This window comes from Cutibacterium avidum ATCC 25577, from assembly GCF_000227295.1.
Lineage (GTDB): Bacteria > Actinomycetota > Actinomycetes > Propionibacteriales > Propionibacteriaceae > Cutibacterium > Cutibacterium avidum.
Genome location: NZ_JH165054.1, coordinates 1229893 through 1691265, shown reverse-complemented (window position 1 = coordinate 1691265; position 461373 = coordinate 1229893). Strand labels below are relative to the sequence as shown.

General features: G+C 64.1%; 418 protein-coding genes, 8 tRNA genes, 1 other RNA gene, 3 pseudogenes, 1 CRISPR repeat array and 5 riboswitches (2 of these 436 cut by a window edge). Of the genes and pseudogenes, 177 read left to right on the top strand and 253 right to left on the bottom strand.

Annotated features, from left to right (window positions below; all coding sequences use genetic code 11):
- From HMPREF9153_RS07530 to mfd, 15 genes are all read right to left on the bottom strand, one after another.
- On the bottom strand, positions 1 to 381 hold the 5' end (the start) of the coding sequence (locus tag HMPREF9153_RS07530; protein ID WP_004810904.1) for a Bax inhibitor-1/YccA family protein. 456 nt of this gene lie to the left of the window's left edge; only the first 381 of its 837 coding nucleotides appear in the window; it begins with the start codon at positions 379 to 381; the stop codon falls past the left edge of the window.
- Positions 382 to 523: 142 nt separating this feature from the next.
- Positions 524 to 596: transfer RNA gene (locus tag HMPREF9153_RS07525), tRNA-Leu, on the bottom strand.
- An 11-nt stretch (positions 597 to 607) separates the two neighbouring features.
- Complete coding sequence (locus HMPREF9153_RS07520; protein WP_004810901.1) at positions 608 to 1540, bottom strand: Ppx/GppA phosphatase family protein; 933 nt, start codon at positions 1538 to 1540, stop codon at positions 608 to 610.
- Positions 1541 to 1552: 12 nt separating this feature from the next.
- On the bottom strand, positions 1553 to 2077 hold the full coding sequence (locus tag HMPREF9153_RS07515) for a DUF501 domain-containing protein (RefSeq protein WP_004810899.1): 525 nt from the start codon (positions 2075 to 2077) through the stop codon (positions 1553 to 1555).
- 7 nt (positions 2078 to 2084) lie between these two features.
- Positions 2085 to 2525 (bottom strand): FtsB family cell division protein, encoded by a 441-nt coding sequence (locus HMPREF9153_RS07510; RefSeq protein WP_004810897.1) that lies wholly within the window; start codon positions 2523 to 2525, stop codon positions 2085 to 2087.
- Positions 2526 to 3118: 593 nt separating this feature from the next.
- Entirely contained in the window at positions 3119 to 5665 is a 2547-nt protein-coding gene (locus tag HMPREF9153_RS07500) for a choice-of-anchor M domain-containing protein (protein ID WP_004810891.1), read from the bottom strand.
- 134 nt (positions 5666 to 5799) lie between these two features.
- Positions 5800 to 7080 carry a phosphopyruvate hydratase gene (gene eno, locus HMPREF9153_RS07495; RefSeq protein ID WP_004810888.1) on the bottom strand — a complete coding sequence of 427 codons (1281 nt, stop codon included), beginning with the start codon at positions 7078 to 7080 and terminating at the stop codon, positions 5800 to 5802.
- A gap of 70 nt (positions 7081 to 7150) precedes the next feature.
- Positions 7151 to 7699 (bottom strand): hypothetical protein, encoded by a 549-nt coding sequence (locus tag HMPREF9153_RS07490; RefSeq protein ID WP_004810887.1) that lies wholly within the window; start codon positions 7697 to 7699, stop codon positions 7151 to 7153.
- Between the two features lie 80 nt (positions 7700 to 7779).
- On the bottom strand, positions 7780 to 7911 hold the full coding sequence (locus HMPREF9153_RS12725; RefSeq protein WP_004810885.1) for a hypothetical protein: 132 nt from the start codon (positions 7909 to 7911) through the stop codon (positions 7780 to 7782).
- Between the two features lie 37 nt (positions 7912 to 7948).
- Positions 7949 to 8581: a nucleoside triphosphate pyrophosphohydrolase gene (locus HMPREF9153_RS07485; protein ID WP_004810882.1), complete on the bottom strand. Its 633-nt coding sequence runs from the start codon at positions 8579 to 8581 to the stop codon at positions 7949 to 7951.
- A gap of 5 nt (positions 8582 to 8586) precedes the next feature.
- Positions 8587 to 9117, bottom strand: coding sequence for a hypothetical protein (locus HMPREF9153_RS07480; RefSeq protein ID WP_015583156.1), 531 nt, complete (start codon positions 9115 to 9117; stop codon positions 8587 to 8589).
- A 64-nt stretch (positions 9118 to 9181) separates the two neighbouring features.
- Positions 9182 to 9769: a hypothetical protein gene (locus tag HMPREF9153_RS07475; RefSeq protein WP_021108371.1), complete on the bottom strand. Its 588-nt coding sequence runs from the start codon at positions 9767 to 9769 to the stop codon at positions 9182 to 9184.
- A 30-nt stretch (positions 9770 to 9799) separates the two neighbouring features.
- On the bottom strand, positions 9800 to 11068 hold the full coding sequence (locus tag HMPREF9153_RS07470; protein WP_004810878.1) for a DUF7224 domain-containing protein: 1269 nt from the start codon (positions 11066 to 11068) through the stop codon (positions 9800 to 9802).
- Positions 11065 to 11814: an ATP-binding cassette domain-containing protein gene (locus HMPREF9153_RS07465; RefSeq protein ID WP_004810877.1), complete on the bottom strand. Its 750-nt coding sequence runs from the start codon at positions 11812 to 11814 to the stop codon at positions 11065 to 11067. Before HMPREF9153_RS07465 ends, HMPREF9153_RS07470 begins: the two co-directional genes overlap by 4 nt.
- Positions 11815 to 12022: 208 nt before the next feature.
- A complete protein-coding gene (gene mfd, locus HMPREF9153_RS07460; RefSeq protein ID WP_004810874.1) occupies positions 12023 to 15685 on the bottom strand; it encodes a transcription-repair coupling factor in 3663 nt (1220 codons plus the stop codon).
- A 26-nt stretch (positions 15686 to 15711) separates the two neighbouring features.
- Between mfd and HMPREF9153_RS07455 the strand changes: the two genes are divergently transcribed.
- Positions 15712 to 16851 carry a PrsW family intramembrane metalloprotease gene (locus HMPREF9153_RS07455; protein WP_004810872.1) on the top strand — a complete coding sequence of 380 codons (1140 nt, stop codon included), beginning with the start codon at positions 15712 to 15714 and terminating at the stop codon, positions 16849 to 16851.
- Between the two features lie 3 nt (positions 16852 to 16854).
- Here the strand turns inward: HMPREF9153_RS07455 and pth are convergent, their stop codons facing one another.
- From pth to HMPREF9153_RS07430, 5 genes are all read right to left on the bottom strand, one after another.
- Complete coding sequence (gene pth / locus HMPREF9153_RS07450) at positions 16855 to 17457, bottom strand: aminoacyl-tRNA hydrolase (RefSeq protein WP_004810870.1); 603 nt, start codon at positions 17455 to 17457, stop codon at positions 16855 to 16857.
- Entirely contained in the window at positions 17454 to 18071 is a 618-nt protein-coding gene (locus HMPREF9153_RS07445; protein WP_004810868.1) for a 50S ribosomal protein L25/general stress protein Ctc, read from the bottom strand. Before HMPREF9153_RS07445 ends, pth begins: the two co-directional genes overlap by 4 nt.
- Positions 18072 to 18255: 184 nt before the next feature.
- On the bottom strand, positions 18256 to 19224 hold the full coding sequence (locus HMPREF9153_RS07440; RefSeq protein ID WP_004810865.1) for a ribose-phosphate diphosphokinase: 969 nt from the start codon (positions 19222 to 19224) through the stop codon (positions 18256 to 18258).
- Positions 19221 to 20519, bottom strand: coding sequence for a bifunctional UDP-N-acetylglucosamine diphosphorylase/glucosamine-1-phosphate N-acetyltransferase GlmU (gene glmU / locus HMPREF9153_RS07435; RefSeq protein ID WP_021108367.1), 1299 nt, complete (start codon positions 20517 to 20519; stop codon positions 19221 to 19223). The genes HMPREF9153_RS07440 and glmU overlap by 4 nt, the downstream gene beginning before the upstream one ends.
- 93 nt (positions 20520 to 20612) lie before the next feature.
- Positions 20613 to 20691: transfer RNA gene (locus HMPREF9153_RS07430), tRNA-Gln, on the bottom strand.
- Between the two features lie 130 nt (positions 20692 to 20821).
- Here HMPREF9153_RS07430 and HMPREF9153_RS07425 point away from each other — a divergent pair.
- Entirely contained in the window at positions 20822 to 21454 is a 633-nt protein-coding gene (locus tag HMPREF9153_RS07425; RefSeq protein ID WP_004810862.1) for a TetR/AcrR family transcriptional regulator, read from the top strand.
- Here the strand turns inward: HMPREF9153_RS07425 and HMPREF9153_RS07420 are convergent.
- The 5 genes from HMPREF9153_RS07420 to rsmI are packed head-to-tail and all read right to left on the bottom strand — an operon-like array spanning position 21436 to position 25601.
- The gene (locus HMPREF9153_RS07420; RefSeq protein ID WP_004810861.1) at positions 21436 to 21957 is read right to left on the bottom strand and encodes a MarR family winged helix-turn-helix transcriptional regulator; all 522 of its coding nucleotides are present in this window, start codon (positions 21955 to 21957) and stop codon (positions 21436 to 21438) included. The two genes, HMPREF9153_RS07425 and HMPREF9153_RS07420, sit on opposite strands and share 19 nt — an antisense overlap.
- The gene (locus HMPREF9153_RS07415) at positions 21954 to 22922 is read right to left on the bottom strand and encodes a 4-(cytidine 5'-diphospho)-2-C-methyl-D-erythritol kinase (RefSeq protein ID WP_004810858.1); all 969 of its coding nucleotides are present in this window, start codon (positions 22920 to 22922) and stop codon (positions 21954 to 21956) included. Before HMPREF9153_RS07415 ends, HMPREF9153_RS07420 begins: the two co-directional genes overlap by 4 nt.
- Before the next feature lie 23 nt (positions 22923 to 22945).
- Positions 22946 to 23842, bottom strand: coding sequence for a 16S rRNA (adenine(1518)-N(6)/adenine(1519)-N(6))-dimethyltransferase RsmA (gene rsmA, locus HMPREF9153_RS07410; protein ID WP_004810856.1), 897 nt, complete (start codon positions 23840 to 23842; stop codon positions 22946 to 22948).
- Positions 23839 to 24747, bottom strand: coding sequence for a TatD family hydrolase (locus HMPREF9153_RS07405; RefSeq protein WP_004810854.1), 909 nt, complete (start codon positions 24745 to 24747; stop codon positions 23839 to 23841). The genes rsmA and HMPREF9153_RS07405 overlap by 4 nt, the downstream gene beginning before the upstream one ends.
- A complete protein-coding gene (gene rsmI, locus HMPREF9153_RS07400; protein WP_004810851.1) occupies positions 24744 to 25601 on the bottom strand; it encodes a 16S rRNA (cytidine(1402)-2'-O)-methyltransferase in 858 nt (285 codons plus the stop codon). The genes HMPREF9153_RS07405 and rsmI overlap by 4 nt, the downstream gene beginning before the upstream one ends.
- A 114-nt stretch (positions 25602 to 25715) precedes the next feature.
- Between rsmI and HMPREF9153_RS07395 the strand changes: the two genes are divergently transcribed.
- The 3 genes from HMPREF9153_RS07395 (at position 25716) to HMPREF9153_RS07385 (ending at position 29935) form a co-directional block, all read left to right on the top strand.
- The gene (locus HMPREF9153_RS07395) at positions 25716 to 27245 is read left to right on the top strand and encodes a dolichyl-phosphate-mannose--protein mannosyltransferase (RefSeq protein WP_036902281.1); all 1530 of its coding nucleotides are present in this window, start codon (positions 25716 to 25718) and stop codon (positions 27243 to 27245) included.
- Positions 27246 to 27329: 84 nt separating this feature from the next.
- A complete protein-coding gene (locus HMPREF9153_RS07390) occupies positions 27330 to 28814 on the top strand; it encodes a uracil-xanthine permease family protein (RefSeq protein ID WP_004810847.1) in 1485 nt (494 codons plus the stop codon).
- Positions 28815 to 28915: 101 nt separating this feature from the next.
- Complete coding sequence (locus HMPREF9153_RS07385; RefSeq protein WP_036979716.1) at positions 28916 to 29935, top strand: magnesium and cobalt transport protein CorA; 1020 nt, start codon at positions 28916 to 28918, stop codon at positions 29933 to 29935.
- A gap of 378 nt (positions 29936 to 30313) precedes the next feature.
- Here the strand turns inward: HMPREF9153_RS07385 and HMPREF9153_RS12950 are convergent, their stop codons facing one another.
- From HMPREF9153_RS12950 to HMPREF9153_RS07345, 9 genes are all read right to left on the bottom strand, one after another.
- Positions 30314 to 30571 (bottom strand): HNH endonuclease, encoded by a 258-nt coding sequence (locus HMPREF9153_RS12950; RefSeq protein WP_370882835.1) that lies wholly within the window; start codon positions 30569 to 30571, stop codon positions 30314 to 30316.
- Between the two features lie 83 nt (positions 30572 to 30654).
- A complete protein-coding gene (locus tag HMPREF9153_RS12465; RefSeq protein WP_004810841.1) occupies positions 30655 to 30975 on the bottom strand; it encodes a hypothetical protein in 321 nt (106 codons plus the stop codon).
- A gap of 739 nt (positions 30976 to 31714) precedes the next feature.
- Positions 31715 to 32164 (bottom strand): hypothetical protein, encoded by a 450-nt coding sequence (locus tag HMPREF9153_RS07370; protein ID WP_004810836.1) that lies wholly within the window; start codon positions 32162 to 32164, stop codon positions 31715 to 31717.
- 73 nt (positions 32165 to 32237) lie between these two features.
- Entirely contained in the window at positions 32238 to 32390 is a 153-nt protein-coding gene (locus tag HMPREF9153_RS12230; protein WP_154647473.1) for a hypothetical protein, read from the bottom strand.
- A 385-nt stretch (positions 32391 to 32775) separates the two neighbouring features.
- A tRNA-Ala gene (locus HMPREF9153_RS07365) sits at positions 32776 to 32851 on the bottom strand.
- A 52-nt stretch (positions 32852 to 32903) separates the two neighbouring features.
- Positions 32904 to 33935, bottom strand: a complete 1032-nt coding sequence (locus HMPREF9153_RS07360) for a MauE/DoxX family redox-associated membrane protein (protein WP_004810832.1) — start codon at positions 33933 to 33935, stop codon at positions 32904 to 32906.
- A 35-nt stretch (positions 33936 to 33970) separates the two neighbouring features.
- Entirely contained in the window at positions 33971 to 34768 is a 798-nt protein-coding gene (locus tag HMPREF9153_RS07355) for a hypothetical protein (protein ID WP_174266637.1), read from the bottom strand.
- Positions 34769 to 34849: 81 nt separating this feature from the next.
- Entirely contained in the window at positions 34850 to 35494 is a 645-nt protein-coding gene (locus HMPREF9153_RS07350; RefSeq protein WP_171023519.1) for a GNAT family N-acetyltransferase, read from the bottom strand.
- Between the two features lie 67 nt (positions 35495 to 35561).
- Entirely contained in the window at positions 35562 to 36869 is a 1308-nt protein-coding gene (locus HMPREF9153_RS07345; RefSeq protein WP_004810827.1) for a MoeA family protein, read from the bottom strand.
- A gap of 74 nt (positions 36870 to 36943) precedes the next feature.
- Here HMPREF9153_RS07345 and HMPREF9153_RS07340 point away from each other — a divergent pair, with 74 nt between their 5' ends.
- The 4 genes from HMPREF9153_RS07340 to mscL all read left to right on the top strand — a co-directional run bounded on the left by HMPREF9153_RS07340 (position 36944) and on the right by mscL (position 39205).
- Complete coding sequence (locus HMPREF9153_RS07340; protein WP_256998270.1) at positions 36944 to 37582, top strand: 5-formyltetrahydrofolate cyclo-ligase; 639 nt, start codon at positions 36944 to 36946, stop codon at positions 37580 to 37582.
- A gap of 83 nt (positions 37583 to 37665) precedes the next feature.
- Positions 37666 to 37962 carry an FmdB family zinc ribbon protein gene (locus HMPREF9153_RS07335; RefSeq protein WP_004810823.1) on the top strand — a complete coding sequence of 99 codons (297 nt, stop codon included), beginning with the start codon at positions 37666 to 37668 and terminating at the stop codon, positions 37960 to 37962.
- Positions 37963 to 38137: 175 nt separating this feature from the next.
- A complete protein-coding gene (locus HMPREF9153_RS07330; protein WP_306425505.1) occupies positions 38138 to 38722 on the top strand; it encodes an SAF domain-containing protein in 585 nt (194 codons plus the stop codon).
- Between the two features lie 114 nt (positions 38723 to 38836).
- Entirely contained in the window at positions 38837 to 39205 is a 369-nt protein-coding gene (mscL, locus tag HMPREF9153_RS07325) for a large conductance mechanosensitive channel protein MscL (RefSeq protein WP_004810819.1), read from the top strand.
- A gap of 6 nt (positions 39206 to 39211) precedes the next feature.
- Here the strand turns inward: mscL and HMPREF9153_RS07320 are convergent, their stop codons facing one another.
- Genes HMPREF9153_RS07320 through HMPREF9153_RS07310 form a run of 3 tightly spaced genes read right to left on the bottom strand, consistent with a single transcriptional unit; the run spans position 39212 to position 43601 of the window.
- Complete coding sequence (locus HMPREF9153_RS07320; protein ID WP_004810817.1) at positions 39212 to 39583, bottom strand: hypothetical protein; 372 nt, start codon at positions 39581 to 39583, stop codon at positions 39212 to 39214.
- Positions 39580 to 40974, bottom strand: coding sequence for a UTP--glucose-1-phosphate uridylyltransferase (locus HMPREF9153_RS07315; RefSeq protein WP_004810815.1), 1395 nt, complete (start codon positions 40972 to 40974; stop codon positions 39580 to 39582). The genes HMPREF9153_RS07320 and HMPREF9153_RS07315 overlap by 4 nt, the downstream gene beginning before the upstream one ends.
- Before the next feature lie 35 nt (positions 40975 to 41009).
- Complete coding sequence (locus tag HMPREF9153_RS07310) at positions 41010 to 43601, bottom strand: sugar-binding protein (protein WP_169311833.1); 2592 nt, start codon at positions 43599 to 43601, stop codon at positions 41010 to 41012.
- A gap of 165 nt (positions 43602 to 43766) precedes the next feature.
- Between HMPREF9153_RS07310 and HMPREF9153_RS07305 the strand changes: the two genes are divergently transcribed.
- Positions 43767 to 43839 (top strand) — tRNA-Arg (locus tag HMPREF9153_RS07305).
- Positions 43840 to 43842: 3 nt separating this feature from the next.
- Here the strand turns inward: HMPREF9153_RS07305 and HMPREF9153_RS07300 are convergent.
- The 5 genes from HMPREF9153_RS07300 to HMPREF9153_RS07280 form a co-directional block, all read right to left on the bottom strand.
- Positions 43843 to 45459, bottom strand: a complete 1617-nt coding sequence (locus HMPREF9153_RS07300; protein WP_015583192.1) for an MFS transporter — start codon at positions 45457 to 45459, stop codon at positions 43843 to 43845.
- 175 nt (positions 45460 to 45634) lie between these two features.
- Positions 45635 to 46018 carry a thioredoxin gene (gene trxA / locus HMPREF9153_RS07295; protein WP_174266665.1) on the bottom strand — a complete coding sequence of 128 codons (384 nt, stop codon included), beginning with the start codon at positions 46016 to 46018 and terminating at the stop codon, positions 45635 to 45637.
- Positions 46019 to 46159: 141 nt separating this feature from the next.
- Entirely contained in the window at positions 46160 to 47239 is a 1080-nt protein-coding gene (locus HMPREF9153_RS07290) for a hypothetical protein (RefSeq protein ID WP_004810807.1), read from the bottom strand.
- Positions 47240 to 47259: 20 nt separating this feature from the next.
- Positions 47260 to 47982 carry a metal-dependent transcriptional regulator gene (locus tag HMPREF9153_RS07285; protein ID WP_004810805.1) on the bottom strand — a complete coding sequence of 241 codons (723 nt, stop codon included), beginning with the start codon at positions 47980 to 47982 and terminating at the stop codon, positions 47260 to 47262.
- Positions 47983 to 48108: 126 nt separating this feature from the next.
- On the bottom strand, positions 48109 to 49239 hold the full coding sequence (locus tag HMPREF9153_RS07280) for an N-acetylglucosamine-6-phosphate deacetylase (protein ID WP_036979708.1): 1131 nt from the start codon (positions 49237 to 49239) through the stop codon (positions 48109 to 48111).
- Positions 49240 to 49335: 96 nt separating this feature from the next.
- Here HMPREF9153_RS07280 and serC point away from each other — a divergent pair, with 96 nt between their 5' ends.
- Positions 49336 to 50454, top strand: coding sequence for a phosphoserine transaminase (serC, locus tag HMPREF9153_RS07275; protein ID WP_370882828.1), 1119 nt, complete (start codon positions 49336 to 49338; stop codon positions 50452 to 50454).
- Here serC and HMPREF9153_RS07270 read toward each other — a convergent pair.
- Positions 50451 to 51290 (bottom strand): hypothetical protein, encoded by an 840-nt coding sequence (locus HMPREF9153_RS07270; RefSeq protein WP_036910011.1) that lies wholly within the window; start codon positions 51288 to 51290, stop codon positions 50451 to 50453. The genes serC and HMPREF9153_RS07270 overlap by 4 nt on opposite strands.
- Positions 51291 to 51593: 303 nt before the next feature.
- Here HMPREF9153_RS07270 and HMPREF9153_RS07265 point away from each other — a divergent pair, with 303 nt between their 5' ends.
- Positions 51594 to 52304, top strand: coding sequence for a hypothetical protein (locus HMPREF9153_RS07265; RefSeq protein ID WP_004810796.1), 711 nt, complete (start codon positions 51594 to 51596; stop codon positions 52302 to 52304).
- Here HMPREF9153_RS07265 and HMPREF9153_RS07260 read toward each other — a convergent pair.
- Complete coding sequence (locus HMPREF9153_RS07260) at positions 52279 to 53712, bottom strand: NCS2 family permease (RefSeq protein WP_334337938.1); 1434 nt, start codon at positions 53710 to 53712, stop codon at positions 52279 to 52281. The genes HMPREF9153_RS07265 and HMPREF9153_RS07260 overlap by 26 nt on opposite strands.
- A gap of 93 nt (positions 53713 to 53805) precedes the next feature.
- Here HMPREF9153_RS07260 and HMPREF9153_RS07255 point away from each other — a divergent pair, with 93 nt between their 5' ends.
- A complete protein-coding gene (locus HMPREF9153_RS07255) occupies positions 53806 to 54084 on the top strand; it encodes a DUF2530 domain-containing protein (protein WP_023032405.1) in 279 nt (92 codons plus the stop codon).
- A 22-nt stretch (positions 54085 to 54106) separates the two neighbouring features.
- Here HMPREF9153_RS07255 and HMPREF9153_RS07250 read toward each other — a convergent pair whose 3' ends face one another.
- The 3 genes from HMPREF9153_RS07250 to nagB form a co-directional block, all read right to left on the bottom strand.
- Complete coding sequence (locus HMPREF9153_RS07250; protein ID WP_004810791.1) at positions 54107 to 54907, bottom strand: DUF3027 domain-containing protein; 801 nt, start codon at positions 54905 to 54907, stop codon at positions 54107 to 54109.
- On the bottom strand, positions 54907 to 55290 hold the full coding sequence (locus HMPREF9153_RS07245) for a cold-shock protein (protein ID WP_015583202.1): 384 nt from the start codon (positions 55288 to 55290) through the stop codon (positions 54907 to 54909). Before HMPREF9153_RS07245 ends, HMPREF9153_RS07250 begins: the two co-directional genes overlap by 1 nt.
- Before the next feature lie 141 nt (positions 55291 to 55431).
- A complete protein-coding gene (gene nagB / locus HMPREF9153_RS07240) occupies positions 55432 to 56217 on the bottom strand; it encodes a glucosamine-6-phosphate deaminase (protein ID WP_004810786.1) in 786 nt (261 codons plus the stop codon).
- A gap of 165 nt (positions 56218 to 56382) precedes the next feature.
- On the opposite strand from nagB, the gene HMPREF9153_RS12895 reads away from it, so the two are divergent.
- From HMPREF9153_RS12895 to HMPREF9153_RS07220, 4 genes are all read left to right on the top strand, one after another.
- Entirely contained in the window at positions 56383 to 57144 is a 762-nt protein-coding gene (locus tag HMPREF9153_RS12895; protein ID WP_306425484.1) for a hypothetical protein, read from the top strand.
- Positions 57141 to 59270 (top strand): helicase-associated domain-containing protein, encoded by a 2130-nt coding sequence (locus tag HMPREF9153_RS07230; protein WP_004810782.1) that lies wholly within the window; start codon positions 57141 to 57143, stop codon positions 59268 to 59270. The genes HMPREF9153_RS12895 and HMPREF9153_RS07230 overlap by 4 nt, the downstream gene beginning before the upstream one ends.
- Positions 59271 to 59332: 62 nt before the next feature.
- Complete coding sequence (locus tag HMPREF9153_RS07225) at positions 59333 to 60991, top strand: DNA repair helicase XPB (RefSeq protein WP_004810781.1); 1659 nt, start codon at positions 59333 to 59335, stop codon at positions 60989 to 60991.
- A gap of 43 nt (positions 60992 to 61034) precedes the next feature.
- The gene (locus tag HMPREF9153_RS07220) at positions 61035 to 62027 is read left to right on the top strand and encodes a serine hydrolase (RefSeq protein ID WP_004810779.1); all 993 of its coding nucleotides are present in this window, start codon (positions 61035 to 61037) and stop codon (positions 62025 to 62027) included.
- Positions 62028 to 62054: 27 nt separating this feature from the next.
- Here the strand turns inward: HMPREF9153_RS07220 and HMPREF9153_RS07215 are convergent, their stop codons facing one another.
- Together HMPREF9153_RS07215 and HMPREF9153_RS07210 are read right to left on the bottom strand one after the other, a co-directional pair.
- Positions 62055 to 62741 carry a copper homeostasis protein CutC gene (locus HMPREF9153_RS07215; RefSeq protein WP_004810775.1) on the bottom strand — a complete coding sequence of 229 codons (687 nt, stop codon included), beginning with the start codon at positions 62739 to 62741 and terminating at the stop codon, positions 62055 to 62057.
- 3 nt (positions 62742 to 62744) lie between these two features.
- Positions 62745 to 63536, bottom strand: a complete 792-nt coding sequence (locus tag HMPREF9153_RS07210) for a CPBP family intramembrane glutamic endopeptidase (RefSeq protein WP_004810774.1) — start codon at positions 63534 to 63536, stop codon at positions 62745 to 62747.
- 639 nt (positions 63537 to 64175) lie between these two features.
- Between HMPREF9153_RS07210 and HMPREF9153_RS07200 the strand changes: the two genes are divergently transcribed.
- Complete coding sequence (locus tag HMPREF9153_RS07200; RefSeq protein WP_252905988.1) at positions 64176 to 64715, top strand: hypothetical protein; 540 nt, start codon at positions 64176 to 64178, stop codon at positions 64713 to 64715.
- Positions 64712 to 65611: a hypothetical protein gene (locus HMPREF9153_RS07195; protein ID WP_023032400.1), complete on the top strand. Its 900-nt coding sequence runs from the start codon at positions 64712 to 64714 to the stop codon at positions 65609 to 65611. Before HMPREF9153_RS07200 ends, HMPREF9153_RS07195 begins: the two co-directional genes overlap by 4 nt.
- A gap of 79 nt (positions 65612 to 65690) precedes the next feature.
- Here HMPREF9153_RS07195 and groL read toward each other — a convergent pair whose 3' ends face one another.
- The gene (gene groL, locus HMPREF9153_RS07190; protein WP_004810765.1) at positions 65691 to 67322 is read right to left on the bottom strand and encodes a chaperonin GroEL; all 1632 of its coding nucleotides are present in this window, start codon (positions 67320 to 67322) and stop codon (positions 65691 to 65693) included.
- 336 nt (positions 67323 to 67658) lie between these two features.
- Between groL and HMPREF9153_RS07185 the strand changes: the two genes are divergently transcribed.
- Genes HMPREF9153_RS07185 through HMPREF9153_RS07175 form a run of 3 tightly spaced genes read left to right on the top strand, consistent with a single transcriptional unit; the run spans position 67659 to position 69682 of the window.
- Positions 67659 to 67943 (top strand): DUF3263 domain-containing protein, encoded by a 285-nt coding sequence (locus HMPREF9153_RS07185; protein WP_004810762.1) that lies wholly within the window; start codon positions 67659 to 67661, stop codon positions 67941 to 67943.
- Positions 67944 to 67991: 48 nt separating this feature from the next.
- Entirely contained in the window at positions 67992 to 69173 is a 1182-nt protein-coding gene (gene manA / locus HMPREF9153_RS07180; RefSeq protein WP_004810760.1) for a mannose-6-phosphate isomerase, class I, read from the top strand.
- A gap of 26 nt (positions 69174 to 69199) precedes the next feature.
- Positions 69200 to 69682 (top strand): S-ribosylhomocysteine lyase, encoded by a 483-nt coding sequence (locus tag HMPREF9153_RS07175; protein ID WP_171023510.1) that lies wholly within the window; start codon positions 69200 to 69202, stop codon positions 69680 to 69682.
- 96 nt (positions 69683 to 69778) lie between these two features.
- On the opposite strand, the gene HMPREF9153_RS07170 is transcribed toward HMPREF9153_RS07175, so the two are convergent.
- From HMPREF9153_RS07170 to cobT, 4 genes are all read right to left on the bottom strand, one after another.
- Positions 69779 to 69854: transfer RNA gene (locus HMPREF9153_RS07170), tRNA-Thr, on the bottom strand.
- Positions 69855 to 69933: 79 nt separating this feature from the next.
- Positions 69934 to 70698, bottom strand: coding sequence for a helical backbone metal receptor (locus HMPREF9153_RS07165; protein ID WP_004810757.1), 765 nt, complete (start codon positions 70696 to 70698; stop codon positions 69934 to 69936).
- On the bottom strand, positions 70695 to 71534 hold the full coding sequence (locus HMPREF9153_RS07160; protein WP_004810754.1) for an adenosylcobinamide-GDP ribazoletransferase: 840 nt from the start codon (positions 71532 to 71534) through the stop codon (positions 70695 to 70697). Before HMPREF9153_RS07160 ends, HMPREF9153_RS07165 begins: the two co-directional genes overlap by 4 nt.
- Positions 71531 to 73201 (bottom strand): nicotinate-nucleotide--dimethylbenzimidazole phosphoribosyltransferase, encoded by a 1671-nt coding sequence (gene cobT, locus HMPREF9153_RS07155; protein WP_004810751.1) that lies wholly within the window; start codon positions 73199 to 73201, stop codon positions 71531 to 71533. The genes HMPREF9153_RS07160 and cobT overlap by 4 nt, the downstream gene beginning before the upstream one ends.
- Before the next feature lie 225 nt (positions 73202 to 73426).
- On the opposite strand from cobT, the gene HMPREF9153_RS07150 reads away from it, so the two are divergent.
- Entirely contained in the window at positions 73427 to 74179 is a 753-nt protein-coding gene (locus HMPREF9153_RS07150) for a cobalt-precorrin-6A reductase (protein WP_004810746.1), read from the top strand.
- Here HMPREF9153_RS07150 and cobA read toward each other — a convergent pair.
- From cobA to cobO, 3 genes are read right to left on the bottom strand one after another with little or no spacing between them, the layout of a single operon-like run.
- Positions 74173 to 74949, bottom strand: coding sequence for a uroporphyrinogen-III C-methyltransferase (gene cobA / locus HMPREF9153_RS07145; protein WP_004810745.1), 777 nt, complete (start codon positions 74947 to 74949; stop codon positions 74173 to 74175). The two genes, HMPREF9153_RS07150 and cobA, sit on opposite strands and share 7 nt — an antisense overlap.
- The gene (cobBC, locus tag HMPREF9153_RS07140; RefSeq protein WP_036980087.1) at positions 74949 to 77381 is read right to left on the bottom strand and encodes a bifunctional hydrogenobyrinic acid a,c-diamide synthase/histidinol phosphate aminotransferase CobBC; all 2433 of its coding nucleotides are present in this window, start codon (positions 77379 to 77381) and stop codon (positions 74949 to 74951) included. The genes cobA and cobBC overlap by 1 nt, the downstream gene beginning before the upstream one ends.
- On the bottom strand, positions 77381 to 77995 hold the full coding sequence (cobO, locus tag HMPREF9153_RS07135) for a cob(I)yrinic acid a,c-diamide adenosyltransferase (RefSeq protein ID WP_036979703.1): 615 nt from the start codon (positions 77993 to 77995) through the stop codon (positions 77381 to 77383). The genes cobBC and cobO overlap by 1 nt, the downstream gene beginning before the upstream one ends.
- Positions 77996 to 78035: 40 nt before the next feature.
- Positions 78036 to 78172: riboswitch (cobalamin riboswitch) on the bottom strand.
- Between the two features lie 23 nt (positions 78173 to 78195).
- Here cobO and cbiT point away from each other — a divergent pair.
- Positions 78196 to 78792: a precorrin-6Y C5,15-methyltransferase (decarboxylating) subunit CbiT gene (gene cbiT / locus HMPREF9153_RS07130; RefSeq protein ID WP_004810737.1), complete on the top strand. Its 597-nt coding sequence runs from the start codon at positions 78196 to 78198 to the stop codon at positions 78790 to 78792.
- 40 nt (positions 78793 to 78832) lie between these two features.
- Here cbiT and HMPREF9153_RS07125 read toward each other — a convergent pair whose 3' ends face one another.
- From HMPREF9153_RS07125 to HMPREF9153_RS07105, 5 genes are all read right to left on the bottom strand, one after another.
- Complete coding sequence (locus tag HMPREF9153_RS07125; protein WP_004810735.1) at positions 78833 to 79522, bottom strand: DUF4118 domain-containing protein; 690 nt, start codon at positions 79520 to 79522, stop codon at positions 78833 to 78835.
- Between the two features lie 67 nt (positions 79523 to 79589).
- Complete coding sequence (locus tag HMPREF9153_RS07120; protein WP_004810733.1) at positions 79590 to 80423, bottom strand: energy-coupling factor ABC transporter ATP-binding protein; 834 nt, start codon at positions 80421 to 80423, stop codon at positions 79590 to 79592.
- Entirely contained in the window at positions 80420 to 81265 is an 846-nt protein-coding gene (gene cbiQ / locus HMPREF9153_RS07115; protein WP_004810732.1) for a cobalt ECF transporter T component CbiQ, read from the bottom strand. The genes HMPREF9153_RS07120 and cbiQ overlap by 4 nt, the downstream gene beginning before the upstream one ends.
- Complete coding sequence (locus HMPREF9153_RS07110) at positions 81262 to 81696, bottom strand: energy-coupling factor ABC transporter substrate-binding protein (RefSeq protein WP_004810730.1); 435 nt, start codon at positions 81694 to 81696, stop codon at positions 81262 to 81264. Before HMPREF9153_RS07110 ends, cbiQ begins: the two co-directional genes overlap by 4 nt.
- Positions 81689 to 82372, bottom strand: coding sequence for an energy-coupling factor ABC transporter permease (locus HMPREF9153_RS07105; protein WP_004810728.1), 684 nt, complete (start codon positions 82370 to 82372; stop codon positions 81689 to 81691). The genes HMPREF9153_RS07110 and HMPREF9153_RS07105 overlap by 8 nt, the downstream gene beginning before the upstream one ends.
- Before the next feature lie 292 nt (positions 82373 to 82664).
- Between HMPREF9153_RS07105 and HMPREF9153_RS07100 the strand changes: the two genes are divergently transcribed.
- The gene (locus HMPREF9153_RS07100; RefSeq protein ID WP_015583223.1) at positions 82665 to 83318 is read left to right on the top strand and encodes a precorrin-8X methylmutase; all 654 of its coding nucleotides are present in this window, start codon (positions 82665 to 82667) and stop codon (positions 83316 to 83318) included.
- A 28-nt stretch (positions 83319 to 83346) separates the two neighbouring features.
- Here the strand turns inward: HMPREF9153_RS07100 and HMPREF9153_RS07095 are convergent, their stop codons facing one another.
- The 11 genes from HMPREF9153_RS07095 to HMPREF9153_RS07045 all read right to left on the bottom strand — a co-directional run bounded on the left by HMPREF9153_RS07095 (position 83347) and on the right by HMPREF9153_RS07045 (position 96241).
- The gene (locus HMPREF9153_RS07095; protein ID WP_036910013.1) at positions 83347 to 84183 is read right to left on the bottom strand and encodes a VOC family protein; all 837 of its coding nucleotides are present in this window, start codon (positions 84181 to 84183) and stop codon (positions 83347 to 83349) included.
- Between the two features lie 62 nt (positions 84184 to 84245).
- Positions 84246 to 85517, bottom strand: a complete 1272-nt coding sequence (locus HMPREF9153_RS07090) for a CbiX/SirB N-terminal domain-containing protein (RefSeq protein WP_004810722.1) — start codon at positions 85515 to 85517, stop codon at positions 84246 to 84248.
- The gene (gene cobJ, locus HMPREF9153_RS07085) at positions 85514 to 88090 is read right to left on the bottom strand and encodes a precorrin-3B C(17)-methyltransferase (protein WP_004810721.1); all 2577 of its coding nucleotides are present in this window, start codon (positions 88088 to 88090) and stop codon (positions 85514 to 85516) included. The genes HMPREF9153_RS07090 and cobJ overlap by 4 nt, the downstream gene beginning before the upstream one ends.
- Positions 88087 to 89058: a precorrin-4 C(11)-methyltransferase gene (gene cobM / locus HMPREF9153_RS07080; RefSeq protein ID WP_004810718.1), complete on the bottom strand. Its 972-nt coding sequence runs from the start codon at positions 89056 to 89058 to the stop codon at positions 88087 to 88089. The genes cobJ and cobM overlap by 4 nt, the downstream gene beginning before the upstream one ends.
- Positions 89055 to 89831: a precorrin-2 C(20)-methyltransferase gene (gene cobI, locus HMPREF9153_RS07075; protein WP_004810716.1), complete on the bottom strand. Its 777-nt coding sequence runs from the start codon at positions 89829 to 89831 to the stop codon at positions 89055 to 89057. The genes cobM and cobI overlap by 4 nt, the downstream gene beginning before the upstream one ends.
- Positions 89832 to 89881: 50 nt before the next feature.
- Positions 89882 to 89953, bottom strand: a riboswitch (cobalamin riboswitch).
- A gap of 60 nt (positions 89954 to 90013) precedes the next feature.
- Positions 90014 to 91474 carry a cobyric acid synthase gene (locus HMPREF9153_RS07070; RefSeq protein ID WP_004810713.1) on the bottom strand — a complete coding sequence of 487 codons (1461 nt, stop codon included), beginning with the start codon at positions 91472 to 91474 and terminating at the stop codon, positions 90014 to 90016.
- Positions 91474 to 92502 carry an adenosylcobinamide-phosphate synthase CbiB gene (cbiB, locus tag HMPREF9153_RS07065; protein ID WP_004810712.1) on the bottom strand — a complete coding sequence of 343 codons (1029 nt, stop codon included), beginning with the start codon at positions 92500 to 92502 and terminating at the stop codon, positions 91474 to 91476. The genes HMPREF9153_RS07070 and cbiB overlap by 1 nt, the downstream gene beginning before the upstream one ends.
- Positions 92503 to 92826: 324 nt before the next feature.
- The gene (locus HMPREF9153_RS07060) at positions 92827 to 93438 is read right to left on the bottom strand and encodes a response regulator transcription factor (protein WP_004810706.1); all 612 of its coding nucleotides are present in this window, start codon (positions 93436 to 93438) and stop codon (positions 92827 to 92829) included.
- On the bottom strand, positions 93435 to 94541 hold the full coding sequence (locus tag HMPREF9153_RS07055; RefSeq protein WP_004810704.1) for a sensor histidine kinase: 1107 nt from the start codon (positions 94539 to 94541) through the stop codon (positions 93435 to 93437). The genes HMPREF9153_RS07060 and HMPREF9153_RS07055 overlap by 4 nt, the downstream gene beginning before the upstream one ends.
- A 27-nt stretch (positions 94542 to 94568) precedes the next feature.
- Entirely contained in the window at positions 94569 to 95321 is a 753-nt protein-coding gene (locus HMPREF9153_RS07050) for an ABC transporter permease (RefSeq protein WP_004810702.1), read from the bottom strand.
- A complete protein-coding gene (locus HMPREF9153_RS07045; RefSeq protein WP_004810699.1) occupies positions 95318 to 96241 on the bottom strand; it encodes an ABC transporter ATP-binding protein in 924 nt (307 codons plus the stop codon). Before HMPREF9153_RS07045 ends, HMPREF9153_RS07050 begins: the two co-directional genes overlap by 4 nt.
- A 92-nt stretch (positions 96242 to 96333) precedes the next feature.
- Between HMPREF9153_RS07045 and HMPREF9153_RS07040 the strand changes: the two genes are divergently transcribed.
- A complete protein-coding gene (locus tag HMPREF9153_RS07040; RefSeq protein WP_004810696.1) occupies positions 96334 to 96921 on the top strand; it encodes a histidine phosphatase family protein in 588 nt (195 codons plus the stop codon).
- Between the two features lie 19 nt (positions 96922 to 96940).
- Here the strand turns inward: HMPREF9153_RS07040 and HMPREF9153_RS07035 are convergent, their stop codons facing one another.
- Positions 96941 to 97957: an NADP-dependent oxidoreductase gene (locus tag HMPREF9153_RS07035; RefSeq protein ID WP_004810695.1), complete on the bottom strand. Its 1017-nt coding sequence runs from the start codon at positions 97955 to 97957 to the stop codon at positions 96941 to 96943.
- Between the two features lie 109 nt (positions 97958 to 98066).
- Between HMPREF9153_RS07035 and HMPREF9153_RS07030 the strand changes: the two genes are divergently transcribed.
- Positions 98067 to 98582 (top strand): O-acetyl-ADP-ribose deacetylase, encoded by a 516-nt coding sequence (locus tag HMPREF9153_RS07030; RefSeq protein WP_036980086.1) that lies wholly within the window; start codon positions 98067 to 98069, stop codon positions 98580 to 98582.
- Between the two features lie 9 nt (positions 98583 to 98591).
- Here HMPREF9153_RS07030 and HMPREF9153_RS07025 read toward each other — a convergent pair whose 3' ends face one another.
- A complete protein-coding gene (locus HMPREF9153_RS07025) occupies positions 98592 to 98954 on the bottom strand; it encodes a DUF488 domain-containing protein (RefSeq protein WP_016667025.1) in 363 nt (120 codons plus the stop codon).
- A gap of 24 nt (positions 98955 to 98978) precedes the next feature.
- Positions 98979 to 99812, bottom strand: coding sequence for a DedA family protein (locus HMPREF9153_RS07020; RefSeq protein ID WP_036979700.1), 834 nt, complete (start codon positions 99810 to 99812; stop codon positions 98979 to 98981).
- A 125-nt stretch (positions 99813 to 99937) separates the two neighbouring features.
- Between HMPREF9153_RS07020 and HMPREF9153_RS07015 the strand changes: the two genes are divergently transcribed.
- From HMPREF9153_RS07015 to HMPREF9153_RS07000, 4 genes are read left to right on the top strand one after another with little or no spacing between them, the layout of a single operon-like run.
- Positions 99938 to 100762: an ABC transporter ATP-binding protein gene (locus HMPREF9153_RS07015; protein WP_004810684.1), complete on the top strand. Its 825-nt coding sequence runs from the start codon at positions 99938 to 99940 to the stop codon at positions 100760 to 100762.
- Entirely contained in the window at positions 100759 to 101412 is a 654-nt protein-coding gene (locus tag HMPREF9153_RS07010; RefSeq protein WP_004810681.1) for an ABC transporter permease, read from the top strand. Before HMPREF9153_RS07015 ends, HMPREF9153_RS07010 begins: the two co-directional genes overlap by 4 nt.
- A complete protein-coding gene (locus tag HMPREF9153_RS07005; protein WP_004810680.1) occupies positions 101409 to 102104 on the top strand; it encodes an ABC transporter permease in 696 nt (231 codons plus the stop codon). Before HMPREF9153_RS07010 ends, HMPREF9153_RS07005 begins: the two co-directional genes overlap by 4 nt.
- Before the next feature lie 22 nt (positions 102105 to 102126).
- Positions 102127 to 103041, top strand: a complete 915-nt coding sequence (locus tag HMPREF9153_RS07000) for an ABC transporter substrate-binding protein (RefSeq protein ID WP_004810677.1) — start codon at positions 102127 to 102129, stop codon at positions 103039 to 103041.
- Positions 103042 to 103065: 24 nt separating this feature from the next.
- Here HMPREF9153_RS07000 and HMPREF9153_RS06995 read toward each other — a convergent pair whose 3' ends face one another.
- From HMPREF9153_RS06995 to HMPREF9153_RS06970, 6 genes are all read right to left on the bottom strand, one after another.
- Positions 103066 to 104256: a glycine C-acetyltransferase gene (locus HMPREF9153_RS06995; RefSeq protein ID WP_036980084.1), complete on the bottom strand. Its 1191-nt coding sequence runs from the start codon at positions 104254 to 104256 to the stop codon at positions 103066 to 103068.
- A 35-nt stretch (positions 104257 to 104291) separates the two neighbouring features.
- Positions 104292 to 105329: an L-threonine 3-dehydrogenase gene (gene tdh, locus HMPREF9153_RS06990; RefSeq protein WP_004810672.1), complete on the bottom strand. Its 1038-nt coding sequence runs from the start codon at positions 105327 to 105329 to the stop codon at positions 104292 to 104294.
- Between the two features lie 106 nt (positions 105330 to 105435).
- Positions 105436 to 106329: a carbohydrate ABC transporter permease gene (locus tag HMPREF9153_RS06985; protein WP_004810671.1), complete on the bottom strand. Its 894-nt coding sequence runs from the start codon at positions 106327 to 106329 to the stop codon at positions 105436 to 105438.
- The gene (locus tag HMPREF9153_RS06980; RefSeq protein WP_004810668.1) at positions 106322 to 107281 is read right to left on the bottom strand and encodes a carbohydrate ABC transporter permease; all 960 of its coding nucleotides are present in this window, start codon (positions 107279 to 107281) and stop codon (positions 106322 to 106324) included. Before HMPREF9153_RS06980 ends, HMPREF9153_RS06985 begins: the two co-directional genes overlap by 8 nt.
- Positions 107281 to 108576 carry an ABC transporter substrate-binding protein gene (locus tag HMPREF9153_RS06975; protein WP_004810667.1) on the bottom strand — a complete coding sequence of 432 codons (1296 nt, stop codon included), beginning with the start codon at positions 108574 to 108576 and terminating at the stop codon, positions 107281 to 107283. Before HMPREF9153_RS06975 ends, HMPREF9153_RS06980 begins: the two co-directional genes overlap by 1 nt.
- A 25-nt stretch (positions 108577 to 108601) precedes the next feature.
- Positions 108602 to 110905, bottom strand: a complete 2304-nt coding sequence (locus tag HMPREF9153_RS06970) for an ROK family protein (protein WP_050796918.1) — start codon at positions 110903 to 110905, stop codon at positions 108602 to 108604.
- A gap of 256 nt (positions 110906 to 111161) precedes the next feature.
- On the opposite strand from HMPREF9153_RS06970, the gene HMPREF9153_RS06965 reads away from it, so the two are divergent.
- Both HMPREF9153_RS06965 and HMPREF9153_RS06960 read left to right on the top strand, forming a co-directional pair.
- Positions 111162 to 112592, top strand: a complete 1431-nt coding sequence (locus HMPREF9153_RS06965; protein ID WP_004810661.1) for an L-serine ammonia-lyase — start codon at positions 111162 to 111164, stop codon at positions 112590 to 112592.
- Positions 112593 to 113537: 945 nt separating this feature from the next.
- Complete coding sequence (locus tag HMPREF9153_RS06960; protein ID WP_004810655.1) at positions 113538 to 114638, top strand: ABC transporter ATP-binding protein; 1101 nt, start codon at positions 113538 to 113540, stop codon at positions 114636 to 114638.
- A gap of 94 nt (positions 114639 to 114732) precedes the next feature.
- Here the strand turns inward: HMPREF9153_RS06960 and HMPREF9153_RS06955 are convergent, their stop codons facing one another.
- Genes HMPREF9153_RS06955 through HMPREF9153_RS06920 form a run of 8 tightly spaced genes read right to left on the bottom strand, consistent with a single transcriptional unit; the run spans position 114733 to position 118627 of the window.
- Positions 114733 to 115089: a hypothetical protein gene (locus HMPREF9153_RS06955; RefSeq protein ID WP_004810653.1), complete on the bottom strand. Its 357-nt coding sequence runs from the start codon at positions 115087 to 115089 to the stop codon at positions 114733 to 114735.
- Positions 115082 to 115606 carry an Asp23/Gls24 family envelope stress response protein gene (locus HMPREF9153_RS06950; protein WP_004810651.1) on the bottom strand — a complete coding sequence of 175 codons (525 nt, stop codon included), beginning with the start codon at positions 115604 to 115606 and terminating at the stop codon, positions 115082 to 115084. The genes HMPREF9153_RS06955 and HMPREF9153_RS06950 overlap by 8 nt, the downstream gene beginning before the upstream one ends.
- Complete coding sequence (locus HMPREF9153_RS06945; protein WP_004810649.1) at positions 115597 to 116172, bottom strand: RNA polymerase sigma factor; 576 nt, start codon at positions 116170 to 116172, stop codon at positions 115597 to 115599. Before HMPREF9153_RS06945 ends, HMPREF9153_RS06950 begins: the two co-directional genes overlap by 10 nt.
- 60 nt (positions 116173 to 116232) lie before the next feature.
- Entirely contained in the window at positions 116233 to 116949 is a 717-nt protein-coding gene (gene amaP, locus HMPREF9153_RS06940) for an alkaline shock response membrane anchor protein AmaP (RefSeq protein WP_004810646.1), read from the bottom strand.
- Positions 116946 to 117500: a DUF6286 domain-containing protein gene (locus HMPREF9153_RS06935; protein ID WP_004810644.1), complete on the bottom strand. Its 555-nt coding sequence runs from the start codon at positions 117498 to 117500 to the stop codon at positions 116946 to 116948. Before HMPREF9153_RS06935 ends, amaP begins: the two co-directional genes overlap by 4 nt.
- Position 117501: 1 nt before the next feature.
- Positions 117502 to 117915 (bottom strand): Asp23/Gls24 family envelope stress response protein, encoded by a 414-nt coding sequence (locus HMPREF9153_RS06930; RefSeq protein WP_004810642.1) that lies wholly within the window; start codon positions 117913 to 117915, stop codon positions 117502 to 117504.
- Complete coding sequence (locus HMPREF9153_RS06925) at positions 117915 to 118100, bottom strand: DUF2273 domain-containing protein (RefSeq protein ID WP_004810640.1); 186 nt, start codon at positions 118098 to 118100, stop codon at positions 117915 to 117917. Before HMPREF9153_RS06925 ends, HMPREF9153_RS06930 begins: the two co-directional genes overlap by 1 nt.
- An 11-nt stretch (positions 118101 to 118111) precedes the next feature.
- Positions 118112 to 118627, bottom strand: a complete 516-nt coding sequence (locus HMPREF9153_RS06920; RefSeq protein WP_004810639.1) for an Asp23/Gls24 family envelope stress response protein — start codon at positions 118625 to 118627, stop codon at positions 118112 to 118114.
- Positions 118628 to 118775: 148 nt separating this feature from the next.
- Here HMPREF9153_RS06920 and HMPREF9153_RS06915 point away from each other — a divergent pair, with 148 nt between their 5' ends.
- Both HMPREF9153_RS06915 and HMPREF9153_RS06910 read left to right on the top strand, forming a co-directional pair.
- Positions 118776 to 119945 (top strand): trans-sulfuration enzyme family protein, encoded by a 1170-nt coding sequence (locus HMPREF9153_RS06915; RefSeq protein WP_004810638.1) that lies wholly within the window; start codon positions 118776 to 118778, stop codon positions 119943 to 119945.
- A gap of 76 nt (positions 119946 to 120021) precedes the next feature.
- The gene (locus HMPREF9153_RS06910) at positions 120022 to 121419 is read left to right on the top strand and encodes a DUF4032 domain-containing protein (RefSeq protein ID WP_004810635.1); all 1398 of its coding nucleotides are present in this window, start codon (positions 120022 to 120024) and stop codon (positions 121417 to 121419) included.
- Between the two features lie 10 nt (positions 121420 to 121429).
- Here HMPREF9153_RS06910 and HMPREF9153_RS06905 read toward each other — a convergent pair whose 3' ends face one another.
- On the bottom strand, positions 121430 to 121678 hold the full coding sequence (locus HMPREF9153_RS06905) for a hypothetical protein (RefSeq protein ID WP_004810633.1): 249 nt from the start codon (positions 121676 to 121678) through the stop codon (positions 121430 to 121432).
- A gap of 47 nt (positions 121679 to 121725) precedes the next feature.
- On the opposite strand from HMPREF9153_RS06905, the gene cysS reads away from it, so the two are divergent.
- The 10 genes and pseudogenes from cysS (at position 121726) to HMPREF9153_RS06855 (ending at position 132302) form a co-directional block, all read left to right on the top strand.
- Positions 121726 to 123156 carry a cysteine--tRNA ligase gene (cysS, locus tag HMPREF9153_RS06900; protein WP_004810632.1) on the top strand — a complete coding sequence of 477 codons (1431 nt, stop codon included), beginning with the start codon at positions 121726 to 121728 and terminating at the stop codon, positions 123154 to 123156.
- 13 nt (positions 123157 to 123169) lie between these two features.
- On the top strand, positions 123170 to 124132 hold the full coding sequence (rlmB, locus tag HMPREF9153_RS06895; RefSeq protein WP_004810631.1) for a 23S rRNA (guanosine(2251)-2'-O)-methyltransferase RlmB: 963 nt from the start codon (positions 123170 to 123172) through the stop codon (positions 124130 to 124132).
- A 101-nt stretch (positions 124133 to 124233) separates the two neighbouring features.
- A pseudogene (gene eda, locus HMPREF9153_RS11940) lies at positions 124234 to 124880 on the top strand (bifunctional 4-hydroxy-2-oxoglutarate aldolase/2-dehydro-3-deoxy-phosphogluconate aldolase).
- Positions 124877 to 125977, top strand: coding sequence for a sugar kinase (locus tag HMPREF9153_RS06885; protein ID WP_004810627.1), 1101 nt, complete (start codon positions 124877 to 124879; stop codon positions 125975 to 125977). Before eda ends, HMPREF9153_RS06885 begins: the two are co-directional and overlap by 4 nt.
- Before the next feature lie 126 nt (positions 125978 to 126103).
- On the top strand, positions 126104 to 127579 hold the full coding sequence (locus tag HMPREF9153_RS06880) for a glycine hydroxymethyltransferase (protein WP_004810625.1): 1476 nt from the start codon (positions 126104 to 126106) through the stop codon (positions 127577 to 127579).
- Between the two features lie 538 nt (positions 127580 to 128117).
- Entirely contained in the window at positions 128118 to 129557 is a 1440-nt protein-coding gene (locus tag HMPREF9153_RS06875) for an amino acid permease (protein ID WP_004810622.1), read from the top strand.
- A 3-nt stretch (positions 129558 to 129560) separates the two neighbouring features.
- Complete coding sequence (locus tag HMPREF9153_RS06870; protein ID WP_004810621.1) at positions 129561 to 130553, top strand: asparaginase; 993 nt, start codon at positions 129561 to 129563, stop codon at positions 130551 to 130553.
- 203 nt (positions 130554 to 130756) lie between these two features.
- The gene (locus HMPREF9153_RS06865; protein ID WP_015583254.1) at positions 130757 to 131062 is read left to right on the top strand and encodes a PTS sugar transporter subunit IIB; all 306 of its coding nucleotides are present in this window, start codon (positions 130757 to 130759) and stop codon (positions 131060 to 131062) included.
- Positions 131055 to 131519, top strand: a complete 465-nt coding sequence (locus HMPREF9153_RS06860; RefSeq protein ID WP_004810617.1) for a PTS sugar transporter subunit IIA — start codon at positions 131055 to 131057, stop codon at positions 131517 to 131519. The genes HMPREF9153_RS06865 and HMPREF9153_RS06860 overlap by 8 nt, the downstream gene beginning before the upstream one ends.
- A 33-nt stretch (positions 131520 to 131552) precedes the next feature.
- Positions 131553 to 132302, top strand: a complete 750-nt coding sequence (locus HMPREF9153_RS06855; RefSeq protein ID WP_004810615.1) for a phosphoglyceromutase — start codon at positions 131553 to 131555, stop codon at positions 132300 to 132302.
- A 90-nt stretch (positions 132303 to 132392) separates the two neighbouring features.
- Here the strand turns inward: HMPREF9153_RS06855 and HMPREF9153_RS06850 are convergent, their stop codons facing one another.
- Complete coding sequence (locus HMPREF9153_RS06850) at positions 132393 to 133226, bottom strand: polysaccharide deacetylase family protein (RefSeq protein ID WP_174266664.1); 834 nt, start codon at positions 133224 to 133226, stop codon at positions 132393 to 132395.
- 46 nt (positions 133227 to 133272) lie between these two features.
- Here HMPREF9153_RS06850 and HMPREF9153_RS11935 point away from each other — a divergent pair, with 46 nt between their 5' ends.
- Entirely contained in the window at positions 133273 to 133461 is a 189-nt protein-coding gene (locus tag HMPREF9153_RS11935) for a hypothetical protein (protein WP_095666469.1), read from the top strand.
- A gap of 154 nt (positions 133462 to 133615) precedes the next feature.
- On the opposite strand, the gene phoU is transcribed toward HMPREF9153_RS11935, so the two are convergent.
- On the bottom strand, positions 133616 to 134284 hold the full coding sequence (phoU, locus tag HMPREF9153_RS06845; protein ID WP_004810611.1) for a phosphate signaling complex protein PhoU: 669 nt from the start codon (positions 134282 to 134284) through the stop codon (positions 133616 to 133618).
- 160 nt (positions 134285 to 134444) lie between these two features.
- Here phoU and HMPREF9153_RS06840 point away from each other — a divergent pair, with 160 nt between their 5' ends.
- Positions 134445 to 135626 carry a sensor histidine kinase gene (locus HMPREF9153_RS06840; protein ID WP_004810608.1) on the top strand — a complete coding sequence of 394 codons (1182 nt, stop codon included), beginning with the start codon at positions 134445 to 134447 and terminating at the stop codon, positions 135624 to 135626.
- The gene (locus tag HMPREF9153_RS06835) at positions 135623 to 136303 is read left to right on the top strand and encodes a response regulator transcription factor (RefSeq protein ID WP_004810606.1); all 681 of its coding nucleotides are present in this window, start codon (positions 135623 to 135625) and stop codon (positions 136301 to 136303) included. The genes HMPREF9153_RS06840 and HMPREF9153_RS06835 overlap by 4 nt, the downstream gene beginning before the upstream one ends.
- Positions 136304 to 136375: 72 nt before the next feature.
- Here the strand turns inward: HMPREF9153_RS06835 and HMPREF9153_RS06830 are convergent.
- Both HMPREF9153_RS06830 and HMPREF9153_RS12720 read right to left on the bottom strand, forming a co-directional pair.
- Positions 136376 to 136964 (bottom strand): annotated as a pseudogene (locus tag HMPREF9153_RS06830) (hypothetical protein).
- Positions 136965 to 136997: 33 nt separating this feature from the next.
- Complete coding sequence (locus HMPREF9153_RS12720; RefSeq protein WP_004810602.1) at positions 136998 to 137126, bottom strand: hypothetical protein; 129 nt, start codon at positions 137124 to 137126, stop codon at positions 136998 to 137000.
- 296 nt (positions 137127 to 137422) lie between these two features.
- Here HMPREF9153_RS12720 and HMPREF9153_RS06825 point away from each other — a divergent pair, with 296 nt between their 5' ends.
- Positions 137423 to 137908, top strand: a complete 486-nt coding sequence (locus tag HMPREF9153_RS06825) for a CarD family transcriptional regulator (protein WP_004810600.1) — start codon at positions 137423 to 137425, stop codon at positions 137906 to 137908.
- A gap of 85 nt (positions 137909 to 137993) precedes the next feature.
- Here HMPREF9153_RS06825 and HMPREF9153_RS06820 read toward each other — a convergent pair whose 3' ends face one another.
- Complete coding sequence (locus tag HMPREF9153_RS06820; protein WP_015583258.1) at positions 137994 to 138290, bottom strand: PTS sugar transporter subunit IIB; 297 nt, start codon at positions 138288 to 138290, stop codon at positions 137994 to 137996.
- 198 nt (positions 138291 to 138488) lie between these two features.
- Here HMPREF9153_RS06820 and HMPREF9153_RS06815 point away from each other — a divergent pair, with 198 nt between their 5' ends.
- Positions 138489 to 138884 (top strand): PTS glucitol/sorbitol transporter subunit IIA, encoded by a 396-nt coding sequence (locus HMPREF9153_RS06815; RefSeq protein ID WP_004810597.1) that lies wholly within the window; start codon positions 138489 to 138491, stop codon positions 138882 to 138884.
- Here HMPREF9153_RS06815 and ispF read toward each other — a convergent pair.
- Together ispF and ispD are read right to left on the bottom strand one after the other, a co-directional pair.
- Positions 138862 to 139344 (bottom strand): 2-C-methyl-D-erythritol 2,4-cyclodiphosphate synthase, encoded by a 483-nt coding sequence (ispF, locus tag HMPREF9153_RS06810; protein WP_015583259.1) that lies wholly within the window; start codon positions 139342 to 139344, stop codon positions 138862 to 138864. The genes HMPREF9153_RS06815 and ispF overlap by 23 nt on opposite strands.
- Positions 139344 to 140147 (bottom strand): 2-C-methyl-D-erythritol 4-phosphate cytidylyltransferase, encoded by an 804-nt coding sequence (gene ispD / locus HMPREF9153_RS06805; RefSeq protein ID WP_015583260.1) that lies wholly within the window; start codon positions 140145 to 140147, stop codon positions 139344 to 139346. Before ispD ends, ispF begins: the two co-directional genes overlap by 1 nt.
- A 96-nt stretch (positions 140148 to 140243) precedes the next feature.
- On the opposite strand from ispD, the gene HMPREF9153_RS06800 reads away from it, so the two are divergent.
- From HMPREF9153_RS06800 to HMPREF9153_RS06790, 3 genes are all read left to right on the top strand, one after another.
- Complete coding sequence (locus HMPREF9153_RS06800; RefSeq protein ID WP_004810592.1) at positions 140244 to 140510, top strand: HPr family phosphocarrier protein; 267 nt, start codon at positions 140244 to 140246, stop codon at positions 140508 to 140510.
- A gap of 5 nt (positions 140511 to 140515) precedes the next feature.
- Complete coding sequence (gene ptsP / locus HMPREF9153_RS06795) at positions 140516 to 142189, top strand: phosphoenolpyruvate--protein phosphotransferase (protein ID WP_004810590.1); 1674 nt, start codon at positions 140516 to 140518, stop codon at positions 142187 to 142189.
- 139 nt (positions 142190 to 142328) lie between these two features.
- Positions 142329 to 143066: an SDR family NAD(P)-dependent oxidoreductase gene (locus HMPREF9153_RS06790; protein WP_004810588.1), complete on the top strand. Its 738-nt coding sequence runs from the start codon at positions 142329 to 142331 to the stop codon at positions 143064 to 143066.
- A gap of 32 nt (positions 143067 to 143098) precedes the next feature.
- Here the strand turns inward: HMPREF9153_RS06790 and HMPREF9153_RS06785 are convergent, their stop codons facing one another.
- Genes HMPREF9153_RS06785 through HMPREF9153_RS06775 form a run of 3 tightly spaced genes read right to left on the bottom strand, consistent with a single transcriptional unit; the run spans position 143099 to position 145971 of the window.
- Positions 143099 to 144484 (bottom strand): sugar transferase, encoded by a 1386-nt coding sequence (locus HMPREF9153_RS06785; protein ID WP_004810586.1) that lies wholly within the window; start codon positions 144482 to 144484, stop codon positions 143099 to 143101.
- Between the two features lie 40 nt (positions 144485 to 144524).
- Positions 144525 to 145469 carry a CAF17-like 4Fe-4S cluster assembly/insertion protein YgfZ gene (gene ygfZ, locus HMPREF9153_RS06780; RefSeq protein WP_004810584.1) on the bottom strand — a complete coding sequence of 315 codons (945 nt, stop codon included), beginning with the start codon at positions 145467 to 145469 and terminating at the stop codon, positions 144525 to 144527.
- A gap of 1 nt (position 145470) precedes the next feature.
- Positions 145471 to 145971, bottom strand: coding sequence for a nitrobindin family protein (locus HMPREF9153_RS06775; RefSeq protein WP_004810582.1), 501 nt, complete (start codon positions 145969 to 145971; stop codon positions 145471 to 145473).
- Positions 145972 to 146164: 193 nt separating this feature from the next.
- Here HMPREF9153_RS06775 and dtd point away from each other — a divergent pair, with 193 nt between their 5' ends.
- Entirely contained in the window at positions 146165 to 146602 is a 438-nt protein-coding gene (gene dtd / locus HMPREF9153_RS06770; protein ID WP_004810579.1) for a D-aminoacyl-tRNA deacylase, read from the top strand.
- A 9-nt stretch (positions 146603 to 146611) separates the two neighbouring features.
- On the opposite strand, the gene HMPREF9153_RS06765 is transcribed toward dtd, so the two are convergent.
- Entirely contained in the window at positions 146612 to 147496 is an 885-nt protein-coding gene (locus HMPREF9153_RS06765; RefSeq protein WP_015583264.1) for an NADase-type glycan-binding domain-containing protein, read from the bottom strand.
- Between the two features lie 110 nt (positions 147497 to 147606).
- Here HMPREF9153_RS06765 and HMPREF9153_RS06760 point away from each other — a divergent pair, with 110 nt between their 5' ends.
- From HMPREF9153_RS06760 to HMPREF9153_RS06705, 11 genes are all read left to right on the top strand, one after another.
- Positions 147607 to 148251: a winged helix-turn-helix transcriptional regulator gene (locus HMPREF9153_RS06760; protein ID WP_015583265.1), complete on the top strand. Its 645-nt coding sequence runs from the start codon at positions 147607 to 147609 to the stop codon at positions 148249 to 148251.
- A gap of 142 nt (positions 148252 to 148393) precedes the next feature.
- Positions 148394 to 150499 carry an RNA degradosome polyphosphate kinase gene (locus HMPREF9153_RS06755; RefSeq protein WP_004810574.1) on the top strand — a complete coding sequence of 702 codons (2106 nt, stop codon included), beginning with the start codon at positions 148394 to 148396 and terminating at the stop codon, positions 150497 to 150499.
- A gap of 6 nt (positions 150500 to 150505) precedes the next feature.
- Positions 150506 to 151447, top strand: a complete 942-nt coding sequence (locus HMPREF9153_RS06750; RefSeq protein WP_004810572.1) for an NUDIX hydrolase — start codon at positions 150506 to 150508, stop codon at positions 151445 to 151447.
- A 177-nt stretch (positions 151448 to 151624) separates the two neighbouring features.
- On the top strand, positions 151625 to 152776 hold the full coding sequence (pstS, locus tag HMPREF9153_RS06745) for a phosphate ABC transporter substrate-binding protein PstS (protein WP_004810570.1): 1152 nt from the start codon (positions 151625 to 151627) through the stop codon (positions 152774 to 152776).
- A 107-nt stretch (positions 152777 to 152883) separates the two neighbouring features.
- Positions 152884 to 153888, top strand: coding sequence for a phosphate ABC transporter permease subunit PstC (gene pstC / locus HMPREF9153_RS06740; RefSeq protein WP_004810568.1), 1005 nt, complete (start codon positions 152884 to 152886; stop codon positions 153886 to 153888).
- The gene (gene pstA, locus HMPREF9153_RS06735) at positions 153885 to 154817 is read left to right on the top strand and encodes a phosphate ABC transporter permease PstA (protein WP_004810567.1); all 933 of its coding nucleotides are present in this window, start codon (positions 153885 to 153887) and stop codon (positions 154815 to 154817) included. Before pstC ends, pstA begins: the two co-directional genes overlap by 4 nt.
- An 18-nt stretch (positions 154818 to 154835) precedes the next feature.
- On the top strand, positions 154836 to 155612 hold the full coding sequence (pstB, locus tag HMPREF9153_RS06730) for a phosphate ABC transporter ATP-binding protein PstB (RefSeq protein WP_004810563.1): 777 nt from the start codon (positions 154836 to 154838) through the stop codon (positions 155610 to 155612).
- Positions 155613 to 155867: 255 nt separating this feature from the next.
- A riboswitch (cobalamin riboswitch) is annotated at positions 155868 to 156026 on the top strand.
- Positions 156027 to 156064: 38 nt separating this feature from the next.
- Entirely contained in the window at positions 156065 to 157090 is a 1026-nt protein-coding gene (locus tag HMPREF9153_RS06725; RefSeq protein ID WP_004810562.1) for a FecCD family ABC transporter permease, read from the top strand.
- On the top strand, positions 157087 to 157845 hold the full coding sequence (locus HMPREF9153_RS06720) for an ABC transporter ATP-binding protein (RefSeq protein WP_004810560.1): 759 nt from the start codon (positions 157087 to 157089) through the stop codon (positions 157843 to 157845). The genes HMPREF9153_RS06725 and HMPREF9153_RS06720 overlap by 4 nt, the downstream gene beginning before the upstream one ends.
- An 11-nt stretch (positions 157846 to 157856) precedes the next feature.
- Positions 157857 to 158876: an ABC transporter substrate-binding protein gene (locus HMPREF9153_RS06710; protein ID WP_004810558.1), complete on the top strand. Its 1020-nt coding sequence runs from the start codon at positions 157857 to 157859 to the stop codon at positions 158874 to 158876.
- Positions 158873 to 159643 carry a class I SAM-dependent methyltransferase gene (locus HMPREF9153_RS06705; RefSeq protein WP_004810556.1) on the top strand — a complete coding sequence of 257 codons (771 nt, stop codon included), beginning with the start codon at positions 158873 to 158875 and terminating at the stop codon, positions 159641 to 159643. Before HMPREF9153_RS06710 ends, HMPREF9153_RS06705 begins: the two co-directional genes overlap by 4 nt.
- Positions 159644 to 159970: 327 nt before the next feature.
- On the opposite strand, the gene HMPREF9153_RS06700 is transcribed toward HMPREF9153_RS06705, so the two are convergent.
- The gene (locus tag HMPREF9153_RS06700; protein WP_004810552.1) at positions 159971 to 161371 is read right to left on the bottom strand and encodes a mycothione reductase; all 1401 of its coding nucleotides are present in this window, start codon (positions 161369 to 161371) and stop codon (positions 159971 to 159973) included.
- A 578-nt stretch (positions 161372 to 161949) separates the two neighbouring features.
- Between HMPREF9153_RS06700 and HMPREF9153_RS12420 the strand changes: the two genes are divergently transcribed.
- From HMPREF9153_RS12420 to HMPREF9153_RS06680, 4 genes are all read left to right on the top strand, one after another.
- Complete coding sequence (locus HMPREF9153_RS12420; RefSeq protein WP_050796917.1) at positions 161950 to 162393, top strand: hypothetical protein; 444 nt, start codon at positions 161950 to 161952, stop codon at positions 162391 to 162393.
- Positions 162394 to 162584: 191 nt separating this feature from the next.
- Positions 162585 to 164462, top strand: coding sequence for a dihydroxy-acid dehydratase (gene ilvD, locus HMPREF9153_RS06690; protein WP_004810548.1), 1878 nt, complete (start codon positions 162585 to 162587; stop codon positions 164460 to 164462).
- Positions 164463 to 164473: 11 nt separating this feature from the next.
- Positions 164474 to 165997 (top strand): threonine ammonia-lyase, biosynthetic, encoded by a 1524-nt coding sequence (gene ilvA / locus HMPREF9153_RS06685; RefSeq protein ID WP_004810545.1) that lies wholly within the window; start codon positions 164474 to 164476, stop codon positions 165995 to 165997.
- A 23-nt stretch (positions 165998 to 166020) separates the two neighbouring features.
- Positions 166021 to 166815: an SDR family NAD(P)-dependent oxidoreductase gene (locus HMPREF9153_RS06680; RefSeq protein WP_004810543.1), complete on the top strand. Its 795-nt coding sequence runs from the start codon at positions 166021 to 166023 to the stop codon at positions 166813 to 166815.
- Between the two features lie 3 nt (positions 166816 to 166818).
- Here the strand turns inward: HMPREF9153_RS06680 and HMPREF9153_RS06675 are convergent, their stop codons facing one another.
- From HMPREF9153_RS06675 to HMPREF9153_RS06615, 14 genes are all read right to left on the bottom strand, one after another.
- Complete coding sequence (locus HMPREF9153_RS06675) at positions 166819 to 168282, bottom strand: GerMN domain-containing protein (RefSeq protein ID WP_004810542.1); 1464 nt, start codon at positions 168280 to 168282, stop codon at positions 166819 to 166821.
- On the bottom strand, positions 168269 to 169162 hold the full coding sequence (ccsB, locus tag HMPREF9153_RS06670; protein WP_004810540.1) for a c-type cytochrome biogenesis protein CcsB: 894 nt from the start codon (positions 169160 to 169162) through the stop codon (positions 168269 to 168271). The genes HMPREF9153_RS06675 and ccsB overlap by 14 nt, the downstream gene beginning before the upstream one ends.
- Positions 169159 to 170760 (bottom strand): cytochrome c biogenesis protein ResB, encoded by a 1602-nt coding sequence (gene resB / locus HMPREF9153_RS06665; protein WP_004810538.1) that lies wholly within the window; start codon positions 170758 to 170760, stop codon positions 169159 to 169161. Before resB ends, ccsB begins: the two co-directional genes overlap by 4 nt.
- Positions 170760 to 171470: a cytochrome c biogenesis CcdA family protein gene (locus HMPREF9153_RS06660; RefSeq protein WP_050796916.1), complete on the bottom strand. Its 711-nt coding sequence runs from the start codon at positions 171468 to 171470 to the stop codon at positions 170760 to 170762. Before HMPREF9153_RS06660 ends, resB begins: the two co-directional genes overlap by 1 nt.
- A gap of 47 nt (positions 171471 to 171517) precedes the next feature.
- Complete coding sequence (locus tag HMPREF9153_RS06655; RefSeq protein ID WP_004810534.1) at positions 171518 to 172087, bottom strand: TlpA family protein disulfide reductase; 570 nt, start codon at positions 172085 to 172087, stop codon at positions 171518 to 171520.
- Positions 172084 to 172752, bottom strand: a complete 669-nt coding sequence (locus HMPREF9153_RS06650) for a histidine phosphatase family protein (protein ID WP_004810532.1) — start codon at positions 172750 to 172752, stop codon at positions 172084 to 172086. The genes HMPREF9153_RS06655 and HMPREF9153_RS06650 overlap by 4 nt, the downstream gene beginning before the upstream one ends.
- Before the next feature lie 77 nt (positions 172753 to 172829).
- Complete coding sequence (locus HMPREF9153_RS06645) at positions 172830 to 174545, bottom strand: bifunctional uroporphyrinogen-III C-methyltransferase/uroporphyrinogen-III synthase (protein WP_004810529.1); 1716 nt, start codon at positions 174543 to 174545, stop codon at positions 172830 to 172832.
- 123 nt (positions 174546 to 174668) lie between these two features.
- On the bottom strand, positions 174669 to 175013 hold the full coding sequence (locus HMPREF9153_RS06640; RefSeq protein WP_036979687.1) for a glutaredoxin family protein: 345 nt from the start codon (positions 175011 to 175013) through the stop codon (positions 174669 to 174671).
- Positions 175014 to 175031: 18 nt separating this feature from the next.
- Positions 175032 to 175133, bottom strand: coding sequence for a 30S ribosomal protein bS22 (locus HMPREF9153_RS11920; RefSeq protein ID WP_002550589.1), 102 nt, complete (start codon positions 175131 to 175133; stop codon positions 175032 to 175034).
- 135 nt (positions 175134 to 175268) lie between these two features.
- The gene (proC, locus tag HMPREF9153_RS06635) at positions 175269 to 176060 is read right to left on the bottom strand and encodes a pyrroline-5-carboxylate reductase (protein ID WP_004810526.1); all 792 of its coding nucleotides are present in this window, start codon (positions 176058 to 176060) and stop codon (positions 175269 to 175271) included.
- Positions 176057 to 177088: an aspartate-semialdehyde dehydrogenase gene (locus HMPREF9153_RS06630; protein WP_004810524.1), complete on the bottom strand. Its 1032-nt coding sequence runs from the start codon at positions 177086 to 177088 to the stop codon at positions 176057 to 176059. Before HMPREF9153_RS06630 ends, proC begins: the two co-directional genes overlap by 4 nt.
- A 44-nt stretch (positions 177089 to 177132) precedes the next feature.
- The gene (locus HMPREF9153_RS06625) at positions 177133 to 177903 is read right to left on the bottom strand and encodes a CPBP family intramembrane glutamic endopeptidase (protein ID WP_203335092.1); all 771 of its coding nucleotides are present in this window, start codon (positions 177901 to 177903) and stop codon (positions 177133 to 177135) included.
- 65 nt (positions 177904 to 177968) lie between these two features.
- The gene (locus HMPREF9153_RS06620; RefSeq protein WP_036910023.1) at positions 177969 to 178865 is read right to left on the bottom strand and encodes a proline dehydrogenase family protein; all 897 of its coding nucleotides are present in this window, start codon (positions 178863 to 178865) and stop codon (positions 177969 to 177971) included.
- Positions 178866 to 178924: 59 nt separating this feature from the next.
- Entirely contained in the window at positions 178925 to 179755 is an 831-nt protein-coding gene (locus tag HMPREF9153_RS06615; protein WP_036910025.1) for a sugar phosphate isomerase/epimerase family protein, read from the bottom strand.
- 215 nt (positions 179756 to 179970) lie between these two features.
- Between HMPREF9153_RS06615 and HMPREF9153_RS06610 the strand changes: the two genes are divergently transcribed.
- The 4 genes from HMPREF9153_RS06610 (at position 179971) to disA (ending at position 184948) form a co-directional block, all read left to right on the top strand.
- The gene (locus HMPREF9153_RS06610) at positions 179971 to 180609 is read left to right on the top strand and encodes a VOC family protein (RefSeq protein WP_004810516.1); all 639 of its coding nucleotides are present in this window, start codon (positions 179971 to 179973) and stop codon (positions 180607 to 180609) included.
- 63 nt (positions 180610 to 180672) lie between these two features.
- Positions 180673 to 182319 carry an NAD-dependent malic enzyme gene (locus tag HMPREF9153_RS06605; protein ID WP_004810514.1) on the top strand — a complete coding sequence of 549 codons (1647 nt, stop codon included), beginning with the start codon at positions 180673 to 180675 and terminating at the stop codon, positions 182317 to 182319.
- Between the two features lie 75 nt (positions 182320 to 182394).
- Positions 182395 to 183795: a DNA repair protein RadA gene (gene radA / locus HMPREF9153_RS06600; protein WP_004810510.1), complete on the top strand. Its 1401-nt coding sequence runs from the start codon at positions 182395 to 182397 to the stop codon at positions 183793 to 183795.
- Between the two features lie 49 nt (positions 183796 to 183844).
- A complete protein-coding gene (gene disA, locus HMPREF9153_RS06595; protein ID WP_004810507.1) occupies positions 183845 to 184948 on the top strand; it encodes a DNA integrity scanning diadenylate cyclase DisA in 1104 nt (367 codons plus the stop codon).
- A gap of 75 nt (positions 184949 to 185023) precedes the next feature.
- Here the strand turns inward: disA and HMPREF9153_RS12415 are convergent, their stop codons facing one another.
- The 3 genes from HMPREF9153_RS12415 to HMPREF9153_RS06580 all read right to left on the bottom strand — a co-directional run bounded on the left by HMPREF9153_RS12415 (position 185024) and on the right by HMPREF9153_RS06580 (position 189191).
- The gene (locus HMPREF9153_RS12415; protein ID WP_174266663.1) at positions 185024 to 185386 is read right to left on the bottom strand and encodes a hypothetical protein; all 363 of its coding nucleotides are present in this window, start codon (positions 185384 to 185386) and stop codon (positions 185024 to 185026) included.
- A 353-nt stretch (positions 185387 to 185739) separates the two neighbouring features.
- Positions 185740 to 187791 (bottom strand): hydrogen peroxide-dependent heme synthase, encoded by a 2052-nt coding sequence (gene hemQ / locus HMPREF9153_RS06585; protein WP_256998269.1) that lies wholly within the window; start codon positions 187789 to 187791, stop codon positions 185740 to 185742.
- 50 nt (positions 187792 to 187841) lie between these two features.
- Positions 187842 to 189191, bottom strand: coding sequence for a glutamyl-tRNA reductase (locus tag HMPREF9153_RS06580; RefSeq protein ID WP_004810500.1), 1350 nt, complete (start codon positions 189189 to 189191; stop codon positions 187842 to 187844).
- 114 nt (positions 189192 to 189305) lie between these two features.
- Here HMPREF9153_RS06580 and hemE point away from each other — a divergent pair, with 114 nt between their 5' ends.
- The 12 genes from hemE to HMPREF9153_RS06520 all read left to right on the top strand — a co-directional run bounded on the left by hemE (position 189306) and on the right by HMPREF9153_RS06520 (position 200934).
- Complete coding sequence (gene hemE / locus HMPREF9153_RS06575) at positions 189306 to 190367, top strand: uroporphyrinogen decarboxylase (protein WP_036979679.1); 1062 nt, start codon at positions 189306 to 189308, stop codon at positions 190365 to 190367.
- A 23-nt stretch (positions 190368 to 190390) separates the two neighbouring features.
- Positions 190391 to 191821: a protoporphyrinogen/coproporphyrinogen oxidase gene (locus HMPREF9153_RS06570; protein ID WP_023033309.1), complete on the top strand. Its 1431-nt coding sequence runs from the start codon at positions 190391 to 190393 to the stop codon at positions 191819 to 191821.
- A gap of 44 nt (positions 191822 to 191865) precedes the next feature.
- Complete coding sequence (hemC, locus tag HMPREF9153_RS06565; protein ID WP_174266636.1) at positions 191866 to 192870, top strand: hydroxymethylbilane synthase; 1005 nt, start codon at positions 191866 to 191868, stop codon at positions 192868 to 192870.
- Entirely contained in the window at positions 192867 to 193592 is a 726-nt protein-coding gene (locus tag HMPREF9153_RS06560; protein ID WP_004810493.1) for a uroporphyrinogen-III synthase, read from the top strand. Before hemC ends, HMPREF9153_RS06560 begins: the two co-directional genes overlap by 4 nt.
- A gap of 30 nt (positions 193593 to 193622) precedes the next feature.
- Entirely contained in the window at positions 193623 to 194669 is a 1047-nt protein-coding gene (hemB, locus tag HMPREF9153_RS06555; protein WP_015583295.1) for a porphobilinogen synthase, read from the top strand.
- A gap of 47 nt (positions 194670 to 194716) precedes the next feature.
- On the top strand, positions 194717 to 196024 hold the full coding sequence (hemL, locus tag HMPREF9153_RS06550) for a glutamate-1-semialdehyde 2,1-aminomutase (protein WP_004810489.1): 1308 nt from the start codon (positions 194717 to 194719) through the stop codon (positions 196022 to 196024).
- Between the two features lie 13 nt (positions 196025 to 196037).
- Positions 196038 to 196913, top strand: coding sequence for an iron-sulfur binding domain-containing protein (locus HMPREF9153_RS06545; RefSeq protein ID WP_004810487.1), 876 nt, complete (start codon positions 196038 to 196040; stop codon positions 196911 to 196913).
- Between the two features lie 5 nt (positions 196914 to 196918).
- Positions 196919 to 197446 (top strand): nucleoside/nucleotide kinase family protein, encoded by a 528-nt coding sequence (locus tag HMPREF9153_RS06540; protein ID WP_238993156.1) that lies wholly within the window; start codon positions 196919 to 196921, stop codon positions 197444 to 197446.
- Positions 197447 to 197594: 148 nt separating this feature from the next.
- The gene (locus HMPREF9153_RS06535; RefSeq protein ID WP_004810483.1) at positions 197595 to 198311 is read left to right on the top strand and encodes an N-acetylmannosamine-6-phosphate 2-epimerase; all 717 of its coding nucleotides are present in this window, start codon (positions 197595 to 197597) and stop codon (positions 198309 to 198311) included.
- 1 nt (position 198312) lies between these two features.
- Entirely contained in the window at positions 198313 to 199851 is a 1539-nt protein-coding gene (locus HMPREF9153_RS06530) for a PTS transporter subunit EIIC (RefSeq protein WP_004810480.1), read from the top strand.
- Positions 199852 to 199862: 11 nt separating this feature from the next.
- Complete coding sequence (locus HMPREF9153_RS06525) at positions 199863 to 200336, top strand: PTS sugar transporter subunit IIA (protein ID WP_004810478.1); 474 nt, start codon at positions 199863 to 199865, stop codon at positions 200334 to 200336.
- A gap of 4 nt (positions 200337 to 200340) precedes the next feature.
- Positions 200341 to 200934, top strand: coding sequence for a PRD domain-containing protein (locus tag HMPREF9153_RS06520; protein WP_004810476.1), 594 nt, complete (start codon positions 200341 to 200343; stop codon positions 200932 to 200934).
- 42 nt (positions 200935 to 200976) lie between these two features.
- Here HMPREF9153_RS06520 and HMPREF9153_RS06515 read toward each other — a convergent pair whose 3' ends face one another.
- From HMPREF9153_RS06515 to HMPREF9153_RS06490, 6 genes are all read right to left on the bottom strand, one after another.
- Entirely contained in the window at positions 200977 to 201879 is a 903-nt protein-coding gene (locus HMPREF9153_RS06515) for a rhomboid family intramembrane serine protease (RefSeq protein WP_004810473.1), read from the bottom strand.
- Positions 201876 to 202775 (bottom strand): TIGR01777 family oxidoreductase, encoded by a 900-nt coding sequence (locus HMPREF9153_RS06510; RefSeq protein ID WP_004810470.1) that lies wholly within the window; start codon positions 202773 to 202775, stop codon positions 201876 to 201878. Before HMPREF9153_RS06510 ends, HMPREF9153_RS06515 begins: the two co-directional genes overlap by 4 nt.
- A 67-nt stretch (positions 202776 to 202842) precedes the next feature.
- Positions 202843 to 204330 (bottom strand): DHA2 family efflux MFS transporter permease subunit, encoded by a 1488-nt coding sequence (locus HMPREF9153_RS06505; protein ID WP_036979676.1) that lies wholly within the window; start codon positions 204328 to 204330, stop codon positions 202843 to 202845.
- Between the two features lie 71 nt (positions 204331 to 204401).
- Complete coding sequence (locus HMPREF9153_RS06500) at positions 204402 to 205274, bottom strand: 5-oxoprolinase subunit C family protein (protein ID WP_004810465.1); 873 nt, start codon at positions 205272 to 205274, stop codon at positions 204402 to 204404.
- On the bottom strand, positions 205271 to 205891 hold the full coding sequence (locus HMPREF9153_RS06495) for a 5-oxoprolinase subunit B family protein (RefSeq protein WP_004810462.1): 621 nt from the start codon (positions 205889 to 205891) through the stop codon (positions 205271 to 205273). Before HMPREF9153_RS06495 ends, HMPREF9153_RS06500 begins: the two co-directional genes overlap by 4 nt.
- Positions 205888 to 206658 carry a LamB/YcsF family protein gene (locus HMPREF9153_RS06490; protein WP_004810461.1) on the bottom strand — a complete coding sequence of 257 codons (771 nt, stop codon included), beginning with the start codon at positions 206656 to 206658 and terminating at the stop codon, positions 205888 to 205890. The genes HMPREF9153_RS06495 and HMPREF9153_RS06490 overlap by 4 nt, the downstream gene beginning before the upstream one ends.
- A 128-nt stretch (positions 206659 to 206786) precedes the next feature.
- On the opposite strand from HMPREF9153_RS06490, the gene HMPREF9153_RS06485 reads away from it, so the two are divergent.
- From HMPREF9153_RS06485 to HMPREF9153_RS06475, 3 genes are read left to right on the top strand one after another with little or no spacing between them, the layout of a single operon-like run.
- Positions 206787 to 207551 carry a DUF969 domain-containing protein gene (locus tag HMPREF9153_RS06485; RefSeq protein WP_004810459.1) on the top strand — a complete coding sequence of 255 codons (765 nt, stop codon included), beginning with the start codon at positions 206787 to 206789 and terminating at the stop codon, positions 207549 to 207551.
- Positions 207548 to 208534: a DUF979 domain-containing protein gene (locus tag HMPREF9153_RS06480; protein WP_004810456.1), complete on the top strand. Its 987-nt coding sequence runs from the start codon at positions 207548 to 207550 to the stop codon at positions 208532 to 208534. Before HMPREF9153_RS06485 ends, HMPREF9153_RS06480 begins: the two co-directional genes overlap by 4 nt.
- On the top strand, positions 208531 to 209559 hold the full coding sequence (locus HMPREF9153_RS06475) for a DUF2891 family protein (RefSeq protein ID WP_004810454.1): 1029 nt from the start codon (positions 208531 to 208533) through the stop codon (positions 209557 to 209559). The genes HMPREF9153_RS06480 and HMPREF9153_RS06475 overlap by 4 nt, the downstream gene beginning before the upstream one ends.
- A gap of 64 nt (positions 209560 to 209623) precedes the next feature.
- Here the strand turns inward: HMPREF9153_RS06475 and HMPREF9153_RS06470 are convergent, their stop codons facing one another.
- Both HMPREF9153_RS06470 and HMPREF9153_RS06465 read right to left on the bottom strand, forming a co-directional pair.
- Positions 209624 to 212155 (bottom strand): ATP-dependent Clp protease ATP-binding subunit, encoded by a 2532-nt coding sequence (locus HMPREF9153_RS06470; RefSeq protein WP_004810452.1) that lies wholly within the window; start codon positions 212153 to 212155, stop codon positions 209624 to 209626.
- 260 nt (positions 212156 to 212415) lie between these two features.
- Entirely contained in the window at positions 212416 to 212733 is a 318-nt protein-coding gene (locus tag HMPREF9153_RS06465; RefSeq protein ID WP_004810449.1) for a histone-like nucleoid-structuring protein Lsr2, read from the bottom strand.
- Between the two features lie 199 nt (positions 212734 to 212932).
- On the opposite strand from HMPREF9153_RS06465, the gene HMPREF9153_RS06460 reads away from it, so the two are divergent.
- Positions 212933 to 214051, top strand: coding sequence for an NADH-quinone oxidoreductase subunit D-related protein (locus tag HMPREF9153_RS06460; RefSeq protein WP_036910031.1), 1119 nt, complete (start codon positions 212933 to 212935; stop codon positions 214049 to 214051).
- 94 nt (positions 214052 to 214145) lie between these two features.
- On the opposite strand, the gene HMPREF9153_RS06455 is transcribed toward HMPREF9153_RS06460, so the two are convergent.
- The 17 genes from HMPREF9153_RS06455 to dacB form a co-directional block, all read right to left on the bottom strand.
- Entirely contained in the window at positions 214146 to 214823 is a 678-nt protein-coding gene (locus HMPREF9153_RS06455) for a hypothetical protein (protein ID WP_004810446.1), read from the bottom strand.
- An 84-nt stretch (positions 214824 to 214907) separates the two neighbouring features.
- Positions 214908 to 215447: a DUF3180 domain-containing protein gene (locus HMPREF9153_RS06450; RefSeq protein WP_004810445.1), complete on the bottom strand. Its 540-nt coding sequence runs from the start codon at positions 215445 to 215447 to the stop codon at positions 214908 to 214910.
- Positions 215444 to 216001, bottom strand: a complete 558-nt coding sequence (folK, locus tag HMPREF9153_RS06445) for a 2-amino-4-hydroxy-6-hydroxymethyldihydropteridine diphosphokinase (RefSeq protein ID WP_004810444.1) — start codon at positions 215999 to 216001, stop codon at positions 215444 to 215446. Before folK ends, HMPREF9153_RS06450 begins: the two co-directional genes overlap by 4 nt.
- Positions 215998 to 216360, bottom strand: coding sequence for a dihydroneopterin aldolase (folB, locus tag HMPREF9153_RS06440; RefSeq protein WP_004810442.1), 363 nt, complete (start codon positions 216358 to 216360; stop codon positions 215998 to 216000). Before folB ends, folK begins: the two co-directional genes overlap by 4 nt.
- 86 nt (positions 216361 to 216446) lie before the next feature.
- Positions 216447 to 217241, bottom strand: coding sequence for a dihydropteroate synthase (gene folP / locus HMPREF9153_RS06435; RefSeq protein WP_290126013.1), 795 nt, complete (start codon positions 217239 to 217241; stop codon positions 216447 to 216449).
- Positions 217242 to 217375: 134 nt separating this feature from the next.
- Positions 217376 to 217932: a CRISPR direct-repeat array (repeat unit 36 nt; unit sequence GCCTCAACGAAGTTGCCTCGGCAGTTAAGCCGAGGC).
- Positions 217933 to 218110: 178 nt separating this feature from the next.
- On the bottom strand, positions 218111 to 218392 hold the full coding sequence (gene cas2, locus HMPREF9153_RS06430) for a CRISPR-associated endonuclease Cas2 (protein ID WP_021108269.1): 282 nt from the start codon (positions 218390 to 218392) through the stop codon (positions 218111 to 218113).
- 17 nt (positions 218393 to 218409) lie between these two features.
- Complete coding sequence (locus HMPREF9153_RS06425; protein ID WP_004810437.1) at positions 218410 to 220008, bottom strand: CRISPR-associated endonuclease Cas4/Cas1; 1599 nt, start codon at positions 220006 to 220008, stop codon at positions 218410 to 218412.
- A complete protein-coding gene (locus HMPREF9153_RS06420) occupies positions 219995 to 221029 on the bottom strand; it encodes a hypothetical protein (protein ID WP_004810436.1) in 1035 nt (344 codons plus the stop codon). Before HMPREF9153_RS06420 ends, HMPREF9153_RS06425 begins: the two co-directional genes overlap by 14 nt.
- Positions 221026 to 223665, bottom strand: a complete 2640-nt coding sequence (gene cas3g, locus HMPREF9153_RS06415; protein ID WP_004810434.1) for a type I-G CRISPR-associated helicase/endonuclease Cas3g — start codon at positions 223663 to 223665, stop codon at positions 221026 to 221028. The genes HMPREF9153_RS06420 and cas3g overlap by 4 nt, the downstream gene beginning before the upstream one ends.
- Entirely contained in the window at positions 223665 to 225200 is a 1536-nt protein-coding gene (gene csb2 / locus HMPREF9153_RS06410; protein WP_169311832.1) for a type I-G CRISPR-associated protein Csb2, read from the bottom strand. Before csb2 ends, cas3g begins: the two co-directional genes overlap by 1 nt.
- A 2-nt stretch (positions 225201 to 225202) precedes the next feature.
- Positions 225203 to 226411: a type I-G CRISPR-associated protein Cas7 gene (locus HMPREF9153_RS06405; RefSeq protein WP_004810430.1), complete on the bottom strand. Its 1209-nt coding sequence runs from the start codon at positions 226409 to 226411 to the stop codon at positions 225203 to 225205.
- Between the two features lie 265 nt (positions 226412 to 226676).
- Positions 226677 to 227252: a GTP cyclohydrolase I FolE gene (gene folE, locus HMPREF9153_RS06400; RefSeq protein ID WP_023033302.1), complete on the bottom strand. Its 576-nt coding sequence runs from the start codon at positions 227250 to 227252 to the stop codon at positions 226677 to 226679.
- 45 nt (positions 227253 to 227297) lie between these two features.
- Positions 227298 to 228023, bottom strand: coding sequence for a DUF6498-containing protein (locus HMPREF9153_RS06395; protein ID WP_004810426.1), 726 nt, complete (start codon positions 228021 to 228023; stop codon positions 227298 to 227300).
- Positions 228024 to 228121: 98 nt separating this feature from the next.
- The gene (gene ftsH, locus HMPREF9153_RS06390) at positions 228122 to 230281 is read right to left on the bottom strand and encodes an ATP-dependent zinc metalloprotease FtsH (RefSeq protein WP_004810424.1); all 2160 of its coding nucleotides are present in this window, start codon (positions 230279 to 230281) and stop codon (positions 228122 to 228124) included.
- A 138-nt stretch (positions 230282 to 230419) separates the two neighbouring features.
- Positions 230420 to 230974, bottom strand: a complete 555-nt coding sequence (gene hpt / locus HMPREF9153_RS06385) for a hypoxanthine phosphoribosyltransferase (protein WP_004810421.1) — start codon at positions 230972 to 230974, stop codon at positions 230420 to 230422.
- 9 nt (positions 230975 to 230983) lie between these two features.
- On the bottom strand, positions 230984 to 231937 hold the full coding sequence (gene tilS, locus HMPREF9153_RS06380; RefSeq protein ID WP_023032315.1) for a tRNA lysidine(34) synthetase TilS: 954 nt from the start codon (positions 231935 to 231937) through the stop codon (positions 230984 to 230986).
- Positions 231937 to 233310, bottom strand: a complete 1374-nt coding sequence (gene dacB, locus HMPREF9153_RS06375) for a D-alanyl-D-alanine carboxypeptidase/D-alanyl-D-alanine endopeptidase (protein ID WP_036909867.1) — start codon at positions 233308 to 233310, stop codon at positions 231937 to 231939. Before dacB ends, tilS begins: the two co-directional genes overlap by 1 nt.
- A gap of 127 nt (positions 233311 to 233437) precedes the next feature.
- Between dacB and HMPREF9153_RS06370 the strand changes: the two genes are divergently transcribed.
- Both HMPREF9153_RS06370 and HMPREF9153_RS06365 read left to right on the top strand, forming a co-directional pair.
- Positions 233438 to 233998: an inorganic diphosphatase gene (locus HMPREF9153_RS06370; RefSeq protein WP_004810415.1), complete on the top strand. Its 561-nt coding sequence runs from the start codon at positions 233438 to 233440 to the stop codon at positions 233996 to 233998.
- A gap of 140 nt (positions 233999 to 234138) precedes the next feature.
- The gene (locus tag HMPREF9153_RS06365; RefSeq protein ID WP_023033301.1) at positions 234139 to 235152 is read left to right on the top strand and encodes a TRM11 family SAM-dependent methyltransferase; all 1014 of its coding nucleotides are present in this window, start codon (positions 234139 to 234141) and stop codon (positions 235150 to 235152) included.
- A gap of 8 nt (positions 235153 to 235160) precedes the next feature.
- On the opposite strand, the gene HMPREF9153_RS06360 is transcribed toward HMPREF9153_RS06365, so the two are convergent.
- Positions 235161 to 236150: an acetylxylan esterase gene (locus tag HMPREF9153_RS06360; protein ID WP_004810413.1), complete on the bottom strand. Its 990-nt coding sequence runs from the start codon at positions 236148 to 236150 to the stop codon at positions 235161 to 235163.
- Positions 236151 to 236197: 47 nt separating this feature from the next.
- On the opposite strand from HMPREF9153_RS06360, the gene HMPREF9153_RS06355 reads away from it, so the two are divergent.
- On the top strand, positions 236198 to 236683 hold the full coding sequence (locus tag HMPREF9153_RS06355; protein WP_004810412.1) for a SixA phosphatase family protein: 486 nt from the start codon (positions 236198 to 236200) through the stop codon (positions 236681 to 236683).
- Positions 236684 to 236703: 20 nt separating this feature from the next.
- Here HMPREF9153_RS06355 and HMPREF9153_RS06350 read toward each other — a convergent pair whose 3' ends face one another.
- Positions 236704 to 237636 carry a hypothetical protein gene (locus tag HMPREF9153_RS06350; protein WP_036910037.1) on the bottom strand — a complete coding sequence of 311 codons (933 nt, stop codon included), beginning with the start codon at positions 237634 to 237636 and terminating at the stop codon, positions 236704 to 236706.
- Between the two features lie 265 nt (positions 237637 to 237901).
- Here HMPREF9153_RS06350 and HMPREF9153_RS06345 point away from each other — a divergent pair, with 265 nt between their 5' ends.
- Complete coding sequence (locus tag HMPREF9153_RS06345) at positions 237902 to 239287, top strand: ammonium transporter (RefSeq protein WP_138237625.1); 1386 nt, start codon at positions 237902 to 237904, stop codon at positions 239285 to 239287.
- Positions 239284 to 239481: a P-II family nitrogen regulator gene (locus HMPREF9153_RS06340; protein WP_004810409.1), complete on the top strand. Its 198-nt coding sequence runs from the start codon at positions 239284 to 239286 to the stop codon at positions 239479 to 239481. Before HMPREF9153_RS06345 ends, HMPREF9153_RS06340 begins: the two co-directional genes overlap by 4 nt.
- Before the next feature lie 4 nt (positions 239482 to 239485).
- Here HMPREF9153_RS06340 and HMPREF9153_RS06335 read toward each other — a convergent pair whose 3' ends face one another.
- Positions 239486 to 240832, bottom strand: coding sequence for a flavin monoamine oxidase family protein (locus HMPREF9153_RS06335; RefSeq protein ID WP_004810408.1), 1347 nt, complete (start codon positions 240830 to 240832; stop codon positions 239486 to 239488).
- A gap of 505 nt (positions 240833 to 241337) precedes the next feature.
- On the opposite strand from HMPREF9153_RS06335, the gene HMPREF9153_RS06330 reads away from it, so the two are divergent.
- On the top strand, positions 241338 to 241754 hold the full coding sequence (locus HMPREF9153_RS06330) for an iron chaperone (protein ID WP_004810406.1): 417 nt from the start codon (positions 241338 to 241340) through the stop codon (positions 241752 to 241754).
- A gap of 9 nt (positions 241755 to 241763) precedes the next feature.
- On the opposite strand, the gene HMPREF9153_RS06325 is transcribed toward HMPREF9153_RS06330, so the two are convergent.
- The 8 genes from HMPREF9153_RS06325 to HMPREF9153_RS06295 form a co-directional block, all read right to left on the bottom strand.
- The gene (locus tag HMPREF9153_RS06325; RefSeq protein ID WP_015583334.1) at positions 241764 to 241931 is read right to left on the bottom strand and encodes a PIN domain-containing protein; all 168 of its coding nucleotides are present in this window, start codon (positions 241929 to 241931) and stop codon (positions 241764 to 241766) included.
- Positions 241862 to 242233 (bottom strand): type II toxin-antitoxin system Phd/YefM family antitoxin, encoded by a 372-nt coding sequence (locus tag HMPREF9153_RS11905; RefSeq protein WP_023033299.1) that lies wholly within the window; start codon positions 242231 to 242233, stop codon positions 241862 to 241864. Before HMPREF9153_RS11905 ends, HMPREF9153_RS06325 begins: the two co-directional genes overlap by 70 nt.
- A gap of 62 nt (positions 242234 to 242295) precedes the next feature.
- Positions 242296 to 242961, bottom strand: coding sequence for an ATP-binding cassette domain-containing protein (locus HMPREF9153_RS06320; RefSeq protein ID WP_004810404.1), 666 nt, complete (start codon positions 242959 to 242961; stop codon positions 242296 to 242298).
- Positions 242910 to 244394 (bottom strand): hypothetical protein, encoded by a 1485-nt coding sequence (locus HMPREF9153_RS06315; RefSeq protein ID WP_004810403.1) that lies wholly within the window; start codon positions 244392 to 244394, stop codon positions 242910 to 242912. Before HMPREF9153_RS06315 ends, HMPREF9153_RS06320 begins: the two co-directional genes overlap by 52 nt.
- On the bottom strand, positions 244391 to 244762 hold the full coding sequence (locus HMPREF9153_RS06310) for a hypothetical protein (RefSeq protein WP_004810402.1): 372 nt from the start codon (positions 244760 to 244762) through the stop codon (positions 244391 to 244393). Before HMPREF9153_RS06310 ends, HMPREF9153_RS06315 begins: the two co-directional genes overlap by 4 nt.
- 17 nt (positions 244763 to 244779) lie before the next feature.
- On the bottom strand, positions 244780 to 245382 hold the full coding sequence (locus HMPREF9153_RS06305; RefSeq protein WP_004810401.1) for a hypothetical protein: 603 nt from the start codon (positions 245380 to 245382) through the stop codon (positions 244780 to 244782).
- Positions 245375 to 245923 (bottom strand): stage II sporulation protein M, encoded by a 549-nt coding sequence (locus HMPREF9153_RS06300; RefSeq protein ID WP_117189783.1) that lies wholly within the window; start codon positions 245921 to 245923, stop codon positions 245375 to 245377. The genes HMPREF9153_RS06305 and HMPREF9153_RS06300 overlap by 8 nt, the downstream gene beginning before the upstream one ends.
- 29 nt (positions 245924 to 245952) lie before the next feature.
- The gene (locus HMPREF9153_RS06295; protein WP_238993150.1) at positions 245953 to 246180 is read right to left on the bottom strand and encodes an uberolysin/carnocyclin family circular bacteriocin; all 228 of its coding nucleotides are present in this window, start codon (positions 246178 to 246180) and stop codon (positions 245953 to 245955) included.
- A gap of 365 nt (positions 246181 to 246545) precedes the next feature.
- Between HMPREF9153_RS06295 and HMPREF9153_RS12220 the strand changes: the two genes are divergently transcribed.
- Positions 246546 to 246698 (top strand): hypothetical protein, encoded by a 153-nt coding sequence (locus HMPREF9153_RS12220; protein WP_004810398.1) that lies wholly within the window; start codon positions 246546 to 246548, stop codon positions 246696 to 246698.
- A gap of 33 nt (positions 246699 to 246731) precedes the next feature.
- Here HMPREF9153_RS12220 and HMPREF9153_RS06290 read toward each other — a convergent pair.
- Positions 246732 to 246807 (bottom strand) — tRNA-Thr (locus tag HMPREF9153_RS06290).
- Between the two features lie 157 nt (positions 246808 to 246964).
- On the opposite strand from HMPREF9153_RS06290, the gene HMPREF9153_RS06285 reads away from it, so the two are divergent.
- Positions 246965 to 248611: a DUF885 domain-containing protein gene (locus HMPREF9153_RS06285; RefSeq protein ID WP_036910040.1), complete on the top strand. Its 1647-nt coding sequence runs from the start codon at positions 246965 to 246967 to the stop codon at positions 248609 to 248611.
- Between the two features lie 62 nt (positions 248612 to 248673).
- Here HMPREF9153_RS06285 and HMPREF9153_RS06280 read toward each other — a convergent pair whose 3' ends face one another.
- The 10 genes from HMPREF9153_RS06280 to HMPREF9153_RS06235 form a co-directional block, all read right to left on the bottom strand.
- Positions 248674 to 249006 carry a hypothetical protein gene (locus HMPREF9153_RS06280; protein ID WP_004810396.1) on the bottom strand — a complete coding sequence of 111 codons (333 nt, stop codon included), beginning with the start codon at positions 249004 to 249006 and terminating at the stop codon, positions 248674 to 248676.
- Positions 249007 to 249140: 134 nt separating this feature from the next.
- Complete coding sequence (locus tag HMPREF9153_RS06275) at positions 249141 to 250583, bottom strand: alpha/beta hydrolase (RefSeq protein WP_171023506.1); 1443 nt, start codon at positions 250581 to 250583, stop codon at positions 249141 to 249143.
- 251 nt (positions 250584 to 250834) lie between these two features.
- Positions 250835 to 251527 carry a regulatory iron-sulfur-containing complex subunit RicT gene (ricT, locus tag HMPREF9153_RS06270; protein ID WP_036910041.1) on the bottom strand — a complete coding sequence of 231 codons (693 nt, stop codon included), beginning with the start codon at positions 251525 to 251527 and terminating at the stop codon, positions 250835 to 250837.
- Between the two features lie 74 nt (positions 251528 to 251601).
- Positions 251602 to 252408: a DoxX family protein gene (locus tag HMPREF9153_RS06265; RefSeq protein ID WP_015583343.1), complete on the bottom strand. Its 807-nt coding sequence runs from the start codon at positions 252406 to 252408 to the stop codon at positions 251602 to 251604.
- A 104-nt stretch (positions 252409 to 252512) separates the two neighbouring features.
- On the bottom strand, positions 252513 to 253748 hold the full coding sequence (locus HMPREF9153_RS06260; RefSeq protein ID WP_171023505.1) for a DNA polymerase III subunit delta': 1236 nt from the start codon (positions 253746 to 253748) through the stop codon (positions 252513 to 252515).
- Between the two features lie 54 nt (positions 253749 to 253802).
- Positions 253803 to 254450, bottom strand: coding sequence for a dTMP kinase (tmk, locus tag HMPREF9153_RS06255; RefSeq protein ID WP_004810391.1), 648 nt, complete (start codon positions 254448 to 254450; stop codon positions 253803 to 253805).
- Positions 254443 to 255930 carry a hypothetical protein gene (locus HMPREF9153_RS06250; protein WP_004810390.1) on the bottom strand — a complete coding sequence of 496 codons (1488 nt, stop codon included), beginning with the start codon at positions 255928 to 255930 and terminating at the stop codon, positions 254443 to 254445. Before HMPREF9153_RS06250 ends, tmk begins: the two co-directional genes overlap by 8 nt.
- 1 nt (position 255931) lies before the next feature.
- A complete protein-coding gene (gene topA, locus HMPREF9153_RS06245) occupies positions 255932 to 258721 on the bottom strand; it encodes a type I DNA topoisomerase (RefSeq protein ID WP_004810389.1) in 2790 nt (929 codons plus the stop codon).
- A 238-nt stretch (positions 258722 to 258959) separates the two neighbouring features.
- The gene (locus HMPREF9153_RS06240) at positions 258960 to 259250 is read right to left on the bottom strand and encodes a DUF2249 domain-containing protein (protein ID WP_004810388.1); all 291 of its coding nucleotides are present in this window, start codon (positions 259248 to 259250) and stop codon (positions 258960 to 258962) included.
- A 100-nt stretch (positions 259251 to 259350) separates the two neighbouring features.
- On the bottom strand, positions 259351 to 260868 hold the full coding sequence (locus HMPREF9153_RS06235) for a methyltransferase (protein ID WP_004810387.1): 1518 nt from the start codon (positions 260866 to 260868) through the stop codon (positions 259351 to 259353).
- Here HMPREF9153_RS06235 and HMPREF9153_RS06230 point away from each other — a divergent pair.
- Positions 260856 to 263165, top strand: coding sequence for a DEAD/DEAH box helicase (locus tag HMPREF9153_RS06230; RefSeq protein ID WP_238993149.1), 2310 nt, complete (start codon positions 260856 to 260858; stop codon positions 263163 to 263165). The genes HMPREF9153_RS06235 and HMPREF9153_RS06230 overlap by 13 nt on opposite strands.
- A 300-nt stretch (positions 263166 to 263465) precedes the next feature.
- Here HMPREF9153_RS06230 and HMPREF9153_RS06225 read toward each other — a convergent pair whose 3' ends face one another.
- The 7 genes from HMPREF9153_RS06225 to ssd all read right to left on the bottom strand — a co-directional run bounded on the left by HMPREF9153_RS06225 (position 263466) and on the right by ssd (position 268512).
- Complete coding sequence (locus HMPREF9153_RS06225) at positions 263466 to 263870, bottom strand: Rv3654c family TadE-like protein (protein WP_050796893.1); 405 nt, start codon at positions 263868 to 263870, stop codon at positions 263466 to 263468.
- Positions 263867 to 264184 carry a TadE family type IV pilus minor pilin gene (locus tag HMPREF9153_RS06220; RefSeq protein WP_004810384.1) on the bottom strand — a complete coding sequence of 106 codons (318 nt, stop codon included), beginning with the start codon at positions 264182 to 264184 and terminating at the stop codon, positions 263867 to 263869. Before HMPREF9153_RS06220 ends, HMPREF9153_RS06225 begins: the two co-directional genes overlap by 4 nt.
- 89 nt (positions 264185 to 264273) lie before the next feature.
- Positions 264274 to 264561 carry a DUF4244 domain-containing protein gene (locus HMPREF9153_RS06215; protein ID WP_004810383.1) on the bottom strand — a complete coding sequence of 96 codons (288 nt, stop codon included), beginning with the start codon at positions 264559 to 264561 and terminating at the stop codon, positions 264274 to 264276.
- 216 nt (positions 264562 to 264777) lie between these two features.
- Positions 264778 to 265527, bottom strand: a complete 750-nt coding sequence (locus HMPREF9153_RS06210) for a type II secretion system F family protein (protein ID WP_004810381.1) — start codon at positions 265525 to 265527, stop codon at positions 264778 to 264780.
- Entirely contained in the window at positions 265524 to 266294 is a 771-nt protein-coding gene (locus HMPREF9153_RS06205) for a type II secretion system F family protein (protein WP_004810380.1), read from the bottom strand. The genes HMPREF9153_RS06210 and HMPREF9153_RS06205 overlap by 4 nt, the downstream gene beginning before the upstream one ends.
- Positions 266291 to 267457 carry a TadA family conjugal transfer-associated ATPase gene (locus HMPREF9153_RS06200; protein WP_021108242.1) on the bottom strand — a complete coding sequence of 389 codons (1167 nt, stop codon included), beginning with the start codon at positions 267455 to 267457 and terminating at the stop codon, positions 266291 to 266293. The genes HMPREF9153_RS06205 and HMPREF9153_RS06200 overlap by 4 nt, the downstream gene beginning before the upstream one ends.
- Positions 267454 to 268512: a septum site-determining protein Ssd gene (gene ssd, locus HMPREF9153_RS06195; RefSeq protein ID WP_004810378.1), complete on the bottom strand. Its 1059-nt coding sequence runs from the start codon at positions 268510 to 268512 to the stop codon at positions 267454 to 267456. The genes HMPREF9153_RS06200 and ssd overlap by 4 nt, the downstream gene beginning before the upstream one ends.
- 271 nt (positions 268513 to 268783) lie before the next feature.
- Here ssd and HMPREF9153_RS06190 point away from each other — a divergent pair, with 271 nt between their 5' ends.
- The 3 genes from HMPREF9153_RS06190 to HMPREF9153_RS06180 all read left to right on the top strand — a co-directional run bounded on the left by HMPREF9153_RS06190 (position 268784) and on the right by HMPREF9153_RS06180 (position 271466).
- Positions 268784 to 269398 carry a class I SAM-dependent methyltransferase gene (locus HMPREF9153_RS06190; protein ID WP_235044070.1) on the top strand — a complete coding sequence of 205 codons (615 nt, stop codon included), beginning with the start codon at positions 268784 to 268786 and terminating at the stop codon, positions 269396 to 269398.
- Between the two features lie 167 nt (positions 269399 to 269565).
- Positions 269566 to 270834, top strand: coding sequence for a Na+/H+ antiporter NhaA (gene nhaA / locus HMPREF9153_RS06185; protein ID WP_004810376.1), 1269 nt, complete (start codon positions 269566 to 269568; stop codon positions 270832 to 270834).
- Between the two features lie 95 nt (positions 270835 to 270929).
- Positions 270930 to 271466, top strand: a complete 537-nt coding sequence (locus HMPREF9153_RS06180) for a phage holin family protein (RefSeq protein ID WP_004810375.1) — start codon at positions 270930 to 270932, stop codon at positions 271464 to 271466.
- An 88-nt stretch (positions 271467 to 271554) separates the two neighbouring features.
- Here the strand turns inward: HMPREF9153_RS06180 and HMPREF9153_RS06175 are convergent, their stop codons facing one another.
- The 3 genes from HMPREF9153_RS06175 to nth are packed head-to-tail and all read right to left on the bottom strand — an operon-like array spanning position 271555 to position 273517.
- Positions 271555 to 272211 carry an NUDIX hydrolase gene (locus HMPREF9153_RS06175; RefSeq protein WP_004810374.1) on the bottom strand — a complete coding sequence of 219 codons (657 nt, stop codon included), beginning with the start codon at positions 272209 to 272211 and terminating at the stop codon, positions 271555 to 271557.
- Positions 272208 to 272795 carry a TlpA family protein disulfide reductase gene (locus HMPREF9153_RS06170; protein WP_021108239.1) on the bottom strand — a complete coding sequence of 196 codons (588 nt, stop codon included), beginning with the start codon at positions 272793 to 272795 and terminating at the stop codon, positions 272208 to 272210. Before HMPREF9153_RS06170 ends, HMPREF9153_RS06175 begins: the two co-directional genes overlap by 4 nt.
- On the bottom strand, positions 272792 to 273517 hold the full coding sequence (gene nth / locus HMPREF9153_RS06165) for an endonuclease III (RefSeq protein WP_004810372.1): 726 nt from the start codon (positions 273515 to 273517) through the stop codon (positions 272792 to 272794). Before nth ends, HMPREF9153_RS06170 begins: the two co-directional genes overlap by 4 nt.
- A gap of 95 nt (positions 273518 to 273612) precedes the next feature.
- On the opposite strand from nth, the gene HMPREF9153_RS06160 reads away from it, so the two are divergent.
- On the top strand, positions 273613 to 274344 hold the full coding sequence (locus tag HMPREF9153_RS06160) for a Crp/Fnr family transcriptional regulator (protein WP_004810371.1): 732 nt from the start codon (positions 273613 to 273615) through the stop codon (positions 274342 to 274344).
- A 101-nt stretch (positions 274345 to 274445) separates the two neighbouring features.
- On the opposite strand, the gene HMPREF9153_RS06155 is transcribed toward HMPREF9153_RS06160, so the two are convergent.
- Genes HMPREF9153_RS06155 through HMPREF9153_RS06150 form a run of 3 tightly spaced genes read right to left on the bottom strand, consistent with a single transcriptional unit; the run spans position 274446 to position 275367 of the window.
- Entirely contained in the window at positions 274446 to 274901 is a 456-nt protein-coding gene (locus tag HMPREF9153_RS06155) for a RidA family protein (protein ID WP_004810370.1), read from the bottom strand.
- Positions 274898 to 275071 carry a Sp36 family protein gene (sp36, locus tag HMPREF9153_RS12215; RefSeq protein ID WP_004810369.1) on the bottom strand — a complete coding sequence of 58 codons (174 nt, stop codon included), beginning with the start codon at positions 275069 to 275071 and terminating at the stop codon, positions 274898 to 274900. The genes HMPREF9153_RS06155 and sp36 overlap by 4 nt, the downstream gene beginning before the upstream one ends.
- Positions 275068 to 275367 carry a WhiB family transcriptional regulator gene (locus HMPREF9153_RS06150; RefSeq protein WP_080564865.1) on the bottom strand — a complete coding sequence of 100 codons (300 nt, stop codon included), beginning with the start codon at positions 275365 to 275367 and terminating at the stop codon, positions 275068 to 275070. The genes sp36 and HMPREF9153_RS06150 overlap by 4 nt, the downstream gene beginning before the upstream one ends.
- Positions 275368 to 275479: 112 nt before the next feature.
- Between HMPREF9153_RS06150 and HMPREF9153_RS06145 the strand changes: the two genes are divergently transcribed.
- Positions 275480 to 276502 (top strand): Gfo/Idh/MocA family protein, encoded by a 1023-nt coding sequence (locus HMPREF9153_RS06145; protein WP_004810367.1) that lies wholly within the window; start codon positions 275480 to 275482, stop codon positions 276500 to 276502.
- A gap of 79 nt (positions 276503 to 276581) precedes the next feature.
- Here the strand turns inward: HMPREF9153_RS06145 and ileS are convergent, their stop codons facing one another.
- The 6 genes from ileS to HMPREF9153_RS06125 all read right to left on the bottom strand — a co-directional run bounded on the left by ileS (position 276582) and on the right by HMPREF9153_RS06125 (position 285291).
- Complete coding sequence (gene ileS, locus HMPREF9153_RS06140; protein ID WP_004810366.1) at positions 276582 to 279848, bottom strand: isoleucine--tRNA ligase; 3267 nt, start codon at positions 279846 to 279848, stop codon at positions 276582 to 276584.
- A gap of 489 nt (positions 279849 to 280337) precedes the next feature.
- Positions 280338 to 280919, bottom strand: a complete 582-nt coding sequence (locus tag HMPREF9153_RS11900; protein WP_080564894.1) for a hypothetical protein — start codon at positions 280917 to 280919, stop codon at positions 280338 to 280340.
- Positions 280920 to 280930: 11 nt separating this feature from the next.
- Entirely contained in the window at positions 280931 to 282082 is a 1152-nt protein-coding gene (locus HMPREF9153_RS11895; protein WP_036910043.1) for a membrane protein, read from the bottom strand.
- 50 nt (positions 282083 to 282132) lie between these two features.
- Positions 282133 to 282771, bottom strand: coding sequence for an ATP-binding cassette domain-containing protein (locus HMPREF9153_RS11890; protein ID WP_171023503.1), 639 nt, complete (start codon positions 282769 to 282771; stop codon positions 282133 to 282135).
- A gap of 858 nt (positions 282772 to 283629) precedes the next feature.
- Positions 283630 to 284481: a Cof-type HAD-IIB family hydrolase gene (locus HMPREF9153_RS06130; RefSeq protein WP_004810361.1), complete on the bottom strand. Its 852-nt coding sequence runs from the start codon at positions 284479 to 284481 to the stop codon at positions 283630 to 283632.
- Between the two features lie 9 nt (positions 284482 to 284490).
- Positions 284491 to 285291 carry an HAD hydrolase family protein gene (locus HMPREF9153_RS06125; RefSeq protein WP_004810360.1) on the bottom strand — a complete coding sequence of 267 codons (801 nt, stop codon included), beginning with the start codon at positions 285289 to 285291 and terminating at the stop codon, positions 284491 to 284493.
- Positions 285292 to 285764: 473 nt separating this feature from the next.
- On the opposite strand from HMPREF9153_RS06125, the gene HMPREF9153_RS06120 reads away from it, so the two are divergent.
- Positions 285765 to 287231 carry a threonine/serine exporter family protein gene (locus HMPREF9153_RS06120; protein WP_036902193.1) on the top strand — a complete coding sequence of 489 codons (1467 nt, stop codon included), beginning with the start codon at positions 285765 to 285767 and terminating at the stop codon, positions 287229 to 287231.
- A gap of 22 nt (positions 287232 to 287253) precedes the next feature.
- On the opposite strand, the gene HMPREF9153_RS06115 is transcribed toward HMPREF9153_RS06120, so the two are convergent.
- The 8 genes from HMPREF9153_RS06115 to ffs form a co-directional block, all read right to left on the bottom strand.
- Entirely contained in the window at positions 287254 to 289932 is a 2679-nt protein-coding gene (locus HMPREF9153_RS06115; protein WP_004810358.1) for an FtsX-like permease family protein, read from the bottom strand.
- A complete protein-coding gene (locus HMPREF9153_RS06110) occupies positions 289932 to 290714 on the bottom strand; it encodes an ABC transporter ATP-binding protein (protein ID WP_004810357.1) in 783 nt (260 codons plus the stop codon). Before HMPREF9153_RS06110 ends, HMPREF9153_RS06115 begins: the two co-directional genes overlap by 1 nt.
- Positions 290715 to 290719: 5 nt before the next feature.
- Positions 290720 to 291286 carry a PadR family transcriptional regulator gene (locus tag HMPREF9153_RS06105; protein ID WP_004810356.1) on the bottom strand — a complete coding sequence of 189 codons (567 nt, stop codon included), beginning with the start codon at positions 291284 to 291286 and terminating at the stop codon, positions 290720 to 290722.
- Between the two features lie 105 nt (positions 291287 to 291391).
- Positions 291392 to 291997: a recombination mediator RecR gene (recR, locus tag HMPREF9153_RS06100; RefSeq protein ID WP_004810355.1), complete on the bottom strand. Its 606-nt coding sequence runs from the start codon at positions 291995 to 291997 to the stop codon at positions 291392 to 291394.
- A 30-nt stretch (positions 291998 to 292027) separates the two neighbouring features.
- Positions 292028 to 292351 carry a YbaB/EbfC family nucleoid-associated protein gene (locus HMPREF9153_RS06095; protein ID WP_036980073.1) on the bottom strand — a complete coding sequence of 108 codons (324 nt, stop codon included), beginning with the start codon at positions 292349 to 292351 and terminating at the stop codon, positions 292028 to 292030.
- A 115-nt stretch (positions 292352 to 292466) separates the two neighbouring features.
- Positions 292467 to 295334, bottom strand: a complete 2868-nt coding sequence (locus HMPREF9153_RS06090) for a DNA polymerase III subunit gamma and tau (protein WP_036980071.1) — start codon at positions 295332 to 295334, stop codon at positions 292467 to 292469.
- Positions 295335 to 295428: 94 nt separating this feature from the next.
- A complete protein-coding gene (locus HMPREF9153_RS06085) occupies positions 295429 to 295806 on the bottom strand; it encodes a hypothetical protein (RefSeq protein ID WP_004810352.1) in 378 nt (125 codons plus the stop codon).
- A gap of 38 nt (positions 295807 to 295844) precedes the next feature.
- An RNA gene (ffs, locus tag HMPREF9153_RS11585) (signal recognition particle sRNA small type) lies at positions 295845 to 295941 on the bottom strand.
- 203 nt (positions 295942 to 296144) lie between these two features.
- Between ffs and HMPREF9153_RS06080 the strand changes: the two genes are divergently transcribed.
- The 5 genes from HMPREF9153_RS06080 (at position 296145) to treZ (ending at position 302204) form a co-directional block, all read left to right on the top strand.
- On the top strand, positions 296145 to 296510 hold the full coding sequence (locus HMPREF9153_RS06080; RefSeq protein ID WP_004810351.1) for an RNA-binding S4 domain-containing protein: 366 nt from the start codon (positions 296145 to 296147) through the stop codon (positions 296508 to 296510).
- Positions 296511 to 296566: 56 nt separating this feature from the next.
- Positions 296567 to 296651: transfer RNA gene (locus HMPREF9153_RS06075), tRNA-Ser, on the top strand.
- Positions 296652 to 296883: 232 nt separating this feature from the next.
- Positions 296884 to 297846 (top strand): phosphotransferase family protein, encoded by a 963-nt coding sequence (locus HMPREF9153_RS06070; protein ID WP_004810350.1) that lies wholly within the window; start codon positions 296884 to 296886, stop codon positions 297844 to 297846.
- A gap of 72 nt (positions 297847 to 297918) precedes the next feature.
- A complete protein-coding gene (gene treY / locus HMPREF9153_RS06065) occupies positions 297919 to 300453 on the top strand; it encodes a malto-oligosyltrehalose synthase (protein WP_004810349.1) in 2535 nt (844 codons plus the stop codon).
- Positions 300453 to 302204 carry a malto-oligosyltrehalose trehalohydrolase gene (gene treZ, locus HMPREF9153_RS06060; protein ID WP_004810348.1) on the top strand — a complete coding sequence of 584 codons (1752 nt, stop codon included), beginning with the start codon at positions 300453 to 300455 and terminating at the stop codon, positions 302202 to 302204. Before treY ends, treZ begins: the two co-directional genes overlap by 1 nt.
- 209 nt (positions 302205 to 302413) lie before the next feature.
- On the opposite strand, the gene HMPREF9153_RS06055 is transcribed toward treZ, so the two are convergent.
- Positions 302414 to 303160: a hypothetical protein gene (locus HMPREF9153_RS06055; RefSeq protein WP_004810347.1), complete on the bottom strand. Its 747-nt coding sequence runs from the start codon at positions 303158 to 303160 to the stop codon at positions 302414 to 302416.
- A 534-nt stretch (positions 303161 to 303694) separates the two neighbouring features.
- On the opposite strand from HMPREF9153_RS06055, the gene HMPREF9153_RS06050 reads away from it, so the two are divergent.
- From HMPREF9153_RS06050 to HMPREF9153_RS06015, 8 genes are all read left to right on the top strand, one after another.
- Positions 303695 to 305077: a sugar transferase gene (locus HMPREF9153_RS06050; RefSeq protein ID WP_004810345.1), complete on the top strand. Its 1383-nt coding sequence runs from the start codon at positions 303695 to 303697 to the stop codon at positions 305075 to 305077.
- Complete coding sequence (locus tag HMPREF9153_RS06045; protein ID WP_004810344.1) at positions 305077 to 305574, top strand: hypothetical protein; 498 nt, start codon at positions 305077 to 305079, stop codon at positions 305572 to 305574. The genes HMPREF9153_RS06050 and HMPREF9153_RS06045 overlap by 1 nt, the downstream gene beginning before the upstream one ends.
- Positions 305575 to 305689: 115 nt before the next feature.
- Positions 305690 to 306373 carry an acylneuraminate cytidylyltransferase family protein gene (locus HMPREF9153_RS06040; RefSeq protein ID WP_004810342.1) on the top strand — a complete coding sequence of 228 codons (684 nt, stop codon included), beginning with the start codon at positions 305690 to 305692 and terminating at the stop codon, positions 306371 to 306373.
- Positions 306374 to 306414: 41 nt separating this feature from the next.
- Positions 306415 to 308679, top strand: coding sequence for an N-acetylneuraminate synthase family protein (locus HMPREF9153_RS06035; RefSeq protein ID WP_004810341.1), 2265 nt, complete (start codon positions 306415 to 306417; stop codon positions 308677 to 308679).
- Positions 308680 to 308834: 155 nt separating this feature from the next.
- Entirely contained in the window at positions 308835 to 309695 is an 861-nt protein-coding gene (locus HMPREF9153_RS06030; protein ID WP_154647472.1) for a hypothetical protein, read from the top strand.
- A gap of 9 nt (positions 309696 to 309704) precedes the next feature.
- Positions 309705 to 310784 carry a glycosyltransferase family 4 protein gene (locus tag HMPREF9153_RS06025; protein WP_036979668.1) on the top strand — a complete coding sequence of 360 codons (1080 nt, stop codon included), beginning with the start codon at positions 309705 to 309707 and terminating at the stop codon, positions 310782 to 310784.
- Position 310785: 1 nt separating this feature from the next.
- Positions 310786 to 312708, top strand: a complete 1923-nt coding sequence (locus tag HMPREF9153_RS06020) for a glycosyltransferase family protein (RefSeq protein ID WP_004810338.1) — start codon at positions 310786 to 310788, stop codon at positions 312706 to 312708.
- A gap of 134 nt (positions 312709 to 312842) precedes the next feature.
- On the top strand, positions 312843 to 315014 hold the full coding sequence (locus HMPREF9153_RS06015) for a glycosyltransferase family 4 protein (protein WP_036979665.1): 2172 nt from the start codon (positions 312843 to 312845) through the stop codon (positions 315012 to 315014).
- Between the two features lie 239 nt (positions 315015 to 315253).
- Here HMPREF9153_RS06015 and HMPREF9153_RS12715 read toward each other — a convergent pair whose 3' ends face one another.
- Positions 315254 to 315376: a hypothetical protein gene (locus HMPREF9153_RS12715; RefSeq protein ID WP_256998265.1), complete on the bottom strand. Its 123-nt coding sequence runs from the start codon at positions 315374 to 315376 to the stop codon at positions 315254 to 315256.
- Here HMPREF9153_RS12715 and HMPREF9153_RS06010 point away from each other — a divergent pair.
- The 5 genes from HMPREF9153_RS06010 to HMPREF9153_RS05990 all read left to right on the top strand — a co-directional run bounded on the left by HMPREF9153_RS06010 (position 315375) and on the right by HMPREF9153_RS05990 (position 320286).
- Positions 315375 to 316166, top strand: coding sequence for a polysaccharide pyruvyl transferase family protein (locus HMPREF9153_RS06010; protein ID WP_237726218.1), 792 nt, complete (start codon positions 315375 to 315377; stop codon positions 316164 to 316166). The genes HMPREF9153_RS12715 and HMPREF9153_RS06010 overlap by 2 nt on opposite strands.
- Positions 316167 to 316477: 311 nt before the next feature.
- Positions 316478 to 317410, top strand: a complete 933-nt coding sequence (locus tag HMPREF9153_RS06005; RefSeq protein ID WP_004810334.1) for a glycosyltransferase family 2 protein — start codon at positions 316478 to 316480, stop codon at positions 317408 to 317410.
- A 3-nt stretch (positions 317411 to 317413) separates the two neighbouring features.
- Positions 317414 to 319306, top strand: coding sequence for an ABC transporter ATP-binding protein (locus tag HMPREF9153_RS06000; protein ID WP_004810333.1), 1893 nt, complete (start codon positions 317414 to 317416; stop codon positions 319304 to 319306).
- 89 nt (positions 319307 to 319395) lie between these two features.
- Entirely contained in the window at positions 319396 to 319827 is a 432-nt protein-coding gene (locus tag HMPREF9153_RS05995; RefSeq protein ID WP_004810332.1) for a glycosyltransferase family 2 protein, read from the top strand.
- Complete coding sequence (locus HMPREF9153_RS05990) at positions 319828 to 320286, top strand: glycosyltransferase family 2 protein (protein ID WP_004810331.1); 459 nt, start codon at positions 319828 to 319830, stop codon at positions 320284 to 320286.
- Positions 320287 to 320324: 38 nt separating this feature from the next.
- Here HMPREF9153_RS05990 and HMPREF9153_RS05985 read toward each other — a convergent pair whose 3' ends face one another.
- The 7 genes from HMPREF9153_RS05985 to rfbA form a co-directional block, all read right to left on the bottom strand.
- Positions 320325 to 321692: a glycosyltransferase gene (locus HMPREF9153_RS05985; protein WP_004810330.1), complete on the bottom strand. Its 1368-nt coding sequence runs from the start codon at positions 321690 to 321692 to the stop codon at positions 320325 to 320327.
- 79 nt (positions 321693 to 321771) lie between these two features.
- Positions 321772 to 322821 carry a hypothetical protein gene (locus HMPREF9153_RS05980; protein WP_004810329.1) on the bottom strand — a complete coding sequence of 350 codons (1050 nt, stop codon included), beginning with the start codon at positions 322819 to 322821 and terminating at the stop codon, positions 321772 to 321774.
- Entirely contained in the window at positions 322818 to 323819 is a 1002-nt protein-coding gene (locus HMPREF9153_RS05975) for a CgeB family protein (RefSeq protein WP_004810328.1), read from the bottom strand. The genes HMPREF9153_RS05980 and HMPREF9153_RS05975 overlap by 4 nt, the downstream gene beginning before the upstream one ends.
- A gap of 88 nt (positions 323820 to 323907) precedes the next feature.
- On the bottom strand, positions 323908 to 325152 hold the full coding sequence (locus HMPREF9153_RS05970; protein WP_004810327.1) for an O-antigen ligase family protein: 1245 nt from the start codon (positions 325150 to 325152) through the stop codon (positions 323908 to 323910).
- Positions 325149 to 326726 carry a tyrosine-protein kinase domain-containing protein gene (locus tag HMPREF9153_RS05965; protein ID WP_004810326.1) on the bottom strand — a complete coding sequence of 526 codons (1578 nt, stop codon included), beginning with the start codon at positions 326724 to 326726 and terminating at the stop codon, positions 325149 to 325151. The genes HMPREF9153_RS05970 and HMPREF9153_RS05965 overlap by 4 nt, the downstream gene beginning before the upstream one ends.
- A 211-nt stretch (positions 326727 to 326937) precedes the next feature.
- Positions 326938 to 328203 carry a hypothetical protein gene (locus HMPREF9153_RS05960; protein WP_237726219.1) on the bottom strand — a complete coding sequence of 422 codons (1266 nt, stop codon included), beginning with the start codon at positions 328201 to 328203 and terminating at the stop codon, positions 326938 to 326940.
- A 133-nt stretch (positions 328204 to 328336) separates the two neighbouring features.
- Positions 328337 to 329203 carry a glucose-1-phosphate thymidylyltransferase RfbA gene (gene rfbA / locus HMPREF9153_RS05955; protein ID WP_015583397.1) on the bottom strand — a complete coding sequence of 289 codons (867 nt, stop codon included), beginning with the start codon at positions 329201 to 329203 and terminating at the stop codon, positions 328337 to 328339.
- Between the two features lie 373 nt (positions 329204 to 329576).
- Between rfbA and HMPREF9153_RS05950 the strand changes: the two genes are divergently transcribed.
- From HMPREF9153_RS05950 to pknB, 15 genes are all read left to right on the top strand, one after another.
- Positions 329577 to 330806 (top strand): hypothetical protein, encoded by a 1230-nt coding sequence (locus HMPREF9153_RS05950; protein WP_004810322.1) that lies wholly within the window; start codon positions 329577 to 329579, stop codon positions 330804 to 330806.
- A 300-nt stretch (positions 330807 to 331106) separates the two neighbouring features.
- Positions 331107 to 332105: a dTDP-glucose 4,6-dehydratase gene (gene rfbB / locus HMPREF9153_RS05945; RefSeq protein ID WP_004810321.1), complete on the top strand. Its 999-nt coding sequence runs from the start codon at positions 331107 to 331109 to the stop codon at positions 332103 to 332105.
- The gene (locus HMPREF9153_RS05940) at positions 332105 to 333493 is read left to right on the top strand and encodes a sugar nucleotide-binding protein (protein WP_004810320.1); all 1389 of its coding nucleotides are present in this window, start codon (positions 332105 to 332107) and stop codon (positions 333491 to 333493) included. The genes rfbB and HMPREF9153_RS05940 overlap by 1 nt, the downstream gene beginning before the upstream one ends.
- Complete coding sequence (locus HMPREF9153_RS05935) at positions 333493 to 334209, top strand: hypothetical protein (RefSeq protein WP_004810319.1); 717 nt, start codon at positions 333493 to 333495, stop codon at positions 334207 to 334209. The genes HMPREF9153_RS05940 and HMPREF9153_RS05935 overlap by 1 nt, the downstream gene beginning before the upstream one ends.
- Positions 334203 to 334460, top strand: a complete 258-nt coding sequence (locus tag HMPREF9153_RS05930; RefSeq protein ID WP_004810318.1) for a hypothetical protein — start codon at positions 334203 to 334205, stop codon at positions 334458 to 334460. The genes HMPREF9153_RS05935 and HMPREF9153_RS05930 overlap by 7 nt, the downstream gene beginning before the upstream one ends.
- A 28-nt stretch (positions 334461 to 334488) precedes the next feature.
- Positions 334489 to 335424, top strand: coding sequence for a nucleotidyltransferase family protein (locus HMPREF9153_RS05925; protein ID WP_004810317.1), 936 nt, complete (start codon positions 334489 to 334491; stop codon positions 335422 to 335424).
- On the top strand, positions 335421 to 335690 hold the full coding sequence (locus HMPREF9153_RS05920; RefSeq protein ID WP_004810316.1) for a PqqD family protein: 270 nt from the start codon (positions 335421 to 335423) through the stop codon (positions 335688 to 335690). Before HMPREF9153_RS05925 ends, HMPREF9153_RS05920 begins: the two co-directional genes overlap by 4 nt.
- A 5-nt stretch (positions 335691 to 335695) precedes the next feature.
- A complete protein-coding gene (locus HMPREF9153_RS05915) occupies positions 335696 to 336274 on the top strand; it encodes an arsenate reductase/protein-tyrosine-phosphatase family protein (protein WP_036979661.1) in 579 nt (192 codons plus the stop codon).
- A 5-nt stretch (positions 336275 to 336279) separates the two neighbouring features.
- A complete protein-coding gene (locus HMPREF9153_RS05910) occupies positions 336280 to 337341 on the top strand; it encodes a glycosyltransferase (RefSeq protein ID WP_015583403.1) in 1062 nt (353 codons plus the stop codon).
- Between the two features lie 170 nt (positions 337342 to 337511).
- Positions 337512 to 338201, top strand: coding sequence for an FHA domain-containing protein (locus HMPREF9153_RS05905; RefSeq protein WP_015583404.1), 690 nt, complete (start codon positions 337512 to 337514; stop codon positions 338199 to 338201).
- A gap of 2 nt (positions 338202 to 338203) precedes the next feature.
- Positions 338204 to 338692, top strand: a complete 489-nt coding sequence (locus HMPREF9153_RS05900; RefSeq protein ID WP_036980066.1) for an FHA domain-containing protein FhaB/FipA — start codon at positions 338204 to 338206, stop codon at positions 338690 to 338692.
- Positions 338693 to 338695: 3 nt separating this feature from the next.
- A complete protein-coding gene (locus HMPREF9153_RS05895) occupies positions 338696 to 340150 on the top strand; it encodes a PP2C family protein-serine/threonine phosphatase (protein WP_004810311.1) in 1455 nt (484 codons plus the stop codon).
- Positions 340150 to 341556: an FtsW/RodA/SpoVE family cell cycle protein gene (locus HMPREF9153_RS05890; RefSeq protein WP_004810310.1), complete on the top strand. Its 1407-nt coding sequence runs from the start codon at positions 340150 to 340152 to the stop codon at positions 341554 to 341556. The genes HMPREF9153_RS05895 and HMPREF9153_RS05890 overlap by 1 nt, the downstream gene beginning before the upstream one ends.
- Positions 341553 to 342980, top strand: coding sequence for a peptidoglycan D,D-transpeptidase FtsI family protein (locus tag HMPREF9153_RS05885; RefSeq protein WP_004810309.1), 1428 nt, complete (start codon positions 341553 to 341555; stop codon positions 342978 to 342980). The genes HMPREF9153_RS05890 and HMPREF9153_RS05885 overlap by 4 nt, the downstream gene beginning before the upstream one ends.
- Positions 342981 to 343037: 57 nt before the next feature.
- Positions 343038 to 344918, top strand: coding sequence for a Stk1 family PASTA domain-containing Ser/Thr kinase (gene pknB, locus HMPREF9153_RS05880; protein ID WP_004810308.1), 1881 nt, complete (start codon positions 343038 to 343040; stop codon positions 344916 to 344918).
- Position 344919: 1 nt separating this feature from the next.
- Here the strand turns inward: pknB and HMPREF9153_RS05875 are convergent, their stop codons facing one another.
- Both HMPREF9153_RS05875 and HMPREF9153_RS05870 read right to left on the bottom strand, forming a co-directional pair.
- Complete coding sequence (locus HMPREF9153_RS05875; RefSeq protein ID WP_004810307.1) at positions 344920 to 345549, bottom strand: anthranilate synthase component II; 630 nt, start codon at positions 345547 to 345549, stop codon at positions 344920 to 344922.
- 66 nt (positions 345550 to 345615) lie between these two features.
- Complete coding sequence (locus HMPREF9153_RS05870) at positions 345616 to 346494, bottom strand: DUF881 domain-containing protein (protein ID WP_004810306.1); 879 nt, start codon at positions 346492 to 346494, stop codon at positions 345616 to 345618.
- A gap of 123 nt (positions 346495 to 346617) precedes the next feature.
- Here HMPREF9153_RS05870 and HMPREF9153_RS05865 point away from each other — a divergent pair, with 123 nt between their 5' ends.
- Together HMPREF9153_RS05865 and HMPREF9153_RS05860 are read left to right on the top strand one after the other, a co-directional pair.
- Positions 346618 to 346899: a cell division protein CrgA gene (locus HMPREF9153_RS05865; protein ID WP_004810305.1), complete on the top strand. Its 282-nt coding sequence runs from the start codon at positions 346618 to 346620 to the stop codon at positions 346897 to 346899.
- Positions 346900 to 346903: 4 nt separating this feature from the next.
- Positions 346904 to 348127 (top strand): glycosyltransferase, encoded by a 1224-nt coding sequence (locus HMPREF9153_RS05860; protein WP_024049627.1) that lies wholly within the window; start codon positions 346904 to 346906, stop codon positions 348125 to 348127.
- Between the two features lie 100 nt (positions 348128 to 348227).
- Here HMPREF9153_RS05860 and HMPREF9153_RS12945 read toward each other — a convergent pair whose 3' ends face one another.
- The 4 genes from HMPREF9153_RS12945 to HMPREF9153_RS05850 all read right to left on the bottom strand — a co-directional run bounded on the left by HMPREF9153_RS12945 (position 348228) and on the right by HMPREF9153_RS05850 (position 351711).
- A complete protein-coding gene (locus tag HMPREF9153_RS12945) occupies positions 348228 to 348524 on the bottom strand; it encodes a glycosyltransferase (protein WP_169311831.1) in 297 nt (98 codons plus the stop codon).
- 14 nt (positions 348525 to 348538) lie between these two features.
- The gene (locus HMPREF9153_RS12210; RefSeq protein ID WP_024049625.1) at positions 348539 to 348706 is read right to left on the bottom strand and encodes a hypothetical protein; all 168 of its coding nucleotides are present in this window, start codon (positions 348704 to 348706) and stop codon (positions 348539 to 348541) included.
- A gap of 90 nt (positions 348707 to 348796) precedes the next feature.
- The gene (gene lysS, locus HMPREF9153_RS05855) at positions 348797 to 350329 is read right to left on the bottom strand and encodes a lysine--tRNA ligase (protein ID WP_004810303.1); all 1533 of its coding nucleotides are present in this window, start codon (positions 350327 to 350329) and stop codon (positions 348797 to 348799) included.
- Between the two features lie 92 nt (positions 350330 to 350421).
- Positions 350422 to 351711, bottom strand: a complete 1290-nt coding sequence (locus HMPREF9153_RS05850) for an ABC transporter substrate-binding protein (RefSeq protein WP_036979655.1) — start codon at positions 351709 to 351711, stop codon at positions 350422 to 350424.
- 176 nt (positions 351712 to 351887) lie between these two features.
- On the opposite strand from HMPREF9153_RS05850, the gene HMPREF9153_RS05840 reads away from it, so the two are divergent.
- Both HMPREF9153_RS05840 and HMPREF9153_RS05835 read left to right on the top strand, forming a co-directional pair.
- Entirely contained in the window at positions 351888 to 353624 is a 1737-nt protein-coding gene (locus HMPREF9153_RS05840; RefSeq protein ID WP_004810301.1) for an ABC transporter ATP-binding protein, read from the top strand.
- Positions 353621 to 355681, top strand: a complete 2061-nt coding sequence (locus HMPREF9153_RS05835) for an ABC transporter ATP-binding protein (RefSeq protein ID WP_004810300.1) — start codon at positions 353621 to 353623, stop codon at positions 355679 to 355681. Before HMPREF9153_RS05840 ends, HMPREF9153_RS05835 begins: the two co-directional genes overlap by 4 nt.
- A gap of 102 nt (positions 355682 to 355783) precedes the next feature.
- Here HMPREF9153_RS05835 and HMPREF9153_RS05830 read toward each other — a convergent pair whose 3' ends face one another.
- Positions 355784 to 356347, bottom strand: coding sequence for a YdcF family protein (locus tag HMPREF9153_RS05830; protein ID WP_237726220.1), 564 nt, complete (start codon positions 356345 to 356347; stop codon positions 355784 to 355786).
- A 132-nt stretch (positions 356348 to 356479) separates the two neighbouring features.
- Between HMPREF9153_RS05830 and HMPREF9153_RS05825 the strand changes: the two genes are divergently transcribed.
- From HMPREF9153_RS05825 to HMPREF9153_RS05800, 6 genes are all read left to right on the top strand, one after another.
- Complete coding sequence (locus HMPREF9153_RS05825) at positions 356480 to 358000, top strand: cytochrome ubiquinol oxidase subunit I (RefSeq protein WP_004810298.1); 1521 nt, start codon at positions 356480 to 356482, stop codon at positions 357998 to 358000.
- Positions 358001 to 358013: 13 nt separating this feature from the next.
- Positions 358014 to 359087 (top strand): cytochrome d ubiquinol oxidase subunit II, encoded by a 1074-nt coding sequence (gene cydB / locus HMPREF9153_RS05820; protein WP_004810297.1) that lies wholly within the window; start codon positions 358014 to 358016, stop codon positions 359085 to 359087.
- Between the two features lie 27 nt (positions 359088 to 359114).
- The gene (cydD, locus tag HMPREF9153_RS05815) at positions 359115 to 360737 is read left to right on the top strand and encodes a thiol reductant ABC exporter subunit CydD (protein WP_256998268.1); all 1623 of its coding nucleotides are present in this window, start codon (positions 359115 to 359117) and stop codon (positions 360735 to 360737) included.
- Positions 360734 to 362338 carry a thiol reductant ABC exporter subunit CydC gene (gene cydC / locus HMPREF9153_RS05810; protein WP_004810295.1) on the top strand — a complete coding sequence of 535 codons (1605 nt, stop codon included), beginning with the start codon at positions 360734 to 360736 and terminating at the stop codon, positions 362336 to 362338. The genes cydD and cydC overlap by 4 nt, the downstream gene beginning before the upstream one ends.
- A 973-nt stretch (positions 362339 to 363311) precedes the next feature.
- A complete protein-coding gene (locus HMPREF9153_RS12885; RefSeq protein ID WP_004810293.1) occupies positions 363312 to 363683 on the top strand; it encodes a hypothetical protein in 372 nt (123 codons plus the stop codon).
- A 19-nt stretch (positions 363684 to 363702) separates the two neighbouring features.
- A complete protein-coding gene (locus HMPREF9153_RS05800; protein ID WP_015583419.1) occupies positions 363703 to 363900 on the top strand; it encodes a hypothetical protein in 198 nt (65 codons plus the stop codon).
- Positions 363901 to 364144: 244 nt separating this feature from the next.
- Here HMPREF9153_RS05800 and HMPREF9153_RS05795 read toward each other — a convergent pair whose 3' ends face one another.
- From HMPREF9153_RS05795 to HMPREF9153_RS05780, 4 genes are read right to left on the bottom strand one after another with little or no spacing between them, the layout of a single operon-like run.
- Entirely contained in the window at positions 364145 to 364825 is a 681-nt protein-coding gene (locus tag HMPREF9153_RS05795) for a LutC/YkgG family protein (RefSeq protein WP_004810292.1), read from the bottom strand.
- Positions 364822 to 366357, bottom strand: coding sequence for a LutB/LldF family L-lactate oxidation iron-sulfur protein (locus tag HMPREF9153_RS05790; protein WP_004810291.1), 1536 nt, complete (start codon positions 366355 to 366357; stop codon positions 364822 to 364824). The genes HMPREF9153_RS05795 and HMPREF9153_RS05790 overlap by 4 nt, the downstream gene beginning before the upstream one ends.
- 3 nt (positions 366358 to 366360) lie before the next feature.
- Positions 366361 to 367167 carry a (Fe-S)-binding protein gene (locus tag HMPREF9153_RS05785; RefSeq protein WP_004810290.1) on the bottom strand — a complete coding sequence of 269 codons (807 nt, stop codon included), beginning with the start codon at positions 367165 to 367167 and terminating at the stop codon, positions 366361 to 366363.
- A 42-nt stretch (positions 367168 to 367209) separates the two neighbouring features.
- On the bottom strand, positions 367210 to 368898 hold the full coding sequence (locus tag HMPREF9153_RS05780) for an L-lactate permease (RefSeq protein WP_015583423.1): 1689 nt from the start codon (positions 368896 to 368898) through the stop codon (positions 367210 to 367212).
- A gap of 407 nt (positions 368899 to 369305) precedes the next feature.
- Between HMPREF9153_RS05780 and HMPREF9153_RS05775 the strand changes: the two genes are divergently transcribed.
- Complete coding sequence (locus HMPREF9153_RS05775) at positions 369306 to 369971, top strand: FadR/GntR family transcriptional regulator (RefSeq protein ID WP_036979650.1); 666 nt, start codon at positions 369306 to 369308, stop codon at positions 369969 to 369971.
- A 30-nt stretch (positions 369972 to 370001) separates the two neighbouring features.
- On the opposite strand, the gene HMPREF9153_RS05770 is transcribed toward HMPREF9153_RS05775, so the two are convergent.
- On the bottom strand, positions 370002 to 370319 hold the full coding sequence (locus tag HMPREF9153_RS05770) for a thiamine-binding protein (protein ID WP_015583425.1): 318 nt from the start codon (positions 370317 to 370319) through the stop codon (positions 370002 to 370004).
- 249 nt (positions 370320 to 370568) lie between these two features.
- Here HMPREF9153_RS05770 and HMPREF9153_RS05765 point away from each other — a divergent pair, with 249 nt between their 5' ends.
- The 4 genes from HMPREF9153_RS05765 to HMPREF9153_RS05750 all read left to right on the top strand — a co-directional run bounded on the left by HMPREF9153_RS05765 (position 370569) and on the right by HMPREF9153_RS05750 (position 378586).
- Positions 370569 to 372395 carry an NAD(P)-binding protein gene (locus tag HMPREF9153_RS05765; protein WP_004810286.1) on the top strand — a complete coding sequence of 609 codons (1827 nt, stop codon included), beginning with the start codon at positions 370569 to 370571 and terminating at the stop codon, positions 372393 to 372395.
- A 15-nt stretch (positions 372396 to 372410) separates the two neighbouring features.
- Entirely contained in the window at positions 372411 to 376025 is a 3615-nt protein-coding gene (gene nifJ / locus HMPREF9153_RS05760; protein ID WP_004810285.1) for a pyruvate:ferredoxin (flavodoxin) oxidoreductase, read from the top strand.
- Between the two features lie 24 nt (positions 376026 to 376049).
- Positions 376050 to 377057 carry a dihydroorotate dehydrogenase-like protein gene (locus HMPREF9153_RS05755; RefSeq protein ID WP_004810284.1) on the top strand — a complete coding sequence of 336 codons (1008 nt, stop codon included), beginning with the start codon at positions 376050 to 376052 and terminating at the stop codon, positions 377055 to 377057.
- Between the two features lie 353 nt (positions 377058 to 377410).
- Positions 377411 to 378586: a glycosyltransferase family 4 protein gene (locus HMPREF9153_RS05750; protein ID WP_004810282.1), complete on the top strand. Its 1176-nt coding sequence runs from the start codon at positions 377411 to 377413 to the stop codon at positions 378584 to 378586.
- Positions 378587 to 378644: 58 nt separating this feature from the next.
- On the opposite strand, the gene HMPREF9153_RS05745 is transcribed toward HMPREF9153_RS05750, so the two are convergent.
- From HMPREF9153_RS05745 to HMPREF9153_RS05730, 4 genes are all read right to left on the bottom strand, one after another.
- Positions 378645 to 380747, bottom strand: a complete 2103-nt coding sequence (locus tag HMPREF9153_RS05745; protein ID WP_004810281.1) for an ATP-binding cassette domain-containing protein — start codon at positions 380745 to 380747, stop codon at positions 378645 to 378647.
- Entirely contained in the window at positions 380744 to 381367 is a 624-nt protein-coding gene (locus HMPREF9153_RS05740) for an ECF transporter S component (RefSeq protein WP_015583430.1), read from the bottom strand. The genes HMPREF9153_RS05745 and HMPREF9153_RS05740 overlap by 4 nt, the downstream gene beginning before the upstream one ends.
- A 35-nt stretch (positions 381368 to 381402) precedes the next feature.
- A riboswitch (TPP riboswitch) is annotated at positions 381403 to 381506 on the bottom strand.
- A gap of 297 nt (positions 381507 to 381803) precedes the next feature.
- Positions 381804 to 384314, bottom strand: a complete 2511-nt coding sequence (hrpB, locus tag HMPREF9153_RS05735) for an ATP-dependent helicase HrpB (protein ID WP_004810279.1) — start codon at positions 384312 to 384314, stop codon at positions 381804 to 381806.
- Positions 384296 to 384943, bottom strand: a complete 648-nt coding sequence (locus HMPREF9153_RS05730) for an NUDIX hydrolase (RefSeq protein WP_004810278.1) — start codon at positions 384941 to 384943, stop codon at positions 384296 to 384298. The genes hrpB and HMPREF9153_RS05730 overlap by 19 nt, the downstream gene beginning before the upstream one ends.
- A 126-nt stretch (positions 384944 to 385069) precedes the next feature.
- Between HMPREF9153_RS05730 and HMPREF9153_RS05725 the strand changes: the two genes are divergently transcribed.
- Positions 385070 to 386452, top strand: a complete 1383-nt coding sequence (locus HMPREF9153_RS05725) for an NAD(P)/FAD-dependent oxidoreductase (RefSeq protein WP_023032252.1) — start codon at positions 385070 to 385072, stop codon at positions 386450 to 386452.
- Entirely contained in the window at positions 386449 to 386745 is a 297-nt protein-coding gene (locus tag HMPREF9153_RS05720; protein WP_171023434.1) for a hypothetical protein, read from the top strand. Before HMPREF9153_RS05725 ends, HMPREF9153_RS05720 begins: the two co-directional genes overlap by 4 nt.
- 312 nt (positions 386746 to 387057) lie before the next feature.
- On the opposite strand, the gene HMPREF9153_RS05715 is transcribed toward HMPREF9153_RS05720, so the two are convergent.
- The 6 genes from HMPREF9153_RS05715 to HMPREF9153_RS05690 form a co-directional block, all read right to left on the bottom strand.
- Positions 387058 to 388005, bottom strand: coding sequence for an endonuclease domain-containing protein (locus HMPREF9153_RS05715; protein WP_004810275.1), 948 nt, complete (start codon positions 388003 to 388005; stop codon positions 387058 to 387060).
- Between the two features lie 320 nt (positions 388006 to 388325).
- Positions 388326 to 389447, bottom strand: a complete 1122-nt coding sequence (locus HMPREF9153_RS05710; protein WP_004810274.1) for a glycosyltransferase — start codon at positions 389445 to 389447, stop codon at positions 388326 to 388328.
- Positions 389447 to 390514, bottom strand: coding sequence for a non-hydrolyzing UDP-N-acetylglucosamine 2-epimerase (gene wecB, locus HMPREF9153_RS05705; protein WP_004810273.1), 1068 nt, complete (start codon positions 390512 to 390514; stop codon positions 389447 to 389449). The genes HMPREF9153_RS05710 and wecB overlap by 1 nt, the downstream gene beginning before the upstream one ends.
- A gap of 61 nt (positions 390515 to 390575) precedes the next feature.
- Positions 390576 to 391820: an O-antigen ligase family protein gene (locus HMPREF9153_RS05700; RefSeq protein WP_004810272.1), complete on the bottom strand. Its 1245-nt coding sequence runs from the start codon at positions 391818 to 391820 to the stop codon at positions 390576 to 390578.
- Complete coding sequence (locus HMPREF9153_RS05695) at positions 391817 to 392950, bottom strand: glycosyltransferase (RefSeq protein WP_004810271.1); 1134 nt, start codon at positions 392948 to 392950, stop codon at positions 391817 to 391819. The genes HMPREF9153_RS05700 and HMPREF9153_RS05695 overlap by 4 nt, the downstream gene beginning before the upstream one ends.
- Before the next feature lie 2 nt (positions 392951 to 392952).
- Complete coding sequence (locus tag HMPREF9153_RS05690; RefSeq protein WP_004810270.1) at positions 392953 to 394251, bottom strand: nucleotide sugar dehydrogenase; 1299 nt, start codon at positions 394249 to 394251, stop codon at positions 392953 to 392955.
- A 162-nt stretch (positions 394252 to 394413) separates the two neighbouring features.
- Here HMPREF9153_RS05690 and HMPREF9153_RS05685 point away from each other — a divergent pair, with 162 nt between their 5' ends.
- From HMPREF9153_RS05685 to HMPREF9153_RS05670, 4 genes are all read left to right on the top strand, one after another.
- The gene (locus tag HMPREF9153_RS05685; protein ID WP_004810269.1) at positions 394414 to 395175 is read left to right on the top strand and encodes a DeoR/GlpR family DNA-binding transcription regulator; all 762 of its coding nucleotides are present in this window, start codon (positions 394414 to 394416) and stop codon (positions 395173 to 395175) included.
- A gap of 346 nt (positions 395176 to 395521) precedes the next feature.
- Complete coding sequence (locus tag HMPREF9153_RS05680) at positions 395522 to 396472, top strand: 1-phosphofructokinase family hexose kinase (protein ID WP_004810268.1); 951 nt, start codon at positions 395522 to 395524, stop codon at positions 396470 to 396472.
- Positions 396473 to 396485: 13 nt separating this feature from the next.
- The gene (locus HMPREF9153_RS05675) at positions 396486 to 398492 is read left to right on the top strand and encodes a PTS fructose transporter subunit IIABC (RefSeq protein WP_004810267.1); all 2007 of its coding nucleotides are present in this window, start codon (positions 396486 to 396488) and stop codon (positions 398490 to 398492) included.
- Positions 398493 to 398534: 42 nt separating this feature from the next.
- Positions 398535 to 398792 (top strand): HPr family phosphocarrier protein, encoded by a 258-nt coding sequence (locus tag HMPREF9153_RS05670; protein ID WP_004810266.1) that lies wholly within the window; start codon positions 398535 to 398537, stop codon positions 398790 to 398792.
- Positions 398793 to 398869: 77 nt separating this feature from the next.
- On the opposite strand, the gene HMPREF9153_RS05665 is transcribed toward HMPREF9153_RS05670, so the two are convergent.
- The 9 genes from HMPREF9153_RS05665 to HMPREF9153_RS05625 form a co-directional block, all read right to left on the bottom strand.
- Positions 398870 to 399670: an SDR family NAD(P)-dependent oxidoreductase gene (locus HMPREF9153_RS05665; protein ID WP_004810265.1), complete on the bottom strand. Its 801-nt coding sequence runs from the start codon at positions 399668 to 399670 to the stop codon at positions 398870 to 398872.
- Between the two features lie 23 nt (positions 399671 to 399693).
- Entirely contained in the window at positions 399694 to 400878 is a 1185-nt protein-coding gene (locus HMPREF9153_RS05660) for an NAD(P)/FAD-dependent oxidoreductase (protein WP_174266634.1), read from the bottom strand.
- 290 nt (positions 400879 to 401168) lie between these two features.
- On the bottom strand, positions 401169 to 402770 hold the full coding sequence (locus HMPREF9153_RS05655) for a peptide MFS transporter (RefSeq protein ID WP_036979642.1): 1602 nt from the start codon (positions 402768 to 402770) through the stop codon (positions 401169 to 401171).
- A 235-nt stretch (positions 402771 to 403005) separates the two neighbouring features.
- On the bottom strand, positions 403006 to 404373 hold the full coding sequence (locus tag HMPREF9153_RS05650) for an O-antigen ligase family protein (protein WP_004810260.1): 1368 nt from the start codon (positions 404371 to 404373) through the stop codon (positions 403006 to 403008).
- Positions 404374 to 404480: 107 nt separating this feature from the next.
- Positions 404481 to 405473, bottom strand: a complete 993-nt coding sequence (locus HMPREF9153_RS05645) for a Gfo/Idh/MocA family protein (RefSeq protein WP_004810259.1) — start codon at positions 405471 to 405473, stop codon at positions 404481 to 404483.
- On the bottom strand, positions 405473 to 406585 hold the full coding sequence (locus tag HMPREF9153_RS05640) for a DegT/DnrJ/EryC1/StrS family aminotransferase (RefSeq protein ID WP_036979638.1): 1113 nt from the start codon (positions 406583 to 406585) through the stop codon (positions 405473 to 405475). The genes HMPREF9153_RS05645 and HMPREF9153_RS05640 overlap by 1 nt, the downstream gene beginning before the upstream one ends.
- Positions 406586 to 406676: 91 nt before the next feature.
- Positions 406677 to 407294: an acyltransferase gene (locus tag HMPREF9153_RS05635; protein WP_004810257.1), complete on the bottom strand. Its 618-nt coding sequence runs from the start codon at positions 407292 to 407294 to the stop codon at positions 406677 to 406679.
- A 126-nt stretch (positions 407295 to 407420) separates the two neighbouring features.
- Positions 407421 to 408758 carry an O-antigen ligase family protein gene (locus HMPREF9153_RS05630; RefSeq protein WP_004810256.1) on the bottom strand — a complete coding sequence of 446 codons (1338 nt, stop codon included), beginning with the start codon at positions 408756 to 408758 and terminating at the stop codon, positions 407421 to 407423.
- Positions 408755 to 410128 (bottom strand): glycosyltransferase, encoded by a 1374-nt coding sequence (locus HMPREF9153_RS05625; protein WP_004810255.1) that lies wholly within the window; start codon positions 410126 to 410128, stop codon positions 408755 to 408757. The genes HMPREF9153_RS05630 and HMPREF9153_RS05625 overlap by 4 nt, the downstream gene beginning before the upstream one ends.
- A gap of 96 nt (positions 410129 to 410224) precedes the next feature.
- Between HMPREF9153_RS05625 and HMPREF9153_RS05620 the strand changes: the two genes are divergently transcribed.
- Entirely contained in the window at positions 410225 to 411463 is a 1239-nt protein-coding gene (locus tag HMPREF9153_RS05620) for a polysaccharide biosynthesis tyrosine autokinase (RefSeq protein WP_238993148.1), read from the top strand.
- A gap of 168 nt (positions 411464 to 411631) precedes the next feature.
- On the opposite strand, the gene HMPREF9153_RS05615 is transcribed toward HMPREF9153_RS05620, so the two are convergent.
- From HMPREF9153_RS05615 to HMPREF9153_RS05595, 5 genes are all read right to left on the bottom strand, one after another.
- Positions 411632 to 412957 carry an O-antigen ligase family protein gene (locus tag HMPREF9153_RS05615; protein ID WP_138237441.1) on the bottom strand — a complete coding sequence of 442 codons (1326 nt, stop codon included), beginning with the start codon at positions 412955 to 412957 and terminating at the stop codon, positions 411632 to 411634.
- Entirely contained in the window at positions 412945 to 414132 is a 1188-nt protein-coding gene (locus tag HMPREF9153_RS05610; RefSeq protein WP_004810252.1) for a mannosyltransferase family protein, read from the bottom strand. Before HMPREF9153_RS05610 ends, HMPREF9153_RS05615 begins: the two co-directional genes overlap by 13 nt.
- Entirely contained in the window at positions 414129 to 415508 is a 1380-nt protein-coding gene (locus HMPREF9153_RS05605; protein WP_036902167.1) for a glycosyltransferase family protein, read from the bottom strand. Before HMPREF9153_RS05605 ends, HMPREF9153_RS05610 begins: the two co-directional genes overlap by 4 nt.
- 171 nt (positions 415509 to 415679) lie before the next feature.
- On the bottom strand, positions 415680 to 418004 hold the full coding sequence (locus HMPREF9153_RS05600; RefSeq protein WP_004810250.1) for a transglycosylase domain-containing protein: 2325 nt from the start codon (positions 418002 to 418004) through the stop codon (positions 415680 to 415682).
- Positions 417997 to 418416 carry a DUF5318 family protein gene (locus HMPREF9153_RS05595; RefSeq protein ID WP_015583456.1) on the bottom strand — a complete coding sequence of 140 codons (420 nt, stop codon included), beginning with the start codon at positions 418414 to 418416 and terminating at the stop codon, positions 417997 to 417999. The genes HMPREF9153_RS05600 and HMPREF9153_RS05595 overlap by 8 nt, the downstream gene beginning before the upstream one ends.
- 203 nt (positions 418417 to 418619) lie before the next feature.
- On the opposite strand from HMPREF9153_RS05595, the gene HMPREF9153_RS05590 reads away from it, so the two are divergent.
- The 4 genes from HMPREF9153_RS05590 to HMPREF9153_RS05575 all read left to right on the top strand — a co-directional run bounded on the left by HMPREF9153_RS05590 (position 418620) and on the right by HMPREF9153_RS05575 (position 422144).
- Positions 418620 to 419894 carry a M16 family metallopeptidase gene (locus tag HMPREF9153_RS05590; protein WP_004810248.1) on the top strand — a complete coding sequence of 425 codons (1275 nt, stop codon included), beginning with the start codon at positions 418620 to 418622 and terminating at the stop codon, positions 419892 to 419894.
- A gap of 107 nt (positions 419895 to 420001) precedes the next feature.
- Entirely contained in the window at positions 420002 to 421252 is a 1251-nt protein-coding gene (locus HMPREF9153_RS05585; RefSeq protein ID WP_171023437.1) for a M16 family metallopeptidase, read from the top strand.
- A 149-nt stretch (positions 421253 to 421401) separates the two neighbouring features.
- Positions 421402 to 421474 (top strand) — tRNA-Ala (locus HMPREF9153_RS05580).
- A 175-nt stretch (positions 421475 to 421649) separates the two neighbouring features.
- Positions 421650 to 422144, top strand: a complete 495-nt coding sequence (locus HMPREF9153_RS05575; protein ID WP_138237422.1) for a hypothetical protein — start codon at positions 421650 to 421652, stop codon at positions 422142 to 422144.
- Positions 422145 to 422255: 111 nt separating this feature from the next.
- Here HMPREF9153_RS05575 and HMPREF9153_RS05570 read toward each other — a convergent pair whose 3' ends face one another.
- The 11 genes and pseudogenes from HMPREF9153_RS05570 to HMPREF9153_RS05520 all read right to left on the bottom strand — a co-directional run bounded on the left by HMPREF9153_RS05570 (position 422256) and on the right by HMPREF9153_RS05520 (position 434705).
- Positions 422256 to 422945, bottom strand: a complete 690-nt coding sequence (locus HMPREF9153_RS05570; protein ID WP_004810245.1) for a response regulator transcription factor — start codon at positions 422943 to 422945, stop codon at positions 422256 to 422258.
- The gene (locus HMPREF9153_RS05565) at positions 422942 to 425473 is read right to left on the bottom strand and encodes a sensor histidine kinase (protein ID WP_004810244.1); all 2532 of its coding nucleotides are present in this window, start codon (positions 425471 to 425473) and stop codon (positions 422942 to 422944) included. The genes HMPREF9153_RS05570 and HMPREF9153_RS05565 overlap by 4 nt, the downstream gene beginning before the upstream one ends.
- A gap of 42 nt (positions 425474 to 425515) precedes the next feature.
- Positions 425516 to 426121 carry a potassium-transporting ATPase subunit KdpC gene (gene kdpC, locus HMPREF9153_RS05560; RefSeq protein WP_004810243.1) on the bottom strand — a complete coding sequence of 202 codons (606 nt, stop codon included), beginning with the start codon at positions 426119 to 426121 and terminating at the stop codon, positions 425516 to 425518.
- Positions 426122 to 426133: 12 nt separating this feature from the next.
- Positions 426134 to 428248: a potassium-transporting ATPase subunit KdpB gene (kdpB, locus tag HMPREF9153_RS05555; RefSeq protein ID WP_004810242.1), complete on the bottom strand. Its 2115-nt coding sequence runs from the start codon at positions 428246 to 428248 to the stop codon at positions 426134 to 426136.
- A gap of 2 nt (positions 428249 to 428250) precedes the next feature.
- The gene (gene kdpA / locus HMPREF9153_RS05550; protein ID WP_004810241.1) at positions 428251 to 429924 is read right to left on the bottom strand and encodes a potassium-transporting ATPase subunit KdpA; all 1674 of its coding nucleotides are present in this window, start codon (positions 429922 to 429924) and stop codon (positions 428251 to 428253) included.
- Positions 429924 to 430013, bottom strand: coding sequence for a K(+)-transporting ATPase subunit F (gene kdpF, locus HMPREF9153_RS05545; protein WP_015583464.1), 90 nt, complete (start codon positions 430011 to 430013; stop codon positions 429924 to 429926). Before kdpF ends, kdpA begins: the two co-directional genes overlap by 1 nt.
- Positions 430010 to 430202, bottom strand: a pseudogene (locus HMPREF9153_RS12205) (hypothetical protein). The gene kdpF and the pseudogene HMPREF9153_RS12205 overlap by 4 nt, the downstream one beginning before the upstream one ends.
- Positions 430203 to 430294: 92 nt before the next feature.
- A complete protein-coding gene (locus HMPREF9153_RS05535) occupies positions 430295 to 430948 on the bottom strand; it encodes a thiamine phosphate synthase (RefSeq protein WP_004810240.1) in 654 nt (217 codons plus the stop codon).
- A complete protein-coding gene (gene thiM, locus HMPREF9153_RS05530; RefSeq protein WP_004810239.1) occupies positions 430945 to 431715 on the bottom strand; it encodes a hydroxyethylthiazole kinase in 771 nt (256 codons plus the stop codon). Before thiM ends, HMPREF9153_RS05535 begins: the two co-directional genes overlap by 4 nt.
- Positions 431712 to 433067, bottom strand: a complete 1356-nt coding sequence (locus tag HMPREF9153_RS05525; RefSeq protein WP_004810238.1) for an MFS transporter — start codon at positions 433065 to 433067, stop codon at positions 431712 to 431714. The genes thiM and HMPREF9153_RS05525 overlap by 4 nt, the downstream gene beginning before the upstream one ends.
- Before the next feature lie 57 nt (positions 433068 to 433124).
- Complete coding sequence (locus HMPREF9153_RS05520; protein WP_004810237.1) at positions 433125 to 434705, bottom strand: bifunctional hydroxymethylpyrimidine kinase/phosphomethylpyrimidine kinase; 1581 nt, start codon at positions 434703 to 434705, stop codon at positions 433125 to 433127.
- Positions 434688 to 434782: riboswitch (TPP riboswitch) on the bottom strand. Its footprint overlaps the gene before it by 18 nt.
- Positions 434783 to 434963: 181 nt before the next feature.
- Between HMPREF9153_RS05520 and HMPREF9153_RS05515 the strand changes: the two genes are divergently transcribed.
- The 11 genes from HMPREF9153_RS05515 (at position 434964) to HMPREF9153_RS05465 (ending at position 452766) form a co-directional block, all read left to right on the top strand.
- Positions 434964 to 436748 (top strand): oleate hydratase, encoded by a 1785-nt coding sequence (locus HMPREF9153_RS05515; protein WP_004810236.1) that lies wholly within the window; start codon positions 434964 to 434966, stop codon positions 436746 to 436748.
- A 61-nt stretch (positions 436749 to 436809) separates the two neighbouring features.
- Entirely contained in the window at positions 436810 to 437589 is a 780-nt protein-coding gene (locus HMPREF9153_RS05510) for an AIR synthase related protein (protein WP_015583469.1), read from the top strand.
- Between the two features lie 429 nt (positions 437590 to 438018).
- Complete coding sequence (locus HMPREF9153_RS05505; RefSeq protein ID WP_290127081.1) at positions 438019 to 439227, top strand: ABC transporter substrate-binding protein; 1209 nt, start codon at positions 438019 to 438021, stop codon at positions 439225 to 439227.
- Entirely contained in the window at positions 439224 to 440297 is a 1074-nt protein-coding gene (locus HMPREF9153_RS05500; protein ID WP_004810233.1) for a FecCD family ABC transporter permease, read from the top strand. Before HMPREF9153_RS05505 ends, HMPREF9153_RS05500 begins: the two co-directional genes overlap by 4 nt.
- Complete coding sequence (locus tag HMPREF9153_RS05495) at positions 440294 to 441295, top strand: ABC transporter ATP-binding protein (RefSeq protein ID WP_004810232.1); 1002 nt, start codon at positions 440294 to 440296, stop codon at positions 441293 to 441295. The genes HMPREF9153_RS05500 and HMPREF9153_RS05495 overlap by 4 nt, the downstream gene beginning before the upstream one ends.
- A complete protein-coding gene (locus HMPREF9153_RS05490; RefSeq protein ID WP_004810231.1) occupies positions 441292 to 442392 on the top strand; it encodes a radical SAM/SPASM domain-containing protein in 1101 nt (366 codons plus the stop codon). Before HMPREF9153_RS05495 ends, HMPREF9153_RS05490 begins: the two co-directional genes overlap by 4 nt.
- Entirely contained in the window at positions 442389 to 446297 is a 3909-nt protein-coding gene (cobN, locus tag HMPREF9153_RS05485) for a cobaltochelatase subunit CobN (protein WP_004810230.1), read from the top strand. Before HMPREF9153_RS05490 ends, cobN begins: the two co-directional genes overlap by 4 nt.
- A complete protein-coding gene (locus HMPREF9153_RS05480; RefSeq protein WP_004810228.1) occupies positions 446297 to 448261 on the top strand; it encodes a magnesium chelatase subunit D family protein in 1965 nt (654 codons plus the stop codon). The genes cobN and HMPREF9153_RS05480 overlap by 1 nt, the downstream gene beginning before the upstream one ends.
- 1 nt (position 448262) lies before the next feature.
- The gene (locus HMPREF9153_RS05475; RefSeq protein ID WP_004810226.1) at positions 448263 to 449255 is read left to right on the top strand and encodes a magnesium chelatase ATPase subunit I; all 993 of its coding nucleotides are present in this window, start codon (positions 448263 to 448265) and stop codon (positions 449253 to 449255) included.
- A 134-nt stretch (positions 449256 to 449389) separates the two neighbouring features.
- Positions 449390 to 451024, top strand: coding sequence for an ABC transporter transmembrane domain-containing protein (locus HMPREF9153_RS05470; protein WP_171023439.1), 1635 nt, complete (start codon positions 449390 to 449392; stop codon positions 451022 to 451024).
- Positions 451021 to 452766, top strand: a complete 1746-nt coding sequence (locus HMPREF9153_RS05465) for an ABC transporter ATP-binding protein (protein ID WP_004810222.1) — start codon at positions 451021 to 451023, stop codon at positions 452764 to 452766. Before HMPREF9153_RS05470 ends, HMPREF9153_RS05465 begins: the two co-directional genes overlap by 4 nt.
- A gap of 153 nt (positions 452767 to 452919) precedes the next feature.
- On the opposite strand, the gene HMPREF9153_RS05460 is transcribed toward HMPREF9153_RS05465, so the two are convergent.
- The gene (locus tag HMPREF9153_RS05460; RefSeq protein ID WP_004810220.1) at positions 452920 to 454371 is read right to left on the bottom strand and encodes a catalase; all 1452 of its coding nucleotides are present in this window, start codon (positions 454369 to 454371) and stop codon (positions 452920 to 452922) included.
- 137 nt (positions 454372 to 454508) lie between these two features.
- Here HMPREF9153_RS05460 and HMPREF9153_RS05455 point away from each other — a divergent pair, with 137 nt between their 5' ends.
- Entirely contained in the window at positions 454509 to 454790 is a 282-nt protein-coding gene (locus tag HMPREF9153_RS05455) for a GNAT family N-acetyltransferase (protein WP_036979633.1), read from the top strand.
- Positions 454791 to 454883: 93 nt separating this feature from the next.
- Here HMPREF9153_RS05455 and HMPREF9153_RS05450 read toward each other — a convergent pair whose 3' ends face one another.
- Both HMPREF9153_RS05450 and aspA read right to left on the bottom strand, forming a co-directional pair.
- Entirely contained in the window at positions 454884 to 456182 is a 1299-nt protein-coding gene (locus HMPREF9153_RS05450; RefSeq protein ID WP_004810217.1) for an anaerobic C4-dicarboxylate transporter, read from the bottom strand.
- Between the two features lie 5 nt (positions 456183 to 456187).
- On the bottom strand, positions 456188 to 457660 hold the full coding sequence (gene aspA / locus HMPREF9153_RS05445; RefSeq protein ID WP_004810215.1) for an aspartate ammonia-lyase: 1473 nt from the start codon (positions 457658 to 457660) through the stop codon (positions 456188 to 456190).
- A gap of 421 nt (positions 457661 to 458081) precedes the next feature.
- On the opposite strand from aspA, the gene HMPREF9153_RS05440 reads away from it, so the two are divergent.
- Together HMPREF9153_RS05440 and HMPREF9153_RS05435 are read left to right on the top strand one after the other, a co-directional pair.
- Positions 458082 to 459218, top strand: coding sequence for a DUF8744 domain-containing protein (locus HMPREF9153_RS05440; protein WP_004810213.1), 1137 nt, complete (start codon positions 458082 to 458084; stop codon positions 459216 to 459218).
- On the top strand, positions 459211 to 461373 hold the 5' portion of the coding sequence (locus HMPREF9153_RS05435) for a multicopper oxidase domain-containing protein (protein WP_004810212.1). Its footprint extends 627 nt past the window's final position; the window shows 2163 of its 2790 coding nt (coding positions 1-2163); the start codon lies at positions 459211 to 459213; its stop codon lies beyond the right edge, outside the window. Before HMPREF9153_RS05440 ends, HMPREF9153_RS05435 begins: the two co-directional genes overlap by 8 nt.

Genomic DNA, 461373 nt, shown 5'->3' with positions numbered 1-461373 from the left:
ACAGTAGAAGATAACGCCCCCGACGGGGACCTTGCGGCGAGTACTCACGATCATGGCCGTGATAAATGCGGCGATTGAGCCCACCAACAGGGCAGCACCACTGGCCATGACGTTCGGCCCGATCAAGGTGAAGCTCACGGCACCGATGGCAGCGATGATAAGCAGTACCAAGCCGGTGCGACCCAAGACGTCGTCAAAGGTCATCGCACGCTCAGTGCGCTGCTCGTGCATGTCGTCGTGCGACAGAGCCCCCCACTCGGCACCGGGCTGTCCAGACATGCCATACTGCGGCCCGTAGCCCTGGCCAGGGTAGGCTGGCTGACCATAGGGATTGCCATGCGGCTGGAAAGCCTCAGCTCGGCTGAAGACCGGGTTGGCCATGGGATCCTCCTGTGAAAATCGTGGTGACCTCTACTGTAAACAACGCCGCGAGGACGTGAAACCTTCCCCGTACTGCGGGACGACATTCGGACCACCCCGACGACTGGGGTCGTACACACCGCATAGCTGGTGCATCTTCGGGTACCCCCGACGGGATTCGAACCCGCACTGGGACGGGTTTAAGCCGTCTGCCTCTGCCGTTGGGCTACGGGGGCCAGGGAGAAGGTCACCTCCCCTGCGCCAGCATCGCCAGCGCCATGCCGTCAAGGATATCGGTCTCCGAGACGACGAGTTCCCCCGCCGTCGTCCGATGACACACCTCGTCGATGATGAGAGCACCGCCGCAGAGAACCTCGGCACGGCGTCGCCTCAATGGCCCCATCTGCTCAACCTCGTCGACCGTCGACGCAAGCAGTGTGTCTGCCAGGCCTGCCACCTGGTCTGCTGTCAACACCGAACGGTGAACCTTGGCTCGGTCGTACTCCGTCAGCCCCTGATTGATCGCCGAAAGACTCGTGACCGTTCCGGCGACCCCGACGACGGTGTGTGCGGTGGCCATGTCGACAGGGCATTCAGTGAGCATCTCCCGGACGTAGGTGCGTGCCTCGTCGATTTGTTCGGCGGTGGGCGGATCGTCATGCAGGAAGCGTTCTCGCAGCCGCACGGAGCCGATGTTGAGGCTCACCTGGGAGTCGATCTTGGTTTCACGGCCCAGCACCAGCTCTGTGGAGCCGCCGCCACAGTCGATGACGAGGACGGGCTCCTCACTCACCTCGATCCCCGACATCGCGCCGGCGAAGGACAGACCTGCCTCCTCGCTGCCCGCGATAACCTCCGCGTCGACACCAAGGGCCTTGCGTACCCCGGCGAAGAACTCATCCCGGTTGGAGACGTCGCGGGCGGCCGAGGTCGCGACGAAGCGAACGTCGTCGCAGTGGTGTTCGGTGATGGCCCGGGCGAAGGTTCGGCAAGCCGTGAACGTGCGTTCCAGGGCGTCAGGATGGAAGGCTCCGGTGGTGTCGACCCCCTGGCCGAGTCTGACCAGCTCCAAATCCCTGGCCTGCTCGACGAGATGTCCGTCGGGGCCGGCCGAGGCAATCAGTAGGCGGATGGAATTCGTCCCGCAGTCAATGGCTGCGACGGTGCGATCACCAGTCATGTCGTCCTCCTGTCACTCCGGGTCGTGGTGTTCGGGCGAGCATGGGTTGCACCAGAACTCCCCCAGCTCCTCGACGACTTCGTCACCAAAAGGGTTGACGCCTGGGCCGGCAGCCAGGGCGTGTCCAGCCAGGGCATGAAGGCACTTGACGCGGGTCGGCATGCCGCCGGCGGAGACCCCATCGATCTCGGGGACGGGGTCCAGACCGGCCACCTCGCCAATCCGAGTGCGGTCGGCGAGGTAGGCCTGGTGGGCGCGTCGGTACTGCTCGGCGAGTCCCTCGTCCTCACCAAGTCGTTCGGTCATCTGGGTCATCAGCCCGGAGGACTCGAGGGTGCCGATGAGGGAGGCTGCACGCGGGCAAGTCAGGTAGTAGGTCGTCGGGAAGGGAGTGCCATTGGGCAGCCTGGGCTCGGTCGCAATGACCGCGGGCTTCCCGCAGCCACATCGCCAGGCCACGCCAGCGACGCCTCGTGGCTCGCGACCAAGCTGGTCCCGGACGGCCTGACGGTCGTCCTCGGTGAATTCTTCAAGCATGGTCACCTCATCGATGGGAGGGGCTCGGGGAGGACGACTTCGCCGAGGGAGTAGGTGTGATCATCGCTCTCAGGGTGGCCGTGGGCGGTGCGGGATGGTCAACGTCCTGGATCGATTCGGCGGCTTGCCTCCACCAGTGGACGTCAGCGCTGGCCTCGGTCGCGGGGTCCTTCTCATCCAGTGAGGTCGTCGATCCGATGACCTTGCCGTTCTCCGCGATGACCTGGTAGCCGGTCTCTCCCGGCATCACCCAACCGAGTTGGGCTCTCGCCTGTGCGCGTACATAGTCGGGATCATGCCACCTCCTGACCTCGTCCTGGAGGGTCGAGATGGAGGAACGCGCTTCGGCCTCGTCGTCCTGGATGCGGGAGATCTGGGAGCGCTGGGAGAAGTAAATACCCAAACTGGGCGTGATCATGACGAGCACCAGCAGGACCGCAGCTCCCATGACGACTGCCCGCAGCGTCAGGCCGAATCGACGAGGCTCTTCGTGCTTGGGAGCGTGGTTTCGCGGCGGCTCCGTACGAGTTGTGCGCTCATAGTTACCGCGGTTCCTCGTGCCGGAACGATTCGGGGAGGATGAGCGCGTCCGTCCTCCGTCCGGTCGCTGGGACCGTCCGGACGGGCGATTTCGGTTGCTCGGTGTGCTGGCCATCGTGGTCCATCATGACACGACCGCCCCGGAAACACCGGGCGGTCGTGTCATGTCAGGTGCCGGGATCAGCACCTTGTGACGTCAATCAGGCCTAAAACACGGGAAGGCAGTAGCACCGGCGGACTCGGCAGGGTCACCCAGCTCCTCATCGATGCGCAGCAACTGGTCGTACTTGGCGATGCGCTGCGCCACGAGGGGGGTTCGACGTCGCGCTCCTGCGCACCCGCCCCTGTGCTTCGGGGTCGGATACCGGGAGCCAGGAAGGCCCGCCATCGCCTCCATCATGACGCACACCAGCCGATACGGGCGACAACCAACCGCCCCCCACCCCGAAGAGGTGTCCTCACGGGGCGGGGGCGGTCCGCTGCGACAGGTGCGGCGTTCTCTCAGACCCCAGTGCGGGGAAGTGCGAGACGCATGCCGTGAGTCACACGGTGCGCACTCGTCGGGGCCATCGGCCGGTCGGCCGCCGTCACGGACGACGCAGGAACCGAAGAGTGCGTCGCAGACGACACAGGGGCCGGATGCGTGGCCGTCACGGACGGAGCCGAGGGCGAGACCGGACTGGACGCGCTCGGCCCAGGCGCGACCGGACTCGACACACTCGGCCCAGGCGAGACCGAGCTGGACGTGCTCGGTCCAGGTGCGACCGGACTCGAGGCGCTCGGCCCAGGCGAGGTGGTCGCCGGGCACGACGGCGTCCGACCAGCGCGGTGGGCGGCGATGGCCTCGTCACCCACGAGGAAGGTGAGGCACTCGGGCCGACTGGAGACCTCGTGGCCTCCCACACGGCTGGTGTAGCTCGCCTTGAGCAGGTAGGCACCCGGCTTGCTGAACGCCCATGAGGCGTGCGCGTGGGTCGGTTCCGGGATCGTCATGGACACTCGACCGTGCCGCGAATCGATGAGGTGGTCAAGACTTCCGGTCAGCGAATCGGCCGTGAAGACGTCGTAGGCACCCCCGGCCGGAAGCACGGCAGGCTCGAGCTTGAGGGTCGCCGGTCCCGCCCCGGTGCCGGCCAAGGCGTTCGTCGACCACCCGGGCCACACGTGGACGTTGTCATTGACCTGCGGCAGCATGTGGACGAGGCCGCCCTTCTTGCCGAGGAAGTCGAACCGCGGGTCGGCCATGAACCCGGCCGTCGGACGGCGTCGACGAGCCGAGTCGGGCACCGCCAGGGCGACCGAACCGATGGACCGGTCCACCGACTGCTTGGCGTGGCTGAGGGTGTCGTCACCCACGACCGCCCCGAGCCGACCGCCGTCAAAGGTCGCCTTGAGGTCGACGTGCCCATGCTCGAGCAGGACCGGCGCGGTGAGCACCGAGGAGGACGCAGAAGTGGACGCAGAGGGTGTCGGAGTCGGGGTGAGGCTCGGAGTCGGGGTCACGGTCGGGGCCGACGTGGGAGTCGCGGTGGGAGTCGCGGTCGCCCCCGCATCACTCATGGGGAGCTCACCGTTGCGATGCAGGGTCAACGAATCCTTCGGCAACGGCACGGTGACGTCGATCGATCCTCCGGGGGCCTTGACAAGGGCGTGGGGAGCGATCTTGAGCTTGAGGTAGTAACCGCCACAGACGTCACCATCGTTCGAGACCGTCAACTCGCCGTGCTCGTCGGTCACCCCGTACACCTGACAGGTCGAGTACTTCGCGTCCGGCGCATCGTAATAGCCGCCGTCGATGTTCGCCCGGTACCGAGGGTCGGAGAGCTTGATTTTGGTGACGAAGGGCTTGTCGCTGTCCTCGTCGGGCTTGCCGGGAGTGACGTCGACACTCCACTTCACCGCCTTGGTCGGCATGTACTCCTTGAGGTCGAAGGCTGGCGCCGGATCCTGGGAGTGTGGCGTCGGCAGAGTATCCAGGCCCGTGGCCGACGTCGTCGAGGCGGATTTCTGACCAAACTGGTAGGCGAGCTGGCTGGAAGCCCACCGCGGAGCAGTGGACCCTGCGGCCGGCACGAAGACCGTCTGGAACTTGGAGGTTCCCGAACCGATCATCTCGCTCCAGGTGGCACGTCCTCCGTGGACCGGCACCTCGGCCAGATGGAACCCGTCGATGAAGAAGGTCACCGTGCCCTCGGCTGCAGTGTCGCCGGCGTCAAAGACGAGGTCGGTGAGCTGGTCGTCGGCGGGCTTGTCACGGCCGGTGTGCGACTTCATGGTGAAGGTGTACGGAGTGCTCGGCTTGCCCGAGTGCGCTGCGGCGAAGCGGTCCTCGAGCGGCGTCGTCGCCTTGTCGGCCGGGCGAGTACCGCCGACCTGCCACACCAGGGTCGAGGTCTTCGAGGCGATGAGACGTCCGTCCTTGCCCCGAGCGGTCGTCCGGTAGTCGACGACGTAGCGACCGGGCTTGGTGAAGGCGGTGACGTTGTGCGTGTGGTTGCCAGGCGTGAGGTATGAGGACCGGTAGCTGGGGTCGTGGCTCGACAGCAGGCGATTCAGCGAGTGGTCCCAAGCGTTGAAGGCCTCCATCCGTCCGGGCCCGGAGAACCCGACGACATCGAGCGAGAAGGACCCGTCACGGAAGGTGTCGGCCGGAATCTTGTCGTCAGCGCCGAATCCGGCCCAGATCGGGGTGTTGTGGTCACCGGCGATGTGAGGGGCTGCGTACCAGCGTCGGCCATGGTCGGACAGGGGCGCGAAGGCCGGGTCATCGGGAACGGTGAACATGAACTTCTGCTCGGGACGCAACAGGGTGCTGTAGCCACGGCCGATCCAGTTGACAGTGCCGTCGAGCGGGACCGCCGTCATGTGCGCTTCGTTCTTGAGGACGAAATGGCCGTCCTCCCAGTACGTCTTGGGGGCGTCGACGTGGGCTTCGGTCGTGACAACCTTGCCGTCGTCGGGTCCGGCATGGCCGGCCGGTGCCCCGGCGAAGAGGACCGCAGCGGCCAAGGCCGCCGACAGCGCTCCGAGGGTGCGAGTGGGGTGCATCAGAGCTCCTTCCTAGTGAGCCCGTACAGGATACCCTAGAATGATTCTCGTTTGCATCTTCGGCGGCTGGCCCGATCAAGGACATGGCTCGGCCCGGCCCCGTGGGAGCCGGGCCGAGCCGTCGTCAGTCGATCTCAGGCGTTGAAACGCGGGAAGGCAGAAGCGCCGGCGTACTCAGCGGAGTCGCCCAGCTCCTCCTCGATGCGCAGCAACTGGTTGTACTTGGCGATGCGCTCGCCGCGGGCCGGGGCACCGGACTTGATCTGGCCGGTCGACAGAGCGACGGCAAGATCGGCGATGGTGGTGTCCTCGGTCTCACCGGAACGGTGCGACATCATGCAGCGGTAGCCGTTACGGTGGGCCAGCTCGACGGCGTCGATGGTCTCCGAGAGGGAGCCGATCTGGTTGACCTTGACGAGCAGGGCGTTGGCGGCCTTGGTCTCGATGCCCTTGGCGAGGCGCTTCGGGTTGGTGACGAACAGGTCGTCGCCGACGATCTGGATCTTGTCGCCGAGCTTCTTGGTGAACTCGGCCCAGCCGTCCCAGTCCTCCTCGTCCAGCGGATCCTCGATGGAGACCAGCGGGTACTTGGCGACGAGACCCTCGTAGTACTCGATCATCTCGGCGGAGGACTTGGCCTGACCCTCGAAGCTGTACTTGCCGTCCTCGAAGAACTCGGAGGCAGCGACGTCGAGAGCGAGGGCGACATCCTTGCCGGGCTCGAAGCCGGCAGCCTTGATGGCGTCGAGGATGAGGTCCAGAGCGGCAGCGTTGCTGGGCAGGTTCGGGGCGAAGCCACCCTCGTCTCCCAGGCCGGTGGCCAGGCCCTTGTCCTTGAGGACCTTCTTGAGGGAGTGGTAGACGGCAGCACCCCACTCGTAAGCCTGCTTGAAGGACTCAGCGCCGATCGGAGCGATCATGAACTCCTGGATGTCGACGTCGGAGTCGGCGTGAGCGCCACCGTTGAGGATGTTCATCATCGGAACGGGGAGCACGTGGGAGTTCGGTCCGCCCAGGTATTGGTAGAGAGGAAGGTCAGCCGAGTCAGCGGCAGCGTGAGCGGCGGCCAGGGAGACACCGAGGATGGCGTTGGCGCCCAGCTCGCCCTTGTTGTCAGAGCCGTCGAGCTCGATCATGATCTGGTCGATGATGCGCTGCTCGCTGGCGTCGCAGCCGAGCACCTCCTCGGCGATCTTCTCGTTGACGTTCTCAACAGCCTTGAGAACGCCCTTGCCGGAGTAGCGCTCCTTGTCGCCGTCGCGCAGCTCAACGGCCTCGAACTGACCGGTCGACGCGCCGGAGGGAACCGCAGCGCGGGCCTCGGTGCCGTCGTCGAGGATCATCTCGACCTCAACGGTCGGGTTGCCGCGGGAGTCGAGGATCTCACGGGCTTCGATGAATTCGATGGTTGCCATGGACCAACCTTTCAGAGAGGATCTTTGCGTCCACCCCAAAGCGTATCGAAGCCTGCCAACCAGCGGTATTTCAGGGCGCCTCATCACTTGTCGCCGTGGCCGTCAGAGAGTTTTCGGTGATGACGAATTCGTAGGTGACGTCGGCAGGAGCCTCGATCAGCAGGTCGATCTTCTCGTTCTGTGTCCGCTTGCCGTAGCTGAGATGGGCGTAGCCCTCATGGCACGAGGTGGACTTGGCCGAGTCGTCGTTCTCGGTCACCGTGATTTGAGCGTCAGTGGTGTCGCACAGGAAGTAGTAGTCGGTGACAGTCCCGGCCTTGACGGTGATGGCCTGGGAGGTGTTCCCGGTGACGACGCGATCACTGACGATCCCGGTCAGGCCTGGCAGGTATCTGTTCATACCTCCCCTGCGCGGTGTTGCCGCCGCATCAGCGTTCGGATTGATCTCCTCCGGAGTTGGTTTTCGGCCCGAGGAGATCGGGGACACCGTAGATGCAGGAGCTTCCGGCACGTCCGAGACCTCGGTCAGACCAGCGGGGTCATTGTCGCTGCCCTTGCATCCGGTCAATACAGACATGGTGACGACGGCGACGAGCATCGTTGTCAGGGTTCGTCGCATCGTTCACCTCCTCCGTTTCTCGGTCAACGGTAGTGATGGTGGAACCTCAACACCACGTGAGGCCCGGCGTAGAGAGACCATCAGGTCTTGGTGGCCTTCCTGGCGATGCCGATTGTGTAGGTAATCTCGGGGGCGGCGTCGATACTCACGACGATCGTCTGGTCCTTGATGGGCAGAGGCTGCGCGGATCCATCGAGGTCTCCTCTCCTCATCACAAAGGATTTTCCCTCAGGTAATACCGCGTATGGTTCAGTGTCCCTCGGCGTCTCGGATGTCGCTCTCGAGCCTGCGCAATCGGTCGCGCAGAGCTTGGTCGGCGTCGACGCCGCTAGCCTGGGCACGGGCGATGAGGGTCAGGAGTTCATCTCCGGTCTGCTCGGCGGTGATGGGTTCCTCAGGCAGTTCGACGTCCACGCCCCGGCTGCGAGCCCGTGAGATGACCTTGGCGCTGCGGGCCACGCTCGACAGCGAGTGCGCGATGCCATCGAGGCTGGAGGTGCGTCCCTTGGCCGCTGCCTTGCGTGCCTCCCATGCGGCGTCGAGGTCCTCGGGGACGTCCTCGTCCGAGAAGACATAAGGATGACGGGTCACGAGTTTGGCAACGATCCCACCGACGACTTCGTCAATGTTGAAGACGCCCTCCCCCTCCGCGATGCGCGCGTGAAAGACCACTTGGAGCAATAGGTCGCCCAATTCCTCGACGAGGTCGTCGTCAGTGCCGGCCTCGATGGCATCGACGACCTCTCCGGTCTCCTCGACCAAATAGGTCACGAGGGAGCGATGGGTCTGGCTGCGATCCCACGGGCACTCGTCGCGCAACCTCGCCATGACGGCGACGAGGTCGGAGAAATCAGCCCTCGGCCGGGAGTCGTCCGACGCCATCAGGATCAGGAGCGAGAGGTGAAGGGGTCCGACAGTGAGGAGCTCCCGTGGACCGCAAGGTTCTTGGCGTCCCAGGTGCCCAACCGCGGATTCGTCTTGACCTCGACCGCGGCCAGGTCGGCCATGGCCTTCTTCTCACCCTCGCGGTCGAACAGATGGAACAGGCCGGCGAAGTCACGGACCATCGCATGGCAGACCGGGTCGGAGGTGAGTGCCGTCATGCCATTGCGGGCGATGACCTGGTCACGCTGGGCATTGGAGAGCTTCTCCCCGCTGTTGTCCAGGACCTCCTGGGCGACGGCACCACGAATGACCGTCGAGGAGATGACCTGGCGAGGGGTGAGCTCCGTGCTGGGATTGATGTACTTCGAGCAGTGATCCGCTGCCTCGTCGATCGACTTCATCGACACCGTTGTGTTCCCCACCGTGGCCGCGGTGTTGGGGGAGCTCGCGCACCCGGACAACCCTGCTATACCGAGGAATCCGGTCACTGCGACAGCGACCATGCGGATCGGCATGGGACGCGACAACGCCATGGGGCAACCCTCCTGAATTCGGTGCCGCGCCTTCGGCACGGCGAAGAAGCCTGTCAGCAGCATCCTACGACGGGACTCTCGGCTTCCGCGCCCGACCCGTTAGTGTGGCAACCGACCCGGCGACGACGGCCCCGAGGAACCACGCCGCTCCCACCGGACTCGCGCCAGAGCTGACAACCCAGTTCCACCACGCCTCGTGGCCGTATCCGCGTCCCGTTAGCACTCCAATCAGGAACATACTCACAGCAGGCATCGAGGCAAGCCCCCGCGACATGAAACGCGCACACAATAGGGTCAGTCCCATACCGATCATGACATTGCGCGAGATCACCAAACCCACCTCGATGAGGCCGGGACACACGATGGTAGCCAGCAGCGGCAAGGCTGCGGCAACCATAAGCCCAACATCGGCCCAACGCACCGGACGCCGAGATCTCAACTCCAACTCGACCGGATTCCTGGCCACTGACCAGCCGTGAGCCACAATGACGACAAGGGAACCGAAGAACACCAGCGGCGCCCGCAGTGCGACCCCTCCGAAGATGACCGGAATATCACGAATCGACCTCCCGGTGAGGACCACCAGGACCGCCATACCGACCGAACACGCCAACACAATTGCGACGCCGCGGTTTTTACACCACCAAATCATCGCACCTCACCGCCCACCGCCCCGACACCTTCACCGGCACGAGGACAGCCTAGTGGCAACAACGTTCACCGCCTTCGCCTGCTGGGCAGCAGGCTGTGTGAGGACTTCCTGCGCCCAATGCCACTGGTCTGTGGGAATACTCCCATCCCTCACGTCTTTCTCCGATAGCCCCAAGGCTCGTGCACCCGACAACTGCAGCCACGCTCGGTAACGCCCTTGGTCGACCGTGGCCCACGCCGGGGTCTCGACGTTCTCACGTTCCAGACATGGTGCAGTGGCAAGATCACTCGTCAAGGACCCCAGCAGGTCGTCCGGAGCTGGGGATGACCGCCCAAGATAGATGTACTCGATCCGGCCATCGCGCGAACCCGATGATGCGGAATCCGGGAGGCTCGCCTCGGTGATGACCTCGGGCAGTGCAACGCCTGCCTGACGCCAGACCGGAAACACCGTGGCCACAACGGGCTTGAACCTGGCGGCAGCAGCCTCGTGCTCGGGCCACACACAGACCTTTGCCTCGGCCACCACGTCACAACGCAAACCATGGGTTCGCGGCGCGATGGGATCGGGGCCCATCCCCCGAACCATGCTGGCACCACCCACCAGGCCACCCGTGACCAGAACGGCCACCAATCCGGCGACCATACGAGGACGGGGACCCATGGCACGACCACGTGTCCCCAGCACGAGGAGACTTGCCGCCAGCACACTGGCGAGCACCGTCCACGTCGCCAAAATGGCACGCCACGACAGCGTACTGTTGACGCTGCAACACGAGGGCCAGCCTCCGGTCAAGTGTCGCAGCCACAAGGTCTGGCTGGCTGGAAGCATGATGAGCCACAAGACCGGAACCATGAGACTCAGTGGCACCGACAGCGCGGGACGCACAGCGACTCCGACCGCCATTCCGGCCAAGGCCCACACCCACGCAGTGGCGATGGTCGTCACGATGACGGGCACGGCGTCAATGCTGGTAAACGCCCCATCACGGATGAAGATCACTACGTCCAAGGCGGTGGGAACGACCACCGCAGAGGTCCATGGTGCTGCCATGATGGCGAACCGAGACCGACGCGCTACTCCGGAAAGCACCCCACCGGTTTGGAGCCGATGACCTTCCCAGGCACCGGCAGCACAAGAGAGCGCAGCAACGAACAGCAGACTGTAGGCGTCGCGGGTGGCCGATGCGAGGGCGTATCCCCTGGCGGCCGGGACGTCGAAGTGTGCCATGGAGATGAGAGCCATGACCGGCGCCAGCCAGATGCCTGGTGAGACCCGGATGCGCGTCAACCAAGTCATGTCCGCACCGATTCGACGAGGCCAAGGTAGGAACGTTCGGCGCGGTTGGGACCCGGTTCCGAAAGATTGATGAACTCATCGGGCGTTCCTGTGAAGATGACGCAGCCCTCATTCATGACGACCACATGGTCGTAGAGGTCCTCGATGTCGTCGACCATGTGGGTTGACACGACGACGACCTGGTCTCCAGATGGCACCGACTTGAGGACCTCTCGGAAGGAATGGCGTTGGGCTGGGTCGAGACCTGCGGTTGGCTCGTCCAACAGGAGAACCTGCGGGTTCGCCACCAAGGCTTGGGCAAGACCGACACGGCGTAACTGTCCTCCTGATAGGCGCGACACCCGCGAGGACGCCTTGTCAGAGAGGTTGACCGCCGCCAGCACCTCCACGGCTCGCCTTTGCGCATCCCGACGCGACAGGCCCGCCAGCCAGCCGGAATAGGCCACCTGTTCAACGACACGGAGTCCGGGGATCGGTGGTACATCCTGGGGCATGAGTGCGACCTGCGACCACGAGGACGACACCAGTCCCGGGGAATCAGGCAGGAGTACCAGTCCAACAGATGGTTTAAGTATTCCTGCCATGATTCGAAACAGCGTCGACTTCCCAGCACCGTTGGGACCCAGAAGGACGGTTTTCCCACCATGAAACTCACAGTCGAAACCATGGAAAATTTTACCGTGTCGACCATAGGAAAAATAAACTCCTTCGATCTTCACCTCAGATTCCAACAGTCCGCGTTTCATAACATTCGGCCTTGGTGAAACATCAATAACTGATTGCCATCGAGGGGAGCGACACCACCGAGCTGCCATCAATCCCCTTCACCGTCAGGTGATGTTTACCAGCAGGCTGTACCCCCAACCCGTATGAGTAGCTGAATACTTGCACATTAACACCTTGCTGTAATTCGACCATCGATCCGCAAAGGAAAACGAACGCTTTGGCGTCTTGTCAACTCTTTGCACCTTGGGTTGGTGCCTCCTGCACCTCCAACACCCCCCTGACGAGTTCTCCCGCCCAGTTGAGCAGTTCCTGACCCGTCAGAGACTGCCCCCCGATCCGCGCGGTAGTCGGTTTGGGAACCATAACGATACCTGCCGCCTGCTTGACCACTGACCCCGAATACAGCCTCTTGAGTCGCATCACGCGCGACTCCGGCAGATGGACCGGGGAAAAGCGGATGTTGCGGCCGGACGGAACCACCTCATGGACACCTGCCCGACGACACAGCAGGCGGAACCGCGCCACCCCGAGGAGGGCCAGTACCGGCTCGGGCATCGGACCGTAGCGATCGACGAGCTCGGCGGCGATGGCGTCGACCTCCTCGTCGCTGCGCACCTCGGCCAACCTCTTGTACATCTCTAGACGAAGCCGCTCAGTCTCGACATACTCGACTGGCAGGTTGGCGTCAACCGGGAGTTCGATGCGCATTTCGGGTTCGTCGGCGGCACTGGCGTAACCACGGAACTCCGCGACGGCGTCACCCACCAGACGGATGTAGAGATCGAATCCGACGTCAGCGATGTGACCAGACTGCTCGCCGCCCAACAGGTTTCCGGCGCCGCGAATCTCGAGGTCCTTCATGGCGATGGCCATACCGGCCCCCAGATCGGTGTGGGCGGCCATTGTCGCCAGGCGATCGTGGGCGGTCTGGGAGAGCGGCTTGTCAGCCGGGTAGAGGAAGTAGGCATAGCCACGCTCACGGGAACGGCCGACACGCCCGCGCAACTGGTGTAGCTGGGACAGCCCCATGCGGTCCGCGCGGTCGATGAGCAGGGTGTTGGCCGTGGAGATGTCGATACCCGACTCGACGATGGTGGTGCAGACCAGCACATCGGCGCGACGCTCCCAGAAGTCCACCATGATCTGCTCGAGCTGCTTCTCGTTCATCTGGCCGTGGGCGGTGACGATCCGTGCCTCCGGGACGAGTTCGCGCAGTTTGGCCGCCGTCTTCTCGATGGACTGCACCCGGTTGTGGATGTAGAAGACCTGACCCTCACGAGCCAACTCGCGGCGGATGGCCGCAACCACCTGACCCTCGTCGTAGGGGCCGGCGAAGGTGAGCACCGGATGACGTTCCTCCGGCGGCGTGGCGATCGTGCTCATCTCACGGATACCGGTCACCGCCATTTCCAGGGTGCGCGGGATCGGGGTGGCGCTCATCGCCAGCACGTCGACGTTAACCCTCATGCGCTTGAGGGCCTCCTTGTGCTCGACACCGAAGCGCTGTTCCTCGTCGACGATGACCAGGCCAAGGTCCTTGAACTCAACCTCCTTGGCCAGCAAGCGATGGGTACCGACGACGACGTCAACCGTGCCGCGCTTGATCCCCTCCAAGGTCTCGCGGGCCTCGGCGTCGGTCTGGAATCGAGACAGGGCTGCGACCTTGACCGGGAACCCTGCGTAGCGCTCGGTGAAGGTCTGGAAGTGCTGCTGCACCAAAAGGGTGGTTGGCACCAGCACGGCCACCTGTTTGCCGTCCTGGACGGCCTTGAAAGCAGCGCGCACCGCGATCTCGGTCTTGCCGTAACCGACGTCGCCACAGACCAGACGGTCCATCGGGACGACCTGTTCCATGTCATGCTTGACGTCGGCGATGGTGGTGAGCTGATCAGGGGTCTCGACGTAGGCGAAGGCGTCCTCCAGCTCCCGCTGCCAGGCGGTGTCGGGGCCGAAGGCGTGGCCCTTGGTGGCCTGCCGGGCAGCGTAGAGCTTGATGAGTTCAGCGGCGATCTCACGGACCGCCTTGCGGGCACGAGACTTGCGCTTGCGCCAGTCGGCGCCACCCATCCGGTCCAGGCTCGGGGCGTCACCACCGACGTAGCGGGTCACCTGGTCCAGGGAGTTGACGGGGACGAAGAGACGGTCGCCGGGCTGACCCTTCTTGGAGGGGGCGTACTCGATGACGAGGTACTCGCGGGTGGCACCACCGACGGTGCGTTGCACCATCTCCACGTATCGGCCCACACCGTGCTGCTCATGGACGACGAGGTCGCCGGACTTGAGCTCAAGCGGCTGGATCTGATTGCGACGGCGTCGGGGCATGCGCCGCTCGCCACTGACGGCTGGGTCCTGGGAGTCAGCGAGGTCTCCGGTGGAGGCCACGAGCAGTTTGAGGGAATCCGCGGCGAAACCATGACGCTGATGCAGCCGGACGACCTGGACGCTTGGCTCGGTGATGTCGGCGTCGACCTCGTCGACCAGCTTGGCCGCGACGTGATGTTCACCGAGCAGCTCCGCCATGCGCTTGGCGATGCCCTCACCCTCGGCGCACAGCACGACCGTCCAGCCCTCACCGAGTCTGGTGGTGAGATCCTTGACGGCCGCCTCCACGTCTCCGCGCCACGGCTCGACGGCCTCCAGATGCGGGTTGACGGTGCGTGGGGCGGTCGTGACGTCGTCGTCGGCAAGGGCATCCGTGGCAGGGGCGTCCAGGGCGAAGGAGGACATCGACCACCACGCCATGCCGCGCTCGAGGCAGTGGGCCCTCACATGGGCCAGGCTGCGGTATCCCGAGGCCGCCAGGTCGATCGGGGCCTGACCACCACCGGCGGCGGCCGCCCACCCGGCTCCCAGGAATTCTTCGGAGGTGCGGACCAGGTCCGCTGCCCGGGAGCGCACCATCTCGGGGTCCGAGAGGACGACCATGGCGTGCTCGGGAAGGACGTCGACGAGCAGCTCCATCTCGTCGACCAGGGCTGGCATGAGGGCTTCCATCCCTTCGACGGCCTGACCATCGACGATCCGTTCCAGCATGTCCGCCAGTTCGGGGTGGTCCGGTAACAGGGTCCTGGCCCTGGAACGGACCTCGTCGGTGAGGGTGAGCTCACGACACGGAGCGCAGATGAGCTCCCGGTGGGTTTCGTCGGTGGATCGCTGATCGGCCACCGCGAAGGAGGTCATCTCCTCGATCTCGTCACCGAAGAAATCGATACGAACCGGGTGCTCCAGCACCGGCGGGAAGACATCGACGATGCCGCCGCGTACCGCGAATTCGCCTCGGCGTTCCACCATGTCGACCCGGCTGTAGGCGGCATTGACGAGTTCTGCCGCCAGATCGGTGAGATCGTGCTCCTCCCCCACAGCCAGACGGACGGGCTTGATGCGGCCCAGCCCGGCCACCTGGGGCTGAAGCAGGGATCGCACCGGGGCGACGACGACCTGCGGCACCTCTCCTTCTGTGCCACACAATCGGCGCAACACCTCCATCCGCCGACCAACGGTGTCAGTGCGGGGACTCAACCTCTCGTGGGGCAGCGTCTCCCAGGATGGGTAGTAACAGACGTCATCGGGGCCGAGCCACGTCTCCAGGGTGGCCACCGACTCCTCGGCCTCCCGGAAGGTGCTCGTCACCAACAGCACCGGCAACCGTCCGGAACCAGTGAGCGCCTGGCTGAGCACAGCAGCCACGGCCGGACGGGCAGACGGAGCCACCTGCAGGTCGAGAGTGGGGGTACGCCGGGTCAGAGCGTCCTCCACGGAATGGGAGAGCACCGGCTCGCGGGAAAGAAGGGAGGTCAATCCGCCAGAAGTCACCGAAATAGGGTACGTGATGGCACCGACGACTACCCGACCGTCACGTTCTGCGCTGGTCTCCCTGACTCGCCAACCCATAGCATGTCGACGTGAGCACCCCACCCATGCAGTACCCACTCGCCCCCAAACCAGTTCGACGCGGCGGAGTCCTGCCGATCGTCATCACCATTCTGGGAGCGTTCGTCATCCTCCTCATGGTGGCCGTCATCGGCGCCGGATCGCCGCCATACTTCATCGTCGGCGCGATCCCGTCGACTGCAGCCCTCATCGTGTGCCTGCTGTGCTACCGATGGCTCGACAAGTGGGAGCCAGAACCCGCCCGTCTCACCGTGATGGCACTGATCTGGGGAGGGTCAGCAGCCGTCATCTTCTCCATGCTCGTCGAGGCAGCCGTTCCTGCCAGCGAATTCGGCACCGCCGCCGTCGTCGCGCCACTCGTCGAGGAGTTCGCCAAGGCCTCGGTCTTCGTGCTGCTCGTCACTGGACTGCGCAAGCTGGAGCTCACCTCTCTTACCGACCACATCTTCTACGCCGGGGTGTGCGCCCTGGGCTTCGCCTTCGTGGAGAACCTGGGATATTTCGCGACTGCTGAGGGGACGGGAGACATCGTCGTCATGGCCCTGGTGCGCACCGGGTTCGGTGTCTTCGGCCACCCGCTCTACACCACCGCGACGGCGGTCGGCGTCTGGGCCTGGCGCAACAAGGGCGGATTCTGGAGGGTCGTTCTGGGTTATCTCGTCGCCTGCCTGATGCATGGTCTGTGGAACGGCGGTCCGACTCTGGTGGCAAGTGCCATGGGGCTGGGCGTCAACGGCCAGTTGACGGCGATGGTCCTCATCTACGTGGTGCTCTTCGTCCCGGTGTTCATCGGCACCGTCGTCATGACGACTCGTAACCGTCGCAAGGAGTCCGAGGCCGTGCGCTCCCAGCTTCCGCTCATGGTTGAGGCCGGCCTGGTGACTCCCGCCGAGGCGGACATGATCGCAGATCCGGGCAAGCGTCGCGCCGTGCTCGCTGATTCGGGCAAGCACGGCAGGGCTGCGAAGCGCAGTCAGGAACGGACCATCACTGCTGTCACGGAAGCCGCACTCGCGCAGCACCGCATCGCCAAGGGCGAGGGAGGCCCCGAGCTGGTGCGCCGACGTGATCAGCTCTCGGAATGGCTGCGGGCACGCCCCGACAAGTTGGGCCAGCTGCCCTTCATGCCGCAGTTTCCGCAGATCCAGCCTCCGTCGAGCTGGTGAGCGTCAGGAATTGAAACGGTTCTGGGCCACCGTCAGTCCGTGGGTGATGATCGTCTCGACGGCGTCGGCGGCCATGGCCACCTGAACGTCCATGTCAGCGCGCTGCTTGGCGGGAACGCGGGCCAGTACCCAGTCGGCAGGGTCCTGACGGCCCGGAGGACGACCTACACCAACCCGCACCCGAATGAAGTCACCGGTGTGCAGATGGGCTCGAATGGACTTCAACCCGTTGTGTCCGTTGTCCCCGCCTCCGCACTTGAGACGTAGACGGCCAGGGTCGAGATCGATCTCGTCATGGATGACGATGAGGTGATCAGGGGTGATACCTGCGAAGCCCGCGACCTTGCGGACGGCGATCCCCGACTCATTCATGTAGGTACGGCTGCGCATCAAGGTGACGATCTGGGCGTCCGCAGCCGGGACGCCGAGACCAGCCGAGCCGATGCGAGTGCGAGCCAGCTCAGCCCGCTGCCCACGGGCCGACGAGAGCTTCTCGACGGCCCGACGGCACAACTCGGTGATGACGTCCACCCCGACGTTGTGTCGGGTGCCGTCATAGCGCGGGCCCGGGTTGCCGAGCCCGATCACGAGCCAGGAAGGGCTCACTCGTCCTCGGCCTTCATCTCGGACCCGCCCTCGGCGTCCTCACCCTCGGACTCCTCATCCTCGGCGTACTCGGTCTCCGGGAAGGCGACGGTGGCAGCGACGGCCTCCGGGTCACCCTTGAGGGTGGTGCCCTCGGGGAGCTTGACGTCGCCGAGGTAGATGGTGGTGCCGGCTTCGAGGCCGGTGACGTCGATCTCGATGAGCTCCGGGATGTTGAGCAGGTCGGCCTCGACCTCGATCTCGTTGAACTCGGTCATGGCGATGGTGCCAGGAGCCGACTCACCGGTGATGCGCAGGGCGACGTTGACGTCAACCTTCTCGCCACGACGCACGGACAGCAGGTCGACGTGACGGACGAAGCCCTTGAGAACGTCACGCTGGACGTCCTTCGGCAGGGCGAGCACGGGCTCCTTGCCCTCAATCTCGATCGACAGCAGCGGGTTCTCGGTACGCAGCGCGAGGAGGGTGGCGTGGCCCTCGAGGGTCACATGGATCGGGTCGTGGTCGCGACCGTACATGACGGCGGGAACCTTGTCGTCACGACGGATGCGACGAGCAGCGCCCTTACCGAACTCGGTACGCTCTTCGGCCTTGAGGTGAATGATGTCTGCCATGGCAGTTTCTCCTTCTCGTTGACGTGAAACGGCTCGACGAGAGGATGCCCAATCGGGCGGCCAGTCGATCACGGACCTTGCGGTCCCTCGCCAAGCAGGGCCACTGTACGGCACGACGACGTCGTCCCCCAAATGCAAAGCCGCCCACAGCACAAGCGGTGCCATGGGCGGCTGAGCTGTCGTGTCAGCGGAACAGGCTGGTGACCGACCCGTCCTCGAAGACCTCCTGAATCGCCTTCGCGATGAGCGGGGCGATGGACAACACCGTCATCGAGGGGATGTTGATGTCGTCACGGATCCTGAGCGTGTTGGTGACGATGAGCTCCTCGATCGGGGAATTGTTGATGCGCTCAGCAGCCGGATCCGACAGGATCGGGTGAGTGGCGGCCGCGATGACGCGCTTGGCACCGCGCTTCTTGAGGGCCGAGGCAGCCTGGCACATCGTGCCGGCGGTGTCGATCATGTCGTCGACGAGCAGACAGGTCTTGCCCTCGACCTCGCCGACGACCTCATGGGTGGTCGTCTCGTTGGCCTTGTTCGGATCGCGACGCTTGTGGATGATGGCCAGCTGACAACCGATCTTGTCGGTCCACATGTCGGCCAGACGCACACGACCGGCATCCGGGGAGACGACGACCATGTCGGAGTTGTCGTACTTGGAGGCGACGTAGTCGGCGAGCACCGGCAAGGCCCACAGGTGATCGACCGGCCCATCGAAGAACCCCTGGATCTGGGCGGCGTGCAGGTCCACCGACATGATCCGGTCAGCACCGGCAGCCTGGTAGAGGTCGGCCATGAGGCGAGCGGAGATGGGCTCGCGGCCCAGGTGCTTCTTGTCCTGGCGGGCGTAGGGGTAGAACGGGGAAACCACGGTGATGCGCTTGGCCGATGCCCTCTTGAGGGCGTCGATCATGATGAGCTGCTCCATCATGGCCTCGTTCACCGGGGCGCTGTGGGACTGGATGACGAAAGCGTCGCAACCACGCACGGACTCCTGGAACTGCACGTAGATCTCGGAGTTGGCGTAGGTGACCTGACGCGAGGGGACGAGGTCGACGCCGAGTTCGGCGGCGATCTGCTCGGCAAGTTCGGGATAGGCCCGTCCTGAGCAGATCATGAGGTGCTTGTTGTTCGGACGGGTGGTTCCACTCACTGGTCAGCCTCCGGGTTGAGGGTGTCGTCTTGGCTGTCGGACATGACGTCCGAGTCGGTGGCGGGAGCGGCGCACTCCCGGGAGAGGACGGATCCGGCAACGACGGAGGATCCTGCGGTCACCTCGGAATCGCCGACGTAGGCCATGTGGGGTATGACAGCCTCGGTTCCGACGTGGGTGTTCTTGGTCTCGACGAAGGCTCCGACCTTGGCGTCGCGGTCGAGGACGGAGCCGGGGCGGATGTTGGAGAACGGGCCGACGCGCACTCCCTCACCGACGACCGCGAGGGTGATCTCGGACCGAGTGATGGTGGCCCCTTCCCGAATCTCGGAGTCGGTGACGGTGACATCCGGTCCGATGGTGGCTCCGGAGGCGATCGTCGTGGCTCCGCTGAGGAAAACGTCGGGATACAGGGTGACGTCATTGGCGAGATCGACATCCGGCTGGATCCAGGTGGAGGACGGATCGATAACGGTGACCCCGGACCGCATCCATGCGGTGACGATGCGTCGGTTGACCTCGGCATTCATACGGGCCAGCTGTACCCGGTCATTGACTCCCTCGGTCTGCCAGACGTCGTCGGTACGGAAGGCGCCGACGCGACCGCGACCGGGAACCTCGACGGTGCCATCGGCAGCCATGGTGACGACGTCGGTGAGGTAATACTCGCCCTGAGCGTTGTCGTTGGACAGTTTGGAGACGCCGTCACGCAGGGCCTCGGCGTCAAAGACGTATATGCCGGAGTTGATCTCTCGAACGGCCCTCTGAGCCTCGTCGGCGTCCTTGTGCTCGACGATCCCGACGACGGTCTCTCCGTCGCGGAGGATGCGTCCATAGCCAGTGGGATCATCGACCTCGGCAGTGAGGACGGTGACGAGATTGCGACGCTCGCGGTGGACCTCGACCATCTGTTGGAGGGTTTCTCCGGTCAGCATCGGGACGTCACCATAGGTGACGACGACCTCGCCGTGAAGTTGTCCCAGCCCCTCGAGACCACAGGCGACGGCGTGGCCGGTGCCTTTCTGCTCGGCCTGAACAGCGGTGGTGACGTCGGGGGCGTCATCAGCTAGATGGGCCTCTACCTGATCGCGACGATGTCCGACGACCACGACGAGATGCTCTGGGCTGAGTCCGCGTGCCGCTCCAATGGCCCACGACAGCATGGGTCGACCGGCGACCTCGTGGAGCAGCTTGGACTTCGAGGACTTCATGCGGGTGCCACCGCCGGCAGCCAGCACGATGACGGCGGCCACTCCGTCGTTCTCGGTTCGGTCAGTGGACGGGCTGGACGTCACGGTGCTCCCCCAGTTCGGATGCGGCATGCAGGGCCAACTGTAGCCGTCACGCGGTCGCACCGCACCGTGAGGAGGTGCGACAGGGTGGATGAGCTCCCCGGGCAGGAGTCGAACCTGCGTCGCTGATCCTGATTCAAAGTCAGGCGGGCCCTGCCGGCAGACCAACCGGGGAACGCTCGGCGAACCGAGTCCCCCCAACCCTAGAGCATGGACCGCGATTCGGCCACGCAACGGGCCTGAGTAGGCTCGATGCCATGACGTCGACGCCCGCATCCCGACCTTCCAGGCACCCCCGGGCCCGGATGACCAGCGGGCAGCGCCGCGAGCAGCTCATCAGCGTGGCGCGTCGTCTCTTCGCCGACAACGGCGTCGCGGGCACCTCCGTCGAGGAGATCGCTGCCACCGCAGGAGTTTCGAAACCCGTCGTCTACGAGCACTTCGGGTCCAAGGACGGGCTCTACGCCGTCGTCGTCGATCGGGAGGTGCGCCTGCTGCAGGATTCCCTCAATGCCGCGATGACCCGCCCGAAGCAGGGACCACGTCGCACCCTGGAGTCCGCAGTGCTGGCCTTGCTGGACTACATCGATGATCGCCCCGATGGATTTCGCATCATCTCCCGAGATTCCTCGGTCGGATCAACGACCGGCTCCTACGCTTCGATCCTTTCTGACGTCGCTTCCTGGGCGGAAGGGATTCTCGCCGACAACTTCAACCGTCACGGCTTCGACGCCTCCTTCTCGCCCCTTTATGCCCCGGCACTCACCGGGATGGTGGGCATGGCAGGACAGGCCTGGATCGACACCCGGGAACCGGCCAAGGAGGTCGTCGCCGCTCACCTCGTCGACCTGGCCTTCAACGGGCTGGCACGGGTGTCGGAAAATCCGCGTCTCACCCGCCACAGCGAGCGGGAAGAGGATCAGTCCAGCTCTTCCTGACGAGCCAGCACCGCGCGCAGTCCCCGGCCCAGTTGCTCGACGGCCTGCGGGTCCATCGAGTCGAGGAGACGTCCCTCGGATTCCAACAAGGCTGCCAGAGCTCCGTCGACCCGATCTCGTCCGGCATCGGTGAGCTCGACGATGACCCCGCGACCGTCCTTGGGGTGAGGCAGACGACACACCAGGCCACGGTCTGACAGTCTGGTGATCCGATTCGTCATCGTCCCCGAGGCGACCTCAAGCTCGCTGAGGAGCTGCCCGGGGCTGAGTTGGTATGGCTCCCCGGAGCGTCGCAGGGCTGCCAGGACGTCGAATTCCCAGCCCTCCAGGTCCCATTGCGAGAATGCCTTGGAGCGGTCTCGATCAAGGCGACGTGCCAGCCTGGTGACGCGCGACCACACCTCCATCACCTCGACGGGCAGGTCGGGTCGCTCCCTCGCCCATGCCGCGATGATGACATCGACGGCGTCCTTCGGGTCCTGGTGCCGGTGGGAGGTCGTCATGCGAAGCTCCCCACCGGCCCCGGCAACACCTGAGCACCGGAGGCCGGGCCGCGGGCCGTCCTGGTGCGATTGACCTGCGGTAGGGCGGACACGGCGGCGCTGACCTTCTTGGCCCCGGCGGCGTCGCGCACGAGGAAGGCGCAGGTGGGTCCGGAACCCGAGACGAGGGCGGTGAGAGCTCCAGCTTCCTTCCCGACTTCCAGCACCTCGCCGAGTTCGGGACGCAGGTCAACAGCGGGGGCCTGAAGATCATTGCTCATGGTGGCCGCGACCGCGTCGAGATCTCCCCGCGTGAGGGCTGAGATGAGGTCGTTGGGAACTGCCTCGCCCCCGGGGTTCCCGCCCATCTCATCGAAACGTCGGTAGACGGCTGGGGTGGACAGTCCCTGATTCGAGGTGGCGATGACCCAGTGATGACGGCCACGGCAAATCACCGGAGCCAGACGGTCCCCTCGCCCTCGACCCAGCGCCACCCCGCCCATGAGACAGAAGGGCACGTCAGAGCCTAGCTGCGCGGCCAGCGGCTGCAGACTCTCAGGAGAATCGGGAAGACGACACAGGGCGGCTGCGGCGAGCAGGGCTCCGGCGGCGTCAGCGGACCCACCTGCCATGCCACCGGCGACAGGAATGGACTTGTCGATGTGAATATCGACGCCGTGATCGCGCTCCCCCCGCTCCAGGGCGAATTCCTCACGCACCATCTCCACGGCCCGCCAGGCGAGGTTGGTCTCGTCAGTGGGGACCTGGTCGGCATCCTCTCCCGAGACGGTGAGGGTGATGCGTTTGTCGTCACGACGGGTCACCGTCACTTCGTCGTGAATCCCGATCGCCTCGAAGACCGTTGCCAGCGGGTGGAAACTGTCAGGCGCGAGGCTGCCGACCCCCAACGCCAGATTGACCTTGGCGCTGACCCGCACCGTCACGGTCGTGGGACGGAGCAAGTCGAACGGATCGTCCATCATCATGTGCTTACCGTACCGGCAGAAGTTCACACCTGACCCGGATCGCCGAGGACGCCGGCCTGGGCCAACGCCTCCGCAACACGGGTCAAGTCCACGATGTCAAGGGCCTCTCCGCGCACCGTCGGGTCGATCCCTACAGCGCCGATGAGGTCGGAGGCAGCCGCCGAACCACCACACAGTCCAGCCAGTGCGGATCTCAGCATCTTGCGACGGGACGCGAAGGCCGCGTCAATCACGCGGAAGACCTGGGAGCGAGTGGTCTCAGGGGCTCGTCCGTCGATCTTAGGAGGACGTCTCCTCGTGATCCGGACCAACCCGGAATCCACGTTGGGCACCGGCCAGAAGACCGTCGGGGGGACATTTCCCACCCGGGTCGCCACGGCATACCAGGCCAGCTTGGCGCTGGGAACCCCGTAGATCTTGGATCCGGGAGCGGCCACCAGACGGTCGGCCACCTCCGACTGCACCATGACGACACCCGTCGACCACTGCGGACAGATCGCCAGCATGTGCAGCAGCACCGGGACAGCGACGTTGTAGGGCAGGTTCGCCACCAGCGCGGTCGGATCGGAGCCGGGGATGGCATCGACGTCGAGGGCGTCGGAGAGGATGACCTCCAGCCTGTCGGCAGCCTCGGGCATCCGCTCGGCCACCGTGTCGGGAAGCTGGGTGGCCAGCACCTCGTCGATCTCGACAGCGACGACCTGGGCGCCGGTCTCAAGCAGGCCGAGGGTCAGTGATCCCAGGCCTGGGCCGACCTCGATGACACGGTCGTCGGGACCCACCTGGGCCAGGGAGACGATACGACGCACCGTGTTGGCGTCGTGGACGAAATTCTGCCCACGGGTCTTCGTCGGTCTCAGGCCGATCTGACCGGCAATGCGTCGGATCGACGCGGGATCGAGCAATCCGGTTTCGGTCACCAGGCACCTCCATAAGCGGAAAAGGCGTTGTCAGTGAGCTGTTGGCAGGCGCGCGTCTCATCCCACCCACGCTGCTGTGCCACGAAACGGGCGGTGTGCGGCAGCAGGTAAGGGCCGTTGCGCTTGCCGCGGCGTGGCACCGGGGTGAGGAACGGCGCGTCGGTCTCGACGAGGATGCGGTCGTCGGGAACGATCGCCAAGGCGTCACGCTGAGGGCCGGCAGAGTTGAAGGTGATCGTCCCGGAGAAGGACAGGTACGCCCCGTGGCTCAGGCAGATCCGAGCCAGGTCGGCATCACCGGAATAGCAGTGCATGATGACCCGCTCCGGCCAACCTTCTGAGTCGAGAACGTCGACGACGTCGTCATGGGCCTGTCGGCCCTGGGTCGGACCGTCTCCCTCACCACCGTTGCGGGCATCACGCATGTGGATCGCAAGGGTGAGACCGTGCTCATGGGCCATGGCGATGTGGGCGGCGAAGACCTCTCGTTGGAGGGCTTGCCCCTCGTCGTCGGTCGTGCCGAAGTGGTCGATTCCAGTCTCTCCGATGGCCCGGACATGGTCGCCGGCGCTGGCGAGGTCATCGATGTGTTTGAGGGCAGCGCCGATCTTCTTGCGCCCCAGACGGGCGGCGTCATTGGGATGGATCGCCACCGCCGCAATGACGTTCTTATGGGTTCGCGCCAGTTCCTCGGCGAACTCGGACCCCTCCACGTCGCACCCGATTTGAGCAATGTGGGTCACCCCGACCTCACGGGCGGCGGCCAGGCTGATGGCGGTATCGAGGTGGACGATGTCGGCCACCGTGTCGAGGTGGGTGTGGGAGTCCACCAGAGGGGCGGCCAATGGCTCGGGCAGGGGCGGCAGGCCAGCCTCGGCCAGTACCTCACGGATGGCTTCGTTCACGATTCCTCCTGGTCGGTCGAGGCATTCTGGACGGCGTCGTAGAGCTCGTGTCGGTCGACACCGGTGGCCCGTGCCACCTGGGCGACGGCCTTGGACGGCTTGATGCCGTCGTCGATGAGGTCGGCGACCATCTCGACGGCCTCGTCAAGACTCACGGAGTTCCCCCTGGCTCCCTCGATGACGATGGTGATCTCGCCGCGGGCGTTCTCACGAGCCCATTCAGCCAGCTCTGCCAGACCGCCGCGACGAACCTCCTCGTAGGTCTTCGTCAACTCCCGGCACACCGCAGCGCGTCGGTCGGTGCCAAGGACCTCGGCGGCATCGTCGAGCAGATCGGCGAGCCGATGGGGAGCCTCGTAGACGACAGTGGTGCGCGGTTCGTCGGCAAGTTCAGCCAGACGACGACGCCTCTCCCCCGACTTGCGCGGCAGGAATCCCTCGAAGCAGAACCGGTCAGTCGGCATTCCCGAGATGGCCAGGGCTGTCGTCACGGCGGTGGGTCCGGGGACCGAGGTGACGACGATGTCGTGCTCAATGGCGGCGGTGACGAGCCGGTATCCCGGGTCGGACACCGAGGGCATCCCCGCATCTGTGGCGACAACGACGTCGTCCCCGTCACGAAGACACTCAATGAGCTCGGAGGTTCGGACCGATTCATTGCCCTCAAAATAGGACACCACGCGGGCAGAGGTCTCGACGTCAAGGCGGCGCAGCAGATCGCGCAACCGACGTGTGTCCTCGGCAGCGATGATGCGGGCGTCACGCAAGGTCTCGATGAGGGCCGGCGAGGCGCTATGACGGTCCCCGATGGGGGTGCCCGCAAGGATGACTCGTCCCGGTGGTGTCTGGCTCACTCGACCATCGTCCCATGCCGGACCGACGGTGGCGTCTCACCAACCCTCTACCATGGCGATGTGGCAGCAGCGAGAAGATCCTTGTCGACCCTCGAGCGTCTCGACGACGGCCGAATGAGCGACGAGTACACGAGCTGGGTCGTCACGGCCCTCATCACCGCACTGGCTTTCTTGCTGCGGGTGTGGAATGTCGGCTTCCCCAAGAACCTCGTCTTTGACGAGACCTACTACCCCAAGGACGCCTGGACGATGCTCCAGCAGGGGTACGAGGGCACTTGGCCTGACGCAGCGAAAGCCAACGCTGACATCGTCAAAGGAATCACGAACACCTGGACACCCGACGCCGAGTTCGTCGTCCATCCACCGATGGGAAAGTGGCTCATCGCGATCGGGGAGCAACTGTTCGGTTTCAACTCTTTCGGCTGGCGATTCGCATCCGTGGTCTTCGGGTCCCTGCTCGTCCTCATGACGATCCGGTTGGCTCGACGTCTTTCCCGGTCCACAATGGTGGGCGCCATTGCCGGCATCCTGCTCACCCTCGACGGCTTGGCCTTCGTCATGAGCCGGGTCGGACTGCTCGACATCTTCCAGGCCTTCTTCCTGGTGGCAGGTGTGTCCGCGGTGGCGGCTGACCGGGACTGGTTCCGTCATCATCTGGCAGATCATCTGAGAGCCGTCGGCAAACCCCATCTCGACGGGATCTTCGGTCCAGCCCAGGGGTGGCGTCCGTGGCGTCTGGTGGCTGGAGTCATGTTCGGCCTGGCCTGCGCCACGAAGTGGAATTCCATGTTCGTGCTGGCGACGATGGGCATCATCTCGGTCATCTGGGACTGGTCGGCACGTCGGCTCGCCGGTGCGGGCACGAAGGCGTGGTGGTCCTTCCTGCGCGACGGGGTACCGGCCTTCCTCTACCTGGTCGTCGTGGCCGTGGGCATCTACATCGCCACGTGGGCGCGGTGGCTCTCGATCTACCCACACATGGTTCTCGGAAAATCCTGGGCCGGTCCGAACCCTGATCCGGGCCTGTCCAAGGTCATCGGAAAGCCGTTGGCCGCGCTGTGGGACTACCACCAGCAGATCTACGACTTCCACACCGGCTCGTACATGATGACGCAGACCCACGTCTACGCCTCGAATCCATCCGGATGGTTGATCAATCAGCGACCGCTCGGAATTGACGCAGTCAACGACATCAAGCCGGGCCAGCAGGGTTGCGAGGCCGTTGGTGACACCTGCCTGCGTGTCATCTCCGCGACCGGCACCCCCGTACTGTGGTGGTTCGCAGCCATCGCCCTGGTGGCCGCGGTGATCTGGTGGATCTTCGCCCGTGACTGGCGGTTCACCCTGCCGATCGTCGCCATGATGTCGACGTGGATCCCGTGGTTCCGCTACGACGATCGTCCGCTGTTCTTCTTCTATGCCATCTGCATCATCCCATTCACGGTGACAATCCTGGCGATCTGGCTCGGTCAGATCCTCGGGCCGACCAAGGTCACCAGCCGACGCCGCATCGGTGCGATCGTCGTCGGGACGGTCATGGCCTTGGTTGCGGCTGATTTCGCCTTCATCTACCCCGTCCTCACCGACAGTCTCATGACCCGAAAGGCATGGCTGGCACGGATGTGGTTCCGCTCCTGGATCTGAGTCGGCCATTGGACGCCCGGCGGGGTCTGCTCGTCGGACCGATACGCTGAGGGTCCGGAAGGGAACCGACCCGGAAGGACGCCCATGATCTGGAAACTGCACAACGGCGGTGTACTGGAACCAGGTGAGGTGGTGGCTCCCGACGAGAGACTCGGATGGGGACGAACCATCGGGCTGGGAGCCCAGCACGTGGTGGCGATGTTCGGGGCGACCTTCGTCTTCCCCGTCCTCATGGGCCTCAACCCGCAGCTGGCAGTGATGATGTCGGGTATCGCGACCCTCGTCTTCATCTTCGTGACCAAGCATGAGGTGCCGTCCTACCTCGGCTCCTCGGCAGCCTTCCCCGGCGTGGCGACGGCCATCTACGCATCCGGCGGCAAGCCGAATGACGTCTCGGGCGCACTGTTGTGCGTGGGCCTGACCCTCTTCATCTGCGGCATCATCATCCAGGCAGCTGGTTCGCGGGTGGTGCACAAGGTGCTGCCTCCGACGGTGACTGGCGCCGTCGTCATGCTCATCGGCTTCAACCTCGCTCCGGTGGTTGCCAAGACCTATTGGCCCACCGATCAGTGGACCGCGCTCATCGTCATGTTGCTCGTCATCGCACTGTCGGTGGGACCGCGCGGATTCATCTCCCGCATCGCCATTTTCCTGGCCCTGGTCATCGGTTACGTGTTGTCGTGGATCGAGGATCTGGTGTTCGGTCCGCTTCATCACGCCGATGGCACCGTCGCCCCACGAGTGGACTGGTCAGCCGTGCATGACTCAGCATGGATCGGCCTGCCCCCGGTGACGAACCTGGACACCTGGAAGTACCTGCCCCAGGCCCAGAACGGATCCCATTACGCGGCCACCAACGTCGTTGGGTTCCACCTGCCTGCCTTCCACCTGGCCTTCATCCTGTTGGCCCTGCCGGTCGTCATCGCCCTCATCGCCGAGAACACCGGTCACGTCAAGGCCGTTGCCGAGATGACCGGCAAGGACCTTGATCATCAGGTCGGGCGGGCGGTCGCCGCTGACGGTGCGACCTCCATACTGGCCACCTTCCTCGGTGCGGGCCCGACGACGACCTACTCGGAGAACATCGGCGTCATGGCGGCAACGAGGGTGTACTCGACGGCCGCCTATGTGGTGGCTGCGATCGTGGCGATCCTGTTCGGCTTCTCCCCCAAGTTCGGTGCCGTCATCTCGGCGACTCCCGGTGGGGTACTGGGCGGCATCACCGTCGTCCTCTACGGCATGATTGGCCTTCTGGGCGCCAAGATCTGGAAGGAGAACAACGTCGATTTCGGCAATCCGGTGAACCTCGTCCCGGTGGCAGCCGGCATCATTATCGGCGTCGGTGACGTCTCGCTGAAGTTCAGCGACTCCTTCACCCTGGGCGGCATCGCCCTGGGCACCATCGTCACCGTCGGCGTCTATCACCTCGCCAAGTGGCTGGCACCCAACGAGCTGTCCGACGCGGCCGGAGGCACGAACATCATCCTCGACACTCCTGGCATGTACGTTGACGACAACACCCCCGACGACCGTCGTCGTCACGAGGGAGATCGACGCCGTACGCAGTAGGCTTGCGGCCCAGATGACGGAGGAGGCGATCTATGGCAGCAACACCCCAGCCAAGGAACGGTGCCACGACGAGTGCGCGCACCCATGGTGGCGCATCACCATTGGCAACCAGACCAATCGCCGACACGAAACCCGGCATCGTCGACATCAAGTGGTTCGAGCAGGGAGTCCCAGCCGACCCGGAACACCAGGCTGACGTCGAGACGACGCTGTCCTGGCTGGACGGCCACCCCGAGCGTCTGGGAATCATCGTCGAGCAGAGTCCGAACCGGACCCAGATCAAGCGCCTTGTCGACCTCATGCGCCTCGATCCACTGCTGACCGAGGACCTGGTGGAAGGCCACCAGCGTCCCAAGCTGGAACGCCACGGGGATGCCCTGTTCCTGGTGTTGCACCCGCCGTTCTACATCGACTCGATGGAGGATGTGGCCTTCGTCGAGGCCGAGGTCATCAAGCAGCGCAACTGCGTCGTCGTCATCGTGCAGCGCATCCCTGACGAGTTGTCGAGCCTGAGGTGGACCCCGCGTCTTCCCAGTGACCCGGAGTTGCTGCGCCACGGTCCGGAGTCGGTGCTCTACACCATCCTCGACGGCGTCGTCGACCAGACCTTCCCCGTCATCAGCGGCATCCAGTTCGACATCGAACAGATCGAGAGGCAGGTCTTCAGTGGGGACTCCGCAGCCCCCGAACGTATCTACCGCCTGTCTCGTGAGGCCATCGACCTGCAGCACGCCACCAACCCGCTCATCCCGATCATCGCTGCCCTGCGCGCCGGGTCCGCCAAGCATCAGGTGCCACCCGAGCTGCAGGCCTATCTGGCTGACGTCGCCGACCACCTGGCCCGGATCTCCTCCCAGATCACTGACATTCGAGAACTGCTGACCCAGATCCTGACGGTCAATGCGACGCTGGTCGACCAACGCTCCAACGAGGACGTCAAGATCATCTCCGGATGGGCGGCCATCCTCGTCGTGCCCACCCTCATCGGTTCAATCTACGGCATGAACTTCGACTACATGCCAGAACTGCACTGGAGATACGGATACTTCTACTGTCTGCTCAGCATGGTGGCCAGCGGTGTGATCCTGTACGTGATCTTCCACAAGAAGAACTGGCTGTGACCTGACTTCTGCACGGGGTGTGACAAAGAGGAATGGGTCACACCCGGTGACGGTGAGATCCGACTCATTCGCCTCAATCTGAAGCGCAAAGCACCCACTGATCGGACGGAACTCTTCCCGTGGACTAAGGCACGCTTGAGCTGGAGTGCGCTCTAGATATTAACATCAACGCCGTGAGGCAGGCGCTACCAGTCGAGCCGCCAGTCAGCGAGGTCGCGCGTCGTCGCCAAGTATGATCCATGCCTCAATCATGGCCATGGGATATGACATCCCCTGCGAACGACGACGTCAGGGGCCAGGCTGTTATGTCCGTTTGACCCCTGGTTGCTCGGATGTGCCTGGCTTCACTGGGCTGATAATGCAGCCGGATCCGTTGATTCATGCCGGATGTGGCTCCCCATCATCGACGCCAGCCAGTTGGTGACCTTCGATTACTGGCAGCTTGTTCGATTTCGACCTGTTGCATCTCCAGCAGAGTGTTTGAAGGTTGTCATCAACCGACAAGCCACCCTCGGAGACGGGGAGAATGTGGTCAACCTCAAGGAGCAGGTGAGGCTCTTGGCTGAGCGAGACCCCGCAGCTCCTGCATGTGTAGTTATCCCGAGACTTAATGCGCTCACGAACAGCTGATGTCATCAAGGCTCGCTGACCAGCTACACTCGCTCGGTACTTCACTTTATCCGATACCGCCGATATCAGTTCATCCATGACATCGGTAGTCACTTTAATGTCAGTCTTCTGACTGCTGTTCCGCCAGCACTGACATACTCAAACCTGTATTCAGAATAAGGGACAGCAGCTGGAGATAGATCGATGCCTACTTTATCCATGAACTCTTTGCGGTAGTGCTTGAGGATGAACTTTGGAGGCGTGAGGTCAGTCTCGATCGCTTGCTCGCTTTCGTGCAGATTGTCGACAGCGTTCTCTAACCTCGACATGCGATCTGCTATTCCTTCTAAGCGCCTCACTTCGTCCTCGGTAGTGCTAATCCCGAAGTACTTGATGAGGTACTTGATGGGGTCCTCGGTTGCCTTCCTCATAACCTGGAGAGAGAGCAGTTATGAACGTTCACCTCAGACAGGTGAGCGACGTTCCGGTCACGTCGGTTGCATGGCGGCTTATGTTCTCGGTTGTGGCAAAATGGGCATTCCCGCCAGTTTTTGCATGCCAACCTCAAGGGAGCCATCACCGTTGAGTTCAGCGACATATTGAACGATATCGTTGTGCTCGTTCACAATCTCCTCAACTTGGTTAACTCGAGAGAGAAACTTGTCCGACTTGAAGTAATGGACCATCGTGCCGTACCGTATAATTCGATAAACGAGTTAGGCGCCAACGATAGCGGCGAATTCATACCAAAAGTTAATAATTGGTACGACCGCTACCACAATCACAATGATTACAATTAGCCACTCCATAACCCGGTCCAATCTTTTCGAGGGTGCCCGTACGACAACCCCCTTACGCCCCGCCCCAGTCTCTGCTACTAGCGGTGGGGTTGCGATTCTCGGGTATTCCTACCCCCTTGTTATGCCGCTGCTGTGCGGCTGATGTGGTCACGCTCCCTGTCGGTAGGTGTGTGAGTCGTGTGATGAGGATGTCAGGTCTAGGGCGGCAACCTCAAGTGTAAAGTCGGCCAGGGCGTCCGCGATCGCGTCCAGGGCTGGCAGCAGCCACCGTGCCGCGGCGACTCTGACGCGCTCATCGCAGATGGGCGGCTGTGGCCCGACAAATACCAGGCCACGCCAACGCGCCCCATCTAGGCTTGCGGCTCATTGGTCAGTCCGTGATCACTCTGACGCCGACGGATTCCCAGTCCAGTGCGGTGTGCTCATGGTGGTCGGCCCACCATGCGGCCGCCGCGTACTCCAACGCCATGTCGGCAGTGGGGCCCAGGTCGGCGAGTTTGCCCAGCAGTACAGCCGTGGTCTCATCGTCGGGCACATCACCTAACCGTCGAGCCTCATGGACCGCTCCGAACATCGCGCCGGGCGAGCTCGCCGTGGCCGGCCTAGGCGACGTTCCCATCGTTGACCGAGCCAGAACCTCCAACTCCGCCAAACTCCAGCGCGTCCGCGCCAACTCAGCATCAAGCAGATCTTTGAACGTTCGCAGCTCCGAGATAGCCGCCCGCCCCAGCGTCCTCGCCTCACCCCTCAGGGCCTCGCGCCGAGTGACCCACTCAACCAGATCATCCTGGATCGCAGCATGAATCGTCGTTCGAGCCATAACAACAACGTCCTTTCGTGATGGTCGGGGCGTCACCGCCCCGGATCGGTTGAGTAGTTGCCTCAGTCCTCGATCATGTGGTTCCACACCGAGGCCCAAAATCATTGTGCTCCACCGTGTAGACGTAACCCTCGTCGTCATCCCCGATCACGCCGCTGGCCTCGATGGGTTCGATGATCTCGCGCTGAATGGCCCCGTCGCGGGTGGTGCAGGTATGCTTGGTCATGTCAGAGCTCCTTTCTCTGTCCGTGCCCCCGGAGGTTGCCGCCTCGCGGGGGTTTCTCTTGCTGACATCCATAGCTATTCCACCACCTGCCGTTACCGTCAAGGGATTGCTAGACTCAATCATAAAAAATGAGCGTTTAGGTTGTGACTATGAGGTCCCGGTCAATGCCAGCATGGCAGCCCTATACCGGCAGGGGGTATGCGCGCCGGTACAGTCTGGGTACCGATCATCCTGGTCCCCACATGCTCAACCCCTAGTCAGCGCGTACCCGGAACAGACACATAGCGGCACTCGGAGTCACACCATGTCACCATGTGCCACCTGGTTCAGGCATGAGAAAGGGCCACCTGACTAGGCATAACGCCGTGAAAGTGGCCCTAACTACTGGTGGAGCATAGGGGATTCGAACCCCTGACCTTCTCATTGCGAACGAGACGCGCTACCAACTGCGCCAATGCCCCCAACAACGCGGTTACGCTACCACATCCGGGCGACCCGCGCCACGGACGTGACTCAGTCGACAAGGACCTCGTCAGCCCCGGATTGTCCCTGTTCGCTGGCGACGTCGTCGAGGACGGCGCGCATATCCTGAACCATCATCTCGATGTTCGACGGACCCTTCTGCGGTCCACCTGCAATACGACCATCCACACCCAGCAACCACGCCGTCGGGTACCCATGAACCTCGAAGACCAGGTTCGTGGACCCGTCCTTGTCAACCAAGGACAGTGGACGCAGCGACTCCGGCAGTGCCTCGCGAACAGACTCGCTCGTCACCAGGCATCGCACGTCAACCTCGGGCAACAGCATCATCCATCCCGGAGCCTTCGTCATGACTCTCTCGCACGGACCGCAACCGGGAGAGACGAAGATCAGCAGAACCGGGCGCTGCGCCACCAGGCCACGCAGGGTGGTGGTGCGTCCCTCGGCATCCGTCACCGATGCCAGCGGAATCGGCACCGACTCATAGTCGGCGATCTCCTCGGCGTCGTCCTCCTCGGCCACATCATCGACCGGGCGGTAGAGCACCGTCGCGACGACAACGACCGTCAGCACAGCGGCAAGCCACCACCACAGGTCACCGGCTGAGGCCTTGACGATCCTCTCGATGGCCGGACGACGATCGTCAGTGGCCGCGATGAGGGCCAACACCGACGCAGCGACGAGCAAGACGTTGCGGACGATGGTTCGAGCTCCGATGTCACCGGGGGCAAGATCACCAAAACAATGGCAGTCCACCGGATCCGGGATCGTCACGACTGCCCGAATGATGATGACGAGATAGAGGCAGAACAGCGCGACGGCGCAGGAGGCGACGATGATGCCGAACACCCCACCGACGATGAGCAGCAGGGCACCAAGCACGATCTCTGCCCACGGCAGCATGGACAGCACTCCCGACGGCAGTTGCGAACCGGGAAGGCCAAGTGCGTCGAGGGCGTCGCCGACAGTGTCACGAGACTGAACCTTGCTGACGCCCGAGACGAGGAGAATGACCGCGGCAAGCACCGCGCACAGCGTCAGACCGGACAACACAGGTGTCATTGTGCCACCTCATCTGGCGACTGTCGGAACCGTGCTCAGGCCGACGCAACTCGAGCAATCCCCGATGGCCCCTCATTGACCTCCGAGACAGCCTGCTCGTCGTCGGAGGCCTCGACCGGCTTCTCCGCGACGACGGGGGTGTCGACCTGGCCAGGAACCGGGCCGGGAGCGGAGAGGTCGATGGTGCGAACGGTCCGGGCGCTCAACGGCGTCGAGACATAGGTGGGAGCAGTGACGACGACGTCGTCCCACAGCGAGCCCTCCGGGGCCGTCACCGGACGGTCGAGGTCGATGGTCCAGGAAGTGGGCTCGTCGTCGGTGCGAAAGGGCTCCGTCTTCACCTCCAAGACAATGGTCTCCTCGTCCCATCCCCTGTCGATGAGGGCATAACGACGATCAAAACGCTTCGTCATCTCCACCACGGACCACCGCGCCAGGGCGAAGAACCCGACCAGCAGAAGGGCGAAGACCGCCACCAGCCACCACGGAGTGACGTCGGCGATGGCAAGCACCATGAAGAGCACCGTCAAGCTCAACAGCACCAACATCGTCGCCATCCGACGCTTGGCAGCCACCGCCCAGGACCGCCTCAAGTCACGACGGGCGTACGACCTGGTGTACGGGGTGGACAGCTCCACCTCGGGGCCGTCCTCGGTCTTGTCAGGGGTAACTGTGCAAAAGCCTCGGGACACCACGTTCATGGTGTCCGGGAAGTCTTCGTGCCTGTCATCAGACACCTCTTGGGAACGTCGACGATTGACGACCGTGGGGACGAGATAAGCGATCCATCCCACGAGGACGATGGCGATGAGAACAGCTTGGACGGCTTGCACGATTGACACGCTACGGTCTCTCTTCGGCGTGTCGCGTGGACCACACGCGGAGTGTCGGAAAACGAATCACAACGATGTGGTTCAGTCCTCGTCCTCGCTCACCGGCGACCCCGGCAGAAGGTGGTTGGCGAGGTAGTGGCACAGGACGCCATCGGGGTAGTCGTCGGCCAGCAGACGAAACACTCGGTGATCGCGCCATTCACCGTCAATGTGGAGGTAAGCGGGCCTCATACCCTCCTCTGTCATGCCGAGTTTCTCCACCACACGCAAGCTCTTGACGTTCTCAGGACGCACGCAGATCTCGACTCGGTGCAACCCCATCACTTGGAAGACGTAGTCGCATGCCAGGGCCACTGCTGTCGGCGCGACCCCTTTGCCCGCATGGGCGGACGCCACCCAATAGCCCATCGAGCATGACATCGCCGATCCCAAGGAGATCGACGACACCGTCAGCTGACCGATGAGCGGAGTCGTGGCACGGTTGGTGGCCCGATGATCGGGCCATCCGTCGTCCCAACCGATGGCCCACGGCAGACTGCTGCCTTCCTTGGCACGCTTGCGATTCCTGGAGACCATCGCGAGATATCCACCTACGCGCTCGTGGGACCCCGGTGGTTTCGTCGCCTCCCAAGGAGCGAGCCATTCCCAGTCGAGTTCGCGCGTGGTCGTCCATCTCACCTCATCGGCTCGCCGAAGCGGACGCAAAACCACCCCACCGGCCTGCAGGGTCACCAGCCAATGGTGGTGACGTGGCAGCGTCACCCCCCACGGCAGACGAGCTGAGGCCATGGCGTCACCTCAACCGCCAGCACACCAGCGGCATACCGGTCGGAACCGGCTCATCGCCCGCCCCGACGACGGCGATCGCGTCGGCCATCGACAGGTCGATGGCGTGAGTGACATCACCCATTCCCGCTCGCAAGAGGACCGGACGGCCTCCGACTCGGGCCAGACGCACCGGGACGAAGGTGGTGGAGTCCGGGTGACGGGCAATCGGACGATCCGTCTCGGCCCTGAGCACATCGGCCGGCGGCAGGCCCGACAGCTTGCGCAGCAGAGGCTGCACGAACACCATGAACGAGATGAGAGCTGGTCCAGGGCCTGCCGGCAGGACGACCAGGGGGACCAGGCTCGGGTCGATGAGGGCGAATCCCTGATTGGCCCCCGGCTCCATCGCCACCCTGGCGAAGTCAGTACCTCCCATTCGTGGCAGTACCGAGGAGACGGGGTCCTGCTGACCGACAACCATATGATCGCTGGTGGTGAGGACGAGATCCGCACCACGCCCGGCATTGGCGAGCAGCCGTGCCAACTCGCTGTCGCTCGAGGTGTCGGTGGAGATGACGGTGACGTCGACGTCAAGGGCTCGGGTGGCGGACTCGATGGCTGCAGCGGTGGCATCGAGGGAGGCAACCTCTTCGACGCCATTGGCCCGAGCCCGCCTCTCGATCTCCTCGCGCTGGTCCTCATCAGCTCGCACCGCGACGATGACGACTTTGGGCCGCGGCCGTACGAACACCTCGTCGATACCGGCCGAGGCCAGCATCGAGATGATCCCGGGATGCAGGATCGTCCCATTGCGGACCAGAACCTCACCTGATCCGTAGTCCGAACCCGCGAGGCGAGCCCCAGCCCACCTCTTGACCGGAGAGAACAGCACGATGTCACCGTCGGCGTCGAGCAGGTCCAGTGGGAGGACGCAATCGGTGCCCTCCGGCAACAGTGACCCAGCCATGACGCGCACAGCAGTGCCCGGGATCACCGGAGTGGGAGGCCGACGATCGACCTGGATCTCCACGGCACCAGAACGACCTGCCATCCTGGTGGACGCAGAATCGAGGGCATACCCGTCGATGACGGCGGTCGTCACCACCGGGACGTCATGAGGTGCATGGATGTCCTCACACACCGCCAGCCCCACGGCCCGCGGCAAGTCCATGGCGACTGGCGGAACGGCCTGCACGAGGCTGCACAGGTAGTCGCAATGATCGACGACTGACCGACGCCCGGACATGTCCGTCTCGGGCGCTCCCGGCAGACCGAGGGGCTCCACCTCGGGCTCCGGGGCATCGACCTGCTTCTTCCTGTGGAACAACGCCATGGCATCACCCTAGAGGTCATTGCGCTGTCTGGCCGACAGCGACTCGGCCAGGGCGTACCATGAGGGGGGTGATGATGCACCACAGCCTCGCCGATGAGGACCTCTCTGGTCCTCGGCTCGGCAAGTCTGATCCTCGGCTCGGCAAGGAGGAGCTCCGACGTGGCTGCCATGACCGCCGGGCAGCCGTGGACCATCGGACCCGAATGAGCAGGGACGACCGACGCACCGAGCACGCCATGAGTCGGCTGCTGTGGGCCCACAAGGTCGCCCTCTACCTGTCTCGCGGGGACGAACCGGACACTGTAGGACTGGCAGACACCCTCGTCATGATGGGAAAACAGGTTCTTGCTCCGGTCCTGACGGACGGCCACGGCCACTCCCTGCACGAACCGGCGTGGGCGTGGTACGACGGCAAGAACGTACGTACCGGTCTGTGGCAGATCCCCGAGCCGATCGCTCCTGTGCTGCCAGCCTCGGCCATCACCGTGGCCGAGGTCGTGCTGTGTTCAGCCTTGCTGGTCGACCGGGCGGGGTACCGGGTTGGCGTGGGAGGCGGCTGGTACGACCGCGTCCTCACCCAGCGAGCCCCTGGGGTTCCGGTGTGGGCGGTCGTCAATGACGACGAGATCGTCGACGAGGTTCCCCATGATCCATGGGACGAGCCGGTCACCGCTGCTCTCACTCCCACTGGCCTACACCTCCTGGGTCAGTGAATGACGCGGAATTTCTTGGTACCCGGCAGTACGCCTATCATTCGACAGGCGCCTGACACCGATCGGGCCGGAACGAGGAGACCATGCCCACCTACCAATATCGATGCAACGACTGCGGCCATGACCTCGAGGTCGTGCAGAAGTTCAGCGATCCCTCGCTGACCGAATGCCCCACCTGTGAGGGTGAGCTGCGCAAGGTCTTCAACGCAGTGGGCGTGGTCTTCAAGGGGTCGGGCTTCTACTCCACCGACAATCACACCAAGGGAGCCTCCAAGGCGGCTACCGCCGAGATCTCGACCCCCTCCGATTCCTCCTCGACGAAGTCCGAACCGTCCTCGTCATCCCCCTCGACGACGAAGACTGCTGACAGCGCGTCCTGAGTGGAGGGTCCGGACAGGACGTGAACTGCCTGTGGACAGAAATTGCCCTGTGGACAACTGAACGATTTCGTCTCCTCCGACGATAACTGTGGGTGTGAGACTGACATCGAAGAACTCCCAAGACCCTCGCCGACCACAATCGACCCTTAAGCACAAGACCACCGCGCGACGTCGTCTGCATGTCCTCGTCGCACGCCATCGACGCGGCCTGGCAGCCCTTCTCGCCGCACTGGCGGTGCTGCTCGTGGCCTCCCCCGGAATCGCCACGACATCCTCCGGACGAGAGGTCATCGTTGCCGCCCGTCCCATCGAGGGCGGACGCACCATTCAACGCTCTGACCTACGTACCGTCCGCGTGGATCCTGCCGTCCTCCCCCATGAAACAGCCACCCTCGCTCAGGTGGAGGGCCGCCAGGCATCGGCTCGCATCACTGAGGGGACGATTCTGACGACGTCCGCCGTGTTGTCCGGCTCCAGCGTCGGATCCGGGAAAGCCTTGGTAGGGATCCATCTTGTCGACTCGTCGATGGTCGGGATGCTGCAGGTGGGCCAGCGGGTGTCCGTCGTCTCCCCCGGCGAGGATGGAACACCGCACGTCCTGACCCGTGGCGCGATCATCCGTAGCCTGCCCACCAGCGGGGGTGGACTCGTGCAAGGCTCCCCGTCCACGGAATTGGTGGTGGTGTCCACCCGATCGGCCGATGCCGCAGCGATCGCCGTGGCAGGCCAAGGACAGCCCCTGGGACTGGTTGTGGAATGAGTTCGCATCCGGCGAAAACAGCGTGAACGGTGTTAGCCGCACTTCTGATGTCCCATTATAGTTCTCGACGGGCCCGAGGCCATTGGGCACACACCACAACCCGAAAGGAGTCCCGTGAAGGGATTCAAGGACTTCCTGATGCGCGGCAACCTCATCGAGCTCGCCGTGGCATTCATCCTTGGCGGCGCGTTCTCCACCGTCGTCAAGTCGTTCACCACAGTGATCATGGATCTGCTCGGCAGGATCGGCGGCACCCCCAACTTCTCAGGTTGGGTACCCGGTGGGGTCCACGTCGGCGCCTTCATCACCGACGTCATCTCCTTCTTCGTGATGTCCCTCGTCATCTACTTCGGGCTCATCAAGCCCGTGGAGATCGCCACGAAGAAGCTCAAGCACACCGAGGAGGAGCCGGTGGCCGCCCCCACCACCGCCGATCTGCTCATCGAGATCCGCGACGAGCTGCGTTCCCGTCCGGTTCAGTGAGCTGCCTCAGTGCAACACGCTGTGTGGTGGTCGTTCGGCCAACAGACGAGCCTCGTCCGGCCCGATGACCACCGCGCCACGATGCACTGTCGCGCTCAACCCGTCCAGCCCGGCGATCCGACGCGCCTGGGCGAGCACCGCTCCATAGCGGGCGAACTCAAGTCCGGTGGACAGGTCGCCGGGAAGCGGATCGGGCCACGAGCGACCGGCCTGTTGGCATTCAGCACGCCGCTGCGCGAGTCGTCCAGCAGGCCAACCCAACCCGATCAGCCACTCCACCAGGTCGGCTGCCTCCCAACCGGGCTCGTCAGGGGCGGTGAACCGCTGTCCGGTGAGGACTGCGGCCACCGCCTCCCAACACTGCTGATCAGGTGTCACTTCTCACCGGGAATCTCGCCGGCAAGTACGGTGCCGTCAGGGATCGTCTGAGGCTTCTCGGTGCTGAGAGAGACATCTCCCTCGACGACAACCCCCGGTCCGAAAGTCCAGTCTCCCTTGACCGTGAGAGAGGTGGCCCTGCGCAGCGACGGTGGCTCCGGGATGCGGTCGGTGAAGTCACCGACCTTCTTGTAGAACTCCTTGTCAAGGTCAATGGCGCAGGTGTCGTCAGTCATCTTGACCAAGTGAGCGGAGTCGTCGAGATCGTAGACGTCGGAACGCAGCAGCAACAGCTCATTGGTCGTCTTGACCGGCAGGAACCGGGAACGATCCACGCAGATGCAAGTGGCGCCCTCGAAAATCTCGATGGCACCGCCCATGGCCGACTCGATCTGGATGACCGGGGTCGAGGAGGAATCCTTCGGGTCGACGGTCTTCTCGTTACGGATGATCTGCAGCCCCATCACGCCGTGACGCTCGTCGAGGACCTTCTTGAGGGCCTCGAGGTCGAACCACAGGTTGTTGGTGTGGAAGTAGGGATGACGGTTCTCGTCGGTGAAGTACTCCATCTCCTCATCGGCGGTCTGAGCGGTGTCGCGCAGGATGAGCTGACCGTCGGACTTGCGGACGGCCAGGTGTCCACCCTTCTTGTCATTGATGGTGCGACGACACAGCTCAGCGGCGTACGGGGCACCCGAGGCAGCGAACCAGCCAGCCAGACGACCGTCGGGGACCGCTCCCAGGTTGTCGCCGTTGGACACCGAGGCGTACTTGAACCCGGCCGCCAGGAGCTTGTCGAGCACACCGGATCCGAGCAGGGCGGTGTAGAGGTCACCATGGCCCGGCGGGCACCACTCCAAGGAGGGGTCCTTCTCCCACTCGACCGGGGCGAGAGTCTCGGCGTCGAGCTTGGGCTCCTGATTCTGCAGGAAGTCCAGGTCCAATCCCTCGACGGCCAGGTCCGGGTACTTCTCGAGGGCCTTGAGGGTGTCCGCACGGGTGTTGAAGGAGTTCATGAACATCAGCGGCAGACGGGCGCCGAACTCCTTGCGGGCCGACAGCACCTGGGTGGCGATGATGTCGAGGAATGACTTGCCGTCACGCACCTCCAGCAGCGACTTGGCGCGATCGAGCCCCATTGAGGTTCCGAGCCCGCCGTTGAGTTTGATGATGACGGTCTTGTCGAGGGCATCAGCAGCCTGTTCCTCGCTGAGCTCGACGTCGTCGAGCATCGGCGGATCGATCAGCGGGGAGATGGTGTCCTCGCGGATGAGTCCGGTGACACCGGTCTCGAGCTGGTGGTAGTAGGAGGTGAAGACATTGATGGCGACGGGATCGACACCTGCCTCGGTCATCTTCTGGCGTGCAGCTTCAAGTCCTTCTTCGCTCATCCTTGCTCCCCTGCTGGTAGACGGACGTTTCCAGTCTATCGAGGAGGGTCTACCGGCACGGTGGAGCATGCCACCCCGTCACTGGTGAGCCACGCAACCAGAACGCGAACCCGGCCCCCAGGGCGACGCTCCGGGGACAGGGTCAAGGTCACTTGACCAGGTTCGTCCACCGTTGCCACGCTGGAGGTGATGGTGCGGGAGCGTCGGTCCACCAGCAGGACATGGACGACTCCCCCGACCCAACCGTGTAGGCCGACGGAAACCGCGTCCCCCACCCAGCTCGCGGAGATGACTTCCCCGGCCCGGCGCGAGTCCAGACGTGCCAGCCCGGACAATCCGATCCCTGTCGTCATGGCCTGCTCGATGGATTGCGGGGAATCCGCTGAATTGAGGGCGTCCAGTGGCATGAGGGGATCGTCGACCGGCCAGTCCCGACCCTGGCCGGGATGATCGTCGAGGACCGCAACTCCCCAGCGATAGGGGTCTCCCTGTACCCCTCCCCACACCGACCAACCAATGCGACTCTTGGCAGTCTGGTCGGAGTCGGTGTCGTAATAGAGGATATTCACCCCGATGTGGTTGGGGTCGATGGGTGAGGGCAGGATTGACATCGGAATGGCCACCTGGATGTGGCTGCCGTCCGGAATCGGTCGAGCCGTCCATCTCATGCCGGGAGCGGTCTGCCAGGCCGGCCCCTGACGCTGGTCGGCGTCACGCAGAGCCCACGCCCCGACGTCCGAGGTGAAGGGGATGACGGCCGCCTTGAAGGTGGACGAGGTGTTCTCTGAGGTCCCCTGCGGATCAATGTCGATCTCCAGGGAATCCGTACGCCAATGGCCCTTGCAGTCGGCGCTGGCCAACACCGATCCCCGCTTGGGGTCATGAACGGACGCATCGACGTAGAGGTAGTCGTCGTACCAGGCCATCCAGACCTTCCCGGAGACGTCACGCATGGCCGCACACTCGTCGCCTTCCCAGACCCGGGAGATGTCCATGGGCTCGCCTGTAAAGACCTCGGAGTCGAAGGCACCATCGAGTTTGGGAGGACGTGGAGCATGGGGAACACGGGTGGACGGCACCAGCTCGATCCACTGCGGAGTGGACCACTGACCGTCCTGCGACGTCACCGTCAGGGTGTACTCGTAGTTGCCGCCATATTTGCCGGTCTCCAGGGTGGAGTCGGTGTTCGTCAGCTCCACCTCGACCCGGCAGGCCTCTCCCGGCGGCAACGGACCGTAGCTGATGCGGCTGCAGGCAACATCGAACCCTTCAGGAAGGTCCAGGATGAGGTCGCCGGACTGCTCCCGGTCGCTGTGATTGGTGACGACCAACCCCAGCCGCCTCGTCAACCCTGATCCCAGCGTCACGACCGACCTGACCAGCCCTGAAAGCTGAGGCATCCCGATTGAGTCAACCCACTGTTTATACTGGCTGACCTGGGGCAGGAAATCCTGGTGGGCACTCACTGCTGGCAGGACGACGACTCGCGTGTCGGTGTATCCCACTCCCTGATCGGCACGGATCCGCAGCCCGACCCGAGCTGGCCCCTCAAACGCATTCGTCGGAATCGTCACCCTCACCGCGGTGGTGAACGACGACTCGGGGGAAACCTCATCGATCTCTCCGATCTCCACCTGCCAACCCTCGGGTGCGACGGACTCGAGGGTCACTCCGGACAGATCACCGGAAAGGGAAAGACGACCATTGAGTACCTGCCCGGCCGTGGCCGTCGCGGAAAGGTCCAGGTCAACCGTCGTTCCCAGCGGCAACCCGCCATCCTGCCGCACTGCTGCACCGGCGAGCACGGCGTCGACGCGAGATGCTTCCGGGGTCCCCATCTGAGGGTGGGGGACCCGGGATGCCACCTGGCTGAGGAAGGTTGAACCGATGAGATGGGGCTGGGTGGGAACATCTCCCAGACATGCCCAGCCCTGGGAGATGAATCTCCGCTGAGCCTGACGCTGATGGTGGGCCCAGGTCACACCGGCATCGTCAGTGGCCCCTTCCCACAGCGCGTAAACGGTGCTGGCATCAGCCTGTTCAGGCACCAGGGCTGCGTCCGGACCAGTGGGGCGCTCCCCGCCGAAGGAGTCCAGGAGGAGCCGTGGCACCTGCCACGGCTGAAGTCCTTCGACCTCGACCTGGTCGGGCGCGAAGGTGGGATCAGCCGCTGCCAGATAAGCCTCGACGGCCAGCCGACCGGCCATCTGATGGTTGCCGTGTTGTCCCGGCATCGGGGCTGGATTCATGGTGATGATGACCGACGGCTGGGTCGCCCTGACCACCCTGACAAGCCGAGAGAGGGTGTCGAGACGTCCCCACACCCGAGCCGTGAGGGGCGCCGAAACGGTGTAGTAGAAGTCGACCTTGTCGAGGTAGAAGAACCTCTCGACGCCCACCAGGGACAGGGCGCTACGTTCCTCCCTCTCCCGCAGCAGACCCAACAGCGGACCGTCCTCGCTGCCAACGGCATTGCCGCCACCCTCACCACGGGTGATGGACACGACGCCCACCTTCACTCCGCACTCGTGACGCCACCGTCCGAAAGCAGCGAGCAAACCGGACTCGTCGTCAGGATGAGCACCGATGAAGAGGACGTCGAGACGCTCAGACCTGGGCTGGGTCATCCCCACTCCCATCGCAGGTGGTTGGCGGTCAGGTGTTGATGACCGAGTGTAGCGAGGCCCACCTGCGTGGCCCACGAAGTTGACAGGACATCCCAGTCCACCTGGAAGGCGGGGTTGGCCCTGCCCACCACACCGGACTAGGCTGGTGTGGCCCTTCGTGGGCAGGGCCCCGTAGCTCAGGGGATAGAGCAGTGGTTTCCTAAACCATGTGTCGTAGGTTCGAATCCTATCGGGGCCGCCCTCAGGCGTACCACCGCTTCATCTCGACCTCGATCTCCTCCAGGGAGCGTCCCCTCGTCTCGGGCATCACCTTGACCAGGATGAGCGCGATAACGAGGTTGACAATGCCGTAGGTGAGGTAGGTTCCGGCACCACCAAGCCCTGCCAGCATGGCCGGGAACGTCCAGGTGATCGTCGCGTTCGCCAGCCATCCGCAGAACACCGCGGCACCGTTCATGGCTCCGCGCATCCGGGTCGGGAACATTTCACCGAGCATGGTCCACACCACCGTGCCGTTGGTGGACTGGACGATGAGCATGAAGATGCTCATGAGGACGAGCACGAGGATGGGCGCCCATGCCGGCACACCCTTGCCCACATGCGGAGCAATGGCGAATCCGAAGGTGGCGGCAATCCCGAGCAGACAGACACCGACAGCGGTGACGTCGAAGATCAGAAGGTGCCGACGATCGAACCTCTCGATGAGCCACAGGCCAGCACCGGCGCCGATGACGGACATGACGCCGTTGGCCACCTGGGCAATGATCGAGGCCTGGGTGCTCATCCCTGCGAATTCCAGCACCTTCGGCGCGTAGTACATGACGGTGTTGACACCTGTGGTCTGGTTGACCGCGGCAAGGAATATTCCGACGAGCAGAAGACGACGCGTCCACCGCGACTCCATGACGACGGCCCACTGCTGGCGATGAGTAAGTCTGCCGCCCTCACCGTTGAGCTCGACCATCTCGGTGACCTCGTCGACGATCGGCTCGTCAGCCCCTTCGACGCGCACCTGTTTCAGACATGCAATCGCCTCCTGCAGCCGACCGTGGCTCAAGTGCCAGCGCGCCGACTCAGGCATCCTCCGCATACCGATCCACAAGGCGACAGCCGGCAGGGTGCACACCACGAGCATCCACCGCCAGGCTCCACCAGATCCGGCGGACACCGACAGCTGCATGACGAAGGCGTGGAAAGCTTCGTCACTCATCGTTCCGCCATGGGACGTCGCCATGGCCTGCAACTTGTCCCAGGAATAGGTTCCGGGAGCGAGCCGACCGGACGGATCCGCCGTCACCGTCAGGGTCGGGCCGCCATGTGCCGCAGAAATGGCGGCATTGACGGAGAAGGCCAGCAGCTGACCGAAGACGATCATGAACTGGTCAAGAGCGACGATGCGGCCACGCATCCGCTTCGGAGAGGTCTCCGACAGATAGACCGGCACCGTTGCCGAGGCCGCGCCAACGGCAAAGCCGAGCACCACCCGGAAGGGGTACATCACCCAGATGCTGGGAGCCACGGCCGTGCCGAGAGCACCAATGATGAACAGGACAGCGAGGGTCAGCAGGTTATGACGGCGTCCCCAGCGATCGCTCATCATGCCGCCGATGAGCCCGCCGAAGGCCGCACCAAGGGTGAGCGTCCCTCCGATGGCACCTTCATGGCCCACCGTCAGAGCCAAACCACCAGCACCATGTGGCAGGTACATGAAGGGTAGAGCGCCAGAGATGACCCCGGTGTCATAGCCGAAGAGCAGTGAGCCCAGGGTGGCGACCGCCGCTACCACACCAATACGGCGTTTCGGGCCTGCCGGTCGCGTCGTCTCGACGAGCTCGGCGACCTCGGTTCTCGATGTCACGGACAACTCCTATGGACGGGATGTCGCACCGACGCACCACTGCGCTCGGCACCGCGACCCGCCCGGCATCCATGACTCAATCACGTATGACGTAAGTAGGGTCGACGGCAGGACGTTACCACCCTGTCGCCGACCCCGTATCCGCACACATTGGCGGGAATGAGAAAACCCGGTGTCAGCCCTGCTTCTGGGCCTCGGCCTGCCTCTTGAGATCCTCGACGTCGATCTCCTTGACCTTCTCGATGAGCTCGTCGAGCTGACGGCCCTGCAGCAGGCCGGACTGACGGAAGACGAGGTAACCATTGCGGAAGGCCATGATCGTCGGGATGGAGGTGATCTCCAGACCGGCGGACAGCTCCTGCTGGTCCTCGGTGTCGACCTTGGCGAAGGTCACGTCAGTGTGACGCTCACTGGCGTCCTCGTAAATGGGCGCGAAGCGCTGGCACGGCCCGCACCAGGATGCCCAGAAGTCGATGAGGACGACATCGTTCGAATCGATGGTCGAGGAGAAGTTGTCCTTGGTCAATGCGACGGTAGCCACGTTGTACCTCCCGGTAATTGTTTGGGTTCGGTCGACCGCAACGCCGTGGCGCCTCGGCCCATGTGTGGTGCAACAGCATCAGGAGCTGGCGTATTCCCGATGTGCCAATCCGTGATTCACCTCGATGTCGCAGCGCTCGGTGCCATGCCGCCTTGAATGTCACACGGCCTTCAACTCGGCAATCGCCGTCGCTCCCAGATCACGTAGCAGATGGCCGGCACAAATGGGTCGCGCGGCGATGATCGACACCACGCGGGACAGGCCGGGCAGTGCCTCGTCGGAGACGTCGACGTCGTAGCCGGGAGCCAAGGGGTTCAGCATCGGGTTGGACCCGTCCGACCACTGCTCATTGAGCTTGTTCCAGGTCGTCACCCAGGCATTGCCGATCTCACTGCCCGACGGCACCCCGAAGAAATGTCCCACTGGGGCATGATGGCGCAGGGCCACCAGGCCAGATTCCTGGAAGATACGGGCCAGTCGCACCCGAGCGTCCAGGGCCCGGCGGTCCTCCCACGTACCGGCGAGCACCCACTGGCACGGGTGCGGACAGGTGATACCGACGTCAGGACGCTCACCGGCATCAATGGTGGCGTGGTTCATCGCGCACACCCCGAGGGCTTCACCCAATCTGGAATGGAACTTGTCCAGGTAGGAGGTGTAACCCTCCTCGTCACCCTGAGCAGCATGAAGGCTGCGTCGAGCCGTCGCGTTCATGGCCGAGGTGTGGGCGCAGTCCTGGCCTTCGCCTCCCCACTTCTCCCCCACCTTGCCGGGCAACGTGAGCGGGTCCCCGCCGTCTCCCAGTACCGATTGCCAGGCCAGCTGGCCCAGGTATTCCCCCAGGATGTGGCAGGTCACGACGACCTGCTGTGGCTCCTCGCGATGCATCCGGATGTCGAGGACCTCGAGCATGAGCTCGTAGAGGGGCACCAGGTCTCCCAGTGCTCCCCTCTCGGTTGACCGCGGGTGGTGCGGAAAACCCGCGTCAGTGAGCCGGGATCGCAGATCAGCAGGCAGGGGGTCCCCGATCTCCTCGAAATCTTCGGCATCGAGGGCCAGGACTCTGCGGGCCACGGCCGTCACAGCAGCGGCCTGCACCAAGTGAGGATCATCGGATTCGGACGCCCGCGTCATCCGTAACATGGAATCGGCGGTGTCATACCAACCCGCTTCACAGAGCGTCGCGATCTGGTTCAGATCTGGCAGCTGACGGGGCCACAGGGTTTGGGACACACTCATTGCGGCATCGTCACCGCGATTCAGGAGTTCTGGACGACGAACAGACCGGAAAGGACCTCCGGATCGACGACAACCGAACCGTCGGGACCCGTCAGACGGATGCCGTCGACATCATCCTTGACCTCGATGCTCATGCCCGGCAACAGTCCAGCGGCGTAGACGTCGGTGAGGTTGCCCTCGGTGGCCTGGAAGAACTCCGACAACCGGGTGACGGTCACACTGACCGGGCAGCCGGCCTCGGCGATGATCTCGTCAAGAGGCTTGGAGTCGTCGCGGAAACGGGCGGAGTCGTCCGGACGACGACCGATCTGCTCGGGAGGAAGGGGGCAACCGTACGGGGAGACATCGGGGCTGTCGAGGATCTCGGTGAGGCGCTTCTCGACCTCACCGGAGATGACGTGCTCCCAACGGCATGCCTCGTCATGAACCAGGTCGGGGCGAAGACCGATGACCTCGGTGAGCAGGCACTCGGCCAGACGATGCTTGCGCATCACCGTCTCGGCCGCGTCGTGGCCTTCCTGCGTCAGCGAAATCGAGCGGTCAGACTCGACGACCACGAGACCGTCACGCTCCATACGAGCCACGGTCTGGGAGACGGTGGGGCCGGACTGGTGCAGTCGCTCGACGATACGGGCGCGGCGCAGCTCAACACCCTCCTCGAGCAGCTCGTAGAGAGTCCTCAGATACATCTCCGTTGTATCGACGAGCTCACTGCTCACGGTGCACCTCTTCCCCGCCCTCACAGCCGAGGGGCGTCGCTGTCCACCTGCCCATCGGACAGGTTGTCTGACAAAACGGTCGGGGCGTCATTGCTCACGCCCGAGCGACCCCCGTCAGGAAGTTTAGTGCTCAAATACCTGTCATGGTCGTCAGACGGACTCACCGCGACGGATGACGCGGACCAGACGACCCTTCTCGTCGGTGAGACACATGTCAGCCCAGCGCCCCTCCTCCAAGACGCCAACCTCGCTCAGACCGTGGAGTTCAGCCGGTGTGGTGGCCGCCATGACGGCAACTTGCCCCAGCGGCAGTCCCACGACCGAGGTGACGAACTCGACTGCGTGACCCATTGTGAGAGTGGATCCTGCAATCGCTCCCAGCGAACCGTCGGCGGCCAGCAGTCGAGCGCGGCCGTCGACAACCTTCACCGGCAGGCTGCCCAGGATGTAGTCGCCGTCAGGTTGACCGGTGGCGCTCATGGCGTCGGTGACCAGGGCGATGCGCTGCGGTCCGGCAGCCGAGATGGCCATCCGAATGACGTCTGGTGCCAGGTGCACGCCATCACAGATGAGCTCGCAGACCACGCGGGGGTCAGTGAGCATCGGCGGGACCGGACCGGGCTTGCGGTGATGGATGGACGGCATCGCGTTGAACAGGTGGGTGATGACATCGGATCCGGCATCGACGGCAGCGCTGGCAGTGGTGTTGTCGCACTCGGTGTGACCGATGGCGGCATGCACCCCCGCCTTGCTGAAGGTCGCGACGGCCTCCAGACCGTGCTCGCGCTCCGGAGCGATCGTCACCATCCTGAGAGCAGACCCTCCTGCCTCGATGAGTCGATCCACCGAGACCGGGTCAGGATCGCACAACAGCTCGACAGCATGGGCACCCTTGCGCGACTCTGCGAGGAAGGGTCCCTCGAGGTGAATGCCGGCGATCTCGTCCTCGTCGCTGAGTTGACGGAGTCGTCCGACCTGGTCGACGACGTCGTCAATGGCGGCGGTCACCGTGGAGGCGAAGAGGGTCGTCGAACCCTGGCTGCGGTGGTAGGCCACGGCTCGCACGGCGGCGTCATGGTCGGGATCGGTGAAGTCGGCACCGGCGCCGCCATGGCAGTGGGTGTCGACGTAGCCCGGCAGGATCCACTCGTCGACGAGCTCAGCCTGCGGATCGATACCCTCCCCGACCTTGGCGATGCGTCCGGCCTCGACGGTGATCGTTGCCGGTGAATCACTTCCGTCACGGGCGACGACGTGGTGCGAAGCAATACGGCTGATCATCGATGCCTCCTTGACAGCGGGTTTTCCCACATACTGCCACATGGTCACAGCGTGAACACGAGCTTCGTCAGCACCAAGATCTGCGAGGATAGGACCATGGCTGAGCCAAGGATTCCCAGTGACCTCCTGCCCTCCGACCCCCGTTTCGGGTGTGGCCCGTCCCGGATCCGACGGGAGGTGGTGGCCAGTTTGTCCGAACCGGGATCGGTGATGGGTACCTCCCACCGCCAACCACCTGTCCGCCATGTGGTCGCCGCGATCCGCGAGGAACTCTCCACCCTCTACGACCTTCCGGCCGAATATGAGGTTGCTCTTGGCAACGGCGGAGCCACCCTCTTCTGGGACATGGCGACCGTCTCCCTGGTGGAGAAGTGCGCCGCGACAGGCGTTTACGGCGAGTTCACGAAGAAATTCTCCTCGGTCCTGCAAGGAGCTCCCTTCCTCGCAGATCCGGCAGTTTTCCAGGCCCCGCCCGGCGAGCTCGCCCTGCCGCAAGCTCTGGGAGAGATCGACGCATATGCGTGGGCTCACAACGAGACCTCCACCGGGGTCGTCGCCCCGATCCGTCGACCGGATGAGATTGACGAGAATTCCCTGGTCCTCGTCGATGCCACGTCAGCTGTTGGCGGAGTTGCTGCAGACGTGGCGCAGACTGACGCCTATTACTTCTCACCGCAGAAAAACCTGTCCTCGGACGGCGGGTTGTGGCTCGCAATTCTGTCACCAGCAGCGATCGAACGCTCGGAACGATTGACTACCTCGGCTCGCTGGGTACCGCAGATGCTTGATCTCAGCGTCGCAGTGAAGAATTCCCGGGCAGATCAGACCCTCAACACTCCCGCGCTGGCCACCCTCGTCATGCTGGAGGCGCAGTGCCGCTGGCTGCTGGACAAGGGCGGCATGACGTGGGCGGCATCCCGCACCGCGTCGACCTCAGGAATCCTCTACCGCTGGGCCGAGGACAACCCGTTGACGACCCCTTTCGTCGCCGATCCTGCGCTACGTAGCCCGGTGGTGGTGACGATCGACATCGACAAGTCCGTCGACGCCACCCAGCTGTGTGCCCGCGCCCGCGAGAACGGGATCCTCGACATCGAGCCGTATCGCAAGCTGGGCCGCAATCAGATCAGGGTGGCCACCTTCAGCTCGATCGAGCCCGGCGACATCGAGGCGTTGACGGCCTGCCTGGATTGGTTACTGGAGCACCACGACTAACAGTGTCGCCAGGTGGTGTCCTGGGAGCGGTCGTGCACGAAGGTCACGACGCCGGCGCACAGTGCCACCGCGACCGCTCCCAACACCGCGATGAGGGTGCCTGAGCGCGCCTTGGAGGTGGGCTTGCCACTGGCCTGGGTGGCCCCTGCCTTGGCACTCGGAGTCGGCGAGGGGGTCGGCGAGATCGAGGTCAGCGTCGTCGGGAAGTCGATTTCCTGCACCTTGTTGCCGGAGGTCGCGATCTCCAGGGTCTTCTGTGTGGTGTCGGTGGTGATGGTCTGCCCGCCCGAGAACGCCGCGTTGGCGACCGCCTTCCAGGAGTAGGCGTCAACGACCCGAACCTCATGGTCGGTCAGCATGGCCAGCCGTGACCCGTCTGGCAGGAAGGTGGCGTCCTTGACCCCGGCGGGGGCGTCCGCCACCTTTTCGAGCGGGTTGGACTCCGTGCGGCTGACCTGCGGGCCACTACGGTAGATCGCCGGGTGGGGACCGTCAGTGACGATGTAGAAGCTCCCCTTGGGACTGACTGCCATGGCCTTGGCGTCGTGAGCGCCGTCGGGGTAGGTGAACATCCACTCGTAGTAGGTGGATTGATTGGCTGCCGTCGAGGTGGGAGACATCACGCGGATGCCGCGGCGCCTGGTTTTCTTATCACCGATGTCGGCGACGTAGAGCACGCCATTGGCCCACGCCATCGCCTCCACGTCGTGGAAGGCTGGCTCCCACCTCACCCGATGGACTTCCTTGCCCGTCTCGTCGAGGGCAAGCAGGGAGTGGACCGTCGACGGAGAACCATCGGTGACCCAGTAGCAGTCATTGTCGAGGTCGGCAGCCATGCCAACCGGGGTGCCAAGCTTCTTGTCCGTCGTGATGGTGAGATCGACGGCGGCAGCAGGGCCAGCCGACAGTCCCCAGGCGCATCCCAGGGCCACCAGCGCACTCGCGCTGCGGGAACGTCGGGGCCAGGATCGTCGGGTCACAAAAAGACATCCTGCCATGCCGGACCGACCTGTCACAGCAGGGATCCCACCACGACGATCAGTACGAGGATGATGAGAACCCCGCTGATGATGTGTTGCCTGGAGCGTGGATTCATGGATTACACCTTATGTCGACCTCATGGCTAATAATCTGTTGCCATGGGTGGGTTGAGACTCAACGCCATCGCGATCGACGAAGTTCGCGACATGTTTGGGGCTGACGAGGGCCTCTCGACGAAACTGCGTAAGTGGACCGAGGCCACGTTCAGCGTACCCGTCCACCATCATCGTCGATCAGGTTGGCGCAACCCGTTCCACCCACTCCACAAGCCCAATGTCGAGGGACCGATGCTGCCGGTGGGATGGCCAACTCCCAATGATGTCGAGGACTTGGTTCATGGCCGATTCATCGAGCCTGATCGCCTGGGACGGTGCTGGCGACTCGTCAATGAGTGGTTGACCCACCTGTCGTGGGGATGGACCGAGATCCCGATGTCGGTGGCGCGGCTCGATGAGCTTGATTTCGACCTCGCGGCTGTCGGCTTGTCCAGTACCTGTGCCATCAAACGGCTCATGGTAGGGGAACCGCAGATTCCGCTGCGACCGGCACCTGGCATGAGGATCGGTTATGCGCGCACCGGGCAGGTACTGACGACTCGGCTTGGGCTGGCTGATGTCGTCGACAAGATACCGGCCGAGCGGCGAGGTGAGGCTGACGCCATCCTGGAATTCCTCAACTCATATCCGGGATGGATGGACCTCGCCAGCGACCTGGGGCGCCCGGCAGCAGACCTCTTGGTGGTCTGGCAACCGGACACCGTCGGTGGGATTCAACCCACCAGCCTCACATCTGGCCAAACAGTCTCATGAGCAGGGACTGGACGAAGTAGACCACGAAGAGGGCCGCAACCACCCACAACAGCGGATGGATCTTGCGTGCCTTGCCAGCGATGGTCTTGGTGATGCAGAACATGATGAGGCCAGCGCCGATGCCCGTCGTGATCGAGTAGGCGAACGGCATGAGCACCATGCCCAGGAAGGCCGGAAGACCTTCCTCGACGTGCTTCCAGTCGATATGGGTGACCTGGGCCATCATGAGGAATCCAACGAAGACCAACACCGGCGCGGCTGCCTCCGAGGGAATGATCGACACAATGGGGGACAGGAACATCGCCAGCAGGAATCCGATACCGGTGACGATGGAGGCGATACCCGTTCGCGCCCCCTCCCCCACGCCAGCGGCCGATTCGACGTAACCGGTGGCCGAGGAGGCCGACCCGAGACCACCAGCGACGGCAGCCAGGGCATCGACGACGAGGATCCCCTTGAGGTGCTCGGGGTTGCCGGTCTCGTCGAGGATGCCGGCATGGTCTCCGATGGCGACAACCGTTCCCATGGTGTCGAAGAAGTCGGCGAGCATGAGGGAGAAGACGACCAGAAGGGTCCCCAGAAACACTCCGACGTGGAAGTGACCGTCAACCAGGAAGCCGCCGAACAGGTCGACGTGACCCAGCAGGCTCAGATCGGGCAGGCGGAAGTCCTCCACCCCGGGCAGCCGTGGGACGTTGAGGGCCCAGCCGGTGGGATTCTTCTCGCCCTGCGGTCCCAGGTGAGCGATGGCCTCAATGATGACTCCGAGCAGGGAGGTACCAATGATCGCGATGAGCATGGATCCCTTGACGTGACGCTGGTGCAGCACGACGAGAAGGAGGAATCCGAACAGGCACAGGAAGATCGGCCAGCCTTCCAGGCTGCCGCCGACACCCAAGGTGACGGGGGTGCCGGCGCCGCGACGGATGACGCCCGAGTCCACGAAACCAACGAAGGCGATGAACAGGCCAATTCCGACGCTGATCGCCGAGCGTAGAGAGTTCGGGACGGCCCGGAAGATCATTTCTCGGACGCCGGTGAGGACGAAGACGAGGATGAGGACGCCTTCCCACACCACCAGGCCCATCGCCTGGGACCAGGTCATCGTCGGGGCGACGACGTAGGCAAGCAGGGAGTTGATGCCAAGGCCGGTCGCGATACCCATCGGGAATCGTCCCCAGATACCCATGGCAATCGTCATGATCGCAGCCACGAAGGCGGTGACGGCCATGACCATCATCTTGTTGTCGTCAATGGCAGCCGTGTTGAGGGTGGTGCCGGCGGCGTCGAGGAACTTCGGAGCCCCGTTGAGGAGCTTGCCGTTCTTGTCCGCCGCGGTACCGATGATGAGAGGGTTCAGGGCTAGGATGTAGGCCATCGTGAAGAAGGTGACGAGGCCGCCGCGAATCTCGCGCGATCTCGTCGATCCTCGTTCCGTGAGATGAAACCAATTGTCGAATCTTGCTGATGCGGTGTTGCTGGGCACGGGGGCATTCTAGGGATGACATGTCACGGCCATGTTGCAGGGCATTACGATGGAACCGTGGCGAACCAGCGTGAACACCTGCTAACCCAGGCCAATGTCGCCCCTGTCGACGAGAACGGGGTGACGGTCGGCATCGTGGGAACCATCGCCTTCGCGGTGGCGTCCATCATCTGCTGGATCATGCTCGACCACCTCACCGAGAACGGCTACCGCGACTGGCTCTGGATCTGCCTGACGGGTACTGCTCTGGGGATCGTCGGCACGGCATACTGCTGGCGACGATCCCGCCACTGAACCCCTCCCCGGGGATCACAACTCAGTCGAACAACGAGTCGTCGATCGAGATGGTGTCGAAGACCGGCTCGGGCAGCTCGATACCGCGATGCTTCTCGACGACGTCGGAGTGACCGCCACAGCCATGATCGACGTGGACCACTGAGCCGTCAGAGGGCGAGAACTCGTTGGAACACACCCCGAAGACCCGCCCCAGGGAGTGCTGCAAGCGCACGAAGTAGCCACAGGTGACGCAGCTGGCAGGAGCATGACGACTCATGGCGTTGTCAGGGCCACCCTCACCGGCGAGCCAACGCTCAGCGGTGGAGTCACGGCCCTCTCGCGACAGCAAACGCTCACGGCCCAGCCCCAGCTCAGACGCCACAGCTCGGGTGGTAGCCCACTCAGCCGGATCCTCGTCGGCGGCAAGCTCGCCACCGGTGTAACCAGGCTCCAGGCGCGGATCATTGTCAGCGGTGGGCATGAGGGTGCCGGCGGTGATGTCCCCGGCACGCACTCGGTCGCGCCACGGCACCCATTCGGGGGCCAGCAGGGAGTCGTCGCCCGGAATGAGAACGACCTCATTGACGGTGACGTTGCGTCCGCGCAGGGCACGCGACATCGTGACGGCCCACCGCCATCCTCGATATCCCGGATGCGGGCATTCGAAGAGATGGGTCAGAACGCGCTCGTCCTCGACGATCGTCCCGACGTGCTCACCGACCCCGAAGTCACCCGCGCGACGCTCGGCCGCTTCCCGAGCCTGGTCAACAGCCTTCGCGATCGTCGCGTCAACCTTGACGGCCCGGGTCGCAGCGCGCGATCTCGACGTCACCTGTGTCATCACAGCTCCAACTCGTCGGCAACAGCACGAAGCATCTTGGCCACCGCGCCGGCGGTGCGCGGATCGGGATGACGTCCGTGCCGGTAGCCATTGCCCATCTTGTCGAGCATCTTGATGAGGTCCTCGCAGATCACCGCCATCTCCTGCGGCTTCTTGCGGCTCGCCTTGGACAGCGAGGCCGGGGTCTCGACGATCTGCAGGGACAGGGCCTGCTCTCCTCGACGTCCCTCAACAACCCCGAAGTCAACCTTCTGACCGGGTTTCAGGGTATTCACCCCTGCGGGCAAGGCGGAAGCGTTGACGTACACGTCGCCGCCACCGTCCTTCGTCAGGAAACCGAACCCCTTGGTGGCGTCGTAGAAACGCACCTTTCCGGTTGGCATCTCTGGCTCACTCCTTCTGGTCATGACGGTCAATGGACCGCCATACAAGGCTACAGCCTTGTCGACGGTCCACCACCCGCGATCTTTCCACAGCCCGACGGGAAGGCTTCCGACGGGCCAGAAGCGTCACACCGACGGGTCTCACATGGCGCCGGAGAGATCACCCCGCTGGCCGTCAGTCCATCGGAAGTAGTCAGCCATCGCCAGCTTGGAGGCTGCGGCCTCGTCGGCGATCACGAGAACATGGGGGTGGAACTGCAGCACCGAGGCCGGGCACATCGCCGAGACCGGACCCTCGACAGCTCCGGCGAGAGCATCGGCCTTGTTGGCTCCGACGGCCAGCAGAACGACATTGCGGGCGTCCATGATCGTCCCAAGCCCCTGGGTGACGCAGTGACTGGGAACCTTCTCGCCCTCCTCGAAGAACCGAGCATTGTCGGCCTTGGTCCGCTCAGCGAGGGTCTTGACACGAGTCCGCGAGGACAGCGAGCTAGTCGGCTCGTTGAATCCGATGTGACCGTTGGCCCCGATACCGAGGATCTGGACGTCGACGCCGTCGGCCTCCTGGATCGCCTTCTCATAATCCGCGCATGCCGCGTCGAGGTCGTCCGCCATGCCGTCCGGAGTGTGCACGTCGGCCGGGTCCAGACCGAGCTGCTCGGTGACGGTGTGTCGGATGGTGGCGGCGTAGGAGCGCTCGTCGTCGGCGGGAAGACCGACGTATTCGTCCAGGGCGAAGGCGCGCAGACCGGTGAAATCAGCCTTGCCCTCCTGAGCGAGAGCAGCCAGTGAGGAGTAGGTCGTCAGCGGCGTCGACCCGGTGGCCACTCCCAGCACCGGTGTCTTCGCCCGGGCCAGCACCCTGGCAATGCGCTCGGCAGCAATCCGTCCGACGGCCTGCTCGTCGGAGCAGATGATGACCTCCATGTCGGCCCTCCCTCACATGCGCGGCCACGCCGCGCGTCGCTTCGTGTCTAGGTTGAGATTATGGCCCGATGAGCGTTTCTGAGCGATCACAATCATCTCCTGTGAGCGTTGACCCGCACACACTGAGCGCACCGCTTGGTCGGCCCTACCCCCTACCATGGAGACATGGCACAGAGCACCGTCAGGAGAGCACCCGTTGACGTCGTCGGCTCCCGTCCTGCTCCGGGTGCCTTCCAAGCTCCTCGGGTCGCTCCTCTCGAGGCCCCGAGCCTTCCTGCCAACCCGGCTGCCGGGAAGCCATCAGTCGCTCCCCGTGGTTATCAGGGTGGGGACTACCGCCCGCTGGCCGAGTTGATACCGCGTCGTCGAGGCCGCCGCGAACCCCATGACCCGTTCTCCACCCAGGCAGGACTGACCGGCCCCCGTGTTGAGCATCGAGATCCGCATGAACCCATCCGCACAAGCCGGTTGGCCAGTGGCTCCTCGACCTGGGCAGCTCCGGCGGGAGACCCCGTCTCGACGGTTCCCCCGCCACGTCTCAAGACCGTCCGGATGCCCCGGCGACTTGATCCGCGCATGCCCGCCACCGCCGGCAGCCGGTCCATCATGGACCTGTGTCGAGCGTTGGGATGGCCGTGGGTCGTCGTGCTCGCACTGGGATGCGTGTGGTCCCCACTGTCGATACCGGCTCTGCTCCTCGCATGGTGGTTGGCATGGCGTCACCCATTCGCCGCTGGACGCCTCAGCAAGGCTCTCACCGCTGTGACGGTCGTCGTCATCATCGGTGGCGCGATCGAGTCGCCGGTACGAACCGTGCCGGCCCAGTTCGCATGGATGTCTCGCCTGGGATGCGTCGTGATGCTCGCACTCGGGCTCCTTCTCATTGATCGTCAGCTGACGCCTCGGGATCCGAGGCCACGACGATGAGTGCGGTTGATGAACCGACGACCCTTGCCTCCACGATTCGGGGTCTGGACGCCCAGAGGCTCTCTCGGCTTCTGACCCTGCGCCCCGACCTGGCGAATCCCACTCCACGCGACCTCGCTGAGGTCTCTTCGCGGGCTGGCACCCACGCCTCCATCAATGCCGCCATTTCCAGCCTTGATCGGTGGCGACTGAGCCTGCTGACCGCCCTGGCAGCACTGGGAGACCTCACGCTGGCTGAACTGACTGACGCCATCTGCCAGGGATGGCCGCCCAAGCCCGGCACGATTCGTGCCGATGTCGCGGACGGCGTCTCCGATCTGCTCGACATGGTTCTCGTCCTGGAGGATTCCGGCCACCTGCACGTCATTCAGGTCGTCACCACTCACCTGTCCGGATACCCAGCCGGGTTGGCACCGGTGTCCGTCATGCCCATGGGCTCTGAGGAAGTGGCCGAGAGACTGGCTGCCGCGGGCCCCAAGGCGCACGCCGTGTTGGAGCGTCTGGTGTGGTCCCCCACCGGTCACCTCCCCAATGCTCGACGCACGGTGACGCCCGAGACTGCGACGACCCCCGTCGAGATGGCGCTGGCCCACCGCCTGTTGCGTCCCCTCGACGATGACACCGTCATCCTGCCCCGTGAGGTGGCCCTGCCCCTGCGCGGGAATCGTCTCCTTGCCGAACAGCCCAGCCCCACCCCACCAGCATGGCCCGAGCCGCGTCAGACCGCCCTGGTCAATCGTGCCGGCCTCGGGACGGCGCTGGAGGCCGTCAGCGCGATGTCCGCCCTGCTGGAGGGGGTGGAGCGTCACGACTGTGCCCTGCTGGCCAGTGGCGGCATGGCCAAGCGAGACGCCCGCACCGTGCTGTCGCGGGTGGCCCCGGGGGACGATGGCTGGGTACACCTCGCCGTCGCGGCGGCTGGCGGATTCATCGGTGCCGACGGGCGCGGCTGGCTGCCCACCTCGCTCGCGGACCGCTGGCGCACTGATTCGTTGTGGGGTCAGTGGGTGAGCTTGCGCGATGCCTGGAGACGCATCCCGCAGTTTCCCGGAAGCCTGGACAACACCTTGGATGCCTCGTCGCCGGCAACTGCCCGCGCGTGGCGACGCCTCGTCCACGAGGAACTGAGCACAGCTGAACCCGGCACTCCCGTGAAGGCCGGCCTCGTCGCCGACCGCATCCGATGGCGTCAGCCGGGCACCACAGTCGATGACTCCTTGGTCGAGGCTGTCCTCGACGAATGCCGAGTGCTGGGGATGATCGCTCTGGGAGCGCGCACCGATCTCGTCGATTCCCTCACCTGCGCTGACATGCCGGAACGCACTGACGAGGTGATCCTGCAGTCCGATCTCACCGCCATCGCCCCCGGCCCACTGACCCCCGACACCGCCACCGACCTGGCTCTGCTGGCCGATCGGGAGTCCACTGGGATCGCCGGTGTACGGCGATTCACCCGGACCAGCCTGCGTCGTGCCCTGGACGCCGGGTGGACTGGGGACCGTGTGCGTCAGTGGTGGACGGATCACTCCCTCAGCGATGTTCCCCAAGGTCTGCTGGTCCTCCTCGACGACGTCGTTCGTGATCATGGTCGGGTGTCGGTGGCCGCCGCCGGTGCCCTGTTGGAGATCGACGACCCGGCTGCCGTCGAGGCTATTCTGCGCAGTTCTCTGGCGACTGATCTGGGACTGCGTCGAGTTGGACCGCAGGTGCTGGTGGCCCAGGCAGAACCTGACCAGGTGCTGGCAGGCCTTCGCCAGTTGGGAATGTCCCCCGTGGCCCGCGATTCCCACGGCGACGTCTTCTCGGCTCCCCCTCCCCCTCGCGCCAAGGTCGACGCCCTCACGTCTTCGGCTCCGCAGGCCGATCCGGAGGGCCTTGCCGCGGCACTGCTCAACAACAAGGGCCGTGGGTTCTCGGATCGCCGTCAGCTTCTCGCCCAGCTGCACCAAGCCCAGCAGGAGGGTGCGTGGATGCGGATCGAGCGAGTCATCGACGATGGCACTGCAGTGCGTCAGACGGTGCGGATCATGGCGGTCGCGGCCGGGGCGGTGCGATGCGTCATCCGTGGTGGTGGCGGGGCGGCGGTCGTCCCGGTGTCCCGGATCACCGCCTGCCAACCGGCCTGACGACGTCCCATCGACCCCTCGAAGCAGGAACAAATCCGGGATCAGGGGCGATACTGGAAGTGATGACTTCTCTACCCGGCCCCCTCATTGTCCAGTCCGATCGCACCCTCTTGCTGGAGGTGGATCACCCTCTGGCGGACGAGTGCCGTCATGCCATCTCCCCCTTTGCGGAGCTGGAACGGGCTCCCGAACACATCCACACCTACCGACTGACCCCACTGGGTCTGTGGAATGCGATGGCCGCTGGGCACGACGCCGAACAGGTCGTCGACACCCTCATGAGGTACTCCCGTTATCCGGTGGCCTCCGGACTCCTCATCGACGTCACCGAGACGATGTCTCGTTACGGCCGGCTGCGCATCGAGAAGCACCCCACCCTCGGACTCGTCCTGGTGTCGACGGACAAGGCCGTGCTCACCGAGGTGCTGCGATCCAAATCGGTCCGTGGCCTCGTCGGCGACCAGATCGATGATGAGACGGCAGTGGTCCACCCTTCCCAGCGCGGCACCCTCAAACAGGCTCTGCTCAAGTTGGGATGGCCCGCCGAGGACCTTGCTGGATACGTCGACGGCGAGCGCCATGACATCGATCTGACCGAGGACGACTGGAGTCTTCGTCCGTATCAGCGGATGGCTGCCGAGTCCTTCTGGGACGGCGGATCCGGAGTTGTCGTGTTGCCCTGCGGCGCCGGCAAGACCGTCGTCGGGGCGACCGCCATGAGCCTGGCCCGCTGCACGACTCTCATCCTCGTCACCAACACCGTCTCCGCCCGGCAGTGGAAGGAGGAGCTCGTCCGACGCACCTCCTTGACCCCCGACGAGATCGGCGAGTACTCCGGGTCACGCAAGCAGGTGCGGCCCGTCACCATCGCCACCTATCAGGTCATCACGACCAAACGTAAGGGTGTGCACCCCAACCTGGAGCTTTTCGAGGCCCGCGACTGGGGCCTGGTCATCTATGACGAGGTTCACCTGCTTCCGGCTCCGGTCTTCCGCATGACGGCCGACCTACAGGCACGCCGTCGGTTGGGGTTGACGGCCACTCTGGTGCGCGAGGACGGCCACGAGGACGACGTCTTCACCCTCATCGGGCCCAAGCGCTACGACGCTCCCTGGAAGGAGATCGAGGCCCAGGGCTGGATCGCTCCTGCCGACTGCGTCGAGGTGCGGGTGAGCCTGCCCGAGTCCGACCGGATGACCTGCGCCATGGCAGAACCGGACGTCCGCTACCGGATGGCCGCGACCCTGCCGATCAAGAACCGGGTGGTTGCGGACCTGGTGGCCCGCCATCGTGGCCAGCCCACCCTGGTCATCGGCCAGTACGTGGACCAGCTGGAGGAGCTGGCCGAGGAACTGAGGTGTCCGATCATCACTGGATCCACCACTCCGACCAAGCGTCAAAAGATTTACCAGGATTTCCGCGGAGGGGTTACCGACCTGCTCGTGGTCTCCAAGGTCGCGAACTTCTCCATCGACCTGCCGAGTGCCGAGGTCGCCATTCAAGTGTCGGGGGCATTCGGGTCCCGCCAGGAGGAAGCCCAGCGCCTGGGCCGGCTGCTGCGACCCAAGGATGGGCTCGTGGCCAGGTTCTACGCGGTCGTCTCCCGAGACACCGTCGATGCCGACTTCGCCAGTCACCGTCAACGTTTCCTCGCCGAACAGGGGTACTCGTATCGCATCGTCGATGCGGACGATTTGGACGCACTGGACCGGACAGCGTGAAAATAGATGTGAACGAAACGGGCCGTGGAAGAGGGGGACATAATTGTCTGGGAAGGCGCTATTCTCCAGGCGCTCTGCGCTGGGCGGCTTGCTCATAGCTACTGGGGCCGCCATCGGCTTCCCGGCAGTCCAGGCCGCGAACCGACCAGATCGCCCGGAGCCGCGCGGGCCCGCTCCGACGAGGGTCGCCAATCCGGCTGCTCCCGGGCCCTACGTCACGTTCGCGTACCAGAACGAGCTCAAGAAATACCTCAACACCCGTGAGGGCGAGCAGTCGATCGCCATGAGGGTGCATGGACAACGCAACATCCACGTTCTCAACCACGGGGCCACGCACTACATCACCGCGTCGATCATCAAGCTGGCAATCATGGAGACGGTCATGATTCAGGCTGCGGGTGAGAAACGTCAGCTTTCCGGAACCGAGAAGGACCTTCTGGCCCCCATGATCGAGAACTCCAGCAACGACGCCGCGACTGCCCTGTGGAACAGGGTTGGTAGGGCCGACGGGGTCCGCCGGGCGATGCACCGCATGGGTGCCACTCACACCGCCTTCGACTCTGAAGATCACTGGGGATTGACGTCGACGACCGCCGCCGACCAGGTCGTGCTCGCTGACCACATCTTCTGCCCCAACAAGATCATTCCCGAGTCCATGCGGGCCTATGCCAGAGAGCTCATGTCCAGCGTCGCGGAGGACCAGGACTGGGGCATGACGGCGGGGATGAAATCGCCCTACGTCAAGAATGGCTGGCTGCCTCTTGAGGACGGCTGGCACGTCAATTCGGTGGCTTCCACCGGGACGAACGGGTACACCGCTGTTGGACTGACCCATTCGGCCACGGCATCCATGGAAGACCTGGTCGAAACCATTGAGGGAATGGCGCGGATCATTGCCCGCCATCAGTCTCCCGGCGTGACGCCTGCTCAGCCGTCGCAGCCCGCCACCCCCGCGCCACAGACTGTCCACGACGACCACGGCCACATACCCTTCCGCGCCCCAGGCACCCGGGACATGTGGATTCAGGCGTTTTGAGTCTCTGCTGTTCTCGTCGGGGTGGGGTCATCCGGCAAGGCGATCAAGGAGGTCGCGCCAGGACCTCACCAAATCGGCGTCGATCCACGCCTTCCAGGATCCCTGGGGCCGGGCCGGGCTGCCAATGTGAAAAGCCTGCACCCCCGCCTGATACAGCCACGGGACGTGCTCCGGACGCAAGCCGCCACCAGCCATGATGAGCTCGGCCACGCGCGGATTGGCCTCGGCTCGGGCGATGAGGTCGTCGAGGCCGTACTCGATCCCGCGCGGTGATCCGGCAGTGAGGACCTGGTCCAGTCCCGGCAGACCCAGCAGCTGCACCCACGCCTTGTCGGGTTCCAGGCTGTTGTCGATGGCTCGGTGGAAAGTCCAGCCCGGCCAGCCCTGCGTCAGCTCGGTGACGGTCTCGACGTCGACCCCGGTGGCCTCGTCGAGGAATCCCAGCACGGGCCCGTCAGCGCCGAGGTCACGATAAGTACTGACCAAGCCGAGCATCTCGTCACGCCTGCGTGGGTCGGCGCTGAACCCACCATCTAGGCGCAGCATGGGACGCACCGGGATGTCGACGGCGCTGAGGGTGCGTGCCAGCAATTCGGGGCTGGGCGCAAGCCCGTCGTCGTCCATCGTGCCGACCAACTCGATGCGATCGGCACCTCCCTGTGCTGCCCGCTTGGCGTCGTTCTCGTGCAGACAGATGACCTCGAGCAATGCCATGGCCTAATTCTTGCGCCAGTCTCGTCGAATCGTCACGACGAGGCCCGTGATGAGGATGACGAGAACGACGGTGCTGATGATGGACCCCTCTGCACCGAAGGCTCCTCCGGTGACCCAGGAGCGGGATCCGGCCGTCCTGTCGGCTGCCATCACGGTGTGTCTGAAACCGAGTCCGGAGACGTCGAATCCCAACACCATTCCCTGTAACCAGTTCCACACGCTGTGGAAACCCATCGCGGCAAGCAGACTTCCTCGCCACACCACCAGCAGACCCAGCATCAAGCCGTATCCTGCGACGTTGACCAGGGCGATCCACGTGGTTCCGGGATTTGCTCCATGGAGGACGGAGAAAACCACAGCCTGTATGGCAAGACCGGCAGGAACCCCCCACGCGGCTGCCACTGACTGCATGAGGTAACCGCGCAACACGACTTCCTCGGCACATCCTTGGACCAAGAACAACAACAGCGAGGCGACGATGAGCACCGTCGCCATGGCATCAGGACGGGCCCACCTCATGCGGACCTGACCGCTGGCCATCATGACGATGACGTCGACGACAAGGATCACAACCGCGATTGCCACGCCGATCCAAATGTCCCGGGAAGGTCCGCGCAGTCCCAGGCACGTCATCGGGCGTTGCTCAACAAACGTCATCCACAACCACAGCACCAGCCAGACGCCTGCAAATGACGCCAGAAGGAGGATCGTCGAGGTTTGAGCGTCGGGATGACCACCTACCAAGGCCGTGAGGACAAACCCGAAACCCCCTTGTCCCACCCCGAGAATGGTCATTGCTGCCAACACCGACAACAGCGGATGGAGGGGTCCAGCTCCAGCAAGGAAGGTGGAAAACCGGCTTCCCTGTGGAGATTGGGTCTTCAGGCGCACCAGACGAGAGTACTTGACGGCAGGTAACCACTACTCAATGAGGCATGGCGACGAATCGCACCTACTGCCTCGCCGCCCTTTGGTACGACCGGGAATCCGGCCAGCCATTACCGCGTGGCTCAGCCTGTAGCGAGCACGGCCCTAATGGCACCGATCCAGGAGAACACCGTCATGGCCACCGGAAACGCTCGTTCGCAGATGCGCCCGGAACGTAATCACCAGATGCGAGGGGCTCCATATCCTGCCCCCAGCATCCATTCATGAGCGTACTCTGAGCACGCTAGTTGTCTCTCGCGTGGCACGCTTTTGCGCCAGGAAGGATCCCCCATGACCAGCCAGCCGCCGAGCGGTGGATGGCCCCAGGGACCGCAACCACAGCAACCGATGTGGCAGTCCCAGTACGGGCCGAAACAGCCCTATCCCCCGGCCCCACAGCAGCAATTTCACAGGACGTCACGACCGGCAGCCGACTGGATACGGTTCGGCGTGGGCGCCACAGCAATCCTGTGTGGCCTCCTGACCTTGCTGAGTCTGATGCTGTCCATGGTCACGTTCCACGTCTCCGACCCTTCAGGCGAAGGTCTGGAATTAAATGGGTCTCTTCAACCGTTCAAGGGGCTTGACCTGGGCATACTGACGGCAGCGATTTCCGAGAACGAAGAGGCCAAGAAGGCCCTCGGCCCAGCGTCATCCCTCGCAACCTTCACCGGCATCATGTCTTTGCTTGCCGCGTTGCTGTTCATTGCCGCAGGCGTCCTGCTAGTCCTCCGGCACAACGTGTTACTCACCACTGGCATGGCCGTAGGCGCGCTCTACCTGTGCGCAGCAGCACGCATTCCCGCTGGAATCATCACGGGCCTGGTAGACCGGGTCACTTCAGCGTGGTCACAGCTGAGCAACCAGTTCGACACGTCAAGTGACATCGGGAAGGCTTGGTCCCTCCTGCCAACGGCCGCGATAAAGAACGGGGCTGGAACCAATCTCATAATCGCTTCGGAGATCATTGGCGGCATTGCTCTGATCGTCCTCGTTGCATGGGTTATCACCTGCGGAGTGAAGACAATGAAGGGGGCCATTCGATGAGTGAGAACGACGATTTCGACAAGACTCACATCAGGCCGGCACCATCGTCGACACCGCACCCCGGCCCGTCCGGACCCCAAGGACCCCAGCAGCAATATGGCCAGCCGTCCCAGCAGCCCCCCATTACGCCTGGTGCTCAGCAGCATCCCGCTCCCTATCCCCAGCAGCCCAACCCCCAGCCGTATGGTCAGCCCAACCCCTCGCAGTACGGCAGACCCCAGCCTCAGCAATACAATCCCCAGCAATACGGCCAACCCAATCCGCAGCAGTACAGCCAGCCCAACCCCTATCCAGGTGCGCCGTTCACAGCACCAAACGCATCCGGCAACTTCACGAGATGGTTGAAACAGGACAAGGCGTCACTCCTCTTCTGCGGGGCATTGGTGCTCATAGGAATAATGCTTTTCTTCGTCCCTCTGTTCACATGGCTGTCCGTGCGCGCTCGCAAAGGCAGAACCACCCTGAACGGCTTGGGTCATCTCTCGTTCAGTCCCAGTCCCATGTATCATATGAGCGGGGACAAAGCTGAAGAACTCGCTGCCCTCAATTCGGTGATGCCAGCATTTACCAGCCCAATCCACACGATGCTCGGATGGACAGGCATCATCCTCATCGCCGCCGGGCTCATCACCGCTCTGACAACGAGCAAACTCGGTGACGTCATCGCCGCCGTGTCTTCCGGATGCATGGCTCTGGCTTTGGTGATCCCGGTTGCCAGCACCGTGCACAGTCTCAAAAAACTCGCGGCAATGTCCGGAGATGCGTACGCGTCTGTGAGCATCGGATCAGGTGTCATCATCGGCATGGTGCTGCTCGTCGCCGCACTCGCCATAGCAATCACTCACCTCGTCCGACCACCGGCGCCATCACGCAGGATGTTCACCGATCACCTCTGACCCCTTCACGCGCGAGAACCCACAAAACAATGGGGCGGCTCCAATTGGAGCCGCCCCATTGTGGTTTAGATGGGCTGGATCACATCATTCCGCCCATGCCACCCATGCCATCCATGTCGCCGCCAGCCGGGGCCTTCACAGGCTCGGGCTTGTCAGCGATGACGGCCTCGGTGGTGAGGAACAGAGCCGCGATGGAGGCGGCGTTCTGCAGGGCCGAACGGGTCACCTTGGCCGGATCGATGATGCCGGTCTTGACCATGTCGACGTACTCGCCGGTGGCAGCGTTGAGGCCCTCTCCGGCAGGCAGGCCGGCGACCTTCTCAGCCACAACTCCACCCTCGAGACCAGCGTTGATGGCGATCTGCTTGAGCGGTGCGGAGCAGGCGGTCAGAACGATCTGGGCGCCGGTGAGCTCGTCACCCTCCAAGCCCTCGATCGTGGCGGCCTTGGAAGCCTGGATGAGAGCGACACCACCACCTGGGATGATGCCCTCCTCGACGGCAGCCTTGGCGTTGCGCACGGCGTCCTCGATGCGGTGCTTGCGCTCCTTGAGCTCAACCTCGGTGGCGGCACCCACCTTGATGACGGCGACGCCGCCGGCGAGCTTGGCAAGGCGCTCCTGCAGCTTCTCGCGGTCGTAGTCGGAGTCGGAGTTCTCGATCTCCTTGCGAATCTGGGAGACGCGTCCAGCGATCTGCTCGGAGTCACCAGCACCGTCGACGATCGTGGCCTCGTCCTTGGTGACGACAACCTGGCGGGCGTGGCCCAGCAGGTCGAGGGTGACGGCGTCGAGGGACAGACCGACCTCCTCGGAGATGACCTGGCCACCGGTGAGGATGGCGATGTCGTTGAGCATGGCCTTGCGACGGTCGCCGAAGCCCGGGGCCTTGACGGCGACAGACTTGAAGGTGCCGCGGATCTTGTTGACGATGAGGCCAGCCAAGGCCTCTCCCTCAACATCCTCGGCGATGACGAACAGCGGCTTGCCGGACTGCATGACCTTCTCGAGGACCGGCAGGAGGTCCTTCAGCGAGGAGATCTTGGAGTTGACGATGAGGATGTAGGGATCCTCGAGGACAGCCTCCATGCGCTCGGTGTCGGTGACGAAGTAAGGCGAGATGTAGCCCTTGTCGAAGCGCATGCCCTCGGTGAGCTCGAGCTCCAGGCCGAAGGTGTTGGACTCCTCGACGGTGATGACGCCTTCCTTGCCGACCTTGTCCATGGCCTCGGCGATGATCTCACCGACAGTGGTGTCGGCAGCCGAGATGGAGGCGGTGGAGGCGATCTGGTCCTTGGTCTCGATGTCGATGGACATCTCGGACAGACGAGCACTGATGGCCTCGACGGCGGTCTCGATGCCCTTCTTCAGGCCCATCGGGTTGGCGCCGGCGGTGACATTGCGCAGGCCCTCACGGACCATGGCCTGGGCGAGGACGGTGGCGGTGGTGGTGCCGTCGCCAGCGACGTCGTCGGTCTTCTTGGCGACCTCCTTGACGAGCTCAGCGCCGATCTTCTCGTACGGATCGTCGAGCTCGATCTCCTTGGCGATGGAGACACCGTCGTTGGTGATGGTGGGAGCGCCCCACGACTTCTCGAGAACGACGTTGCGACCCTTGGGGCCGAGGGTGACCTTGACCGCGTCGGCGAGGGTGTTCATACCCGCCTCGAGCCCGCGGCGGGCCTCGATGTTGAATTCGATGAGCTTTGCCATGTTTGGGGAATTCCTCCGCTCCGGTGGGCCTGGCAGCCCGTGGACGTCAGATGGTGTGGCGGGAGCGACCCCGCGTTGTGTTTCCCCGTGATGCCCGCGACGGACGATCTGGTGATCTCATCACCGGGATGACCACCCTCGTCGGCACTCGCAACACCGATCCGGGCAGTAGCACTCTCGCTTGCCGAGTGCCAATGACATGTTTAGCACTCGCACCCAGTGAGTGCAAAGAGTTGATGAGCGGAAAGTGACTGAATTGTGCTGCCGACGATGGTGTCAGGCAGATTGCGTCGCGTCACCGGGTGGTGATTATGGCGCGCGCCCTAAACTGGCCCTGTGTCAGAATCCCCCACCCCCGAAACCGCGACGTCCAGCGATCTCAGTGCATCGGACCGCGCGATTCTGGATCTCGAGGAGTCCTGGCAGACCGGGAACCCGAGTGTTGACAAGGAGACCGTCATCCGCGAGAGGCTCAACATGTCGTCCCCCCGCTACCACTTACGACTCAACGAGCTGATCGACGATGAGTCGGCCGCGCGATACGCACCCTCCCTCGTCGGGAGGCTGCAACGAGTCCGCAGTCAAAAGCGCAGGGCCCGCAGCGCGCAGCTGCTCGGATGACACACGCGGCGTTGTCAACGATGCGACGCCATTGACGAGAGGCACACTATGAAACGCCTGACCGGTACGGTCCGGACGTACTCCTGGGGCTCCTATGACGCGATCCCTGACATCTTGGGAAAGGAAGCCGACGGCCAACCCTGGGCCGAGTACTGGCTCGGGGCCCACGAAACCTCACCGTCGACCCTTGACGGTGCTCCCCTCACCGAATACCTCGACGCTCATCCCGAGGAGCTGGGTGAGCGCAGCCGTGATGCCTTCGGATCCAGGCTGCCTTTCCTGCTCAAGATCCTCTCGGCTCGCCGCCCACTGAGCCTCCAGGCCCACCCTGACGCCCGTATGGCGCGAAATGGATTCGTACGCGAGAACCAGGCTGGCGTTGACGTCACCGATTCCCAACGCACCTTCGTCGATGACTGGCCCAAGCCGGAAATCCTCGTCGCCATGAGCGACTTCGAGGGACTGTGCGGATTCCGGGATCCGCATGAGACCCGTCAACTCTTCGACGGGCTGGACATTCGCATTCCGGTGGATCCGGTGTTGGGATCGTTGACCGAGCGTTCCGGCCCGGCGGCACTGGCCGAGACCTTCCTCGACTGCCTCGCCGGGGATGACCTGCGCCGGCAGATCGTCACCGAGGTGGTGTCCGGGGCCGTCAACCATGTTGGCGAGGACACCCCGCTGGGTGAGTTCGCACGCACCGCTGTCGAGCTCGACGAGTACTTCCCCGGAGACCCATCGATCCTGGCGGCACTGATGCTCAACCGCATTCATCTCAGGCCCGGAGAGGCATTAGCCGTTCCGCCCGGTCTCATGCATTCCTACTTGTCAGGAACGGGAATCGAGATCATGGCTGATTCCAACAACGTCGTGCGTGGTGGACTCACCGACAAACACATCGACGTCGATTCCCTGATAGAGATCGTGGACTTCCAGACACAGGAACCATGGGTCATGACGGCCGAGGAGGTAGATCCAGGTATGCGGGTCTTCCCGGGCACCGATGAACAGTTCCGGCTGTGGGAACTCGACCTCGACACCACCCGTCCAGCCATCCTGCCGGCCAGCGACTTGGCCCGAATCCTGCTCATCACCGGTGGCTATGCGGTGTGCTCAAGTTCCCAGGGCACTGACGAGATCGTGCGTGGACAGGCCGTCTGGATTCCCGCTGGCGAACAGGTACAGGTGGACGGGAACTGCGACGGGTTCCTCGCTGCTGCCGGGGTGTGACGCTGCCCCGTGTGGAATTCGAGAGCTTGCGAGAGGATGGACCCATGGCACACAAGATGAACGTCGAGAGTTTCAACCTGGACCACACCAAGGTGGCCGCACCGTTTGTCCGCGTGGCGGACGTCAAACACCTGCCCGCCGGCGACACCCTCACCAAGTACGACGTGAGGTTCTGCCAGCCCAACAAGGATCATCTGGAGATGCCTGCGATCCACTCGATCGAGCACTCCTTCGCCGAGTGCGTGCGTAACCATTCAGAGTCCGTCATCGACTTCGGGCCGATGGGATGCCAGACCGGGTTCTACCTCATCATGGTCGGCGAACCGGACGTCCCAGCCACCTGCGAACTCGCCGAGACCACCCTGCGCGACATTCTCGAGCTCGATGCCACCCCCGCCGCCAACGAGGTTCAGTGCGGATGGGGAGCCAGCCACTCGCTCGAGGCTGCTCAAGACGCCGTTCGACGGATGCTGGACCACCGTGACGAATGGGAACAGGTGATGGCCTGACGGCTCCTGCGATGTCGCTTCCTCGTCCGGGCTGCGCACCGGATCTCAGCGATAACAGGTCCCCTCGAATTGGGGAGGGATCTGCCCATAAGATTGTGGAGCCTCTGACAGGATTCGAACCCGCGACCATCGCTTTACAAGAGCGGCGCTCTACCAACTGAGCTACAGAGGCATGTCGTCTCACGGCGACGTGGGACATTGTGGCACACATCGCCGGCGAGGCGTCATTGCCGCATGTGGCGACGGTGTCGTCAGGCCAGCGCCTGGGCGAGGTATCGACGCGCGCCGACCATCGAGGGTCCGTACCAGGCCAACTTCTGGCCGTCGACGAGACGGACGTCGAGATCAGGGAAAGCCGATACATCGTCAGGGCCGAAATGGTAGGGCTCGTCGGGCAGGATGACGCGGTCTGGACGCGCCGAGACGAGGTCGGCCAGATCAGCGTGGGGATAACGGGACTCCCCCGGCACATCGATCAACTCCACCCCGACATGCCTCAGCACGTCAGCGATGTAGGTGTCCGGTCCGACGCAGATCCACGGATCCCGCCACACCGCGGCGATGGCATTGCGCACCTCGTCGGTCCACGGCTGGTTCCACTCCTCATCGGCATCACACAGCCACTGCGGCCTCTCGACGCCGAACCCCTCCACGAGGAGCCTCGTCAGGCTGGAGATCGCCTCGGATACCGTGTCGATCCGTGTCACCCACACCGGCACACCGGCGTCCCGCAACAAGGTGACGTCGTACTCGCGGTTCTCCTCCTGATTGGCGACGACCAGATCTGGTTCCAGGTCGGTGATGGCAGCCCGATCAGGATTCTTCGTCCCCCTGATTCGCGCCATCTCGTGGCCGACAACCTCGTCCAGGTGGGCAGGCCGAATGCAGTAGTCGGTGCATCCCACCAGAGTGTGCGGACACGTCGCCGCGATGGCCTCGGTGATTGACGGCACCAGGCTCACCACCCGCCGCACTCGTCCACTCACCGGCACGTCGGCACCAAGATCGTCGATCATGACACCACCGCCACGGCCAGGGCGGACAGCACCCAGAAGCTCATCTGCGTCACCTCATTGATGCTTCCAAACGTGTCGCCCGTCATACCTGACAGACGCTTCACCAAGTGACGGATCCATCCCCGGGCGATGAGCAAGGCCAATGCGGCGCAAATCAGGGCGATCAGGCACCACCGCCAGCCTCCGGCGACAAGACCCGTCAAGGCTACGACAGCTCCCAGAACCGTCAGGTTGATCGAGGCTGACCTGCGAGTCGTCACCCCGGCGACGAGGGACCCGAACCCGCCCGGACGCGCACAAGGCACCTCGGTCATCGTCGCGAAGAGAATGGCGGCTCGACCGATGGCAGGGCCCAGAGCGACCAGCATCGCCACGCGCCACCATGCCCCCGAACCCGCCGTTCCGGCCAGGCTCACCACAGCGGCTGCGTCGACGAGCAGAACGAGGACGATGCTGATGACACCCATCGGACCGATGTCGGACTTCTTCATGATCTCGAGGGCCTTGTCCGGCGCTGTTCGCGACCCCAGACCGTCGGCAGTGTCGGCGACCCCGTCAAGATGGAAGCCTCCGGTTGCACCGGCCAGCCAGCACAGCGCGAGCACCCCGGCCAGCAACGATCCGGCTCCCAGCCCGAGGACCAGGGCGACGATTCCGCCGGCCACCGCTCCCAGACACAGCCCCAGCCAGGGGAATGCCGTGATTGCCCGACGAGCCAGCGAACGGTCGATGTCACTGAGGTACGGCCCCGGGAGGATCGTGAAGAGGGACAGGGCCTCCGCCACGCCACGCAGGGGACCGAGCTTTCCAAGATCCGCATGCCGTTCGTCGCTCATGCCCACCTCTTCGGGACTCCGGCCACACACATCCACACCTCGTCGCAGACCTGTCCAACAGCGGCGTTGAGTCTCCCCAACTCGTCGCGAAAGAGCCGTCCGGCCGGGGTGTCGGGCACAACCCCCATCCCGACCTCGTTGGAGACGAGGATGACGTCGCGACGAGTACGGCGGATGGCGTCGGTCAGCTCATCAACCCGACTTCTCAAGGATTTCTGCCAGGTCCCGTCACCTGGATCAGCAGTCCAGGCTCCCACCTCGTCGAGAATCCGTGTGATCCACACCCCGAGGCAGTCCACCAGCACTGGGGAGTCGTCGTCAGCCAACAGCACCGAGGCGATGTCCTTGGTCTCGACGGTCTGCCACGTTGCCGGACGCCGGGTCCGGTGCAGCCGGATCCGCTCCTCCCACTCGGCATCGTCGGGATTTCGCTCGGAGGTGGCAACGTAGGTGACGCGAGAGCCATGGGGCAACCTCGACTCAGCGAAGGTCGACTTCCCGGATCGCGCACCCCCCAGAACCAGGACTCGACAAGGGGGAGCGCTCGTATCGAGGGCATCGGGAAGATCGGTCTCCCCAGTCACCTTGATGTCGGTGACGTCGGCGTCCTCGAAGGTGGCCATCTCGTTGAGGATGTGGGCGCTGGCCTGGACGATTGGCAGGGTGAGGATGGCCCCCGACCCCTCCCCCAGCCGCATCCCCAGATCCAGCAGGGCCGGAAGACCGAGTGCGCTGGTGGACGCGGTGATTCCCGGCTCGGCGCCGGCATGGCTGGTGATGATGAAATCGCGTACCTCCGGGCAGATCGCGGTGGCCGTCAGAGCTGCCGAGCAGGCGATGACCCCGTCGATGAGCACCGGGACACGCCGGGAGGCCGCGGCCAGGATGTACCCCGCCATGGCAGCGTGCTCGAAACCTCCCACCTTCGCCAATGCCTCAACCGGGTGGTCGGCGTCGGGCTGGTTGACCTGGAGTGCGCGGGAGACGACACCGATCTTGTGCTGGTGACGACGGTCGTCCGACCCAGCACCCTTACCCGTCACCTCAGCAGGGGAGCACCCGGTGAAGACGCTGATGAGTGCCGAGGCCGGCGTCGTGTTCGCGATGCCCATCTCGCCAGTGACGAGGATGTCTGCTCCCCCCTCGACAGCCTCCAGGCCGGTCTCGATACCGACCTCAAGGGCCTGGACGGCCTCGTCAGTACTCATGGCTGGGCCCTGGGAGATGTCATCAGTGCCTCGTCGCACGCAACGCTGGCGAATGGGCGCGTCGACCTCGTGGAGGGCACCGACGTCGGTGATCCACAGCTGCGCGCCCATCTGCCGCGACAACACGCTGATCGCTGCCCCGCCGGCCGCCATGTTGACCATCTGCTGGGTGGTGATCTCCTGAGGATCCGGGGAGACTCCCTGGGCCCACACCCCGTGGTCGCCTGCGAACAGCCCGACGACCGGGTGGCTCGGGACAGGGACCGGTACCTGTCCGTACATTCCCGCCAGCCGGATCGAGAGATCCTCCAACAGCCCGAGCGAACCCTCGGGCTTGGTAAGCACCTGCTGACGGGCTCGGGCAGCCTCCAGGGCCTTGGCGTCAGCTCCGCGAATGCCGCGCACTGTGCGGGCAAGCAGGCTCTCAGCGGACACGGATTCAGACAGTCGGGCCATCATGCTCCATCGTCGGGGACGCCGCCGCATCCCCCGGGCCTGTGTCCTCGCAGTCCCGGACGCCACGCACGTGCGTCGCAATGTGGTCCCACCCCGGTCGGGGCAGGTGTGCGCGGTTCTGGTCTGACTTCGCCTCGATGGCGTCACAGTGGCGGGACCGTCCCGGATTCACACCGGTGTTCCACCGCGGTCGAGGATCATTGTCCCACAGCCTGCTTTGATGGAGTCATGGACGTCCTCATTCTTGGCGGCACGACAAAGGCCCGGCAGCTGGCCACTCGACTGGTCGATGACGGGATCGACCTGTGCACATCCCTGGCGGGACGCACGAAGTCCCCACGACCCGTCCCAGGACCGACGAGACTGGGCGGGTTCGGCGGTGTCGACGGTCTCAAGGACTTCCTCACCGCCAACGAGGTCAAGGTCATGGTGGACGCCTCACACCCCTTCGCCGCGACCATGCACGGTCACGCCGCACAGGCGTGTCTCGATCTCAACCTGCCGCTGGCCCGGCTCGCACCGCCGAGCTGGCGCACCCAACCCGAAGCCGCAACCTGGCACTGGGTGGACGATCACGACGCCGCCGCACGAGCCCTTGCGGACCTGCCTGACGTCGTCCTGCTGACGGTGGGACGCCAACCCATCAGCCATTACCTGCGCCTTGGCCCGCGTCGGGTCATCGTGCGCTGCGTTGACGCCCCCGAGGAGGAGCTTCCCGAGGGCTGGACGGTGCTGCAGGAGCGTGGCCCTTTCACCATGGCCCGGGAGCGCGAGATCTTCTCAGGGGGTGTGGCGACCGTCGTCTCGAAGGACTCCGGGGGCACCGAGCTGGACCCCAAACTCCGTCTGGCAGCCGAGACCGGCGTCCAGATCGTCATGGTGTCACGCGGCCCGGCCCCTGGTTGGGGGGACGAGCTCAGCGAGGTCGACGAGGCGGTGCAGTGGATCAACGCCCACCTCGCGACGGTGAAATCTCAGTGATCAGACGGTTCGTGGACCTGGGTCTCGTCGAGGTCCAGGCCCGCGACGTCTCCGACAACGGTGATGGCCGGCGGCTTGATGCCCGCTTCGACCATGTCCTCGGCAGCCTTCTCCAGGGTCGTCGTCAGGGATCGCTGGGTGAACAGTGAGGCGTCCGCGACGACGGCGACGGGGGTGTCACCGGCAAGTCCACCTTCCATGAGGCGTGCAGCGATGTCACCGATGTGCGCCACGCCCATGAGGATGACGAGAGTGGTGCCAGTCTTGGCGATCTGTGCCCAGTCGAGTTCGGACCGGGTGTCGCCGGGGGCGACGTGCCCCGAGACGACGGTGAATCCCTGGACCAGGTGACGGTGGGTCAGTGGGACTCCCATGAGCTCGGGGCCGGCCACGCAGGAGGTGACTCCGGGAATGACGCGCACCGGGACGCCGGCTGCGGCGCAGGCCTGCCACTCCTCGCCACCACGTCCGAAGACGAAGGAGTCGCCACCCTTGAGGCGCACCACCTTGCGCCCGGCCCTGGCATGCTCGATGAGCAGCTCGTTGGTTCGCTCCTGCGGGACGTAGGGCCCGCGCGGCACCTTGCCGACCGGGATCTTCTCGGCGTCCGGATTCTCGTCCATGACGACGACCGGAGCGAGACGGTCGTGGAGGATGACGTCGGCCTGACGCACGGCCTCCAGCCCTGCAACGGTCAGCAGCCCGGGATCACCGGGGCCACCTCCGACGAGGGTTACAGTGCCGGGAACGAGTTCTGGGGAGTAGGACATCAGTTTTCCTTGGGTTGGTGTGCTGTCAGATCGGAGATAGCTCGGGCGAGCTCAGCATGTGTCTTCGTGTCACGGACGGCGAGTCTGATCCAGCTGGGACCGAGACCGGGGAAGGTCTCCCCGCGCCTCACGGCAAACCCGCGATCGGCCAGGGGAAGACGCACCGATTCGCCGCTGATTGACGAGGTGTCGACGAGCACGAAGGGAGCCTCGGAATCGACGATGGTCAGACCGAGTTCTCGAAGGCGTCCGACGAGGTCGGCGCGGGCTGCGGGAATCTCGTCACGCAGCTGGTTGCGGAACCGAGACGCTTCCTCGGAGGTGCAGGAGACCATGGCCGCGACGGCCGGGGTGGACACCGACCATGGGGGCTGGTGAGCCGCCAGACGTGAGATGAGTCGCGGATCCCCGACGACGTATCCGGCACGGATTCCGGCCAGGCCGTAGGTCTTCGTCAGGGAACGCAGCACCAGCAGGTTGCCCATGTCGTTGCCGATGAGGGACTGGGACTCGTCAGTGGCGTCCATGAAGGCTTCGTCGACGACGAGGATCCGACCAGGGCGGCGCAGGGTCAGCAGGTCGGACGCCGGGTGCAGCCGACCGGTGGGGTTCGTGGGGTTACCGACGATGACGAGGTCGGCATCCTCCGGGACGAGGGCCGGATCCAGTGCGAACCCGTCGGAGGCATTGAGGATGACTCGGTCGACGTCAATCCCGGCTGATCTCAGAGCTGCCTCCGGCTCGGTGAACTGAGGATGGATGACCGCAGCGTGGTGCGGCTGCGTGGTCGCAATGAGGGGGAAGGCCTCGGCTGCTCCGGAGGTGGGCAGAACCATGTCGGTTCCCACACCGTGCATGGTGGCCAGGGCGTCCCGGGCCGGGGCGGCGTCAGGGTAACGCGCCCAGTCGTGCTCGGTGGAGGTGATTGCGTCGCGAAGCCACTGCGGTGGCTCAAGGACGCGGACGTTGACGGCCAGGTCGACTAGACCGTCGGCAATGTCGCTGTCCCCGTGGTGATTGAGGTCAGGCTCGCCCTCCTGGGCCCCTCTCCCCTCGTGGAACCTCGCCACCTCACGGGCAAACCACGCCGCCTGGGAGGGGTGACCGGCCCAGTGCAGGTGCAGGTAGGAGGCCTGAACGGTGGGACGCCCCAGAGAAGCAGGGTCTCCCAGAGCTCCCTCGGCACGATCGGTGCCGTCGGGCATGGCGATGTGCCAAGCCGGGTCGACGTCAGCCAATGGCGTCGTCGTGGTGCGGTGGAATTCGTGGCCGACGACGCTGATGGAGTTGCGGGTGGCGACCCGGTACCCCATCGTCAGCCTCGTCGCCATCGCCGCGTCCATCGGAAGGACGCCGGCCATGTCGCGCCCGTCGAGGTGACGGCAGAGGTAGAGAAGCCCGGCGCACTCCGCGACGATCGGCATCCCGGCCTCGGCATGGGCGCGGACATCTGCCGCGAGCTCGGTGTTGTCCTCCAAATCCGTGGCGTGCATCTCCGGGAATCCACCGCCCAGGTACAGGCCCTGGATGCCGTCCGGAAGACGTCGATCGGTGAGGGGATCGACGTCGACGACCCGGAACCCGGCCGCCCGCAACATCTCGGTGGTCTCGGGGTAGCGGAAGGTGAAGGCTCGCCCCGCGAAGATTCCGACCACCGGCGGCTCGTCGAAGGAATGGCCTTGCCAGCCAGCTGATTGCAGAGCGGCTCGCGGATCCCAAGGCTCGACGTCGAGGTCGGGTGCGGAATCGGCCAGGTCCATAACGGCGTCGAGATCGACGTGTTCGGCGATGAGGTCACCCAGGCCGGCGACCTTGGAGGCGGAGTGCTCCCACTCCCCCGCCGGGACCAGGCCCAGGTGGCGAGACGGCACGAAGATCGACTCGGTGCGCGGAATCCGCCCCAGCACCGGGATGCCGAGTCGGTCGAGTCCGCGCACGACCTCGGCACCATGACGAGGAGAGGCGACCCGGTTGAGGATCACACCGGCGATCGTGACATTCGGATCAAACGTCGCCAGACCTGCCACCACTGCGGCGTGGGTGAGGGACGCATGAGCGGTGTCGACGACCACGACCACCGGGGTCTGGGTCGAGGTGGCGATCTCGGCGCTGGACCCGCGTCCGGTCCCGAGCTGGCCGTCGAAGAGGCCCATCACTCCCTCAATGACCGCAATGTCCGCCGCATCGGGGGTAACGAAACCATGGGCCAGCAGCGGGGCCATGAGCTCGTCACCACACATGACGGAGTCCAGGTTGCGGCCCGGACGACCACTGGCCATCGAGTGGTAACCGGGATCGATGTAATCCGGCCCGACCTTGAACGGCGCCACCGTCCGGCCGGTGGCACGCAGGGCTGCCATGAGACCTGTCGCGACGGTCGTCTTACCGCCTCCCGACGCCGGGGCGGCGATGAGGATTCGTGGAATGCGCATCACCATTCGATTCCCGCCTGACCACGCTGACCGGCGTCGAAGGGGTGCTTGACCTTGGTCATCTCGGTGACGAGGTCTGCGGCCTCGACGAGGGCTGCCGGGGCGCGACGGCCAGTGATGACGACGTGCTGGGTGCCGGGGCGGTTGACCAGTGTGTCGACGACCTCGTCGACATCGAGCCATCCCCAGTCCAGCGGGTAGGTGAACTCGTCAAGAAGGTAGAAATCAAGCGCCTCGCTGGCCAGGAGTTCCGACACGTGTCGCCACCCCTCGCGGGCAGCGGCCTCGGGGTCATCGGCGGCATCGAAGGAGCGTGCCCAGGACCATCCAGTCCCCATGACCTCCCATGTGACGGGACCGCCGGCACCGGTCTCCTCGTGGAGTTTCCCGAGAGCTTGCAGGGCGTCCTGCTCGCCGACATGCCATCGTCCGGACTTCACGAACTGGAAGACGCCGACTTTCCACCCTTGGTTCCAGGCGCGCAGGGCGGTACCCATCGCCGCTGTCGTCTTGCCCTTGCCCTCGCCGGTGTTCACAGCAAGAACTGGCCGTAATCGTCGCTGTCTGGTGGACAGCCCGTCGTCTGGTGTGGCGCCACTGCGCGCGTGCGGCATGAACGACCTCCTTGCGGGTCCGCGCCCGTCGGGTCACGGGATTTCCGTGACCTGACCCGCAGGATCGACCTGGCTCGCGCTGAGGCGCTCACAGTGGCGGGACCGCTCCGGATTCACACCGGATTCCTCCCCGAGGGCCATCGTCGATTGTGTCACACGGGTCGGGTTGTCCTCACCCGGCACTGCCCTAAGCTTCCCTCATGACCCATGATCCTGACGCCACCCTCCTCGGACGCACGCCTGGCCTCGACGAGACGCACTTCGCCCATGACGGCCTCATCACCAAACATCCGGTGAGGGCCGTCGCTCTGGCAGCGTTGCGACCCATGCCGGGCCAGCTGCTGTGGGACCTCGGCACCGGCGCCGGGTCGATCGGTGTCGAGTGGTGTCGCACCGATCCGACCTGCCGAGCCATCGGGGTGGAGCGCAAGGCAAAACGGGCCGCCAATGCCCGCACGAATGCCGCAGAACTCACTCTGCCCGGCCAGTTCGAGGTCATCAACGCCGACCTCACCAAGGGGCTGCCGGAGGGACTGCCCGACCCGGATGCCATCTTCATCGGCGGCGGTGCGACGGAAACTCTCGTCACCCAGTGTCGACCACGTCTGCCCATCGGGGGACGGCTCGTCGTCCATGGGGTGACGATGGAGGCCGAGATGCTCGTGGAGTCCTTGCACCGGGATCTGGGCGGTGACCTCATGAGGTTCGGCGTCGAGACCGCCGACAGCATCGGCCGGCTGCGGGGCTGGAAACCGGCCCGCACCGTCGTGGCGTGGACCTGGCAGCACACTGAGTGACGACGAGCCACCCAGTGTGCACAGTTGTCTGATCCTGGACTCAGCTGATCTGGGAGGCCAGCAGGCAGGCAGCCCGCATCTGCTCGGCGGTGGGGCGCACATGGCGAGACGCCGCCGAGACTCGGATGTAGCCACCGGTCGCCGGGAAGCAGATGAACCGGTCGGTGGGAAAACCAACCCGGGAAGGATCCTCCAGCCCGACATCCGTGCGCATGGTGGTCGAGTTCTGGACGACGGCCTCCCCGGCCGGCGGATTGCCGTCCACCCACACACCTGCCTCAGCCCCGACGAGACTGGCGAGTTTCTGAGCGATGTCTTCATGGCTCAGCCCGCCTGAGCGAGCATCGAGTGCCGAGGCAACATATCCCTGGCGCTGCTCGGCCAGGTCCGAGGCCGTCAGAGCCCAGCGCGAGATACCGGCGATCGCGGCACCGACTGCGAGAAGAACGATCGTCACCTCGATGTCAGGGCTAGAGGCGATCTTCATGCTCCGGTACGGGAATGTCAGGAAGAAGTCGAAACTGAGAGCGCTGACCACGATGACCAGCGCGTCAACGAGCCAGGATCCTCTCAGACAGAAGAAGACGATGACGAGAACGAGTACGAGGGCGGCTGCGGGTGCGACGAAGACGTCGATGAGGGCGCTCAACACCGCGCAGACGGCGATCGGTACGACAACCGCGCCAATGATCAGCGCAGTACTCGACGATGACCTGTTCATGACGACCATCGAACCACCGCAGCGGTCACCCCATCAAACGTGACTCATGTCGCTGGTGTCACGAGGCAACACGGCGTCACCGTGAAGTGCTCGGCGGCCGGTGTGACAGGATCGCGACGACCTCACTCATCGTGCGGGGACGCTCGTCTATGCCAAGGCGTCGGACCAGCTCGAGGGGCCACGGCAAGTGCAGATGAGCCCTCTCCACCATGGTCACATTGGCGAGCAACTCGTCGATCGGCCCCTGCCGCACTCCACCGTCGACGACGATGAGAGCCTCGTCGGCCCAGGCCAGAGCCAGGTCGACGTCATGGGTGGCCATCGCCACAGTCGTACCGTGGTCACGCAGACGGTCCAATGCCTCCAGCATCTTGGTGACGCCAACCGGATCGAGTCCGGCGGTGGGCTCGTCAAGGAGAAGCAGATCCGGGCGCATGGCGACGGCACCGGCGACAGCAATCCTCTTGCGTTCACCATAGGACAGCTGGTGGGTGGCACGCTCGGCAAGATGGCTGGCCCCGAGCAGCTGCAGGGCCTCGGCGACGCGATCGCGCACCTCCGCCACGTCCAGCCCCATGTTCATCGGGCCGAAGGAGACGTCCTGGCTCACGTCAGCGCTGAAGAGTTGGTCGTCGGGGTCCTGGAGGACGAGCTGAACCGCCCGACGGTGCTCACGAAGCTGGGTGCGCCCGTGACCGAGCACGGTGCCACCCCTCTTGACCTTGCCCTTGACGGGTTTGAGGGAGCCTGACAGGCAGCGCATCAGCGTCGTCTTGCCCGATCCGTTTGCTCCCAGAATCGCCACCCGAACTCCAGCACGAAAGGTGACGTTGACGTCGGTGAGCACCATGGGCCGGCCAGGGTGGGTGGCGTACAGGTGCTCGGTCGACAGTAGGACCTCGTCACTCATCTGAAAATCCTTCCGGTCGTCGACCAGCTGATCGCCCAGACAGCAGCGATGACGATGACGACGATGATTTTGAAACGCGCTGATCCGACGCGTTTGACGGGCAGGGTCACCAAGGCGGACTCGAATCCTCGGTTGACCAGGCCGTCGTTGAGGCGGTTGGCCCTTGTCCAGGCGCGAATACCCACCGATCCCAGCAGCGCGGCGGTGTTGTTCATGCGCCGGTTGAACCCGCCAAATCTCCCCTCCGGGGCGTCACCAAGGCGGGCGTGCTGAGCTTCGCTGGCCGTGACCAGGGTGTCGAGCAGCACGAAGATGAGTCGGTAGGTCAAGGAGGCGATCTCGAGCAACGGATCGGGGATGTGGAACTTTCGCATCCAGGTGAGCAGGTCAACCATGGGAGTGGTGACGGCCAGCACCATGAGGGTGAGCGTGCCACAGACGCCGTGCTCCACCAAGGACATTGCCTGGGCGGTGGAGACCGGACCGATACTGAATACCCCGGAATGCCACCAGACCGTTCCCGCCGGGCTGGAACCGAGGCTGATGAGGACGGAGATCCCGCCGAAGAAGAGGAAGACGATCGGGGCAGCCATCGCCTGCCACAGCACTCGCCCCTGGATGCGCGCCGGACCGAGGATGACGATCATGCTGACGATCCCGGCCAACAGCGCCCCCGGCCAGATGCCGGAGCCCACGACCGGGCTGACCAACGACGACGCCTCCATCGACGGGGTGCACAGTGAGGTCAGGAGGAGAGCCGTCGACAGGGCGACTTTCTCCCCGACCGAACGACGCCGCCAGGGAGAGTCCCAGGCGGCGTCGTCGAGAGAGGTGATCGTCATGACTTGGCGGAGGCAGTCGCTTCCGACGAGGTGACGGCGGCCTCGGGCACGTCGTCGACACTGTGCAGATCGGAGGCGTCCTCAGCCTCCTCGCGGCCCTTCTTCTTGCCGGCCATACGGCCCAGGGCGTAGCCAGCAACGCCGGCACCCAGGGCAGCCTGCAGAGCGAACAGGCCGGACTCGACCTCACCGGAGTTCGGCTCGAAGATCGGCTCGATCCATTTCTTGGCACCGGCTTGCTCGGCAGCCTCGGCGGCAGCGTCGTCAGTCCCCCCGAATCCTTCCTCGTCGCCGCTGGTCTTCTTGCCACCGAGGACCATGCTCATGATGAACAGGGCGATCAGAAGGATGATGATGACCGGAGCCACCCACTTGTTGTTTCCGGTCAGCGAGTTGTCCTGACGGACCTTTGCAACGGTGTTCTCAGGCATGGGACACCTCCGGGGTACGAGCGAGGACACCGAGCTGCTGGAGCTGCGGAGCGGCGACCTTGGCGAGGAAACGGAACAGCAGGATGCCAAGCAGACCCTCGGCGATGGCCAGCGGGATCTGGGTCCAGGCGAAGATGGTCAAGAACTTGCCGACGGCTCCCCAGAAGCCACCGGTCGGATCCGGGAAGGCGAAGGCGAGCTGGAAGCTGGTCACAACGTAGGTGATGAAGTCCGCGAAAACCATGCAGAGGAAGATCGCCAATGCGTCCGGACCATGACATTTCTTGGTGAGTTTGTAGAAGGCGTAACCGGCCCACGGTCCGGCGATGCCCATCGAGAACGTGTTGGCGCCCAGGGTCGAGATGCCACCGTGAGCCAGCAGCAGAGCCTGGAAGATCAATACGATCATCCCCAAGAACGCCATGACCGGTGGTTTGAACAGGGCTGCACCGACGCCGGTTCCCGTGGGGTGGGACGACGAGCCGGTGACGCTGGGTAGCTTGATGGCGGAGAGAACGAAGGTAAAGGCGCCGGCAGTCGCGAGCAGGAGCTTGTTCTCGGGATGCTCCTTAACCTCTTTGACGACTCGATAGCCGCCATGGATGACGAATGGCGCAGCAGCTGCATACCACACTGCGCACTGAGCTGGTGAGAGAACGCCCTCAGCAATGTGCATGAGGTGTCATCTCCTTTCTCGGGATTCGCGTCCCGTTCTGGAAAGGCCTGATGCGCGTAGCAGATCTGACTTCCGACCCTCGAGGGATCGTTCACAGTGGCGCGTCCGTGTCGGCATTTCCCGGCTTCAACCACGTCATCAGGGCATTCTTGAGTTGTGTCCTGGACAGTGAAACACAGCTGTCCCGGGGTTGCATCCAAGGATGGCCTAACAATGGTAACGCACCATGTGCGCGACGTGCAGTGTTAGCATCCCGACGTCATCACACCTTGTCATCGTCAGGAGCACAGCCGTGGCCCACGAGTACGTCAACAACGGATCCGACATCTACCGCGAGTCCTTCCGCATCATCCGATCTGAGGCGGACCTCGATCGCTTCCCCGCCGACGTCGAAGGTGTCGTCGTCCGAATGATTCACGCTGCCGCCGACCCCGCCATCGCCGATGACATCGCTTTCACCCCCGGCGTCGTCACTGCGGCTCGCAAGGCCCTGCGCGCTGGCGCTCCAATCCTGTGTGATTCCTCGATGACCGCCACCGGGATCATCCGGTCTCGTCTCCCCCGTGACAACGAGACGATCTGCTACATCAAGGATCCCCGACTGGCCGACATCGCCAAGGCCAAGAACATGACGAAAACCTGCGCCGCGGTGGACCTGTGGGCCGAGGAGGGCAAGCTCGACGGGGCCATCGTCGCCATCGGCAACGCCCCGACCGCCTTGTACCGGGTGCTCGAGGTGTGCGAGGAGACGGGGGCCCGCCCGGCGGCTGTCGTCGGTATCCCCGTTGGTTTTGTCGGTGCGGCCGAGTCCAAGCAGGCTCTCGTCGATTCCACGCTGGGACTGGACTACCTCACCTTGCTGGGACGACGCGGTGGCTCGGCCATCGCAGTGGCTGCCGTCAACGCCATCGCCTCGACCGACGAACTGACGAACACCCACCGCTGAGGGGTTCACGGCACGTGACCAGAGGGCGTCACCCCCAGAGGGCGTCACCCTCCCAAGTACCCGTCGACACCACCGGGACGACCTGACCCGAGATGACCGACCCCTCATGGGGAACCCGCGGCAGGTTCGCCGGGGCGGCCAGGGTCATCGGGATCGAGGTGTCACCGACGATCCGGTACCAATCGACGTCGGTGAGTTCATTGGTGCGCTTCTCGACCCGCTTGCAGACCATCGTCATCTCGGCGACGGCGCTGACCTCCCCTCGAGTGGCGCGACCGGCATTGATTTCCATCAGCCACGGGCTGATCAGGGTTCCGGCGGCGAACTGCAGATCACCGGTACCGCCCAGAGACCCCTCGTGAGAGCGTCCGTACTCCTCCTCGGACTCAAAGACCCGCAGCATCTGATTGGCGACGGCGCCCACCCGCAGATGCTCGATGAAGCGTGGGGTGTCGTCACCGGGTTCGGGGCACAGCGGTACCTCAACCGGGTCGTCAACATTGGCCAGAAAGCGCGCCAGGTGCTTGCGGTTGGCGGCGGGCAGCTTGAGGACCGACTCCCCGGTGAGCATGGATGCCAAGTTGGCGTGGGAATAGATGTCGACCAGTGCCACCGTCGAGCTGAACCGCACCAGGTCGGCAGGGTGAGTCGTCGGGGCGACGAGGGAGGCCATCGTCTCGATCTCGTCGCGATCCTTCTGCTTCATGAGCGCCAGCCGCGCACCGGACGGATCGGTGTAAGCAGCCAGCAGGTCGAACCCGCCGACGTCCTCCACCCCGACAGCACCAGCCTCAGCCGCGGAATTGACGAGGACGTCGAGATCGGGGGCGTCGAAGCCCAGGGCATGTAGGTCGTGGGAGATCACCCGACGATGATAGGCAGGAAAGCCCTGAACCGTCATCGTCGGGGAATCCCTCCTCGACAGATTCAGCCCTGCAAGGCTCGCAGCACCTCGTCACGCAGCTTGGCGGAGCGACGCGGGGTGCGGTCACCGACCACGCTGACCGTCATGCCACCAGCCCTCTCGGTGGCCGGAGTGAAGGCACTGCCCTTGCGTCCCTTGTCACCACGCACACAGAAGACGCCGCGCTTGTCGGCCTCCTCTGCCACCAAGGCATTCACCTCAGGATCGTTGGTGAGGGCCTGGACGAACCAGACGCCGTCAAGATCCTCGACCTGGAAGGCGCGACGCTCCAGGTCCACCAATCCCTTGCGGGACATCCGCGTGAGCTGGATACCGGAGTTCGGGGCGACGACGTGGACCTCGGCCCCGGCCTCAAGCAGCCTCACGACGCGACGTTCGGCAACGTGCCCGGCACCGACGACCAGAACCTTGCGGCCCTGCAGACGCAGACCCGTCATGTAGACCGGGGCTCCCTCCCCCAGGCCCACCTCGTCAAGGGGTTCTCGGTAGCGATCGACGACGACGTCGGCAACCTCGTCACAGTCACCGATGACCGGGGCGATGCGGATTTCGACTCCGGGATGGCTGGCCTGCCAGGCCTCCACCTGCTCGGTCATCCACACGTGCAGCAGCCCCGGGAAGAGGAAATTACCCTGCACGACGATCTGGTCGGCACCCTGGGCAGCCAGGGCGGAGAGGGCCTCGGGAACCGACGGACGGGTCACCTGGATGAAGGCCGGTTCGACCCGGTCAAGGTCGTTCTCCTCCCAGAACATCCTCGTCAGGGTGTAGTGGGAAGCGTTGGCATCGGACACGAGAGCACCGCGTCCCACCAACACCACGGCCGTGTCGCGGGAACGCCACTCCTCGCGTCCCTCACCGGCAGCGAGGATCTCGGCGAGACGACGGTTGAGGGCCTTGCGCATCCGCACGTCCGGTAGCAACGGGGCGGAATACATGACGCGTGCGTCCCCACGGCCCTCGTCGATGGCCTCTGGAATGTCCTCCCGGACGTGACCGCCGGTGTTGAACATCAACGGAACGACGACGGCGGCTGCCGGCTTCTCGTCACCGTCAGCACCCTCGGGGACCTCCGGGGCCTGGGAGACGGCGGCACGGACGGCCTCCGGGATGCCAGGCTCGGCAAGCTCCACGAATCCCAGCTCTACCGGTATCCCGGGCAGCTTCTCGGCTATGCGGTCAGCAAGGGCGCGGCACTCGGCCACTCCCGACTCGTCACGGGTGCCGTGGGCGGCGATGACCAACGGCGTCCCGCTGGCAAGTGGATCGGTCATTTCGACTCCTTCGTCTCGGCGTTGTTCTCGGACCCGGACATGCGGGTCGAGTGGACCGGCGGCTTGGAGAGGTAGGTGTTCTCGTCGGCCTTCGGCAGGTCCTTGTGCGTGTAATTCTTGCGAGCCTCACCGGAAACGCGACCATCCATCCAGTGGTAGTCACGTGGGGTGACCATGAGGCGTCGTCCGTCTCCGGAGCTCACGTACTTGGTCGTCGTCGATCCCACGACGACCAGGGTCGTCATGCCGACCCACTCGGGCTTGAACTCCTCGAGGGTGGACATGATCACCTCTTGCTGACGACGCTCGGCGTGGGAGACGATCGCCACCGGGGTGGACGGCGGACGATGCTCCGCCATGATCGCCAGGGCGTCAGGAAGCTGGTGGGTGCGGGTACGCGAACGCGGGTTGTAGAAGGTCGTGACGAGGTCTCCCTCGGCAGCCGCCCTCACCCTCTTGACGATGAGATCCCAGTCGGTGTGCAGGTCCGACAGGCTGATGGTGGCGTGATCATGCCCCAGCGGTGCGCCCAAGATCGCCGAGATGGCGAGCTCGGCGGTGACACCGGGAACGATCTCGACGTCGATGCCGTCGGTGCCCATCTCCAGGGTCGGCGACGCCATGGCGTAGATAGCTGGGTCGCCGCCGCAGACAAAGGCGACGTTGCGACCGTCGCGGGCCGCGTCGATGGCAGCCTGGGTGCGTTCCTCCTCGGTGCCCATCTTGGTGGCCAGGATCGTGGCCCCCGGACGCACCAAGTCGCGGATCTGACGGACGTAGGGGGCGTATCCGGCGATGAAGGTGGCGCTGCGGATGGCCTCGGCAGCACGTGGGGTGAGAAGGTCGCGCGAGCCCGGCCCAAGGCCGACGACCGAAAGGTGGCCGCGGGCCGGGATACGACCGACGGCGCAGGTGGCCTCCGGGGTCTTGGTCTTGTGGACCAGCAGTTCAGCTCCCTGGCACAGCACCGACGCCTCGCTGACACTCGGAGTACCGACCTCACGGGCGACGACGTCAGAGGGCGTCGGAACCTCCTGCGCGGCCAGGGCCTCTGCCGTCTCGGTGCGGTATTCGACACCGAGCTGGTTGGCCAGCTTCACCAGACCGAGCTCACCAGCCTTGACCTCGTGGGAGATCAGTCGGGTGACGGACCCGAGGGCCAAGCCGTTCTCCTCCAGGGTCTTCGTCAGCAGCTCTCGCAGCGGCTCCACCTCGGTGCCCTTGTTGCATCCCATCCCGACGACCAAGCAGTCCGGGTGCAGGACGACGGTGGGCAGGTCGTCACCATGATCGGCGAGCACACGTTCGGCGACCCGCTCGGAGACGATGATTCGGGCGACCGGGGATTCAGCGTCCTCGGTGACGTTCTTGGGTAGCGGAGGCAGCGGCCAGGGCTGCTCGCGGATGACCAGCACCGGGCGTCCGGCAATGATCGATCCGGTCACTCCGGCGACGTCACCCTCGTAGGCCCAACCGAGCTGGTCGAGGGCCGGGACACCGAGTGAGTCGGTGGCGGTGGACACGACGGCGGTGCCGCCGAGCGCCTCGGCGATGGTGCGGGAGAGTTCGTTGGCCCCACCGACGTGACCACCCACCAGCGGGATAGCGAAACGGCCGGCCTCGTCGACGACGACCACACCCGGGTCGGTCTTCTTGGACTCCAGCAGCGGGGCGATGATGCGCGTCGTGGCACCCAGGGCCAGGTGGGAGACGATGAGGTCGCACTCGCCCCAGGCCGCCGCAAGCCCGGTGCGGGACGGCCCGGCGTACTTCTTGGTCTCGCGCTTGAGCGCGTGGTCGATGGCCTCAGCGTGGGCCGCCGCGGCGTCGGAATTGATGATCTGTCCGATGATCGGGTTACGGTCCGAGCCGTCCGGGCTGGTGTCGGCGCCGGGCTGGGGGCCCTCGGGAGCATTGACGTTGACGTCACCGGCCAGCTCCGGGTTGATGCCCAAGGCCGCCGGGGAGTCCGGATGATGCTCGAGGACCAGCACGACGTTGGGGCTGAGGACGTCCGCGTCAGCAATGACGGCCCTGGCGGCTTGCTCGTCAAGGACACGCACCCGCTGACCCTCCTCACCGATCTTCTCAGCGAGGACGAAGGTCTTGCCGCGACCCGCGAGTCCGTCGACCAGTTCCGCCAGGCCACGGTTGGGGGCTGTCAGCACGCCCACCTTGGGGTGGATCTTGGCAAGCCGGATGGCGGTCTCGATATCCTTGGAGTGGGAGGAGACGAACTGGGCGTCGTCCCAGGGCAGGGCCACGGCGGCGAAAGCAGCCTGCAAGGAGGTCGGGGCCGTCACGACCTCGACCTCGAGACCGGCCTGGCGGATACGTCGCACCACACCGAAGAAGAGCGGGTCACCGGAAGCGATGACAACGACGTTGGCGTCGTCGGGCAGGGACTGAACCCGCTCGATGGCCGGGCCGATGAGGCCGAGCTTCTGACGCTTCTCGTCAGGAACGTTGAGGGCGTCAAGGTGACGCTGACCTCCGACGACGAGGTCAGCATCGGCGACCTCCTGGCGCAAGGAGTCGGAGATGACACCGAGATATCCGTGGACGCGAATCATGAATTGTCCCTCGTGTTGGAGTTCGTGGGGTCCTGGTCGTAGACGCCGCGAGTGCCGTGGGCCTTGAGGTCAGCGTGGGCCTGGGCGTCAGCTCCGCGGTATTCGTGACGGAAACCGGGATGGTAGAGGTGGCTGCGAGTCTTGATCGGGCCCTCCGCCAGGGCCGGTCCGACGAGGACGACGGCGTGCTTCCACAGCTTGTGGTTGCGCATCGTCTCCGAGAGGTGGGCCAGGTCGCAGCGGAACATGATTTCCTCGGGCCAACTGACCGCGTACCCGATGATGCAGGGGGTCTCGGGCAGGTAGCCTCCCTCCAGCAGGGCCTCCTGAAGAGCCTTGTTACGGGCCGCCGAAAGGTAGATCGCCATCGTCGCACCGTGACGGGCGAAGGAGGCGACGGTCTCCCCGTCGGGCATGGGGGTCCGCCCGCCCTCCAATCGGGTGAGGACGAGTGACTGGGACACCTCTGGGACGGTGATCTCGACGTCCATCCGGGCGGCAGCGGCCGAGAAGGCCGAGATGCCCGGGATGGTCTCGAAGCCGATGCCGATGCGACGACACAGGTCGCGCTGCTCGGCGGTGGCGCCATAGATGGACGGGTCACCGGTGTGGACCCTCGCCACCACCAGCCCCTCGTCACGGGCGCGGGTGTAGAGGGGCTCGAGGTCCTCCAGCGGGATGGAGGCGGAGTCGATGAGCTCGGCTCCCTCCTTGTGACGGGCCACCATGTCGGGGTGGACGAGGCTGGAGGCCCAGATGATGATGTCAGCGGCCTCGATGACACGGGCTCCGCGCAGGCTCACCAGGTCCGGAGCGCCCGGTCCGGCACCGACGAAAACGACCTTGCCTGCTCCCTCGGGGATCTCCCGCCGCGGTACCGGAGGCGGCTCGATGGCGTTGTGGTCCAGATCCTCCAGGGCCCTCTCGGAGGCGTGCTGAATGGGTCGTGCAGCTTGAGGTTCGTTCACAGTTTTCCTCCCGTGATGGTGCGCTCTGGAGTGGTGAGGACGGTCGAGAAGTACGGCAGGGCCTGAGTATCAGCGACCTCACCGAGGGTGACGATCTGCTCGGACTCCAGCGTGACGTCGGTGCCGATGACAGCCTGACGATCCCGCTGCCGCAGCTGCTCGACAACATCTGGGAGTTTGCGTCCCCCCTTGTAAATCGCCACTGAGTCGACGAGGTCAAGGACCTGGCCAAGTTTTTCCATCCCGACGGTGGCCGGGACGAGGGCCAAGATCTCCTTGCCCTCCACCAGCGGGCGCCCGGACGCCGCCGACAAGGCCTGCATGGCCGTGATGCCTGGGCTCAGCTCGACGCTGACGTCGGGGAGTCTCTCCTCGACGTTGGCGCGCAGGTAGGTGAAGGTGGAAAAGACCGTAGGATCGCCGACGGTGGCCAGGGCGACGGTGCGAGCCCCTTCGTCGAAGGCCGTGATCGCCGCATCGGCGGATACCTGCCAGGAGGCCCTGCGCTTCTCGCCGACACCAGACTTCTCCCGCATGGAGAAGGGGATGCGCTTGATGCGCTCGACGATCTCCGGGGCGACGGCAGTGATGATGGTCTCGGCACGTCCGGGGCCGTCGGTGGTGGCCTCGGTGTAGGGCACGAGGATGACATCAGCCTCGCGCAGGATGCGCAAGGTTCGCAGGGTGACCAGCTCTGGGTCACCCGGCCCCACTCCGACCCCGATGAGGGTTCGCCCCGACTTGTGGTCAGGATGTACAGGGGCATAGGTCATGACGGCCTCCTCAGGTGTCCTCGCCCGATGACGTGCGCAACGAACCGTTCGAGTGTCTGGCTGCCATCACCGCGGCGATGGTCACAGTGGCGGGACCGCGCCGGACTCACACCGGCTTCCTCGAGATCGGTCGTTGTATCGATCCTCCCACATCGTGGCACCACACCACGACACGGCCGGGGTCAGCTCCCGCCTGCCAGGGAGAACAGACGGTCAAGACCGAGATGCTCCTCGACGGCGTCGGCCAGTACGTCGATCATCTGCTCGCGGCGCTGCCCGTACCCGATGGCACCCTCCACCGGGCGCCACGCCGATCCGGCATGCTCAGCAGCCTCGGCCAGCCAGGCACGCCGGAAATCGTCACATTCGAAGGCACCGTGCCACATCGTCCCCCAGACGCTTCCGACGCGGACTCCGTCGAGGAAGGGCTCCCCCGCCGACAGGTCGACGTCCATTCGGCCGTGATGGATCTCGTAGCCGCCGACCTCGATCCCCCGCCAGGATCCGCTCGGGATGGCCAGGGTCTTGTCAGCATCGAAGGTCACCTCGACCGGCAGCAGCCCGAGTCCCTCGGTTCGCTCGGTCGGCGATTCCTGACCCGCGGGGTCGAGGATGAGGCGGGTGAGCATCTGGTAGCCGCCACAAATGCCCAGCACAGTGCGACTTTGACGGGCACGGCGGGCCACGACCTCAGCGATTCCGGTGGACCTCAGCCACTCCAGATCACGCACGGTGGACCGCGATCCGGGCAGGACGAGCACGTCAGCCAGTTCGCAGGTGTTGGGGTTGGTCGTCACCTGGACGTCGACCCCGGCCTCGGCGGCCATGGCGTCGACATCGGTGGCGTTGGAGATTCTCGGCAGCCGGACGACGGCAACCCGCAGATCGTCGGCTGAACCGGAGTTCCCGTCGTGACGCCAACGTCCCACCTCCAACGCATCCTCACCGTCGAGCCACACCTCGGGGACCCAGGGCAGCACCCCGAAACTCGGCATTCCGGTGCGACGAGTGATCTCCTCCAGACCGGGAGCGAGAACGGACTCATCACCGCGGAATTTGTTGATGACGTACCCGGCCAGCAGGGAACGGTCCGCGTCGTCGAGCAGCGCCCAGGTGCCGAAGAGGCTGGCGAGCACCCCGCCGCGGTCAATGTCCCCGACGAGCACCACCGGCAGGTTCTTCTCCCTTGCCAGTCCCATGTTCGTGTAGTCACCGGTACGCAGGTTGATCTCGGCCGGGGAGCCCGCACCCTCGCAGATGACCATGTCGTGGGCGGCGGAGAGCTCGTCGTAGGCGGCCCATGCGGCTTCCGCGAGGTGACGTCGTCCGGTGGCGTACTGGCCTGCTTCCAGCACGCCTCCCGGAGTGCCACGCAGCACGATGAAGGAGCGACGATCGGTGCCAGGTTTGAGCAGCACCGGATTCATGGCTGATTCCGGGGTCACCCTGGCGGCGCTGGCCTGCAGGTACTGCGCCCGGCCGATCTCGGACCCGTCGGGGCAGACCATCGAATTGTTCGACATGTTCTGGGCCTTGTAGGGAACGACGTCGATCCCGCGACGCCACGCGGCCCGGCAGAGGGCGGTGACGACCAGCGACTTCCCGGCGTCAGAAGACGTTCCGGCGACGAGGATTCCACTCATCACTTCTCCTTCGCGCTCGAGTCGGAACGCCGCGGCAGGATGCCGCCGTAGAACCTGAGGTGGGCGATGGCCGCTACGCCGAGGCAGGCGGCAGCCGTCGCCACCCCGGTGACCCCGATGACGAGGTCGGCAGCGTCCGCGACCTTCCGGCTGTCCGGGCGTGCGCCGTCTCCCAGCAGGGGACGATCCTCGTGACGATTGCCGTAGTAGACATTGCGTCCGCCCAGTTGCACCCCGAGGGCGCCCGCCCAGGCCGACTCGCACCATCCCCCGTTCGGACTGGGGTGATGACCATGATCACGCATCATGATCTGCACTGCCCGACGCCAGTCTCCCCCGACGGTGGGCGCCAGCAGGCAGGCGAACAGTCCGGTCAGCCGGGCGGCAGGGAGATCCAGCAGATCGTCAAGGTGGGCGGCAACCTTGCCGAAGTTCTCGTAACGCTCGTTGTGGTGTCCGATCATGGCATCGAGGGTGTTCGCCCCGCGGTGGACCAGCATTCCCGGCACGCCGGCCACGGCTCCCCACCACAGGGATGCCACGGCGCCGTCGGAGGTGTTCTCGGCCATGGACTCCACGGTCGCCCGGGCCAATTCCGGCTCGTCGAGCTGGTCGGCGTCACGGGAGCACAGGTGGGACAGCTGCTCGCGGGCCCCGGCCAGGTCGTCCTCGTCGAGCCGGACGTACATTCGCTGACCTTCGTCAGCCAGCGAGGTCGCCCCGATGACCGCCCAGGTCGTCGCAGCCGTCGTGATCACGCGCAGCATCGGGTGTTTCGCGGTGACCTTCTCGACCCCTGCTCCCAACAGGGCCAGAGGGACAAGACATGCGGCCACATGAGCACCGCCACGCGCGACGGAGTCGGACCAGTCACGCTTCTCGAGGGCAGCGGCGGCATTACCGAAGACCGCCACCGGGTGGTGTTCCTGCGGATCACCGAACAACCGATCGGCGACGACACCTACTCCCAGCCCCACTGCCCGGGCGGCCAACCCGAGCCCACGACGACGGTCACGATGACACAGCATGCCCACACCCTAGAGCAGCGGCCCGGACTGATGAGGAGAGGAGTCGCTGATGAAGGGTCCAGATGGATTGGTACCCGCCCCACGAGAGGACTGACCAGTGCGGCCCAATCCAGCAGGAGCCAACCGACACCTCATGCGGGCTCTGGGTTGACGGCATGTGGTGGCGGGCACCGGGGACCGCACCACACGAGCAGCCACGAGTCGGAGATTTGGTGTTGGTTCGACGCGGGGAGTGGGTGTCGGGCGCTTTCACGGTGCCTCCTTGAACTGCCTGACACGGACCTGGACAATCGGTGGTTCCAAAACCTGGCAGCACTTCCGCCTTTACAGCCAGCCGCGTCTCCTGGCCTCGGCAACTGCCTGGGCTCGATTGACGCTGTTGGTCTTCGCGATCGCTGAGGACACGTGGTTACGGACCGTTCCAGTCGACAGGGAGAGCTTCCTCGCGATGACGGCGATCGGCTCCCCCGACTCCGCCTCCCGCAACACACCTCGCTCCCTCTCCGTCAACGGGTTGTACCCCTCCAGCAGGGACTCCGCGGCCAAGGACGGGTCGATGACGCGGCCTCCCTGATGAACCCTGCGCACTGCCTGGGCCAGTTCGGCGGCCGGGGTGTCCTTGACGACGAATCCAGCCACCCCGGCATCCATCGCCCGGCGCAGGTACCCGGGGCGTCCGAAGGTGGTGACGATGAGAATCTTGACGTCAGCCCCAGCCAAGCGGTCCGCCACCTCGATGCCGTCCATTCCGGGCATCTCGATGTCGAGCAGCAGCACGTCGGGACGGGTCTTCTCAACCGTCAGGACGACCTCGTCGCCACGACTGCATTGGCCGACCACCTCGATGTCGGGTTCCAGGGAGAGCAGAGCGACAAGGGCACCGCGTACCAAGGCCTGATCATCAGCGAGAACGAGTTTGATCGACTCGTCGGTCATGACACCACCACCTTGGTTCCCCGACCATTGTCTCCCGAACCGATGTCCAGGTGCCCACCGACGCCCTCGACACGACGCCTCATCCCCGCCCGGCCGGAACCTTCCTCGGCGTCGCCGACACCGATGCCGTCGTCGATGATGCACATCCGGTCGTCGGACAGATTGATCCAACAGCACCTGGCCTGAGAGTGGCGGATGATGTTGGTGACGGCCTCACGCACCACCCACCCCCACACGGCGTCATGCTCGGACTCGCCGGTCCGCTCGTCGTGGACCCGAAGGGAGATGCCAGCTGTCGTCAGGGCTGTCGCCGCGGTGGCGAGCTGGGAGTCCAGGTCAGCCTCGTTGAGGTCACTGACCAGGCCTCGAACCTGCGCCAAGGCCTCGCGACTCAGGTTGTGCGTGTCCGCTGCCTGTTCCTTGGCGGCCTCCGGGTTGATGTCGATGAGTTTGCCGATGAGTTCGGCTTTCATGGAGATCACCGTCAGGCTCTGGCCGAGAAGGTCATGGACGTCGGAGGCGATCCTCTCCCGCTCGGCATAGGTGGCCTCGATCTTGTGCTGCTTGTTCTGCTCGAGCCGGTTGTTGCTCCACACCCGACTGATACATCCGGCCAGCAGAATCATGGCCATCGACGGCAGCCCGATGAGCCACCACTGTCGCTGGTCGTCGACGATCCGGGCCACCAACAGCGCGGCGACCTCGAGCACGAGGACCATCAGGACTGCGGATGTCGACATTAGGAAGAGGGTGAAGGCCAACGGAAAGGCGAACATCTCGACGGCCGCCGACGGATCGACGAGGGCCACCCCGCCGTTGAGCAGGCATATCACGGCCAGAAATGCCCAGGGCCAGCGAGGCATCCAACGTCGCGAGAGCCAGGTCTCCAGCGTGTCGACCCCCAGCCAGAATCCGAACAGGTAGACCAGCACGAAGAGGCCGATGAGGACGAACCCGGTGACCCGCTGGGACCTCACGAGCTCGGGGTTGGCAGCTATGTGCTCGATGGGATAAGCAAGGAAGATCGTCCAAATCCCGGCATACAAGGTCTGCGTCCCGCGCGCGCCCCATGCCGACAGCGAGCGTCTGGAGCGTTTGCGCATCGGCCTGTTCTCCTCCCAGCTGGCCTCTCAGCGGTCCCTGTGACGGCGGGAGACCAGCCATGCCAACACGACGAAGACAGCAGCCCACGCCACTGCGCTGATGATGGCACGGGAGAGGTCGACCTCGACCGGCCCCTGGGTCGTCATCTCGTATCCTCCCATGATCGGCCACCGCGGCAGCAGGTTGACGCCCCACAGCGGGGTGAAGCGGGAGAGCTTAAGCATGAACCCGCCCAAGGGCATGAAGACATTGCCGAGAAAAGCGAAGGCCAGCACGAAGAAGGACACCAGGGAGGCAGCGTTCTCGTTACGGATAAGTATCGCCATTCCAAGACCGAAGATGGTGTAAGGAACGCAGCACACCCATGCCAGGAGGAAGGTCCACAGCCATCCGATGCCATCGATACGCGCACCCGAGAGGGCGCCGACGAGCAGCACGAGGGCCACCGGCACGGCCGCGACGACCTGGATCGAGACGATCTTGGTGACGAGGTAGTTCCACTGGGTCATCGGGGTGGTCGCCAGCTGCCGTCCCCATCCCGCCTGTTGCTCCAGGGCCGACGACGACCCCAGACCTGAGGCGGCGGTGGCAGTGCCGTAGAGGGCCATCGACGCCATCACTGCGGCATTGACGTTTCCATGTGCCACCGAGATGGTGCCGTAGTCCTGGATTGCACCGAAGAGCACGTACATCGCGACCGGCATGACGAAGGCGAAGATGATGATCGACGGGGTGCGAACCATCCGCCGGATGTCGAGAAGGGAGTAGGTGATGTTCATGAGGCACTCTCCGTCCGGTCGATGCTCTCGCTGGTGAGTGAGAGGAATGCGTCCTCCAGAGTGGTGCGGGCGACCAGCACGTCGTGGGCCTCGGTGTGGTTGAGCAGATGGCGCACCAACTCGTCGGAGTCGTCGGTGGTGAAGGTGACGGTGTCGGACTTGATGTCGTAGTGGTTGACGTGGGGCAGGCGATCGAGGGTCGCGGGATCCACGTCGGGCCAGACGACGGTGACCGTCGAACCGGAGACCGAGGCACGGATCTCAGCGATCGGTCCGTCTGCGATGATGCGGCCGTGGTTGATGAGGATGACCCGGTCGGCGAACTCGTCCGCCTCGGCAATGTAGTGGGTGGCGAAGATGATGGTGCGGCCGTCGTCAGCGGCCTTGTGCATCTGGGCCCAGAAGTGACGCCGTCCATCGACGTCGAGACCCATCGTCGGCTCATCCAGAACCAGGAGATCCGGATCGGGCAGCATCGCCAGGGCGAAGCGCAGCCGCTGTTGCTGACCGCCTGAACACTTTCCGACCTTCCGGGAGGCGAAATCTTCCAGCTCCCAGACCCGCATCTGCTCATCGATCCGGGAGCGCGGGAGCTTGAAGGTCGATCCGATGACTCGCAGGGTCTCGTGGACGGTGAAGTTGTCGAGCAGGCCACGGGTCTGTTGTACCGCCGAGACCCGACCGGATCGGGCCCCCTCCTCGGCGTTCCGGCCCATCAACTCGACGCGGCCGGAGGTCGGGTCGGTGATCCCCAACAACATGTCGATGGTTGTCGTCTTGCCGGCGCCGTTGGGGCCGAGGAAGGCGACGACCTCCCCTTGCTTGATGGTGAAATTGATGTGGTCGACGGCCGTCAGGTGTCCTCCCTTGGCAGGGAAGGCCTTGACGAGATCCTCGACGACCACCGCTGTTTCGTTCATGCCTCCATAACACCCCACCAGGCGTGGTTCCGCCCATGGTCCGGCGTCACGAATTCGCCATGACATTCGTCATGGGGGGTTAGGCTACGGCAATGACTCGAATCGTCCTGGTACGCCACGGCCAGTCCACCTGGAACCTGGAGCACCGCGTCCAAGGGCAGACGATGGAGGTCCCCCTGACCAGGAGAGGCCATCGTCAGGCCGGTGAGGCCGGACGGAAGGTCGCCGTATTGGTGCCTCGTCACACCGCACTGCTGAGTTCGGACCAGAAACGTGCCCTGCAGACCGCTCAACGTGTGGGTCGCGCGATCGGGTCGACACCTCAGACTGACGCCCGGCTGCGGGAGCAGTACTTGGGTGACATGGAGGGCAAGCTGTCCAGTGAACTGCACGAGATGCCGGTCCCCGAGGATGCCGACATTGCCGAGGTCGGCTGGGGTGGCGGGGAGTCGCTTCTCGACGTCTGGCGACGCTGTCGCGATCTGTTGGACGATCTTGCCCAGAATCCCCCCGAGGCCGTCGTCATGGTCAGTCACGGGGACACCCTGCGCGTCATGCTGTCGGCCCTGTCCGGAGGCACCCACCGTGACTGCGACTACTCCCTCGCGCTGACGAATGGGATCGTCATGTACCGGGATCTCGACCTGCACGAGCTGGTGGAGAGCCTTCCGGACCTGTGAGATTCCGTGCTGGGGAATCTCACAGCCTCACGAGCATCTTCCCGGTGTTGGCACCCTCGAGCATGTCGATGAAGGCCTTGGGCGCCGCGTCGAGGCCATCCCGGTAGGTCTCGTCCCAGTGGATCTCGTCATTTGCCAACCACTGGGCCATCTTCTGCTGGAACTCCGGACGGACTTCCTCGGCGTACTTGGCGATGACGAAACCCCGCAGTGTCAGCCGCTTGCCGATAGCCAGCCCCAGGTTGCGCGGGGCACACGGCGGCTCGACCGAGTTGTACTGGGAGATCGCCCCGCACATGGCCACGCGACCATCGGTGTTGAGGTGGTTGATGGCGGCCTCCAGGTGGTCTCCACCGACGTTGTCGTAGTAGACGTCGATGCCGTCGGGAGCGACCTGTCCGAGCAGGTCGCTCACCGGACCGTCGTGGTAGTTGAAGGCAGCGTCGAAACCAAGGTCACGCAATCGGGCAACCTTGGCATCGGTGCCGGCAGAGCCGATGACACGAGTCGCCCCGAGCAGGCCCGCCAACTGGCCGACCATCGAGCCGACGGCCCCGGCGGCACCGGAGACGAAGACGGCATCTCCGGCCTTCATCTCCGCGGCGCGTGTCAGACCCGCGTAAGCGGTAAAGCCGGTCATGCCCAGAACACCGAGGTAGGCCGAGGTGGGTGCGATGTCAACGTCAATGACCCTCGCATCGGAGGCGTCGAGAACCGCGTGTTCACGCCATCCGAGCTGGTGGACGACGTGCCTTCCTTCCGGAATGCCTTCGCTGCGCGACGCGATGACGGTGCCTACCGCTCCACCGTCGAGGGGCTGGCCGACCTGGAATGGTGGCACGTAGGACTTGACGTCGTTCATCCGGCCGCGCATGTACGGGTCGACCGACATCACCTCATTGGCGACGAGGATCTGCCCGTCGGCCAGTTCGGGAAGGGTGATCTCCTCGATGCGGAAATTGTCCTCGGTCGGTGCACCGTGTGGTCGGGATGCGAGGTGGACAGCGCGGGTGGAAGTCAGATGGGTGGTGCTCATGGGAGTGTTCCTCTCTCGACGCCGATCAACATCTCGACCATCGCACGCCTCATGCCACCAGACCAGCGGATTCCGCGGAGGGTGATCGCAGGTCATGCACAATGGGGCCATGGCCGAGATCACGATCCTTCGCACTGACATCACCGCTCTCGACGTCGACGCCGTCGTCAATGCGGCGAACCGTCGGCTGGCTGGTGGCGGAGGGGTCGATGGGGCCATCCACCGGGCTGCAGGGTCTGAGTTGTCGGCGGCTTGTCGCAAACTCCGCGAGACCACCCTGCCCGACGGCCTGCCCACGGGGCAGTCGGTGGCCACCACCGCGGGAAAGATGCCTGCCAAGTGGGTCATCCACACCGTCGGTCCGGTCTGGGCGAAGACCATCGACAAGTCTGACCAACTCGCCTCCTGCTACCGCACGTCCCTGCAGGTGGCTGACGAGATCGGCGCGAGAACCGTCGCCTTCCCGACGATTTCGGCAGGGGTGTACGGCTATCCCATGGACGAGTCCACCCGCATCGCCGTCGAAACATGCAAGCAGACCGACACCTCGGTGGAGACGATCTACCTCGTCGCCTTCAACGCCGAGGCCGAAGCCGGGTACCGCTCCGCCCTCGAAAACGAATGATCGGAATTCTCATCCAGCCAGATCGTTGAGGATTCGCTCCAGCACGACGGCGTGGTTGACCTCGCGGTCGCCGGCACCGAAGAGCAGGATCACCTCGTCGTGGTCGGCGCACTCGTCAACGAATTTCTTCGCTGCTCCCGACTCGTCGAGATCAGCCTCGTAACGGCCTGCGAACTCGTCGAACCGGTCAGCATCGTGGTTCCACCAGGTGCGCAGTTCCGAGGAAGGGGCCAGATCGGTGCGACGCTCATCGAGCTCGGCATCGTCCTTCTTGACCCCTCGCGGCCACATGCGATCAACGAGAACCCGATACCCCTTGGCCGGGCCCGCCTTGAGGTCGTCACGGATATTCACTGCGCGGAAGGTTGTCACGCCTTCCACTGTGTCACGCCGGGGTCAAGCCTTCTTCTTGGACTTGAAGAAGAGGGGGGCAAGGATGACGACGAGCAGGACGATGGCCACCCAGTTCGCAATCTTCGCGTAGTACTTCAGGGCATCAACGATGGGATCACCGACCCCCCACCCCAGTGCGAGGTAGCCCAGGTTCCAGACTGTGGCGGCGACGAAGTCCAGCGCGACGAACCACTTCACCCTCATCCCGGAGGCACCCGTCAGGACGAAGACCACCGGCATGATCGGCAACGGAATCGGCACATAGGCGACGAGAACTCCCAGCCAGCCGAGCTTACGAGCCCATCTCTCCGCCTGGTCGTAACGGCGTCGGGACCGCTCGGATCGTCCGGCCCAGACCTCGATCATCCCCCGGCCCCACAGCTTGCCGGCCCACCAGTAGACCCAGTCAAGTTTGATCGACATGATCGAGCCCAACAGCAACCACCACAGCCAGTGCGGGGCCTGATTGACCGACGCCAGAGCTCCGGTCGCTGCTGCACCGGTACGGGATCCCGTGAGCCCCACGAGGATCGGCGGGTCAAGGCCGAGCAGCCAACCACGCAGCGGGAGCATGGCCAACGAGAAGATGCCGAGGAAGCCGATCCACCCCATGCACCAGTAGTCGGAGCGGCCTGGCTTGTGGTTCCAGGGCATGCCCTCGGCCTTCCACCACTCCTCCTCGTCCTCGGCGGAGTCGTCGCCGACGGCGGACCTCTCCAGTTCATCCTCGGCCGCAGCAAGGGCGGTGGCGGCAACGGCGAAGGAATCCTTCTCCCCCGCAGCCGCAGTACTCATCTCGTCCTGCACGCCGTCGAGGATACCCAGTGCAGGTGACAGTCCTGCAGCTGCGATGTCTGCCGAGAGGGGAACGCACTTCTCCTGACCTCGTACGGACGGTAGCGTGATCTCTCAACCGGCGTCACCCAAAGCACACGCGAACTGGCCGGCCGGGGAAGGACCGCATGATCCGTTTCGACCACGTCAGCAAGCGTTTCGACGAGGGCACTGTCGCCGTCGAGAATTTTGACCTAGAGGTGGAATCCCACCACTTGGTCGTCTTGCTGGGGTCATCCGGATGCGGAAAGACCACCCTGCTGAGGATGGTCAACCGAATGGTCGATCCGTCCGAGGGCCGAGTACTCATCGACGACACCGACGTCGCCACGGTTGATCCGGTCAAGCTGCGTCGTCAGATCGGATACGTCATGCAATCGGGTGGGTTGCTCCCCCACCGAACCGTGGTCGACAACATCGCCACAGTGCCGCTTCTCTCCGGGGCTTCCCGGAGCGCTGCCCGCTCCCGAGCCATGGATCTGTTGGAAAGGGTCGGCCTGGACTCCTCGTTGGCCCGGCGCTACCCCACCCAGCTGTCCGGCGGTCAGCGCCAGCGGGTCGGAGTGGCCCGGGCCCTTGCCGCCAACCCCGACATCCTCCTCATGGACGAACCCTTCGGCGCCGTCGATCCGGTGGTGCGTGCCGAGTTGCAGCAGGGTCTTCTACGTATCCAGGAGGATCTCGCCAAGACGATCGTATTCGTCACCCATGACGTCGACGAGGCCTTCCTGCTCGGCGACGAGGTCCTCGTGCTGAGACGCGGTGCCCAGGTCGCCCAGCGGGGCCGTCCCGACGAGATCCTGCTCCACCCCGTCGACGACTTCGTCTCCTCTTTCATCGGCGGAGATCGTCGCAGTCTCCACGTCGAACGGCGCGACGAGTCGGCCACCGTCGTCGACGCCGGTGGCCGACTCGTCGGTCGTCTCACCGGAACTCCCGAGGAGAACTCGTGAACACCCGGTGGATCGACGAGAACCGGGACCAAATCTGGCAATTGACGAGCCACCATGCCGTGCTCGGCATCATTCCAGTGGTCGTGAGCCTCGTGCTGTCAGTCCCGCTAGGGTGGTGGGCGCACCGCTCTCGGACCGCACGCCGCCTCCTGGTACCCGGCGCCTCCATCCTGTACGCCCTTCCCTCCTTGCCACTGTTCGTCCTGTTACCGCTCATCCTCGGCACGAAGATCCTCGATCCGATCAATGTCATCGCCGCCCTCACCCTCTACGGCATCGCCCTGTTGGTGAGGACGGCCACCGACGCCTTCGACTCGGTGGGACGATCGGTACGTCGTGACGCCGTCGCCATGGGTTACTCCAATTCCCAGGTGTTCTGGCGAGTGGCCCTGCCGCTGGCTGTCCCTGCACTCACTGCGGGAATGCGGGTGGTCTCGGCATCCACGTTGTCATTGGTCAGCGTCGGTGCCCTCATTGGCGTCCCCTCCCTGGGCTACTTCTTCACGGACGGTTACCAGCGTTCCTTCCCGACCGAGATCTGGGTCGGGATCATCGGGACTCTCGTCCTGGCAATCGTCTTCGACCTCGTCATCGTCGCGGTCGGCCGTCTCCTCACGCCCTGGCAGCGTCGCAAGGGGGAGTCGGCATGACCCAGATTGCATCTGCTTTCACCTGGTTGGCGACCTCATCGCACTGGAGCGGTCCCGGAGCCATCGGGGTGCGCATCGGCGAGCATCTCTGGTACACCCTGTTGGCCATCCTCCTCGCCTCGGTCATCGCGATCCCCGCTGGTCTGGCGATTGGCCACACCGGCCGCGGAAGGACCGTCGCGGTGACCTGTTCAGGGGCTCTGCGCGCACTGCCGTCCCTCGGGCTGCTCACCTTGCTGGCCATCTCGACGACGATGGGAATCGAGCGTCCCATCGTCCCGGCCACCATCGTGCTGGCGATCTTGGCGATCCCGCCCCTGCTGGCCGGCAGCTACTCCGGGATTGAAGCCGTCGACGACGAGGTGACTGACGGAGCTCGAGCCTGCGGCATGACCGGGATGCAGGTCCTGCGCCGCGTCGAGTTGCCGCTGGCTGCTCCCCTGCTGCTGGGCGGGTTGAGGTCAGCCACCCTGCAGGTCATCGCGACGACGACCATCTGCTCCTACCTGGGCATGGGTGGCCTGGGACGTTTCATCCTTGACGGTCTGGCGGTCTCCGATTACCCGCAGATGCTCGCCGGGTCCATCGTCATCATCGTGTTGGCCCTCGCCACCGATGGCCTACTCGCCCTGGCAACGCGCCTACTCACCGGTCCGGGTGTGCGACACGCCCTGGCCCTCACCCCACAGTGATCACCCATCGAATGGAGCAAGAATGACCACGACGACTCGCCGAACACTGCTCGGAGCCGCATTGCTGACCGGCCTGGCGGCGTGTTCCTCCCATAATCCCCTCGACTCGAACGACTCCGGCTCCGGTGGCGCAGGTGTGACCGTCGGATCGGCGAATTTCACTGAGTCCGAGATCATCGCCGAGGTCTACGCCCAGGCTCTCGAGAAGGCTGGCGTCAGCGTCAAGCGTCGGATGCAGATCGGCGCCCGCGATGTCTACGTCAAGGCGCTCAAGGACGGCTCGATCGACCTCGTCCCGGAATATTCCGGGAACCTGCTGCAGTTCTTCCAGGGATCCTCGACGGCCTCTGACGAGAAATCGGTCATGGACGCTCTGCGCAAGGCGGTGCCGTCCGGCATGTCCGTGGGTGAACCGTCAGCAGCCCAGGACGCCGACTCCTGGTGCGTCACCTCCGAGTTCTCCAAGGCCCACAAGGTCACTTCCTTGGCAGATCTGGCCAAGCTGGACGCCGTCAAGGTGGGCGGAAATCCTGAGCTCAAAGAACGTCCCTACGGGCCCAGGGGATTGACGAAGGTGTACGGGGTCCCGGCATCCAAGATCAAGTTCACCGCACTGTCGGACTCCTCCGGCCCGCTCACCGTCAAGGCGTTAACATCAGGGACGGTCGACCTCGTCGATCTCTACACGACGACTCCCGCGATCAAGGAGCAGAATCTCGTCGTCCTGGAGGACCCCAAGCACCTCATCGTGCCTCAGAACGTCGTCCCGCTGATGAACACAAAGGTTGACGACAAGACCCGCGACCAACTGGCCAAGGTCTCGAGAGCCATGACCACCGACGACCTCATCGCCATGAACCAACGGGCCCAGGGGGACGAGAAGGCTTCGGCGTCAACCATTGCCAAGGAGTGGTTGGGAAGGAAGGGGCTGGCCTGATCACCAGCCCCCTCACCAGAAATCTCAGCCGATCTCCTCGCGAGCCTCCTCGAAGGCCTTGATGGCCTTGTCGAGCTGTTCACGGGTCAGTCCGGCAGACATTTGGGTACGGATGCGGGCCTTGCCTCGGGGCACAACTGGGTAGCTGAAGGCGCGCACGTAGATGCCCTTGGCGAGCATGGCGTCGGCCATCTTCGCAGCCTTGACGGCGTCGCCGATCATGACGGGGCAGATCGGATGATCCGACTCCGGGATGTCGAATCCGCGTGCGGTCATCTCGGCACGGAAGTACGCGGTGTTGTCGCGCAGACGATCCAGCAGGTCCGAGCTCGACTTGAGCAGTTCTAGGGTCGCCAGGGCGGCACCGGCGATGGACGGGGCGAGCGAGTTCGAGAACAGATAGGGGCGTGAGTTCTGACGCAGTATCTCGACGACTTCGCGGTGGGAGCAGGTGTAGCCGCCAGAGGCTCCGCCCAGGGCCTTGCCGAGGGTGCCGGTCAGGACGTCGACACGGTCACGCACCCCCCAGCGCTCGGGCGTGCCGGCACCAGTCTTGCCCACGAATCCGACGGCATGGGAGTCGTCGACCATGACCATCGCACCGTACCTTTCGGCAAGATCACAGATCTGCGGCAGCGGTGCGACGAAACCGTCCATGGAGAAGACGCCATCGGTGGCGACCATGATGTGCTTGCAGCCCTTGGCCTGGGCGTCCTTGAGCTGGGTCTCCAGGTCGGCCATGTCCTGGTTGTGGTAGCGGAAACGCTGTGCCTTGCACAGCCGGACGCCGTCGATGATCGAGGCATGGTTGAGCTCGTCGGAGATGATGGCGTCGTCGGGCCCCAACAGCACCTCGAAGAGACCACCGTTGGCGTCGAAGCAGGACGAGTACAGGATGGTGTCCCAGTTGTCGGGGTCATCGGGGTGCAGGAACTCGGTGATGGCCCGCTCCAGCTTCTGGTGCAGGGTCTGGGTGCCGCAGATGAATCGCACCGAGGCCATGCCGAAGCCCCACTCGTCGAGGGCCTTCTTGGCGGCGTCGACGAGCACCGGTGAGTCAGCCAGACCGAGGTAGTTATTGGCGCACAGGTTGATGACCTCGCGTCCGTCGTCGACGGTGATCTCGCCTGACTGGGGGCTGGTCAACGGGGCCTCGGCCTTGTACAGCCCTTCCTCCTTGAGGGCTGCGATCTTGGCGCTGAGTTCGTCCTTCATGGATCCGTACATGGTGATTGTCCTTCCTTCGTCGATCAGTCGAGGCATTCCCAGTTCATGACGACCTTGCCGCCATGGCCCGAGCCGGCGACGTCGAATGCCTCACGGAATTCCGTGATGGGGAACCTGTCGGTGATGACCCCGGAGATGTCCAGACCGGAGCGGATGAGGGAGGCCATGGTGTACCAGGTCTCGAAGATCTGACGGCCGGTGACTCCCTGGATCGTGATCATGTTGAAGATGATCTTGGACATGTCGAGGGTGATGGCCTTGCTCGGGGTTCCCAGCAGGGCGATACGACCGCCATGGGTCATGTTGTCGATCATGGAGGTCAGGGCGGCACCCGACCCGGACATCTCCAGACCGATGTCGAAGCCCTCCTTCATGTCGAAGCGGTTCCACACCGTCTCCAGACCCTCCCGGGAGACATTGACGGTGTTGTCCAGGCCGAGCCTCTGGGCCAGTTCGAGCCTCTCGTCGGACAGGTCGGTGACGACGACGTTGCGCGCCCCCTGAAACTGGGCGACGAGGGCCGCCATGATCCCGATGGGTCCGGCTCCCGACACGAGGACGTCCTCGGCCAGGCAGGGGAACTGCAGCGCCGTGTGAACGGCATTGCCGAAGGGGTCGAAGATTGCCGCGACGTCGGGGTCGAGGTTCGGGATGTGGTGGACCCAGATGTTGCTGGCCGGCATGACGAAGTACTGGCAGTAGGCCCCGTCAACCGCGTATCCGATACCTTGGGTATTGCGGCACAGGTGTCGCTTACCGGCCAGGCAGGCCCGGCAGCGGCCGCAGACGTAGTGGCCCTCACCAGAGACGAGCTGGCCGACCTCCAGATCATTGACCTCGGAACCGAGCTCGACGATCTCACCGCAGAACTCGTGTCCGAGGACCAGCGGGGTGTGCACCGTCTTGGAAGCCCATCCGTCCCACGTGTCGATGTGGACGTCGGTGCCGCAGATCCCACTGCGCAGCACCTTGACGACGACATCGTTCGGGCCCGGGGTCGGGTCGGGAATGTCAATGAGTTCAAGCCCCGGTTCCGGCCGGGTCTTCGCCAAGGCCTTCATGGCCCCTCACCTTTCCGGGGCATGACCCCCTCAACCACATCTTTGTGACGACACAACTGTGCCACTACCCGAACAGTGCTGCACGTCGGGTGGTGAACTCCGGGGCTCAGCCCTTCAAACCCGAGCTGGCCAGCCCTTCGATGACCCTCTTCTGCATCGAGAAGAACAGCAGGAAGATCGGTGCCATGGCCATCACGGAGGCGGCCATCATGAGGGCGAACTCGCTGGAGTGCTGTCCGGCCAAGGTGGCTATACCTACGCTCAACGGCATGGATTCCTCCCGCGTGGTTACGATGAGTGGCCACAGCAGGTCATTCCAGGACCACAACACAGTCGTGATCATGACGGCGAACAAGCCTGGCTTGACGACGGGAACCATGACTCGCCAGAAGGTCTGCCACGGATTGCACCCGTCAAGGCGGGCTGCTTCCTCCAACTCGACGGGCAGGCTCATGAACGACTGCCGCATCAGGAAGACGCCGAAGGCCGAGAAGAAACCTGGCAACACGATGCCCCACGGGGTCTCCAGCAGGCCAAGGTCACGAATGATCTGGTACTGGCCAATGAGATAGGACTGTCCGGGCACCATGAGGATGGCCAGCACGAACCCGAAAAGGATGGACTTGCCTCCGAATTTCATCCGGGCGAAGGCGTATCCACCCATGGCGCACAGGATCAACTGCGCGACGGTTCGCAGGACGGTGATCGTCACCGAGACACCGAACTGCTTGAGGAATGGCAACCTCGTGAAAACGTCGGCATAGTTCTTGAACTGCCACTCGTCCGGGATGAACTTGGGCGGAACGGCCTGAATCTCAGCGTTCGTCGACAAGGACATGAGCACCTGGTAGACGAACGGGAACACCATGAAGATGCCGCCAATGATCAGTAATATGTGGACGCCAACCAGGCCTTTCTGGGAGTTTCGGTCGCCCTTCTTGACGAGCTGGTCGATCTCCTGCTCACTCAAGCCCTCGCCAGCCTGCGTGATCTCAGACATAGTTGACCCACTTCTTCTGACCCAGGAACTGAATGAAGGTGACGATGGCGACCAAGAGGAAGATGACAATGGCGATCGCAGCGCCTACCCCTTGGTCGTTGTTGACAAAGGCCTCCCGGTAGAACAGGGACACCAAGGACCTCGTTCTGGGCTCAGCCGGATTGCCGGTACCGATCATGGCGTATAAGGCATCGAAGAGCTGGAATCCGCTGATCGTCGTCATGATCACCAGGAAGAAGATCGACGGTGACAACAGCGGAACCGTGATCGACCAGAACTGGCGCCATCTCGAGGCACCGTCAATGGATGCGGCCTCGTACAACTCTCGAGGAATCGATTTCAGACCTGCCGACAAGATGATGACGTTGAAACCAATGGATGCCCACAGCCCGAACAGGGCAACCGCGAACAGCGCCCATCCTGGGGTGACGAGCCAATAGGGAGGATTGCTTGCACCAAGTCCACGGAGTATCTGGTTGAGGAGACCGAACTGGCCGTTGTACACGATCTTCCAGACCTGGGCGACAGCCATCGGCATGGCCAGATAAGGCATGAAGTACAGTGCTCGATACAACCCCTTGAACTTCAGGCCTGGCAGTTCAATCATCGACGCGATGATGACCGACAGTGGGATCCCCAGCAGGACGATGAGCGTATACAGCAAAGTGTTGAGCATCGCCGAGCCCAGATCAGGACTCGAGAACAGGTCGTTGTAGTTCTGCAGTCCGACGAACTCGGGATTTCCTCCGAACGCATTGGTCTGCTGCAACGAGGCGACGATGTTCTTGACGATGGGCCAGTAGTAGAACACCGCGATGCCGAGCATGAGTGGACCGATGAAGAGGATGGGCCATGCTCCGACGCTCGTCGGATTTGGTCGTCCGGGCCGGTGGGATCCCGACCCGGAGGGCGAGGCAGCCGCCTGACTGCCTCGCACACCGGGCCGTGGCATCACTTCTCCTTGCTCAGAGCGTTGTTCATGAAGGCTGCCAGCTTCTTGGCAGCCTGAGGCACCGGGGTCTCGCCGGCAAAGGCCGGGTTGAGGAAATCAGCCTCACGGTTGACCCAGGCGTCGGTGTTACGGCTAACCGGGTAGGTCACGGCGTAGCTCGTCGCGGCGGCGACGAACATCTTGCAGTTCCACTTCGGGTAGCTCTTGATCCACGCGTCCTGAGTTCCGTTAAAGGCCGGGATGGCGGTGCCGTTCTTCGCCTCGACCTCCTGGCTCCCTTTGCCTGACATGTGAGCAATGAGGGCTAGGGCTGCTGCCTTGTTCTCGCTCTTGGCGGAGGCAACCCATCCGAGACCGTGGATGATGGTGCCTTTCTTTTCCTTCTTGGGCGGGTCGATGACGTCGTAGTCGTCCTCCTTGCCCTTGAACTCCTCGGCTAGCTCGGAGGCCGTCCAGTCACCGGTCCAGAACATGGCGGACTTGCCGCTCTTGAACATCTGGGACGGCTTGGTGTCAGTGACGACCTTCGGGGAAGCGACCGATCCATCCTTGACCCAGTCGGCCCAGCACTGCAGCCCTTCGATGCTCTTGGAATCGTCGAATCCGGATTTGTTGTCCTTGATGACGTAACCACCGGCCTGGGCGATCGTGTTGTAATAAGTGCCCTGTCCGTCGCCGTTGATGGTGGTCGCACATCCGTAGATGCCCCTGGGTTTGCCCCAGTCGGAGATCTTCTTGGCCTTGTTGTGGAAGTCGTCCCAGGTCCAGTCAGCGGTCGGGAAGTCGACTCCGGCCTCCTTGAAGATCTTCTTGTTGTAGAAGACGCCAATGGTGTCGAAGTCCTTCGGCACTCCGTAATGCTTGCCCTCGTAGGTGTAGAGGTCGACAAGGGCTTTCGGGTAGTCCGACCACTTCACGCCGGCATCCGTGATCTTGTCGATCGGGGCGAGCATACCGTTGGCGGCGTACAGCTGGATGTTGGGACCGTTCATCCAGAACACGTCGGGAAGCTCGTTGCCCTGGGCCTGGGTGCGCAGCTTGTTCCAGTAATCCTTGAACCCGGCCAGGTTCGTCTTGACCTTGATGTTCGGGTACTTTTTGGCGAAGGACTTGAGGTTCTCCTCGATCGTCTTCGTCTGGTTCTTGTCCCAGTAGGCCAGGGTCAGCTCAGCGGACGTGTTCGAGTCGACGCTTGGCGAGACGTCCGTCTTGTCGTTCTTGCTCGACGACGAGCATCCGGCGATGGTCAGGGTGGCGAGGGCCGCCCCTCCCATGATGAAACCTCTGCGATCCATGATTGACCTCTCTGTCTCGTTGTGATCACTTGACCTGGTTGTTGTTGAAGTATTGGACGATCTCCTCGTCCAGCGTCGGCACCTGGCGCGGCGTCGACCCTTGACGCAACGACTCAGTGGCCTCGATCCCCGCTGCGACCGCATACCAGGCGCCCAACGGCGAGGTATCCGTACGGGTTCCGTTCCTCACGAAGTTGAGGAACTCGGTGACGGTCAACACGTCGGCGTCACCGTGTCCATTGGCGTCCCCGATGATCGGGACGGTCTCATCACCGTCGGCGTTGTAGTGGGTTCGCTTGTTCCACAGTCGAATGACACCTCCCTCACCGTCACCGAAGTTCTCGATGCGCCCCTCCGTGCCGATAACGGTGTAGTTGCGCCAGTAGTCCGGGGTGTAGTGGCACTGCTGGTAGGACGCGAAGACGCCGGACTCCATCCGCATGAGCATCATCGAGATGTCCTCGACGTCGATGACCGGGTTGAGTCCCTTCTGGGTCAGCGGAGGCCAGTTGTCGAGGGAGTACCAGTCGCCCATAAGCTGGTCAGAATTGTCGCGACGATCAGTGATCCGGTCGTAGAGGGTGAGCCCGCCCATCCCAACGACGTCAGTGGTGTGGGAATCGGCGAACCAGTGCATGACGTCGATGTCGTGGGCAGCCTTCTGCAGCAGCAGACCCGTGCCATGCTCGCGAGTGGCATGCCAGTCCTTGAAGTAGAAGTCACCGCCCGACCCGACGAAGTGACGACACCAGATGGCCTTGACCTCGCCGATCCGGCCAGAGCGGATGAGGTCGCGCATCGACCGCACGACGTTCATGTGGCGCATATTGTGACCGACGTAGAGCCTCGTCCCGGTCTCGTAGGCGGTGGTGAGAACCTTCGTCGCCGAATCCATCTTGATGGCCAGTGGCTTCTCCAGGTACACCGGGATCCCAGCCTCCAACAGCTGACAGGTGACCTCGGCGTGGGTGTCGTCAGGGGAGGTGACGAAGGCGACGTCGATTCCCGATGCGATGAGCCCGGCAACCTCAGAGGTGATCGTGATGGAGTCGGGGTCCTTCCCGAGCCGGTCGGCCACCCGCTCGCGGGCCAGGTGATGGGGCTCGCAGACAGCGGTCACGAGGCCGTCGTTGCCCTCCAGCTCGGCGTTGAGGGCCAGGCGCGAGCGCGCGCCGACGCCGACGACGCCTACCCTCATGCGATCGCCAGTGTGTCCTTCTCGATGGGTTGTCGTCATGACGCTGTGCTGTCCTTTCTCGACTTCGGAAACGACCTTGGCCATGCCACGCAGGGCCACGGGATGCGGGTGTCCGGTACCGAGGGCCTTCCTCGTCACCAGTTCCAGTGCGGTGTTGAGGGCCCCGACGACCGATGCAGCCTGGCCCAATTCCTCGACCTCGGCGGTCATCGCCTCCGAGTCGAGAGGACGCCGAGCCATGAGCCGAGCGATGATGCGGCGAATCACCGTGACCGACGCATTCGTGGGTCCAGACATGACGATGACGTCCGGGTCGATGACGGCTGCGACCGAACCGGTCGTCAGGGCTGCTCGATCGATCCAGTCGTCGTCGGGCATCTCGTCGCCGTCCAGGCGAAGATCGAGCACGTCGCTGATCTCACCGGCGTTCCAGGTGCGTCCGCGATGCAGTTGTCCGTCGAGGATCAGCCCGGTGTGCAGTCCGCGGGTCATCCGTACCAGGAGCATGTCGGCATCGGTGTCGAGGCGGCCGTGCTGACGACGCTGGCAGAACTCGCCATAAGCAGCCATGTTGATGTCGTTGTCGACGGTGGCAGGGACGTCAAGGCGCCGGGAGAGCGTTCGGCCCAAGTCCAACCCGGTCCACTGCGGCACGAGGTCGCTTCGCACGATGCGACCATCGCCGTCGATGACGCCCGTTGTCGAGACCGCCAGGTGCAGCAACGGCCCCTTGTCCCCGCACGCATCTCGCAATGATTCGATCGCGCTCACGACGGTGTCGAGACGGGCTTCGGGTCGGTGCTGGTCGAGCCGAGAACTACGGGCGTCGAGGATCGTCCCGCCGAAAGTGGCCGCCACCAGGAGCATCGAGTCGACGAGGATGTCGGTCCCGATGACGATTCCGACGTCCTCACCCAACGACCACACCGAGGCAGGGCGCCCCAGACCGCCACCATCGGAGGTGCCACGGACCACCCATCCGGACGACTCGAGGTCATTGAGGATTGAGATGACGGTCGGACGTGACAACCCGGTGCTCTCGACGAGATCGGCCGCGCTCATGGCCTCTCCGGCACGCAGTTCGAGCAGGATGTCGTCGGCTCTCTCACTGCGTCGATCATGCTCCGCCACCGTCACCACTCCTTCTCCGCGACCGAGGTCACCGCGGGTCCATGCCCTCACGATCCTTGTAAAGGCATATTTCAAAACACGGTTTCAATACTTGTTGGAAAGAGAATGGACCACCGCGGCGAGTTGGTCAAGGGGTTTGTCGGAACTCGTCATCACGATGTCTTGCGGTGGCCCCCTTCAGCGGCGGACAACCCAGTGTCACGCCGTCATTGCGCTTCACTGACATTGCGCCTCGATCTTTGGCAAAATCGATGCCGTGGCAGTCAGTGTTTTCGACATCTTCAAGGTAGGCATCGGCCCATCCAGTTCCCATACCGTCGGCCCCATGCGAGCCGCACAGATCTTCGTGACTGATCTGGCTCAATCACCGGCGTGGCCCGACGTCACCCGGGTGCGCGCCGAACTCTTCGGCTCACTGGGGGCGACCGGACACGGACATGGCTCCGAAGCCGCCGTCCTGTTGGGCCTGGAGGGAGAGGATCCCGCCACCGTCGACACCGACCAGACCCCAGCTCGAGCCGCCACCATCGCCAACAGCGGACGCATCACCCTCGATGCCGTCCATGGTGGTCGGGAGATTTCCTTCGACGTCACGACAGACCTCATCCTGCATCGCAACCGTTCCTTGCCCTTCCACCCCAACGGCATGACGTTCACGGCCTGGTCGGGCCAGGAGGTCGTCGCCGAGCGCACCTTCTACTCCATCGGCGGTGGCTTCGTCGTCGAACACGGTGAGGACGAGCACCCCGCCATCGTCCGCGACTCGGCTCCGGTCCCCTACCCCTTCAAGACCGGCAAGGAACTGCTGGAACAGTGCTCTGATTACCGGATGAGCATCCCCGAGGTCACCATGGCCAATGAGATGACCGTCCGCGACGAGGAACACGTGCGCGGCGAACTCCTGGACATCTGGGCCGTCATGCACGCGTGCGTCGAGCGTGGTTGTTCCCGCTCCGGCGTTCTCCCAGGTGGACTGCACGTGCGTCGCCGTGCCATGAAGATGCACCGCGATCTCGCTACCCGGGAGCGCATCACCCCAGGCAAGCCAGAACCCTTCGGATCGGTCGACTGGCTGACGGTGTGGGCCCTGGCGGTCAATGAGGAGAACGCAGCAGGTGGACGTATCGTCACCGCCCCCACCAACGGTGCGGCCGGCATCGTCCCGTCCTGCCTGCACTTCGCGGTGAAGTTCCTCTCCCCTGGCTCCGACATCGACTCGGGTACTCCCGGAGTCAGCACCGGCGACGACGACCTCATCGTCGACTTCCTGCTGGCCGCCGGCGCCGTCGGCGAGATCTACCAGCAGTCAGCGTCCATCTCTGGGGCTGAGGTCGGCTGCCAGGGCGAGGTCGGCGTGGCATGTTCGATGGCCGCAGCCGGTCTGGCCCAGGTCATGGGCGGGACACCTGCCCAGGTCTGCAACGCGGCCGAGATCGGTCTCGAGCACCACCTTGGTCTCACCTGTGATCCCGTCGGTGGTCTGGTTCAGATTCCGTGTATCGAGCGCAATGCCCTGGGTGCCATTAAGGCCGTGACGGCTGCCCGTCTGGCCATGGCAGGGGACGGCTCCCAGATCGTCAGCTTGGATCAGGTCATGAAAACCATGATGGAGACCGGGCGCGACATGAAGGTGAAATACAAGGAGACGGCGCGAGGTGGCCTCGCGGTGAACATCGTCGAGTGCTGACGACTGCGCACATCGATTCTTGGCGTGCATCCCTAAAATTGTCCAAGAGAAATGAAAACCTCCTAAGAAAACGCGATGCACCGTATCAATAGCTGGGGCCCGCAGTAGCGTGATGGCATCACCCAGCGACCAGATTGAGCAAGGACGATCTTCCGACTCAACCTGATGTCGCGCCCTGTTGGAGAGGAAGGACACGATGCCCAGCAGGCGAAAGACGACACATTGCGGCCGTAGCGGGGGTGTTGATTATCAGTGCTGCACTAGCACCAAAGACCAACGCATCCCCGCCCCCGAGTGAGATGACACAGCCCGCGAGCACTCAATTAATTGACGCCATGAAAAATGGCTTTCCCTATGTCGTTGATACAACCAACAGAACCATAACCATTGATAAAGCCAAGTTGGTGCTCGGATGAAGAATGAAAAGAACTGGACCATTCTCGCATGGGTTCTGGGAACGGTCGTCATGGTATTGTTTGTATTGTCCCTCTGGGGCCAAGCCAATGGAATTGGCTCATGCTTGGACAACGGCTCCAGTGAGGCTGTGAAATGTCAAAGAAAATAATGATCATCTTGATTGTCGAAGTCATCCTCTTGGCAGTGATGTGCTGGTGGTACGACGCCACGATCATTGCAGGGCTCAAGTGCAGGGGTCCGCTGTGGGAGCAGCCCTGAACCCCAGCTTGTAGGCCGGTGCGATGACGCCCACCGACCCGTGGGCCGCACCCACACGAAGGGCGGCTCACGGCTCAGCCACAAGGTGCACCAGCCGACAAGGCAAAACACTCCTTTCAGCCAGCCTCTTGCCACCATCGCGGGCAATGTCCCTTATGATCGACTCCAGATCCTCGCAATACTCGCGGGGATCCCGGCGGCACCCTTGGTCGTCGGTTTTCCACAACGGATCGTCGGGCACGTACCTGCCCGTGGAAAGGATTAACGGTTATGGCAACCGTGCAGTACAAGGAGGCGACTCGGGTTTACCCGGGCACCGATCGCGCAGCCGTCAGCAAGCTCAACCTGGAGATCGGCGATGGTGAGTTCATGGTCCTCGTCGGACCGTCTGGCTGTGGTAAGTCCACCTCCCTGCGAATGCTGGCCGGCCTCGAAGAGGTCAACGCCGGTTCCATCTGGATCGGAGACCGCGACGTCACCGATCTGCCCCCGAAGGACCGTGACATCGCCATGGTCTTCCAGAACTACGCCCTGTACCCCCACATGACCGTGGCCGACAACATGGGCTTCGCCCTCAAGATGCAGAACGTGCCGAAGGCTGAGCGTCAGCAGCGCGTTCTCGAGGCTGCCAAGCTCCTCGGTCTCGAGGACTTCCTCAACCGCAAGCCGAAGGCTCTCTCCGGTGGCCAGCGTCAGCGTGTCGCCATGGGTCGCGCCATCGTTCGTAACCCTCAGGTCTTCCTCATGGACGAGCCGCTGTCGAACCTCGACGCCAAGCTCCGTGTCCAGACCCGTACCCAGATCGCTGCCCTGCAGCAGCGCCTCGGTGTCACCACCGTCTACGTGACCCACGACCAGGTCGAAGCCATGACGATGGGCGACCGCGTTGCCGTCATGAAGGACGGCATCCTGCAGCAGGTCGACTCCCCGCTGGCCCTCTACGACACCCCGAAGAACCTCTTCGTCGCCGGCTTCATCGGCTCCCCCGCCATGAACCTCATGGAGGGCGATGTCGTCGATGGTGGCGTCAAGCTCGGTGACTACGTCGTTCCGGTTTCCCGCGAGGTCCTGGCCAAGGCCCCGAACGAGACCAAGCTCACCCTCGGCATCCGTCCAGAGGCCTTCACCCTCGCCAGCGAGGGCGTCGGACTCGACGTTGCCGTCGTCGAGGAGCTCGGCGCTGACGCCTACCTCTACGGATCCCTCGTCGGCTCCGGCAAGGAGGCCTCGATCGAGGACGGAGAGGCCCACCAGGTCGTCGCTCGTATCTCGTCGCGTCGTCCTCCGCAGCGCGGCGAGCAGGTGCGCCTGGGTGTCGACCCAGCCGCCGTCCACGTCTTCAGTCAGGAGACCACCGAGCGCATTTCCTGATCCTCGGTTCCCACGAACGCTATGAGGCCCCCGGTTCTTCCGGGGGCCTCGTCGTTTTCTGTGGATCCAGTTCCTGCGCGGTTCCAGCTCGACGTCACTCCTCCATGCGCTCGACTTTGGAGACGACGACATCCACCTTCCCCGGGACGCGTCCGGACTGGGTAATGGCCATGGCAATCCGGCGACGAAGGTCCTGGGTGAGCCGCACGATGGGCACCGTCAGATCGACGGTGACCTCCATGTCCACGTCGGTACGTCCATCCTCTTCACTGATCCGCACCGCGGAGCGTTCGTCAGACTTGCCGACCCGACGCCACCACGGCCGGACGAGTCGAGTCACGCCGGGGGTGTTGAGAACAGTGGTGACGATGACCCCTTCCAGATCATCACTGGTTTCGTCGCCCGTCAGGACAGTTCCGGAGACGACAACGTCGTTTTCGGGCTCAGACATGGATGTCCTCCACAATGATGTCAATGGCTTCCGGGCGTCCGCCCAGCTGGAGATACATTTCCGACGCCACCTGCTGACGCACCCGGTCGGCGCATTCCGGGATCCGAACACCTTGGGCAACCGACAGGTCAATGCGCAGTCTCAACGGGGCATGGGGCACCGAGAAACGGACTCGGCTCAACCTGCCATCTTCGCATTCAGCCAGGGTCTCGCGCACGATGGTGGTCAGCACGGTCTCCCTGACCTCAATGTCGCCACCGTCGTCACTGACGATGCAATGACGCGGCGAGAGATCAGCGCTGTAGGACCTCCACACCGACGACAACTTCGGTGGATCGACGACGACCTTGGTCTTGGCGTCCTCGGCAACCGTGTCGTCACGCAGTTGACCGGCACGAACGGCCACGGTGCGCACCGCCTGGCAGGCTGGGCACTCGGCCTCGTGCTCGGTGGGAGGTTGTGTCGCGTTGTCCCAGACGTGGTTCATGTCCGCGCCACACGCGAGATTCACCTCCATGGTTCCATCTCCTCCGCAATGGTGGCCCTCGCCCGGGCCAAACGGCCACGAACGGTGGACACTGGTAATTCTTCAATCTCAGCAATCTCGGCGTATCCGAGACCGTCGATCTGAGCCATGGCCCAGATACGCCTCTGGTTGTCCGGCAGCCGGTCAACACTCTTCCTCAACGCCTTCATCGCGGCATCCCTGGTGTGTGCCCTTGCTGGGTCCTGAAGGGTGTCGATCCTCACCGGAACTTCTTCCGGTGCCACCGGGTCGGTTGCGCGTCGCCCGGCGGTCCGGATGACTTCCCGGCAACGATTCCGAGCAATGGTGTACATCCACGCCCTGAACCGAGACCTATCGTCGAGATCGGGCAGCTTCTGCCAGGCAGTCAGCAGAACGTCCTGGACGACGTCCTCCGCGTCAATCGTGGCCGGCAGGTGGTTGTGACAGAACCTCAGGAGCGGTCCGCCCCATGACTCAACAACGCGAGCGTATGCCGCAGCATCCCCGCCCTGAGCAGCACTTATGTCCGCAAAAACGATCTCGTCGCCGCCGTCACCTTCGACTCCGCTGACCATGGATTCGACGCTAGCAGCGGTCGAGGACAACTACTGAGTCCTCGACCGCTAGCGCGCAGCTCAGGCGAGCACCTTTCCGTCACGTGTCCGCGGCTTGGCCCGTTCGGACTTCTCGTTGAGGAAGGTGGGCTTGGGCATCGGATTGGCGGGGAGGTTGTCTCCGGACTCGTCGACATTGGACACTTCGGTCACGCCGACGTGACTCACACCCGTTCCGGTGACGTGTGCCCCCGTCCGCAACTTCGTTCCGAAACGGATCAGCTTGGCATCCAGAGCGGTCTCGACGTCGCGAGCCACCTCGGACTCCAGCCAATTGACGAGCTTTCGCACGTCAGCGCGGTCGTCAAGGTCGATCTGAACCATCATCTCGGGAGCAACACGGGCTCCGAAGAACCTGACATTGGCACTGCTGACCCCGGGGAATTCCTCGATCTGCTCCTCGATGGCTCGTCCCAGAGCATCGGTGGACAGAACCGTGGATCCATGGTTCGTCTCGTGGCTGATGCTGTAGCTGTGAGCGCGATTACTCGACGAGAACTGCCGAAGCAGCCAGATCAGCCCAATCACGGCAGCCAGGACGCCCACGATGAGCAGGGCCCAGGAGGCGTAATCCGTGCGCCATGCCTTCGGCACGTCGGCAATGGGCGCGTCGGGTACAGGTTGCCACCATCCCCACGACGAGGCGACGTCGAACCGCACCAGCATGAACCACGCGACCACCAGCAACAAGATGATCCCGACGACGGCAAGTCGTGTTCTGTTTGCGCGGCCCCTCATCGCAACCTCACTTTCACGTTCGGGGACTGTTCCAGGCCAAGCGAGTCGACGCGATCAGCAATCCTCCTGGTGAGCTGTTCCCGCATCACCTCAGGATCATTGACGTCGGTCTCGACGTCGATCTTGAGCGCATTGCCGCGACGCCTCACCGACGAAGATGCGACACCGTCCTCCTCGTCAAGCCAACGAGAAAGCCAGCCCGCCAGGTCGGAGTTGTCCATGACGATCTCGCGGTCGCCCGGGGCACCTTCAGCCGGCTTGAGGAAGACACCAGAAGTGCGTCCCGGCTTGAAAGCCCAGATCACCAGCAACAGGGCGATGACGCCAATGACGATGGCAACCGTCAGCGCGGTGTCGTTGAGCCATGAGGCGGTGGTCATGTGACCACGGCCCCAGCCCAACCACTGTGGCAAGGATCCGTGCTGGAGACGGTGAACGGCAGCGATGATGGCCACCACTCCGGCTGCCACCAGCAGGACACCGAGGATCACCACCGGGGTCGTCCGGGAGGGACGACGAACGAGTGGCGGAGACATGTATTGATGACTCATCTCAGTTCAGCTCCTTCGTCGTCGATGCCTTGTTGACAACTCGGCTCACCAGAATGTCGATCGTGCCGATCTCAACCCCGGACAGTTTCGGAACCTGTTCGGTCAAACGGGCTCTCAGGTCGTCGCACTGAGCCTGGATGGGGGCGGGATAGCTGATGGCAACCTCCACCTCGAGATCAGCAGTACGACCGGTGAGAACCGCACTCACCTTCGGGCCTCGGTCGAAGTCGGCACGCGACCCCGATCCGAACAACGACGAGGTGGGAGCCCCAAAACCCTCGCTCTGGGCCGCCACGCGGGCAGCCACCTTCTCGACAACCGCCGTGGACACCGTCAAGGTTCCACGGCTGGCCTTCTCACGGTTGTGGACCGCCAGCGAGGGCACCGAACGTACGCGGGTGGTGCCGACAGACATCAACGGTTCCGCTGACTTGGCTTGCCGAAGATGTCGTGCACGTCGAGCTGACCGTCAATGATCCGCCCCACGATCAGGCCGAGCAGGCCCAGTACCAGCACGACGATGGCCTGCCACACGCCAACGCAGACCGCGATGACGCCCAGCAACAGACCGACGAGTGCTCCGATGCGCGATGCATTCATACTGCGACCTTTCAGGAGAGCTCGGTGTTCTTATGCTGAGGGACAACCTGGGTCTGCTGGTCCTCGTCGTCCTCATCGTCGCCCTGGATGTACACATCGGTGACCTGGACGTTGACCTCGACGACCTCGAGGCCGGTGCCGTACTCGACAGCGTCAATGATGGTCTCGCGGAGCTTGTTGGCGACCTCGACGACCGAGTAGCCGTAATCGATGACGACGGAGAGATCGATGGCGCACTGACGCTCACCCTTCTCAACCTGAACGCCATTGGAGACGTTGGTGGTGGAGCCCGGGATGCGGTCAGTGATGGAGCTCAGCATGCGACGTCCGGTGGAGCCCATGGCGTGAACGCCAGGAACCTCACGGCACGCAATACCGGCGATCTTCTGGACGACCTGCTCGGCAATAAGGGTCGAGCCGTGGTCGGTGTGTAGCGGCGACGGGGCCACGGCCTCCTTGGTGGTGTCCGGCAGATTCTCGGTCTTGGTCTCGTCAGTCTTGACGGAAGCAGTCTTGTTGTCAGCCATGTCGGCTCATCTCCATTCGATCTGTAGCGACTTTCACATGTTCAGATGTTCGGCGAGCCGAATCGTCACGCCGAATCCGAGAATTGGGCGAAAAAATATCCTGTGCGTCCTCGGCTACCCTCGAAACCACCCGATGACAGGAGGGACCATGCCGACGTCCACCACCATGCAGGGATTGACGACCGGACTGTGTTCGGATCACGCCCACTCCAGCGTCACCCCTCCCGCCTTCCTCTCCTCGAACTACTTCTACGACACCTTCGGGGAGCGCCCAACCTTCGACTACGGCCGTGGAGGCAACCCCACCCGAGCCCTGCTTGCCGACGCCCTCACGACCCTCGAGGCTGGCACGGGGGCGGTCGTCACCTCGTCGGGAATGTCGGCCATCATGGTGGTGCTGCAGGCCTTCGTGCCGGTTGGCGGCCACGTCATCGCGCCGCACGATTGTTACGGCGGTACCTGGCGCATCCTCGACACCTGGGCCACTGCCGGACGTCTGACGGTCGACTGGGTCGACGAGACCGACCTTGACGCCCTGCGCACCGCCCTGGAATCCCCCACCGACCTACTCCTGGTGGAGACCCCGTCCAACCCACTGCTGCGCATCACCGACATCGCTGCCGCGGCTGAGCTGGCTCATTCCTCGGAGGGCGAGCGCACTGTCGTGGCCGTCGACAACACCTTCTGCTCGCCAATCCTGCAGCAGCCGCTGAATCTCGGGGCAGACCTCGTCATCGCTTCCGACACCAAGTTCCTCAACGGCCACTCCGATGTCATCGGCGGCTCCGTCGTCGCCGCTGTCCCGGAGGACGTCGACCTGATGGCCTTCCACGCCAACATGCTGGGGGTGACGGCATCTCCGCTGGATTCCTGGCTGACGCTGCGTGGCCTCCGCACCCTCAGGGTGAGGATGAAGGCCCACTGCACCAACGCTGCCCGGATGGTCGAAATCCTTTCCTCCCACGCTGCCGTCGCGGCGGTGCACTGGCCTGGGCTGCCCGATCACCCCGGTCACGACCTGGCCGCCCGTCAGCAGAAGGACTTCGGATCCCTGCTCAGCTTTGAGCTGGCCGGCGGACTACCCGCTGTCGAGGCATTCATGACCGGAGTGGAAGGATTCATCCTCGCCGAGTCCCTGGGAGGTGTGGAATCCCTGGTCTGCCATCCTGCGACGATGACCCATGCGGCCATGAGCCAGGAGGCCCGGGACGCCGCTGGGGTCAATGACTCCATGATCCGGATGAGTCCAGGAATCGACCCCGTCGATGACCTCGCCACCTGCCTGAACGAAGCTCTCGACCGAGCCGCTGCCGTCTGAGTCCTCGAGTACTCAATGACCTGCTGACTAGGACCCACGCCCATGAACAGGTCATTGGGGTGGCAGACTGTCCCCCGTGACCCGTTTCCTCAGCGCGAAGCCCGACTCCCGCCTGCTTCCGTTGCCGTGGAGCACACCGCTGGCACAGTGGCCGCAGGAGCTCCTGGTCGCGCTACCCCGAGGCATCTCCCGCCACGTGGTGCGATTCATCACCGTTGGCGACGACGTCTATGCCGCAAAGGAGGTCGTCGAGCACCTGGCGATCCACGAGTACCGGCTGCTGCACGACCTCATGCGTCTGGACACCCCGTCCGTCGAGCCCATCGGAGTCATCACCGACCGTTACTCCACCGATGGGGAACCACTCGAACCGATCATCCTCACCCGCCACCTGCGGTTCTCACTGCCGTACCGGTCCCTGTTCCATTCCGGTGTGCGTCAGGGGACCGTCATGCGGCTGCTCGACGCCCTCGTCGTCCTGTTGGTACGGCTGCACCTGGTGGGATTCCTCTGGGGAGACATCTCGCTGTCGAACGTACTGTTCCGACGCGACGCCGAGGCCTTCGCGGCCTATCTGGTCGACGCCGAGACCGGCGAGCTCCATGACCGCCTCACCACCGGACAGCGGGAACACGATCTGCAGATCGCCCGCACCAACCTTTACGGCGAGTTCCTCGACCTGGAGGAGGGTGACATGCTCGACGCCGCCCTCGATCCGCTGGGCCTGGTGACGACGATCGAGGACCGGTACCACGAGCTGTGGAACGAGCTCACCGCTGCCGAGGAGTACGCCGGCGGTGACTACTCCCAGGTGGAGTCGCGGGTGCGTCGTCTCAATGCCCTGGGTTTCGACGTCGCCGAGCTGGACATCCAGACCTCGTCGGACGGTCAGCGGCTGCGCATCCAGCCCAAGGTCGTCGACGCCGGGCACCACCAGCGCCGTCTGCTGCGTCTGACTGGTCTGGACACCGAGGAGTTCCAGGCGCGACGTCTCCTCAACGACCTCGACACCTTCCGGGCCCGCAATGGCCTGCAGGGAGTTGACGAGGCGGTGGCTGCCCATCGCTGGCTCACCGAGCGCTTCGAGCCCGTCGTCCAGCAGATTCCCCCGGAACTGTCCCGCAAGCGCGAGCTCGCGCAGTTCTACCACGAGGTGCTCGACTACCGCTGGTACGAGTCCCAGCGCCAGCAGCGCGAGGTCCCGCACATCGAGGCGGCCCAGGGATATGTTCGCGACATCCTGGCCCAGCTTCCTGACGAGGCCATAAGTGCGGAATCGGTTGTCTCCGTCGACGGATCGCAACCACGCAGCGGTCACGAGCTGATCAATGTGTACGACCCGTCCCTGGGATATGTCGAGGACGAGGAGGATGACGCCCCCTACGACCCGTGGGAGGCCAATGCCGAATCCGTAGACGTGGAATCGGCCTCTCGTCTCGACATCGACGCCTTGCGCGCCCGCGGGAAGGGCTAGGAAAACCTCGTCACTCCGAGGACTTCGGCGGTATCGGCACCGTGAACGACCCACCCTTGGAAGATCCGCTGCTGAACGATCCCCACTGCGTGGGAGCTGCTGCCACCGAAGGGCCGGCTTCAGGCCGGGTCCTGGGCTCTTCAGCGTCCTTGTCAGGACGCGATCCGGGGACGACCGGCTTGATGGATTCACCCATCGCGGCCTCCAGGGCCCGGGAGATGGGGCTGGACGACGGCTTGTGCTTGCGAATCTCGGCCATGCGGCCATGGTAGGCGATATGTCGGGGTCCCCCGGTAGCCTTGAGGCGTGACGTTCAAGCTCTACAACACCGCTACCCATGGCATCGAGACCTTCGAACCCCTGCACGAGGGTCAGGTGTCGATCTACCACTGTGGCATGACGGTGCAGTCCAGTCCGCACCTGGGCCACATCCGCAAGGAGGTCGTCTTCGACGTCCTGCGGCGCTGGCTGGAGTGTTCTGGCTACCAGGTGACAGTCGTCGCCAACGTCACCGATATTGACGACAAGATCCTCGCCAAGTCCGCTGCTGCCGGCGTGCCCTGGTGGGCCCACGCCTACCACTACGAGAACGAGCTGCACGCGGCCTACAAGGCTCTGGGATGTCGTCCGCCGTCCTACGAGCCGCGCGCCACCGGCCACATCCCGGAGATGATCGAGCTCATCAGAAACCTCATCGAGAAGGGCCACGCCTACCCCGCCCCGGACGGCTCCGGTGACGTCTACTTCGACGTCCGGTCCTGGCCGCGGTACGGGGAGCTGTCCGGGATGCGCGTCGACGAGATGGCCCCGGCCGAGGACTCCGACCCGCGTGGCAAGCGTGACCCACGCGACTTCGCGCTGTGGAAGGGGCACAAGGATGATGAACCGGAGACGGCATCCTGGGCCTCCCCCTGGGGACGTGGTCGCCCCGGTTGGCACCTGGAGTGCTCGGCCATGTCCGGGAAGTACCTGGGTGATGCCTTCGACATCCATGGCGGCGGCATCGACCTGCGATTCCCCCACCACGAGAACGAGTTGGCGCAGTCGGCGGCGGCCGGACGTGCGTTTGCCCATTACTGGATGCACAACGCCTGGGTGACGATGTCCGGGGAGAAGATGAGCAAGTCCCTGGGCAATACCGCCCAGGTGACCGAGGTCACCAAGACCTACAGCCCACGAGCCGTCAGGTACTTCCTGCTCGCCCCCCACTACCGCTCCATGATCGAGTTCAGCCCGTCCGACGAGGACACCAAGGGATCCCTCGACGAGGCCACCAAGGCCATCGAGCGCATTGATTCCTTCCTGGATCGCGCCCGCGACCTCGTCGGCGAGGAGGCCGCGCCGTCGAAGGATCTGCCGGAGGCCTTCGTCACAGCGATGGACGATGACCTGGGAACCCCGCAAGCGGTTGCGGCCCTCTTCAGCGAGATCACCGAGGGCAACAAGTCCGTCTCGGCTCGCGATGTCGACGCCACCCGCGAGCACATGGCTCGGGTACGTGCCATGCTCGCGGTCTTCGGGCTCGATCCGCAGGCCCCGGAATGGGCGGATACCGCCGGAAACGAGGCCCGTCTCGAACCAGTCGTCGACGGCTTGGTCCAAGCCATGCTTGATCAGCGTGCCGAGGCCCGTTCCCGCAAGGACTGGGCGACTGCCGACGCGATTCGTGACACCTTGACCAACCTCGGACTGACGATCGAGGACACCCCCACCGGCGCCCACTGGTCGCTGAGCTGACGAGGAGACCGACATGGCAGGAAATTCCAGGCGCCGCGGCGCAGGACACAAGGGCAAGAGTTCCGCTTCCGGGTCCGGTGGCCGAGGTCGCAGGGGCCTCAAGGGCCGCGGCCCCACCCCCAAGGCCGAGGATCGCACTTACCACAAGGCGTACAAGGCCAAGCAGGAGAAGCTGGCTCGCGGCGGCAACCGCAAGCCAGCCGAGAAGCAGGCCAAGGGCGCCGGCCCGGAGTGGGTGATCGGTCGTAATCCGGTGCTGGAGGCCCTGCACGCCGGTCTTCCGGTGCGCACCGCCTACGTCGCGGAAGGAGCCGAGCACGACTCCCGGCTGCGAGAGATCCTCTCCTTCGCCGCTGACCACGGCATCGTGTTGATGCAGGCCACTCGTGGTGAGCTCGACCGCATGACGGGTGGGTCCAATCACCAGGGTGTGGCCCTGCGCCTTCCCGAGTACGAGTACGCCACGGTCGACGACATCATCGATGCCGGCGCCCAGGCCTATCGCGGCGGTCTCGTCGTAGCGCTGGACAAGATCACCGATCCACGCAACCTGGGAGCGATCATCCGCTCGGCTGCCGCTTTCGGCGCCCAGGGCGTGCTCATCCCGTCTCGCCGCTCGGCCTCGATGACCGCTGCGGCGTGGAAGACCTCCGCCGGGGCTGCCGCACGCATCCCGGTGGCGATGGCGTCGAACCTCAACCAGGCCCTCGGCAAGTTCGCCGAGGCCGGCTGGATGATCGTCGGGCTGGCTGGCGAGGCCGACTCCGACATCGCTGCCGCTCCCGGTCTGGATGGTCCACTGGTGCTCGTCGTCGGTTCCGAGGGCGAGGGCTTGGCCCGTCTCACCCGGCAGTCCTGTGACGTGCTGGCGTCGATCCCGATCAGTAGTGACGTCGAGTCCCTCAACGCCTCGGTGGCAGCATCGATCGCGCTGTACGAGGCGTCAAGGGTGCGCGGGAGTGCGTCTGAAAGCTGAAGGAGTCAGACGCCATTCCACGGGAAACCGTGGCAAGTCCTCGAGACCATCGGTGCTTCAGGGATAGTTAACTGACAAACCCCCAACGTCGGAGATCACAAGTGAGCAACGAAGCACTCGACAAAGTCCTGGCGAATCTCGTCATCCCGGTGGTCGTCATCCATGACGCCGCCACCACCCCGGCCGTCACCGACGGTCTCGTCGACGGCGGGCTCCCCGTCGCCGGGGTGACCTTCCGCACCGACGCCGCACCCGCCGCCATCGAGTCGATGGCCGAGGACGGGCACGTCATGGTCGGAGCCGGAACCGTCATCAATGCCCGTCAGGTCGACGAGGCGGTGAGCGCGGGAGCGACCTTCGTCGTCTCTCCCGGCCTGTCCCGTGAGGTCGTCGACCGCTGCCGACACCATGACATCCCGATCCTGCCGGGAGTCATCACCCCCACCGAGATCATGGCCGGTGTCGACATGGGGCTGGACACCTTCAAGTTCTTCCCGGCCGGAAACTTCGGCGGTGCCGCCACGATTGCTTCCCTGGGCGGCCCCTCCCGAACCTACGTTTTGTCCCCACTGGCGGAGTCAAGCCGCACAACCTGGCGGACTTCCTCTCCCGTCCCAACATCCCTGCGGTCGGTGGCACCTGGCTCACCCCGGCCGACGCCGTCGCCGCCCGGGACAGTCAAACCATCGCCAACTTGTCACGCGAGGCCGCCCGCAGTGCCCACAGCATCCTCGAGGAGCAGTCATGAGCATCACACTTCGTGCCGCAGACCAGTGCCGTTACGACATCGTCTCCCTCGGCGAGGTGATGCTCCGCCTCGATCCGGGTGAGCGTCGCATCCGCACCGCCACGTCCTTCGATGTCTGGGAGGGCGGCGGCGAGTACAACGTCGGCCGTGGCCTGTCCCGGGTCTTCGGCAAGCGTGCCGCCGTCATCACCGGTCTCGTCGACGACCCAGTCGGCCACCTCGTCGGCGGCCGCATCACCGCCGGCGGAGTCGACGACCAGTTCATCACCTGGGTGCCTTCCGACGGAGTCGGTCGCACGGTGCACACCGGACTCAACTTCACCGAGCGTGGCTTCGGTGTTCGCGGGGCCGTCGGCGTCTCGGACCGCGGCCACACCGCTGCCAGCCAGCTGCGCGCCAAGGACATTGACCTCGACCGCCTCTTCGGGGAATTGGGAGTGCGCTGGCTGCACACCGGCGGCATCTACACCGCCCTGTCGGAGACCAGTGCCCAGACTGCCAAGGCCGTCATGGAGGCCGCCCACGCCAACGGGACGATCATCTCCTACGACCTCAACTACCGGCCCAGCCTGTGGAAGTCGATCGGCGGTCAGGAGGAAGCCCGCCGCGTCAACCGCGAGCTGGCCAGCCTGGTCAACGTCATGATCGGCAACGAGGAGGACTTCACGGCCTGCCTCGGCTTCGAGGTCGAGGGGAACGATGAGAACCTCTCCAACCTCGACGTCGATTCCTACGCCAACATGATCGACAAGGTGGTCGAGGAGTTCTCGAACATCTCCGTCGTCGCCACCACTCTGCGTCAGGTGCGCACTGCCAGCCGCAACGACTGGTCGGCCATCGCGTGGTCGAAGGACACCGGCCTGGTGCGCTCGATCGAACGTCCCGACCTGGAGATCCTCGACCGCGTTGGCGGCGGCGACTCCTTCGCTGCTGGCCTGGTGGCCGGAATCATGGAGACCGGAGACCTGCAGAAGGCCGTCGAGTGGGGGGCTGCCCACGGCGCTCTGGCCATGACCACCCCTGGCGACACCTCCATGGCCACCCGTTCCGAGGTGGAGAACCTCGCTGCCGGAGGTTCTGCCCGAGCGAAGCGCTGAATGGCACCGGGACTCATATCGGACGGCGAGCCCAAGGGGCTCGCCGTTCTTTTTGGCCCCCAGCCACGAGTAGGTCCTGGGACGGGTAGATTCGTGCTCACCATCCCGTCATGACAGGAGCCATCCGTGAGTGAGCCCAGTGCCGTCGATCCCACAGCCCGCGACATCGCCGAGAAGCTGGCCCCGGCTTACCGCACCATGCTCAACGCGATCGCACAAGTTGAGCCCCGGATTGCGGAGGCCACCCGAGCCGAACTGACCGACCAGCGTCATTCCCTCAAGCTCATCGCTTCCGAGAACTACGCATCCCTGCCCGTCCTTGCGACCATGGGTACCTGGTTCTCCGACAAGTACGCCGAGGGTACCGCCGGTCACCGCTTCTACGCCGGCTGCCAGAACGTCGACACCGTTGAGGCGATTGCTGCCGAGCACGCCTGCGCCCTCTTCGGCGCTGAGCATGCCTACGTGCAGCCGCACTCCGGTATTGACGCCAACCTCACTGCCTACTGGACGATCCTCGCCCATCACGTCGAGACCCCAGCCCTCGAGGAGTTCGGAGCGCGCACCGTCAACGACCTCACCCAGGCCGACTGGGACACCCTGCGCCACCGCTTCAACGACCAGCGCGCCATCGGCATGAGCCTGGACACCGGCGGCCACCTCACCCACGGTTTCCGTCCGAACATCTCGGGCAAGATGTTCGACCAGCGCTCCTACGGAACGGACCCGCAGACCGGTCTGCTCGATTACGACAAGGTCGCCGAGCTGGCACGCGAGTTCAGGCCCCTCGTCGTCGTCGCCGGGTACTCCGCCTACCCGCGCCGGGTGAACTTCGCGAAGATGCGCGAGATCGCCGACGAGGTCGGAGCCGTCCTCATGGTCGACATGGCTCACTTCGCCGGCCTGGTGGCCGGCAAGGTATTCACCGGTGACGAGGACCCGGTCCCCCACGCTCAAGTGGTGACGACAACGACCCACAAGTCCCTGCGCGGCCCACGTGGTGGCATGGTGCTGACGACCAAGGAGTATGCCGCCGACGTCGATCGTGGCTGCCCGATGGTCCTCGGTGGCCCGCTCTCCCACGTCATGGCAGCCAAGGCCGTCGCCCTGGCCGAGGCTCGCACCCAGGCGTTCCGCGACTACGCCCAGCGTGTCGCCGACAATGCCAAGGCCCTGGCTGAAGGACTCATGAAGCGCGGCGTCAAACTCGTCACCGACGGCACTGACAACCACATCAACCTGCTCGACGTCACCACGAGCTTCGGACTGACCGGTCGGCAGGCCGAAGCTGCCCTGCTGGATTCCGGCGTCGTGACCAACCGTAACTCCATCCCGGCCGACCCGAATGGCGCCTGGTACACCTCGGGCGTGCGCATCGGCACCCCGGCCCTGACCTCGCGTGGGTTCGGGGCCGATGAGTTCGATCAGGTTGCTGAGCTCATCGTCACCGCTCTAAAGGCCACTACCCCGGTGACGGCTTCCAACGGCAAACCGGGCAAGGCTAAGTACCAGATCGCCGATGGAGTGGCCCAGAAGGTCCATGATGCCGCCGACGAGCTGCTCGGGAGCTTCCCGCTCTATCCGGGGCTGGATCTGGCCTGAGGGTTTTGATGTCCTCTCGCCGGAGTTCTTTTGGCAGAATCCCCCAACGGAGTTTCCACACAATGTGATATTGATCTCTCGACGGCCCGTGTTCCACGAGAAGAACACGGGCCGTCGTTCTTGTCGATGCCTTCTGCTGGAGCAAAAGACATGAGGACACCGGGTTCGTCGGAGATTGAAAGGGCTTGCGACTGCATTGGGAATGTCGATTCCCTCGGCGTGAATCTTGTCCGTGACGCCATGGATCTGGCCGCCATGCAGCCGAAGCTGCGGTAGGCCGTCCGAGATTTCGAACACCGCGTGAAGACTCACGGTGGCGAGTCAAAGGGCTCTCCGAAACTGCCCCCGTGTGGACCAGCCCGGAGGACCGGGAGTATCTCTGCGGCGGCGCCCCACCACACGGTTACATTGGCTACTCCACTGCCCGTGCCCTTCTGGCCCGCCTGTGGAGCCACTTCTCCCCAGATGATGAGTGGCCCCGCCCCGACGCTAACATTCCCGTACTGGACCAGACGGTCCTGTCACGAGGAGGTTCTTTATGCAGGAAGGTGATCCCGGCGCCAAGCCAACCGACACCACCGTTGACATGGGTGACGCTGGCTACGACAAGGCCCTGAGGAACAGGCACCTGCAGATGATCGCCATCGGCGGTTCCATCGGCACCGGACTCTTCTTGGGAGCAGGTGGACGTCTGGCCCAGGGAGGTCCTGGGCTGGCCCTCAGCTACGCCGTCTGCGGCATATTCGCCTTCCTCATGGTTCGAGCATTAGGTGAGATGGCCATTCGGCGTCCATCCTCGGGCGCCTTCGTCTCATACGCCCGTGAATTCATGGGAGAGAAGGGCGCTTACGTCACGGGATGGTTCTTCTTCCTCAATTGGTCGGTCACCGTCATGGCAGACATCACCGCGGTGGCCTTGTACCTTCACTACTGGGAAGCGCTACGGCCTGTTCCACAATGGGTTCTCGCGCTCATCGCACTGGCGGTGGTATTCACCCTGAACATGCTCAGCGTCAAAATGTTCGGCGAGGCGGAATTCTGGTTCGCCGCCATCAAGGTGACGGCCATCATCCTGTTCATGATCGCGGCCATCTGGGCCGTCGTCACCGAAGCGCCGGTCGGCCACAACACTGCAGGATTCCACAACATCTCCAGCCATGGCGGGTTCTTCCCCGGCGGCATGACGCCAGTCGTCGCCCTGACCCTTGGCGTGATCTTTGCTTTCGGCGGCACGGAGATGGTCGGCGTCGCCGCCGGCGAGACGAAGGACGCCGAAAAGATCTTGCCCAAGGCGATCAACTCGATGATCTTGCGAATCTTCGTCTTCTACGTCGGCTCGGTCGTCCTCATGGCCCTCGTCCTCCCTTACACCGCCTACTCGGCCAATGAGTCACCGTTCGTGACGTTCTTCACCGGGATCGGTATTCCCCACGCTGGCGACGTCATTCAGATCATCGTGCTCACCGCGGCCCTGAGTTCGCTCAACGCTGGCCTCTACTCCACCGGACGCACGTTGCGGTCCCTCGCGATGGCTGGTGAGGCTCCGAAGATCGCCGCGAAACTCAACCAACATCAGGTTCCTGCTGGCGGGATCATCATCACGGCGTCGCTGGGTCTCATTGGCGTGGCTCTCAGCGCTTTCCTGCCTGAGAGCGCATTCGAAATCGTCATGAACCTGGCCGGCATCGGTATCGCCGGGACGTGGTGTATGGTCCTCCTCACCCATACCCGGTTCCTGCGCCTCGTCAAGAAGGGAGAAGAAGCGCGACCCGAGTACCACATGCCGGGTGCGCCAGTGACGAACTACGTCTCCCTGGCCTTCCTCATCATCGTCGTCCTGTCGAATATAACGACGCACTCGGGCCGCTGGACACTTCTTCTGTTCGCCCTCGTGGTGATAGCGATGGTCATAGGCTGGTATGCCGTGCGAGACAATGTTATGTCTGACAAGACCGTCAAGGACTCCCCAGAGGTTTGAGTCATGCGTACCCACATCCTCTACACCGGGGGGACTCTCGGCATGGTCCCCACCCCGGACGGGCTGGCGCCAGGGGCCGACCTGACGGGATGGCTCGATCAGCTGCTCTCGGGCACAGAACTCGCCGGAACGTTTGAGACCCTGAGCTTCGAGCACCTCATCGACTCGGCCAACGCGACTCCGGCCGACTGGCGTCGAATCGTTGACGATCTGTGGGCACATCGGGAAGAGGCCGACTCCTTCGTCGTCCTGCACGGCACCGACACCCTGGCCTACACCTCGGCCGCGCTGTCCTATGCCCTCAGCAATTTCGGCAAGCCGGTCGTCGTCACCGGGGCGCAATACTCGCTGGGAGTCGTCGGGACCGATGCCGCCCCCAACGTCACGGGCGCGCTGAGAGCTGTCACCAGCGGTCGTCTGAGGAGCGTCGCGGTGTTCTTCGGGCACAAATTGCTGCGCGGAAATCGCGTGACCAAGTTGTCGTCGTGGGCCTACAACGGATTCGACTCCCCCGCCGTCCCCCAGCTGGCACGCACCGGAGCACCGTGGCAATGGGTCGAGAACGACTCGACCGGCTGCGGCTGGCTGGATCCGAAGCCGTACCGACGCCACGACGTCCTTGTCGTCGATCTCTCCCCGGGAATCAGCGCTGCACGCCTGCGCGCAGTCCTCGACCCATTGCCCGAGGCCGTCATCCTGCGAGCCTTCGGGGTCGGGAACATCCCCAGTGATGAGCCCGGCCTGGTCGACGCCATCCTTGACGTCATCTCCGCCGGCACCCCCGTCGTCGTCGCTTCCCAGTGCATGCAGGCCGACGTGTTGCTGGGTCGATACCAATCGAGTCATGCCCTCACCGAGGGAGGAGCCATCAGCGCCCACGACATGACCCTCGAAGCTCTCTATGCCAAACTCGTCTTCCTGCTGTCCCAGGGACTGCGTGGTAAGGAGTTGGGACGGTGGGTCGAGACGGACATCGCCGGGGAGATCAGTATGTGAACCGCACTTTCCCACCAACACCACAGACGACTGCACGTTCGTCGCGAATTGATGTGAAATTTCACGCTGCGGCTGGCCAGTGCTCTCCCCGTGAACAATGATGGACCCATCACAGGTGGTAGCGAAGGCATCGTTGCCCTCCACCACCACATTCCACGATGACTGACGAGGCGAACTCATCATCTACGCGAGGAGAGGTGTTGATGGTCATCAACAAGAAGGTTCTGGTCTGCTGCGGCACTGGCATCGCCACCTCCGTCCAGGTGGCCAACAAGTTGCAGCGGATGCTGCGTGATCGAGGTGTGGCCGCGACGATGAAGGAGTGCAAGACGGCCAACGTCCCGGCCCAGGTGGAGACCTTCCAGCCGGACGCCATCGTCGTCACCACTGCGATCAATCCTCCTGACGAGGGGGTCAAGGTGTACCGAGGCACCCCTCTGCTGACCGGGGTGGGTGCCGACGAACTCGCCGACCAGATCGCCGACGACCTCAAGGCGCTGAATGACTGAGCCACGTCTCATCATCGCGAACTTGGGCGTCGAGACGTCCCACGAACTGTTCGCCGCTATCAGTTCCCGGCTTGCCGATGAAGGGCTTGTGAAGGCGTCATTCCTCTCCGCGGCCGAGGCCCGGGAGACCACTTATCCCACTGGGTTGGATTTCGGGCACATACAGGTAGCGATCCCCCACGTCGACCCAGACCATGTCGTCGCTCCCGGTCTCCTCCTGTGCCGCAACGCTCACAAGACCGTGTTTCACGCCATGGACGACCCCGAACGAGCGCTCGACGCCCGGCTGAGCATCTGGCCTCTGGTGACTGCCCCGCACAACCAAGTCCGGATGCTCGGCGCTGTGATCGACCTGCTGCAGGAACCGTCGTCCTGCCAGCTCCTCCTGGACGGCGACGAGGCCGATGTCAGATCTGCTCTGCAGAAGGTGTTGGACTCCATCGAGCCAGCCGACTGACGCTACGTCACCGACGCACACTATGGTGGAAACATGACTGCAAAGCTCATCCTGCTCCGCCACGGCGAGAGCGAGTGGAACTCCAAGAACCTCTTCACCGGCTGGGTGGACGTCGATCTCAACGAGAAGGGCGAGGGCGAGGCCCGTCACGCCGCCGACCTGCTCAAGGAGGAGAACCTCCTTCCTGACGTCGTCCACACCTCTCTGTTGCGTCGCGCCATCCACACCGCCTACCTGGCCCTAGACGGCTGTGATCGTCACTGGATCCCGGTGCGTCGCTCCTGGCGCCTCAACGAGCGTCACTACGGCGCTCTGCAAGGGCTGAACAAGGCCGAGACCAAGGAGAAGTACGGCAACGACCAGTTCATGGCCTGGCGCCGTTCCTACGACGTCCGTCCGCCGGACCTCGAGCACGATGGTGAGTACAGCCAGTTCAATGACCCGCGCTATGCCGACATCCCGGAGGCCGAGCGTCCCGTCGCCGAGTGCCTCAAGGACGTCGTGGCCCGTATGGTGCCGTACTTCACCTCCGACATCGCTGCTGACCTCGCGGCCGGTAAGACGGTGCTGGTGGCTGCCCACGGCAACTCCCTGCGCGCCCTCGTCAAGCACCTCGACGAGATCAGCGACGAGGACATCGCCGGGCTCAACATCCCGACCGGTATCCCGCTGCTCTACGAGCTTGACGATGACCTGAAGCCCGTCACCAAGGGTGGTCGCTACCTCGACCCGGAGGCTGCTGCCGCCGGCGCCAAGGCCGTTGCCAACCAGGGAAGCAAGTGAGTTCGTGACGGCTTTCAAGGCCTGAGACCACATGGAGCGGCGCCCCGGAGCTTATCTCCGGGGCGCCGCTCCATGTGCAGAGGAGAGGGATCAGGCGATCACGCCGAACTCGTAGCCCTCGCTCTTGAGCCACTTGAGAATGGATGGCATGGCTTCGGTCGTCATCTGCTTTCCGTAAGTGTCATGGTTGAGGATGACGACGACATTCGGGTCCCCGGACTCGTTGATGGTCTTCTTGACCATCTTCAGGTAACCGTCGACGGTCTTGGGACGCTGGACGTCAGCATCGCCGCTCATGGCGTTCCAGTCGATCCAGGCAACGCCGCGCTTGGCCAGAGCCTGGTCAGCCGCCGCGAGCTTGTGCCAGGACATGTGGCCTCCCGGGTAGCGGAAGGCCGAGGAGTAGTAGTTCGATCCCAGGATCGCGCGCGTCTGGGCGGTGGCCCAGTCCCAGTCGCAGCCAATGTGCTTGGCGTCGGCGGCCTGGCCGGGGTAGAGGTAATTGTAGTCGTGCGAGTAGGAGTGTATGGCGAGGGCGTTGCCCATCTTGAGCGAACGGCTGAGCATCTCCTTGTTCACGTCACGCAGCTGCGGGGCGATCATGAAGAAGGTCGCGCGGGCACCGGCCTTCTCGAGGTTGTCGAGCTGCTCACCGGTGAATTTGGTCGTCGGACCGTCGTCGAAGGTCACGAAGACGATCTTCTTGTTCTTGGGCTGAGTGGAGGGCTTCTTCAGCCACTGATTCACAACAGCAGCCGGGTAGGCGTACTTGTCAGCAGCCGTTCCATGGTTCGTGCCGGGCTCCAGACCGTCAATGTCCTTGACGACGGTGCCGGGGGCCTTGAGGGACGAGTAGTTCGACGGGGGCTCCGCGCAATCCGGCTTCGTCACAGCGGCACCGACGCCGAATTTACCGGAAGGCACCGGACCACTCGGCATTCCCGCTGGCGCATTCGCGCCACTCGAGACGCTGGGCTTGGCCCCGGGAGTCTTGGATGCCGGCGCCTTCGAAGACTGGGCCGCGCTGGCAGCCGACTTCGACGGGGAGTTGACAGACTCCGGATCGTTCGTGGCACATCCTGCGATGGCCATCGAAACGGTGGTGACGAGAACAACAGCTCCAGCCATCGTTTTTCTGCGGAAGGCAAAAGCCATGTGACAAGACCTCACTGACAATTATCAGCCGTGTACCACGGCGAGTTGGGCATCTCGATTGTATGTACTGAGTACAAGCGATCCCAATTCGAAACACGGCAACCCCCATTTCGCCGACGGAACACACCGGCGTGGGGGGTCGTGACGTGTCGATATGATCAGTAGGCGCTGGGCCAGTCCTCGCCAGCCGGCGCCTTGCCGGTGACGATGTAGATGACTCGGGAGCCGACGGCGACCGCGTGATCGGCAATGCGTTCGTAGTAGCGACCGAGCAACGCCGTGTCGACCGCGCTCTCGACGCCGTAGGTCCAGTCATCGCCCAGGAGCAGGCGGAACTGGTCGCGCCGCAGCTCATCCATCTTGGAATCCTCGGACGCCAAGAACTCCGCGGCCTGCGCGTCACGATCCGCCAGCGTCTTCTCGGCTTTCGCGATCATGGAATCCGCGATCCTCGACATCTCGACGAACTGATCGGCGACCTGCGGAGGCACGGCGACCTCGGGGAAGCGAAGACGGGCGATCTTCGCGACGTGAGCAGCAAGATCTCCCATGCGGGCCAGCTCGTAGCACATCCGCAGGACCGCGACGACCGTGCGCAGCTCGCCGGCGACCGGAGCCTGACGGGCAAGCAGGTCGAAGCAACGACGCTCGATCTCCTCGTTCAGGGCGTCGACCTTCGAGTCATCGGAGATGACGCGCTCAGCAGTGGTCAGGTCCGCACCAATGAGAGCCTCAGTGGCGTCCTTGACGGCAACCCGAACCAACTCGGCCATCGTCAAGATCCTGCCGCTGGTGGCATTGAGCTCGTCGTGGTAGCTCTCACGCATGCCGGTGTCCTTCCGTAGTGGGGTCTCGTCAAGCCTATCGACCCTGTCGACCGGAACATTTCGCCCGAGTGGCAAGACAGTGAACCTTGGGTGAACGACCAGTGATCACGGCATCACTTTGTGACGTGCGGGTGACGAGGATGACGACCTTCCCCCTATTATGCAAAGCGTGGGCATGGTTCTGGCAGCGATCATTGGTGCAGTTGTCGGCGCCGGATTGACGGTCCTCATCATTCGCGCAGTGGAGTCATTTCGTCACCCCGTTGACACCCTCGCCACCGACATTGAGGCCCTTGAGGTCGATCCAACTCTCGCCCGAGCACTCGACCTGGCCACTGAAGCGGCCGTCATCGTCGGCCCCCATGACGAGGTGCTACACACCACTGTGGGCGCCCGGTCAATGGAACTCGTGCGCGGCTCACGAATCGCCGACGCCACCCTCCTCAATTTGGTCCGCACCGCACGACGAGAGGACCGCGACATTGTCGACACCATGGAGTTGAAGCGGGCATCCACCGGAGCCAACCTCATCCTCACCGTGCGCGTGGGCCCTCTTGACGGGCACGGCAACGCGATCATCTCTGCGGCGGACAGCTCCCGACACATCAGGCTTGCCGAAACCCGCAGAGACTTCGTCGCCAACGTCTCTCATGAATTGAAGACCCCCATCGGCGCCGTCTCCATCCTCGCCGAAGCCATCGAGGGTGCCGCCGATGACCCAGATGCCGTCCGCCATTTCTCCCAGCGCCTGACCGCGGAGTCAACGAGGCTGTCCGCCCTCGTGACACAGATCATCGACTTGTCCCGATTGCAGGCGGACGAACCCCTGCTTCGCGCCGAACCAGTGTCCGTTGCCGACATCGTCGACGAGGCCGTCTCTCGTCATCGTGAGCTCGCGACCACCCGGGAGGTTTCCCTGGTGGCCCGCTGCGACGACGACCTGTGGGTTCTCGGGGACCAGAGTCAGCTCACCGAGGCCATCGCCAATCTCGTTCAGAATGCGATCGTGTACTCCGAGCCGAAGGCGCGGGTGGCGGTCTCGGCCAGACGAGTCCATGACGTCGACACCGACGTCATCGAGATTGCGGTGGCCGACAACGGAATTGGCATCGGCGAGGCCGACCAGGAACGCATCTTCGAACGGTTCTACCGGGTTGACTACTCCCGATCCCGGGAAAACGGTGGAACCGGCCTGGGGCTGTCGCTGGTCAAGCACACCTGCCAGGCGCACGGGGGATCCGTCGACGTGTGGAGCAAACTGGGCCAGGGGTCCACGTTCACCCTTCGACTACCCACCCTTGACGCCGACCACTACAACGAATCCGATCAGGAGGAGCCATGACCCGCGTACTCATCATCGAGGACGAGGAGTCCTACCGCGAGGCCACCGCCTTCATGCTGCGCAAGGAGGGATTTGAGGTCGACACCGCGGCCAATGGTGCCGACGGACTGGAAAACTACTCCCGCAATGGCGCCGACATCGTCCTGCTTGACCTCATGATGCCGGGAATCCCGGGGACCGAGGTCTGCCGGCAGCTGCGTCAGCGTGGCAACGTCGGGATCATCATGGTGACGGCCAGGGATTCCGAGATCGACAAGGTCGTCGGTCTGGAACTGGGAGCTGACGACTACGTCACCAAACCCTTCAGTCACCGCGAGCTGGTCGCACGCATCCGCGCCGTCACTCGTCGAGGTGGCCCGGAGATCGAGGTCTCCCCCGACGTCCTCGAGGAGAACGGGGTGCGGATGGACGTCGAGCGCCACGAGGTCAGTGTCGACGGAAAGACCGTGCGCCTCGCCCTCAAGGAGTTCGACCTGCTCGAGGTGCTGCTGCGCAATGCTGGACGTGTCATGACCCGCGCGTCCCTCATCGACCGAGTCTGGGGGGTCGACTACGTCGGCGACACCAAGACCCTAGACGTCCACGTCAAGAGGTTGCGCGCGAAGATCGAGAAGGATCCCTCGCATCCGGCACGGATCATCACCGTGCGTGGACTCGGCTACAAGTTCCAGGCCTGACACGGTTTCCACGAAACAACAAGCGCGGCCCCCGGTTTTGACCGGGGCCGCGTCGTGTGTTCAAAGGACCCGTCAGGATTGGGCCGACGGGGACCCCGAAGGAGCGTACTTCTCGAAATCCGGGTGGGTGGACGGCACAACCGGTGCATCCAGGGTGATCGGCGCAGAATTCGCGAACTTGATCGTCACCTTGGCCAACAAGCCGTCCGAGAGTCCCTCAACGGGAGCCTGAAGATCGGACTTGGTGAGATTGACCGAGGTGTGAGCCGGAAGATTGACACCGGCCGAAGTCACGGTGAAGGACTGCCCTGCCAGAGAGTTGTCCGACTTGAGCGGCTGACCAGTGATTCCGACAACCTTATCGTTCTTGCTGGAGATGACGGCGGCGGAGACACGAGCCTGACCGTCACCATTGATGAGCAACAGGTTCTGCACCTTGACGGTGCCGGACTCGCCGCTGACACCGGCCGCAGGGGTGTAACTGGTGAGGACCTTGGGATCGGCGTCACAAGCCGCCAACCCAAGAACCCCGACGGCAGCAAGGACAGCAGTCGTCCGGCGACGGTCGATCATCGTGGAATCTCCTCTTCCGGGGTGCATGATCGCTGCCGAGTTTAGCCGAATTGGCGTCACCGGGGGTGCCGATCGGTTTCAGCGCGATCGGCGAGTGAGCAGACCTCTCGAAAACACTATTTCAGTCGACGGCGTCGAGGACCTCCTTGGAGAACACCCTCGAGGAATTCAAGATCTCGGACATGAGAATGCGGACATTCTCGCCAATGTCGATATTGACCTCATGTGACAATTCCGTAATTCCGGTCACTGCGGTGACTGCGTAGATCGCCTCGTCATTGCGAACATTCCCGCGACCGGAGGGCCACGGCGTCAGCGATCGGATCGTTGGTCGGCCCCTTTTCCACGATCATCGCATCTCATCCTCACAGCGAACCGGGACCAGACCATTCCCGCTTCCCAAGGCCAGATCCGAGGGACTTCCGCAATCTCGACGGCCCGACAGCGAGGGCAAACCCTAGCACCATTTCGAACGCCTGCGCGAATTAATAATTGACTTCAACAATCATTATGTGATATAATTAACCTTCGAAAGGGGCCGCACAAATGACTTTCAACGTTGGTGAAACCGTTGTCTACCCGAATCATGGCGCTGCTGTGATCGAGGACGTCGAGACTCGCACTATCAAGGGCGAGGAAAAGCTCTACCTCGTTCTGAGAATTCTTGGACAGAACGATTTGGTTGTGCGAGTGCCAGCCAGCAATCTTGATCTTGTCGGCGTTCGTGACGTCGTCGACGACGAGGGCCTTGAAAAGGTGTTCGAGGTTCTTCGCAAGACCAATGTCGAGGAGCCGTCCAACTGGTCTCGTCGCTACAAGGCCAACCTCGAGAAGCTCCACTCCGGCAACGTCCTCAAGGTCGCCGAGGTTGTTCGCGACTTGTGGCGCCGCGAGCGCGACCGTGGCCTGTCGGCTGGTGAGAAGCGGATGCTCTCGAAGGCTCGTCAAATCCTGGTCTCCGAGCTTGCCCTCGCCAAGAAGGTGGAGGACGACAAGGCCGAGGAGATGCTCGACGAGGTTCTCGCCTCCTGAGGCTGCTCACCCTCATCGTGAAATGGGGGTTCACCAAAAATTTGGTGAACCCCCATTGCTCATGTCCCGAGGTGTGGCCGCAGGATCATGACGACTTCAGCGCGTCTGCAATCTCGTCAGCCAGTTGTCCTTCATCAACGCCGGTCAGGAATGCAACACCGCGAAACATCTTGACATTCTCGTTGGGCTGCTTCACTGCAGTCGTCGAGACGATTGCGTCAGGGGTGAATTCCTCGATGACCCTCGGCACTTCTGCAACGCGACAGTGCTCCATCTTGGCATTGACTCCACGCTCACGCAGCAGCCGCTGAAGCTTGTTGGCGACCTGTACCGACGTCGCGATACCGGTGCCACAGCAGACGAGAATCTTCTTCTCGATCATGGTGACCACCCCTCCCTCAGGGAAACCTCGTTGCCCTTGGATGTGGCCCACCAAGGGATTCCTCCACGATGCTAAACGTATCTCGTCCATGCCCCTTCGGTGGGGGTGGGTCCCGTGGTGATCACGGGTCTTTGAGAAACTAGGCGGGATGGTACCGTGCCGTCAAGGGCACAGCGCCCGTCTCGAGGAGGGTCCGCCATGGCGACTACGTCCAGCACACTGTGGAATGCCGTGGTGCTCCGCGCCGGCAAGGGAGCTCAGGACATGCTGGACACCGGCGTCATCGTCCTATTCGGCGAGCCTGTACCTGATGCTCTGTCCGACATCTGCGTGGTCCACAACCGCGGCGGCCGCTCCCCCATGACGCCCAAGCGCGAAATTGTTCCTGGCGACGTCCTCAACATCGCTGGTACCCGTTACACGATCGATGAGGTCGGAGAGTCAGCCACCTCAAACCTCGGTGACCTCGGCCATGTCGTGTTGTACTTCAACTCCCCCGACCAGTCGCTGCTCGCCGGAGCCATCAAAGTTTCCGGGCCGCAGCCGCAGCTGCCCAACCAGGGCGCGATCCTCACGATCGAGCCTGCCGAGTGACAAGGGCTGACGCGATCGCTGCCACCCCTTCACCGCGGCCGGTGAATCCGAGATGATCGGTCGTCGTCGCGGACACTGACACTGGAGCACCGACGGTCTGCGTCAGTGTGGCTACCGCCTCAGCGCGCCGGGCCGCCATGCGCGGACGCTGCCCCACGATCTGCACGGCTGCGTTCTGGACCGCCCATCCCTCGGCGGTGACGAGCTCAACGACATGGCCCAGTAACGCCACTCCGGCAGCTCCGGCCCATTGCGGGTCCGAGGTTCCGAAGACGGAGCCAACATCCCCCAGGCCGGTCGCGGAGAGCAAGGCGTCACAAATGGCGTGGCAGGCGACGTCACCGTCGGAATGGCCAGCCAAACCGACCTTCTCGTCGGGGAAATGAAGGCCAGCAATGTGCATCGGCACGCCTTCACTCAGCTGATGGACATCGGCTCCGATACCGGTCCGGATCTCCATCATTCCTTGCCCCCATGGCCCAACTTGTCGGCAACGTTGCTCGGGGTAACAGCCCGCAACATCCGACCGACTCGACGACCGGAGTGGTGACCGGCTCCAGCCGCAGCCTTGGCCAGGACCTCAGCAATGTCGAGATCGACCGGCTCGGTGATCTTGAGCGCCATTCGGGATCCTTCCACCAAGGTGGCGCGATGGCCGTAACGCTCACAACATGAAATGTCATCGGTGACCGTCCCACCATCGCGAGACAGCTGCTCATGACACTCCGTGATGACGACGCGATCGAATCCTTGCGGGGTCTGGACCGCGCGCAGAGCGGAACGGTCGATGACGCGGGAACCTTCACCGTCGATCTGCCGAATGGTGTCGGTGACCTCGACGACAGGTGTCACCGCGACAGCCCCGGCCTCGACCGCATCAATGACATCCTCGACGATGTATGCGGGAACCAACGGGCGGACGGCGTCATGAATGAGAACAGTGGTGGCCCGGCCGAGATGCTCATCGTCGGCGATGTATCGCAGCCCATTGCGCACCGAATCCTGACGAGTGTCCCCTCCGGTCACGAAGTGAACAGGGATAGGAGAGGCAGCCAAAGCCAGTTGCAGATGGTTGTGCATGCCTTCCTTCACCACCACGACGACCTCATCGCAACCGCCTGCAGCTAGGGATTCCACCGCGACGGCGACGACGGCCTTTCCAGTCAGCGACGTCACCTGCTTGGGAACAGGACCGCCGAACCGTGTCCCCAGGCCGGCTGCGACGACAACGGCGACGACAGGCGGGGTGTGCTCATCAACCATGGTTCGCACTCTATCGGCCCAGACCCACCAGCTCGCGTCCTCCTGTCATCGGATATCGTCGACCCTGACGTTTTCACCCCACCAAGGAGGCACACCATGCCGAGTCGTACCACCACCATTGCAGCCGAGAGCGGCCTGCACGCCCGTCCCGCCGCCATGTTCGTCCAGGCCGCCTCGAAGTCAGGCCTGGCCGTCAAGATCGGCCGTCCTGGCGAGGAGCCGGTGGATGCTCGCTCGATTCTGTCCGTGATGGGTCTTGGCGCCAAGCACGGCGAGACCGTCGAGCTCACCGCCGAGGGCGACAATGCCGATGAGGTGCTCGACGCCCTCGTCGCCAACCTGCAGATCGACCCGGAGGCCTGATACCTATGCGGACCCTCTCGGGGCTCGGGGTCTCGGCCGGAGTCGGACAAGCACATGCCCTTCTCGTCTCCCCCGCCCCAGGACTGCCCACCTCTGACCCCAGTCAGGGCACCGAGGCCGACATGGCCCGAATCGAGTCGGCGCTGAACAAGGTCGCCGATCGTCTCGACGAGCGCTCCATGCACGCCGATCCATCGGCTCTCGCCGTCCTGCAGGCCACCGCGATGATGGCCCGCGACCCGGGACTGCTCACCAGCATCAAGTCCCACCTGACTGACGGACATGGACCTGCCCACGCTCTCTGGGCCGCCTTCGACGACTTCTGCGCCCAACTGGGTGCTGCCGGCGGCTATCTCGCCGAGCGCGTCACCGACCTGCGCAACGTCCGTGACCGCGCCGTCGCGGTCATGCAAGGCCTGCCTGAGCCCGGCGTCCCGTCGTTTGACTCGCCCGTGATCCTCGTCGCCGAGGACCTCGCCCCGGCCGACACCGCGACCCTCAATCCTGATCTGGTCCGCGGCCTCATCACCGCTGCTGGCGGACCGACGAGCCACACCGCAATCCTGGCCTCCCAGATCGGTATCCCGGCCGTGGTCCGATGCAGCGAGGCTCGCGAGATCGAGGACGGCACCCCCCTGGCCCTCGACGGCGTCACCGGAACCGTTCTCGTCGAGCCCGATGAGGCCGCCGTCGCCGAGCTGACCTCACGCGCGAACCGTCGCGCCGAGGTGCTGGCGTCCGCCCCCGAGGGCGACGCCACGCTGTCAGACGGTGAGCGCGTCCTGGTCCTGGCCAACATCGGCAGCCCGTCCGACGCCCCCACGGCGAAGAAGAAGGGCGCCGAGGGAGTTGGTCTGTTCCGCACCGAGTTCCTCTTCCTCGATCGTCAAGATGCTCCGACCGTCAACGAACAGACGGAGGCCTACGCCACCGTGCTCAAGACCTTCGACGAGGGAGCCAAGGTTGTCTTCCGCACCCTCGACGCTGGTGCCGACAAGCCGCTGGCCTTCGCCGACCTCGGCCCGGAGGAGAACCCGGCCTTGGGACGCCGTGGTCTACGCCTGTCCCAGGTGCGCACCGACCTCATCGACGCCCAGCTCGAGGCTCTCGCCAAGGCTGCTGAGCAGACTGGTCGTGACCCCTATGTCATGGCTCCGATGGTCGCCACGAGGGCTGAGGCCGAGTGGTTCTCCTCGCGTGCCCACGCCGCTGGGATCAAGACGGTCGGCATCATGGTCGAGGTACCCTCGACGGCCCTGCGCTCGGCCCAGGTGCTGGAGACGGTGGACTTCGCGTCCATCGGCACCAATGACCTCACCCAGTACGCCATGGCGGCTGACCGCCTGCAGGGCGAGTTGGCCGAGCTCCTGACGCCGTGGCAGCCTGCCGTCATCCAGTTGGTCAAGGCCACTTGTGATGGAGCGGGCGAGCGTCTCATCGGAGTGTGTGGCGAGGCTGCCGGCGACCCCCTGTTGGCTCTGGTTCTCGTCGGCGTTGGCGTGCGTTCATTGTCGATGGCCGCCGGCAAGATCACCGCTGTCAAGGCCACCCTGTCACGCCACAGCCTGGATCAGTGCCGCCAGATCGCCGAGGCCGCGCTGGCTGCGTCCAGCCCCGAGGAGGCCCGCAAGGCTGCTCTGGAGCTGGCAGACCCGAGCGTCGAGGTCCTCGTCAGCTGACGCTGCCTGTTGTCGTGAAACCCCTGTCCCGTTGAACTTGCCCCCAGAAGTTGGCTGAGGAGTCAATTCCTTCTGCTGACGAACAGTTCACGGTGGACAGGGGCTTTCGCATGCCCTTGCCGGCAGGGACAATGGGGCCATGACAAAGACTGCAGTGGTCACAGGAACAAGTTCGGGAATCGGCGCAGCCACGGCACGCGCCCTGGCCAAGGATGGCTGGCATGTCATCTGTGCGGCTCGCCGCGTCGAGCGCATCGAGCCCCTCGCCGCCGAGATCGGCGGAAAGGCAGTGGTCTGCGATGTCACCAGCGACGAGTCGGTCGCCAATCTCGTCGAGACCACTGGCGGCAAGCTCGACCTCCTCGTCAACAATGCTGGCGGTGCCGTCGGTCAGGAGCCGGTCACCGAGGCTGACCTCGACGCCTGGATGACGATGTATCAAACCAATGTGCTGGGCATGGGACGGGTCACCAAGGCTCTTCTACCGGCTCTTGAGGTCGCTGAGGGAACCATCGTCACGATTACCTCCACCGCTGCCGAATGGGGCTACGAGGGTGGCGCCGGATACTGTGCAGCGAAGTCCGGTGAGCGCGCCGTCGTCGAGGCACTACGGCTGGAGCTGTGTGGCCACCCGGTGCGGGTCTGTGAGGTGAGCCCAGGCATGGTGCACACCGAGGAATTCTCCCTCGTCCGTTTCCACGGCGATCAGGCCATGGCCGACAAGGTCTACCAAGGCGTCGACTGTCCCCTGAGGGCCGAGGACATTGCCGAGTGCGTGCGGTGGATTTCCGGGCTTCCCAGCCACGTCAACATCGACCGCATGATCGTCCGACCTCGCGCTCAGGCTGCCCAGTACAAGGTTGCCCGCAAGTCCTGATTCGGGGGGAGAGAGAAAGCGTTCCCTGCCCGTCAGTCGAGCTGCTGAACCTCGGCGGGCAGGTGAATGTTCTCGTCCGGCTCGGCCGTCTCGTCAACGCCTCGCGAGGACACCTTGTCGAAGAGGATCTTGATCGTCTGGATCATGATCTTGACGTCAAGGAGGAGTGAGTACTGCTTGATGTAGATGAGATCGAAGTTGAGCTTGGCGGCGAAGTCCGAGGCGTACTTGCCGTAGACCTGCGCGTACCCCGTGATGCCGGCACGCACGTTGTGGCGCAACTTGTAGTGGGCGTTCTGCTCCTGGAACTGATCGACGAAGAAAGGGCGCTCCGGGCGCGGTCCGACGATAGACATGTCGCCAATGAGCACGTTGATGAGCTGCGGGATCTCGTCGATACGCAGGCTGCGCAGGTACTTGCCGACCGGGGTGACGCGTGGGTCATCGGAGGTGGCCAGCATCGGGCCGGACTCCTTCTCGGCCGTCACTCCCATGGAGCGGAACTTGAGGATCTTGAATTCCCTGCCGTCCTTGGTGATACGGGTCTGACGGTAGAACACCGGGCCGGGAGAGCTGGCCTTCACCAGGATCGCCGTGATGAGCATGAGGGGAGAGAGGATCACCAGGGCGATCAGTGACAGCACGATGTCGAAGAACCGCTTGACGATATCCATTTCTGCCGGAATCTTGAACGGGCTGGCAGCAATAATCGTCTCGTCCTCGATCGACATGATCGTCGGATTGATGAGCATCATGTGCTCGAACGAGGTCGACATGAAGATCTCTTTGTCCTCGCTCAGCAGCAAGTCGTAAATGGCAACTCGTTCGGAAGCAGGAATGTCATCGGAGACATGGGCGGTGTCGAATTCATCAATATGAGTCCGAATCTGCCCCAGGTAGTGACCACGCACCACATGGGTGAGGCGATGACGGGTCGCCTTGTTGGCCATGTAGTTCATGACGGCCCGATTAAGCATCTCCGGCGGACCGAGCAGCATCACTCGTTTAGCCCCTCGCAAGCGGCGATAGGCAACAAACTCGATGCTGCGCCACAGGAACAGCAGAACTATCCCGACCAGCAGGTTGATGAGGAGGACCGAGCGCGGGAAGGCGAACCAGCGCCCGAAGAAGGTCAGCGCCATGATGATGATCGTCACCATGACCTGGTCCACGACAGTGATGATCCCGATGTCAAGGAGCGTCTTGTTGTACAGAACATAAACGCCAGACAGAACGTTGACAATGAGGAATGCAATCACCGACGCCATAAGCGCAGCTTTTCCGTCGTCCAGATTACGCTGCGGAATAACCATCCCGAAACGCATCCAGAACGACAGGAAAATTCCAGCCACGAAGACGATGACGTCAACAAGGACCGTCACCAATTTCTGCGTGCGGTTGAAATAATCCGTCTTCACGTATTTCCTCCTCGACCCTGCTGATCACAGGGGCACGGGCTCACACTACCGGGCAAACATGCAAGCCGACCTCCGGGTCGACAAGTGGTTCCTGACCAGCAGCGATCCCATCAATCTCCATATCCAGGCTCACGTCGACTCCGCGACGCACTAGGGCAAGGCCAATGGGGCCGTCAACATGATGAGTTGCAGACGATCCCATGACGCCGACACGACGCCCACCGGCGTGGACCTCAGAGCCGATCGCCGGGAGCTCGGCGCGGGAACCGTCAAGCTGCAGCAAGGTCAGCCGCCGCGGCGGACGCCCCAGGTTGTACACCCGGGCGACGGTCTCCTGACCGCGGTAACACCCCTTGTCGAGATGGGTGCCGTACAGGCCGATCTCGTTGGGGATAGTGCGCTCGTCCGTGTCGATGCCGATACGAGGAATCCCAGCGGCGATGCGCAGCGCCTCCCATGCCAGCACACCGACCTGCTCGAGCTCGTCGGCGGCGGGAGTACCGGACGGGAGGATGGCTTCGTGTCCACCGGCCACCTCGGAATCAAGGATGACGGCATCCGTCGGCGTCGTAACCCTCGAGGCGAACCAGCGAACGGTCATGTCCGGGCGCAGAGCCACCTCGACGCGCATCATGAAACGCATCGAGTCCAGCCAGGCGACCAGGTCGGCTCCCCGTCCAGGCTCGGTCCAACCCCAGAAGGTTTCGCCGTCGTCGACACCGTGCATGACATGCTCGACGTGACCGGTCGGTGACAGCACCAGACTCGTCGTCGTGAGCCCAGGCTCCAGACCGTCGAGGTATTGGGAGGTCAACGAGTGCAACCATCCCAGTCGGTCAGCTCCGGTGACCGTGAATACCTCACGGTTGGACAGCTCCAACCATCCGCCACCGTCAGTCATCAACCGCTGCTCGGCGACTGGATTGGCAACGTGAGAGACCAGACCGGCGTCGGGTCCGTCGGTCAGCAGCACGGGGGCAGCCATCTCAGGCCCTCTTGAGGCGAGCCCACATGTAAGGCTGCAGCGGAGCTTCCGTGGTCGCACGATCGAAGGTCCACAGCAGGTCTCCCTCGACCTGGCCGTAGAGACGCTGACCACCGGTATAGGGCACCAGGGCGTCCTCGGTGCGGGCGACGGCGTCGGTGACGAGCTCAATCTTGGCTCCGTCAATGTTCCCGGTCCAGACCTCGGCCCAGCCCTCCGGGGCGACCATCAGGACGTCAATCTTGCGGGTGTCGACGTTGGGACGCCAGAAACCGGTCTCCATACGCAGCGGAGCAGCCGGGGTGCCGTCGGGGTTCGTGGTGAAGGTCTGGCAGATGTAGTGCAGGTAATCCCCGCCGTTCTCGGTGAAGTCGACCTGACACCCGAAGCTGAACTCACCGTTCTCGGGGGTGCTACCGTGTCCTTCACCTTCCCAGTGGCCGATCATCCAGGCCAAGGGCATGAGATCACGATTCAGGTCGTCAGGAATCTGGAAGGGCATGAGTCCTCGTGTCGGGTAGGAGTTTCGTCAGGTACTGAGAGCTGCGGATTCAGCCGCGCCAGGCTGCAACGAGAACTCGCGTCACAGCAACGAGCGGCAACACGGCACCTATCACGGCGACAGTCACCAGAACCACGAGATCAGCTACAGCCACACACTGATTCTACGAGGTTCGCTCCGTAGACTCGATTCCGTGCGAGTCGTCATTCAGAGAGCAAACAGTGCAGAGGTCACCGTCGAGGGTCAAGCGGTCGGAGCCCTGCCCAGTCCCGGACTCGTCGTGCTGGTGGGAGTGACCGGCACCGACACCACTGCCGACGCCGAGAAACTCGCCGAGAAGATCTGGGGTCTGCGCATCCTTGATGACGAGAAGTCAGCCAGCGACATCGATGCTCCGGTCCTTGTCGTCAGCCAGTTCACCCTCTATGCAAGCACGCGGAAGGGGCGTCGGCCATCGTGGAACGCAGCCGCACCCGGCCCCGTCTCGGAGCCTCTGATCGACCACTTCGTTTCCCACCTGCGCGGGCTGGGTGCGCATGTCGAGACCGGTGTTTTCGGCGCCGACATGAAGGTCAGCCTGGTCAACGACGGCCCGATGACGATCCTCATCGACACCGACGACTGGCGCTGAACCTGCCTGTCAGCCCTCCTCGTAAACCTGGACTGAGGAGATGAGGACGGAATCGCGAGTTGGCTCCCCGAGCAGCCCCGGCTCGGTCGTGGCAATGATGGTCAGAGTGATGTCCCCCTTGACGGCGTGTGGGGAGATCATGACCTTCTGGATCGACTCGTCGTCATCGGTGAAGTCCTGGTCGAACCACGTGCCGTCCGGCAGCGTCCAGCGCACCGTCCGCACCCGCCGGTACTGCGGATACAGGTTGACGTCGCCATAGACCTTGGCATAGCCGTTGATCAATCCGACCCCCACGATCCGGGACGGCCGCGGCATGGTCAGGGTGATCTGTTGACCTTCGCCGGATCCATTGCATCGCCAGGCCGTCTGCGGTTTGTCGTCGACCACGTACTCGGAGTCGTACCTCACCAGGTGATGTTCGGAATCGACGGCCGGATCGGACACGCACGAGGCCGTCGCCTTGAGACCACGAATGGGCCTGCCCGGACCTTGGTAGGGCATCGCTGCCGAGATCGTCGCCGCAGGCGAGGCTTGGGTCGGCGCCACCTTGACCGCGCCGGTACCGTCGCGGGACTGGGTGATGAAGGTGCCCAACACCAAACCGACGACGAGGGCTGCCGCGACCATCAATGTCCAGACGGGGAACCGATGCCGCCGTACAGCTGCGGCCGCTCCGGTGACGCGGGCGTGACCGACGACGACGCTTGGTCCAGTGTCATCGTTGATGACACGAACCGACCCACTTGTCGTCGTGCTGACAGAACTGTCCCCTGTGTCAGCGTGCCGAGGAGCTGAATCTGACGACTCGGACGCCAGTTCGGACTCGTCCGCACGGCGAGGCTCATCCGGTCCGGACTCCTCCTCGTCCGGACGGAACCACTCGTCAGGCATCCTCGTCACTCCAGCCATGGTAGTGCTGACATCATGAGACGGCCTAGATGGCCGTGGGATGATGGGGTGCATCACGGCTCTGGCTCTTAGACGACATGGAGGGCATCCGGATGGCACGACTGTCCCTGCTGGGTCCCCTGGACGCCCCGCTTCCCCAGGCCCTGGAACTGCTTCCACACAGCATCACCCGCTACGACGACATACGGGAATGTCTGTCCCACCTGGAGGGAGTCGACATCGTCCTGGTCGACTGCCATGACGAACCTGCCAAGGCCCGGGAGGCGTGCCTGCGGCTGTCATGTCATGAGAGACGAGTCCCGATCCTCTTGCTGGCTGGCCCGGACACCCTGTCTGTCATCAGTCCCGACTGGGGGATGGACGATTTCCTCTGTGACTCGGCCACCCCACTCGAGGCAGAGACCCGACTGCGCTGCCTGTTCACCGTCCAGGTGACCAACCAGCTTGTCGCGGGACCGTTCACCGTTGACGAGGACGGTTACACCGCCACCGTCGGAGGCAAGGATCTCGACCTCACCTATACCGAGTTCGAGCTCTTGAAATACCTCGTCGGTCACCCCGGGAGAGTGCTCACTCGCGACATCTTGCTGTCGGACGTGTGGGGATACGACTATTACGGCGGCACCCGAACCGTTGACGTACACATCCGTCGTCTGCGAGCCAAGGTCGGCCCGGAGTATGAGGGACACATCCAGACGGTGCGATCTGTCGGGTACCGATTCCAGGCTGAACGCTGAGTTCATTCGCATGTTCTCGGAGCGGACGTCGGGTTGCATCCGCCGTGGACAGCTATCGTCAGATAGACAGCTATCGTCAGATAGATTGTGTCCTGCTACGCCCACCACGTCGCGGGCGGACAGGTCTCCAAGGAGTGTGTCCATGGCCAAGAAGTCCAACCCCGGAGTGTCCCCGACTCCCACCGACGAGCTGCCGGAGGATCGCTACAGCGATCGCGAGCTGTCATGGCTCGCCTTCAACGAGCGGGTGCTGGATCTTGCCCGAGATGCCGAGCGCATTCCACTGTTGGAACGGGCGAAGTTCCTGGCCATCTTCTCGTCCAATCTTGACGAGTTCTTCATGGTGCGCGTCGCTGGCCTCAAACGCCGTATCGACGCCGGAGTCGCCGTCCCATCAGTTGCCGGTCTGCTGCCGCGCGAGCTCCATGACGCGATCCTCGCTCGGACCCACGACCTCGTCGCTGAGCAATCCCGCGTCTTCGCTGAGGAGGTCCGTCCGGGCCTGGCCGCCGAGGGCATCGAGATTCTGCGCTGGTCGGAGCTGACCGACAACGAGAAGGGCCGGATGCGCACCCTCTTCTCGGAGCGGATCTTCCCGATCCTCACCCCGCTGGCCGTCGATCCGTCGCACCCCTTCCCCTACATCCGCGGCCTGTCGATCAACCTGGCCGTCATGCTGGCCAACCCCATCACCGGGGCCGAGCAGTTCGCCCGGGTCAAGGTGCCGTCGGTGCTACCTCGTCTGGTCAACCTGGGTGAAGGACGATTCCTCCCCCTCGAGGAGATCATCAGCCGTCACCTGGACCAGCTGTTCACCGGCATGCATGTGCTGCAGCACACCACCTTCCGCGTCACCCGCAACGAGGACCTCGAGGTCGAGGAGGACGACGCCGAGAACCTGCTCTTCGCCCTCGAGAAGGAGCTGCTGCGCCGCAAGGTGGGACGTCCCCCGGTACGCCTCGAGGTGCAGGACGACATCACCGACGAGATGCTCACCCTGCTCACCCGTGAGCTCGATATCAAGGACAAGGAGGTCTTCCGGCTTCCTTCCCCACTTGACCTCACCGGCCTGTTCTCCCTGGCTGACGTCGACCGTGACGACCTGTCCTACCCGAACTTCCTGCCCATCACCCATCCGCACCTGGCCGAGGTCGAGACGGCTCGCCCGGCAGACATGTTTGCGGCCATTCGTCGTCGTGACGTCCTGGTGCACCACCCGTACGACTCCTTCGCCACCAGCGTGCAGCGGTTCATCGAGCAGGCCGCCCACGATCCCCAGGTCCTGGCCATCAAGCAGACCCTGTACCGCACCTCTGGCGACTCCCCCATCATCGACGCCCTCGTTGACGCCGCTGAGGCCGGCAAGCAGGTGTTGGCCGTCGTGGAGATCAAGGCCAGATTCGACGAGCAGGCCAACATCACCTGGGCGCGGGTACTGGAACGTGCCGGAGTCCACGTCGTCTACGGCATGGTCGGCCTCAAGACCCATTGCAAGCTGGCTATGGCCATCCGTGACGAGGGTGAGGGACTGCGTCGTTACGCCCACATCGGCACTGGCAACTACAACCCCAAGACCGCTCGTCAGTACGAGGACCTGGGACTGCTGACGTCCAATCCGATCATCACCGAGGACGTCGCGAGGCTCTTCAACCACCTGTCCGGGATGACCGCCGAGAAGCGTTACCGCCGACTGCTGGTGGCCCCCGAGAGCATTCGCAGCGGCATCGTCGACGCCATCGAGCACGAAATCGAGAACAAGAAGGCTGGTCTGCCGGCCGGTGTGAAGATCAAGGTCAACTCGATCGTCGACGAGCGCGTCATTGATGCCCTCTACCGGGCCTCTCGCGCCGGGGTACCGGTGGACCTGTGGGTACGCGGCATCTGCGCCATCCGTCCTGGGGTGCCCGGTTTGAGCGAGAACATTCGCGTCGTCTCGGTGTTGGGGCGGTTCCTCGAACACTCTCGTGTCTTCTGGTTCGCCAACGGTGGTCGTCCAATGGTCGCCATTGGGTCGGCCGATCTCATGCACCGCAACCTCGACCGCCGCGTGGAAGCCCTCGTCGGGTTGTCGAACAAGCAACACGTGGCAGAGGTCGAAGAGTTGTTCGAGAGGGCCTTCGACCCGGGGACGGTGTCCTGGCACCTGCAGGACCGCACCTGGACCGAGGTCTCCCGCGGGCCCGACGGCACGATGCTGGCCGACCTTCAGGAAGAACTCATCCGACGAACCCGCGACAGGAGGCGATGAGCCGAGATGGGAGGACACAAGGGGCCCATCCAGGCCGCTGGTGCCGTCGTGTTTCGTGACATCGACGGCACCGAGGGCGCCCGCGAGGTACTCGTCGTCCATCGTCCCGACTATGACGACCTCTCCCTACCCAAGGGAAAGGTCGAGCGGGGAGAGGACCTCCCCCTCACCGCCGTCCGCGAGGTGGCCGAGGAAACCGGAATCGACATTCGGTTGTCGATGCCCCTGCAACCCACCGAGTACACCGTCAAGTACTCCACCGCCAGCGGCAAGCCGAAGAGACGCGCAAAGGTGGTGTCATGGTGGCTCGGGGTTGCCGTCGGCGGATCAATCGAGGAGGCAACCGCCAGCCCGGAAGAGATTGACGGTGCTTTTTGGATGCCCACGGACCAAGCTCTGGAGCAACTCAGTTATCCCACTGACGTCCAAGTCCTCGAGGAGGCCCTCGAGCTACCGTCGACCTCGACGATCATCCTGGTGCGCCATGGCAAGGCCGTGTCGCGCAAGGAATGGAGTTCTCGCAAGAAGACGGCCACGGACGCCAAGCGTCCGCTGGAAAGGCGTGGCCGTCGTCAGGCCAGAGCGTTGATTGACCTGCTCGGCGCCTTTGGGGTGTCTCACCTTGCCAGCTCGTCGTCCACTCGATGCATGCAAACCCTCAAGCCGTACGCCGAGAACATTGGGGCCGATATCGTCGCGATCGACGCGCTGAGCGAGGAGGCTCACGAGGCCGATCCAGCCAAGACCGTGTCCGCCATGAGAAAAATCGCTGGTCGTGCTCTCTCCGACCCCTCACGTCCAATCGCGGTGTGCGGCCACCGGCCCGTCCTACCGACCATGCAGGACACCCTCGGTGGGGCGAATCGCCCCATGTCAACCGCAGAATGCCTGATCGTTCACCTGGATGAGGCGGGCCACACGATCGGCCAGGAATGGTACTCCTCATAGTACTGACACAGGAGGTCACCTTCGGGGCCCTGAGTGACTTCCTTCAATCAGGATGCCGCCGGTATTCATCTTGCGTTCACCTTGACGCGGTTGTTGCGACATTTTCAAACCGTAGCGTCATCCCTGTACCAAGGACCGCAACGGCGGCTCCAGGAGATCACTCGAAAAGGATGTGCCGTGACGAACCGTCTCGCCAAGATCACTGCCCTGGCTGCTATTAGCGCCATCTCCCTCACCGCTTGTGGCGCCAACGGCGACAAGGGCTCCAGCTCCGCCTCGTCATCCGAGGCCACTTCGGCTGCTGCTTCCGCCGCCAGCTCGGCGAACAACGCTGACGCCGCCTCGTTCAAGCCGGCCTGCCCCGGTGGCAACATCTCCGGCGCTGGCTCCTCGGCTCAGCTGAACGCCATCAACCAGGTCATCTCTGACTACAAGGCCGCTTGCTCCTCGGCCACCATCAACTACTCCCCCACCGGCTCCGGCGCCGGTGTGAAGTCCTTCATCGGCAAGCAGACCGACTGGGCCGGCTCCGACTCCGTCCTCAACAAGGACAAGGGCGAGCCTGACAAGGCCAAGCAGCGCTGCAACGCCGATCCGTGGCACCTCCCGATGGCTGCCGGCCCGATTGCCGTGGTCTACAACGTTGACGGGGTCAAGGATCTGACCCTCTCGACCCCGACCCTCGCCAAGATCTTCTCCGGCGCCATCAAGAAGTGGGACGACCCGGCCATCAAGAAGGAGAATCCCTCCGCCAAGCTGCCCTCCGCCCAAATCGAGGTCTTCTACCGTAAGGACGAGTCGGGCACCACTGACAACTTCACCAAGTTCCTCAACAAGGCCGCTGGTGACATCTGGACCGAGAAGCACTCCAAGACCTGGAAGGGCGCTGGCAAGGGTGCCGACAAGTCGGCCGGCATCGCTCAAGCTGTCAAGGAGACCAAGAACTCGATCTCCTACGACGAGTGGTCCTACGCCACCAAGAACAAGCTCGACATGGCTGCCATCGACAACGGCAACGGCCCGGTCAAGTTGACCGGTGAGTCCGCTGGTAAGGCCATCTCGGCCGCCAAGGTCGCCGGCCAGGGCAACGACCTGCAGCTCGAGCTCCAGTACAAGGACACCCCGGCTGGCGTGTACCCCGCCGTTCTGGTGACCTACGAGATCGCTTGCTCCAAGGGCCAGGATGCCGGCAAGACCGCCCTCCTGAAGGACTTCCTCTCCTTCTACGCCTCCGAGCAGGAGCAGAAGAAGATCCAGGACCTCGGTTACGCTCCGCTGCCTTCCGATGTTGCCTCGAAGGTTCTGACCGCCGCTCAGGCTCTCTCCTGATTGACTTCGCCCGGGTAATTTGGTCCCGGTGCTCTGGGGCGGGAGGACGCACGACGTCCTCCCGCCCCAACCCACGAAAACAACCATGAACGCGACGAAGGAAGCCCATGGCTGAAACCACATCGACGGCGCAGCGGAAGCCAACAGCCGCGTCTCGCATGAAGCCGGTGTCCAGGGTCGGGGACAGGATTTTCGCCGGCGCCTCGTCGGTCATCGCCATTGCGCTGGCCATCATCGTCATCCTGATGTTCATCTTCCTCATCAAGACGGCGGCACCGACCCTGTCGGCCAACACCGACAACTTCTTCACCTCTCGTGCCTGGACGACCGACCAGAATCCGCCGGCCTTTGGTATTCAGGCCTTGCTGTGGACGACGGTCATCTCGTCCCTGCTCGCACTGCTCATCGCAGTTCCCCTCTCGGTAGGCATCGCCCTGTTCATCACCCAACTGGCGCCCAAGAAACTCGCCAGCCCCGTCGCCTTCGTCGTCGATCTGCTGGCCGCTGTGCCCTCGATCGTCTTCGGCCTGTGGGGCGGCATCGTCTTCGGGTCGTCGGGCATCGTCAATGGTCTGCGTCACGTCATCATCGCGGTACTCGGCTGGATCCCGATCTTCTCGGAGGACCCGGCCTGGTCCTCCGCCACCGGCACGGTCTACCTCGCCAGCCTGGTGCTGGCCATCATGATCCTGCCGATCATCACCGCCGTCAGCCGCGACGTCATGGCCCAGACCCCGCACGATCAGATCGAGGCTGCGCTGGCCCTGGGGTCGACGCGCTGGGAAGTCATCAAGCTCGCAGTGCTCCCTCACTCCCGCTCCGGAATCATCTCTGGAGCCATGCTCGGTCTGGGACGTGCCCTCGGCGAGACGCTGGCCGTCACCCTGATCCTGCAGACGATCAGCCCCATGGCCCTCAAGCAGAAGCTCAACCTGTCGATCTTCGTCGGCGGCGAGACCTTCGCCTCGAAGATCGCCGGTAACTTCTCCGAGGCCATCAGCGACCCCACCTCGTTGGGTGCCCTGGTGGCGTCGGCCCTGGCCCTGTTCGTCATCACCTTCGTGGTCAACGCGGCTGCCCGCCTGATCGCGGCGAAGGGAGTCAAGCGATGAGCGCCACCACCCCTGATCACATCCCCGCACACTCCGAAGGGGCGCCCAAGGTCGGCAAGCTGGACCTCTCCCGTCCGTCCGGCAAGCGGACCACGAAGAGCGGTTGCGCCTCGGTCTTCATGATCGTCGCCACCCTGCTTGCCGTCATCCCGCTGGTCTGGTTGTTGTTCGCGGCCATCCGACGCGGTATCGGCTCCCTCTTCCATGCCTCCTGGTGGACCCACTCGATGGACCCGGCCTGGGACCTCGTCGAGCAGGGGGCCATCCACGCCCTCGTCGGAACCATCGAGATCGGTCTCATCACCTCGATCATCTCCGTGCCGATCGCTCTGCTGACCGCCATCTTCCTGGTGGAGTACGCGCGGGGCACCAAGATCGCCAAGGTCGTCAGCTTCGCCGTCGACGTCCTGACCGGTGTACCGTCCATCGTCGCGGCCCTGTTCATCTTCGCCATGGTCGTCACCACCCTCGGCGGTACTCAGTCGGCCTGGGCATCCTCCCTGGCCCTCATGATTCTCATGGTGCCGACGGTGCTGCGATCCACCGAGGAGATGCTCAAGCTGGTGCCGGACTCGTTGCGCGAGGCCTCCTTCGCCCTGGGCGTCTCCAAGTGGAAGACGATCATGAAGGTCGTTCTGCCGACCTCGATGACCGGCATTCTCACCGGCGTCGTGCTCGGCCTGGCCCGAGTCATGGGAGAGACGGCACCGCTCATCGTGTTGCTGCAGTTCAACACTGAGTTGACCTTCAACCCGTCGACCCCGAACTTCGCAACCCTGCCAACCGTCATCACGAACGCCTACACCCAGGGCGGCGTGGACACCCCGGTCGTCTGGGGCGCTGCGATCACCCTGATCATCCTCGTCATGGGACTCAACCTCATTGCCCGTGGCATCTCCCGCCGATACATGCGTCGCATGGGCAAGTGACACGAAAGAGAGCTGAATATGGCAAAGCGGATCGAGGTCAAGGACCTCAACATCTACTACGGCTCCTTCCACGCCGTTGAGTCGGTGAACCTGACCGTCGAGCCCCGTACCGTGACGGCCTTCATCGGCCCGTCCGGCTGTGGCAAGTCGACGGTGCTGCGGACCCTCAACCGCATGCACGAGGTCATCCCCGGTGCCTACTGCACCGGCAAGGTGGAGCTCGACGGCGTCGATCTCTACGGCAAGGGCGTCGACCCGGTGGCCGTGCGACGCAATATCGGCATGGTTTTCCAGCGAGCGAACCCGTTCCCGGCGATGTCGATTCGCGACAACGTCGTGGCCGGTCTGAAGCTCAATGGCGTACGCGACAACAAGCTGCTCGACGAGGCCTGCGAGAAGTCACTGCGCGGCGCCAACCTGTGGGACGAGGTCAAGGATCGCCTGGAGCGCTCCGGTGCCTCCCTGTCTGGTGGTCAGCAGCAGCGTCTGTGCATCGCCCGCGCCATCGCCGTCGAGCCGGAGGTCCTCCTCATGGACGAGCCCTGCTCGGCCCTGGACCCGATCTCGACCCTGGCCATCGAGGACCTCGTCGGAGAGCTCAAGGAGCGCTTCACCGTGGTCATCGTGACCCACAACATGCAGCAGGCCGCTCGTGTCTCCGACCAGACCGCCTTCTTCAACCTCAAGGCCCAGGGTGAGCCCGGCCGCCTCGTCGAGATCGACCGCACCGACAGGATCTTCTCCAACCCAAAGGAGAAGGCCACCGAGGATTACATCTCCGGTCGTTTTGGCTGAGTCGACCCACACGTCATCGTGCGGCCCCGGGGTGGACGTCCCCGGGGCCGCGTCGTCTTCTTCCGTTGGCACGGGGTTGTGCACCTGACGTCGCGGTATCCCTGCGTTTGACCGACCTAAAAGTGGATTTGTCCCGCGTCGCAATCTCGTCAATGACCACGGTGTCGACCGACGACACATCGCCTTCATGGGGTACTGGAGACAGGGGAACGCGGGGATGATGTGAGGGTGACCGAATTCCAGTTGTGAGGCACTGCTAAGATGACCGCGTCCGGCGTAGGGAACCCCGTGTGAATCGGGGGCTGACGCGCAGCGGTAAGGCGGACGAACGGGCAGACAAGCCACTGGGAAACCGGGAAGGCGCCCGTTCGGTTGAGGCCAAGTCCGAAAACCTCCTGGACCGTATCTGACCGACGGCCGCGCGATTCGGCCCTGACGAGGACGGCTTTCCCTTGGCTCGACTCCTTCACCGCCGTACCCCGGCTCACTTCTTCCTACTCGTGACTCTCCTCGTGCTCACGCCGGTACTCTCGATTGCCTTTGGTGCCGCACCGGTACCCATCGGTCAGGTCTTGGGGGTACTCGCCGACCATTGTGGCATTCCCATTCACGTGACCTGGGACTCCATTACCGACGCGATCGTCTGGCAGAACCGCATGCCTCGCATCGTCACCGGGCTCGGCGTCGGCGCGACCCTCGGTGTCGCCGGAGTCGCCCTCCAAGCCGTGGTTCGCAACCCCCTCGCTGAGCCCTACGTACTTGGTGTGAGCGCGGGAGCCTCCTCGGGAGCTGCCGCGGCGATCATCATCGTCGGCGTCACCTCGTCATTCGCAGTAGCCGGCATGGCCTTCCTGGGAGCGCTGCTGTCGACCGCCATCGTGCTGTTCATGGGCGGCGGCCGGAACTCGTCGACGCTGCGTCTCGTCCTCGCCGGTCTCGCGGTGGGATTCATCTTTCAAGCCGTCACCAATTTCATCATCTTCTCCTCCGACTCGGCCGAGACTGCACGCGCGGTGATGTTCTGGACCCTCGGTGACCTGTCTCGAGCCAGCTGGGGGCAGGGATGGACGAACGTTGTCGTCGCGATCGTTCTGACTGTACTGCTGTGGGCATGTGCCCCATGGCTCGACGCGTTGGCGTCTGGGGATTCCACGGCCACCGCGGTCGGGATCGACCCGACCGTCATCCGTGTGCTGCTTCTCGTCCCCGTATCGGCTGGGGTGGCCACGGCGGTGGCTATCTCCGGCGGCATCGGTTTCGTCGGACTGGTCATCCCCCACCTCATGCGATCCTTCATCGGTCATGGCCACCGTCGGTTGGTGGTCTCCTCAGCGATGGCCGGAGCCATCTTCCTGATGTGGGCCGACACCTTCTCACGCACCGTGTTCAGCCCAGCCGAACTGCCCATCGGAGTCATCACGGGTCTGCTCGGCGCGCCGTTCCTCCTCGTGTTGGTGCGACGGGAGGCGATGGCATGATCACCGCTTCCGACTTAGTCATTCACCGAGGACAGCGGGTTGTCCTCGACGGCGTCGATCTTTCAGCGGATCAGGGCGTGACCATCGGGGTCGTCGGCCCCAATGGCGCAGGAAAGTCAACCTTGTTGTCTGCGCTGTACCGCAACGTCGCGATTGCCTCCGGACGAGTCACCGTCAGCGACCATGATCTCTCAGCCATGAATCGCCGCGAGATTGCGCGCGAGGTCGCCGTCGTCTCTCAGATTCCCGATCAAGCCCTGCCGCTGACGGTTCGCGACACCGTCTCCCTGGGACGACTCCCCCACCGATCCCTCATGGGATACGGGGATGCGACCGATCGTGACATCGTCGACAATGCCCTGACGAGAACGGACCTGACAGGTCTCGCGGATCGACTCGTCACCCAGTTGTCCGGCGGGGAACGTCAGAGGGTTCTCGTCGCCCGAGCCATCGCCCAGCAGGCCGGCCATCTGCTGCTCGACGAGCCCACCAATCACCTCGACATCGGCCATCAGTTCGCCCTGCTCGACCTCGTCAAAACCATTGACGCCACCACCGTGATCGTGCTCCATGACCTCAACCTGGCAGCTCGAGCATGCGACCGACTGGTGTTGCTTGATCAAGGCCGCCTCGTCGCGTCCGGCCCTTGTGAGGAGGTCCTGCAACCCGATCTGCTGTCGCGAATCTACCGGGTCGACGTGGACCGCATTTCCCACAACGGACACATCCATCTTCTGTTCAACCCACCACGATGAAGGAGAACACCATGTCAGCCCTCCGCACCCGCCGCACGACTTGCGCAGCGGCGGCAACCCTCGCGGGACTGTGCGCCCTGTCCATGAGCGCCTGCGCTGGTTCCTCAACCGATAAGTCCTCTCCGTCGGCCTCGGCGTCCTCGGCACCGCCCAGGACGGTCTTGAGCTGCACCGAGAAGCTCAGCTTCACCGATTCCCCCAAGCGGGTCATCATGCTGGGAGACATCGATGCCTCGACCATGGCTGCCCTCGGCGTGCTTGACCACGTCATTGGTCGCGCCGGACAGATCAAGGAAGACGCCTTTGACGCCGGCACGCTTGCCAAGATCAAGGCCATTCCGCAGATCGCCTCCCAGGAGCTCGACACCGGCGGCGCGAAGGTGTCCACCGAGACCATCCTCAACCAGCATGCGGATCTGGTCATCGGCTACGACACCGGCGTCGACCGCGCAGCTCTGCGCAAGGCCGGAGTCAAGACGTACAGCCCTGACGCCATGTGTCCTGACAAGGCTCCCGCATCACCGGCCACCTTCTCCCTCGTCACCCAGGAGGTGACGAAAATCGGAAACATCTTCAACGTCGCGGACAAGGCCAAGGAGGTCAACAAAAACCTCGAGGGCAAGATCAAGAAGATCGAGTCCCAGGCAGGATCGGGTACCAAGGACGGTGCGGCTGCCCTGTACATCACTCCTGGTAGCACCGAGTTCTACACCTACGGATCGTCCAGCATGGTTCAGCCCATTCTGGACGCGAACGGATTGAAGAACCTCTACGGCAACAACTCCAAACGCGTCTTCGACGCCTCCATGGAGGACGTGTTGCACAAGAACCCGAAATGGATAGTGCTACTTGCCGGTACCGGAGATGCCTCGAAGGTTGAGTCAACATTCCTCGGCTTCAAGGGAGCCAAGGAACTCGACGCCGTCAAGAATGGTCACGTTGTCGTGCTGCCGTTCTCTCTGATTGATCCACCGTCCCCGTCGTCCATCACGGGCGTCGAGAAGCTGCACGAGCTCATGGAGGAAAAGTGACCTCACTGACACCACGACAACTTCTACAGGCATGGGACGCCCAGCAGAAGATGTACATCGAGTTCCGCGAGAATCGCACCCGCTGCATGATGGACATCCTGGCCGGGCTGGCCAAGAAACTCGACCACCCATTGCGCGTCCTCGACGTGTGCTGTGGACCTGGATCCTTGTCGAACGCCGTCACACAGAGATTTGGTGACGCCAGCTGCGTGGGGATCGATCGCGACCCGGTGCTCATGCGGTTGTTCCGCGAGACGACGCCACACCCGGATCGAATTGAGATCGTCGATGTCGACCTACGGGAGCCCGGATGGGCGGCCCGGTGGGCTGAGGAACCCTTTGATGCCGCTGTCAGCGCGACGGCCCTGCACTGGTTCGAACCCGATGAGTTGACGAGGGTGCACCAGGACATCGCCTCAGTGCTGGCCCCTGGCGGGATCCTGCTCAATGCCGATCATCTCTTCTTCGACAAGGCCACTGAGCCTTTCCTGGCTGAATTGGCCCCGGCAGAACGAGACCGCACCGAGGCTCAAATGCGACACGACGGGTCAATGTCCTGGCAGGAATGGTGGGACGCAGCCTTGGCCATGCCTGGATGGGAGTCCGAGGCCGAGGAGTTCCGACGCCGTTGGGCGGACAAGGACATCTCTCGGAAGGTCAGCGCCGAGTTCCATCTCGCCTCGATGCGCGCGGCCGGATTCACCGAGACTGCTCAGGTCTGGCAGTGGTTCGACGACCGGATCCTGATGGGGCGGATGCCGATGTGACGCTGGAGGTGGGCGGGGGTACCCCCGCCCACCGTTCTGCTCAGGATCAATCGGTGTGGTGCTTGACGATGACGCGCCGGTCCAGCTTCATCTCGTTCCTGGTGGCAAAGGAACAGTATGCGCCGACGTGATAGGGGACTGAACGGGTTGTCCGATAGACATTCAAATTGGCCCGGGCCCACAAGGACATCGGGCTGCCCGGCCAAGTTCTGGTAGGAACGCCAAGCTCGGCAGCAGGCTGGGGCATCGGCTCTGGTCAAGGGTTACTGTCGCCCCGCTCCCATCCCAGGGGCTGACCAAGAACCGCCCCCAATGTCACCCTCAGCGTCACCCGAGTCGGTCAAACTCCTTGTCAAGGCCCAGCAGGGCGTTTTCGACAACCTCGGGCAGAGCAGGATGAATCCAATACTGGCCGCGCGCCATCTCGTCGACCGTCTGGCCGGCGCTCATCCCCTGAATGCAGGTCTGGATGAGGGTCGACGCCTGCGGACCGATGATGTGGGCGCCCAGCAGCGTCCTCGTCCCCGGGTCACCCAACAGCTTGACACAGTGCCCCTCGTCCTCCATCGCCCAGCCATAGGCGACGTCCGCGTACTCCTGAACGTACTTGGTGTACGGTATCTCGGACTGCAACAAACTCTGTTCGCTCGCACCCACCGAGGCGACCTGCGGATTCGAGAACACCGCATGAGGCACGAATCGATGATCAGAACTGGCCAGGTCGTCAGGGTGTAGCAGATTGTGGCGCACCACTCGGGCCTCGTGGTTGGCGACGTGCTTGAGCTCCCAGTGCGAGCAGACGTCGCCGAGGGCCCAGATGTGTTCAACATTGGTTCGCTGGTGCTCATCGACGACCACGAATCCATCATCATCGACGTCAACCCCGGCAGCCGGAAGGTTGAGACGGTCACCGTTGGGCACCCGACCCATGGCATTGAGGACGACGTCGGCCGGATAGTCGTAGTCGACCCCGTCACCGTCAACCGTCAGGACCACGAGGTGACCACCCGGATCACGATCGATGCCCACCAGTCCCTCGGACATCCGCAGCCTCACGCGGTGACCAATCTGGTCGGTGAACCGCTGCGAAATCTCCTGGTCCTCATGACGCAGCATCCTCCCGGACCGATTGATAACGGTGACGCTGGATCCCAGCGCGGAGAAGATGTGGGCGAACTCAGCGGCAATGAATCCACCACCGAGAATCACCAGACGGTGGGGCAACTCCTCCAACCTCATGATGGTGTCGGAGGTGTGGATCGACCCCGCCAGGCTCGGGTCGTCGAGACCGAGGACATCAGGGACACGCGGGCGCGACCCTGCCGCCAGGACGATCTGGTCAGCAGTGATGCGAGTGTCCCCGACCTCGATGGTGTGGGGATCGACGAACTTCGCCTCGTCGGTGTAGACGTCGATGTTCTCCAGCCCCTGGCGGTACTCGAGCCCACCTCGAGAAATGGGATCAATGCGTCCGAAGATTCGGTCACGGATGGAGGTGAAGGATGCCCCGCAGAACTGCAGATTGACCCCCAGCTTGGCTGCCTCGGACGGCGAGGTCGCAAGGTCCGCCGGGAGCACGAACATTTTCGTCGGTATGCAGCCGACATTGAGGCAGGTGCCCCCGAAGGTGCCCGAGTCGATGATGGCGGCGCGTCGGTCGGCAAATTCCTCGTCCAGGATCGTGTTTCCCGAGCCCGAACCAATGACGACGATGTCGTAGTGCTCCATGAGCCTAGTCTGTCATCCCGAGCTATGACAAATCGCCCCAACCCGCCGCCGGCGTCGCATGACAGCCTCACGGATCCCTGATTCTCGCATCTGGCATGTATGGTGATCGCCAGACCGCACCCAGGATCCGCCGGATTCACCGGACCATCCCCCGCGGTCCCGTCCCCTCGGGGACATGTTCGTAGAACCCACCCCAGGGCTGCCCACTGACTCCCCTGTGGGTCCGGTGACATGCCGCGATTCGGCACGATGCCGGATCCCAACCCAGGAGCGGAATGTTCACCCTCACCTCAACGCCCGTCACCTTCGTCGGGCTCCTCATCCTCTTTGCATGGTCACTCGTGTGGTCGGTGCGGGACGCCATCAAGGCGCCCACCGTCGTCACGAAGATCTCCACATGGGTCCACGTCGTGATGGCGGTCACCATGATCCTCATGGTGCCCAAGTCATGGTGGAAACCTCTCGTCTCCGCCATTGGCGGACCAACCACTCCGGTCGTCGTCTTCGCCATCTGTACGGCCTGGATGGTCTTCATGGCCGCCTGGCGATCCTCGTGGTCGTCATGGGGTCATGCCGCCATGTTCGCCGCGATGGTCTGGCACCTCGCCGCGATGCGCAAGATGTCCTCCCTCATGACGGCGTCCAAGCACTCCGGCATGGGAACCATGAATCACGGCGGAATGGACCACGGCATGAACCATGGCGGTATGGGTCACGGTATGAACGGCGGCATGGACCATGGAATGCAGACGACCATGAATGCCGCGATGCATGACTTCGCCGTCGTCGGGATCCCTCTCATGGTCGCCCTGCTGGCCCTGGCCATTGCCGGCCTGTGGCGAGCCATCAGCGGCGAGGCCGAGAACCCACGCAAGGTTCCCACCTGCCATGTGGTGGCCACCGAACCACTGGCGATTCGCCTCTCCGGCCTGGGTGATTTCGCGATGGCCTTCGGTATGTTCTGGATGAGCACCGGTCTGCTCACACCGATCATGCCGTTCATGGAGCATCTGCACCCCTGAGCAGCGTCTCAGGATATGGGCCGGCGTTTCATCTTTCTGATCATTGCTAGCGTCACACCCATGATGAACGGTTGGAGTCTCATTACCCGGCGCGCGGTCTGACCACGCACCGGAATCCAACAGCGCGCCCTCCTTCCACTTCCGGATGGAGGGCGTCGTCATGTGTACGCAATTGCCGAGGGGGGAATACGATGCCCACGCTGAGATCTGCCACCAGCACCACCGGACGCGCCATGGCCGGAGCCCGTGCTCTCTGGCGTGCCACCGGTACCAAGGACGATGAATTCGGACATCCCATCGTGGCGATCGCGAACTCCTTCACCCAGTTCGTCCCCGGACACGTCGGACTGCGTGACGTCGGCAAGATCGTCGCCGAGCAGGTCCGCGCCGCCGGTGGCGTCCCCAAGGAGTTCAATACCATTGCCGTCGATGACGGCATCGCCATGGGCCACGACGGCATGCTCTACTCCCTGCCCAGCCGTGAGCTCATCGCCGACTCCGTGGAGTACATGGTCAACGCTCACTGTGCCGACGCCCTCGTGTGCATCTCCAACTGCGACAAGATCACCCCCGGCATGTTGATGGCCGCCATGCGCCTCAACATCCCGACCATCTTCGTCTCCGGTGGCCCGATGGAGGCTGGGAAGGCCACATTGACCGACGGGGAGCACAAGCTCGACCTCATCGACGCCATGATCGCCGCCGGTGACGAGACCGCGGCCGACTCCGACGTCGAGATCATGGAGACCAATGCCTGCCCGACCTGCGGGTCGTGTTCAGGCATGTTCACTGCCAACTCGATGAACTGCCTGACGGAGGCCCTCGGCCTCTCCCTGCCCGGCAACGGTTCCCTGCTGGCCACCCACTCGGATCGTCGCAAACTCTTCGAGACGGCCGGACGCACCGTCGTCTCCCTGGCCAAGTGCTGGTACGACGAGGACGACGCCTCCGTCCTCCCACGTTCCATCGCCACCAAGGCGGCGTTCCACAACGCCATGAGCCTTGACATCGCGATGGGAGGTTCGACGAACACCGTCCTGCACCTGCTGGCGGCCGCCCAAGAAGGCGAGGTCGACTTCACCATGGCTGACATCGACTCCCTGTCGCGCAAGGTTCCCCACCTGTGCAAGGTGGCGCCGTCGACCACCGTGTTCCACGTGGAGGACGTCCACCGCGCCGGCGGTGTGCTCAGCATTCTCGCCGAGCTGGATCGTGGCGGCCTGCTCGACACCGCCACCTCGACGGTGTGGTCCCCCGACGGCAACCCGACGACGATGGCCGTCGAGATTGCCAGTCACGACCTCATGTCCGACCCCGGCGAGGACGTCCGCACGCTCTACGCGGCCGCCCCGGGTGGGGTGCGCACCACCGAGATGTTCTCCCAGTCCTCGCGCTGGGAGAGCCTCGACACCGACCGTACGAACGGCTGCATCCGCGACATCGAGCACGCCTACTCCGCCGACGGCGGCCTGGCAGTGCTGTTCGGCAACATCGCCGAGCGCGGCTGCATCGTCAAGACCGCCGGCGTCGACGAGTCAATCCTCACCTTCTCCGGGCCTGCCGTCGTCTACGAGTCCCAGGACGACGCCGTCACCGGCATCCTGGGCAAGGAGGTCAAGGCCGGGGACGTCGTCATCATCCGCCACGAGGGCCCCAAGGGCGGCCCCGGTATGCAGGAGATGTTGTACCCGACGAGCTACCTGAAGTCGATGCACCTGGGCAGGGAGTGCGCCCTGCTCACCGACGGCCGGTTCTCCGGTGGCACGTCGGGCCTGTCGATCGGTCACGTCTCCCCCGAGGCCGCCTCCGGTGGTCTCATCGGCCTGGCCCGCGACGGGGACACCATCAGCATCGACATCCCCAACCGCACCATCAGCCTTGACGTCGATGACTCCGAGCTGGCCCGTCGTCGCGAGGAGGAGGAAGCCCGCGGAATCGACGCCTGGACGCCACACGCTACCCGTTCGCGTCACGTTTCCACCGCCCTGAGCGCCTACGGGATGCTCGCCTCCTCCGCCGATCGCGGTGGAGTACGCGACCTGTCCCAGGTCCGTCCGGTGGCTGACTGAGGGGATCGCCAATGTCCGTCAGGAGTGACCAGGAATACCTGCGAGCCGTCCTGCGAGCACCGGTCTACGAGGTGGCCGAGAAGACCCCGCTCGAACCGATGCCCAACGTTTCCAAACGCCTCGACAACACCGTGCTGGTGAAGAGGGAGGACCGTCAGGCAGTCCACTCCTTCAAGATCCGCGGCGCCTACAACCGGATGCGCAACCTCACCGAGGGGGAGCGTCACGCCGGGGTGGTGACGGCTTCGGCCGGCAACCACGCCCAGGGCGTCGCCCTCTCGGGTGCCCGGCTCGCGGTCAAGGCCAAGATCGTCATGCCGAGACCCACTCCGACGATCAAGGTTGACGCGGTGCGCCAGCTCGGCGGCGAGGTGGTCCTGGCCGGGGATTCCTTCGACGAGGCCAAGGCCCACGCCCTCGAACTGGCCGAGAACGAGGGACTGACCTACGTCGCCCCCTTCGACGACCCGATGGTCATCGCTGGCCAGGGAACCATCGGCCTGGAGCTCATCCAGGAGGCGGCGGACGTCAACCGGATCTTCGTACCGGTCGGTGGTGGTGGTCTTGCCGCGGGGATCACCGTCCTCGTCAAGCAGCTCATGCCCCAGGTCAAGATCATCGGCGTGGAGCCGGCTGAGTCGGCTTGTCTGGCAGCCGCAATGGAGGCCGGTGAACCCGTCACCCTGGATCGGGTCTCGCTGTTCGCCGAGGGGGTCGCCGTTGCCCGGATCGGTGACGAGACCTTCCGCATCCTCAAGAACCATCTCGACGACGTCGTCACCGTCGACTCCGACGAAATCAGTGCTGCCGTCAAGGACCTCTTCGACGACGTGCGTGCCGTCGCCGAGCCGGCCGGTGCCGTCGCGCTGGCCGGGCTCAAGAAGTACGTCCGCGCCCACGACGTCCACGGAGAGCAGCTCGCCGCCGTCCTCAGCGGGGCGAACCTCAACTTCGGGTCGCTGCGTCACATCGCAGAACGCGCCGAGATCGGTGGTCGTCGCGAGGGGATGTTCGGAGTCATCATCGACGAGCGTCCGGGAGCCTTCCTGGACTTCTGCCGACTGTTGGGTGACCGCATGGTCACCGAGTTCAATTATCGACTTGCTGACGACGACTCCGCTGCCATCTTCGTCGGCGTGCAGTTGGCCCATCGCGACGAACGCTCCGAGATCGTCGAGATCTTGAGCAGTGCCGGGCACCTCGTCGTCGATCTGTCCGACGACGAGGCGGCCAAGACCCATGTCCGTTACATGGTCGGTGGGCACCCGTCACGTTCCGTCGGGGAGAAGGTCGTCTCCTTCGTCTTCCCCGAGTCGCCGGGAGCGCTGACCCACTTCCTCACCACCCTGGGCACCCGGTGGAACATCTCCCTGTTCCACTACCGTTCCTTCGCAATGGACACCGGTCGGGTGCTGGCCGGGTTCGAGGGTGCGGCTGACGACCCGGACCTGCCGACTCACCTCGACGACATCGGGTACCCGTGGAATGACGTCTCGGACTCCCCCTCGTATCAGATGTTCCTCCGGGAGCGTTGAGAGCTACGTGGAAGACTTGTGACATGACTGAGAAGGATGCGACTCGCGACGAACGCCCGTGGGCACTGGTGAGCGGGGCCAGTGGTGGCCTGGGGCAGGCATTCAGCCGTCACCTGGCCAGCTGCGGAGCCAATCTCGTCCTGACCGGACGCCGTCAAGACGTCCTCGACGACCTTGCCACCAAACTCACCACCCGATACGGGATCCGCACCATCGTCCGTCCCTGCGACATCGCCTCGGCATCCGAGCGGTTGACCCTGGTGGAGGACATCGCCGGGCGCGGCATCATCATCGACACCCTCGTCAACAACGCTGGGTTCGGTGCAGCTGGCCGGATCGCCGAGACCGACCCGGTTCGTCAGACCTCCCAGGTAGAGGTCAACTGTGAGGCCGTCGTCCACCTGTGCGGTCTGCTGCTGCCGGGCATGATCGCGGCCAAGCAGGGGTCGATCATCAATGTCGCCTCCACCGCTGCCTTCCAGCCCATCCCCCAGTTCGCCACCTATGCGGCGTCGAAGTCCTTCGTGCTGTCCTTCACGAAGGCGCTGTGGGCCGAGACCAATGGCACCGGGGTGCGGGTCACGGCGGTCTGTCCTGGCCCGACGGAGACCGGATTCTTCGACGTCGCCGGTGTGCCGAGGATGGGAGCTGGAACGCGTCGTCAGCCCGACGATGTGGTGCGTACTGCCTTCGACGCTCTGGCCCGTCATCGTCCCTACGCCATCGACGGATTCATCAACCGCGCCGTCGCACGGTTGGCTCCACACCTGCCACCGCGTCTGGTGATGACTGAGGCGGAGAAATACCTCAAGATCTGACGACTACTTCGCCGTCACAACCTTCTCGTCAGCGATGCGGTTTCCTTCCCGGATCACCACGTCATACTCCCCCTTGGGTATGGTGACGGTGGCGCTCCACGGGCGCCACCTGTCACCGTCAGTGGCCGAGATGTTGATCTGCCCGCTGGTGACCATCTGATTGCCCTGGGGGGACCTCACTTCGTACGTCATGACGGAAACCGTCGGCTGGGCGAGACCGCTGATGGTGATCTTGCCGGACGGCACATCAGCACCGGCCTGTGGCGTGTCAACCCACACCCGGGCGCACTGAGCAAGACCTTCGTCGACGAAATCCGTGGCGGGCTTGCCAATGATCGGTAGGTTCGGCGAACCATCAACGAGGATTCGCACCGATTTGTCACCGGTGCGGTCACCGACGGCCGCCGTGGCGGTCACGACGAGCTGCTGGATGGCCCTTTGCACCTGTTCACCATTCTTGAACTGGCTGAAGGCGGACGCCGACAGGTCGATGGTGATGCGTTTTCCCTTGACCGATGCCCGGTTCACCTGGCCAGCTGCCCACCCGGATGTGTAATTCGGGTCGAGGGGCGCGACGTTGAGAACCGCCCCAACTGCCGTTCCCAACAGGTCGCCGAGGGTCGGCAGGTCACGCAGCTCACGGTGGATGAGCCCGTCGTCACGACCCAGGTAGAAGACATCCAACCCAGTCTGAACGGTCGGCAGGGACTGGTCGCTGGCCTGCGGAGTTCGGGCAGCAGGTGCCGCTTCCGAATCGCTCGTCGTCGAACTGTGATTCGAGCCCAGCAGGGGGGACAGAATGCCAAGCCCCAGTGCCACCAGACAGGCCAGGGCGACGATCCAGTTGGCGGGAAGGCCACGACGCGGTTTCCGGGAAATCTGAGAGGTGATGGCGTCATAGCCGGAGTTCGGACGGATCGACTCCATGATGGTTTCCAGGGCTGAGCGCACGACCGCCTCGACCCTGGGATCGGCGTGGCCGGGATTCGTGTGGGAATCAGGACGCAACGTCTCACCGATGGCAGTCAGACCCTTCGTCTCGTTGTTGTGAACGCCATTGACGCTCATGCCCAAGGTCTCGGCGATCTCGTCGTCTGACAGATCTGCTGTCGCGAATTTGAGGACCAGCACCTCACGCTGTCGGGCCGGCAGCCCCCGCAGACACCAGTACGCCAACTCGTCGGGGGCTTGGGGAGGAGTTGTGTCTCGTTCTGCCGGTTGTCGGCCCCTGGCCTTGTTCACGACGGCGGTGCGCAGATACGACACGGCATGCTGATGGGAATGCAACCGCGGATCGCGCCGGTAACTGGTGACAAAGGCTGCGATGACGGCAGCCTCGGCCACCCGCTGGTCTGCCAGCAACAGGGTGGCCAACCTGACGAAGGCGTCCCACTCCTCTTGGTAGAGCTGGGGAAGCCAATCATCATGGGATTCGGAGAAGGAACCCTTCATGTCAGATGCCGGCATACGAATGCAAGCCGTTGAAGATCAGGTTGACGCCGATGAAGTTGAACCAGAAACAGGCCACACCGATGATCGCGATGATGGCAGCCGGGCGTCCGCGCCATCCGGCTGTGGAGCGGGCGTGCAGGTAGGCCGCGTAGACCACCCAGGTCACCAGGGACCAGGTCTCCTTGGGGTCCCATCCCCAGAACCGACCCCATGCGTAGTCAGCCCAGATTGAGCCGGCCGCGATGGTGAAGGTCCAGATCGGAAAGCCGATGGCATGTGCACGGTAGGCCAGGGTGTCCATGGACTCCGGGGGAGGAAGCTTGGCGAGCAATCCCCTGACGGGAATTCCAGTCCGCTCAGCCTTCGCCCGGGCGTTCATCGAGATGAGATACATGATCGAGGCAATGGCACCGACGTTGAGCGCAGCAGCAGCAATACAAGCCGCGACAATGTGGATGACGAACCACACCGAGTGCAGGGCCGGGACCAGCGGCGCGACGGCCACGTAGAACACGGTGGCTGCCAGGCCATTACCAACGGCCAGCAACAGGGTGACGGCAATGCCCATCCACCTGACCTGGCGGACGGCGACGAGGACGAGGTACGCGATGACGACGAAGAGCAGCGCCGAGGTGACGAACTCGTACATGTTGCCCCAGGGCAGCCGATGTGCCGCGATACCACGGCAGACGACGCCGATGGTCGCGCAGATGGCACCCAGGACGGTGAGGTTGAGGCCCATCCTCCCCCACGTCTCGGATCTCAGCCGCGCCTTGTGGCTGGGGTGCTCGACCCCGCGAACACTGGCCCATTCCACGACGTGAGTCAGGAAGGCAAGCATGTAGAGCACCGCCGCGGTGACGATACCGACGGCCGACAGATTCTCCACACTCACGACTGGGCCTCCTTGATGTCGCCTGACATGCTATCTCCGTGTACCGCAGCCAGCAGAGAGTTTACATCGTCCACCGCACCGGATCGGGAGTCACTGCGGTCCAGGCCACCGATCTCCACCTTCAAGCCCTCCTCGATGGGCGTCATTCTCATCCACACCCGTCGCGACCGTGAGAACAGACTTAAGCACAGACCGGCCACTGAGAGCAGCACGGACAGGAAGGTCAGCGGTAGACCAGGGGTCTGGGACACCTGGATCTTGGCCCAGCGCTGCCAGCCGTTGAACTGGATCGATCCTCTGCCGTCGGGCAGCTTGTATCCCTGCCCCGGCGACAGCACGAATCGGGACTTCTCCTTGCCGTTCGTCACCTGGGTCATGCCGGTCGTGTCAAGGGTGTAGATGTTCGACGGAACACCCGTCTCGCCGGCCGGTTTGCCGTACCAGGCGGTCAGGTACAGCTGCGGGTTGAGGGCATCTGGGAAGAGGGAGGTCGGGCCACCAGCCGTGATCGTGCCGGTCGGTAGGAAGAATCCCTGGAAGGCCAGACGATCCGGGCGGGCGTCGGGGGCCTTGATGACACCGACTGACTTGAAGTTGCCGTCCTGAGGCAGGAAGACCACAGGACCCGAATAGGCGACCTTGCCATTTCCGTCGCGGACGAGAACGTCTGCGGCGTAGCCATGGCCCAGCAGATGGACCTTGGTCGAGCCGATCCGCAGCGGGTGATTGACCTGCAAGTCTCGAGTCTCGGTCGTGCCGTCCACGGTGAGGTCGACGGTGGCGTCGAAGCTGCGAGCAGCACCACGCTGAACCGTGCCGGTCTCGAAGGAGGCTGTGAACTTGCGCAGCTTCATGGAGAACGGGGCCAGATCGTCGGTGTCGACCATCGACCCTGCCTTGAACTCGTCGTACTGGGTGATGTTGTTGGAGAATCCCTGACCCTCGACGACAACCGAGGTTCCCTTGAATCCCCACAGGGTGTTCCAACCGACACCAACGAGCAGGAAAACCAGAAAGACGTGGAAGATCAGGTTGCCCGTCTCGCGGTGGCGTCCGGCCTCGGCACGAATGGAGCCATCGTCGTCAACGACGAACCGGTACCGTCGGACTTTCAACCACTCCCGGGCTCGCTTGTCGACCTCCTCGGCCGAGTCAGAGATGGTCGTCGAGGCATGGGCTGCCAACCGGTCCAGCCTGGCGGGCACGCGAGGAGGCTGCCGGCGCAAGGCCTTCACGTGACTGATGATGCGCGGAATGATGCAGCCGATGAGGCTGATGAACAGCAGCAGGTAGATCGCCGAGAACCACACCGAGGTGTAGACGTGGTACATCCCCAGCGGCCGGTAGATGCGATCCAGGGTGGGGTGGTTGGCGGCAAAGTCGGAGACCTTGATCGCGCTGTTTGCGGTCTGCGGCACCATCGACCCCGGGATGGCTGCCAGGGCCAGCAGGAACAGCAGGATGAGGGCCGTCCTCATGCTCGTCAGCTGACCCCACAACCACCGCATGGATGCGCCGAAACCGAGTCCGCCGCTCCCACGAGCCGAGGTCGAGCTCCTCGGATCCGTCACTTTCGCGTCCTTCACGGAATCACCCATCAGATCACCGCCCCGAACTTGGCCGCCCAGGTTCTCAGCATCGCCATTATCGACTCCCACCACCCGGTGACCAACAGCACGCCTATGGCCATCATGAGCACTCCTCCGACACGCTGCACGACGTGTTGGTGGGCACGTACCGCGTCGACCGTGCGACCGATCCACACCAGAGCCGCAGCGGCAGCGATGAACGGGATACCCAGCCCCAACGAATAACAGGTGGCCAGTACTGCCCCACGAACAGCGGATCCTTGGGTCAATGACAGTCCGTAGACCACCGAGAGGGCCGGTCCGATGCACGGGGTCCAGCCCAGCCCGAAGACGACTCCCAGGATCGGCGCAGCAGCCAGTCCCGCTCGGGGAAGGCGATGGATTCGCAGTTCGCGTCGTCCCAGCGGTACAAGGCCGGCGAACATGGCGCCAAGCAGGATCGTCAAAGCTCCGACGATGATCTCAATGGTTCGCCGATGACCCATGAGTGCCCGGCCGAGGGTACCGATGACCGTGCCGGTCGCGACGAAGACAACCGTGAAACCGATGACGAAGAGAATCGTGCCCGCCACGGTGCGGGCCCGACGTCGGCCCTCGATGACGTCGGCCGCGCCCAAACCCGTCACATAGCTGAGGTAGCCGGGGACGAGGGGCAGGACGCACGGTGAGAAGAAGGACAACACACCAGCGAAGACCGCCACCGGGATCGCTCCGGCCATCGATCCCGTCAGTGCCTCAGCGGCCCAGGACCCCAGGTCAAGGGGCGTCACTGGCTCTCCTTGGCAACGTCATTGATCGCCTGAACGAGGGTGGCGGTGCTCACCTCTCCCAGGAATCGAGCGGCTGCACGGCCCTTGCGGTCGATGACGAGGGTGGACGGGATGGCTTTGGGAGGCAGCTCGCTGAACTTGAGAAGCATCGCCCCGTCCGGGTCGTAGAAGCTCGGGTACGTGATGTCGAAAGCTCGGGAGAAGGCCTGAGCCGGACCTGGATCCAGGTCTCGGGTGTTGATGCCGTAGAAGACGGCGACATCCTTGGTGCGACCGGTAGCCTTCACCAGGGCTGGGGCCTCGTGACGGCAAGGGGCGCACCATGATCCCCACACGTTGAGGACGATGACCTTGCCCTTGGCGTCAGCGGTGCTGATCTCCTTGCCGTCCAGGTTCTTGCCGGTGAGGACGGGGGCAGGCTCACGTTTGTCGGCCGGAACCCTCGACCAGGATCCGTCACCGGCCGCAAATCCCTTGTCGTCACTGGCTGAGGTCGACGAGCACGCCGAGACCCCGGTCACCATGAGGGTTGTCACCGCGAGGACGGTGATGAGCCGAGTCCTCACTCCCGTGCACCACCTGCGGAGATGTTGGCCCGACGGTCCTTGGCCGGGATGAGGTCGCGGGCCGGTTCGCAGTAATCGACGCGCACGATGCGACCGTCGAGCACACCGAAACTCGTCACGGAGGCGAGGGTGCACTGACGGGAACGCGGATCGTGGGGAAGATGTCGCCCCTCAGCTGCGCAACGGGCAATCCAGATCGGCAGCTGATGGGAGACGACGAGGGCCTGTCCGCCCTCAGGAATCTCCTCGGCGGCACGCATGATCGCCCGGGTCATTCGCTCGGCGATCTCGACGTAGGGCTCTCCCCAGCTCGGGGTGAACGGGTTCGACAGATGACGCCAGTTACGAGGATTGCGCAAAGCCTTGTTGCCCTTGCCGAAGACCTGCCCCTCGAAGACATTGGCCGCCTCGATGACGTCGGAATCGACACGCACCTCGAGCTCCGGGTGCACAGCGGCGATGGGGGCCATCGTCTCCCGGGCGCGCTCCAGCGGGGAGCTCACCAGGGCGGACAACTCAACACCAGCGAAATGCTCGGCAGCACGAGCGGCCATTCGTCGTCCCAGTGGTGACAGGTGGTATCCAGGCATACACCCGTACAAGACCCCGGTCGGGTTGTCGACCTCACCATGACGCAGCAGGTGGACGGTCGTCGTGGCACCCATCGTCTCCCCTTCCGATACCTCGCGGACCGCAGAGCCCGCCTCTGCCCATGACCCTACGTCATAGGGCTGTGTCAGCGTCAGCGTGATGGGTGACGGCCCCGACGCTTGCGCTGGGAAGGCCGAACGACCGGCAGGCCCTTGGCGACCATGTCGTCACGACGCTTCGCGGCGAAATCGGCGAGGGCGTCAGCAAGGCTCAACGCAGTCGGCTCCGGGGCGATGACGTCGACCGTCAGACCGTGCTCCCGGCAGGTCTCGGCAGTGCGCATGCCCACGGCAGCGACGACGGTGTGCTTGTGCGGCTTGCCGGCGATACCGACGAGGTTGCGCACAGTCGTCGAGGAGGTGAAGACGACGGCGTCGAACTTGCCGGTCTTGATGGCCTCGCGGGTCTCGGCTGGCGGCGGAGCGGCACGAACGGTGCGGTATCCGACGACATCCTCGACCTCCCAGCCCAGTTCGGACAGGTCGGCCGACAGGGACTCGGTGGCAATGTCGGCACGCGGCACGAAGACTCGGTTGATGGGGTCAAGGGCCTCGTCGAAGGCCGGGAACACTGCGGCCAGGGCGCGGGTGGACTGCTCCCCGGACGGCACCAGGTCAGGTCGCACTCCCCACTCGGCCAGAGCGTTGATCGTCGACTCGAAGATGGCTGCGATGCGCAGACCCGAGTAAGCGCGGGCGTCCAAACCGATCTGCTCCAGCTTCTCGGAGACGGCCCGCACGGCATTAGCGGAGGTGAAGACAACCCACTCGTAGCGTCCCTCGACGAGACCGCGAATGGCCTTGTCCATTTGCTGCGGGGTACGCGGAGGTTCCATCGAGATCGTCGGGACGTCGAGGGAGTGAGCGCCGTAGCTCTGCAGACGCGAGGGCAGGGTCGCGGAGTGGTCGCGGGTGCGCGGGATGAGGATCCTCCAGCCGAACAGCGGCTTGGACTCGTACCAGTCAAGCTGTTCGCGCTCCGGAGCCTCGACGACCTTGCCGATGGCAATGTGAATCAGCTCGGCGTCGGCCAGCCGAGCGGACTTGGCGGTCTGCGGCAGCTCACCGAGGGTGGTGGTGTGGGTGGTCTGCTGGGTCGTTGCGCCGTGGCAGATGAGGGCTGCCGGCTCATCCTCGTTGCGGCCAGAGGCAACCGCATGCTTGACGACCTCCTTAACCCGGCCAGCCGAAGTGTTGACGACGACGAGTCCGTTGGCCGACCAGGTCGATCCCCTGCCCGCGATGTCTCGCTGACAGGCGGCGTCACCGATGAGCTGGACGTCATGGCCATGGAGGGCCAGACCGGCGTACTCCGGAACTGCCGTCATCCCGGTGACACCGGGAACGACGTCGACGTCGTGGTCGGCGCGGGCCACGGCAGCGGCCTCGGCACCGATGTCGCCATCGAGGAAGGGGTCCCCGCTAACGAGACGGACGACCTCAAGTCCCTGGGAGGCCGCATCAATGATCGTGGCGGTGACGTCGGCGCAGTGTTCCGCGACCTTGACCGGGGTGGGTGCGCCCGTTCCGGGCTGGCTGGGCAGGACGGCTGCCTCTTCGTCGGGGCTACCAGCCGAGACGATCCTGACGTCGGAGTGGAGCTCCAGGAAGTCGCTGCCGAGCAGAATGCGGTGTCCTGGGCACGAAATGACGATGACCTGAGCGCGATTGATGGCGTCAACGGCCCCCAGGGTCAACAAATTCGGATCTCCTGGGCCAGTACCCACGAACTGCACCCTGGCCTGGGCCGACGCGGTGCCCAGATCACCGGCCGACTGTGGCGTCGGCTGGAGAGCCTCGTCAGTCATCTGGAGTCCTTCCGGTGTCTGCCGCCATGCCGGGCGGTGTGCTCCAACATTGGGCATTGAGGTCAATAGTGCTGGTCTGCGGGGCAACGTGCAAACCTGCCCGCCCGCTGGACGTTCCGACTGTCAGGGCAGCACCGCCGGAAGAGCGGGGCCATCACACAAGGCCGACATGAAGGTGTCGGCGTCAAGGGTCCAGTAGGCAATGAGGGTGCCGTCGACGAAGGTGACCGGGACGTGGTCGCCCCAGCGGGAGCGCAGGTCCTCATCGGTGTCGACGTCGACGATCGTCGGCTCAGGCACGAGATCGCAGTGATCCTTTCTCATCTGTGCAACGAGTTCGATGACCTCATCGCACAGATGACACCCCTGGCGGGTGACAACAACGACGCGCCCCTCGACCGGCGGGTCGAGGGGCCGTGATTCACCGCTGCGAGGGGCAGTCGTGTCATGCCGATGTCGTCGCCACATGCACAACCGCCCGAAGCGTCACTTGCCGGCGCGACGACGCTGAATACGCGTCTTCTTGAGCAGCTTGCGGTGCTTCTTCTTCGCCATGCGCTTGCGACGCTTCTTGATCACGGATCCCACGGTCAACCTCTTTCGTTGGAACTGGAAGTTTGGTGCACCCGGGTGGGTGCGAAGTTCTCGGCCCACCGACAAGGCGGACAAAGGATTACTTTACGCTGTGATCTGCAATCGAGCCAAAAACGCCGCGCTGACCCGTCAGGACACGCCCGCCGCACGGTCTCGACATGCCGTCATCGCATCGGCGAAAGTGGCGCGCAGCCCCCCAGCTTCCAACTCAGCCAGGGCCGCCGCGGTGGTCCCGCCGGGGCTCGTCACCTCGGAACGCAGCACTGCCGGGTGCTCATCTCCGGCCAACAGCTCGGCCGAGCCGGCCAGGGTGGCGACGGTGAGCTGGCTCGCCTGGTCGCGCGGCAGTCCCATGGCGACGGCAGCGTCAATCATTGCCTCGGCCACCAGGAAGACGTAGGCCGGGCCGGAGCCCGACACGGCCGTGGCGGCATCATGCAGTTTCTCGGGCACCTCGATGACCCTCCCGACCGTACCCAAGATCTCGACGACCTTCTCGCCGGCCTCCTCAGCACCTGGCGCCGGGCTGACGATGAACGCGCCCTTGCCCACTCGGACGGGGGTGTTGGGCATGACGCGGACGACATTGCCCTGCCAGGCAGCGAGCAACTTCTCGGTGGTGACACCGGCGGCGATGGAGATGATGATCGCGTCATCCTTGAGGGAATCCGCGACCTCCTCCAGCACTCCGGCGGCCGCATAGGGCTTGACGCCGAGAATGATGAGGTCAGCGTCACGGGCAGCCTCGGCGTTGTCCGCCGTGGTCTTCACGCCCAGAGTCCTGGCGATCTCGTCGCGGTGGGACTCCGAGCGCGCCGTCGCCACGACATCGTCAGCCTTGACCGTGTCGGCGTCGATGAGCCCACCGATGAGGGCTCCAGCCATCGTCCCGCAGCCCAGAACCGCAACCTTCCCGCTCATTCGGCAGCCACCAGTTCGGCCAGTTGCACGGCATTGAGGGCGGCACCTTTTCGCAGGTTGTCCGCGGAACAGAAGAACACCAGCCCCTTGCCTGCCGGGGCGGACTGATCAGGGCGGATACGCCCGACCAGGGACGGATCGGTTCCGGCGGCAGAGCGAGGATCCGGGACGTCGACGACCTTGACACCCGGAGCCTTCACCAACAGCTCGGTAGCCTTCTCGGGGCTCAGATCGTCACGGAATTCCGCGTGCACCACCAGCCCGTGGCCGCTGTACACCGGCACCCGCACGCAGGTTCCGGCGACCAGCAGATCCGGGATGTGGAGGATCTTGCGCGACTCGTTGCGCAGCTTCTGCTCCTCGTCGGTCTCGCCGGTGCCGTCATCAACGAGGTTGCCAGCGACCGGGACGGCGTTGAAGGCGATCGGCGCGACGTAGGGCCCGAAATCATCGACCGGTACTCCCCGTCCGTCCAGGGCCAGGGCAGAGGGGCCGTCGATGGCTGCGGTCTGCTCGGTGAGGGCGCGCACTCCGGCGACGCCCGATCCGGAGACCGCCTGATAGGTGGCCACGACGAGACGGGTCAGTCCGGCAGCGTCATGAAGCGGCTTGAGCACCGGCATGGCCGCCATCGTCGTGCAGTTCGGGTTGGCGATGATCCCCTTGGGACGCTTGGCGATGTCCTCGGGGTTGACCTCGCTGACGACCAACGGGACGTCAGGGTCGCGTCGCCAGGCCGAGGAGTTGTCGATGACGACGGCCCCGGCAGCAGCCACTTTGGGAGCGAACTCGCGAGAGGTACCGCCACCCGCGGAGAAGATCGCGATGTCAAGGCCTGAGAAATCAGCCGTCGCAGTGTCCTCGACGACGACCTCACCGTCTTCCCATGGCAACTTCTGGCCGGCCGAACGGGCAGAGGCGAAGAACCTCACCTTGTCAGCGGGGAAATGACGCTCCGCCAGCAAGGTGCGCATGACCCGACCGACCTGTCCAGTGGCTCCGAAGACTCCAAGCTTCATGCCGCCCATGGTAGGGGCATGTCACGACAGGTCCGCGCAGTGTCCGAATGGACTCACAACCAACTGACGTGACCGACCAGATAGGCGTATCCGATGAAGGAGACGGTGTCGAGGAAGACGTGGGCCACGATGAGGGGCAGAAGTCGACGTCTCTTGGAGAAGACCCATCCCAGGAAAAGACCCATGATGATGTTGCCGAGGAAACCACCCCAGCCCTGGTACAGGTGGTAGGTGCCGCGAATGATGGCTGAGACGACGATGACCATCGTCGTCGACCACCCGATCTGACGCCACCGCGTGAACAGGTAGCCGACCATGACGGTCTCCTCCAGGACCGCATTCATGAGGGCCAGACCAATGAGTACCGGAACCATCCACCACACATGCTGCAGTTGGGAAGCCTGAACCGTCGTGTTCAGCCCCAGTGCGCGAGCGGCGAGGTAGAAACCAAGCCCGGGAATGCCAATGATGACGGCCAGGATCGCTCCGGCGCCGACATCCTGTCCCCACCCCGGCCCTTGCAGACCGAGGGCGTGACGAACACCCTTGCGAGGGGGCTTGACCTGGGCGAGCAGGAGCAGAGCCAGCAGGGCCGGTGCGACACCGAAGACGATGTCAGACAACTGGTAGAGCAGATCAAGCCAGGGACGCCCGGGGGTCACCGAGGAGTTGAGCTTCGAGGCCTGTTGATCCATCGGCACACCGCGGGTGAGTCTCTCGATCATTCGCAGAATCGAGTACCACGCGGACTGCCCCAGGCTGACGGCCAGGAGGAAGATCGTCTCCCACAGCAGGCGCCGATCCGCCAAGTGGTCCCCCATGATTCCCCGGCGAGGGGTCTCGTCCAGGCACCGGCGAGGGGGGACGGTGCCCCTGCCATTCCACATCGTCAACGCCTCTCCACCAGCGACCTTCCGAACAGCCAAATATTGCCCGGTCTCTCGACGATCCGTCGAGTGCAGTACCGGTACCAATCACGGCCATAGGGCAGATAAACCCTCACCCGGTGGCCAATGTCCACCAGCCTGCGCTGCTCGAGAGGACGAATTCCTTGCAGCATCTGAAATTCCAGGGACCGATCCAGACTCGCCATGAGCTGCTCGCCCAGGGCGACGAAGACCGGATCATGGCTGGCCAGCATCACCGTCGAGGGGCCGGTCATGAGGGCACGCAGGCATGCCGCCATCCTCAGATCGACGTCATGGGGATGGATCAGGGTGACCGAACGAGGGCCGGTGTAGGAACCCTTGCACAGCCTGATGCGCCTCCCCGGAGCGGCCAGTTCCCTCACCTGGGTGAGGGAATCGTGGCGGGCCGCCTGAATGACGATGCCGGTGTTCTCGTAGTCCTCCAGCAGGTCCATGCCGATGCGGTGGGAACGATCATGGATGTCCGGGCCCTCGTCGTCCACCGTCACGGCGACGTGGTTGTCGCGAGCGATATCGCAGATCTGCCTGGCGTTTTCCCGGGCGAGCTCGTCGTCAACTCGCAGTCCAAGAGCCGCGAGGCTGATGGAGACCTCGCTGTGGCCACCAAACGCCGGATCGGCACCGAGCCTCTCGATCACTTCGCACAGCCCGACCGTCGCCCGGCGAGCCTGGGCGACGTCGACGGCGGCGGGGTCGAGGGGATGCAGGCTGACGTCCAGACCCTTGAACACCTGGTCGGCAGCCTTCTCGATGGCTGTCCCGACGTCCTCACCAGCGACATAGGTCGCGGCGATCTCACGGGCCAGCCGTGACTGGGAAACCTCGTCGGCAATGGTCGGATCCATCGCCAGTTGCATCGCGAGACGTCGACCCGATGCAAGCAGGGCCCCGCCACGGAAATCGTGTCGATTCTCGGTCACTGATGGGCCTCCTGCCGCGCCTCGGTGTCACGACGCGCGAAGATGCCACGGTCAACGGCCATACGGGTCTGCATCAGGACTTCGGAGAGTGCCTCGAACCGGGCACCTTGCCCAGCCCCCTGGCCGGAGAGCTTACGGGTGTTGACCTCGAGGACGATGTCACCGTTGAACCCGCCAGCCACGGCACGCTCGACGACCTCCCAGGCATGCTGATTCCCCCGGCCGGGCAGAAGATGCTCGTCCTTGAAGGTGCCCGAACCGTCGGTGAGGTGGATGTGACGCAGTCGCGGCCCCCACAGGTCCACGAGCTTTCGCGAGTCCATCTGGGCCGTGGCGGCGTGGGAAAGGTCCAGGACGAGGTGGTCGTAGCTGAGTTTGGTGGGGTCGAATCCCGGCAGGTATGCGGCGAAACGACCCGCTGGGGTACGCCACGGGTACATGTTCTCCACGGCAAAAACCAGTGGGGCGTATTTCTCGTTGAGCTCGGCGATGCCTTCCTCGAACCGGCTCGCATAGTCGCGCTGCCAGCGGAAGGGCGGATGGACGACGATGAGCTTGGAGTCAAGTCGTCCTGCAGCCTCGGCGGCCTTGTCCAGCTTGCCCCAGGAGTCGCCGCCCCACACATTCGGGGTGACGAGCAGGCATGGCGCGTGAATCGACCACACCTTGACGTCGTGTTCTGCCGACAACTCGACGATTCGGTCGACATCAGCGGCAACCGGGTCGATGCCGACCATGAGTTCCACGCCGTCATAACCAATGGCCTTGGCGCGGGCGAAGGCATCGGCCGTCGACTCGGGATAGACCGAGGTCGTCGACAACGTCACCCGAGGAGCACTGGAAGCAACCATGGTCGAGGGTTTGTCAGGTCCGGCACTGTCAGGCACATGCTCAACCTACCTTGTCGGGGTCGACGGCGTGTCACGAGCCAAAGAATGCGCACCCTGTCTACATCCCCTCAAAGCCTCGTTTGGACCCGCTTCATTGCAGCCAACCAGGGGTCGGATTTCATCATGGGAAGGACAAAGGGGACAATACTGCCATGCACGTCGACCATCTCATGTTCGCCGCTGGCCCTGCAGGTCTCGATGAGGATGCCGCTCGCCTCGGCGAAATCCTGGGGGCCTCATTCATCAACGGCGGAGTCCATCCGAGCTTTGGAACCCGCAACCGCATTCTGCCGCTGGTCGGGCCGCGTTACATCGAGGTTGTGGAGGTGCTGGACCACCCCGCAGCCGAGAAGGCCGTCTTCGGTCAGGCCGTGCGCGCACGTCAGGAACAGGGCGGCGGATGGATGGGGTGGGCCGTCTCCGTCGACGATCTCGCCCCCTACGAGAAGCGCCTCGAGCGTGAGTCAGTGCCCGGCAACCGCACCTTCCCCGATGGTCGCCACCTCGAATGGCGCCAGATCGGCATCAAGGGCCTGATGGCTGACCCGCAGCTTCCCTTCTTCATCAAGTGGACCTCCCCAGCCGAACTGCTGCCCTCCAGTCTGAGCGGCAACGTCACCCTCGCCTCGGTCGAGGTGTCCGGATCACGCCAGCGCGTCGAGAACTGGCTGGGAGAGACCATTCCCGACGAGGTCGAGGGCATCACCTTCGACTTCACCAGCCCGAATGGCCACCCCGGCATCGACGCCGTGACCTTCGACACCCCGTCCCACGGACGAGTTCGCATCTGACGTCAAAAAACTGACAGACCCTCCCGGTAGCGTAAGAGACGAAGTCACTACCGGGAGGTTGTCGTGTCCAGGAAACCCGAACCCATGACGAACCCGATCACGAATCGGGGAACGGCTTTCACCCGCGCCGAACGGCTGGAGCACGGGATGATCGGACGGCTTCCGGCAGCCGTCGAGACTCTCGAGCAGCAGGCCCAGCGCTGCTACCGCCAGCTCCAGGGATTCGACCGCAACATTGACCGTTACGCCTTCCTGGAAGAACTCCAGAACCGTAACGAGACCCTTTACTACAAGCTGCTGGTCGATCACCTCGTCGAGTTGCTGCCGGTGATCTACGACCCCACCGTCGGCGAGGCCATCAAGAAGTGGAGTCACGCCTACCGACGCTCCCGCGCGGTCTACCTGTCCGTCGACCACATCGAGGATGTCCGCCCCTCCTTCGAGACCCTCGAGTTGGGACCTGACGACGTCGACCTCCTCGTTGTCTCCGACTCCGAGCAGATACTCGGAATTGGGGACTGGGGAGTCAACGGGACCGACATCTCGATAGGCAAGCTCGCTCTCTACACGGCAGCCGCGGGCATCCGTCCGGAGCGCACCATCGCCGTCAACCTCGACGTCGGCACCGACAACGCATACCTGCTCAACGACCCGTCGTACCTCGGCAATCGTCATGCCCGAGTGCGCGGGGAGCGCTATGACAAACTCATCCACGAGTACCTCGAGGTCGCCAGCGAGCTGTACCCGCACGCCCTGCTGCACTTCGAGGACTTCGGGGCCTCCAACGCCCGTCGGATTCTGGTGCAGAATGCCGGGAGCCATCGCATCTTCAATGACGACATGCAGGGTACGGCAGCCATCGTCCTGGCAGCCGTGATCTCCGGTCTCAAGGTCACCCGACAGACCTTCGCCAGTCAACGTCTGCTGGTGTACGGGGCAGGTACCGCCGGTACCGGAATTGCCGACCAGATCCGGGAGGCCATGGTCAGTGACGGCCTAGGTCAGCAGGAGGCGATCGATCGAATCTGGCTCATCGACCGCAATGGACTGGTCACCGACGACATGGAGAATCTGCCCGATTACCAGGAGCCTTACGCCAAGCCAGCCGATAAGACGCGTCGTTGGGCTCATTCAAACGGGCGTATCGGTCTGATGGAGACGGTCCGGCAGGTTCACCCGACGATCCTCATCGGCACCTCCACCGACCACGACGCCTTCACCCAGCAGGTCGTCGAGGAGATGTGCAAGGGGGTCGAGCGTCCCATCATCCTGCCGTTGTCGAACCCCACCGAGAAGATCGAGGCGGTGCCGGCAGACGTCATCTCATGGTCGGGGGGAAAGGCCCTGGTCTCCACCGGCATCCCGATTGAACCCTTCGAATACGGCGGTGTGCGCTATGAGATCGGACAGGGCAACAATGCCCTCCTCTACCCGGGCCTGGGACTGGGGGTCATCGTCTCGGGAGCCGAGCGAGTGAGCGCCGGCATGATCCTCGCCGCGGCCGAGGCCGTCGCCTCCCAGGTGGACCCGCGTCCGGCGGGAGCATCCCTTCTCCCCGCCGTGGAGAATCTGCGGGCTTCCTCGGCGACGGTCGCAGTGGCGGTCGTCCAGGCCGCGATCGAGGAGGGAATCGCCACGAAACATCCCGACAACGTCGTGCAGGCAGTTCAGGACGCCATGTGGTGGCCGCACTACCCGCCGGTGGCCTGAGGAGAACACCACCGGAACACCACCGGAACACCACCATCGTCGAACCTGTCGGCCCCTGCTGACAGGGTATGAGCCATGGCGAAGAAGACGCAGGCTCCGACATGGGTGTGCACCGAGTGCGGCTGGACGACGTCCAAGTGGGTCGGTCGCTGCGGGGAGTGCCAGACCTGGGGTTCGGTGGTCGAGAGGGGAGCACCGAAGCTCACTGCGGTTGCCTCGTCGACACCCACCTCCAAGGCCGTGCCCATCGGCGAGGTGAGCGAGCAGGCCGCCAACCGTCACCTCACCGGGATCAGCGAGTTGGACCGGGTACTCGGAGGTGGTCTGGTGCCCGGAGCCGTCGTGCTGCTCGCCGGAGAACCAGGAGTTGGAAAATCGACCCTGCTCCTCGACGTCGCTGCCAAATGGGCCAAGGCCGGACGACGCACCCTCTACGTCACAGGTGAGGAGTCGGCGGCACAGGTGAGACTGCGGGCGGGTCGTACGAATTCACTTGCTGACGAACTCTATCTGGCCTCCGAGACCGACCTGGGGACGGTACTGGGACACATCGAGCAGACCGAGCCCTCCCTCATGGTGCTGGACTCGGTTCAGACGGTGGGGACGAGTCAGGCTGACGGCTCCCCCGGCGGGGTCTCCCAGGTGAGGGAGGTCACCGGTGCGCTGGTACGGGTGGCCAAGCGGCGTGGCATGGCCGTCATCATCGTCGGTCACGTCACCAAGGAGGGATCGATCGCCGGTCCACGAACCATGGAGCACCTGGTCGACGTCGTCCTCAACTTCGAGGGTGACCGTCACTCCGGATTCCGCATGGTTCGAGCCGCCAAGAACCGTTACGGCCCGGCCGACGAGGTGGGCTGCTTCGAGATGACCGACAGCGGAATCATGGAGGTACCCGATCCGTCGGGACTGTTCACCTCGGACAATGCCGATCCCCAACCGGGCACCTGCGTGACGGTGACGATGGAGGGTCGCCGTCCCCTGCTCTCGGAGGTGCAGGCGCTGGTGGCCCCATCGGCATCCGAGAAGTACCCGCGGCGCACCACCCATGGGGTCGAGGGCAGCAGGGTCGCCATGATTCTGGCCGTCCTGGAACGCAAGGCAGGCATGCCACTAAGCAACCGGGACGTCTACGTCTCGACGGTGGGTGGGGCCAGGGTGTCGGACCCGTCGGCCGATCTGGCGATCGCGGTGGCAGCGGCCTCGGCTGTTCTCGACGCCAACTTCCCGACGCGAGTCGTGGCCCTGGGAGAGGTCGGACTCGCCGGTGATCTGCGACGTGTCCCTGGCTTGGAAAGACGCGTGGGAGAGGCAGCACGCCTGGGCTTCGATCTCGCCGTCGTGCCACGCAACTCCCGCGAGGCGCACACCAAGGTTCCGACCATGCACGGACTCCATGTCATCGAGGTCGGCAGTGTGGCCGAGGCACTGTCGGTGCTCAACCTGCGTCGGCAGCGCAAGGCGGGCCAGTCATGACGAGCACATCCGAGGTGAGAACTTCGGTGGGTAGAACTAAAGTCGTCTCATGACCGACGCCCAGCCAACCCCCGAGAACGACCGGGAGACGGAGGCCGCACGGGTCCGTCACCTGATGGCCCTGCTCGCCCCCGGCACACCTATTCGGGAGGGACTCAACCGGATCATCAATGGACGTACCGGTGGCCTCATCGTGCTCGGTAATGGTCCGGAGATCGATGAGGTGTGTTCCGGCGGTTTTCCGCTCGACGTCCGGCTCACTCCGCAGGCCCTTCGCGAGCTGTCGAAGATGGACGGCGGGCTGGTCGTCTCGAGCGACCACGAGCGAATCACCGCGGCTGCGGTCCACTTCGTCCCGAATGGCAACCTGCCGACGATGGAGACCGGTACCCGTCACCGCACCGCTGACCGCCTCTCCCAACAAACTGGCACACCGGTGGTCGTCGTCTCGGCGTCGATGTCGGTGATGTCCCTGTTCCTCAATGGCCGCCGTTACCCGATTGAGAGGCCGGAGCAGCTACTGGCTCGCGCCAACCAGGCACTGGCGACCCTGTCGAGTTACCGTGCTCGTCTGGTTGAGGAAGCTGACAACCTCACTATGTTGGAGGTCCGCGACCAGGTCCAAGTCCGTGACGTCGCAGCCGTCGCCCAGCGCGTCGAGATGTGGCGTCGGATCGACGCCGAGGTCCGCGGTTATGTCTCCGCGCTCGGTGTCGAGGGTCGCCTAGTCCAGTTGCAGCGCAACGAGCTGTCCCTCGGGGTGGAGGACCTGGGACGTCTGCTCACCGAGGATTACCGGCCGGACTCCGTCGCCCCGGGCGAGTTCTCCCTGTCCGGTCTGCAGAAGCTTCCCTGGGAGGACCTTCTTGACGTCGCCAAGGTGGCTGGGGCCATCGATCTCGATCCTGTCGAGTACCCCCTCGACGCTCCCATGCAGCCACGCGGACACCGTCAGCTGGCATCGATCACCGATTTGTCGTCCCGGGCGATTCAAGCGATCATCGATCACTTCTCGAACCTGCAGACCCTGGTGTCGGCCTCCACGTCAGAACTTGGCGACGTCAGGGGAGTGGGGCTGAAGCGGGCCCGCGAGATCCGGCAGGGTCTGGAGTCAATCTTCGAGAACGACCAGCGCATCCATCACTTCCACTGACAACGACTTCGGCTCCCAGCTCGCGAGCTGGGAGCCGAAACATGTCATGGGGGCATAAGGGTGTGTGCTGGAGGGTCACTCACTCATCTGCATGATGAACCGATCGCTCGAACCGCCATCAATGTCGACGGTGGCGATGTAGTAGCCACTCCCCAGGTTTTCCTTCGACAGCTTGCACTTGTCGGTGGACCGTTTGGTCGGCCAGGAGACCTTATAGGTCCAAGGATCCTTGGACCTGATCTCACGGATGCCCTTTGGCCCCCAGGAGCCGCAGTCCTCGGTCGACCAGATGCGGTCCGATCCGGAGGTGACGGTGAGGGTCTGCTTCACCTTCTGGGTGTCCCAGCGGCAGTCAGACGAGCTCTTCACCTCCACGGTGAAGGTCTCGGTGTCACCCACCTTGGGCTTCTTGCTGTCTCCCGTGACCTTGACCGTCAGCTGGGACCCTTCGCAGAGTTCGCCAGCGGGCGATGCGGATGGAGATGACGACGCTGATGCGGACGACGTCGCCGGCGGAGATTTCGAGGAGGAAGCGGACTTGCCGGAACTGGCCGAACCCGAGGGAGTCGGAGTCTCCGGGCCCCAGGCGGTGTCAGTCCATGACGGGTTCGGGGTGAAGGACGACGCCGCCGGCGCCGCCGACTTCTTCGAACCGCTCATGAGCTTGGAAACACCCGTGACCACCAAGGCAACGACAATCACCACTGCGATGAGCAGGACCAGACGCCGCACCCAGTAGGTCTGCGGCGATTCCGGTCCCACCGGGTCGGTCAGGCCACGCAAGGGCGCCATCAAGCTCTCATCTGACGGTCGGCCCAGGTCACCGGGGAGACGCGCTCGCCAGTGAAGAAGGGGGTGTCAACGTCAACGTGACGACGAGCCTCGACGTAGCGCAGGTCCTTCATGACGTCGACGACGCGAGCGAGGTCGTCACCCTCCAGGGCGAGAATCCACTCATAGTCCCCCAGGGCGAAGGCGGCCAAGGTGGACGCCTTGACGTCGGAGTTGGCGGCGCCGACCATGCCGTGCTCGCGCAGCATGCGGGAACGGTCAGCAGCCGGAAGCAGGTACCACCCCTTGGAACGGATGAAGGGATAGAAGGCAGCCCAGCGCCGCGGGGCGACTCCGGCGAAGCAGGAGGGCAGGTGAGATTTGTTGAACTCTGCCGGACGGTGAACGCCCACATTCGACCACACCGGATCGAGATGGCGTCCCAGACCGGATCCGCGGAACCGATGGTAGGCGTCCTGCAGGGACGTCGGATTGTCGCTCAACCACCACACCAGCAGGTCGGCGTCCGCGCGCAGACCCGACAGGTCATACCAGCCACGGGTCTCGACGCCGGACTGTCCGACCCACTCGTCGGAGCCCTCGATGAGCTGACGGCGCTCCACATCGTCAGCGGGAAGCGGGGTGGCAACGCTGAATACCGAGTACATCGCCCACTTGCTGGAGGCATTGACCTCCTCCGGGACGACGGCGTAATCACGCGGATCTGTCGGTGCGGTGTAGGAACCGGCGGGGGCCTCGTCGTCGCGAGGTCCCTCAATCACTGAGTTGCTGCTCGAATGGTCAGTCATGGGGATCTCCTTGGTCAGAAGGTCGTAGGGGGAAGGAGCTTCTGGCTCCGGTCCGACGGCCTCAGGGGTGGCGTCAGATCCAGGAACGGTAGCAGGTCTGGGATCGGACAGGACCTCAGGTTCTGGGTGCGCGGCCTCCGCTGCCGTTGCCGTGCCAGTCGATGCCACGGCTGCGACCACCGGCTCGGAAGCCTGCGTCTCGTCAGGCGCAACGACATCACTTCCGGAGATGGCCGGAATGTCCTTGGCATCCACGCAGCGTCGGCAGCATCCGGGGGCACAGGGGGTGGGCCAGGAGGTCGGATTTCCGCCCTCTCCTCGGGCAGCCGCTGCCTGGGTCATGATCAGGCCCACCACGTCGGCGACGAGGGCCGGATGAGCGCCAGCGGTCGCAGCACGAGCAAAGGCCAGCCCGATGTCAGCCGCCGTCTCAGCTGCCTCGTGATCGAGGTCATTGACGACCTCCATGTGATCAGCGACGAAACCGATCGGCGCAACCACGACGGACTTGATCCCCTGCTCCGGAAGGGTGCGCAGGTGGTCATTGATGTCCGGCTCCAGCCAGGGGTCAGTAGGGCGCCCCGACCGCGAGCAATATGCCAGATCCCACTGCGGCATGTTGCCGAAGGCATGACGCACCTGATCAGCAATCTTCTCGCACACCGCCTTGTGCTGGGAGATGTAATCAGTCCCTGGCCGCCCAGCCCCCGACGCCTCCTGCATGGGGTCGGGGATGGAGTGGGTGACGAACACGACTCGGGTGGCCTCGAGCGGGGTCGGCGGGATGCGCATGAAGGACTGCATGAGGGCTTCCGCATTGGCGCGAATGAAACCGGGGGCCTCGTTGAAGGGAGGCACCTTGTCGATCTGCATGTCCGTGATATCGGTCTTGTCGAGGGCCGCAGCAATCTCCTCGCGGTACTGACGGCAACCGGAGTAGCAGGCATATGCGGAGGTGACGACGGCAAGCACTCGACGCACACCATGCTGGTGCATCTCGGGCAGGACGTCATCAAGGAACGGCGAGCCGTTGCGGTTCCCCAGCAGGATCGGGATCCGGACTCCATGCTGGTGAAGCTCATTCTTCAAGGCATTGACGAAGGCGTCCGTCGCCGCGTTGATGGGGCTCACCCCACCGAACCGGTCATAGTGGTGAGCGACCTCGGCCAATCGCTCATCCGGAATGCGACCGTTGGAAACCCTCCTCAGGAAGGGCATGACCTCCTTGGGGGACCGCGGCCCACCGAAAGATGCGACGAGCACCGCGTCGTAAGGAGCCAACGGATCCTTGGGGGCTGCATACGGGTTGACGGTCACGAATTCTTCTCCTCACCTCGGGGCGCCGCATCCGCGGCAAGGTCCTCAACCCGCAGGCCGGTCACCGGGCAGGCCATGCAGTCAGCGTTCGTGAAGGTTGACATGTCGATGACGGGTGCGGCGATCTCGACGTCGATCCCCAACACGTCCGACAACGAGTTGAGCCAGCGATCCCCCAGACCCTTCTCAGAGGCCATCCTGGCTCGTGCCGAGGGGATATGCGCCATGGACGCGGCAAGCCGACGCAAAGAAGCTGCCACCTCGTCGACCGCCACCGATCCCTCTTGAGGCAGGCGCTCAAGCTCGGCGGTGACGAGATCTGAGATGACATCGCGCAGGGCGACAACGGCCGGAGCCATCCGACGACGCTCGAGGTCGATGGCAAGGTGCCGGACCCCGACAGCGACGATGTGCTCGGCGGCGGCGCGTTCGGCCTCAGCAGAGGCGGGAACGGCATGACGAATGGTCTCCAGGTCGATGACCTCAACCCCAGCGGGTATCGGATCCTCGACGTCACCGCTGACGGCCAGATCAAGGACCAGCAGGTCTCGTCCGGCGCGAGCATCCACTGCACGTCGGGCGGCCGGTGCGGAGAGGGCGGGCACGCCCGAGCCACGGCAGGTGACGACGAGGTCAGCCTGTGCCAACGCGGCATCCAGATCGACGGCCTCGGTCACACGGTGCCGGCGAGCGAATCCGGCGGCACGGCCGGAGGCCGAATGGACCTGGATCTCAGTCACGCCGCGGGAGTTCAGCTGGGCGCACGATGCTCCGGCGTAGGAACCGGTTCCCATGACGAGGACGCAAGCCCCGTCGAGGTCCATCTGCTGGGAGACGAGGTCCAGGCCAACGGCCACCACGGTGCGCCCCTCGGCAGCCAGTGCCGTCTCAGTGGCGACATGGCGGGAGGTCTTGAGCGCCTCCTCGACGACGTGGCCGATGATGTACGAAACCGTCTGTTCCTTGCGCGCCTCATTCAAAGCACGCTTCATCTGTCCGGCGACCTCGCGCTCACCGACAACCATCGACTCCAGGCCAGCAGCCACCCGGAACACCCGCCAGACGGCGTCGTTCTCACAGAAGATCTGGGCCGAGTCAGCCAACACCGTCGCCCCCTGGTCGGCGAGACAGGCGCGCAGCGCGGTCTCGTCGAATCCTTGAGCGGCAGAGTCGGGAGAAGTCTCCACGATCAGGCACACTCGGTTGCACGTTGACAACACGAGAGCGCCACGGATCTGGGGATGGTCAGTCAGTGCCAGGCCGAGCCCATCGACCTGCGCGGCAGCCTCGGAAACGACGCCGAGTCCTTGCTCGGCATGATCCACGGTCAAGACACACAATCCCACGAAACGCTATTGAACCATGCGGTTCCGACGAACCCCAGTAGCCGCGAACCTTTCGTCGCACTCGACAACTGCCCCATGAACGGCCTCTCGACGAAGTGAGGCACAATCGAGGTGATGACTGAAACCACCACCTCCACAGCCGATTCACCGCTTCTGCAGGCCATGACCGGGCATCACCCTGCCGTCACCCCGGTTTGGTTCATGCGTCAGGCGGGCCGTTCACTCCCGGAGTACCGCAAGGCCCGCGAGGGCACGACGATGCTCGACTCCTGCCTCAACCCGCAGCTGGCAGCTGAGATCACCTGCCAGCCCGTGCGACGTCACCATGTCGATGGGGCCGTCCTCTACTCCGACATCATGGTGCCGTTGGCCCTGGCTAAGATCGGGGTGCGGATCGAGCCGGGAGTCGGACCGGTTCTCGACGAGCCTGTTCGCACCGCGGACGACGTCGACCGGATAACCCAGCGCGAGCCCGGTGATGCCTCTGCCATCGAAGAGGCTGCCCGCCTGGTGGCGGAAGAACTCGGTGACACCACGCCACTGATTGGTTTCGCCGGCGCCCCGTTCACGATTGCCGCCTACCTGGTGGAGGGCGGGCCCTCCCGTGACCACCTGGCCGCCCGCGCGATGATGCACTCGGATCCGCAAGCCTGGGCCAGGCTCATGGAATGGGTGGCCGACCTGGACGCCGCATTCCTGGCCGCCCAGTTGCGCGGTGGGGCTCGTGCCGTCCAGCTCTTCGACTCCTGGGCCGGGTCGCTGAGCGCCGTCGACTACCGCGCCAGCGTCGCCCCCTTCTCCCAGCGTGCTCTCGCCGACCTCGACCCGAACACCCCTGTGGTGCACTTCGGCGTCAATGCCAGCCATCTGCTCTCCGGGCTGGCCCAGGTGGCCGCGACGGCGTCCCGGTACCCGGTCCTCGGCGTCGACCACCGCATCAGTCTCGACGAGGCCTGCGCCACCCTGATGGTCTCCGGGATGGACATGCCGGTACAGGGCAACATCGACCCGGCCCTGCTCCTCGCCGGTTGGGAACCGCTGGAGACCGCCACCCGCGAAGTCGTCGCGGCTGGACGTCAGGCCCCCGGCCACGTCGTCAACCTGGGCCATGGTGTGCCCGCCGACACCGACCCCGACGTGCTGACGCGACTGGTGGAGCTGGTGCACTCACTGTGAACCACAATTCCGAGGACGTGACGATGAACACCCTTGATCCGCACACCGTGGACGCCGTCGTCATCGGCGGTGGCATGGCCGGACTCGTTGCGGCCTGGCAGCTCACCCAGGAAGGGCTACGCCCCGTGCTGGTGGAATCCCGCGGGTACACCGGGGGCCTGGTGGCTGGGTCGACATTGGCGGGGATCAGCTATGACATCGGCGCCGAGGGGTGGGCCATTCGTCTTCCCGACACCGCCGAGCTGGCCGAGGAACTGGGGGTGACCGTCGAGAAACCGAGGACCGCCCCGTCCTGGGTGTACTTCGACGACGCCTGCTTCGCGATGCCCGGCAATGCCATCCTGGGCATTCCTGCCGATCTGTCGGACCCGGCGGTCGTCATTGCGCTGGGAGCCAAGGAGGCCGCCCGCGCCGCCGCACTCGACCGCGCCCCAATGCCCGACGAACTCCCCCGGGATCTGGGAACCCTGGTGGAGTCACGAATGGGACCGAAGGTGCTGAGGCGACTCGTCACCCCGATCGCCGGTGGTATCCATGCCGCCGATCCGCACCTGCTCTCGGCCGACGTCGTCTCCCCCGGTCTGCGGGCTGCCGCCCAGTCCACCGGGTCCTTGGCTGCCGGCGTGGCCCTGTGCCGTTCCCGGATGCCGGAAGGGCCGGTCGTCGCCTCGGTGGCTGGCGGCATGTTCACCATGCCGGCCGAGCTGCGTCGTCAGGCCGAGGAGGCCGGTGCGAGGATCATGACCCGGGTGGGGGCTCGAAAGCTGACCTGCCATGGTGACCAGTGGCTCGTCGAGACCGCCGACACCTCGCGCAACCCGAATCCGTCCTTGCCTCCTGTCCCTGACGGCGAGGTGCGCACCTTCCTGACCCCGCGGGTCGTCGTCGCCTGTTCTGCCGGTCCTGCCACCGACCTGCTGAGCAGTGTCATCGACGTCTCCGGACCCGAGATGATTCCCGGTGCGCCCATTGGCCACGTCAATCTGGCTCTGCAGGCTCCGGAGCTGGACGACAGCCCGCGTGGAAACGGCATGCTGGTGGCTCCCGGGACGACGAGCGTCAAGGCGAAGGCCCTGACACACATGTCTGCCAAGTGGCCGAGCCTGGGGCAGTCCTGCCCCGACGGACTGCACCTGCTACGGGTCTCCTACGGGCGATCCGGGGAGACGGATGTCGAGCTCAGCGTCGAGCGGGCGCTGGAGGATGCCTCGATCCTGCTCGGTGTGGAATTGTCGTCCAATCAGGTGGTGGACTCCCAGATCATCCACTGGACGGGGTCTCTGGCCCCGACGACTCCGGAGACCAGGGCGTGGCGTGACGGTCTGCACCGCCAGCTCGAGGAGTTGAACCGGTCCGGACGAGGCCGCATCGGTCTGGTCGGGGCATGGGCGTCGGGTTCCGGCATCGCCGCTCTGGTGCCTCAAGCCCGCCACACGGCCCGTCAACTGGTCTGAGAGCAAGGGAAAAGGCGTCGGAACCGAGTGCCACAATGGAGGACATGTCTTCAATCCGTCTGGGAACCCGTGCCAGCACCCTGGCAACCACTCAATCCGAGATGGTCGCAGAGCTGCTGAGATCACAGGGGCTCGACGTCGATCTGGCGACGATCACTACCCACGGTGACACCTCGACGGCCTCCCTGGCGTCGATGGGTGGCATCGGGGTGTTCGCCTCGGCGATCCGCACTGCCCTGCTGGAGGGCTCGGCCGACATCGCCGTCCACTCCTTCAAGGACCTGCCGACCGGACGCCCGCTCGGACTGGCGATTGGTGCCGTCCCTGTCCGCGAGGATCCGCGCGACGCCCTGGTGGCTCGTGACGGTCTCACCCTCGACGAGTTGCCGCAGGGGGCCAGCGTCGGAACCGGTTCGCCGCGGCGAGTGGCCCAACTGTTGGCGGTGCGACCGGACCTGACGATCGTCGACATCCGCGGCAACGTCGACACCCGTCTGGGCCGGGTCAAGGGTCTGGGTCACTACGCCGAAGACAGCGGCAAGGAGGACCTCGACGCCGTCGTGCTGGCTGCCTCAGGACTTGCTCGTCTGGGGCACAGTGACGTCATCACCGAGCTTCTCGACCCGTCGGTCGTGCTGCCGGCTCCGGCCCAGGGAGCCCTGGCCGTCGAGTGTCGGACCGCCGATGTGCATCACGGCAAGCTCGCCAAGGCCCTCGCCAGGATCGACGACTACGGCACGCGGCTGTCGGCCACCGCCGAGCGAGCCGTGCTGTCCCATCTGGAGGCCGGGTGCGCCGCCCCGATCGGCGCGTTGGCCCATCTCGCGCCGACCCCCGGAATGTCCCCAGACGTGTTGACCCTGGACGTGGTTGTGGCTGCGGTCAACGGGTCGCGCACCATTCGGGAACAGGTGAGCGTCGAATTGCCTAAGGAGGTCGAGCCGGCACTGGCCGCGGCGCATACCCTGGGAGTGACGGCCGCCGAGGAGCTGCTGGACGACGGCGCCGCCGATGTTGCAGACCTCAAGGCCACAGGAAGCACTCGATGACCACGAACCCTGCTGATCTCATCAAACCCCCAGTCCTCGTCCCCCGTGACGACTCCCACGACAAGTTCGTGACGACCTTGAAGCAGGCCGGTTACGGGGTCATCCACAAGGCGCTGACCCGGACCGTCGAGCTCCCGGACGCCGATAGGCTCTCCGAGGCCGACCTGTGGCAGGCTGACTGGCTGGTCGTCACCTCGAAGACCACCGTCGGGCTGCTGCCCGATCCACTGCCGAACCCTGACATCAAGGTGGCAGCCGTGGGCGCGGCCACCGCGAGGGCCCTGGAGAAGCGCAGTACTGGCGTCGACTTCGTGCCGGAGGACCACAGTGGGGCCGGTCTGGTCGCCGAATGGCCGGGTGGTGCCGCGAACGTCCTGCTCCCGGTCTCGAAACTGGCCGCCGACACCGTCCCCGAGGGACTGACGAGGGCCGGTTGCACCGTCAATCGGCTCGAGGTGTACACCACCGCTGCCGTTGACGAACTGCCCCAAGTGATCGCTCAGTCCTGGCCGTCGGTCGAGTTCGTCGTCGTCACCGCATCCTCGGTGGGACGTGCTCTGGTCGACCTCGTCGAACCGTTGGGATGGCGCCGTCAGAAGCTCGTCGCACTGGGCAACCCCACCGCAAAGACACTTGAGGAGCTCGACCACCCGGCAGACGCGGTGGCCTCCTCCCCTGCCCCGGAGGCCGTCCTCGAGGCGATCGAGTCCCTGGTCGCCTGATCGACGACCTGTTTGAGAAGGAAGATGATCATGAACCTGTACCTGCCTGATTCCAGCGATCCCCGCATGGCCGGCGTCAAGCCGCTGCCCGAGGGCCTTCGCCCGGTTTCCCGCCCGCGTCGGCTGCGTACCACCGCTGCGATGCGGCGGATGGTTGCCGAGACCCGCGTCGCCCCGGCCCAGTTGATGCTGCCCGTCTTCGTCAAGGAGGGCATCGACTCTCCCGTCGAGATCACCAGCCTGCCCGGCCAGTACCAGCACTCCACCGAGTCGATCAAGGAACTCGCCACCCAGGCAGCCGAGGCCGGTATCAGTGGCATCGACCTGTTCGGCATTCCCGAGCACAAGGACGAGATCGGATCCCAGGCCTGGGATCCCAAGGGCATCCTCAATGCCAGTGTCTCCGCGGTGCGCGAAGCCGTTGGTGACGACCTCGTCATCTGCGCCGATACCTGTCTGGACGAGTTCACCGATCATGGCCACTGCGGGGCCCTGACCCCCGACGGCCGGGTCCACAACGACTCCACCCTGCCGCTCTACGCCGCGATGGCGGTCTCCCAGGCTCGGGCTGGAGCCCACATGGTGTCCCCGTCGGGAATGATGGACGGTCAGATCTCCGTCATCCGCGACGCCCTGGACCGCGAGGGGTTCACCGACGTGTCGATCATGGCCTACTCGGCCAAGTACGCATCCGCCTTCTTCGGGCCCTTCCGCGACGCCGTGGACTGCTCCCTCAAGGGTGACCGCAAGTCCTACCAGCAGGATCCGTCGAACCGTCGTGAAGGCATGCGCGAGACCCTGCTCGACCTGGCCGAGGGGGCCGACCTCGTCATGGTCAAGCCCGCCTCCCACTACCTCGACGTCCTGGCCGACATAGCCGAGATCTCCCAGGTGCCGGTTGCCGCCTACCAGGTCTCCGGCGAGTACGCGATGCTCGAGGCCGCTGCCGCCAACGGTTGGATCGACCGTCGCCGCTGCATCAACGAATCCCTGACCTCGATCGTGCGCGCGGGTGCCGATCTCGTCCTGACCTACTGGGCCATCGAGGCCGCACAAATGTTCCGCGAGGCCTTCTGATCCTTGGTGATCAAGCCCGCCACAAGCCCAAACACCGGAAGGAAGAAATGACCTCCAACGCCGAACTGTTCTCCGCCGCCCAGGCCGTCATTCCCGGCGGGGTGGATTCCCCGGTGCGGGCCTACGGATCGGTGGGCGGGGTTCCCCGCTTCATCGAGAGGGCCCAGGGTCCGTGGATCTGGGACGCCGAAGGCACCCGATACGTGGACCTGGTGTGCACCTGGGGTCCGGCCCTGTTGGGGCATGCCCATCCCGAGGTCGTCTCTGCCGTGCAGGAGGCCGCGTCGAAGGGATTGTCCTTCGGAGCTCCGACCCGCACCGAGACCGAGCTGGCCGACGCGATCATCGAGCGGATGACCCCGGTCGAGAAGGTGCGCTTCGTCTCTACCGGCACTGAGGCGACGATGACGGCAGTTCGACTGGCCCGTGGCGCCACCGGACGCGACGTCATCATCAAGTTCGCCGGAAATTACCACGGTCACTCCGACGCCCTGCTCGCCGCTGCCGGTTCCGGCGTGGCCACTGCTGGTCTGCCGGGTTCGGCTGGTGTCCCGGCCGCCTCGACGGCCGACACCATCGTCGTCGACTACAACGACGTCACGGCCCTGGAGGAAGTGTTCTCCGAGCGGGGCGACCAGATCGCCGCAGTGATCGTCGAGTCCTGCCCGGCCAACATGGGCGTCGTTCCGCCCGAGCCCGGCTTCAATGCCGCGATCCGTCGACTCACCAAGGAGCACGGTACCCTCATGATCACCGACGAGGTGCTCACCGGATTCCGGTGCAGCGCATCGGGCTTCTGGGGTCTGCAGCAGCGCTCCGGCGAGGACTTTGCGCCCGACATCTTCACCTTCGGCAAGGTCGTCGGCGGCGGCATGCCGCTGGCTGCCCTGGGCGGACGCGCCGAGATCATGGACCTGCTGGCACCGACCGGCCCCGTCTACCAGGCCGGGACCCTGTCGGGTAACCCGCTGGCCACCGTCGCCGGGGTCAAAACCTTGCACCTGGCTGACGCCGGTGTGTACCAGCGTCTCGACTCCCGCTCCGAACAGTGGCGAGGTGAGTTGGCTTCCGCTCTCGACGCGGCTGGCGTCTCATACCGTCTGCAGAACGCCGGGAACCTCTTCAGCGTCTTCCTCGGGGTCGAGGAGCCGGTGCGCAACTACGACGATTCCAAGGCCCAGACCGCCGAGGCCTACACCGCCTTCTTCCACGCCATGCTGGAGGCTGGGATCAACCTGCCGCCATCGTGCTTCGAGGCTTGGTTCCTCTCCGACGCCCATGACGACGAGACCTTCGAGGTCTTCCGCAAGGCCCTCCCGAAGGCCGCCGAAGCAGCGGCCAAGATCATCGGCTGAGATCGGAAGATTAGTGCCTGAGATCGGGCTGACCCCGCAGGCCGTCGAGGCCGTCTGCGACTGGTTTGGCGTCCACGGACGAGACCTTCCGTGGCGTCGACCGGAGACCTCCCCGTGGGGAGTGCTCGTCAGCGAGGTGATGAGCCAGCAGACCCCGGTGACGCGTGTCGTCGGTCCGTGGCATGAGTGGATGAATCGGTGGCCGACGCCGGACGATCTGGCCGAGGAGGAGTCGGGGGTCGCCGTCGCCACGTGGGGACGTTTGGGATATCCGCGCCGTGCCCTGCGTCTGCATGCCTGCGCGGTTGCCATCGCCACCGAGCACGATGGGATCGTGCCCAGCAGCTACGACGAGCTCATCGCCCTGCCTGGGATCGGCGACTACACCGCTGCCGCGGTGGTGTCCTTCGCCTTCGGAGGACGCGCAACGGTATTGGACACCAATGTGCGTCGTGTCATCGCACGGGCGGAGTCCGGGATCGCGAACTGTCCGGCCTCAGTGACGAAGGCCGAGCGAGTCGTCGCCGACGCTCTGGTTCCCGGGGAAGAGGCCGAGGCCGCAAAATGGGCGGTGGCCGCCATGGAGCTGGGAGCGCTGGTGTGCACAGCTCGTTCACCACAGTGCGAGATCTGCCCGATCAGTGCCCGGTGCCGGTGGGTGGCTGACGGCAAACCCGACAACGCCCCGGCCCGTCGCGGACAGCCGTGGAAAGGCACGGATCGTCAGTGTCGGGGGGTGATCATGGACGTCGTGCGCAACAGCCCGCACGGAGTAGAGGTTCAGTTGGCTCTTTCTGCCTGGCCCGAACCCGATCAGGCATCGAGGTGCCTCGAGTCCTTGCTTCATGACGGTCTGGTGCATCGCCGTGGGGAGCTGGTGACGCTGTGAAGACGATCGCAGGAAGCGTTGCCGCTGCCCAGGTCATTGCCGGACACATCGGCGCCACGTCAGGGCGGCCAGTTGTTCTCATCGATGGCGGTTCGGGGTCAGGGAAGACGACCCTTGCCGACCGCGTCGCCGAGTTGAGCCCGGATGCCCAGCTCGTCCATGGCGACGACCTCTACCCCGGCTGGACCGGGCTGTCAGCAGTGTGGGACTTGGGCGAGCTCGTCATCAGGAACCGCTACCAACGCTGGGACTGGTACCGGGATCGCTTTGCCGAGGAGGTCAGCCTCGACGCTTATCGTCCCCTTGTGATCGAAGGTTGTGGGGTTCTCACGGCGACGAATGCCAAGCATGCCTCGATGGCTGTGTGGTGTTCCTGCCCCTACGACGCACGCCGCGATCGTGCCCTCGGACGTGACGAGTTCTTCGTCGACTCGTGGGCCATGTGGGCCGCCCAGGAGAGGCTGCACCAGGTTCGTCACCACCCTGAGCACCTCGCTGACGTCGTGGTGGACCTGACCCTCCTCAACCAGTGACGCACCCCGCCTAGCAGCGCTCTACCAGGGCTGTGCTAGGGTTCCTGCAACATTTCATGGATCTCAGGCTTGTGACTTTCGGCAATACCTGATCCACCGGGGGGCACGAGTGCGTCCACCCCGGTATTCCACGTTGCCGGAGGTGCTCATGAATCCATTGGTGCAGTCCTTGGAAAAGGGACTCGTCGTCTCCTGCCAGGCATTACCTGGCGAACCCATGTATTCCGAGAACGGTGGCGTCATGCCTCTGTTCGCAACTGGGGCTGCGCAGAGCGGGGCCATCGGCATTCGCGCCAACTCGGTTCGCGACATCAAGGAGATCCGAGCAGTCGTCCCATTGCCGGTGATCGGCCTGCTCAAGAGGGAATACGACGGTTACGAGCCCTACATCACCCCGGCCCTTGACGACGTCGAGGCGGTCCTGTACGCCGGAGCCGACATCATCGCCTTCGACGCCACCGACCGCATCCATCCAAATGATGTCTCCACGCCCGACCTCATCGCTCAGATTCGCAAAGCCCATCCCACCGCCGTCCTGATGGCCGACATCTCCACCTATGACGAAGCAGTCACGGCCGCGAAGTGCGGAGTCGACCTGGTCGGAACCACCCTCTCCGGTTACACCGCCGCCTCTGCGAACTCACCAGTACCCAACCTCGAGCTGGTGCGTCGTCTGGCTGCGGACCTGTCCATCCCCGTCATCGCGGAGGGCAACATCTCAACCCCTGACCTGGCGGTCGACGCCCTCAACTGCGGAGCCCACGCCGTCGTCGTCGGGGGTGCAATCACCCGTCCTGCCCAGATCTGTACCCGATTCGTCGACGCGATTCGCGCTCGCGCCGCCCAAACCCCCTCGGAGAACTGACATGTTCAAGACCCTGCAGAAGATCGGCAAGGCCTTCATGCTGCCGATCGCCATCCTCCCAGCGGCTGGCCTGTTGCTGGGCATTGGTGGTGCGTTGTCCAACCCCACCACCGTCAAGAGCTACCCCGCTCTCGGCAATCCGATTCTCCAGGACATCTTCCAGGTGATGAGCGCAGCTGGAAGTGTCATCTTCGAGAACCTCGCTCTGCTGCTGTCGATCGGTCTGTGTATCGGCCTGGCGAAACGTGACAAGGGAACTGCCGCGCTCGCGGGCATCACCGGCTTCCTCGTCATGACAGCCACCACCAAGGCGCTCGTTTCGCTCTCGAGCAACCCCGACCGGACGATTGACACCGGCGTCATCGGTTCACTCGTCATCGGTGCCGTCGCCGTGTGGCTCCACAACCGTTACCACAACATTGAGCTGCCAGCCTTCCTCGGCTTCTTCGGCGGCTCGCGCTTCGTCCCGATCGTCACAGCCTTCGCCGGAATCATCATTGGCGCATTTTTCTTCCTGGTATGGCCGCCGGTCCAGGCCGGAATGGTGTCGGCCGGCACCGCGATCGCCGGATGGGGAGTCATCGGCACCTTCTTCTACGGCTTCCTGATGCGTCTGGCAGGCGCCGTTGGTCTGCACCACATGATTTACCCGATGTTCTGGTACACCCCTCTGGGTGGTTCTGAGGTCGTCGCCGGGCAGACTGCCGTCGGTGCCCAGAAGATCTTCTTCGCTCAGCTTGCTGACCCGAACCACGTCGGGCTGTTCACCCATTCGACCAAGTACTTCGCAGGTCGCTTCGCGACCATGATGTTCGGTCTGCCGGGCGCGTGTCTGGCGATGTGGCAGTGTGTGCCGAAGGGACGTCGCGCCAAGTACACCGGCCTGTTCGCCTCGGTGGCCTTCACCTCCTTCCTGACGGGAATCACCGAGCCGATCGAGTACATGTTCCTCTTCGTGGCTCCCCTGCTCTACGTGTTCCACTCCGTCCTGGATGGCATCTCTTTCCTCGTCGCCGACCTCATGAACATCCGCATCGGCAACACCTTCTCCGGTGGCGCAATCGACTACCTGCTGTTCGGCGTCCTGCAGGGTGAGTCCAAGACACACTGGTTGTACGTCCTGCCGATCGGAGCCATCTGGTTCGCCCTCTACTACTTCTCGTTCATGTTCTTCGTCAAGAAGTTCAAGATCGCAACCCCGGGGCACCTCGAGGACACCATGGCTGCGGCCGCGCCGAACGGTGGCAAGTCCAAGGAGAAGCCCGCTGAGAAGTCCGAACGACGAAATGACGGTATTGAGGAGGGAGCGACGCAGATCATCGCCGCCCTGGGTGGCCCTGAGAACATCGAGGATGTCGATGCATGCATCACCCGCCTGCGCGTCTCGGTGAAGACGGCTGACCAAGTCGACAAGGCCAAGCTCAAGAACTTGGGAGCGACCGAGGTCTTCGAGGTCGGCGGCGGCGTCCAAGCCGTCTATGGTGCGAAGGCCGTCCTCTACAAGAACGCCATCAACGCCCAGCTCGGAATCGACGACTGAAAGGCATCGACATGTCCCTCTTCCACAAACGCCACAAGGACGAAACCCTGAAGGTCGCAGTGCCCGTCTCGGGAACCATTCTGGACATCACGGACGTTCCAGACCCAGTCTTCGCCGGCCAGCACATGGGCCCCGGGTTCGCGGTTGACCCGACCTCGGGAGAGTTCACCTCTCCCATCGACGGCGAGGTCACCCTGGTGGCCCCGACCCTGCACGCCGTCGGTCTCAAGGCTGGCAATGGCGCCGAGATCCTCGTGCACATCGGCATCGACACCGTCGAGCTCAAGGGCGACGGGTTCACCGTCCATGTCCATGAGGGCGATACCGTCAGCGTTGGCGACCCGCTCCTGACCGTCGACCTCGACGCCGTCACGCCGCGGGTGCCGTCGATGATCTCTCCCGTGGTCATCACGAATGCGTCCGACTTCACCGTCTCCGAGTGCAGCGACGATCCGGCGGCGGTGCTGACTGTCACCGCAGGATGACGCAGTGCTTCCTCCGGAGCATCCCCTAACCGAGCTCAGCCCCGAGCAGGTCGTCGTCAAGAAGGTCTACAACAACAACGTCCTTCTCGGCGTCGACCGCTCCGGCACGGAGATGGTCGTCAATGCCCGCGGTATCGGTTTTGGCCGACACCGCGGGGAGATCGTCGACGGTACTCTCGGCATCCACCTGCAACCCGAGGAGTGGGTGGCATTTGCGCTGCATTTCATCAACCATCAGTGGGATGGCAAGGGTGTGTCGCGCACCGTGACGATGACTCAGGCGATCTCGGAGGTCTTCACCGAGCTCGAGGAGCTCTGGCAGGTCAAGATCGACCGGTCGTCCATGAGTGCCTCACGATTCGTCACGCATCTTCGTTATCTGTTCGCTCGGGCCGCGGATAACAAGCAGCTCTCCCACATTGACCTGGACATCATGGGTCTCATGTCGGACCGCTATCCGGCAGCCACCTCGGCGGCCCTCACGGTGGCCGAACGTATCTCGACGGCGGTTGGCGACGAGCTGACGAAGGCCGAGATCAACTACATCGCGCTGCACACCAGCCGTCTCTACGGCGAGGTGATGGGTGTGGAGGATTGACCCCCTGGCCACCAGCTCACCCAACTGACCTACTCGATTAGCTCAGAGCAGGTAGTACTTCAGCAGCACCAAGATCACGAGAACGACCAGCAACATTGCCATCCTCGGCCAGGTCTGCGGGGACTTGCCAGCCTGAACGCGCTTGGGATCTTCGAAGAAGATGACTCCACACGCCAGCCCGACGATGAATCCGCCGAGATGGGCCTGCCATGCGATCCCGGAGATGAAGAAGAGCAGTGCCGCATTGATGGCCAGCACGATCCATAGGTCGCGGGTCGACGCCCCGAGCCTGCGCTGCACGATGAGCAGCACTCCGAACAGGCCGAAGATCGCGCCGGATGCGCCGACGACGCCGTCATTCATGTTCGGCAGGAATCTCCCATCACCATGTGGGGAGGCCATCAGGCAGAACAACACTCCTCCGCCCAGACCGGACATCAGGTAGGCGGCGAGAAACCGGGCTCGTCCCAGGAAGGGCTCCAGCGACCGCCCCAAGGCCCACAGGGCGTACATGTTGAAGCCGATGTGGAGGATGCTCAGCGCGTGCCCGAACATCGATGTGACGAATCGCCAGGGCTCGTGGAACCCCTGGAAGGGCGCCAGGACGACGGCGTCGCGGATCTGAGGGCTGACCCACTCCCCGGCCCACACCAGGAAACAGATACCGATGAGGGTCCACGTCACCGCCGGGACGTCACTGCGTCGCTTCACGCGGGCAACAGGCCTGGGAGCTGCCTGCTGGTACGACGCCGAGGGCGCTTCCCACGAGGGATCGACCTCCGCCGAGCGATATGGCTCGGACCCTGGTCTCGACGTCCTTTCTGCGTGCCCGGAGTCTGGCTGCGGAGGCGCCCAGGAGGGTTCGTCATGTTTCGGCTCGTCCTCCCATGAACCCCACTCGTCGGGGCGGGAAAAGTTGTCGGGACGTTGGTTGTTCTGGCTCATCGGCGTCCTGCAAGTGCTAAGGTAATTGACTCGGTGATGGAGGTGTCGCGGAACTCGAACCCGTGATCAAGGAGTTTGGCGGGTTTGACCCTCTGCCCGGAGCACAGCGCCTCATCGACGAGCTGGGACCCGAAGATCATCTTCGCCGCCGGGGTCGGGAAAGGCAGCGCTGACGGCCGGTGCATCGCCTTGGCCAGGGTTTTCGTGAACTCGGCATTGGTGCATGGATTCGGTCCGACGAGGTTGACCGGTCCACTGATGGAATCGTCAGTGAGGATCCGCACCATGGCCGACACATGGTCATGGAGGCTGATCCACGACATGTACTGGCTGCCGTCACCGATCGTGCCGCCCAATCCGAGCCGGAAGAGCGGGCGCTCCTTGCCGAGGATGCCGCCGAACGAGCTCATGACGTGACCGGTACGCAGGGTTGCCACGCGCACTCCCTCGGGAGCGGCGCACGCGGCTGCTTCCCACCGCTGGCAGACCTCGGCCAGGAACCCTTCGCCGGCGGGGTCATTCTCGTCGAGCCATTCATCACCACCAGGGCCGTAATAGCCAACGGCCGATCCGTTGATAAAAATCCGGCAGCGTGGCGAGGATGCCAGGGCTCGCACGATGAGACGAGTCGAGTCGATACGAGATGCCAAAATGCGGGTCTTGCGTTCGTCGGTCCAGCGTCCCCCGGCGATGGGGGCTCCAGCCAGATTCACCACGGCGTCAACATCGTCGAGGAATGGCGGGGCGATGGACAAGGTGTCGAGATCCCACCTGCGGTCAGAGGATTGGATGGCTTCATGACGTGTCAGTGTGACGACGTCATGCCCCTCCTTGCGCAGCCGCTGAACCAGCGCTGTGCCGATGAGACCGGCAAACCCTCCGATGGCAATCTTCATGTGGTCATCCTACGGGGCGAGCGAAAGGCACCCCGACGCCGTACACCTGCCTCACACAGGATTGTCGTCAGGAATTGTGCTGAGATGACCGCTGGAAGTTCGCGAAGAAGGCGCAGACGATGACGCAGATCGTGCCGGCGATGATGGTGATGAACATCGACTCGCCGAGCCCTCGCCCCAGGTCATGACGAGCCATGATTCGAGCATCCATCATCATGGCGATGAGGGCCGAGCCAAGGGCCGAACCGACCTGACGAGTCGCGTTGAAGACTCCTGAACCGGCTCCGGCGTCAGCCTGACCGAGATTGTCAGTGCCCACCAGCGAGATCGGGCTCCACATCATGGCCGAACCGATACCGGTGACGACCGACAGCAGCAGGAAGACCCACACCCCAGTTGACGGCACCATGAACAGCCACCATCCGATCGAGGCAATCACGTAGAGAGCCACGCCGATGGTGGCCATTCGCCCCGACGAGCGGCGCTGGAGCACCCGTCCAACCACCGGAGACAGCGCACCAGAGAAGACGGCGGTGGGTATGAGCAGCAGGGCGGCGATCGTCGGGGACTTGCCACGCACGTTCTGCAGGTACACAGTGGTCGGCATGAAGTAGGCAGTCACGAGCATGCCGACCAGGAAGATCGCGATATTGGCGAGGGTGAAGTTGCGCTTGGTGAACAGACGCAGCGGAACCAGTGGTTCGAAGTCGCTGGCGTGAGCGTGCAGATGGTCCTGCGCCCATTCGGTCTGGGAGACCACGAAGAGCACCATGAAAACCACGCCGAGGATGACGAGCAGGGGTACGGAAATGATGCCGGTGATCGTCCCCCAGTTGTACTGCTCGCCCTCCTGAATACCGAAGACGAGCAAGGTCATGCCGATACCCGACAGGATGACGCCCAACCAGTCAAAGGCGTGACCATGAGTCTCCAGGGCAGGGACGTTTCGGATGGCCAGCCACAGCCCGATGATGGTGATCGGAACGTTGACGAAGAAGATCCACTCCCAGCCCAGGGTGTCGACGAGAATGCCGCCGAGGACCGGGCCGACGAAGCTGGCCACACCTGCCGTGGCTCCCCACAGGCCCATGGCGGCGCCGCGCTTCTCCGGTGGGAAGAGTCGGGTGATCATCGACAGGGACTGCGGGGTCATGAGGGCAGCACCGATTCCCTGAACCGCACGAGCGGCGATGAGAGCCTCGATCGTCGGGGAGAGACCACAAGCCAGCGAGGAAACTCCGAAGACGATCATGCCAATGAGGTACATGCGACGCGGGCCCCACCGGTCACCCATACGTCCGGTGATCAGCAGCGGGACGGCGTAGGTGAGCAGATAGACACTGGTGATCCACACGCCGTGGTTGAGATTGGCGTTGAGGGCGCGGATGGTCGCTGGCAGTGCGGTCGTGACGATCGACGTGTCAACGAGGATCATGAAGAAGCCAACGAGGAGGGCCCACAGAGCGCTCCATGCCTGCTTCTCGGTGACGACATTTCCATCTCGGTCCCGGGCAAGGCGATCGACGTCCACGACTGGCGATTGCTCGGACGACAAGAGGTCTCCTAGGGGGCGAAGAGGTTAGGGCAAGGGCCGATGATACCCCGGCGGATTATCCCGGGAACGTGTCATCGCCACGGCTGCGATGACATCCGAAACCTCACGACGACCCCGGCTCGGGCCTGGGCAAGACGGTCTGCGTCGTCGGGGTCGACAACCCCGATAACTGGGTACCCACCGGTCGTCGGATGATCCGGACCGAAGACCAGGGGCACACCCGAGGTGGGCACCTGGATCGCTCCTCGCACCACCGGCTCACTCGTCAACTCCCCCGTCACTGCTCGCTCCAGGGACGGCCCTTCCAGTCGCGTCCCGACGCGGTCGCTCGCCTCTCTGACCCGCCATGTCGCCTCCTCGAGAGCGCGTCGGCCAGCGTCAGTGAACCAGTCGTCGCGCGGCCCCCATACGCCGTGGAGGATGAGTTCTTGTGGCGCGGGGCCGACGTTGACAGGCTTCGTGGCGATGACGCCGGCTGGTCCATCCCCAACGGTGACGACGTCTCCCGTCTTGAGCGGGGCTGGTCCCATCCCTCGGGTCGGGTCAGCCGAGACGCTGGCGAAGGTCGGCGTCGCACTGATGCCCCCGGTGACGGACAGATAACTCCGTAATCCCGTTTCCGGCGCACCAACCGTCAGCGTCTGACCATCGGCGACGAGGAATCCACGGCCGTTGGGACGTGGTGATCCATCCAGATCAATCTCGACGTCTGCCCCTGTCGCAGCCATAAGGACAGGCCCTCCGATGCACGTCAGACGCACTGGACCGAGCAGAACTTCCAGGCACCCGAGACCGGCTGCGTTACCGACGAGACGAGCTCCCTCCCGATAGGCGCGACGATCCCACGCCCCGCAGCCGCTGATCCCCAGATCGGCCCATCCGCGACGTCCAGCATCCTCGACGAGGGTTCTGGGCCCGGCCATCTGCACGACGAAGTGAGTCATGAGGTCACCGCCTCGAACTTGATGACGGCACCCGGCAACAGCAGGGCCGGCGGGTCAGCGTTCTCGTTCCACAGCGTCACCTCAGTCGTCCCGATGATCTGCCAACCGCCCGGGGACGCTTGCGGGTAAGCCCCGGTGAATCCGTCGGCCAGGGCGATACTGCCCGGTGGGATCCGGGTTCGAGGGCTGGACCGACGTGGAATCCGGTAGGGCCAGTCCACCCCGGACATGTACCCGAACCCAGGCATGAATCCTGCGAACTCCACCGTCCACAGCTGGTCGCTGTGGTGCTTCACCAGCTCGTCGGTCGTCATGTCGAGCAGATCTGCCACGTCCGACAGATCGAGTCCGTCGTAGCGCACGGGCACCGGGAGGGGCTCCCGCGATCCCTCCTCGACAGCGTCCAATCCCCCGGCGAGCAGGTCTTGGACATGGGCGACGGCTCCCGGCAACAGATCAGCAGACTCCACCTGGACGAGCACCGTCGTCTGGGCCGGTACGAGATCCACCGTCCCTTCAGCCGGGTGGTCACTCAGGGCGCGATGCAGACGCCGACGCTGACCGGCGTCGTCCAGTTCGACGAGAACCGCCGCCCGCCCGGCCGGCCGCAGTCTCATGCGACAGCCCGCAGCTCGACGCCGGCAGCAGCGAGACGATCGCGCACCGCCGTGGCCATCGCGACAGCACCCGGGGTGTCACCGTGGACGCACACCGAATCGGCCTGGATGCTCACCTCGGTGCCATCGATGGCGGTCACCACCCCCTGGGTCACGAGCTTGACGACCCGCTCGGCGACCTCGTCGGGGTCGTGCAACACCGATCCCTCCTGGCTACGCGACACCAGGGTGCCGTCCGGGTTATAGGCGCGATCAGCAAAGGCCTCACGCAGGGCTCGCACTCCCTGCTGCTCAGCAAGGTCGAGGACGAGGGCGCCGGGCAGACCGAGGATGGCCACGTCAGAATCCGTGGCGGAATTGACGGCGACGATCGCCTCGACGACAGCTCTGGCCTGTGCCTCGTGGTGGACGATCGTGTTGTACAAGGCGCCATGAGGCTTGACGTAGCGCACCGACGCGCCATGAACCGCGGCAACCCCGCGCAGCGCCGACAGCTGGTAAATGACCTCGTCACGCAGTCGTGCAGGGTCTACGTCGACGAAGCTGCGACCGAACCCGGCGAGGTCCCGGTACGAGACATGGGCCCCCACGCACACCCCGCGTTCTGCGGCGGCCTTGCAGGTGCGTCCCATGACGACGGCGTCGCCGGCATGGAACCCGCAGGCCACATTCGCCGAGGTGACGATTCCCAGCAGGGACTCGTCGTCACCCATCTTCCACGACCCGAAGGACTCCCCCATGTCTGCATTGAGATCAACAGTTGCCATGACCCAAGATTGCCGCAATCTGCCTGGTCGTCGTGACAGATCCGGCAATGGAGACGTGAAATACTCCCGACACACTCTCTAGAGTGACGCGACAAAATCCCCAGAAACACCCAGGAGAGGAGCGCACCATGTGGGTTCTGCTTGCCGTGGCGATCGTCGTCGTCGGCTTCGCGCTGCGGCTCAACGCCATGCTCGTGGTCGCGGTCGCCGGTATCACTGCCGGCCTCATTGCCGGCATGTCGCCGGTCAAGATCATCGAGACCTTCGGTACCGGATTTGCCAGTTCTCGATCCGTGACGGTCTTCATCGTCGTGCTGCCCGTCATCGGATTGCTCGAACGCCACGGCCTCATGCAACAGGCCGGCCGCCTGATGTCGAAGATGAAGTCCATGACAGCTGGGAAGCTCCTCGCCGTCTACCTCGCCATTCGCCAGATCACCGCTGCACTGGGGTTGTCATCCATCGGCGGGCCCGCCCAGGCGGTGCGTCCCCTCGTCGTGCCGATGGCGGAGGCTGCCGCCCGACGCAATCACCCTCGCTACACCCGCAAGATGCGGGAGAAACTGCGCTCCTATGCCTCCTCGGCGGACACCATTGGACTGTTCTTCGGTGAGGACGTCTTCATCGCCATCGGGTCGATCCTGCTCATCACCGGCTTCGTCGATGCCACCTACAACCTCAAGCTCGAAGCCCTCCAGATCGCCCTGTGGGCCATCCCGACGGCTATCTGCGCCTTCCTCATCCATGCCCCACGGATGTGGCTGCTGGATCGCAAGCTCGCCAAGATGGCCGCCGAGGGAGGGGACGACGTCGACGTCGACACCACTCCTGAGCCTGGTCACACCGTCAGCCTGCCTTCGGGCGGCAATCCTGAGCAGGGGGTCCGCGAATGATCAAGGTGGAATGGTTCTACTGGCTGTGCGGAGTCCTCTTCCTCATCATCGCCGTCATCCGGATGCGTGATCGCGATGACAGGAAGCGCTCCGGATCAGCAGCCTTCTGGGCGGTCCTGGCCTTCTGCTTCGGCTACGGCACCTTCGTCGTCAACAAGACAGCACCGGCCCTCGTGGAGGGCGTCGCCGTCCTCCTCCTGGTCGTGCTGGCGGCATGCGGTTTTCCGGGCCGCGGCTCCAACGAGACCACTACTGACGCCGAGCGGGAGGAGCTCTCCGAGAGGTTCGGCAACAAGCTGTTCGTGCCTGCCCTCATCATTCCGATCGTCGCCGCGGTCTTCGCAGTGGCCGGCATGCGTGACCTGTCCTTCGGCGGAAATCCGGTGTTGGAGACCGGCATGGCGACCATCATCGGCCTAGGAGCTGCTTCGCTGATCTCCCTCGTCGTCGCCATGATCATGTTCAAGGTGCGCTCCCCCATGGTGCCCTTCAAAGAAGGCGACCGGCTGCTCGGCCACATCGGCTGGGCAGCGATCCTGCCTCAGTTCCTGGCGACCCTGGGCACCCTATTCAGCAATGCCGGCGTCGGTGACGCAGTGGGACGTATCACGTCGTGGATCCTACCGTCCGGAAGTCTGTTCGCAGCGGTCTGTGTTTACTGCATCGGCATGGCCTTGTTCACCCTCATCATGGGCAACGCCTTCGCGGCCTTCCCGGTGATGACGGCTGCCGTCGGGTGGCCGCTACTCATCCAGCACTTCGACGGCAACATGGCTGCCATCTTCGCCATCGGTATGTTGGCCGGATTCTGCGGCACCTTGTGCACCCCGATGGCCGCGAACTTCAATCTGGTCCCGGCAGCTCTGCTTGAGCTTGATGACAGTTATGGTCCTATCAAGGCGCAGATCCCCACCGCTGTTCCACTGCTGTTCTGCAACATTCTCATCATGTATCTGTGCTGCTTCCCAGGAGGTTTGCTGTGAACGTTGACGATTACGCCCAAGGATGGGCCACGACGATCATTGACGGCCTGAATCGGCCATTCCCATGGGGTTCAGCCCACCAGTCTCAGGGGCCAGACGACGTCGACGTCACACCATGGCGTCTCCACCCGTGTTTTCATGGCTGTCTGGACTGGCATTCCTCGGCACACATGCAGTGGTCGGCCCTCACCTTGCTCGAGCACGCAAACCAGTCGATCGATTGCGCAACCATTGACGAGCTGGTTGGCCTTCTCAATGCGCGTCTGACCAATGAGAATGCTCAGATGGAGGCGGAGTACCTGCGGGTTCATCGCGGGTACGAGCGTCCTTATGGCTGGGGATGGGCTGCGCTGTTGTCCGCCAAGTGTTCAGCGCTGGCCACCATGACGAGCAATTCGCCGGAGTGGGCGTCCGCGACTCGGATCTTCGGAGGCCAGATCTTCGACAACCTGCTGGCATGGCTGCCGACGATGACCTTCCCCGTCCGCACCGGAACCCACGACAACACCGCTTTCGGCATTGGCCTGTGCCTCGATGCCGCCCAGTCCCTGGGACGTAGCGACGTCGTCGACGCCATCGTCGAGCACTCCCACCGTTTCTTCGACGCCGACACCGACTACCCGTCGTCCTGGGAGCCCAGCGGCAATGACTTCTTGTCGGCGGCATTGAGCGAAGCCCACCTCATGGCGCGGGTCTACCGGGCCGAAGGTCGCTCCGATGAGTTTGGCACTTGGCTGCATACCTTTCTACCGCGTCTGGGACAGTCTGACGACAACCTGTTGGACGTCGCCGAGGTGACCGACGGCACCGACGGCAAGCTCGCCCATCTGTACGGGCTGAGCCTGTCGCGGGCCTGGCAGCTGCGGGTGCTGACACCATGGCTCGACGACGACGCTCGTCGCCGCATCGAGGTGGCCACTGATCGTCAGATCAGCGAGGTGGCCTCCCAAATCACTGACGGCGACTTCATGGCCACCCATTGGCTGGTGTCCTTCGCCCTCCAGGCGGTACTCGCCAAGCTCTGAGACCCACACACGACACTGCGGCCCGGCGCATCGAGCGCCGGGCCACAGTGTCGTGCTCAAGTGATCAGCCCTGCTGACCGTTGTTGTCCCCTGCCGACGAGGTGAGCTCCTCAGGGATCTCATCCGGAAGCTCGGAGCGCTCCGTGCCCTTGAACACGAACGGCTCCTCGGAACCCTCCGGGGCGGCGTCGACAACCACGATCTGACCGGGCTTGACCTCGCCGAAGAGGATCTTCTCGGCCAGGACGTCCTCGATGTCGCGCTGGATGGTGCGACGCAGTGGACGGGCACCCAACAGCGGGTCGAAGCCACGTTTGGACAGCAGCTCCTTGGCGGCCGGGGTGACCTCGATGCCCATGTCCTTGTCGCCCAGACGCTCCTCCAGCTGGTCCACCATGAGGTCGACGATCCGCAGGATGTCGGACTGGGTGAGCTGGTGGAAGACGATGATCTCGTCGAGACGGTTGAGGAACTCGGGGCGGAAGTGTCCCTTGAGCTCCTCGGTGACCTTGGCCTTCATCTTCTCGTAACTGGACTCGGCGTCGTTGGCCTTGGAGAAGCCAAGGTTGACCGACTTGGAGATGTCACGGGTACCGAGGTTGGTCGTCAGCACGATGACGGTGTTCTTGAAGTCCACCACACGCCCCTGGGCGTCGGTGAGACGTCCCTCGTCGAGGATCTGCAACAGGGAGTTGAAGATGTCAGGGTGGGCCTTCTCGATCTCGTCGAAGAGGATGACGCTGAATGGCTTGCGGCGCACCTTCTCGGTGAGCTGGCCGCCCTCCTCATAACCGACGAATCCCGGCGGGGAACCGAACATCCGGGATGCGGTGTGCTTCTCGGAGTACTCGCTCATGTCCAGGGTGATAAGGGCATCCTCGTCACCGAAGAGGAACTCGGTGAGCGCCTTGGTGAGCTCGGTCTTACCGACACCGGACGGGCCGGCGAAGATGAACGAACCAGCCGGACGCTTCGGATCCTTGAGGCCGGCGCGGGTACGACGGATGGAGCGGCACAGCGCCTTGACGGCGTCCTCCTGGCCGACGTAACGCTTGCCGATCTCGTCCTCCATGTGAAGCAGTCGCTGGGACTCCTCCTCGGTGAGCTTGAAGACCGGGATGCCGGTGGCTCCGGAGAGCACCTCGGCGATCTCGTCAGGACCGACGACGGCCGGAACCGACTCGTCGCCCTGCTTCCACTCCTCCTCCTTGGCCTCACGCTCGGCGAGTAGCTTCTTCTCGTCGTCGCGCAGCCCGGCAGCACGTTCGAAGTCCTGGGCGTCGATGGCGGCTTCCTTCTCCACGCGCACGTGGGCGATCCGCTCGTCGAACTCGCGCAGATCCGGCGGGGCCGTCATACGGCGGATGTTCATCCGGGCGCCAGCCTCGTCGATGAGATCAATGGCCTTGTCAGGCAGGAAGCGGTCCTGGATGTAACGGGCCGCAAGGTTGGCCGCCGAGGTGATGGCCTCGTCAGTGATGGTGATCTTGTGGTGAGCCTCGTAGCGGTCGCGCAGCCCCTTGAGGATCTCGATGGCCAGCGGGATCGACGGCTCAGCCACCTGGATCGGCTGGAAACGACGCTCCAGGGCGGCGTCCTTCTCGATGTACTTGCGGTACTCGTCGAGGGTCGTCGCACCGATGGTCTGCAGCTCACCGCGGGCCAGCATCGGCTTCAGCATGCTGGCGGCGTCGATGGCGCCTTCGGCAGCGCCAGCACCGACGAGAGTGTGGATCTCGTCGATGAACAGGATGATGTCGCCGCGGTTCTTGATCTCCTTGAGGACCTTCTTCATCCTCTCCTCGAAATCGCCGCGGTAACGCGATCCAGCGACCATGGAGCCGAGGTCCAGGGAGTAGATCTTCTTGTCGCGCAGGGTCTCGGGGACATCTCCACGCACAATGGCCTGGGCCAGACCCTCCACGCAGGCGGACTTGCCGACGCCAGGCTCACCGATGAGAACCGGGTTGTTCTTGGTACGGCGGCTCAACACCACCATGACCCGCTCGATCTCCTTCTCGCGTCCGATGACCGGGTCGAGCTCGCCGTCACGGGCGGCGTCGGTGAGGTTACGACCGAACTGATCGAGGATCGTCGCCGAGGACTGCTGCGGGCCGGCCTCAGGCGCGCCCGAGGTGGCAGCCTGACGCTCGTCACCCTGGTAGCCCTGCAGCAACTGCAGGACGCTGTTGCGCACCGTGTTGAGATCAGCGCCAAGGCGGATCAGCACCTGCGCGGCGACGCCTTCTCCCTCACGGATGAGGCCGAGCAGGATGTGCTCGGTACCGATGTAGGAGTGATTCATCTGGAGGGCCTCGCGCAAACTCAGCTCAAGGACTTTCTTGGCGCGCGGGGTGAAGGGGATGTGGCCAGTCGGTGTCGAGGTGCCGTGACCGATGATCTCCTCCACCTGGGCACGGACTGCCTCCAGGGAAATGTCAAGGGACTCGAGGGCCTTGGCGGCAACGCCCTCGCCCTCGCTGATGAGCCCGAGCAGCAGGTGCTCGGTACCGATGTAATTGTGGTTCAGGGCCTTGGCCTCATCCTGGGCCAGGACGACGACCCGGCGGGCCCGATCGGTGAACCGTTCGAACATGAACTCTCCTCGTATGTGGAGCAGACCAACCACCGGAAAACACCGGTGTACGGATCCACTCGCGGTCGCGTGAAACTTTCATGCAACCAACCGACAGCACTGGACCGCCGGCCTGTGTGGTCAGTCTAATAACCGCTGACGACAGATCTGAGATACCCACTTACGCCGCTGGCACAACCCGGGTGGAACAGCGCGACGCCGGAGCCTTCCTGCTCCGGCGTCGCCACCAACACGCCCTGTCAAGGATCACATGAGTGGGATCAGTGAGCGCGATCGTAGGCCTCACGAATCTCGTTGGCGACGCGTCCGCGCTCCGAGACCTCGTAACCCTGCTCCTTGGCCCACTGACGAACCTCGTTGGCAGTCGGGCCTCCGGTGGGCCGACGACCACGGGTACGGCGACCACCGGTGCGACGAGCATTGGCGGTCCACCTGGACAGATCATCGCGCAGCTTGGAGGCGTTCTCCGCGGACAGGTCAATCACATAGCTGACACCATCAAGGGCGAAATTGACAGATTCCTCGGCAGGGCTTCCGTCCACATCGTCGACAAGATCAACACGCACACGCTGTGCCATGGTATTCCTTTCAGACTTGCGCCGTAGATACAACTTCGGCTTTCAACTGACAGTTTATGTTCATGGCACAGAAAAACACAAGGCAACTTCTGTTCCTCTTTCATCGAAAGGTTGTCCTGAAGGTGCATCTGGGCGCGTAATGAGGCATCCTTGACGTGTGTTCAGTTCCACGCGAAAGATCTTGTTCGTCGTCGGAGCGATGATGTTGGCAACCCCTGCAGAAACTCCAGATGGCGAATATGAGGTGATCCGGCTTGACCTCGGGCGGCTGCACCCGACGAGGCCAGGCCTGGTCCGTATCGCCACAACTGTCGAGGACGATCTCATCACCTCGGCACAGGTAAATGTCGGCAACCTTCATCGCGGGGATGAAAAACTCTTCGAGGTTCGTGATTACCGACAGATCCCCATGCTTGCATCACGCCATGACTGGACGGCACCTTTCATCGGTGAGACCGGTGCAGCACATGTCATCGAAGAGGCGATGGGCATTACTGTGCCGACTCGGGTGACATGGATACGAACCTTGCTCGCAGAGTTCAGCAGAATCACCTCACACCTCACATTTTTGTCATGGGTGGGTCATCACTGTGATGACCCAGACCTCGGGAATGAGATGGCTTCCGCGATTGAAAAATCACGAACGATCTGGCAGTCGTGTTCAGGAAATCGAATTCATCCCATGATCACGCGAATCGGAGGGCTTGAGATCCATCCGGAGGAGGAGTGGTGCCCCGGATTACGGGAATGGCTCGACGAGGCAGACGCCCTCCTCCCCCGGCTGCGTGCCGACCTCGAGGCCGCCGAGGGGATTCGCGAGGTCGCCGTCATTCCCACAGAGATGGTCGACGCCTACGGCCTCTCCGGTCCTGTCTCACGGACGAGCGGCGTCGACATGGACATTCGCAAGGGTTTGCCGGTTTACGACGAGCTGAGCTGGCCTCAGACGGCTGCAGAGCCCCTGGGAGACGCCTACTCCCGGCTGGCAGCCCTGTGCGACGACGTGACGGTGTCGTCAGGCCTGTGCCGTCAGGTCCTGGATCGACTGCCGACTCTCGACGGGCCGCTGGAGACGCGCCTGCCGACGGCCATCAAGGTTCCCCGTGGACGCACCTGGACAGCCATGGAGGCCCCTTGGGGACGAGCCGGGTACCTGCTGGAATCTCGCGGCGGCACGACGCCGTGGAGGATGGCGCTGCGCACTCCCACCTTTGCCAACGTCCAGGCCCTGGAAGCCATTCTGCCCGGTACACGGACAGACGATGTCGAGGCCGCCATCGCGTCACTGGGATGGACCTTGGGAGATCTGGACAAGTGAGGACGGGGGCACCGCCCATAGCCCCCCTCAGGCGAACAAGCGTGGGGCCCAGCCATATGGCTGGGCCCCACGTGAGGTCTTCGGCGGCTGAGTGTCAGGCCTGGCGGCGAGCCACGCGAGTCTCGTCAGACAGACGAGGGAAGGCGACGCGAGAGAGATCAGCGATGGTCGCGTCGTTGCCGCGCTCCCAGATCTCGTCAGCGGTGGGGACGCCCGCATCGGTGACGGTGCGCAGGGTTCCCAGGCGCCCTGAACGGCCGTCAGCCAGCAGGGCGTCAAGCTCAGTCTCCAGCTCGGTGATACGCATTTCGAGGGAGGCGACCCTCTTGTTACCGACCGTGACCTTGTACTGCAGAGCAGCCTTGTCGCCACGGAGGGTCGACAACTCGCTCTCGGCGCGATCCAGCTTGGCGCGGGTGTCGGCGAGGGTCTTCGAGATGGAGCCGACACGACGCGAGAAGGTGTCGATCATCTCCATGGACTCAGCATGGTGACGCTTTTCCTGCTCGGATGCAGCGTGACGAAGTTCCTTGATGGCGTCGTAATGCATCTGGCGAATGGCATCGACCTGACGCCACGCCATGAAGACCGAGACCCACGCTCCGACAAGGGCCACGAGCACGCCGGCCCGAACCGCCCAGATGGAGGGAATCAGTCCACACGCAATGGCGACAACCGTTGCCGCGATAAGAAGGACGAGCACACCCTTGCGCTCGTCAGTGTCCTTTTCAACCCGTTTGAGATCATGCACGCCGCTCACGCGATCAATCATATCGTGTGAGGCGTTCACAAGTACAGTCCGTTGAGCTTCGCGTCAAGCACTGAACTCTGGCGAGTCGCGATATTGTGGTCGCTGTCACCCCTTGGAGTGCTCGTCCGGGTCCTTCGGGCCCTTCGGCACCTTGCAGGCGTTCTCGAGAAACCACCCGGCCCATGCCATGATCGCGCAGGTGATGGCTGTCACCGCCCCGACGATGGTCCGCTGCCGGGGGTAGGGGATGTTGAGGTGCCAGACGTAGGTGAGGACGTACACGATGCACGCCCCGACGAGAGCAGCACCCGACAAGGCGATGGCCTTTCCCAGCGCCAGTGACACGAGGCCTTGGTTCGCCTCGACCTCTCGCTTGGGGTCGACGACCTTGGCGCGAAAGGCCCTGGCATATCCCCATGTCGCGACGGCGACGACAAGGATGACCACCGGGAGCGACCAGGGCAGGATCGGCGCGGTGTTGTCACTGACCTTGTAGATACTCAGCGTGAACCATCCCAGGGCAGCTCCGCAGAGGGCTGCCACGATGATGACCTTCCAGTCGGTCGGAGCGAGATTGCCGTGGGGATCATCGCCGTCGTCGGGGCGTCGATCGTCATCCCAGTCCGGTGGCAGGCTCCGTGTCATAGATCCTCCTCGTCGTGCCTCTCGTCCCATCCTCTCGCAACAGTGACACCGGCCACGTCGATCTGGCGCGGATAAGGTTTAACGGCCTTGGCCAGTTCTTCGGCGTCAAAGGTGGCCAGCAGATCAGCGATCCGGCCGTGCCCGGGCAATTCGGCATCAGGGTCGGCATCGGACCACGGCACCAGGACGAATGCGCGCTCATGTGCTCGGGGGTGCGGAAGCGTCAATTCGTCAGTAGTGACGGTTTCATCACCGACGCAAATGAGGTCAACGTCGAGGGTACGAGAACCATTTGGGATGGTGCGCTCACGGCCGTGGGCGTCTTCGATGACGTGAGCGCGCTCCAACAAGACTGATGGTGGAAGGTCACTGGTTGCGACGACGACCAGATTGAGGAAGTCGTCCTGCTGCACTCCCCCGACAGGGGCAGTGACGTAGACCGGTGAGACGACGACGTCGTGAAGGCCGGGGGTTTCGGAGATGAGGCGGACGGCGTCTCGCAGATGAGCAAAGGGGTTTCCCATGTTGGAACCCAAGCTGAATACGGTTTTCACTCGGCATCCTTTCGGCACATGACAGCCACGTCGTCGAGGGCAACGCCCACGGGGGCATGTGGCTTGTGAACAGTTACCTGGACGGATCGAACGCGCGGGCTCATCCCGAGAACGGTGTCGGCAATTCTGCCAGCCAGGGTTTCGATGAGATTCACCGGTTCCCCTGCGAGAACGTTGAGCACCTGCTGTGCGACTGTCGCATAATTGACGGCTTTGGTGATGTCGTCAGAGTCGGTGTCCATGTCGACGTCAAGGGTGACGTCAGCGCTGAAGAGCTGGCCGAGCTCACGCTCGCTGGGGAGGACGCCATGGTTCGCGTGGGCGCGGATGCCCGTCAGGGTGATCTGTCCATCGGTCATGACGGAAGGTTACCTGTACGCCGCAATTGGGCTTGTCGACGACGTCTGCGAGGAGAGGCACACGTCAATCAGCAAGAGGCGCGGACTCAGGCGAGAAGGCGGGCGACTGTCTCCATGGCGTCGCGGTTGGCACGGACCTCGTGGGTGCGCACACACCAGGCGCGATGGAGGGCGAGGTAGGTCGACAGGGCCATCGTGCTGGCGTCGCGTTCCAGGGCAGGTCGGTCCTCGCCATTGTCAGCGAGGAGTTCGCCGAGGAAGCGCTTGCGGCTGACCCCCCACAGCACGCGCAGATCCTTGAAACCGTCCTGGAAGGCGTCGACGGCGTCGATGAGCTGCCAGTTTTGCTCGGCCGTCTTGGAGAAGCCGATACCCGGGTCAACGATGATGCGTTCGCGGTCGATGCCGGCGGCCAGGGCCGCGTCGACCTGCTGGGAGGTTTCGCTGATGACGTCGGCGACGACGTCGTCGTAATGGGTGAGGTCCTGCATGGTGGCGGACTGGCCGCGCCAGTGCATGAGGACGTAGTCGACGCCAGAATCGGCGACAACGTTGAGGACTTGCGGTTCGGCCTTGCCCCCGGAAACATCGTTGACGATCGTCGCTCCGGCCTCGACGACCGCCTTGGCGACGGAGGCACGCATGGTGTCGACGGATACGGTGACCCCGTCAGACACGAGGGCCTTGACGACGGGCATGACGCGACGCAGTTCCTCGTCCTCGGGGGTGCGTTCGGTGCCCGGTCGGGTCGACTCGCCGCCGACGTCGATGATGTTGGCTCCTTGGGCGACGAGGTCACGCGCGTGGCGGATGGCCACCTCGGGGTCTGCCCACATGCCTCCGTCGGAGAAGGAGTTGGGGGTGACGTTGACGACACCCATGACGAGGGTGCGGGCAGGATGCGGATTGGTGTTCGCGGGGTCCACAAATATCACGCTGAAAGTGTAAGGGGTTGGGTGGGTCGATCGGGTGGGGGTTATCGAGGCGACCGGGAAGGTTCAACGACCTCGGACCAGGATCAACGAAGTTGCCTCGGCAGTTAAGCCGAGGCCACCGTTTGTCGGCGCCGACACCGTGCGAGTGTGGCGTAGGCCTCAACGAAGTTGCCTCGGCAGTTAAGCCGAGGCCCCCTGTGGCTGCGCACACCGGGGGGAGGGACGAGAGAGCCTCAACGAAGTTGCCTCGGCAGTTAAGCCGAGGCGGGAGTCAAGCGCGTCGCCGAGGAGCCCGCCCACGAACAGCCTCAACGAAGTTGCCTCGGCAGTTAAGCCGAGGCCATGCCGTTCCTGAACATCTGGATGGGCGTGGCGCTGGGCCTCAACGAAGTTGCCTCGGCAGTTAAGCCGAGGCCGACCCGCCGGTGCCGGTGGAGCGGACCTGAGTGCACCGGCCTCAACGAAGTTGCCTCGGCAGTTAAGCCGAGGCTCGAGGAATCACTGGGCCGAGTGGCGTCATGGCGGCAAGCCTCAACGAAGTTGCCTCGGCAGTTAAGCCGAGGCCACCGTTCCCCCCTACTCGACCTTGCACTATGGACCAGCCTCAACGAAGTTGCCTCGGCAGTTAAGCCGAGGCAGCGTGGCGATCCAAGCGCCTCTCATTAGGAAGAATATCAACCCTTCGCGAGGGGCCCGCGCCAGGAACACGTAGTTATCAAGATCCAGACCGAGAAATCTCGGTCAAACCGTCTCTGAGAACCAGCTTCGCAGCTGCGAGCGGTCAACATGATTCCGTGTTTCAAGACCCTCTCGCATCAGACGATGACCGGAGCATCGTCAAACACTCTTCGGCTCCGACCTATCCAATCCACTGAGAGGTCCGCCCCTCCATCAGGCCCCAACAGCGCTACAAGTATCGAGTCCTCCTCACAATCAATGACCCCCGTCAGCTTCCGGCGGAGCCGAAGAAGCGCAGCCTTGGTACACACCACAATGAAAACGCTGTACTGAACACGGTTGCCATAACCTCCAAGCACCTTCGCAACCATGTCGCGACGGCGATCATCCACTATGTCGTAAGCAATGAGATATGCCATCTCGTCAGGTTGGCGACTCATCTCACCGTCACCCCGCGATATGGCGCAGCAGATCCCGAGACCGCCTCCAGGACTAATCGGGCTTGGACTTCGACGACGCGCCGCCATGAAACCTTGTATCCATACAGCGGATGGATGATCTCCGTTGCCATTCGTGCTTCATGGGCCGTGATCAACACCTTCTTGGCCCGCTGGTCCAGCGTGGCTTCGCCCAAACCGGAAGAGAGATATCGCAACCTCAATTGCCCATTGTTGATGGCAGATACCACTACGGAATCAGCAATGACCGGACGGAATTCCTCCATGAGGTCAAGAGCCATCGCGGGCTTGTTCCGGTTGGCCGAATGGAGAATCCCGGCATGAGGGTCCAGTCCACACGCGACCAAGGCGCGGACGCATTCAGTCAGAAGCAATCCGTAGGCATAGTTGAGGCAGAGGTTAAGAGGATCACCAGCACCCCGCCCCTGCCTCCCCGACCAATGCTCGACCCAATCCTGCCGCTTACCGTCCTTGAGAAACATCGGGAACAACCCGAAGTACACCGCTGCAGCGCGACCCTCAACCGCAAAGATCTCTGGCAGTGACGCACACTCGTCAATACTGTGTTGCAAGAACCTCAAGAAAGTAGCTTCATCCCCGGCCTTGTACCAGCGCCTCAGCATGGTCGCTTGGTTGGCAATCTTGGCACGAATCATGCCTCTAGCAAGGGGCAAAGACCCTTGAGCCGATATCTCGTGTTGGTGCACGCGGCCAAGCCCGTTGACCGTCTGGGCTGTAGATGCCCAGCCCATCACCCGGCCTCGCGAGCTACACCAGACGACCGTTCTTCGACGCCACAGAAGCTCGCGCATAAGCGCACTCGAGACGTCAACGTTGCCATGGAGAATCAGCCCGTCAACCTTCTCGAGAGGAAGCTCTGCGAGCACCTCCCCGCCGCGAACAACCTCAACCCGGGAACGGCGAATCTGCACTCGCGAGCCCGGAGTCGTCGCGTGGACAATGACCCCGCGGTTCCTGGTCACCGAAATACGACGAGCAGGTGCGGTGCTCCTGACCTCATCTGGAAGACAGACACTGACATGAGAGCATCGACTACATCTGGCGTCATTGGACAACGGCTCCGGTGGTCGAGAGTTCTGGAGAAGCTGACGAGTCGTACGAACCCAACGCGCGGCCTCATTTCTCAACTCATCGGTTAGGTCAACGCGAACGTCTTTGTGGTGGTTGACGAACCACACGAATGCAGCCGAAACCGTATGACCGGCCTCTTCCAAACACATCGCTTGCAAAGCAAGCTGTACGCGATGGGCCGGCGTCACAATGGCCTGTTGCCGGACCGGAGTCGTCTTGTACTCAATCACAACGACGGTCCCGTCCGGCTGATCGCGAACGCAGTCGCAACGACCAACCACTCCCAGGGCTTCCGAGTAGACCGGCACTGCACGGTGCTCGTTGTCTCGGGCGGTCGTGGCGTCATCAACCGCCCGGTGTGCCTCGGTGCCGGCCTGCACTTGGTAGGTGTCCGTCGTTTCTCCCGATCCCTGCAACCAGGCGTTCCTGGGGCAAAAAACCGCATGCAGAACCAAACTGATCGGAAGGGGGTCATCTCCAAGCATCGGCGATCCTGAAAACTGATCCGCCCTTGAGTCTTCGTTCCGGCGCACTGGCGCTTCCAGCCACCTCGATTTCAAACCGAACGCCATTCTCAACGCCCCAAGACACCAGCTGGGACATCACCACTGGCGACAAATCCTCGACATCGCCAGTCTGAACAATCTCGTCCCATGTCTTGCTACGCAAGACACCAGACCAGCGGCACACAGACGTCGGTTTCGACATCACTGGCAATGTCGCGTACCTCGGGTGAACCCGGTTTCTCGGGTAAGCGCCAGAACTCTGCGCAAAGCCTCTGGACGGGATGTCCGCCAGCGATCTGGGGACCAAGGTCGTGGCTGCTATCCCCCACAACATGCACCATGCTGTAGCCGTGTCCATGGCGCTTCGGTTCTTGAAACCGAGTGGCGTCGTACCAGTTCCGAAGTCATCGTTCAACGAGTTTCCCACAAGGCCGTCAAGGATGTCTTTTGGTTCCCGGTCAGCAAGCTTTCCGGCGTACTTCAGCAAGGCATCAGGCACAAAGTTCCGTCCGCTGAGACGGATTGTCATCTCCCAACGGGTGGCACCACGGTCTGGCTCGACATCTTTTGCCGCAACCTTGTGCGACACATGCCAGTAAGCGGGTTCCCCCAGCTCACCCACCATTGCCATATCCAAACGGTCGAGTGGGAGAGCGTCGATGTTGGTCCGCCTAAGCGTGACCCACTTGGCCAAGTCTTCGACAGTCTTTCGCGGAGTGACGCGGGGGCTGAACACACCGGCTTCAACCGGCTTCTTCCCGCTCGCTTCGATCACCGACTGAGATACCCAGGAACCCTCCTGACAACATCTCGCCGCATGATCCTTGACGATTTGACCGACATCAGTGTCGCCGTCCCATGTGACCACCGCCCGAGCTGAGGAACCGTCCTCCCAGAAAATCCGGACATTCTTGACTCCTGCGTTCTGGAGAATCAATGCCAGACCAACCTGGGCGAAATGAGTGGACGCGTCGGTGATATCTCCGACTAGGCGAATCATGATCCCTCCTTGGAAACCTGGCAGTCGGCTGCGCGAAGGACGCCCTCGAGGAAGCAGGTCGTCCAGACTCCAACCTCGGCCTGCGTGGACTCGATCAACTCGTCCCAGCCGCCTTCCTCGAACAGAACTCTGCAGAGATGTTGGAGTTCCTCGGGGTCTGCGCTCGTACACAGCTGCGTCATGTCGTACGCAGGTAGAGTCCGGCCCTCTCCGTGGGTCGTGCCAGCGAGCCGAGCGACGAGTTCCGACTGGCCTCCGGCCAGTGCCATGACAGCGGACTTGTGCTCATGCCGCCACCCCCGGGGCAGCGGTGATGCAGCAACACGTTGGCGGGTTCGCTGTCGGTTCAACCCCGTGCTCTTGGCAATCGGTTCCAGCGAGCCGTCATTGCCCAGCAACAACTGGAACCGTGGATCGGCCTTTCCCGCGTCGTGCCACAAGCCGGCTTGTGCCAAGGTCTCACACATTTCCTCGGACACCCCGATCCTTTCGGCGAAACGCTTGGCACGATCCGCGACGGCCTCGGAGTGTTGAGTCAACGGCACCCGGTCGGACGGCGACCATGTCTGTCGTGATGCCTCATCATCAAGCACCCTGGCGGCGCGGGTCAGAACGACCCAGGACGTGCGGCCTTTGTCGTCGGGCGGAGACAGCGTGATGTCCCACTCTCCACGGCACCCGAGGAGATCCTGCACGAATTGAGGGTCTTCAGGATCCAGGTCAGCCACCCGAATGTCCCCGACTCGCTGACGCGACGCGCGCACCTGGACGTCTTCGACTGCTCCCCATGCCGTGGGGAAGTCCTCACGTCTGGCGTTCTCAGGCGGAACCACAATGCGTTGCCATGTCAGACTATGGCCCTTATCGACGCAAACGACGTCGCCTGCCCTGAGGTCTTCTGGTGCAGTCAAAGAAGTCCACACAGCCTCCGCCTGCCGAACGTCACTTCGCCACACAAAGGCTCGCGAGGTGCGTGACGTCCCGTCCAGGATCTTCGTCACGTGGGCTCGCAAGACGGAGAGCTTCGTAGGAAAGACCTCATCGGTATGTGGTGGTGTGGCCTGCAGCAATGACAGGGCGACGCCATCACCTGCTCCATCGTCCTCGAACTCGGGAAGGTCTCGCACCACCAAGCCGCACTCAGGCTCGTTCTGCTCGAGGTCCTCGGCAATCCACAAGTCAAGATCCTCCAAGGCAAAGGGGAGCTCCGAGGTGTGCGAAAGCCGCTCAACGTCATGCCATTCCAGCCTCATGGGAATGGGACGGCGAGTTCGGGCCGGGGGAGGCTGATGAGACACCAGTTGCCACGGAGACAAACCCTCCGGTTCATCCGCCAATGACTGCAACCACGACCTCGCAGCAACAAGATCGTCGCCAAGGTAGGGCAAATAGTCCCTGACCTTCTCATCTGCAGGGACGATGACCGTTACTGGCCCATCCGGGCGATGCCCGCGCCGATTGACGCGGCCCACCCGCTGAGCAATCGCATCACCGGGTGCCAGTTCCGTCACCAGGCCGGCAAGGTCAAGATCGACACCGACCTCCACCGTCTGAGTCGCAACCAGCACGTCCAGCTTCGGAGCTTTAGAGGAGTCGAGCAGTTCGGGGTTGTTCTGCTGGAGCTCACCAACGTCCATGGGGCGCATGGGACCCACCCAGCACCCGATGCCGTCAGGGAACGTCTCCTTGAGCCTGCTCACGAGTTCGATAGCGGTGTCGACGCGGTTGACGATGCACCCAACCGTCCCTTCACCAAGGCGATCCTTGAGGGAGATAACTTCCTCGGCCAGCTGCGCGATGTGCTTCTTCGAAGCGGACTTGCCCGACGGCCATGCTTGAGCCTCGACAAGGTTGACCGGCTTGGGCCTGGTGAGACGTGCTGCCAACGATTCGTCCCCGAGATCATCTGCTGTGACCGAGACACACCGTCCTGATCCGTCATTCCTCGGAGTAGCCGTCGTCTCAACCACCTGAAGATGAGGGACCCCGAGGGGTTCCTCGAACTTGTCCTGAAGCTCACGAACTCGTCGCGCTGTGAGCAGCAACTGTTGGTTGAGGTGCGCCTCGTCAAGGACCATCACCGCGTCAAGACCAAGGAAACCGGCCTCTCGCGGACGGGCCCGACGACTCGAGCCGTAACCCCTCATGAGAAGACGGCTCCCCCACATGTCGGGTGTGGCGCAGATGACCGCGCAGGCCGTCGGATCATCGATCCAGCCACGTTCCGGCGGCAGCGCGCCACGCATCTCGTTGACGATCAGGGCCTCGGCACGTGAGTCGACACGCAATGATCTGAGTGCTGCGGCCACATCGGCGAGGATCCCGTCCGTGGCGCCGTCAAGCGCTTCGGCAATTCGCCGAGCTCGTTCGGCATGATGGTCGACAAGCGCCCGCCGATCCACGACGACAGCCATTCGTCGGGGCAGCCTCGGCGCAGACCCCTGCGCAACGAGGGCATTCGCGAAGACGAAGACGTCGACGACGCTTGACTTACCGGATCCCGTCGGGGCCCCGATGACATCGGGCCACGAGCCCTTTTCGATGACATCGGCCAAGAGACGCTCCTGCCAAGCAAAAGGCCTGTACCCGTCATTGACCGCAGCGAAGAACTCACCAAAATCAGAGCTGTCCAGCATCACTCCTCACCTCCGAAAAGGTCCGTGGGAAGGTCAACCGGCACCAACAGGCCGCCTCCCAAATGTCGCGACTGACCGATGGCGGTCAAAGCTGAATCAGTCGTGAGAGACCCCAGGTCGAGCAGCGCTTGGTACGGGATGCACTGCACATGCTTCGGCATACGGTGGACATACCTCTCGACCCTGTGATCCGGAATGGCGTGGCAGGAGAAGACCCGAGCCCCCTTCTCCACGACCTGGGCGATCCGTTCGAGATACCCAGCAGTGCCCTTCTGTACATGAAGCGACGGATCTTTGAAGACGAATCCCAAGGAAAGGAGGGCGGAGTGACCGAGGGTCCACTTTCCGCCTCGGATCTTCTGAGTACCCGTCTCCGGAACGGCTGCCGGCTGAGCCTTCCAGAACCGGCGGTGTCCACTCGGTACTGGCGCCCAGAAGTCCTCCACGGACATGTCTTCGAATTCACCAAGCTCCAGCGTTCCGGACTTGCCCAGGACCAGCCTCATCGAGGTACCTAGGGCGCTACGAAGTCTCCACTCATCCATGGCGTCCATCCCGTGCGGGATGAGAAGGGCCAAGGAGGGCCCGTCGAACCGCGCACGGGTCGGCAGATTCGGATCGAGATACTGAATGGCGACTCGGTTTGGTGGTGGCGCGAATCCGCGAGGATATCTGCCCGTGACGATCGCGGGTGCCTCAGATCCGATGCGCCGGGCAATCGTGCGGTGAAAAGCCACAGACCATTTGACGAGTTCGTCGTCAGGCAACTGCCGACTGATCGGGATGCGAATCGCCCTTGTCCAAGGCAGGTCAGGGTCCGGAGCCGCAGTCACCGTGTAGAAGGTGTTGACGACACGCTCGCGAGGAGCAGGAGTCGTGTGGAGATCCTCATTCTTGGCCACCGCGTCCTTGGACACAGTCTGTGGCTTGGCCCCGAGCACCATGTCATGGGCAGCCTCAAGTTCGGCCAGACGGCCGGCTGCCGGTGCCCCGACCTTGGTTCCGCGATTGCCCAGCTGACCCTTCTGGGACAGGGTGAGCCCTTCGACCGTTGCCCGGCTGGTGTCGAGAACCGCGAAACTCTCCCGCTCCCCCAGACAAGCCACGTCAGCGCAAATGGCTTCCAAGGTTGCCGCCACGACGTCAGGCACGTCTGCCCACGACCACGACCAACCCAACTCAGTGGCCACTCCTTGGCTGATGCGCTTGGGGCGTTTCTTGAGCACGCTCTTATCGAAAGTGGCCTCAGGGCGATACGAGGTGATCTCGACGTCGTGCCCGAAAGGTTCGAAGCGTCCGCGTGGCGTCCAGACCTCGGGCGGATTGTTCTCCACCCACTGCAGGGCCGTCGCACTCGCCTCGGACATGCGTAAATCTGCGCCGCGAGGTTCAGCCGTTGATCCCTTGCTCGCTGCGTGAACCATGCTCGAGAACAATCGCGAGGTTGAGGGGAACCGATCCGACGTCACACCGTCGGGCGAATGCCCTTGATAAACCCCTAACGGGAAACGAGCGGTGATGGTGAACGCGGTCACGGTCACTCGTCCTCGGCCTCGGCGGTTGCACCGCTGATGACGATCGGGTTACCGACGATCGCGAGCTCCTCGCCGTTCCAGGAGATTCCAGCCGCGTTGCGGGCGTGCGAAATCGCCTGATCGAGAAGTGCGTCTGCCTGCTCCCGAAGGATCGGGGACAAGGTCTGGACCTCTCCGTTACGGCAGTCCAGCTCGAAGTGAGGCGCCTCGGACTCGCGCAGGTCGCAGTTGGCTCGTATGACCAGTTCCTCGTTGGATCGCGCGAGGCTGGCCAGGCCGAGGGCAGCCAGCAGAGCGCGGCAAGCCACGTCGGACTCCGTGTCTCCTCCGAAGCGGAGCTGCCGGAGGGCACTGAAGCTGAGAACAGTCGATCGGATGATGCGCTTGCAGGAAACAAAACCAAGGCTCTCCAGTGACGGCGGGATTGCGCCCAGCCCCAGGGACGATCCTGAAATCGCTCCCTTCTTGGCCTTGGCCGCCTCGTCACGAAGCTTGGCGACCGTCTTCGCGCTGAACTCATCGGCCTGCTGATCGACGAGGGCCAGCATGTCCTTCGCAGACAGCTGGACGCTCGCAGCAATCGGGTCGACGCGGGCAGCGCCACGCTCGGGGGTGGTAGTGGAGTTCTGATCTGCGAGGACACCAATGATCTCGCCGGTCATGGCCGAACGAACACGAACCTGATGGGCCTTCCTGCTCGAGTCCCACGCGCCGAATAGCAAGCTCACCGGGGAGGTCTCGAGGAGCGGCTTCATGTTGATCGCCGTGCAGTCGCGAAGAGCACGGTAACGCGGGTTCGCGGTGACGGGCTTGCCGTCGATGTACCCCGCCCGGAAGTGGCCATCGAACGCACGGTGGGGCGCTTCGTAATCAGCCATGGACTGGCCATTGTCGTAGGTGACGCTCATGCGCGGCGTCAGTTTGAGCGGGCCGTCCTCGTCGAAGATGGCGGAGCCAAGTGCGTCCTCGAGAAGGTTCAGGAACCCGCCCTTACTTTCGAGAACGACGCATCGCTGGGGCTCCCCATCGACAAACCGAGGCTCATAGGCGTAAGTGCCCTTGTTGCCGCGTACATATCGTGCCGGTGCGACCCCGGCATGGAGGCCAGCAGCTGGTTCCAGCTCAGTCGTCACGGACAGGTTGCTGGCACCTCCTGGACTACAAGCCTCCAGCAACATCTTAAAGGTCAGTTCGGCAGAAGTCTCGGACATCAATCACTCCTTTGTTCATCAATGCGGCCCCAATGGCCCATTGTCATTCGTTGTGATGGCGTGGGCACGCACACCGAGCACACACGTCACTCCATGACAAAGCCGTTAGCACTGGTTCATGCAGTGACAGAGATAAGTCTGGGCTGCGCCACCGACACTATCCCGGACGATCTTGTTCCGCTTTTGTTCCACCTGTCGCTGTTATCACCCGAAACGATTTCTCACCAGCGGCAATGAAAGTGGCGGGCTCAACGCCCGCCACACCTCACCTCCCGGTGATCAACCCCATCGCCTCGGCACGAGTGGCGGGGTCACGAAGGATGCCTCGCACAGCCGAGGTCACCGTCCGCGACCCCGGCTTGCGCACGCCGCGCATTGTCATGCACATGTGCTCGCACTCGATGACGACGATGACCCCGCGGGCATGCAGGTACTCGACCATGGCGTCAGCGACCTGGGTCGTGAGCCGCTCTTGGACCTGGGGGCGTCGGGAGTAGACGTCGACGAGTCGGGCGATCTTGCTCAGACCCGTGACACGGCCGTCCTTGGCCGGGATGTAGCCGACGTGGGCGACGCCGGTGAACGGCAGCAGATGGTGCTCGCAGCACGACTGCACCTCGATGTCGCGCACGAGGACCAGCTCGTCATGGGAGATGTCAAAGGTCTTGGAGAGGATCTCGGCGGGATCCTGGGCCAGGCCCCGGAAGATCTCGGCGGCGGCCCGGGCGACCCGCTCGGGAGTCTCGCGCAAGCCCTCCCGATCGGGGTCCTCTCCGATCGCCAGAAGGAACTCGCGCACCGCGGCCCGGGCCCGAGACAGGTCAACTGGTAGCTCTGGCATGGACTCACTCACTCGAACGATTCTAGGACAGCGACGAGGGCTGCTTCAGGCCGCAGCCGACAGGCTCGACGTCGGCGTCACGTGGTCCCGCGCCCAGGCGATCAGCACCTCGACGATGATCTTGGCAGCGACGTAGAGCACCAGCACCGCGAGCGCCACGACATCCCTTATGTCCTCGACGCTAACGTGACCCGACCCGCTAAAGCCCCCGAGGTGGTCTCCTCCAAGGTTTAGCATGGCGATACTCAGACCCCCAGCGACGATAATGAAGACGTGCTGGACCACAACCCGCCGGTTGGCATCCCGTGCGGCCCGTAGATCCTTGGCACGCCGCACGTCAGGGTCACCCAAGGAATCATTGGTCCCCTCGACGACATGGCGCAAGACCGCCAACACGAAAGGCACACCAGCCGCGGTGACGGTCAACTGCACCCCGAGGAGTAAGGCCAACGCACCGGCAAAACCGAGGTGGACCACCAAGAAGAAGAGATTGGCCAAGAGGTAGGAGAGCGGCGAGGCAGTGGCATCAAGGTTCATACCGTTATCAATCCGCCAAGCCGACGGATCGACCGGAATTGGCTCGCCGGTGCGCCTCGACTCCCGCCGCAAACGTCCATTGGCCAGCGCCGCGGCAATGACGAACATGACGTTCTCGCACCAGCCGAGCAAGAGAATGTTGCCCACCGGCCAGCCGAACAGGACGACGCCGACCACCGTGAACAGGTTGTAAACGACGATGGCTCCGTACGTCGTCAGGCTTCTGCGGGTCATGGGGGCCTCCTCGGTTCAACCGACGGTTGGGTCGAAGTGACGGCGGGCAACCTGGAACGACGGCCCGCCGCGTCACACGCAGCAGGCCGTAACGATCGTCAGGACCTACGCGGACCCCAAGGACTTCCACTCGACGGCGGCTGGGGGCCCTCACCCGGCTGGGTAGGTCCGGGGGTCGGGGGCTGAGGCGACTTTCCTCCCCCGACGCTCGGCGGCTGCCAGTCGGACGGCGGCTGCCACTCACCGGGATTGTCCCCCGGAAGATCCCCACCAGGCTCAGGAGCCGGGGGAGCTATGACGCCACGACGCGGAGCACCAACCTCGGGAGCATCCTCGTCCACACCGACAACCTGTGGGGGCTTGACCGGCGGGATGGACGACGGCACACGCTTGTCAGAACCGGTGAACGCGCCACGCTCCGGCCAGTGCTTGAGCGGCTTGAAGATCTCGGCGACCTCAGCCTTGCTCAATGTCTCCTTGGCGAAAAGCTGGCACACCAACTCGTCGAGCACCTCACGGTTGGCGTCCAAGCAGTCAAATGCTTCCTGGTGCGCATTTTCAAGAAGTTCACGCACCTCGTCGTCAATGATCTTGGCGGTCTCGTCGGAGTAGTCGCGCTGTTGCCCAGTCGTCATGCCGAGGAATGGCTCGCTGTCCCCTGACCCCAGTTGCACCGTGCCGACGCGAGCCGACAAACCGTACTGAGTGACGAGAGCGCGAGCCACCTTCGTGGCCTTCTCGATGTCATTCGAGGCACCCGTCGACGGGTCGTGGAAGATGAGCTCCTCGGCCGCACGACCACCCATCATGTACGCCATCGAATCCAGCAACTCGCTGCGCGTCTGGGAGTACTTGTCGGAGTCGGGCATGACCATCGTGTATCCCAGCGCCCGACCACGCGGCAGGATCGTGATCTTCTGTACCGGGTCGGTACCCGGCATGGCCGCGGCCACCAAGGCGTGCCCACCCTCGTGATAAGCCGTCACGAGCCGCTCGTGCTCGTTCATGAGCCGCGTCTTCTTCTGCGGGCCAGCAATGACGCGGTCAATCGCCTCGTCGAGCTCGGCGTTGCCAATCACCGGCAGGTCGGCACGAGCCGTCAGCAAGGCGGCCTCGTTGAGCACGTTCGCCAGGTCGGCGCCGGTCATGCCGGGGGTACGACGGGCGATCGAGGTCAGGTCGACGTTGTCGGCCATCGGCTTGCCGTGGGCGTGCACCTGAAGAATCTTGAGACGGCCGTCGAGGTCAGGGGCCTCCACCGCGATCTGACGGTCGAAACGACCGGGACGCAACAATGCCGGGTCGAGGACGTCGGGACGGTTCGTTGCGGCAATGAGGATGACGCCACCGTGGACGTCGAAGCCGTCCATCTCGACGAGCAACTGGTTCAACGTCTGCTCACGTTCGTCGTGGCCGCCGCCCATACCAGCACCACGGTGCCGGCCGACAGCGTCAATCTCATCGATGAAGATGATCGCCGGAGCGGCCTCCTTGGCCTGCTCGAAGAGGTCGCGGACCCGGGAGGCGCCGACGCCGACGAACATCTCGACGAAGTCCGAACCCGAGATCGAGAAGAAGGGCACTCCAGCCTCACCGGCCACGGCACGAGCCAGCAGCGTCTTACCGGTACCAGGAGGGCCATACAGCAGGACGCCCTTGGGAATCTTGGCACCGACCCGCTGGAACTTCGCCGGCTCAGCGAGGAACTCACGGATCTCCTGCAGCTCGTCGATCGCCTCCTGGCAGCCCGCGACATCAGCGAAAGTCGACTTGGGGGTGTCCTTACTGCCCACCTTGGCCTTGGACTTGCCGAACCCCATGACGCCGCCACGGCCGCCCATGCCTTGTGCTGCGTTCATAGCCCACAAGAAGAACAGCAGGATGATGACGAAAGGCAGGAAGTTGATGAGCAGAGCCTTCCAGATGCTCTGCCCAGGGTTCTCCCCCTGCCACGACTTCAGCGTCTTGTCCTGGACCCGGTCGTTGAGCTTGTCAACGAGTTGGTCGGACTGGTTACCAACCCAGTACGAGCGGTACTTCTTATCGTCGTTCTCAGTGATCTTGATGACCTGATCGCCGTCAGTCAGCGTGACGCCATCCAACTTCTTGTCACTGTTGATGATGCTGACGGCCTCAGACGTCGGAATGTCCTTGTACCCGTTCCCCGACCCGGTGAACTGCAGGAACACAATGATCAAGCCGATGCACAACAGGATCCAGATCAGAGGACCTTTGAAGATGCGGGACACGTTTTTCATGTACTACCTAGGGGCATGGGTGGGTGGGACTCAAGGCGTCACGATACCAGCGCATGACAACATCGCAGTGTTGACGAACGCTGTACCGCATCGCGACCATCCCAACCCGATGGCGGTCCGCCCTTCGACGTCGACCCCTCAGGAGTTGTACACGTGCGGCGCCAGCGTCGCCACATCCGTGAGGTTGCGGTACTTGTCGGCGTAATCCAGGCCGTATCCGACGACGAACTCGTTGGGAATGTCGAAACCGACGTACTTGACATCCAGCGGGCAGGTCACGGCCTCCGGCTTGCGGAACATCGCCATGATCTCGATGGAGTTGGGGTTGCGGCTGCGCAGGTTCTGCACCAGGTAGCTCAGCGTCAGGCCGGTGTCGATGATGTCCTCGACGATGAGGATGTCGCGGCCCTCGATGTCCTTGGTGAGGTCCTTGAGGATGCGCACCACGCCGCTGGACTTCGTACCGGCACCGTAGGACGACACGGCCATCCAATCCATGGACATGTGGGACTTCATCGCGCGGCACAGGTCCGCCATGGTCATGACAGCACCGTTGAGCACACCAACCATGAGGATTTCCCGCCCCGCATAGTCGGCGTCGATCTGGGCAGCGACCTCGCGGACACGAGAGGCCACCTGCTCATCGGTGTACAGAACGCGGTCGAAATCTTCGGGAATGTCAGAAGCTCGCACGGATCCAGCTTACCGATCCCGGATCTGCCGCAGGCGCTGGGTGAGGTACAGGGTCCCACGCCTCATCTCGACGCGGCCGCCAGGAACGTCCACCCCAGCGCCTCCGGGACCGTCCAGAAGACCCAGGACGGCGTCGACGTGAACCATTGTCGCCTCGGGCAGCCACTTCTTGACGACCCGTCGAGCCAACCCGGATTCCACACCTCGCAGCCCGGGCAGAACGTCGTCCGTCACCTCGTGGTCTCGTGCCCACTGGTCAGCCACAGCCGTGACGACGGCGTCTTCTCCGGCCAACAGCGACGCGCTGCGGGCCAGGGATTCCGCCACCCCCGATCCGAGGACGTCCTCGAGAACCGGCATGAGCTCGGTGCGCACCCTGGAGCGCAGGAACCGCGAGTCACTGTTGTGGGGATCATGCCATGGCTCGACGTCCCATTCCTGGCATGCCTGCAGGGTCTGGGCCCGACGCACCCCCAACAGCGGGTGCCAGAACTGGCCTGCCCGCGGCCGAATACCGGCGAGCGACGTCGCCCCGGAGCCACGGGCCAGGGACAGCAAGACCTGTTCGGCCTGGTCGTCGAGGGTGTGGCCGAGCAGGATCGGCGTCTTCCCGGCGACGTCAACCAGCGCTGCTCGACGAGCGGTTCGAGCCGCCGCCTCCGGGCCGTCAGGGTCATTCGGATCGATCTCGACGCGACGCACACAGGCGTCCATCCCACGGTCGGTCAGCAGGTCTCGAGTACGCGCTGCCACCTCGTCCGACCCGTCCTGCAGCTGATGGTCGACGATGACGACCATCACCTCGGCTCCACGGCGTCGAGATGCCCACTCCGACCCCAACGCCAGGGCGAGGGAGTCCGGCCCGCCAGAACACCCGACGACGAACCGGTCAATTCCGCGGACCGCATGCTCGACGGCCTGGGCAACCGTCAGGGCTGCCGGACCCAGTTCACGTCGTGCCATCAGCGGGTGCAGCCGCACCCGGCCAGGTTGCCGTAGACGACGTCAAGCCAGGATCGAGCGGAGCCATCGGTCTGGTTGACGATGAAGGAGGCGACGAGGATGCGCCCGTCGGCGTCACGCAGCCATCCCGACATCGAGATAACCCCTTGCAGGCTGCCGGTCTTGGCGTGGACCACGCCACGCGCCGCTGCCGTGCTCGGCTCGGAGAAGCGCTTGTGCAAGGTTCCCGAGACCCGACTGACGGGAACCGCATTGGCTACCGGCTGCAGCTTCGGTGTCGTCAAAACCTTTTGCCAGGCGTGGGAAAGCATGGCCGCCGTGATCCGGTTGCCTCGGGACAGGCCCGACCCATCCTGAACGACAGCGCCGTCCTGCCAGGCTCCCATGTTCTTGAGGTGCTCCTCGAGGGCCTGGGAGGCGCCGGCGAAGGATCCCGGCTTGCCGCTCGCAAGGGCCATCTGACGGCTCAGCACCTCTGCGGCGGAGTTGTCGGACTCCTCCAACGTGCGAGTGACGAGGTCCTCCACCGGGATCGACTGCACGGCAGCAATCTGCTTGTCGGACTCGCCCGCCTTGTGTCGAACCACCGATCCCGTGACCGTGATACCGGCGCTGCGGAGCTGTCCGACGAAGGTATTCGTCGCCAAGACCGCAGGAGTCTTGCTTCGATTCCACGGATTGTTGTTGATCATTCCTTCGTCAACCCACAGCGAGGTGATCGGGGTGACCTCATCGGAGTAGTTGTCGATCGGCCATGCACTGTTCCACGTGGGACCGGAGAACAGGGTGTCGTCAAATCTGACGGTGACCGACCTCGTGCCAGCCTCCTTGAGGGCCGCCGCGGTGCGCTTGGCAAGCTGCTCCGTCGACGGGTACTCAGGATGCTTGTCGGAGGCCGAGGAACGCAGGTAGGGATCGCCACCGCCGACCAGGGTCAACGCCGACCCGTCAGCGACAACCTTCGTCGTGTAGCGGTGCCCGGCATCCGTGCAATCCAGCAGCGCAATCGCGGTCATCACCTTGAGGTTCGAAGCAGGGGTCAACAGGGTGCTCTGCCCGGATTGATAGAGGGTTTCACCAGTCGCAGCATCCATGATGTCGGCACCAAGCACGCCCGGGGCCGCACCGGCAGCTTTCACACGATTGGCCACGCTTGCTGCCAGTGGCTTGGTTGACGGAGTATTCGGGGCCACCGCAGCGACGACCCCCCGACCCGGCTGCACCGCAGGTGCGGTGTTCCCGTGACGACGGGTCAGCAGTCCACGCTCGGCCTCGTTCGTCGACGTACCGGTTCGCAGAGAACTGACGACCACCACGAGCACGACAATGCCGGTCACGGCGACACCGACAAGGACTGGAACCCATGCCGGCATACGGCGTCGCGGCTCGGGCACAGCACGTTTCGGGTTACGTTGATCTGGGTGTGGCACGAAAAATCCCTCCTGCAAACGGATACAGTGTCGATCATCACCGTGTCTAATACAAGAAGAGGGGCCCCTCGTGACTGACGATTTCACCAACCCATTCCAGGGAGAACAGCCCGATAGCTTGCACTTTGATGTGACGATCGAGATTCCGCGTGGCACCAAGAACAAGTACGAGATGGATCACGAGACCGGTCGTATCCGTCTTGACCGTACGTTGTTCACCTCTACGCAGTACCCGTACGACTACGGATACATCGAGGGGACCCTCGGAGAGGACGGCGATCCGCTGGATGCCTTGGTCCTTCTCACCGAGCCCACCTTCCCCGGTTGCCTCATCGAGTGCCGCGCACTGGCCATGTTCCAGATGCAGGACGAGATGGGCGGCGACGACAAGGTGCTGTGCGTCCCCGCTGACGACCCCCGTCGTGCCAACCTCATCGACCTTGACGACGTCGGCAGCATGACCCTCATGGAGATCGAGCACTTCTTCACCGTCTACAAGGACCTCGAGCCCGGGAAGTCGGTCGAGGGCGCCACCTGGACCGGCCGCGAAGAGGCCGAGGCCGAGATCAAGGCCTCGATCGAGCGCGCCAAGGGCACCTCCTACGAGCACCTGCAGGTCAACCTGGCCTGACGGCTCGGCCTCGTCTCCCGACACCGCCCCGATACCGGGAGACGAGGTTCACCAACACACCGCAATCGGCGGTCGCGACGCAGCGGCCGCCGATTGCTGTTTCCTCGGCATGTCGGACGGGTCATGACACAATGTCAGCCATGTCCGAGACCCTCGTCCTGCTCGCCCCTGCCGCCAACCACGTCTATGCCGGGCAGGCAGGGCGTCTGTGCGCTGCGGAGTTGGCCCTCACCTGCCCGAATGCCACGACGGTCTCACCGGTGACGGTGGCTGGGGTCGAGTACCTCACCGTCAATGGCGACGAGCCCCTCGGACCTGCGGACTTGGCTGCGTTGGCGCGGTCCTCGGCAGCTCTCGCCTGCTTCGAACGTCATGGCGACCTGTTGGCTCCCCTGGAACTGCCGCGAGTCGACGTAGTCGATGAGGATCTTGTCACCATCCCCAAGTACCGGGGCAAGACCAATGAGCAATTCACCCGGCTGCTGCTCAACCTCACGATCGCCAGCCTCGACGGCCGCTGCGCGACTCGTCGCGACGAGGGCCAGAGACTGGCCATTCTCGATCCGTTGGCCGGGCGTGGTACCACCCTGGAGTGCGCATGGATGGCGGGTCATGACGGATTCGGGGTGGAACAGGACGCCAAAGCCGTCGAGGCGATGGCCGCCCACGTCACCACTTGGCTGCGTCGCAAGCGTCTCAAGCACAGCTGCGACACCCATCCGGTGCGCCGCGACGGCCACTCCATCGGCAAGCGGTTTGACGCCGAGGTGAGGCTCCCAGGAGCCGAGCCCCTGACGATGGGGGTGTTCACGGGGGACGCCGTCGACTCGGCGAACCTGTGGGGACGCAAGACCTTCGACGCCGTCGTCACCGACGCCCCTTACGGCGTCGTGCACGGATCCCACAGCGGGTCATCGCGACGTCGCTCCCCCGCTGATCTGCTGCGCGAAGCCGTTCCGGTGTGGGCTGGCCAGTTGCGCCACGGCGGTGCGCTGGGAATGTCGTGGAACACCCTTGGCCTGTCCCGTGAGGATCTTGTGGCGATCCTGTCCGACGCAGGCCTGACTACCCTCGATGACAACCCCTGGCGTCAGTTCAGCCACCGCGTCGACTCGTCGATCCACCGCGACCTCGTCGTCGCTGTCAAGAGCTGAGCAAAGGCTCAGGAGAAGAGCTGGGCAAGCACACCGAGCTGGTTCCAGCGCTGCACGTCCTCCCCGGCCGAATGCCCTGCGAAGGGATAGACGGCAATCTGCTTGTCCGCAACCATCCCGTCGCCCCAGGCGTTGTAAGCCGCCCACACCGACGACGGCGGCACCAACTGGTCCATCATCGCCACGGAGAACCAGGTGGCAGTACGGGCGCGACGGGCGAAGTGCAGACCGTCGAAGTAACCCAGCGTCTGGAAGGCCTTGCCACACAGGGACGGATGAGCCGCCAGGTACTTGACGACCTCGAGATAAGGACCAGCCGTGGCGATGTCACAGCTGCGCCTCATGTGACACAGGAAGGGGGCATCGACGAAGGCACCAGCCAGCTTGATGCCACGCATGGCTGCCAACCCGCACACCGCTATCGTCTGACCAGCGCCCTGGGAGTGACCGTGGACGACAATTCTGGTGGGATCGACGATCTTCATCTCCCGAGCGGTCTGCAGGCACCGGAAGGCGTCGGTGAACAACCGGCGGTAGTAGTGGCCATGCGGGTCCGACAGGGATTGGGTCATGAATCCCGGAGCACCGGAGCCCTCGTGGACGTCCGGGGAGTTCTCGGTCAGAGCGGGGTGGCCCCATCCCTGACCGCGCGGATCGACGACGATGTGCGCGTACCCGGCCGCCGCGAAGGCCGATCCGATCGGGACCCCGCGCGAACCAGAGTAGCCGATGTACTCGATGACAAGGGGTAACGGCCCGCTCGCCCCGGCGGGGGCGTGCATCCAACCACTCACTCTGGAGCCGTGATACCCCGCCCATGACAGGTCCCAGGTGTCGATGAGGGCCTGACGATTGTCGAACGGGGTTGCCGTCAGATCGAGCGGGATGCTGGCGTGCTCGTCGAGGGTTTCGGCCCAGAAGGAGTCGAAACCCTCGGGTTCAGGGACAACCGGGTGGTAGTTGCGCGCCTCGTCAATGCCCATATCCGTGAGCGGCATGCCAACATCGTAGGACCACCTCGCCCACGGGGTGCAACCATGGAATCATGCACACCCTGTTCCTCATGAGACATGCCCAGCCTGCATCCCACGCCGCCGGGGGTGACCGAGAGCGTCCGCTCACCGACCTGGGACGCCGCCAGGCCCGCGAGGTCGGAATGCGTCTTGGACTGCGCAATGTCGGCCATGCGCTGGTCTCCGACGCCCTCCGCACCCGACAGACCTGGGACTGCCTCCAGCTGGATTGCCCCGTGGAATTCATGCGCGCCCTGTACTACTGCGGCACAGACACCATGCGTCAGCGCATTGGAGAGATCGACGACGACGTCGACAACCTGCTCGTCATCGCTCACGCCCCGACGATTCCTGGCTTGGCAGCACAACTGGCCGCGATGAGCGGTGCCGAGGAAAAGGTCGGCTGCTGGTACCCGCCAGCAACCCTCACCGAGGTCGAGGTCGCCGGCACCTGGGCCGATCTGACCGATGAGTACTTCGACAAGGTGCGCCTCGTCGGGGTCCAGCGGCCGATGTGACGAGCCGCCTTGGTCCTCGCTCAACGCAGGATGTGAACCTCGGCAGCGACGCCGCCGGTGCAGGTGGTGTACGTCTCCTCCGTCCTGCACTTCATGGTGTAGTTCCTGCCGGTGACCGGGCTGTGGGCGTTCACCTCGTAGCCGCCCTGGGCGTCGTCGGGAATTACATTGGCGACTTCGAGCGCGAACGGGCATGACGTCGTGCCCACGGCACCGACCGTCGAGGAGCAGACAGTGTCACCGTCAGGAAGCTTGTCGGCAACCCGGCGAGCACTCGACGTCGGGGATTCCGGGGTGGAAGGAGCCGAACTAGCCGCGGGCGCAGGCGAGGACTCGAGGAAGCTGGGCGTGGCGTCGATGGATGTGGCGCCCTCGTGAGGTTCCTCCGAGGCGGGGGGCTCCTGCGAGGTGGACTGCTCGGCATGAGCGCTGGCCGACGGCGTCGACACCGGAATGGGTTCCCCGTTTGAGCGCCCCTTTCGACCACCGGCGAAGAGTAAGATCGCACCCAGGATGACGAGCACGAGTAGCCCGATCACCAAGCCGATGAGCACGTTCCGGTGGCGGGACGAGTCATCCGGAGGCTGCGGGTGTGACGTGGCAGGGGCAGACGGCGGCGGGGGTGGGGTGAAGACAGGATTATCCCGAACCGTCGCCATCGCGCGAGTCCGCTCTGCCTCGGGGTCACGGAACCAGTCGTCGGGCAGCTGTGAATCCCCGGCCTCCTGACCCTGGCCTTGCGGAGGCTGCTGCTGACCCGACCAGGGCTGGCTGGTGCTCCACTGTTGGGTCGGCGTGGAATCCTGTCGCTGCCACTGCTGGGTTGGTGTCATGTCCTGCTGATCTCGAGGCTTCGGCGGGGTCTGCACCCGAGGAATCTCCCTCGTCGGAGCTTCATCAGCGCCCACGGGGCTCTGCACGACCGTCTCGTCGAAGGAGCCAGGGTCTGTCATGCGCACGGCACCGGGCAGGTGCAGGTCCAGCCCACACTGTCTGCAGGCGGCATCGTGCGCACCCACCTGGGTGCCGCATCGCGCACAAAACATAGTCTCATCTCCGTCCATGAGTGGCGCGTCAAGGATATGGCATGTTTTCACGGTCTCCGCGTCACGTTCCTGTCACCGACGTAACACCGTCGTCACACAAGAGCGCGATTCTTCACATGTCAGTAACGCCGACCAAACGGTTCCGCAACGCTGCCAGATGACGATTGACACCATGACACCACTGCTTGAGATCAATGCCGGCGACACCGCCTGGGTGCTCGCCAGCGCGTCCTTGGTGCTGTTCATGACACCGATGCTCGCCTTCTTCTACGGCGGTATGGTGCGAGCCAAGGGCGTGCTCAACATGCTCATGATGAACGTCGTTGCGATGGGGACCATCGGCGTCCTCTGGGTGGTCTGCGGTTACTCGATGGCCTTCGGTGACCCGCAATGGGGAGGCCTCATCGGCAACCCCGCCCAGTACTTCGAACTCCACGGGGTCATGGGAACCGAGGTCGGAACCATTCCCGGATTCGTCTTCGTCGCCTTCCAGTCCGCCTTCGCCATCATCGCAACTGCCCTCGTCAGCGGCGCCGTCGCTGACCGGATGAAGTTCTTCGCCTGGGTCGTATTCACCATCCTGTGGGGCCTGCTGGTCTACTTCCCGGCCGCCAACTGGGTGTTCGGCACCGGCTGGATCCTCAACACCATGCACGCCGTCGACTTTGCCGGTGGCACCGCGATCCACATCAACGCCGGCGCTGCCGCCCTTGCCCTAGCCCTCATCCTCGGCCCACGCGTCGGATTTGGTTCCAGGCCGATGCGCCCGCACAACACCACCCTCGTCATGCTCGGCGCCGGCGGCCTGTGGTTCGGCTGGTTCGGATTCAACGCCGGATCTACGCTGGAGGCCAATGACACCGCAGGTCTGGCCTGGGTCAACACCCTCGCCGCTGCTGCCGCCGCCATGCTCGCATGGATCTGCGTCGAGCGCATCCGCGACGGTCAACCCACCATGCTTGGCGCTGCCTCGGGCATCGTCGCAGGCCTGGTCGGCATCACCCCGGCCTGCGCGTCGGTCTCCCCGTGGGGCGCCGTCATCATCGGCATCGTCTGCGGCGCCGTCTGCGCCCTGGCCGTCAGCCTGAAATACCGCTTCAGTTACGACGACTCCCTCGACGTCGTCGGCGTCCACATGGTCGGTGGCTTCCTGGGCACCGTCCTCATCGGATTCCTCGCGGACCCGCATGCCATGGCTGAAGGCGCCTCCGCCTCCTTAGAGGCCAATGGAGCCGGCCTGTTCCTCGGTGGTAACGGCAAGCTGCTGGGGGTCCAGGTCATCTGTGCCCTCGCGATGATGGCCTACTCCTTCGTCGTCAGCGGCCTCATCGGCCTGGTCATCAAGAAGACGATGGGCATCCGTGTTTCCACCGCCGAGGAGCTGCGCGGCATCGACCTGGTCGAGCACGCCGAGTCCGGGTACGACTTCTCCAGCGTCCGCTACTCCTCCCTGGTGCTACCCAAGGCCCACGCCCACCACGAGGACGCCCCTCGCCCTGACGGCAAGCCCGCCCGCGCCGTCGAAACCACCGCCGACAAGGAAGAGATCTCGGCATGAAGCTCATCACCGCCATTATCCAGCCGTCGGCACTTGACACCGTCCGGCTCGAACTCGCGAAAGCCGGAGTCTCTGGTCTGACGATTTCCGAGGCAGCCGGCTACGCCCGCCAGAAGGGTCACACTGAGGTCTACCGAGGCGCCGAGTTCACCATCGACTTCCTCGAGAAGGTCCGCGTCGAGGTCAGCGTCTGACCGATCAGAGCAGGTCGACAGCCTCCTGAGCCGCGCGAGCACCGGCTCGCAGCGCGCCTTCCATGTAGCCGTTGAAGGAGGAGGCGTACTCGGCGCCGGCGAAGAGCACCCTGCCCAACGGCTGGGCGAGGATCGGGCCGGTGGCAGTCCAGAGGCTGGGAGCGAAGTGGGCGCCATGACAGCCACCGGTGTAGGGCTCGGAGAGCCAGTCGCGGTCGAGGTATTCGATCGGAGAGCTGGGAGCCTCACCGAAGGCGGACTCGACGACCTCCTCGAAGGCACGCTGACGCAGGCTCACCGAGAGTTTGCCGTAGCCCGACGCTTCGGTGCCCTCGAAGAAGCCCATCAGGACTCCCCTGCCGGTCTCGTCGTCGGAGGTGTCGAAGATGACGCGGACGGCACCCTCGTCGGCACCCATCTGGCCGGAGGCTCCAGAGGTGCGCCACCACGGGCTGTCGTAGACGAGGTAGGCCTTGATGACATTGCCTGCGGGTACCTTCTCGGCCATCTCGAGACGCTCTGCCGGAAGAGCAGGATCGAACTCGATCTCCTTGAGAAGACGCGGAGGGACGGTGACGATGACGCTGCGCCCCTGGTACTCGGTGCCGATGGACGTCGCGACGGTGACGGTGCCACCGTCTGCGTGGATGGAGCGGACCGGGCAGGAGAGCTTGAGATCCTCGCCGAGACGCTCCGCGAGGTTGCGAGCGACCTGGGCGACACCGCCCTTGACGCGCTGCTGCTTGAGCCCACCGTTGACGGCGACGAGGGATTCCAGGTCCACCCCGGAGTTGGCCTTCGTCAGACCATCAAGAAGTGTGGTGTCGTCGGGAAAGACCCCGAAGGCACGCCGGAAAAGATTGGTGATGTATTCACGTCCGGCGTCGGTACGCACATTCGAGACCACCCACTGACTCAGGGACTGATTCAGCCACGTACCGTTCGCCGTCGTCCAACCCTTGTTGTTGGCGACCCGATCGGCCAGACGGCGGAACCTTAGCAGGCCCTGACCGAGGTCAGACAGTTCGAAGGGGCTGAGGGTGTGGGCAGAGCTGGAGGAATTGGTGACGTGGGAGACCCGTCCGCGAGCCTTGACGACGACGTCGCCCTCGGTGGAGTCGACCAGTTCAAGGCCTTGGGAGGCGATGAGGGAGCGAAGTTCTTCATGGCCCTCACTGACCCACTGGCCGCCCAACTCGATGACCTGCCCATTGGACAACTCCGCGTTCTCGAGGCGCCCACCCACTCGGGAGCGAGCCTCCAGAACCACCACCGAGTGCCCTGCGGATGCGAGTTCTTCGGCGGCCGTCAGTCCGGCGAGGCCTGCGCCGATAATGATGCTGTCGTACATGCGTCCCCTTGCAATTCCGCTGGACGGCCGAACCGAGGAGTCAGGCCGCAACCTACGAATCGTGGTGCCTCGATCGTACCGGGCCACCCTGACGCATTGCGCGTCGACCCTGTTCGATACCCCGGTTCGCCCTTCCTGAGCTGGCGAACGCGAATCGGAGTTGATCGGCGGGGATGATCCGTGACGTCTGCGCAGGAAATGCGCCACAGTTCCTCGGTGGCAACCATCTACACCCACGCCGACTTCGGCGATCGTCATGGCCGTGGCGTATTGGTGTGGGTTCTCCTCGTTCGGGATGGTCATCACGACCCTCGTCGGTCTGGGTTCCCAGCACTGGCACAGCGTGGTCGTTGGGTATTGTCCCAGACTGTCGGAGTGGACCCTGCAGTTGTCGTCCTCACAAGGTGCAGAACATGGTGCGGGCACGTCAGGAGGCCCAGGACGGCACTGCCGGCGATCCACTGGGTAAGCCGGCATCAGCTCCACTGACACCTACAGGAGAGCCATGACCCTCGATCGCACCATCGCCCACGCCACACCGCTCGACAACGCCGATCTCATCGACGCCTGGCTCGCGGCCATCCCCGTTGACGCCAACCGTCAGCGCGTCTCCGACCTGCTCAACGAGACCTTGCGCACCCACCCGAATCTCGTCCTGGTGTGGAAATGGAATATGCCGATGCTCACTGATCATGGCTCGTTCATCGCGAGCTGGAGTGCCTCGGCCAAGCACCTGGCCCTGGCCTTCGAGGCAGCGACCCTTGATGCCTTCACGGAACGAATCATCGACGAGGGCTACACCAGGTCCAAGAAGATGTGGCAGGTGAGGTGGGATCAGCCGGTTCCATGGCCACTCATCGACGACATGCTCGGGCACGCCATCGAGGTCAAGAAGGACTGCACGACCTTCTGGGCGAGGTGAGGGGACTTTTCACAAGGCCGTGTCGACCGTGTTGAGACCCAAGTCGTGCCAGGCGGTCAGGAGAGCTCGGTCGCCAGGTACGGCGACCGAGTCGTCCTCACAGACACTCAGTGCGGCAGCACAGTGGACGGAGTCATATCCGCGCAGCCGCTGCTCCCTCGCGATAGTGCACGCCACTTCGAGTAGAGGATCACTGATCTTGACGACGTGTCGACATAGGCAATCATCGTCGCTGCAGTTCGACGAAATCGCTCACCATCGCTCCGGCGTCCACCGGATGTGGGAGACGAGGCTTCCCGACCCGACAGGGCGTGACCAAAACCGTCGGCAATCATGATTTCCAACTTGGGATACTGCTCGACGGGGACCAGTCGGGCGACTGGCTTGCCGTGGTCAGTCGCTGCGATCGTCTGACCGTTCCTGACCTGCGCAACGTGTTTGTTCAAACTGTCACGTGGTTCTCTAATACCCACTTCCATGGCAGCCTCCCCATGTGGCGCTTTCCTCGTCTTCAATTAGGGCCACATCGGTCACGGCCTCGTCAACGGGTTGACATGGGGCGCGAATTGTCCGTCGTCCGAGGCAGGCCCAAGGTCTCATCAACGGTGAGACCGTCCGGAAAGACGTGGGCCACCAGCAGGACGAGACTGTTCTTGCGCCACTCGTTGATGTCAGAGACCATCACACGACTCGACTCCTCATCGACCCCATTGAACGGCTCGTCGAGGACGACGACGTCGAACTCCCCCGTCGTGCACATGACGTACCACAGCCGTTTCGCGGTTCCCGTCGACAAGGCGGATGTGCGGTAGTCGAACCATTCGTCGAGTCCGAAGGCCTTGGCACGCGATATCGGCTCCTCCCTGTCGCAGCCTGCCAACCGAGCGGCGAGAGTCAGGTGGTCAACCATGCTCAGGTTGGGATGTAGCGACGGTTTGGCGCGACAGACCCGCCGTCGCGTCCGCAGTGCAGGATCCGACGCCTTCGTCCCACAGACGAGCAGGTCGCCCTGGGTGGAACGCAGATAGCCGGAGATCCCCTCAACGAGGGTCGACTTGCCGGTCCCGTTTGGTGCATCGAGCCGTACTGTCGCGGGACCTTGGAGATGGAACGACAAGTCCTGGACAACCGGCCGATCCGGGGAATATCCGAGGGTCAGGCCAATGGCCTCGATGGCAGGGCGAGAACGCGTTGTCTCGTCAACCATGTTGCACCTCCCAGAAGGACGAAGGTCAGAATGAAGCCGATCCAACCCACCCCGTGCATGGCCGTCATGAGGATGAAGACCATCATCGCTGTGGACGCCAGGACACTGAGCAAGCCGACGGACGTCGAGGCCGGAACCGTACCGTCTGGAAGAGCCGCGTCACTGGCCACGGCAGCAGCAACCCAGGCGCACGCGATCGATGCCCAGACGACGAGCAGCGGGATGAGGGCGTCACCGCCCAGCATGCCAGCTGCCGCTGCGACAGGTGCGACGAGGAAGAGACCAAAGAGGACGGCAACGCCCAGGGGTGCGATTGCCAGGTGCATCGGGTTGGCTCCCAGCTCCCACGCCATCCTCCAGCGTGGCGCCAGTGCCGCGGGCCCGATGCGTATGGACAGCAGGTCCGAAACCACCAGACCAAGGATCAACAGCAAGATGGCCGAGAGCTGATTGACGATCCGCGCCGGCAGATTCACACCCACGCCGCCCAGCGCCATAACAGCGATGGCCATGACCAATGCACCAACGCTCCACACAAGGAAGACAAGGCGAGCAAGTGCGGCCGCAACCGGAACTGGTGACAGGTCGCTCATGACCACGCGCACCCATGGGCTGATTCCTTTCAGTCGACGCAAGTGGGCCCTGGCCTTTTCCTGAGACACGCTGTTTCGCACCAGGAAAGGAGCAGATTTCAGGGCGACGTATCCGGTGACCGCCGCGGCGCCAGTTGCGACCGTCACCACAGCAACACCGACAGCGACCCATGTCCAGGTGGGACCCCGCATGGCGCGAGGATGCTGAAGACTGGCCTCAGCAACCCATCTGACGACCAGAGCAAGGATGACTCCAGTAGCAGCGCCGCTGCAGGCAGCCATCACCTGGCTGGAACGGTGAGAGTTATTGAGTTTCGCGGCAACCCATGCCGTGATGGCCACCATGCCCAAGGTGGTGGCGACCGGAATCACCACCAGAGCCCCTACTGTGGTAGGCGGCATCCCCGACAGCGAAGCTCGCAATCCGGCACCCCAGGAGAGCCCCGCGACGACCGCGGTCGTGATCACGAGCCTTTCCAACATTTCCGCCACAACGACACTGAACCTCGAGATGTCCAGGGCACGGAAGAACTCAGCACATGGATGGTTCGTCAGCCGTATTCGGCGGGAGGTCAGCGTCTCCCTGAAGGCATGAAGGATGAGGACGTACAAGCCAATGACCAGCGGCAGTGTGACTCCGACAACAGCACCGCCTTGGGCAAGCCGACCGACAAGCCAGTCGAATCCCACGACCGCGACCGCCACTGCCAGCGCGAATGCGAGGAAGGCGATGAGAATGCGCATCACTCGATAACCCTTGAGAGAGAACCCCCACCCAAGGGCATCGAGGGAGGAGGCATCACAGATGTCATGCGCCGTCCGGAAGGTCGGTGCGTTCACAGACGATCCCTGGTCCTCTGAGAATCAATTTCCGCCTGAACCATGACCGCGACCGTTGCACAGCAAACAGCGATGACGACAGCGGGAACCACCATGTACCCAGCAGCGCTGAGTTTTCTCCCCAATGTCCCTTGGCAGGCACCAAGACAGATCGCTCCGCTGAGGAACGCGGAAACATCAAGTCGAAGGTGTGTCCCCGGGCGGATGACCACCAATACCAGCAACGCCGCAACGACAATGCCGACGATGCCCACTATGACGCCCGGGATTTGCGGATCCCTGACCAGCGTCATCACCGCAAACACGCCGAGGGTGACGGCCAGAATTCCCGCAAGAATCCGCCGGGAACGCATGTACATAACTTGCATGAACACTCCTCACTTCGTCACAACACGAGAGAAATCGCACTGATCACCAGTAACAACGCGGTCGAGATTACTTTTCCACGTATTCCAGCCCGGTTCATTGCGGGCCGCCTCCACGTCCATGCGACGGCGACGACCACAACCACGAAGAGCCAGACGAACGCTGCTGGATACTCTTTCGGCGCGGAGACATCGGCGATCAGGGCCGCCAACTGCACCGGGATCGTGGCGCACAGCCCGACGAAAACCGCAGGACCCAACCCGGTCTTTCCGTCGGCGCCTTTGCTCTCTCTGACGGGCACCATGATGCCCGGAAGAATCTTCTCGTCCACAACTGCACACAGAAAGAGATACAGCCCCTGGAACAGGGTCGAGAGAACGATTGCGAGGACAATTCCGAGACGGACGGCAAGCTGAGCAAGCGCCGGGTCCCCGAGGTCCGACGTGCGGGCTCGTATCCAGCCGGCCTGGCTGATGCGATCCGCCAACTGGATCCAGAGGCGAATGGCAATGAGAAGACCTGTCATCACTACCGCGGTCCACACGACCGCTCTATCCGTTTTGAGATGCCCGACAGCATCGGAACCATGGTTCGCTGATGCGGAACTCATGACGTCAACCATTTCTTGACTGGATGATCGCCGCCTCGAGCCCAGCCCCCACGACGATTAGGACCAACGAGACAGCCAGAAGGACCAATGACTGGCGCAATGGGGCGAAGTAACGGGTGACAACCTTCTCTTCCGCGAGAGATCCCGAAGTCAGCACCGCGGTGCCGACTGGCAGTAATCCAGCCGTCGCAGCCAACAGATATGCCAGGATCTCGACGATGGCATAACCACTCACGGACCACAATGCCATCGTCAGCCCTACCTCATTGGCAGCTGCCGCAGTGCTCGCCCCTATCAGAAAACCGAGAGAGGCAATGCCGACCATCGCAATGATTCCGATTGAGACGACGCCTGCAAACAAGCTCAGGACAACCGAGGTATTTCGCACAAGAATCGAAATGAAGAGAGATTCTCCGGAGCTCCCGAGGGGCTTGCCGAGCATGCCCCCACCTCCTCGTGTCGCTCCGTCGAGCGTACCGAACGCGACTACTGCCGACACCGCGAAGATGGCGAGCGCGCAGAGGAAGGATGCGATGAAACTGCGGTTCCTCATGTGCACCCACCTTCGAAAGAAGACGGCCATCAGGCGATTGCGACCTTCTTGCCCCACTTCTTGATGGCCCACTTGGCAGTGGCCACGGCGGCCGCAGCAATGCCGCCAGAAGCGACAGCCATGGCGATGGACAGCGCAGCACCGCCAACCGAGACCGCGTTCACGATCTGGCTGGCTGCGGAGGTGGAAAGACCGAACATACCGGCAATGTAAGCGCCAGTGAAGGTCGACAGCATAACGCCGACAACTGCAACCAACGCAGCAATGCCAACAGCGCCTCGAGATGACCTGGACTGAGTCAGAGTGTTCTGCATAGTGAATATCCCTTCTTCGAGTACTCACCAACCAAAGATTGGTGACCCACCCAGCGTGAGCAGTGCCATCATGCCATCCACAGGGTCACCGCAGCCTGCCCAGAACAAAATCGCAGATAAATGGAGTACTTATCCAGGCGCATGGTGACTTACACGTCACTTTATCAGCGGGTCGCACCTCAAACGACTGCTCAATTTCCACTCGCCAGAGTGCGATAAAGAGGACCATCGCTCCACCGATACCGAGCACCAAGACGGCCACCCCTAGTGACCTTGAGGCCAGTACCCCCACAATCCTGGCCTGTCGGATGATCCCCACTGACCACGCCAAGAAGCCCGCAGCGATCACTCACCTGACCAAGGTCGTCAGTGGCCCTCGCGTGTTCGCAGCGGTCACCACCGCGACCGTAGATCACCACGGGGATCCATCGGCAAGACAGGGAGCCGTCGTCAATTCCTGACGACCCATGCGAGCATTCCTGGCCGGGCGCTCATGGAGCCAACTACGGGAATCGAACCCGTGACCTACGCTTTACGAGAGCGTCGCTCTACCGACTGAGCTAAGTTGGCACGCCTGCCATGGCAGGCTCGCAAGACTATACCGGCATGATGACCTCGTCGCGAAACCGGTACGCTTCTTTCTGGAACACCACGCGACTCCCGCCTGTCCACGACTCGCGATAGCGTCATCCTCGTGACCAACGACAACGCACACACCACCCACCAGATGGGGTCAGAGGTCGACGAGGTTGCCGACCACCACTGGGGCTCCCTCGTGGCGTCTAGCCCCATCCTGGCCACCGCCCTCGGCCTGGACCTCAACCAGGATGAGTACGACGACCTGACCCCCGCCGGAATGGAGACCCGGTACCAGCTCGTCATGGACACCTTGGACCGTCTCGACCAGGCCATGCCTGCCGACGACACCGACAGGGTCACCGTCTCCGCCATGCGCTCCAGCCTGGGTCTGGAGGCCGAGAGCCACGACAAGGGATACGACCTCCTCACCCTCAACGGCATTGCCTCGGGCGTTCACGAGATCCGCGAGGTTTACGATGCCATGCCCACCGAGACCCCCGATCAGGTGTCGACGGTCGCACGTCGTCTGCAGGCCACCGGCGCGGCTCTCGACGGCTGGCTACAGACCCAGCGCGCCTCGATCGATGCCGGTATCGCGCCCGCCATCCGTCAGGTGAACCTTCTCGTCGAACAGATCACCTCCTGGACCGGCGACGGTGGCTTTTTTGACGACTACCTCAAGCGGACTGCCTCCGACGACCTGCCCGACTCCGTGAGGTCGGAACTTGCCGAGGGCATCGACGCTGCCAAGGCCAACTTCCGTCGCACCGCAGAGACTCTCGCTACCGAGATCGCTCCGCTCGCCACCGAGACCGACGCCGTCGGCATCGACCGTTACCGTCTTGCTTCTCGCCAGTTCGTCGGCACCACTGTGGACCTCGCCGAGACCTACGAGTGGGGCAAGCAGGAACTCGCCCGCATCGAGCAGTTGCAGCGCGAAACCGCCGAGCGCATCCGTCCGGGAGCCAGCGTCAAGGAGGCCATGGCGGTCCTCGACGCCGATCCGGCCTACCAGATCTCCGGCACCGAGGCCCTCAGGGCATGGATGCAGGAGCGCGCCGACGAAGCCATCTCCACCCTGGACGGCACCCACTTCGAGGTTCCCGAGCAGGCTCGTCACATCGAGGGCATGATCGCCCCGACCCACGACGGAGGGGTGTATTACACGCCTCCGTCTGAGGACTTCTCCCGTCCCGGCCGGATGTGGTGGTCGGTGCCGGAAGGCGTCGACACCTTCACGACCTGGCGAGAATTGACCACCGTCTACCACGAGGGCGCCCCGGGTCACCACCTGCAGACCTCCTCGGCCATCGCTGCTCGTGACGAGCTCAACTCGTGGCGACGCAACTACTGGAGCTCTGGTTACGGGGAGGGTTGGGCCCTCTATGCTGAGTGGCTCATGGCTGATCTGGGCTACATGGACGATCCCGGTCACTTCATGGGCCTGCTCGACGGGCAGTCCATGCGTGCTGCCCGCGTCGTCCTCGACATCGGCCTACACTGCCAGTTCGAGGCCCCCGAGGAAGTCGGCGGCGAGTGGAACTGGGACAAGGCCTGGACCTTCTTCAACAACCACGTCTCCATGGACGAGGGATCGGCCCGCTACGAGGTCAACCGTTACTTCGGCTGGCCCGGCCAGGCCCCGTCGTACAAACTCGGTGAGCGCACCTGGCTGGAGCTGCGGGAGGCCGCGAAGGCCAAGGACCCGAACTTCGACCTGAAGGAGTACCACACCAAGGTCCTGCGTATGGGTGCTCTGCCGCTGGACGTGCTGCGTCGAGCGGTGCTCTCCTGAGGACTCATGCCTGAGATCCCGCCGGTTGGCCACGAGGTGGCTGGCGGGACCGGGTCCTCACGTCAGGGATGTCGCAGGCACAGGGCACCGACGTACCCGGTGTCGTGGCTGAGCTCGTGTCGCACTGACACCCGCGTCAATCCTTGCGGGCAATTCGTACCAGGCTTGACGACGTCCTTGACGTAACGGGCACCGTCCTCCTCGCATGCCACCCTCGGGACACGTCCGTCGTCGACCCGTGCCCCGACCATGACGCAGTGCCCGTCAACGGATTCCAGGTCGTTCCATGCGTGGGACCGCCACGCCCACTCCAGGGCAAGGAGTGCGGCTGCGAGCAGGGCCAAGCCTGTGACACGCAACACGATGCCAATGACATGGCGCTGACCCAACGTCATGAGCGATCCCTCCTCATGACGACAAGGGTAACGACGCCTCCCAAACCTCCAGCCGGGCTCGCACGTCTGTGTTCAAAGCCGTCACGGACAACGGGTACCGTCCCACCAGGATGGCTTGCCGCCACACTCCTACGTCAGCACACCGTTTTGTCCCTGGGGACCTTCGCGTCATTGACGTAACCCTCGACGGCCTTCTTGACGCATTGATTACCAAGCTCCCACGCCGAGTGCCCGGCACCCCGCCAGGTCAGCAACACACCGGACTTGAGCTGATCAGCCATCCACTCGGCCTGCTCATAAGGGGTGGCGGGATCACCCGTGGCACCCAGAACCAAGATGGGTGCCGCCCCCTGAGCTGTCAGGTACAGCTGGTGGGCCGGGTGAGCCGTCCAGACCTCACAGGTCGGCGTCATCCCCAGAGCCTTGCCGAGGGTCGGCGCCTTGGCTGCCTCCTTGGGCCACTCCTTCCGGACGTGGTTCAGACCGAAGTCAGCCTGATCCAGGCAGGAGATCGCTGGGAAGGCAGAGACGATCGTCTCCCACTGACCATCCTTGCCACGCCCGTTCAAGAAATCGGAGGCTGTCAGCAGGTAGCTGCCGTTCCCGTCCTTCATGGCACCACGCAAGGAACCCGCCAGGTAGGGATATGCCTCCTTGCCCGAGTACAGGAACAAGGCGATGCCAGTCGCTGCCAGACTTTGCGTCAGGGTTCGGTTCTCGACCTTCAACGGGTGGGAGTCGAGATGGTTGAGGAAGTTCAGGGTGGTCTTGCGGACCTCGGCCTCGTTCTTCCCCAGCGTGCAGCGCTGCCCCTGTTTGGCGCACCACTTGGCGAAGTCGCCGAAGGCTCGGTCGAACCCGACGCTCTGGCTGACGGTGTCGTGGTTGGTGATGTTGACCGTAGAGTCCAGCACCATCTGCCCGACTCGCCCCGGGTACAGCTCGGCATAGGTCGCACCGAGGAAGGTACCGTACGAAATGCCGAGGTAATCGAGCTTCTTGTCGCCCACGAGATACCGCAGGTAGTCCAGGTCCCGAGCGGTGTCGATCGTCGAGACATGATCCAGCAGCTCGCCGGAGTGCGCCCTGCAACTGCGTGCGAAATCCCTCGTGCCGCGGCCGAGCGCCTTCCACTCGGCCTCATCGTCGGGGGACGCGTCAAGGTTGAAGAAGGCGTCCATCGTCGTCGCCGGGCCGCAGTCAACGTGGGTGGACTGGCCGGTTCCGCGCGGATCCCACCCGATGACGTCGTGGTTCGGGAAGGCGGAGGACTTGAAGCTGTCCACCATCTCCTGGCCGGAACCGCCAGGGCCACCGGGATTGACGAAGAGGGTCGCCTTGGACGACGACTCCGCTGGCTTGCGCTTGAGGGCCAAGGTAATCGCCGGACCATTCGGATCATCCCAGTCCAACGGCACGAGGACCTTGGAACACTGGAAGTTCCCGCACGCATGCCACGAAATCTTGCGCGACAGGTATCGGTTCATCCCTCTACCGACTGGCGGCTTGCTGAACTGCTTGTCGTCCTGCGATGCCGGGTGCATGGTCTGGCGGTCCGGGCTCTCCGGACCCTCCATGTGGGCGTGGGCCTTGGGGTCGAACGAAGCGACCGGAGGGTTCGAGTCAGTTTTCCCCTGGGCCGGCTTGACTGACGCCGTCACGGACGGCGAGGGCATGGGTCTCGGGGTGGCGGACTGCTGGGTCGGCGAGGCGGGGTGAGTGGCCGTCGGCCCCGAGGTGGGCTCCTCAGCGGTACAGGCTGTCACCGAGAACAGGGAGCAGGCGACCAAGGCCGCGGCAATCGTGCGTCGTCGCGGATCGCGTCGAGTCATGGGGACCTCCTGGGTCTGGCATCCTTGCGCTCCTCTTGCAGCCGACGTCGTCCAGCTGTCGAGCAGGCCAACACCAGCGGACAACCCGGACCGTCCGGGCCGCTGGCTTCTCCCAGGGCAGCCTCGAAATCGGCGTAATAGGGAGACTCGTAGCGTAGGCAGCACATGAGTTTGCCGCATGCCCCGGCCACTGCCAAGGGATTGGACGCCATCCCCTGCTCGGTGACGAAACGATTCGGCACCGACAACGGCTCGGGCAGGAAGGTCGCGCAACACAGCGGACGGCCACACACCCCTACCCCGCCGACGGCTCGTGCGGTGTCTCGGCCGCGCAGCTGACGCAGGTCTATGCGTGCGTGCAGCCGTCGCGCCAGTGGCCCGACGATGGTGGCGAACTCGACCCGGTGGGGAGCGCGGAAGTACACCGCGATGAGGCGATCATCCTCGGACTCCACCAGGTCGATCGCCAAGACCTCCATCTCGACGCCGAGGTCCTCGACGGTTCGGCGAGCGGTCTGCAATATCTCGTCCCGGTGGTGTCGGTCCTGGGCCGCCGCGGCGACGGCCTCGTCATCGGCGACACCTGCGCAGACCGGCAGGGCCCCATCAGCAACAACCTCTTCCGGCCCCCACACACACCGACACACCAGCGGGCCGTCAGGGGTGGGGTAGAGCAGCCATGAACCCACCTCGACGTCGAGAGTCCCGACGTCGAGGTGAAAAAGTTGTCCGTATTCGCGGAAGGCGACCGCCACGACTCGGCTCAGTAGCCGGCCTCCTCAGCCTTCGCAGCGGCACGGCTGCGCCGGTAGGCGGCGTCAATCGACCAACCACCGGCGCCCAGGAAGAGCAGCAGAACACCGCATCCGGCCAGCAGGAGCTCCAGTTCTCCCTTGAAGCCCATGGTCTTGAAGATGGCGAAACTGCCCCAGAAGATGAAGGTCAACGCCAACAGCATGATGATGATGACACCGACTCCGGCGATGCGGGTGAACAGGCCGAGGATGATGCACACGGCAGCAATGCACTCGCAGATGCCGAGCACCCATACGCCGGTCTGGGCGTATCCGCTGGGCAACGGGAGGGTCTGCACGGCGCGCAGGGTCAGATCACGCTGGGTGAGGTGCTGGAACCCGTGGATGCCCAGGATACCGCCGACGACGATGCGGAACAGGAACATGCCCAGGGAGGCCATAGCCTTGTCGGTGGTGCGTTTGGGGGTCGGCTCAGCCACTGGCTCCGGCTCGGGCTCGGCATGGGCGGCACGACGCTGACGCTCAGCCTCGATCGCCTGACGGTCAGCACGCTCACGGGCACGCTGATCAGCCAGCTCACGGCGGCGACGCTCCTCCTCGAACTCACGATCATCAACGACGCGGGTCTTCTCGGTGTCGGGACGGAAGACGTCGTCGTCGATGACGCTGGTGCGCTCCGAGTCCGCCGAATCGCTGGGCTTGATGACCTCAGTACGGTTGGCATCGGCATCCACGCGGGAGGCCCCCGTCTGGATGACCCGGGTGGTCTCGGCGTCGGTGGAGTCCGCTGCAGTCCTCTTGATCGCCTTGCTCACGCTCAATCCTCACGACTTGGGGACCGCACCGAGGATACGGCACGGCACAATTCACACTGTGCCACGAAAATGGCTTCGAAAGCGGTGCAACACACTGTTGTCATTCACTTCGTCAGGCCTTGACAGGCGGGATTCGCCAGGGAGCGGGCTGCTCCCGTCATGGTGATGAGGAGAGTTTCCATCACGAGCAACGGGGTGACGCCGTGCTCGAGGGAGTTCCTCGCATCCAGGATGGCGTCGATGGTGGCGACGGTGTGTTCGGGACTCTGGGAATGCGCCACCCGGTGCAGGGAGGCTGACCAGCCGGCATTGACCAGCCGAGCCCCTCGCAGGGCGTTCTCCTCCTCCGGACGCACTGCCCCGGTCTGTATGGCCAGCACATCGCGGTGATAGGCGGTCAGCTCCGTCAGGACGCGATCCAAGGCGTCCCGCTGAAGTCGCTTCGACCGCGCGGCCTGCTGCTTCTCCAGATCCCGGATGGCAGCCTGCGCATTGCGCGGACGAGCCCCCGAGGAACCAAATCCCAGGGCCTTCTCCAGCTCGGCGCGCTCGGCGGCATCGGATTCAGCGGTGGCAGCGGCGGCCTCCTCGCTGGCCTGGTTGACGAGGTCCTCGGCTGCTTGCAGGCAATCCCCCAGGCTCCGCAGCCGGGTAGGGAGCTCACCGATGGCGTTGCGGCGCGCTCGAGCCTCCTCATCGCGAGCAAGGCGGCGTGCCCGGCCGATGTGGCCCTGGCCAGCTCGAGCAGCCTCGGCGGCCATCTCAGGGGGGATCCCGTCACGTCGAGTCAGCAGATCTGCCACGGCTTCGTCGCGCGGGGTGGCCAGATGGAGACGTCGACACCGAGACCTGATCGTCACGATGACGTCCTCGGGAGTGGGAGCGCACAGCAGCCAGACGGTCTTCGGCGCCGGCTCCTCGATGGCCTTGAGCAAGGCGTCCGCGCCTCTTTCGGTAATGCGATCCGCGTCCTCGACGACGACCACCTGATGACGACCGTGCGCCGGGTTCATCGCCGCTCGTCGCACCAGTTCACGCACTTCGTCGACACCGATGGACAGCGCCTCGGTGCGGACCAGGGTGACGTCCGGATGAGCGCCTGACAAGGTGGTTCGGCAGGCATTGCATTGTCCGCAGCCGTGCTCGGCGCACTGCAGTGCAGCCGCGAAGGCCTTCGCCGCGTTGGACCGGCCCGATCCTGGCGGTCCGGTGATGAGCCAGGCATGGCTCATGGCGTGGGAGGAGCGACCCGGTTGCGACTCCGCCGCACGGCGCAGCACCTCGACGGCCTTCTCCTGACCCACGAGATCGGCCCACACACCGGTCAACACATCACTCACGGGATCATCGTTGCAGATCATGCCGACACCTTCGTGGTGACGGCGTTCGATTGCTCACCGGCCGAGGAGTTCGCTCACCTGCTTGCTGATGGCATCGCGGATCTCTTCACGACGCTTCCGAGCGTTGAGGACGAGATAGCGCTCCGGGTGAGTGTCGGCAAGGTCGAGGAAGTGTTGACGAACCCGCCGGTGGAACTCCTCACCGGCCGCCTCCATACGATCCTTGGCGGCAATCTTCCCGGCCCCCTCGGAGGGATCGACGTCGAGCAGCACCGTCAGATCGGGGACGAGGCCGGCCGTCGCCCAACTCGCGAGCTGGGCCACCTCCTCAGGATCGAGGACTCGCCCGGCCCCCTGATAGGCGATCGTCGAGTCGATGTAGCGATCACAGACGACGACCTTGCCCTCACGCAGAGCCGGTATGACCACCTGCTCGACGTGTTGCGCCTTGTCAGCGTTGTAGAGCAGGGCCTCCGCACGCGGGCAGATCTCCGCCGAGTCGGGGAACAGCACCAGTTCCCGAATCCTCTGCCCGAGGCCGGAACCACCAGGCTCACGGGTCATGAGGTGCGAAATGCGCTGACTCGTCAGCCACTGGTCGAGTAACCGGGACTGAGTCGTCTTGCCGGCACCGTCCCCACCCTCGAGGACGATGAAGAGGCCGCCCAGATAGCGTCCGGTACGAGTTTGCTGATCAGTCATGGAGGGCCTTCAGGATCTTGCGACGATACTGTGGCCAGTCGTCCCGGAACGATTGCCGGGCTGCGGACATGGCCGCCCGAGTTCGCTCCACCTGACGTCCAGCCTCGAAGGCCTGCTCGGGAGACATCCCGGAGACGTCGACGTCCTCGGTCACGTTGTTCTTGGTCCGGGCAAGTTCCTTGACGACCGGGCGCAGCCGCTTGGCCACCTTCTCGGCTCGACCGGTGTCAAGGATGCCGGCGACTGCGGCAGCATGACGGGCAGACGTCTCGGCGGCCGCCCATCCCTGGGAGTCCTCGATGTCGTCGCAGACTGCCACCGCATGAGCGACCGACTCCTTGAGCATGCGCTTCATCGTCGAACGGGCGGGCAGATCGGGATCAACAGTCACACGCGGCGACCGCGCCGCCGCCGTCATCTCCTCGAGCAGCTGGTAGTACTCACGGGGCAGGCTGTGGATGCTGATGTGGCTGGGGTCCAGCTTCATCATCCGCAGACACAGATCCCGGGCACGATCGACCCATGGCGGATCGAGCAGACCCGACATCGCGTCAAGGGCCTCCGACAGCGCATGAATCTCCTTCTGGACAGGCCGAATGGACCCATGAGTGCCGTCGTGGATGCTGGGAGCCGAGGTCGTCACCGGGTCGTACCCCATGCCAACCAGGTCAGTGCGGTCCGGGGACTCGGGAAGGACGCGCGGCTCGGTACGTTTCGTCTCAGTCGACCCGAGGTCCATTCCCTGGCACCGCGCGGCCAGGTCCGCCTCGACGACGTCGCGCAGTCGCCCGGCCAGCTGGGCCGACACCCACGCCTGCGTACCGGCGCCGTCATGCAGATGAGGACGTGGGTAATCGGTCAGGGCTCCGGCACCCGGGCCCAGGCGGCGCAGCACCGAGGGATGACGGGTGACGGGCACCCCGCCCAGAGCGAAGATGCGGTTGGTGAGCCATTCCCGCTGACCCTCCGTGAGACCCCGACGCGGGTTGATGGTCAGCTCGCGAACCCTCGACGTCGTCACCCCGGATTGGACGACGGCAATCCGGTCGTCGCGGATAAGGGCCAACTTGGTGGAGTCAGGGGCCTCCAGCATGGTCTCGTTGCGCTCCCAGGACAGGGCCGCCACCGGACACAGGGTCGCCCCACGCAGGAACGGACGAGCCAGGCAGGCGAAGTCCCGGGGCAGCTCACCGGCCGCGTCGAGGGCCACCGACCGAGCAACCGGAAGCCATGACGACCATTCCGGAGCGTCCATGTACCACTCCCCCAGCCCGTCGACGACGCGGTGAGCGATGACGATTCCCGATCTCAGCAGTCGGTGGTCCGGGGAATCGAGCAGGGTGACCTCGCACTCGATGGTGCGACGCGCCCCGACAGTGGCGACGGTGGTGTGCAGGTCGGCCGGAACCGGTCGAGCAGCCGTCCACGCCAACTCGAAGTACAACGGTTCGGTGCTTCCCGAATGCCACGCCGTGGTCATCTCAGCTTCCTGACGACGACTTCGCAGCTGCCTTCTTCGTCGTGGTCGACTTGGAAGACGTGGACCTCGAGGTGGACTTGGTCGTCGACTTCCTCGCAGTGGTCTTGCGGGTGGTCGTCTTCCGCGTCGTCCTCTTCTTGGCCGGGCCCTTGGCCCTCTTCTCGGCCAGCAACTCCTGTGCGCGCTCGGGGGTGATGGCCTCGACCGAGTCGTCCCTGCGCAGGGTCGCGTTGGTCTCGCCGTCGGTGACGTAAGGGCCGAAACGGCCGTCCTTGACGACGATCGGACGCCCGGAGGTCGGGTCCTCGCCGAGCTCACGCAGCGGCGGCTTTGCGGCCGCGCGACCGCGTTGTTTGGGCTGGGCGTAGATGGCCTCGGCCTGCTCCAGAGTGATGGAGAAGATCTCCTCCTCGCTGCCCAGGGAGCGCGAGTCGGTGCCCTTCTTGAGGTACGGGCCGTAGCGTCCGTTCTGAGCGGTGATCTCGGTGCCGTCGGCGGCCGTGCCCACCACGCGTGGCAGGGAGAGCAGCTTGAGAGCATCGTCGAGGGTGACGGTCTCGAGATTCATCGACTTGAACAGGCTGGCGGTGCGCGGCTTCACCTTGCGCTTGGTGCGACGCTTCTTGCCGTCCTTGGTGGTCGTCTCGACGACCTCGGTGGCCTCGTCGTCGTCGAGCACCTCGGTGACGTAGGGACCGAAACGGCCATTGCGGGCCACGATCGGACGGTGGCTGTGCGGGTCCAGCCCGAGCTCGCGATCCTGACCGTTCGGGCTTGCCAGCAGCTCCTTGGCAGCCTTGATGGTGAGTTCGTCGGGGGGAAGGGCGTCGTCGACGTTGGCCCGGTTGCCCTCGGAGTCCTCGACGTAGGTGCCATAGCGACCCACCCGGACGACGACGGAGTCTCCGATCGGGAAGGTGCAGATGGACCGGGCGTCGATGTCCCCGAGCTCGGTGACGAGCTGGTGCAGTCCTTCGTGGCCCTCGGCGGGCGTCGGGACGTCACCGTCGTCGGACTTGGTCTGGCCGAAGTAGAAGGCCGAGAGCACCGCGACGCGGTCAGCGTTGCCGCGTGCAATCTGATCGAGGGTCTCCTCCATGTCGGCGGTGAACTGGTAGTCGACGAGGTTGGAGAAGTGTTCCTCGAGCAGCCTGGTGACGGCGAAGGCCAGCCAGGTCGGAACAAGGGCCGATCCCTTCTTGAAGACGTAGTCACGGCTGGTAATGGTTCGGATGATCGAGGCGTAGGTCGACGGACGGCCGATCTCCAGCTCCTCGAGTTTCGCCACCAGACTGGGCTCGGTGTAGCGGGCCGGCGGACGTGTGTCGTGACCGTTGGCCGTCACCTCGCGCGGATCCAGGTCCTGGCCCTGCGAGAGCTGGGGCAGGCGCTTCTGGGCGTCGTCGGAGGCTCCCTCGTCGACCGACTCGACGTAGGCGCGCAGGAAGCCGTGGAAGGTGATGGTGCGACCGGATGCCGTGAGGGTGGCAGTCCTGACGTGACCGTCGGCAACGCTGATCGGGGAGGACGGGGTGGCGCCGATCGTCACCGAGAGGGTCTCGCCCTTGGCGTCAGCCATCTGGGAGGCCAGGGTACGCATCCAGACGAGCTCGTAGAGCTTGAACCTGTCGCCGGTCAGGCCGGTCTCGGCCGGGGTGCGGAAGTGCTCGCCGGCGGGACGGATGGCCTCGTGGGCCTCCTGGGCGTTCTTGACCTTGGAGGCGTAGATGCGCGGCTTGTCCGGGACGTGGTCGGGACCGTAGAGCTCGGCGGCCTGGCTGCGGGCCGCACGGATGGCCTCCTGGGACAGGGCCACCGAGTCGGTACGCATGTAGGTGATGTAGCCGCCCTCGTAGAGCTCCTGGGCCACTGACATGGTGCGCTGGGAGGTGAAGCCGAGTTTGCGGCCGGCCTCCTGTTGCAGGGTCGTGGTGCGGAAAGGAGCGTACGGACGACGGGTGTACGGCTTGGACTCGACCTTGGTGACGGAGAACGAGGCCTTCTCCAGGGCCTTCGCGATGGTGGTCGCGGTGGCCTCGTCGAGGCGACGCGCCTTGGAGGTGAGGTCGCCGTGGGAGTCGAAGTCGCGTCCGGCAGCGATCTTGGTGTCGTCCAGGGCGACGAGACGAGCGTTGAACTCATCGGACTTGGCGGCCAGAACGGCCTCCATGTCCCAGTAATTGGCGCTGGTGAAGGCCATCCGCTCACGCTCACGGTCGACGACCAGACGGGTCGCCACCGACTGCACACGACCGGCGGACAGCCGCGGAAGCACTTTCTTCCACAGCACTGGGGAGACCTCGTAGCCGTAGAGACGGTCGAGAATGCGTCGGGTCTCCTGAGCGTCGACGAGGTCGGTGTCAAGTTCACGGGTGTTGGCGACGGCCTCGTTGATGGCCTTCTCGGTGATCTCGTTGAAGACCATCCGGCGCACCGGAACCTTGGGCTTGAGTTCGTCGAGCAGATGCCAGGCAATGGCCTCTCCCTCGCGGTCACCATCGGTGGCGAGCAGAAGTTCGTCGGACTCCTTGAGCAGGCCCTTGAGCTCACGGATCGTCGACCGCTTCTCCGGGGAGACGACGTAGATGGGGGTGAACTCGTCGTCAACATTGACGCCGGTGCGTGCCCAGGACTGACCCTTGTACTTGGCGGGCACCTCGGAGGCGCTGGTGGGCAGATCTCGCACGTGACCCTGGCTGGCTCGCACGGTGTACTTGGGCCCCAGGTACCCGGCAATCATCGTGGCCTTGTGGGGTGACTCGACGATGACGAGGCTCTTGGTCGGTGACATTCCTGCCTTCTCCGTTGACGTGATGTGGGCTGCCCCGAGGAGGACGGTCCGCGGCCCAATGTAGCGGCACCGTCGCCGGTGGTCGCGCGTCAACCGTAACAACAGCCGTCGCATCGAGCACCTCGAGTTCGCTCGCAACGAGAACACCCTGCCCCCGACGAGCCTGTTCGGCCAGCCTGTTTCGGGCTGGACGGCAGGAGGTCGGAGGCAGGGCGCGTTCACATCCTGTGAGAAGGCCTCAGGCCTGCTTGGTGAGCTTGATGTGCCACTCCTCCGGGCCCTCGGTGAGGTACTCGATGCCGAGCGATCCATTGATCTGCTCGAGCTGGCTCAGCAGGGGCAGCGGATTGTGTGGGGCGATGAGGACCATCGAGGCGCCCGGCTGTAGCTGGGCGAAGGCACCGATGACGGCACCGTGGCGGATGGCGTGTGGAATGGTGCGCACGTCGAGCTCGGGCAGTCCGGCATTGCTTTCACCACAGCTGCAGTGATGGGTCTCGGTGAGGGGGATCTCCTGGTGATCGGTCATCAGTTCTCCTTTTTGATGATTTACTCACCAAAAATAGCGCACCGAGGAACACCCCTGCCACCGGGGCTAGAGTGGTCATCGTCCACCGGTTCTGAAGGACTCAGGCAGCCTCGAGGATGCCGTGACGCAGGCACTCGCGGACCAGCGGGAGCACCTCGGCGAGGACGTCCTCATGGTCGACCTCGAGGATCGCCGAGACGGCGCCGGTGATCTGTCCCAGGGTGAGTTCCCCGTCGCAGGCTCCCAGCACCCCACCGGAGGCCGTCGTCATCTCCACGGCACGGCACAACCCTCGACGCTGACGCAGCACGATGTGCTCCGGATCGGTGGCCCCGGGGCGTCCGGTGGTCTCGTTGTCGACGTCAGAGGCAATACGCCAGCGCCGGGCCACCAGGTCCTCGTCACTCAGACGAGCCCAGGTGACGGCCTGGGCTCGCTGGGCCATCGTCCCTCCGATGGGTTGTGCGACCTGCCAGGGCCATTCCTCGAAGGACAGATCCGGCTCGTCGCGACCAGCCTTCGTCAGCGTGATCCAACCCAGGGAGACACCGGTGACGTCGAGGGTGTCGAAGTAGGACAGCCACTCGTCGTAGCGAGGACGCCATTGAGGGGATCCGTCGAGGCCGGCGTCAGTGAGCCACGTCTCGATGTATTCGCAGACGTCGAGGTGTTCCCGCTCGACAGCCCACAGGTCACAGCCAGTCCCCTCGACCCAGGTGGCCAGTCGCTCGGACCACGGCTGATCTCCGATGTGGGCCCAGTTGGCGAGAACCTGAAGCATGCCGCCGTCGTTGAGGCGGGCTGGGGCGCCACGGACGACGGCTTCCACCAGGCCGTCGCCGGAGAATCCGCCTTCTCGGTAGACCAGACGCTGACCGTCCGGGCTGGGAGGGGCCATGACGTATGGCGGATTGGTGACGATGAGGTCGAAAGTGTCATCTCCAGCAGGGTCGTAGAGGGACCCTTCCCGAATGTCCACGTCCGCATGGGAGAGACGGCACGTGAGTTCGGCCATCTGAAGGGCTCGTGGATTGATGTCAGTGGCAACGACACGGTCGGCGTGGCGAGACAGGTGCAGGGATTGCACGCCACATCCACAACCCATGTCCAGGGCGCTCCCGACATGGGTGGGAACGGCCATCTGGGTCAGGGACACCGATGCCGGCGAGACACCCAACACGTAGTTGGAGCGGGTTTTGGTAATGACCCTGTCCAAGCCCGGGGTGAGGTCGGAGACAGTCCAGCCGGAGCCGCCGTCGTCGGGAGAACCGTAGGGACGCAGGTCGACCAGGGCGCGGACCACCGACCCGTCGACGCTCACGATTCCTGCCTCGGCGAGGGTCTCCAGTGGCAGTGGCGAGAGCTGCTCGGCGGGGACCTGCTGTTGAAGCAGCCAGAGCCGGATGGCCCCAGCCAGCGGATCGGTGCGACCCACGAGGGCCCGGGCGGCCGGGGTGGTGGTGTTTCTCGTCAGTCCGAGCTGCCCGAGGTCCCCGATGGCGGCCATGACGGGGTCCGTGAGGAAGCCGATATCAATGAAGGTGTTCCGCAGCTGTTCGATCTCGTCGGCGGTGAGGTGTCTGCCCATGGTGGCAATCTTGGCGCGTGGCCGTTCCATCTGTCCCGTCGATACCCGACGGCAGGACTGTGTCACGACTGCTGGCCAGCCCCCAAGTGGTGCACGTCGATCATCGTGACGCTGCGTCTGGGCGCACCTGTGAGTGGCCGTCATGGCTGCCCGAGGATTGTCGCAAAGCCGTGGAGAAGGCCGGCATCTCACACCCGTGGGAGCATCAGGCGCTGCTCGCAGAGTTGGCGAAAGCCGGACACCACACCGCCATCTGCACCGCAACGGCATCTGGCAAGACCTTGGCCTACCTGTTGCCTATCATGGCGGCGACGGCGTCGACGACTCCGGTGCTGCCTGACCCGCCCACCCCGAATCTGTCGGCCTCCCTGCGCGATTCCCTGAAACGCAACAGCGCCTTGTATCTGGCCCCGACGAAGGCCCTGGCCCACGACCAGGACCGGATCTGCCGCGAAATCGGGCCGCGCAACTGGTTGGTTTCCACCCTCGACGGTGACTCCGACGACGCCGAGCGCCGATTCGCCCGGGAGCAGGCCCGGTACGTCCTCACCAATCCAGACATGCTGCACCACACAGTGCTGCCCTCCCACTCCCGGTGGGCCTCCCTGCTGGGAAGTCTGAGGTATGTCGTCATCGACGAGGCACATCGGTACCGCGGGGTCTTCGGGGCCCACGTGGCCCAGGTCATCCGTCGGCTTCGCAGGCTCTGCCGGATGCACGGGGCTGATCCGGTCTTCCTGCTGTCGAGTGCGACGTCGACGAATGCGGCTGAGGCCGGGGCGCGTCTGCTCGGGGTGGAGAAGGTCGATGTCGTCGACGAGGACTGCTCTCCTCATCCGGGACGCGACGTCGTGCTGTGGCAGCCGGCCGAGTCGGTGTCCAGTGACGCCACCGGATTGGTGGCGGACCTTGCCGACGCCGGGATGCAGACGATCTGTTTCGTCGCCTCGCGGTCGCTGGCAGAGGTCATCTCTGCCCACGCCCAGGACCGGGTGACCGGTGGGGCGCGGATCGCGTCCTATCGCGCCGGATACCTGCCCGAGGATCGTCGAGCCATCGAAGCCGGGTTGCAGAACGGATCCGTGCGAGCCGTGGTGGCGACGAACGCCCTGGAGCTGGGGGTGGACGTCTCGGGGATGGACGCCGTCGTCATCGCCGGATATCCCGGACGACTGTCGTCCCTGTGGCAGCAGGCCGGTCGCGCCGGCCGGTCCGGACGTGACGCCCTCGTCGTCCTCATGGCCCGAGAGAATCCGCTGGATCAGTACCTCTTCAACCACCCAGAACTGTTGTTCTCCTCGTCGGTGGAGTCGACGGTCCTGCATCCAGACAACCCTTATGTCCTCGGTCCGCATCTGGCTGCGGCTGCCCAGGAGGCCTACCTCTCCCCTGCCGACGAGGAGTTCTACGGGTCAGCCTTCGCCGGAATGTGCGAGATGTTGGCAGCCCAGAAGGTGCTGCGACGACGTGGGAATCGGCTGTTCTGGACCCGCCCGGGGCGAGCTGTCGACGCCATCGACCTGAGATCGGCAGCTGGCAAGGGGATTGACATCATCGATCGGTCCACCGGTCGAGTCATCGGGGTGGTCGACGAGGCCGCCGGGGATCGAACGGTTCATCCGGGAGCGGTGTACCTGCACCAGGGCGACCAGTGGTTGGTCGACGAGTATGACCCCGCCGAGCACCACGCCCTGGTGCACCAGGGTCTGCCGGGCTACTGGACCCAGCCACAATCGGCGTCAACGGTACGCATCATCCAGGAGGAGAAGCGCCGAGATTTTGGGCCGGGCTATGTGGCATGCGGGCAGGTGGAACTGACCGAACAGGTCGTCGGATATCTGCGTCGCGACGAGATCACCAATGACGTCTGGGACTCCACAGCCCTGGACATGCCCACCCACACCATGATCACCCAGGCGTGCTGGTGGGTCATCCCTGACGAGGTCGTCGACAAGCTGGGACTGGATGCGGTTCATCTGGCGGGGGCGGCTCATGGTTGCGAGCACACCGCGATCGGGCTGTTGCCGATGTTCTCGCCGTGCGATCGGTGGGATGTCGGCGGGGTGTCGACGGTCATGCTGCCCGATACCGGGGCGTGCACCATCGTCATCCACGATGGCCAGGCCGGTGGGGCTGGTTTCGCGCAGGCCGGTTTCGACAAGGCCGAGGAATGGTGGCATGCGACCGCTCTGCGGCTGGCCCAGTGTGAGTGCGAGTCGGGGTGTCCTGCCTGCGTCGTCTCGCCCAAGTGCGGTAACGCCAATCAGATGCTCGACAAGGCATCGGCGGCCGCGTTGACAGCGGAGATGGATCCGCTGGGAACCTGATCCCAGTTCAGACGTCGCCTGCCACCCCTGCAATACCTGTCGGATCGCTGGACGATGACCGCCGGTGCGGCGATGGAGTCATCCCCCAGGGTCTTCGACCCTTCCTTCGCATGAGCGAATTACCTACTGAGAATGGCACGCAGTGACGACGGTGATCCGCCCCAGCTCCATGACGAGGTCACGAATTACTGCGGTATCCGTGCACGATCACCTGGCTGATCATGACCCCGACGTTGGGGACGGATCACTGACGGTCTCGACGTCACACGTGTTCTTCCTTGCCAACCTCCTGTTTCCGGCTCACTCGATCGGGCCGGCTCGAGAGGTTTTCACCACCGTCGTGGGCATGCCAGGCAACTCCCATCCGCGGTGGGGCCTCATCCCCACATCGACGATGACGGTGAACCCCGTCGGTCCACCACGCACCTCACAAGCCATCAGCTGAGCTCCGTTCGCCCGCACCGTCTGATACGCGACCGGACATCCCGACTCGCCGAGGGCTTCAGCTCGTCCGGCCGCCAAGGAAGCCATGTCGGCCACCTCCTCAGCGCGATGACCGGCCGACCACCATCCCGTCACCAGGATGGACAGCCAGACCGCCGCGATGAATCCCACCCCGGCAGCCGCCAGTATCACGGTTCCCGAGCCTCGTTCCCGGCGCGCATCGCGACCACCGGACGAGCGGCGATGACACCACCTCCTCATGACTCCCCCGGTTCCATCGGCGAGCGCGCCTGACCGCGCAGATGAACCGGTCCGAGCCGTCCCAGGGACCGATTAACCTGGACCGTCACCTCAACCCAGCCACCCGAGGACCTGGTTGACACCTGCGCCCCGGTCGGGGCGTGTCTCTCGGCCTGACGTGCCGAGGCTGTGTCGCCACGAGCCACCTGGCGGGCCACCTGGGCAGCCGTCGTGCGACAGGCATCCTCGACGACCACCAGCCCCACCACCCAGCAGCTGGCCACCACGACCAGGGCTGCCGTGATGAGACTGACGGCCATCTCGACCGTCACCATTCCCCGCGACGCGTTCTGTCCGGATCGCCGCGAGGAGCGACCCGGCGTGGCGGACGCCCGTTGACGCCCACCACGACGAGTCAGCCTGATCACGGCAGCATGCCTCCGGCCTTGCCGATGATGCCGACGACCAGCTTGAGCAACTTAGTGAAGACCTCCTGGTGAGTGACGATCTTCAACATCACCAGGGCGAGGGCGACGGCAGCAAGAATGCCGACGGCATACTCTGCGGTGGCCATGCCGCGGTCGATGAGTTTGTTGCGGGCTGCTCGGTATCGTCCCCGAGCTGATGGTTCCACCGCAGCTTCGGTGGAACCAACCAGGTCGAGGGACCTCGCAGAGATGACGGGTTCAGTCGTTGGGTTCTTCTCAGACACTGTCGTCTCCTGTCTGTTCTTGCGGCCGGACCACTCCCGACCGAGGTGAGGCCCACGCCTCACAACTTCAGTTGTCGTCTGAACCCCCGAGATCCGTCACCTTTTTCATTTCTGTGGACAACCTCCGCACGGCCGTCTCAACCCCCTTGTGGATAACCACTTTTGCCATGGACGTGACGATGCCGGCCGCGCCCTCAGGCACGGCCGTCACCCCCGTCACAACACCCCGAGCACCATCCCGGCGATGATCGGCACCACCCCAACCAGCAGGAAGGCCGGAAGGTGACAGCAGACCAGCGGGCCGATGGCGTCGACGCCGGCCTTGCGTGCCTTCTTTCCCGCCTGCTCGGCCGCGGCGATCTGCAATTGCGCGGCGTGGGCCGACAACAGCTCACTGACGCCCTCGCCCGAATCAACGGCTCGTGAGACGTCCTGAGCCGGATCTCTCCACACCGGCGCCGAGGCGAGGACGCTCCAGGCCTTGGAATCCGGAACCCCAGCAGCCAGGGATGACGCCAACCGGCGCAAGTCCTCAGCACAGGGCCCGTCCAAGGATTCCGCCACCGTCGTCACCGCCGATCGCAAAGGCAGGCCGGCCTCCATCGCGCTGGAGAGCATCATGAGGGTTTCTGGTAGTTGGGCCGCCCGCCGCTGCTCCTCCCGCCGATGCGCAGAAGACTCCAGACGCCCAGATCCCCACCACACCATGGCTCCGGCAGCCCCGGCGACCACTACTGCCACCGGGAAGGGCCAGGAAACTGCGGCCATGACCCCGCACCCGGCCGCCAGGCCCGCCACGACCCGAACCTCGGGAGCGGGGGCACCGCTGCGAGGGGCAAGCCAGGCAGGGGAACGGTTGCGAGGTTTCGTTCGAGATTCCCCCGCTGGTAGGACGATCAGCCAGGCCGCCACTGCAGCCATCACCATCGCTGGAATCAGCGTTCCGCCCACATCGATGTCCGTCACGGCAGGGCCTCCCTCGCCACACGATCCGCCAGGGCCTCACTCCACAGCACCCCGACACAGGCCAGCAGGGTCGCACCCACCAGGCAGGCCCTCCCCAACCAGGTGGTCGTCAGGAAGACCGTCGGGCGTGCCCCGACGAGATGCCCCATGAGCAACCCGACGAAGGGCAGCAGGCCCATGATCCGTCCAGACGCCCTGGCCGCGGCGAGTTCGGAGTCCAAGGTGGCTTCCAGGCGAGCCCGCCGAGCGGTTCCTTCCGCCACTGACTTGGCAGCTGGAGCGAGTGGGGCACCCGTCGTCGCGGCCAACTGCCAGGCATGGGCCAGGGGCACCAAACCCGCCATTCCCGGTTGACGGGCGGTCGCGATGAGGGCGTCGGGAACGCTTCCTCCCACCGCTTGAGCCCTCTTGGCCCGGGCCAGCACCTCGACATCGTCAGCAACGTGGTCCAAGGCCATGGACGGGATCTCCCCGACCGACACTCGTCCTGCCAGGGCCCTCGTCGCGCGGGCCACTTCCTGTCCGCCTCTGAGGGACTGGGTTCGTCGTCGCTGCCTCCGCACGACGACGAACACCGTCCCTCCGACTGCAGTAGCCATGACGGCCCACACCACACCGCTGATGCCACACACCAACCCGACGGCCACAATCCCGGCCGGCACCACTGACCAGGCTGGCGGGCGTCGTCCCTCTTGCCGTCTCATGGGCGGCGGGACCACCACCCACACCGCCACACCCATGAGGGCTGCGGCCATCACGATCATCATGGGGCCACCTCCGTCCCCAACAGCTCGGACAATCTTCCGGCACCCGCACCGAGGCTCGTCGCACCATCCGCGTCCCATCGCACGGCTGGCAGCACAACTGCTCGACCGTCGACGTCAGTGAAGACGCCGATCTCAGCCACCCGTCGCCCTGACGATCCCCGCTCCAGGTGGATGACGGCATGCAGGGCCGCGGTGATCTGGGCCGAAGCCGCGTCTCGCGACAGGCCGCCTAGGGCGGCAAGGGCCTCCAGACGAGCTGGCACCTCGGCCACACCGTTGGCGTGCACCGTCCCGCATCCGCCCTCATGACCCGTGTTGAGAGCCATGAGAAGGTCCCGCAGTTCGGCACCTCGCACCTCTCCCAGGACGATCCGATCGGGCCTCATGCGCAGGCACTGACGCACCAGGTCCGTGAGGGTGACGGAACCCTTGCCCTCGGAATTGGCGGCCCGAGCCTCCATCGACACCCAGTGCGGGTGGTCTATCCAGATCTCCCGGGAATCCTCGACGATGACCAGCCGCTGATCCGCTGGCAGGCTCGTCAGCATTGCCGACAGCAGGGTCGTCTTGCCGGTTCCGGTGCCTCCAGTCACCAGGAAGGCCAGCTTGCGGATGAGGATCTCGTCGACGATCTGTCGGCACCCCGGGGTCATCGATCCCCAGGCCACCCAGTCGTCGAGGGACAGGTTGCGTCGCGACGGCACGCGCAGGCTGAGACAGGTTCCTGGTCGGGCCAGGACGTCGAGGACGGCATGAACTCGGGTGCCGTCAGGCAATCGGGCATCCACCCACGGGTTGCCGTCATCAAGACGACGTCCCACCGCAGCTGCCAAGCGCACCGCCAACGCCCGCACTTCCTCCGGTCCACTGAAGGTGACGTCGGTCAGTTCCAGCCCCTTGCCGCGGTCGATGAACACCTGATCCGGGCCGTTGACCAGGACATCCGTGACCCCATCGGTCACCAGGAGAGGCTCCAGACGGCCCGCCCCGGTACTGGTCCGACGCAGCTCCTCGACGACTGCCAACACCGTCTTGTCGGAGGCCACCTGACCGCAGTCGAGGATGGCGTGGGCGACGTCCATCGGCGTCCAGTCGCGGCCAAGGCCTGCCAGCCGGCGACGCACCTGCTCGACCAGCTGACGGTCTGGCTCGTTGCCGCTCATGCGCACATCACCACCTCAGCCAGCTCCTGGCACCGGCGACGCCAGCGTCGAGATGCCACCACCCACGGCGCCTCGGCGTCACCCTGCCCACGAATCAGACGGCGGTCATCCCTCACCACGACATCTGGTCGGACCCCCAGTACCGACTCGATGTCCTCGTCACGCATCGATCGCCCAGGGCCACGCCTGGCCACCAGCAGGTTGGGCAGGTCCTGGCCTCGCGCGGTCATGACAGACCTGAGATCGGCGGCGACCACACCGACCCTGACGTCAACCGACACCTCCGGGGCCGACATGTGTCCTGGATCCACCACGACGAGATCGTGATCCCCCGCCAGGGAATCCACCACGGCCCGGCGCGCTGCTGGAGGCACCTGGACGCCCACCCTTCCCGCGCTGACCACCTCGACGCCGTCAATCGATGGCAGGTGGGACCCCAGATCGGTCGTCACCCCGCGTGCCGAGGCCAACTCAGGCCACCGCCACCCGTCCGTCCTCTCGATACCCAACAACAGATCGACCCCGCCGGCATGAGGATCGAGTTCGACCAGCCCGACCTTCATCCCTGATCTCGCGAGAGCCCATGCCAGTCCAGCCGCCAGGGTGCTCACCCCGGTGCCGCCACCACTCGAGTCCACCTGCACCACGGTGGCCTTCGAGGTCGCAGCCATTTCGTCATGGAGGATCTCGGTGAGCACCTGGTTGGCCTGCGGCACGACGATGACGCTGGCCGACAGCCCCGCCGACCACCGTGCAGCCTCCTCGGCGTCGAAACCGACGACATGGATTCCCAGCCGAGACGACAGACCCCAGGCCATCACTGTCCCAGCCATGTCGGCACCCACGAGCAGGGGACCGTGGCGCGACCATACCCTCGCCACGGCGTCCCGATCTGCCACGACCTCGACGACCACCCCACCACTAGCCGCCACCGAGCCGACGACTTCGGACAACCGGCTGTCTCGACTCACCAAGGCCACGGAGTTGGCGTCCGGGGCAGCGTCCTCGACGGGCGGGCGCGGCGCCGTGTCCTGTCTTTCTCCAAGAATCCTCATACCTTCAGTTGTCGTCACAGGACGCGAAATCTGTCACCGAATCCTGGATCTGTGGAAAACCGTGGCGAACCGCCGAGGAACCCCTGTGGACAACCCGGTCTCAGCAGTTCCCCCTACAATCGGGCCCATGGCAGTCACCTCCACTCCGCGTTTCCCCAGCGGCACGCTCGAATGGCTGACTGCCGGGCGCCTGGAGCCGGGTAGTCGGGTCATCGTGTTGTGCCCGACTGTCACCTATTGCCGGGCCGTGGCCTCTCACGGGGTCGACGTGCTGGCCGTCCATCGCGACCCTGAGACGGCAGCAAAGCTCAACCGGACTCCCGGCGTCATGGCCGTCTGCGGATCGCCCGAGTCCTTACCGCTCAACCCCTGTAGCTTCGATGCCGTCCTAGTACATCAGCGATTCCACGAGCTCGCTCCCGGACTCGTGCTGCCCGAGGTCGCCCGCGTCCTGCGACCCGATAGCGTCCTCGGTGTCTCCTGGCTGGTGCGCGACGACACCGTCCCATGGGTCAAGAGGTTGGCAGCCCTGTTGCGCACTGTTGACGAAAGAGCCATGAGTGGCGATTACGGCACTGAATCGGTGCAGGAACTCGTCTCCAGCAAGTACTTCCCCGACGACGAACACACCACGAAGCGCCTCTGGGTTCCGGTCGATCGGGATTCCCTCATCGCCATGGCGTCCAACCTTCCTGCCGTCCAGGACCTCGACACCGACTCTCGCTCCGAGCTGCTGACCAAGGTCGCTGCCCTTGCTGACGATTCCGCCGGCATAAGTGGTCTGAGGCTGCCCTACCAGCTGGAATGCTGGCGGGCCTGGGTCGATCACGACGAGCTCACCACCCCCATCCGTCCTGACGACAACGGGCTCACCATCACCCTCTGACATCCACCTAGGACGTAACGACACCGTCAGTCCACGAAATGAACATCGATGGGTGACGTCACACCCACTTGGTACCCTTTTCAATGAGGTGTGCCGGGAAGTCTGGTCGGCGTGACCCTGTCCCCTATCCCCGCTGAGCCTGTGGCGCGGGTATGCGAAAGGCATTTATGACAGATTCCCACAAGACCAAGCGACCTCGCATGAGCATCCTGCGGCCAGTGACGGGCCCCAACGCCCTTCACCTGTCCGACATCTTCCGAAACGAGACCACCGGCGGCATGCTCATGCTGGCAGCCACGGTCGCAGCCCTCTTGTGGGCCAATTTCGGTCAGCACTCGTACCACTTCTTCCGCGAATTGACCGTTGGTCCTCTCACGATCGAGGGGTGGGCAGCTGACGGTCTGCTGACGATCTTCTTCTTCATCGCAGGCCTCGAACTCAAGCGAGAGTTCGTCGAGGGTTCACTGTCACGACCCGCCGACGCCCTGGTTCCCATCGTCGCCGCCGTCTGCGGAATGGTGTTCCCGGCCGGCATCTACACGTTGTTCAACGTACTGTCCACCGAGGGACATCCAGCAGGTTGGGCCATCCCGATGGCCACTGACATCGCCTTTGCCCTGGCAGTACTGGCCATCGTGGGATCTGGGCTGCCACAGGCCGTGCGAGCATTCCTACTCACACTGGCCATCGCCGACGATCTCGGGTCCATCATCGTCATCGCGATCTTCTTCTCCAACGGAATCGACATCTGGTGGCTCCTGGGCGCGATTGCCTGTATCGCCCTGTGGGGGGTCATGCAGCACTTCCACGTCGACAACGGTTGGTGGTACGTCCCGATCTTCATCGTCGGGTGGTGGTGCATGCTGCACTCCGGTGTCCACGCCACCATCGCCGGTGTCGCCTTCGGTCTGCTCACCCGCACCGAGGAGGACGTCCTCGACGACCCCGTCGACCGTTGGCAGCACAAGGTTGAACCGTGGTCCGCTGGTGCCGTCGTCCCCTTCTTCGCCCTCATGAGCGCCGGAGTGCAGGTCAGCAAGGAGACCTTCCTCGGTCTGTGGACCCACCCCATCTCCCTGGGCATCATCTGCGGCCTCATCGGCGGCAAGGTCATCGGCATCACGTTAGGCTCCTGGCTGACTGCCCGGTTCACCTCTGCCGAGCTGGGGCGAGGCGTCGTGTGGCGCGACATCATCGCGGTCGCCATGCTGGCCGGCATCGGATTCACCGTCTCGATGCTCATGACCGACCTGTCCTTCCCGAAGAACCACGACTTCGCCGACGAAGCCAAGGCCTCCGTGCTCGTGGCCTCCTTCCTGGCAGCCATCCTCGGAGGTGCCCTGCTCCATCATCGCGGCAAGAGGCACAGCTTGTGGGAGGAGAAGCATCCTCACGAGGTTCCGGTGGCTGCCGGTACCTCGAACAACACCGACTGACCCTGTTCCCTCGACGACAACTCGACCCGAATACAGCAGATCGGACCGATTCCCGTTAGGCTGAGATCACCATATTCATGACGCGGAGGCATCCCATGGCAGACAAGCTCCCGGTTGGCGACACGATCGACAACCTCAAGACGGACGGCCAGAAGTTCGTCCAGGACTCCAAGGCCTTGGTGACGGCGGAGATCAAGCCTGCAGCCAAGCACGCCGGGATTGGTGCCGGCATGTTCGGCGGCGCTGGCTACTTCGGCATCGTCGGCGCACTGCTGCTCTGGCTGTGCGGTGCCTTCGCCTTCTCCCTCATGTGGCAGCACATCGGTGACTGGAGCATCCTGCTGTCCTTGGTCGTTGGTTTCGCGACAATGGCCGTCGTCATGTTCATCCTGGCCGGCATCCTTGCCCTGGTCGGCAAGGGCCAGATCTCCCAGGTCAAGGCCCCTACCGGCGTCGTCGACGAGGCCAAGTCGACCCTCGAGGCCGTCAAGTCGGCCGTTGCCCGTGGCAAGTACAACGCCACTGCCCGCAGCAGCATCGACGCCAACGAGGTGTCCTCGCATGCCGCGTCAGCAGCCACTGGCGTTGCCGCCCCTCGCCGCGCCAGCGGCGCCACGGCTACCCGCCACTGAACTCAGGTTTGACGCTGACCCTCCCACGGCACTGTGGGAGGGTCAGCGTCGTTTTGTGCACCTTGATCTCGTGCTCTGACCTCGAGGATCAGGGGATGTCGTCGGGAGTGGTGCCCTCCGGCAGACGACGAGCCCCCAGATAGCCCTCCGGAATCTCCACCACGCGCTCTCGGTCCCACGGACGCGACCAGCCACCGCGGTCGAGCAAGGACTCGAGGACGTGAGCGGTGAATCCCCAGACGAAGAGGTCCGGCAGCACGAAAGCCGGCCCGCGATACCCCGACGGGTGACGGGTCGTGGCCCGAGCAGCCGGATTGGCCAGGTCCGCCAGCCTGACGCGCTGCACCAGGGCGACCTCGGCGGGATCCACGACCCCGACGGCCCCTTCCCCTCCCCAGGTGGCCACAACGGTGGTGACGTCGGACTGGCTGGCTGCTACGTGGGCCGTCGGGAGCACTCCCCTGACGGTGACGAGACCTCGATCCAACCCGACCTCCTCACGAGCCTCCCGCAGGGCTGTGTCGACGATGGTGTCATCAGCCTCCTCCGCGCGTCCCCCCGGCAGGGCGACCTGGCCGGCGTGGTGACGCAAGGACAGCGGGCGTCGCGTCAGGATGATGTCATTGTCGGTCTCGCTGACGAGGGCGAGTACTGCTGAGGACCGTCCACCACCGGGACGACGTCCCACCGAGAAATCGGGGTCGTCGCGGCCCAGGCTGGCGATGAGGGTACTCAGATGACTCATGACGGCCTTTCGAGAGCCTTGTCGATGGCGGAGTCGAGTTCCTGCTGGGAGCGCCACTGACCGCTGTGACGGGTGACGATGATGCCGTCCCTGACGATGAAGGTGACGGGGACCCCGCTGACCTGCCATGCGCCTCGGATGGTGCTGTCAGGATCTTGAAGCTGCGGGAAGGCCAGGCCGACCTCGCCGGCGAAGGAGATGACCTCGGATGCGTCGGACTCGGCGTAGTCGACCCCGAGGAAAGCGACCTGGTCGTGATAACGACGGTAGGCGTCTGCGATGAGAGGGGCCTCGCTGCGGCAGGGCCGGCACCACGACGCCCACACGGTCACCAGGGTGACTCCCTTGGAGGTTACCCTGGCCATCGAGACCGTCGGTCCCTCGCCGAGGCATTGCAGGCCGACGTCAGGCATCGGCCGACCTTCCGCGGCCGTCCCCGAGGTCTTGGAGATGGGCCCTGAGGACAGATGGGAGCAGTCCGGGACGCCGGCCTTGTTGCGTCGATGGGCCACGTCGGCGTCTCCACCGCAACCAGCCAGCATGGCGACGGCCATCACCGCGCCGAGAATGATCGTCTTCTTCATCGTCGCGGCTCCCTGACGAGGGCGGCAGCCTCCCCGGGGTCGGTCGGTCCCTCGCCGTAGGAGGGACACCATTCGGCCACTGGGCAGACCCCACATGCTGGGCGTCGGGAATGGCAGCGACGACGACCGTGCCAGATGAGGCGGTGGCACAGCATCACCCAGTCATTCGGGTCGAAGAGGCCGGCGAGATCGGTTTCCACCTTCGCCGGGGTGGTCGCGTCGGTCCAGCCGAGTCGTCGCGACACCCTCATGACGTGGGTGTCCGGGGTGATCCCGGGGACTCCGAAGGCATTGCCGAGGACGACATTGGCGGTCTTGCGGCCCACGCCTGGCAGGGTCACCAGGGAGTCGAGGCCTTCCGGGACGTCGCCGTCGAACTCGTCAACGAGTTTTGCGGCCATCGAGACCAGCCGCACCGCTCGGGTCGGCCCGAATCCCAGGGGTGCCACGACCGTCTCGACCTCGCCGACGTCAGCGCTCGCGAGGGCCTGTGGGTCGGGCCAGCGGGAGAACAGGGTGGGAGTGACGGTGTTCACCCGTCGGTCGGTCGTCTGGGCTGACAGCACAGTGGCGACGAGGAGCTGGTAGGGGCCGTCGTGGTCCAATTCGCATCGCGCATCCGGGTAGGCCTCGGCCAACAACCTGGCCACCTCGTCAGCGTGCTCCCTACACTGATCCCGACGCACTAAGGTGGTGGATGTGGCTGCCATGATTCCAAGCATAGAAGGAGAAAATGACCCCCGTGCCATCACAAAATGTGACACCTGCCACAATATAGGGACATGCATACGGTGACCCGACCGCCGATGGCCGGACGATGCAGGTGCTCATGAGGGGAGATGTTCGGATGGCAAATGTGGTGGCAACAGCGGCGACCCAACCGTTCTTCGCAGCTCTCGGCCCCGCCTCGGCCGCCCGGATCATGGCGATGTGTGAGGCCTTGGTCTGTCCGCGAAACACGGTGATCTTCGAGGCCGGCGACCCAGCCGACAACCTCTACCTCGTCGTCGAGGGCAAGGTGAAACTCACCCGTTCCACCACTGCCGAAGACCTCACCCCTCGAGACTCGCTGCTGTGGCTCATGGGCCCCGGCGACATGTTCGGGGAACTGTCACTGGTCGACGGCGGCATGCGCTCCACGACGGCCACTACCCTCACCCGCTGCAGCTTGCTCAAGGCACCTGGCATGCAGATGCGCGAACTCGTCGAGACCCGCCACGATGTCGCCCTGGCCATGCTGGGTCGACTCTCGGAGCGACTGCGTCGGGCCGACGACAACACCGCCCACTTCGTCTCCGGTGACGTTCCCAGCCGTCTGGCCTACACCTTGCTCGACCTGGCACGCCGGTTCGGCACCGCGAACCCGTCGACAGGTCACATCGTCGTCCGTCATGACCTCACCCAGCACGAACTCGCCCAGGCCGTTGGTTCCTCCCGTGAGACCGTCAACAAGGCTCTCACCGACTTCACCGCTCACGGCTGGATCGCCGCACGTCCCAAGGTCGTCACGATCATGGAGCCGGAGAAGCTCACGGCGCGCGCCAACTGAGCCCTCAGAAGGCCGCTCCCCCAAGAGGATCCGAGACCGAGAAAAGCGTCCGGGGCCAAGTACGAAACCTGACCTCGGACGCTGTGGTGATCCTTGGGTGATCAGACCTCGACGGTCAGCTCAACCTCGACGGCCGATCCGAGCGGCAGGGTGGCCACACCGACGGCGCTGCGGGCGTGACGGCCGTGCTCACCGAAGATCTGTCCGAGCAGCTGGGAGGCGCCGTTGGCGACACCGGCCTGGCCGGTGAAGTCCGGAGCGGAGTTGACGAAGACGACAACCCGGACGACGCGCTTGATGGCATCGAGTCCACCGGCAACGTCAGCGGCAGCCGCGATCGCGTTGAGGACCGCAGTACGTGCAGCCTCGGTGGCCTGCTCCGCGGAGACGGTGTCCCCCACCTTGCCGACGGCGGTGAGCTCGCCGTCGACGAAAGGCAGCTGGCCAGAGGTCAGGATCTGTGACCCAGTCTGGATGGCCGGCACGTAGTCGGCCACCGGAGCCGCAACCGACGGGAGAGTGATTCCCAGTTCAGCGCACTTCGTCGTGGCACTCATCGGGACTGCTCCTGGTCAGGCAGCGGGCGCTTGAAGTAGCCCACCAGTGATTCCGGATTGGGGCCGGCGACGATCTGGACGAGTTCCCAGCCGTCGGCTCCGAAGTTGTTGAGGATCTGCTGCGAGGCGTGCACCAGAATCGGTGCCGTGAAGTACTCCCATCGAGTCATGACTTCACCCTAGCGGTTTTCGGTTGAGAGCCCTGATCGGCGAGCAACACGTCGCGCCAGCTCGTCACGTCCGGACGCTCGCGCAACAGGCGTCGCCTCTCGCGCTCGGTCATGCCTCCCCAAACTCCCCACTCGAGGCGGTTGTCCAGGGCTTCGGCAAGGCACTCGGGACGCACGCGGCAATCAGTGCAGATCCGCCTGGCGCGGCGCTGCTCCTTCCCGTCCGGGAAGAGGGCATCTGCCATACCGCGGCAGTTCGCGAGGAGTGTCCAATCGTCAGCTTCGTTGCTTCCCACGAGCCTCACGGTACGCGGTACGGATGCCTTTTGACAAGGCACAGCGCCCCCGAATCGACTGCGCATCGGGGCAAATCGTGGTATTGCTCACACCGACGTCTAGAGTTGTGTCATGGACACCACGGCCACCATTGGTTGGGGAATCGCGGGCACTGGACGCATCGCCCGCACGGTTCTCGACGACTTCGCACACGTCCCTGGAGCACGCATTTCCGCCGTCGCGTCGAGGTCGATCGCGCGCGCCGATGCCTTCGCCGATCTGGTCTCCCAGAGCCTCGGCACACCCCGTCCCAACGTCCATGACTCGTATGCCGAAATGATCGCCAATCCCGCCGTTGACGTCATTTATGTGGCAACTCCACACCCTCAGCACCGCCCGATCGCCCTGGCTGCCATCGAGGCAGGCAAGGCCGTTCTGGTCGAGAAGTCCTTCGCTGCCACCGCCGAGGCAGCGACCGAAATGGCCGAGGCTGCTCGGGCTCACGAGGTCTTCGCGATGGAGGGGATGTGGACCCGATTCCTTCCCGTCGTCACCGAGATGATCGACGCCGTCAACAGCGGTGCGATCGGGGAGCCGACAGGTGTTCAGGGGGACTTGTTCGCCCTGCGCGATTATGACCCGGAGGACCGTCTCTTCTCGCCTGCGCTAGGTGGCGGAGTGACCCTCGACCTCGGTGTCTACGCCCTCGATTTCGCCATCCGGCTCCTCGGTGAACCCACCGAGGTCATCGCTCGTGGCAAGCACTTCCCGAATGGCGTCGACTCCGATGCCTCCATGCTGCTGACCTTCCCGAAGGACAAGTTCGCCACACTGGCGATCTCCCTGACCTCCGACGGCCCAGGACGCATGACGATCCAGGGCACTGACGGATGGATCGAGGTGGAGCCCCGGTTCCACCATCCCAGCCGCATCCTCATCCATCGTCGCGGGGCCATCCCGGAGGTCCACAACACTCCTGCCCTGGGACGTGGTTATGCCCACGAGCTCATCGAGGTCTGCGAGTGCCTGCGGGCTGGGCGCACCGAGAGCCAGACAATGCCGCTGGATGCCACCCTGGCAGTAGCTCGCACGATGGCCAACATCCTCGACCAGCTCGGCGTCAAGAATCACGACGACACCGAGTTGCCGTCCTGATCCTGACCCCGATTCTCCCCCTGACAACGTGCATCGGGCGGCCACCTTTGAAGGGTGGCCGCCCGATGTCATGGGTCCATCAAACCTTCTCGACCTTCACGGCGAGGCCGAGCTCCTCGTCGCGGGACCACTGCTCGTCAGCCTCGCCGCGGTTGGCCGAGGTGGCCAGCACCTCGCCGGTGATCTCGTCGAGGTGCTCCTCGATTGCCACCGCCAGCTCACCGTCAGCCTGCCAGGACAGGCAGATGCGGTCGGAGACGTCCAGGCCGGCCTTCTTGCGGCTGTCCTGGATGAACCGGATGACCTCACGGGCCTGACCGGAGCGGGCCAGCTCCGGGGTGATCTCCAGATCCAGGGCCACCGTCTCACCCTGCTCGTTGAGGACGCTCCACCCCTCACGCGGACGCTCGGAGACAATGACCTCGTCAGCAGTCACGACCGCCCTGCCGCCCTCGACCTCGGGCACCTCCAGCTCGACCGAGCCGTGGGAGGCCAGCTCGGAGGCCAGCCATTCCGGATCGGCAGCGGCGATGGCGGCAGCGACCTTCGGGGTGGCCTTGGCGTACTTCTTGCCGAGTGCCCGGAAGTTGCCCTTCGCGGAGTGGTCGACGAGGTCGCCGGCCGCGGTGAAGGAATCCAAGGCCATGACGTTGAGCTCGGAACGAATCTCGGCCTGCAGATCCTCGTCCAGCTTGGCCAGGGCGGCACCCGAGATGAGGGCACGCGACAGCGGCTGACGGATCTTGGCCCTGGCCTCGGCGCGAGCGCCACGACCCAACTCGACGATGCGTCGGGCCAGATCCATCGACTCGGTCAAGGACTCGTCGATGACGGACTCGTCGGCAACCGGCCAGGTCGACAGGTGCACCGACGTCTGGCCCCCAGGATTCGTCGTCACGAAGAGGTCCTGCCAGACGCGCTCAGTGATGAACGGGACCATCGGGGCCATCAGACGGGTGAGTGTCTCGAGGGTCTCGTGCAAGGTCCACAGGGCGCTCTGATCGCCGTCCCAGAAGCGACGCCGGGAGCGACGCACATACCAGTTGGACATCTCGTCGACGAACTGGGCGATGAGGGTTCCGGTGCGCTGGGTGTCGAAGTTGTTCAGTGCCTCGGTGACCTCACGGACGAGGACGTTGGTGGCGCTGACCAGCCAGCGGTCCAGGACGTGGCGCCCGGCGACGGCCGGAGCCGCGGGAGCGGTGGCCGGGGACCAGTCATTGGCGCGGGCGTACAGGGCATGGAAGCTGACGGTGTTCCAGTAGGTCAGCAGGACCTTGCGGACTGTCTCCTGGATGGTCTCGTCACCGACGCGACGAGCGCTCCATGGGGAACCGTCAGCGGCCATGAACCAGCGCACCGCGTCGGCACCGTGCTTGTCCATGAGTGGGATGGGCAGCAGGATGTTGCCCAGGTGCTTGCTCATCTTGCGGCCGTCCTCGGCGAGGATGTGGCCCAGGCACAGCACGTTGCGATACGAGGACTCGTCAAGGACGAGGGTTCCGACGGCCATCATGGTGTAGAACCAGCCACGGGTCTGGTCGATGGCCTCACAGATGAAGTCGCCCGGGTAATGGGCCTCGAACTTCTCCTTGGAACCGGGAACGTGCGGGTAACCCCACTGGGCGAAGGGCATCGAGCCCGAGTCCAGCCAGGCGTCGGCCACCTCGGGGACGCGGTGGTAGGTGTGACCGTCACGGGTGAGGGTCACCTCGTCGATGAACGGACGGTGCGGGTCCATTCCGGTGAGGTCGCGTCCGGCATACTGGGACAGTTCAGCCAGGGACTCAACGCAAATGACGTCGGAGGGATCGTCGTCGTTGCGCCACAGTGGCAGCGGGGTGCCCCAGTAGCGCGAGCGGCTGACGGCCCAGTCAATGTTGTTCTCGAGCCAGTCGCCGAAGCGGCCGTGCTTGATCGTCTCGGGGTACCAGGTGGTGCCCTCGTTCTGCTCGAGCAGCTGCTCCTTGACGCGGGTGGTGCGGATGTACCACGACGGTTGGGCGTAATAGATGAGGTGGGTGTCACAGCGCCAGCAGTGCGGATAGGAGTGCCAGTGCATCTCGAGTCGGAACAGGATTCCGCGCTTGTCGAGGTCGTCGCACAGCGGCTTGTCAGCAGTCTTGAAGAACTGCCCACCGACCATCGGGACCGACTCGTCGAAGGTGCCGTCGGGACGGATCGGGTTGACCAGCGGCAGGCCGTAGCGACGGCAGGTCAGCAGGTCGTCGGCGCCGAAGGCCGGAGCCTGGTGGACCAGGCCGGTACCGTCCTCGGTGGTGACGTAGTCGCCGAGGACAACGAAGTTGGCGTCAGCAGGGGTTGGACGGCCGTCGGTGGTGACGCGCTCGGTCCTGGGCCACTCCAGGAAGTCATAGGGACGCTCATAGGCCCAGAACTCCATCTCGGTACCCATGAAGGACTCGCCGGTCAGGCTCCACCCCTCACCCAGCACCTTCTCAAAGAGCGGCTCGGCGATGACGAGGTCCTCGGAGACCGGGTCGTCCCCGGAGATGGTGGCGACGGCGTCGGAACCTTCGGGAACCGGATTCTGGTGAGCGACGACGTAACGCACCTCGGGATGCACCGCGACCGCGGTGTTCGAGATGAGGGTCCACGGGGTGGTCGTCCACACCAGCAGCTTGGCGCGACCGGCCAGTGGGCCCGAGGTCACCGGGAAGCGGACGAAGATCGACGGGTCGCGGTCGTCCTGGTAGCCCTGGGCCAGCTCGTGGTCGGACAAGGTCGTGCCACACCGCGGGCAGTACGGAGCGACGCGGTGGTCCTCGCCGAGCAGACCCTTGTCCCAGATCCGCTTGAGGCCCCACCACACCGACTCGACGTAGGACGGGTTCATCGTCCAGTACGCCTCATCCATGTTGACCCAGTAGCCCATTCGCTCGGTGAGCTCGCTGAAAGCGTCGACGTGGCGGGTGACGGATTCACGGCACTTGGCGTTGAAGGGCTCGACGCCGTACTTCTCGATGTCGGGCTTGCCGGAGAACCCCAGCTCCTTCTCGACGGCCAGCTCGACAGGCAGGCCGTGGCAGTCCCAGCCGGCCTTGCGGTCGACGCGGAATCCCTGCATGGTCTTGAAGCGGGGGAAGACGTCCTTGAAGACGCGAGCCTCGACGTGGTGGGTACCAGGCTGACCGTTGGCGGTCGGCGGACCCTCGAAGAAGGTCCACGGCTGGCCGTCCTTAGTGGCCTCCAGGGTCTTCTCGAAAGTGTGTTCCCGGGCCCACAGATCCATGATCTCGTGGTCCATCGCGGGAAGGTCAATCTGCGGCGGCACGCTGTTGTACTGCCGGCAGTTGTCAGGGCGGACTGAGTTCACATCGGTCATCGCGGCGGGTGGATCCTTCGTCTCGGGTCTCCGAGGGACGAGCACACCGGATTCTCCGGGTACCCGCGGTACCACCCTCCTTGCGCGACGTCGACGACGTCGGCCTCTCGGTTCGTCGATCGCTGCCGGTTCTACTGAGGTGGTGTGTGCACGTACCCGTTCTTCCGGCGACTCCGGGGTGATCGCCCCATCACTGCCTTGCGGTCGCAAGCATCTTACTCCAACTGGAGAGAATTGTGGCGGGTCTCCGGGCACGGTGGCAATGACGTCGCTCCACGGCGTCTTTGCCACCACCGACGCCACGAACGACCATCATGTACCGAAATGCCACACACCCGGGATATCCGCCTGCCCGCACGTAGACACGTGATCGAGGCGTCGTACCACAAACGCCGGTGGCACGCAGGTTTCAGAGTCAGCCACGGACCCCGGAGGAACCCTACCTGCCCATACCGGCCAGTTGGCCCCGTCCAAGCGGATCACCCACGGCTACACCACATGGCGAGACCTCACCAGCGAAGTAGAGATCCCCAGAAGGCAAAGGGTCCCTGAGAACACTGCAGACAATGCATCTGTGCGATCCTTCACCGGCCAAGACCACAGAGCTTCGAGACTCGTGGTGCTCCCCGCCACAAGACTCATGAGGACCCAGATAGTGGCAGGTAGGGCTGACAGCCTCTTGACACCAAGTGCGTTGGCGAAAAGGGTCACCCCAGACAATCCGACAATATTTCGCGTGGCAACCATTCCGACGGGAAGATCTCCCACATATGCCACGGTTCCAAGAAGCACGGCCGACGTCATTGACAAGAGGCAATCGGCAAGTGCAGTCCGCCGCCCCGATCCTACTTCCAGCCGCGTGTCACGCCGCGAAAGACACCAACCTTGCACGATGACCACGCACAAGGGAACTACGGCGGCATTAGGAACGTCAACACCGCTCCCGGTCAAAAACGGGGGGATCGTGACCATGACCTCGGAAGTGAGCCCGATGAGGACACAACAAACCACAGTAGCTGCAAGCAAAGATAACAGGGACCGATTTCGCGCCCATGCCCTCCAGCCCAGCACCACATTACGGCTCAACATGTCCGAAGCCGGGCTCGATCTTGTTCAATAATGCTGGCCTGTTTCTCGATCGGCAATCGATCGATGGATTTCAACCACTCACGAGTCTCTGGGGACAATGTCGCGTCTCGCGCCTCGATGCCGGAATGTTCCACCAACCAAGCGACAACACGCTCCTGGACATCTTCCACCCAGATCTCCACTTGGTCTTTACGAGCTTGGCATGGAGCAACAGCCATGCCATCTGCGACTGCTGACAGTGCGGGTCCTGCCGATCCAGACGCATTCTCTGCTGACGCCGACCACCAAACGGTTGTTTGAGTCGATTGTCCAGTGCCCTGCCGATATTCCCTTGGAACATGAATCCCGTTAGCCCTCCACGCAGCATCTGCCTTCTGCACTATGGGACCCAGGAGTTGGAGGTCCTGCGGCCCCCAGGTACACACCGTGGGATCCTTCAAACACGTCTGTGTTCCAGTTCGAGGCACGGCAGGGAGAGCACCCACACCCTCCACCTCACGGAACCCAATTAACACTGTTGAGACCAGCCCGATAATCAAGACCACGGTCACGATGGCATTTGGATGACGGCGCTCTCTACCCGCAATGAGCGCCATCATCGACACGACAAGAACGCCGCATGCCATCGTCATACCGGCCACAAGGACTCGCGGATCTAGCATCTCCCCCACATTGCAGCAGCTCATGTAATAGCCAACCAGATACCTCAATTCCAGTACCGATACGGCCGGGCCATACAAAACGAGCACAAATGGGATCCCAAGAGCTGTCGGTGCTGCCAATGCCAATGGCCATGACACTCCAATCACGGCACCAAAGACACCCCACGCGAGCATCCAGACAACACCAATCAATGACATTCTTACAATTTGATCCCCAGATCCTGAAAGCAGAACTGAAACACCTACAGCCATTGCGGAGGGAAGAACAGCAATTGCCCACCACGGCGCCACAATTCTCAACCGAGACCGCTTGGATAATCTCTTTAGAATCTGGCCTTCGGTAAATCTCCGAAGTTCCAAGCAAGTGCTCAGTGCGACGGGCCCCGCAACCATCATGAATGCGTAAAGTGTGCTGGAAGCTCGCTCAATAGTTGAGTGTGCCTGAGGATTCCCAAATGCTCCATAGCACCACATGAGCAGCATTACCGGCAAAAGACGCACACCATAAGATCGCCGGAGCAGGAGACGCCACGTCATGATGCCTGCTCCGATGCACCCACGACATCGAGAAATGCCGCCTCTGCTGCATGAGAAGATCCCGCACCATGCATCAGGAACTCATCGGTCGATCCGTCGTAGACAATATGCCCCTCATGCAATATCACGACCCTGTTGTACATTGAGTCAATGTCGGAAGTGTCGTGAGTGGACACCACAAAACTACGAGTAGCGCCGAGTTTCGTGAGCAGATTCCGAAATACGTGCTTCTGCGCTGGATCAAGGCCAGCGGTCGGCTCATCGAGCAAAACAATCGGCTGTCCGCCTACCAGAGCTTGAGCCAGACCAACTCGACGCAGCTGTCCTCCGGACAACTGATTGGGCTTGTCCTTAAGGTGGTCTTCCAATTGGACTGCCTCTAGCGCCATAACTGCCCGCTTCTCGCTCTGGGATGAACTACACCCGCCAAGCCAAGCTGAATATGCGACTTGTTCAACCACCCGGAATCCAGGAATTGGCCTGATCTGCTGGGGCATCAGAGACACAACAGAGCGGGGATCCTTGCCTCCATCCACAGCAATTAACCCCGCAGAGGGCCGAAGTTCGCCCGCACATAACCGCAGCAGGGTGGTCTTCCCCGCTCCATTAAGGCCCAAGAGAACCGTCGGCCCCATATCACCCAGAATCAAGTTCAGTTCAGTAAAAAGCCGGGATCTGCGTCGCGGATAGGAGAAATGAACCCCTTCAAGCTGTAGGGTCCGGGTCACCATCGGATCCGGAAATCACGAACAGAAAGCTTCAACCACGTAGTAGATCCCCCCGTCAGGCCAACTAGCCGGAATCTGTAAGTTCCGGCAGGCAGGCGCCCATAGTAAGCGGAACCTGTCTTCGCGCACGACAGCGCCTTGTCACCGAATTTTACATCTGGTCTAAAGTCCCTTACCTGACGCAGATTGTACGTTGCGGTTTTAGGAATCACACCGGCACTATCGGGCGCGGGCGAACACTTCGTGTAGTGCGAGAGGCTAGTCCTGCCATCATGCCGGTTAGGATCATTCCACTTAGACGATTCATGTCCCACCGCCCAGTTGGAGATGTACGTGTTCTTAGCCCCATCTGGAGTTTCTGCCCATGCCGTAGCGCACCCAATTACGCCGAGACAAGTGGCCGCTATTGTCACGCCTGCAACCGTTCGATTCTTCATACAGCTAGCCCTCGTAGCCTAGTGCCCGCCACCCCTCGGCGGATCATCGCTAGGCGAGCGTATTCGCAGACATTGGTTGCAGTCAAGACGGTGACGACACTCATGGGTTCCCGCGTACGAGGGACCGTGCCTCACCTCATTTTCCCCGCGAAACGGTGTAGGTCAGTCACGGCGGAGAGCCGGTGGTGGTGGGGTGAGACTGCCGATGCCAGCACGGACAGAAGCCATGACGAAAAGGCACGAAACCGGGTATGTGGCTGCCCCACGAAAAAGGGCAAGAACCCGATCCCCGACACCGCCGTCGAGATCACCGGCCCAAAACTCAGGATTACGCTCGCCAACTGCCATTACGAGCGTCGAATCGTTCGTCACCCTGTTCTCTCACCGCCAGCAACTCCTCGACGACCTTGGCAACCCCGTCCTCGGCGTTCGACGGCGCCCGGTGGCGGGCCGCTTCGACCGCCACCGGCACCGCATTGGCCATCGCGTAGGAGTCCCCTGCCCACTCCAACATCTCGACGTCGTTGGCCCCATCCCCGAAGGCGACGGTGTCGCGCTGATCGATTCCCAGGTGATCGCACAGCATCGCCAGACCAGAGTCCTTGGTGACCCCCTTGGCACTTATCTCCAGCATCGGCTTGCCGGAGGTGGTGACGTGGACCTCGTCGGTCATCCCGACACCGGCGGCACGGGCAGCGAGCTCCTCAATGGGCAGGCTGGGGTGACGAGCCACCATCTTGAGGCAGTCCCCGTCGAGGACCTCGTCGAGGTCCAGGGCCGGCATATCCGAGGGGTCACGAGAGTGGTCGGCGAAGGTCGTCAACCCTGCGTAACCACGCTGGGACGCAAAGGTGAGACCGTCGTCCTTAATCGTCAAGAAGCGGATGCCAGGAGCAGCAGCAAGGAGACGGTGGGCGAACTCATTCGCCACGGCAGCCGACATCAGCTGGCGGAAGAGCACCGTGTGGGCCTGGAGATCCCAGCAAATGGCGCCGTTGGAACACAGCGCCCACCGGCCCAGGTCGTCCCGCCATTTCTCAATGCCGTAGATCTGCCGGGCGGTGACCGGCACCACCGGCACCCCGACCCTCTCGGCAGCACGGATGGCATCACGGGTACGAGGGCTGATGGTGCCCTCAGGGGTCAGCAGGGTCCCGTCGAGATCTGTCGCTATCAACACACTGCGAGATTATCGGGATGCCAAGATCTTCTCGACGACAACGGCGAATCCGTCTTCGACGCACGACGGTGCCCGCAGATCGGCAGCGGCGACGGCCTCCGGCTTCGCACCACCCATCGCGTAGGAAGTTCCAGCCCACTGCAGCATTTCGACATCGTTGGCACCATCACCCAGGGCGACGACGTCGGCGCGGTCCTGTCCGAGGACCTTGCAGATGTGCTCCAGGCCACTGGCCTTGGTGACGCCGGCGGGTCCGGCCTCGGTCACCGTGAATCCCGCCCAGGTGGAGTGGACTCCAGGGGTGTCGAGAAGCCTGGACCGCTCGTAGACCTCGCCTGCGGGAACGCTCGGGTGCACGATCATGAGCTTGACGGCCTCGGTGGAACACAGTTCGTCGCGACTGACGAGGACATGCTCGGCGGGGTCGTTCTTGGACTCGAACGGCGGGACGATGTCGTCATACCCGTCCTCAACGAGGAAAACCGAGGAGTCCCCGATCTCCGCGCAGAAGACGGTACCCGGGATCTCGACGGTGAGCCGATCGACGTAAGCCCTGACGGTCGAGGCCGACATCGTCTTGGTGAAGAGGGTCGCACCGGCCGACAGGTCCACCCCAACGGCACCGTTGCTGACCAAGGCGTACCGGCGGAAGATCGGACCAAGGATCCGTAGCCCGCCGATGGCTCGCCCCGTCACCGGGACGACGTGGATCCCGGCTGCTTCGGCAGCTTCGAGAGCCGCGAGATTCCGGGCAGAAACGGTGGCGTCCGGGCGTAGGAATGTTCCGTCGAGATCAGTGGCGATGAGCACGTTCCCACCCTATCGGCCCGTGCTGAACCCGCCCGGTCACCCACACGGTTTGGGTACCGTCGGTGGGGACCATCACAATGGTTTCTGCGGGGCGTTTTGTGCGGAGGGGGTACTGGCCGATGGCGAGGAAGCAGGAGGGCGCTCGTAGCGGGTCCGCGTCGTCTCGTCGTTGGCACGGGGACGAGCCCATCCCGCTCACCGCTGACGGTATCGACGCTCGCATCTTCCGCCCCGGCCAGGCATCCGCTCAGCCGACGTCCCAGACCCATCCGACTCCGCCGGAACCTCCGGTCGAGGATGACAGCCCGACCCGGCTCGGCCCGGTGCGCACCGCCTCGACGTCGTGGACCCTGCCGCCGTCGGCGACGACCTCGCCGGAGACGACCGCTCCGCAGAGCCGTCGATCCGGGCCTCCCAAGGTTCACCGTGCCCGTCGCGTCCCCCTGGAGCGGTTCTTTCGAGCCGCGACCCCGATGGAGACCACCCTCGCCCTCAACCCGGGCAACTCCGACATGGCGACGCGGCAGGCTCGACGGGTCGTCGATCTCGTGACGAGGGTCTCCGTCATGGCGATCTCGGTCGGAGGTTCGGTCTCGGAGGCCATCGCGATGGCCCTGCGCATCACCGCGACCTACGGGGTGACAGTCCACATCGACATCACCAACACCTCCGTCATCGTCACCCAGCATCGAGGCCTGGAGGAGGACCCCATCACCGCGCTGCGGGTCGTGCGCTCCCGCAGCAACGACTACCAGCGTCTCGGTGAACTCCAACTCCTCGTCGACGACATCTGCGCCAGGACCGTCGGGCTGGAGGAGGCCGCTGATCGCCTTGCCGCCATCACCCGCAGCCCGCGTCTGTACCGGCAGTGGTTCGTCACCCTGAATGTGGGCCTCATGGGGGCCGGGTTGTCGACTCTCTTCGGTGGCGCCCCGATGGACGGTGTACTGAGCTTCTTCTCCACGTGCATCGTCGACGCCACCGTGCAGGCCATGGCGCGCAGGAGGATCACCAACTTCTTCACCCAAGCTGCCGGCGCGGGCATCGCCACTGCTTTCGCCCTGCTCGTCATGGTGTACATGGCGGCCTCCCACAACCCCATTCCGCTGTCCCCCTCTCTCATCGTCGCATCCGGAATGGTCTCCCTGCTGGCGGGAGGTTCCTTCGTCGCTGCTTCCCAGGACGCTCTCGATGGCTACGTCGTCACCAGTTCGGGACGATTCCTGGAGGGGTTCGTGCAGACCGGCGGGATCATCCTCGGTGTCATCACCGTCATGTGGGTCGGACTGCGACTAGGCGTACCGGGATACATCTCGCCATCCCTGGGATTCTCGACCGATCCCATCCTGCAGATGGTCTGCGCGGCCGTCATCGCCGTCACCTTCGGTATCTCCTCCCACGCCGGTTACCGCACCCTGGCCATCTGCGCGGTACTGGGAGCTGCCGCGTGGGGCGGCTACATCATTGGCATGCAGCTCACGGGATCGGTGTCTGCTGCCTCGGGACTCGGCGCCATGGTCGCTGGCATCATCGCCGCCCTGGGTGCCCGACGTTGGAGGGTGCCACAACTCGGTCTGGTGACGATCGCCATCGTCCCCCTGATGCCTGGTGTCATGATGTACCGAGCGCTGTACATGATCGTCAACGCCCAGAACGGGACCGGTGTCGCCACGGGCGACGGCTGGACCCTCTTCCTGGAGGCCCTGCTGGTGGGAGTGGCGCTGGCCGTGGGCGGCAGCTTCGGAGCCCTCATCGCTCGCCCGTTCACCTTGCCGAAGGATCTGCGCTCCCGGCTGGCGACCCTGGCCTCCTGGGGTGCTGGTCAGGCCGTCCCGCGCGAGCGGCGTCGTCGTCGGTCCCAGCCCCCGGCTGATCCGCATCATCCGGCCCTCAACAATCCCGACAACGACCCGTCCATGACGGGAACCTGGGCGCGGTAGCGCGCCCCCGCGGGTGCCGTCGTCAGTCCACCCGGGGCATCCGGGCCTTGGGCACCGGGACACACCACCTGGCCACAATGGCCAGCAGTACCGGCGGGGCGACCACGATGAGTGCCAGCCAGCCAACTGGCCACGGAACAGGCTGCATCGTGTCGGCACACCCAATCATGATGACGACGGGCACGAATCCCACGATCAATCCGAGCACCTGGCCGATACCTGTCGTGACGAAGGCCTGAGCCGCAACCATGCGTCGCAGCGTCGCGGTGGATGCTCCCACCGATGCGATGGCAGTACGCGAGGCGTTCGAGTCCGACAAGGTCAGGGCAAGTACCACGGCACCCACGAAGGTGGCCAGGAATGCCCCAATGATCGCCGCCCAGCGCACGAAGGTTCCCGAGGAGTCCGAGAATCCCTCTTCCCACTGGAAGTCGGAGGTACTTCCGGTGATGTCCATGAGGGAGTTCTGCAGACGGTCTCCCTCTTCCGAGGTCGGGGGGTGTGGCAGACGAAGCCACATGTCCGTCGCCTGGGTCTTCATGGCGTCGGGGCTGACTCCCAGCGCCTTGGCAGCGGTGTTGCGCCCGATGAGGGCTGGCATCTGGAGACCGAGAGAGCTCTCAGGGGCCTTGATCGCCGTCACCTCGAGCTCATGGGACCCATTCGGTTCGTCGTCCCGGAAGACTGATACCTGGGATCGTCCCCGTGCATCGGGCTGGAAGAGGATGATGCCCTTGTCAAGGGCCTTCATGACCTTGCTGCCGGCCTTCTGGCCGGTCAGTAGCTCGTAGAGGGTGCCATCGTCAATGACCGCCGAGGCGACGGACAGGTTGCGCTCCATCTCGTTGTCACGAGGAGCCGAACTCGGCGCATCCACACTGAGACCGTTCCTGCAGTTCTGTCCGCCCTTCTCACGGGTGACGGGTTCCAGCGCACGCTGGTATTTCACGGATGGCCCGAAGACTGCCTCAACCTGCTCGACCTCCTTGCTCATGCGTTTTTCAGAAGCAAAGTGGTCGTGACCGTCATCCCCGGTCAACCTCGCCACGTTGGCGGCGTAGTTGGGCTGGTAGCTGTTTCGATCCTGTATCGCGCTGCCATCCGCCAGGGTCACGAAGACACCGGCCAAGACGGTGATGGCCATGGACGCCGCGGCTCCCGCGACTGCTCTCCCCCGGTTCCGGTTGAGATCGCGCAGCGCAAAGCGGATCGACAGCCGCGATGACGGTGGTATGGACACCTTGTTGACGAGCCATGGCAGAGCCAAGACGGCAGCCAGGTACAAGATGACGATGGTCACGACAATGCCGATGTTGAGAGGAACGACGTCGTAGGGGTCGGACGTGTTGACACGGTCACGGATGACCCACCCGATCCCGACGAGTGCCCCGATGATCGCCACGACGATGGCTGCCATGGGACGCCGCACTGGTGAGGCCGCTGCCTCAGCGTGTCGAACCCCCATGAGGACGTCCTGGCGAGCCACCTCCCGCGCCGGGAGCCAACATGCGACCACCGCCGCCAACAGACCGATGACCAGACCGACGATGGCGTACTCCCAGTTGACACTGTAGGTCAGGAGGTATCCGGGATTGGCGCGACGTCCGATGACCACGAAGACATTGGCCGCTCCGATGCCGAGCACCACTCCTAGCACCGCGCCGGTCGAGCCGAGCAACAGTCCTTGGCCGATCATCACACCCATGAGGTCCCGGCGGGCGGCACCCGTGGTTCCCAGCAGAGCGAGCATGCGCCGCTGCTGGCGAGCCCCGATGGAGAAGGCGGCGGAGGCGATGGTGGCGGTGACGACCGAGGAGAGGACGACAGCGGCCAGAACCAGGGCGAACATCTGGCCCGCGACGACACCGTCATCGTCAGAAGCACTGTCGAGTTGCCGCTCCTCGACCCCCAGGCCCGAGGCGTTGAGTTTCGCGATCTGTTCCTTGGCGAGCTGTGGACCCTTGACGTAATAGGTGAGAGCCCCATTCCTGACGAGTGGATCCTCGGGGCCCACCCAGAAAGTCGGTTCGTAGCTGGACGACCGCTCTCGCATCAGCCCTGTGATGGTGCGTTGACGGCCGTCGATGGTGACGTGTGAGCCGGTTGACCAGCCATACTTCTTTGCAGCGCTTCCGGAGGCCCAGACATTGTTACCACGAGGCATCGGTCCACTCGGGAGTTCCATGCGATCAGGGCGCACGGCTGTCAGGTCAATCCCCTTGACGGCGCCCTCGAGGGTGGCGGATCGCCATGCCACGTCAACAGTCCTGACCCGCAGCGGATACAGCTCGTGACCCGCGACGTGGAGGTTCTCCATGGCCTGCCGCTGGCGGGCGCGCAGCTCGGGAGTCGGCGATCCCTGGACGTCGCAGTAAGCGAAATCCGGACTGTCCTGGGAGCAGTGACCATCCCAGTCCTCAATCGGCATGATGAGCATGTCGGCGTCGCCATACTTCGAGACGGTCTCACTGTCCGTAGTGGTTCCGTCGGCGTCGAGGATCGTGCCCAGCCCGGACATGATGGCCACGGGCAGAGCTATCAGCAGCACGATGAGCAGGGAACGCGCCTTGTGTCTGCGGATATCCCGGGCAGCCAGCCGGGTGATGAGCCGGCGGTGGGATCGTCCATGTGCGACGGCCTCTCCGGAGAGTCGGACGATGGCACCGCCGTAAGGGCTGTCGGGGGTGTTCCCGGATCCCATCACCACTCCCCGCGCTTCGGGTTGTCGCTGAGGAGTTCCATGGGGTCGCTGACGACCTGGGACTCGTCGACGATCTTGCCGTCACGCAGGAAGACCACGCGGTCTGCCCAGGCTGCGTGGCGTGCCTCATGGGTCACCAGGACGACGGCAACCCCCTCGTCAGCAAGTGCCCGGATGAGGGCCATGATGTCGTCACCCGTCGCAGAATCAAGGGCACCGGTGGGCTCGTCGGCGAGGAGGACCCGGCGGTCCCCGACGATGCCGCGCGCGATGGCGACCCGCTGACGTTGTCCCCCCGACATCTTCTCGATGTGCCGATCGGCAAGTCCGGGCAGACCGACACGTTCCAGGGCGATCGCGGCCGCATTGCGGGCACGCTTGGCGGAGACCCCGTCGAGTTCAAGGGGCAGGGAGACGTTCTCGACCGCAGTGAGGGTGGGGACGAGGTTGTAGTCCTGGAAGACGAAGCCGAGCTGACGGCGTCGGACTCGTGCCAGGTCGTCACGGGACATGCCCCCCAGCGGCTCTCCGCACACGGAGACCGTGCCGGAGGTGGGCTGATCCAGTCCTCCGGCGAGGCCGAGCAGGGTGGACTTGCCCGAACCTGATGGCCCCATGACGGCTGCAAAGATACCGGGATTGACGCCCAGACTGACGTCTTTGATGGCGTCGACCTGTCGCTCGCCGTCACCGAAGGAGCGACTCACGTGGTCCAGGGACAGGACGGTACGAGGCGTCGGACGAGTGATCTCGCCAGCGGCACGCGGCGGGGTCGACGTCATGCGGTTCAGGCCTCCTGGACGACCTTGGGCTCCTCCGCCACGGACTCGTCGCGGCGACGGCGAGAGGTCTGGATGGCCTTGGACTCACAGTGGTCGAGCCAGCGGATCTCGGCCTCGGCGACGAAGATCATTCCCTCAACGAGGAGCTGACCGGCGAGGTCTTCCTCGGCGACACCACGGCGGGCCTGACGGTATTCCTGCAACTGGTGCATGGTGGCGCGGCGCTGATCCTGGATGAGGGCAGCGACGTCAACTTCCTTCGAGGTGGCCGCAAGGGCAATCTTGATGGCGAGCTCGTTGCGCGGCGGATTCGCCGGGGTGATCGGGGTGGCGAACCACTTGCGCACCTCTTCGCGGCCCTCGGGGGTGATGGTGGCGATGACCCGACCATCGGGGGTCTCGTCGCCCCGGAAGCACAGCCGATCACGCTCGAGGCGGTCCAACGTTGTGTAAACCTGTCCAATATTTAGGGGCCAGGTGTGATTTGTGCGGCGATCAAACTCATTTTTGATCTCATACCCATGACGGGGCTTCTCAGCCAACAATGCGAGGATGGCGAACCTTATGGACATGTGACCTCCGGGTGCCGTGGTGGAATCTTGGCCAAGATTCGCATACGCGATATCCACCAGTCAAGGAATCATCGGTTTTGACCACATAGTAAGACACAGTGCAGATCAGGCGCCGACACCGACGTGGAGACGCCCCTCGAAGGCGCGCCCCAAGGTCACCTCATCGGCGTACTCCAAGTCGCCACCGACGGGCAGACCGGAGGCCAGACGCGACACCGTCACACCCATGGGGCTGATGAGACGGGACAGGTAGGTCGCCGTCGCCTCCCCCTCGAGGTTCGGGTTCGTGGCCAGGATGACCTCGGTCACCGCCTCGTCGGCCAGACGCTGGCACAGCTCGCGGATGTGAAGGTCAGCAGGACCCTTGCCGTCCAGCGGGGAGATGGCCCCACCCAGGACGTGATAGAGGCCACGGAACTGCCGGGTTCGCTCCACCGCGATGACGTCCTTGGACTCCTCGACGACGCAGATCATTGCCTGGTCCCGGCGCGGGTCGCGGCAGTACTGGCACACCTCGTCGGAGGAGACGTTGAAGCAGATCTTGCAGAACTTGGCCTTCTCTTTGACCTCGCGCAGGGCGTCGGCCAATTCGTTGACCTCCTCTGCCGGGGCGTCGAGGATGTGGAAGGCGATCCGCTGTGCACCCTTCGGCCCGATCCCGGGCAGCCGGGAAAGGGCGTCAATGAGTTCCTGCAGCGGACCGTCGTACATCAATTCTCCTGTCTGACGTGTGGGGGTGGATCAGAGCCCGAGGCCCGGCATCTGTGGCATGAGGGACTGCTGCATGGCGTGGGCCTGCTCGGTGGCGTCCTTGACGGCAGCCACGACGAGATCGGCGAGGGTCTCGGCATCGGTGCCCTCGAGGGCCTCGGGAGCGATCGTCAGAGCATCGAGATCACCGGTTCCGGTGACGGTGGCACGGACAAGTCCGCCGCCGGCAGTACCCTCGAAGCTGCTCTCCGCGAGCTGGGTCTGGGCCGCCTCGAGCTGGCCCTGGACGGACTGGGCCTGGGCGAGCAAGGCGCCCATGTCGATTCCGCTGAGGTCGAATCCTCCAGTGGTCATGATGTCTCCCATGTGTGTGGCCCCTGGTCCTCGTCGGTGGGGCGGCCTGGTGTCGCCAACCACAGTAGCCGCTGATGACGACGAGTTCGCGAGTCAGTACGTGCCGTGAGCGCAATCACCTGGCAACTGAGTCACGGTCGTCCGAGGTGTCGATGACGATCCCGCCCAGCTCACGCATGATGAGGTCCACCGGGCTCTCGTTGGACTCCTCCAGGACGGTGTCGTCCCACACGCCATCCTCCTCAGGAGGCTCCTCGATCTGAGCTGGACGATGATGAGCTGTCTCGAGGGGGCGCACACTTCCCTTGGCACGCTCACTCCAGCGGTGGGTGAGGCTGTGGGACGCCTGCACTGCAGCGTCCTGTGAGGATGCCGTGGAGGTGTTCTGCTCCCGGCCTGCGTCATGGGACTCACCGCCCTGCGCTGCCTCGACGTGATCCTCGGCGGGCACCAGGTCGGGCTCGGGATCGGCAGCCTCGCCACTATCGGGGTCGGGAGCGCCAGCCACCGGGCCGGACCCGACGATCTCATCGCGGACGTCCCCGGACTGATCCTCGGCGATGGAACCCGGGGCCGAGTTGTCGTCACCCGAGTCGGTGGGATGGGAACTGTCGATCGGCGAGTTCGAGGGCTCCTCCGAGGCATCAACGAAACTCGACTGACGGTCACCCGGTCGGTCCTGGGAAGCCCGACCGGGACGAGTAGGGTCCGGCTGACCGTCACCCCGTCCCGGGCCATGATGTGTCGGACTCTCACGGGTGGCCCCATGATCGGGAGGTTCCGGAGCCCAGGAATCCTCCGTCGGGGGTTCCTGGGCACCCGGTTCCTCATGAAACTGAGGACGTACCGCCGCCGGAGGTTCCCCGATCACTGCGGTGAAGGTCAGGTCCGCTCCCAGCACCTTGACGACGGCGTCGTGGAGGATCTTGGGGTAGTTGCCGTTGGCGAACCGTTCCCGCGCTCCAGGGTTGGAGAACCCCAGGGTGGCTTGGTTCCCGTGGACCTCCAGTACCTGGGCGTAGCTGCTGAGGACCATCCACGCGACACGTCCGCCGTCCTTCACGGCCTCAAGCACCTGCGGCCACTCGCGACGCAAGGCCGTGATGTCGATGGCACCCTCGGCACGATCACTCTGGTTCCCAGAGGGTTGCTGCGGCGCAGCCGGGGAGGGACGATCACGGCGGGTCTGGTCAGAGGTCTGCTGTTCCTGAGGCTTGGGCTGTTGGCGCTGTTCGGTCGCCGGGCCGCCATCAGCCGTCCCCTGCGGTCCCTGGGCATGACCTTGGGGGCCATTCTGGGCGGGGTATGGCTGACCGCCCGGTTCGTTGCCGGGTTGGTAATCCCTACGGCTGGGGCGCGGGCGCCCGGATGGACCCTGTGCCGGCTGGGAACCGCCACGAGGCGCGACCGACTGCTGGGGAGGTCCGAACTGCTGAGGACGTTCGGCAGGGCGGGAGACAGGCTGGCTGGCGGTAGGGCTCTCGACGCGGTCGGCCTCGTCCACAGGACCCGAGACGCCGATCCTGCGCTCCAAGCGCTCCAGACGGGCATGGATGCCGCGGCCCCCGGTGTCAGCCGCAGGGAGCAGGATCCGCGAGCACATCAGCTCCAGGTGAAGCCTGGGAGCAGTGGTGCCGCGCATGTTCGTCAGTCCGGTGGCCAGAACCTCCGCGGCACGGGTGAGCTCGCCGGCACCGAAGCCGGCTACCTGGTGGGTCAACCGGGTGGCCTGCTCAGGAGAGACGTCGATGAGGCCGGTCCGGCATGCGTCTGGGACGGCCGAGATGATGACGAGATCACGCATCCGGCGCAGCAGGTCCTCGGCAAAGCGGCGCGGATCTTGCCCCACCTCGATGATCTTGTCAATGGTGGCGAAGACCTCGTGGGCGTCCCCGGCTGCGAAGGCGTCAACGATCTCGTCGAGGAGGGCTTCGGGGGTGTAACCGAGCAGGGCTGCCGCCTGCTCATAGCTGACGTGGCCATCGGCGGCGCCGCCGAGTAACTGATCCAGCACCGACAGGCTGTCTCGCACCGATCCGCCACCAGCGCGCACCACGAGGGGCAGGACGGCGTGGTCGACGTCGATCCCCTCCTTAACGCACAGCTCAGCCAAGTAATCGACGAGAACCTTCGGCGGCACCAGACGGAAGGGATAGTGGTGGGTCCGGGAACGAATCGTCCCGATGACCTTCTCCGGCTCGGTCGTCGCGAAGATGAACTTGACGTGCGGCGGGGGCTCCTCGACGAGTTTCAGCAGGGCGTTGAAGCCCTGAGGGGTGACCATGTGGGCCTCGTCGATGATGTAGATCTTGTACCGCGAGTGCACCGGGGCGAAGAAGGCCCGCTCACGCAGATCACGGGCGTCGTCGACGCCGCCGTGGGAGGCCGCGTCAATCTCGATGACGTCGATCGATCCGGGGCCGCCACAGGCCAGGTCGCGGCATGACTGGCACTTCCCGCACGGGGTTGGCGTGGGGCCCTGCTCGCAGTTGAGCGCTCGGGCCAGAATGCGGGCGGTCGTCGTCTTGCCGCAGCCGCGCGGCCCGGAGAAGAGGTAGGCGTGGTTGACGCGGTTGTTGAGGATGGCCCGCTTGAGCGGCTCGATGACATGGTCCTCACCGATGACCTCGTCGAAGGTCTCCGGACGGTAACGTCGATAGAGGGCCAACGGAGGTTCGAGCGGATCGTCGTCAGGACGGCTGTCGGGGATGTCGATGTCGGGGTCCTCCACGGTCAACTCCTGAATCCGTTCGATGGTGTCGGCATCGTCGACGTCACCCTCGTCCTCGTCGGTCTCCAGACCGTCGGGCTCGCCGGGAGTCTCAGGACCGTCCAGCAGACCCGGATCACGCGAATCCGGGGGAAGGTCGTCGTCAGGGGTGGCTTCGTCAGGGGGCATGACGGGGCGCGGCGGCTCCTCGTCGCCGAAAAGATCCGGACCGTCCTGTTCGAAGGCCTCAGGCTCGACGACCTCGTCCTCCATGCCCGGCTCAGGCACCCTCTCATCCACGGGAAGAACCCTAGTTGACGACCGCGACACAGTCTCATCAGTCCGACGAGCTCTGCGTGGAACAGCCTCAGCCGAAGAAGACCAGCAGGAGGCTGATGACCGTGACGACGGCGAAGGTGGTCCACGCGATCTGCACCGCAGAGCGCACCGGATGCCCCAACCGCTTGGCCTTGCGGCCGCACGAGGTCGTCACCAGCGGAGGGATGAAGAAGGCGACGATGTCCAGCCCGATAACCGTCCAGGTCAGCCATGCCGGGACCCCGCTGTCGTGGAGTTGGGGGTAACCGAGATTGGCCGGCAGCATTGTCTGGGCCATCATCCCCACGATGCCCGCAACGATGAACAGCAGTAGCGAGCACCAGGTGATGCCTGCCCAAATGGAGCCGGCTCGGTCGGTCGTGATGATGCGTTGCTGATCGTTCATGACGACCCTCCTTCCGGGCATTGACGAATGCCTGACGGGGGCGCGGCTGCCGCGGACATGAAAAGGGCTCCCCGCGCACCCGGTAGAGCCAACCTACCCTTGCTACCTCTCGGTCCTGGGGGAGTTCAGTCAGGTGCCGCCGCACGAGGAACCAAGTTCAAGTCTAACCAACGACTGGCTGCAGGGACAACTGGCTCCGGCTCCGAACCGTAGCCCACGGTGTGGTGGGATCGCGTCGGACGGCACCGGCTGCAAGGACCGATGACGGGTCATAGCATTGCCACCACCTTTTCCACCCAGATCTCCCGACGAGGACCCCGGCCCTGGGCAACGACAGTATCGGAGCACAAGGAGGCATCATGACGAGGATCGACGTCTGGCTGTGGTCGGTGCGCGCGTACAAGTCGAGGTCGCTGGCCACCGACGCCGTCAAAGGAGGACACATCCGTCTCAACGGCGATCCGGTCAAGCCTTCCCATGACGTCAAGCCCGGTGACGTCGTCACGATCCGCACCCCAGGATGGGATCGGGTGCTCAAGGTCGTTGACCCGATCTCGAAGCGCGTCGGCGCGAAGCTGGCCGTCGAGGCCTACGAAGACCTGTCAGTTCCTCGGCCCGCCTACCTGTCCGCTCCCCTCGCTCGTCGTGACCGTGGAGCTGGACGACCCACCAAGAAGGACCGTCGCCAGATTGATCGGCTTCGAGGCCGTGACTCTCACTACTAGGGCCACCCCGCTCCCCGGATTGGCGCCGCGCGCGAAGTCCATGTATGTTACTCTGCGGAGGATTCGCCTAGAGGCCTATGGCGCTCGCTTGGAAAGCGGGTTGGGTTCACGCCCTCACGAGTTCGAATCTCGTATCCTCCGCGGACAGCCCGCCTCCTTGGTTCATCCGAGTGGGCGGGCAGTGTTTTCCCGCGTGCTTTTTCTCCTTGTCAGGGTCCGGTTCATGACTTTCTGCCCACACTGTGGTATTTCGGTTTCTGATCAGGGATGCTGCCACCTCACGTGACACGAGCCTCATTCCCCGCCGTGGTCACCGCTACGTCATGATGCTGCGGTGATCTAAGGTTGCGAACAAGGCCACGAGGAGGCGTCCATGAAACCTTCACGAGTTCGCTGGGATGAACTACCCAAGTCGGTCCACGATCGCGTTGCCGAGATCCTGGGCTCCCCTGTCTCCGTCGACACCGTCCAAGCCCATGGCACCACTCCGGGGCTTGCCTCCCGAGTCGTCACCGCCAATGGCATTCACGCCTTCGTCAAGACCAGCCATTCCGACATCAATGCGGACATCCCCGACCTCAACCGTCGCGAAGCCACCGTGCTGTCCTTCCTCCCCAATGCCGCCCCTGCGCCGCGGTTGTTGGGTCAGATCGACGTGGACGGGTGGGTCGGCATGGTGACCTCCGACATTGAGGGACCCCATCCCGAACTGCCCTGGTCCGACGAGGGCATCACCCCCACCTTGGCCGCACTGTCCCGCTTGGCCGAGGTGACGGCTGGTTTCTTCCAGCCGTGGGAGTCGTTCTCGGCACGCCTGCACAACACACCATCTGTGTGGGAAGAATTCATGACCGACGCTCCAGCTGACCTCGACCCTTGGCTCATTGAGCGCCTGCCCGACCTCGCCGGGCGGGTCGAGCGACTCACCCGTCACGCCAACGGCGACACCGTCATCCACGGTGCCGTCCGATCCGACAACGTGCTGCTACGCACTGACGGAGCAGTCCTCGTCGATTGGTCCCACGCTCTGATCGGCCCTGCGTGGGTCGATGCCGCTGGGCTCATCGTCGACATCATTCACACTGATCCCATTGACGCCCCGCGGTGGAATCGCGCCGACGCCCTCGTCAAACACGTCGCAGCCGAGTTCTCCCCGTCCACTCATGGCGAACCAGCCGTCGAACCCATCGTCGACCTTCTCGTCGCCGTCTTAGGGATCTCAGAGCGCGAATGCCGCAAGCCTGACCCCGCTGGAATGCCGCAACTTCGCGAATTCCAGCGCGAGCGGGCGAGCAGGCTGCGCGCCTGGTTGTGGGCCTCCGAACATCTCGCGTGATCGCCGAACAACCCCTCAGTTCAGAACACGGAAGGGCTCCGATCTGTCGGAGAGCCCCTTTAAGGTGGGGATGTGACGACTTCCACTCCCCCGTCCGCCGCACCCGCCTCAACGTACCGGCTGCAGTTCAACGAGGACTTCACCTTCGCTGACGCCATCGGCCAGGTCGGCCACCTGGCTGCCCTGGGAGTCAGCCATCTGTTCTGCTCCCCCATTTTGCAGGCCGCACCTGGGTCCACCCATGGCTACGACGTCGTGGACCACACCCGCATCTCCCATGAATGCGGTGGCGAGGACGACTTCCGTCGACTCTGCGAGACGGCCCATCAGGCTGGACTGGGCATCGTCGTCGACGTCGTCCCGAACCACATGGCGGTGCCGACACCGCTGTGGCACAACTCGGCGCTGTGGAGTGTGCTGCGCGACGGCCCTTCCTCCCCGTACGCAACCTGGTTCGACGTCGACGTCTCGAAGTCCCTGTCGATCCTCATGGCCATCCTCGGCGATCGCATCGGCACGGAACTGACAGCCGGCACCATCCACGTCGAGACCCGGGACATCCCGGACCAGGACGGCACCACCCACCCCGAGGACGTCGTCGTCTACTACGATCACACCTTTCCGGTGCGTCCCGGCACCGAGTCCATGCCGCTGGCCGAACTGCTCGACCAGCAGTGGTACCGGCTGGCGAGCTGGAAGGTCGCCACCGAGGAGCTCAACTACCGCCGCTTCTTCAATGTCGACACTCTGGCAGCTATCCGCGTCGAGGATGACGACGTTTTTGCCACCTCCCATGCCAAACTGCTGCAGCTCTACCGTGACGGGCTCATCGACGGGTTCCGCATCGATCACCCGGACGGTCTGGCCAACCCACGCAAATACCTGGCGGATCTGCAACGAGCCACCGATGGCGCATGGGTTGTCGTCGAGAAGATCCTGGAACCCTCCGAGACCCTCTCTGCCGAACTTCCGTGCGCAGGCACAACGGGTTATGACTCCTTGCTGCGCGTCGACGGGCTGTTCATCGACCCGACCGGATTGGTACCCCTGAGCACGCTCTACGAGCGTATCTGCGCTGACGACGATTCGCAGGCATCCTTCCCTGCCGAGCTGGACAAGGCCAAACGGGAAGTCCTTGACGACATGCTCGTCACCGAACTCAACCGGCTGGCAAATGTCGCTGTGGACATTTGCGCTTCCGACATCATGCTGCGTGACCACACCCGCCGCCAGCTGACAAGGGCCATCACCGAGCTCCTCGTCGCGATGGATCGGTACCGCGCCTACCTCGAGCCCGGTCGCGTTCCGGGGCCCGGCGAGGTCAAGGTCATCGAAACCGCGGCAAGCCTCGCCCGTCTAGAGCTACCAGAAGAGGAGCACGACACCCTCGAACTGATCGTCGACATGGTGTGCGGACGCCTTGGGCCCTCGAGTGACCCGGTGGCACAAGCCAGCCGGGATGAGTTCATGGTCCGTTTCGCCCAGACCTGCGGGCCAGTGATGGCCAAGGCCAAGGAGGACACCGCCTTCTACCGCTACACCCGCTTCACCGCGGTCAACGAGGTGGGCTGTGACCCAGAACTGGCCGGGATCTCGGTCGATGACTTCCACGACTTCGCGACCAATCTGGGCGAGAAATTCCCGACGACGATGACAACCCTGTCAACCCACGACACCAAGCGGTCGACCGACGTCCGCGCCCGCCTGGCCAGCCTGACGGAGTTCCCGCGCGAGTGGGAGCAGACGGTTGCGGCCCTGGAGAGCGTCACCGCTGACCAGCGTTCGGAGTTGCTCGACGGGGCGACGATCAACCTGCTGTGGCAGACCCTGGCGGGGACGTGGCGGCTTCCCGGGACCGCCGCTGGCTCCGAGCCGATCAGTGCGGACAGGCTGGTCTCCTACCTGACGAAGGCGGTACGCGAGGCCAAGTCCCACACCACCTGGACCCATCCCGACGAGGACTACGAGTCGGCGCTGACGGATCTGGCGAAGTTCTGTCTGAGTGACGAGTCGGTGGCTGAGGCGCTCGACGAATTCACCGAGACGACTCAGACGGCGGTCCGTGCGGCGATCCTTGGACGCGTTCTGGTGCAGTTGACGATGCCTGGGGTGCCCGACACCTACCAGGGCTGTGAGGTCGTCGATCTGTCCTTGGTGGACCCGGACAACCGTCGCCCGGTCGATCATGACCGGTCAGCTCGGCTGCTCAAGGTGGTGGCGTCCAATGGCCTTGACGCTGTGGCTGACGAGGATCGTCTGGATGCCGAGAAGTTGCTGGTGGTCCATCGGGCCCTGGACGTTCGCCGTCGCCATGCCAACGCCTTCCGTGGTGAACATGCGAGCTACCGCCCCGTCGCGACGACCACCGGTCACGCGGTCGCTTTCGCCCGCGGAATTGACGATGAGCCCCCGACGGTCATCACCGTCGCCACCCGCCTGGCTGGAGCGCTGGAAGGACGCGGCGGCTGGGCCGACCACCAGATCGTGCTGCCCGAGGGCACGTTCACCGATGTCATCACCGGAAAGACGATTGAGGGAGGCATGGTGAAGCTCGCCGATCTGCTGGACGAGATGCCAGTTGCCCTGCTGGTCGAGGAGGAGAGGTGATGACGAATCAGTTGACGGTCTGGGCCCCCGCTGTCACGAAGGTTCAGACCCTTCTCGATGGAGACCTCCTGAACATGACCCGAGCCGGGGGCTGGTGGACACTCCCCCGACCAGTGAAGGCCGGTCAGCGCTACCAGTTCGTCCTGGACGGCGGGGACCCGCTGCCCGATCCACGCAGCCGGTACCAGCCCGAGGGGGTCGACGGACCGTCGCAGGTGTACATCCCGAGCAAGCCGGCCCCCTGGGAGGGCATGGATCTCAAGGGACGAGTGCTCTATGAGATGCACATCGGCACCTTCACCGAGCAGGGCACCTTCACCGCCGCCATCGATCGCCTCGACGACCTCGTCGAACTCGGGGTGGAGGCCGTCGAGGTCATGCCAGTCGCCCAGATTCCCGGCACTCGCGGCTGGGGATACGACGGGGTGGATCTGTACGCCACCCAGAACACCTACGGCGGCCCGGCCAGCTTCCAGCAGTTCATCGACGCTGCCCATGCCAAGGGACTCGGGGTCATCCTCGACGTCGTCTACAACCACCTCGGACCGGAGGGGAACTACCTGGCCGAGTTCGGCCCCTACTTCAATCACCATCACCCGACCCCGTGGGGCGACGCAGTGAATTTCGACGGGAACGACAACCTGCCAGTCCGCCAATTCGTCATCGACAACGCTCACCAGTGGCTCGTCGAATACGGGGTCGATGGGCTCCGTCTGGATGCCGTCCATGCCCTCGTCGATGACTCCGAGACCCATATCCTCGCCGAGTTGTCCACAAAAGTCGCCGAGTGGTCCGAGGAGATCGGTCGCCCACTGACCCTCATCGCCGAGTCCGACCTCAACCAGGCCGACATGGTCACACCGGTCGGTGTCACCGAGGCGGCTCGCGGCATGACGATGCAGTGGGACGACGACATCCACCACAGTCTGCATGCCTTCTTCACTGGGGAGACTGACGGCTATTACTCCGACTTCGGGAGCGCCGAGACGCTGGCCAAGGCCTTCACCAGCGTCTTCGTCCACGACGGCGGCTGGTCGTCGTTCCGGGAGCAGAACTGGGGAGCCCCGGTTGACGTCAGCAGTGCTTCCTACGACGCTACGTCTTTCGTGAGCTTCATCCAGGATCACGATCAGATCGGCAATCGCGCCGTCGGAGACCGTCTGGGCCACAACGGAGCCGACCCGAATCTTCAAGCGGCAGCCGCCGCACTGTACCTACTGGGGCCTTTCACTCCCATGATCTTCATGGGCGAGGAATGGGCGGCCTCAACCCCATTCCCATTCTTCAGCGACCTGGGCCCTGATCTTGGCCCCTTGATCACTGCTGGACGCCGTCAAGAATTCCAGAAGATGGCGTGGCACGGGGCCATCCCAGACCCTCAAGCCATGATGACCTTCCGGTCAGCGCGACTGAAGTGGGATGAGCGTCACGACCCAGAACACGCACGGATGCTCGGCTGGTACCGCACTCTGCTAGGGATCCGCGCATCACTTCCACCCCACGTCGCTCATAGCCTGACGGCCACGACGATGACCGTGATCTCCCCCGATGCCGTCGTCATGAGGCGTCCCGGTGTCATCGTCGTGGCGAATCGAAGCGATGCTCCTGTCACGGTCGCGGGTCTGGTTGACGATCCAGCCCACACTGTGGCGAGGGGAAGCTGCGACGTCGAAGACAGCTCGCTCACCCTGCGTGGCCCAGGGTGCGTCGTCCAGACTGATCTGGGGATCCATGCCCAGTGGGCAGTGTGAGCTCACCCTGTGACGCCGAGACGCAGAACCACATCCCAGCTCAGCGGGCGAAGCCATCATCGCTATGCGCGAGCTTTACCTGTACTGAGCGAATCTCTTCAGCCGCAACGACAGGACAAAGACAGAAAGACGAGGGCATCCCTCGTCTTTCTGGCACCAATTCTCATATCCGGGGCCATCCCCGATCAATGATGTCGGCCCGATGCCTCTCACACCTCGCAGCCGCAGGGATCCTTCGACCAGCGGATGGTACTAAGAGCTATCTGCTGGTAATTGAGGTCGGTATACTTGAGAGTGTCCTCATTTAGGTACAGGATGGAGAAACGATTGATCGGACCCTTGATCGTAATGAGCACGGTCCCCTTGGTGTCGCTGTCCATATCCCACTCATGAGTTTTGTCGAGCCCCCCGTGCTCGAAAGGAGACTCAACCTTGACACGATTACTTCCATTACCACTGACGCGCAGGTACTCTGGCTCAAGAGGCGACGCCGTGATCGGTGCACCATCAGCTGTAACGGTCACAGAATCCCGATAGTGATCTCTCTTGCCTGAGCCCTGTGAATCGATGTCATGAAGCAAGAACTGCACACAACTGGCCGGGCCAGGGAAGTTAACATGCAGCAAACTACCAGCAGTCCCGTCACCATTCTGAGCAATGGCAATCATCTCAGAGACCCAAGGGTAATCACTCTTAACCTTGGCAAGCTTCCTCGGGCTAATGATGTCGCCATCCAAATTGGATGCATAGATACCGCCGGTGGTAATTTTCGCACCCGGGCGTGCTTCCCTTCGTGCCACCAGCTCGGGGGTAACGAAGCTCTTCTCCCAATGCGCCCCCGTGTACACGCAGTCCTGGCTGGCAGCTACCGAGGGCAGCGCAGTCGAGGCAGTTACTGCAGGTACAGCCCACGCCACACCCTTGACCATGTTACGTCGACTCAGGTTGTTGTTCATTTCTCTCCCATGGATGCGAGATAACGCTGTCGGGATCGGACGCGACGCGCCACATACCGGGAAAATCCTCACATGACCACTCCGTGACTGTCAAGTCACGTGCCCAGTGACAGCTGCTGGCCGCTAGCTTACTGCACACGAAACTGGTAGCCGAACTCTCCATCGGACCCGTCACGAGAGATCCCCGTTGACACTATCAGCTCTCAGACCAGCTACACACAGGTCTGAAGCCTGGTCCTGATGCGCGCGGCGCACGGCCTCAGCCTTCAAGCAGAGTTGTGGAAAATCGACATATGATGATGATCAGCAGCCAGGTGATACTCTGCGCCTGAGAGGAATTGTGCTGCCAGCAGCACATGACACCCCGAACGGTGTGCCCATCACGAATCCCGTCCACAGCATCAGAGAGGAGATTCTTGGCTGATGTCATCACCGAGCCTCCTCCCTCCCAAACACGCAGTCGCTCCGCATCCAGCCGGTAGTCCCCGTCCACGACAGCGACACCACAGCCGAGACAATCTTGGTCAGTACCGGGTGCGCATCGTCGTTGCCGACTTCATCATCATCGCCTTGGCGTCGTTCATCGCAGTGCGAGCACGAACGGCAATGACTATATTCCCAAAGAACACCGACGTGCAGGACAATGTCCTTCCATGGTCCGGGGGGATCATTTTCGCATGGTTGGTCATCATGGGACTCGTCGGCGCGTACCGGACAAAATACTTGGATTCAGGCGCGGCGCAGTACCGCGCCGTTTTTGAGGCTTCGGCCATCACAGCTGCCCTGCTCGGGGTCTCAGCATACCTGTTCATGTATCCACTGCCCCGTGGCTTCTACTTCCTACTGTTCCTCTTCAGCATTCCCGCGCTGCTCCTCGAACGGTTCTTCATGAGGCGCTGGTTGCACCACGAAAGACGCCGTGGCCGGTTCCGCAGCAGCATCATCATCGCCGGTGACTGCACTCATATTGACGATCTGGCCAAAGTACTCCAGCGTGAGAAATGGCTGGGGTATGACATCGTTGGCGTATTAACCCGTGGGCAAGAAAGGTGTCACAATGTCAACGTGCCAGTCCTGGGGACGCCTGAGGATGTCGTGGCCGCGTGCCAATACACTCGCGCTGCGGCGGTGATTTTCACCGAAGGATCATTCTCGCGGTCCTACCAGTTCAATCGGCTGGCCCGCACTCTCGAGAGCCAAGACACCGAACTAATCATCATTCCCGCTCTCTCCGACATCTCCACACAGCGCATGCATATCCGCCCAGTGGCCGGCCTGCCTCTGGTGCATATCGAGAAGCCTCAGGCCGAACGTGCAAGTGGCTGGTTCAAGAGGACCTTCGACATCATCGGATCGCTGCTTCTACTCATTCTCACCTCCCCGATTGTCCTTCTCGCTGCTATCGCCATCAAACATGAGGATGGCGGTCCTGTGTTCTACAAGCAACGTCGAGTCGGACGCAAAGGCCGAGTCTTCGAGTGCTACAAACTGCGCTCGATGGTTGTCAACGCCGACGAGATCAAGGCCAAGATGCTGGCCGACAAGAACGAGTCCGACGGTGTCCTGTTCAAGATGAAGGACGACCCTCGAATCACCAAATGCGGCAAGTTCCACCGACGCTACTCCATTGACGAGATTCCGCAGTTCTACAACGTGCTGCGTGGCGACATGTCGCTGGTGGGACCGCGCCCCGCTCTCGAGAACGAGGTCGCCGCTTACGAGTCTCACGTTCGCAGGCGCCTGGACGTTCGTCCCGGCGTCACGGGTCTGTGGCAGGTGTCCGGTCGCTCCGACTTGTCCTGGGAGGACACCGTTCGACTGGACCTCTACTACGTGGACAACTGGTCGGTACTGCAGGACATCACTATCCTCGCGAAGACATTCAGCGCAGTCTTCACCTCCTCGGGGGCGTACTGATGGTCCCTCGAACCCAGCAGGTCGCACGGGCCCTGACATGGTTCTACCTTCTCATCGCCGCGGTCGGGGTCGTCGTACCCATGGGAGTTCGAATTGGGACCCTGAAATGGCGGATCGGCTACCGCCTCACCGGCGGAGTCACACCTATCGGGGCACGCCCGCTTACCGGCGACCAAGTTGCCATGGTCGGCGATCACACCCTCAACGTTGTCATGCTTCTGCCCCTGACCCTGCTAGCCACCCTCGGCTGGCCGACAGTGCGCTGGTGGGTGTGGGGCATCGCCGCCACGATCATTGGCATCTGCTCCGAATCATTCCAATACGCCCTGCCCCAGCTGGGGCGTCGTCCTCTCATCTCCAATGCCTTTGAGAACGCCGCCGGCGGCTGGTTAGGGGCAGGTATCGCCGCTGGTCTGCAACGGGGGCTCAGCCACCAATCGCACTCACCGTCTCATCCGCCCCATCGCAAATCATCCGAGAGGTATACACGCCAGTGAACATTGTCATCACGGGAGAGGCCGGGTTCATCGGCCAGTATGTGACTCGTCGGCTGCACGGTCATGATCTCATCGTCCGCCTCGTATCAGAAACTAGCACCGCGCAGGAGGTGCGATGAGTCCGACAACCCTCGCGATTATCCCTGCCAGGGGTGGGTCCAAAGGGATCCCCCGAAAGAACCTCAAGGACTTGGCCGGGAAACCCCTGTTGGCATGGACGATCGAGCAGGCCCTCGCCACCCCCGGCCTTGACGTGTACGTGTCGACCGAGGACGCCGAGATCGCTGCAGTCTCCCGCACGGCTGGCGCCGGGGTCATTGAGCGCCCCGACGAGCTGGCCCAGGACACCACCGCGACCGAGCCGGTCGTTGAGCACGCCATTGACGTCCTCACTGAGCAGGGCCACCGCCCTGACCAGGTGATGCTCTTGCAAGCCACCTCCCCGCTTCGTCTTCCCGACACGATGGGGCGCGCCTTGAGACAGTTCGCATCCTCCGGCGCCGATTCCATGGTGGGCGTCGTTCCCGAGCCGATCTTCATCTGGCAGAAGGAACCGAAGGTCGTCGCACACTACCCATACCAGAACCGTCCACGTCGCCAAGACATGACACCTGACCAGTTGCGTTACCGCGAGACCGGCTCGCTCTACCTGACGAAAACCGAGGTCTACCAGAACAACCACAACCGTCTCGGCGGCCGCATTGAGTTGTTCGTGATGGATCCGGTCGAGGGAATCGACATTGATTCCCCACATGATTTCGACATCGCCGCCACCGAGCTTCGACGCCTCGCACGCTAAACCTCACCGATCCCCAATCCCAGAGAAGGTTATCCGCGCCCATGATCGTCAACCGTCAGACCACACCCTTCGCCGTCTTTGGTGAGGACACCATCCTCACCGCATTGACAAAGATCACCGACAACAAGTCGGGCATCGTCTTCTGCGTCGATGAACACGGCATCCTCACCGGGTCCTTCTCCGACGGCGACTTCCGCCGCTGGATCACCTCCGAACCAGACGGCGACATGACGACGCCGGTGCAGGCAGCTGCCAATCGTGAGTGCATCCATGCACCTCTCGATGCCGATGCTTCGACCATTTCCCAACTCTTTCGCCCCGGCGTGGAGGTGATCCCCCTCGTTGACGAGCGTGGCCATCTCACGGCGGTCACCACTGAGGGTGCCGCCGAGATGACCATCGGTCGTCACACCATTGGCGATGGCCACCCTTGTCTTCTCATTGCTGAGATCGGCAATAACCACCAAGGTGACGTCGCGTTGGCCAAGCACCTCGTCGACCTTGCCAAGGAGGCCGGGGCCGACGCCGTCAAGTTCCAGCTGCGCGACTTGAATGCTCTCTACCGTCAAGCCGACGGTGCCACCGCGGGCGAGGATCTCGGCGCTCAGTACACCCTCAACCTCCTGTCCCGGTTCTCGCTGAGCCCCGAGCAGATGATCGATGTCTTCGACCATTGCAAAGCCGTCGACATTGACGCTTTCTGCACGCCGTGGGACCTCCCCAGTCTCACAGTGCTGGCCGACTACGGCGTCCCAGCCCTCAAGATCGCCAGTGCTGACATGACAAACCACTCCCTGCTACGGGCCTGTGCCGCTGAGCACCTGCCGATGCTGATGTCGACGGGCATGTCGACCGAGGACGAGATCCTCGGATCAGTCGACGTTCTGCGCAGCGCCGGGGCTCAATTCGCTCTGCTGCAATGCCAGTCGACGTACCCAGCACCCTTCAAGGACGTCAACCTGCGTTACATGGACCGCCTCGCTGCCCTGGGTAACTGCCCAGTGGGTTATTCCGGGCACGAACGTGGTTATCATGTGCCGATTGCCGCAGTAGCACGCGGTGCCCACATCATCGAGAAACACTTCACCATTGACAAGACCCTCGAGGGCAATGATCACCAGGTCTCCCTGCTCCCCGACGAGTTCGCGGAGATGGTCGACCGCATCCGCGAGGTCGAGCTGGCGCTCGGCTCCGACAAGGCCCGCTCGGTGTCGACCGGCGAGATGATGAACCGCGCCAACCTCGCCAAGTCCTTGGTGTCCACCCGAGCCCTGCACAACGGCGAGGTCATCACCCGGGACGCCGTGGCCGTCAAGTCCCCAGGCCGCGGGCTGCAGCCCAACCACCTCGACGAGCTGGTCGGTCGCACCATGCGTCGCGACATCGACGCCGGTGACTTCTTCTATGACACCGACCTGACCGACGCCGTCGCCCAGGGTCGCAACTACACCTTCCGTCGCCCGTGGGGCCTGCCGGTGCGCTACCACGACGCCCGCAAGCTGCTGTCCCACTCCGAGACCAACCCAAATTTCCTAGAGTTCCACCTGTCCTACAAGGACGTGGAGATGACGGCCGAGCAGATCGCCGAGGCCTTCGAGCACCGCAAGTTCGACGGGATGACCTACACCGTCCACTGCCCCGACCTCTACGCCGGCGACTTCATCATCAACCTGGCCTCCCCCGACGAGGACATCTGGGAGCGCTCGATCGCCGAGGTCCAGAAGGTCATCCAGATCGCCCGTGACCTCGACACGTGGTTCGACGCCGAGGAGCCCCCGGTCGTCATCTGCACCATGGGCGGGTTCACCAAGGACGCCTTCGTGGCCCCCGAGGAGCGTCCGGCCATGTACGCCCGGATCGCCCAGGCCCTCGATCGGATCGACGAGGACGGGGTCCGTCTGACCTCGCAGACCCTGCCGCCCTACCCGTGGCTCATGGGTGGACAGCAGCACCACAACCTGTTCATGGGTCTCGACGACACCGTCGAGTTCTGCAACCAGTACGGACGTCGTCTCACCCTCGACCTGTCCCACTCCAAGTTGGCCGCCAACTTCAACAAGATCCCGTTCAGCGAGTACATCGCCGAACTGGCACCGCTCAGCGACCACCTGCACATCGTCGACGCCGAGGGGGTCGACGGCGAGGGCCCGCAGATCGGTGAGGGCGAGATCGACTGGCCGGTGACTGCCAAACAGCTAGACGAGCTGGCCCCCGAGGTCACCTTCATCCCGGAGATCTGGCAGGGCCACGTCAACAACGGTGAGGGATTCTGGACGGCCCTCGAAAGGCTCGAACAATGGTTCTGAATACACCGCAAGTCTGGTGCGTCTTCCCCACCACCACGCCAACGGGATGGGCACCCGTCACCGAATTAGGACATCTCGTCGCCCAACTGTGGGAAACCGATCTGACGATCGTTTCCAGCGAGTCGGCAACGCCAATGTGGCGGCAGGCCTTGGCCATGTCACCACGACACCGAGGCAAGGATCCTCTCCTTGTCATCTGCGCCAACCCCGGAGACCTACTCTCTCTGGCTCGCTCAAAGGTTCTCGCCGGCCGATATGGAACGATTCATGGGTGGATCATTGACTCCTTTTGGGACCACCTACTACCCCGCTTCGCCCGCCAAGGACATATCCTCGACCACCTGTGGATCACAGATGGGGAACTGATTGACGACTACCAGACGAGAGTCAACATTCCGGTGTCCTGGGCGCCGTGGGGGACCGACGCACTGCGTTGGTCCAAGATCAAACCAAGGGATCGCGACATTGACGTGCTCCGTCTCGGGCGTCAGCCCAACGCCTGGAAGGATGACGACATTTCACGGGACGTCCTGAAAGCGGCAGGCCTGTCCTTTCAGGGGACGTTCCCCGGACAGCCGGACAGCGCGTCGAATGAAGCAGCCGTTACTTCCCATCTACTGCGATCAAAGATCGTCCTCGCATCTGGAAACATGTCCAGCCCAGCGAATTATACCCACCCGACTCGCGAATACATCTCGGCGCGATTCACCGACGCCGCTGCATGCGGCACCCTCGTGGCAGGAACCCCCCCGCATTGTCAAGCCGCTGAATTACTTCCTGAGGAAGGCCTCATCCGCATGCCGGTATCCTCGCGGGAGAAAGGCATCACCTTCCTCACCGACGCCGCCACGTCGTGGACTCCCACGCTGTCGCGTCGCCTGCAAGCCCATGCCCTGACACACCTGGACTGGCGCCACCGGATCGCTGACATTTCCACGTCCATGGGAGTCTCGACACCGACCCTTGAACGGGCGATGGCCGAACTCGACACGCAAATCACAACGATCCAGGGGTGAGGCCCGTCCATGAATGACACGACAGCCTTGTGGGTCTGTCCGGTAAGCAATCTTGCCGGCGTAGCTCGCCATGTCCTTGACGTCGCCTCGGTTGGGATTCCCGGATGGCGCATGGTCATCACGTGCCCCGCTGGACCGTTGGCCAACCGGCTGCGCGACATGAACGTCGAGGTCGTTGATCTTCCCACTGAAAACAGCACCACAACTGCCGTGACCACCCTGCGCTCCACGATCTCGCGGCTCAAACCTGCAATCGTGCATTCCCACCTGGCCAAGGCCGATTTCCTGTCGGCAATGGCTTCGGTGGGCACCGGAGTCAAGCTCGTGTCCACCGAGCACACCATCCCGTCCGACCGGTTCATGTATCACCCGAACCGGGCTTCGGCAGTCTTCATGGAGACAGCCCACCGTGTCCGGCTGCACCGATTCGCCCATGTCGTCGCCGTGTCTCAGGCGACAGAACGGGAAATGCGTCACCAGTGGCATGCGAAGGGGCCGATCACGGTCATGCTCAACGGCATCGACCGTCCCACCACCCCGCCGTCCCGCGAGCCTGGTCTGCGGTTGCTGTCCCTCGCGCGACTGTCGAAGGAGAAGAACATCTCCGCGACGATTCGTGCCTTCGAGCACATCACCCGTGAGCATCCGGAGGCGACCCTGACGGTGGCTGGGACCGGGAGTGAGGAAGCCTCTCTCAAGACCCTGACGCGCCGCTTGGGCCTCGATGACAAGGTGAGCTTCCCCGGCTTCGTCCGTCCCGGCGAGGCGATGACCAACCATGACGTCATCGTTCAGCCCTCAAAGTCGGACAACTGCTCCTACACCCTGCTCGACGCCCTCGCGCAGGGAATGGGCGTGGCCGCGAGCCCGGTCGGGGGTAATCCCGAGATCCTTCCTGCCCGGTGCATCGCCGAGGCCGATGACGTCGAAGCGCTGGCGGAGGTGGCCATCCGGCAGGGACTCCGCCTGGACAACCGTCCCACCCTGACCGACGCCATTCCCACCGTGGCGAGAATGGCCGAGGGCATCTCGCGGGTTTACCAGCAGGTGATCGAGGGCTCCTCCCGGCGGTGGGGGAGGAGGAACTGACATGACCGTCGCCCTGCACATCATCACCGCCGCCCTGCTCTTGGGCGGCCTGTACGGCCTACTGTGCCTCATGGCCCGCATCTGGACGATAGCCCTGGCCGTCCCCATGACTTTCGCGGCGGCCGCGATACCCGCGATCGCAATCGGGGAGGGACTCTCGGCACTGCACATCCTCACCGAGGTGTGGCTCACAGTCATCGCGTCGGTGTTGTCGATCGCGGTCATCATCACCGCGGTGTTGACGCGCTCCTGGCGGCACCCCGAATACTTCCTCGCCGCCGTCGGCCGGCAGTGGCGTGGCTCGTCGTGGGTCGGACGCCTCGCCCTGCTGTTTATCGGCATCCTCGCGATCGTGACCTTCGTCACCGGGGTCGCGACGGCGCCGAACAACATCGACTCGCTGGCGTACCACTTACCTAAGGTGGAACAGGCGTTCCAGAACAGCACCCTCGGCGACTTCGCAACGCCCTACCCGGCCCAGTACTACCTGTCGGCCGGCGCGGAGATCATGACGGCCTGGCTGCTGGCGATCTTCGGATCCGACCACTTCATGTTCCTCGGGCAATGGACGGCAGGACTGGCCACCGCGCTGGCGATCTTCCGTGCGTCCCGCAACCTGGGGGCGTCGACGACGTCCTCGTGGGTGGCCGGGGCCTTTCTCCTGTCGGCCCCGCTGGTGATCGGCGAGTCCGCGACAACCCAGAATGACCTCGTCGCCACGGCCTTCGTGGCCCTGACGGTCGCCCTCATCAGCCATCGGGCCGAGGATCACGGCCGCGCAGCTGCCCTAGCTGTTGCCCCGGCGACGGCGTGTGCGACCCTGGCTGTCAAGCCCACCGCGGCCCTCATCCTGGCCCCCGTGATCGTGTGGGCCGTGGCGAGGATCATCAGCCACGGCAAGGAGGCGATCATTGGGGCCCTCATCGTCTCGATCGTCTCGGTGGGAGCCCTCAACGTCGGCTGGGCGATTCGCAACGACGAGACCTTCGGACGCCTGACCGGGCCGGACCTCGGACTGACCGTAAGCGGGAACCCGGGACGCGCGCTGGCAGCCAACTCGATCAAGAATCTCGGCCCCAACCTCGCCCTACCGCTGCCGGAAGGCAAAGGGTCCGCCCTCGGATCGATCAACTCGTATCTCTCCGAAGGCTTGAAAGAGGCATCGGAGGCCGTCTCCGGGGTTGACGTTGACGATCCCCGATACTCCTTCACTCAGGGATACTCACTGGATTCCGAGCGTAACGAGGACCGAGCCGCGAACGTCGTTCAGTTCGTCGTCACGATCGTCATACTGTTCCTCGTCGCCCTCCATCCGAGATCCCGGCGACTGGCATGGATACCCGCGGTCCTGCTACTGGCCAGTTACGCGCTCTTCTCAGCCGTCGTGTGCTACCAGACTTGGATCGGGCGGCTGATGCTCCCGCTGCTGGCGCTCTCCTCCGTCGGTCTCGCCCTGGCCATAACACCCCTAAAGCCCAAGGTACGGGGAGTGCTTGCCCTCCTCGTGGTGGCCGGCTGTGCGCTCCAGTGCCTCCCTTGGCTGGTGGCACAGAAGTGGCGCCCGCTGGTCGGCGGAAGCTCCGTCATCAAAACCGATGACGCTCGGGAGCTCCTCGCGTCAGTTCCACCAGAGGAGAGAGCGGGCTGGATCGACACGGCCGCCCATGTCCGCTCCCACGCCCGGGAGGACAGCGTGGTCGCGCTGGCCGGCGAGCACTCATACGTCCACGAGTACTGGTGGTGGCGGATGGCCTGCCCCGACGAGACATGCCGGATCATCCACATCGACGTCGACAACGCCACCCGGAAGTACGAGGACCGGACCAAACCGGACTTCATCATCGCTCCGACAGACAAAATAAAGGTCCACGACGGGTACCAGGTCTCCAAGTTCGGGACGGTGACCCTTGAGAGGGCTCGATGACACCACCGGCGGGCGCCAAAACCTCCCGAGACCGCAATGGCGCCGTTCAACCAATGCCCTCCGGGTGGCCCCACACCGACACTCATCCACCGTCAACATCCTCATCTCGTACTTGTCTGGAGGTAACTGACACAGTGACCAGTTTCACCATCGCCTCGAACCAAGGCACGATGGGCGGCGGTGAGGTCATGATGTTCGCCATCGCCGAGGCCGCCCGTGAATTGGGACGCGACGTCACCATCATTGCACCCCAGACTCCCGGCGACGTTGTTGCGGAAGCCCGCAAGCGGGGTTTCCGGGTCATCGCCATCCACGGCGACACCACCGGGAAGTACCTGAAGAATCTGCGTCGCTGGGACGCGAGTGAGCGCACCGGGCTGCTGTGGTGCAACGGGCTGCGCCCGGCCTTCGCCACCTCGGGGCACCCCGACCGGGTCGTCCACCTGCACCAACGCCCACTCGGAAAGCTGCGCGCCCTGGCTGTCGTGGCCCGTCATGGGACCCTGGCAACGGTCGTCCCCTCGGCATCGATGGCAGAGGCGGTCTCCGACGCCCGGGTGATGTGGAATTGGAATCCCCCAGCACGCCACCGTGCTCCTCGCCCGGTGGAGGGCACCGTCACAGTCGGATTCCTCGGTCGACTGTCATCCGACAAGGGAGTCCCGCGACTGTGCGAGGCGATGGCCGAGTTGAAGCGCCGGCACCCTGGGCGATTCAGGCTACTGCTGGCCGGGGAATCCCGGTTCGTCGACCCGGCCGACGCCCAACTCGTCGCCCGTCGCATCGCGAGTCTGGGCGACCTCGTCGACCACCGCGGCTGGATGGACCGTGACGAGTTCTTCTCCTCAGTCGATCTCTCGGTCTTCCCATCTGTATGGCCCGAGCCCTTCGGCCTTGTCGTCTCCGAGGCAATGTCGGCGCGCTGCCCCTTCGTCCTCACCGATGCCGGGGCACTGCAGGAGGTCGCCGGCCCCGATCATCCCTTCGTGGCGCGAGCGGACGACGCCACCAGCCTGGCCGATGCCATCGAGAGGGCCGCCGAGGGCTACGACAAGGGTCTCCTGGACGCAGCTCACGACCGCTGGCAGGAGAACTTCTCCCCCGAGGCCGGACGCGCCCGTCTCGCGGAGATCCTGGCTGACGTCGATCCGGAGCCCGACCAGGGCGCCCCGCACGTCGCCATCGCCCACGACTACCTCACGCAACGAGGTGGTGCAGAACGTGTCGTCACCCAGTTCGCCAGAATGTTCCCGGAGGCCCCGATCATCACATCGGTGTATGAATCGGACCTCACCTACCCTGAGTTCTCCACTCATGAGGTCATCACCTCTCCGCTGAACAGGATCGGATGGCTCCGTCGCCACTTTCGAGCCGGTCTTCCGCTCTACGACTGGGCCTTCGACCACACCGAGGTGCCGGCGGGGACGGACACCGTTCTCGTCTCGACGACCGGTTTCGCGCACGGGGTCAAGACCCCACCGAACTGCCGGAAGGTGGTCTACTGCCACTCCCCCGCCCGTTTCCTCTACCTGGCCGACGACTACCTCGGCGGACACTGGTGGCGATCTCCCAAGGGGATCGTCCTCAAGGTGCTCACCCCGCCGCTACGACGTTGGGATCGCCGGGCCGCCGCGTCCGCGGACGAGTACCTGTGTAACTCGACCGTGGTTCGCGACCGTATCCGTGACGTGTACGGGATCGAGGCAGCAGTCGTGCATCCGCCGTACTCCCTGGATCCCACCGGCCCCCAGGAACCACTTCCCGGGTTGGAGGGGCACCCCTCCTTCTTCCTGACGGTGAGCCGGCTGATGCCCTACAAAAACGTCGACGTCCTGCTGCGTGCCTTCGCGGACCTGCCGGACGAGCATCTCGTCGTCATCGGGTCAGGGCCGCTGCGCGACGAGTTGCATGCCCTCGCCCCCGCCAACGTATCCTTCTTCGAAGGCATCAGTGACGCCCAGCTGCGTTGGGCCTACGCCCACGCGTCGGCAGTCATCGCGCCGAGCAAGGAGGACTTCGGGTTGACGCCCGTGGAGGGCTTCGCCTTCGGGACCCCCTGCTTGGCGCTGCATGCCGGCGGCTACCTGGACACCGTCGTGGACGGCGTCTCCGGACGATTCTTCGACTCCGCAACCCCCGGAGCCGTAACGCAGGCCGTCCGCCAGTTCCGCGAGAACCCTCTCGAGGAGCGCACCGTACTGGACCACGCGGGGAAGTTCTCCCCAGAGACCTTCGCGAGGGCCATCAGGTTGCACCTACGACCGGCACCCGAACGCGGTGCCGTACCTTCCCACGACCAGGTGTAGACGGGCGTCCCCGACCCGTTGTGCGCACCGGGTCGGGGGGGGAGAGAGAGGAGCTCCGACCCGGAATGCCGCTGTCACCGGTCGGACGCGGGAACACCCCGCTCCCCGTCCAAGACCCATCGGGTTCCCCGCGGTCGAGGACATCACTCACAACCGAACTCAACCAGCGATGTCGCCACCGACATCCCATCAGGAACGGGAGATTCCAGCCTCATGGCATCAAGGACGTTGGCCAGGATTCAGCGCCGCCTGCGCGCCTCGAGGTCCGCCGCGATGACGGCGGCCAACAGCAGACTCCACCCCTCGGCACCCTGCACCACCGTGTACCAGTGGACCCATGTGAAGAACTTCGGCGACCTCATGTCGTGCCGTATCCTCGCCGACGGCGGCATCCTCGCGTTTTCCAGGCGCATCTCCCAGGCCGACCTGCTGTGCATCGGATCGCTCTTCAACCACCGTCCGACCAAGCCCCATCCCTGGATCTGGGGCTCGGGCATGCTGACTCCCGACGACCCGGTCCTCGAGGATCGCAAGGTTTTTGGTGTCCGCGGCTGTCTCACCCGCGACGTGGCCGGGCTCCCCGAGACCACTCCGCTGGGAGATCCCGGGCTGTTGTACACCGACCGGATCAGACTGCCACGGGCACGTAGACACAGGTGGGGCGTCGTCTCGCACTTCGAGGACAAGCGTCACCCGTTCATCAGGGAACTCACCGAGCACGACGACACGATCGCGATCGACGTCTGCCAAGAGCCCCGCAAGGTCGTGAGTGCCATCAACAGCTGTTCCCACATCTTCACCACGTCGTTGCACGGCCTGATCGTGGCTGACTCGTTGGGGATCCCGGCGTGTTGGGGACGTCCCGACGCACAGTCCGACACCAGAGACTTCAAATTCAACGACTATCACACGGCCTACCGCACGATGGCCTGCGACCAGCGTCGGGCTGATCTCACCCGCACCGCCAACCTCCGGGAGCTCAAGGACCTCGCGGCATCCCCGGAGGTCTATGATGTCAATCGTGTGAAGAACGACCTCCGACACTCCCGAAAGGATCTCGCCAAGGCCTTGGTGGTCCACCACGGGAGGACCTTGACTGTCCGGAACGTGGCACGCAAGGTTGGCCTGACCATGTGGCGCGGTCACGTCTGAGCAGAGATGACGGAAATCCGAGTGTCCGCGCCGGCCCTGCGGAAGTGGCATCGTAACGAGGTGGAACAACCAACTCGAGGCAGCGTATTCTTCTCTGGGCGTACGATGCCCGGTTGCACCGGCTTCACCGCTCCCGCACCGGGTTGCATCGCTCCCCGGCAAGGAGGACCTCGGGTTGGCCACGGTGGCGATCGCCGGACGTGGAATCCGTCTCGCCATGAGACCCTCAACCATAACCGTACGGCCTCGCCGCACTTCCCTGAGGTCATCAGGGCCCAGCGCCCAGCCGCTCGAGAACCAGAAGGACTGAGATGACGACTGCATCGATCATTATCCCGTCGTATCGGGGGGCACAGCGACTGCCGCGTCTGCTGAGCGCACTGGCGGCACAGACCGCCAAGGACTGGGAGGCCATCGTCGTTATCGACGGGGACATGGACGGCTCGGAAAAAGTCGTCGCCAAGTATTCCCACCTGCCGATCCGGTCCTTGGTGTTCCCGCAGAATCGTGGACGTGTCGCGGCTCTCAACGCCGGTCACGAGGCCGCCGAGGGCGACGTCCTCATTCGCTGTGACGACGACCTGGAGCCGGCGCCCGACTACGTCGAGCGTCACGTCGCCAGCCATGCCGATCGCGAGCAAGGAACCATCGGCATCTGCCTCAACGTCCTTCCCGACAACCGCTACACCGCCGTGTACGGAGCTGAGGCGGACGAGCGGGTCCGGGCCGGCGCCTACCGGGCCGATGACAACCAGACTTGGCGCTATTGGGCCGGAAACGTGTCCATCACCAAGAAAATCTGGGATCGCATCGGCCCCTATGACGACCACTACCAGGCCTACGGATGGGAGGACGTCGACTACGGCTGGCGGCTCCACCAGGCCGGCATCCCAATCGTCGTCGATCCCGCCCTCGCGACAAGACACCATGCAGCGGCGGTCTCGACGCTTGCCCGCGTCAGCCGAAGCTATCGCTCTGGTCAAGCCCGTCGGACCTTCGACGAGATTCACGGACCGGGCACTTCTGGCGCCGTCCGTCCGGTAGATGACAACATGTGGAACCAGCTTGTCTGCTCCACCGTCCCCCACCTGTCCTACCGCCGGAGCCATGCCCTTGCCAAGAGCGTCGACGCTGCTCTGCCCGGTATCCCGGCTCCGGTCGCACGAAAGGCCATTGCGCTGCTTGTCGAGGCGTCGGGCATCGCGGGATACGAGACCACCGAAACCGCGGAGAGAGACTTCTGACACATGGGCAAGATCGAAACCGCCCCCAAACGTGGAGGCGTCCTGAAGAACCTGTGGTTCCTCATCTCCACGTTTTCCCGCCCGACCCAGGTCAGGCTCGTCCTATACCTGTGTGCGCAGGCCCTGATCTCGCTGATGGACATGGTCGGGATCGCCATGGTCCTGCCCGTGACCCAGGTCCTCATGGGGGCCGACCTCGACCAGGGCAACCTGGGAGTGGCCCACAGAATGGTAGGAAACCCGTCCACCAGAACGTTCACGATTGAACTCTGCGTGGCGATGGTGCTTGCCTTCCTCATCAAGGCAGTCGTCGGAACATGGCTGTCGTGGTGGTCCACCGGATTCGTCGCACGGCTGTCCGCGGGAACCTCGTCCCGACTGCTGAGGGCCTTCCTCCACGAGGACTACCTGTCGCACAAGGGAAGGGACGTCGCTGAGGTCATTCGCAATGTCGGTCCGGCCGTACAGTCCGCGCACACCCAGTCACTAGGCGGAATGATAAACCTCTCCGGACTGGTGTTCTCTAGCGTCACGGTGATGATCCTGCTGCTCATCATCACCCCGCTCCCGACGCTCCTCGCGATCATCTACTTCGGCATTCTCATCCTCTTCATCCAGAAGGCCCTCGGCCGCCGCAACGCCGACGCCGGCCATCTCGCCCAGAAGACGGGGTGGGAAGCCGGCAAGGCTCTCGTCGAGGCCATGAATGGGTTCCGTGAGATCAACGTCCAGGAGTGCGACACCCAGTTCATCGCGCAGTACGCTGAGAAGAACGCCGAGAACGCCAATGCCAGCAGGTTGGCGAACTTCTACACCGGTCTTCCGAAGATCATCCTGGAATTCCTCACGATCATGTTCATCGCGATCGTCCTCATCATCGTCTCGATGACCTCGGATCCCTCGTCGGCAATGGCAACGATGACCGTCTTCGTCGCCGCTGCCATCAAACTGCTGCCCAACATGTCCGCGATCACGGCCAGCATCGGGATGGTCCGCTTCGGCGCCGGCGGTCTCGACATCACCGTCAATACGCTCAAGAACATGAGCGGCAACAAGGAGTTCCGATCGGACAGTCCCCTGCCCACGCACGAGGACGTCATCAAGCAGGTGCACCGCATCGGATACGGACAACCGCATCCGGTTCCCGTATCCGTAACCGACCTGTCCTTCACTTACCCCGACGGGACGGACCCGGTGCTGCAGAACATCACGATCGACATCCCGGCCGGCACCTCCCTTGCACTGTGTGGGTTGAGCGGTTCCGGCAAGACGACCCTCATCGACATCCTCCTGGGCCTGATCCCGTACCGCCACGGGGTCATCACCTTCGACGGGGTCGACATCCAGAACAACATGAGGTCGTGGCACGACCATGTCGCATACGTTCCCCAGGACGTCTACATCCTTGATTCGTCGATCGACGCGAACATCGCCTTCGGAATCCCCGAGGACGCGTGGGACCGACAGCGCATCGTCGAGTGCATCAAGGCAGCCCAGCTTACCGACGTCGCCAGCGAGTTCGAAAGCGGGCGTCTGGCCAGCGTCGGAGAACGTGGTGCCAAGCTCTCGGGAGGACAGCGTCAGCGCATCGGAATCGCTCGGGCCCTTTACCGGAACCCGTCGGTGCTGGTCCTCGACGAAGCGACGTCGGCACTCGACAACGAGACGGAGGCCGCCATCAGCAACACGATCCACTCCCTGCAGGGAGAGGTCACCACCGTGCTGGTGGCACATCGACTGTCCACCGTCCGCGACGTCGACCAGCTCGTCTACCTCGAGAACGGGCACATCGCCGCTCGGGGAACCTTCTCCGAGGTCCAGAAGTCGTCGAGATCCTTCACGCGGCTGGTCGAATTGGGCTCCCTCGATCGTGAGGTTCCTCGTGACGAACGATGATCGCGGGCCTCACCACGGTCCCCGGACCCACGGTGAACCATCGCTTCGTTCAACGCGCAGCTGCCAGCACACACCGATGGGAGTGATCCATGTTTGACGCTAGCGTCATTATCTCTGCACACAACGCATCGAAGACTCTCGGTGCCCAGCTGGACGCCCTGTGCGAGCAGGAGACGGACAAGCACTTGGAGGTCATCGTCGTCGACGATCGGTCGACCGACTCGACCGCCGAGACGGCAAGGTCGCGTGCTGCCAAGATCAGGAGCACCATCGACGGCCGACTGGACGTCATCTCCACAAGTCCTGACGGGCCACACGGTCCATCGGCAGCGCGCAACGCGGGCGCCGAGCGCGCTTCGAGCGACAAGCTGCTCTTCTGCGATGCAGACGACATCGTTCCCCCAAACTGGGCGGAGACGCTGATCGCGGCCCTAGACCGTCACCCCTTTGTCGTCGGCCCGCTCAATCCCTTCATCGACGACCCGGAGAAATCCGACATTCCACAGCTCCCGAACTTCTAGATGTGGAACAACCTGTGCCCGACCGGGGCGTCGGCGAACATGGCCATTGATGCCGGCCTCTTCCACTTCCTTGACGGGTTCGACACTCGGCTGCCCATCGCCGAGGACATTGACCTGTGCGTTCGCGCTCATCTGGTGGGCTGGGACGTCGCTCCGACCGACTGCGCCATTGCCTACCGTTCCCGCAAGACGTACTGGCAACAGGTACGACAGTCCATCGGATGGGCAGGTTACGATGCGCTCCTGCGTGCGGGCTACCGCGATCTCATCGTCGCGTCGGGCGGCCGCGGTGTCCGCCTCTCGGACCTGACGTCCGACTTGGTGAAGACGGTGGTCAACCCGAAGAGGTGGCCGACGAACGTGCCGGACCTCAAGGTGTGGGCCCAACAGGTCGTCATCAAGGCCGAACGCATCCGTGTCGTTCTCGACTACTGGGCCAGGCACGGCGCACAGGGCTGACGACGAGTTACGGACGGACGCACCGTCCGCGCGAGACGTCAGCTCTGTGTCCGGGCGCGATCGATGATCTCCATGAGGTGATCGCTGAAGTGCTCGTGGTCGTACCCGGTTGCCCTTTCCCGAGCGGCCTGGGACGCAGCCTCTCGATCGTCCTCCGAGAGGTGGGCAATACGGACCGTCTCGGCCCGCAGCTCCTCGACCGTCCGCCACAGGCCGGCATGCTGGAGCCCTTCCGCGACCTCACGAGGTCCTGCCGTCGCATAGACAACGGGCACGCACCCGGCTGACATGGCCTCCACCGTCGTGATCCCGAAGTGCTCCTGGGTCTTGGGATCAGCATCAGCGTCCTCGCCGCAGCCCTGCGCATGCCAGTACATCGTCGCCCGCGAATAGAGTTCCCGCAGCACTTGGAAGTCAACATTCGGGTGGAACTCGACGGGTGCCGAACCAGCCCGCCTGCGAAGTCCGTCCAAGACCTGCTGCTTGGCCGGTGGACACGCTCCGACGACGTGGAGTTTCCAACCCTCGCGATGGAGGTCCTCCATACCCGCGAAGGCATCGACGAGCACGTCGAACCGCTTGTTCGGCACCTTCGGAACAACGGGCTCGAAGCGCCCGACCGTGATGATGTCGCGTCCCTTCGCCACACCGTCAACCGCCATGGTCGGGCACGAAGGAGGAAGAACCATCGAGTCGACGTTCCAAAGCCGGCTGACATGTCCGGAGGTGAAGTGGGAGTTCGCCACCACCATCTGGTAGTTGTGAGGGAACGGTGTCCAGGTGACGAGGACCTTCCGCGCAACGGTCATGACACCCATGTACAGGCGGTGCAGGAAGGTCGTGCACTGGTATTCCCGTCTGTGCGGGAAGTGACAGACGTAGATGTTCGTTCGTGCCGTCCCCGGGGTCTCATTGCCGGAGGCACAGTTGATGAAGAGGTCAGCATGGAATGGACGGAGCTGTAGTTTCCAGATCCAGTCCTCGATGAGGCGACACAGTGCGACCGGTAGCTGCCGCTCCATCCGGCTGAAGTCCTTGATTCGGTGGATCCTCACCCCGGACAGGTCAAGGCCGTAATGGTTTTCCAGCCAGGTGTGTGTGGCGTCGACGTTCGCGAGGATGACGTCGTCGTAGCCGCGTTCCGCGAGAGCAGCCGCGGTCACAACGGCGTAGCGCTCCGCTCCACCACCGGGCTGCAGATACGGCATGAAGACGATGGCTGGCCCACGCGAGCCCGAACCCTGTTCCCCCGCGACACTGGCGTTGCGTCGGGGACCCAGGACCGGCCTCCACGCGGAGACACCGGTTCCGGGGTGGTGGTTCCTCAGGAACTCCCGGCCCTTGTCCAGTACGCGGCCGATCAGAGTGGGAAGAGGTCCCTGCGCGATCCGTGTGTCCTTCACCATGACTCAACCTCCGTCGTGCGAACGTGACGCGAACGGCCCGTCGGTGACCCGTTTGGGTTCGACAGCGCCGACAGTCACCTCAGCCTGCGTCCCTTCCTTGACCGGACAACGCCTTCGCAATGATCGAGGCGGGCTCGTCCCCCGATGAATCAATCGGCGCCGTCGGCTCGTCGCCCCACCTAGAAAGATTGTACCGACTCCAGAAATCCTCGATCCAAGCCGGCGGGTCGGGATGGTGAACCCACGACGGCAAACCTCGGCACGCCGCCTCGAGGGTCCCGGTGGAGAAGATGGAGACGACCGGCCGCCCCTCCTCGACCAAGGACTTACCTGATACCTCGATGACGACACCGGCCCTCGTCATGGTGCGATGCTGGACACGCGAGATGACGTCCGCCTCGTTGGGATGGGGGCGGTAGATCGCACCGGTCGAGGTGCAGAACTCCGTGTATATCCGTTGTTTGGCAGCTCGGCCCAGTTCGGCACCGTGCAGCTGTCCCAGCATCACGGGCGTCTCGTCGAGGACCTCCACCTTGGGCAGCCTCGAAGCCTTCCACAGCATCTGGGAGCCGATCACCTCACTGGTGACGTCGGAGCGACCCGCGCACTGGTATTCGGCGTCGGCCTCGGACCACGCGAACAGGTGATCCCCCGGGCTCAGCGGAGGAGCCCAGGGCGTCAACAATCCGTGCTGGATGACACAGAACCGAGCATTGTGTCTCGTGGCCCAGGGCTTCACCTGGCGAGCCAGATGATTGAAGGTTCCCAGGGTGAGTACCTGTTCGATCGATGGTGGCAGCCACCCACCCTCGTTCCACTCCATGACGCGTACTGCCCCGGTCGCGGCCTCGCGGGCCTCGGAATGCGCCGAGAGAACGGCCGTACGATCAGGGTCGAGGTGCTCCAAGGGGTCGAAGGTCGCGTAGCGGCAACTCACCGAGACCTGGTCAAGCACGACCAAGGCCGTGGGACGTTCCACCGGCAGGTACAGCTTCGCCGGAGTGACGGACGGCTGATGTCCCACGAGCCTCTTGACAGCTGCCAGTCCGAACCGCACCCGGTTCCGGCTGTCGGACCACCGGCACCACGCATCGAGGTCGTCGGGGAAGACGAGTCCTGGGCCTGTCATGACCACAACTCCTCGATGACAACAGCACGCCGATCCAAGGTGTGCTCGGCCAGCGTGCGGGCCTTCGCAGCCCGGCGCATGGCAATCATGCGAGTCCGATCCGAGAGGACCTGTCGGGCGAGCTCAATCGTCTCCTCAGCACTGTGCTGGACGAGTACTTCCTTGCCCGGTTCGTAGAACTCACTGACGTCGTCACGATCGACGATCTGGATCCCACCGACACCACACGCCTCGAAGGTACGCATGGTGAAGCCGTCCTGGTCACCATGGACATTGAGCGTCGCGGCCGAGTCCCGCATGATGCCGTAGGCCTCACCCAGGCTGACGTCGCGGTGAGAAGGGATCCCGGTCGACCTCAGGCGCCACGTTCGCAACCGATCAACCGGATGATCGGACCAGTCGCGCCCATAGGCGACCAGTGGCAGGCCAGCACTCACCAAGGACGTGAAGAGCTTCTGTCGACCGGGCAGGCTGGACCCGACGAAGGTGATGTCGCTCTTGGGCCAATGCCCCTCAGGCTTCGTCGAAAGGTTGAAGCCGGTCGGGACGTAGTGGGCATCGATCCCCTTGCCCTGCAGCTCCGCGGTGTCGTCACGGCTGTAGGTGATGATGGTCGAAACGGTCGACGCCATCTCAATGTCCAGGGTCATACGTCGCAACTCGTCATAGAGCCACGCCACCGAGTGCTTGGTGGTGCGGTTGACCTCGTCCCAGTAGTCGGCTCCGAGGACGTCACCCCGGACTGTCAGGACCAGGTCCGGGTGGACGGCGCGGAGACGCTCGATCGCCCTGGCCGTCACGACCTCGGTCGACAGGTGCCCCTGGGTGCCGCGGATCTTGGCCGGCAACTCATATCTGAGCTTGTTCCACGTCTTCTCGACGCGCGGAGCCGCGTCATACCGATGCACGACGACGTCGTAACCGGTCCTCTCAAACGCGTCACCAATGGCATCCCCGTAGCCATGGAAACTGGGGGTTACGACGAGGAGCCGCATCATTTCACCATCCTTAAGGAATCATGTCGGTTTCGCGTCCACCCAAGCGGACCACACCTTGACGGCTGCACGACATCGAGCGGGCTGGCCATCACTGCGCGTCCTTCGTCGTGGGAACCACAGCCATGGCCTGGCCAGTATCAAGAGACAACTGCTCCTGCGCCCTGATGGGCGAACCGTATCGCTCGCACAGCGCAATCCCGATGACGCTGAAGGCTGGGACAGCGAAGAACACCTCACCCAGTTTCCACGCACACACCAGGATGACGATTGCTGCGCCCTCCACGACCCGTTGCTCGTCGGAGACTTTCGTTCGCTGGTCCATGAGGCCCCAGACCACGAAAACGAACAGACCGACGACGGCGACCAACAGCGGAATACCACCCTCAACCCGGAGGGCTGCGTACGAGTCGTGGAACCACATCCGGCGGTCATCGACGACCGCCACCCATGCTGTACCCAGACCCCTGCCGTACCAAGGAGTTGCATGCTCCTTGGCCACCGTCGCGACGTCGATGACACCACGGAACCAGTCAGTCCCCGCCCTGTTGGCGAAGATACCGGCCTCGGCAAGGTCCTCCTCGACATAGCGAATTCCGATCCAGCCAAGGAACGCCAAAACAAGGCGCAGGGTTAAACCAAGACGGTCACGGATAAACACCCAAACACAGCCCGCCGCAAACCCCATCATTGACGTCCGCGACCCCGTCGCAAAAAGAGCCGCACTGAATACCACGAATGCAATCGCGCGGGTCGTCGTCGTACGCAGGATGGCCAAGGTCATGATGCCGATCGTCGCATAGACCATCCCGGCCACGTTCTTGTCGCCGAGGAAGCCAAGCAAGAAGCCCTCGTATCCACTGCCTCGCAGCGATGTGAAGTTCGCCGGGGTGTTGATGAAGATCAGGGCGAAAGCATAGCCAGCGATGAAGGAACGCCACAGCAGACGCCCCTGCGCCAGACAGACCGAGAACAGAACCAGGAGAAGGCACCGGAAGGACCTTTGCAGCCATGGCTCACCCTCGTGGATTGAGACCGCTATGACCCATGCGAGCGCCGTGACCCACATGAGCAAGTAGAAACCAAAACCTCGCACCTTGACGGTTGGACGCACGAAAGCACAGACGAAGATCGTACCTGCGGTGAGAATGACGTCAACGGGAATCGGCAGACCCGTGTGGTACCTACCGAAGATGAAGCTGCACCCCAACAAGAAGTCAGGCACCCGCGTACTGCCGACACGATCGGCAAGACTACGGGCCTTGGCGCCCATACCCGTACCCGGGCCCGCCACAGTGGCGGACCCGGTGCGCCCTTCAGCAACCAGCCCGATCATTTGGCTCGACGTGGGGTGATTTCTGAATCCGTGTCAACACGCTCCGTCTTCTGGGCTCGGACCAGCCTCTCCTTCGGCTGGCGATCGTCCTTGACAACGGCGATTGATTCCTGGCTGTCCTGCTCCTCCGTGCCATAGGAAGAGTAGTATCCATATTTTCCGTAGTCACCGTGGTAGGAGCCATATCCATAGGTCGAGGCTCCATAGCCATAGAGCACGTCACCCATCTTCTTGCGAGGCACACGAGCCAGGACCGAGCCCAGGAGCGGGGCGCCAACCTGTTCCAGACGCTTGGCCACCAAGGACACCTGATCGCGGTGAGTCTTCCCAACCACGGCTACATAGATCGTGCCGTCCGCTATCGTGCCGAGCAGGCCAGCATCCGTGACGGCCAGTAACGGCGGAGCGTCGATGACAACAAAATAGCCTCGCCTGCGCAACTCGGCTAGCAGATCCTTCATCCGCTGGGAGCCAAGCAGCTCGGACGGGTTCGGCGGGATACGCCCCGCGGCCAACATCTGGAGACGCTTGGTCTCGGTTCGCATCAGTGCGTCATCGAGGCTCACGTCGCCGGCAAGTACCTGCGAGAGCCCGACGCCCGCTTCGGTGCCAAAGGCCTTGTGCTGCACCGGACGGCGCATGTCGGCATCAATGAGGACAACCTTCTCGCCAGCTTGAGCCATTACCACCGCGAGGTGAGTCGAAACCGTCGACTTACCTTCTCCCGGATTTGCGGAGGTGATGACGACCGAACGAGGAGGGTTGTCAACATTGGCAAACCTCAGGTTCGTACGAAGTTGGCGGAACGCTTCACCAGTCACGCCGGAAATATGGACAATCGACCTCTCACGCTGTTCCGCAAGCTTCTTGTCATCTGGTACGACGGCAAGAGTTCCCGAACCCGTAAGCTCTTCGACCGTCGCCTGGTCCCTGACCCTGACGTCGAACTGCTTCCGAACAACTGCTATGACCGCACCGATGAGGAACCCAATCACCAAACCAGCGGCAAGGAATAATGCCAGCGACTTCCCACGGTCACCGGTTGGAAGGCCGGCGGACTCATAGCCGAGAACATGCACCGAGGTCATCTTGGCCAACTGGGCATCGCTCTTGTTGCCTGACCCGGCAGTCTGGCCATAGGTCTCCATTCGCAGGGCCTCGGAAATGAGCGCCTCCAGCCCCGCATTGGCAAGGGCCTGAGCATTCTTGGCAGTGCCGCCAGTCGCTTTGATCTCGATAAAGGCAGTGTCACTTGGGGCGGATGCTGTCAGCTGGCCACTCGCAGCCTCTGACATCCCCTGTTTCTTGAGGATCTCGGCTGTCTTTTGAGCCATGGTTCGCGTCTCGACGAGCTTCGTGTAGGTCGTTGCGCGCTGCTGGGCGATCGTGTTGCCCGACATGGCCCCGCCGACGGAGGCGGAGTCACCGGCCACCACCATGCCTGTCGCTTTGGCCGTAAACACCTCTGGGCGGGTCAACTGATATGCCGCGCCGATCAACCCGCCTATCACGGTGCAGATGATCAACAGGGCAAGATTGCGCCGCAGAATGCGGACTACGTCAACGACTGTCACGGGGATTGAACTCCTCTAATTCTGGGACTGCAGGCGCTGTGATGCCTCTCAAACGGCAAAGGACAGCCTACGGCCTGGCGTAGGCATCGAGCGAGTTGGGAGCAAGGCCCCTTGTCACAAGGCCCCGGCGTGCTGAACAGCTTGCTCCGCAGTCTCCGTACAGCCAAGAACGGCACGCTCCTCGCCTTCAGCACCGGGAACATGGCAACCGTCATTTTCCCTCCACCAAGATCGAGGTCGTCCACGCCAATGGCTGGTTCAAGTCTCCCGCCCTCGCAGCATCCACTTTTTCACGGAATTGGTCGAGCCGATGACCGAAGGCACTCGTCAGGAGAATCTCCTTCGAAACCTCGCTGGGACGGCCGCCGCCTTGAGCCACCTTACGAGGCGCGAGAGATGCACTCACCACAGTGGCACACAAGCCAATGGTCAGTAGGAGGCAGAGAACCTTCCGAACGATCCCTTCGGCGCGTTCGACGCGTGTCCCCACCATGTCCGGCCACATCAGAATCAAGACGACAATCAAGGTGGGCACGACTCTCTCCCCTGGATTGACGATGCCCAAGAAGTAGGGCGGAAAGATGGCTGCGATCGCTCCGAGGCTGACGAGCGCGAGAAGCTGCCACCTGGAGGTTCGCCACAGCGTGCTCCAACTCACCAGCGACAGGACGACCAGTACGACAAGGAGAACAGCGAACAGGAAGTTCAGGATGGCACCGCCGTAGAACAACCACGGGGCGATCTGATGATCCCCGACCGATGACGCGATGATGTTCTGATACCCCCCTGATTTCGCCAGCGTATAGCCCCGGTACTCGACGAAGTGCGTGATGGACTCGTAGCCAGTCTCCCGCCCCTTCGCCTCGTTGGACTTCAGGAAGTACCACAACACGAGTGCCATGGCCGGGACGACCCCGACGATGAGGTCGCGGATTCTCCGGAAAGTAAGGGCTCGGACACCGGCTACGAGCCCCCAGCAACCGAAGATGATGCCGTGGGTGAAGAAGGTGGCCAGAGCGAAGGCCATGACGACAGGCCATCGAGTGGCATTACGGTCGCTCACCGCGAGGTAGCCGACAATGATGACCATCCCCCAGTACGAACCCACGTAGCCGTTCCAGTACTGCGAGCCGCCGAGCACACAGATCGCAAGGACGCAGGCCGTCATCACCGGTGGCAGCGCGCGCCGGACGACCAGCAGATCGGACACCCACGCTGCTGCCGCCGCGTGAATGAACAGGAACACAGTCGAGCCGCCCACGGCCCCGAAGATCAACTCACACAGCGACAGCAATGCCTGCGGAAGGAAGTAAGGCACCGGGTAGGTGATGAGGGTCCCAACATGCGGCTCTTCACCGGCAAGGATGCCAGCCACGACACGCGCTTGGTAGATCCACTCCCCAAAGTCCTGGAATGCCGGGAAGCCCATCGAACACGTGACCACCAGGAACTGGACACAGAACGCTACAAACACCATGGCTCCAGCCACGTGTCTGCCAAGAAAACGCTTCATCAAAGACCTTTCGGGGAACATGCTCGCTGAACGGGATGAGCTAGGGAGCTGAAGGACCGGCGACACTCGTCGGATCGGAAACCCCCTGGGCTTGATTTCAGCTGGTCAACAGGCCACGCAGGTAAGCACCATATCCAGATTTCTCGAACTGCCCCGCCCTGGCGAGGAGATCATCGTCTGACAGGAACCCACAACGCCATGCAGCCTCTTCTGGGCAGCCCACCTGAAGACCCTGCCTGGCTTGAATGGCACGCACGAAGTTCCCGGCATCGTTGAGGGAGTCGAACGTCCCGGTATCCAACCAGGCGGTGCCGCGCGGCAGAAGCTCGACATGCAGACGTCGCTGTTCCATGTAGGTCCGATTGACGTCGGTGATCTCCAGTTCACCACGTGCCGAGGGCCTGAGACCACGAGCGACCTCAACGACATCGTTGTCATAGAAATAAAGCCCAGGCACCGCCCAATGTGACTTCGGATGCTCCGGCTTCTCCTCAATCGACAGTGCGAACCCATCATCGTCAATCTCGACGACGCCGTAAGCGCTCGGATCGGCAACCCGGTAACCAAAGACGAGGGCTCCGTCCACTGATTGAGCCTTGGCCTGGAGGCGAGTTCCCAACCCCGGCCCTGAGAAGATGTTGTCCCCCAGAATGAGGCACGATGAATCACTCCCGATGAATTCGGCCCCGATGGTGAACGCCTGAGCGAGACCCTTGGGTTCGGGCTGCACTGCGAACTCGATGGATATTCCAAACTGGGAACCATCGCCGAGCAAGTGGCGAAAGGCCTCGGCCTCATGAGGGGTGGTGATGACCAAGACATCCCGGATGCCGGCAAAGATCAAGGTCGTCAGTGGGTAGTAGATCATCGGCTTGTCGTAGACAGGCATGAGCTGTTTACTCGTCCCCAGAGTGATCGGGTGGAGTCGGGAGCCAGTACCACCGGCCAAGATGATGCCTCGCATGCCCCCCATCATGCCAGACATGATGAACACGACACGGCGCACGTTACACCGGCTGTACGTTCTTTCCGGGCATCATCGACATGAGCAACCGGATGAACGCGACACCGTCAGAGCACAAACCGAACAACTGCATGAGGGAGCTGTTCACACTGTGGCCGGCACGCTTCATGTGGACCATGTGCACGTGCTATATTCTGACCAATTCTACCGTAGCTACCGACAGACCCCCGTAACTCTCTGCAGAACCTTTGCCACTTCTCAAGGAGCAAACATGGACAGCAAAAACAGGCAAGCCCACGCAACTGAGCCATCGCAAGTATCGCGTCGGTCAGTGGCCAAGGGCACTGCTTGGGCAGTGCCGGCGATTACCAGCATGACTCTGGTGCCAGCCTTTGCGGCCAGCGCGCAGCGCAAGCAGGTCATCATCACCTTCGACGCAAAGAAACACAAAGAGACCATCCAGTGCGTACGGATACCAGCCGAAGCCACCGACATCCGCTATTCCATCCGCGGCGGAGCGGGCGGCGCAGGCCCCAAGGACAGCTGGGGCGAACGGGGCGGATCCGGTGCCGAAGTACTAGGCCAGATCCATCGGCCCGGCGAGGGTACGGCCGCCGCACAGGAGTTCACCATCTGGGGTGTGGCCGGTGGCTACGGGCCCACGGCCGCATGGAACGATAATGCCGTCGAGTTCGCAACCGGCTACGGCAACGGCGGTCCGTCAATGGGTGTGCCCTACCACACCAGTACCGTCTCAACTGAGCAATGGTCTGAACGTTGGTGCCACGGTGGCGGCGCCGGTTCGGCAATAGCCATCGGCGGTGACCCCGAGGGGCCAGGCCAGCTCGTGGCGGTGGCCGGCGGCGGCGGAGCCGCCGGTACAGGCACGTATTCGCGGGAGGCGGCGAATATGGGCCCCAACGTCTGGCCCGTCCGAGAGGGTGGCAACGGAGGCAACGGAGGCAAGAGCTGGGACGGCGCCGATGGCGGCCAGTCCCACTACGAGACGAAATATGCCCAGGTCACTGCAGCCGGCGGCTCGGGAGCCCGTGGCGGTCAGGGCGGCAACGGAGGTAGCACGGCAAATACCTCGTACGTCCCCAAAGACCTCGAGTTCGACAAGATCATTGCGGGCCAGGCCGGCGGCAACCACGGCAGCGGCAACCACGGTGGTGGCGACGGGGGTGCGCCTGTCAAGTTCGAGCGCAGGCGTAGCGTCAAGGGGGACGGTCACATTGATGACTACATCGCGCTGTCCTCGGCTGCGGGTGGCGGCGGCTACGCCGGCGGTGGTTCCGGGGCACTCGTCGTCATTTCACGCGATCCGATCTTGAAGTGGGCGGCCAGCGACGTCCCTGGACAGTTGGGGGCCATTGGTGCCGGCGGCGCTGGCAGCAGCTACCTCGCACCCAGCCTGGACGGTGGTTTCAGCGCGACCGGGGAGATCAACTTCCCCGACACTGGTGGCGTGCGCACCAATGGCACAGTGCACATGGCACCCAGTCTGCCGAAGAACTACGGCAAGCCCGGAAACGTCACGATCAGTTTCTGGGTCCCCGAGGACATGTCTTCAAAACCCAGGGACTACACCGACAAGTGCTGAGGCATTCTCGGATGCCCTCGTGACAGGGAGGGGAAGGTGAATCTGATTCACCTTCCCCTCCCTGATCTTTGAGGGATTGACCAACGACTGACACCTGCTCACGACACAAAGGACAGTCAGCGAGCGAATGTCAAGCACCTCGTGGCGGGATGGCGATGTTGGCTCTCACGTGCCGGGCCACCAACGGGGGACGTGGTACTGCATGAAGACGGTTTGATGTGAGGACGGTTCCGCCGCGAAACCATGCCGCCCCAGCCACGGGTGAAGCCATCAAGCATTGCTTCCTCTACACTGCCTGTTATGCACTCCCTTCTCGTCACTGGCGGAGCCGGATTCATCGGCAGCAACTTTGCCCACTGGATCATCAACAACACTGACGCCACAGTGACGGTGTTGGACGCCATGACGTATGCCGCCAGTGAGGCCTCCCTGGAAGGACTGCCGCGCAACCGATATCAGCTAGTACGCGGATCGGTGTGTGATGCTGATCTCGTCGACGAGCTCGTCTCCCATCACGACGCCGTCGTCCACTTCGCCGCTGAATCCCACAATGACAATTCCTTGGACGGCCCGGCCCCGTTCATCCAAACCAACATCGTCGGCACCTTCACCCTGTTACAAGCCGTCCGCAAACACGAAAAGCGGCTACACCACATTTCCACTGACGAGGTCTATGGCGATCTTCAACTCGACGACCCCACCAAGTTCACCCCACAAACTCGATACAACCCGTCGTCGCCCTACTCAGCTTCCAAAGCCTCCTCGGACCTTCTGGTACGTGCTTGGGTACGCTCATTCGGAGTCCAAGCCACCATCTCGAACTGCTCGAACAACTATGGCCCACGCCAGCACGTCGAGAAGTTCATCCCCCGTCAGATCACCGAAATCCTTGAGGGACGACGCCCCAAGCTCTACGGCAGCGGTCTCAATGTTCGCGACTGGATCCACGTCGACGACCACAACTCGGCCGTGTGGACGATCCTCGAACGCGGCACGATCGGCGAAACGTACCTCATCGGAGCCGACGGTGAACTCGACAACAAAACCGTCATCGAACTCATCCTTGAACTCATGGGCCAGCCCATCGACGGCTACGACCACGTCAACGACCGCCCCGGCCACGACCTGCGCTACGCCATCGACGCCACCAAGCTGCGCCAGGAACTCGGCTGGCAGCCCGAGTACACGAACTTCCGCGACGGCCTGGCAGCGACCATCGACTGGTACCGCGGCAATCAGTCGTGGTGGCTCCCCCAGAAGGAGACCACCGAGGCCGCCTACGCCGCGAAAGGGCAGTGATGAGTGACCTGAGCATCGACACCACCGACATCCCGGGCCTTCTCGTCCTGCACCTGCCCCTGCACGGTGACAACCGCGGCTGGTTCAAGGAGAACTGGCAACGCGAGAAGATGACCGCTCTCGGCCTACCTGATTTCGGACCAGTACAAAACAACGTGTCGCACAACGCCCAGGCAGGCGTCACCCGAGGCATGCACGCAGAACCGTGGGACAAGCTCGTCTCGGTGGCAACTGGGCGCATCCTCGGCGCCTGGGTGGATCTACGTGACGGGAACTCCTTCGGCAACGTCGTCACCGTCGAGATGGGTCCGGAAACCGCCGTGTTCGTCCCCCGGGGCGTCGCCAACGGCTACCAGGCCCTCGAGGACGGCACGACCTACACCTACCTCGTCAACGACCACTGGTCGGCCGAGGCCAAGAAGTCCTACACCTTCGTCAACCTCGCCGATCCGGCGTTGGGCATCAATTGGCCGATCTGCGTGGACCAGGCCGAGCTGTCCGAGGCTGACCGTCATCACCCACCGCTGAGCGGGGTCATCCCCTTCCGTAAGCCGCGCACCGTCGTGCTGGGATCCAACGGCCAGCTCGGCAAGGCACTGCGCCCACTCCTGCCCGACGCCGAGTTCACCACCCGAGAGACCCTCGACCTGTCCAACCCGGCCAGCCTAGGCACCTTCGACTGGAGTGGGGTCGGCACCATCATCAACGCCGCCGCCTACACCGCCGTTGACGCCGCCGAAGACCCGGCCAACCGTGCCACAGTCTGGGCCGCCAACGTCTCCGGCGTCGCCCAACTCGTCCGGATTGCCTCTGACCGACGCGCCACCTTGGTCCACGTCTCCAGTGACTACGTCTTCGACGGCACCAAAACCCTCCACAACGAGGACGAGGCGTTCAGCCCGCTGGGCATCTACGGCATCACCAAGGCCGCCGCCGACGAGATCGTCACCGCGTACCCCCGCCACTACGTGCTACGCACCAGCTGGGTCGTCGGCGAAGGCAACAACTTCGTCAACACCATGGCCAGTCTGGCCCGTCGCGGCATCAATCCTCAGGTCGTCTCCGATCAGCACGGTCGTCTCACCTTCACCCGTGACCTTGCCGCCGCAATCATCCACCTGCTGACGACCGGGGCACCCTTCGGCAGCTACAACATCTCCAACGAGGGACCGACGCAGACCTGGTTCGACATCGCGAACGAGATCTTCACCCTGCTGGGAGCCGACGGCACCGTCACCCCGACGACCGCCGCCGAATGGGGCAAGGGCAAGGACTTGGCACCGCGTCCCGAGCATTCCACCCTCGACCTGTCCCGCATCGAGGCCAGCGGGTTCACCCCGGCCACGACTGCTCATCGGCTGCGCGAGCACCTGGGCGTGACCAAGTGATGAATTTGGCAGCCCTCGGCACCACGGTGCAGATCGACGCATCCGGGACCGGGCTGGACCAGGGGGAGCTCCGCCACGCGTGGGCACGTTGCCTCAGCGCCCCGGATCCCGAACCGGTCCTGCTCACCCCCGGACCGATGACGGCATCCTCCCTGACCCAAGAGATCACCCGGAAACTCATCTCACGTCAGATTGGCCGCCTCCTCATGTTTCACGCCGGCGCGGTGTGTCACCCAGCCACTGGGGACTCAGTTGTCTTCATCGCCCCTGGCGGCACCGGGAAAACCACCCTTGCCACGTACCTGGGGCGACGATATGGATACATCAGCGACGAAACGGTTGCCATCGAGCCCGACACCTGGCGGATCTTCCCTTACCCCAAACCGCTGTCTACCCGTCGTCCCGACCTCTTGGGGGAGAAGGCAGAATTCAGCCCCGACGACCTGGGACTGCAGCCCTGCCACCCCGACCCCCACGTCAGCCACCTCGTGCTCCTGGCACGAGACGATTCCCACGACACTCTCACCACCCCCGTGCGGCGTCTTGACGCCATGGTGACGATGGCCGAACAGTCCTCGTCCCTCCACAAACTCCCCAAACCACTGTGCCTGCTGGCCGATCTCATCTCGCACGCCGGAGGGGTCTGGCAAGCCCAATACGCGGAGCACGACACCCTCGGACCATTCATTGAGGACCTTTTGGGGGCACCATGCTGATTCAGCGTGCCAACGTCACAGACATCTGGTTCGAGGACGACGAGGCACTCGTCATCGTCGATGATGCCATTTTCCGGCTCTCCCCCCTCGCCGTCGCGATATGGGACGTTCTCGAGACCCCACTCGAATTCGACGAGTTGGGTCGCGAACTCGAGGCCCTTGTCGGGCCACCGCCCGACGGTACATTGACCGAGGCGCTCACGAGTTTCGTCGGCACCATGACCCTCAACGGGATATTGATGAAAACATGACGCCACTTCATTGATAAGCTCCAGAGCGATGACTGGCGTAATCGAGGGGACACTTCGCACCGCGAGTCGCATCGAGCTGACACATGGCGTCCTACAACGGCTGGCCGACCGATGCGGCGCCGACGTGCTACACATCAAAGGCCCCACTGTCTCCCCAGAACTTCTGGAGCACTGCATCGTCAATGACGAGGACACCGTCATCCCACGCGGCTCCACGGACGCAGACGTCCTCGTGCGTCCTGAGCACCTCGCCCAGTTCGAGACCACACTCGCACATCACGGCTGGCACAAAGTGGTTGACTTCCATGACGGCTCGGCCTTCGGTCATGCGGCCAATTATTGGCACGAACTCCTTGGCTACGCCGACATCCACCGTCAATTCCCTGGCATCAACATCGCGCCCTCACCGGCATTCCAAGCCCTGTGGACCCGTCGTCAAGGAATCGACATCGCCCACACCCCCATCCACACTCCCAGCGTCACCGACCAGCGTCTCATCCTCCTGCTGCATGCCGCCCGCAGTGGCAACCCGAACCATCCCGACAAGGTGCGGTGCTGGGACGACGCCAGCGATCAGGAGCGCCAGACGGTGCGCAGCCTGGCCCGCGATCTCGACGCCCAGGTCGCCCTGGCCGCCGCCATCGGCGAACTGGAGCAGTACCGCGAACACCGCACCTATGACCTGTGGCGACAGTTCTCGACCGGCGACCCCAGTCGTCTGCACGAGTGGCGCGCTCGAGTCCGCGCCGCTCCCACCCGCAAGGAAGCCGTCAAGGTAGTTCTGAATTCCCTCGCTCTCAATCGACCGCACCTCCGCATGGACCTCGGCCATGACCTCACCTGCGCCGACATCGTTCGCGGCTACTGGGACCGCACCGTCAGGGCCTCTCAGGAGATCCTCCAGGTAGCCCGGAAACAGCTCAGGAAGCAGCTGGACCCCCGACACCGGAGGGGACACCGATGACGTGGCGGATCAGCCCCAACGTGGCCTGGACGTACGACGAGGATGGCGTGGCTGTGGCTACCGTCCCGGATACCCAGGTGTATCGCCTCGACAGCAGCGGCGGAATCATCTGGGACGCCGTCGCCGAGCGCCCGGGAGCGACGACCGACGAGATCGTCGCGGACGTTGCCGCCCTGATTCACGTGCCTGCCGACCATATCTGTGAGGACGTCATCAGCTACCTCCACCACCTGGAATCACTCGGTATCGTGATCGCGAGAGGTTGACGATCATGACCGAACACGCACAGTCGACGGCCCCGCTGCGAATCCATTTCGTCTGCACGGCCAATATCTGCCGCTCGGCGTATTGCCATGCCCGGGCAGCTCGCCTGTTCAATCCCTCGCGCTTCGAGGTCTCCAGCTCAGGCATCCAGGCCGAGGAAGGCCTGCCGATGTGGGAGCAGATGCGCCGCGAGCTAGAACGCCATCAAGCCGAGGCGGCCGCGACCTCCTCCCACCAGATCGAGATCGACGACGCGGTGGAAGCCGACCTCATATTGACGATGACGGCCGGACAACGGGACGCCATCGTCGAATGGTGGCCGCAAGTGATGAAACGGACCTTCACCCTGCCGCAATTCGTCGCAATCGCCAGTGAGCTCACCTGGGACGACCCCACTATGGACCCTCGACAGGTCATTGGCAAGGCATTTCAGAACCGTTTCGCGGCTGGCTCGACGGACGACATCGAGGACCCCTACCGTCGCAGCAGCGAGATCGTACGGGCCTGCGCCGACGAATTGGACGGACTTCTCGAGGATCTAGAACACATGCTGACCCCCGTGAGGCCCCGTCGCGCGGCAGAATGAGCACCATGCACCTCGATCTCGGCCTCGCCCAGACCATCAACCGCGCAACCCACGTCACCCGCGGATTCCGCCGCATCGTCATGGTGACCGCCACCGGGGACAACCGTCCCAATCGCCTCGTCGCCGATCTCACCGACGAGTTCTCCCGCCGTGGAATCGAGGTGTCACAGCTTCCGATCGAAGAATCCAAGGACACCACGGCCCCCTCGTCGGTGCCAGCCCCGGCCCGCAAGGTCCTGAAAAAGTGGTCACTCCACCGTCAGGAGAAGGCTCGCCAGGACCTCGGCGAGAGCCTCGACCACCAGTCCGCGATCATCGTGACCGATCCCAGCCGTCTCGACGAGATCGCTGATCTCCCGGTCGCTGGTCAGGCCGACCGTCCGGTCGTCGTCCTGCTCGTCACCGACCCCGACAAGGCTCCTGATGAGCTCCCCCAGCTCGTCGACCTCGTCGTCACCCCGAACCCCGACACCAATCCCTGGAAGCACCTCGGTGTTCCGGTGCACTCCATCGGTGTGCCGGCCGCAGGCGCCAGCCCGACCCCTGGTGACCGTCCGAAGCGAGTCGCCCTGCTCGGCCCATGCACCGATGAGGAGCTCTCGGAAGCCCTCGCCACCTTCGACCGAGCCTGCCAGGTCGTCCCCGGCTGGTCCCTGGAGGTATGCCTCGACGACGAGACCCGCATCCACTCCGCAGTGGCAGCCCGCCGTGACGTCGGAATCCACCCGGCCGGATCTGAGAACACCATCATGAACCAGAGTGAGTTGGCCCTGGTCCTGACCCGCGAGGAGGACCTAGCCTCCCGGATCCTCGACGCCGCTGGTGCCGGACTGCCCGCCATCGCCTACGCCGACACCCCTGCGGCAGCTGACATCCTCTCTCGCAGCGGGTATCCGGCCACGAACATGGAGGAACTGGCCAGCGCTCTCTCCCAGGGCATGGCTGATGCCCCGCTGCGTCGTATCCAGCGCGAGTCTGCGGCCGAGGTCGTCTCCGGCCATGGCAGCTCGAAGATCGGCGACGCATGGCTCGACCTCATGTTCACCGTGGGGCGCAGCCGCCGCTGACCTTCCCACCGGCCCCGGTGGCGCTTCCGAAGCCGCTTTCGAGTGCAACGTCCGCCACGCGGAACACGGCCGTCACAGGGTATCGTCAGACCTTCTGGGTACACTCGCATGGTGGTAGTCCGTGTGAAACGGACGACCAGCCTGACATGTCAGCCGGAAGGAGGAGCCGGGTGGGTTTCCTGGACAAGGTCGAGAAGTCGATCGAAGGCGCCGTCAGTGGCGTCTTCGCGCGCGCCTTCCGTGGTGAGGTTGAGCCGGTGGAGATCGCCGGTCGGCTGCAGCGCGAGCTCGACTCCGAGGCGCAGATCCTGTCCCGCGACAAGTCACTGGTTCCCAATGATTTCGTGGTCCGGCTGTCCAGCCATGATTACGAGCGTCTCGTCCCCTACACCAAGACCCTCAATGCCGAGATCATCCCGACTCTGCGTGATCACGCCAGCGAGCGTCACTACGTGTTCAACGGACCCATCCACATCCGTTACGACCTGGACGGCTCCCTGCCGGTCGGCAAATTCACCGTTCTGACGGGCGAGAACCACGCCAAGGCCACCGCTGGCCGTCGTGCGCCGCTGGTACTGGAGGTCAACGGGGTGCGTCATCCCCTCACTCCCCCGGGCCTGACGATCGGCCGAGGTTCCGATGCTGACATTCGCATCAACGATCCGGGCATTTCTCGTCTCCATGCTCGTGTCAACGTCTGGCCCCAGGGCGACGGAATCGGCCTGTCCATCGAGGATCTCAACTCCACCAATGGGGTGTCGGTCAACGGAGTCAAGGTCTCCAGCGCTGAGATCAGCGACGGGTCACGCATCGAGATCGGCTCCACACGGATGCTGGTCCATTCTCCGACGGGGATGTGATCGTGAGCGAATTCCTCGTCACGCTGTTACGCATTGCCTACTTGGCGGTGTTGTGGATCTTCATCCTGCTCGTCACGAACGTCATTCGTACCGACATCTACGGTCACCGGGTACCTCACAATGCTGAAGCCGCTGCCGTGGGTCCTGGGCGAGGTGGTAAGGGCCGCAAGGCTCGTCGTCGTGAGGTCGCCCCGGTACCGACTGGTCTGCAGGTCATCTCCGGCAGTGGGGCCGGCACATATGTCCCGCTGGCCAACGGCGTCACCGTGGGGCGCGGCAACGACTGCACCCTTCCCATTGACGACGACTACGCCTCCACCCGCCATGCCGAGTTCAGCCCCGGCATCGACGGCGCGTGGTTCGTCGAGGATCTGGCCTCGACGAATGGCACCCATGTCAACGGTGAGCGCATCGAGAACCCGACGCGCCTGTCGGTGGGGGACGAGGTGCGAATTGGCAGGACCGTCATGACCGTCACCGGCGGGCGGTGAGCGATGGCCTTCTCCCTCGACGTTCGATGCCACTCCGAAATTGGCCTGGTGCGACGCAACAACCAGGACTCGGGGTACGTCTCCCCGAGGATGCTCGTCGTCGCCGACGGCATGGGCGGTGCCGCCGCAGGTGACCTCGCCTCCACCGTCGCCGTGCGTCACGTCACCCGAGCTGACGAGAGGTTCTCCGGGGAGGACTCCCCGTGCCGCCCGCAGGGAGAGGAGATGCTCACCGTTCTGGCTGGTGCGGTGGCTGACGCCAATGACGAACTGGCCGACCTCGTGGCGTGGGACTCCTCCCTGGAGGGCATGGGGACGACCTTCTGCGGAGCGATGTTCTCAGGCACCCAGCTCGGCGTGGTCCACATCGGTGACTCCCGCGGCTACCTGCTGCGTCAGGGCCGCATGAAGCGGATGACCCACGACCACTCGTGGGTGCAGTCCCTCATCGATGATGGTCGGATCACCCCCGAGGAGGCCGCCGTTCATCCGCATCGGTCTCTCCTTCTCAAGGTGCTCAATGGCCAGCCCCAGCACGTCCCGGACACCCAGATCGTGGATCTTCGGTTGGGAGACCGCATTCTCTTCTGCTCTGACGGACTGTGCGGTCTCGTCGACGACGAGACGATCGCCGAGCACCTCAGCACCACCAATCTGGACGACGTCGTCGATCTGCTGGCGACGGACGCCCATGCCGGTGGCGGCACCGACAACATCACCATCGTCGTCGCCGAGGTCGTCGGGGCTGATCCCGTCCTGGACGCCTCCGAGCCCCACATCATCGGGGCAGCGACGACCCGCAAGGTTCCCGAGCACGAGGTCACCGCTCCGCTCTCCGTCGAGCAACCGTCCTCCGCGACGAAGGACGCCGGCACGTCGACCGTGCTCTTCGACTCCGAGGCGGAGGAGTCGATGCGCTATGCGCCCGTGGATTCCCGGACCCGCCGTCGTCGCCACTGGCTGTGGCCCGTGGTCGTCCTCGCCGTCGCCGCTGTCGTCGTCGGCGGCATCTTCGGCACTCGCGCCTACCTCAACACCCAGTACTACGTGGGTACCGACGGCAACGCGGTGGCGATTTATCAGGGATCACCGGACAGCCTGGCGTGGATCCAGCTCTCCCACGTCGCTGAGACGACGGACGTCAAGACCACTGATCTTCCGCGCTACTACCGAAATCGAGTCTCGGAGAACATCCGCGTCTCCTCGATGGAGTCCGCCCACTCCACGGTTGCTGAGCTGCGTACCGGAGCCGAGCATTGCAAGGCCGTGCGCGAAATGGCGACGACCCCGCCTGCTGCCCCGACCAGACCCTCGACGACCCCGTCGGCATCACCTCAATCGTCCGCCAGCAGTTCCGGTATTCCTCACCCGTCCGCAGTACCGACCCCCGCGATGCCCTCACCGAGCGCCTCGGGGCATGAGGTGAACCTCCCCGCCGTCAGTTCGGGTGATTGCTGATGAGTGTCGTACCGGAATTCGATGACGGCACCGTCGTCGTCCAGTCCAAGAGACGCTGGACGGAACTCTTCATGCTTCTCATCGCCTGGGCCATTGGCTTCGGCGGCTGGGTACTCACCGAGCTCAACATCAACCATGAGTTGCCCGAGACCTGGATGACGGTCGGCGGTGTGTGGCTGGGGATGGCTGTCATCGCGCACATCTTCGTGAGGATCGTCATTCCTTACGCCGACCCCGTGATTCTTCCCATCGTCTTCACCCTCAATGGGCTCGGGCTCGCGATGATCCACCGCATCGACCTTGTCCCCGACCCGAACAAGAACCGGATGGACACCCAGGCCATGTGGACGGCCCTGGGCCTCATCTTGTTCCTGACGACCCTGCTCGTCCTGCGGGATCATCGCAAACTGCAGAAGTACCCCTACGTGCTGTTCATCGTCGGCCTGGGATTCCTCTTGCTGCCCCTGGTCCCCGGCCTGGGGATGTCAGTGCTCGGATCGCGAGTGTGGATCCGCATTGGCTCCTACAGCTTCCAGCCTGCCGAGGTGTCGAAGGTGGTGCTAGCCATCGCCTTCGCGGCTTACCTTGTGGACAACCGCGACGTCCTCTCCCGCGCCGGCCACAGAATCCTGGGCATCACCCTGCTGCGTGCCCGTGATCTCGGCCCGATCGCAGTGATGTGGGTCGCGACGATGCTCGTCATCGTCTACCAGAATGACCTGGGCACCGGAATGCTCTTCTACGGCATGTTCGTCGTCATGCTGTACCTCACGACCGAGCGTGTCGGATGGGCGATTCTGGGAGCGGTCAGCCTCGTCGGTGGCGCGGCGCTGGCGTACGCCTTCTTCGGCCACGTCCGCATCCGTTTCGATTCCTGGCTGCACCCCTTCACCGATTACAGCCAGAATTACCAGATCATCCAGGCTCAGTTCGGGCTCGCCTGGGGTGGTCTCGCCGGACGCGGCTGGGGGCTGGGACGTCCCGGGATGGTGCCCTTGGCATGGAGCGACTTCATCGCGACTTCGATCGGAGAGGAACTCGGCGTCACTGGCCTCATGGCCGTCATCATGATGTTCTTCATCCTCACCGCTCGCGGTATGCGCACCGCCCTCGGCTGCCGTGACGAGTTCGGCAAGCTCATGGTCGCTGGACTGTCCTTCACCCTTGCTCTCCAGGTCTTCGCCATCATCGGTGGCGTCACCCGGCTACTGCCCCTTACCGGTCTGACGACGCCATTCATGAGCCAAGGCGGGTCGTCCCTGGTGGCCAACTGGATCATCGTCGCGATCATCATGATCGTGTCGCACCGGAACCGAAAACCTGACGACGACTTCGTCGCCACTGTTCCCGCCGACCCCCAGGCCCAGAACGCCACCGCCGTCATCCCGAACGGAGGCACGCGATGAACAAGCAGATTCGCGGAGTCTCCCTGCTCGCTGGGCTGATGTTCCTGGCCCTCATGGCCAATCTCACCGGATCGGCCATCTTCCGGCAGGCCAGCCTCAACAACGATCCTCGCAACGTTCGAGTGCGCGACGCCGAGTTCTCCCAGAACCGGGGCGACATCCTCGTCGGTTCGATGCCCATCGCGACCACCAAGTCGAGCGACGGCAAATTCGCCTACCAGCGCGTCTACCCCTCCGGGCCGGAGTACGCTCCCATCACCGGGTACTACTCCTACTACTACGGGCGTTCCATGCTCGAGCAGACCCAGAATGCCCAGCTGACGGGTACCTCCGACACCCAGTGGCTTTCCCGAATCACGGGGACGTTGTCCGGTCACAAGCCTGAAGGTGGCTCGATCACGACGACGATCAACGCCAAGGCCCAGGACGCCGCATGGGAAGGCCTCAGAGGCAAGAAGGGCGCTGTCGTCGCGATGGACTACACCACTGGCGCGGTGCTGGCCATGGCGTCCTCCCCCTCCTACGACCCCAACGATCTGGCCTCCCAACGCCTCAACGACACCAGCCAGGCGTGGAAGGAACTCGTTGCGGACAAGTCGTCTCCGTTGTCCAACCGCGCCAGCCGTGAGATCTACCCTCCCGGTTCGACCTTCAAACTGGTGACGGCCGCTGCGGCCCTGCAGAACGGTTACAACCCGAACTCCACAGTGGATGCGCCGGAGAATTGGACCCTACCGGGCACCCGCACTCCGTTGACGAACGAGACCTATTGCGGGGGCAAGCAGATCACTCTCACCCGTGCCCTCGACATCTCGTGCAACACCGCCTTCGGCAAGCTCGGAGTGGGCCTGGGCCAAGACAAGATCAATGCCCAGGCTGAGGAATTTGGATTTGGCAAGGTCGTCGACTCCGACATCTCGTCGGTCGCCTCGAAGTTCCCCAAGGACATGACCGATGCTCAGCTCGCGCAGAGTTCCATCGGCCAGTTCGACGTCGCAGCCTCCCCTCTCCAGATGGCGATGGTGACTGCCGGCATCGCCAATGGCGGCAAGCTCATGACGCCGTATCTCACCGCGCAGGTCCGGGCATCGAACCTTCAGGTGGTTTCCGAGCATCGTCCCAAGCAGATGTCTCAGCCGATGACGAAGGAGTCGGCCGAGCAACTGAAGTCGATGATGGTCTCGGTGGTCAACAACGGCACTGGTAAGAGGGCACGCATTGACGGGGTCACTGTGGGCGGCAAGACCGGTACTGCGCAGACGATGAAGGGGAAGGCTCCCTACGCGTGGTTCGTGGGGTGGTCGGACAAGCCACACGTCGCAGTGGCGGTCTTCGTCCAATCCTCAGACACCGCCATCGACGAGGTCTCCGGAGGCCGACTCGGGGCTCCCATCGCCAGAGATGTCATCGAGGCGATGAGATGACAATTAGACAGACAACCAGCACACTTCACCACGTCTCACCACAAAGGGGATCCCTCAATGAGCACTGAGAGTTGGCTCTCCGGGCGTTACGAACTGCAGAACCTCATCGGCCGTGGCGGCATGGCCGATGTCTGGAGGGCCCGCGATCACCGTCTCGGTCGCGACGTCGCGGTCAAGAGGTTGCGCGCCGACCTCGCCAGCGACGACACCTTCCAGGCGAGGTTCCAGCGTGAGGCACAGTCGGCTGCGCGCCTCAACCACCCGAACATCGTCGCCGTGTATGACACTGGTGAGACGCAAGATCCGACAACCGGCCTGCAGGTGCCTTACATCGTCATGGAACTCATTGACGGTCACACCCTGCGCGACGTGCTGCGCGACGGCCGCAAGATCCTTCCCCGCCGCGCCCTCGAGTTCACCCAGGGTGTGCTCGATGCGCTGAGCTACTCCCACGCCGCCGGCATCGTCCACCGTGACATCAAGCCGGCCAACGTCATGCTCACCCGTGAGGGGTACGTCAAGGTGATGGACTTCGGCATCGCCCGCGCGGTTGCCGACACCTCTGCCACCATGACCCAGACGGCAGCCGTCATCGGCACCGCCCAGTACCTCTCCCCGGAGCAGGCTCGCGGCGAGACAGTCGACAACCGAGCCGACATCTATGCCACCGGCTGTCTGCTGTACGAGCTGTTGGTCGGACGCCCGCCGTTCATCGGTGACTCCCCCGTCTCAGTGGCTTACCAGCACGTCCGCGAGATCCCGGCACCGCCGTCCTCGCTGGATTCCGAGATCACTGGCGAGATGGACGCCATCACCCTCAAGGCGCTGGCGAAGGAGCGGGCTGATCGCTACCAGACCGCCAAGCAGATGCGTGACGACATTGATCGCCTGCTGTCAGGGCGCGAACCGCTGGCGATGCAGGCTCACGCCGATCCCGATGCCGACACGGAGGAGCAGACCCACCTCATCCCCGCTGCTGCGGCAACGGCCGCCGCGCCTCCTGCCGCGCCGGCTGCCGCTGCACAGCGAGACGAGGCCACCCCCGCTCAGACCGAGAGCCCTGCAGAACCGGAAGAGCCCAAGCGCAAGCGTTGGCCGGTCGTCCTCGTGACGATCCTGGTCGTCGCGTTGCTCGCGCTGCTCGGATTCGGGTTGCACAGGATGCTCGGGCCTTCCTCGGCCCCCACCTCGTCGCCGACGCCGTCGAAAACCGTGAAGATGGTCGATGTCCCGGCGGTCACTGGTCTGAGCCAGCAGGGAGCCACGTCGACCCTCGAGAATGCCGGCCTCAAGGTGAAGGTCGAGCACGTCCAGAAGGACGAGTCGACTGCCAACCAGGTTGTCTCGCAGAATCCTGCTGCCAACCAGAAGGTCCATGAGGGCAGCAAGGTGACGATCACCGTCAATGACGGGCCAAAGAAGTTGACGATCCCGCAGAACATCGTCGGGATGCCGAAGTCGGATGCCGTCAAGGCCCTCAAGGACGCCGGATTCTCGGACAACCAGATCAGGGTCAACGACGATGACCCCAAGACCGAGGCGAATACCGCCAAGGCGGGCACCGTTGACTCCGTCCGCCCGAGTGCGGGTACCTCTCTGACCCCTGAGCAGCAGGTGACGCTGACGGTCGCGACTGGTAAGTCGGTCGTCCCCAACCTCAAGGGCATGAGCGTCAAAGAGGCCTACGCCGCTGCCAGCTCGAACGGATTCTCCATCTCCGTGGAGCGTCAGACGACATCCTCGGCTGCCCCCGGCACGGTGTTCAGCCAGGACCCGGATTACGGGGCCACTGCCAAGAGGTCGACCGCCATCAAGGTGCTCGTCGCCGTGAAGCCGTCGGAACCGACCCACGAGGCCCCGACGAGCCCTACTCCGAGCGAGGACGACCCCTCACCGGTTCCGACGTCGACGGCCAGTCCGTCGTCATCTCACGGCTGAATCAGCGGTCCGCCGCGCTCATCAGCGGGCTCATCTGGCTGGCGCGGGAGGGGGCTTCCGGGTCCCCGCACTCCATCAGCCAGGTGGCGAGCATCTGGTGACCGTGCTGGGAGAGTACTGACTCGGGGTGGAACTGCACCCCCTCGACCGGCAGTCTGCGGTGACGCAGGCCCATGACAACACCGGTGTCCGTGCGTGCTGTCACTTCCAGCTCGGCCGGGATCTCGTCCACGGCCAAGGAGTGGTAGCGAGTGACGACGAGCGGGTCTGGCAAGCCAGCGAAAACCCCCTTACCTTCGTGGTGAATCGGCGAGGTCTTGCCGTGCAGCTGTTCCTCGGCGCGTCCGACATGACCTCCCCACGCAATGGCCATAGCCTGCATGCCCAGGCACACACCAAAGATCGGTCGGCGGGCGCCGCGCAGGATGTCCACGCACACTCCGGCGTCCTCCGGATGTCCGGGGCCGGGTGACAGCAGGATGCCGTCGAAGGGATCCCACCACTGCGGATCCTCGAAGAGAGGATCATCGTTGCGAACCACCGTGGTGTCTGCCCCGATCTGTCCCAGGTAGGACACGAGATTCCACACGAAGGAGTCATAGTTGTCGACGACGAGGATCCTGGCTGTCATGGGATCATTGTGTCGTAGGCCGGCGTCGAGACGCCATCATGCTCAGGTTGTGTCAGGCGCACCGACTCAGCGGGGAGTGGCGTGGCCCATGGCGACGGTGCCGGTGTAGGCCGGCATCGTGACCGTACCGACCCGCTCCACCGACCATCCGAGCTGGTAGGCACTCACGTACCCCTTGTAGATGCGCACCGCCTCGGAGGTGTCGAGAGCTTGCTCCATGGCGGCGCGGTCCCCAATCGCCTCGATGACGTAGGGCGGGGCGTAGGCGACTCCGTGCAGGACGACGGTGTTGCCGACACATTTCACGGCTGTAGTGGAGGTCACTCGTTGTCCCTGGATGGTCATGGCTTCCGCTCCCCCAGCCCAGAGGGTGTTGACGACCATCTGGATGTCCTGCTGGTGGACGACGAGCATGTTGGCGTCGACCCCATCGGGATTCTCGCTGAGGGGAGCGTCATCAAGGGTGACCCGCAGTGCCTTGCCGCTGACAGCTCCCAGACCCACCGAGGGCGCCAAGGCTGACGCCGAGGGGACGGTCGAGGAGGTGACGCCCGGGGTCTGATCGGCCTTGGAGAGCTCGTCAACCTGGGCTCGCAGGCTGGCTGCCTCTTTCTGCAGGGCGGCATTGTGACTGGCCTGATTACGGACGAGGGTGGCCATGTCAGTGTCCCGTTCGGGACGAAGGTCATGACCACGCGAATTGACCGCGGCCGTCGTCATCATGAATCCGGCCGTCACCATGACGAGCACCGTGGCGAATCTGGCCAGCCGTGGATGACGAGAGTCCGAGCGGATGTCCTGGATGAGGGGGCCACCGACGACGTCCTCACTTGCCTCTTCGGGCGTGTCAGCCCCGTCAGGCGCAGGGTCAGTGACGGGAGAAGGATCGGAATGCTCAGGGGTGGAGTCATCACGACGGACGTCCTCGGCGTCGTCGTCGCTCATCGTCCCCTCCTCGCAGCCCGACCCGTGTCGCCGGAATTGGCGATCGTCCTCTAGACTAGCCAGGTAACACTTGTCCCAATCACGCTCGGTGGGCGTGTCCTCGAAACCCCAGGAGTAGTCACCGTGCCCGAATCCAAGGTCAGACCGGAAGCCAAGGAGAAGGCCCAGGCCAAGAACCGGGCCAAGGTCGAGGAGCGCCGGGCCGAGAAGAAGGCTGCGCCGGTTGATCGTTCCTGGGTGCCGAAGGTGTTCGTCCCCCTCTTCCTACTCGGTGTGCTGTGGCTGATCGTCTACTACATCGCAGGTAACCAGATCCCCGGCATGAAGGATCTCGGCGACTGGAACGTCCTCATCGGCATGTGTCTCATGGCTGCCGCTTTTGGCGTCGCGACGCTGTGGAAGTGATCCAGTGAACCAGAAGCGGCCAAAATGTGGACGAATTGTTCTTTTTGAGGAAAACCTGGGAAACTTCGGTGGAATCCATACGGTGACGCGCGCTCTACACTCCGGCTTTTCTTCACAAAACGCACCGGTTGAATTTGCCTCACTGGAAGAACCTGTAGGTCATTTCAAAAACGCATTCGTCATCAACCGAGGAAAGTCTTCTACTTCACTTCATCGGTTCGCATCGGACTATCCGGGGCCACTCGGCATCAAGTACGGGTTAAAGCGCCTTCACACGCCGATATGGAAACTTTGGCGACATGTTCGCATATTTGCATACCTTATCCGCCTCGGCGCAAACGGTGTGATTATTTCGACTACTCCTGAAATCGTCAAATCGTTACACTTTCACCTAAAGGCCCTGAAGCATTTCCAGCTTTCCCCGATAGTGCTCCAGCAACTCCACTCTTCATTTGACGGGATAACAAACCATTGGGACCTCGCGGGCCCTCTCAAGGCTACACTTGATGTCACAGACAGGCTTGTACTCCTCTCGGATTCCGACAGTGATGCATTTTCACGCATGAGCATAGCAAAGTGCACTGTCATTCCAAATCCTTGCACCATACCAATACACTACGAGCGCTCTCTGAAACCTAAAAAAACCGACAAGCCGCATCGCATGGTTTTCGTTGGACGACTCAGCGGTGAAAAGCGTGTGGACCTTATTATATCCGCCTTCGATGCAGCGCTCGCCAAACGGCCAGATATCCGCAAGTCTTGGGTTCTTGAAATTTACGGCGCCGGCGTGGACGCTAAATATCTCACTCAGGTGCGAGATAAATCACACTACGCTACTAATATCCGTTTCATGGGCCGTATCGACAATATTGAGCAGGTCTTTTGTGGGGCCGATCTTTCTGTCTTGGCATCGTCTTTTGAAGGTTTGCCAATGACACTCATTGAATCAATCCGATGTGGCACGCCACCGATTACTACTCGCTGTTCGGATGCGACCACGCAAATCACCACTAGGTGCGGCTTCCTGTGTGACGGGGATGACATTCGCACAATCTCTACCGTGATGCTAGAGGCCATGGATGAGATCATCATCTCGCCCGCAAAGCGCTTGGCATGCTTCGAGGTTGGACGCGAATTTGACCTTAAACCTATCATGGACTCATGGTGGGCGCTCATTGATTCATGCCGTAGTGAACGAAACCGCCAGAGATGTACTTCGGCGCGATGATGGCAGGGCCGAGATCTCATGGAGCCCAGAGCGGATAAGGCTCTAAGACTTGGTTCGCAGTCTTGGTCCAGATGAGAAGTTCGAGGTGTGTTCGAGGAGTTCAGTCTCCGAGCGCCCCACTCCATCTGCGCCGCGCGGTCCAGGCCTCACTCACGACAGCGGTCCACGCATGCGTCGCGGCTGCCAGCGTACGATCAACGCTCCTTTTGTATCGTAGTTGCTCGTCGGCCATCGCACGCAAGAGTTCTGTTGACAGTGCTTCAACACTGCCGTCACATGAGGCGTAGCCGCATGTACCACAGAACAACTCTCTGACCCCAGGCGACGAAGGTGTGGATACGGTCGGGACCCCGCACGAAGCAGCTTCCATCATCGGCATCGAAAATCCTTCAAACATGGAGCCCATGAGGCTTAACTAACTTTTCTTGAAAACATGACACGGATCATCAGTGGTGCCACAAAATCGTATTCTATACCTGCTTTTTCTGAATTTATAGTCTCAATTACAGATGGCACATCAGGGCCATCGCTATAGATTTCAAGTTCCCAACTTGTTTCATTATGAAATACTCGAGTCATGTACCATCCTTCTGTCGATTTCTCGATCGAGCTATGCCCACCAACTTGGTTACGACGGTCAGCGCTTCAATGCGAATCCGCAACAAGATGCTAACGCTCAGGCTTGAGCAGCGGGAAGAGGATCGTCTCACGGATACCGGCGTCGGTGAACAGCATCACCAGACGGTCGACGCCGAGTCCCAGACCGCCCATGGGCGGGCAGCCGAACTCGAGGGCTTCGAGGAAGTCCTCGTCGAGCTGCATGGCTTCCGGGTCACCGGCCGCAGCGGCCAGGGACTGCTTGGTGAGAACCTCGCGCTGGATGACGGGGTCAACGAGCTCCGAGAACCCAGTGCCGCGCTCCATACCGCCGATGATGAGGTCCCAGGCCTCGACCATGCGCGGGTCGTCGCGGTGCGGGCGGGCCAGGGGCTGGGCGATGGCCGGGTAGTCGCAGACAAAAGTGGGGTTGATGAGTTCAGGCTCGACGAGCTCGCCGAAGAGCTCCATGACGACCTTGCCGGCCTCCCAGGACGGATCGAGTTCGATCTCGTGTTCGGCAGCAATGGCCTGCAATTCCTCCAGCGGAGTGTCGAGGGTGACCTCGCGTCCCAACTTCTCCGACAGGCCCGGGTAGACGCTGACCCAGCGCCACTCCCCATCAAGGTCGATGGTGCCCTTGGGCGTCTCGATCTGGTGGATGTCGAGGGCGTCGGCCACCTCCATGATGATGTCCTTGATGACCTCGGCGATGGTGAACTGGTTACCCCAGCTCATGTAGGCCTCGAGCATGGAGAACTCGGCCGAGTGGCTGGAGTCGATGCCCTCGTTGCGGAAGACACGGCCCATCTCGTAGACACGGTCGGTGCCGCCCACCATCGCGCGCTTGAGGTAGAGCTCAAGGGCGATGCGCAGGCTCATATCGATGTCGAAGGCATTGAGGTGGGTGTTGAACGGACGAGCCGCGGCACCACCGTGGACCAGCTGCAGGATCGGGGTCTCGATCTCCAGGAAGCCACGCTCATCGAGGGCGTGACGCACTGCGCGGGTGATGATGGCGCGGGTGCGCACCATCTGACGGGACTCGTCGCGGACGACCAGGTCGGCGTAGCGACGACGCACCCGGGACTCCTCCGAAAGCTCCTTGTGGAGGGTCGGCAGGGGACGCAGAGCCTTCGATGCCATCCGCCACTCCGAGGCCATGATGGACAGTTCGCCACGGCGGGAAACGACGACACGGCCACGCACCCACACGTGGTCTCCGAGGTCGACGTCGGACTTCCATGCCGCCAGGGCCTCGTCGCCGACCTCGGCCTTGGAGAGCATGACCTGCAGACGTTCGCCATTGGAAGTCTCGGTGAACCCGTCCTGGAGGCTGGCGAAGCAGAGTTTGCCGGTATTGCGGACGAAGACGACACGCCCGCCGATGGTGACCTCGTCGGTGGTCTCCTCGCCGGGGGCCAGGGTCAACTCGCCGAGGTCGTCGGTGTACTTCTGACGGATCTGGGCCAGGGTGTGGTCGCGCAGCAGGTCAACCGGGTAGGCCTGGCCTCCGTCGGCAATGATCCGGGCCCGCTTGTCGAGACGAACCTGCATCTGCTCGGAGACCTCAGGGGACTGGCTGGAAACGGTGTCAGAACTCACCGGGAAATCCTATCGAAGAGGAGGGGAGGGAACGATTTGGCCAAGCCATGTTTTTCGTGCATCCCCTCGGGACACAATGATGACGGATCAAGCTACCCCTCAGCCACCTTCAACCCACCAGCGGCCAAGGCACCTCTGGCCCTCGATGCCAACGCAGGCAACGTCCCAGACACTTTCGTCTTCGTCGCCCAGAGCTTCGCACTGGGGCGCCAGGCCGCCGCGACCTCGTCCCACACCGGCGAGATCGAGGAGTCGTCGTCAATCTTGCGACCCAGATCAGCCAGGTCCCCGACGACGTCCTCGTTGCCGACCAACGTCTTGAAGGACGTCGGCGTCGTCATTCTCTCGGCCTTACCAGCTGGGATGAGACCACGCCCCGTCAGCAATTCGGGCTGGTCGTCGAGGGCGTCAGCAAAGTCCAATGCCTCACTCGGCGTCTTGCATCCCTTGAGGACCACCCACGACGAGCCCTGATACGACGCCACCCGTGAATCACTGCCCTCGAGCGGAGGAATGGTGGTGACCTTCCAATGGTGCCGCCCAGCCCCGACGGCAGTCGTGAGATCCGGAAGATCAGCGGGAGCGCCAATGTGTCCGACAATCTTCCCGGAGGAGAAATCGGTCTGCACCGACTCCCATCCATGAGATACGACGAGTTGCTTGGCCTCGACCATCCGCTGCAACTCGTCGGTGAGCTTGCGCACCCCGTCAGAATCGATCCCAACCCGCCAGGTCGTGTCATTCAGCGGGACGAACCATGGCGATCCTGTGGTGTCGGACACCGCTGCCAGCCACCCGGTTTTCTCAACCGGCATATCTGACACCGCCTTGCCCGTAGACGCCAGAATCGTGGCCGCGGCACGGAACTCCTCCCAGTTCTTGGGAGCTGACACATGGGCCTCGGACCAGGCGTCGGAATCGTAGAAGAGGACCATCGGGGAGGTGTCCATCGGAAGTCCGTATGTCCGCCCCTGGTACGCAACCCGCGACATCGGGCCGCGGTCGTACTTGTCGCGGTACTGCTCGGCGTACTGGGTGACATCCTCCAGCACCCCGTGATGGGCCAATTTCGCCACCGACGTGCTCGGCACCTGAGCCATGCAGGGAGCCTTGCCCTCCTCAACCGACGTCTCCAAGGTGTTGAGGTACGTGTCGGTCGTCGAGGAGATCGCGTGCAAATTGAGTGTCACACCAGGGTTACGACGCTGGTACCCGTCACCGGCGCTCTCCAAGCTCGGCAGGTCAGATGCCATGGACATCCGATGCCAGACCTCGACCGAATCGTCACGACTAGGCTTGGCAAGTGGTGTCGACGTCTGTGAACACGCAGCTGTGCCGACGAGAAGCACCCCCGCCACCACAAGGGCCAGCTTGCGTCTCATCGTCACCTCTCACGGCACAGCGGATTCAGTGTCTCACAGCCTACCGACAAGGCCGACCCGTCTGACGACATGCGGACAACACTGCCCATCTCCTCTAAGGTGTCGATCGTGCCGCTCGCGGCCGCCCGGCAGATCCTCTGACGCCGGTTGCACATGTCCCTGTCCGAGGAGCACTCGTGCTGACACAACTCGTGGCCCGACACCTTCGGCCCTATCGCCTGCAGGTGATCGTCATCGTCGTCGCGCAGATTTGCGCCCAGATCGCCGCGCTGACCCTCCCGACGATCAACGCTGACATCATCAACCAGGGAGTCGTCCGCGTCGACACCGGCTACGTCACCTCACACTCCCTCCTCATGCTGGCCGTCGCCCTGGGACAGACGATCTGCCAGGTCATCGCAGTGTTCCTGGCCGCCCAGGTCGCCATGGGAATGGGACGCGACATCCGCGACGCCGTCTTCACCCGCACCCTCGACTTCTCGGCCCGTGAGGTCAACCAGTTCGGAGCTCCGTCCCTCATCACCCGCACCACGAACGACGTCCAGCAGGTGCAAATGCTGGTCTTCATGACCTTGGCCGTCCTCATCGGAGCACCGATCATGATGGTCGTCGGCGTCGTCATGGCGATCCGAGCCGAGGTCTCCCTGTCGTGGATCATCGCCGTCGCCGTCGTGCTGTTGGGCATTGGAGCGGGGCTCATCGTCTCCCGGATGGGTCCGCTGTTCAAACGCCAGCAGAAACGTATCGACGACCTCAACCGCGTCGTTCGCGAGCAGATCACCGGCATCCGCGTAGTGCGAGCCTTCGCACGGGAACGCCATGAGGCGGCCCGCTTCGACGCCACCAACTCCGCCCTGCGCGACATCCAGGTCAGTGTCGGACGAACCATGGCCGCGATGTTCCCGCTCGTCATGCTCATCATGAACCTGTCCCAGGTCGCGGTGTTCTGGTTCGCGGCCCACCAGATCGACAGCGGCAAGACCGAGGTCGGCGTCCTCGCCTCCTTCACCACCTACCTCATGCAGATCCTCATCAGCGTCATGATGGCCGTACTCCTCGTCGTCATGTGGCCGCGAGCCTCGGTCTGCGCCAACCGCATCGCAGAAGTGCTGCAGACCTCGTCGTCCCTCTACATTGACCCCGAACCGGTGACGACCTTGCCCGACAACCCCACCCTGCTGGAGTTCCGCGACGTCACCTTCAGCTACCCCGGAGCCTCCGCACCGGTGCTCCACAAGATCTCCTTCGAGCTGGAGCGCGGAACGACGACGGCCATCATCGGCTCGACGGGCTCGGGCAAATCAACCTTGGTCAACCTCATCCCGCGCCTCGTCGACGTCACCGACGGGCAGGTCCTCGTCAAGGGTGTCGACGTCCGCCGTTACGGCCCCGAGATCCTGTGGAGTTGCATCGGGCTGGTGCCTCAGCGGCCCTACCTCTTCGGCGGCACGGTGGCCTCCAACCTGCGCGACGGCCGCTCCGACGCCACCGACGACGAGCTCTGGGACGCCTTGCGCATCGCTCAGTCCGACGACTTCGTCTCCCGAATGGACGGGGAGTTGGACGCCCCCATCTCCCAGGGCGGCACCAATGTCTCCGGCGGCCAGCGACAGCGACTGTCCATCGCTCGGGCCTTGGTCAAAGCCCCCGAAATCTACGTCTTCGACGACTCCTTCAGCGCCCTCGACGTCACCACTGATGCCCGGCTCCGGGCTGCGCTGGAGGCCCATCAAGGCAGTGCCGCGATGCTCATCGTCGCCCAGCGGGTCTCGACGATCCGCAATGCCGACCAGATCCTCGTCCTGGATGCCGGACGCATCGTCGGCAAGGGAACCCATGACGAGCTCATCGAGTCCTGCCCGACGTACATCGAGATCGTCGACTCCCAGCTCTCCACCGAGGAGGCGGCATGAGAGGCAAGGTCGAGAAGGCTCCCGCCCGCAACGAGCATGCCGAGCTCGCCCGAGCCTCGTCACGACGAGGCGGCGGCCGGGTCGCCGAGAAGCCCATCTCCTTCGGCCCGTCCCTCAGGCGGCTGCTCGGCCAGCTCAAGCCTCATCGCCTCGTCCTGACCACCGTCGTCATCATGGCTGTGATCTCGGTGACCTTCAACGTCATTGGCCCCAAGATCCTGGGCCGGGCCACCGACGTCATCTTCGGCGGCATCGTCGGAAAACAGTTGGGCAGACACGTCCCTCAAACGCGTGGCATGACGGCCGGCGAATTCATCGACAAGTTCGGCCAGCCCGGTCAGAGTGGCGATCGCGGGAAGATCATCACCCTGCTGCAGCAGTACCCCGATGTCATCATCGGTTCCGGCATCGATTTCCACCGGCTCGGCGTCATCATGGCCTGGGCCCTGGGCCTGTACGCCTGCGCCGCCCTGCTGATGTTCCTGCAGGGATTCCTGCTCAACACCGCGATCCAACGATCCATGTACGACCTGCGTCGTCAGGTCAGTGCCAAGCTGGAGAGACTGCCGCTGTCCTACTTCGACGGTCAGCCCCACGGCGAGCTCATGAGCCGGATGACCAACGACATCGACAACGTCTCGCAGACCTTGCTGCAGACCCTCCAACAACTCCTCAACGCCTTGCTGACCGTCATCGGCGTGTTGATCATGATGTTCTGGATCTCCCCGTTGCTGGCGGTGATCTCCCTGGTCATCATCCCGGTTGCCGGAGTCATCGCGGGAGCCATCGGCAAGAAGGCGCAGGGGCAGTTCGCCCAGATGTGGAAGGCCACCGGAGAACTCAACTCCCACGTGGAAGAGGCGTATTCGGGCCACGCTCTGGTCAAGACCTTAGGCCGCACCCAAGCCGTTGCCCAGGAATTCCACGAACGCAACGAGGAGCTTCGTCGAGCCACCGCCAAGGCCCAATTCATCTCCGGACTCATCCAGCCGGCGATGTTCCTGCTCGGCAACGCCAACTACGCCGTCATCGTGCTCATCGGCTGTCTGCGGGTGGCCAACGGCCAGATGCCACTGGGCAATGTGCAGGCCTTCATTCAATACTCCCGAATGTTCACCCAACCGATCACCCAGATCGCCTCCATGGCGAATCTGTTGCAGTCAGGAGTGGCCTCGGCAGAGCGCGTCTTCCAGGTCCTTGACGCCGACGAGATGTCCACAGAGGCCGACGACAGTCTCCCTGCCACCAAGGGACGTGTCGTCTTCGACCACGTGCGCTTCTCCTACAGCCCTGACAAACCTCTCATCACCGACCTCTCATTGGTCGCCGAGCCGGGCCAGACGGTGGCGATAGTCGGGCCCACCGGTGCTGGCAAGACGACGCTGGTCAACCTGCTAATGCGGTTCTACGAGATCGACGGCGGGGTCATCACCCTCGACGGCTTCGACATCTCCACGGTCCCCCGCACCGAACTGCGCTCTCGCCTGGGAATGGTGTTGCAGGACACCTGGCTGTTCAGCGGGACGATCCACGACAACATTGCCTACGGCCGCCCGGAGGCGTCCGAGGAGGAGATCCTCGACGCCGCCCGGGCCGCTCACGTCGACCACTTCGTCAACACCCTGCCTGACGGTTACCAGACCGTCATCGACGAGGACGGATCCAACGTCTCCGTCGGCCAGAAGCAGCTCATCACCATCGCTCGGGCCTTCCTCTCCGCCCCGGACCTGCTCATCCTCGACGAGGCCACCAGCTCGGTGGACACTCGAACCGAGATGCTCGTCCAGGAAGCCATGGCCAACCTGCGCAAGGGACGTACCAGCTTCGTCATCGCCCACCGGCTCTCGACCATCCGTGACGCGGATCTCATCCTCGTCATGGAACACGGCGACATCGTCGAGCAGGGGACGCACACCGAGCTCCTCGAGCGGCGCGGCCACTACCACGACCTCTACCAGTCGCAGTTCAACGCGGCGGACGCCGACGGGGCGACGACGGCCGGTCCCACGTGGTGCCCTGGCCGCCGACGCGACCGGGGCGGGTGGAACCGAGGATGATGCCGATGCGTGGGGTCGCCGACAGGGGATCCTCCGATCGGGAAGCCTGACTGATTGACGCTTCAATCGTCATCATGGGCAGGCTCTTCCGCGGCGACCGGTTCACGGACAGCTCTGCACCTGCCCCACGACCCATCCAGCCGACTGGTAGGCGACCCCCCGAAGATTGACGTGCCGAGAAGCCCGGTCCGTCGCCTCGACGACGGTGACGGGGATCGCCGCACACCTGTCCATCCACACGCGCGTGCGTGTGACGTGCGGGGGATCGGTGAGCACCACGGCGTCGGACCAGTGGTGCCGCGCCGCCAGGTCACGCAGGGTTGCCGCCTCACCCCGAGTGGTGTACGGGTCGGGCACCAGACAGATGACCTTCCAATGGGGGGACGGGTCGCAGAAATCCTTGCGGTACTCCTCGCCGGTCCTCGGGTCGACGCTGATGGTCACGACGAGTGTCGAAGCCCCCGTGCGGCGCATGAGGTCACGGGCCTGAGCCATGTGGAAGTCCGCCGGTCCGATGGCGTAGACGACGTCAGTCCTCCTCGGGACCGGCTCGAGGCGTGGCCGAAGAACCCCGATCGCCAGCGGCACCTCGGCGACGACGAGCAGGACGAGCACCCCGACGACGACACGCCACCACCGACGACACGATCGACTCACGCTACCCATTTTCACCCATCGGGCAAATCGCCGACCAGTACCGCCGTGACGACGGACGTTGGTACAGGATTTTTCATCCGTTTTGGCGCAACGCGACCCCGAGCGCCAAAACCGGGGCCGCCGAATAGTAGGGTGCGCGCCATGGATGCCCAACTGATCGCCCGATGGCAATTCGGGATCACGACGGTCTACCACTTCTTCTTCGTCCCTATCACGATCGCGCTGTCGATGCTCGTGGCAGTGATGCAGACGGTGTGGTTCAAGACCCGCAACGACCGTTATCTTCGCCTGACCAAGTTCTACGGCAAGCTCTTCCTCATCAACTTCGCCCTCGGCGTCGTCACCGGAATCGTGCAGGAGTTCCAGTTCGGTATGAACTGGTCGGAGTACTCGCGATTCGTCGGCGACATCTTCGGCGCCCCGCTGGCCCTCGAGGCCCTCCTCGCCTTCTTCATGGAGTCGACCTTCATCGGCCTGTGGATCTTCGGGTGGGACAAGCTTCCCAAGGGAGTCCACCTGGCCTGCATCTACCTGACCGCCCTTGGCACCATGGTTTCCGCGGTGTTCATCCTCGCGGCCAACTCGTGGATGCAGAACCCCGTGGGGGCCACGTACAACCCCGCCACCCATCGCGCCGAGTTGACCGATTTTGGTGCCGTTCTCACCAACCCGGTCTTCAAGGCAACCTTCCTTCACCAGATTTCCGCGTCCTACATGGTCGCAGGAGCCCTCATCGCCGCAATCGCCTTCTGGCACCTGGCAAAGGTCGCCAAGGGTCGAGCCACCTCTCAGATTTCTGACGCCGAGGAGGCCGAGACCGTGCGCACCTGGCGTTGGGCCTCGAAGTTCGGCGCCTGGATCCTCATCGTCGCCTGCGTCGGCATCGTGCTGAGCGGTGACTACCAGGGCAAGGTCATGACCGACGCCCAGCCCATGAAGATGGCCGCTGCCGAGGGCGCCTACAAGACGACCTCGGACTTTTCGGTGCTGACCATCGGCAACCAGGACGGCTCCGAAGAGGTGTGGGCCATCAAGATCCCCGGCATGCTCGGCTTCCTCGGCAACGGCAAGTGGGGTTCAGAGATCAAGGGCATCAACGAGCTCAAGAACTACCAGGTTCATGAGTACACCTACCACCGCAAGGACGGCACACAGACCTCTCTGCAGTCCTCCTACCAGGATGCGCTGCGCCAGAAGATCGACGCCAACGGCATCAAGTTGGAGCCGAACATCCCGGTTTCCTACTGGACCTTCCGCATCATGATCACCCTCGGCATGATCGGCGGCCTCGTCGGCCTCATCATGCTCATCGCGATGCGCGGTGACCGCAACCCGAAGCCGCACGGCTGGCTGACCTTCTTCATGATCTGCCTGCCGCTGTTGCCGCTGTTCGGCAACTCCTTCGGCTGGATCTTCTCCGAGATGGGACGGCAGCCCTGGATCGTCGCGGGTGTGCTGCCCACCACGGCGGCTGTCTCACCCGGTGTCTCCGCCGGCAGCGTGCTCTTCTCGACCATCGTCTACACGGCGGTGTACGGCATTTTGGCCGTCGTCGAGGTGAGTCTGTTCTGGAAGACCCTCAAGAAGGGCCTGCCTGAACTGCCAGAACGTCGTCAACCTGCTGTCGAGGGCGAGGACACTCCGCTGTCCTTCGCATACTGAGGAGGTCACCGACATGCTTCCTGTGCTTGAAACTGCTGCTCATTCGCCCCTGACGATCGTCTGGTTCATCCTGATCACCGTCCTGTGGGTTGGATTCTTCTTCCTCGAAGGCTTCGACTTCGGTGTCGCCATGCTGCTTCCCTTCATGGGACGTGATGACAAGGACCGTCGCCTCATGGTCAACACCATCGGCCCGACCTGGGACGGCAACGAGGTGTGGCTGCTCACCGCTGGTGGTGCCACCTTCGCGGCCTTCCCCGGCTGGTACGCGACGATGTTCTCCGGCCTCTACCTGCCGCTGCTGCTAGTGCTGCTCGGCCTCATCATCCGTGGTGTCTCCTTCGAGTACCGCTCGAAGCACCCGTCCTCGAAGTGGCGCAACACCTTTGACTGGATGGCCACCATCGGATCCTTCCTGCCCACCTTGGTACTCGGCGTCGGCTTCGCGAACTTCGTCCGCGGCCTGGCCGTCGGCCCGCACCCGACTCCTGACGGTGGCGTCGCCCCGCTGGTGACGACCTCCTTCTGGGGCCTGTTCACCCCGTTCGCCCTCATCGGCGGCATCCTGTTCGTGGTGCTTTTCTGCGCCCACGGGGCCAACTTCGTCGCCCTCAAGACGCTGGGTGACATGCATGACCGGGCTCGCAAGACTTCGGCCAAGCTGGGTTGGATCGCGACCGCCGTTGCTCTGGTGTGGGCCCTGATGTTCAACATCATGTACGTCACCAATGACGGACGCCAGGTGTTGACCTGGATCCTCTGCCTGCTCGTCGTCGTGCTGCTGGCTGCTGGTTCGGCCGTCGTCGCCAAGGGACGCGAAGGCCTGGCCTTCCTGTGCACCGGCCTGGGTATCGCCCTCATGATCGTTGCCTCCATGGTCGCCATGTACGGCAATCTCGGCTACCGCCCGTCGGGAATCCCCTTCGACATGTGGATCGCCTCGTCGACGCCGTACACCCTGAAGATCATGACGATCAGCGCCTGCATCTTCGTGCCGATCGTGTTGGCCTACCAGATCTGGAGCTACTGGGTGTTCCGCAAGCGCCTCACCCGTGAGGCCATTCCGGACACTGCGGTGGCCGCCTGATCCGTGGCAGCTCCGCTCGACCCGCGCCTGGTTCGCCGGGCGCGGGCCACTCTTCCCTTCCTCGCAGGTCTGTGCATGGTGGGCGTGGCTACGGCCGTGCTCATCCTCGCACAGGCCTGGTTGTTGTCCCGGGGCATCTCCTCGGTCTTCACCACCCACCGTCTCGACGGCGTGGCTGATTGGTGCGGACTGCTCGCCGCGGTGTTCTGTGGCCGCGCTGATCTGGCGTGGCTGCAGGAGTCCCTGGCCCATCGCGCCTCGGCGTCGGTGAAGTCCCAGTTGCGACGCGACATCCTGAGCGCCAGGTTGTCGCGTCCCACCGATGCGACAACGCCGTCGGGAACCCTCATCAATCTGGTGACGACGGGTCTTGACGCCCTGGACGGGTACTACTCGAAGTATCTACCTCAGCTCGTGCTGGCCGTCATCGTTCCGGTGGTGTTGGCCACCGCGATCGGCTTTCAGGACATCAAGAGCCTGATCATCGTCGTCGTGACGATCCCCCTCATCCCCCTCTTCATGGCCCTCATCGGTTGGCGCACTGAGGCGGCCGTGGCGAAACGGTTCAAGGTCGCCACCCGACTCGCCAACCACTTCGCCGACCTGGTCGCCGGCCTGCCCACCCTGCAGGTCTTCGGACGGGCTCGCGCCCAGCTCGAGGGCCTGCGCCGCACCGAGTCGGCCAACCGCGACGAGACGATGCGCACCCTGCGCATCAGCTTCCTGTCCTCCTTCGCCCTCGAGTTGCTGGCAACCCTGTCGGTGGCCTTGGTGGCCGTCACCGTCGGTTTTCGGGTGGCCGCCGGTGGCATGGATCTGCGCACGTCCCTCTTCATCCTCATCCTCGCCCCCGAGGTTTTCCTCCCGGTGCGGCAGGTGGGCGCCCTCTTCCACGACGCCGCCGACGGCATGGCCGCTGCCGAGGTGTCCTTCGGTCTCATCGAATCGGGACGACCAATGGGTTCCGGCGGCGACGTCGACATGCCCTCACCGAGGGACGTTCCGGTGGTCATCAGTGGGTTGACTCACACCTACGAGGGCGCCGATCGCCCGGCGCCGGATGGGTTGTCCCTGCGGATTGATCCAGGGAAGCTCGTCGCCCTGGCCGGACACTCCGGTGGTGGCAAGACGACCGCCCTGTCATGCCTGTTGGGATTCATCGACCCCGATTCCGGGTCGATCCTCGTCGGTGACCACGAACTCGTCGGGGCTGACGAGTCCGTCTGGCAGGCGTGGCGTCGTCAGTTGGCCTATGTGCCCCAAGCTCCCGCGATGATGGCAGGGACGGTGGCGCAGAATGTGCAGCTGGGATACCCAGAGGCCCCCGACGCTGTGATTCGCGATGCCCTGAATCGTTGTGGTGCCGTGTCCATCCCGTTGGACAAGCGGGTTGACGACGACGCCGAGGGTTTGTCGGCCGGCGAGCGACGTCGCGTCGCCCTGGCACGTGCCCTGGTCAGAGTCGAACAGGCCGAGGCCGGTTTGCTGGTCCTCGACGAGCCAACCGCAGGTCTCGATGCCACCACCGAGGCCACGGTCCTTGACGCGGTGCGAGCCTCGGGAGCGTCAGTGCTCGTCGTGACCCACCGTCACAACGTCCTTGAGGCCGCTGACACGGTAGTCGAATTAGGGGCGGAGGTGGTCGCATGAACGCACGAACCGCCCAGTTGTTGAAGACCCTGCTCAAGGATGTGCCGCTCGGCCGTTGGTTGCTCGTTCTCTCCACCGTGCTCGCCGCTTGCGCATCGGGCGCATCGGTGGCCCTCATGGGTGTCTCGGCATGGTTGCTGTCACGGGCCGCGGAGATGCCGCCAGTGCTGTATCTGGAGGCCGCGGCTGTCGGGGTGCGATTCTTCGGTATCTCCCGAGGAGTGTTCCGCTACGCCGAACGTCTCGTCGGCCATGACCTGGCCCTGCGGATGCAGGGGGCCCTGCGGATGCGGGTCTACGACCGGCTGTCGCGCACGACCTTGTTGGGGCGCCGACGTGGCGACCTGTTGGTCCGGGTGACCGTCGACGTCGACGCTGTGTTGGACATGGTCGTGCGGGTGATCGTGCCGGCGTGCGCGTCGAGCCTCGTCATCATCGGGACGACGGCTCTCCTGGCTCGGTTCTCGCTGGCCTCGGCGGCGGTCCTGTTGCTGTCGGCACTGCTGGCTGCCGTCGTCATGCCGGCAATCACCAAGCGGATCTCGAAGGCGGCCGACTCTTCCCTGGTGCCGCTGCGCGGTGAGCTCGCCGACCGCGCTCGCGAGCTGGCCCACTGCGCTCCTGACCTCGTTGCCTATGGGGCTCAGGACGCCATCCTGGCCGACGTGCTGGAGGTCGACTCCCGGCTGCGAGCGGCAGAGCGCAAGGCAGCCTGGGGACGCGGGCTCGGCACGGCCGGACAGATCCTGGCAGCCGGTCTGGCCGTCGTCTCCGCTCTGTGGATCGGTGGCAATGCGGTTGCGGACGGCCGGATTGGGGCACGGACGCTGGCTGTGCTGGTCCTGACCCCGCTGGCCCTCCACGAGGTGTTCGGTGCCTTCACCGGGGCTGCCCAGACCCACACCCGGGCCAAGGCAGCACTACTGCGGGTCGTCGAAGTGTTGGACGCCCCGCAAGTCGGGACAGGAGACTCCCCCACCGCCGGGGCATCTGAGGAGGAGCCCTCCCTCGTCATCGACGGATTGACGGTCGGGTGGCCGGGTGGCCACCCCGTGCTGTCCGATGTGAATCTGACGGTTGCTACCGGGGAATCGGTGGCCGTCGTCGGGCGGTCGGGTATCGGCAAGACGACCCTCGCCGCAACCATCATGGGACTCATCCCGCCGCTGGCCGGTTCCGTGACGACGACCGGACGGGTGCGGTACCTGGCCCAGAACGCTCATGTCTTCGCAACCTCGATCAGCGAGAACGTGCGCATCGGATGCAAGGACGCCACCAAGTCCGAGGTCGTCACTGCTCTGGATCGGGCCGGATTGACCATCCCGCCAGAAAGAGTCGTGGCCGAAGACGGCGGAACCTTGTCCGGCGGCGAGGCACAAAGACTCGTCTTGGCTAGGGTGCTCGTCAGCCACGACACATCCGAAGACCCTTCGGCCCATGATGTCCTCATCCTCGATGAGCCGAGTGAGCACCTCGACGTCGAGACGGCCACCGCCATCATGGATGACCTGTGGGCCTCGACCCCCCATGCCGCCAAGCTCGTCATCACCCACGACCCGCTCGTGATGGCCCGATGTGACCGGGTGTGGGACGTGGGCTAACTTACGCAGCAAACTCGCCGGGGACCGCCAACGTCGGACACACCGGGAGCATCTCCCCGGAACCTGCAACTTGCATTGGCGTCTCGACCTACCCACACCGTAGGTTCCTAGAACGCAGCAGATGCCCTTGCCCACTAGGCTCGCTGGCCATTAACCCTCGCTTAAGTCAGTGCAAGCACGGGTTTCCGACGCCCCAATGCGTCCTCCCCGGTCTCCCGAGGCAAACCTTTCCCGGCCCCAACGACGGGAGTCACTCAACCTCACGAACCAGCTGCAGTGGCGACCTTCAGCATTAAATGAGACTAATCTGAAATCTACACGGTCGTTACTTAATTGTGACACCCTCCACGTTATGATTTCGGCTGTGTCGTCCACACGCCCCTCTCTTCAGATCCCCTTCGTCTATCTCACTACTGTCTGCCTCCTCGCAACAGCCGCACCTGCCTCTGCACATTCCACAACCTCCCTCAGTGCAGACGACAGTGCAGCACTCACCCGCAGTGCAGCCGCCTCCGCCAGTGTCGCACCAACAACATACCGAGGGTTCGTTAGTGATAGTCCTACGACTGCATCAACAGCTCAGGACACCGAACGTACTGAAGTTCGTGCCTCTAACAGCGGTAATTCAATTACTCACTTCTCAAACAATGAGTCTTTCTCAGTTTCCCTACCCGGGTCCTCCAGCACCGTCACGAGGAGCAGCGATAGCACAGTCGCAACTCTCGGCGACGGTGCCAGATCGGATAACTTTACACTAGCTATCACCAGCCCTGCTGAAGGTGAAGCAGCAGTCCACTCAATCCTCCTGACTGAGAGCGCTCCTCAAACGTTCTCCTACACCTTCCACGACATCACTCGGATCAGCAGCGACGGGCATGGCGGCGCTGATCTGTTTTATGCGGATTCGAACGACGAACTCGTTCAAGTTGGGCACGTCGAGCGTGCATGGGCTCGCGACGCAATCGGCCGGCCTGTGCCAACGCATTACGAGATCCATGGTAAAAAGCTCACCCAGGTCGTTGATCACAGAAGCGGTGGCTACACCTATCCAATCGTCGCCGACCCATCGTGGTCGGAAATCTGGTCCGCAATCAAGCATGGCGGATCGAAGGTCGCCAGCGCAGCCAAGTGGCTTGGCTCGAAAGCTGGATGGGTCGTTGGCAAGAGTTGGTCAGGCGTCAAGGTAATGGCCCCAAAGGGACTCAAAGCGGGGAAGTTCCTCGCGAAGAAGGTCGGACCGGGGGCCATTGTGCTCTGTGCTGCGGGAGCTGGCTGGGCTTGGTACCGCTCCGACGCACACGGCTGGGTCCGCGTTGGTGACACTGTCAGCGGCTGCCTATTCTAGTCTAAGGATATTCATCACCATGTCTCAACACTCTTTGCGCAACGCCTTCCTGGCCTTGGTCGGCTGGCTTGTCGCCGGTTTCATCGTCGTCAAAATCACCGATGCGCTCACCCACGGCACGCACTGGTGGATCTACATCCCGTTCGCTGTGATCGGCCTCGCGTCAGGGGCCATTCATGCTGCCACCGCACGTAGTAGAAGCTCGGACTCTCATTGACGCAGGCGCCTCCCGCCAGCCCCGCACGCAATACGCCCCCACCCCACGGCCCTGCCCTGCTCCCACCCCCGTGTGGTATTCGCGCTCCTGACACGGACCCGTGCCACGAGAGATGGCACCACCGGCACGCAGAACCCGCATCACCACACGCCGACACACAACCAGGCGGCCCCGGTCAAACCGGGACCGCCTGGCCTGGACGCGTGTGAACTACCTGGCGTGCCTCATCACGCCAGGGTCCGAATCACTGATCGTCCACGACGATGACGTAGAGCTGACGGGGCCCATGCACGCCATCGACACGTGCCAACTCGATGTCGGAGGTCGCCGAGCCACCGGAGATGAAGGTCAACGGGTGACCATCGTGAACCGCGGGCTTGACGATCTGTATGGCCTCCGGGACGTCGGAGACGACCTGGCTGGCCTTGATGACACACACGTGGCGGTCCGGAACGAGGGTAATGGCCCGACGTCCCTGGTCCTCGACGTGAGTCAGGACGATCGAACCGGTGTCGGCGATTCCAGCCGCCGAGGCGGTGACGACGGCGTCGGTGTCGTTGAGCTCCTCCTTGGACATCTGGGGCTCGTCGACGCGGGCGTCGATACCGGCTCCCTTGATCGCCTCGACCCAGGACTCGTCCAGCCCAACCGGCACGACGGCGCTGTGCTCGGCGCCGGTGACCTTGAGCCCCTCAACGACGGCCTTGGGAACGTCAGCCCCCTGAACCCGCACGACGGTGGCCTTGTAGTCGATAACCTTCTCGACGAAGGTTCCGACGACGTCGTCCATCTCGATGCCGGTGCCGTACTCCCACTCGACCGGCACATCAGCGACCGGGTCGGAATTGGTGATGTCCGAGCTGGCGCGACGAATCCGGGCAAGGATCTCGGTACGCGCCACCGGATCAGTGCTGATGGTGGTCATCGCTTTTCCTCCCTGTTCTTCTTCCACCAGGTACGGAACGTGTCGGTCGGCGGCGCATCGACGTCGCGGTACTTCAGCCACCGCTCGGCCACCGGCACCGGAACCGGTCCCATCTTCTTTCCGCGCAGGACACGTCCCACGCCGCGCGAGCCGACCTGGATAGCCTCGAAGTGCTTGTAGTCACTGAACGCCCACGACGCGGTCTTCATGAGCCCCATCTCGCCGGCAACCTCGTAGTCCTGCGGGATCTTGTCGGCCTTCTCGGACTTGACGACCTTGTTGCGCAACTCGAGGAGGATGTCGGTGAAGGGAATCTTCACCGGGCAGACCTCGTTGCAGGCGCCGCACAGGGAACAGGCGTACGGCAGACCACGATCAACCGGGTGTTCGACGCCACGCAGCTGCGGGTTGAGCACCGCACCGATCGGCCCGGGATAGACCGAGCCGTAGGCGTGACCGCCGGCCCGCTCGTACACCGGGCAGATGTTGATGCAGGAGGCGCAACGGATGCACCGCAGCACCTCACGGCCGAGGGTGTCGGCCAGGACGTTGGTACGGCCGTTGTCGAGGAAGATGACATGCTGCTCCTGCGGACCGTCACCCTCGGTCACGCCGCTCCACACCGAGTTGTACGGGTTCATCCGCTCACCGGTGGCCGAGCGCGGCAGCAGCTTGAGGAAGACCTCGAGGTCGTCGAAACTCGGCAGCACCTTCTCGATGCCGACAACGGACACCAGGGTGTCGGGCAGGGTCAGGCACATACGGCCGTTGCCCTCGGACTCGACGATCACCAGCGAACCGGTGTCGGCAAGGACGAAGTTGCCACCCGAGACCGCCATCTCGGCACGCAGGAACTTCTCGCGCAGGTGCAGACGAGCAGCGTTGGCCAGCTCCGGCGGGTTCTCCGAGATGTCCTCGGGTGCCGGACGACCATAGTTCTTCATCTCATGGAGGAAGATCTCGCGGACCTCAGCACGATTGCGGTGAATGGCCGGCACCACGATATGGGAGGGACGGTCATGTCCGAGCTGCACGATGAGCTCGGCCAGGTCAGTTTCCCAGGTCGCAATGCCCTGCTCCTCGAGGTACTCGTTGAGGTCGGTCTCCTGGGTGGTGATCGACTTGATCTTGACGACCTCGTCGACCCCCTTGTCCTTGGCGATCTGGGCGACGATGCGGTTGGCCTCCTCGCCGTCACGGGCCCAGTGGACGTGGACGCCGTTGGCGGTGAGGTTCTTCTCAGCCTCGATCAGGTAGTGATCCAGGTGACGGCCGACGCGGTTCTTGATGGCCTCGGCGGCGTTGCGCAGATCCTCCCAGTCCGGGGACTCGGAGACGCGCAGGGCGCGCTTGTTGCGAATCGTCGTGGTGGCATTGCGCATGTTCTTGCGCTGCACCGACAGATTCAGCTCATTCTTGGCGGCCTTCGAGAACTTCGGCATACCCATGTACGTACCGGGCTTGTCGGGGGCCGGGGTCAGCCGGGCGACACCGTGATTCCCGTAGGTGACGCGACGTAGTTCGGTGCTCATGGGTCAGTCCTCCTCAGTGTTGGCGAGGATTTCGGCGATGTGAATCGGCTTCACGCCCGAGTTCTGACGGGACAGCACACCACCGATGTTCATGAGGCAAGAGTTGTCGCCTGCGACGACGTACTCAGCCTCCGTCTCACGAACGTGGCGAGCCTTGTCGCTGGCCATTGCCGCGCTCATGTCGGGGTTCTTGATGCAGAAGGTTCCCCCGAACCCGCAGCACTGCTCGGCCATCGGCAGGTCGACCAGGGTCATGCCGCGGACGTTCTTGAGCAGCTCATGGGGACGATCTCCCAGCTTGAGCAGACGCTTGCCGTGGCAGGACGGGTGGTACGTCACTCGGTGCGGGAAGTACGCGCCGACGTCGGTGACCCCGAGGATGTCGACGAGGAACTCCGGCAGGTCGTAGGTGATCTGGCTGGTGTGCTCGACCTCCTTGAGCAGTCCGGAGTCGCCGGCGTGCTCGGCGAGCATCGGGTGCTGGTCGCGGACGGCAGCGACACAGGATCCCGACGGGGCGACCACGTAGTCGTAATCCCCGAAGGCCCGCACATACTGACGGACGGTGGGAATGCCCTCGTCGAAGTAACCGGTGTTGGTCGTCATCTGGCCGCAGCAGGTCTGCTCCCGCGGGAACTCGACCTTGCAGCCCAGACGCTCCAGCAGGGTGGTGACGGCCACGCCAGTCTGGGGGAACATCACGTCATTGATGCACGTGATGAACAGCCCGACGGTGATGCCCGCCCCAGGCAAACCGGGCGAGGCAGCCCTGGTACCAGGGCTCGTAGTGGTTGTCATGGTGACCTCCATTGAGGATGAACGGATGCCAGGCGGTGTCAACCGTCAGCAGAATCAGGGGACCATCCATCCGAGCACCGGGGTCGACATGAGGCCGACGATGATGCACATCAGGACGAGCAGGATGATCGAGAACTTGAAGACCTTGCGCAGGATGACCGACTCGCCGCCAGCCAGGCCGATCGCGGTGGCCGCGATGGTCAGCGACTGCGGGGAGATCATCTTGCCGACGACACCACCGGAGGCACCGGCACCGACCAGTAGGTGACGCATGCCCTCGACACCGAGGTGGGACCCGGCACCGACCTGCTGACCGACGCTGCTCTGCAGGCCGGAGAACAGGATGTTGGCGGAGGTGTCAGATCCGGTGACGTAGGTGCCGATCCAGCCAAGGATCGGGGCGAGGAACGGATAGAGCGCTCCAGCGCCAGCAATGAACATACCGAGAGCCAGGGTCTGGCCGGAGTCACCCATGACATAGGCGAGGGCGACGACCAGGCCGATGGTCAGCATCGAGAACTTCATCTTCTTGGTGTTGACCCACAGCTCCTTGAAGACGTCGGAGAGGGACACCTTGTAGATGAGGCCGACGAGGATGGCGACGACGGCCAGCAGGAAGCCCGGCTGGGACAGCCACTGCCAGGTGTAGGACTGGTGGGCCGCTGCCTTGCCACCAGTGGTCATGAGGCCGGACAGGCCAGGCCAGGCCATCTTGGTGTCGGCAGTCTTGAGGCCCTCTTTGACAGCCGGGATGGCGGCGATGCCGAAGACCACGATGACGAGGATGTAGGGCACCAGGGCCATGAAGATGCGGTTACCGGTGAGGTCGGAGGTGTCGACCTCCTGAGCCTCCACGGGCTCGGTCTCGACGGCCGGGTCCATCGGGATGCCGATGCGCTCGGCGGCCTCGCGGCCACCCTTCGGCTTCCAGGCCTTGAGGAAGAGCAGGGAGAGGGCGACGGTGACGACGGCGGCGAAGATCTCGGTCAGGTTGTAGACCGGGGTGCCACCGACGATGATCTTGGTGACGCCGAAGACGATGCCGACGAACAGACCAAAGGGCCAGCACTCACGCACACCCTTGCGGCCGTCCATGATGGCCAGCATGAGGAAGGGGACGACGAGGCAGAGAACCGCGCAGATACGGGCGGACACCGGGGCAACCATCGAGACGTCCAGGCCGCCGGTCTTGGCGGCCATGAGCACCGGCAGGCCGACGGCACCGAAGGCCACCGGGACGGTGTTGGCGACCAGGGCGGTGACGGCACCGCGAAGCTTGCCGAAGCCAATGGCGATCAACATGGCAGCCGCGATGGCGACCGGGGCGCCGAATCCAGCAAGGGCCTCGAGCAGACCGCCGAAGCAGAAGGCGATGAGGATGCCGAGGACACGCGGGTCGTCACTGATGAGGAAGAAGGTGCGGCGCAGGTCGTCGAAACGACCGGAGATGACCGTCACCTGGTACATCCAGATGGCGCCCAGCAGAATCCACGAGATCGGGAACAGACCGTAGAGGAATCCCTGAGCACTCGAGGAGATTGCCATACCGATCGGCATGTGGAATGCGGTGATTGCCACGATGAGGGCGACGCCCCACGAGAAGAGGCCAGCCAGATGCGCCTTCCAGCGCAGCGCACCAAGGGTGATGAGCATGGCCAGCACCGGCAGCACGGCAAGGAGGGCCGAGAGCCACTGCGACCCCAGCGGGTTGGCCGATGGGGTGAAGGTCTGGAGAAGAACCATCGAAGAACTCCGTTGTTCAACCATTGCCTCCGGTCGGCGAACCGTCGGCAAGGTCGGGCCGATTTGGTCCGACCAATAGTACGGTAGGACCATTACTTACAAACGTCAAGAACTCCCGTTCAATTGGCGAACGGACGATCAACCATCTGTGCAACAAATGAGGGTTGCCTAATTTCGGACCCTTTTCAGAGTCCTTTCATGTACTCAACCCGCTTCACAAAGTTGTTGGGCATACCATGCATGTTCGGTGACAATGAAGCGACTCACCGATGAGGATCTCAGCCATGACACAGACCCGCGACGCGGACGCCAGCCAGCCAGGCGCACATCCCGGACACTGGGTGTCAGAGTCGCACCCAGAATCAGGCGCTGACACTGATACGAGATCCCGCGGATTCTCGGTCGTCATGCATCACATCGATGACGAGATCCTCACCGGGACCTGGGTCAATGGTTCGCGCCTCCCCCCGGAACGAGAACTCGCCGCCACCCTGGGCGTCAGCCGGGGAGCAGTCCGGGAAGCCATCCGCGCCCTGGAGGCCCTGGGAATTCTGACCTCGGGCGCCGGTCGAGGCAACGGAACGCGCGTCGATGCCCATCCTTCCGACGCCATGGGCCGCATCCTGCGCCTGCAACTGGCCCTCGACGTCGTCTCCTTCGCCGACCTGACCGAGACCCGCGTGGCCCTGGAGAAGGCTGCCTGCGCGGCGGCAGCAAAGGTCCGCGCCCCCGGGCCACTGGCACGAGCCACCGACCTCCTCGGTCAGATGCATGACGCCATGCAGCCGGACTCCTTCAACACCCTCGACACCGCTTTCCACGTCGCCCTCGCCGAGGCTGGGGACAACCGCCTCATGAGCGATCTGACGATGGCCATCCGCGAGGCGGTACACCTGCCCATCCTGGAGGCAGAGCATTCCCTCATCGGGTGGGACAACTGGCGTGACGGCTTCGTCTGCGACCACGAGGAGATGCTCACCGCGATCGAGAACGGCGATCCGATTCGGGCAGCCGAGGTCACCGAGGCGCACATTCGCAACGCCTACGAGACCCTGCTGCTCAGACGGGACTGACGCCGCGCCAGTCCCGCTCGGCCAGTGTCCTCAGCCCTGCTGCTTGTCGAGCTGAGCCTGCAGGCGCTCGAGCTTGGCGTCCATCTCACCAGTGCGTCCGGGGCGGATGTCGGCCTTGAGCACCAGCGACACCCTGGTGCCGTACTGGGCAACCGCTTCGGTAGCTTCCTTGACGACGCCCATGACCTCGTCCCACGAGCCCTCGATCTCGGTGAACATGGACGAGGTGTGGTTGGGCAAACCGGACTCGCGAACGACGCGAACGGCAGCAGCCACGGCATCGGAGACGCCACCGTTTTCCCGCGAAGCTCGGCCACCGCTGGGTACAAGACTGAAGGCAACGATCATGCCCCTAGTCTTGCACCGCTCACCCACCACCCAACCAACCTCGCCGGGAGCACCACACCGAGCGCCGCAGAGCGTGAACACCATTAATTTTCGATACGCCAAACGTGCGTTATTACGTCATTGTCACAAGGTTTAGGAAAACATTCCTGCACCAAATCTCATTCCTCATACCCTGCCGTGCACGACCTTTCACACGTGGTCTAACATCGATTGCAGGTTCGTTTGTGAACCCCACATTCACGATCCGAAATGCCGCATTTCCAACAGGAAGAGCCAGGAATGAGCGCCGAGACCACGACGAGTGACACGACCGTCACCGACGACCAGAACGGGTACGTCATCAGGGAGAACCAGGACATCGCCGCACGTCCTGACCTCGCCCGCACGACAGGTCGCGTCACCCCGACCCGCACCCGCAGACCCGTCTACCTCGACATGCTCCCTCCTTGTAATGCCGGTTGCCCGGCGGGCGAGAACATCCAGGAATGGTTGCGTCTCATCAAGGCCCATGAAGAGGAGAAGGCATGGCGTCAGCTCACTGCCGACAACCCCTTCCCTGCCATCCACGGTCGTGTCTGTTACCACCCCTGCGAGGTGGCCTGCAACCGCGCCGACCTCGACGGCGCAGTGTCCATTCACTCCGTCGAGCGTTACCTCGGTGACCTCGCCATCGAGAAGGGCTGGAAGTTCATCAAGCCCGTCGACGCCTCCGGACACCGCGTCCTCGTCATCGGGGCCGGCCCCGCCGGCCTGTCCGCCGCCTATCACCTGGCCATGCTCGGCCACGACGTCGAGATTCACGACGCCGGCGACAAGGTCGGCGGCATGATGCGCTACGGCATCCCGGAATACCGGCTACCCCGCGAGGTCCTGGATGCCGAGATCGAGCGTCTCACCGATCTCGGCATCCAGATCGTCCTCAACCACCCCGTCAACGACCTCATGGAGGAGAAGGCGAAGGGACGCTTCGACGCCGTCTTCGTGGCCATCGGCGCCCACCTGTCCAAGCGCGTCGACATCCCGACCGTGGACGCCTCCCGCATGGTCGACGCGGTGAGCTTCCTGCACAACGTCGCCGCTGGCGAGAAGCCCCTCATCGGTCGTCGCGTGGCCGTCTACGGTGGCGGCAACACCGCCATGGACGCCGCTCGGGTGGCCAAGCGACTGGGTGCCGAGGAGTCTATCGTCGTCTACCGCCGCACCGCCGAGCAGATGCCGGCCCACGCCGAGGAGCGTGAGGAGGCCGAGCGCGAGGGCGTCCAGATGAACTGGCTGCGCACCATCACCGACGTCGGGGACGACCTGACAGTCGAGGTCATGGAGCTCGACGAGAACGGCAAGCCGCGTGGCACCGGACGTTACGAGAAGCTCGAGGCCGACACCGTCATCCTGGCCGTCGGACAGGATGCCGACACCGGATTCCTGCACAAGATGCCCGGCATGCGATTCCGCAACGACGTCGTCGACGTCAACCCCTCGACCCTCATGACCGACGTTCCCGGTATCTTCGCCGGTGGCGACACCGTCCCCTCTGAGCGCACCGTGACGATCGGTGTCGGCCACGGCAAGCGTGCCGCCCGCCAGATCCATCTGTGGCTCAACCGCGAGTCCGGCTATCCGGCCCCCAAGAACACCACAGTCGGTTTCAACGACCTCAATCTGTGGTACTTCGGTGACCACCTGCGTCGTCACCAGCCCGAGCTCGACCCGACCCAGCGTGTCGGATTCGACGAGGTCGTCGGCGGTCTCGACGACGAGCAGGCCCACTTCGAAGCCGGACGATGCCTGTCCTGCGGAAACTGCTTCGAGTGTGACGGCTGCTTCGGCTCCTGTCCCGAGGACGCCATCATCAAGCTCGGCAAGGGCCACCGCTACGAATTCGACTACGACAAGTGCACTGGATGCGCCACCTGCTTCGACCAGTGCCCGGTCCATGCCATCGAGATGATCCCCGAAGGCACCGATCCGGCAACCGTGCAGGGGTCCGGCAACCCCACCCCCGGATGGGCAGTGCGTCCTGAACCCAATCCACAACGGTCAGCTTCGATGAAGTTCACCGTCGACTCCGAGAACTGAGAAGGAGGACTGACCATGGCAACTAGCTCCGACTCCCGCGTCCGCACCATTGCCGACGGCAACACCGCCGCCGCCTCGGTCGCCTATCGCTGCAACGAGCTGTGCTCGATCTACCCCATCACCCCGTCCTCCCCGATGGCCGAGACCGCCGATGAGTGGTCCGCCGCCGGACGGAAGAACATCTGGGGCGACATCCCCACCGTCATGGAGATGCAGTCCGAGGGTGGCGCCGCCGGCGCCATGCACGGCGCTCTGCAGGGCGGCGCCCTGAGCACCACCTTCACGGCCTCCCAGGGCCTGCTCCTCATGATCCCGAACATGTACAAGATCGCCGGTGAGCTCACCAGCACGGTCTTCCACGTGGCCGCCCGGTCGCTGGCTGCCCAAGGCCTGTCGATCTTCGGTGATCACCAGGACGTCATGGCTTGTCGTCAGACCGGATTCGCCATGCTGTGCTCCTCGACGGTGCAGGAATGCCACGACCTGGCCCTCATCGCCCAGGCCGCGACGATGCACTCCCGGGTGCCCTTCATGCACTTCTTCGAGGGCTTCCGCACCTCCCACGAGCTCAACGTCCTCGAGATGTTGTCAGACGACGACATTCGTCACTTCATCACTGACGACCTTGTCCACGCCCACCGGGAGCGCGCCCTGTCCCCGGCCCACCCGTTCATCCGCGGCACCGCCCAGAACCCCGACACCCACTTCCAGGCCCGCGAGGCCGCGAACAAGTACTACGAGAGCGTGCCGGGCATCGTCCAGTCCCTCATGGACGAGTTCGCCCAGGTCGTCGGACGCCAGTACCACCTCGTCGAGTACCACGGCGATCCCGAGGCCACCGAGGTCATGGTCTGCATGGGTTCCGGCGCCCGCACCATCGAGCACACCATCAACCGTCTCAACGCCCAGGGACACAAGCTCGGCCTCGTCGAGCTGCACCTGTTCCGTCCCCTCCCGGCCGCCGAGATCGTCAGGGCCATCCCGGAGACGGCCCGCACCGTCGCCGTCCTGGACCGCACCAAGGAGCCCGGCTCCAACGGCGAGCCCCTCTTCCTCGACGTGCTGGCCGCCCTGTCCGAGGCCCACTCCCGTGGCACCCGCAACAACATGCCGATCGTCTCGGGCGGCCGCTACGGCATCTCTTCGAAGGAGTTCACCCCCGGCATGGTCGCCGGCATCGCCGCCGAGCTGGAGCTGGAGCAGCCGCGTCCCCGCTTCACCATCGGCATCGAGGACGACGTCACCGGCCTGTCCCTGCCGTGGGAGCCCCTCGACATCGAGGATCCCAAGACCATCCGCGCCGTCTTCTACGGCATGGGTTCTGACGGCACCGTCGGCGCAAACAAGAACACCATCAAGATCCTCGGCTCAGACCCCAACACCTACGCCCAGGGCTACTTCGTCTACGACTCCAAGAAGTCCGGATCGAGGACGACCTCCCACCTGCGCTTCGGACCCGACCCGGTCGAGGCCCCTTACCTCATCAGCCAGGCCGGATTCATCGGTATCCATGCCTGGGGAATCCTGGAGTCCATCGACGTCCTGACGATGGCTCGCGAGGGCACCACCGTCCTGCTGAACTCCCCCTATGACGCCGACGAGGTGTGGGACAAGCTGCCTGACACCATGCAGCGTCAGGTCCTCGAGAAGCACCTCGACCTGTGGACCATCGACGCCCTGTCCGTGGCCCGCAAGGTGGGTCTGCGCAACCGCACCAACACCATCCTGCAGACCTGCTTCTTCGCGATCTCGGGTGTGCTGCCCAAGGACGAGGCGATAGCCAAGATTAAGGACTCGATCCAGAAGACCTACGGCAAGAAGTCTCAGCAGATCGTCGAGATGAACCACGCTGCCGTCGACGCCTCCCTGGAGCATCTGCACCAGGTCAAGGTGCCTGAGCGGATGACCGCCAACCACAGCCTTATCCCGGCCGTGCGCGAGGACTCCCCGGAGTTCGTCAAAAACGTCACTGCCCGCATGATCGAGGGATTCGGCGACCTGCTGCCTGTCTCGGCCCTGCCCGACGACGGCACCTACCCCGCCGGCACCACCAAGTACGAGCAGAGGACGCTGTCCGACGTCATCGCAACCTGGGAGCCCGAGGCCTGTATCCAGTGCGGTAACTGCGCCTTCGTCTGCCCGCACGGCGTCATCCGCGCCAAATACTGCTCACAGTCCCAGCTCGAGGGAGCCCCGGAGTCCTTCCAGTCCGCCGAGCTCAACGCCGCGGGTCTGCCGGAGTCCCGTTACACCCTGCAAATCGTCCCCGACCAGTGCACCGGCTGCGGCCTGTGCGTCGAGGCCTGCCCGGCCCACCCGGTGGGCGAGCCCGACCGCAAAGCCATCAACCTCGAGGAGCATCTCGACAAGACGGTCCAGCGCGAGAACGTGAGGTTCTTCGAGACCATCCCGGTCAACGACCGCTCCCGTGTCGACTTCGCCACCGTGCGAGGCACCCAGTTCCTAGAGCCGCTCTTCGAGTTCTCCGGAGCTTGCTCGGGTTGTGGCGAGACGCCGTACGTCAAGCTCATCACCCAGCTCTTCGGCGACCGCGCCGAGGTGGCCAACGCCACCGGCTGCTCCTCCATCTACGGCGGTAACCTGCCGACGACCCCGTGGGGCAAGAACGCCCAGGGCCGTGGCCCGGCATGGTCGAACTCCCTGTTCGAGGACAACGCCGAGTTCGGCCTGGGCATGCGGATGGCCGCCAACGTCCAGACCGACCTGGCCAGGCGTCGGCTCCAAGAGGTCTCCGACCAGCTCGACCCTGAGTTCGTCGACGACCTGCTGCACGCCCCACAGCTCACCGAGCACGATCTGCAGCGTCAGCAGCGTCGGGTCAAGCAACTGCAGGCCAAGCTCTCCGACATGGAACAGACCCCGGCGGTGCGCGACCTCATGAGCGTCGCCGATCACCTGCTGCGTCGCTCGGTGTGGATCATTGGTGGTGACGGTTGGGCCTACGACATCGGTTCGGGCGGCGTTGACCACGTGCTCGCCTCCGGACGCGACGTCAACGTTCTGGTTCTCGACACCGAGGTGTACTCCAACACCGGTGGCCAGGCGTCGAAGTCGACCCCGCTGGGTGCCGTCGCGAAGTTCGCGTCCGCCGGCAAGCCGACCGCCAAGAAGGACATGGCCATGCAGGCCATCGCCTATGGATCGGTGTACGTGGCTCGCGTCGCCCTGGGAGCCGATCCACAGCAGACCCTGCGGGCCTTCCGCGAGGCGGAGGCCTACCCGGGCCCGAGTCTCGTCATCGCCTACAGCCACTGCATCGCCCACGGCTACGACCTGCGCAACGGCCTCGATCAGCAGTACAAGGCCGTCCACTGTGGACACTGGCCGCTGATGAGGTACAACCCGGTGTTGGCCGATGAGGGACGCAACCCGTTCCTGCTCGACTCTTCCAAACCCGACAAGACGTGGCGGGAGTACACCAAGCTGGAACTGCGTTACCGGATGCTGGCCAAGGCCCACCCGGAGGAGGCCGAACGTATGCTGGATCTGGGTCAGCGCCAGGTGGAGCGTCGTTATGCCGAGTACGCCGAGATGGCTTCCCGTACTGCCGAGGACTTCGCCGTCGATGCCCGTATGTCCCAGCTCGCCGCTTCATCCAACCGCGCCTGACAGCCCACGAAGGAATGACGTTTCATGAGTGATCTTCACACCAGGTACATGGGGCTCACCCTGAGGTCACCGCTGGTGGCCTCGGCCGGCCCCATCCAGCAGAAGGTCGACGGGGTCAAGGCCCTCGCCGACGCCGGGGTCGGAGCCATCGTCATGTACTCCCTGTTCGAGGAGCAGGTGAGGCATGAGGAGGCCCGACAGGCCGAGATCGAGTTGGAGTACATGGACTCGTTCGCCGAGTCGCTGAGCTTCTTCCCGACCGTGGCCAGCAACGAGGGCGGTATCACCGAGCGCTACCTCACCCATCTGGAGGCCAGCGCCAATGCCGTCGACATCCCCGTCATCGCCTCGCTGAACGGCGCGACGAACGGTGGTTGGGTCGACACCGCGAAACGGATGGAGGATGCCGGCGCCGCGGGCATCGAGTGCAACATCTACATGGTGCCCGGTGACCTCGAGCAGTCCGCCGAGGAGGTCGAGGACCGTCACGTCGAGATCGTCCAGGCAGTCAAGGATGCCGTGACCGTCCCGGTGGCCGTCAAACTCTCGCCGTTCTTCTCGGCCCTGGGCAACATGACCACCCGTCTGGACGCCGCCGGGGCCGACGCCCTGGTGATGTTCAACCGCTTCCTGCAGCCCGATATCAACATCGAGAAGATGCAGGTCGAGCCCGGTGTGTGGCTGTCCTCCCCGGCCGACGCCCGCCTGCCGCTGACGTGGATCGCCGCCCTGTCGGGTCGTATCAATGCCTCGTTGGCTGCATCGTCGGGTGTCGAGACCGCCGATGATGTCGTCAAGTACCTTCTTGCCGGCGCTGACGTCGTCATGACCACTTCGGCGCTGGTGCGCCACGGTGCCAGGTATGCGGCCGAACTGCAGAAGGGCCTGGAGTCCTACCTACAGCGCAAGGAGCTCGGCCTCGACAAGCTGCGCGGCATGCTCGCCATCCCAGCCGACGCCTCGACCGCCGAGTACGAGCGCAACGGTTACGTCGCGGCCCTTGAGAAGGCCAAGACGACCTACGGATCCTGATTCGCGAATTCACGGCTGAGGGGCCGGTGGCCAATGCCACCGGCCCCTCGTTCTGTGCCATCCCTCGTCGTCGCCACCCACACTCGTGTGGTGATCGGGGTGTTGACAAGGCCAGCTGCCACCTCACATAGCAATCCCCCGGGTCGTAACCGCAATTACCACAGGCACGTCGGGTGTCGCCCACTCTGCTGCCAGATCCCATCTGACGAGGCCATATGTCGTCGTGACATGATCGGGGCCGGCGACAACAGTCACCGGCCACGGTCATCCCACTATCACGGGTGGAACGAGCATGACAGGGACGCGGATGAACGCCCGGTAAGGTTGTCCGCACGAGACGTCCAGGAGGAACGATGCCCCAACGCAAGGTCAGCGTGATCAACCACTACGCCTTCCCACCGGGGTCGGGTGGCATCACCCGCAACTTCGACATGTTCTCACGATTGCGCGGCTGGCAGCCCCACTTCTACGCCGCCAACATCAACCACACCTCTGGCGAGAGGATGACCGTTGACGACCCGCGTTACACCCTCGTCCCGATTCCGGAGTACAAGGGAAACGGGGCCAAGCGTGTCCTCGGCTGGATCGCCTTCGCCGCCGGTGCCGGCGCCCGGACGCTGGTACGCCCGGCCGACGTCATCTTCGCCTCCTCCCCACAGATCTTGGCCCCAGCCGCTGGCATGGTCGTCGCCGCTCTGCGTCGCAAGCCCTTCGTCGTCGAGGTGCGCGACCTGTGGCCGGATTCGCTGGTCTCCGGCGGCGCCCTCAAGGAGGGATCGGCCCTTCACAAGGTGCTCCAGGGGCTGGAAAAGACCATCTACGCCCATGCCCGCCAGATCGTCGTCGTGACGAAAGGCTGGGAGGACCACTTCCGCGAGCTCGGCATCAACGTCGACAAGGTCACCGTCGTCCCCAATGGCGCCGACCTGGCCGAGTACGAGGTCAACGAGTCCCGCGAGGACCTGCGCAAGGAGTTCGGCATCGAGGGATTCACCGCGGTGTTCTCCGGCACCCATGCCAACTACGTCGGGCTGGACCTCATCGTCGACGCGGCCCGTCGTCTGCCGGACGTCAACTTCCTCCTCGTCGGTGCTGGAGCTCGCAAGCAGTGGGCCATCGACGAGGTGAAGAAGCTGGGACTGACGAACGTCAAGTTCCACGACCAAGTACCCAAGTCCGAGCTGGTGCGCATCCTCTCGGCCTGTGACGTCGGTTTGCACACCGTCTCCCCGCAGTCGGTCTTTGACAAGGGCATGAGCCCCAACAAGCTCTACGACTACATGGCCGCCGGACTGGCCGTCGTCTCGAATGCCAAGGTGCCGATCCGCGACGTCATCAGTGACGACGAGGTGGGCGCCTGCGTCGATCCGACCGAGCTCGTTTCTGGGATCGAGCGGGTGCGTGACGCCGACGAGTCCACCATGAAGCGTTGGCACGAGCGGGCCCGCGAGCTCATGACGAACAAGTACTCCCTGCAAGCATCGGTCGACAAGCTCGAGACGGTGCTGGAGAAGGCGCTGTACCGATGACGTCGGAAACGAGCGGCTGGGGTGGGCAACCCCAGCCGCTCTGCATCGTCGGAGTCCGTCACCCCAGCAGTGCCGCTGCAATGGCCGGGACGGCGATGACGAGGACAGCCAACGCGACTCCCCACAGGTCTCGTGTTCGCCAGCGCGACTCGACGGCGTAGGTACGACGAGTCGCCGTCGCGAAACCGCGAGAGTCCATGGCCCGGCTGAGCACCTCTGACGACCTCATGGCGTACAGCACCATCGCGAATGTCATCGAGGACAGGTACTTGACCCGAGATGACAGGGAGTACGTCGGCCCCATCCCGCGCAGGCGGCGCACATCGGACTGGACGCGCCACTGGTCGCCCAGGTGACCCATCCGGATCACACCTGCCACCGACGCCACCACCGGGCGCTGCGGAAGGTGGGTCTGCTGAGCCAGGGCGTCGCCGAAGCGGGTGGGATCGACCGCGGCCGAGGCCAGTGCGCCCGGCAGGACGAAGACGAGGATCCTCAGCCCCTGACGGGTCGCCTCACTCCACACCGCTGGGTTCGTGAACCCGTTGTGGAGCAACAGGGTCGTCCAGACCAACATCACCGCAGCGATGAGGACCGGAATCGTCCGAACCGCCAGGGGCTTGACGCGGCGGGAACACATCGGAGCCATGGCGACGGCCGGGATGAGCCCGATGGCGCCGATGAGCGGAGATCGCACGAAGAGGGACCCGACAATGCCCGCGACGGCGATGAGGAGGACGACGAGAGGGTTGACCGTCGTCAGGAATGCCGACTTCCCCTGGGGGTTCTCGTCCGGGGCAGGATCCGGATCGCGGTACGAGGCGACGTCAACGACCTCGTCAGCCATCTCGATGAGCTGGGGGTCGTGAGCGGAGACGACAACGGCAACCCCGGAGTCCGCCGCGGCGCGGATGGCCGCCAGGACACTGGCACCGCGGTCGTCGTCGAGGCCGACGGTCGGCTCGTCGAGGAGCAGCAGGTCGGGTTTCTGAGCGAGTGCCGCCGCGATGGCGAGGCGCCTCTTCTCCCCGCCCGAACAGGTCATGGGGTGGGAGTCAAGGATCGGCTTGAGCCCGAAGGTCCTGACGAGGTCCCGCAGATCGGCATCCTCAGGGACCATGGGCGAGGCGAATAACTCGTCAGCAGCTGTGCGGGCGACGAGGTAGTTCTCCGGGTTCTGCGGCACCCAGGCGGTGTGCTCGGGCTGGGGGAGGGCGAGCACACCGGCAGCAGGGTCATCAAGCCCGGCCAGCAGCCTCAGCAGGGTGGACTTGCCGATCCCGCTAGGCCCTGACAGGACCGTGACGTAACCGCGTCGGGCCGACATCTCGACGCCACGAAGCAGCACGTCGTCAGACTGCGGACGGTGAGCATCGAGGGCGACGGCCCGAGCGACTGCCTCGCCGGGAGTAGCGGGGTGCCACGGCACTTCGGTGGGCTCGCGCGAGTCGAGGTAGTCCTCGAAATCCCAGATCCGTTTGAGGGTGCCGTGATCGGTCAACTCGACAACCTGGTCGAGGATCCCACGCCACTGGTCCGGATGGTGGTCGACGACGAAAACCGTCCGGTCGTGGGCCATCCTGGCGACCTCGTCGCGAATCGCGCTGGCCGATTCCTCGTCGAGCATCGAGATCGGCTCGTCGAGGAGGAGAAGACCGGGGTCGGTGGCCAGGATTCCGGCGATGACGAGACGCTGCATCTGCCCGCCCGACATCTTCGTGGTGGAGTGGTCACAGGGAATGGTGAACCGGGCACGGCGTCGGGAGTCCTCGACGATCGGCCAGATCTCCTCGCGGGGAACGCGATGATTCTCCGGACCAAAGGCGATGTCACGTCCACAGGTCGCGGCGACGACGGAGTGGATCGGCTCCTGCTGCAGCAGACCGACGCTGTCGTCGCCCCACGTACTCACTTGACCCGTCAGGTCGTGACTCTCCTCCTCCAGCAACCCTCCGACGGCGTGCAGCAGGGTCGTCTTGCCAGCACCCGAAGGCCCTGTGACAAGCACCCTTGCGCCAGCCGGCAGGTGGAGGTCGATGGGCCCGAGGATGGGAGCGTCGCGGCCCGGGACGCCGACAGTCAACCCCTCGACATCCACTGGCACCGCCCGCCGAGCGGAGACGTCGTCAGCCTGGTCAGTACGGGCCAAGACGTCAGTCATGACAGATTCCGTGCCGACGCCGTACTCCGCTTTCCTCCATGCAGTTCACGAGAAACCGCGAAGGGGTTGAGGGCGCCGGCGGCCGCCAGGCCGCGGACGATACCCCACGCCAGCAGACCGCCGAGCAGGGCTCCGGAGACGACCATGAGGATGAGGTAAACGACGGTGTCCCCGAAACGGAACATCGGGTAATAGGAAATACGTTCGTAGATACCCTCAGCGATACCGGTGAGAGCTCCGGCAACCATGGCGAGCTTCGGTCCAGCCTTGCGATAGGCGACGGCGAGCAGGCACAGCTCCATCGGCAGAGCCTGGATGAGACCCGAGATGAGGGTCCCGGCTCCCCACTGACTGCCAAGGGCGGCCTCAATGGATGCAGCGAGGACCTCCGCGAGAAGGGCAGCGCCGGGTTTGCGGACGATGAGGCCGGCGATGAGGGCGGGTAGGAACCAGATGCCGGCGAGAATACCCTCGGCCGGCAGGTACACCGAGGCCACCGGCTTGAGAAGGCTGTAGAGGGCGCCGTAGCCGAGGAAGATGACACCGAATGCCACCGCAATCATCACCGGAGTGACGATGTCAATAGTGCGGTACCGCATGGCAGGTTTGTCGTTGGTCATGGAAATCCTTCCGTCCCTTCGGAAGGGGGCGCACATGCGCGAAGAGCCCGACTCCCTACGCCGGTCCTAACCGGTTCAGGTTCGAGGGTCTGGGCGGTGCCCACTCTCAGCATCCGATGATGCTCCCCTGTCGTTGAGAGCCATCGTAGTCGCGGTTGGCGGGAAGTCTCCACCCACAACGGGTTCGGCGATCCTTGCGCGGGGCTCGGATGTCGTCGGGCGGGGTCCGTAGCCCGGACCTCGACGATGTCGGATCCCGACTCCTGGTGGAAATCGGGGTCATGAACCCCCGTCGTGCCATCTCCCGTAGCAGCTTTCACCGTCAGAACCCCGATCTCCACAAGGTTGCGGGTGGACCGGGACGGGAAGGGACACGTTGCTTGGGAACACGTCCTCAACTCCCGGGCTCAGCGTGGGTGCTGGACATGGCCCGCCGTCAGCTATGCCCCAACGCCCGATTCGTGCGCTTCGTGGGCATGGCTGTCAGTGGGTCCTCGGGCCAGGAATGTTTGGAATAACGTCCACGATTCTCCGCTCGCACCGAGGGGTAGACGTTGGCCCAGAAACTGGCGAGATCGTCGGTGACGGCCAACGGACGTCGGGCTGGGGACAACAGATGGAGCACCACCTTCACGCGGCCGTCACAGATCATCGGGCCGTCGGTCCACCCGAAACACTCCTGGAGCATCACCGCGAGCACCGGAGCAGCGTCACTGCCGGGTTCCGGGTAGTCAACGCGGATTCGCGACCCGCTGGGGACCGTGATCGTCTCGGGGATGACCTCGTCAAGACGTGCCGATTCCTGCCACCCCAGCATCCCGCGTAGGCCAGAGGTGGCGTCACTCCCCTGCCCTGCGGCCAGGCCATCCAGATCGAGCCATTCCTCGGCGCGGGAGAGCAGAGCCTCATCACTGACGTCAGGCCAGGGGTCTCCGAGTACCTGGTGGGCCAGGGCGAGCCGACGCCTCAGGGACTCACCGTTCTTCGTCAGGCCTATAACCTCGAGCCCGCGGGATCTCACTTCTTCCAACACCGCTCGACGAACCTCATCACGCCCTGGCCGGACCGGGGTGGACGACAACTCGATGGCACCAAGCCGCGAAACGCGTCGACCGCGAGCCTTGCCGCCATTCCAGGTGACCGTGGTCTCGGTCGCGAGCATCGCTGCACCGGCATCCAGAGCCGCTGATTCCGCCAGCGGGACCGCTGCCCGGATGAGGGCGCCGCTCGTGACGCGGGAGGTTCGGGCAACGGCCAACCAGGGCTGCCCAAGCAACCCGGGTGGGCAGTTGCGGGGTAGTTCAACCCCGGTGCCACAAGCCAACAGATAGGACGACGACCCCTCACCACGGCTGCGAGCGATCCAACCTGGGCGAGCCAGGGAGACGACCGTGGCGACAGCATCATCGTCGGTGATGTTGGTGTCGGGGAAACCGTCAGTGAGACGCGAAAGCCGGTCAGCCTCGCGACGCCACACCCTCCCATCGGGGTGACGACCAGTCCGCAGCTGGCGCCACTGCCCGACGAGGTCGACCTGTCCGTCGTCGAGGCCGAGCATGGCGACGATCTCGGCGCAGCGACGAGACCCGACAATCGGTGCGCCGTCAATCAGGGCCCTTGCCAGACGCGGGTCCACCGGAACCGTCGCGAGCTGACGCCCTCTCTCGGTGACTCGACCGTCAGCGTCAACAGCACCCAGGTCACGCAGTTCCTCCTCGGCCTCGGCCACCCGGTCCTGTGGCAATGGGGTTGGTAGGGCCATGCCTTCGCCACGAGGCGAGCCCCAGACGGCCAGCGCAAACAGCGGCGCCACAAGGTCGGCATGATCAACCTCGGGGGCCGGGTCGGCATCCATCCCAGACCAGTCCTGGGGCCGCAGGCTCCGCACCGCGACGCCAGGGCCGAGACGAGCTGCGCGTCCGGCACGCTGAATTGCCGAGGCTCGAGATTCCCGGACTGTCACCAGGCCCGTCATGCCGCGATCACGATCCAGGCGCGGTTCCCGGGACAGACCCGAATCGACGACGAGCCTCACCCCCGGCACCGTCAGGGAAGATTCCGCAACCGCCGTCGAGACGATGACACGGCGCGCATCACCTGGGTCCGACAAGGCATGATCCTGCTCACGCACCGACATCGCCCCTGACAGCCCGACGATCTCGACACCGTGGAGCCGGGAGCGCAGATCCGCGACGACGTGATCGACCTCACGCGCCCCCGGCACGAAGACCAGCGCCGAACCATCCGGGTGGCGATCAAGGGCCTCGACGGTGACACTGCCAAGGTGACTGAGGAATTCGGGAGTCACGCCCCGAGAATCCACAGGGGATCCCGAGGCTGGGGCCCACTCGATCTGGAGCTCATGCAGGGCCGAGGGCACCTCGACGACCGGTGCCGGCTCGTCCGCACCGAGGAGGCTCGCCCACCCAGAGCTGTCGACGGTGGCCGACATCGCCAACACCATGAGGTCCTCACGCAACCGGGCCACCTCGCACACCATCGCGACGGCGAGGTCGGCATCGAGATGACGCTCATGGACCTCGTCGAGGATGACGGCGTCAACCCCTGTCAGGTCAGGATCGCGCATCAGGCGGCGAAGGAGAACCCCGGTCGTCACGAACTCAACCCTGGTGTCGCGGGTTGTCGTCGACTCCCCGCGCACGGTGTGGGAGGCGAACTCGCCGGGGCGGGTCCGGGTGAGTGTGGAAAGTCGGCGTGCGGCGGATCTGGCTGCCACCCGTCGTGGCTGGGTGACGATGACCCGACCCGAACACCGCGATGCAACCAGCGGCGGGACGAAGGTCGTCTTGCCGGTGCCCGGTGGGGCGACGATGACCGCCCTCCCAACGTCCAGGGCTGTGATGATCTCGTCGCAATGATCGGCAACCGGATGCCCGGAGCCTATTGCGTCGAGGTCGGGACTCCGCGTCACTGGGCCGTCCTCCACCCCTCGGTCTCCCTCTCGTCCAGGGGATCAGGGGCAGTGGCCTCGGCGACCGTGCGGTTCGTCATTGCCTCCGTGGGGGCATCCTCCAGCGACCAGTCCGTCGCCCGGATAGGAATCCAGGAATCGGCCACCCGCTCGACGATCATCGTCATGATCATGACGGCATCGGGCTCGGCCCCCGGGAGCGCGGCGAACTCGTCAGGGCTGACCCACTGAAGCTCCAGAGACTCGCCAGGACGCGGTTTCTCCGCCGGATCACCATCAGCAACCATCGCCATGACGATGTCGGAGTGGAAGTGCCCTGGGTAGGGGCTGTGGGTGTTGAGAAGCACCGGCGTCGGGTGCATGAGGTCATGGACCCCGTCAGGAAGCCGATTCCAGGGCTGCAGGACGCTCAACTGGTCAATGTGATAGCCAGTTTCCTCGTGAAGCTCGTGAACAAGGGCCTGCCAGGGGTTCTCGGTGTGCTCGACGTGTCCGCCCGGCTGAATCCACAAATTCATCTTGCGGTGTTTGTGCACGAGGGCCTTCCACTGCCAGCCACGTGAGCTGTCAGATGGAAACCTTCTCAGGATCCACGCACTGATCGTGACGTCGTGTCCATGTGGCTGGGTGTGGAGATGTGGCATGGTCCAAGCCTGTCACGCTGCAAGCTGAAGTGCCCGGCCCCAACCTACCCATGGGGCTCACATTATTGCGAAATACAGCACATTTTTGGGACAATCAGTATGTATCACCATCATTCGGAGGATCAGATGGACATCAATACCCTGTTGTCGGACATTGGCCTGCCGGGCCTGGGTCGCAAACCGGTTCTGGCGGACTCCAAGCCTCGAGTCGTGATCGTTGGTGCTGGTTTCGGTGGCTTGGCGGCCGCTGAGAAGACTGCCGAAGCAGGGTGCGACGTCACCCTCATCGACCGCAACCCCTACACCACGTTCCAGCCGCTGCTGTATCAGGTCGCGACCGGTGGTTTGAACCCAGGTGACGTCACCTACCGCCTGCGTTCCTTCGCCGCTCAGAACGGTTCTCGCACCCACTTCCGTCGTGCCTCTGTGACCGACGTCGACACCGAGAACCGCATCGTCAACGTCGACAACGGCGACCCGATCTCGTACGACTACCTCATCCTGTCCCAGGGCGTCGGAGCCAACTTCTTCGGTACCCCCGGTGCCGCCGAGCACTCGTACACCATCTACACCCGCGCATCCTCGCTGCGCGCACGCGACGCCATCTTCACCTACCTCGAGGACCTCGACACCCAGCGTGACAAGACCTTCGACGTCATCATCGTTGGTGGCGGCCCGACCGGCGTCGAGATGGCCGGCACCCTGGCCGAGATGAAGTCGATCGGCATCCCGGCAATCTTCCCAGACGTGTCCACCGACCGCGTCCACGTCACCCTCGTCGAGATGGCTGACCACCTCCTCATGCCCTTCGACCCGGCTCTGCGCCACTACACCCGTCGCCAGTTGCAGAAGCGCGGCGTGGACGTGCGCACCAAGACCGCCATCGCCGAGGTGCGCGAGGATTCGGTGCTCCTCAAGGACGGTCAGACGCTTCCTGCGGACATGGTCATCTGGGCTGCTGGCGTCGGTGCCCACAAGTCCGTTTCCGACTGGGGGTTCGAGCAGGGTCGCGGCGGCCGTATCGCCACCGATGGCACTCTCCGCGTCAATGGTCACGATCGCATCTTCGCCGTCGGCGACGGTGCCATCAACACCGAGGACCCCAAGCCTCAGCTGGCTCAGCCCGCCATCCAGGGCGGCGAGTGCGTCGCCCGTCAGATCGTCCACCTCGAACTCGGCGAGCCGCTGGAGAAATTCGAGTACCAGGACAAGGGCACCATGGCGACAATCGGCCGCAACTCAGCCGTCGTCCAGCTGTCCGAGAAGCTGAAGTTCACCGGTATCAGCGCATGGCTGACCTGGGTGATGGTGCACATTTACACCCTGTTGGGCGGTCGTAACCGTCTGCAGGCCATGATCAACCTCGGCGCTCGTTACATTGCGTTCCATCGCGAGGCCGGAGCCATCGTCGGCGATGTCCTCACCGAGGAAGGCAAGGAAGACAAGAACAAGAACGCTCTTCGCGACGATGACGAGAAGGGCGCCAAGCCCATCGACGGGAAGAAGTGATGCGCATGAGCAAGCTCGAGATCAATCCTGAGGAGATCGACAAGGGAACCCTGATTGCCGTCACGGTGGCTGCAGTCGCCGTCGCCGGGATCGCACTGGTGGCAGTGCGCAAGGGACCCAAGGACAAGAAGACGGGATCCCACGATCCGTCCTTGTTCGAGAACCTGTCCAAACGCAAGCCTGCCGGCGGACGGAGGGCTCGCCGTCGCGATCCGCGAGCCGACGGCCACGCCACCCCAATGGGTGGCACCGGGCGTGTGTCGACCGCCCCGGCCTTCTACTCCTACAAGTGACGATTCACTGACGGTGGGGTGACGCGAGAGCGTTGCCCCACCGTTATTCGTAGGGCCGGTAAGTCCGGGTCCCTCGCTCCCGTGCCTCGAGCCATGAGATGAGCGTTCCCCCTCCTGTGGCAATGGGGTTCCTGATGGTCGGCGGTGCAGCGCCACATTGCAGATGGGTTCATCGAAACCCCATTTTCCACAGCGGGACAACGCGAAGGTCAGGCTGGGCTGGGGACGCATGGGTCAGCGAACGGGACGAATCAAGACCCATCAGGGGGTAGGCTGCCCTCCTTCGCCGTTACAAGGTTGGATCCGCGAGCCTCAGGCTGGCGCGACACCACCCATGATCTGCCGCAGGACGGATTCACTGAACATGGTTCTTGGCCGATGCCGCCGATGCAGGTGGGAGGCGAGCCAGTCCAGGACGAATCTCGGGGTCTTACGGAGCATCGTCGGGGTGACGTGGAGCACCTTCCAGCCATGACGGTCCAGATGAGCCGACCTCATCATCGTCTCCTCATAACCCCCGGCGGTGCCGTGAACTGACCGGCCATCAATCTCCAAGGCGACCTTCTCGGCCTCGAAGGCTTGGTCCAGGTAGTAATGACGACCTCCCACCCGGACCTTGTGGTTGGGCTTGTGACCGGTGATCCCGGTGGCGCGAAGCAACCTGCTCATCTCCAGTTCCGGGATCGACCATGCGGCCAGGAGAATGTCAGCCAATGCGGCATCGACCTCGGCCTTTGGGTATCGGCCGGTCAGGCTCTTGCGTGCCCGACGACAGGATTCGGGAGTCACGAGGCGTTGTCGCAGGGCCTCGCAGACCCACTCCCATTCCCCCTGAATGGCGAGGACGAGGACCGATACCTCAGCGGTGGCAATCCGAACCCGCTCCCGCTCGGTCACGAAACGATGCGGCACGTGCCAGCGACGTACCCGAATACCCGGTCGGACCAACCGACGGGTTGAGGAAAAGGCCTCCACTTCATTGATGGTTCGGAAGTCCATGGGCCTGTTGGCGCCAGGAGCGGTCATCCCGAGCAGCAAGAGAGCGGTCTTTCCGACGATCACGGCATCGCGGTGCCACAACAGCAGCGCGCGAAGGATGGTCTTGGGGTCTCTGGCAAGGGCTGTCGCAGCAACCACTCCTGGCAAGATGCGGACTGCGTCTCCTCGGGCCACCGCCCGGTCGGCCTGGCCTCGGATGTAGCTGTGACGGTGGATGCGGGCAACGCCACGGTGATCGAGTCGTTCTTGAAGGTTCCTCACACCCCAATTTGTCGGCGGGACCCGCGATTTCTGTCAGGCAATTTCAATTCTGTGGACAACTCTGGTCGGGGTAGCCAAATCTTCTGTGGAAAACCGTCTTCTGAACCCGATCCTCGCCAGGTGAGATGGCTCACCGCATGTTCATCACCCCAATCACCACAGGAATGGGACAAGGTGGGTCCCGGGCGGGGAGGAACTGCGGGAGAAGCAGACACGGGGCAGGTTGGACCTGGGGCCAGGGTTGGTCAGGTTACGGAATCAATGGTAGGGAAGGTCCGACGTGCACCGGTAACCCCAGCCACGCGCTCGCTCCCGAGTAATCAGCCCTCAAGCAGGCGAGAAACCAGCCCCGTCAGCGCCTCAGCCTGGGACTCAAAGTTCAGCCCCGACTCGACGGCCCGACGTCCCGCCTGGCCCATCTCATGGCAACGCTTCGGATCGGCAAGCAACGCGCCAACGGCATCAGCGGTCGCGGCGACATCCTCGGTGTCGACGAAGATCCCGGCACCATAGCCGTCGAACATCTCCCGCCATGCCGGGAAATCGGATGCCGCGAACGGTACCTGCGAGGCCATGTACTCGAACAATTTCGTCGGCAGAGAGGCGACGTAGTTCGGTAACGGTTTGAGGAATACCAACCCCAGCTGGCCGCTGGCCAACACCTTCGGCACTTCGTTCGGGCCAATAAGGCCCAAGTGCTCGACAAAGCCCTCGGCCACCGCGCGGTCAACGGTGTCCTGACAACGCGGCAGCACCCGTCCGGCCAGCACCAGATGGGCCCCTGGCACCCGCTGACGAGACCGACGCGTCACGTCGATCATGAAGGAGAGCTTGCGCTCCTCCGACAGGTCTCCGACGTACACCAGCCGCCCCGGCACCGGAGCCGGAGTCGCGTCGTAATTCGCCAGCCAGGGATAGTTGCGCACCACCGTCACCGGGGAGTGGTGAAACCTTTCCCCGACCGTCGGTGTCGCGGCAACGACGGCGTCGACCCCGCGGTCGGCCAGCCCGACGAGTCCACGCGCTGCCAACCGGGCCAGCGGCCGCGTCACCCTACCCAAGTACGGCTTCGTGTCGACCTGGCCGATGAGGTCCTCGTGAGCGTCATGGATGACCTTGCAGTGGTGACGACGTCCCCACAGCAGCGCCAACGGGATGAGCTCGGGATCATGGATGTGCAGCACCTCAGGTTGAAGGGCCTGCAGGTGGTGCCACGCCTCCCGCTGACTGACGACCAGCCGACGGAGTCGTCCCTCCTCGCGGTGCAGAGCGACGACCGGAATCCCCTGGTCAACCCCGTCATGCTCGGCGGAAATGACGAGGTGATAGTCATGGCCGACCCCGACCAGGGCCCGCGCCTCCTTGTTGAAGACCCGGTTGTCGTGGCCGTGATGCACCGTCGACAGGGACACCACCCTGCCGAGGCAAGGGGAATCGGTCATCAGTCCGTCTTGCCGGCCTCGAGCAGTACCTTGGCGACATTGGCAGCAGCATTGCCGTCACCGTACGGATGTCCCGGATCGCCCTCGGGGTGCGGGCGGGTGGCGTACTCGGCGAGGTGCTCGGCGTCGGGATCGAGCACGTTCCAGCCATTCTCGACGGTCTCCACCCATTCGGTTTCGGTACGTACCGTCGTGCAGATGGTGCCGAGCAGGAAGGCCTCCTTCTGCAGACCGCCCGAGTCGGTGATGACGCCGACGGCATTGGTGACGGCATTGACCATGTCGGGATAAGCCAGCGGGTCGATGGTGGTGAGGTTGCCGCGGCCGATGGTGATGCCGTCGGCCTCGGCGCGGGCGCGCAGACGCGGGTGCACCGGCAGGATGACCTTACGGTCCAGGCCGCCGAGGGCATCAAGGATATGGGCCAGACGCTCGGGATCGTCGGTGTTGTCGGCGCGGTGGATCGTCGCCATGACGTACTTCTCGCCCTTCTCCACGCCGGGTACCGGGCGCGGGTTGGCAAGGACGGAGTCGCGCACCTGCAGGCAGACATCGGTCATGACGTCACCGACGAGCACCGATCGGGCAGCCAGCCCCTCGTCGGCCAAGTGACCCATGGCCACCTCGGTCGGAGCCAGGCAGAGGTCAGCAGCGTGGTCGGTGAGGACCCGGTTGTGCTCCTCGGGCATGCGGCGGTTGAAGGAACGCAGACCGGCCTCGAGGTGGGCCACCGGAAGGTGCATCTTGACGGCGGAGAGAGTGCCGGCAATGGTCGAATTGGTGTCGCCGTAGACGAGCACCCAATCCGGGTTCATCTCCTCCAGCACCGGGTCGAGCTGCTCGAGCATGCGACCGGTCATGAGGCCGTGGGAGCCGCCACCGACACCCAGGTGCAGATCAGGATTCGGGATGCCGAGCTCGATGAAGAAGGAGTCGGACATGTTGACGTCGTAGTGCTGGCCGGTGTGGATGATCTTGTGATCGATTCCCTCGGCCGCGAAGGCCTTGGCCACCGGGGCCAACTTCACGAACTGGGGACGAGCCCCGACGATGCTCACGACGCGCATTGATGAACCTTCCTGCCCGCGTACCGTACGTCGACCCAGCCTATCGTCCAGCGCCGTCAACTCACGCCTCCTCGCGAACAGCACGTCGCGCCATCACGGTATCTCGCGACCCGACCACGGTGTCGAGCAGGACGAGCACGGCCATCCACAGGGCGACGACGTTCGGCCCGACGAAAACACTGTTGGCCATCATGAGCACTGGGACCGCGAACATCATCGCGATGTACAGCCTGGCGATATGGCGGGTCTGTCCCGAGCGATGCGCACACCGCTGGAACGCCCGGACGATTCCCCACACCCACGCCACGACGAGTACAGCAGCGACGAGAACACCGTAGTCGGAGGCCACATGGATGAGTCCGTTATGGGGATTGGTCTTGTGGTGCAGGGAATACACCGTGGAGTCACGGGACAGGTGGGCGAACCCACCGGGTCCGACCCCGACCAGCGGGTGCGTCGCGATGAGGTGCAGCCCGAAGCCGAGCAGGGACAGCCTGACCGGCCAGGAGCGTGAGCCGAGATTGGCATGCTGCACCAGCACGGCGATGACGTCATTCCACGCCGAGAGCAGCGTCGCCCGACCTGGCCCGAGGACCAGTACGACGGCGGCCACGGCTCCCGCACCGACGACGATCCGACCGTATTTCCACGTCAGAGCCGCGCCGATGGCCATCAGTACCGCACCCATGAGGCAGAGCTTCGACCCGGTCAGCCACAGCAGGTAGAAGCTGGCAAGGGCCACGACGACGTGGCACCAGCGTTGCCAACCGCCCTTGACGACGGCGTGCCACGCGATCAGACCCAGACCCAGCACGAGGAACAAGGCGTAGTAGTTCGGGTTGGGGAAAAAGGTTCCCGGCAGCGGGTACACCAACGGCCGCCCCTGCCACTGGCCGTCGATGAACTGCGACAAGTGTCTCGTCGTGTGGTGTTCCCATACGGCGATCGGCAGGCTGATGAGGATGGCCACTTCCCACCCACAGGTGAGGTCACCGAGAACACCCTCGCTGCGCAGCCGTGACAGCGCCCACGCCAGCACGAACCCAATGACGAGGTTCGCGAGGTCACCCCAGGCAGGCGTCCAGGACACCATGAGCCCGGACACCACACCGACGACCACCCATGCGAGACCAAAGATGATCAGCGGCCACTGTCGCGGCCACGACGTCCCCTTGATCAGAGCTATCACGGCCAGGGCGGCCACGCCCACCCGGAAGGACGTCAAGGGCCCCACCGCCGCGTAGGTGCCGAAGAGCACCGTCAACGGCAGCAGGGCCACCAGGACACGGGTGAGGATCCGGGTCATGCCTCGACGATCTGGGAGTCCTGACGCTTGAGGGCACGCTCCTCGACAGTGACGAGGGCGTCGACGTCAGCCTCGAAGTTGAACTCCTCGGCGATGGCGCGTCGACCGTTCTCCCCGAGACGCTTGCAGCGCTCCGGGTCGGCCAGCAGCTCCTTGGCCGCCTCGGCCGCGGCCTTGGCGTCCCTCGAGGTGTCAACGAAGACTCCGCAGTCCCACTTCTCGAGCATGTTCACCAGGAACGGCAGGTCGGTCGAGATGAACGGGATCCCGGCCGCCATGTACTCAAAGAGCTTGGTGGGCAGCGAGTTGACGTAGTTCGGCAGCGGCTCGAGGAAGACCAGGCCGATGACCGAGGAGGCGAGCAGACCGGGCACCTCGTCAACCGGGATGGATCCGCAGTAGTCAACGCGCGGATGCTTGTCGAGCTCGTCGAACAGGTAGGCGACCTCGGGATCCTGCTTGCCGGCGATGACGAGGCGGGCGTCACCGTCCATCAGGGCCATCATGTCGAACATCTTGTCGGTCTGACGTCCCTTGGACAGCATGCCGACGTAGACGATCTGGCCTGGAACCTTCTCCCCCTCCACCGTGGTGTCGAAGCTCGACAGCAGCGGGTAGTTGTGGACCAACTTCTGGTTGCGGTGTCCGAAGTCCTCGGCAACCCCGTCGGTTACCGCGACCACACCGTCGAACCCCTTGTCAGCCATGGTGACCAGGGCCTTGGCGACCGTGCGGGCGACCGGCTTGATCTTCGGTGACAGGTATTCCTTGCCGTCGATCTGTGCGACGAGGTCCTCGTGAGCATCGAAGACCGCAGCCCGCCCGCGCAACTTCTTCCACGCCAGTACCAGCGGAATGAGCTCGGGGTCATGGATGTGGACGAGATCGGGGTTCACCCGGTCGAGGGCCTTCCACACCTTGGCCTGACGGCGGGTCAGACGGTCGATGCGGTTGGTGGCCTTGCCGATTCCCACCACATGTACCCCGTCGACGATCTCGTCACCGTCCTGGGCGCCGATGAACCAGACATCGGCGCCCCGCTTGGCGAGGCTGGCGCACTCCTTGCGGAAGATGCGGCCGTCGCGGGGGTTGTGAACGGTCGAGACGTGACAGACGCGGGCAAGGGACATACTCAGGCCTCCCCGTCACCAACGACGATGACCTCAACGCCGTCCCACTTGGCCGCGTCGACGACGTGACGACCGTCGACGAGGACCTTGATGCCCGGAAGATCGGCCGGGGTCAGCTCGGCGTACTCGGGGTGGTCGGCCTGCAGCAGGGCCCCGTCGACGGGCTCACCGACGTGGTAGGCCTTGAAGCCGAACTTGCCGAGCTCCTCGTCGGTGAACATCGGGTCATGGACGCTGACGTCGGCGCCGGCCTTGGCCAGGATCTCGACGGTGGGGAAGACGCCGGAGAAGGCAGTCTCCTTGACCTTGCCGCGGTAGGAGGCACCGAGGACGACGACCTTCTTGCCGGACAGGTCTCCCAGCACCGAGGCGGCCTGGTCGACGCAGTACTGCGGCATCGTCATGTTGGCCTCGCGGGCGGTACGGACGATGGTGGCGTCCGGGTCGGTCCACAGGTAGAGGCGCGGGTAGACCGGGATGCAGTGTCCACCGACGGCGATGCCGGGACGGTGAATGTGGGAGTAGGGCTGCGAGTTGCAGGCGTCGATGACCTTGTAGACGTCGATGCCGTTGGCGGCGGCGTACTTGCCGAACTGGTTGGCCAGGCCGATGTTGACGTCGCGGTAGGTGGTCTCGGCGAGCTTGGCCATCTCGGCGGCCTCGGCGGTGCCCATGTCCCAGACGCCGTTGACGCGCGGCAGGTCGTCACGATCGTCGAAGTCCAGGACCTGCTCGTAGAACTCGATGCCCTTGGCAGTGCCCTCGTCGGTCAGGCCGCCAACGAGCTTCGGGTAGCGACGCAGGTCGGCGAAGACACGGCCGGTGAGGACGCGTTCCGGGGAGAAGACGAGGTGGAAGTCCTTGCCCTCGGTCAGGCCGGAGATCTCCTCGATCATCGGCTTCCAGCGGTTGCGGGTGGTGCCGACCGGCAGGGTGGTCTCGTAGGAGATGAGGGTGCCCGGGGTGAGATGCTCCGCCAACGACTTGGTCGCGGCCTCCATCCAGCCGAAGTCCGGCTCCCAGGTCTCGTCGTTGACGAACAGCGGGACGACGAGAACGATCGCATCGGCGCCCGGAATCGCCTTGGAGTAATCGGTGGTGGCGGTGAGCTTGCCGGCCGGGACGAGTTTCTTCAGCTTCTCGTCGAGATAGGCCTCACCGGGGAAGGGCTCGTTGCCCTTGTTGATCTCGTCCACGACGCGCTGCTGCACGTCGACGCCGATGACGTCGTGACCCTTCTCGGCGAACTGCACAGCCAGGGGAAGCCCGATCTTGCCCATGGCGACGACGGCAATTTTCATTCCTGAACTCCTTGGGATTCGCGAATACCCCCGTCAGTCTAACCGGGCAGAGCGCCGCAATGAGTTCGTGTTATGCTCCCGCCATCACAGTCATCCCCGCACCATGCGCCTGACTAGGGATTTAGCCTGTTTGCGCTGGGGGCTTTTCGTTGAGGAGGGCCGGTGTATCCCGCCGAGAGACACAAGTGGCTCATCAACACCGCCCGTGAGACCGGTCGGGTCTCGGTGTCTGATGCGTCAGCCTCCCTGGGGGTCGTCCCGGAGACCATTCGGCGCGATCTCGATCAACTGTGCACCCAGAAGATGCTGAGACGCGTCCACGGTGGCGCCATCCCGATCGAGTTCGACCTGCTGGGAGATCAACCCCTCGACACCCGTGATTCCTCCGCGGTGAGCCAGAAGGAGCAGATAGCCAGGGCTGCGCTGCCCCACCTGCCGGCTGACAACGGATCGATCATCCTCGACGCTGGATCGACGACCGGTCGACTCGCGGCGATCATACCTCCCACAAGGCGCTTCACCGTTTTCACCAACTCATCACCGATCGCCAGCGCCATGGCAACCCACAGTGCATGCGACGTCCATCTACTGGGCGGGCGCCTGCGCCCGACCACTCAGGCCACCGTCGGGAATGTCGATGCCATTTCACGGCTGCGTGTTGACGTCGCCTTCATGGGCACCAACGGCATCTCCCTGGACCATGGTCTCTCCACCCCCGACGCCGATGAGGTCGCAACAAAGACAGCGATGATCGCAAGCGCCCACCACGTCGTCGTGTTGGCCGACTCCCGGAAGATGGGGGCAGAGTCAACGATGAGGTTCGCGGAGTTGGGTGACGTGGACGTCATCATCACCGACTCCGGGGTAACCCCACACCAGGTTGAGATGCTGCAGAAGTCTGGCGTCGAGATCGTCATCGCCTGAGGTCGGCCGCAGCCAGGACCATTTCAGTCTCCCCGGTCACTGCGCACGCTTCCCCCGGCACGCACTTCCACCGTGTGTGGTGTTTGGGTTGCTGACGTCAGCACGTGCAACCACAGGTGGCAGCAACCCCATTCATAAGACCGATCACCACACCGACGCCTGTCGCCGGATCAGCCCGTCAAACAGTCACCCCGAGGCATCGCGGCGCCCCGCATCACCAAATGTCCGTTTTAGTGTTTTATTATTGCTTTTCCAGCTTTTATGTTTTAGAGTGTCACACATCCCAACATTGAAGGGTCGCTCATACCTGAGGGACCGTTGGGAAAAGCGACGAAGGAGTCCCCCCGTGATCGTCACAGTCACCCTCAACCCGAGCATCGACCGCACTGCATCCCTGCCTGGGCCGCTGCAACGCGGCCAGGTGAACCGACTCGGCAATTCCACTGAGGTCTCCGCTGGCAAGGGAGTCAACATTTCCCGAGTCCTCTGCGGAGCTGGGGTCGACACCTGTGCCGTCGTACCGGCCGGAACCAAGGACCGGCTTGTCACCGGCCTCGCCAATGACAAGATCCCACACATCGCCGTCCCGATCTCGACGCCGGCGAGGACCAACCTCACCATCACCGAACCCGACGGCACCACAACCAAGATCAACCACCCCGGAGCCGCACTCACCACCGCCGAACTGACCGCCGTCGAGGAGATCATCCTCGAGACGTCGACCGACGCTGAATGGGTCGTCCTGTCCGGGTCTCTCCCTCCCGGCGTCCCTTCGGACTGGTACACCACCATGACCCGTCGGCTGCACGAAACCGGCGTCAAGGTCGCTGTCGACACCTCTGACAAGCCCCTGCAAGAGCTGTCCGGGAAACTCCCCGAGTCAGCTCCCGAACTCGTCAAGCCCAACTCCGTCGAGCTTGGTCAGCTCTGTGGGATCGACGGCAACTCCCTGGAGTCCGCCGCCGAGCAGGGCCATTTCGACGACGTCGTCGCTGCCGCCCGACGTCTTCGCGGCATCACCGAGGTGTTGGTCACCCTCGGCGGCGCGGGGGCCCTACTCGTCACCGAGACCGATGCCTGGCACGCCTGGCCGGAACCAGTCGAGGTGAGGTCGACCGTTGGCGCCGGGGACTCCTCCCTAGCCGGATTTCTGCTGGCCCGTACCCGCGGCGACCAACCCGAAAACTGTCTGCGCACCGCCGTCGCCTGGGGCACGGCCGCCGCAGCCCTCCCGGGGTCGACCATGCCGACCCCTGCCCAGGCCGACGCCATCCACGTCAGCCTCACCCATCTGTGAGATCGGAGAACCGATGAACGCCCCTCTCATCATCCCAGAACTGGTATCCCTCGACGCTGACCTGGGCTCGACCAAGGCCGAGGTCATCACCTCGGTCGCCGGAATCATCGCCAGGGCCGGACGCGCCGACGCCGACGGCCTGACCCGTGACGCCCTGGATCGTGAGTCCAAGAGCCCGACCGGGATGCCCGGCGGATTCGCTATCCCTCACTGCCGCTCCGCCGCAGTCTCCCAGCCCTCACTCGGCTTCGCCCGGCTGTCCCCCGCAGTTGACTTCAACGGACCTGACGGCCCTGCTGACCTCGTCTTCATGATCGCCGCCTCCGAGAACGGTGGCGCCGACCACATGAAGCTCCTCACAAAGTTGGCTCGCGCCCTCGTCAAGCCCGAATTCGTCGAGCAGCTGCGCCAGGCCCCCGACGCTCAGACGGTCGTCGACCTCATTGGCGGGGTCGTCGGACCAGAGGAGGGCGCGCCTGTACCGGCACCCGCCACCGCCGCCGCGACAGACGAAACAGCTCCCGAACAGACACCCACCACCCACGTCGTCGCCATCACAGCTTGTCCGACCGGCATCGCCCACACCTACATGGCCGCCGACTACCTCACGGCCGCGGGCAAGAAGATGGGGGTTGACGTCAAGGTCGAGCCCCAAGGTTCCACCGCCACCGAGCCCCTCGACGCATCCGAGATCGAGGCCGCTGACGCCGTCATCTTCGCCACTGACGTCGGTGTCAAGGGCCGAGAGCGATTCGCCGGCAAGCCGGTCATCGAGTCAGGGGTGAAGCGTGCCGTCAACGAGCCCGAGAAGATGGTCGCCGAGGCTCTCGCGGCAGCCAAGGATCCGCACGCGCACCGTGTTCCGGCGGGCCACGGCGAACACCAGGAGCCCGAGCAGGCCGGTTCCCAGATCGGTTGGGGCAAGCGCATCCAGCAAGCCCTCATGACCGGGGTGTCCTACATGATCCCGTTCGTCGCGGCAGGTGGTCTGCTCATCGCCCTGGGATTCCTCTTCGGCGGGTACGAGATCGCCAAGGACGGCATGGACATCGCCCTCCACAACACCTTCAACAACCTTCCGGCGCCTACCGCTCATGCCCTGGGTGGATCGGCCACCATGACCTACATCGGCGCGGTCCTCTTTGCCGTCGGCCAGGCGGCTTTCGGCTTCCTGCTTCCCGCGCTCGCCGGCTACATCGGTTTCGGTCTGGCTGATCGTCCCGGCATCGCCCCGGGGTTCGTGGCTGGTGCCGTCGCCGGAGTTACCGGGGCCGGATTCATCGGCGCCATCGTCGGTGGTCTGTTGGGTGGCCTGGTTGCCTACTGGTTCACCCGTCTCAACCCGCCCCGCTGGCTGCGTGGTCTCATGCCGGTCGTCATCATCCCGCTCGTCGGATCCCTCATTGCCGGTGGCCTCATGTACGTGGTCCTCGGTCGACCGCTGGCCGCCCTCACCAACGCCCTCAACAATTGGCTGGGTGGTATGAGCGGAGCATCGGCTGTCATCCTCGGAATCATCCTGGGCCTCATGATGTGCTCCGACCTGGGCGGCCCCATCAACAAGGCTGCCTACCTCTTCGCGACGACGAACCTCGCCGTCACCAATGTCGGATCCCTCAAGGTGATGGCCGCCGTCATGGCAGCCGGGATGGTCCCGCCCCTGGCGATGGCCCTGTCGACGACTCTGCGTCCGAACCTCTACCAACCGGCAGAGCGCGAGAACGGCACCGCTGCCTGGTTGCTGGGTGCCTCGTTCATCTCCGAAGGTGCCATCCCCTTCGCAGCTGCTGACCCACTGCGCGTCATCCCCTCGATGATGGCCGGCGGAGCCGTCACCGGGGCCCTGTCGATGGCGCTGGGTGCTGCGTCCAAGGCTCCCCACGGCGGTATCTTCGTCTTCTTCGCCATTGACCGGGTCTGGGCCTTCATCCTGGCCATCGTCGTCGGCACCATCGTGGCAGCCTTGCTCGTGACCATCTTCAAGGCCTCAGCCAAGCGTAAGGCCGAGGCCACCGCCTGAAATTTCCACGCCAAAACACACAACCCTGAAAGGGACACCATCATGGCCAGCAGAATCGTCAAAGTCGGATCCTCCGTCGGGCTTCACGCCCGTCCCGCCGCAGTCATCTCCCAGGAAGCTGCCAAACTCGGCTCCACCGTCACCCTGGCCGCAGAAGGAGGCGAGCCGATCGACGCCAAATCCGTGCTGCTCATCATGACCCTCGGTGCTGGCGCGGGCGATCCCGTCACGGTCGCCGGTGGCAACGAGGATGACGTCAACACCATCGCTGATCTCATCGAGTCCGACCTCGACGCCTGATCCCGCTCCACGCACGACGAGGGCCGCTGTCATGACGACAGCGGCCCTCGCCCATCTCCACGTGGACCCGAAAGTCGTCAGAACGTCGCCACCGACCCGGAATCAACACGGTAGTTCGACCCATTGACGAAGGAGGCCTTGTCGGAACACAGGAATGCGATGACGGCAGCCACCTCCTCGGGCTCTCCGCGGCGCTTGAGCTCCATGTAGGGGCGCTCCTCGTCGAGGAAGGACTCGATGGCGTCGTCGAAGCTGACGCCACGTTCCTCGGACCGCTTGGTCATCATGGCGTCGGTCATCGGGGTGTGGATGAAGGCCGGGGAGACAGCGTCGACGAGCAGCCCCTCCCGGGCGTAGGTGCGCGACAGCCCCTTGGCCAAGGCCAACACACCGGCTTTGGCGGCGCAGTACGGGATCTCGTCGTCATAGGGCTGGACGCCATCCTCGGAAGCCAGCAGCACGACACGACCCCACCCGCCGGTACGCAGGTCGGCGATGAACTCCCGCAGCACCCGCACCGGGCCCATGAGGTCGATGTCGAGGGTGGAGAGCCAGCCCTCCTCGTCGATCTCGTGGAACTTTCCCTGGGCGCCGGTGACCCCGGCTGACTGGACGAGGATGTCGATCGGCCCGAAGGCCTCCTTCACCTGTTGGTGGAGCTCGGCCAAGGAGTCGGCGTCGGTGACGTCAGCCGGGAAGGCGACGAGACGGTCCTCGGCCGCGTCGAGGCCCTTCGCGGCCTTGGTGAGCTCGTCGGCGTCAAGGTCGGTGACGGCAACCTTCGCTCCCTCCGCAAGGAGGAGTTTCGCGGTGTTCCAACCGATGCCCGAATCGGCACCGGTGATGAGGGCTACCCGCCCGTTGAGTCTGAGATCCATGATGTTGTCTCCTGTGGTAGAAGTCAGTTGATGGCGTCCGAGAGGTCCTCGGGCGGGTCGGCAAGCACCTTGACGGCCTCGTCGGTTCGCCCAGGCAGGTTCCACAGCAGGACGCCGACCGGCTTTCCGTCCTTGAGGTAGTAGACGACCTGGCCGTCCCCGACCTCCACCGAGGTGGTCTGAAGGCTGGCGTCGAGAGCGCCAACGGCCTCCCAGCGAACCCCGAACACCTGCGAGTACATCATCGGGGTGTGGGTGTAGGGGGTGTCCGAACCGGCCATCGAGCGGCCCGCTGCCTTGCCCATCATGGTGGCGTTGTCGACGTGCTCGACGCGGGTGCGGCCCAGCACCGAGTCCGGGTAGTTCGCGATGTCGCCAGCTGCCCAGATGGCGGGGTCGTCGGTGCGCAGGTACTCGTCGACGACCACGCCGTTGTCGACGGTGAGACCGGCGTCCTCGGCCAGGTTGGTGACGGGAGTCGCCCCCAGACCGGCGACGACGTCGTCAGCCTCGAGGATGATGCCGTCGTCCAGGGCGACCTCGGCGTTCTCGTGCTTGCGCACCGAGGAGACACGATGCCCGGTGACGAGGTGGACTCCGGCATCGGCGAAGAGCTTCTGGTACTCCGACGCGATCTGGGCCGGGAACTGGGAACCGCCCAGGATCGGGTCGGGTGTGACGAGGCTGACCTCGCAGCCCTGCTGGACGAGGGCGGCGGCGAGCTCGGCGCCGATGTATCCGCCACCGATGATCACCAAATGATGACCAGGCTGGGCCAGGGCACGCAGTTTCTGGTAGTCACGAGCGGATCGGAAGTAGAGAACGGCGTCTCCGTCATCGTCGATGCGCGACGGGGTCAGGCCGGTGACGAGCAGCAGCTTCTGGTAGCCGAAAACCTGACCTGAACCGACCAGAACGGTCTTCGCATCGCGATCGATGCTGAGGACCTCGGTGTCGAGGCGCAACTCGGCACCGGTGTCGGCGGCAGTGGCGAGGTCGGTCTTGTCCCAGGTGAACTCGGGATCGGTCCACAGCTTCTTGCTGAGGGCAGGGCGGGGGTACGGCGAATCAACGTCGGCGCTGAGGATGGCGATCGACCCGTCCTTGTCAATCTCGCGGATGCCGTGGGCGGCTGAGTCGGCGGCCATTCCGCCGCCGATGATGAGGTACTGGTACGTCGTCATGTGTGCTCCCAAGGTTGGGTTCATCGTCGAAACGATGCGTACACAAACCACGTTTATCAGCCCTCAGCGTCCCTTCGAGGGTTCACGGCTGGCTTTCGCACCGAGCCAAGACGCTGGTGGAAGATCGGGTTCTGAACCCGTCGACTGCCACCTGGGATAGCACCAGGAGCTGTCAGCAACCCGATCACCACACACGGTGAAAGTACCTCTGCCAAGGTGCCTCTGACACAGAACCGGGTCGACACGGACCACCAACACGACGTGGGACCCGCCCCACCGGACGGGCCCCACCGACGAATCAGTAGCTTTCAGATTCAGTGGCCTTCAGATTCCGGGGTGACCCCGGCATCCTCGTGGCACACCTGATCGACGTCCTCCATCTTCGACTGGGTCCACGGGGCGATGGCGAAGAGCACGGCCGCGACGACGATCGTCACGATGCCCAGACCGTAGTAGAACACCACGTCACCAAGATTCTTCGTGCGCTCGATCGTCACCGATGCCAGGCCCTGACCGCAGGCCGCAGCCAGCAACCACAGAGTCATGTTCTGGGATGCGAACTTCTTCGGGGCCAGCTTGGTGGCCGTCGAGAGGCCAATCGGGTTCATGAACAACTCGGCGACGGTCTGAATGACGAAGACGACGGCCAGGAACCACCACGGCGCGAGCTTGTCCCCGCCTGGCCAGCTCTGGAAGCCGAATCCCATCATGAGGGCGGTCAGCCCGATGATGAACACCGAGATCGCGAACTTCTGCGGGGTGTTGGGGAACTTCCCCTCCCTCCTTCGGAACCACATGCCCAACAGACCGGCAAGGATGAGTACGGCGGCCGGGTTGATCATCTGGTACTGCTCCGGCTTGAGAAGGGCGGAACCGGCGATGTGACCGTCGGTGTTGGCCTTGGCGAAGGTGGCCATCTTCCCGGCTGCCTGCTCGAAGATCATGACGAAGAGCACCTGCCCCACCCACAGCGGGACGAAGGCCCACAGGTGACCACGCTCCCGCTCGGTGACCTTCGAGGAGCGGAACATCGTCAAGAAGTACCCCAGGGCTGTCACGGTGGCGAAGGTGAACAGCGAGTAAGCGATGGCCGAAGTCCACTCGCCCAGCAACGCCTTGAACCCGATGACGAGCACAGCACCAATCGCGATGATTCCCAGGGTCCTGAGCACCATCCGGCGCCCCTCACCTGGGGCGAGCGGATTGGGAATGTCAAAGGCGAAGTCGCGCAGCTTGGAACGACCATGGATGAAAGCCACGAGGGCCAGGGCCATACCGATGGCTGCCGCGATGAATCCGATGTGGTACCCGTAGTGGTCCTTGAGCAGACCGGTGATGAGCGGAGCGATGAGGGAGCCGATGTTGATCGACATGTAGAAGTACAAGAAGCCTTGGTCACGACGCGGATCGCCATCGTCATAGAGGCCACCGACGACCGTCGACAGATTCGGCTTGATGAAACCGGTACCGATGGCGATGCAGACAAGGCCGATCCACGACGTCACCGCCTGAGGTATCGCCAGGATGACGTGACCGGTCATGATGATGAGACCGCCCCACAGGGTGGAGACCCACGGCCCGAGAATCCGGTCGGCGAAGATACCGCCGGGAATCGTCATGAGCAGCACCGCAGCGCCATAGGAGGCCATGACCACCTGACCGGCATTGACCGGCAGCCCGAGGCCGCCATTTGCCAAGGTGTCGGTGATGAAGTAGACGAGGATGGCCCGCATCCCGAACCAGGAGAATCGCTCCCACATCTCGACCTGGAGCATCCACGGCAGTCCGCCCGGATGTCCGAGGAATGACTTGTCGTCGCGTGAGGGGCCGGTCACCAAGTGCTTGGGTCTGAACCCCCTCGCTCTTCCAACTGCGGTAACGCCTTCGGCATCGGCGGCGAGCGGCTCGAGGGACATCTGATCCTTTCCTTTCCCCATGGTCCGGGCATCACGAATCCGTCCGGATGGCGGGTTCAAAACCTCCCGGCAACCTGGAAAACTACCTGCCCGGGCGCGGCATCGACATCCATGACCTGGCGACGTCATCGTCACTAATATGGATTGACGACGGGTTCAGGCTAGTACGCAGCCGTACCATCCGCTGACTCGCCCCGGAAAGAATCACGGCTGAGCACACAATTTCCCGCGCGAATCAGTGGTCGACGGACACTTCCTCGCGGTCATCCTTCCCCGTGGTCGTCACGAGCCGGCAGACGACCAGCGTGAAGAACCACCAGAACAGCGCGATCGGGAAGTTCTTGATGAGGTAGGTGTCCATCAGGAAGGCCGGGATCGTCGCGAGCACCCCGAGGCACAACACCGGGAAGTGTCCGCGAATCCCCTTGATGCACACCGCGATGACAGTGCCCAGGGAGACCAGCAGCAGGATGAGGCCAATCGCCCCGAGCTCCCCCAGCACCTGGGCGACCAGACTGTGAGCGTGCGGAAGACTGTAGCCGTACAGGGTCTGGCGCATCCCATGGGAGGACCCGGGCATGAAAGTGGACTCAAGGACGAACCACGGCCAGATGGTCCCATAGCCGGTTCCCATTAGGAAACGACCCGGTGACTCGAGGACGACGTGTCCCGCCAAGGCCCAGGTCCTCGCCCTCGCCGGATCCACCAGAGACCCCGTCCGCACCGTCGAGACGAACCAAATGGCAACTCCGGCCACCACTATCCCCAGGGCCGCGAGGATGGTCCATTGCTCACGGCTCCTCCTGCGGTGAGAGCGTCCGAGGAGAACCAGACCGAGGATGAACAGGGCCAGGCAGATGATCCCGGCACGGGACCCGGACACCGCCAAGCAGGCCAGGTGACTGACGACGGCCACGCTCGAGATGATCCGGTGACGGTTCCGGATGACGGCGTCGACAGCGACAGCCACGGCGAGGATCAGCACCACGTGACAGATCGCGGCCCCACCGAGCTTGGTGGCAACCCGCCATCCCGTCGTATGACCTGCTGAGTATTCGTTGACGAGCCCAATTGGGTTCGCGATCGCCATCAGAACGGACAGTCTCCACAGCGCTCCCTCGAGGTTCTCCACCACGATGAGTCGGCAGGCGAAGACAGCGACGAGAATCGTCATCGTCGCCTCGGCCAGGGGCACGACGAGGGCATAGAGCGGCAGGCCCCTGATGACCCCCATGGAAAAGTCATAGACGACATGGTCATGGAAGGGGATCGAGGCCGCAGCCCAGGCCAGCAGTGCCAGGAAGCTGCACACCACGATGGTGAGGGGACGGGTCCACTCCCGCGGAGTCGGTATCCCCCGTGCATCCCTGACGATGCACAACACTTCCAGCGCCACGGCAGCCACCGCGAAGAGCGGGAGCACCAGTGGGCACGCGCCATTGTCGAAGAGTGGCTGGTCCACCGTGACATAGGTACACGTGAGGAAAAGACATGCGACGACGACCTCGGCCGCCCCGCTGAACCACTGAGCGGGGTCTACCGAGCGCGATGCCACGGCCCGCAGGCCGTGAGGGAATTCGTGGTGACCAAAGATGCCAGCCATCCTACCCTCGAGGCCGTTGGAGACTCGGCCGCTCGACCCAGGCCGAACGCGTCGGTGAACGCAATCGGGCCGGGCCTCGACGGCCCGGCCCGATCATGACCGATGTGTCAGGAGATCTTGACGAACTCCCCGGAGGCGGCGGAGTTGATCATTGCCTCGCAGACCTGGACGACCTTGGCGCCCTGGGTCATCGTCACGATGTCGGACTCCTTGCCCAGCACGGCGTCACGGAAGTTCTCGTGCTCGGTGCGCAGCGGCTCGGGCTTCGGGATCGCGAACCTGGTGACGTCACCCTCGGCAACGCCACGGAAGTTGGCGATGTCATCCCACACCGTCGCAACCTTGGCGTTGGAGTAGAAGGTGAGATCAGCGGTCAGGGTGTCCGCGATGAACATGCCCTTCTCGCCGGTCACGAAGGTGCGACGTTCCTTGGTCGGGGTCAGCCAGTTGACGAGGTGGTTGCTCATGAGCCCATCGGAGAGCTGGCAGGTCGCCGAGACCATGTCCTCGTAGTCCCGGCCAGCCTTGAACATGGTACGGGCGGCAACCAGCTCGAACTCACGCTGGGTGACCCAGGCGGTGAGGTCGATGTCGTGGCTGGCGAGGTCCTTGACGACGCCGACGTCGGCGATACGGGCCGGGAACGGACCCTGACGACGGGTGGCCACCTGGTAGAGGTCGCCGAGGTCGCCGTTCTCCAGACGCTTGCGCAGCGACTGCAGGGCCGGGTTGTACCGCTCGATGTGACCGACGGCACCAATGAGACCCTTGCTCTCGAAGGCCTTGGCCAGACGGGTGGCGGCGGCCGTGTCGTAGGCCAGCGGCTTCTCGATGAGGGCGTGGACCCCCGCCTCGGCCAGCTTGAGACCGATCTCCTCGTGGAACTTGGTCGGGGCCGCGACGACGCAGTAGTCGACTCCGGCCTCGATGACCGCGTCGACGTCGGGCAGGACGGGCAGGTCACCGGCGACCCCGAATGGGTCCTTGCCGGAGGCGTCCGCAATCGCGACCAGGTCGACCCCGTCGATGGCGCGCAGGTTGCGGACGTGGTTCTTGCCCATCGACCCGATGCCGACCATGCCGGCACGCAGATTCGCCATCAGGCACCTGCCTTCGCGCAAGTGTTGACAGCGGCGACGATGCGCTCGAGGTCGGCCTGGGACAGCGAGGGGTGAACCGGCAGCGAGACGCACTCTGCGGCAACCTTCTCGGTGTTCGGCAGCTCGAGGCCCGGGGCGTACGGGGCCAGCGAGGGCAGACGGTGGTTCGGAATCGGGTAGTAGACCCCCGAGCCGACCTGGTGCTCCTCCTTGAGGGCGGTGACGAAGCGGTCGCGCTCCTCGCCGGTGGCTCCCTCGAGACGGATCGTGTACTGGTGATACACGTGCACGTAGCTCTCGGGAACGACCGGGGTGACGGCCTCGGTGATGTTCTTCGACAGGAAGGCCGCGTTCTCCTGACGGGTCTTCGTCCAGCCGGCCAGCTTGGTGAGCTGAACACGACCGATGGAGGCGTGAATGTCGGTCATGCGGTTGTTGAGACCGACGTACTCATTGGCGTAGCGCTTCTCCATGCCCTGGTTGCGGAGCATGGCAGCCTCGCGAGCGACCTCCGGGTCGGAGGTGGTGATCATGCCACCCTCACCCGAGGTCATGTTCTTGGTCGGGTAGAAGGAGAAGGCGCCGAAGGTACCGAAGGTACCGACGTGCTTGCCGTCGATGCTGGCGGCGTGAGCCTGGGCGCAGTCCTCGAAGACCCTGAGGCCGTGCTTCTCGGCGATCTTGAGGATCTCAGGCATGTTGGCCGGCAGTCCGTAGAGGTGCACCGGCATGATCGCGGCAGTCTTGTCGGTGATGGAGGCCTCGATGGAGGCCGGATCCAGGTTGAAGGTCACCGGGTCGACGTCGGCGAAGACCGGCTTGGCGCCGGACAGGGCGACGGAGTTGCCGGTGGCGGCGAAGGTGAAGGAAGGGACGATGACCTCGTCACCCTCACCAATGCCGGAGGCCAGCAGACCAATGTGCAGGGCCGAGGTGCCCGAGTTGACGGCCACGCAATGGACCCCGTCGACGACCTGGGAGGAGAACTCCTCCTCGAAGGAGTGGACCTGGGGGCCCTGGGCGACCATGCCGGAGGCGATGACCTCGTCGACGGCCTTGCGCTCGTCATCACCGAGGATCGGCTTGGCAGGTGGAATGAACTGGGCAGTCACGTTGAAAGCTCCTAACTGTTCGGACACGATGTCCGGTTTGTGGGCGCCGTGGCACCCACGAAGGGGTACTTGGGTTGGGGGGACGACGACCTCAGGCCTGCTCGCCCTCGCTGACGAGAGTCAGCGTGTCGGTCTCGGGATCCTCGACGAACCGGTCCCCGATTCGCGAGTCGATCCACTTGTTCTCACCGTCGGGATCCAGCGGGAAGCCGGAACGACCCACCCACTTGACTCGACGAGCTGGTACACCAGCCACCAGGGCATAGGCCGGAACATCCTTGGTGACGACCGATCCGGCCGCCACCGTGGCCCACTCACCGATGGTGACGGGGGCGACGCACACAGAGCGGGCACCGACGGCGCAGCCGCGCTTGCAGGTCACGCCCACCTGCTCCCAGTCGTCAGCCGACTTGAGGGAGCCGTCGGGGTTGATGGCGCGGGGGAAGTGGTCATTGGTGAGGACCACCGCCGGACCGATGAAGACCCCGTCCTCCAGCTCCGCCGGCTCGTAGACCAGCGCGTAATTCTGAATCTTGCAGTTGTCGCCGACGCGGACACCCTCGCCGATGTAGGCACCACGGCCCACCACGACGTTGCGTCCGAGGACAGCTTCGCTGCGGACTTGGGAGAGGTGCCAGATCGACGAACCGTCGCCGATGGTCACACCGTCGTCCAGATCGGCGGTGTCGATGATCCGTGGTTCACCCATGTGGGACGCCTTTCATGCCGGTTGCATCGGGTCCAGCGTACTCGCGCCCAGGACAAGACGCCGACAGGCCCGCTCTCAGGAGGCCGAACACGCCACAGGACATTGGCCCTCAGATGTGGAAGGGGCTCACTTCTGGTCGGCAGAGATGGCTCGAGCCAGAACTCGGCGTCGACGGGGAAGCCGCCGGTCGTCGACATGGTACTTCACAGATCTGCGCGGAGAGAGGCTGGTCCTGAGCAGGTACTGGCACCACAGCGCAATGGTGGCCATCTGGCACCAGACCGCCGGGGCCTTGAGGTACGAACTGTTGGCCATGGCCAGCACCGGGCAGAGGAGCAGGCTCACGCCCACCGCCTGCAGCAGGATCGTCTCGGTGTAGCCGGGATGCCCCCCGGCGCGGCGAATGGCTGCGATGAGAGCAGCCAGGGCCAGGGCGACGAGGACCACGCCGACGAGCAGGCCGTAACCGACGAAGACCTCGGTGAAACCGTTGTGCGGATCGATGGCGCCGTAGGTCCGCCACGGCGCAGCGGTCACTTCCACCGTGTACCGACCCGGTCCAATGCCGACGCCCTTGGTGTTCACGAACAGCCATCCGGCGTTCTGGTACAGGTGCAGACGGGTCTGACCGGAATTCGAGTTGAGGTTGACGATGAAGGTGTTGTAGGCGTCGATGAGTTGGGGAATCATCCCGGCGGCAATGACGAAAATGGCGCCCACGCACACCCCGATGGCTGCGATCATCGTCAGAACTCGAGAGCGCACGCACATCCAGGCCAACAGCACCAGACAGGCTGCCATGCAGAGTCTTGACCCGGTGAACCAGGTCACCGGCGCCACGAGGAGAGCGACGATGAAGTACGTCCACTTCAGCCAGCCCTTCTCGAGCTGCCATCCGACGATGAGGGCAACCATGCCGGCAGTGATGAAGTAGGCAAAGAGGTTGGGGTTGACCATGAAGGAGGCGATATCGGTCGCCGTCCTGCGGACATAGGCCGAGGCACCCAACCGATAGTTGGGCATGTGTTTTCCTGTAGCAATCTCGAACAAGCCGGGCAGGATCGCGATGATGACGCCGCCGAGCCAGGCCCGGCACATGAGGATGATCCAGGACAGCCCGTGGCCGACGAGGGTCAGGGAAATCATCGTCAACAGGCCGACGAGAACTCCCAGATTCTCCTTGAGGCTCTCAGCATCCCTCATGAGGAACAGGCCCATCGCGATCCAGAACATGCCGACGGCGATGAGGACCTGGGAGACGATCTCCACCCGTGGGCGCGCCGCCAGAGCGGCCAGTACCAGGACGACGACCAGCAACCGCACCGGAGGCAGACCGGCGATGGTGATCGTCGAGGCCCATGCCGACGCGAAGGGCAGCAGGATGAGGAAGAACTTCACGAACCACACTGCGACCCGGGAAGGCTGGGAGCTCGGAAGATCGGCCCGCTGAGCCAGCGTTGTCATGCCTGCGCCACCGTCACCATTCGGTCGACGAAGACGTCGAAGTTGTGGTCGGCGTCGTACTTCTCGGCCACCAAACGGGCCACCTCCTGACGAGTCCGGTCGGACTTGGCGTCATCCATCCGCGCCGCGATGAACTCGGCCACCTCCGATGCTGACGGATCGGACGGCATCAGCCAGTCCGGAGGAAGGATCTCACGAACCCCGCCCACATCGGTACCGATGACCGGTACGCCGCGCACCATCGCCTCCATCATGGACACTGGGATGCCCTCCGAGGAGCTGGTGTTGACCAGGACGTCGGCCTGGTGGGTGCGATACCAGGTGAAGAGCTCGTCGTGTCCGAGCTGGCCCAGCCATTCCACCTCGATCCCGCGAGGCTGGAGTTTCTCGGAAACTCGGGCAGCAAGCTCGTCATGGAGACGCCCCTCACCAGCGTGAACCCAGCGCAGGGTGGTTGATCCGCATCGCTGGGACAGATCCGCCAGGGAGTCGATGAGCAGGTCGAGCCGCTTGAAGGGGGTCATGGTGCTGACGGAGAAGACGGTGAAGACGCCGTCCGGGCTGGGTCGGCACCACTCCTCGCGCGAGGGGATGTCGACACCCAACCGACTGACGACCACGCGATTCTCGTCGAACCCATAGCGATCAACACAGAATTCGGCTCCATCGGCGGCAATCGGGGCCAGCAGGTCGACCTCGTCAACGATCTGGCGCACCGCGGGATGATGGCGCAGGGGGTGACGATCCTCGTAGATATCGGCGTTGTGAGCCCGAGACGCCACACGGCGCACTGCCCCCTGCTTCTTCGCCAACGCAGCACCCACTGTCGAGACGGCCAGCCAGTAGGTGTAGACGAGATCGATCCCGCCGTGTTCTCTCGACAGTTCGGCCAGGCTGCGTCGGACCATGGTGATCTGGGCACAGGACCGCAGGGCGAAGACGAAGCGAGAACGGTTCAGACGGCCCAAGTTGGCGAGATCGCGAATTTCTCGCCAGAAGACGCCGGACGTCAGGGCGTCAAGAACTGACAGCGCACGCCCTTTCTGGCTTCCCCACTTCCTCAACAGGCGGGTGTCGAGGGTGACGCCCGCAGGAAGATCACGGGGTTGGACATTCGGCGCGTCGTTCTTCTCCGGCAAGACCACCATGTCGATGCCGCGACCCGTCCAGTGGGGCAATTCCGCGACAATGAACTGCTCGGCAGATCCGTAGGGGAACCGGGACGTCACCAGGACGACCAGCGGCTTGTCATGGTGCCGACCGGTTGATTGGCGCGAAACCCCTTGGGAAGGGCGGACACGGCGGACCCGCTGCGCGAGCCAGCGCTTCGCGCGTCCCACCACGCCGGAGAGTGCGCCTGATCGTTGCATGGCCGATACTCCTTGGTTGTCCTACGGGCTATGGTGGTTCCAGCCTATACACACCTTCACCCCTGACAGATCGGTCGTTGGATGCAGCTACGTACAGTGTTCCGGAACGCGCGCCATTTCTTGGCCTCATCGGCGATTGTCGCCGTCATCGTCGCGATCGTCGCTGGGGTCGGCCACTACGCCATGTCCCATGCGAGCTACGAGGCCGAGGCCGACGTCTTGTTCACGTCAGAGGCCTTTGACACGTTCCAGAATCCGGCGGCGGCCTCGGAATACACCACCCACCTCGTCGCTTCCTATGCCGATTACCTCAGTTCCGCCGCGGTGCTGGAGCCCCTCGGCGCCAGCCTGGACCCGAGGGTGTCGTCAAAGTCGTTAGAGCAGGCCATCAAGGTGACCCCTTCCCCGATGTTCCTGCAGATCATCTACTCCAGCGACAATGAGGCCGACACCAAGAAGGTCGTCGACACCATGGTCACGGACCTCAAGAAGGCCGTTGCCCGGGTGCCGCATGCCAGCAACAACAAGCCGGTACTGTCCATCTCCAAGGCGACCGTCATCATCTCTCCGGTGCAGGGAAGTGAGCGCTCGGCCACCAAGAGCATGGTCGTCGGTGTGCTCATCGGCATCCTCGTCGCTCTCATCTACCTGTTCGTCCGAGCCATCCTGAACACCAGGATTCATTCGCCGGAGGACGTTGCCGAGGTCGTCGATTCCTCGGTTCTGGGCTGCGTTTCGGCATCCCCGACGACCAGCGAGATCACACCGCTGGCCCACAACATCTCCTTCATGCCGTCACGAGACGGCATTCGTACCGTCTCCTTGTGCCCCAGCTCCGGACCCACCCAGGCCGGAGTGATTGCCGCGGCTGTCGCCGACAGCCTCGCCCGCACCGGTACCAGGACGGTGCTCGTCGACGCCGATCTGGCCCATGGCAGCGCAACCCAGGCACGTGGTCTGGACCGTACCACCGCGGGGCTGTCTGATCTGCTCGCCGGACGCGCTCATGAGGCTGACGTCCTCGTCACCGGCAAGGGTGACGAGGCCGACTTCGTCCCGGCCGGAACAGCCACCGATAACGGCGGCGAGTTGCTCGGCGGTGAGGCGCTGACGGCCCTGCTGCACGAACTGGGCTCCCGCTACGACACCGTGATCGTCAACGCCTCTGCAGGGTTCGAGGCCTCTGACTCCCTCACGGTTGCGTCCAAGACCGCCTCGACGATCGTCGTCGTAGGCGAGGGAGTGACCTCACGGCGTGAGCTCAGCGATCACCTCGAACTGCTGTCGATGTGCCACGCTCACCTGGACGGCGTGGTGCTGGCTCGCAAGAAGTAAGCGCTTCTGGAAGATCTCTTGAGTGACGGTTGCCGGTTTCCGGCAACCGTCACTTTCCTTGTCACAAGAGGATCGTCTCATCAGAGGGCCGCGGTCAGGAGCTGCCATCGCGACGTCGTGCAGCCTCAATCAGTACGACTCGAAGTGCCCGATGCCTGATTCACCAACTCATGATTCAACAGTGCCGGGGCTTTCCAGCGAGGCTGCCACCGGACCAACCCGTTCTCCATCACAGCCGTGAGAGGCCAGCACACAACCAGCAATGAGCCACCACCACGTCGACACGGCGAAGTTCTTCAGCAGGTAGGTGTCGAATACCCAGGCGGCCGTGGTGGCAGCCAGAACCATCGAGGTCACCGCCCAGGTGGAGCGACGACGCACGTCATGCCAGGCATTGGCCCACACCAGGACGACAGACGCACACAGCACCAGGAACATCAGGACGCCCAACTCCGTGAGCACCGCGACGAAGACCGAATGAGCAGAGTTGAGGGCAACCCCGAACGGAGTGCCGATGATGCCGGCTCCCGGGGCCGCAATGAACTTGTCCTCGATGGAATACCACGGAAAGACCCGACCGGATCCCACGCCGAGAAGCAGGTACGTCCAGGAGCTGGAGACCGCGTCCCATCCCACCGAAGCGGCATGAAGACGGGCCGGCGAGGTCCATGTGGCCAGACGTTGCAGAGCGGGTACACGGATAACGAGGGCGACCAGCATCACCGCTGCGGCAGCCGCAACACCCCCCGCGATGCGCGGATGGTGTCGTCCCCAGGCTGCCAGCGCCCAGGCGCCGAAGATGAACAGCACGATGAGGGCGGCGCGGGAACCGGTGGCGATCGTCATGCCGACGGCAAGACATCCCACCATGGCCAGGGCAAGTTGCCGCGGACGCGTGCGAGCCATCCGAGAAGCGTCGAAGAAGACACCGGCCGCCAGGAGGATCGCGACGTGGACAACCGCCGAGCCACCCATCGCGCTGGCAAGCCTGGGACTGCGGTGGATGGACGCCTGAACCGGCCAGTCCACGAGAGCGCCGAGAAGCACCGCAGCAGACCCCCCCAGGGTCGCCAGCCGACGAGCATGGCGAGACAGGACGAGTACCGTTGTCACCGCCGCCATCAAGGTGACCAGGGCTGTCACGGCTGGCATGACCTGGTGGATGCGTGGCACCGTCGTCCGCCACACGACAGCTTTCGGGGCCACCATCGCCGAGATCAGGGACCAGATCATGATGGTCGTGATCTCGGCGATGAAGATCCAGCCGGTTCGACTCATGGAATGACGTCGTCGCCATGCTGCTGGCGCCAGACACATCGTCACGACGGCGCATCCGACAAGCTGGATCGAGACGGTCCAAGGGGTCCACAGACCATGCCGGGTGTCGATGAGCTGCATCGCGAACAACGCGACCACGACGCCAATCACGACGATCTTCTCAAGGGTCGGGAGAGTCCAGACCTTGCGCGCGTATACGAGCCTCAACTGGCCCACCCCCCGGTGAAGAATCGCCAGCCCCACCACACCACGACGGCGAGATCGACGACAACGACAATGCCCATGATTCCGCGCCACAGCAACACCAGACCGGGCGGTTTGGACGGGCCACGAGTGAGCTCAGCCAGCGCGACGAAGAGCGGGAACCACAACAGAGTGGCACGGTTGACGCTCATGTACCAATAACCGATCGAGAAGGCCACGACTTGGATACCAACCCACGCTGCCGAGGCCCAACGGCGACGGATCAGGCAGTAGATGAAGACGAGGATACCCAGGACGACCGAGACCAGCTCGAGCCGAAACACGATCGCCACTCCGGCTGCCCCCGAGCCGTAGGTGGCTTCCCAGGTCTCGGGGTGGGTCGCGGGCAAGGTGTGCCGCAGTGTCTCGACCGGGGTGGTGAAACCGCGTCCCCAACCCTTGGTCTGCGCCTGGGACCAGGCCGTCCACGACCCTGTCAGCCGATGCAACCACACCGCGAAGGCCACGAGAACAGCAGCTGGCACCAGCAGGGTCGAAAGCCGATTGACGATCTCGGTATTACGGCGGCGTCGAGCGGCTTGGCTGGTGGGACGACGCTGGTCCCCGTCGCCAAGGACTGCCATCACAGCCAGGGCACCGACGAGGAAGAGCCCTGACACTCGGAAGGTGCATGCCAGTCCGGCAAGCAACGCGGCTGGCCACCATTTCCCGGCTCGGGCACGCTCCCAGGACCAGAATGCGGCGGCGCAGAACGGGGACTCGGTGTACCCGACGACGGTGAAGACCGCCGTCGGGGCGATCAGCCACAAACACGCCGGGACCGTGCCGCCGATACGGAACAGCGCCCAGGCCGCCAAGGCCGACCCGACCAGGCCGAGCAGAACTCCGGTGACCTCCATCGGTAGACCGATGAGGCTGCCGACCTTGAGCAGTGCCGGAAGGCCAGGAAAGAAGGCCATTTCCAGGGGATCGGCGTACCCATTGCGGGCGATGGACATGAAGTGCTGGACGTCCCAGTTACCCGTCACCTGGGAGAAGGTGCGGTGGTACCCGGCCATGCCGACCACGGCGACGATGAACAGGATCGCTCGACTCCCCAACCATGTCTGGGCCACCAGGCGTCCGTCATCGGCGGGGGTGAATGACGTCGCGACTCGCGTCGACCTCATTGCTCCGGTGCGCGTCACCGGGCAGCCTCCGCGACGGGTTCACCTTCGGGCGCTGGGTCTGGTGCGTGGTCGAGCACCCCACCGGTGGGATCGTCGGCATACCCCACCCTGACGACGTCATTCCACGGCCGTCGGATGTCGTCGACAACTCCCCACGCGAACCAGATCTCACAGGCCAGGCGCAACACGATGGAGGCCCAGTAGACGATGTCGGCATCGGACCCGCCCGGCAGGGACAGCCCGCCGAGATGGGCCCAGACGGCCAAGGAGTAAAAGCACTCCCCCACCATGAGGACGGCCCAGTCGCGGAAATCGGGGCGGGCCAGGGCAGCCAGCGGAACGAGCAGCAGCACCCATTGCGGCGAGTACACCTTGTTGGTGATGAAGAGGATCAACAGGGCCACGCAAGCGACCTGTGCGATCCGCGGACGTCTCGGGACCGTCATCGACAGCCATGCCAGACCGAGCAGGCCGCCAATCGTCAAGGCGCCGGTGATCCAGCCGATCCCAGGGATCGTGCCGCCCGAGGAGTCCTGGATGACGTACCACATCGTGCCCAGACCGGTGCCTGACCAGAAGGCCGAACGCAGGTAGGTCCACCAGGTCGTCAGACTGAGGCAGCACGCGATGACATGACAGGCCATCAACACGAGGAACCCGGACAGCAGGTATCGCCCCAGCTCCGGAAGCCGCGTGGCGCGCAGACAACACACCAGGACGGCGAAGGCCACCACGGCGGCCTGCAGGCTTCCCGCGCAGGCCAGACCGACGAGGATCCCGGCCAACCATGGACGGCGACGGGACCAGGCCAGCATCGACGTGGTGGCCAGGGCGACCGGGACCATGGAGAAGTCGATGAGACCGGCCAGGTAGACCGCTGGACACAGCACCACCCAGAAGACGTCCCAGGAACGGCGTCGGACCTGGGTGGGACGGCCCTCCTCATCGACGGGAAGGTTGGTGTCCGAGCTGCGCCCCAGCAGCATGACCGAGATGACGACGGCCAGGAAAGCCACGAAGAGCACGACCTGGGCGACTCCCCAATAGGCGTTGGCTGCGTCGAGAACCTGCTGGTCAGTGGCCTTCGGGGAGACTTCCGCACCGAAGACCCACACCACACGGCGACAGAAGGCCATGAGAACAGTCACGAGAGGGGTCTGGGCGACGTCGGGGTTCGAGAAGAGTGATCCGCCGTGGCCCATTCCCGAGGACCGATAGATCGTCGGAATGTCCGAGTAGCACTGCCGCTGGTACGGATCGACGGTCTTGGACGCGACATGCTGCACGCACGGAGTGACGCGGTAGATCGTGAGCAACCACACCACGATCGCGCTCATGACAGCCCACGGACCTGGGTCGAAGAAAATGCCGCGTGGCCAGGCATGACGCCCCATGCGCCCACCAATACGGCGATCCAGCCCCAGCTGAGACACGCGGGATCGCCTCGGGACGTCAAGGGCACGGCGACCTGCGTAACCCGTGGATCCGCCGTTCGGGCGTGCGACCGCATGACTGTTGGCCGCCACGGCGTCGTCGTTCTGATCGGGGATGGTCACGTCGTCAGGCTACCCACTGTGTGCCTGATCACCCGGTTGACTCCCGCCGCGCGTCGTCTCTCCCGAAGTGGGATGGCTAGTGTGTGTCGGTCTGGCGGTGTGCGTCGGGCGCCGGGTGTGGGTCGGCTCAGTCCTCGTCATCGTCGAAGACGGCTTGGGAGGCTCCTGGCTGGCCGTCGACGACGGCTTGGAACTCGGGGTCGTCGATGCTGCAGGGACCGGCGCCGACGACTCAACCGGCGACTCGGGATCGTTCGAGTCCGAATTGTCGGAGGTGTCCCGAGAATCCTCTTCAACTGGCACTTCCGGACGCTTGGCCTCGCCGTAGTGCTTGCCGGACAGATTCACCCAATCAGGGTCGGCAAAGGACTCATCAGGCATCCCCTTCATCGCCGTCTCCATGTAGTCGCGCCAAGTGCGCGCCGGGTAATCGCCGCCATGGAAGCCGGTAGCCCCCTCGCGAGCGTAGGGATCGAGGTTCTCGTTGCCGCTGTCACCTGCGACGAACATGACGGCCGTCGAGATCTGCTTGGTGTAAGCGACGAACCAGGCAGCCGTCACCCCGTCCCCGACGCCGGAAGTACCCGTCTTTCCAGCGACGTGATGGTCGAAGTCGGCCACGATTCGACCGGTGCCTTCCTCGACCACAGACTGCAGGGCGTAGCTGACATCGTGGCTGATATCAGCCTCAATGGTCTGCTTCGACGGTTTAGGAGCCTGATAGACGACCTTTCCGGACTGGTCAACGACCTTGCCAACGACGTGAGGGGTGGCCTTCTTACCGTCATTCGCGATCGTTGCGTAGCCGCCGGCCTGGGCCAGTGGGCTCACCTCGGCGGTGCCCAGGGCGATGCGGTTGTTGAGGTCCCATCCGGTGCCCTTGGGAACCCCGGCGGCATTGGCGGCCTGGACAACGTCCTTCGGGCCGTCCTTCATCCGCGAGACCATGTCGACGAAGGCGGTGTTGATCGACTTCGCAATGGCTCGCCGCATACTAACGGTGCCGTAGTTCCGGTTGTTCTCATTGCGGACCTCCGTCGTGTCGCCGTCGGGAGTGAAGGCGTCGCCTTCCAACCGGGAGCGCAGGCTGAAACCATGCCGCATCCCAGCCACAGCCGCATAGGTCTTGAAGGTGGACGCCGACGGGCGCGGAGTGCGAGCCCAGTTACGAGTGTTGGAAATGTAGTCGTCACCACCGTAAATGGCCAACACACCACCGGTCTTGACGTCGACCGAGGCGAGAGCCGGATGAAGATTCTCCGCCCCCTTGGAGCCTGCGTTGCGACCTGCGATCCTCTTGTACTTCTGGCCGGCCGCAACCGCTGCCTTCTGGTCGTTGCGATCGAGGGTGGTCATCACCTTGAGCCCGCCACCCTTGATCTGCTGGTCTGAGAATCCCCTCGCGATGAGCTCGTCATGGACCATCTTCATGAGGTAGCCGTCGGTTCCCGCCCACCGGTTGTAGTCGGGGACCTTCGGGAACTTCGGCAGCTGCCGATACGCCTCGTCGTGCTGGGCCGGGGTGATGTTTCCGGCCTCGAGCATACCGTCGAGGACGTAGCGGTAACGCTGCAGCAACCTCTCTCGGGCGGCCACTCCGCCGTTGGGGTCAAAGTTGGCAGGGCTGTTGAGGACCGCCGCCAGCACTGCCGACTGAGACAAGGTGAGCTTGGAGGCGTCGGTGTAGAAGAACGCCTTCGCGGCAGCCTGGGCTCCGTAAGCTCCGCGACCGAAGTAAATGGTGTTGAGGTAGCCGGCGAGAATGTCCTGTTTGGACACCTCCTTGCCCATCTTCACCGCGAGGAGGAGCTCCTTGAACTTGCGGCTCATGGTGCGTTCCTGGGACAGGTACAACACCTTGATGTACTGCTGGGTGATCGTCGAGCCCCCTTGCATTTCACCACCTCGGGCAATGGCCCACGCGGCGCGAACCATGCCCTTGACCGAGATGCCAGGATCCGTCCAGAAGGTGCGGTTCTCGGCTGAGACGACAGCGTTGCGCAGGTCCTTGGGCATCGACTCATAAGGAATCGACTGACGGTTCTGCACCGAGAAGGATCCGAGCCGGCTGCCGTCACGGTAATAGATGAACGAGGTGTTCGTCTGGAAGTCATGGTTGGGGTCGGGCAGCTCGGTGCGTTCATAGGCGACGAAGACACCAATGACGGCGATGATCGCCAGCGACAGGATCGTCACCAGCATGCCCCACAGGAACTTCTTCAGCTTCCCGTGGCGTCCGCGCCTGGGTCTGGCTGCGGGGAAAGCCGATCGAGCGCCACCCGGTGCGGGGGCGGCTCGGCGTGCTGGCCGCTTGGCAGGTTTGTGATCAGCCATAGATATCCTCCACGGTCGGCTGATGGCGAGGTGGGCGACGACGTCGACCGTCCCCCAGGACGTAATCGACGAGGATGTGGTTCCACAGGCAGTCGGGACAGACCTCGACCTCATAAACGTGGAACTCACCGAACTGGTGCTCCATCTCCTCCAGTTCGTCAACGGTGCGGATGCGTCCCGAGTACTGGCCCAGCTGGTGGCCGAAGACATGGCGCAGCAGGACTAGCCGCGGCGACTCGCAGACCGGACAGTCGTGGTCGAGGGGCTCGCCGTGGTGCATGGCGGCACGCACCAACATGGGGTCGGCGTCGCATGCCGTGGGGGCATTGAGGTCGACCCGGGGGCTGAGCAGCGCCTCCAGGGTGTGACGGCGTTGCAGGGCGTGGGACACCACGTTTCGCTGCGTCTGCATACCCTCCAGAGTACGGCGCGATAAGGACGGATCGGCGCAGGTGGTGTTCCGCAACGGGTTGTGGGAAAGATTTTGAGGGTCCTTCTGCCCGCCTGTGGTGATCGGGTTGATGATCGTGGGCAGTGCTACGGAAGGTGGTGGCACCGAGCCTCAGAAACCACTTCGCCACCGCGAGCCGACCCACGGCGTCATCGGCTGCCCCTATGCTCGAACCCATGTCAGAAGGCCTCCAGCTACACCGCACGACCCTTGACAACGGGATGCGCGTGGTCGTCAATCCGGACGCCACCTCCCCCGGTGTCGCCGTCAACATCTGGTACCAGGTGGGATCGGCCGACGAGGAGGTCGGCCGTTTCGGATTCGCCCACCTCTTCGAGCACCTGATGTTCTCGGGTACCACGAGCGGCATCGCGTCAAGCGAACACCTGGCCACCGTCGAGTCGGTGGGAGGGTCGGCCAATGCGTCCACCAGCTTTGACCGCACCAACTACTACGAGACGGCTCCCGCCGGGGCGTTGGAGCTGGCGTTGTGGTTGGAGGCCGAGCGGTTGGCCCATCTGGCCGTCACCGAGGAGAACCTCGCCACCCAGCGGGAGGTCGTCAAGGAAGAGAAACGGCAGCGCTACGACAACACCCCTTATGGTGACCTGCTCGATCTGCTCCTGGACGGACGGTTCGGGGAGACGCATCCGTACGGGCATCCGACCATCGGTTCGGTGCCCGATCTCGACGCTGCCCGCCTCGACGACGTGACGGCCTTCCATTCCACCTGGTATCGACCCGACAACGCTGTTCTCGTCATCTCCGGGTGCGTCGAGGCTGATGAAGGTCTCCTTCTCGCCGAGAAGTACCTGGGAGCGGTGCCCACCGCCACCGGTGACCTCCCGACGCGCATTCAGGGACCAGTTCGCCACGACAACCCGCGGGTGGTCGTCGAGCGCCCGGTGCCCCGGACCGCGGTGACCCGATCCTGGGCCACCCCGCCCATCACCGATCCTGACAACCTCGCCGTGGCGATGGCCATCGATGCCATCGGATCCGGGATGAGTTCGCGTCTCATCCGCGCCCTCGAGCGGGAGCGTCACCTGGTCGACGGCGTCGCGATGAACGACTTCGGGCTGTCCCGGGGGTCCTCGGCCGCCTTGGTGTCGGCCCACCTCAAGCCGGGAGTCCCCGAGGAGGAGCTGACCGGAGCCGTCGACGAGATCATTGTCGAGTTCGCTGCCAACGGGCCGCGGGAAGCCGAACTGGAACGGGCCCGGGCGCAGGTGGAACGGGACTGGTTGGAATCCTTGGCCGTCGTCGACGAACGGGCCGACCTGCTCAACATGCACGAGACCCTGTTGGGGGACGCCAACCTCGTCAACACCCACCTCGACCGGGTGCGTGCGATCACCGCTGACCAAGTCACCGAGGCCGCGAAACGGTGGCTCTCCCCTGAGCAAGCATCGACCGTCGTCCACAAGGAGGTGGCGTGATGAAGACCCTCAATGATCGTCCACACGTGCAGCCCGGCTCGCCGTGGTCCTTCCCGACGTGCATCGTGGAGAACTTGTCCACCGGACTGACGGTGGTGCGCGTACCGATGCCCGGTCAGCACATCATCACCATGGAAATCGGGTTGGACGCACCCTTGGGTGCCGAGCCCGCCGGTCTCGAGGGGCTGGCCGGACTCGTCGTCCGCACCGCCGACGAGTCGACCGCACCTCACCCCGACGCCGCCTTCGCCGAGGCGATGGAGTCGATCGGGGCCAGCTATGACGGGTCGGCCGGGTTGGCCGGCAGCCACGTCGGTGTCGACGTACCCGTGACAAGGTTCGACGCCGCAGCCGAGCTCTTCGTCGAGTTGTTGCGGACCACCAGTCTGGCCCAGACCGACATCTCCCGTCAGATCGACATGGCACGAGCCTCCCTGGCCCAGACCAGCCAGCGTGGATCGGCCTTGTCCGGGCTCGCAGCCGCCCGTGCCCTCTGGCCGGAAGGGTCACGATCGGCCCTGCCCACCATTGGCACCCTGACATCGGTGGAGAAGCTCGATGCCGAGGCTGCCCGGGAGTTCTGGGCAGCGCATTGGACCCTCAGCGACGCCGTGCTGGTGGTGGCCGGTGAAGGGGTCGAGGACCTTGATCTGTCGGTGTTCGAGCGGTGGATGGCCACCGGGTCAGCGGCGGAGGTCGTTCCGGCCACACCTCGGGTCGGTGGGCCACGAGTGATCCTCGTCGACCGTCCCGACGCCGTGCAGGCCGATGTGCGGATCCAGCAGGCCACGGTGGGGAGGGCCCACCCTGGATGGGCAGCCCTCAAGGTGGCGTGCGGTGCCCTGGGCGGAACCTTCGGGTCACGGCTCAACCAAGTGCTGCGCGAGGACAAGGGATGGTCCTATGGGGTCGGGATGTCGGCCCGTCCGCTGCCTGACGGCGGGGTCACGACAGTCGCTGGGTCCTTCCGGACCGAGGTCGGGGCCGACGCCGTCGCCGAGGCGTTGAGCATTCTCACGTCCGCGGAGGACCTGCGTAATGACGAGGTTGATTCCGCCCGTGACCATTTGGTGGGGATTGCTCCACTGCAGTACGACACCGCCGGTTCGGTGGCCCATCAGGTGGCTGCTCTGGTGCGGGCGGGTCTGGCGCCGACCTGGGTCGACGATCACCTGGCTGCAGTGGCCTCGGTGAGGGTGGATGGTCAGGAATGGTCAGCCAACACTGCGTGGCGCCAACTTCTCAACCCCGACGACTGGCGGATCGGGATCTGTGGTCGAGCCGAGGACCTGGCTCCGGCGTTGGCCAAGCGTGGGTTGGAGCCAGTCGTCGTCAACCCCACCGAGGTGCTGTCATAGGCGGCTTGTTCTACACGGAACTGCCAGAAAACCGGGATGGTGACGTCATCATCGGGTTTTCAAGCAACTTTTTGGCAGCTCCGTGTAGCAACGCGCCCGTACTCGACTCGCCGAAAGGGGCTGAGTTCCCCTAGACTGTTCGGGTCCACGGGGCATTGGCGCAGTTGGTAGCGCGACTGCTTTGCAAGCAGTAGGTCAGGGGTTCGAATCCCCTATGCTCCACGTAAGAAAAGAAAATCGAAACCTGCCCCGCCTGATGGCGGGGCAGGTTTGTTTCTGCGGTGACTTCGGCCGGGGCGTCGGTGAGACTGACGAGCCTTACCGTGATCTTGGTCGAGACTGTCCGGCGGTCTCTCGTCCCGCCACTGTGCCGGGGCTCTGAAGAGGTGCACACGGAGTGAGCACTTGGATGTTGACGTCGATTTGGTGTCAGCATCCAACCTGCTTTACGCCACCAGCGTTAACGAGGGATCTGTGTGCCCGCGCAACGACGATCGTAGTCGGGGACATCTCCTCGAACGTCACCAAGGCCAACCACTCCACGGATGGCTACCGTGACCAGTACTGGGATGCTGTGGGCTTCAGCCAAACCCCGAGCGGGATCGTGAGCACACAGCATGGCAGTACGACAACCGAGCAGACCGGTGCGGGTACGCTTGCGTCCCCGCTGCAACGGAGCGGTGCCAACCACCCCAGCGCCGATGGGCCGTGGGTAGACACCTTCACCTTCGGCAGCGTGTCCTCCAGTGGACTGACGATGGAATACACGAACCGCTTCCTCAAGGAAGTCTCGCTCGGCGGCGGCACCTACGTTGGTAAACCAGGCGAGCCGCTCTTCGGCTGGCAGGCCATCAACATTCAGTCGATCTCGTTCACAAGCAACTGCGCATGATCGAAACAGAGATGATGGTCAGCTCTGTTCAGGGCTGACCATCATCGTTCCACGACCGGCACGCTGAATCTCCGTCAGCGATGGTCGGAGGACCCCGGCCAAGTCCGAGGATCAGTCGTGCGGATCAAGCACCAATCGATACCCCATCCCCGCATCGGTGATGAGATACCGAGGATTACTCGGCTCGGGCTCCAACTTCTTGCGCAACTGGGAGATGTACAACCGCAAATACCCCGTGTCGGTGACATGCTCCGACCCCCACACCTGGCTCAGCATCGTCTGTCGAGTCACCAACCGACCCTCGTTGTGGATCAACAGCTCGAGCACCCGCCACTCCGTCGGCGTCAACCGGACATTGGCCCCGTCACGAGTGACGGTGTGCGACGTCAGATCAACCCGCACCGACCCGAAAGCGATAACCGGCTCGGAATCCCCCTCGTCCTGGCCAATCCTCCTCGTCAGGACCCGAATCCGCGCCAACAACTCATCCATCGAGAAGGGCTTGGTGACGTAATCCTCAGCCCCGGCGTCGAGGGCCTCCACCTTCTCCGCCGACCCCGACCGTCCCGAAATGACCAGGATCGGCGCCTGGGACCACCCCCGCACCGCCTCGATGACCTGCACCCCGTCCAGACGCGGCATGCCGAGATCCAGCAGGATGATGTCGGGCTTGTGATCGACAGCCATCTCGAGGGCGTGCTGACCATCGCGGGCCAGCAGGATCTCGTATCCGCGCGCCCCCAGGGTGATCCGCAGCGCCCGCAGGATCTGCGGGTCGTCGTCAGCAATGAGAATCTTCATCGAGCACTCCCCTCCTCAATGTCATCGTGATCCACATCATCGTGGCCAGCCGCCGCATGGCCCACCCTCGGCAGGCTGATGACCATCGTCAGGCCACCACCAGGAGTGTCCTCCAACGCGAGGGTGCCATCCATCCCCTCGACGAAACCCTTCGAGAGGGCCAGCCCCAGTCCCAGCCCGACGGTCGAGTCGGCGTCCCCCAACCGTTGGAAGGGCACCATGACGTCATCGCGACGATCCTCCGGAATCCCCGGACCATGATCGATCACGCGGATCTCCACCCGGTCGGCGAAACTGCTTGTCGCGAGCCGAACCCGGCCACCTGCTGGCTCATATCTCAGCGCATTCGACAACAGGTTGACGACCACCCGCTGCAATAGGGCCGGATCGGCGACCATCTCGGGCACGTCGGCTCCCAGATCGATCTCGACATCCGCCGGCCCCAGGGACAACTCATCCAAGGCCGGCATGATGACCTCGGCCGGGTCGACCGGCATCACCGAGACCCCGAGCACGCCGGACTGCAGCCGGGAGACGTCGAGCAGGTCGGTGACGAGGTTGGCCAGTTTCCCCAGGGCGTCATCGGCGGTCTCCAACAGGTCATCACGATCCTGGTCGGACAGACCGGCTCCCTCGCTGCGCAGACCTGAAACGGCAGCGGTCGCGGCCGCAAGGGGCCGACGAAGGTCGTGTCCCACCGCCGACAACAAGGCCGTTCGCACTCGGTCCGTGGCGGCCAGTGGCTCCACCGCCTTGGCCGTTTCCTCCAGTTGCCGCTGGTCCAGGGCCGTCCCCAACTGGGTGGTGATCACCGACAGCAGGCGACGCTCGGAGGCGTCCGGCTCAGGCCCGTGGAACTCGACCACCGAATGATCGTCGATGTGCTGCTCGGTGACTTCATCGCTGGTCGTACCCGAGCTTGCCACGACGCGTCCGTCGGTCAGCACCCGGGCCCCCGACAGCCCGAAGGCCTCGGTCGCCTTGGACAACAACGACTCGACGGCGTCCTCACCGTGCAGCACCGATCCGGCCACCGACTCCAGCAGCCCTGACTCGGCGGCCGCGCGACGTGCCACCCGGGTCTTGCGGGCAGCGCGGTCGACGACGAAGCTCACCAGGGCGGCCGTGAGCAGGTACAGCAGCAGAGCCACCATGTGCAGCGGCTCGTTGACGGTGACGGTGTAGAAGGGCTTGGTGAAGTAGTAGTCCAGGGCAATACCCGAGGCCAGAGCCGCGACGAAGGACGGCAGGGCACCGCCGACCAGGGCCACCACGACAGCCAGAAACTCATAGGTCAGCACATCCGTCGTCAGGGCCTCGGGGCTGCGCGTCGACACCAGCAACCAGGTCAACAGTGGCCCGAAGACCGCCAGCACGACGAAACCGGCGATGCGGCGACGAGTCGACAAGGACCCACCCATCCGTGGCAGCCGGATTCCCTTGGCCTGGGCACCATGACTGACGATGTGGACGTCAATGGCACCCGAAGCCCGAATGATGTCGGACTCGACGTCATGACCCGTCAGCAACCGCGACAACTTCCCACGCCGACTCGCCCCGATGACGAGCTGGGTGGCGTTGACCGACTTCGCGAACTCGATGAGAGTCTCCGGGATGTCGTCGCCGACGAGCTGGTGGAAGGACCCTCCCAACTGGTCCACCAATCCACGCTGACGAGCCAGTTCACCCGGGTGCGGGGAGCGCAGACCGTCCTCGGTGGTGACGTGGACGGCCAACAGTTCACCGCCCCCGGCTCGAGCGGCGATACGGGCACCGCGACGCAACAGGGTCTCCCCCTCGCGTCCACCGGTGAGGGCGACGACCACCCGCTCGCGGGCCTCCCAGTGGGAGTCGATCCCGTGCTCACTGCGGTAATCGGCCAGGGCGTGGTCTACCTCGTCAGCAACCCAGAGCAGGGCCAGCTCGCGCAGGGCGGTGAGGTTGCCCAGTCGGAAGTAGTTGGACAGGGCGGCGTCGATCCGCTCTGCCGGGTACACCTTGCCGCCCGAGAGCCGATCGCGCAGGGCCTGCGGGGCGAGATCGACAACCTCCACCTGGTTGGCCTTGCGCAGCACGGTGTCCGGGATGGTCTCGCGCTGCGGCACCCCGGTGATCTGTTCGACGACGTCATTGAGCGACTCGATGTGCTGGATGTTGACCGTCGAGATGACATCGATCCCGGCGTCCAGCAGTTCCTCGACATCCTGCCAGCGCTTTTCGTGACGCGACCCGGGCGCGTTGGTGTGGGCCAGCTCGTCGACCAGGGCGACGTCGGGATCGCAGGCGAGTACCCCGTCGAGGTCCATCTCGGACAGCTCGATGCCGCGATGTTCGACGAGGTGGCGGGGGACGATCTCCAGCCCCTCAGTCATGGCCGCGGTGGCTGCCCGGCCGTGGGTCTCGACGACGGCGATGACGACGTCGGACCCACTCTTGCTCAGGTGCTTGCCCTCATCGAGCATGGCGTAGGTCTTGCCGACGCCCGGTGCCGCGCCGAGCAGCACCCGCAATCGTCCCCGAGCAGCCACCTCGTCCTCCTTCAGGCCATGATCACGAACTGATCACGTCAGTCAGTGCTGACGATCCAGTTCGGCATTGAGGGTCACGACATTGACCCTAGTCGCACCGAGGAATCCGAGCTGGCGTCCGTCAGTGTTGTTGGCGACAATCTCACGGACGACACTGGGATCGAGGTGACGGGCCTTGGCGACCCGGCTGACCTGGATCTCGGCGTAGGCGGGGCTGATGTGCGGGTCCAGACCAGAGGACGACGCCGTCAGGGCATCGGCCGGAACCCTACCGGCATCCACCCCGTTGAAGGTCGCCACCTGGCTGCGACGCTCCTTGATGGTCTTGGCCAGGTCCGGGTTCTCAGGCCCCATGTTGGAACCACCCGAGGAAGACCCGTCGTAACCGTTGTCACCGGCGGCCGACGGGCGCGGCTGGAAGTACTCCGGCAGCGGCTTGCCGTCCTTGTCGGTAAAGGACTGACCGATGAGGGTCGAGCCGACCACCTTGCCGTTGACCTCCAGCTGGGAGCCATTGGCCTGCCGATGAAGGACGAGCTGTCCCAGCCCGGTCATGACGCCGGTGTACACGACGCCGACGATGACGGTGAACAACAGGATCGAGCGCAGCCCGACGAGGAGGGTACGAGTCCTGGAGGAAATGATCATGATGGGCTCCGATCAGAAACCGGGAATGAGACGGACGAGCAGGTCGATCAGCCAGATGCCGATGAATGGCGCGACAACTCCGCCCAGGCCATAGATGCGCAGATTCCGGGCGAGAATCTTCGACGCCCCGGCAGGCTTGTAGGACACTCCCTTGAGAGCCAGCGGCACCAGGATGACGATGATGATCGCGTTGAAGATGATCGCCGAGAGCACCGCAGACGCCGGGGAGTGCAGGCCCATGATGTTGAGGGCCGACAGGCCCGGGTAGGTCGCCATGAAAATCGCGGGGATGATCGCGAAGTACTTGGCGATGTCGTTGGCGATGGAGAAGGTCGTCAGGGCGCCGCGCGTGATGAGCAACTGCTTGCCGATCCCGACGATGCTGATGAGCTTGGTCGGGTCGGAGTCGAGGTCGACCATGTTGCCGGCCTCCTTGGCGGCCGAGGTACCGGTGTTCATGGCGACACCCACGTCCGCCTGGGCCAGGGCCGGGGCGTCGTTGGTGCCGTCACCGGTCATTGCGACCATCCGGCCGCCCTCCTGCTCCTTGCGGATGTAGGCGAGCTTGTCCTCCGGGGTGGCCTCGGCCAGGAAGTCGTCGACCCCGGCCTCCTTGGCGATGGCGGCAGCCGTCAGCGGGTTGTCACCGGTCACCATGACGGTGCGGATGCCCATCCGACGCAACTCGGAAAACCGGTCGGTCAGGCCTTCCTTGACGATGTCCTTGAGATGGACGACGCCGAGGACCTTGCCGACATGGTCGGGGGTGCGCACTGCGACGACGAGCGGGGTGCCACCGGACTCGGAGACGGCGTCGACGCGACGATCCATGTGGGCGAGGGTGTCGATGTCCATGTCGATGTGGGACTCCGTCAGCCAGGCTCGCACGGCCGAACCGGCACCCTTGCGGATCTCGGTGCCGTCGGGCAGGTCGATGCCGGACATCCTGGTCTGAGCGGTGAAGGGGACAACCTCCCCCTGGTCACCCCAGGCATCGGCGTCGAATCCCTGCTCGCGAGCCAGGTCGACGATGGAGGTGCCCTCCGGGGTCGGGTCGGCCAGGGAGGACCGGGCGGACACGTCGCGGATCTCCTCCTCACTGACGCCGGGCATCGCGATGAACTCGCTGGCTCGACGGTTTCCGTAGGTGATGGTGCCGGTCTTGTCGAGCAGCAGGGTGGTGACGTCACCGGCGGCCTCGACGGCTCGGCCCGACATGGCCAGCACGTTGTGCTGCACCAGGCGGTCCATACCCGCGATACCGATGGCCGAGAGCAGGGCACCGATGGTGGTCGGGATGAGGCAGACCAACAGGGCGACGAGAACCGTGATGCCCACCGGCCTGGCGGCCAGGGAGGCGATCGGGTTCAGGGTCAGGGCGACGATGACGAAGACGATCGACAGGCTCGCCAGCAGGATGTTGAGGGCGATCTCGTTGGGGGTCTTCTGGCGTCCGGATCCCTCCACCAGTGCGATCATGCGGTCGACGAAGGACTGGCCGGGCTTCGAGGTGATCTTGACGACGATGCGGTCGGAGAGCACCTTCGTGCCACCGGTGACGGCGGAACGGTCGCCGCCGGACTCACGTACCACGGGGGCGGACTCACCGGTGATGGCCGACTCGTCGACCGAGGCGATGCCCCAGATGATGTCCCCGTCTCCGGGGATCGTCTGGCCTGCCGTCACGACGACGACGTCGCCGTACTTGAGGTCCGAGGAGACGATCTCGGTGGTCGTGGTGTGCTCGGCCGAGGGATCGTTCTTCTCGTCCCAACCATCGACGCGCAGCGCGTTGGTGGCGGTGCGGGTCTTCCTCAGGGTCTCGGCCTGGGCCTTGCCGCGGCCCTCGGCGATGGATTCGGCAAGGTTGGCGAAGACCACGGTGAGCCACAGCCAGACCGCGATGACCGCGGAGAATCCGGTCGGCACACGGCCGTCGGTGATGTGGGTGAACGGCTCCATGACGGCGACGATCGTCGTCAGGGCCGCGCCGACCCACACCAGGAACATGACCGGGTTGCGCCACTGGGCACGCGGGTCGAGCTTGCGGAAGGCACCGGGCAGGGCCTGGCGGACCTGGGCCCCGGTGAGGCCGCGGGAACGCGAATTCGAGGTGATGACGGTCATGATCAGATCAGTCCTTCGGCCAGCGGTCCCAGTGTGAGGACCGGGAAGAAGACGAGCGCCGTGACGAGGATCGCCGTGAAGACGACGAGGGTGATGAACAGGGCGTTGTGGGTGGGAAGGGTGCCTGCGGTGACCGGGACAGGCTCGCGTTCGGCAAGGGCTCCGGCGAGGGCGAGGGCGAGGATGATCGGCAGGAAGCGACCGAGCAGCATGGCGACGCCAATCGCCGCGCACAGCCAGTTCGTCGAGGCATCCAGACCGGCGAAGGCGGAACCGTTGTTGTTGGCACCCGAGGTGAAGGCGTAGACGAGCTCGCTCAGTCCGTGCTCACCCGGGTTCGAGATCGAGGTGTTGACGACACCATCCCGAATACCGGGGATGGCCAGGCTGAGGGCCACCCCGCACAGCACCAGGGCCGGCATGACGAGGATGTACAGGGCCGACAACTTCATCTCTCGCGGGCCGATCTTCTTGCCGAGGTACTCGGGGGTACGACCGACGAGGAGTCCAGCGATGAACACCGCGATGACGGCGATGACGAGCATGCCGTACAGGCCAGATCCGACGCCGCCAGGGCTGATCTCACCCAGCATCATGTTCAGCATGGTGAACATGCCACCGATGGCGGTGTAGGAGTCGTGCATCGAGTTGACGGCGCCGGTGGAGGTCATCGTCGTCGCGTTGGCGAAGAGGACCGACTGGATCAGGCCGAAGCGCTGCTCCTTGCCCTCCATCGCGGCGCCGGCGAGGCGCCCGGCGGTGCCGTGTCCGGAGAACTCGGCAGCAGCCATCGCGAAGAGGTTGATGAGGAACAGCACGATCATTGAGATGAGGATGGCGCGGCCCTGACGCACGTCCTTGACCATCTTTCCGAAGGTGCGCGGCAGCGAGAATGGGATGAGCAGGATGAGGAAGATCTCCAGCATGTTCGTCCACGGCTGGGGGTTCTCGAAGGGGTGGGATGAGTTGCCGTTGAAGAAGCCGCCACCGTTGGTGCCGAGCTCCTTGATGACCTCCTGGGAGGCGACAGGCCCGCCCGGGATGATCTGGTCCCCACCAGCGATGCCGGTGACGTGCATGAAGCCGATGAAGTTCTGCGCAGCCCCACCGACGATGAGCAGGAAGGCTCCCACAGCGGCGATCGGCATGAGGATGCGAAGGGTGGTGCGGGTGAGATCGACCCAGAAGTTGCCGATGGTGTGCTCACCACGTCCGACGAATCCACGCACCAGGGCGATCGCGACCGCGATGCCGGTGGCTGCGGAGACAAAGTTCTGCACGCACAGGCCGGCGAGCTGGACGAAGTGCCCCAGGGTCGCCTCCGGGGAGTAGGCCTGCCAGTTGGTGTTGGTGACGAAGGAGACCGCGGTGTTGAAGGCCACGGCTGGGTTCACCGACCCCTTGTCCATGGACCAGGGCAGCCACGACTGCAGACGCTGGAGGGCGTAGAGGAGGACGACACCGCAGAAGCTGAAGGCCAGCACCGAGCGGGCGTAGGACTTCCACGTCTGTCCGGCACGGGGGTCGACGCCCATGATGCGGTAGCAGAAGGCCTCGACCTTGGTGTCCTTGTCAGAGGTGAAGACACGGGCCATGTAGGAGCCCAGGTGATGCTGGGCGATCCCGAGCGCGAGGGCGAGAAGAGCAAGGCTCGCCAAGAAGTAGAACCACGTCATCAGAAACGCTCCGGACGGATGAGGGCGATCACGAGGTACACGACAGCGGCAATGCCGAGAATGGCCGCGACGATGTTGAGGACGGTCACAGCGCGTCGACCCCCTTCACGCACAGGGCGAGTAGGAGGAAGAGGACGACGACACCGAGCAGCCAGATAACGTCCAGCATGACAAGGCTCCTTGACGATGACCCGGGGTTTCCGGAGTGCCGGTTTTGGCACCAGGAACCATCGAAATCGTGTCGTAAGCGGGTTGTCGCGCTCCCCTACGGATCCCATACGGGGGTGAGCGGGATCCTAACGATTTGCTAACAGGCGAGTCCCGAACGGTTCAGAAAGTGTGACGTGCGTCACCGTTCGGCTCAGGGGAATCAGCCCTCCCGGCCACGATCGAAGGCCGCGATGGCCTGCGCGACCACCGCGGCGGGATCGTCAGCGGCCATCACGGCGCGCACCATGGCAACCCCTGCGATGCCGGTTGTCGCCAGCGCAGCCACGTCGTCAACCTGGACGTCCCCGATGGCGACGACGGGCCGAGAGCTCGCCTGCACCAGGGCCGGGTACCCCTCCACCCCCAGCGGTGGGCGTCCGGAGTCCTTCGTCGGGGTGGGTCGGAAAGGCCCGGCACCCAGGTAGTCCAGGGCGTCCGCGAGGGGCTCGGCCGACCTCACCAGGTCCAGGGTTCCGGTGGTGTAACCCACGATGGCGTCGGGCCCGAGCATGGCCCTGGCGTCACGTACCGGAAGGTCCTCGACCCCCAGATGCACCCCGTGGACGTTACCGCGGGCGCGCATCGCCGCCCAGGCGACGTCGGCTCGATCATCGACGACAACCCGCGTCTCCGGGTTCGCACGACGCACCGCCTCGCCGACCTGGAGAACCAGCGACAAGAGGTCTCGGGTCGCCAGGGTCTTGGCTCTCACCTGGACGATGCCGGCGCCTGCCCCAGCAGCCAACGCAGCCGTCTCGACGGTGTGACGGTCGGTTCCCGAGGTCACCAGGTAACAGCGCAGGTCCAGGGTCATCTCGTCTCCTCCACTCCGGTTCTCGCGACCTCGTCGAGGGCGTCGAGCAGTTGCACACGAAAAGTACCGGGTCCGCCGGCACGGGCCGCCGCGACCTCACCGGCGACGTCGAACCAGGTCACGGCCGTCACGGCGGCCTGCACCGGATCATCGGTGGCCACCAGGCACCCCGCGGTCAACGCGCCCAGTAGGCAGCCGGTCCCGGTCACCCGGGCCATGAACGGATGGCCTCTGGAGATCTTCTCGGCCACCCCATCGGTGGTGACGACGACATCCGTCGGCCCCGACACCACGACGACTCCCCCGGTCCGTCGCGCCACCTCGACAGCTGCGTCGACGGCGTGCTCGGGGGCATCCGCCGAGTCGGCTCCGCGTCCCCCTCGTCCTCCCACGAGGGCGAGGATCTCGGAGGCATTCCCCTTGACGACGTCAGGTCCCTCGTCCAGGAAGTCGCGAGCCATCCGGGTACGCACCGGCGCCAGCCCGATCGCCGTCGGGTCGAGGACCCACGGGACGCCGTCAGGACGAGCGGCGACGGTGGCGGGGATGCCGACCATGCCATCGGTCGACAGGGTGCCCAGGTTGACCGACAGGGCGTCGGCGGCCGTGACGACGACCGGGGCCTCCTCGAGGGTCTCCGTCATCATCGGACGCAACCCCGCCGCCAACAGGCCATCGGCCACCAAGGACATACTCACCGTCGCGGTGAGGCAGTGAACCATGGGCGGATTGCGTCGAGCAGCCGCCACCACCTCGTCAATCGTCATGCCACCCTCGCCACCTCGTCGATGTCAGCGTCGATGTCAGCCCCCGACAGCCGCGGGCCGAGGACGGCACCGAGCACTACCAGCAAACCACCGAGGACGACGAGCACGAGCACTGCCCCGAGATGCCCGAACACGCCCTCCAGCCCCGGCAGGTAGAACGGGTACAGCGCCGGCAGGATGAGGGACAGGCTGTACCCCATGCCGTAGCCGGTGGAGCGCACCTCGGTGGGGAACCTCTCAGACAGGTAGGCCGAGATGGGACCGTAGGCCGACACCGTCGCCACCTGGAGGGCGACGGCGAAGACGGCTGCCCTGCCTGCTGATGCGGAACTGATCGCTCCCCACCACAGCAGCGGGCCGAGCACCGCGGCACTGATTCCCCAGCACACCAGCAGACGGCGTCGTCCCACCCTCGTGGACCAGTGCCCGGCCAGCGCCATGAAGATCGCCTGACCAACGGAGGCGACTCCCATCACCCAGGAGGTCGCCGTAGCCGTCAGCCCGGCGTCGGTGCGCAGTCGCGCGGTGAGGATCAGCACGGTGGTGTCGGTGAGCAGCCACAGCCCCGTCATGAGGGTGAAGACCTGCCAGAAGGCCGGCGCCCACGCCCCGGCGATGACCTCACGCACACCGGGAGTCGGGGTCTTCCAGGCATCCCTGGAATCATGGGTGCGGTGGAGGAGAGGAGCGTCGCAGACCCGCCGGGAATAATAGATGATCATCCCGATGCTCATCGCAGCACCGATGACGAAGAGGATGCGCCATCCCCATGCGGCGTAGCGGTCCGGCCCGAGAGCGGCCAGCATGACGGCGACGGCGAAGGCGATTGACGCCTGGGCCCAGGGAGCCATCGACAGGATGACCCCGGACGCCAAGCCGCGTTTCTTGGGAGATGACCATTCCATCGCCAGCGGGATGGCGGCGGAGTACTCACCGGCGACGAAGATCCCGCCCAGGAATCGCAGCAGCAGGATGAGCCCGATCGTCCACGGCCCGATGAGCTGGTGGGTGGGCATGACGGCGATGAGCCCGGCGCAGGTCGCGGTGCCGGCAATGGCCAGGCGGGTGGTACGGGTGCGTCCCAGCCGGTCGGAGATCCGTCCGAAGATCATCCCGCCGAGGGGACGTCCCAGCAGCATGGCGATGACGACGAGGGCGCCGACGGAGGCGCTGGCCGAGGGGCCGGCGAGCACCACCATCGCGGGGGCGAGGGCCGTCAGGGGTAGGAAGACGTGAATGTTGTCAATCCAGTTGCCGACGACGCCGGCCCGCAGAGCGGCCCGTCCTTCGGGTGGCATCGTCCCCTTCGACGAGGTGTTCGGAACGGTGGGCAGTGATGTTGCCGTGGTCATGAGGGCAAGTCCTTGAACAAGTGTGGATGGTGCGGTCTGGAGCGGGGCGATGGCGGCTCAGACACGCATCGCCTGGTCGAAGAACTCCAACTCATGACGACAGGCCGTCAGATAGGCATGGGCAGCACGTGCCCGAGCAGTCGGACCAGCTTGTTCGAAGGCCTTCTCCACGACGACGAGGGTGTGCGAGGTAGCCTCGACAAACCCCGGGGCCCGGTAGGTGTCGAGCCACAACGCATAGGGATGGCCTTCCGGAACCTGCGGCAACCCGGCTCCCACCTGGGCATACAGCCAGAAGCAGGGCAGGACGGACGCCACCCCGACGACGTAGTCGTCACCCAGAGTGTGTGCCAGCAGGAAATTCGTGTACGCCGTCGTCACCGGGCCGGCCGGAGCCTGATCGCGTCCCTCCAACCAGGTGCGGTGCAGGGCAGCCTCCTCGACGATGCAGGTCTCGGACGACTGCGCCCACCACGCCGCGTCCTGCGGGTCGACGGCGCGAGCAGCCAGAGCGGCCAGGGCTCGTGAATAGCAGGCCAGATATCGGGCGTCCTGACCGAGGTAGAAGTTGAAGGCGTGACCCGTTAAGGTGCCATCGACGAGGGCAGCGACGAAGTCCGATCCCTGGATCTGACGGGCCAGATCCGCGCTGGCCTGCCACAGGGCCGTCGTCCACGGACCAACCGGGTCCACCGCAGCAGTGGGTGCTGACCCCGCCGAACCGACGAGGGCCTTGGGAGACTCCAGCGGCTCGATCGGCCCGAACCAAGCCACCGCCGAGGCATCGGCGGACAGCCGTCGTGCCCGGTGGGAGTGGTCGACCGGACCGTGTCCCCGGCCAACCTTCAGCTCTGACCCGTGCAGAATCGCCTCGTGCAACCAGTCGGTGACCCATCCCAGGGCCTCGCCGGGAGCATCCCCTGCACCCAGCCGGGTCGCCAGAGCCGAGGAGAGCGAGCATCCGGTGCCGTGGGTGTTCGTCGTCTCCACCCGGGTGCTCTGCGCGGTGTACGTCGTCCCTTCCGAGCCCACCCAGATGTTGTCGACACGCCGGGAGTCGAGATGGCCGGTCTTGACGACGACGGCGACCCCGGTCTCCTTGGCCCAGCCGCGCGCCTGTTCCAGGGCTTCCTCGGCGCCCTTCGCCGGTCCGGTCTCGCACAGCACTGCGAGCTCGGGAATGTTCGGGGTGACGACGGTTGCCCGGCGACAGAACTCGCGCATGGCAGCCTCGGCGTCAGGGGCGAGGAGCCGGTCTCCGCTGGTGGCGACCATGACCGGATCGACGACGACAACGGGCGGGCGGTGCTCGTCGAGGAATCTGGCGACCGTGTCGATGATCTCGACCGTTCCGAGCATGCCGGTCTTGACGGCGTCGATCGCCACGTCATCGCTGACTGCCGCCAACTGCTGCCTCAGGAACTCGGTGGGTGGGGTGTGGATCGCGCGCACCCCTTGAGTGTTCTGGGCAACCAGGGCGGTGACGACGGCCATCGCGTACCCACCGGCCGCGGTGATGGACTTGGTGTCGGCAGCAGTGCCGGCACCCCCGGAGGGATCCGTTCCCGCGATGGAGAGGACGCGCGGGACTGAGCCCTGCGACGGGTTTCTGGGGGTGGAAGAAGCCATCTCGGACATCCCTTCGCCAGTACGAACTAGATCAGGTTCCACGGGTGTGATCTCAGCGCCGATACGGCGCACCCCGTGTCCAGCGATAAGTATGGCACCCGACTGCGACAAGGCACTGCACCCCGAGTCCCGACGACGAAGAACGCTCAAGAAAACTCTTACGAAAGTCTCAAAAAGAGGGCATTCCATCACACCCTTCCGGCGCTATCGTGAGGCTAGTCGAAGTTCACCGGAGAACTTCCGGCGAAGTCGTATGAGGAGTGAATCATGACGAACTGCCAAAAGATTTATCAGCGCAGCTTCCCGGTCAGCCCGGATGGCAACTCGTTCGTTCACAACGACCTCGGTCGTTACACCATGAACCACCCGGTGCCCCCGGACGACATCGCTGAGCGCAAGGCATACCTGGTCGGCTCTGGTATCGCTGCACTGACGGCAGCCGTCTTCCTCATCCGTGACGCCAAGATGCCTGCCGAGAACATCACGATCCTCGAGGAGCTCCACCAGCCCGGCGGCGCCTTCGACGGCGACGGCGACACCGAGAAGGGCTTCATCGCCCGTGGCGGTCGTGAGATGGAGCAACACTTCGAGTGCTTCTGGGACGTCATGAAGGACATCCCGGCCCTCGAGATGCCCGAGCCCTACAGCGTCATGGACGAGTTCCGGATCGTCAACGAGAACGATCCGAACGTCAACCACTGCCGCATCATCAACAACCAGGGCCAGAAACGTTCGGCCTACAAGATGGGCATCAACAAGAAAGGCCAGCTCGCCGTCCTAAAGCTGCTGCTGGCCAAGGAGTCCGACACTTACTACAAGTCCATCGAGGACTGGTTCGACGAAGACTTCCTGCACTCCACCTTCTACACACTGTGGAAGACGATGTTCGCCTTCGAGCAGTGGCAGTCCCTGACCGAGTTCAAGCGCTACATGCACCGCTTCCTCCACCTGCTGCCCGGATTCTCGGACCTCTCCTGCCTGCGGTTCAGCCGCTACAACCAGTACGACTCCTTCGTCGTCCCGCTCATGAAGTGGCTGACCGAGCGCGGCGTGAAGTTCCAGTACGACACCTTGGTCTACGACGTCGACCTGGAGATCACTGCTCACCGCAAGGTCGCCCGAGGCATTCTGTGGCGCGACAAGGAGGGCGGCGAACATCGCATCGACATGACCCCGAAGGACCTCGTCTTCGTCACGAACGGTTCACTGACCGAGTGCACCGGCTACGGCGACATGGACCACCCCGCCCCCTACAACAAGGACGAGGTCGCCGGCTGGGAGCTGTGGCGCAACCTGGTCCGTCGTTCCGCCGTGTTCGGTCGTCCCGACGTCTTCTGCAGCGACGCCGACAAGACGGTGTGGCAGTCGATCAGCTTCAACTTCATCGGTGAGGACCATCCATTCCTCCAGAAGATCAGGGAACTGACGGGCAACGATCCACTGTCCGGACGCACGGTCACCGGCGGCATCATCACCGCCGAGGACTCGTCGTGGTGCATCTCGCTGACGATGAACCGTCAGCCACAGTTCCACGATCAGCCGAAGGACTGGGGCGTCGCCTGGGCCTACGGCCTGTACCCGTTCGAGAAGGGCGACATCGTCAAGAAGCCGATGCTGGAGTGCACCGGAGAGGAACTGCTCAAGGAGTACTGCTATCACTTCGGTCTGCTCGACCAGTTCGAGGAGATCAAGGCTCGCACCAAGGTTCGCATTGCGACGATGCCGTGGATCACAGCCTTCTTCATGCCTCGTGGCAAGGGAGATCGCCCGGAGGTCATCCCGGACGGTTGCGTCAACCTGGCCTGCCTGGGCCAGTTCGTCGAAACCCCGGACGACTGCATCTTCACCGTCGAAGGATCGGCTCGTACCGCCATGATGGCTGTCTACGGGCTGCTCAACCTCGACCGCGACATCCCACCGACATGGCCTGCTCAATACGACATCCGTTCTCTGCTGGCCTCCGCCAAGACACTCAACGACGGGCACCTGCCCGGTGGTCGACTGTTGTCGGTCCTGCTGCGCAATACCTACTACGAGGACATCCTGCCGTGACGTGCTGACGTCATGACGTCCTTCCAGTGCAACTTCGGGGCGGTCGCGGTTGAATGACACCGTGACCGCCCCGAACCATCTCCCCTCATCCCCCCTACCCGTCACGAGGCTGCGTGACCTGCTGGTGGCTGATGTCCCGGCTTCTCGTCTGGTCATCGCCTGTGACACCATCGGTGGGATCGGCCCGCGTCCTGACGACTCCTACCCAGCTGACCCGGTGTGGTGCGCTCATCTGGGAGCGCGGGTACCCCTCCTGGAGGTGATGTGCGCCGGTGCGCGTCCTCTCGTCCTCGTCAACACCCTGTGCCAGGACTGGGAGTCAGCCCAGCCCATGATCGAGGAGTTCCGACGCTGCGCGGCCGCCGTCGGGATTGACCCCACGGCGGTCACGGGCTCGACGGAGGACAACGTCGCGACGACCCAGACCGGGATTGGCGTGACAGTCATCGGCGTCATGCCAGAGGGAGAACTCCCCCGGGCCCATGACGGTGACGTGCTGGTCTGCGTCGGGACTCCCGTCTCGGCCCCTGATGACGACGTCGCCCCTGGCCGGCGCGAGATCGTGCCACTCGCGGAGGTGCGAGACCTGGTGGCCTCCGGGAAGGTTCACGACTGCGTCCCGGTGGGTTCACACGGGGTGGCGTGGGAGGCCGCACAGCTCGCCTCCACCGCGGGGTTACGGGCCGAGTTTCGGGACGTGGAGGTTGACCTGGCTCGCTCCGGAGGGCCCTCGACCTGCCTCGAACTGGCCTGTGATCGGGGCGACGTCGAGGAGCTACACGGTGTGGTGGCCCCGCATCGGCCGTGGGAGGTCATCGGTCGGCTCGCATCGGGATCCTGAGGACTCGATACCTGAGGATTACCACACGGAGCTGCCAAGAAATCGCGATGGTGACGTCACCATCGTGATTTTGGGCCAATTCTTGGCAGCTCCGTGTGTCATACCCCTTGCTCACCGCCGTTGACACGGGGTGTTAATGTGCGATTGCCTCGAATCGGACTCGGTCCGGGGTACTCCTTAGTGAGCGAAGTCGGTGGGAATCCGACACTGTCGCGCAACGGTGATGCCTCACAGCTCAGTCCGGTCGACTCCCTACGGAGTGGCAAGTAACGACTCTCGCCGTAGGAGTCTGCCGGGCACACGACGCGGGTGCCACCGTGAGTCCTGCGGCATGACCGCAGGGAGAACCGCGTGAGTACTCCGAAGACGAAGACTACGCCGAGAAGGATCTCGGCCCTCATCACCCTCCTCGTTGCCCCCAGCCTCGCACTGGCAGGATGTTCGGGCTCCGAGGACAGGACCACTTCAGGCGACAGGCCAACGACATCCTCCTCCGCCAACACCGGCGACAGCATGCCCGGCTGCATCAAGGACTTCGACTCCTCGAAGGACTACTTCCCCGACAAGGCGACCTTCAGCGACGCCCGCGGCCTCACCGTCACCTACCACAAGTCCTACAAGGTGGTGACGGTCAAGAACCCGTCGAGTACCTCGTCCAAGGAGACCAAGTACGTCCTGGTGCAGTGCGGCGCTCCGCAGCCGAAGCTGAACGGTGACCTCGCCAAAGCGCAGAAGATCACCGTCCCCACCACCAGGGTTGCTCTTGGATCAACGACCGAGCCGATGAAGTTCCAGATGATGAACAAGCTGGACGCCGTGATCGGAATGGCCAGCGTGGACATGGTCGGTGACCCAAAGACCCGTCAGGCCCTCAAGGACGCTCATGTCGCTGACTTCGGCGTCGGGGACGGCACCACTGAGGTCAACACCGAGAAGCTGGCCGCCCTACGTCCTGATCTGTTCATCATCAGCGGCCACGACGACCCCAGCAAGTTTGCCAAGGTCAGGGAGATGGGCACACCGGTCGTCGCCGAGCCCGACTTCCTCGAGAACACCCCGCTGGGACGGGCCGAGTGGATCAAGTACGACGCCCTCTTTGTCAATGCGGAGAAGGTCGCCAATGAGAAGTACGACGAGATCGCCAAGAAGTACCACGAGACGGCCCAGCTCACCTCCAAGGTCAAGACGCGACCCATCGTGCTCTACGGCTCCCAGTTCAAGGGGGTCTGGTACATCAAGTCCAACGAGAACTACTCCATCCAGTTCCTGCGTGACGCTGGCGGTGAGTACGTCTTCAAGGACGTCCACGGCGTGGTCTCGTCGAAGCTGGACACCGAGACGGTCCTCAAAAGGGCCCATGACGCCGACTTCTGGATCGATGGCCAGATCAATGAGTCGCAGAAGGCCTCCATCCCGACCATCGTCAAGGACGACCCGCGCATGAAGGCCCTCAAGGCGGTACGCACCGGCACCGTCTGGAACGCCGTCCTGCGTGCCGACCCGAAGCACGGCAACGACTACTGGCAGACCGGCGTCGTCCGTCCTGATCTGGTGCTGGCAGACCTGTCCGCCATCCTGCACCCTGAGCTCAGTCCGAACCATGAGTTCACCTTCTACAAGAAGGCCCCGACCAAGTGACCGCAGCACACCGGACGACGCAACGGCGGCGTGGACTGCCGCTGCCCGTCCGCTTCGCGATCCTCGGAGTGATCTTCATCCTGGTGGCGATGGCCGGGCTGACCCTGGGATCGGTGAACATTCCCCTCGACGACGTCATGACGATCATCTCCGGGGGCACCGACGTCGACCCGGTGTCCCTGACGATCGTCCAGGACGTCCGGGAGCCACGCACCATCACCGCCCTGCTGGTCGGGGCGGCCCTGGGGATTGCCGGCCTGGAGATGCAGACCCTGTTCCGCAACCCGCTGGCTGATCCTTATGTGCTCGGCATCTCCTCGGGTGCCAGCCTCGGCGTCGCCCTCGTCGTGCTCGGCACGACGTCGTCGGCGGGTGCGGCAACTTTCGCCTCCGGACTGGGCATCGGTCCCGATCTGTTGATCATGGTTGCCGCCGCGCTGGGGGCGGCAGTCGTGCTGTTCATCGTCATGCTGGCCGGCCGGTTCATCCACTCCTCGACGATCCTGTTGCTGCTCGGCGTCATGATCGGCTACTTCGTGTCCTCCGGGGTCACCGTCCTGCTGTCACGAGCCAGTCCTGAACTCGTCGCCCAGTACACCCGCTGGCAGTTCGGCAGCTACCACGGCGTGACATGGGAGAACCTCAAGGCGATGGCTCCGATCATGGTCATCATGATCCTGGCCAGCATGCTGCTCGCCAAACCGCTCAACGCCTTGTTGCTGGGAGAACGGTATGCCCAGACGATGGGGATGAACCTCAAGGTGGTGCGCACCCTGTTGGTGGCGAGCACCGCCATCCTCGCCGGTGCCGCCACCGCGTTCTGCGGGCCGATCAGTTTCCTGGGCATCGCGATCCCACATCTGACGCGTGGGGTGCTTGGGAGGGCCGATCATCGTCATCTGCTGCCCGGATGCATCCTCACCGGCGGTTCCCTTGCGTTGATGGCCGACATCCTGGCGCAGTTGCCCGGCGACGACGTGCTGCCCGTCAACGCCGTCAACGCGGTGTTCGGGGCGCCGGTCGTCATGGTCATCCTGGTGCGCTGGTATCGAGAGGCGGAGGCGACATGACCGGTCTCACACTGTCGAACCTGACGGTCGGGTACCGTTCGGGCCGCCACGTCACGACGGTGCTGTCGGGGGTGACAGGGTCGTTGGAGGCCGGTCGAATGATCGGGCTGGTCGGCCCCAACGGGGCCGGCAAGTCAACCCTGCTGCGGTCGGTGGCCGGCTTGCAGCCCGTTCTGGGTGGCGAGGTATCCCTCAATGGCACATCGACGTCAAAGATGTCTCGCCGTCAGATCGCCCAGACCCTCTCCACGGTGCTGACCGACCGGGTCTCGGTCGCCCGCCTCACCTCCAGGGATGTCGTCTCGCTGGGACGTCACCCCCATTCCGGAATCGGAGGTCGGCTGCGCCCCCATGATCAGGCCGTCATCGACGAGTCCTTGGCGGCGGTGGGGGCCACCGAGTTGGCCGAGGACTTCGTCGGCGAGTTGTCGGACGGACAGCGTCAGCGGGTCATGGTGGCTCGGGCACTGGCCCAGGAGCCGTCCGTCCTGCTGCTCGACGAGCCAACCTCCTTCCTCGATCCGCCGGGCCGTATCGCCCTGCTCGGAATGCTACGCGAGGTGTGCACGGCGAGGGACATCGCCGTCGTGGTGTGCAGCCACGACATCGAGCCGGTGATGCGTTACGCCGACACCCTGTGGGTGGCTGGGCACGGCACTGACGTGACGATCGGCGCCCCGGAGGACCTGGCCCGTACCGGCGCCCTCGAGGAGGCCTTCCGCACCGAGGGGATCACCTTCGACCTCCACACCCTCACTTTCTGGCAGTCCGACGACGGATGCCCCACGGCGCGGGTTGTGGGGTCAGGGGTGGATGCCGACCTTGCTCATCACACCTTGGCACGATCCGGATACCGGGTGGTCCAGGACCCTGCGGACGCCAGCGTCACGGTGAGCGTGACCAACGGTGGCTGGGTGGTGGATGACCGCGTCGTGCCAACCCTGTCACAACTCCATGATCACCTCGTCGGACGTCAACAGGAGGTCAGCAGGTCATGACTGTCCGCTACCTCGTGCTGTGGCCCACCGCCGCCTGCGACCTTGCCTGCCCCTACTGCTACCGCCGGGAGCGCCGGGGCGGTCGGATGCCGACCGAGGTCGCCGATGCCTCCCTGGATCTTCTCGCCGAGGGGGTTCGTACGACCGGCCAGCCAGCCCATGTGCAGTTGGCCGGTGGTGAGCCCACCCTGGTGCCCTCCCTCATCGAGCACGTCGCCGAGAGAGTTGCGGCCATCCGAGGTGGACGGGTCACCTGTGGCATCCAGACCAACGCAGCACGCCTCGACGACGAGATCATTGCCATGTTCACACGCCGTAACGTGCGTGTCGGGGTGAGCGTCGACGGTCCACCGCAGGTGCAGGAGAGAGCCCGCGGTTCGGCGGCCCCGACCTTCCGGGGTCTGCTCGCCCTGGCCCGAGCCGACATCCCGGTACGAGTGACGACGGTGCTCTCGGCCCTCAACATCGACCACCTCGACGAACTGGCCGTCACCCTGGGGGGACTGCCCAATGTCACCGGGTTCGGCCTCGACCCACTGGTGGGGATCGGCAGCGCGGCGGGCAGAGGCGATCTCGTCCCCTCCGATGACGCCGTCGTCGGAGGGATCACCGCCCTGTACCGACGCCTGACCCAGGTCAACGCGATGCGGGCGAGACCCCTGGTCTGGCGGGAACTGGAGACCGTCCGGGCTGCTATGCATCGCTCCCCGGCGAACACACCCACCACTGTCGACCCCTCCGGTCGCACCCTGCTTCCGCTGTCGGTGTCCAACCGTCCCTACTGCCACGCAGCTGTCGGGGAATCCATGGCGGTGGTCCCGGACGGCAGCGTCTACCCCTGCTCCCAGTCCGTCGGGGACCCGGCATCCCGGGCCGGAACCGTCCACGACGTCGACTGGGACCGCCTCAAACACCGTTTCTCCCAGGACGTCCACACCTTGCGCGGACCATGCCATCGCTGCGCCCTGGCCGGCCGCTGTCCCGGCGACTGCCCCTCCCGTGTCGAGGCCAACAACCTCGCCGACCCGGAGCAGGCTCGCACCCCACTCACCTGCCTCATCGACGACACCCTCGCCCGTCTGGAGACCGCATCATGACCACCCTGTGTTTCTTCTCAGCCACCGGAGGCGAACTCACCCTCGTCAGCCAGGCGCTCTCACGGATGAGGGCTGACGGCCTCGACGTCACCCTCTTCGGCCGCACCAAGGAGCAACTCATCGATCCGGAGCTGTCCCGCGCCTTTGCTCGAGCAGCCGCTCGCAGTGACGCCGTCGTACTGAGTTTCCATGGCGGGACGGGGTCCTGCCCGGCGTGGTCGGACCTGGTCGAGGCCTGGCAGGACCGTCGCGACTCCGGACTGTCGCTGCCGTGGATCCACATCCAACCCACCTCCGGTGACGACGACGGCCTGCTCGCCGCCCAGAAATGGGCCAGCGGCCTCGCCGACGGCACCTGGAAAGGGCTCATCGGTCTGCTGGGGATGAGCGGTCCGGACAACGTCGAGGCGGCGCTACGAGTCCTCGCCGACCGGGTGACGGGTGGGAACGTGCCCGTCCCCGAGGTCGTCCGTGCCCCCACCGAGGGAATCTGGCATCCGCGTCACGGCCTGTTCACGAGCTTGGCCGATTACCAGCACCACCTGAACCCCGACCGTCCCACCATCGGGATCACCTTCCCGCGCAGCTACTGGTTGGAGCACGACACCGCGCACATCCGGGCCCTCGTCGAGGCCGTCGAGGAGCTTGGCGCCAACACCGTCCCCTTCTTCTGCCTGCGTCTGCCCGACTCCCGGCGCGGGAACATGGGTATGGCCCAAACTTTGGAGACCCTGCTGCACGACGAGAAGGGCAACCGGATCATCGACACCCTCGTCGACGTCCACGGGATGTCGATGACGGCCGGCGTCCCCGCCAATGCCAACGCCTACCCGAACCTGGGCGTCAGTGTGCTGCATGCCCTCACCTCCTATGCACCGCGGGCCGTGTGGGAGGCCACCGCCCAGGGCATGGGGTCGATGGACATCGCCACCCAGGCCGCCCAACCGGAGCTCGACGGCGCCCTCATCACCAAGTTCCTCGCCACCCGGGAAACCGACGAGGTCGACGAACTCACCGGAGCCATCGTTCCTCGCATGATCCCGGTCCCGGGACGCCCCGAGGCGATGGCCGAGCTGGCTCTGTCCTGGGCTCGCCTGGCCCGCACCCCGGCCAACCAGCGCAAGGTCGCGATCGTCTTCCACCACCACCCGCCACGCAACGACCGCATCGGCTGTGCGACGGGGCTGGACACCTTCGAGTCAGTGCGCCAACTGCTCATCCGGATGGCCGATGAGGGGTACGACGTCCCGGAACAGTTCGACCATGCCGACGACATCGCCCAGGTGCTGCTGTCCTGCCTGACCTGCGACCAGCGCTGGCTTACTCCCGAACAGATGCACGACCGCGCCGAGGCCCACGCCGATCTGGAGACTTCCCGCCCCTGGTACCGGGCACTGCCGGAGTCCGTACGGGAGTGCATGGACCGCAACTGGGGGCCGCACCCAGGAACCCTCTTCGTCCACGACGACGAGTTCTCCTTCGCCGGTCACCTCGACGGCAACGTGCTGCTGACGATTCAGCCGCCGCGCGGGAACTTCGAGGCCGTCACGGATTCCGTCATCCACGACCCGGTGTTGCCTCCCCCGCACCACTACCTGGCCCACTACCGCTGGATCCGTGACGTCTTCAAGGCCGACGCCGTCATCCACGTCGGCACCCACGGCAGCCTGGAATGGCTTCCCGGCAAGGGGCTGGGCCTGTCCGAGGAGTGCTACCCGGAACTCGCCTTGGACCGGTTGGTCAACATCTACCCGTACATCATCAACAATCCCGGCGAGGGCACCCAAGCCAAGAGACGCAGCGCCGCCGCCCTCGTCGACCACCTCACCCCTCCCATGCGTCAGGCAGGTCTGTACGACTCCACCGCCGAGATCGACCGGATCCTGCGCGAACACGCCGGGGCGGAGTCACAGAGCCCGCAGCGCGCCCGTCTCGTCGCCGAACAGGTGTGGGGCGCCGTCGTGGAGGCCGGTCTGGACACTGATCTGGGGCTGGCCCCCGAGGACGTCGACACCGACCCCGTCCAGCTGCTCGACAAGGTCCATCACCACCTGCTCGAGCTGCAGGACCGCGAGATCTCCGACGGTCTGCACGTGCTCGGACAGCTCGTCGCCGACCAGGACGACCCCGCCGCGGCCGAGGTGGAGTACGTCGCCCAGTTGACCCGTCAGTCCAACGGCCACGTGCCGTCCCTGCGGGAAGCGGTGCTGGACGCCTGGGGGACGAGTCTCGACGAGGTCAGCGCGAAGGCTGGCGAGCCGGTCACCGTCACCGCCGACCTGCCGGATGGCCTGACCGGACGCGGGATCATGGAAGCTGCCCACCAGCAGTGTGTCGACCTGCTGGCCCCGGTCATCGCCTGTCACCACGGCGGATGCTTCGACGCCAACAAAGCCCGAGACCTGGCGGTCCAGATGAGTCTCGAACAACTCGGCGCCGAACGCGGGGATGTCGTCGAGACCCTCACCTGGGTCATCACCGACCTCATGCCGCGTCTGGACGCCACCCGGGACGAGATCGAGTCGATCATGACGGCTCTGGACGGCGGATTCGTGTCTCCTGGACCGTCGGGGGCACCCAGCCGGGGTAACGCCCACATCCTGCCGACCGGTCGGAATTTCTTCTCCCTGGATCCCGAGGCCATGCCGACACCAACCGGATGGCTGGAAGGGGTCGAGCTGGCCGACCAGTTGCTCGCCGGGTACGCCGAGGCCCACCCCGACCAGCCCTGGCCGCGCACCGTCGGGGTCGTGGTGTGGGGGACGGCCAACATGCGCAGCGGCGGGGCCGACATCGCCGAGATCCTGTACCTCATGGGGGTGCGTCCGATCTGGGAGTCATCGGGCCTTGTCAGCGGGCTGCAGATCATCGACCCGGTCGAGCTGGGGCGCCCTCGCATCGACGTCTCCCCGCGCATCTCGGGGCTCTTCCGGGACACCCTCCCCAACCTCGTCGAGATAGTCGACCGGGCGGTCCGGATGGTCGCCGCCCTGCCGGAGGCCGACGACGACAACATGTTGCGCGCCCACGTCGAGGCCGACGTCGCCGACATGATCGCTCGCGGGATCGACGTCGAGCAGGCTCGTCGCAAGGCGACACTGCGGGTCTTCGGTTGCCCACCCGGCGGATACGGCGCTGATGTGGAGGAACTCATCGAGACCAAGGCGTGGCAGGACAAGGCCGATCTGGGTCGGGCCTACATCGCGGCCTCCTCCCACGCCTACGGCGAGGGGGTGTTCGGGGACGTGGAGCCCGAGAGATTCACCGCTGCGTTGTCGCGGATGGACGTCACCGTCAAGAACGAGGACACCCGCGAGTACGACATGCTCAGCTGCACCGACTTCTACAACTACTACGGCGGGCTCATCGCCGCTGCGACGACGGTGCGCGGTGAGGCACCGATGTCGTTCGTGGGTGACTCCTCCGATCCCGCCCGGATCGCCACACGCACCACCACGCAGGAGGCCCGGATCATCCTGCGCTCCCGAATCCTCAACCCGTCGTGGATCGAGGGTCTGCAGCGCCACGGGTACAAAGGGGCCGGGGACCTGTCCAAGGTGCTCGACATCCTCATCGGCTGGGACGCCACCGCCGACGTCGTCGACGACGGCCTGTGGGAGAAGGTGGCGCGTCGTTATGCCCTCGACCCGGCGATGCAGGAGTGGTTCCACGAGGTCAACCCGCACGCCCTGCACAACATCGTGGACAAGCTCCTTGACGCCGCCCAGCGCAACATCTGGCAGGCCGACCCGGGCACCGTCGAGGAGTTGCAGGACACCTACGCCGACATCGAGGGGACCATCGAGGAGGTCTCCGACGACCCGCACCCGTCCGCCGCTGCGACGCGCTCTGCGTCCGTGACCGCTGATGGTGGGCTCGACCTGGCCGGGCTGGGGTTGGCCTGATGACCTACCCTTTCACCGCCATCGTCAGACAGGACGAGACGAAACTTGCCCTGCTGTTGTGCGCGGTCAACCCCCGTATCGGCGGGGTCGTCCTCAGTGGTGAGAAGGGGACGGCCAAGTCGACGGTGGTCCGTGGTCTGGCAGAGCTGCTGCCGAGTCAGGTGATGAGGACGTTGGCCCTGGGCGCCACCGAGGATCGTCTCGTCGGAGGACTCGACCTGGAGGCCACCCTGACGTCGGGCCGGCCAGTACTCCAGCCGGGCCTGCTGAGCGAGGTCGACGGCGGGGTGCTCTACGTCGACGAGGTCAACCTCCTCGACGACCACCTCGTCGACCTCGTCATCGACGCCTGCGCCGGTACGTTCCGGGTGGAGCGGGAGGGCCTGACGGCCACCCTGGCCAGCCGATTCGTCCTGGTCGGGACCATGAACCCGGAGGAAGGTGCTCTGCGCCCCCAGTTGCTGGACCGGTTCGGACTGTGCGTCGAGGTGCACGGCGAGTCGGACCCGGACACTCGCGCCGAGATCATCCGGCGTCGGCTCGACCACGACGCCGACCCCGCTGCTTTCCTCTCGACGTGGCGGGAGGAGCAAGGTCGTCAGGCTGATGTCATCGAACGGGCCCGCGGAATGGTCAACGGGGAGCGCCTCGACAACGTCGTCACCGAACTCATCTCCTCACTGTGCCGGCAAAACCACGTCGCCGGCCACCGGGCCGACATCGTCATGGCGGAGGCCACCCGAGCCCACGCCGCCCTGGCCGGCCGCGGGGTCGCCACCGAGGACGACGTGCTTGCGGTCAGCGAGATGGTGCTGCGGCATCGCCGCCGCGACGAGACCCCGTCGGACCCGCCACCGCCACCGGAACCGCCACAGCAGGAGCAGTCCGAGGACCAGCAGCCCAACCAACCAGATCAACGGCCTGATCAGCCCGACCCTGGCCCCAGCGACGATGTGGAGAACGGGTCGCAGGACGAGGATGATGCTCCCCCAACCAGTAGTCAGGACGACCAGCAACCCGATGACCACGCAGATCCTGATGACCAGACCGACCAGCCGAACCAACAGCCCAACCCCGGGGAACAGGTCGCTGCCATCGGAGATCCTTTCGCCATTCGGCCTCTGGAACCCGGTCAGGATCGTCTGGCGCGCCGCGCCTCCGGACGACGCCTGCGTACCCGCAGCAAGGATCGACGCGGTCGTTACATCTCGGCCCGCCTCACGACCGTCCCCGACGACCTTGCCCTGGACGCCACCCTGCGTGCCGCCGCGGTGCACCAGAGGTCACGCCGAGCCGACCCGAATCGCCCCGCGATGGCGGTCCACGTCGAGCCGGTTGACTGGCGGGCCAAGGTGAGGACCGGACGGTCGGCCTCCTGCGTCATCCTCGTCGTCGACGCCTCCGGGTCGATGGGGTCACGGGGCCGGATGACCGCCTCCAAGGGGGCCATCCTCTCCCTGCTGCTCGACGCCTACGTCAAGCGTGACCGGGTCTGCCTCATCGGTTTCCGCCGCGACCGGGCCGAGGTGCTCGTCCCGGTGACCTCCTCGGTGGAGGTCGCCCAACGCGGCCTGGCCGAGCTTCCCGTCGGCGGTCGCACTCCTCTGGCGGCTGGGCTCGTGACGGCCTGCGAGGTCGTCCGGCCCCTGCTGCTCAAGGACCCCGGTCTGCGTCCGCTGTTGGTGCTCGTCACCGACGGACGCGGCAACGTCGATCTGGACGGCAAACCCAACTCCCGCGCCACCGACGAAGCCCTCAAGGTGGCGGACGAGATCGGTGCCGACCGGCGTCTCAGCTGGGTCGTCATCGACACCGAAGACCCCCGCGGCATCCAACTGTCCAGGGCCAACGACATCGCGATGGCCCTGGGCGGACCCTGCCTGCGCATCGACGACCTACGTGCCGACGACCTCGTGAACGTCGTCTCCCAACTCGACCCGACCCAACCCCGAAAGGACCGCTGACATGGCACAACGCCCCGTCTACCCCTTCTGCGCCATCGTCGGACAGGAGGAGATGAAGCTGGCCCTCATCCTCGCCTCGATCAGCCCCGATCTGTCCGGGGTACTCATCCGCGGCGAGAAGGGAACCGCGAAGTCCACGGCGGTGCGTGGCCTGGCAGCCCTGCTCCCGGAGCACCAGGAGGTTCCCGGGGCCTACCACCTGTCCCCCGAGGAGTATCCGGTCCACGCTACCGAGCTCGGGCTGCCCGAGACCATACCCGAGCCGCGCACCGTCCGGGTGCCCGTGGTCGAGCTGCCGGTGGGAGCCACCGAGGACCGCGTCACCGGAACCCTCGACATGGAGACGGCCCTGCGCGAGGGGCGACGCCGCTTCGAGCCCGGTCTGCTGGCCGCGGCCCACCGCGCGATCCTCTACGTCGACGAGGTCAACCTCCTCGACGACCACATCGTCGACCTGCTGCTGGACTCGGCCGCGATGGGGGTCAACACCGTCGAGCGCGAGGGCGTCAGCGTGACCCATCCGGCGCGATTCACTCTGGTCGGCACCATGAACCCCGAGGAGGGAGAACTGCGTCCCCAACTGCTCGACCGGTTCGGACTGTGCGTCACCGTCGGAGGTGAGGACGACCCCGAGAAGCGCATCGAGGTCATCCGGCGCCGTCTGGCCTTCGAGGACGATCCGACCGGCTTCTCACGCAAGTGGGAACAGGAAGGTCACGAGACCAGCAAGAGGATCGGACGGGCCACCGAGCTCGTCAAGGAGGTACAGATCGACGACGAGACCCTCATGACGGTCGCCCGCACCTGCATCAACGCCCATGTCGACGGCCACCGGGCCGACATCATGATGGTGAGGGCCGCACGCACCCTGGCGGCGTGGAACGGACGCACCGAGATCACCACCGACGACCTCACCCAGTCCGCCCGGCTCGTCCTGCCACACCGCATGAGGCGGCGTCCCCTCGAGTCGGTCGGCGGTCCGGGAGCAGCGTGATACGTACTCCCCGTCGGCACTGGCAGCCGAGGCTGAGTTGGCTTCCACACATCCCCAGACAGACCCCGCCGCCCATCGACGTCCCTCTCATCGACCTCGACGAGGTCCACGACGGGCGGGCCGTGGTGCGTCAGATGTCTCACGACGGGAAGCGGTGGCTGCTGCCGGGGTCGATCGCCTCAGCCTTCGTCAGCCTGGTCAACATCGGGGTGCCGATGGCCCTCGGCCGCGCCATTGATGACGGAGTGGTCGCGGCCAATGCTGCTGCCCTTGCCGGCTGGCTGACCCTGGTTGCGCTGGCCTACGTGGTCCGTGCGGTGGCCCAGACGGTGCGGATGCAGACCAATGTCGGGGCCGGGCTGGCCGAGCACGACCTCCGTGTCCAGGCCCTCGATCGGATCACTGCTCCGGGGGGAATAGGTGGGACGTCCCGTCTTCCCGGTGATCTTCTCGCCGTCGTCGTCACCGACGTCCGGGCGGTGTCGCGAGCCTTCATCGCCCTGACCTCGATCCCCGGCAACGCCGTCACCCTGCTCGGTTCCCTCGTCGCGATGGCTCTCATCAACGGGTGGTTGGCACTGGCGACGGTGTGCATCGTCCCGCTGCTCATCCTGTTGTCGGTCAAGGGGGTCGCCCCGGTCAAGCGCAGCACCCGCCGAGAGCGGCGGGCCGAGGCCGCGGTGGCCGGGTCCGCAGCCGATCTCACCAGCGGGCTGCGCGTCATCCAGGGACTGTCGGCCGAGCACCGCGCCACCGAGAGATTCCGCGCGGCGAGTCGGGAGGGGCTGGCGGCCACCCTGCGCAACCGTCGGATCAAGGGGGTCTACACCGGCACCATCAACGCCTCGGTCGGCGTGTTCATCACCGCCCTTACGGTGCTGGCCGGGTGGCTCGCCCTCACGGGTCACATCAGCGTCGGGCAGCTCGTCACCGTGGTGGGTCTGGCGCAGACCCTTGGGCCGCCGCTACGAGCCCTGGGCGTCGACGCCGCAACGATGCTATCCAGCGCCAACGCCTCCGGGGACAGGCTCTGCGAGCTGCGTGACAGCCCTGCGGCCTGGCCGGTCCATCCCGACGACGGGGCCCGCACCACTCCCGGAGACGGCCCGGTCTGGCTACGGGTTCCAGTCGAGGAGCCGGACTTCTGTCTGGACGTCCCGGCCGGGACACACCTGGGGATCGTCGCCCCGCAGCAAGTCTGCGACGCACTGGCTGACGCCATCGACCACGGGCCGAAAACCCTGCTCAACGGGGTGCCGGCCAGTCGTCTCAACCCGTCCCAGCGACGTCGTCTGGTCCTGGTGGCTCCACGCGCCCCGGAACTCTTCGACGACACCGCGCGGGCCAACATCGTGCTGGATCGCCAGACGACGGTTGCCAAACTCAATGCTGTCGTCAACGCCGCCGCCCTGGACGCCGTCGCGAAAGCGCTGCCGCGCGGTCTGGAGACCGAGGTCGGGGAGGGCGGACGCCATGTCTCCGGAGGTCAGCGTCAGCGCCTGGCCCTGGCGCGAGCCCTGCTGCACTCCCCTGACGGTCTGGTGCTGATCGATCCCACCACCAGCATCGACGCCGCCACGACCGCCACCATCGCTGAACGGCTGCAGGAGTTGCGGCGGGGACGCACCACCGTCATCGCCACCACGTCCCCGGCCCTGCTGGACTGCATGGATGAGGTCGTCATGCTCGACGGTGACGGCCACGAAGTCGCCCGCGCTCCACATCGCGAATTGCTGACCCGCGAGGATTACCGGGGGATGTTGTCATGAGCACTCCTCGTTGGCTGCCACTCGCCTCTGTCGCCCAGGTTCGTCACGAGGTCCACCGGGCGGCACGCGGCGTGCGCGGGTACTTCGTCGGCGCGATCGTGGTCATCACGGCGGCGGCCCTGCTGGACCTGGCTGTACCGATGGCGACCGGATGGATCATCGACGCCGCTCGGGCCCGCCGTTCGCCCTCGTCCCTGCTCTCCCCGGCCCTCGTCATGGCCGGCGCGGTGATCGGGTCGGGAATCTGCAACGGCGTCGCCCAGGCACTGACGCCGTCCTTCTTCACGACTATCGTCACCCGGTTGCGGGAGTCGATGATCCGGGCCGGCCTGGGGCTGGACCAGCAGCGGGTGGAGCGGGCGGGTACCGCCGACCTAGTCTCACGCGCGTCCGACGACGTCCAAGCGGTACGCGACGCGGCGAATGGCGCCCTTCCGCGCCTTGTCAACACCATGATCATGGTGATCGTGTCAGTGAGTGCATTGGCCAGTCTGCATCCGGCCTTCTTCATCCCGGTGCTCCTCGCCGCCGTGCTCTACGGCCTGGCCATCCGGGAGTTCCTGCGGACTGCCCCGCCCGTGTATCGCGCTGAGAGGCGGGCCTCGACAACCCAGTCCCAGCACATCCTCTCGACCATCCACGGCCTTGACGTGGTGCGGGCCTTTGGGCTGGAGAATCTGCGTATTCGGACGGTGGCGGGCGGATCCTGGCAGGCCATCCGCTGGAACCTGCGCGGACGGTTCCTCGGGAACAGGCTCGTCATCAGACTGCTGGCCGGTGAGGCCGTGGCGACCATCGGCGTCGCCTGGACGGGATACCTACTCGTCACCAGCAACAAGCTCAGCGTCGGTGCGGCGGCGACGGCAGTCCTGGTGCTGCTGAGGCTGTTCTCCCCGGTACGGTTCCTGCTGATGTTCCTCAACAACCTGCAGGCTGCCTGGGTATGCCTGCAGCGGGTAGTGGGTGTGATCCACGCCCGTCACGAGGAACCGACCGTCGTCGAGCACACCCACCAGGGCCCGTCGTCGGTTCACGTGGAGGGGCTGAGTTTCGGCTATCAGGACGGTCCGGACGTGCTGCACGAGGTGAGCTTGGACATTCCTGCCGGGCACACCATGGTTCTCGTCGGGGAATCCGGTGCTGGCAAGTCGACCCTGGCAGCGCTCGTGGCAGGGTTGCTGGAACCTCGGGCTGGTGAGGTCGTCATGTCCCCAAGCCAGGCTCGAACCGTGCTCATCAGCCAGGAGATCCACACCTTCTCGGGCAGTCTTCTCGACGACGTCGCCCTGGGGTTGCCGGCATCGGCCGACGACTGGCCCGATGACCAGGTTCGCGATGCAGTGCTGAAGGCTCTGGAGCAGGTCGGTGCCGACTGGGTTGGGGCATTGCCCGATGGCGTCGACACTGTGGTGGGACGGTTGGGAACTCGACTCTCCCCGGCCCAGGCTCAACAGGTGGCGCTGGCACGGGCCTTGCTGGCCGATCCCCCGGTCATCATCTTGGACGAGGCGACGGCCGAGGCCGGAAGTTCGGGAGCGGCTGCCCTCGACCGAGCCGCCGCCGAGGCGGTCAAGGGACGCACGGCCCTGGTGGTGGCTCACCGACTGTCCCAGGTGGCCATGGCTGACGAGGTCGCGGTCATGGAGGACGGGCGGATCGTGGAGGTCGGGCCTCCTGACCACCTGCGCCGTGGGGACGGGCCCTTCGCCCGCCTGTGGCAGGTGTGGTCGAGCCAGCACTGAGCCGCTGCCGAGCATGCACCTGCGCCACCGTCTGACAGCTGCGCCACCGAATGCCACCTGCGCCCTGAAAGCCCGGCGGCTGGCGTGGCCGAAAAGAAATGGTACCCGGGGAACCGCAAATTCCCCGGGGACCACCTGTGAGTCACAGTGGCGTCACATCGTGGATTCGACCCTGTCGGCGATACCAGCGTCGATATTGCGCCAATAGGTCAGGGTGTTGCCGATGACCGGCTCCTCCATGTCGAAGTTCGTCAGCAGATCGACGAGGGTCTCCACCAGCTCGTCGCGCTCCTGCTCGGAGAAGACGTCGTGGACCAAGGTGTGGGCCTGGCCGAAGTCGTCGTCCTCGGAGTGAAGGGTCTGAGCGGCACGAACGAGCTCGCCGTCGGTCTCCCAGGTGACCTCCGACCCGGCACGGTAGCCGGTGGCGTGGTCGCGACCGTAGGAGTTCGGGGCGTAGGTCGGGGCCGAGCCGGCATGCTCGTAGGTCATTTGGCCGTCGAAGGTGTACTGATTCGTCGCGACGGTCGGACGGTTCACGGGAAGCTGCTCGTAGTTGACGCCCAGACGGTTGCGGGCGGCATCGTTGTAGGCGAAGGCGCGGCTCAACAACATACGGTCGGGCGAGAGGCCGGTGCCCTCGACGGTGTTGGACGGGGAGAAGGCCGCCTGCTCGATCTCGGCGAAGAAGTTCTCCGGGTTGCGGTCCAGGGTGAACCTGCCGATGGTGTGCAGCGGATAGTCCTTGTGTGGCCACACCTTGGTGATGTCGAAGGGATTAAAGCGGTAGTCCTTGGCATCGTCGTAGGGCATCAACTGCACCTTGACGGTCCAAGACGGGTGATCGCCGTCAGCAATGTGATTGAACAGATCCTCGCGGTGGAGGTCCGGGTGATCCCCGACGACGGCCTTGGCCTGATCGGCGGTCATGGTGTGGACGCCCTGGTCGCTAATGAAGTGGTACTTCACCCAGGTGATCTTCCCCTCGGCGTTCACCCACGAGTAGGTGTGCGAGGAGTAGCCGTTCATGGTGCGGTAGCTGAGCGGAATGCCTCGCGGGCCCATGAGGTAGGCGACCTGGTGGGCCGACTCCGGGGAGAGGCTCCAGTAGTCGTACATCATGTTGGGGCTGCGCAGGCCAGAGTTTGGCAGGCGCTTCTGTGAGCGAATGAAGTGGGGGAACTTCATCGGGTCGCGCATGAAGAACACCGGGGTGTTGTTGCCAACCATGTCGAAGTTGCCTTCGTCGGTGTAGAACTTCAGCGAGAATCCACGGACGTCACGCCACGTGTCGGGGCTACCGAGTTCACCGGCGACCGTGGAGAAACGAGCCAGCATCGGGGTTTCCTTGCCCTTCTGCAGGAAGCCGGCCTTGGTGTACTCCGAGACGTCAGCGGTGGTCTCGAAGTGTCCGAAGGCCCCCGATCCCTTGGCGTGCGGCTTGCGCTCGGGGATGTTCTCGCGGTTGAAATGGGCCAGGGTGTCAATCAGGTGGGCGTCGTGCAGCAGCACTGGGCCGTCGGCACCGACGGTCAGGGAGTATTCGTCGCTGGGCGCGGGGGAACCGTTCGTATTAGTTGACGGCTTACTGGGATCAATGGGCATGACGACTTCTCCGTACGGGTTGAGTGATCGTCTCCACACTGCCCCTTGACGCGGTCGCTTCCAAGCAGATGACGCCATCCGTGAAAGCACCTGCGAAGGCCCTGGCAATAGGGCCGCAGTTGCCCGACGATGGGAGTATGAGCGACACTATCGTCACCAAGAACGACCAACAGTCACGCTACGAGGCTCATATCGACGGTGAGTTCGCCGGATTCGCGGATTTTCGACGCGACGGCGACATCGTCGTCATGCCTCACACCGAGGTCTTCGACGCCTTCGGCGGCAAGGGAGTCGGCAGTGCCCTGGCCCGATCTGCCCTCGACGACATCGCCTCCCAGAACCTGACGGTACGCCCGGACTGCACCTTCATCAGGGGATGGCTGGACAAGCACCCCGACCACCCGGTGAACGTTATCTAAAGGTGTGTGGGTGAGACCATGCCTTTTCCAAGACTCAGCCCCACCCACACGCTCTCACACTGGAAACTTCGACGGATTGTGCAAGGGCGGCATTCAGCCGACTGCGAGCATCACCCCATAGGAAACCATGCAGGCAACCGATATGGAGACGATGCCGGGAATCAGGAATGAATGGTTGAAAATGTACTTTCCGATCCTCGTCGTCCCGGTATCGTCCATCTCGACCGCAGCCACCACGGTGGGATACGTAGGTAGCAGGAACAGTGCCGAGGCCGCCGCAAAACATCCGACCAGCACCGACACCGGAAGCCCGAGGGCCGCCGCAACCGGCATGAACGTAACCGTAGTTGCGGCTTGCGAGTAGAGCAACGATGCGGCCAGGAACAGCACCACGAACAACAGCCACGGCGCCGAGTGAATGACTCCCGATCCGGCAGTTTTTATGGTGCCGATGTTCGAACTCACGAAGGTATTGCCTAGCCAAGCAACCCCCATTACGCAGATGGCGGCAGAGGTACCACTTCTGTAGGTTGCCTGGGAGGTGATCTCGTTGAGCGGGACTTTACACAGGGTGGCTATGACGAGGGCGGCAGTCATCATAAAGGTCATGATGGCGGCACCTCGTGGCAACGGGGGCTTGTCCACAGCGGAAATGGCAGCGGCATAGACCATCACTACGATCAAGGACACCACGAAGATTATCAGTGACCGTCTTGCGTATGGCTTGATGTTGTAGTTCTCCGCCCCGCGGTGCGAGACTTGGCCCTTTTCCAGTCGCTGCAGATAGACCGGGTCGAGTTCCAACTCACATCCGAGTCTTGAGGAGACAACCGCACCGATCATCGAGCCCGCGTAGCCCCCAATGATCGAGACCAGGACCAGTTTCGGATACGAGACGCCCAGAGGGCCAACAATGGCCGCCATCGCCACCATCGCCGCCGAAATCGGCGAAGCACATATGCCGATCTGCGAGGCCACCGCAGCTACGGATAGTGGGCGGGAGGGCCTCACCTTCTGTTCCTTGGCCACTTCCGCGATGACGGGGAGAGTGGCGAATGCGACGTGTCCGGTACCACACAAAACAGTCATGAAGAACGTCACGGTGGGTGCCAGGAAGGTGATTCTCCTCGGATTGTGCCGCAATATCCGCTCGCTGAGCATCACCAGCAGTTCCAGACCGCCGGCTACTTCCATCGCCGCCACGCAGGAAATCACCGAGATGATGACCCCAATGACATCCCACGGAATACCAGTACCTGGGTCGACCTTGCAACCAAGTATTCCCAGGGCGATGACGCCGGCACCCCCTGCATAGGCGATGCCAAGTCCTCCCTTGCGTGCCCCCAGGAAGATGAACAGTAGGACGACGGCCAGTTGAATGAAGAGCATCATCGCGTTCAGCGATGCTCAGACACGAATGTCCTGGGGTCCTCCGGGAGACCGCGGTCTCCCGGCTCGTATGTGCGTCCTGAGTATCGAGGGTGCAGGAAGTTCTGGGTCGACATGATCTCATCCAGCCTTTCCTCCGGAATTAGGCCGCGTTCGAGGACGACATCACGAACTGATTTTCCGGTACGGGCAGCCTCCTCGCCAATGAGATCGCCCTGATGGTGTCCAATCACATCGTTCAGGTAGGTCACAATGCCAATGGAATTGGTGACATACTTTCGGCACCGTTCCGCATTTGCAGTGATCCCGTCAATACATTTGCTACGCAAGGTGTCGCAGGCGTTGGTCAGAAGGTGGATGGACTCGAACATTGCTTGTGACAGGGCCGGTTCCATCACATTGAGTTCCAGCTGACCAGCTTCGGCGGCGAAGCAGACGGTGACATCGTTTCCGAATACCTTGAAGCAGATCTGGTTAACGACCTCGGGAATAACCGGATTCACCTTCGCCGGCATGATGGACGATCCTGCCTGCATCTCTGGAAGGTTGATTTCCTTGAGCCCAGCCCTTGGTCCAGATGAGAGCAATCGCAAATCGTTGCAGATCTTGGAGATCTTCGCCGCCAGGCGTTTGATGATGGAATGGACAGCAATGTAGGCACCGTTGTCGTAGGACGATTCCATGAGGTTGATGGAAGGGCGAATCGGGTACCCGGTCACCTTGGCCAGCTTCTCTGCGGCAAGTTCGGCATATCCGTCTGGGGTGTTGATCCGAGTGCCGATGGCGGTGCCGCCCAGGTTGACCTCTACGAGAAGATCGCTTCCGACATCAAGCCGGTCCAGTTCAGCACGGATGTTGTGCGCGTACCCGTCAAACTCCTCACCCAGAGTCATGGGGACAGCATCCTGCAACTGGGTGCGTCCCATCTTCAGCACATCGGCAAACTCCTTGGCCTTGGCATCGAAACTATCTGCAAGGTCGGCGACGGCCTGTTTCAGCCCCTCCAGCAGGGCGTACACCCCGAGCCGGAACCCGGTGGGGTAGGCGTCATTGGTCGACTGGGACTTGTTGACGTCATCGTTGGGATGGATGACGTCATAGGTACCCTTCGGGTATCCCAACATTTCGAGAGCCAAGTTGGCGATGACCTCGTTGGTGTTCATGTTGATCGAGGTTCCCGCTCCCCCCTGGAAGGAATCAGTCGGGAATTGGTCCATACAGCGCCCATCATTCAAGATCGCATCGCATGCGGCGACAATGGCGTCAGCGACATCACTCGGAAGAACCTTCAACTGCTTGTTCGTCAGAGCTGTCGCCTTCTTCACCTGAACCATTCCACGAATGAAGTCAGGCTCGTCGTTCATGCATCCGCGTGACATTTGGAAATTCTCTAGAGCACGCAACGTATGGATTCCATAGTAGTACTCATTCGAGATTTCCCGTTTTCCAAGAAGATCCTCTTCGATCCGACTCTCAATCACCTTTACCCCTAACCGATAGATTATTTTTGTTATCTAGACTTGCGCGCATCCTTCGAAACCATATTTAATAATTGGAGAAATCGAGGGAGAAGAAATGATTCGTAAATTAGGAAAATGGCACCCCACAGGTGCAGGAATTAGCCATCACTCCGAGTACCACACAACCGTAAATCACAAATTTATACGAAGTTAATAACGATACGCCCATCTCCTTATGGACACCAGATATACAGGCATACTAACACCCTTCCACATGCTGGACAACCTGACTCCCGACGAGCGCAAGATCACCATGTCTGCACACTCCGAACCACGTCATCCGAGAGACCTGCTTGCTCCTGCCGTCCCGGGTGGGATAGGTAGAAAAGACCTCGACGCACGTAGTATTTTGAGGAATCGATCATCGAAAAGAGGACTCCCCGTGCCCACTTCCTCCGTCGGATCGCGCCGAGCCTGGCTCATGGTCGGGGCCGGAATCTCCCTGTTGGCGGGCCTTGACGGCGCCTTGTTACTTCTTGGCGTCTGGTCCCCGGTGATGTCGTCACGGCTGTCGGACTGGCACGGACCCCTCATGGTGCTCGGCTTCGTCGGCACCGTCATCTGCCTGGAACGGGCCGTCGCCCTGGGGAAGAAACCTGGCTACCTCGTCCCGTTGGTCTCGGGACTCGGCGTGGTCGCCCTCCTCGTGCCCCTCATACCTCCCCGGTTCGGCCTGGCCCTGCTCACCCTGGCGCAGTTCGGCCTGCTGGGCATATATGTCCCGCTGTGGAAACGCAGCCACGACGACGCCACCGTCATCCAGATTGCCGGCGCCTTCTGCGCCGCCGGTGCAGCCGCCCTGCTCACCTCAGGGGCCGACGTCCCTGACGTCATCGGATGGCTTGCCTGCTACCTCATCCTGACGATCTGCGGCGAGAGGCTGGAACTCTCCCGTCTGACGATGACTCGCAATCGCGCCCTCCCCGCTCTGTGTCTGACCGTCGTGGCCGCTCTCTTCGTCTCGGTCGCCAGCCCCCAGATCGGATACCGACTGCTCGGACTCGTCCTCATTGCTCTGGCGGTGTGGCTGTGCCGTAACGACGTCGCCGGCGGCGGGCTGAAGCGTGGTGGGCAGGCGGCCTACATCGGCCTGTTGCTCATGATCGGTTACCTGTGGCTCGGTCTGGCTGGTCTCATCTGGACGGTCAATGGCCTCCTCACCACCGGACGGGCCTATGACGCCGTCGTCCACTCAGTCTTCCTAGGATTCACGATGGGGATGATCCTCGGCCACGCCCCGATCATCCTCCCCGCGGTACTGCGCGTCAGACTGAACTGGACGACGTGGTTCTGGCTGCCGGCCTTCCTGCTGGAGGCCTCCCTGCTGGTGCGCATCGGCATCGGTGACGCCTTGGATCGTCCCACCGCCGTGCAGGCTGGCGGTGTCGTCAACGTCCTGAGCCTGCTGACCTTGGTGGCCGTCGTGGCTACCCATGTTCGTTCGCGAAGTCGGCCCGACACCCGTCCGAAGCCTGCAACCCCACACACGACACTCCCCCTCAGGAGGGACCATGGCTGAGATCACGTCCGCGTCGGCCGGCCGCAAACCGGACACGAACAAGCGCAGTTGGCACCGCAAGGCGTCCCGTCCGGTCTCCGGGTGGCTGGCGGCCCTGCTCATCGTGGCGATCGTGAGCCGGTGGATCCCGCAGTCGCGCTGGCTGTTGGTCCACATGGTCACCCTGGGCGTCGCGACGACCTCGATCATGGTGTGGGGCCAGTACTTCACCGAGGCGATCCTGCACAACAACCTCACCGAGGCTGATCGCAGTCGTCAGGTCTTGCGCATCCGTCTGCTGACGGCCGGCATCATCGTCACCTGTGTCGGCATGGTGGCGGACTGGCCGTGGGTGACGGTCGTAGGAGCAGTGATCGTCGGCTCGATGCTCACCTGGTACGCCTTTGACTTGGGCCATCAGGTTCGCCACGCCCTCCCCGGTCGTTTCGACTCCACGGTGAGGTTTTACTGCGCGGCCGCCTGCCTGTTGCCCCTGGGAGCGACTCTCGGCGCGATCATGGCCTTCTCCCCCGTCGAGCCGTGGCGAACCCGTCTGCTTGTCGCTCACCAGGCCCTCAACCTGCTCGGATTCGTCGGTCTGACCGTCGTCGGCACCCTCATCACCTTGTGGCCAACTGTGCTGCGCACCAAGATGCAACCCGCCCAAGATCGCCACGGCAGGTACTCCCTGTACGTCATGATGGCCGCGGTCGCCGTCACCACCGTCAGCGCCCTGTGCGGGCTGTGGTGGCTCGCTGCCGTCGGCATCACTGCCCACATCATCGGCGTCTGCATCGTACTCGGAGACCTCGTGGCCTGTGCCGTCCACAAGCCGCCGCGTGACTTCCCCGGATTCACCATGGGGGCGGCCATCTGCTGGATGCTGGTGTGGCTCGTCTGGCTGGCCTGGAAACTCGCTTCCAAGGGCACCGGGCTGCTGGCTGACGACATCTTCACCCTCTCGGTGCCCGTCATCGTCGGTTTCCTGCTCCAGCTCCTCATCGGCGCCATGAGCTACCTCATGCCGATGGTCATGGGTGGCGGGCCGAGGATCGTCCGGGCGACCAATGCCAAAATGCACGCCTTCGGAGCGCTGCGAGCCACCATCACCAATGCCGGGCTGTTGCTGTGGGTGCTCGCCATGGGTACCTGGACTCGTCGCCTCGGCATGGTGATGGCCGTCGTCGGACTGGCCACCTTCCTGCCTGCCACCGCAGCGATGGTGCGCACCGGCGTCCCCCTGCTCAAGGAGAAGGGACGCCAGATGGCGGCTCGGACGGCTACCCCCGCCGAGAAGGGAGGAACCCCTGGGGCCTCCCCCGAGAGGGCAGCCGACTCACCTGCCGCCAAGCCCACAGCCACCACATCCACCGAATCCGACGCCCCGAACCGTTCCGCCGTCACCGGCATCACGCCCAAGACCGTCGACCCGGCTCCCACCGCTCCGACTGATCGTCGCTCCTTCGTCGGGGCCTTTGCCGGTGCTGCCACCGCCCTGACGGCAGCCGCCGTTGGTCACCGACTGGACCAGAACGCGCCCACCGAGGGCACCGACGGCCCCGCTGCGGTGGTCGGGAAGGTCTCCCCCACCGGACACACCACGACGGCCAACGTCACGACCGAGGGGATGAGGTACCACCCCAGCACGATCAGCGTGCCGGCCGGTGACGAGCTCGTCGTCGAGATCACCAACAAGGATCCCAATCAGGTCCACGACCTACAGTTCGCCAATGGCGCTCATTCACCACGCCTCGACCCGGGGGCCCATGCCACTGTCAAGGCGGGAGTCATCACCGGCCCGACCGAGGGCTGGTGCACCATCGTCGGCCACAAGTCGATGGGCATGGTGCTCAAGGTCCAGGTCAATGGCATGCCAGGAGGTGCCGAGCACGACGACCACATGGGTTCGGCCGATCCTCGCCGCAAGATCGACCTCACCAAGGCTCCTGGCAGGGGATTCACGACCCGTGACGCCGTCGTCCCCCCACTGCTGGCCGGACGCGTCCACACGATGACCTTGACCGCGAAGGAATCCGTGCAGGAGATCGCCCCGGGGACGACCATCGACGCCATGACCTACAACGGTCGCTACATGGCACCGGTCATCCACGCCCGAATCGGCGACGAGATGCGGGTACACCTGGTCAACAGGGGGACGATGGGTCACTCCCTGGAC

Excerpts from the sequence above, each read along its gene's own strand:
- HMPREF9153_RS07370 (WP_004810836.1), bottom strand. The coding sequence starts at position 32,164 with ATGGCTCGAACGACGATTCATGCTGCGATCCAGGATGATCTGGTTGAG.
- topA (WP_004810389.1), bottom strand. The coding sequence starts at position 258,721 with ATGTCACCGACCAAGAGCCTCGTCATCGTCGAGTCACCCCACAAGGCC.
- HMPREF9153_RS06945 (WP_004810649.1), bottom strand. The coding sequence starts at position 116,172 with ATGGTCAGCGGAGTCGAAGGTGACGGCGGCGACGAGATCGTTTTTGCG.
- groL (WP_004810765.1), bottom strand. The coding sequence starts at position 67,322 with ATGGCAAAGCTCATCGAATTCAACATCGAGGCCCGCCGCGGGCTCGAG.
- HMPREF9153_RS06915 (WP_004810638.1), top strand. The coding sequence starts at position 118,776 with ATGCCGACGTCCACCACCATGCAGGGATTGACGACCGGACTGTGTTCG.
- HMPREF9153_RS06570 (WP_023033309.1), top strand. The coding sequence starts at position 190,391 with ATGAACACCCTTGATCCGCACACCGTGGACGCCGTCGTCATCGGCGGT.
- HMPREF9153_RS06460 (WP_036910031.1), top strand. The coding sequence starts at position 212,933 with ATGATGTTGGCAACCCCTGCAGAAACTCCAGATGGCGAATATGAGGTG.
- HMPREF9153_RS06995 (WP_036980084.1), bottom strand. The coding sequence starts at position 104,256 with ATGAAGGACGAACTCAGCGCCAAGATCGCAGCCCTCAAGGAGGAAGGG.
- HMPREF9153_RS05790 (WP_004810291.1), bottom strand. The coding sequence starts at position 366,357 with ATGAGCACCGAACTACGTCGCGTCACCTACGGGAATCACGGTGTCGCC.
- HMPREF9153_RS05850 (WP_036979655.1), bottom strand. The coding sequence starts at position 351,711 with ATGAGACGCAAGCTGGCCCTTGTGGTGGCGGGGGTGCTTCTCGTCGGC.
- HMPREF9153_RS06420 (WP_004810436.1), bottom strand. The coding sequence starts at position 221,029 with ATGATTCGCCTAGTCGGAGATATCACCGACGCGTCCACTCATTTCGCC.
- eno (WP_004810888.1), bottom strand. The coding sequence starts at position 7,080 with ATGGCAACCATCGAATTCATCGAAGCCCGTGAGATCCTCGACTCCCGC.
- HMPREF9153_RS06980 (WP_004810668.1), bottom strand. The coding sequence starts at position 107,281 with ATGCCACGGCCCGGTGTGCGAGGCAGTCAGGCGGCTGCCTCGCCCTCC.
- HMPREF9153_RS06650 (WP_004810532.1), bottom strand. The coding sequence starts at position 172,752 with ATGGGTGCCACGACGACCGTCCACCTGCTGCGTCATGGTGAGGTCGAC.
- HMPREF9153_RS06960 (WP_004810655.1), top strand. The coding sequence starts at position 113,538 with ATGGCAACCGTGCAGTACAAGGAGGCGACTCGGGTTTACCCGGGCACC.
- HMPREF9153_RS06425 (WP_004810437.1), bottom strand. The coding sequence starts at position 220,008 with ATGCTTGGAGATGACCCCCTTCCGATCAGTTTGGTTCTGCATGCGGTT.
- pstB (WP_004810563.1), top strand. The coding sequence starts at position 154,836 with ATGGCAAAGCGGATCGAGGTCAAGGACCTCAACATCTACTACGGCTCC.
- HMPREF9153_RS06280 (WP_004810396.1), bottom strand. The coding sequence starts at position 249,006 with ATGACGTTGGGTCAGCGCCATGTCATTGGCATCGTGTTGCGTGTCACA.
- HMPREF9153_RS07230 (WP_004810782.1), top strand. The coding sequence starts at position 57,141 with ATGAGTGCGGTTGATGAACCGACGACCCTTGCCTCCACGATTCGGGGT.
- HMPREF9153_RS05645 (WP_004810259.1), bottom strand. The coding sequence starts at position 405,473 with ATGGCGAATCTGCGTGCCGGCATGGTCGGCATCGGGTCGATGGGCAAG.
- HMPREF9153_RS05455 (WP_036979633.1), top strand. The coding sequence starts at position 454,509 with ATGAGCGACACTATCGTCACCAAGAACGACCAACAGTCACGCTACGAG.
- HMPREF9153_RS11895 (WP_036910043.1), bottom strand. The coding sequence starts at position 282,082 with ATGCTGCTCATGTGGTGCTATGGAGCATTTGGGAATCCTCAGGCACAC.
- HMPREF9153_RS05930 (WP_004810318.1), top strand. The coding sequence starts at position 334,203 with ATGCTGATTCAGCGTGCCAACGTCACAGACATCTGGTTCGAGGACGAC.
- HMPREF9153_RS06925 (WP_004810640.1), bottom strand. The coding sequence starts at position 118,100 with ATGAATGCATCGCGCATCGGAGCACTCGTCGGTCTGTTGCTGGGCGTC.
- HMPREF9153_RS06920 (WP_004810639.1), bottom strand. The coding sequence starts at position 118,627 with ATGGCTGACAACAAGACTGCTTCCGTCAAGACTGACGAGACCAAGACC.
- HMPREF9153_RS07490 (WP_004810887.1), bottom strand. The coding sequence starts at position 7,699 with ATGCGACGAACCCTGACAACGATGCTCGTCGCCGTCGTCACCATGTCT.
- nagB (WP_004810786.1), bottom strand. The coding sequence starts at position 56,217 with ATGGAGGTCATCATCTGCTCCGACGAGCAGGCCGTCGGACGGATTGCT.
- HMPREF9153_RS06450 (WP_004810445.1), bottom strand. The coding sequence starts at position 215,447 with ATGACACGGAGCCTGCCACCGGACTGGGATGACGATCGACGCCCCGAC.
- HMPREF9153_RS06055 (WP_004810347.1), bottom strand. The coding sequence starts at position 303,160 with ATGAACAACAACCTGAGTCGACGTAACATGGTCAAGGGTGTGGCGTGG.
- pstC (WP_004810568.1), top strand. The coding sequence starts at position 152,884 with ATGGCTGAAACCACATCGACGGCGCAGCGGAAGCCAACAGCCGCGTCT.
- cobJ (WP_004810721.1), bottom strand. The coding sequence starts at position 88,090 with ATGATTCGCGTCCACGGATATCTCGGTGTCATCTCCGACTCCTTGCGC.
- HMPREF9153_RS05570 (WP_004810245.1), bottom strand. The coding sequence starts at position 422,945 with ATGAAGATTCTCATTGCTGACGACGACCCGCAGATCCTGCGGGCGCTG.
- HMPREF9153_RS07475 (WP_021108371.1), bottom strand. The coding sequence starts at position 9,769 with ATGATTTGGTGGTGTAAAAACCGCGGCGTCGCAATTGTGTTGGCGTGT.
- HMPREF9153_RS06285 (WP_036910040.1), top strand. The coding sequence starts at position 246,965 with ATGGGGTCAGAGGTCGACGAGGTTGCCGACCACCACTGGGGCTCCCTC.
- HMPREF9153_RS05635 (WP_004810257.1), bottom strand. The coding sequence starts at position 407,294 with ATGGGTGAACCACGGATCATCGACACCGCCGATCTGGACGACGGTGTG.
- HMPREF9153_RS07210 (WP_004810774.1), bottom strand. The coding sequence starts at position 63,536 with ATGACCATTCTCGGGGTGGGACAAGGGGGTTTCGGGTTTGTCCTCACG.
- cydC (WP_004810295.1), top strand. The coding sequence starts at position 360,734 with ATGAACGCACGAACCGCCCAGTTGTTGAAGACCCTGCTCAAGGATGTG.
- HMPREF9153_RS06155 (WP_004810370.1), bottom strand. The coding sequence starts at position 274,901 with ATGAGTGCCACGACGAAGTGCGCTGAACTGGGAATCACTCTCCCGTCG.
- recR (WP_004810355.1), bottom strand. The coding sequence starts at position 291,997 with ATGTACGACGGTCCGCTGCAGGAACTCATTGACGCCCTTTCCCGGCTG.
- HMPREF9153_RS05700 (WP_004810272.1), bottom strand. The coding sequence starts at position 391,820 with ATGACCCGGATCCTCACCCGTGTCCTGGTGGCCCTGCTGCCGTTGACG.
- HMPREF9153_RS05460 (WP_004810220.1), bottom strand. The coding sequence starts at position 454,371 with ATGCCCATTGATCCCAGTAAGCCGTCAACTAATACGAACGGTTCCCCC.
- ssd (WP_004810378.1), bottom strand. The coding sequence starts at position 268,512 with ATGAGGATTCTTGGAGAAAGACAGGACACGGCGCCGCGCCCGCCCGTC.
- cas2 (WP_021108269.1), bottom strand. The coding sequence starts at position 218,392 with ATGGCATATCTCATTGCTTACGACATAGTGGATGATCGCCGTCGCGAC.
- HMPREF9153_RS06455 (WP_004810446.1), bottom strand. The coding sequence starts at position 214,823 with ATGATTGATCGCGTGAGCGGCGTGCATGATCTCAAACGGGTTGAAAAG.
- HMPREF9153_RS06975 (WP_004810667.1), bottom strand. The coding sequence starts at position 108,576 with ATGGATCGCAGAGGTTTCATCATGGGAGGGGCGGCCCTCGCCACCCTG.
- HMPREF9153_RS06170 (WP_021108239.1), bottom strand. The coding sequence starts at position 272,795 with ATGAAGAAGACGATCATTCTCGGCGCGGTGATGGCCGTCGCCATGCTG.
- HMPREF9153_RS07515 (WP_004810899.1), bottom strand. The coding sequence starts at position 2,077 with ATGCTTGAAGAATTCACCGAGGACGACCGTCAGGCCGTCCGGGACCAG.
- HMPREF9153_RS05595 (WP_015583456.1), bottom strand. The coding sequence starts at position 418,416 with ATGCAGACGCAGCGAAACGTGGTGTCCCACGCCCTGCAACGCCGTCAC.
- HMPREF9153_RS06145 (WP_004810367.1), top strand. The coding sequence starts at position 275,480 with ATGGACACCACGGCCACCATTGGTTGGGGAATCGCGGGCACTGGACGC.
- HMPREF9153_RS05890 (WP_004810310.1), top strand. The coding sequence starts at position 340,150 with ATGAGTGTCGTACCGGAATTCGATGACGGCACCGTCGTCGTCCAGTCC.
- HMPREF9153_RS06985 (WP_004810671.1), bottom strand. The coding sequence starts at position 106,329 with ATGTCTGAGATCACGCAGGCTGGCGAGGGCTTGAGTGAGCAGGAGATC.
- HMPREF9153_RS07480 (WP_015583156.1), bottom strand. The coding sequence starts at position 9,117 with ATGGCGTTGTCGCGTCCCATGCCGATCCGCATGGTCGCTGTCGCAGTG.
- HMPREF9153_RS07045 (WP_004810699.1), bottom strand. The coding sequence starts at position 96,241 with ATGAACGAAACAGCGGTGGTCGTCGAGGATCTCGTCAAGGCCTTCCCT.
- HMPREF9153_RS06405 (WP_004810430.1), bottom strand. The coding sequence starts at position 226,411 with ATGTCCGAGACTTCTGCCGAACTGACCTTTAAGATGTTGCTGGAGGCT.
- HMPREF9153_RS06955 (WP_004810653.1), bottom strand. The coding sequence starts at position 115,089 with ATGTCTGAGCCCGAAAACGACGTTGTCGTCTCCGGAACTGTCCTGACG.
- HMPREF9153_RS06610 (WP_004810516.1), top strand. The coding sequence starts at position 179,971 with ATGCACGTCGACCATCTCATGTTCGCCGCTGGCCCTGCAGGTCTCGAT.
- HMPREF9153_RS07500 (WP_004810891.1), bottom strand. The coding sequence starts at position 5,665 with ATGCACCCCACTCGCACCCTCGGAGCGCTGTCGGCGGCCTTGGCCGCT.
- HMPREF9153_RS05690 (WP_004810270.1), bottom strand. The coding sequence starts at position 394,251 with ATGAAAATTGCCGTCGTCGCCATGGGCAAGATCGGGCTTCCCCTGGCT.
- HMPREF9153_RS06885 (WP_004810627.1), top strand. The coding sequence starts at position 124,877 with ATGAGCATCACACTTCGTGCCGCAGACCAGTGCCGTTACGACATCGTC.
- HMPREF9153_RS06700 (WP_004810552.1), bottom strand. The coding sequence starts at position 161,371 with ATGGAGCACTACGACATCGTCGTCATTGGTTCGGGCTCGGGAAACACG.
- HMPREF9153_RS07090 (WP_004810722.1), bottom strand. The coding sequence starts at position 85,517 with ATGACCGATCCACTTGCCAGCGGGACGCCGTTGGTCATCGCCGCCCAC.
- HMPREF9153_RS07050 (WP_004810702.1), bottom strand. The coding sequence starts at position 95,321 with ATGAACATCACCTACTCCCTTCTCGACATCCGGCGGATGGTTCGCACC.
- HMPREF9153_RS06560 (WP_004810493.1), top strand. The coding sequence starts at position 192,867 with ATGACCACGAACCCTGCTGATCTCATCAAACCCCCAGTCCTCGTCCCC.
- folP (WP_290126013.1), bottom strand. The coding sequence starts at position 217,241 with ATGGGTGTCGTCAACGTCACCCCCAACTCCTTCTCCGACGGAGGCATG.
- HMPREF9153_RS05660 (WP_174266634.1), bottom strand. The coding sequence starts at position 400,878 with ATGAACCCAACCTTGGGAGCACACATGACGACGTACCAGTACCTCATC.
- HMPREF9153_RS05750 (WP_004810282.1), top strand. The coding sequence starts at position 377,411 with ATGCCCCAACGCAAGGTCAGCGTGATCAACCACTACGCCTTCCCACCG.
- HMPREF9153_RS06905 (WP_004810633.1), bottom strand. The coding sequence starts at position 121,678 with ATGGCCGAGATTCGCAAGCACAAGCCGTCGTCCAGCCCCATCTCCCGG.
- HMPREF9153_RS06495 (WP_004810462.1), bottom strand. The coding sequence starts at position 205,891 with ATGAGACTGCGGCCGGCCGGGCGGGCGGCGGTTCTCGTCGAACTGGAC.
- rfbB (WP_004810321.1), top strand. The coding sequence starts at position 331,107 with ATGCACTCCCTTCTCGTCACTGGCGGAGCCGGATTCATCGGCAGCAAC.
- HMPREF9153_RS05600 (WP_004810250.1), bottom strand. The coding sequence starts at position 418,004 with ATGGCTGATCACAAACCTGCCAAGCGGCCAGCACGCCGAGCCGCCCCC.
- HMPREF9153_RS06320 (WP_004810404.1), bottom strand. The coding sequence starts at position 242,961 with ATGGTTGACGAGACAACGCGTTCTCGCCCTGCCATCGAGGCCATTGGC.
- ileS (WP_004810366.1), bottom strand. The coding sequence starts at position 279,848 with ATGACCGATGTGAACTCAGTCCGCCCTGACAACTGCCGGCAGTACAAC.
- HMPREF9153_RS05605 (WP_036902167.1), bottom strand. The coding sequence starts at position 415,508 with ATGGGGCGTCATGCCTGGCCACGCGGCATTTTCTTCGACCCAGGTCCG.
- HMPREF9153_RS06005 (WP_004810334.1), top strand. The coding sequence starts at position 316,478 with ATGACGACTGCATCGATCATTATCCCGTCGTATCGGGGGGCACAGCGA.
- HMPREF9153_RS07225 (WP_004810781.1), top strand. The coding sequence starts at position 59,333 with ATGACTTCTCTACCCGGCCCCCTCATTGTCCAGTCCGATCGCACCCTC.
- HMPREF9153_RS07445 (WP_004810868.1), bottom strand. The coding sequence starts at position 18,071 with ATGGCAGACATCATTCACCTCAAGGCCGAAGAGCGTACCGAGTTCGGT.
- HMPREF9153_RS06090 (WP_036980071.1), bottom strand. The coding sequence starts at position 295,334 with ATGGAGGACGAGGTCGTCGAGCCTGAGGCCTTCGAACAGGACGGTCCG.
- HMPREF9153_RS07335 (WP_004810823.1), top strand. The coding sequence starts at position 37,666 with ATGCCCACCTACCAATATCGATGCAACGACTGCGGCCATGACCTCGAG.
- HMPREF9153_RS05515 (WP_004810236.1), top strand. The coding sequence starts at position 434,964 with ATGACGAACTGCCAAAAGATTTATCAGCGCAGCTTCCCGGTCAGCCCG.
- radA (WP_004810510.1), top strand. The coding sequence starts at position 182,395 with ATGGCGAAGAAGACGCAGGCTCCGACATGGGTGTGCACCGAGTGCGGC.
- HMPREF9153_RS05830 (WP_237726220.1), bottom strand. The coding sequence starts at position 356,347 with ATGGGTAGCGTGAGTCGATCGTGTCGTCGGTGGTGGCGTGTCGTCGTC.
- HMPREF9153_RS07390 (WP_004810847.1), top strand. The coding sequence starts at position 27,330 with ATGATCTGGAAACTGCACAACGGCGGTGTACTGGAACCAGGTGAGGTG.
- HMPREF9153_RS05590 (WP_004810248.1), top strand. The coding sequence starts at position 418,620 with ATGCTCGAACCCATGTCAGAAGGCCTCCAGCTACACCGCACGACCCTT.
- cobT (WP_004810751.1), bottom strand. The coding sequence starts at position 73,201 with ATGATGGCCCGACTGTCTGAATCCGTGTCCGCTGAGAGCCTGCTTGCC.
- ilvD (WP_004810548.1), top strand. The coding sequence starts at position 162,585 with ATGCCCACGCTGAGATCTGCCACCAGCACCACCGGACGCGCCATGGCC.
- HMPREF9153_RS12210 (WP_024049625.1), bottom strand. The coding sequence starts at position 348,706 with ATGACTCGAGTATTTCATAATGAAACAAGTTGGGAACTTGAAATCTAT.
- HMPREF9153_RS06275 (WP_171023506.1), bottom strand. The coding sequence starts at position 250,583 with ATGGAGGGTCCGGAGAGCCCGGACCGCCAGACCATGCACCCGGCATCG.
- HMPREF9153_RS05630 (WP_004810256.1), bottom strand. The coding sequence starts at position 408,758 with ATGACAACGCTGGCTCAGCGGGCCGATCTTCCGAGCTCCCAGCCTTCC.
- HMPREF9153_RS05655 (WP_036979642.1), bottom strand. The coding sequence starts at position 402,770 with ATGTCCCTCGAGCCGCTCGCCGCCGATGCCGAAGGCGTTACCGCAGTT.
- HMPREF9153_RS06750 (WP_004810572.1), top strand. The coding sequence starts at position 150,506 with ATGGGAGGACACAAGGGGCCCATCCAGGCCGCTGGTGCCGTCGTGTTT.
- HMPREF9153_RS06855 (WP_004810615.1), top strand. The coding sequence starts at position 131,553 with ATGACTGCAAAGCTCATCCTGCTCCGCCACGGCGAGAGCGAGTGGAAC.
- HMPREF9153_RS06310 (WP_004810402.1), bottom strand. The coding sequence starts at position 244,762 with ATGCAAGTTATGTACATGCGTTCCCGGCGGATTCTTGCGGGAATTCTG.
- HMPREF9153_RS06205 (WP_004810380.1), bottom strand. The coding sequence starts at position 266,294 with ATGATGATCGTGATGGCCGCAGCCCTCATGGGTGTGGCGGTGTGGGTG.
- HMPREF9153_RS05725 (WP_023032252.1), top strand. The coding sequence starts at position 385,070 with ATGGACATCAATACCCTGTTGTCGGACATTGGCCTGCCGGGCCTGGGT.
- HMPREF9153_RS12220 (WP_004810398.1), top strand. The coding sequence starts at position 246,546 with ATGATCCCCACTGACCACGCCAAGAAGCCCGCAGCGATCACTCACCTG.
- ispF (WP_015583259.1), bottom strand. The coding sequence starts at position 139,344 with ATGGAGATCCGGACCGGTATCGGAGCCGATGTCCATCAGCTGAGTGAA.
- HMPREF9153_RS06675 (WP_004810542.1), bottom strand. The coding sequence starts at position 168,282 with ATGCCGGCATCTGACATGAAGGGTTCCTTCTCCGAATCCCATGATGAT.
- HMPREF9153_RS06930 (WP_004810642.1), bottom strand. The coding sequence starts at position 117,915 with ATGTCTGTCGGCACCACCCGCGTACGTTCGGTGCCCTCGCTGGCGGTC.
- HMPREF9153_RS05585 (WP_171023437.1), top strand. The coding sequence starts at position 420,002 with ATGCCCGGTCAGCACATCATCACCATGGAAATCGGGTTGGACGCACCC.
- HMPREF9153_RS06020 (WP_004810338.1), top strand. The coding sequence starts at position 310,786 with ATGACCGTCGCCCTGCACATCATCACCGCCGCCCTGCTCTTGGGCGGC.
- sp36 (WP_004810369.1), bottom strand. The coding sequence starts at position 275,071 with ATGACTCGATGGGAGTACTTCACGGCACCGATTCTGGTGCACGCCTCG.
- HMPREF9153_RS07310 (WP_169311833.1), bottom strand. The coding sequence starts at position 43,601 with ATGACCCAGCCCAGGTCTGAGCGTCTCGACGTCCTCTTCATCGGTGCT.
- wecB (WP_004810273.1), bottom strand. The coding sequence starts at position 390,514 with ATGCGCGTCGTGAGCATCGTCGGGGCTCGTCCCCAGTTCGTGAAGTTG.
- cobN (WP_004810230.1), top strand. The coding sequence starts at position 442,389 with ATGACCACCCTGTGTTTCTTCTCAGCCACCGGAGGCGAACTCACCCTC.
- folE (WP_023033302.1), bottom strand. The coding sequence starts at position 227,252 with ATGCCAGAGCTACCAGTTGACCTGTCTCGGGCCCGGGCCGCGGTGCGC.
- HMPREF9153_RS05535 (WP_004810240.1), bottom strand. The coding sequence starts at position 430,948 with ATGACCCTGGACCTGCGCTGTTACCTGGTGACCTCGGGAACCGACCGT.
- HMPREF9153_RS06815 (WP_004810597.1), top strand. The coding sequence starts at position 138,489 with ATGGCGACTACGTCCAGCACACTGTGGAATGCCGTGGTGCTCCGCGCC.
- HMPREF9153_RS06710 (WP_004810558.1), top strand. The coding sequence starts at position 157,857 with ATGTCAGCCCTCCGCACCCGCCGCACGACTTGCGCAGCGGCGGCAACC.
- HMPREF9153_RS07485 (WP_004810882.1), bottom strand. The coding sequence starts at position 8,581 with ATGGCGTCGGACGACTCCCGGCCGAGGGCTGATTTCTCCGACCTCGTC.
- HMPREF9153_RS05770 (WP_015583425.1), bottom strand. The coding sequence starts at position 370,319 with ATGATCGTTGCCTTCAGTCTTGTACCCAGCGGTGGCCGAGCTTCGCGG.
- HMPREF9153_RS06490 (WP_004810461.1), bottom strand. The coding sequence starts at position 206,658 with ATGGCAACTGTTGATCTCAATGCAGACATGGGGGAGTCCTTCGGGTCG.
- HMPREF9153_RS05650 (WP_004810260.1), bottom strand. The coding sequence starts at position 404,373 with ATGGCTGGCATCTTTGGTCACCACGAATTCCCTCACGGCCTGCGGGCC.
- rfbA (WP_015583397.1), bottom strand. The coding sequence starts at position 329,203 with ATGCGAGGCATCATCTTGGCCGGTGGTACTGGCTCCCGACTCCACCCG.
- HMPREF9153_RS12945 (WP_169311831.1), bottom strand. The coding sequence starts at position 348,524 with ATGTTTGAAGGATTTTCGATGCCGATGATGGAAGCTGCTTCGTGCGGG.
- HMPREF9153_RS06950 (WP_004810651.1), bottom strand. The coding sequence starts at position 115,606 with ATGGAGGTGAATCTCGCGTGTGGCGCGGACATGAACCACGTCTGGGAC.
- HMPREF9153_RS06510 (WP_004810470.1), bottom strand. The coding sequence starts at position 202,775 with ATGAAGATTGCCATCGGAGGGTTTGCCGGTCTCATCGGCACAGCGCTG.
- HMPREF9153_RS12420 (WP_050796917.1), top strand. The coding sequence starts at position 161,950 with ATGTTCGCCGCGATGGTCTGGCACCTCGCCGCGATGCGCAAGATGTCC.
- tdh (WP_004810672.1), bottom strand. The coding sequence starts at position 105,329 with ATGAAGGCCTTGGCGAAGACCCGGCCGGAACCGGGGCTTGAACTCATT.
- HMPREF9153_RS07520 (WP_004810901.1), bottom strand. The coding sequence starts at position 1,540 with ATGACTGGTGATCGCACCGTCGCAGCCATTGACTGCGGGACGAATTCC.
- HMPREF9153_RS06030 (WP_154647472.1), top strand. The coding sequence starts at position 308,835 with ATGTCACCACGACACCGAGGCAAGGATCCTCTCCTTGTCATCTGCGCC.
- HMPREF9153_RS05980 (WP_004810329.1), bottom strand. The coding sequence starts at position 322,821 with ATGACAGGCCCAGGACTCGTCTTCCCCGACGACCTCGATGCGTGGTGC.
- HMPREF9153_RS07200 (WP_252905988.1), top strand. The coding sequence starts at position 64,176 with ATGGTCACGTTCCACGTCTCCGACCCTTCAGGCGAAGGTCTGGAATTA.
- HMPREF9153_RS06525 (WP_004810478.1), top strand. The coding sequence starts at position 199,863 with ATGTCCCTCTTCCACAAACGCCACAAGGACGAAACCCTGAAGGTCGCA.
- HMPREF9153_RS05940 (WP_004810320.1), top strand. The coding sequence starts at position 332,105 with ATGAGTGACCTGAGCATCGACACCACCGACATCCCGGGCCTTCTCGTC.
- HMPREF9153_RS06095 (WP_036980073.1), bottom strand. The coding sequence starts at position 292,351 with ATGACCACTGGAGGATTCGACCTCAGCGGAATCGACATGGGCGCCTTG.
- HMPREF9153_RS05670 (WP_004810266.1), top strand. The coding sequence starts at position 398,535 with ATGGCCAGCAGAATCGTCAAAGTCGGATCCTCCGTCGGGCTTCACGCC.
- HMPREF9153_RS06040 (WP_004810342.1), top strand. The coding sequence starts at position 305,690 with ATGAGTCCGACAACCCTCGCGATTATCCCTGCCAGGGGTGGGTCCAAA.
- HMPREF9153_RS07255 (WP_023032405.1), top strand. The coding sequence starts at position 53,806 with ATGACATGTCACGGCCATGTTGCAGGGCATTACGATGGAACCGTGGCG.
- disA (WP_004810507.1), top strand. The coding sequence starts at position 183,845 with ATGACCGACGCCCAGCCAACCCCCGAGAACGACCGGGAGACGGAGGCC.
- HMPREF9153_RS06395 (WP_004810426.1), bottom strand. The coding sequence starts at position 228,023 with ATGACCCGCAGAAGCCTGACGACGTACGGAGCCATCGTCGTTTACAAC.
- HMPREF9153_RS05785 (WP_004810290.1), bottom strand. The coding sequence starts at position 367,167 with ATGGAGGTCACCATGACAACCACTACGAGCCCTGGTACCAGGGCTGCC.
- HMPREF9153_RS06820 (WP_015583258.1), bottom strand. The coding sequence starts at position 138,290 with ATGATCGAGAAGAAGATTCTCGTCTGCTGTGGCACCGGTATCGCGACG.
- HMPREF9153_RS06865 (WP_015583254.1), top strand. The coding sequence starts at position 130,757 with ATGGTCATCAACAAGAAGGTTCTGGTCTGCTGCGGCACTGGCATCGCC.
- HMPREF9153_RS06340 (WP_004810409.1), top strand. The coding sequence starts at position 239,284 with ATGAAGCTCATCACCGCCATTATCCAGCCGTCGGCACTTGACACCGTC.
- HMPREF9153_RS05970 (WP_004810327.1), bottom strand. The coding sequence starts at position 325,152 with ATGATCGGGCTGGTTGCTGAAGGGCGCACCGGGTCCGCCACTGTGGCG.
- HMPREF9153_RS07015 (WP_004810684.1), top strand. The coding sequence starts at position 99,938 with ATGATCCGTTTCGACCACGTCAGCAAGCGTTTCGACGAGGGCACTGTC.
- HMPREF9153_RS06175 (WP_004810374.1), bottom strand. The coding sequence starts at position 272,211 with ATGAGTCATCTGAGTACCCTCATCGCCAGCCTGGGCCGCGACGACCCC.
- HMPREF9153_RS05730 (WP_004810278.1), bottom strand. The coding sequence starts at position 384,943 with ATGCCACATCTCCACACCCAGCCACATGGACACGACGTCACGATCAGT.
- hemC (WP_174266636.1), top strand. The coding sequence starts at position 191,866 with ATGTCTTCAATCCGTCTGGGAACCCGTGCCAGCACCCTGGCAACCACT.
- HMPREF9153_RS06345 (WP_138237625.1), top strand. The coding sequence starts at position 237,902 with ATGACACCACTGCTTGAGATCAATGCCGGCGACACCGCCTGGGTGCTC.
- HMPREF9153_RS07465 (WP_004810877.1), bottom strand. The coding sequence starts at position 11,814 with ATGAAACGCGGACTGTTGGAATCTGAGGTGAAGATCGAAGGAGTTTAT.
- amaP (WP_004810646.1), bottom strand. The coding sequence starts at position 116,949 with ATGAGGGGCCGCGCAAACAGAACACGACTTGCCGTCGTCGGGATCATC.
- HMPREF9153_RS06360 (WP_004810413.1), bottom strand. The coding sequence starts at position 236,150 with ATGCCGCTCACGGATATGGGCATTGACGAGGCGCGCAACTACCACCCG.
- HMPREF9153_RS06105 (WP_004810356.1), bottom strand. The coding sequence starts at position 291,286 with ATGTCCATAAGGTTCGCCATCCTCGCATTGTTGGCTGAGAAGCCCCGT.
- HMPREF9153_RS06180 (WP_004810375.1), top strand. The coding sequence starts at position 270,930 with ATGGCAGACAAGCTCCCGGTTGGCGACACGATCGACAACCTCAAGACG.
- HMPREF9153_RS06220 (WP_004810384.1), bottom strand. The coding sequence starts at position 264,184 with ATGGTGACGGTCGAGATGGCCGTCAGTCTCATCACGGCAGCCCTGGTC.
- HMPREF9153_RS05825 (WP_004810298.1), top strand. The coding sequence starts at position 356,480 with ATGGATGCCCAACTGATCGCCCGATGGCAATTCGGGATCACGACGGTC.
- HMPREF9153_RS05935 (WP_004810319.1), top strand. The coding sequence starts at position 333,493 with ATGAATTTGGCAGCCCTCGGCACCACGGTGCAGATCGACGCATCCGGG.
- manA (WP_004810760.1), top strand. The coding sequence starts at position 67,992 with ATGAAACGCCTGACCGGTACGGTCCGGACGTACTCCTGGGGCTCCTAT.
- HMPREF9153_RS05465 (WP_004810222.1), top strand. The coding sequence starts at position 451,021 with ATGAGCACTCCTCGTTGGCTGCCACTCGCCTCTGTCGCCCAGGTTCGT.
- HMPREF9153_RS07030 (WP_036980086.1), top strand. The coding sequence starts at position 98,067 with ATGGCCGAGATCACGATCCTTCGCACTGACATCACCGCTCTCGACGTC.
- HMPREF9153_RS07105 (WP_004810728.1), bottom strand. The coding sequence starts at position 82,372 with ATGCACATTGCTGAGGGCGTTCTCTCACCAGCTCAGTGCGCAGTGTGG.
- HMPREF9153_RS05895 (WP_004810311.1), top strand. The coding sequence starts at position 338,696 with ATGGCCTTCTCCCTCGACGTTCGATGCCACTCCGAAATTGGCCTGGTG.
- HMPREF9153_RS06620 (WP_036910023.1), bottom strand. The coding sequence starts at position 178,865 with ATGCAACTGGCGATGGATCCGACCATTGCCGACGAGGTTTCCCAGTCA.
- HMPREF9153_RS05710 (WP_004810274.1), bottom strand. The coding sequence starts at position 389,447 with ATGACCGATTCCCCTTGCCTCGGCAGGGTGGTGTCCCTGTCGACGGTG.
- HMPREF9153_RS07250 (WP_004810791.1), bottom strand. The coding sequence starts at position 54,907 with ATGACACAGGTGACGTCGAGATCGCGCGCTGCGACCCGGGCCGTCAAG.
- HMPREF9153_RS06120 (WP_036902193.1), top strand. The coding sequence starts at position 285,765 with ATGGAGACCACCCTCGCCCTCAACCCGGGCAACTCCGACATGGCGACG.
- HMPREF9153_RS06025 (WP_036979668.1), top strand. The coding sequence starts at position 309,705 with ATGAATGACACGACAGCCTTGTGGGTCTGTCCGGTAAGCAATCTTGCC.
- HMPREF9153_RS07060 (WP_004810706.1), bottom strand. The coding sequence starts at position 93,438 with ATGACCGACGAGTCGATCAAACTCGTTCTCGCTGATGATCAGGCCTTG.
- HMPREF9153_RS07415 (WP_004810858.1), bottom strand. The coding sequence starts at position 22,922 with ATGATGATGGACGATCCGTTCGACTTGCTCCGTCCCACGACCGTGACG.
- HMPREF9153_RS05870 (WP_004810306.1), bottom strand. The coding sequence starts at position 346,494 with ATGAGCGACGACGACGCCGAGGACGTCCGTCGTGATGACTCCACCCCT.
- pstA (WP_004810567.1), top strand. The coding sequence starts at position 153,885 with ATGAGCGCCACCACCCCTGATCACATCCCCGCACACTCCGAAGGGGCG.
- HMPREF9153_RS05675 (WP_004810267.1), top strand. The coding sequence starts at position 396,486 with ATGAACGCCCCTCTCATCATCCCAGAACTGGTATCCCTCGACGCTGAC.
- HMPREF9153_RS05885 (WP_004810309.1), top strand. The coding sequence starts at position 341,553 with ATGAACAAGCAGATTCGCGGAGTCTCCCTGCTCGCTGGGCTGATGTTC.
- HMPREF9153_RS06485 (WP_004810459.1), top strand. The coding sequence starts at position 206,787 with ATGTGGGTTCTGCTTGCCGTGGCGATCGTCGTCGTCGGCTTCGCGCTG.
- HMPREF9153_RS05915 (WP_036979661.1), top strand. The coding sequence starts at position 335,696 with ATGACCGAACACGCACAGTCGACGGCCCCGCTGCGAATCCATTTCGTC.
- HMPREF9153_RS06110 (WP_004810357.1), bottom strand. The coding sequence starts at position 290,714 with ATGACGTCGACCCCGCCGCGTGCCGCTGGCGAGATCACTCGTCCGACG.
- HMPREF9153_RS12725 (WP_004810885.1), bottom strand. The coding sequence starts at position 7,911 with ATGAGGAGAGGAGACCTCGATGGATCCGCGCAGCCTCTGCCCATCAAG.
- cobA (WP_004810745.1), bottom strand. The coding sequence starts at position 74,949 with ATGTCCTACTCCCCAGAACTCGTTCCCGGCACTGTAACCCTCGTCGGA.
- HMPREF9153_RS05525 (WP_004810238.1), bottom strand. The coding sequence starts at position 433,067 with ATGACCACGGCAACATCACTGCCCACCGTTCCGAACACCTCGTCGAAG.
- cydB (WP_004810297.1), top strand. The coding sequence starts at position 358,014 with ATGCTTCCTGTGCTTGAAACTGCTGCTCATTCGCCCCTGACGATCGTC.
- cobBC (WP_036980087.1), bottom strand. The coding sequence starts at position 77,381 with ATGCGCATTCCACGAATCCTCATCGCCGCCCCGGCGTCGGGAGGCGGT.
- phoU (WP_004810611.1), bottom strand. The coding sequence starts at position 134,284 with ATGCGTGAGAGCTACCACGACGAGCTCAATGCCACCAGCGGCAGGATC.
- cobO (WP_036979703.1), bottom strand. The coding sequence starts at position 77,995 with ATGCCGCACGCGCGCAGTGGCGCCACACCAGACGACGGGCTGTCCACC.
- HMPREF9153_RS06365 (WP_023033301.1), top strand. The coding sequence starts at position 234,139 with ATGTCCGAGACCCTCGTCCTGCTCGCCCCTGCCGCCAACCACGTCTAT.
- cobI (WP_004810716.1), bottom strand. The coding sequence starts at position 89,831 with ATGACCTATGCCCCTGTACATCCTGACCACAAGTCGGGGCGAACCCTC.
- HMPREF9153_RS07165 (WP_004810757.1), bottom strand. The coding sequence starts at position 70,698 with ATGATCGACGATCTTGGTGCCGACGTGCCGGTGAGTGGACGAGTGCGG.
- HMPREF9153_RS06250 (WP_004810390.1), bottom strand. The coding sequence starts at position 255,930 with ATGACCACGGCGTGGCATTCGGGAAGCACCGAACCGTTGTACTTCGAG.
- HMPREF9153_RS06530 (WP_004810480.1), top strand. The coding sequence starts at position 198,313 with ATGTTCAAGACCCTGCAGAAGATCGGCAAGGCCTTCATGCTGCCGATC.
- nth (WP_004810372.1), bottom strand. The coding sequence starts at position 273,517 with ATGCTTGGAATCATGGCAGCCACATCCACCACCTTAGTGCGTCGGGAT.
- HMPREF9153_RS07150 (WP_004810746.1), top strand. The coding sequence starts at position 73,427 with ATGGACGTCCTCATTCTTGGCGGCACGACAAAGGCCCGGCAGCTGGCC.
- kdpA (WP_004810241.1), bottom strand. The coding sequence starts at position 429,924 with ATGACGTGGTTCTACTTCTTGGCGAGCCTTGCTCTTCTCGCCCTCGCG.
- HMPREF9153_RS07315 (WP_004810815.1), bottom strand. The coding sequence starts at position 40,974 with ATGAGCGAAGAAGGACTTGAAGCTGCACGCCAGAAGATGACCGAGGCA.
- HMPREF9153_RS07265 (WP_004810796.1), top strand. The coding sequence starts at position 51,594 with ATGGGTGGGTTGAGACTCAACGCCATCGCGATCGACGAAGTTCGCGAC.
- nhaA (WP_004810376.1), top strand. The coding sequence starts at position 269,566 with ATGACAGATTCCCACAAGACCAAGCGACCTCGCATGAGCATCCTGCGG.
- treZ (WP_004810348.1), top strand. The coding sequence starts at position 300,453 with ATGACGAATCAGTTGACGGTCTGGGCCCCCGCTGTCACGAAGGTTCAG.
- HMPREF9153_RS05985 (WP_004810330.1), bottom strand. The coding sequence starts at position 321,692 with ATGGTGAAGGACACACGGATCGCGCAGGGACCTCTTCCCACTCTGATC.
- cbiB (WP_004810712.1), bottom strand. The coding sequence starts at position 92,502 with ATGCTGTGTCATCGTGACCGTCGTCGTGGGCTCGGGTTGGCCGCCCGG.
- HMPREF9153_RS06765 (WP_015583264.1), bottom strand. The coding sequence starts at position 147,496 with ATGCCTGACGAGTGGTTCCGTCCGGACGAGGAGGAGTCCGGACCGGAT.
- tmk (WP_004810391.1), bottom strand. The coding sequence starts at position 254,450 with ATGACTGATCAGCAAACTCGTACCGGACGCTATCTGGGCGGCCTCTTC.
- HMPREF9153_RS06240 (WP_004810388.1), bottom strand. The coding sequence starts at position 259,250 with ATGACCGATCACCAGGAGATCCCCCTCACCGAGACCCATCACTGCAGC.
- HMPREF9153_RS05745 (WP_004810281.1), bottom strand. The coding sequence starts at position 380,747 with ATGACTGACGTCTTGGCCCGTACTGACCAGGCTGACGACGTCTCCGCT.
- HMPREF9153_RS05835 (WP_004810300.1), top strand. The coding sequence starts at position 353,621 with ATGAGAGGCAAGGTCGAGAAGGCTCCCGCCCGCAACGAGCATGCCGAG.
- resB (WP_004810538.1), bottom strand. The coding sequence starts at position 170,760 with ATGGGTGATTCCGTGAAGGACGCGAAAGTGACGGATCCGAGGAGCTCG.
- tilS (WP_023032315.1), bottom strand. The coding sequence starts at position 231,937 with ATGGCACGACGTGAACTGGGTCCGGCAGCCCTGACGGTTGCCCAGGCC.
- HMPREF9153_RS07245 (WP_015583202.1), bottom strand. The coding sequence starts at position 55,290 with ATGCCAACCGGAAAGGTGCGTTTCTACGACGCCACCAAGGGGTTCGGT.
- HMPREF9153_RS05450 (WP_004810217.1), bottom strand. The coding sequence starts at position 456,182 with ATGATGCTCTTCATTCAACTGGCCGTCGTCCTACTGTTCATCTTCCTG.
- HMPREF9153_RS11890 (WP_171023503.1), bottom strand. The coding sequence starts at position 282,771 with ATGGGGCCGACGGTTCTCTTGGGCCTTAATGGAGCGGGGAAGACCACC.
- HMPREF9153_RS07425 (WP_004810862.1), top strand. The coding sequence starts at position 20,822 with ATGACCAGCGGGCAGCGCCGCGAGCAGCTCATCAGCGTGGCGCGTCGT.
- HMPREF9153_RS07470 (WP_004810878.1), bottom strand. The coding sequence starts at position 11,068 with ATGACTTGGTTGACGCGCATCCGGGTCTCACCAGGCATCTGGCTGGCG.
- HMPREF9153_RS06045 (WP_004810344.1), top strand. The coding sequence starts at position 305,077 with ATGGTCCCTCGAACCCAGCAGGTCGCACGGGCCCTGACATGGTTCTAC.
- pknB (WP_004810308.1), top strand. The coding sequence starts at position 343,038 with ATGAGCACTGAGAGTTGGCTCTCCGGGCGTTACGAACTGCAGAACCTC.
- HMPREF9153_RS07290 (WP_004810807.1), bottom strand. The coding sequence starts at position 47,239 with ATGAGTGTGTCCCAAACCCTGTGGCCCCGTCAGCTGCCAGATCTGAAC.
- HMPREF9153_RS06935 (WP_004810644.1), bottom strand. The coding sequence starts at position 117,500 with ATGAGTCATCAATACATGTCTCCGCCACTCGTTCGTCGTCCCTCCCGG.
- HMPREF9153_RS06470 (WP_004810452.1), bottom strand. The coding sequence starts at position 212,155 with ATGTTCGAACGGTTCACCGATCGGGCCCGCCGGGTCGTCGTCCTGGCC.
- HMPREF9153_RS05975 (WP_004810328.1), bottom strand. The coding sequence starts at position 323,819 with ATGATGCGGCTCCTCGTCGTAACCCCCAGTTTCCATGGCTACGGGGAT.
- HMPREF9153_RS05740 (WP_015583430.1), bottom strand. The coding sequence starts at position 381,367 with ATGACCAACGACAAACCTGCCATGCGGTACCGCACTATTGACATCGTC.
- HMPREF9153_RS06800 (WP_004810592.1), top strand. The coding sequence starts at position 140,244 with ATGCCGAGTCGTACCACCACCATTGCAGCCGAGAGCGGCCTGCACGCC.
- HMPREF9153_RS06335 (WP_004810408.1), bottom strand. The coding sequence starts at position 240,832 with ATGTACGACAGCATCATTATCGGCGCAGGCCTCGCCGGACTGACGGCC.
- HMPREF9153_RS05480 (WP_004810228.1), top strand. The coding sequence starts at position 446,297 with ATGACCTACCCTTTCACCGCCATCGTCAGACAGGACGAGACGAAACTT.
- HMPREF9153_RS11905 (WP_023033299.1), bottom strand. The coding sequence starts at position 242,233 with ATGGAAGTGGGTATTAGAGAACCACGTGACAGTTTGAACAAACACGTT.
- HMPREF9153_RS12715 (WP_256998265.1), bottom strand. The coding sequence starts at position 315,376 with ATGAGGTCGCCGAAGTTCTTCACATGGGTCCACTGGTACACGGTGGTG.
- HMPREF9153_RS06465 (WP_004810449.1), bottom strand. The coding sequence starts at position 212,733 with ATGGCACAGCGTGTGCGTGTTGATCTTGTCGACGATGTGGACGGAAGC.
- HMPREF9153_RS05475 (WP_004810226.1), top strand. The coding sequence starts at position 448,263 with ATGGCACAACGCCCCGTCTACCCCTTCTGCGCCATCGTCGGACAGGAG.
- HMPREF9153_RS06755 (WP_004810574.1), top strand. The coding sequence starts at position 148,394 with ATGGCCAAGAAGTCCAACCCCGGAGTGTCCCCGACTCCCACCGACGAG.
- HMPREF9153_RS07035 (WP_004810695.1), bottom strand. The coding sequence starts at position 97,957 with ATGAGCACCACCCATCTGACTTCCACCCGCGCTGTCCACCTCGCATCC.
- dacB (WP_036909867.1), bottom strand. The coding sequence starts at position 233,310 with ATGCCGGCATGGGTTCCAGTCCTTGTCGGTGTCGCCGTGACCGGCATT.
- HMPREF9153_RS05920 (WP_004810316.1), top strand. The coding sequence starts at position 335,421 with ATGACGTGGCGGATCAGCCCCAACGTGGCCTGGACGTACGACGAGGAT.
- hemL (WP_004810489.1), top strand. The coding sequence starts at position 194,717 with ATGACCTCCAACGCCGAACTGTTCTCCGCCGCCCAGGCCGTCATTCCC.
- rlmB (WP_004810631.1), top strand. The coding sequence starts at position 123,170 with ATGGCAGGAAATTCCAGGCGCCGCGGCGCAGGACACAAGGGCAAGAGT.
- HMPREF9153_RS07345 (WP_004810827.1), bottom strand. The coding sequence starts at position 36,869 with ATGGCGTTGTTCCACAGGAAGAAGCAGGTCGATGCCCCGGAGCCCGAG.
- HMPREF9153_RS05765 (WP_004810286.1), top strand. The coding sequence starts at position 370,569 with ATGCCGCATTTCCAACAGGAAGAGCCAGGAATGAGCGCCGAGACCACG.
- HMPREF9153_RS06875 (WP_004810622.1), top strand. The coding sequence starts at position 128,118 with ATGCAGGAAGGTGATCCCGGCGCCAAGCCAACCGACACCACCGTTGAC.
- proC (WP_004810526.1), bottom strand. The coding sequence starts at position 176,060 with ATGAGCGGGAAGGTTGCGGTTCTGGGCTGCGGGACGATGGCTGGAGCC.
- HMPREF9153_RS06080 (WP_004810351.1), top strand. The coding sequence starts at position 296,145 with ATGACGAGGATCGACGTCTGGCTGTGGTCGGTGCGCGCGTACAAGTCG.
- HMPREF9153_RS05520 (WP_004810237.1), bottom strand. The coding sequence starts at position 434,705 with ATGTCCGAGATGGCTTCTTCCACCCCCAGAAACCCGTCGCAGGGCTCA.
- HMPREF9153_RS06330 (WP_004810406.1), top strand. The coding sequence starts at position 241,338 with ATGACCCTCGATCGCACCATCGCCCACGCCACACCGCTCGACAACGCC.
- HMPREF9153_RS07040 (WP_004810696.1), top strand. The coding sequence starts at position 96,334 with ATGACTCGAATCGTCCTGGTACGCCACGGCCAGTCCACCTGGAACCTG.
- ftsH (WP_004810424.1), bottom strand. The coding sequence starts at position 230,281 with ATGAAAAACGTGTCCCGCATCTTCAAAGGTCCTCTGATCTGGATCCTG.
- HMPREF9153_RS07360 (WP_004810832.1), bottom strand. The coding sequence starts at position 33,935 with ATGACACCTGTGTTGTCCGGTCTGACGCTGTGCGCGGTGCTTGCCGCG.
- HMPREF9153_RS12895 (WP_306425484.1), top strand. The coding sequence starts at position 56,383 with ATGGCACAGAGCACCGTCAGGAGAGCACCCGTTGACGTCGTCGGCTCC.
- HMPREF9153_RS06660 (WP_050796916.1), bottom strand. The coding sequence starts at position 171,470 with ATGGCCGGAGCGATCCCGGTGGCGGTCTTCGCTGGTGTGTTGTCCTTC.
- serC (WP_370882828.1), top strand. The coding sequence starts at position 49,336 with ATGGCTGAGCCAAGGATTCCCAGTGACCTCCTGCCCTCCGACCCCCGT.
- kdpB (WP_004810242.1), bottom strand. The coding sequence starts at position 428,248 with ATGACCGTCATCACCTCGAATTCGCGTTCCCGCGGCCTCACCGGGGCC.
- HMPREF9153_RS07110 (WP_004810730.1), bottom strand. The coding sequence starts at position 81,696 with ATGCCTGAGAACACCGTTGCAAAGGTCCGTCAGGACAACTCGCTGACC.
- thiM (WP_004810239.1), bottom strand. The coding sequence starts at position 431,715 with ATGACGATTGACGAGGTGGTGGCGGCTGCTCGACGCAATCCGCCCATG.
- HMPREF9153_RS05990 (WP_004810331.1), top strand. The coding sequence starts at position 319,828 with ATGTGGAACAACCTGTGCCCGACCGGGGCGTCGGCGAACATGGCCATT.
- HMPREF9153_RS06790 (WP_004810588.1), top strand. The coding sequence starts at position 142,329 with ATGACAAAGACTGCAGTGGTCACAGGAACAAGTTCGGGAATCGGCGCA.
- HMPREF9153_RS07005 (WP_004810680.1), top strand. The coding sequence starts at position 101,409 with ATGACCCAGATTGCATCTGCTTTCACCTGGTTGGCGACCTCATCGCAC.
- ispD (WP_015583260.1), bottom strand. The coding sequence starts at position 140,147 with ATGGTTGATGAGCACACCCCGCCTGTCGTCGCCGTTGTCGTCGCAGCC.
- HMPREF9153_RS06500 (WP_004810465.1), bottom strand. The coding sequence starts at position 205,274 with ATGACTCACTTCGTCGTGCAGATGGCCGGGCCCAGAACCCTCGTCGAG.
- ptsP (WP_004810590.1), top strand. The coding sequence starts at position 140,516 with ATGCGGACCCTCTCGGGGCTCGGGGTCTCGGCCGGAGTCGGACAAGCA.
- nifJ (WP_004810285.1), top strand. The coding sequence starts at position 372,411 with ATGGCAACTAGCTCCGACTCCCGCGTCCGCACCATTGCCGACGGCAAC.
- hemB (WP_015583295.1), top strand. The coding sequence starts at position 193,623 with ATGAACCTGTACCTGCCTGATTCCAGCGATCCCCGCATGGCCGGCGTC.
- HMPREF9153_RS07120 (WP_004810733.1), bottom strand. The coding sequence starts at position 80,423 with ATGAGTGACGAGGTCCTACTGTCGACCGAGCACCTGTACGCCACCCAC.
- HMPREF9153_RS07215 (WP_004810775.1), bottom strand. The coding sequence starts at position 62,741 with ATGGCATTGCTCGAGGTCATCTGTCTGCACGAGAACGACGCCAAGCGG.
- HMPREF9153_RS06070 (WP_004810350.1), top strand. The coding sequence starts at position 296,884 with ATGAAACCTTCACGAGTTCGCTGGGATGAACTACCCAAGTCGGTCCAC.
- HMPREF9153_RS05775 (WP_036979650.1), top strand. The coding sequence starts at position 369,306 with ATGCATCACATCGATGACGAGATCCTCACCGGGACCTGGGTCAATGGT.
- HMPREF9153_RS06350 (WP_036910037.1), bottom strand. The coding sequence starts at position 237,636 with ATGACAGACCCTGGCTCCTTCGACGAGACGGTCGTGCAGAGCCCCGTG.
- HMPREF9153_RS06000 (WP_004810333.1), top strand. The coding sequence starts at position 317,414 with ATGGGCAAGATCGAAACCGCCCCCAAACGTGGAGGCGTCCTGAAGAAC.
- kdpC (WP_004810243.1), bottom strand. The coding sequence starts at position 426,121 with ATGATCATTTCCTCCAGGACTCGTACCCTCCTCGTCGGGCTGCGCTCG.
- HMPREF9153_RS07195 (WP_023032400.1), top strand. The coding sequence starts at position 64,712 with ATGAGTGAGAACGACGATTTCGACAAGACTCACATCAGGCCGGCACCA.
- HMPREF9153_RS06515 (WP_004810473.1), bottom strand. The coding sequence starts at position 201,879 with ATGAGCCAGAACAACCAACGTCCCGACAACTTTTCCCGCCCCGACGAG.
- HMPREF9153_RS06680 (WP_004810543.1), top strand. The coding sequence starts at position 166,021 with ATGACTGAGAAGGATGCGACTCGCGACGAACGCCCGTGGGCACTGGTG.
- HMPREF9153_RS05795 (WP_004810292.1), bottom strand. The coding sequence starts at position 364,825 with ATGACCACCATCAGCACTGATCCGGTGGCGCGTACCGAGATCCTTGCC.
- HMPREF9153_RS05665 (WP_004810265.1), bottom strand. The coding sequence starts at position 399,670 with ATGGATCTCAGACTCAACGGGCGGGTAGCCCTCATCACCGGTGCCGAT.
- HMPREF9153_RS06645 (WP_004810529.1), bottom strand. The coding sequence starts at position 174,545 with ATGACTGACGAGGCTCTCCAGCCGACGCCACAGTCGGCCGGTGATCTG.
- HMPREF9153_RS06630 (WP_004810524.1), bottom strand. The coding sequence starts at position 177,088 with ATGGGCGGCATGAAGCTTGGAGTCTTCGGAGCCACTGGACAGGTCGGT.
- HMPREF9153_RS06835 (WP_004810606.1), top strand. The coding sequence starts at position 135,623 with ATGACCCGCGTACTCATCATCGAGGACGAGGAGTCCTACCGCGAGGCC.
- HMPREF9153_RS06300 (WP_117189783.1), bottom strand. The coding sequence starts at position 245,923 with ATGAGGAACCGCAGTTTCATCGCATCCTTCCTCTGCGCGCTCGCCATC.
- HMPREF9153_RS05995 (WP_004810332.1), top strand. The coding sequence starts at position 319,396 with ATGTTTGACGCTAGCGTCATTATCTCTGCACACAACGCATCGAAGACT.
- HMPREF9153_RS06720 (WP_004810560.1), top strand. The coding sequence starts at position 157,087 with ATGATCACCGCTTCCGACTTAGTCATTCACCGAGGACAGCGGGTTGTC.
- HMPREF9153_RS05470 (WP_171023439.1), top strand. The coding sequence starts at position 449,390 with ATGTCTCACGACGGGAAGCGGTGGCTGCTGCCGGGGTCGATCGCCTCA.
- HMPREF9153_RS07160 (WP_004810754.1), bottom strand. The coding sequence starts at position 71,534 with ATGAGCGACGAACGGCATGCGGATCTTGGAAAGCTCGGTCCCCTGCGT.
- HMPREF9153_RS06535 (WP_004810483.1), top strand. The coding sequence starts at position 197,595 with ATGAATCCATTGGTGCAGTCCTTGGAAAAGGGACTCGTCGTCTCCTGC.
- HMPREF9153_RS05780 (WP_015583423.1), bottom strand. The coding sequence starts at position 368,898 with ATGGTTCTTCTCCAGACCTTCACCCCATCGGCCAACCCGCTGGGGTCG.
- HMPREF9153_RS05925 (WP_004810317.1), top strand. The coding sequence starts at position 334,489 with ATGACTGGCGTAATCGAGGGGACACTTCGCACCGCGAGTCGCATCGAG.
- HMPREF9153_RS07055 (WP_004810704.1), bottom strand. The coding sequence starts at position 94,541 with ATGCGCAAACGCTCCAGACGCTCGCTGTCGGCATGGGGCGCGCGCGGG.
- HMPREF9153_RS07270 (WP_036910011.1), bottom strand. The coding sequence starts at position 51,290 with ATGGCTGCCGACCTCGACAATGACTGCTACTGGGTCACCGATGGTTCT.
- cbiQ (WP_004810732.1), bottom strand. The coding sequence starts at position 81,265 with ATGACGATCACCTCTCTCGACGACGCCGCCTGGGACTCTCCCTGGCGG.
- HMPREF9153_RS07340 (WP_256998270.1), top strand. The coding sequence starts at position 36,944 with ATGCACCACAGCCTCGCCGATGAGGACCTCTCTGGTCCTCGGCTCGGC.
- HMPREF9153_RS06825 (WP_004810600.1), top strand. The coding sequence starts at position 137,423 with ATGACTTTCAACGTTGGTGAAACCGTTGTCTACCCGAATCATGGCGCT.
- HMPREF9153_RS07280 (WP_036979708.1), bottom strand. The coding sequence starts at position 49,239 with ATGATCAGCCGTATTGCTTCGCACCACGTCGTCGCCCGTGACGGAAGT.
- HMPREF9153_RS05800 (WP_015583419.1), top strand. The coding sequence starts at position 363,703 with ATGTCTCAACACTCTTTGCGCAACGCCTTCCTGGCCTTGGTCGGCTGG.
- HMPREF9153_RS06160 (WP_004810371.1), top strand. The coding sequence starts at position 273,613 with ATGCAGGTGCTCATGAGGGGAGATGTTCGGATGGCAAATGTGGTGGCA.
- HMPREF9153_RS06225 (WP_050796893.1), bottom strand. The coding sequence starts at position 263,870 with ATGAGGAGGTGGTGTCATCGCCGCTCGTCCGGTGGTCGCGATGCGCGC.
- HMPREF9153_RS05625 (WP_004810255.1), bottom strand. The coding sequence starts at position 410,128 with ATGCAACGATCAGGCGCACTCTCCGGCGTGGTGGGACGCGCGAAGCGC.
- HMPREF9153_RS07510 (WP_004810897.1), bottom strand. The coding sequence starts at position 2,525 with ATGGGAGCTGCGGTCCTGCTGGTGCTCGTCATGATCACGCCCAGTTTG.
- cbiT (WP_004810737.1), top strand. The coding sequence starts at position 78,196 with ATGACCCATGATCCTGACGCCACCCTCCTCGGACGCACGCCTGGCCTC.
- HMPREF9153_RS07395 (WP_036902281.1), top strand. The coding sequence starts at position 25,716 with ATGAGCGACGAGTACACGAGCTGGGTCGTCACGGCCCTCATCACCGCA.
- HMPREF9153_RS12950 (WP_370882835.1), bottom strand. The coding sequence starts at position 30,571 with ATGACATCAGCTGTTCGTGAGCGCATTAAGTCTCGGGATAACTACACA.
- HMPREF9153_RS06035 (WP_004810341.1), top strand. The coding sequence starts at position 306,415 with ATGATCGTCAACCGTCAGACCACACCCTTCGCCGTCTTTGGTGAGGAC.
- HMPREF9153_RS05910 (WP_015583403.1), top strand. The coding sequence starts at position 336,280 with ATGCACCTCGATCTCGGCCTCGCCCAGACCATCAACCGCGCAACCCAC.
- HMPREF9153_RS06760 (WP_015583265.1), top strand. The coding sequence starts at position 147,607 with ATGGCACGACTGTCCCTGCTGGGTCCCCTGGACGCCCCGCTTCCCCAG.
- HMPREF9153_RS12230 (WP_154647473.1), bottom strand. The coding sequence starts at position 32,390 with ATGACCAAGCATACCTGCACCACCCGCGACGGGGCCATTCAGCGCGAG.
- ilvA (WP_004810545.1), top strand. The coding sequence starts at position 164,474 with ATGTCCGTCAGGAGTGACCAGGAATACCTGCGAGCCGTCCTGCGAGCA.
- HMPREF9153_RS06355 (WP_004810412.1), top strand. The coding sequence starts at position 236,198 with ATGCACACCCTGTTCCTCATGAGACATGCCCAGCCTGCATCCCACGCC.
- HMPREF9153_RS06305 (WP_004810401.1), bottom strand. The coding sequence starts at position 245,382 with ATGGTTGACGTCATGAGTTCCGCATCAGCGAACCATGGTTCCGATGCT.
- HMPREF9153_RS07420 (WP_004810861.1), bottom strand. The coding sequence starts at position 21,957 with ATGACGACCTCCCACCGGCACCAGGACCCGAAGGACGCCGTCGATGTC.
- ygfZ (WP_004810584.1), bottom strand. The coding sequence starts at position 145,469 with ATGGCTGCCCCCGTGCTGCTGACCGACGGACCCGACGCCGGTCTGGTC.
- HMPREF9153_RS06085 (WP_004810352.1), bottom strand. The coding sequence starts at position 295,806 with ATGCCCGGAAGGAGGGTCGTCATGAACGATCAGCAACGCATCATCACG.
- HMPREF9153_RS06840 (WP_004810608.1), top strand. The coding sequence starts at position 134,445 with ATGCAAAGCGTGGGCATGGTTCTGGCAGCGATCATTGGTGCAGTTGTC.
- HMPREF9153_RS06115 (WP_004810358.1), bottom strand. The coding sequence starts at position 289,932 with ATGGGATCCGGGAACACCCCCGACAGCCCTTACGGCGGTGCCATCGTC.
- HMPREF9153_RS05960 (WP_237726219.1), bottom strand. The coding sequence starts at position 328,203 with ATGGTGTTTGTAGCGTTCTGTGTCCAGTTCCTGGTGGTCACGTGTTCG.
- HMPREF9153_RS12465 (WP_004810841.1), bottom strand. The coding sequence starts at position 30,975 with ATGAGGAAGGCAACCGAGGACCCCATCAAGTACCTCATCAAGTACTTC.
- HMPREF9153_RS05755 (WP_004810284.1), top strand. The coding sequence starts at position 376,050 with ATGAGTGATCTTCACACCAGGTACATGGGGCTCACCCTGAGGTCACCG.
- HMPREF9153_RS07000 (WP_004810677.1), top strand. The coding sequence starts at position 102,127 with ATGACCACGACGACTCGCCGAACACTGCTCGGAGCCGCATTGCTGACC.
- HMPREF9153_RS07455 (WP_004810872.1), top strand. The coding sequence starts at position 15,712 with ATGCAGTACCCACTCGCCCCCAAACCAGTTCGACGCGGCGGAGTCCTG.
- HMPREF9153_RS06480 (WP_004810456.1), top strand. The coding sequence starts at position 207,548 with ATGATCAAGGTGGAATGGTTCTACTGGCTGTGCGGAGTCCTCTTCCTC.
- HMPREF9153_RS06235 (WP_004810387.1), bottom strand. The coding sequence starts at position 260,868 with ATGGAACGGCCACGCGCCAAGATTGCCACCATGGGCAGACACCTCACC.
- HMPREF9153_RS07125 (WP_004810735.1), bottom strand. The coding sequence starts at position 79,522 with ATGGTCGTCATGAACAGGTCATCGTCGAGTACTGCGCTGATCATTGGC.
- HMPREF9153_RS05695 (WP_004810271.1), bottom strand. The coding sequence starts at position 392,950 with ATGTCCCTTGCCCGCGTCTGTCACGTCTCGACCGTTCACAACCCCCGC.
- HMPREF9153_RS07070 (WP_004810713.1), bottom strand. The coding sequence starts at position 91,474 with ATGAGTGGAATCCTCGTCGCCGGAACGTCTTCTGACGCCGGGAAGTCG.
- HMPREF9153_RS06640 (WP_036979687.1), bottom strand. The coding sequence starts at position 175,013 with ATGTGGCGACGACATCGGCATGACACGACTGCCCCTCGCAGCGGTGAA.
- HMPREF9153_RS06010 (WP_237726218.1), top strand. The coding sequence starts at position 315,375 with ATGTCGTGCCGTATCCTCGCCGACGGCGGCATCCTCGCGTTTTCCAGG.
- cas3g (WP_004810434.1), bottom strand. The coding sequence starts at position 223,665 with ATGCTGGACAGCTCTGATTTTGGTGAGTTCTTCGCTGCGGTCAATGAC.
- folB (WP_004810442.1), bottom strand. The coding sequence starts at position 216,360 with ATGACCGATGGACAGATCACCCTGACGGGCATCCGCGCCCACGCGAAC.
- HMPREF9153_RS05875 (WP_004810307.1), bottom strand. The coding sequence starts at position 345,549 with ATGACAGCCAGGATCCTCGTCGTCGACAACTATGACTCCTTCGTGTGG.
- HMPREF9153_RS06775 (WP_004810582.1), bottom strand. The coding sequence starts at position 145,971 with ATGCCCTTCCAGATTCCTGACGACCTGAATCGTGATCTCATGCCCTTG.
- HMPREF9153_RS06860 (WP_004810617.1), top strand. The coding sequence starts at position 131,055 with ATGACTGAGCCACGTCTCATCATCGCGAACTTGGGCGTCGAGACGTCC.
- HMPREF9153_RS05490 (WP_004810231.1), top strand. The coding sequence starts at position 441,292 with ATGACTGTCCGCTACCTCGTGCTGTGGCCCACCGCCGCCTGCGACCTT.
- HMPREF9153_RS05495 (WP_004810232.1), top strand. The coding sequence starts at position 440,294 with ATGACCGGTCTCACACTGTCGAACCTGACGGTCGGGTACCGTTCGGGC.
- HMPREF9153_RS06870 (WP_004810621.1), top strand. The coding sequence starts at position 129,561 with ATGCGTACCCACATCCTCTACACCGGGGGGACTCTCGGCATGGTCCCC.
- HMPREF9153_RS06200 (WP_021108242.1), bottom strand. The coding sequence starts at position 267,457 with ATGAGCGGCAACGAGCCAGACCGTCAGCTGGTCGAGCAGGTGCGTCGC.
- mfd (WP_004810874.1), bottom strand. The coding sequence starts at position 15,685 with ATGGGTTGGCGAGTCAGGGAGACCAGCGCAGAACGTGACGGTCGGGTA.
- HMPREF9153_RS05950 (WP_004810322.1), top strand. The coding sequence starts at position 329,577 with ATGACTCTGGTGCCAGCCTTTGCGGCCAGCGCGCAGCGCAAGCAGGTC.
- hemE (WP_036979679.1), top strand. The coding sequence starts at position 189,306 with ATGACTGAAACCACCACCTCCACAGCCGATTCACCGCTTCTGCAGGCC.